The 449195-nt window shown below is 63.0% G+C and carries 427 protein-coding genes, 1 tRNA gene and 16 pseudogenes (2 of these 444 only partly in view); 202 read left to right on the top strand and 242 right to left on the bottom strand.

Annotated features, from left to right (window positions below; translation table 11 throughout):
- The 3 genes in view from pcaH to EJ066_RS30205 are tightly spaced (at most 50 nt apart) and all read left to right on the top strand, a layout consistent with a single transcriptional unit that may run on beyond the window.
- Positions 1–377, top strand: the 3' portion of a protein-coding gene (pcaH, locus tag EJ066_RS30215; protein ID WP_126043531.1) for a protocatechuate 3,4-dioxygenase subunit beta. It extends 382 nt beyond the left edge of the window; 377 of the gene's 759 nt are visible here — the last part of the coding sequence; the start codon falls outside the window, past its left edge; its stop codon occupies positions 375–377.
- Positions 377–991, top strand: coding sequence for a protocatechuate 3,4-dioxygenase subunit alpha (pcaG, locus tag EJ066_RS30210; RefSeq protein WP_126043530.1), 615 nt, complete (start codon positions 377–379; stop codon positions 989–991). The genes pcaH and pcaG overlap by 1 nt, the downstream gene beginning before the upstream one ends.
- Positions 992–1041: 50 nt before the next feature.
- Positions 1042–2037, top strand: coding sequence for a 3-carboxy-cis,cis-muconate cycloisomerase (locus EJ066_RS30205; protein ID WP_245455040.1), 996 nt, complete (start codon positions 1042–1044; stop codon positions 2035–2037).
- A 341-nt stretch (positions 2038–2378) separates the two neighbouring features.
- Here the strand turns inward: EJ066_RS30205 and EJ066_RS30200 are convergent.
- The 5 genes and pseudogenes from EJ066_RS30200 to EJ066_RS30180 form a co-directional block, all read right to left on the bottom strand.
- Positions 2379–2848, bottom strand: a pseudogene (locus tag EJ066_RS30200) (NAD(P)-binding domain-containing protein).
- 256 nt (positions 2849–3104) lie between these two features.
- Positions 3105–3563, bottom strand: coding sequence for a nuclear transport factor 2 family protein (locus tag EJ066_RS30190; RefSeq protein ID WP_126043528.1), 459 nt, complete (start codon positions 3561–3563; stop codon positions 3105–3107).
- 74 nt (positions 3564–3637) lie between these two features.
- On the bottom strand, positions 3638–3784 hold the full coding sequence (locus tag EJ066_RS31570) for a hypothetical protein (protein ID WP_189644402.1): 147 nt from the start codon (positions 3782–3784) through the stop codon (positions 3638–3640).
- Positions 3784–4191 (bottom strand): PaaI family thioesterase, encoded by a 408-nt coding sequence (locus EJ066_RS30185; protein ID WP_245455039.1) that lies wholly within the window; start codon positions 4189–4191, stop codon positions 3784–3786. The genes EJ066_RS31570 and EJ066_RS30185 overlap by 1 nt, the downstream gene beginning before the upstream one ends.
- Before the next feature lie 78 nt (positions 4192–4269).
- Positions 4270–4875 (bottom strand): TetR/AcrR family transcriptional regulator, encoded by a 606-nt coding sequence (locus tag EJ066_RS30180; protein ID WP_126043527.1) that lies wholly within the window; start codon positions 4873–4875, stop codon positions 4270–4272.
- An 85-nt stretch (positions 4876–4960) separates the two neighbouring features.
- On the opposite strand from EJ066_RS30180, the gene EJ066_RS30175 reads away from it, so the two are divergent.
- The 4 genes from EJ066_RS30175 to EJ066_RS30160 all read left to right on the top strand — a co-directional run bounded on the left by EJ066_RS30175 (position 4961) and on the right by EJ066_RS30160 (position 10412).
- A complete protein-coding gene (locus tag EJ066_RS30175) occupies positions 4961–6073 on the top strand; it encodes an efflux RND transporter periplasmic adaptor subunit (RefSeq protein WP_126043526.1) in 1113 nt (370 codons plus the stop codon).
- Between the two features lie 2 nt (positions 6074–6075).
- Positions 6076–9180: an efflux RND transporter permease subunit gene (locus EJ066_RS30170; protein ID WP_126043525.1), complete on the top strand. Its 3105-nt coding sequence runs from the start codon at positions 6076–6078 to the stop codon at positions 9178–9180.
- A 134-nt stretch (positions 9181–9314) separates the two neighbouring features.
- Positions 9315–9725, top strand: a complete 411-nt coding sequence (locus EJ066_RS30165; protein ID WP_245455038.1) for a helix-turn-helix domain-containing protein — start codon at positions 9315–9317, stop codon at positions 9723–9725.
- A gap of 150 nt (positions 9726–9875) precedes the next feature.
- A complete protein-coding gene (locus EJ066_RS30160; RefSeq protein ID WP_126043524.1) occupies positions 9876–10412 on the top strand; it encodes a hypothetical protein in 537 nt (178 codons plus the stop codon).
- On the opposite strand, the gene EJ066_RS30155 is transcribed toward EJ066_RS30160, so the two are convergent.
- The 11 genes from EJ066_RS30155 to EJ066_RS30105 form a co-directional block, all read right to left on the bottom strand.
- Positions 10409–10699 (bottom strand): hypothetical protein, encoded by a 291-nt coding sequence (locus tag EJ066_RS30155; protein WP_126043523.1) that lies wholly within the window; start codon positions 10697–10699, stop codon positions 10409–10411. The two genes, EJ066_RS30160 and EJ066_RS30155, sit on opposite strands and share 4 nt — an antisense overlap.
- 57 nt (positions 10700–10756) lie before the next feature.
- Entirely contained in the window at positions 10757–11365 is a 609-nt protein-coding gene (locus tag EJ066_RS30150) for a hypothetical protein (protein WP_126043522.1), read from the bottom strand.
- Complete coding sequence (locus tag EJ066_RS30145) at positions 11362–11952, bottom strand: L,D-transpeptidase (RefSeq protein ID WP_126043521.1); 591 nt, start codon at positions 11950–11952, stop codon at positions 11362–11364. The genes EJ066_RS30150 and EJ066_RS30145 overlap by 4 nt, the downstream gene beginning before the upstream one ends.
- A complete protein-coding gene (locus tag EJ066_RS30140) occupies positions 11936–13099 on the bottom strand; it encodes an AAA family ATPase (protein ID WP_126043520.1) in 1164 nt (387 codons plus the stop codon). Before EJ066_RS30140 ends, EJ066_RS30145 begins: the two co-directional genes overlap by 17 nt.
- Entirely contained in the window at positions 13096–13743 is a 648-nt protein-coding gene (locus tag EJ066_RS30135; RefSeq protein WP_126043519.1) for a TadE/TadG family type IV pilus assembly protein, read from the bottom strand. Before EJ066_RS30135 ends, EJ066_RS30140 begins: the two co-directional genes overlap by 4 nt.
- A 2-nt stretch (positions 13744–13745) precedes the next feature.
- A complete protein-coding gene (locus EJ066_RS30130; protein WP_245455037.1) occupies positions 13746–14204 on the bottom strand; it encodes a TadE/TadG family type IV pilus assembly protein in 459 nt (152 codons plus the stop codon).
- A gap of 74 nt (positions 14205–14278) precedes the next feature.
- On the bottom strand, positions 14279–15850 hold the full coding sequence (locus tag EJ066_RS30125) for a pilus assembly protein TadG-related protein (RefSeq protein WP_245455036.1): 1572 nt from the start codon (positions 15848–15850) through the stop codon (positions 14279–14281).
- Positions 15851–15880: 30 nt separating this feature from the next.
- Positions 15881–16165 carry a hypothetical protein gene (locus EJ066_RS30120; RefSeq protein WP_126043516.1) on the bottom strand — a complete coding sequence of 95 codons (285 nt, stop codon included), beginning with the start codon at positions 16163–16165 and terminating at the stop codon, positions 15881–15883.
- Positions 16152–17591 (bottom strand): type II and III secretion system protein family protein, encoded by a 1440-nt coding sequence (locus tag EJ066_RS30115; RefSeq protein ID WP_126043515.1) that lies wholly within the window; start codon positions 17589–17591, stop codon positions 16152–16154. The genes EJ066_RS30120 and EJ066_RS30115 overlap by 14 nt, the downstream gene beginning before the upstream one ends.
- Before the next feature lie 68 nt (positions 17592–17659).
- Positions 17660–18694, bottom strand: coding sequence for a Flp pilus assembly protein CpaB (gene cpaB, locus EJ066_RS30110; RefSeq protein ID WP_126043514.1), 1035 nt, complete (start codon positions 18692–18694; stop codon positions 17660–17662).
- 95 nt (positions 18695–18789) lie between these two features.
- On the bottom strand, positions 18790–19008 hold the full coding sequence (locus EJ066_RS30105; protein WP_126043513.1) for a Flp family type IVb pilin: 219 nt from the start codon (positions 19006–19008) through the stop codon (positions 18790–18792).
- Positions 19009–19536: 528 nt separating this feature from the next.
- On the opposite strand from EJ066_RS30105, the gene EJ066_RS30100 reads away from it, so the two are divergent.
- From EJ066_RS30100 to EJ066_RS30075, 6 genes are all read left to right on the top strand, one after another.
- Positions 19537–20922 carry a CpaF family protein gene (locus EJ066_RS30100; protein WP_126043512.1) on the top strand — a complete coding sequence of 462 codons (1386 nt, stop codon included), beginning with the start codon at positions 19537–19539 and terminating at the stop codon, positions 20920–20922.
- Entirely contained in the window at positions 20922–21893 is a 972-nt protein-coding gene (locus EJ066_RS30095) for a type II secretion system F family protein (RefSeq protein ID WP_126043511.1), read from the top strand. The genes EJ066_RS30100 and EJ066_RS30095 overlap by 1 nt, the downstream gene beginning before the upstream one ends.
- A gap of 17 nt (positions 21894–21910) precedes the next feature.
- Positions 21911–22861, top strand: coding sequence for a type II secretion system F family protein (locus EJ066_RS30090; protein WP_126043510.1), 951 nt, complete (start codon positions 21911–21913; stop codon positions 22859–22861).
- A gap of 67 nt (positions 22862–22928) precedes the next feature.
- Entirely contained in the window at positions 22929–23462 is a 534-nt protein-coding gene (locus EJ066_RS30085) for a tetratricopeptide repeat protein (RefSeq protein ID WP_126043509.1), read from the top strand.
- A 9-nt stretch (positions 23463–23471) separates the two neighbouring features.
- A complete protein-coding gene (locus tag EJ066_RS30080; protein WP_126043508.1) occupies positions 23472–23996 on the top strand; it encodes a prepilin peptidase in 525 nt (174 codons plus the stop codon).
- 140 nt (positions 23997–24136) lie between these two features.
- The gene (locus tag EJ066_RS30075; RefSeq protein WP_126043507.1) at positions 24137–25279 is read left to right on the top strand and encodes a hypothetical protein; all 1143 of its coding nucleotides are present in this window, start codon (positions 24137–24139) and stop codon (positions 25277–25279) included.
- Between the two features lie 43 nt (positions 25280–25322).
- Here the strand turns inward: EJ066_RS30075 and EJ066_RS30070 are convergent, their stop codons facing one another.
- The 9 genes and pseudogenes from EJ066_RS30070 to fdnG form a co-directional block, all read right to left on the bottom strand.
- On the bottom strand, positions 25323–25775 hold the full coding sequence (locus EJ066_RS30070; protein WP_126043506.1) for a hypothetical protein: 453 nt from the start codon (positions 25773–25775) through the stop codon (positions 25323–25325).
- A gap of 16 nt (positions 25776–25791) precedes the next feature.
- Positions 25792–25887, bottom strand: a tRNA-Sec gene (locus EJ066_RS31210).
- Between the two features lie 129 nt (positions 25888–26016).
- Positions 26017–27846, bottom strand: a pseudogene (selB, locus tag EJ066_RS30065) (selenocysteine-specific translation elongation factor); the annotation flags it as partial.
- The gene (locus EJ066_RS30060) at positions 27843–28649 is read right to left on the bottom strand and encodes a tetratricopeptide repeat protein (protein ID WP_126043504.1); all 807 of its coding nucleotides are present in this window, start codon (positions 28647–28649) and stop codon (positions 27843–27845) included. The gene EJ066_RS30060 and the pseudogene selB, both read right to left, overlap by 4 nt.
- Positions 28636–30054 carry an L-seryl-tRNA(Sec) selenium transferase gene (gene selA, locus EJ066_RS30055; RefSeq protein ID WP_126043503.1) on the bottom strand — a complete coding sequence of 473 codons (1419 nt, stop codon included), beginning with the start codon at positions 30052–30054 and terminating at the stop codon, positions 28636–28638. Before selA ends, EJ066_RS30060 begins: the two co-directional genes overlap by 14 nt.
- A 7-nt stretch (positions 30055–30061) precedes the next feature.
- Positions 30062–30979, bottom strand: coding sequence for a formate dehydrogenase accessory protein FdhE (gene fdhE / locus EJ066_RS30050; protein WP_126043502.1), 918 nt, complete (start codon positions 30977–30979; stop codon positions 30062–30064).
- A 153-nt stretch (positions 30980–31132) separates the two neighbouring features.
- Positions 31133–31834: a formate dehydrogenase subunit gamma gene (locus EJ066_RS30045; protein ID WP_189644400.1), complete on the bottom strand. Its 702-nt coding sequence runs from the start codon at positions 31832–31834 to the stop codon at positions 31133–31135.
- Positions 31812–32762, bottom strand: coding sequence for a formate dehydrogenase subunit beta (gene fdxH / locus EJ066_RS30040; RefSeq protein WP_126043500.1), 951 nt, complete (start codon positions 32760–32762; stop codon positions 31812–31814). Before fdxH ends, EJ066_RS30045 begins: the two co-directional genes overlap by 23 nt.
- 11 nt (positions 32763–32773) lie before the next feature.
- Complete coding sequence (gene fdnG / locus EJ066_RS30035; protein ID WP_145964715.1) at positions 32774–35860, bottom strand: formate dehydrogenase-N subunit alpha; 3087 nt, start codon at positions 35858–35860, stop codon at positions 32774–32776.
- A gap of 463 nt (positions 35861–36323) precedes the next feature.
- On the opposite strand from fdnG, the gene selD reads away from it, so the two are divergent.
- Complete coding sequence (selD, locus tag EJ066_RS30025; RefSeq protein WP_126043497.1) at positions 36324–37400, top strand: selenide, water dikinase SelD; 1077 nt, start codon at positions 36324–36326, stop codon at positions 37398–37400.
- A gap of 189 nt (positions 37401–37589) precedes the next feature.
- Here the strand turns inward: selD and EJ066_RS30020 are convergent, their stop codons facing one another.
- The 4 genes from EJ066_RS30020 to EJ066_RS30005 all read right to left on the bottom strand — a co-directional run bounded on the left by EJ066_RS30020 (position 37590) and on the right by EJ066_RS30005 (position 39911).
- Complete coding sequence (locus EJ066_RS30020; protein WP_126043496.1) at positions 37590–38036, bottom strand: SRPBCC domain-containing protein; 447 nt, start codon at positions 38034–38036, stop codon at positions 37590–37592.
- Positions 38037–38228: 192 nt separating this feature from the next.
- Positions 38229–38855: a LysE family translocator gene (locus EJ066_RS30015; protein WP_126043495.1), complete on the bottom strand. Its 627-nt coding sequence runs from the start codon at positions 38853–38855 to the stop codon at positions 38229–38231.
- 139 nt (positions 38856–38994) lie between these two features.
- Positions 38995–39411, bottom strand: coding sequence for a GFA family protein (locus EJ066_RS30010; protein WP_126043494.1), 417 nt, complete (start codon positions 39409–39411; stop codon positions 38995–38997).
- Between the two features lie 23 nt (positions 39412–39434).
- The gene (locus tag EJ066_RS30005) at positions 39435–39911 is read right to left on the bottom strand and encodes an SRPBCC family protein (RefSeq protein ID WP_126043493.1); all 477 of its coding nucleotides are present in this window, start codon (positions 39909–39911) and stop codon (positions 39435–39437) included.
- A gap of 269 nt (positions 39912–40180) precedes the next feature.
- On the opposite strand from EJ066_RS30005, the gene EJ066_RS30000 reads away from it, so the two are divergent.
- Together EJ066_RS30000 and folP are read left to right on the top strand one after the other, a co-directional pair.
- A complete protein-coding gene (locus tag EJ066_RS30000; protein WP_126043492.1) occupies positions 40181–41632 on the top strand; it encodes a PLP-dependent aminotransferase family protein in 1452 nt (483 codons plus the stop codon).
- An 89-nt stretch (positions 41633–41721) separates the two neighbouring features.
- Positions 41722–42555, top strand: a complete 834-nt coding sequence (folP, locus tag EJ066_RS29995) for a dihydropteroate synthase (protein ID WP_126043491.1) — start codon at positions 41722–41724, stop codon at positions 42553–42555.
- Positions 42556–42564: 9 nt separating this feature from the next.
- On the opposite strand, the gene pqqE is transcribed toward folP, so the two are convergent.
- From pqqE to EJ066_RS29950, 8 genes are all read right to left on the bottom strand, one after another.
- Positions 42565–43686 carry a pyrroloquinoline quinone biosynthesis protein PqqE gene (gene pqqE, locus EJ066_RS29990; protein ID WP_126043490.1) on the bottom strand — a complete coding sequence of 374 codons (1122 nt, stop codon included), beginning with the start codon at positions 43684–43686 and terminating at the stop codon, positions 42565–42567.
- Positions 43683–43979 carry a pyrroloquinoline quinone biosynthesis peptide chaperone PqqD gene (gene pqqD / locus EJ066_RS29985; RefSeq protein ID WP_126043489.1) on the bottom strand — a complete coding sequence of 99 codons (297 nt, stop codon included), beginning with the start codon at positions 43977–43979 and terminating at the stop codon, positions 43683–43685. The genes pqqE and pqqD overlap by 4 nt, the downstream gene beginning before the upstream one ends.
- Positions 43976–44734, bottom strand: coding sequence for a pyrroloquinoline-quinone synthase PqqC (gene pqqC / locus EJ066_RS29980; protein WP_126043488.1), 759 nt, complete (start codon positions 44732–44734; stop codon positions 43976–43978). The genes pqqD and pqqC overlap by 4 nt, the downstream gene beginning before the upstream one ends.
- Entirely contained in the window at positions 44731–45669 is a 939-nt protein-coding gene (gene pqqB / locus EJ066_RS29975; RefSeq protein WP_126043487.1) for a pyrroloquinoline quinone biosynthesis protein PqqB, read from the bottom strand. The genes pqqC and pqqB overlap by 4 nt, the downstream gene beginning before the upstream one ends.
- A gap of 412 nt (positions 45670–46081) precedes the next feature.
- Positions 46082–46633, bottom strand: coding sequence for a PQQ-dependent catabolism-associated CXXCW motif protein (locus EJ066_RS29965; protein ID WP_126044109.1), 552 nt, complete (start codon positions 46631–46633; stop codon positions 46082–46084).
- Between the two features lie 11 nt (positions 46634–46644).
- The gene (locus EJ066_RS29960) at positions 46645–47508 is read right to left on the bottom strand and encodes a substrate-binding domain-containing protein (RefSeq protein WP_245455035.1); all 864 of its coding nucleotides are present in this window, start codon (positions 47506–47508) and stop codon (positions 46645–46647) included.
- Position 47509: 1 nt separating this feature from the next.
- On the bottom strand, positions 47510–48034 hold the full coding sequence (locus tag EJ066_RS29955) for a c-type cytochrome, methanol metabolism-related (RefSeq protein WP_126043485.1): 525 nt from the start codon (positions 48032–48034) through the stop codon (positions 47510–47512).
- Positions 48035–48211: 177 nt separating this feature from the next.
- On the bottom strand, positions 48212–50113 hold the full coding sequence (locus tag EJ066_RS29950; RefSeq protein ID WP_126043484.1) for a methanol/ethanol family PQQ-dependent dehydrogenase: 1902 nt from the start codon (positions 50111–50113) through the stop codon (positions 48212–48214).
- A gap of 676 nt (positions 50114–50789) precedes the next feature.
- Between EJ066_RS29950 and EJ066_RS29945 the strand changes: the two genes are divergently transcribed.
- Positions 50790–51143: a hypothetical protein gene (locus EJ066_RS29945; RefSeq protein ID WP_126043483.1), complete on the top strand. Its 354-nt coding sequence runs from the start codon at positions 50790–50792 to the stop codon at positions 51141–51143.
- 24 nt (positions 51144–51167) lie between these two features.
- Here EJ066_RS29945 and EJ066_RS29940 read toward each other — a convergent pair whose 3' ends face one another.
- From EJ066_RS29940 to EJ066_RS29890, 12 genes are all read right to left on the bottom strand, one after another.
- Positions 51168–52031: a quinoprotein dehydrogenase-associated SoxYZ-like carrier gene (locus EJ066_RS29940; RefSeq protein WP_126043482.1), complete on the bottom strand. Its 864-nt coding sequence runs from the start codon at positions 52029–52031 to the stop codon at positions 51168–51170.
- Positions 52032–52333: 302 nt separating this feature from the next.
- Positions 52334–53020, bottom strand: coding sequence for an SCO family protein (locus EJ066_RS29935; RefSeq protein WP_126043481.1), 687 nt, complete (start codon positions 53018–53020; stop codon positions 52334–52336).
- Positions 53017–53529, bottom strand: a complete 513-nt coding sequence (locus EJ066_RS29930; RefSeq protein ID WP_245455034.1) for a c-type cytochrome — start codon at positions 53527–53529, stop codon at positions 53017–53019. Before EJ066_RS29930 ends, EJ066_RS29935 begins: the two co-directional genes overlap by 4 nt.
- The gene (locus EJ066_RS32495; protein WP_281035445.1) at positions 53526–53651 is read right to left on the bottom strand and encodes a hypothetical protein; all 126 of its coding nucleotides are present in this window, start codon (positions 53649–53651) and stop codon (positions 53526–53528) included. The genes EJ066_RS29930 and EJ066_RS32495 overlap by 4 nt, the downstream gene beginning before the upstream one ends.
- A 9-nt stretch (positions 53652–53660) precedes the next feature.
- A complete protein-coding gene (locus EJ066_RS29925) occupies positions 53661–54101 on the bottom strand; it encodes a DUF411 domain-containing protein (protein WP_126043480.1) in 441 nt (146 codons plus the stop codon).
- Positions 54102–54129: 28 nt separating this feature from the next.
- Positions 54130–55620, bottom strand: coding sequence for a multicopper oxidase family protein (locus EJ066_RS29920; RefSeq protein ID WP_126043479.1), 1491 nt, complete (start codon positions 55618–55620; stop codon positions 54130–54132).
- A 130-nt stretch (positions 55621–55750) separates the two neighbouring features.
- Positions 55751–56089 (bottom strand): hypothetical protein, encoded by a 339-nt coding sequence (locus tag EJ066_RS29915; RefSeq protein WP_126043478.1) that lies wholly within the window; start codon positions 56087–56089, stop codon positions 55751–55753.
- Positions 56090–56319: 230 nt separating this feature from the next.
- Positions 56320–57291: a quinoprotein relay system zinc metallohydrolase 2 gene (locus EJ066_RS29910; RefSeq protein WP_126043477.1), complete on the bottom strand. Its 972-nt coding sequence runs from the start codon at positions 57289–57291 to the stop codon at positions 56320–56322.
- A gap of 35 nt (positions 57292–57326) precedes the next feature.
- The gene (locus EJ066_RS29905; protein WP_126044108.1) at positions 57327–58067 is read right to left on the bottom strand and encodes an ATP-binding cassette domain-containing protein; all 741 of its coding nucleotides are present in this window, start codon (positions 58065–58067) and stop codon (positions 57327–57329) included.
- Positions 58036–58863 carry an ABC transporter permease gene (locus EJ066_RS29900; RefSeq protein WP_126043476.1) on the bottom strand — a complete coding sequence of 276 codons (828 nt, stop codon included), beginning with the start codon at positions 58861–58863 and terminating at the stop codon, positions 58036–58038. Before EJ066_RS29900 ends, EJ066_RS29905 begins: the two co-directional genes overlap by 32 nt.
- Positions 58860–59705, bottom strand: a complete 846-nt coding sequence (locus tag EJ066_RS29895) for an ABC transporter substrate-binding protein (protein ID WP_245455033.1) — start codon at positions 59703–59705, stop codon at positions 58860–58862. The genes EJ066_RS29900 and EJ066_RS29895 overlap by 4 nt, the downstream gene beginning before the upstream one ends.
- 197 nt (positions 59706–59902) lie before the next feature.
- Positions 59903–60112: a hypothetical protein gene (locus EJ066_RS29890; RefSeq protein WP_126043475.1), complete on the bottom strand. Its 210-nt coding sequence runs from the start codon at positions 60110–60112 to the stop codon at positions 59903–59905.
- A 578-nt stretch (positions 60113–60690) separates the two neighbouring features.
- Between EJ066_RS29890 and EJ066_RS29885 the strand changes: the two genes are divergently transcribed.
- Complete coding sequence (locus EJ066_RS29885; protein WP_126043474.1) at positions 60691–61071, top strand: cytochrome c family protein; 381 nt, start codon at positions 60691–60693, stop codon at positions 61069–61071.
- 83 nt (positions 61072–61154) lie between these two features.
- Here the strand turns inward: EJ066_RS29885 and gph are convergent, their stop codons facing one another.
- Genes gph through EJ066_RS29835 form a run of 10 tightly spaced genes read right to left on the bottom strand, consistent with a single transcriptional unit; the run spans position 61155 to position 71076 of the window.
- The gene (gene gph, locus EJ066_RS29880; protein ID WP_126043473.1) at positions 61155–61856 is read right to left on the bottom strand and encodes a phosphoglycolate phosphatase; all 702 of its coding nucleotides are present in this window, start codon (positions 61854–61856) and stop codon (positions 61155–61157) included.
- Complete coding sequence (locus EJ066_RS29875) at positions 61853–62410, bottom strand: thioredoxin family protein (RefSeq protein WP_126043472.1); 558 nt, start codon at positions 62408–62410, stop codon at positions 61853–61855. Before EJ066_RS29875 ends, gph begins: the two co-directional genes overlap by 4 nt.
- 22 nt (positions 62411–62432) lie before the next feature.
- On the bottom strand, positions 62433–63119 hold the full coding sequence (gene rpe, locus EJ066_RS29870) for a ribulose-phosphate 3-epimerase (RefSeq protein ID WP_126043471.1): 687 nt from the start codon (positions 63117–63119) through the stop codon (positions 62433–62435).
- Positions 63120–63158: 39 nt separating this feature from the next.
- Complete coding sequence (cbbX, locus tag EJ066_RS29865; protein WP_245455032.1) at positions 63159–64091, bottom strand: CbbX protein; 933 nt, start codon at positions 64089–64091, stop codon at positions 63159–63161.
- 23 nt (positions 64092–64114) lie between these two features.
- Positions 64115–64534 carry a ribulose bisphosphate carboxylase small subunit gene (locus tag EJ066_RS29860; RefSeq protein WP_126043470.1) on the bottom strand — a complete coding sequence of 140 codons (420 nt, stop codon included), beginning with the start codon at positions 64532–64534 and terminating at the stop codon, positions 64115–64117.
- 11 nt (positions 64535–64545) lie between these two features.
- Positions 64546–66009: a form I ribulose bisphosphate carboxylase large subunit gene (locus EJ066_RS29855; RefSeq protein WP_126043469.1), complete on the bottom strand. Its 1464-nt coding sequence runs from the start codon at positions 66007–66009 to the stop codon at positions 64546–64548.
- A 34-nt stretch (positions 66010–66043) separates the two neighbouring features.
- A complete protein-coding gene (fba, locus tag EJ066_RS29850) occupies positions 66044–67123 on the bottom strand; it encodes a class II fructose-bisphosphate aldolase (protein WP_126043468.1) in 1080 nt (359 codons plus the stop codon).
- Positions 67124–67134: 11 nt separating this feature from the next.
- Positions 67135–69141: a transketolase gene (gene tkt, locus EJ066_RS29845; protein WP_126043467.1), complete on the bottom strand. Its 2007-nt coding sequence runs from the start codon at positions 69139–69141 to the stop codon at positions 67135–67137.
- A gap of 10 nt (positions 69142–69151) precedes the next feature.
- The gene (locus tag EJ066_RS29840; RefSeq protein WP_126043466.1) at positions 69152–70024 is read right to left on the bottom strand and encodes a phosphoribulokinase; all 873 of its coding nucleotides are present in this window, start codon (positions 70022–70024) and stop codon (positions 69152–69154) included.
- A 5-nt stretch (positions 70025–70029) separates the two neighbouring features.
- Positions 70030–71076 (bottom strand): class 1 fructose-bisphosphatase, encoded by a 1047-nt coding sequence (locus tag EJ066_RS29835; RefSeq protein WP_126043465.1) that lies wholly within the window; start codon positions 71074–71076, stop codon positions 70030–70032.
- Positions 71077–71197: 121 nt separating this feature from the next.
- Between EJ066_RS29835 and EJ066_RS29830 the strand changes: the two genes are divergently transcribed.
- Positions 71198–72139 carry a LysR family transcriptional regulator gene (locus EJ066_RS29830; RefSeq protein ID WP_126043464.1) on the top strand — a complete coding sequence of 314 codons (942 nt, stop codon included), beginning with the start codon at positions 71198–71200 and terminating at the stop codon, positions 72137–72139.
- A 230-nt stretch (positions 72140–72369) separates the two neighbouring features.
- Positions 72370–72570 carry a hypothetical protein gene (locus EJ066_RS29825; RefSeq protein ID WP_126043463.1) on the top strand — a complete coding sequence of 67 codons (201 nt, stop codon included), beginning with the start codon at positions 72370–72372 and terminating at the stop codon, positions 72568–72570.
- Between the two features lie 26 nt (positions 72571–72596).
- Here EJ066_RS29825 and EJ066_RS29820 read toward each other — a convergent pair whose 3' ends face one another.
- The 6 genes from EJ066_RS29820 to EJ066_RS29795 form a co-directional block, all read right to left on the bottom strand.
- On the bottom strand, positions 72597–73226 hold the full coding sequence (locus EJ066_RS29820; RefSeq protein WP_126043462.1) for a hypothetical protein: 630 nt from the start codon (positions 73224–73226) through the stop codon (positions 72597–72599).
- Positions 73226–74101 carry an ABC transporter permease gene (locus EJ066_RS29815; RefSeq protein ID WP_126043461.1) on the bottom strand — a complete coding sequence of 292 codons (876 nt, stop codon included), beginning with the start codon at positions 74099–74101 and terminating at the stop codon, positions 73226–73228. Before EJ066_RS29815 ends, EJ066_RS29820 begins: the two co-directional genes overlap by 1 nt.
- Positions 74098–74886 (bottom strand): ATP-binding cassette domain-containing protein, encoded by a 789-nt coding sequence (locus EJ066_RS29810; protein WP_126043460.1) that lies wholly within the window; start codon positions 74884–74886, stop codon positions 74098–74100. The genes EJ066_RS29815 and EJ066_RS29810 overlap by 4 nt, the downstream gene beginning before the upstream one ends.
- Before the next feature lie 154 nt (positions 74887–75040).
- Positions 75041–75523 carry a hypothetical protein gene (locus EJ066_RS29805; RefSeq protein ID WP_245455031.1) on the bottom strand — a complete coding sequence of 161 codons (483 nt, stop codon included), beginning with the start codon at positions 75521–75523 and terminating at the stop codon, positions 75041–75043.
- Positions 75524–75571: 48 nt separating this feature from the next.
- A complete protein-coding gene (locus EJ066_RS29800; protein ID WP_189644578.1) occupies positions 75572–76498 on the bottom strand; it encodes a YVTN family beta-propeller repeat protein in 927 nt (308 codons plus the stop codon).
- Positions 76499–76564: 66 nt separating this feature from the next.
- Positions 76565–77767, bottom strand: coding sequence for an ABC transporter substrate-binding protein (locus EJ066_RS29795; RefSeq protein ID WP_126043457.1), 1203 nt, complete (start codon positions 77765–77767; stop codon positions 76565–76567).
- Positions 77768–78186: 419 nt separating this feature from the next.
- On the opposite strand from EJ066_RS29795, the gene EJ066_RS32300 reads away from it, so the two are divergent.
- From EJ066_RS32300 to EJ066_RS29775, 4 genes are read left to right on the top strand one after another with little or no spacing between them, the layout of a single operon-like run.
- Entirely contained in the window at positions 78187–80013 is a 1827-nt protein-coding gene (locus EJ066_RS32300; RefSeq protein WP_126043456.1) for a (5-formylfuran-3-yl)methyl phosphate synthase, read from the top strand.
- A gap of 3 nt (positions 80014–80016) precedes the next feature.
- Complete coding sequence (locus EJ066_RS29785) at positions 80017–80568, top strand: flavoprotein (protein ID WP_126043455.1); 552 nt, start codon at positions 80017–80019, stop codon at positions 80566–80568.
- Positions 80561–81952, top strand: a complete 1392-nt coding sequence (locus tag EJ066_RS29780) for a DUF6513 domain-containing protein (RefSeq protein WP_126043454.1) — start codon at positions 80561–80563, stop codon at positions 81950–81952. Before EJ066_RS29785 ends, EJ066_RS29780 begins: the two co-directional genes overlap by 8 nt.
- A 3-nt stretch (positions 81953–81955) precedes the next feature.
- Complete coding sequence (locus EJ066_RS29775) at positions 81956–82546, top strand: DUF447 domain-containing protein (RefSeq protein WP_126043453.1); 591 nt, start codon at positions 81956–81958, stop codon at positions 82544–82546.
- A 301-nt stretch (positions 82547–82847) separates the two neighbouring features.
- On the opposite strand, the gene EJ066_RS29770 is transcribed toward EJ066_RS29775, so the two are convergent.
- The 3 genes from EJ066_RS29770 to EJ066_RS29760 are packed head-to-tail and all read right to left on the bottom strand — an operon-like array spanning position 82848 to position 85654.
- A complete protein-coding gene (locus EJ066_RS29770; RefSeq protein ID WP_126043452.1) occupies positions 82848–83885 on the bottom strand; it encodes a CBASS cGAMP-activated phospholipase in 1038 nt (345 codons plus the stop codon).
- On the bottom strand, positions 83875–84375 hold the full coding sequence (locus EJ066_RS29765) for a hypothetical protein (protein WP_126043451.1): 501 nt from the start codon (positions 84373–84375) through the stop codon (positions 83875–83877). Before EJ066_RS29765 ends, EJ066_RS29770 begins: the two co-directional genes overlap by 11 nt.
- Positions 84365–85654: a nucleotidyltransferase gene (locus EJ066_RS29760; protein WP_126043450.1), complete on the bottom strand. Its 1290-nt coding sequence runs from the start codon at positions 85652–85654 to the stop codon at positions 84365–84367. The genes EJ066_RS29765 and EJ066_RS29760 overlap by 11 nt, the downstream gene beginning before the upstream one ends.
- A 145-nt stretch (positions 85655–85799) precedes the next feature.
- On the opposite strand from EJ066_RS29760, the gene EJ066_RS29755 reads away from it, so the two are divergent.
- Complete coding sequence (locus EJ066_RS29755) at positions 85800–86120, top strand: helix-turn-helix transcriptional regulator (RefSeq protein WP_126043449.1); 321 nt, start codon at positions 85800–85802, stop codon at positions 86118–86120.
- Position 86121: 1 nt separating this feature from the next.
- Positions 86122–87033, top strand: coding sequence for an ImmA/IrrE family metallo-endopeptidase (locus EJ066_RS29750; protein WP_126043448.1), 912 nt, complete (start codon positions 86122–86124; stop codon positions 87031–87033).
- 266 nt (positions 87034–87299) lie between these two features.
- Here the strand turns inward: EJ066_RS29750 and EJ066_RS29745 are convergent, their stop codons facing one another.
- On the bottom strand, positions 87300–88334 hold the full coding sequence (locus EJ066_RS29745; RefSeq protein WP_126043447.1) for a hydantoinase/oxoprolinase family protein: 1035 nt from the start codon (positions 88332–88334) through the stop codon (positions 87300–87302).
- 59 nt (positions 88335–88393) lie between these two features.
- Here EJ066_RS29745 and EJ066_RS29740 point away from each other — a divergent pair, with 59 nt between their 5' ends.
- Positions 88394–89092, top strand: a complete 699-nt coding sequence (locus EJ066_RS29740; protein WP_126043446.1) for a HisA/HisF-related TIM barrel protein — start codon at positions 88394–88396, stop codon at positions 89090–89092.
- A 386-nt stretch (positions 89093–89478) separates the two neighbouring features.
- Here EJ066_RS29740 and fae read toward each other — a convergent pair whose 3' ends face one another.
- From fae to EJ066_RS29705, 7 genes and pseudogenes are all read right to left on the bottom strand, one after another.
- A complete protein-coding gene (gene fae / locus EJ066_RS29735) occupies positions 89479–89985 on the bottom strand; it encodes a formaldehyde-activating enzyme (protein ID WP_126043445.1) in 507 nt (168 codons plus the stop codon).
- 166 nt (positions 89986–90151) lie between these two features.
- A complete protein-coding gene (locus EJ066_RS29730; RefSeq protein WP_126043444.1) occupies positions 90152–90958 on the bottom strand; it encodes a triphosphoribosyl-dephospho-CoA synthase in 807 nt (268 codons plus the stop codon).
- A gap of 56 nt (positions 90959–91014) precedes the next feature.
- Complete coding sequence (locus EJ066_RS29725; RefSeq protein ID WP_126043443.1) at positions 91015–91965, bottom strand: RimK family alpha-L-glutamate ligase; 951 nt, start codon at positions 91963–91965, stop codon at positions 91015–91017.
- Positions 91966–92029: 64 nt separating this feature from the next.
- Positions 92030–92934: pseudogene (gene mch, locus EJ066_RS29720) on the bottom strand (methenyltetrahydromethanopterin cyclohydrolase).
- Positions 92935–92984: 50 nt separating this feature from the next.
- Positions 92985–94115 carry an ATP-grasp domain-containing protein gene (locus EJ066_RS29715; protein ID WP_245455030.1) on the bottom strand — a complete coding sequence of 377 codons (1131 nt, stop codon included), beginning with the start codon at positions 94113–94115 and terminating at the stop codon, positions 92985–92987.
- On the bottom strand, positions 94093–94986 hold the full coding sequence (locus EJ066_RS29710) for an NAD(P)-dependent methylenetetrahydromethanopterin dehydrogenase (RefSeq protein ID WP_126043442.1): 894 nt from the start codon (positions 94984–94986) through the stop codon (positions 94093–94095). The genes EJ066_RS29715 and EJ066_RS29710 overlap by 23 nt, the downstream gene beginning before the upstream one ends.
- Positions 94987–95027: 41 nt before the next feature.
- Entirely contained in the window at positions 95028–95996 is a 969-nt protein-coding gene (locus tag EJ066_RS29705; protein WP_126043441.1) for a beta-ribofuranosylaminobenzene 5'-phosphate synthase family protein, read from the bottom strand.
- A 155-nt stretch (positions 95997–96151) separates the two neighbouring features.
- On the opposite strand from EJ066_RS29705, the gene EJ066_RS29700 reads away from it, so the two are divergent.
- The 5 genes and pseudogenes from EJ066_RS29700 to EJ066_RS29680 all read left to right on the top strand — a co-directional run bounded on the left by EJ066_RS29700 (position 96152) and on the right by EJ066_RS29680 (position 101170).
- On the top strand, positions 96152–96532 hold the full coding sequence (locus EJ066_RS29700) for a 4a-hydroxytetrahydrobiopterin dehydratase (RefSeq protein WP_126043440.1): 381 nt from the start codon (positions 96152–96154) through the stop codon (positions 96530–96532).
- A gap of 220 nt (positions 96533–96752) precedes the next feature.
- Positions 96753–97844, top strand: a complete 1092-nt coding sequence (locus EJ066_RS29695) for a tungsten formylmethanofuran dehydrogenase (protein ID WP_126043439.1) — start codon at positions 96753–96755, stop codon at positions 97842–97844.
- A pseudogene (locus EJ066_RS29690) lies at positions 97838–99468 on the top strand (formylmethanofuran dehydrogenase subunit A). The gene EJ066_RS29695 and the pseudogene EJ066_RS29690 overlap by 7 nt, the downstream one beginning before the upstream one ends.
- Positions 99456–100364, top strand: a complete 909-nt coding sequence (gene fhcD / locus EJ066_RS29685; RefSeq protein ID WP_126043438.1) for a formylmethanofuran--tetrahydromethanopterin N-formyltransferase — start codon at positions 99456–99458, stop codon at positions 100362–100364. The pseudogene EJ066_RS29690 and the gene fhcD overlap by 13 nt, the downstream one beginning before the upstream one ends.
- Positions 100361–101170, top strand: a complete 810-nt coding sequence (locus EJ066_RS29680) for a formylmethanofuran dehydrogenase subunit C (protein ID WP_126043437.1) — start codon at positions 100361–100363, stop codon at positions 101168–101170. The genes fhcD and EJ066_RS29680 overlap by 4 nt, the downstream gene beginning before the upstream one ends.
- A gap of 251 nt (positions 101171–101421) precedes the next feature.
- Here the strand turns inward: EJ066_RS29680 and EJ066_RS29675 are convergent, their stop codons facing one another.
- Positions 101422–102567, bottom strand: a complete 1146-nt coding sequence (locus EJ066_RS29675) for a mandelate racemase/muconate lactonizing enzyme family protein (RefSeq protein ID WP_126043436.1) — start codon at positions 102565–102567, stop codon at positions 101422–101424.
- Between the two features lie 136 nt (positions 102568–102703).
- Here EJ066_RS29675 and EJ066_RS29670 point away from each other — a divergent pair, with 136 nt between their 5' ends.
- The 5 genes from EJ066_RS29670 to ugpC all read left to right on the top strand — a co-directional run bounded on the left by EJ066_RS29670 (position 102704) and on the right by ugpC (position 107640).
- Positions 102704–103339, top strand: a complete 636-nt coding sequence (locus EJ066_RS29670) for a GntR family transcriptional regulator (protein WP_126044105.1) — start codon at positions 102704–102706, stop codon at positions 103337–103339.
- A gap of 125 nt (positions 103340–103464) precedes the next feature.
- The gene (locus tag EJ066_RS29665; protein ID WP_126043435.1) at positions 103465–104703 is read left to right on the top strand and encodes a sugar ABC transporter substrate-binding protein; all 1239 of its coding nucleotides are present in this window, start codon (positions 103465–103467) and stop codon (positions 104701–104703) included.
- A 76-nt stretch (positions 104704–104779) separates the two neighbouring features.
- Positions 104780–105700: a sugar ABC transporter permease gene (locus EJ066_RS29660; protein WP_126043434.1), complete on the top strand. Its 921-nt coding sequence runs from the start codon at positions 104780–104782 to the stop codon at positions 105698–105700.
- A 4-nt stretch (positions 105701–105704) separates the two neighbouring features.
- Complete coding sequence (locus EJ066_RS29655) at positions 105705–106550, top strand: carbohydrate ABC transporter permease (RefSeq protein ID WP_126043433.1); 846 nt, start codon at positions 105705–105707, stop codon at positions 106548–106550.
- Positions 106551–106560: 10 nt separating this feature from the next.
- Positions 106561–107640 (top strand): sn-glycerol-3-phosphate ABC transporter ATP-binding protein UgpC, encoded by a 1080-nt coding sequence (ugpC, locus tag EJ066_RS29650; RefSeq protein WP_126043432.1) that lies wholly within the window; start codon positions 106561–106563, stop codon positions 107638–107640.
- Positions 107641–107770: 130 nt separating this feature from the next.
- Here ugpC and EJ066_RS29645 read toward each other — a convergent pair whose 3' ends face one another.
- The 3 genes and pseudogenes from EJ066_RS29645 to EJ066_RS29635 all read right to left on the bottom strand — a co-directional run bounded on the left by EJ066_RS29645 (position 107771) and on the right by EJ066_RS29635 (position 111338).
- Positions 107771–108595, bottom strand: a complete 825-nt coding sequence (locus EJ066_RS29645; RefSeq protein WP_126043431.1) for an alpha/beta hydrolase — start codon at positions 108593–108595, stop codon at positions 107771–107773.
- Between the two features lie 11 nt (positions 108596–108606).
- The gene (locus tag EJ066_RS29640) at positions 108607–110094 is read right to left on the bottom strand and encodes an NAD-dependent succinate-semialdehyde dehydrogenase (RefSeq protein ID WP_126043430.1); all 1488 of its coding nucleotides are present in this window, start codon (positions 110092–110094) and stop codon (positions 108607–108609) included.
- A gap of 18 nt (positions 110095–110112) precedes the next feature.
- A pseudogene (locus EJ066_RS29635) lies at positions 110113–111338 on the bottom strand (iron-containing alcohol dehydrogenase).
- Between the two features lie 149 nt (positions 111339–111487).
- Between EJ066_RS29635 and EJ066_RS29630 the strand changes: the two are divergent.
- Positions 111488–112189, top strand: coding sequence for a GntR family transcriptional regulator (locus EJ066_RS29630; protein WP_126043429.1), 702 nt, complete (start codon positions 111488–111490; stop codon positions 112187–112189).
- A 177-nt stretch (positions 112190–112366) separates the two neighbouring features.
- Positions 112367–112960 (top strand): DJ-1/PfpI family protein, encoded by a 594-nt coding sequence (locus EJ066_RS29625; protein ID WP_126043428.1) that lies wholly within the window; start codon positions 112367–112369, stop codon positions 112958–112960.
- 128 nt (positions 112961–113088) lie between these two features.
- Here the strand turns inward: EJ066_RS29625 and EJ066_RS29620 are convergent, their stop codons facing one another.
- On the bottom strand, positions 113089–113994 hold the full coding sequence (locus EJ066_RS29620; protein WP_126043427.1) for a LysR family transcriptional regulator: 906 nt from the start codon (positions 113992–113994) through the stop codon (positions 113089–113091).
- Positions 113995–114213: 219 nt separating this feature from the next.
- Here EJ066_RS29620 and EJ066_RS29615 point away from each other — a divergent pair, with 219 nt between their 5' ends.
- The 7 genes from EJ066_RS29615 (at position 114214) to speB (ending at position 120099) form a co-directional block, all read left to right on the top strand.
- Complete coding sequence (locus EJ066_RS29615; protein ID WP_126043426.1) at positions 114214–115206, top strand: ABC transporter substrate-binding protein; 993 nt, start codon at positions 114214–114216, stop codon at positions 115204–115206.
- Between the two features lie 153 nt (positions 115207–115359).
- The gene (locus tag EJ066_RS29610) at positions 115360–116100 is read left to right on the top strand and encodes an ABC transporter permease (RefSeq protein ID WP_126043425.1); all 741 of its coding nucleotides are present in this window, start codon (positions 115360–115362) and stop codon (positions 116098–116100) included.
- Between the two features lie 10 nt (positions 116101–116110).
- Positions 116111–116884: an ABC transporter ATP-binding protein gene (locus tag EJ066_RS29605; protein ID WP_126043424.1), complete on the top strand. Its 774-nt coding sequence runs from the start codon at positions 116111–116113 to the stop codon at positions 116882–116884.
- The gene (locus EJ066_RS32295; protein WP_126043423.1) at positions 116881–117636 is read left to right on the top strand and encodes an SDR family oxidoreductase; all 756 of its coding nucleotides are present in this window, start codon (positions 116881–116883) and stop codon (positions 117634–117636) included. The genes EJ066_RS29605 and EJ066_RS32295 overlap by 4 nt, the downstream gene beginning before the upstream one ends.
- On the top strand, positions 117630–118337 hold the full coding sequence (locus EJ066_RS29595; protein ID WP_245455028.1) for an SDR family oxidoreductase: 708 nt from the start codon (positions 117630–117632) through the stop codon (positions 118335–118337). Before EJ066_RS32295 ends, EJ066_RS29595 begins: the two co-directional genes overlap by 7 nt.
- A gap of 10 nt (positions 118338–118347) precedes the next feature.
- Positions 118348–119118, top strand: coding sequence for a creatininase (locus EJ066_RS29590; RefSeq protein ID WP_126043421.1), 771 nt, complete (start codon positions 118348–118350; stop codon positions 119116–119118).
- A gap of 12 nt (positions 119119–119130) precedes the next feature.
- Entirely contained in the window at positions 119131–120099 is a 969-nt protein-coding gene (speB, locus tag EJ066_RS29585; protein WP_126043420.1) for an agmatinase, read from the top strand.
- Between the two features lie 103 nt (positions 120100–120202).
- On the opposite strand, the gene EJ066_RS29580 is transcribed toward speB, so the two are convergent.
- The 16 genes from EJ066_RS29580 to EJ066_RS29505 form a co-directional block, all read right to left on the bottom strand.
- Positions 120203–121711 carry a tripartite tricarboxylate transporter permease gene (locus tag EJ066_RS29580; protein ID WP_126043419.1) on the bottom strand — a complete coding sequence of 503 codons (1509 nt, stop codon included), beginning with the start codon at positions 121709–121711 and terminating at the stop codon, positions 120203–120205.
- 10 nt (positions 121712–121721) lie between these two features.
- The gene (locus EJ066_RS29575) at positions 121722–122195 is read right to left on the bottom strand and encodes a tripartite tricarboxylate transporter TctB family protein (protein WP_126043418.1); all 474 of its coding nucleotides are present in this window, start codon (positions 122193–122195) and stop codon (positions 121722–121724) included.
- Between the two features lie 81 nt (positions 122196–122276).
- Positions 122277–123254 carry a tripartite tricarboxylate transporter substrate-binding protein gene (locus EJ066_RS29570; RefSeq protein ID WP_126043417.1) on the bottom strand — a complete coding sequence of 326 codons (978 nt, stop codon included), beginning with the start codon at positions 123252–123254 and terminating at the stop codon, positions 122277–122279.
- Between the two features lie 463 nt (positions 123255–123717).
- On the bottom strand, positions 123718–124191 hold the full coding sequence (locus EJ066_RS29565; protein ID WP_126043416.1) for a nucleoside deaminase: 474 nt from the start codon (positions 124189–124191) through the stop codon (positions 123718–123720).
- A 238-nt stretch (positions 124192–124429) separates the two neighbouring features.
- A complete protein-coding gene (locus tag EJ066_RS29560; protein WP_126043415.1) occupies positions 124430–125755 on the bottom strand; it encodes an FAD-dependent oxidoreductase in 1326 nt (441 codons plus the stop codon).
- An 11-nt stretch (positions 125756–125766) separates the two neighbouring features.
- The gene (locus EJ066_RS29555; protein WP_126043414.1) at positions 125767–126654 is read right to left on the bottom strand and encodes an ABC transporter permease; all 888 of its coding nucleotides are present in this window, start codon (positions 126652–126654) and stop codon (positions 125767–125769) included.
- A 10-nt stretch (positions 126655–126664) separates the two neighbouring features.
- Positions 126665–127615 (bottom strand): ABC transporter permease, encoded by a 951-nt coding sequence (locus EJ066_RS29550; protein WP_126043413.1) that lies wholly within the window; start codon positions 127613–127615, stop codon positions 126665–126667.
- 105 nt (positions 127616–127720) lie between these two features.
- A complete protein-coding gene (locus tag EJ066_RS29545) occupies positions 127721–129391 on the bottom strand; it encodes a peptide ABC transporter substrate-binding protein (RefSeq protein ID WP_126043412.1) in 1671 nt (556 codons plus the stop codon).
- 59 nt (positions 129392–129450) lie between these two features.
- A complete protein-coding gene (locus EJ066_RS29540; protein WP_126043411.1) occupies positions 129451–130782 on the bottom strand; it encodes an FAD-binding oxidoreductase in 1332 nt (443 codons plus the stop codon).
- Between the two features lie 2 nt (positions 130783–130784).
- Positions 130785–131513 carry an SDR family NAD(P)-dependent oxidoreductase gene (locus EJ066_RS29535; protein ID WP_126043410.1) on the bottom strand — a complete coding sequence of 243 codons (729 nt, stop codon included), beginning with the start codon at positions 131511–131513 and terminating at the stop codon, positions 130785–130787.
- Positions 131510–131998, bottom strand: a complete 489-nt coding sequence (locus EJ066_RS29530) for a MarR family winged helix-turn-helix transcriptional regulator (RefSeq protein ID WP_126043409.1) — start codon at positions 131996–131998, stop codon at positions 131510–131512. Before EJ066_RS29530 ends, EJ066_RS29535 begins: the two co-directional genes overlap by 4 nt.
- 314 nt (positions 131999–132312) lie before the next feature.
- Positions 132313–133944 (bottom strand): ABC transporter ATP-binding protein, encoded by a 1632-nt coding sequence (locus EJ066_RS29525; protein WP_126043408.1) that lies wholly within the window; start codon positions 133942–133944, stop codon positions 132313–132315.
- Positions 133945–134222: 278 nt separating this feature from the next.
- Positions 134223–134696, bottom strand: a complete 474-nt coding sequence (locus EJ066_RS29520; RefSeq protein WP_126043407.1) for a VOC family protein — start codon at positions 134694–134696, stop codon at positions 134223–134225.
- Positions 134697–134906: 210 nt separating this feature from the next.
- A complete protein-coding gene (uxuA, locus tag EJ066_RS29515) occupies positions 134907–136109 on the bottom strand; it encodes a mannonate dehydratase (RefSeq protein WP_126043406.1) in 1203 nt (400 codons plus the stop codon).
- Between the two features lie 83 nt (positions 136110–136192).
- Positions 136193–137299 (bottom strand): glycosyltransferase, encoded by a 1107-nt coding sequence (locus EJ066_RS29510; protein WP_126043405.1) that lies wholly within the window; start codon positions 137297–137299, stop codon positions 136193–136195.
- An 8-nt stretch (positions 137300–137307) separates the two neighbouring features.
- Positions 137308–138699, bottom strand: a complete 1392-nt coding sequence (locus EJ066_RS29505) for a GumC family protein (protein WP_245455027.1) — start codon at positions 138697–138699, stop codon at positions 137308–137310.
- 378 nt (positions 138700–139077) lie between these two features.
- Here EJ066_RS29505 and EJ066_RS29500 point away from each other — a divergent pair, with 378 nt between their 5' ends.
- Positions 139078–140358, top strand: a complete 1281-nt coding sequence (locus EJ066_RS29500) for a VpsF family polysaccharide biosynthesis protein (protein ID WP_245455026.1) — start codon at positions 139078–139080, stop codon at positions 140356–140358.
- Positions 140359–140376: 18 nt separating this feature from the next.
- Here EJ066_RS29500 and EJ066_RS29495 read toward each other — a convergent pair whose 3' ends face one another.
- Positions 140377–141417, bottom strand: coding sequence for a hypothetical protein (locus EJ066_RS29495; protein WP_245455025.1), 1041 nt, complete (start codon positions 141415–141417; stop codon positions 140377–140379).
- Positions 141418–141516: 99 nt separating this feature from the next.
- Between EJ066_RS29495 and EJ066_RS32490 the strand changes: the two genes are divergently transcribed.
- From EJ066_RS32490 to EJ066_RS29480, 4 genes are all read left to right on the top strand, one after another.
- Positions 141517–141642: a hypothetical protein gene (locus tag EJ066_RS32490; RefSeq protein WP_281035444.1), complete on the top strand. Its 126-nt coding sequence runs from the start codon at positions 141517–141519 to the stop codon at positions 141640–141642.
- A gap of 378 nt (positions 141643–142020) precedes the next feature.
- Positions 142021–143175: a UDP-N-acetylglucosamine 2-epimerase (non-hydrolyzing) gene (gene wecB / locus EJ066_RS29490; protein WP_126043403.1), complete on the top strand. Its 1155-nt coding sequence runs from the start codon at positions 142021–142023 to the stop codon at positions 143173–143175.
- Positions 143168–144508, top strand: coding sequence for a UDP-N-acetyl-D-mannosamine dehydrogenase (wecC, locus tag EJ066_RS29485; RefSeq protein WP_126043402.1), 1341 nt, complete (start codon positions 143168–143170; stop codon positions 144506–144508). Before wecB ends, wecC begins: the two co-directional genes overlap by 8 nt.
- 86 nt (positions 144509–144594) lie before the next feature.
- Positions 144595–145308: a WecB/TagA/CpsF family glycosyltransferase gene (locus EJ066_RS29480; RefSeq protein WP_245455024.1), complete on the top strand. Its 714-nt coding sequence runs from the start codon at positions 144595–144597 to the stop codon at positions 145306–145308.
- 111 nt (positions 145309–145419) lie between these two features.
- Here EJ066_RS29480 and EJ066_RS29475 read toward each other — a convergent pair whose 3' ends face one another.
- A complete protein-coding gene (locus tag EJ066_RS29475; protein WP_126043400.1) occupies positions 145420–146859 on the bottom strand; it encodes a polysaccharide biosynthesis C-terminal domain-containing protein in 1440 nt (479 codons plus the stop codon).
- Between the two features lie 153 nt (positions 146860–147012).
- Here EJ066_RS29475 and EJ066_RS29470 point away from each other — a divergent pair, with 153 nt between their 5' ends.
- Positions 147013–148131, top strand: coding sequence for a glycosyltransferase family 4 protein (locus EJ066_RS29470; protein WP_126043399.1), 1119 nt, complete (start codon positions 147013–147015; stop codon positions 148129–148131).
- Between the two features lie 111 nt (positions 148132–148242).
- Here EJ066_RS29470 and asnB read toward each other — a convergent pair whose 3' ends face one another.
- On the bottom strand, positions 148243–150132 hold the full coding sequence (gene asnB / locus EJ066_RS29465) for an asparagine synthase (glutamine-hydrolyzing) (protein ID WP_126043398.1): 1890 nt from the start codon (positions 150130–150132) through the stop codon (positions 148243–148245).
- 665 nt (positions 150133–150797) lie between these two features.
- Here asnB and EJ066_RS29455 point away from each other — a divergent pair.
- Positions 150798–151289: a GNAT family N-acetyltransferase gene (locus EJ066_RS29455; protein WP_126043396.1), complete on the top strand. Its 492-nt coding sequence runs from the start codon at positions 150798–150800 to the stop codon at positions 151287–151289.
- A gap of 432 nt (positions 151290–151721) precedes the next feature.
- Positions 151722–152192: a VOC family protein gene (locus tag EJ066_RS29445; RefSeq protein ID WP_126043394.1), complete on the top strand. Its 471-nt coding sequence runs from the start codon at positions 151722–151724 to the stop codon at positions 152190–152192.
- A gap of 303 nt (positions 152193–152495) precedes the next feature.
- Here the strand turns inward: EJ066_RS29445 and EJ066_RS29440 are convergent, their stop codons facing one another.
- Complete coding sequence (locus EJ066_RS29440; protein ID WP_126043393.1) at positions 152496–153737, bottom strand: cellulase family glycosylhydrolase; 1242 nt, start codon at positions 153735–153737, stop codon at positions 152496–152498.
- A gap of 115 nt (positions 153738–153852) precedes the next feature.
- Here EJ066_RS29440 and EJ066_RS29435 point away from each other — a divergent pair, with 115 nt between their 5' ends.
- The 3 genes from EJ066_RS29435 (at position 153853) to EJ066_RS29425 (ending at position 158164) form a co-directional block, all read left to right on the top strand.
- Complete coding sequence (locus tag EJ066_RS29435) at positions 153853–155778, top strand: heparinase II/III-family protein (protein ID WP_126043392.1); 1926 nt, start codon at positions 153853–153855, stop codon at positions 155776–155778.
- Between the two features lie 263 nt (positions 155779–156041).
- Positions 156042–157037: a sterol desaturase family protein gene (locus tag EJ066_RS29430; RefSeq protein WP_126043391.1), complete on the top strand. Its 996-nt coding sequence runs from the start codon at positions 156042–156044 to the stop codon at positions 157035–157037.
- Positions 157034–158164 (top strand): GNAT family N-acetyltransferase, encoded by a 1131-nt coding sequence (locus EJ066_RS29425; RefSeq protein WP_126043390.1) that lies wholly within the window; start codon positions 157034–157036, stop codon positions 158162–158164. The genes EJ066_RS29430 and EJ066_RS29425 overlap by 4 nt, the downstream gene beginning before the upstream one ends.
- Positions 158165–158239: 75 nt before the next feature.
- On the opposite strand, the gene EJ066_RS29420 is transcribed toward EJ066_RS29425, so the two are convergent.
- Genes EJ066_RS29420 through coxB form a run of 6 tightly spaced genes read right to left on the bottom strand, consistent with a single transcriptional unit; the run spans position 158240 to position 165205 of the window.
- Positions 158240–159586, bottom strand: coding sequence for a sorbosone dehydrogenase family protein (locus EJ066_RS29420; protein ID WP_245455023.1), 1347 nt, complete (start codon positions 159584–159586; stop codon positions 158240–158242).
- A gap of 35 nt (positions 159587–159621) precedes the next feature.
- Positions 159622–160707, bottom strand: coding sequence for a c-type cytochrome (locus tag EJ066_RS29415; RefSeq protein WP_126043389.1), 1086 nt, complete (start codon positions 160705–160707; stop codon positions 159622–159624).
- Positions 160707–161330, bottom strand: a complete 624-nt coding sequence (locus EJ066_RS29410; RefSeq protein WP_126043388.1) for a cytochrome c oxidase assembly protein — start codon at positions 161328–161330, stop codon at positions 160707–160709. Before EJ066_RS29410 ends, EJ066_RS29415 begins: the two co-directional genes overlap by 1 nt.
- On the bottom strand, positions 161327–161707 hold the full coding sequence (locus EJ066_RS29405) for a hypothetical protein (RefSeq protein ID WP_126043387.1): 381 nt from the start codon (positions 161705–161707) through the stop codon (positions 161327–161329). Before EJ066_RS29405 ends, EJ066_RS29410 begins: the two co-directional genes overlap by 4 nt.
- A gap of 7 nt (positions 161708–161714) precedes the next feature.
- Positions 161715–164231, bottom strand: a complete 2517-nt coding sequence (ctaD, locus tag EJ066_RS29400) for a cytochrome c oxidase subunit I (protein ID WP_126043386.1) — start codon at positions 164229–164231, stop codon at positions 161715–161717.
- Positions 164228–165205 carry a cytochrome c oxidase subunit II gene (gene coxB, locus EJ066_RS29395; RefSeq protein WP_126043385.1) on the bottom strand — a complete coding sequence of 326 codons (978 nt, stop codon included), beginning with the start codon at positions 165203–165205 and terminating at the stop codon, positions 164228–164230. Before coxB ends, ctaD begins: the two co-directional genes overlap by 4 nt.
- 186 nt (positions 165206–165391) lie before the next feature.
- On the opposite strand from coxB, the gene EJ066_RS29390 reads away from it, so the two are divergent.
- Positions 165392–165829 (top strand): DUF2267 domain-containing protein, encoded by a 438-nt coding sequence (locus tag EJ066_RS29390; RefSeq protein WP_126044101.1) that lies wholly within the window; start codon positions 165392–165394, stop codon positions 165827–165829.
- 114 nt (positions 165830–165943) lie between these two features.
- Here EJ066_RS29390 and EJ066_RS29385 read toward each other — a convergent pair whose 3' ends face one another.
- A complete protein-coding gene (locus EJ066_RS29385; protein ID WP_126043384.1) occupies positions 165944–166414 on the bottom strand; it encodes a YbhB/YbcL family Raf kinase inhibitor-like protein in 471 nt (156 codons plus the stop codon).
- A gap of 253 nt (positions 166415–166667) precedes the next feature.
- Here EJ066_RS29385 and EJ066_RS29380 point away from each other — a divergent pair, with 253 nt between their 5' ends.
- From EJ066_RS29380 to EJ066_RS29370, 3 genes are read left to right on the top strand one after another with little or no spacing between them, the layout of a single operon-like run.
- Positions 166668–168617 carry a PrkA family serine protein kinase gene (locus EJ066_RS29380; RefSeq protein WP_126043383.1) on the top strand — a complete coding sequence of 650 codons (1950 nt, stop codon included), beginning with the start codon at positions 166668–166670 and terminating at the stop codon, positions 168615–168617.
- A 19-nt stretch (positions 168618–168636) separates the two neighbouring features.
- Positions 168637–169941 (top strand): YeaH/YhbH family protein, encoded by a 1305-nt coding sequence (locus EJ066_RS29375; RefSeq protein WP_126043382.1) that lies wholly within the window; start codon positions 168637–168639, stop codon positions 169939–169941.
- 12 nt (positions 169942–169953) lie between these two features.
- Complete coding sequence (locus tag EJ066_RS29370; protein WP_126043381.1) at positions 169954–171504, top strand: SpoVR family protein; 1551 nt, start codon at positions 169954–169956, stop codon at positions 171502–171504.
- A gap of 510 nt (positions 171505–172014) precedes the next feature.
- Here EJ066_RS29370 and EJ066_RS32485 read toward each other — a convergent pair.
- Entirely contained in the window at positions 172015–172137 is a 123-nt protein-coding gene (locus tag EJ066_RS32485) for a hypothetical protein (RefSeq protein ID WP_281035443.1), read from the bottom strand.
- A gap of 99 nt (positions 172138–172236) precedes the next feature.
- On the opposite strand from EJ066_RS32485, the gene EJ066_RS29365 reads away from it, so the two are divergent.
- The gene (locus EJ066_RS29365; RefSeq protein WP_245455022.1) at positions 172237–172611 is read left to right on the top strand and encodes a DUF1772 domain-containing protein; all 375 of its coding nucleotides are present in this window, start codon (positions 172237–172239) and stop codon (positions 172609–172611) included.
- A gap of 26 nt (positions 172612–172637) precedes the next feature.
- Here EJ066_RS29365 and EJ066_RS32480 read toward each other — a convergent pair whose 3' ends face one another.
- Together EJ066_RS32480 and EJ066_RS29355 are read right to left on the bottom strand one after the other, a co-directional pair.
- Complete coding sequence (locus tag EJ066_RS32480; RefSeq protein ID WP_281035442.1) at positions 172638–172760, bottom strand: hypothetical protein; 123 nt, start codon at positions 172758–172760, stop codon at positions 172638–172640.
- Between the two features lie 182 nt (positions 172761–172942).
- Positions 172943–174937: a protein-L-isoaspartate(D-aspartate) O-methyltransferase gene (locus EJ066_RS29355; protein ID WP_126043380.1), complete on the bottom strand. Its 1995-nt coding sequence runs from the start codon at positions 174935–174937 to the stop codon at positions 172943–172945.
- A 229-nt stretch (positions 174938–175166) separates the two neighbouring features.
- Here EJ066_RS29355 and EJ066_RS29350 point away from each other — a divergent pair, with 229 nt between their 5' ends.
- The 3 genes from EJ066_RS29350 (at position 175167) to EJ066_RS29340 (ending at position 179174) form a co-directional block, all read left to right on the top strand.
- Positions 175167–177578 carry a phosphoketolase family protein gene (locus EJ066_RS29350; protein ID WP_126043379.1) on the top strand — a complete coding sequence of 804 codons (2412 nt, stop codon included), beginning with the start codon at positions 175167–175169 and terminating at the stop codon, positions 177576–177578.
- Positions 177578–178753: an acetate/propionate family kinase gene (locus EJ066_RS29345; RefSeq protein ID WP_189644397.1), complete on the top strand. Its 1176-nt coding sequence runs from the start codon at positions 177578–177580 to the stop codon at positions 178751–178753. Before EJ066_RS29350 ends, EJ066_RS29345 begins: the two co-directional genes overlap by 1 nt.
- A gap of 85 nt (positions 178754–178838) precedes the next feature.
- Positions 178839–179174 (top strand): hypothetical protein, encoded by a 336-nt coding sequence (locus tag EJ066_RS29340; RefSeq protein WP_245455021.1) that lies wholly within the window; start codon positions 178839–178841, stop codon positions 179172–179174.
- On the opposite strand, the pseudogene EJ066_RS32625 reads toward EJ066_RS29340, so the two are convergent.
- Positions 179171–180144 (bottom strand): annotated as a pseudogene (locus EJ066_RS32625) (sugar-binding transcriptional regulator). The gene EJ066_RS29340 and the pseudogene EJ066_RS32625 sit on opposite strands and share 4 nt — an antisense overlap.
- 369 nt (positions 180145–180513) lie before the next feature.
- Here EJ066_RS32625 and EJ066_RS29330 point away from each other — a divergent pair.
- The 7 genes and pseudogenes from EJ066_RS29330 to EJ066_RS29300 all read left to right on the top strand — a co-directional run bounded on the left by EJ066_RS29330 (position 180514) and on the right by EJ066_RS29300 (position 187877).
- Positions 180514–182142, top strand: a complete 1629-nt coding sequence (locus EJ066_RS29330) for an ABC transporter substrate-binding protein (RefSeq protein WP_126043377.1) — start codon at positions 180514–180516, stop codon at positions 182140–182142.
- Between the two features lie 105 nt (positions 182143–182247).
- Positions 182248–183261, top strand: coding sequence for an ABC transporter ATP-binding protein (locus EJ066_RS29325; protein ID WP_126044099.1), 1014 nt, complete (start codon positions 182248–182250; stop codon positions 183259–183261).
- A complete protein-coding gene (locus tag EJ066_RS29320; RefSeq protein ID WP_126043376.1) occupies positions 183258–184238 on the top strand; it encodes an ABC transporter ATP-binding protein in 981 nt (326 codons plus the stop codon). Before EJ066_RS29325 ends, EJ066_RS29320 begins: the two co-directional genes overlap by 4 nt.
- Positions 184239–184249: 11 nt before the next feature.
- Positions 184250–185175: pseudogene (locus EJ066_RS29315) on the top strand (ABC transporter permease).
- Between the two features lie 11 nt (positions 185176–185186).
- Positions 185187–186068: an ABC transporter permease gene (locus EJ066_RS29310; protein ID WP_126043375.1), complete on the top strand. Its 882-nt coding sequence runs from the start codon at positions 185187–185189 to the stop codon at positions 186066–186068.
- Positions 186069–186115: 47 nt separating this feature from the next.
- Positions 186116–186904, top strand: a complete 789-nt coding sequence (locus EJ066_RS29305; RefSeq protein ID WP_126044098.1) for a glycerophosphodiester phosphodiesterase family protein — start codon at positions 186116–186118, stop codon at positions 186902–186904.
- 58 nt (positions 186905–186962) lie between these two features.
- Positions 186963–187877 carry a TIM barrel protein gene (locus EJ066_RS29300; RefSeq protein ID WP_126043374.1) on the top strand — a complete coding sequence of 305 codons (915 nt, stop codon included), beginning with the start codon at positions 186963–186965 and terminating at the stop codon, positions 187875–187877.
- Positions 187878–187928: 51 nt separating this feature from the next.
- Here EJ066_RS29300 and EJ066_RS29295 read toward each other — a convergent pair whose 3' ends face one another.
- A complete protein-coding gene (locus tag EJ066_RS29295) occupies positions 187929–188858 on the bottom strand; it encodes an alpha-1,2-fucosyltransferase (RefSeq protein ID WP_126043373.1) in 930 nt (309 codons plus the stop codon).
- Between the two features lie 70 nt (positions 188859–188928).
- Positions 188929–189858, bottom strand: a complete 930-nt coding sequence (locus tag EJ066_RS29290) for a LysR substrate-binding domain-containing protein (RefSeq protein WP_189644396.1) — start codon at positions 189856–189858, stop codon at positions 188929–188931.
- Positions 189859–189953: 95 nt separating this feature from the next.
- On the opposite strand from EJ066_RS29290, the gene EJ066_RS29285 reads away from it, so the two are divergent.
- The 6 genes from EJ066_RS29285 to EJ066_RS29260 all read left to right on the top strand — a co-directional run bounded on the left by EJ066_RS29285 (position 189954) and on the right by EJ066_RS29260 (position 195672).
- Positions 189954–191138: a CoA transferase gene (locus EJ066_RS29285; protein ID WP_126043371.1), complete on the top strand. Its 1185-nt coding sequence runs from the start codon at positions 189954–189956 to the stop codon at positions 191136–191138.
- On the top strand, positions 191135–192079 hold the full coding sequence (locus EJ066_RS29280) for a hydroxymethylglutaryl-CoA lyase (RefSeq protein WP_126043370.1): 945 nt from the start codon (positions 191135–191137) through the stop codon (positions 192077–192079). Before EJ066_RS29285 ends, EJ066_RS29280 begins: the two co-directional genes overlap by 4 nt.
- Positions 192080–192129: 50 nt before the next feature.
- Positions 192130–193125 (top strand): TRAP transporter substrate-binding protein DctP, encoded by a 996-nt coding sequence (dctP, locus tag EJ066_RS29275; protein ID WP_126043369.1) that lies wholly within the window; start codon positions 192130–192132, stop codon positions 193123–193125.
- Positions 193126–193130: 5 nt separating this feature from the next.
- Positions 193131–193661 (top strand): TRAP transporter small permease, encoded by a 531-nt coding sequence (locus tag EJ066_RS29270; protein WP_126043368.1) that lies wholly within the window; start codon positions 193131–193133, stop codon positions 193659–193661.
- A complete protein-coding gene (locus tag EJ066_RS29265; RefSeq protein ID WP_126043367.1) occupies positions 193658–194944 on the top strand; it encodes a TRAP transporter large permease in 1287 nt (428 codons plus the stop codon). Before EJ066_RS29270 ends, EJ066_RS29265 begins: the two co-directional genes overlap by 4 nt.
- An 86-nt stretch (positions 194945–195030) precedes the next feature.
- The gene (locus EJ066_RS29260) at positions 195031–195672 is read left to right on the top strand and encodes a ThuA domain-containing protein (RefSeq protein ID WP_126043366.1); all 642 of its coding nucleotides are present in this window, start codon (positions 195031–195033) and stop codon (positions 195670–195672) included.
- A 268-nt stretch (positions 195673–195940) separates the two neighbouring features.
- Here EJ066_RS29260 and EJ066_RS29255 read toward each other — a convergent pair whose 3' ends face one another.
- Together EJ066_RS29255 and EJ066_RS29250 are read right to left on the bottom strand one after the other, a co-directional pair.
- On the bottom strand, positions 195941–196369 hold the full coding sequence (locus EJ066_RS29255) for a tautomerase family protein (protein ID WP_126043365.1): 429 nt from the start codon (positions 196367–196369) through the stop codon (positions 195941–195943).
- Positions 196370–196430: 61 nt separating this feature from the next.
- Positions 196431–197186 (bottom strand): SDR family oxidoreductase, encoded by a 756-nt coding sequence (locus tag EJ066_RS29250; RefSeq protein WP_126043364.1) that lies wholly within the window; start codon positions 197184–197186, stop codon positions 196431–196433.
- A 132-nt stretch (positions 197187–197318) separates the two neighbouring features.
- Here EJ066_RS29250 and EJ066_RS29245 point away from each other — a divergent pair, with 132 nt between their 5' ends.
- The gene (locus EJ066_RS29245) at positions 197319–198212 is read left to right on the top strand and encodes an AraC family transcriptional regulator (protein WP_126043363.1); all 894 of its coding nucleotides are present in this window, start codon (positions 197319–197321) and stop codon (positions 198210–198212) included.
- 224 nt (positions 198213–198436) lie between these two features.
- A complete protein-coding gene (locus tag EJ066_RS29240) occupies positions 198437–199129 on the top strand; it encodes a transposase (protein ID WP_210211041.1) in 693 nt (230 codons plus the stop codon).
- Positions 199130–199306: 177 nt separating this feature from the next.
- On the opposite strand, the gene EJ066_RS29235 is transcribed toward EJ066_RS29240, so the two are convergent.
- The 11 genes and pseudogenes from EJ066_RS29235 to EJ066_RS29185 all read right to left on the bottom strand — a co-directional run bounded on the left by EJ066_RS29235 (position 199307) and on the right by EJ066_RS29185 (position 210338).
- Entirely contained in the window at positions 199307–200224 is a 918-nt protein-coding gene (locus EJ066_RS29235; protein WP_126043362.1) for a Gfo/Idh/MocA family oxidoreductase, read from the bottom strand.
- Between the two features lie 3 nt (positions 200225–200227).
- Entirely contained in the window at positions 200228–201220 is a 993-nt protein-coding gene (locus EJ066_RS29230) for a DUF4432 family protein (RefSeq protein WP_126043361.1), read from the bottom strand.
- Positions 201217–202758, bottom strand: coding sequence for a sulfatase (locus EJ066_RS29225; RefSeq protein ID WP_126043360.1), 1542 nt, complete (start codon positions 202756–202758; stop codon positions 201217–201219). The genes EJ066_RS29230 and EJ066_RS29225 overlap by 4 nt, the downstream gene beginning before the upstream one ends.
- A gap of 54 nt (positions 202759–202812) precedes the next feature.
- A complete protein-coding gene (locus tag EJ066_RS29220) occupies positions 202813–203649 on the bottom strand; it encodes a carbohydrate ABC transporter permease (RefSeq protein ID WP_126043359.1) in 837 nt (278 codons plus the stop codon).
- A complete protein-coding gene (locus tag EJ066_RS29215) occupies positions 203646–204587 on the bottom strand; it encodes a sugar ABC transporter permease (protein WP_126043358.1) in 942 nt (313 codons plus the stop codon). The genes EJ066_RS29220 and EJ066_RS29215 overlap by 4 nt, the downstream gene beginning before the upstream one ends.
- A gap of 145 nt (positions 204588–204732) precedes the next feature.
- Positions 204733–206073 (bottom strand): extracellular solute-binding protein, encoded by a 1341-nt coding sequence (locus EJ066_RS29210; RefSeq protein WP_189644395.1) that lies wholly within the window; start codon positions 206071–206073, stop codon positions 204733–204735.
- Between the two features lie 171 nt (positions 206074–206244).
- On the bottom strand, positions 206245–207150 hold the full coding sequence (locus tag EJ066_RS29205; RefSeq protein WP_189644394.1) for a LysR substrate-binding domain-containing protein: 906 nt from the start codon (positions 207148–207150) through the stop codon (positions 206245–206247).
- 333 nt (positions 207151–207483) lie between these two features.
- Positions 207484–208149 carry a DUF6064 family protein gene (locus EJ066_RS29200; protein WP_126043355.1) on the bottom strand — a complete coding sequence of 222 codons (666 nt, stop codon included), beginning with the start codon at positions 208147–208149 and terminating at the stop codon, positions 207484–207486.
- 159 nt (positions 208150–208308) lie between these two features.
- Positions 208309–209124, bottom strand: coding sequence for an aldo/keto reductase (locus EJ066_RS29195; RefSeq protein WP_245455245.1), 816 nt, complete (start codon positions 209122–209124; stop codon positions 208309–208311).
- Positions 209125–209312: 188 nt separating this feature from the next.
- Positions 209313–209423, bottom strand: a pseudogene (locus tag EJ066_RS32285) (LysR family transcriptional regulator); the annotation flags it as partial.
- Positions 209424–209438: 15 nt separating this feature from the next.
- Positions 209439–210338 carry a LysR family transcriptional regulator gene (locus EJ066_RS29185; RefSeq protein WP_126043353.1) on the bottom strand — a complete coding sequence of 300 codons (900 nt, stop codon included), beginning with the start codon at positions 210336–210338 and terminating at the stop codon, positions 209439–209441.
- A gap of 124 nt (positions 210339–210462) precedes the next feature.
- Between EJ066_RS29185 and EJ066_RS29180 the strand changes: the two genes are divergently transcribed.
- Genes EJ066_RS29180 through EJ066_RS29170 form a run of 3 tightly spaced genes read left to right on the top strand, consistent with a single transcriptional unit; the run spans position 210463 to position 212727 of the window.
- Positions 210463–211209, top strand: coding sequence for an SDR family oxidoreductase (locus EJ066_RS29180; RefSeq protein WP_126043352.1), 747 nt, complete (start codon positions 210463–210465; stop codon positions 211207–211209).
- A 41-nt stretch (positions 211210–211250) separates the two neighbouring features.
- Positions 211251–211550, top strand: a complete 300-nt coding sequence (locus EJ066_RS29175) for an SDR family NAD(P)-dependent oxidoreductase (RefSeq protein ID WP_126043351.1) — start codon at positions 211251–211253, stop codon at positions 211548–211550.
- A gap of 10 nt (positions 211551–211560) precedes the next feature.
- The gene (locus EJ066_RS29170; protein ID WP_126043350.1) at positions 211561–212727 is read left to right on the top strand and encodes an epoxide hydrolase family protein; all 1167 of its coding nucleotides are present in this window, start codon (positions 211561–211563) and stop codon (positions 212725–212727) included.
- 24 nt (positions 212728–212751) lie between these two features.
- Here EJ066_RS29170 and EJ066_RS29165 read toward each other — a convergent pair whose 3' ends face one another.
- Together EJ066_RS29165 and EJ066_RS29160 are read right to left on the bottom strand one after the other, a co-directional pair.
- Positions 212752–213522: an AraC family transcriptional regulator gene (locus EJ066_RS29165; RefSeq protein ID WP_245455020.1), complete on the bottom strand. Its 771-nt coding sequence runs from the start codon at positions 213520–213522 to the stop codon at positions 212752–212754.
- Between the two features lie 64 nt (positions 213523–213586).
- On the bottom strand, positions 213587–214492 hold the full coding sequence (locus tag EJ066_RS29160; RefSeq protein ID WP_126043349.1) for a LysR family transcriptional regulator: 906 nt from the start codon (positions 214490–214492) through the stop codon (positions 213587–213589).
- A 289-nt stretch (positions 214493–214781) separates the two neighbouring features.
- Between EJ066_RS29160 and EJ066_RS29155 the strand changes: the two genes are divergently transcribed.
- From EJ066_RS29155 to EJ066_RS29100, 12 genes are all read left to right on the top strand, one after another.
- On the top strand, positions 214782–215588 hold the full coding sequence (locus tag EJ066_RS29155) for a 5-oxoprolinase subunit PxpA (protein WP_245455019.1): 807 nt from the start codon (positions 214782–214784) through the stop codon (positions 215586–215588).
- Entirely contained in the window at positions 215585–215827 is a 243-nt protein-coding gene (locus EJ066_RS29150; protein WP_126043347.1) for an acetyl-CoA carboxylase, read from the top strand. Before EJ066_RS29155 ends, EJ066_RS29150 begins: the two co-directional genes overlap by 4 nt.
- Positions 215824–217209, top strand: coding sequence for an acetyl-CoA carboxylase biotin carboxylase subunit (locus EJ066_RS29145; protein ID WP_126043346.1), 1386 nt, complete (start codon positions 215824–215826; stop codon positions 217207–217209). The genes EJ066_RS29150 and EJ066_RS29145 overlap by 4 nt, the downstream gene beginning before the upstream one ends.
- On the top strand, positions 217209–218084 hold the full coding sequence (locus EJ066_RS29140; protein ID WP_126043345.1) for an allophanate hydrolase subunit 1: 876 nt from the start codon (positions 217209–217211) through the stop codon (positions 218082–218084). Before EJ066_RS29145 ends, EJ066_RS29140 begins: the two co-directional genes overlap by 1 nt.
- Positions 218074–219045 carry a biotin-dependent carboxyltransferase family protein gene (locus EJ066_RS29135; protein WP_126043344.1) on the top strand — a complete coding sequence of 324 codons (972 nt, stop codon included), beginning with the start codon at positions 218074–218076 and terminating at the stop codon, positions 219043–219045. Before EJ066_RS29140 ends, EJ066_RS29135 begins: the two co-directional genes overlap by 11 nt.
- A 499-nt stretch (positions 219046–219544) precedes the next feature.
- Positions 219545–220186, top strand: coding sequence for a TMAO reductase system periplasmic protein TorT (torT, locus tag EJ066_RS32280; protein ID WP_245455018.1), 642 nt, complete (start codon positions 219545–219547; stop codon positions 220184–220186).
- Positions 220187–220292: 106 nt separating this feature from the next.
- The gene (locus EJ066_RS29125) at positions 220293–221810 is read left to right on the top strand and encodes a sugar ABC transporter ATP-binding protein (RefSeq protein WP_126043343.1); all 1518 of its coding nucleotides are present in this window, start codon (positions 220293–220295) and stop codon (positions 221808–221810) included.
- Entirely contained in the window at positions 221807–222847 is a 1041-nt protein-coding gene (locus tag EJ066_RS29120; protein ID WP_126043342.1) for an ABC transporter permease, read from the top strand. Before EJ066_RS29125 ends, EJ066_RS29120 begins: the two co-directional genes overlap by 4 nt.
- 33 nt (positions 222848–222880) lie before the next feature.
- Positions 222881–223468 (top strand): biotin transporter BioY, encoded by a 588-nt coding sequence (locus tag EJ066_RS29115; protein WP_126043341.1) that lies wholly within the window; start codon positions 222881–222883, stop codon positions 223466–223468.
- 30 nt (positions 223469–223498) lie between these two features.
- A complete protein-coding gene (locus tag EJ066_RS29110; protein WP_126043340.1) occupies positions 223499–224359 on the top strand; it encodes an FAD binding domain-containing protein in 861 nt (286 codons plus the stop codon).
- Between the two features lie 21 nt (positions 224360–224380).
- Positions 224381–224839: a (2Fe-2S)-binding protein gene (locus EJ066_RS29105; protein ID WP_126043339.1), complete on the top strand. Its 459-nt coding sequence runs from the start codon at positions 224381–224383 to the stop codon at positions 224837–224839.
- Between the two features lie 17 nt (positions 224840–224856).
- The gene (locus EJ066_RS29100; RefSeq protein ID WP_126043338.1) at positions 224857–227214 is read left to right on the top strand and encodes a xanthine dehydrogenase family protein molybdopterin-binding subunit; all 2358 of its coding nucleotides are present in this window, start codon (positions 224857–224859) and stop codon (positions 227212–227214) included.
- A 13-nt stretch (positions 227215–227227) separates the two neighbouring features.
- Here the strand turns inward: EJ066_RS29100 and EJ066_RS29095 are convergent, their stop codons facing one another.
- Complete coding sequence (locus EJ066_RS29095) at positions 227228–227716, bottom strand: hypothetical protein (protein ID WP_245455017.1); 489 nt, start codon at positions 227714–227716, stop codon at positions 227228–227230.
- 367 nt (positions 227717–228083) lie between these two features.
- Complete coding sequence (locus EJ066_RS29090; protein ID WP_189644393.1) at positions 228084–230159, bottom strand: mechanosensitive ion channel family protein; 2076 nt, start codon at positions 230157–230159, stop codon at positions 228084–228086.
- A gap of 387 nt (positions 230160–230546) precedes the next feature.
- Between EJ066_RS29090 and EJ066_RS29085 the strand changes: the two genes are divergently transcribed.
- The gene (locus EJ066_RS29085) at positions 230547–231191 is read left to right on the top strand and encodes a hypothetical protein (protein ID WP_126043336.1); all 645 of its coding nucleotides are present in this window, start codon (positions 230547–230549) and stop codon (positions 231189–231191) included.
- Between the two features lie 23 nt (positions 231192–231214).
- On the opposite strand, the gene EJ066_RS29080 is transcribed toward EJ066_RS29085, so the two are convergent.
- From EJ066_RS29080 to EJ066_RS29065, 4 genes are read right to left on the bottom strand one after another with little or no spacing between them, the layout of a single operon-like run.
- A complete protein-coding gene (locus EJ066_RS29080; RefSeq protein ID WP_126043335.1) occupies positions 231215–232051 on the bottom strand; it encodes an N-acyl homoserine lactonase family protein in 837 nt (278 codons plus the stop codon).
- A gap of 11 nt (positions 232052–232062) precedes the next feature.
- Positions 232063–233058 carry an ABC transporter permease gene (locus tag EJ066_RS29075; RefSeq protein ID WP_126043334.1) on the bottom strand — a complete coding sequence of 332 codons (996 nt, stop codon included), beginning with the start codon at positions 233056–233058 and terminating at the stop codon, positions 232063–232065.
- Complete coding sequence (locus EJ066_RS29070) at positions 233055–234584, bottom strand: sugar ABC transporter ATP-binding protein (RefSeq protein ID WP_245455016.1); 1530 nt, start codon at positions 234582–234584, stop codon at positions 233055–233057. The genes EJ066_RS29075 and EJ066_RS29070 overlap by 4 nt, the downstream gene beginning before the upstream one ends.
- Before the next feature lie 56 nt (positions 234585–234640).
- Positions 234641–235582, bottom strand: coding sequence for a sugar ABC transporter substrate-binding protein (locus EJ066_RS29065; RefSeq protein WP_126043332.1), 942 nt, complete (start codon positions 235580–235582; stop codon positions 234641–234643).
- Positions 235583–235740: 158 nt separating this feature from the next.
- Between EJ066_RS29065 and EJ066_RS29060 the strand changes: the two genes are divergently transcribed.
- Entirely contained in the window at positions 235741–236754 is a 1014-nt protein-coding gene (locus EJ066_RS29060) for a LacI family DNA-binding transcriptional regulator (protein WP_126043331.1), read from the top strand.
- Between the two features lie 61 nt (positions 236755–236815).
- On the opposite strand, the gene EJ066_RS29055 is transcribed toward EJ066_RS29060, so the two are convergent.
- The 3 genes from EJ066_RS29055 to EJ066_RS29045 all read right to left on the bottom strand — a co-directional run bounded on the left by EJ066_RS29055 (position 236816) and on the right by EJ066_RS29045 (position 239440).
- Positions 236816–238171, bottom strand: coding sequence for a glutamine synthetase family protein (locus EJ066_RS29055; RefSeq protein WP_126043330.1), 1356 nt, complete (start codon positions 238169–238171; stop codon positions 236816–236818).
- A gap of 277 nt (positions 238172–238448) precedes the next feature.
- A complete protein-coding gene (locus EJ066_RS29050; protein WP_245455015.1) occupies positions 238449–239066 on the bottom strand; it encodes a GntR family transcriptional regulator in 618 nt (205 codons plus the stop codon).
- A 188-nt stretch (positions 239067–239254) separates the two neighbouring features.
- Positions 239255–239440, bottom strand: a complete 186-nt coding sequence (locus EJ066_RS29045) for a hypothetical protein (protein WP_126043329.1) — start codon at positions 239438–239440, stop codon at positions 239255–239257.
- Positions 239441–239764: 324 nt separating this feature from the next.
- On the opposite strand from EJ066_RS29045, the gene EJ066_RS29040 reads away from it, so the two are divergent.
- The gene (locus EJ066_RS29040) at positions 239765–240199 is read left to right on the top strand and encodes a hypothetical protein (protein WP_126043328.1); all 435 of its coding nucleotides are present in this window, start codon (positions 239765–239767) and stop codon (positions 240197–240199) included.
- A gap of 171 nt (positions 240200–240370) precedes the next feature.
- Here the strand turns inward: EJ066_RS29040 and EJ066_RS29035 are convergent, their stop codons facing one another.
- Together EJ066_RS29035 and EJ066_RS29030 are read right to left on the bottom strand one after the other, a co-directional pair.
- Positions 240371–242077 (bottom strand): HAD family hydrolase, encoded by a 1707-nt coding sequence (locus EJ066_RS29035; RefSeq protein ID WP_126043327.1) that lies wholly within the window; start codon positions 242075–242077, stop codon positions 240371–240373.
- A 226-nt stretch (positions 242078–242303) separates the two neighbouring features.
- On the bottom strand, positions 242304–242588 hold the full coding sequence (locus EJ066_RS29030) for an acylphosphatase (RefSeq protein ID WP_126044096.1): 285 nt from the start codon (positions 242586–242588) through the stop codon (positions 242304–242306).
- 202 nt (positions 242589–242790) lie between these two features.
- Between EJ066_RS29030 and EJ066_RS29025 the strand changes: the two genes are divergently transcribed.
- Both EJ066_RS29025 and EJ066_RS29020 read left to right on the top strand, forming a co-directional pair.
- Positions 242791–243603: a hypothetical protein gene (locus EJ066_RS29025; RefSeq protein ID WP_126043326.1), complete on the top strand. Its 813-nt coding sequence runs from the start codon at positions 242791–242793 to the stop codon at positions 243601–243603.
- Positions 243596–244336, top strand: a complete 741-nt coding sequence (locus EJ066_RS29020; protein ID WP_126043325.1) for a metallophosphoesterase — start codon at positions 243596–243598, stop codon at positions 244334–244336. The genes EJ066_RS29025 and EJ066_RS29020 overlap by 8 nt, the downstream gene beginning before the upstream one ends.
- Before the next feature lie 15 nt (positions 244337–244351).
- On the opposite strand, the gene EJ066_RS29015 is transcribed toward EJ066_RS29020, so the two are convergent.
- Both EJ066_RS29015 and EJ066_RS29010 read right to left on the bottom strand, forming a co-directional pair.
- Positions 244352–245542 (bottom strand): NADH-quinone oxidoreductase subunit D, encoded by a 1191-nt coding sequence (locus tag EJ066_RS29015; RefSeq protein WP_126043324.1) that lies wholly within the window; start codon positions 245540–245542, stop codon positions 244352–244354.
- Positions 245543–245615: 73 nt separating this feature from the next.
- Positions 245616–246056, bottom strand: coding sequence for a hypothetical protein (locus EJ066_RS29010; protein WP_126043323.1), 441 nt, complete (start codon positions 246054–246056; stop codon positions 245616–245618).
- A 229-nt stretch (positions 246057–246285) separates the two neighbouring features.
- On the opposite strand from EJ066_RS29010, the gene EJ066_RS29005 reads away from it, so the two are divergent.
- Positions 246286–246723, top strand: a complete 438-nt coding sequence (locus EJ066_RS29005) for a CBS domain-containing protein (protein WP_126043322.1) — start codon at positions 246286–246288, stop codon at positions 246721–246723.
- Positions 246724–247264: 541 nt separating this feature from the next.
- On the opposite strand, the gene EJ066_RS29000 is transcribed toward EJ066_RS29005, so the two are convergent.
- A complete protein-coding gene (locus tag EJ066_RS29000) occupies positions 247265–248398 on the bottom strand; it encodes an NAD(P)/FAD-dependent oxidoreductase (protein WP_126043321.1) in 1134 nt (377 codons plus the stop codon).
- Between the two features lie 274 nt (positions 248399–248672).
- Here EJ066_RS29000 and EJ066_RS28995 point away from each other — a divergent pair, with 274 nt between their 5' ends.
- On the top strand, positions 248673–250049 hold the full coding sequence (locus EJ066_RS28995; protein ID WP_126043320.1) for an aspartate aminotransferase family protein: 1377 nt from the start codon (positions 248673–248675) through the stop codon (positions 250047–250049).
- A 106-nt stretch (positions 250050–250155) separates the two neighbouring features.
- On the opposite strand, the gene EJ066_RS28990 is transcribed toward EJ066_RS28995, so the two are convergent.
- From EJ066_RS28990 to EJ066_RS28970, 4 genes are all read right to left on the bottom strand, one after another.
- Complete coding sequence (locus EJ066_RS28990) at positions 250156–251256, bottom strand: alcohol dehydrogenase family protein (RefSeq protein ID WP_126043319.1); 1101 nt, start codon at positions 251254–251256, stop codon at positions 250156–250158.
- A 7-nt stretch (positions 251257–251263) separates the two neighbouring features.
- Positions 251264–252643 (bottom strand): aspartate aminotransferase family protein, encoded by a 1380-nt coding sequence (locus EJ066_RS28985; RefSeq protein ID WP_126043318.1) that lies wholly within the window; start codon positions 252641–252643, stop codon positions 251264–251266.
- A gap of 36 nt (positions 252644–252679) precedes the next feature.
- The gene (locus tag EJ066_RS28980) at positions 252680–254173 is read right to left on the bottom strand and encodes an NAD-dependent succinate-semialdehyde dehydrogenase (protein WP_126043317.1); all 1494 of its coding nucleotides are present in this window, start codon (positions 254171–254173) and stop codon (positions 252680–252682) included.
- A 404-nt stretch (positions 254174–254577) separates the two neighbouring features.
- The gene (locus EJ066_RS28970) at positions 254578–255069 is read right to left on the bottom strand and encodes an Lrp/AsnC family transcriptional regulator (protein ID WP_126043315.1); all 492 of its coding nucleotides are present in this window, start codon (positions 255067–255069) and stop codon (positions 254578–254580) included.
- A gap of 83 nt (positions 255070–255152) precedes the next feature.
- On the opposite strand from EJ066_RS28970, the gene EJ066_RS28965 reads away from it, so the two are divergent.
- The 10 genes from EJ066_RS28965 (at position 255153) to doeB (ending at position 264879) form a co-directional block, all read left to right on the top strand.
- Positions 255153–256538, top strand: a complete 1386-nt coding sequence (locus EJ066_RS28965) for a PLP-dependent aminotransferase family protein (RefSeq protein ID WP_126043314.1) — start codon at positions 255153–255155, stop codon at positions 256536–256538.
- A 126-nt stretch (positions 256539–256664) separates the two neighbouring features.
- On the top strand, positions 256665–257450 hold the full coding sequence (gene ehuA / locus EJ066_RS28960) for an ectoine/hydroxyectoine ABC transporter ATP-binding protein EhuA (protein WP_126043313.1): 786 nt from the start codon (positions 256665–256667) through the stop codon (positions 257448–257450).
- Positions 257451–257521: 71 nt separating this feature from the next.
- On the top strand, positions 257522–258373 hold the full coding sequence (ehuB, locus tag EJ066_RS28955) for an ectoine/hydroxyectoine ABC transporter substrate-binding protein EhuB (RefSeq protein ID WP_126043312.1): 852 nt from the start codon (positions 257522–257524) through the stop codon (positions 258371–258373).
- Between the two features lie 168 nt (positions 258374–258541).
- The gene (ehuC, locus tag EJ066_RS28950) at positions 258542–259201 is read left to right on the top strand and encodes an ectoine/hydroxyectoine ABC transporter permease subunit EhuC (RefSeq protein WP_126043311.1); all 660 of its coding nucleotides are present in this window, start codon (positions 258542–258544) and stop codon (positions 259199–259201) included.
- 16 nt (positions 259202–259217) lie between these two features.
- The gene (ehuD, locus tag EJ066_RS28945) at positions 259218–259877 is read left to right on the top strand and encodes an ectoine/hydroxyectoine ABC transporter permease subunit EhuD (protein WP_126043310.1); all 660 of its coding nucleotides are present in this window, start codon (positions 259218–259220) and stop codon (positions 259875–259877) included.
- 6 nt (positions 259878–259883) lie between these two features.
- A complete protein-coding gene (gene eutA / locus EJ066_RS28940) occupies positions 259884–260657 on the top strand; it encodes an ectoine utilization protein EutA (RefSeq protein WP_126043309.1) in 774 nt (257 codons plus the stop codon).
- 16 nt (positions 260658–260673) lie between these two features.
- Positions 260674–261666, top strand: a complete 993-nt coding sequence (gene eutB / locus EJ066_RS28935) for a hydroxyectoine utilization dehydratase EutB (RefSeq protein WP_126043308.1) — start codon at positions 260674–260676, stop codon at positions 261664–261666.
- A complete protein-coding gene (eutC, locus tag EJ066_RS28930) occupies positions 261663–262655 on the top strand; it encodes an ectoine utilization protein EutC (RefSeq protein WP_126043307.1) in 993 nt (330 codons plus the stop codon). Before eutB ends, eutC begins: the two co-directional genes overlap by 4 nt.
- 38 nt (positions 262656–262693) lie before the next feature.
- Positions 262694–263872 (top strand): ectoine hydrolase DoeA, encoded by a 1179-nt coding sequence (gene doeA, locus EJ066_RS28925; protein WP_126043306.1) that lies wholly within the window; start codon positions 262694–262696, stop codon positions 263870–263872.
- A 5-nt stretch (positions 263873–263877) separates the two neighbouring features.
- The gene (gene doeB / locus EJ066_RS28920) at positions 263878–264879 is read left to right on the top strand and encodes a N(2)-acetyl-L-2,4-diaminobutanoate deacetylase DoeB (RefSeq protein WP_126043305.1); all 1002 of its coding nucleotides are present in this window, start codon (positions 263878–263880) and stop codon (positions 264877–264879) included.
- Between the two features lie 12 nt (positions 264880–264891).
- On the opposite strand, the gene EJ066_RS28915 is transcribed toward doeB, so the two are convergent.
- From EJ066_RS28915 to EJ066_RS32275, 5 genes are all read right to left on the bottom strand, one after another.
- Positions 264892–265992, bottom strand: coding sequence for a siderophore-interacting protein (locus EJ066_RS28915; RefSeq protein WP_126043304.1), 1101 nt, complete (start codon positions 265990–265992; stop codon positions 264892–264894).
- Positions 265985–267991, bottom strand: coding sequence for a Fe(3+)-hydroxamate ABC transporter permease FhuB (gene fhuB / locus EJ066_RS28910; protein WP_126043303.1), 2007 nt, complete (start codon positions 267989–267991; stop codon positions 265985–265987). Before fhuB ends, EJ066_RS28915 begins: the two co-directional genes overlap by 8 nt.
- Entirely contained in the window at positions 267984–268859 is an 876-nt protein-coding gene (locus EJ066_RS28905; protein ID WP_126043302.1) for an iron-siderophore ABC transporter substrate-binding protein, read from the bottom strand. The genes fhuB and EJ066_RS28905 overlap by 8 nt, the downstream gene beginning before the upstream one ends.
- A 22-nt stretch (positions 268860–268881) precedes the next feature.
- Complete coding sequence (locus tag EJ066_RS28900) at positions 268882–271056, bottom strand: TonB-dependent siderophore receptor (RefSeq protein WP_126044095.1); 2175 nt, start codon at positions 271054–271056, stop codon at positions 268882–268884.
- A gap of 64 nt (positions 271057–271120) precedes the next feature.
- Positions 271121–271687 (bottom strand): AraC family transcriptional regulator, encoded by a 567-nt coding sequence (locus EJ066_RS32275; RefSeq protein WP_245455014.1) that lies wholly within the window; start codon positions 271685–271687, stop codon positions 271121–271123.
- A 36-nt stretch (positions 271688–271723) separates the two neighbouring features.
- Between EJ066_RS32275 and EJ066_RS32270 the strand changes: the two genes are divergently transcribed.
- Positions 271724–272143: a hypothetical protein gene (locus tag EJ066_RS32270; RefSeq protein WP_245455013.1), complete on the top strand. Its 420-nt coding sequence runs from the start codon at positions 271724–271726 to the stop codon at positions 272141–272143.
- A gap of 107 nt (positions 272144–272250) precedes the next feature.
- Here the strand turns inward: EJ066_RS32270 and EJ066_RS28890 are convergent, their stop codons facing one another.
- The 3 genes from EJ066_RS28890 to cueR all read right to left on the bottom strand — a co-directional run bounded on the left by EJ066_RS28890 (position 272251) and on the right by cueR (position 273992).
- The gene (locus EJ066_RS28890; protein WP_126044094.1) at positions 272251–272928 is read right to left on the bottom strand and encodes a phytochelatin synthase family protein; all 678 of its coding nucleotides are present in this window, start codon (positions 272926–272928) and stop codon (positions 272251–272253) included.
- Between the two features lie 114 nt (positions 272929–273042).
- Entirely contained in the window at positions 273043–273597 is a 555-nt protein-coding gene (locus EJ066_RS28885) for a cytochrome c (RefSeq protein WP_245455012.1), read from the bottom strand.
- Positions 273594–273992, bottom strand: a complete 399-nt coding sequence (gene cueR, locus EJ066_RS28880) for a Cu(I)-responsive transcriptional regulator (RefSeq protein ID WP_126043301.1) — start codon at positions 273990–273992, stop codon at positions 273594–273596. Before cueR ends, EJ066_RS28885 begins: the two co-directional genes overlap by 4 nt.
- Positions 273993–274333: 341 nt before the next feature.
- On the opposite strand from cueR, the gene EJ066_RS28875 reads away from it, so the two are divergent.
- From EJ066_RS28875 to EJ066_RS28865, 3 genes are read left to right on the top strand one after another with little or no spacing between them, the layout of a single operon-like run.
- Positions 274334–275401 carry a type III polyketide synthase gene (locus EJ066_RS28875; RefSeq protein ID WP_126043300.1) on the top strand — a complete coding sequence of 356 codons (1068 nt, stop codon included), beginning with the start codon at positions 274334–274336 and terminating at the stop codon, positions 275399–275401.
- Positions 275398–276111, top strand: a complete 714-nt coding sequence (locus tag EJ066_RS28870) for a methyltransferase domain-containing protein (RefSeq protein WP_126043299.1) — start codon at positions 275398–275400, stop codon at positions 276109–276111. The genes EJ066_RS28875 and EJ066_RS28870 overlap by 4 nt, the downstream gene beginning before the upstream one ends.
- Positions 276108–277307 (top strand): NAD(P)/FAD-dependent oxidoreductase, encoded by a 1200-nt coding sequence (locus EJ066_RS28865; RefSeq protein WP_126043298.1) that lies wholly within the window; start codon positions 276108–276110, stop codon positions 277305–277307. Before EJ066_RS28870 ends, EJ066_RS28865 begins: the two co-directional genes overlap by 4 nt.
- A gap of 558 nt (positions 277308–277865) precedes the next feature.
- On the opposite strand, the gene EJ066_RS28860 is transcribed toward EJ066_RS28865, so the two are convergent.
- The gene (locus EJ066_RS28860; protein WP_126043297.1) at positions 277866–278129 is read right to left on the bottom strand and encodes a hypothetical protein; all 264 of its coding nucleotides are present in this window, start codon (positions 278127–278129) and stop codon (positions 277866–277868) included.
- A 277-nt stretch (positions 278130–278406) separates the two neighbouring features.
- On the opposite strand from EJ066_RS28860, the gene EJ066_RS28855 reads away from it, so the two are divergent.
- From EJ066_RS28855 to EJ066_RS28835, 5 genes are all read left to right on the top strand, one after another.
- Positions 278407–278703, top strand: coding sequence for a hypothetical protein (locus tag EJ066_RS28855; protein ID WP_126043296.1), 297 nt, complete (start codon positions 278407–278409; stop codon positions 278701–278703).
- Between the two features lie 336 nt (positions 278704–279039).
- Positions 279040–280479 carry an FAD-binding oxidoreductase gene (locus EJ066_RS28850; RefSeq protein WP_126043295.1) on the top strand — a complete coding sequence of 480 codons (1440 nt, stop codon included), beginning with the start codon at positions 279040–279042 and terminating at the stop codon, positions 280477–280479.
- Positions 280480–280936: 457 nt separating this feature from the next.
- Complete coding sequence (locus tag EJ066_RS28845; RefSeq protein WP_126043294.1) at positions 280937–282328, top strand: tlde1 domain-containing protein; 1392 nt, start codon at positions 280937–280939, stop codon at positions 282326–282328.
- A 182-nt stretch (positions 282329–282510) separates the two neighbouring features.
- Positions 282511–283296: a ThuA domain-containing protein gene (locus tag EJ066_RS28840; RefSeq protein ID WP_126043293.1), complete on the top strand. Its 786-nt coding sequence runs from the start codon at positions 282511–282513 to the stop codon at positions 283294–283296.
- Positions 283297–283371: 75 nt separating this feature from the next.
- Positions 283372–284430 carry a Gfo/Idh/MocA family oxidoreductase gene (locus EJ066_RS28835; protein ID WP_126043292.1) on the top strand — a complete coding sequence of 353 codons (1059 nt, stop codon included), beginning with the start codon at positions 283372–283374 and terminating at the stop codon, positions 284428–284430.
- Between the two features lie 33 nt (positions 284431–284463).
- Here the strand turns inward: EJ066_RS28835 and EJ066_RS28830 are convergent, their stop codons facing one another.
- A complete protein-coding gene (locus EJ066_RS28830) occupies positions 284464–285387 on the bottom strand; it encodes a LysR family transcriptional regulator (RefSeq protein ID WP_126043291.1) in 924 nt (307 codons plus the stop codon).
- A 93-nt stretch (positions 285388–285480) separates the two neighbouring features.
- Here EJ066_RS28830 and EJ066_RS28825 point away from each other — a divergent pair, with 93 nt between their 5' ends.
- Positions 285481–286317 (top strand): NAD(P)H-dependent oxidoreductase, encoded by an 837-nt coding sequence (locus tag EJ066_RS28825; RefSeq protein WP_126043290.1) that lies wholly within the window; start codon positions 285481–285483, stop codon positions 286315–286317.
- Positions 286318–286355: 38 nt separating this feature from the next.
- Here the strand turns inward: EJ066_RS28825 and EJ066_RS28820 are convergent, their stop codons facing one another.
- The 3 genes from EJ066_RS28820 to EJ066_RS28810 all read right to left on the bottom strand — a co-directional run bounded on the left by EJ066_RS28820 (position 286356) and on the right by EJ066_RS28810 (position 290447).
- Positions 286356–287093 carry a 3-keto-5-aminohexanoate cleavage protein gene (locus tag EJ066_RS28820; protein ID WP_126043289.1) on the bottom strand — a complete coding sequence of 246 codons (738 nt, stop codon included), beginning with the start codon at positions 287091–287093 and terminating at the stop codon, positions 286356–286358.
- Positions 287094–287222: 129 nt separating this feature from the next.
- On the bottom strand, positions 287223–288581 hold the full coding sequence (locus EJ066_RS28815; protein WP_126043288.1) for a sigma-54 dependent transcriptional regulator: 1359 nt from the start codon (positions 288579–288581) through the stop codon (positions 287223–287225).
- 6 nt (positions 288582–288587) lie between these two features.
- The gene (locus tag EJ066_RS28810; RefSeq protein WP_126043287.1) at positions 288588–290447 is read right to left on the bottom strand and encodes an ATP-binding protein; all 1860 of its coding nucleotides are present in this window, start codon (positions 290445–290447) and stop codon (positions 288588–288590) included.
- 227 nt (positions 290448–290674) lie between these two features.
- Between EJ066_RS28810 and EJ066_RS28805 the strand changes: the two genes are divergently transcribed.
- The 3 genes and pseudogenes from EJ066_RS28805 (at position 290675) to EJ066_RS28795 (ending at position 292824) form a co-directional block, all read left to right on the top strand.
- Positions 290675–292018 (top strand): dicarboxylate/amino acid:cation symporter, encoded by a 1344-nt coding sequence (locus tag EJ066_RS28805; protein ID WP_126044092.1) that lies wholly within the window; start codon positions 290675–290677, stop codon positions 292016–292018.
- A gap of 193 nt (positions 292019–292211) precedes the next feature.
- Positions 292212–292489 (top strand): annotated as a pseudogene (locus EJ066_RS28800) (type II toxin-antitoxin system RelE/ParE family toxin).
- Positions 292490–292515: 26 nt separating this feature from the next.
- Positions 292516–292824, top strand: coding sequence for a HigA family addiction module antitoxin (locus tag EJ066_RS28795; protein WP_126043286.1), 309 nt, complete (start codon positions 292516–292518; stop codon positions 292822–292824).
- A gap of 65 nt (positions 292825–292889) precedes the next feature.
- Here EJ066_RS28795 and EJ066_RS28790 read toward each other — a convergent pair whose 3' ends face one another.
- Positions 292890–293081 (bottom strand): hypothetical protein, encoded by a 192-nt coding sequence (locus EJ066_RS28790; RefSeq protein WP_126043285.1) that lies wholly within the window; start codon positions 293079–293081, stop codon positions 292890–292892.
- Positions 293082–293203: 122 nt separating this feature from the next.
- Between EJ066_RS28790 and EJ066_RS28785 the strand changes: the two genes are divergently transcribed.
- Complete coding sequence (locus EJ066_RS28785; RefSeq protein ID WP_126043284.1) at positions 293204–294268, top strand: glycosyltransferase; 1065 nt, start codon at positions 293204–293206, stop codon at positions 294266–294268.
- A 78-nt stretch (positions 294269–294346) separates the two neighbouring features.
- Here EJ066_RS28785 and EJ066_RS28780 read toward each other — a convergent pair whose 3' ends face one another.
- The 6 genes from EJ066_RS28780 to EJ066_RS28750 form a co-directional block, all read right to left on the bottom strand.
- The gene (locus EJ066_RS28780) at positions 294347–294874 is read right to left on the bottom strand and encodes a ferritin-like domain-containing protein (protein WP_126043283.1); all 528 of its coding nucleotides are present in this window, start codon (positions 294872–294874) and stop codon (positions 294347–294349) included.
- A gap of 109 nt (positions 294875–294983) precedes the next feature.
- On the bottom strand, positions 294984–295790 hold the full coding sequence (locus EJ066_RS28775) for an ABC transporter permease (protein ID WP_126043282.1): 807 nt from the start codon (positions 295788–295790) through the stop codon (positions 294984–294986).
- Positions 295790–296623, bottom strand: coding sequence for an ABC transporter permease (locus tag EJ066_RS28770; RefSeq protein ID WP_126043281.1), 834 nt, complete (start codon positions 296621–296623; stop codon positions 295790–295792). Before EJ066_RS28770 ends, EJ066_RS28775 begins: the two co-directional genes overlap by 1 nt.
- Before the next feature lie 24 nt (positions 296624–296647).
- The gene (locus EJ066_RS28765) at positions 296648–297760 is read right to left on the bottom strand and encodes an ABC transporter substrate-binding protein (RefSeq protein WP_126044091.1); all 1113 of its coding nucleotides are present in this window, start codon (positions 297758–297760) and stop codon (positions 296648–296650) included.
- A gap of 93 nt (positions 297761–297853) precedes the next feature.
- Positions 297854–298948 carry an ABC transporter ATP-binding protein gene (locus EJ066_RS28760; protein WP_126043280.1) on the bottom strand — a complete coding sequence of 365 codons (1095 nt, stop codon included), beginning with the start codon at positions 298946–298948 and terminating at the stop codon, positions 297854–297856.
- Between the two features lie 366 nt (positions 298949–299314).
- Positions 299315–300211 (bottom strand): LysR substrate-binding domain-containing protein, encoded by an 897-nt coding sequence (locus tag EJ066_RS28750; protein ID WP_126043278.1) that lies wholly within the window; start codon positions 300209–300211, stop codon positions 299315–299317.
- Between the two features lie 84 nt (positions 300212–300295).
- On the opposite strand from EJ066_RS28750, the gene EJ066_RS28745 reads away from it, so the two are divergent.
- Positions 300296–301918: an amidohydrolase gene (locus EJ066_RS28745; RefSeq protein WP_189644392.1), complete on the top strand. Its 1623-nt coding sequence runs from the start codon at positions 300296–300298 to the stop codon at positions 301916–301918.
- Positions 301905–302837, top strand: coding sequence for a dimethylarginine dimethylaminohydrolase family protein (locus EJ066_RS28740; RefSeq protein ID WP_126043276.1), 933 nt, complete (start codon positions 301905–301907; stop codon positions 302835–302837). Before EJ066_RS28745 ends, EJ066_RS28740 begins: the two co-directional genes overlap by 14 nt.
- A gap of 54 nt (positions 302838–302891) precedes the next feature.
- On the opposite strand, the gene EJ066_RS28735 is transcribed toward EJ066_RS28740, so the two are convergent.
- A complete protein-coding gene (locus tag EJ066_RS28735) occupies positions 302892–303641 on the bottom strand; it encodes a glucose 1-dehydrogenase (RefSeq protein WP_126043275.1) in 750 nt (249 codons plus the stop codon).
- A gap of 98 nt (positions 303642–303739) precedes the next feature.
- On the opposite strand from EJ066_RS28735, the gene EJ066_RS28730 reads away from it, so the two are divergent.
- Entirely contained in the window at positions 303740–304633 is an 894-nt protein-coding gene (locus tag EJ066_RS28730) for a LysR family transcriptional regulator (protein ID WP_126043274.1), read from the top strand.
- A gap of 70 nt (positions 304634–304703) precedes the next feature.
- Here the strand turns inward: EJ066_RS28730 and EJ066_RS28725 are convergent, their stop codons facing one another.
- Positions 304704–305123, bottom strand: a complete 420-nt coding sequence (locus EJ066_RS28725; RefSeq protein ID WP_126043273.1) for a VOC family protein — start codon at positions 305121–305123, stop codon at positions 304704–304706.
- Positions 305124–305370: 247 nt separating this feature from the next.
- Here EJ066_RS28725 and EJ066_RS28720 point away from each other — a divergent pair, with 247 nt between their 5' ends.
- A complete protein-coding gene (locus EJ066_RS28720) occupies positions 305371–306570 on the top strand; it encodes an MFS transporter (protein ID WP_126043272.1) in 1200 nt (399 codons plus the stop codon).
- Positions 306571–307029: 459 nt separating this feature from the next.
- Here EJ066_RS28720 and EJ066_RS28715 read toward each other — a convergent pair whose 3' ends face one another.
- Complete coding sequence (locus EJ066_RS28715) at positions 307030–307344, bottom strand: c-type cytochrome (protein ID WP_126043271.1); 315 nt, start codon at positions 307342–307344, stop codon at positions 307030–307032.
- Positions 307345–307727: 383 nt separating this feature from the next.
- Here EJ066_RS28715 and EJ066_RS28710 point away from each other — a divergent pair, with 383 nt between their 5' ends.
- The gene (locus EJ066_RS28710) at positions 307728–308258 is read left to right on the top strand and encodes a flavodoxin domain-containing protein (protein ID WP_126043270.1); all 531 of its coding nucleotides are present in this window, start codon (positions 307728–307730) and stop codon (positions 308256–308258) included.
- A gap of 468 nt (positions 308259–308726) precedes the next feature.
- Here the strand turns inward: EJ066_RS28710 and EJ066_RS28705 are convergent, their stop codons facing one another.
- Positions 308727–310082, bottom strand: a complete 1356-nt coding sequence (locus EJ066_RS28705; RefSeq protein WP_126043269.1) for a ferric reductase-like transmembrane domain-containing protein — start codon at positions 310080–310082, stop codon at positions 308727–308729.
- Between the two features lie 437 nt (positions 310083–310519).
- Here EJ066_RS28705 and EJ066_RS28700 point away from each other — a divergent pair, with 437 nt between their 5' ends.
- Positions 310520–311494, top strand: coding sequence for a UDP-glucuronic acid decarboxylase family protein (locus tag EJ066_RS28700; RefSeq protein ID WP_189644391.1), 975 nt, complete (start codon positions 310520–310522; stop codon positions 311492–311494).
- Positions 311491–312465 carry a UDP-glucose 4-epimerase GalE gene (galE, locus tag EJ066_RS28695; protein WP_126043267.1) on the top strand — a complete coding sequence of 325 codons (975 nt, stop codon included), beginning with the start codon at positions 311491–311493 and terminating at the stop codon, positions 312463–312465. Before EJ066_RS28700 ends, galE begins: the two co-directional genes overlap by 4 nt.
- A gap of 53 nt (positions 312466–312518) precedes the next feature.
- Here the strand turns inward: galE and EJ066_RS28690 are convergent.
- Positions 312519–312668: pseudogene (locus tag EJ066_RS28690) on the bottom strand (glycosyltransferase); the annotation flags it as partial.
- A gap of 220 nt (positions 312669–312888) precedes the next feature.
- On the opposite strand from EJ066_RS28690, the gene EJ066_RS28685 reads away from it, so the two are divergent.
- A complete protein-coding gene (locus EJ066_RS28685) occupies positions 312889–313173 on the top strand; it encodes a hypothetical protein (protein WP_126043266.1) in 285 nt (94 codons plus the stop codon).
- Positions 313174–313209: 36 nt separating this feature from the next.
- Here EJ066_RS28685 and EJ066_RS28680 read toward each other — a convergent pair whose 3' ends face one another.
- The 5 genes from EJ066_RS28680 to EJ066_RS28660 all read right to left on the bottom strand — a co-directional run bounded on the left by EJ066_RS28680 (position 313210) and on the right by EJ066_RS28660 (position 319164).
- The gene (locus tag EJ066_RS28680) at positions 313210–314445 is read right to left on the bottom strand and encodes a polysaccharide ABC transporter ATP-binding protein (protein ID WP_126043265.1); all 1236 of its coding nucleotides are present in this window, start codon (positions 314443–314445) and stop codon (positions 313210–313212) included.
- A gap of 5 nt (positions 314446–314450) precedes the next feature.
- Entirely contained in the window at positions 314451–316079 is a 1629-nt protein-coding gene (locus EJ066_RS28675; RefSeq protein ID WP_126043264.1) for a glycosyltransferase, read from the bottom strand.
- A gap of 229 nt (positions 316080–316308) precedes the next feature.
- Positions 316309–317259: a glycosyltransferase gene (locus EJ066_RS28670; protein WP_189644390.1), complete on the bottom strand. Its 951-nt coding sequence runs from the start codon at positions 317257–317259 to the stop codon at positions 316309–316311.
- An 88-nt stretch (positions 317260–317347) separates the two neighbouring features.
- A complete protein-coding gene (locus EJ066_RS28665; protein WP_126043262.1) occupies positions 317348–318193 on the bottom strand; it encodes an ABC transporter permease in 846 nt (281 codons plus the stop codon).
- Positions 318193–319164 carry a polysaccharide deacetylase family protein gene (locus EJ066_RS28660; RefSeq protein ID WP_189644389.1) on the bottom strand — a complete coding sequence of 324 codons (972 nt, stop codon included), beginning with the start codon at positions 319162–319164 and terminating at the stop codon, positions 318193–318195. Before EJ066_RS28660 ends, EJ066_RS28665 begins: the two co-directional genes overlap by 1 nt.
- Before the next feature lie 351 nt (positions 319165–319515).
- Between EJ066_RS28660 and EJ066_RS28655 the strand changes: the two genes are divergently transcribed.
- A complete protein-coding gene (locus tag EJ066_RS28655) occupies positions 319516–320652 on the top strand; it encodes a glycosyltransferase family A protein (protein WP_126043260.1) in 1137 nt (378 codons plus the stop codon).
- Positions 320653–320784: 132 nt separating this feature from the next.
- Here EJ066_RS28655 and EJ066_RS28650 read toward each other — a convergent pair whose 3' ends face one another.
- The 3 genes from EJ066_RS28650 to EJ066_RS28640 all read right to left on the bottom strand — a co-directional run bounded on the left by EJ066_RS28650 (position 320785) and on the right by EJ066_RS28640 (position 323704).
- On the bottom strand, positions 320785–321777 hold the full coding sequence (locus EJ066_RS28650; RefSeq protein WP_126043259.1) for a glycosyltransferase family A protein: 993 nt from the start codon (positions 321775–321777) through the stop codon (positions 320785–320787).
- A gap of 477 nt (positions 321778–322254) precedes the next feature.
- Positions 322255–322569: a GFA family protein gene (locus EJ066_RS28645; RefSeq protein WP_245455244.1), complete on the bottom strand. Its 315-nt coding sequence runs from the start codon at positions 322567–322569 to the stop codon at positions 322255–322257.
- A 91-nt stretch (positions 322570–322660) separates the two neighbouring features.
- Entirely contained in the window at positions 322661–323704 is a 1044-nt protein-coding gene (locus EJ066_RS28640) for an NAD(P)-dependent oxidoreductase (protein ID WP_245455010.1), read from the bottom strand.
- 15 nt (positions 323705–323719) lie between these two features.
- On the opposite strand from EJ066_RS28640, the gene EJ066_RS28635 reads away from it, so the two are divergent.
- From EJ066_RS28635 to EJ066_RS28620, 3 genes are all read left to right on the top strand, one after another.
- Positions 323720–324058: a helix-turn-helix domain-containing protein gene (locus EJ066_RS28635; protein ID WP_126043257.1), complete on the top strand. Its 339-nt coding sequence runs from the start codon at positions 323720–323722 to the stop codon at positions 324056–324058.
- A 632-nt stretch (positions 324059–324690) separates the two neighbouring features.
- Positions 324691–325497, top strand: a complete 807-nt coding sequence (locus EJ066_RS28625) for a class I SAM-dependent methyltransferase (RefSeq protein ID WP_126043255.1) — start codon at positions 324691–324693, stop codon at positions 325495–325497.
- Positions 325498–325638: 141 nt separating this feature from the next.
- The gene (locus EJ066_RS28620) at positions 325639–325944 is read left to right on the top strand and encodes a hypothetical protein (protein WP_126043254.1); all 306 of its coding nucleotides are present in this window, start codon (positions 325639–325641) and stop codon (positions 325942–325944) included.
- A gap of 32 nt (positions 325945–325976) precedes the next feature.
- On the opposite strand, the gene EJ066_RS28615 is transcribed toward EJ066_RS28620, so the two are convergent.
- Positions 325977–326807, bottom strand: coding sequence for an aldo/keto reductase (locus EJ066_RS28615; protein ID WP_126043253.1), 831 nt, complete (start codon positions 326805–326807; stop codon positions 325977–325979).
- A 455-nt stretch (positions 326808–327262) separates the two neighbouring features.
- On the opposite strand from EJ066_RS28615, the gene EJ066_RS28610 reads away from it, so the two are divergent.
- The 8 genes from EJ066_RS28610 (at position 327263) to EJ066_RS28575 (ending at position 334277) form a co-directional block, all read left to right on the top strand.
- Positions 327263–327628, top strand: a complete 366-nt coding sequence (locus tag EJ066_RS28610) for a hypothetical protein (protein WP_126043252.1) — start codon at positions 327263–327265, stop codon at positions 327626–327628.
- 407 nt (positions 327629–328035) lie between these two features.
- On the top strand, positions 328036–328767 hold the full coding sequence (locus tag EJ066_RS28605; RefSeq protein WP_126043251.1) for a FadR/GntR family transcriptional regulator: 732 nt from the start codon (positions 328036–328038) through the stop codon (positions 328765–328767).
- Complete coding sequence (locus EJ066_RS28600) at positions 328764–329207, top strand: VOC family protein (RefSeq protein WP_126043250.1); 444 nt, start codon at positions 328764–328766, stop codon at positions 329205–329207. Before EJ066_RS28605 ends, EJ066_RS28600 begins: the two co-directional genes overlap by 4 nt.
- Before the next feature lie 62 nt (positions 329208–329269).
- A complete protein-coding gene (locus EJ066_RS28595; protein ID WP_126043249.1) occupies positions 329270–330316 on the top strand; it encodes an ABC transporter substrate-binding protein in 1047 nt (348 codons plus the stop codon).
- Positions 330313–331092, top strand: a complete 780-nt coding sequence (locus EJ066_RS28590) for an ABC transporter ATP-binding protein (RefSeq protein WP_245455243.1) — start codon at positions 330313–330315, stop codon at positions 331090–331092. Before EJ066_RS28595 ends, EJ066_RS28590 begins: the two co-directional genes overlap by 4 nt.
- Complete coding sequence (locus tag EJ066_RS28585; protein WP_245455009.1) at positions 331089–331847, top strand: ABC transporter permease; 759 nt, start codon at positions 331089–331091, stop codon at positions 331845–331847. The genes EJ066_RS28590 and EJ066_RS28585 overlap by 4 nt, the downstream gene beginning before the upstream one ends.
- 160 nt (positions 331848–332007) lie before the next feature.
- Positions 332008–333531: a serine hydrolase gene (locus EJ066_RS28580; protein WP_189644575.1), complete on the top strand. Its 1524-nt coding sequence runs from the start codon at positions 332008–332010 to the stop codon at positions 333529–333531.
- A 326-nt stretch (positions 333532–333857) separates the two neighbouring features.
- Positions 333858–334277: a DOPA 4,5-dioxygenase family protein gene (locus EJ066_RS28575; RefSeq protein ID WP_126043245.1), complete on the top strand. Its 420-nt coding sequence runs from the start codon at positions 333858–333860 to the stop codon at positions 334275–334277.
- A gap of 159 nt (positions 334278–334436) precedes the next feature.
- Here the strand turns inward: EJ066_RS28575 and EJ066_RS28570 are convergent, their stop codons facing one another.
- The 6 genes from EJ066_RS28570 to EJ066_RS32260 all read right to left on the bottom strand — a co-directional run bounded on the left by EJ066_RS28570 (position 334437) and on the right by EJ066_RS32260 (position 340632).
- Positions 334437–335606, bottom strand: a complete 1170-nt coding sequence (locus EJ066_RS28570) for an epoxide hydrolase family protein (protein WP_126043244.1) — start codon at positions 335604–335606, stop codon at positions 334437–334439.
- A 295-nt stretch (positions 335607–335901) separates the two neighbouring features.
- On the bottom strand, positions 335902–336147 hold the full coding sequence (locus EJ066_RS28565; protein ID WP_126043243.1) for a MoaD/ThiS family protein: 246 nt from the start codon (positions 336145–336147) through the stop codon (positions 335902–335904).
- Between the two features lie 68 nt (positions 336148–336215).
- The gene (locus tag EJ066_RS28560) at positions 336216–338474 is read right to left on the bottom strand and encodes a xanthine dehydrogenase family protein molybdopterin-binding subunit (RefSeq protein WP_126043242.1); all 2259 of its coding nucleotides are present in this window, start codon (positions 338472–338474) and stop codon (positions 336216–336218) included.
- A gap of 2 nt (positions 338475–338476) precedes the next feature.
- Positions 338477–338953 (bottom strand): (2Fe-2S)-binding protein, encoded by a 477-nt coding sequence (locus EJ066_RS28555; RefSeq protein ID WP_126043241.1) that lies wholly within the window; start codon positions 338951–338953, stop codon positions 338477–338479.
- Positions 338953–339813 carry a xanthine dehydrogenase family protein subunit M gene (locus EJ066_RS28550; RefSeq protein ID WP_126043240.1) on the bottom strand — a complete coding sequence of 287 codons (861 nt, stop codon included), beginning with the start codon at positions 339811–339813 and terminating at the stop codon, positions 338953–338955. Before EJ066_RS28550 ends, EJ066_RS28555 begins: the two co-directional genes overlap by 1 nt.
- 330 nt (positions 339814–340143) lie before the next feature.
- Entirely contained in the window at positions 340144–340632 is a 489-nt protein-coding gene (locus EJ066_RS32260) for a hypothetical protein (protein WP_245455008.1), read from the bottom strand.
- On the opposite strand from EJ066_RS32260, the gene EJ066_RS32255 reads away from it, so the two are divergent.
- Positions 340606–340929 carry a hypothetical protein gene (locus tag EJ066_RS32255; protein ID WP_245455007.1) on the top strand — a complete coding sequence of 108 codons (324 nt, stop codon included), beginning with the start codon at positions 340606–340608 and terminating at the stop codon, positions 340927–340929. The two genes, EJ066_RS32260 and EJ066_RS32255, sit on opposite strands and share 27 nt — an antisense overlap.
- Before the next feature lie 411 nt (positions 340930–341340).
- Here the strand turns inward: EJ066_RS32255 and EJ066_RS28540 are convergent, their stop codons facing one another.
- The 4 genes from EJ066_RS28540 to EJ066_RS28525 form a co-directional block, all read right to left on the bottom strand.
- Positions 341341–342585: a diguanylate cyclase gene (locus tag EJ066_RS28540; protein WP_126043239.1), complete on the bottom strand. Its 1245-nt coding sequence runs from the start codon at positions 342583–342585 to the stop codon at positions 341341–341343.
- Positions 342586–343124: 539 nt separating this feature from the next.
- A complete protein-coding gene (locus EJ066_RS28535; RefSeq protein ID WP_126044089.1) occupies positions 343125–343736 on the bottom strand; it encodes a TetR/AcrR family transcriptional regulator in 612 nt (203 codons plus the stop codon).
- A gap of 189 nt (positions 343737–343925) precedes the next feature.
- On the bottom strand, positions 343926–345899 hold the full coding sequence (locus EJ066_RS28530; RefSeq protein ID WP_245455242.1) for a bifunctional diguanylate cyclase/phosphodiesterase: 1974 nt from the start codon (positions 345897–345899) through the stop codon (positions 343926–343928).
- Positions 345900–345920: 21 nt separating this feature from the next.
- Entirely contained in the window at positions 345921–346451 is a 531-nt protein-coding gene (locus EJ066_RS28525; RefSeq protein ID WP_126043237.1) for a molybdopterin-dependent oxidoreductase, read from the bottom strand.
- A gap of 696 nt (positions 346452–347147) precedes the next feature.
- On the opposite strand from EJ066_RS28525, the gene EJ066_RS28520 reads away from it, so the two are divergent.
- The 3 genes from EJ066_RS28520 to EJ066_RS28510 are packed head-to-tail and all read left to right on the top strand — an operon-like array spanning position 347148 to position 350925.
- Entirely contained in the window at positions 347148–347627 is a 480-nt protein-coding gene (locus EJ066_RS28520) for a (2Fe-2S)-binding protein (RefSeq protein WP_126043236.1), read from the top strand.
- Positions 347624–348607 carry a xanthine dehydrogenase family protein subunit M gene (locus EJ066_RS28515; RefSeq protein WP_126043235.1) on the top strand — a complete coding sequence of 328 codons (984 nt, stop codon included), beginning with the start codon at positions 347624–347626 and terminating at the stop codon, positions 348605–348607. Before EJ066_RS28520 ends, EJ066_RS28515 begins: the two co-directional genes overlap by 4 nt.
- Entirely contained in the window at positions 348604–350925 is a 2322-nt protein-coding gene (locus EJ066_RS28510; protein WP_126043234.1) for a xanthine dehydrogenase family protein molybdopterin-binding subunit, read from the top strand. The genes EJ066_RS28515 and EJ066_RS28510 overlap by 4 nt, the downstream gene beginning before the upstream one ends.
- 391 nt (positions 350926–351316) lie before the next feature.
- Here EJ066_RS28510 and EJ066_RS28500 read toward each other — a convergent pair whose 3' ends face one another.
- A complete protein-coding gene (locus EJ066_RS28500) occupies positions 351317–352327 on the bottom strand; it encodes an NAD(P)-dependent alcohol dehydrogenase (protein WP_126043233.1) in 1011 nt (336 codons plus the stop codon).
- A gap of 111 nt (positions 352328–352438) precedes the next feature.
- Between EJ066_RS28500 and EJ066_RS28495 the strand changes: the two genes are divergently transcribed.
- Positions 352439–353368, top strand: coding sequence for a LysR family transcriptional regulator (locus tag EJ066_RS28495; protein ID WP_126043232.1), 930 nt, complete (start codon positions 352439–352441; stop codon positions 353366–353368).
- 104 nt (positions 353369–353472) lie between these two features.
- On the opposite strand, the gene EJ066_RS28490 is transcribed toward EJ066_RS28495, so the two are convergent.
- Positions 353473–354234, bottom strand: coding sequence for a slipin family protein (locus EJ066_RS28490; protein WP_126043231.1), 762 nt, complete (start codon positions 354232–354234; stop codon positions 353473–353475).
- Complete coding sequence (locus EJ066_RS28485) at positions 354231–355598, bottom strand: nodulation protein NfeD (protein ID WP_126044087.1); 1368 nt, start codon at positions 355596–355598, stop codon at positions 354231–354233. Before EJ066_RS28485 ends, EJ066_RS28490 begins: the two co-directional genes overlap by 4 nt.
- A 228-nt stretch (positions 355599–355826) precedes the next feature.
- Between EJ066_RS28485 and EJ066_RS28480 the strand changes: the two genes are divergently transcribed.
- The 3 genes from EJ066_RS28480 to EJ066_RS28470 all read left to right on the top strand — a co-directional run bounded on the left by EJ066_RS28480 (position 355827) and on the right by EJ066_RS28470 (position 359833).
- Positions 355827–356570 (top strand): 2OG-Fe(II) oxygenase, encoded by a 744-nt coding sequence (locus tag EJ066_RS28480; RefSeq protein ID WP_126043230.1) that lies wholly within the window; start codon positions 355827–355829, stop codon positions 356568–356570.
- A 361-nt stretch (positions 356571–356931) separates the two neighbouring features.
- The gene (pstS, locus tag EJ066_RS28475) at positions 356932–358026 is read left to right on the top strand and encodes a phosphate ABC transporter substrate-binding protein PstS (RefSeq protein WP_245455006.1); all 1095 of its coding nucleotides are present in this window, start codon (positions 356932–356934) and stop codon (positions 358024–358026) included.
- A gap of 76 nt (positions 358027–358102) precedes the next feature.
- Positions 358103–359833 (top strand): Na/Pi symporter, encoded by a 1731-nt coding sequence (locus tag EJ066_RS28470; protein ID WP_126043229.1) that lies wholly within the window; start codon positions 358103–358105, stop codon positions 359831–359833.
- 80 nt (positions 359834–359913) lie between these two features.
- On the opposite strand, the gene EJ066_RS28465 is transcribed toward EJ066_RS28470, so the two are convergent.
- Both EJ066_RS28465 and EJ066_RS28460 read right to left on the bottom strand, forming a co-directional pair.
- A complete protein-coding gene (locus tag EJ066_RS28465; protein ID WP_126043228.1) occupies positions 359914–360687 on the bottom strand; it encodes a pseudouridine synthase in 774 nt (257 codons plus the stop codon).
- Positions 360688–360711: 24 nt separating this feature from the next.
- Entirely contained in the window at positions 360712–361356 is a 645-nt protein-coding gene (locus EJ066_RS28460; protein ID WP_126043227.1) for a GntR family transcriptional regulator, read from the bottom strand.
- Between the two features lie 131 nt (positions 361357–361487).
- On the opposite strand from EJ066_RS28460, the gene EJ066_RS28455 reads away from it, so the two are divergent.
- Entirely contained in the window at positions 361488–362729 is a 1242-nt protein-coding gene (locus tag EJ066_RS28455) for an FAD-dependent oxidoreductase (protein WP_126043226.1), read from the top strand.
- Positions 362730–363126: 397 nt separating this feature from the next.
- Here the strand turns inward: EJ066_RS28455 and EJ066_RS28450 are convergent, their stop codons facing one another.
- Positions 363127–363348 (bottom strand): hypothetical protein, encoded by a 222-nt coding sequence (locus EJ066_RS28450; RefSeq protein ID WP_126043225.1) that lies wholly within the window; start codon positions 363346–363348, stop codon positions 363127–363129.
- 301 nt (positions 363349–363649) lie between these two features.
- Here EJ066_RS28450 and EJ066_RS28445 point away from each other — a divergent pair, with 301 nt between their 5' ends.
- The 3 genes and pseudogenes from EJ066_RS28445 (at position 363650) to EJ066_RS28435 (ending at position 365700) form a co-directional block, all read left to right on the top strand.
- On the top strand, positions 363650–363913 hold the full coding sequence (locus tag EJ066_RS28445) for a metal-sensing transcriptional repressor (RefSeq protein ID WP_126043224.1): 264 nt from the start codon (positions 363650–363652) through the stop codon (positions 363911–363913).
- Between the two features lie 17 nt (positions 363914–363930).
- A pseudogene (locus EJ066_RS28440) lies at positions 363931–364887 on the top strand (cation diffusion facilitator family transporter); the annotation flags it as partial.
- 102 nt (positions 364888–364989) lie between these two features.
- Entirely contained in the window at positions 364990–365700 is a 711-nt protein-coding gene (locus EJ066_RS28435) for a sulfite exporter TauE/SafE family protein (protein ID WP_126043223.1), read from the top strand.
- A gap of 22 nt (positions 365701–365722) precedes the next feature.
- Here the strand turns inward: EJ066_RS28435 and EJ066_RS28430 are convergent, their stop codons facing one another.
- Both EJ066_RS28430 and EJ066_RS28425 read right to left on the bottom strand, forming a co-directional pair.
- Positions 365723–366925, bottom strand: coding sequence for an MFS transporter (locus EJ066_RS28430; protein WP_126043222.1), 1203 nt, complete (start codon positions 366923–366925; stop codon positions 365723–365725).
- A 239-nt stretch (positions 366926–367164) separates the two neighbouring features.
- On the bottom strand, positions 367165–367341 hold the full coding sequence (locus tag EJ066_RS28425) for a VOC family protein (RefSeq protein ID WP_245455005.1): 177 nt from the start codon (positions 367339–367341) through the stop codon (positions 367165–367167).
- Positions 367342–367349: 8 nt separating this feature from the next.
- On the opposite strand from EJ066_RS28425, the gene EJ066_RS28420 reads away from it, so the two are divergent.
- The 5 genes and pseudogenes from EJ066_RS28420 to EJ066_RS28400 all read left to right on the top strand — a co-directional run.
- Complete coding sequence (locus EJ066_RS28420; protein ID WP_126043221.1) at positions 367350–367610, top strand: hypothetical protein; 261 nt, start codon at positions 367350–367352, stop codon at positions 367608–367610.
- A gap of 352 nt (positions 367611–367962) precedes the next feature.
- Complete coding sequence (locus EJ066_RS28415; protein ID WP_348629270.1) at positions 367963–368286, top strand: hypothetical protein; 324 nt, start codon at positions 367963–367965, stop codon at positions 368284–368286.
- On the top strand, positions 368258–368950 hold the full coding sequence (locus EJ066_RS28410) for a thioredoxin family protein (protein ID WP_126043220.1): 693 nt from the start codon (positions 368258–368260) through the stop codon (positions 368948–368950). The genes EJ066_RS28415 and EJ066_RS28410 overlap by 29 nt, the downstream gene beginning before the upstream one ends.
- Before the next feature lie 137 nt (positions 368951–369087).
- A pseudogene (locus EJ066_RS28405) lies at positions 369088–369617 on the top strand (dihydrofolate reductase family protein).
- Between the two features lie 192 nt (positions 369618–369809).
- A pseudogene (locus EJ066_RS28400) lies at positions 369810–370025 on the top strand (IS110 family transposase); the annotation flags it as partial.
- A gap of 429 nt (positions 370026–370454) precedes the next feature.
- On the opposite strand, the gene EJ066_RS28395 reads toward EJ066_RS28400, so the two are convergent.
- Positions 370455–371231, bottom strand: coding sequence for a transporter substrate-binding domain-containing protein (locus tag EJ066_RS28395; RefSeq protein ID WP_126043219.1), 777 nt, complete (start codon positions 371229–371231; stop codon positions 370455–370457).
- A 304-nt stretch (positions 371232–371535) separates the two neighbouring features.
- The gene (locus EJ066_RS28390; RefSeq protein ID WP_126043218.1) at positions 371536–373989 is read right to left on the bottom strand and encodes an adenylate/guanylate cyclase domain-containing protein; all 2454 of its coding nucleotides are present in this window, start codon (positions 373987–373989) and stop codon (positions 371536–371538) included.
- Between the two features lie 93 nt (positions 373990–374082).
- On the opposite strand from EJ066_RS28390, the gene EJ066_RS28385 reads away from it, so the two are divergent.
- Complete coding sequence (locus tag EJ066_RS28385) at positions 374083–375312, top strand: YcaO-like family protein (RefSeq protein WP_126043217.1); 1230 nt, start codon at positions 374083–374085, stop codon at positions 375310–375312.
- A gap of 6 nt (positions 375313–375318) precedes the next feature.
- Here the strand turns inward: EJ066_RS28385 and EJ066_RS28380 are convergent, their stop codons facing one another.
- The 5 genes and pseudogenes from EJ066_RS28380 to EJ066_RS28365 form a co-directional block, all read right to left on the bottom strand.
- On the bottom strand, positions 375319–375780 hold the full coding sequence (locus tag EJ066_RS28380) for a hypothetical protein (RefSeq protein WP_126043216.1): 462 nt from the start codon (positions 375778–375780) through the stop codon (positions 375319–375321).
- A 266-nt stretch (positions 375781–376046) separates the two neighbouring features.
- The gene (locus EJ066_RS28375) at positions 376047–378029 is read right to left on the bottom strand and encodes a choice-of-anchor X domain-containing protein (RefSeq protein WP_126043215.1); all 1983 of its coding nucleotides are present in this window, start codon (positions 378027–378029) and stop codon (positions 376047–376049) included.
- On the bottom strand, positions 377977–378411 hold the full coding sequence (locus tag EJ066_RS32250) for a hypothetical protein (protein ID WP_189644388.1): 435 nt from the start codon (positions 378409–378411) through the stop codon (positions 377977–377979). Before EJ066_RS32250 ends, EJ066_RS28375 begins: the two co-directional genes overlap by 53 nt.
- Positions 378401–378581 (bottom strand): annotated as a pseudogene (locus tag EJ066_RS32245) (IS110 family transposase); the annotation flags it as partial. The gene EJ066_RS32250 and the pseudogene EJ066_RS32245, both read right to left, overlap by 11 nt.
- A gap of 160 nt (positions 378582–378741) precedes the next feature.
- On the bottom strand, positions 378742–379107 hold the full coding sequence (locus EJ066_RS28365) for a VOC family protein (RefSeq protein WP_126043214.1): 366 nt from the start codon (positions 379105–379107) through the stop codon (positions 378742–378744).
- 148 nt (positions 379108–379255) lie between these two features.
- On the opposite strand from EJ066_RS28365, the gene EJ066_RS28360 reads away from it, so the two are divergent.
- The 3 genes from EJ066_RS28360 (at position 379256) to EJ066_RS28350 (ending at position 381274) form a co-directional block, all read left to right on the top strand.
- Entirely contained in the window at positions 379256–379561 is a 306-nt protein-coding gene (locus EJ066_RS28360; RefSeq protein ID WP_126043213.1) for a hypothetical protein, read from the top strand.
- A gap of 33 nt (positions 379562–379594) precedes the next feature.
- The gene (locus EJ066_RS28355; protein ID WP_126043212.1) at positions 379595–380521 is read left to right on the top strand and encodes a sigma-70 family RNA polymerase sigma factor; all 927 of its coding nucleotides are present in this window, start codon (positions 379595–379597) and stop codon (positions 380519–380521) included.
- A gap of 312 nt (positions 380522–380833) precedes the next feature.
- Positions 380834–381274: a hypothetical protein gene (locus EJ066_RS28350; RefSeq protein ID WP_126043211.1), complete on the top strand. Its 441-nt coding sequence runs from the start codon at positions 380834–380836 to the stop codon at positions 381272–381274.
- Positions 381275–381535: 261 nt separating this feature from the next.
- Here the strand turns inward: EJ066_RS28350 and EJ066_RS28345 are convergent, their stop codons facing one another.
- Positions 381536–381901, bottom strand: a complete 366-nt coding sequence (locus EJ066_RS28345) for a VOC family protein (RefSeq protein WP_126043210.1) — start codon at positions 381899–381901, stop codon at positions 381536–381538.
- A gap of 829 nt (positions 381902–382730) precedes the next feature.
- On the opposite strand from EJ066_RS28345, the gene EJ066_RS28330 reads away from it, so the two are divergent.
- The gene (locus tag EJ066_RS28330; RefSeq protein WP_126043209.1) at positions 382731–383702 is read left to right on the top strand and encodes an IS481 family transposase; all 972 of its coding nucleotides are present in this window, start codon (positions 382731–382733) and stop codon (positions 383700–383702) included.
- A gap of 79 nt (positions 383703–383781) precedes the next feature.
- Here the strand turns inward: EJ066_RS28330 and EJ066_RS28325 are convergent, their stop codons facing one another.
- Both EJ066_RS28325 and EJ066_RS28320 read right to left on the bottom strand, forming a co-directional pair.
- Positions 383782–384936 (bottom strand): sulfite oxidase, encoded by a 1155-nt coding sequence (locus tag EJ066_RS28325; protein ID WP_126043208.1) that lies wholly within the window; start codon positions 384934–384936, stop codon positions 383782–383784.
- Between the two features lie 119 nt (positions 384937–385055).
- Entirely contained in the window at positions 385056–386114 is a 1059-nt protein-coding gene (locus EJ066_RS28320) for a class I SAM-dependent methyltransferase (RefSeq protein ID WP_126043207.1), read from the bottom strand.
- Positions 386115–386297: 183 nt separating this feature from the next.
- Between EJ066_RS28320 and EJ066_RS28315 the strand changes: the two genes are divergently transcribed.
- Entirely contained in the window at positions 386298–387182 is an 885-nt protein-coding gene (locus tag EJ066_RS28315; RefSeq protein WP_126043206.1) for a LysR family transcriptional regulator, read from the top strand.
- Positions 387183–387354: 172 nt separating this feature from the next.
- Here the strand turns inward: EJ066_RS28315 and EJ066_RS28310 are convergent, their stop codons facing one another.
- The 4 genes from EJ066_RS28310 to EJ066_RS28295 all read right to left on the bottom strand — a co-directional run bounded on the left by EJ066_RS28310 (position 387355) and on the right by EJ066_RS28295 (position 390788).
- The gene (locus EJ066_RS28310; RefSeq protein WP_126043205.1) at positions 387355–388254 is read right to left on the bottom strand and encodes a dihydrodipicolinate synthase family protein; all 900 of its coding nucleotides are present in this window, start codon (positions 388252–388254) and stop codon (positions 387355–387357) included.
- Between the two features lie 263 nt (positions 388255–388517).
- Positions 388518–389759 (bottom strand): DNA polymerase IV, encoded by a 1242-nt coding sequence (gene dinB, locus EJ066_RS28305; protein ID WP_126043204.1) that lies wholly within the window; start codon positions 389757–389759, stop codon positions 388518–388520.
- Positions 389760–389877: 118 nt separating this feature from the next.
- Positions 389878–390336 carry a GNAT family N-acetyltransferase gene (locus EJ066_RS28300; RefSeq protein WP_126043203.1) on the bottom strand — a complete coding sequence of 153 codons (459 nt, stop codon included), beginning with the start codon at positions 390334–390336 and terminating at the stop codon, positions 389878–389880.
- An 83-nt stretch (positions 390337–390419) separates the two neighbouring features.
- Complete coding sequence (locus EJ066_RS28295) at positions 390420–390788, bottom strand: hypothetical protein (RefSeq protein ID WP_126043202.1); 369 nt, start codon at positions 390786–390788, stop codon at positions 390420–390422.
- A 34-nt stretch (positions 390789–390822) separates the two neighbouring features.
- On the opposite strand from EJ066_RS28295, the gene EJ066_RS32240 reads away from it, so the two are divergent.
- Positions 390823–391302, top strand: a complete 480-nt coding sequence (locus EJ066_RS32240) for a hypothetical protein (RefSeq protein WP_245455004.1) — start codon at positions 390823–390825, stop codon at positions 391300–391302.
- Between the two features lie 43 nt (positions 391303–391345).
- On the opposite strand, the gene EJ066_RS28285 is transcribed toward EJ066_RS32240, so the two are convergent.
- The gene (locus EJ066_RS28285) at positions 391346–392041 is read right to left on the bottom strand and encodes a helix-turn-helix transcriptional regulator (protein WP_189644573.1); all 696 of its coding nucleotides are present in this window, start codon (positions 392039–392041) and stop codon (positions 391346–391348) included.
- A 442-nt stretch (positions 392042–392483) separates the two neighbouring features.
- On the opposite strand from EJ066_RS28285, the gene EJ066_RS32235 reads away from it, so the two are divergent.
- The 6 genes from EJ066_RS32235 to EJ066_RS28250 all read left to right on the top strand — a co-directional run bounded on the left by EJ066_RS32235 (position 392484) and on the right by EJ066_RS28250 (position 399651).
- Positions 392484–392978, top strand: coding sequence for a hypothetical protein (locus EJ066_RS32235; protein ID WP_245455003.1), 495 nt, complete (start codon positions 392484–392486; stop codon positions 392976–392978).
- Between the two features lie 60 nt (positions 392979–393038).
- On the top strand, positions 393039–393674 hold the full coding sequence (locus EJ066_RS28270) for a DUF6456 domain-containing protein (RefSeq protein ID WP_126043200.1): 636 nt from the start codon (positions 393039–393041) through the stop codon (positions 393672–393674).
- A gap of 621 nt (positions 393675–394295) precedes the next feature.
- On the top strand, positions 394296–395276 hold the full coding sequence (locus tag EJ066_RS28265; RefSeq protein WP_126043199.1) for a glycosyltransferase family 2 protein: 981 nt from the start codon (positions 394296–394298) through the stop codon (positions 395274–395276).
- On the top strand, positions 395257–396936 hold the full coding sequence (locus tag EJ066_RS28260; RefSeq protein ID WP_189644387.1) for a hypothetical protein: 1680 nt from the start codon (positions 395257–395259) through the stop codon (positions 396934–396936). The genes EJ066_RS28265 and EJ066_RS28260 overlap by 20 nt, the downstream gene beginning before the upstream one ends.
- Complete coding sequence (locus EJ066_RS28255; protein WP_126043198.1) at positions 396929–397906, top strand: lysylphosphatidylglycerol synthase transmembrane domain-containing protein; 978 nt, start codon at positions 396929–396931, stop codon at positions 397904–397906. Before EJ066_RS28260 ends, EJ066_RS28255 begins: the two co-directional genes overlap by 8 nt.
- On the top strand, positions 397903–399651 hold the full coding sequence (locus EJ066_RS28250) for a hypothetical protein (RefSeq protein ID WP_126043197.1): 1749 nt from the start codon (positions 397903–397905) through the stop codon (positions 399649–399651). Before EJ066_RS28255 ends, EJ066_RS28250 begins: the two co-directional genes overlap by 4 nt.
- Before the next feature lie 112 nt (positions 399652–399763).
- Here EJ066_RS28250 and EJ066_RS28245 read toward each other — a convergent pair whose 3' ends face one another.
- Both EJ066_RS28245 and efp read right to left on the bottom strand, forming a co-directional pair.
- Positions 399764–400312: a group 1 truncated hemoglobin gene (locus EJ066_RS28245; RefSeq protein ID WP_126043196.1), complete on the bottom strand. Its 549-nt coding sequence runs from the start codon at positions 400310–400312 to the stop codon at positions 399764–399766.
- 130 nt (positions 400313–400442) lie between these two features.
- Complete coding sequence (efp, locus tag EJ066_RS28240) at positions 400443–401009, bottom strand: elongation factor P (protein WP_189644572.1); 567 nt, start codon at positions 401007–401009, stop codon at positions 400443–400445.
- 126 nt (positions 401010–401135) lie between these two features.
- On the opposite strand from efp, the gene epmA reads away from it, so the two are divergent.
- Positions 401136–402182: an EF-P lysine aminoacylase EpmA gene (gene epmA, locus EJ066_RS28235; RefSeq protein WP_126043194.1), complete on the top strand. Its 1047-nt coding sequence runs from the start codon at positions 401136–401138 to the stop codon at positions 402180–402182.
- A gap of 34 nt (positions 402183–402216) precedes the next feature.
- Here the strand turns inward: epmA and EJ066_RS28230 are convergent, their stop codons facing one another.
- Entirely contained in the window at positions 402217–402837 is a 621-nt protein-coding gene (locus tag EJ066_RS28230) for a DUF922 domain-containing protein (RefSeq protein ID WP_126043193.1), read from the bottom strand.
- A gap of 239 nt (positions 402838–403076) precedes the next feature.
- On the opposite strand from EJ066_RS28230, the gene msuE reads away from it, so the two are divergent.
- From msuE to EJ066_RS28205, 5 genes are read left to right on the top strand one after another with little or no spacing between them, the layout of a single operon-like run.
- A complete protein-coding gene (gene msuE, locus EJ066_RS28225; RefSeq protein ID WP_126043192.1) occupies positions 403077–403634 on the top strand; it encodes an FMN reductase in 558 nt (185 codons plus the stop codon).
- A gap of 54 nt (positions 403635–403688) precedes the next feature.
- The gene (locus tag EJ066_RS28220; protein ID WP_126043191.1) at positions 403689–405053 is read left to right on the top strand and encodes an LLM class flavin-dependent oxidoreductase; all 1365 of its coding nucleotides are present in this window, start codon (positions 403689–403691) and stop codon (positions 405051–405053) included.
- 25 nt (positions 405054–405078) lie between these two features.
- Complete coding sequence (locus tag EJ066_RS28215) at positions 405079–405927, top strand: ABC transporter permease (protein ID WP_126043190.1); 849 nt, start codon at positions 405079–405081, stop codon at positions 405925–405927.
- Between the two features lie 38 nt (positions 405928–405965).
- Positions 405966–406964, top strand: coding sequence for an ABC transporter substrate-binding protein (locus EJ066_RS28210; RefSeq protein WP_126043189.1), 999 nt, complete (start codon positions 405966–405968; stop codon positions 406962–406964).
- 18 nt (positions 406965–406982) lie between these two features.
- Positions 406983–407744: an ABC transporter ATP-binding protein gene (locus EJ066_RS28205; protein ID WP_126043188.1), complete on the top strand. Its 762-nt coding sequence runs from the start codon at positions 406983–406985 to the stop codon at positions 407742–407744.
- Between the two features lie 27 nt (positions 407745–407771).
- On the opposite strand, the gene EJ066_RS28200 is transcribed toward EJ066_RS28205, so the two are convergent.
- The 3 genes from EJ066_RS28200 to EJ066_RS28190 all read right to left on the bottom strand — a co-directional run bounded on the left by EJ066_RS28200 (position 407772) and on the right by EJ066_RS28190 (position 410830).
- Complete coding sequence (locus EJ066_RS28200; RefSeq protein ID WP_126043187.1) at positions 407772–409739, bottom strand: acyltransferase family protein; 1968 nt, start codon at positions 409737–409739, stop codon at positions 407772–407774.
- 308 nt (positions 409740–410047) lie between these two features.
- A complete protein-coding gene (locus tag EJ066_RS28195; protein ID WP_126043186.1) occupies positions 410048–410410 on the bottom strand; it encodes an SPW repeat protein in 363 nt (120 codons plus the stop codon).
- A 198-nt stretch (positions 410411–410608) separates the two neighbouring features.
- Positions 410609–410830 carry an alkylphosphonate utilization protein gene (locus tag EJ066_RS28190; protein WP_126043185.1) on the bottom strand — a complete coding sequence of 74 codons (222 nt, stop codon included), beginning with the start codon at positions 410828–410830 and terminating at the stop codon, positions 410609–410611.
- 188 nt (positions 410831–411018) lie between these two features.
- Between EJ066_RS28190 and EJ066_RS28185 the strand changes: the two genes are divergently transcribed.
- Entirely contained in the window at positions 411019–411372 is a 354-nt protein-coding gene (locus EJ066_RS28185; protein ID WP_126043184.1) for a cupin domain-containing protein, read from the top strand.
- Positions 411373–411466: 94 nt separating this feature from the next.
- Here the strand turns inward: EJ066_RS28185 and EJ066_RS28180 are convergent, their stop codons facing one another.
- The gene (locus EJ066_RS28180; protein ID WP_126043183.1) at positions 411467–411697 is read right to left on the bottom strand and encodes a hypothetical protein; all 231 of its coding nucleotides are present in this window, start codon (positions 411695–411697) and stop codon (positions 411467–411469) included.
- A gap of 176 nt (positions 411698–411873) precedes the next feature.
- Here EJ066_RS28180 and EJ066_RS28175 point away from each other — a divergent pair, with 176 nt between their 5' ends.
- The gene (locus EJ066_RS28175; protein ID WP_126043182.1) at positions 411874–412812 is read left to right on the top strand and encodes a hypothetical protein; all 939 of its coding nucleotides are present in this window, start codon (positions 411874–411876) and stop codon (positions 412810–412812) included.
- 123 nt (positions 412813–412935) lie between these two features.
- Positions 412936–414927 carry an AI-2E family transporter gene (locus tag EJ066_RS28170; protein ID WP_189644386.1) on the top strand — a complete coding sequence of 664 codons (1992 nt, stop codon included), beginning with the start codon at positions 412936–412938 and terminating at the stop codon, positions 414925–414927.
- 15 nt (positions 414928–414942) lie between these two features.
- Here EJ066_RS28170 and EJ066_RS28165 read toward each other — a convergent pair.
- The 10 genes and pseudogenes from EJ066_RS28165 to EJ066_RS28120 all read right to left on the bottom strand — a co-directional run.
- Positions 414943–415101, bottom strand: a pseudogene (locus tag EJ066_RS28165) (phosphatidate cytidylyltransferase); the annotation flags it as partial.
- A 25-nt stretch (positions 415102–415126) separates the two neighbouring features.
- Positions 415127–415870, bottom strand: a complete 744-nt coding sequence (locus EJ066_RS28160) for a hypothetical protein (RefSeq protein ID WP_126043181.1) — start codon at positions 415868–415870, stop codon at positions 415127–415129.
- A 181-nt stretch (positions 415871–416051) separates the two neighbouring features.
- Positions 416052–416981: a phosphatidate cytidylyltransferase gene (locus tag EJ066_RS28155; RefSeq protein ID WP_126044082.1), complete on the bottom strand. Its 930-nt coding sequence runs from the start codon at positions 416979–416981 to the stop codon at positions 416052–416054.
- Positions 416982–416993: 12 nt separating this feature from the next.
- On the bottom strand, positions 416994–417743 hold the full coding sequence (locus EJ066_RS28150) for a lysophospholipid acyltransferase family protein (protein WP_126043180.1): 750 nt from the start codon (positions 417741–417743) through the stop codon (positions 416994–416996).
- Positions 417744–417751: 8 nt separating this feature from the next.
- A complete protein-coding gene (locus EJ066_RS28145; RefSeq protein WP_126043179.1) occupies positions 417752–418180 on the bottom strand; it encodes a hypothetical protein in 429 nt (142 codons plus the stop codon).
- Complete coding sequence (locus tag EJ066_RS28140; RefSeq protein WP_245455002.1) at positions 418177–419544, bottom strand: phosphatase PAP2/dual specificity phosphatase family protein; 1368 nt, start codon at positions 419542–419544, stop codon at positions 418177–418179. The genes EJ066_RS28145 and EJ066_RS28140 overlap by 4 nt, the downstream gene beginning before the upstream one ends.
- Positions 419545–419546: 2 nt before the next feature.
- Positions 419547–421334 (bottom strand): bifunctional alpha/beta hydrolase/class I SAM-dependent methyltransferase, encoded by a 1788-nt coding sequence (locus EJ066_RS28135; protein ID WP_126043178.1) that lies wholly within the window; start codon positions 421332–421334, stop codon positions 419547–419549.
- Positions 421335–421363: 29 nt separating this feature from the next.
- Complete coding sequence (locus EJ066_RS28130) at positions 421364–421966, bottom strand: CDP-alcohol phosphatidyltransferase family protein (protein ID WP_126043177.1); 603 nt, start codon at positions 421964–421966, stop codon at positions 421364–421366.
- Positions 421967–422187: 221 nt separating this feature from the next.
- Positions 422188–422612: pseudogene (locus EJ066_RS28125) on the bottom strand (BA14K family protein).
- Positions 422613–422642: 30 nt separating this feature from the next.
- Positions 422643–423068: an EF-hand domain-containing protein gene (locus tag EJ066_RS28120; RefSeq protein ID WP_126043176.1), complete on the bottom strand. Its 426-nt coding sequence runs from the start codon at positions 423066–423068 to the stop codon at positions 422643–422645.
- Between the two features lie 257 nt (positions 423069–423325).
- On the opposite strand from EJ066_RS28120, the gene EJ066_RS28115 reads away from it, so the two are divergent.
- The 5 genes from EJ066_RS28115 to EJ066_RS28095 all read left to right on the top strand — a co-directional run bounded on the left by EJ066_RS28115 (position 423326) and on the right by EJ066_RS28095 (position 425720).
- On the top strand, positions 423326–423790 hold the full coding sequence (locus EJ066_RS28115; RefSeq protein ID WP_245455001.1) for an EF-hand domain-containing protein: 465 nt from the start codon (positions 423326–423328) through the stop codon (positions 423788–423790).
- 62 nt (positions 423791–423852) lie between these two features.
- On the top strand, positions 423853–424233 hold the full coding sequence (locus tag EJ066_RS28110; RefSeq protein ID WP_126043175.1) for a hypothetical protein: 381 nt from the start codon (positions 423853–423855) through the stop codon (positions 424231–424233).
- Between the two features lie 22 nt (positions 424234–424255).
- Positions 424256–424861, top strand: coding sequence for a sigma-70 family RNA polymerase sigma factor (locus tag EJ066_RS28105; protein ID WP_126044079.1), 606 nt, complete (start codon positions 424256–424258; stop codon positions 424859–424861).
- Positions 424858–425319: a hypothetical protein gene (locus EJ066_RS28100; RefSeq protein WP_126043174.1), complete on the top strand. Its 462-nt coding sequence runs from the start codon at positions 424858–424860 to the stop codon at positions 425317–425319. Before EJ066_RS28105 ends, EJ066_RS28100 begins: the two co-directional genes overlap by 4 nt.
- Positions 425316–425720 carry a periplasmic heavy metal sensor gene (locus tag EJ066_RS28095; protein ID WP_126043173.1) on the top strand — a complete coding sequence of 135 codons (405 nt, stop codon included), beginning with the start codon at positions 425316–425318 and terminating at the stop codon, positions 425718–425720. Before EJ066_RS28100 ends, EJ066_RS28095 begins: the two co-directional genes overlap by 4 nt.
- Before the next feature lie 110 nt (positions 425721–425830).
- Here EJ066_RS28095 and EJ066_RS28090 read toward each other — a convergent pair whose 3' ends face one another.
- Both EJ066_RS28090 and EJ066_RS28085 read right to left on the bottom strand, forming a co-directional pair.
- Positions 425831–426367, bottom strand: a complete 537-nt coding sequence (locus tag EJ066_RS28090) for an Hsp20/alpha crystallin family protein (protein WP_126043172.1) — start codon at positions 426365–426367, stop codon at positions 425831–425833.
- A gap of 58 nt (positions 426368–426425) precedes the next feature.
- The gene (locus tag EJ066_RS28085) at positions 426426–426890 is read right to left on the bottom strand and encodes an Hsp20 family protein (RefSeq protein ID WP_126043171.1); all 465 of its coding nucleotides are present in this window, start codon (positions 426888–426890) and stop codon (positions 426426–426428) included.
- A gap of 200 nt (positions 426891–427090) precedes the next feature.
- Between EJ066_RS28085 and EJ066_RS28080 the strand changes: the two genes are divergently transcribed.
- The 3 genes from EJ066_RS28080 to groL all read left to right on the top strand — a co-directional run bounded on the left by EJ066_RS28080 (position 427091) and on the right by groL (position 429656).
- Positions 427091–427309 (top strand): hypothetical protein, encoded by a 219-nt coding sequence (locus EJ066_RS28080; RefSeq protein WP_189644385.1) that lies wholly within the window; start codon positions 427091–427093, stop codon positions 427307–427309.
- 341 nt (positions 427310–427650) lie between these two features.
- Positions 427651–427965: a co-chaperone GroES gene (locus EJ066_RS28075; RefSeq protein ID WP_126043169.1), complete on the top strand. Its 315-nt coding sequence runs from the start codon at positions 427651–427653 to the stop codon at positions 427963–427965.
- Positions 427966–428024: 59 nt separating this feature from the next.
- Positions 428025–429656 carry a chaperonin GroEL gene (gene groL, locus EJ066_RS28070; protein ID WP_126043168.1) on the top strand — a complete coding sequence of 544 codons (1632 nt, stop codon included), beginning with the start codon at positions 428025–428027 and terminating at the stop codon, positions 429654–429656.
- A 54-nt stretch (positions 429657–429710) separates the two neighbouring features.
- Here groL and EJ066_RS28065 read toward each other — a convergent pair whose 3' ends face one another.
- The 7 genes from EJ066_RS28065 to EJ066_RS28030 form a co-directional block, all read right to left on the bottom strand.
- Positions 429711–430727: an ABC transporter permease gene (locus EJ066_RS28065; RefSeq protein WP_126043167.1), complete on the bottom strand. Its 1017-nt coding sequence runs from the start codon at positions 430725–430727 to the stop codon at positions 429711–429713.
- Positions 430724–432292 (bottom strand): sugar ABC transporter ATP-binding protein, encoded by a 1569-nt coding sequence (locus EJ066_RS28060; RefSeq protein ID WP_126043166.1) that lies wholly within the window; start codon positions 432290–432292, stop codon positions 430724–430726. The genes EJ066_RS28065 and EJ066_RS28060 overlap by 4 nt, the downstream gene beginning before the upstream one ends.
- Positions 432293–432522: 230 nt before the next feature.
- The gene (locus EJ066_RS28050; protein WP_126043165.1) at positions 432523–433473 is read right to left on the bottom strand and encodes a substrate-binding domain-containing protein; all 951 of its coding nucleotides are present in this window, start codon (positions 433471–433473) and stop codon (positions 432523–432525) included.
- A gap of 252 nt (positions 433474–433725) precedes the next feature.
- Positions 433726–435288: a winged helix-turn-helix domain-containing protein gene (locus EJ066_RS28045; RefSeq protein ID WP_189644384.1), complete on the bottom strand. Its 1563-nt coding sequence runs from the start codon at positions 435286–435288 to the stop codon at positions 433726–433728.
- Between the two features lie 64 nt (positions 435289–435352).
- Complete coding sequence (locus EJ066_RS28040; RefSeq protein ID WP_126043163.1) at positions 435353–435583, bottom strand: hypothetical protein; 231 nt, start codon at positions 435581–435583, stop codon at positions 435353–435355.
- Positions 435567–436295 carry a gamma-glutamylcyclotransferase gene (locus EJ066_RS28035; protein WP_126043162.1) on the bottom strand — a complete coding sequence of 243 codons (729 nt, stop codon included), beginning with the start codon at positions 436293–436295 and terminating at the stop codon, positions 435567–435569. Before EJ066_RS28035 ends, EJ066_RS28040 begins: the two co-directional genes overlap by 17 nt.
- A 228-nt stretch (positions 436296–436523) precedes the next feature.
- Positions 436524–436730, bottom strand: a complete 207-nt coding sequence (locus tag EJ066_RS28030) for a hypothetical protein (protein ID WP_126043161.1) — start codon at positions 436728–436730, stop codon at positions 436524–436526.
- Positions 436731–436961: 231 nt separating this feature from the next.
- On the opposite strand from EJ066_RS28030, the gene EJ066_RS28025 reads away from it, so the two are divergent.
- A complete protein-coding gene (locus tag EJ066_RS28025; RefSeq protein WP_126043160.1) occupies positions 436962–438395 on the top strand; it encodes a LuxR C-terminal-related transcriptional regulator in 1434 nt (477 codons plus the stop codon).
- A gap of 7 nt (positions 438396–438402) precedes the next feature.
- Here the strand turns inward: EJ066_RS28025 and EJ066_RS28020 are convergent, their stop codons facing one another.
- Positions 438403–439410 (bottom strand): aldo/keto reductase, encoded by a 1008-nt coding sequence (locus EJ066_RS28020; RefSeq protein WP_126043159.1) that lies wholly within the window; start codon positions 439408–439410, stop codon positions 438403–438405.
- A 139-nt stretch (positions 439411–439549) separates the two neighbouring features.
- Positions 439550–440515, bottom strand: a complete 966-nt coding sequence (locus EJ066_RS28015) for a LysR family transcriptional regulator (protein ID WP_126043158.1) — start codon at positions 440513–440515, stop codon at positions 439550–439552.
- A 135-nt stretch (positions 440516–440650) separates the two neighbouring features.
- Here EJ066_RS28015 and EJ066_RS28010 point away from each other — a divergent pair, with 135 nt between their 5' ends.
- From EJ066_RS28010 to EJ066_RS27975, 8 genes are all read left to right on the top strand, one after another.
- A complete protein-coding gene (locus EJ066_RS28010) occupies positions 440651–442159 on the top strand; it encodes an amidase family protein (RefSeq protein ID WP_126043157.1) in 1509 nt (502 codons plus the stop codon).
- Positions 442160–442198: 39 nt separating this feature from the next.
- Positions 442199–443494 (top strand): ABC transporter substrate-binding protein, encoded by a 1296-nt coding sequence (locus tag EJ066_RS28005; protein ID WP_126043156.1) that lies wholly within the window; start codon positions 442199–442201, stop codon positions 443492–443494.
- A 92-nt stretch (positions 443495–443586) separates the two neighbouring features.
- A complete protein-coding gene (locus tag EJ066_RS28000) occupies positions 443587–444405 on the top strand; it encodes an ABC transporter ATP-binding protein (protein ID WP_126043155.1) in 819 nt (272 codons plus the stop codon).
- Entirely contained in the window at positions 444402–445130 is a 729-nt protein-coding gene (locus EJ066_RS27995) for an ABC transporter ATP-binding protein (RefSeq protein WP_126043154.1), read from the top strand. The genes EJ066_RS28000 and EJ066_RS27995 overlap by 4 nt, the downstream gene beginning before the upstream one ends.
- A 4-nt stretch (positions 445131–445134) precedes the next feature.
- The gene (locus tag EJ066_RS27990) at positions 445135–446022 is read left to right on the top strand and encodes a branched-chain amino acid ABC transporter permease (RefSeq protein ID WP_126043153.1); all 888 of its coding nucleotides are present in this window, start codon (positions 445135–445137) and stop codon (positions 446020–446022) included.
- Positions 446023–446028: 6 nt separating this feature from the next.
- Entirely contained in the window at positions 446029–447096 is a 1068-nt protein-coding gene (locus tag EJ066_RS27985) for a branched-chain amino acid ABC transporter permease (protein ID WP_126043152.1), read from the top strand.
- A 10-nt stretch (positions 447097–447106) separates the two neighbouring features.
- A complete protein-coding gene (locus tag EJ066_RS27980) occupies positions 447107–448690 on the top strand; it encodes a GMC family oxidoreductase N-terminal domain-containing protein (RefSeq protein ID WP_126043151.1) in 1584 nt (527 codons plus the stop codon).
- A gap of 10 nt (positions 448691–448700) precedes the next feature.
- Positions 448701–449195, top strand: partial view of a class II histone deacetylase gene (locus EJ066_RS27975; RefSeq protein WP_126043150.1) — the start only. It continues 606 nt past the right edge of the window; 495 of the gene's 1101 nt are visible here — the first part of the coding sequence; the start codon lies at positions 448701–448703; its stop codon lies beyond the right edge, outside the window.

The raw sequence follows: 449195 nt of genomic DNA, 5'->3' as shown, positions 1-449195 counted from the left end.
CGCTCGACCCGAACTTCGGCGGCTGCGGGCGCATCATCACCGGCGAGGACGGCTCCTACTCCTTCCGTACCGTCCAGCCCGGCCCCTATCCGTGGCCGAACGGCCCCAACGACTGGCGTCCGGCGCACATCCATCTCTCGGTATTCGGCCACGGCTTCGCGCAGCGGCTGATCACCCAGATGTATTTCGAGGGCGATCCGATGATCTGGAAATGCCCGATCGTGCGCACCATCAATGATCATCGAGCCATCGAGGGCCTGACCGCCGCACTCGACATGCAGGCAGCGATCCCGATGGACGCGCGCGCCTACAAATTCGATATCGTTCTGCGCGGACGCCGCTCGACGCTTTTCGAGAACCGCATGGAGGGCAACTGATGGCCCAGGCTCTGGACCGGCTGAAGGAAAGCGCCTCGCAGACTGCGGGTCCCTATGTCCACATCGGCCTGACGCCGAATTTCTGTGGAATCGAGGGTGTTTATTCGACCGACCTCGGCGGTACGGTGGTCAATGAAAAGACCAAGGGCGAGCGAATCAGGATAAAGATCAGGGTGATTGACGGGGCGGATACACCGCTTAAGGACGCGCTGGTCGAGATCTGGCAGGCGGATGCCGCCGGCCTCCACAACTCGCCCTCGGACCTGCGCGGCTCGGCCGATCCGCATTTTTCCGGCTGGGGACGTCGGGCGACCGACATGACAACCGGTGAGTGCACTTTCGAGACGGTGAAGCCTGGCCGCGTGCCCTTCCTCGACGGCCGCATGATGGCGCCGCACATCACGGTGTGGATCGCGGCGCGCGGCATCAACATCGGGCTCCACACGCGTATGTATTTCGGCGACGAGGAGGCCGCCAATGCTGAGGATCCGGTGCTTGCCCGCATTGAGCACAAGGCGCGCGCGGCGACGCTGATTGCGCCGCGCGAGGGCGATACATACAGCTTCGACATTCATCTCCAGGGCGAGGACGAAACCGTCTTCTTCGACATATGATCTCGGCCTTCGATCATCCTTTCCTTTCTGGCCTCGTCGGCGATGAGGAGATGGCGTCGCTGCTCGGCGTCGGAGCCGAGATCACTGCGATGATCGGCTTCGAGGTGGCGCTTGCCGAAGTCGAAGCGGAGAACGGTTTCATTCCAGCCGAGGCCGCAGCCGCCATCGCCCACGCATTGGCAACGTTCTGGCCGGACATGGCGAGGCTAAAGGCAGGCACGGCGCGCGACGGCGTCGTGGTGCCGGATCTGGTGCGGCAGATGAGGCAAGCGGTCGAAGAGCCGTATTCAAAACATGTGCATTCCGGCGCGACCAGCCAGGACGTGATCGATACCGCGTTCGTGCTTCGCGCGGGCGCATGTCTCGATCTACTGGAGCAACGCCTCGCAGCGCTTGCATCGGCTTTTGCCCATCTTTCCGGCCGCTTCGGTGAGCGGCTGCTGACGGGTCACACCCGCATGCAGCCGGCAAGGCCCATCCGCGCCGCCGACCGGATCGAAAGCTGGCGCGCACCGCTCCTGCGTCATATCGAGCGGCTGGAAACGGTCCGCCGATCGACCGGCGTCATCCAATTCGGCGGTGCGGCCGGAACGCTGGACGCCTTCGGCGAAAAAGGCCTCACCGTTCGCGCGGCGCTCGCAGCCCGGCTTGGTCTTGCCGACGCGCCGCAATGGCACGGCCAGCGCGACCGGGTCGCCGAACTCGCCGGCTGGCTGTCACTGGTCACGGGCGGTCTCGGAAAATTCGGCCAGGACATAGCGCTAACGGCGCAAGCAGGCGACGAGATCGAGCTTTCCAGCGGCGGCTCTTCCTCCGCTATGCCGAACAAGCAAAACCCGGTCGATGCCGAAGTGCTTGTTACGCTCGCCCGATACAATGCCACGCAACTCTCTGCGGTGCATCACGCTGTCATCCATGAACAGGAACGCTCGGGCGCTGCATGGACGCTGGAATGGATGGTCCTCAAGCAGATGATGATGGCTGCTGGCGCATCAACCCGGCTTGCTTCAACTCTGATTAATCGTGTCGAAGCACTCGGACGCTAGGCGTTCGTAAAGTGAACCCAATGTAGAGCTCTCATCGGAACGCTCGACCGGCTTTGGCTACCAAAATTGGATAATAAAGGCGGGTCATATCGCCTCCGCAATCCGCGCATAAGGCCGCCGTGCTCGATCATGTAAAGATCAATTTGATACTGAAGCACCAATGACGAGGGCGATGATCCAAACTATGGATCGGCGACGGTGTTGCTTGGCCCACCGAGGGACTTTGTTAGCTCGGATAACGCTCATGGAAGGGCAAGCTTCGCCTCGCGGGGTCTGAACTTTCAATCCGGTGGCGGCATTGGTCGTGCCCTCTACCCCTTCGGCATTTGAAGGTTCGATGATCACGCAGTCGCGGCTCGGTTGTGGGCGACGGGTGAGCTTGTCGCCGGCTGTCATGAATTCCCTGATCAGAGCGTCACGATTGCCTGGCGCGCGCGACCTGTCGGTCGATTGCAGCGCCGATTTCAGCTCGTTCGCTGACGGTTCCGTGCAATAGGCAGGAGTGCCGGGCTGCTGACGCCAAGAGTCGACGATGCTCCCCGAGTCCAGTGGGTCAAAACCGTTGCCCCGACCTGGGCCACGGCCGTCGTCTTGGCCTTCGGGTGTCCCCCCGCGACCGGAATGGCGATACGTCCAGGTGCCCCATTCGGTTGCTTTGACAACCGGGCCGCCGATCCGCTCGCTGACCCAGAGGCTTTCAGGCTTGCCGCCCCTTCGAATTGGCGAGCTTGACCTGATGGCGGCTAGCGGCAAGCTTTCGCGCCAACGTGGCGCCGATATTTCCAGCACCGATGATTCCGATCTTCCGCATAACATCTCTTCGGAGCGGGATCGGTCGCTGCTTTCAAGACCGTCTTGGCTACCATTTCGGGCGCATCGCCTTTTCCATCGCCTTCCGCACGGCTACTTTCATGCCAGCGCGCGCAGCGTCATAGATATCAAGCACCTGATCCGAGACTGTCTTCGAATGGCGTACGTGTATAGGCGGCTCCGCTGGCGCGTTGCCGCAAACGCAGGACCTGCGCCACGAGCACGCTCAAAAGCGCGGAGCTCTGACTACGCTTCGGCTAGCTTACAATTTGTTCGGCGACAGCTTCTTCGAGGCCAGCTGCCGCTTGGGCGGCAAGAGCGCGGGCCGCTGCTTGTGAATCTTGAAATTCCTCGAGTGCATGGACTCTGCCCCACCGCAGAGTGAACACATGGAGACCACGGTTGGCGTAAGACGCGTCGCTGTTGAGCAGCGTTGCGGTGCCGTCCCACTGGGCAAACACGGTGGTATTCCACGGCCAGCCCTTCACCCAGATATTGTTGACCGTGAGATTGAGGGTGGGTAGGACGCGGCCGAGGCGCTCAAACCAGCGGCGTAGGGCTTCTTTGTCATGGCGCTCACCATCAAGCGCGTGGGCACCGGAAACGCGGTGATGGACATGCGGCGCGACTGCTTTCACCGCCTCATCCCAGCGATGGTTGTTAACGTGGCCGAAGGTCTTTCGGATTTCTTTCTCGACAATGTAACTGTATAGCATTTGACTTCTCCTCCAAAGCGACCTGCTTGCGAATGGCAATCCTGGGGGAAAACCGCCACTCGCAATAGCGTCGCTCACAACAAGATATTGCTTGCGGCTTCTTTCGGGTTCTCGATGGCCGAGCCGAACACCGCGCTGATCAATCGGTTCGGGTGCGCTGCCAGCGCTGGCTCAATGCCGTGCGGCGCACCGTATTGGTGCCTAATCGAAAGCGCGGACATCACGGCTTCCTGCTCACGACCAGGCATGTAGACGTGCCATGGGCGTGGAGCCTGCCTTCGGCATCCTCGATCCTGCCTTCCAGCGTGATGACGGTCCGGCCGCGCGAAACCACATGGCCGATGACGTGCATAACGCCGGAATCGATGAATATCGGGCGGACAAATTTGGCGGTGGTTTCGTGTGACGGACAGATTTCGCCAGCCGAAAGAGTGGTCTGTGCAGCAAGAGCCATGGCGGTGTCGAGCATCGTCATGATCCAGCCGCCGTGGACGGTATTCGTCAGATTGCAAAAGCGCGACTCAGGGGTGGCTCGGAGTTCGACCTTACCTGCCTCAGGGGGGCAAGGTGAAGGGGAACGTCTCCGCCATCGCTGGGCGACGGATGCTCCCGTCAGCCAGCCTCGCAACGAGCTCGAGCCCGGAGTATCCCGCCAACTCGGAGATAGAGGCAGTTGCGCTGCGCGCTTCGGTTGGAGAATCCGTCGTCATGGTAGCGGTCCTCGTTGAGCATCGCTGGCAGACGACCCCATCCGCACGCTCTCGGTGGCCGCTCGCAGGAACTGCTTTGACAGATGCTCGTCGTTGACGGCCCGTGAGAGGACGACTGCACCGACCATGGTCGAGAGAATGGCCATGGCCTTGTCGCTGGGCTCCTCGCCGTGGGCATCGCCAACCCAACTACCGAGCAGATCGAGGTATTCCCTGATCCCGGCTTCGAATGACGCTTTCACGTCGCTGCCCTGCCTGGCAGCATCCGAGCCGAGCGCCACAACCGGGCAGCCGTCCATCCTTTCTTCGCGATGTCCGGTACTGAGGTAGAACGCGACTACTGCACCAAGCGGATCCTCGGGTTTCGCCGCAGTCGCTTCCGCCCATCGGTGGGTGGCGCTCTCCATCGCCCGTCTCGACGCCTGCGCCGCCAGGTCCTCCTTTGACGCGAACTGTTTGTAGAAAGCGCCTTGGGTCAGCCCGGCGCCCTTCATCAGGTCCTTAAGGCCGATGCCGTCAAAGCCGTGCTCCCGGAAAAGGCGGCTTGCCACATTGATCACCGTTTCGCGGTTCTCCGCGGCCTGAATGCGACTCACGCGCATCGTCATCTCCTTTTTTAGATTGCATTCGTAATCTATATCAGATATAGAGTGTGGGTGCAATCTATTTTGGCGCGAGGCGAAGGGCATGAAAAAGAGACCGGTTATTGTGATAGGGGCGAGCCTGATCGCGGTGTCAGCGGCGCTGGCATTCGTGACACTTTCCGATCGGACGCAGGCGGCCTCCGCCGCCATCGACCCGAGGCAGGATCCTCAGATCGTCAGACTGATGACACCTGAGCAAGTCACCGGTTCTGCGCGCAGCTTTACCGGTCTCATAGGGGCGAGGGTGCAGAGCGATCTCGGTTTTCGCGTCGCCGGCAAGATCGTGGAACGGCTTGTAAATGCCGGTCAGCAGGTCAAAGCCGGTCAGCCGCTGATGCGGATCGATGACTCCGACCTTCGCCTTGCGCTTACGGCGAAGCGCAACGCCGTCGCTGCAGCACGCGCTGTCCTGGTTCAGGCGAGTGCCGACGAGAGGCGTTATGCTGTTCTGGTTAAGAACGGATTGGCTGCAACCCCGCAGCGTTACGAGCAGGCGAAGACCGCGCTGGATACCGCGACGGCACAGCTCGCCGCCGCCGAAGCCGAAGCACGGGTCGCCGAGAATGAGGCGACTTACTCGCTCCTGGTGGCGGACGCGGATGGAACGGTGGTCGATACGCTTGGCGAGCCGGGGCAGGTCGTATCTGCCGGCCAAACAGTCGTGCGGCTTGCCCAGGCCGGCCCCCGCGAAGCGGTGGTCGCGCTTCCCGAAACGATCCGGCCGGCAATCGACTCGGTGGCCGAGGCCATCGTGTATGGGGGCGAAGGGGGTCGCTATGCAGCACATCTCCGGCAGTTGTCGGACTCAGCCGATCCCCAGACCCGCACCTATGAGGCCCGCTATGTGCTCGATGGTGTGGCCTCGGCTGCACCGCTTGGCTCGACGGTAACCATTCGGCTTGCAAGCCAGGCTGGCAAGCCGGAAGTCCAGGTGCCGCTGGGAGCTATGCTCGATGACGGTAACAAGACCGGCGTTTGGGTTCTGGACAGCGCCACCTCGACCGTACACTTTCGGCCGGTCAAGGTTGTTCGTGTGACCAGCGAAACCGCCGTGATTTCCGGGCTGGACTCCAGCGATGCGATTGTTTCGCTCGGCGCTCATCTCCTGCAGGAGGGCGCTCGCGTCAGGTCTGCGTCCGAAAGCGGGAGCAACTGACGATGAACCTCAATCTTTCCGCGATCGCCGTTCGCGAGCGCGCCGTCACCCTGTTCTTCATCCTCCTGCTGGTGGCCGCCGGCGCTTACGCCTTCCTTATGCTCGGCCGGGCGGAGGATCCCAACTTCACCATCAAGACCCTCACGGTCACGACGGCGTGGCCGGGCGCGACGGCGCGTGAGATGCAGGACCTCGTCGCCGAACCTTTGGAGAAGCGGCTCCAGGAACTAACCTGGTATGACCGGGTGGAGACGACCACGCGGCCAGGCTATGCATATATGACGGTCACGCTGAAGGACAGCACACCGCCATCCGCCGTGCAGGACGAGTTCTACCAGGCCCGCAAGAAGCTCGGGGATGAAGCCCGCAACCTGCCGTCCGGCGTCTACGGCCCTTTCGTCAACGACGAATATTCGGACGTCAGCTTCGCCCTTTATGCGCTGAAGGCTAAAGGCATGCCGATGCGTGAGCTAGCCAGGCAGGCCGAGGCGATCCGACAGGATCTCCTGCACGTGCCCGGCGTCAAGAAGATCAACATCCTCGGTGAACGTCGCGAACAGATATTCGTCGAGTTCTCCTACGCCAAGCTGGCAACCCTCGGCGTATCGGCACAGGATATCGTTGCCGCCCTGCAGCGGCAGAACACCGTCACACCGGCGGGCTCGATCGACACCAAGGGGCCGCAAGTCTTCATCCGGGTCGACGGCGCTTATGACAGTATCCAGGCGATCGCCGACACGCCGATCGTCGCCGCGGGGCGGACGCTGAAGCTCTCCGACATCGCCGAGGTCCGCCGCGGCTATGAAGACCCTCCCACCTACCTCATCCGGCGCCAGGGCGAGCCGACCATCATGCTCGCGGCGGTTATGCAGGAGGGCTGGGATGGTCGCGCGCTCGGCAAGGCGCTGGAGGACAGGACGGCGGCCATTGTACGGACATTGCCGCTCGGGATGACGCTCGACAAGGTGTCCGACCAAGCCGTCAATATCACCTCGGCGGTTGACGAGTTCATGATGAAGTTCGCGATGGCGCTCGGCGTGGTGCTGCTGATCAGCCTGCTCAGCATGGGCTGGCGCGTCGGCATCGTCGTGGCGGCGGCCGTCCCCCTGACGCTCGCCGCCGTGTTCCTCATCATGCTGGAAACCGGCCGGTTCTTCGACCGCATCACGCTCGGCGCCCTCATCCTGGCGCTGGGTCTTCTCGTGGACGACGCCATCATCGCCATCGAGGTGATGGTGGTGAAGATGGAAGAGGGCATGGACCGCATCAGGGCGGCGGCCTATGCGTGGAGCCACACCGCCGCGCCGATGCTGTCGGGAACGCTCGTGACGATAGCCGGGTTCCTGCCCGTAGGCTTCGCCCGCTCGACGGCCGGCGAATATGCCGGCAACATCTTTTGGGTCGTGGGGTTCGCCCTTATCGTCTCTTGGATCGTCGCGGTGGTTTTCACGCCCTATCTCGGCGTCAAGATGCTGCCCGCGATCAAACCGATCGAAGGCGGTCACCACGCGATTTACGACACGCCGAACTATCGGCGCCTGCGGCGGCTCATCACCTTTGCGGTGCGCCACAAGTTCGTAACCTCCGGTATCGTCGCCATTGCCTTCGCGCTTTCCGTTGTCGGCATGGGCTCCCTCAAACAGCAGTTCTTCCCGACATCCGACCGCCCCGAAGTGTTGGTGGAGGTTCGCTTGCCGGAAGGCACCAGCATCGAGACGACAACCGCTACGGTCGAGAGGCTGGAGCACTGGCTGGACCACCAGCCAGAGGCCAAGATCGTCACGAGCTATGTCGGCCAGGGCGCTCCCCGCTTCTTCTTCGCAATGGCGCCGGAACTGCCTGATCCCGCGTTCGCCAAGATCGTCGTGCTTACACCCGACGCGGAGGCGCGCGAGGTTTTGAAGCATCGGCTCCGAGAGGCGATGTCCCAAGGGCTCGCACCCGAGGCCAATGTGCGCGTCACACAGCTCGTGTTCGGACCTTACACGCCATTCCCGGTCGAATTCCGGGTCATGGGACCTGATCCTGCGCAACTCTACAGCATATCCGCGAAGGCCCTCGGCATCATGCGAGGCGTTCCGGACGTGCGGCAGGCCAACCGCGACTGGGGCAATCGCACGCCCGTGCTTCGCTTCGTCCCGGACCAGGATAGATTGAGCCTCATCGGCCTGTCGCCGACCGAGGTGGCTCAGCAGCTGCAATTCCTCCTCACCGGCATCCCGGTCACGCAGGTCCGCGAGGACATCCGCAATGTCCCCATCGTTGCACGCAGCGCCGGCGACGAGCGGCTGGATCCGACACGTATTGCGGATTTCTCATTGATGAGCCGGGACGGCCGCTCGATTCCGCTCGACCAGATCGGCCATTCGGAAATCCGTCTGGAAGAGCCTATCCTGAAACGGCGCGATCGCACACCCGTCGTCACGATCCGCTCGGACATCAATGAGGCGACCCAGCCTCCAGAGGTCTCCAAGCAGATCATGACGGCGCTTCAGCCGCTGATCGCATCCCTTCCGGCCGGCTATCGCATCGAAATAGGCGGATCGATCGAGGAGGCTGCGAAGGCCAATACCGCGCTGGGTAAAGTCTTCCCGGCCATGATCGCCGCCATGCTGATCGTCATCATGCTGCAGGTGCGATCCTTCTCGACGATGGCCATGGTCATGCTGACGGCGCCGCTTGGCCTCGTCGGCGTCGTGCCCATGCTGCTTACCTTCAACCAGCCCTTTGGTTTCAACGCCATTCTTGGCCTGATCGGACTGGCCGGCATCCTGATGCGCAATACGCTGATCCTGACCGAACAGATCAAGGAGAACCGTGCGGCCGGCCTTGACGACTATCACGCTGTCATCGAGGCAACGGTGCAACGCACGAGGCCAGTGATCCTGACCGCACTTGCAGCGGTGCTGGCCTTCATCCCGCTTACGCACTCCGTCTTCTGGGGATCGATGGCCTATACGCTGATCGGCGGCACGGCGGTCGGCACGGTACTGATCCTGCTCTTCCTTCCTGCGCTGTATATCGCGTGGTTCCGGATCAAGCCGGCGGCGGATGAGACCCATGAGGCTTCGACCCAGGAACCGGAACTGCGGTTGGCCGCCGAATAGGGTCTGTCGTCGCAGGAGACCGGTCAAGTTTCTCGCCCGCAGGGATCTGCCCTGCGGGAGGCGCGATCTTACCCGTTTCAGATGATCGTCCGCACGAGCCTGGCATGTCCGATTGACCAGTTCCAGGGACATCGATGAATCACCCGATCGGAATGCGAACTGATCTCGACGAGGTGCGCGCGCGCATTTTGGAGGTGGCGGAGGAGCACTTTCGCCGCATCGGCTACCATAAGACGTCGATGGCCGACATCGCCCCCGCCCTCGGCATGAGCCGGGCAAATGTCTACCGTTTCTTTCCCTCCAGGGATGCTATCAACGGGTTCATCTGCAAGCGGACCCTGACGAGGTTGCCGACATCGTCTCTGCGATCGCACGCACGAATGCCACGGCCTCGGAGAAACTCAGTCGGCTTTTTGATCGCAGTTCACCACCATGGCACGGCGACACTGATCGAAGAAAAGCACATGCACGACATGATTGTCGCCGTCATGGTGGCGTTCCTTCCAGGGAATCAGGTGACGTTGAACATCACCAGCCTGCCATGACCGCCCTCTCTCAGCGAATTTGCAGAACTCTCAGCACACTACCTTTGCAGAACTCTCAGCACACTACTTTTTACCCCTTCGGAGCGCGCCTTCCATTAAGCCTCGCGCAATCTTTGCAGTCTATTCTGCTTGTCGACGGCCGGGGGGAACATGAAGCGCAAGCCGATTCTGCTTTTTGCCTTTCCGGCTCTCATCCTTCTGATTCTCGCAGGGGAGCGAGCAGCGACATTCCTGCTGGGAACCTATCCGGCCAGCCCCGCCATGTGGCGGATCTGGCTTGAACTGCGCCCTTTGTCGACCATGTTCTGGCAGCAGGTCGACCTCTATCTGGGCGGTTCAATGGTCCTTGATGCCGCCATCCTGACCGCTGCATCGATCGTCTGCTGGATGGCTTGCCGGACGAGAAAGTCGGCCGCATTCTTTCTTGCCAACCACGTCGCACTGCTGTTCGCCGCGCTGATGATCGCGTCCAGCAGCCATTCTGAAACAGCGAGCACGATTGCGGCGTTTACCGCGCCGAGCGGCCTTCCGTTTTCGCTGATGCTCGATTTCACATGGCAGAACAGACTGGTGCTGCTTCTGGGCGCTGCAGCCTGCGCCTACACTCATGTTGCGTTTCTCGGCGAAGCACGACAGCGTTCCGAGGCGCTCACCGTACAGCTTATTGTCCTGCAGCGGGATCTCTAGGACCCGGGGCACGCCGTGGTTTCCACGAAATAGGCCTTCACGTATCCGTCCAGGCTGACTGACGGCAACGGATAGTAAGTGACCGGGCACCATTGCCGCTTTCGGTCGGCCCCGGTCGGCCGGCATGAGCCAGTGGCCACGATGATGCCGTTGTGATCGGGAGCGATCGCGCCCGCCGCCCTGGAAAGGTGGCTTGGCCGCGATCTGATGTAGAGCACGTCCCAAAAGTCGACATTGACGACATGGTAGCAGGTTGCAGCCGTCGCGCTCCCGATCGGTGTCAACAAGATGACGGCAGCTCCGAATGCAGATGAACGCAAAACCGTTCTCGATGCCTGTCGCTTCTAGTTGATTTTCTTGTAATGGACCTTGCCGTCGGGCTGCTTTATGCGCTGGTAGGAGGGGTTTGGGGCAGGGGGCAGCGCTGCCGCGATCCTCCTTTTGGGCGGGCGCGGCACATCAACGACACTGGGTTCGGTTGCTTCTTCACTAAGATCGGTGGATGCTTCCGCCATGATGCTGGTCGTGACCACGGGAGGCTCCACCACGCTCGCCATGTCGTCGTCGCTGTCCAGGGGCAGGTTCCGTTCAAGCTGGGCAATACTGCCTTTGACGTCGTTGAAGCTGCCCTGCAGCTGACTGTCCAGTTTTTCGAACCGGCTTTGAAAGCCGTTGTTGACAGTATCGAGCCGGGCTGCGATCCGTTGCTCGAACGAACCGAGCTGCTCCAGCCGCCCTTCCAAAAAGCGCAGATCGCTGATGGTGCGGTAGAGATAGACAGCGCAGGTTGTGTTCACCGCCGTGAACAGCAAGGCGCCGGCGGCGATGCCGATCATCCTTGCATTGCTCGGTTTGCCTGCGACAGCTTGCTCTCCAGTGTGGGTTCCCGGCCTAACGTCTATGACCGGCCCAATACTGATTGCTGGCATGTCCGGATCGCTGATCATCGTCATTGGACCACCACCTTTGCGCCGACAGAGACGCGCTTGAAGAGATCGATCACATCGGTGTTGGTAAGGCGGAAACATCCCGATGTTCCGTCGAAGCCGATGCCCTTGGGATCGTTGGTGCCGTGGATGCGATAGAGCGTGTCGCGCCCGTCCCGCAGCAGATAGAGTGCCCTGGCGCCGAGCGGATTGTAGGGACCGGCGGGCACCATTTCCGGCAGCTCCGGCTGGCGGGCGCGCATTTCCGTGGGCGGGCGCCATTCCGGCCATTCCGTTTTCGCCCCCACCTTGACGATACCGGTCCAGCCAAAGCCGTCGCGCCCGACGCTGATCTGGTAGCGCAGCGCCTCGCCCTGCCGGGTCACCAGATAGAGCGCCTTCTCGTCCTTGCGGATGATGATCGTGCCGGGCAGTTCCGTGGTTTGGAGAGCAACCGTCTTGCGAAGGCTGGGCCCCATTGCCGGCAGCGGCGGCCGGTCCGATAGCGCGGATCTGGCATGGGCCAAGTCCCAGGCCGGCATCCCCAAGGCCAGACCCATGACGCAGGCGCCGGCCAGCGTCGGGACGATGCGGTATCTACCGGGCAGCGTCATCGATCCGCTCTTTGAACATCCGCTTCAAATCCTTGTTGAATCGTGCCCGCGCATCCACTTCCAAAGGAAGGATGGCGCGGTTCAAAGCATCGGTCAGCAGCGCGTTGTCCAGGCTGACCGACTTGATGTGCGGCGCCTTGAAGATCTTCTCGAGTTCGCCGCGCGAGAAATGGTTGCCGAACCACTTGCGCTTGTGCTTGTTGGCGACCAGCGTGATGCTCACCGAATTGCCGCGCAGCTCGCGGATCTTCTTGTAGAGCCGCTTGCCTTGCCGCAGCGAGGCGACGTTGAGCTCGAAGACGATGAAGATCTCGTCGCTTGTCGAAAGCACGGAATCCTGCCAGGGGGTTTCGATATTCGGCAAATCGATGACGATGTCGTCGAACCGGTAGGCGACGAGGTCCAGCAGCCGGAACACGAAATCGGCGCCCTGCGGCTCGAACGGCAGTTGCGGCCTCTCGAATGAATAGAGCGTCAGGCCGGAGGGGCGCGAAAGCTTGATGACGTCCATCAGTTCGACGTCGAGCCTTTCCGGCTGGCCGATGATGCCGGCCAGATCGAACTGATTGAACAGGTTGAGATAGGCGCCGCAATTGGCGCTCTGGAAATCGAGGTCGACGAGGCAGGTCGAAGCCGCACGTTCGGTGGATTTCGACGCCAGGAACTCCGCCGCCGACAGAGCGAGCGTCGTAGCCCCGGCGCCGCCGCTGGCGCTGATGAAAGTGATGATCCGGCTCTTGGTGCCCTGGTTGCCGGTGTCGTGGAAGGTGACCGCGTTCAGCAGTTCCTTGGCGTCGAGCGGCTTGTGCAGCCAGTCCGAGGCGTTCATGCGCACGAGAACGCGCGTCCGTTCCGACGTCAATTCGCCGGAAACCGCGATCAGCGGCACCGCCGCCCACAAGGCGCGCGCCTCGACAATGCCGGGCTTGCCGAGCAGCTCGCCATTGCCGAGGTCGAGGATGACGATGCCCGGACGCATGTCGGCGGGCGGGCCTTTGAGAAAGTCGTCTGTCTCGGAAATCCTGACATCATAGATGGCCAGCGCGTCGAGCCTCGTCGCCACCTCGCGCTTGAACTGCGGATCCGAGGAGAAGAGGGCGACCTGCTTTCGTTTGGTTGGGAGGACTTTGGTGTTGATGGCGTTCATGGGGATGTACTCTTCAGGTCTTCGCCCGTAACCGTGCTCAGCATGGAGGGCATGGCGAGGTTTCCGAATCCGAGCAGGCCACCGAGGAAGAAGAACTGGAAGGTCCGGTTCTGAAGACTGACGGTGATTGTCGGCACCGGTCCGCCCAGCCGGGTCTGGTAGCCCAGGCCGGTGGCGGAATAGGTGATGACGACGTTGTCGCGCCTGAGGCCAGGAAAGAAATGACACATTCCAGGCCGCGTGGTGAGTCGCTGGGCTGGGGTGATTATCGGACAGGCGTCGTCATTGGTGTTTGTCGTATCGCCGCGGAAGACGCGGCTGAAATTGACTGCATTGAATGAGCCGCCATTGCTGCAGGCCCCTGTGCCAGCAGTATAAGTGCAGGCGAATGGTCCGTAGGCCGCAGCAATGACCGGAGCGCCCGGTGTCGTCGTCGGTGCGGCTGTAGCTAGCGCGGTGGCAACCGGATCGGAAATCGAGGCCAGACGTGCGCCGAGCTGGACGGCCTTGGTGGCGGCGTTCCACTGATAGAGGGCATAGCCGAAATCGACGAAACCGAGGACAAGGGTAAACAGCAGTGTAGATACGATGGCCATCTCCACCATCGTTGCGCCGTCTTCCGATGTTGCGAAACGCCTGATCATAATCAGAACCGGATCAACCGCTCCTCGTGAAAGCCATTTAGTGTCATGGGCCCGATGCCGACCAGCGACAGCATTCCGATGCCACTATAGGCCAACGTCCCCGCTGCCCTGACGATGCAGACCTGCGCGCTGGTGGAGCGATATTGGGTGACACCTGCGACCACGGCGTCATGGCACGAGCCTGAGGCGGCAATGGTCACCGTCACATTCGCCTTTTGCCAGCCGGCGATACGCGCATTCCCTACCCCCGCAGCATTGCCGAACACCGCGATGTTGCTGGCGATATCGGCGCAGTTTATCGCCGCTAACCCTGCCTTGGTGTACAGCTGGCTGTTGCAGCGCGCTGCAAAGCGCGCCGCGTCCGACAGGCCGGCCTCCATCAGCAGCTTTTTGTGGATCAGATTGCCGAATTCGAACACGCCCGCCGACAGGACCAGCATCAGCGGCGCGATCAGCGCCATTTCGACGAGAGCCGTGCCGCGCTGCTCGCGTCGAAATCTGTGGAGATGATAGTACAGCGCTCCGATCATCGCCATCACCGGTAGAGCTGAGCTTCGTCGCGAAGGAAATTGTCGAGCGTACCCTGGCCGGCACCACCGGTTACGTCGACCAGTTCGACCATCACCGACGCATCTTCCGATGCCGAGGGAACAGGCTCAGTGAGGAAGAAGCTGCCGAAGGCTTCGACCGGCAGATTGGTGCTATGGCCGGACAGGCCGTTGCCCGCAGCTTCGAGTGCATTGCAGTTCAGGATAGCGCCATAAAGCAACCGGCGATCGACTGTCGTGACAGGCGGTTGGCAAGCTGCGGGCGGCGTTCCGATCTCTCCACCGGTCGACGCGGTGCCCACCAACCCGGCCGATATCTCGTAACGGTAGACCTCATAGCGCGTCGGCTTGGTCGTGTCCCATGACGCTGGATAGGCAGCCGAACCGAAGTTGGTGCTCCAATAGCCAGAGAAATTCCAATTTCCGTCGCCCATCCGGCCGGCCAGATACGGCGTTGTCGCATCGCGCGGAAGGCCCATCGTTCCGGCTTCGGTGAATGAAAGCTTGTTCATGGCAGGGCATTGATTAGCGCTGCCAGTGGTTTGTATCGCCCCTTTTCGGACATTGGCGGCCGGACCGTACTCGGGGCTGTTGAAATGGTTGCCGTTAGCTCCAATCCCGAAACGAACGTTGAAGGCATCTTGCACCGGGCCGGCATTCTGACCGGTCTTTGTCGTTACGTTCGCGGAATTGTAGCAGCCAATTGGCGTCGACGTTGCGATCGTCTGAGCCAGCGCTTGGGCACCATTTCCCACATTCGGCGGAGGCTCGAGGAAGCCGAAGTTGCCGGGACCGGCCGCAGCCCCGTTTCCGACCTTCCTCAGTTCGATCAGCCGGCGGCGCACGGCCGGATCGGAAACGGCCTGCTCAAGTGTATAACCCCCGGCATTGTTTGTCCCGTTCACCATCTCATAGGGATTGCACATGAAGACCGGTGTAAAATCGCAGACGCCGGAGGTGAAGCCCGCTACCGCGACTGCCCCGACATTGAAGCTGTTGCTGGCGCCGGATGTCACAAATGAGGCGGGAAAGATCGCGGCAAACCCTTGGGGAGCGACTGTCACCTGGATGAACCGCGTTTCCGCCTCTCCGACTACCGGATCGGCATCGGCAAGATAGCTGGCCTGGTTGGCCGTTGTTATCTGGGTCGCGTCCGAGGCTGGAATGGCCTCCAGAAAACACCAGGAAATGTTTCCGGCGCTGTTGCAGTTCAGTGCGCCGCCTGGCTGCCCCGAGGTTAGCGTAAACCTCCCCGCCGTGGAGAAATTGGTTTCATTGTCTACGAGCATCGCCATGGCGCGTTCGGCCCGCGCCCAGGAACCGCTGCTTCCGTCCAGTTCCGCTGCCGCCGCTAGCGCAAACGCGTCAGCGCCCTTCTGAAGATCGTTGTGGAGGTTGTTGACCCGGCTCATGTCGATCGCCAGCAGGGAAAAGCCGATGATTGCCGGCAGCGTGATGCTGACCAGTATCAGCGCTATTCCCCTTTGATCGTGCCAGAACGCGCGAACAATCCGCAGCATGGCCTTACTGTTAGCTCCCCTGACGCCAGGATCCCTCATTTTCCCTGACGCTGATCCGCATTCCTCTGTTCAATCCCCGGTGTTGCCAACATTGACCGTGATGGACGGCGGTGGCGGCGGTGGCGGTGGTATCCTGTAGCTTTGGGCAACGTTGGCAGCGCGCACGCCGTCGCCCTCGATAGTCGTGTTCTTCGACGCCGGATTGAGCGGCTCGACCGTCTGCAGCAGCGAATTGTATTTCTGCGTGTCGCCCGACGCCAACGTCATCGTGTCGTAGTTGTTCAGGTAGTCGGCGGCGCAGCCTGTCAGTGCGCCGGCGCACAAAAGGACGATCAAGGCGCTATTTCTTGACATAGAGCATCTTGTCCTTTGATTTCAGGTCGAGCATGTGGCCGTACGGGCCGACGACGCCTTCGCCCAGTTCATATTTGCGAACCATGTCCTTGGTCACTTCGAGCTGACCGAGCATGAAGAATTCCGGGTCGTTGGCCGGCCGCGTCTTGTCGAACGGTGTCGCCAGTTGCTCGCCAGGCTTTACCGGGCGCACGATGTGCGGCGTGACGATGACAACCAGTTCGGTCTCTTCCTTCTGGTTGCTCGAATTCTTGAACAGCGCGCCGACGATCGGCACCTGGCCGAGCCATGGAACCTGTTCCTGGATCTTGGTGTTCTTGCTGGACAAGAGCCCGCCGACCGCGAAGCTCTGCCCGTCGCGCAGTTCGACGACAGTCGCCAGCTTGCGGTTGGTGAAGATCGGGTCGCCGGCGGTGGTGAAGCCGGTGAGGTCGCTCACTTCGGGCGCCAGCCTGATGTTGATCTTGTCGTCGTTGAGCACGATCGGCGTGAACTGCAGATTGACGCCGAACTGCTTGTATTCGATGACCACCTCGTCGTCGACGAGGCGGCGAATCGGCACCTCACCACCGGCGTTGAAATTGGCTGGTTCACCGGAGAGCGTGGTGAGGTTTGGTTCAGCAAGCATGCGCACCACGCCCTTGGCTTCGAGCGCCTCGATGATCAGGTCGACCTTGACATCGCTGTTGATAACGCGGGTGATCAGTGCCCCGAACGGAGTCGAATTCGACAGTAGGTTGCTAAGAAGATTTCCCGGTCCCAGCACGACACCGTCCTCATCGACGGCGGCAACGCCGGTCCCGGTGCGGGTCGTGCCGCTGCCGTTGCTGCTCCTGATGGACACGCCAAGATCACGGCCGGCATTGCGCTTGGCCTCCAGCACCCGCACTTCGAGGTTTACTTGCTGGCTGTCGTCGACGGTCACTGCGTTTATGATCGCGTCGGGCCCGTATTGCTGCGCAACCTGCATGATCGCCGCCAGCGTGGCGCCGTCCTTGACATGGCCGCCAAGCCTGACCTTGCCGTTGACCGAACCGATATCGATGCGCGACCTGGGCGCCACCTGGCGGATCGCTTGCGCCATGTCGCTCACGTCGACGCCAACCTCGATCTGGATCACGCCAAGCGAGCGCTTGTCTTCTGAAAAGAGGTTGACGGTGGTGGTGCCGGCGCTCTTGCCGATGACATAGAGCGTGCGGTCGGTCATTGGCTGGGCGTCGGCGATCTTCTCGTCGCCGACGACGATGTCGCCCAGAGTGGCGTTCACCTGGACCGTCACCGACTGCGACATGGGCAGGAAAATACGATGGACGCTGGGGTTCGATACATCGATCTTGCGGTCGGCTGCATGAGCTGCGGAGCTTAGAGGCAGTAATGCAAAACAGGCCAGTGCGGCTGCCGCTATCAGTCCCCAGAACATACGCATCTACGCTACCCCCTTTATGCCGGCTGATTCGGACGCCCTTATTCTTAAGCTTATCTTAATCGCCGGTATTATTTTTGTCGCGGCACGTCGTATGTTTCGAACTTCACACCCCGATAGACGCTGACCGTCGCTCGAGCCGGCGGCTCCGGCTGCACATATTTGACCACTTCCTTGACGACTTCCTGCACTTCGGGCGCCGGCGCCACGGCCGGCTTTACCTTGCCCAGTTCGTCAAGGCGGCTTCCCACCTTCTCCACTGCCTGGGTCAGCCCGGCGAACTTGTCGTCGGCGCGCTTGCGCTCGGCCGCGGCCTCAGCCTCGGCGGCAGCCTGCCTGGCGAGTTCGGCCTGCTTGGCGGCGACGTCGGCCGGCGTGTCGCCGGTCAGGTCGGAAAGCGTGACGCGGTCGGTCGTCTCGCCCTCGCTGGCGGCTGCCTGGCGCAGCGCCAGCGACAACTGGCCGGCGCCGGCGGCCAAGGTAAGCTTCTGGGCATCTCTGGTGCTAGCCTCGAGCGTGACTGATTTCACCACCGTCGGGCTGTCCTTGCTCTCGTCGGCGACCTGGTCGACGGCGAGCACCTTCATGCTTTGCAGCAGCACGTCGACAAAACTCTTGTCCAGGCCGCCATCGCCGCGCACTGTGCGCGTCAGCAGCACGTCGACACGATCGCCGGGAAAGACAAATCCGGCGACGCCAAGCACGTCGTTTACCCTGATAGAGACGGCCTTCATGCCTTCGCCGAGCACCGCCGAAAGCGTGGCGCGCTGGCCGGGGCCTGTGATCTTGGTTGCGAGAACCGGCTCGTTGATCCCGATCGTCTGCAGTGCCTGCTTCGTGCCGTCGCCGGCCAAAGCCTCTTTTGTTGTCCTGAAGGCACCGGCCGGAACCGCGCCCGCCGGCCACGCAATTTCGCGCAGCTTGTCTGATGTCAGCGTGTCGCCGAATTTCAGCGCGACGGCAGCCACAACGACCGTATCGCGCTGGACATTATCCCCCTTCGCCATGGCGCTGCGCTGGCTGGCCAGCCAGAGATTGGCGAGCACCACCGCCACAACGCCGAACACGCCGGCGAGCATGATCATGATGACAGTATTTACGCGCATTGCCCCAAGCCCCAAGCCTACATTGCGGGAATTCGTCCGATGCGATCGGATTCAGGCCCGGACCTGATGATCCGGGCCTGAGCATTATCAGTCGATTAGGAACCGACGCCAGTCGCGGCATTGCAGGTGCCAACACTCGTGCCGTCGAGCGCGGTGCACAGACCGGTGAATCGACCCGTGACCCAGCCGCCGATCGCGATGACCGTCAGGACGACGGCGACCGCGATGATGCCGAGAAGGATGGAATATTCGACCATGGCAGCGCCGTTTTCGTCGTCGCGGAACTGCCGGGTCATCGTCATGAGCTTCTTCATGCCAATTTCTCCCTTTTGGAGGTTTGAACCCGACGAGACGAGCCAAGGATGAAATCCATACCCAAGCATCCCCCGTCATCTCGATCTAAATCCCGAAGAAAACCAGAGTCAAATGGGTTTAACGGTTCTTTAACTTTGCTATACCTGCTTCGGCAAGAATATTCCCGCTCCTTCGCTAACCCAAGACATTGATTCGGCTGATTTTTGTGCCCATCTTAACCATTCGTTCACAATTTGGCCGTGATATGGCGAAAGTGGGGCCGCATTAGCAAAAAGGCATATTGCTTTATATCTAAGGGATTAGATGCGTTCCATGACGCCTTTGTGGCAAAAAAGGCCCTTTCATCGAAAAGCGGGTCACCGTTTTTCGTTTAGGACAGTGCCGCTGACCAAATAAACGTCACGTTTTCCGACACTTGATCTTAACTATGTCTGAAGTATTAATCGCATGGGTGTGCGGTCGGCGCTTGTGCCTTCCGTGGTTAACGATTAGTTTCAGCGTGGGGATTAAACGGGGGACAAAGCGTCATGTTGGGCCGATTCACCAAGGGGCCAGGCGAACCGCGGATCGAGCCAAAGCTTGAGCCGATTGCGTTGCCTGTAGCGCCGGCGCTTTCCCCCGCTGCCGACATCGAAGCGCATGGTGACGATTTCCTGACGCTCAAGGTAGAGCTCCACCGCCATCTGATCGACCGGTTCAATCTTGCCGCGCTTGAAACCGCGTCCAAGGATGAGATCCTGAACGAAATCCGGCCGATCGTGCGCGAGTTCGTGCGCGCTCGCGCCGTGCCGCTGAATGCTCGCGAACTCGATCGGCTGACCAGCGAGACCGCCGATGAGATGCTGGGGCTGGGGCCGATCGAGCCGCTGCTCCAGGATGACTCGATTACCGACATATTGATCAACACGCACAAGCGCGTCTTCATCGAGCGGCGCGGCGTGATCGAGGAGACGGCGATCCGCTTCCGCGACGAGGCGCATCTGCTGCGCGTCATCAACAAGATCGTCTCGGCCATCGGCAGGCGCGTCGATGAATCGGCGCCGATGGTCGATGCGCGCCTGGAGGACGGATCGCGTGTCAATATCGCGGTGCGGCCGATCTCGGTGGACGGCCCGCTGGTGTCGATCCGCAAATTCTCCAAGAATCCCTATTCGCTCGAGCGCCTGATGGCGTTCAATTCGATCCGCCAGCCGATGATCGATCTGCTGCGGATCGCGGTGCAGGCGCGCAAGTCGATCCTGGTTTCAGGCGGCACCGGCAGCGGCAAGACGACCTTGCTCAACGCGCTGTCGAGCTACATCCCGGCCAGGGAGCGCCTGATCACCATAGAGGACGCGGCGGAACTGCAGTTGCAGCAGCCGCATGTCGGCCGGCTGGAGACGCGGCCGCCCAATGTCGAGGGCAAAGGCGAGGTCCGTCAGCGCGAACTGCTGAAGAATGCGCTGCGCATGCGGCCCGATCGCATCATCGTCGGCGAGGTGCGCGGCGAGGAGGCCTTCGACATGCTGCAGGCGATGAATACCGGCCATGAAGGCTCGATGACCACCATCCATGCCAACACGCCCCGCGATGCAATATCGCGGCTCGAGCAGATGGTTGGAATGGCCGGCATGCCGATGACCCACGAATCCATCCGGGCGCAGATTGCATCGGCCATTGATATCATCGTGCAGACACAACGTCTTTCGGACGGCGGAAGGCGTGTCGTCTCCATATCGGAACTGACTGGGATGGAAGGCAATGTCGTCCAGCTCCAGGAGATCTACAACTTCGTCCGTCGCGAGGTGACGCCGGAAGGCAAGATCATCGGCGATTTTCGCGCCACCGGCATCCGCCCGCGCTTTGCCCCGGAGGCGGCGACGCTTGGCCATCATTTTGCCAAGGATGCCTTCAATCCGCAGGTTGCGCTCTGATGCCCACCGGTCAGACTTTGCTCTACTTCATTTATGTGCTCGCGGCGGCATCGGTTATTCTCGCCGGCGAGGCCATGTATCTTTCCTTTGCCAAAAGCCGGGCACGGATTGGCGCGATCAACCATCGGCTGAAACGGCTATCCGACGACGTCCCGGCCGAACAGACCTTGCAAGGGTTGCTGCGCGAACGCGGGCTGACGGACTCGGGCGACTTTCTCTTTGGCCTGATCGGACTGAACAGGCTCTATACCCAGTCCGGCATTACCGGAAACCCGCTGACTTTCGCCGCGAAGTTCCTCCTGACGGGGTTGGCGCTGGCGTTGCTGCTGTCGTTCTTTTTGGGCTTTTCGACCCTGGCGTCGCTCGTTGCTTTTCTGGTGATTGGATTTGTGCTGCCACTTCTCGTTCTCCGGCGTGCACGGAGCAGGCGAATTCAGAAATTCGCGAAACAACTCCCGGACGCACTCGACATGATCGTTCGTTCGCTGCGCGCCGGACATCCGGCTTCGGTAGCGGTTGGTCTGGTCGCCCGCGAAATGCCCGATCCGCTCGGCACCGAATTCGGCATTGTTTCCGACGAAATCACCTTTGGTCTCAGCATGGAGCAAGCCGTGAAAAAATTGTCGCAGCGTGTAGGCTTCGAGGGCCTTCATCTGCTTTCGGTGTCGTTGTCGATTCAAGCGAAGACCGGCGGCAATCTGACCGGGATACTGTCCAATCTTTCATCGGTGCTGCGCGAAAGGCAGAAACTCAAGATGAAGATCAGGGCGCTTTCGGCCGAGGGCCGTGTATCGGCATGGATCATCTCGCTGTTCCCGATCGTGATGTTCCTGATACTCCAGCTTGTTGCCCCGGCTTACTACGGCACCGTCTGGGGCGATCCGATCATCCTTCCTGTGTTCCTGATTTTCGGAACATGGGCGCTGTTAGGTGATTTCATCATGTATCGAATGGTCAATTTCGACTTCTGACAGGGCGAGACATAATCTTGTTTTCGACTATTCAGGATCTCAGCGTTCTGGTCTCCATTGCCGTCTTCGTGGCGGCGGTGGCACTGTTTCTGTTCGGTTCCCTCGTCTTTTTGCCGGCGCTGCAGACGCGAAAGCTGGTCGCACAAAGCCTGATGGCCGAAGGTATTGCCGATCGCCGTTCGCTCGTTGGACAGGAACAGCTTGCCAGGATCTCGGCGCAGCGGCCAGTGGACGCATATTTTCGATCGATCGAAAAGGAGCGGGACCAGCCCAGCGCCTTGGACGCGAAGCTCTTTCGCGCCGGGTTCTATCAGCCAAGCGCTCCGCTCATCTATACCTTGTCGCGGCTTGGCGCGGTCTGTGCCGGGTTTCTGGCTGCCTATGCGCTCCTGACCCGGGTGCTGCCGCCTTCCTTGCCCGGTTTCATAGGCTTTGCCGGAGCTGGCTTGTTCGGGCTCGCCTGCCTCGTGGTTCCAAGCGTCATGCTCGATCGCTTCGAGAAAGGACAAAAGCAGGTCTACCGCCGCGGTTTTCCCGATTTCATGGACATGATGATAACCTGTGCCGACGCCGGTATGAGCCTGGAGGCTGCGGTCGAGCGCGTGAGCCAGGAACTGGCCGGCACCCACAAATGGCTCGGCATCCAGCTTTCGATCATGACGCTGCAGTTGCGGGCTGGCAAGCCGTTGCGGGAAGCACTGCGCGAACTCGCTGACCGCGTTGGACTTGACGAGGCGCGGGCTTTGGCAGTGCTGTTTCGGCAATCGGAAGAACTCGGCACTAGTCTGACCGATGCTTTGCGCGTCTATAGTGACGAGATGCGCAGTCAGAGAATTCTGAGTGCCGAGGAGCGTGCCAATTCGCTGCCGGTCAAGATGATGATTCCGTTGGGGTTGTGCATCTTCCCAGTGGTGATGATGATCCTCATGTTGCCGGTGATCATTCGCATGAGGGGCGTTTTCTTCTAGGCAGGTATGTGCTTTGGTCGGAATACAGAGTCGGAGAACTCTTTTGGGGGACGAAATGAGAGGGCCAATGCGCCTCGCAGCCGTAGCCAGTCTGCTGCTTATCGTGCTTTCCGGCTGTCAGACGGCAAGTAGCGACGGCGTCGTCCGTACCAATGAGCCATCGAAGGGCGACGTGACAGCCTTTGGCGATGCCTTCGACGGGCTGAAGACGGTCAGCGACGTCGAATACTATGCCTCGGACCAGGCCGTTGCCGAGGCCAAGAACCAGTTCCGAGCGGAAAACTACGGCAATGCCGGCGCCCTGTTCTACAAGGCGACGCAACTGGCGCCCAATGATGGTGTGGCTTGGTTGGGTCTGGCCGCCTGCAGCGATCGCATCCGCCGCTTCGACCTCGCCGACCGGGCCTACGCCCGAGCCTTCAAGCTGGTCGGCGCGACGCCCGAATATTACAACAATGTCGGCTATTCCTATCTTCTGCGCGGCAAGCTGCAGGATGCGCGCAGCAATTTCCTCAAGGCGTATGAGCTGGCGCCCAACGATCCGACCGTGGCCAACAATCTGCGGCTCCTGTCGTCCAGCGTGAAGAATCTCGAGCGGTAAGGCGATAGCATGTTGCTCGCCGCATCGCTGCTGCTGAAGGTGCTCGCCATCCCCCTGCTTGCGAGGATCGCCTGGCTCGACTTCACCACCCAGAAAATATCCAACCAGAATGTGCTGCTGCTGCTTTGCCTGGGTTTGGGCTCGCAGCAGCTTCTTTCGGTTCAATCCGGGTCATGGTGGGACATGGGCCTGAGCGCGCTTGCCGGTCTTTTGTTGTTTGTTGCGCTCTTCCCGTTCTGGGCCCTGCGCAAGGTCGGGGCCGGCGATGTCAAGCTGATGGCGGTGGTGCCGCTTCTGATCGGCGGCAGCGGCCTCCTGGTGTTTTCCGTGCTGCTGCTGGTCTTCGCGCTCGCGACGGCGTTGATCGTGAAAAATCCGTTCATGCTGCCGGCGAGCGCCTTCCGCCTCTATGTCCAGCATCTGGACCGCAAAGGCGTTGTGCCGTTTGGCGTGCCGATCTCGCTCGCAGCGATCTGCACGATAGCGTTTCAGATCTACCTCGCCTTGATGTCCCAGCCCGGCCCGGCAATCTGACCAGACCGAATTTGCCGCAACGGCTTTGGCTGTGGGTCTCGCGGGTCGCAGATATCGTTGTACGTTAGCAGTTCGAAAACGATGATCTGATAGAGAGACGCGGTCGGTGGTTAAACGAACCTTCCCAGGAGGGCATAGATTTGGCACTTCATCTTTCAGCGGATGCTCCGGCCGCCGTGGTGGCGGCGCCACAAAAGTATCTTTTTGGCCCGATCGCCGACTTCTTCCTGCTCGGCGGGAGCGCGTTTCTAATCTTGCCGATCCTGTTTTTTGTACCTCTCGAGTACGAAGGTGTTGTGGCGGCAGCAATGCTCTTGCTGGCCCATCTGATAAACCATCCGCACTTCGCCCACTCGTATCAGATTTTCTATCGTAATTTTGGGCGGAAGGTGCGCGGCGACGGATATGACAGGAACCTCCAGGTCCGTTACATCTTCGCGGGCATCGTCGTCCCGCTGATCATGGGCGGTTTTTTTGCCTACGGTTCAATAGCGGGGAATGCCCGCCTGCTGGGATACGCAGGCAATGCGATGGCCTTTTTTGTGGGCTGGCACTATGTCAAGCAAGGCTACGGCATGCTGATGGTGGATGCCGTGCTGAAGCGCAAGTTCTTCAATGAACAAGACAAGAAAGTGCTGCTGTTCAACGGCTATGCCGTGTGGCTGTTCGCATGGCTTCAGACAAACGCGGTGATCACCGAAAGGCGTTTCTGGGGCTTGGACTACTACACATTTGCCGCCCCCTCATGGCTCACCAATATTGCCGCATTGGCCGCGGCCGCTTCCACGGCGGCCACGGCTGTGATGTTGGTCAATCGCTGGCGCAAGCATGGCGGCGCGCTACCGTACAACGGGGTCGTCGCGTATGTCGTGACCCTGTACGCCTGGATTCTTTTCGTGAAGATAAACCCGCTCTGGCTGCTTGTGGTGCCGGCGCTCCATTCGTTGCAGTACCTGGCGGTGGTCTGGCGTTATCAGACCAATGTCGAGCGCGACCGTTCAGATGCCGTTGCGGCCCCCGAATTCAAGATCCTCTCCATTGTCGGCCCGATGTACAGGCTGCGGGTGCTGGGATTTATCATCATTGGTGGAATTCTTGGAATTCTCGGTTTCTGGCTGGTCCCAATCGCGTTGTCTGCCTTGGTTCCCTATAACAAAGAGGTGCTCGGCTCGTCGCTGTTCCTCTTCATCGCGTGGATATTCATCAACGTGCACCACTACTTTCTGGATAATGTTATGTGGCGGCGAGGCAATCCAGAGGTGTCAAAATATCTGTTCCGCTAATGCATGTCGCGCAAAACCGCTGCATACTTTTGCGCGACAGGCATTAAAAATCGACGCGGGGCGTGTCCGGTATCTGGTGCTCGAACAGGAGCCAGAAGGGCGATCCCCGCGTTTCGGCATACCAGCGCTCGAAACCGACCAGGGCCTCGGGGACGTTGTTGGCGGATTCCTCCTCCTCGTCCGGAGCCCGGAATATCGCCAGCACGACCTGACCGAAACGCGTCATCACCTCCGAACGCGCCTCGCTATCGGAATTCCAGCCGAGTCGCGTACGCAGCGTGGCGAAGGCGCTGGCGACGGCTATCTCCTCGCTTTCGGCCGATGCCATGGCCTCGGCGATCGCCTGCATGAGATTGTACCGCCTGAAGGCGAAGGCGCGCTCTTGTTCGAGCGCCGCGATCCGGACCGCAGCGTCGCGCCGGAAGCGGCCTTCGGCGATCTTGGCGGCCTCGGCCGCTGTCTTGAGCTCAACGAGAAAGCGGGTTGTCACCGTCATCGCGCCTTTGCGAGAGTGGCGGAAGAGAGTGGGAGTCGAACCCACCAAGGACCGGCTCGCGGCCCCTCCCGGATTTGAAGTCCGGACGCCCCACCGGGGACGATGCTCCTCCAGAAGCTTCCGCTATCGCCGGCTCATTATCGGCCGGTGAGCGAAACAGATCCCGTCGATGGCTGTTGACGAGCCGCAAGTCGCCGCGTCGCAGCGTGACGCCATGCCTATCGAGAAATTCAAGGATCTGGATGGCAACCTTGCGTCCGCTGCCTGCACGATCGCGAAACTGGGCAGCGTTAAACCGCCCGCCCGGTTCGGCCGCCGTCAGATCATCGACGATTTCGACAATCTCGGCCAGTGCCGCATGCAGGAAGAAACGATCGTGGGCGACTTCGTACACTTTCCCGATGCGGCCGGTCAGTTTCAGGATCCGGCGGATTTCCGTTTCCGGCTTCGCCAACGTACCGGCGATATCGCGGACTCTCGGCGGATGATATCGCGTCGAGCCGCCGATGAGCCGCTCGATTTGCGACCATAGCGTCTCGTCTTGCGGTGTCAGACGGACTTCATGGCCGGGCAGCCGCACCCAGGCGCCGTCAAGGGCAAGCTTACCGGCGCGCGCCAGCATTCGCAGAGCGGCTGCAAACATCGGCGCCGGAAGTCGCGGGTCGAGCTGAAGGCGCAATCTCTCCATGCCGATGCCCGGCAGATCCGGATTGTCCGCGTGAAAGGTCTTCAAGTTCGCGGCCAGGCCGAGTCTGAATTGCATCCAGCGCGCCTGCGAAAGAACGAACAGCGTTTTCCTGACGGCAATGCAGACCAGTCCGAGGCTGTCGACCAGTCTCTGCGCCTCCTCGCTGCCGAGCGCGCGGTCGCGCGCGAAAGCGCCAAGGTCGAGGTAATGGGGCGGCGCATCGAGCAGTGCGGTGACAGCCGCCTCGGAATCCGGGACGGCGTATGCTTCGAGCTGGACAAGCCGTTCCGGTGTGCGGCGCTTCCGGCTCGGCGCTCTCAGATCGATCAGGCGCCCGCCGCCGATGGTCCGCTGCGCCGAAGTATCGCGCACCACATAGGCGTCGCCTGCGGCAGCGGCGATCGGATTGTCCAGCACCAATTGAACCTTGGCGATGCCGCCGGGTCTGACCGGCTCGTCACCGAGAAGCACGATCCTTGCCCCAACCTCGGCCGCAGCGTGGTGGAGGCGTACCGGGAACCACTGGCCGATCGGCCTCGGCTCTCCCGGCAAGACGCGCAGCCTTGCGTCGATCCGGTCCGTCGGCGCGTGAAGTTCAGGGTCGAGTATGACGTCGCCGCGCCGGATCGCTTCCTTGCCGATGCCGTCACCGGCCAGGTTGAGCGCGCAGCGGTCTCCCGCCCGTCCACGCTCAGCCGGCCGGTTCTGGGCGTGGATCGAGCGGACACGCGCCGCCAGGCCAGACGGGCCGACGACAATTTGGTCGCCGATGCCGACTGATCCTGAAAGGACGGTGCCGGTCACGACAGTGCCGGTGCCGTGCAGCGTGAAGCATCGGTCGACCGCCAATCTGAAGCGTCCAGAAGACGGGCGGTCGGCAAAGCGCGACGCCTCCTCGAACAAGAAATGCCGCAGATCGTCGATACCGTCACCGGTGACGGCCGAGGTGGGGATTATGTCTGCTTCGGCAAGTGCCGTATCGGCAAGCGCGGCGCGGATATCCGCCTGAACGGCGACGGATCGTGCGGGCGCGATCAGATCGGATTTTGCCAGCACCACCGCGCCGCGCCTGATACCGAGCAGATCGATGATCGCCAGATGTTCGCGCGTCTGCGGCATGACGCCGTCGTCGGCGGCAATGACCAACAGCACGAAATCGATGCCGCTGGCGCCGGCAAGCATCGTATGCACGAACCGTTCGTGCCCCGGGACATCGATGAAGCCGATGACGCCCCCGCTCGGTGCCGGCAGATAGGCAAAGCCGAGATCGATGGTCATGCCCCGCGTCTTTTCCTCCTGCAGGCGGTCGGTGTCGACGCCGGTCAGCGCACGCACCAGCGCGGTCTTGCCATGGTCGACGTGACCCGCCGTGCCGACGATCATGATCCGCCTCCCGTCAATGATGACGCGGCACGACGTTCGGCCTCGGCGGTCTCGTCAGCGGTGAGGCCGGCACGCGCGGCCGGCAGATACCGCTCGGCGAGCGCGCTGCCTGCTGCATCCGCACGCAGGAGCCAGGCATATGCCTCGACCGCGTCGGCTGCTACACCCGCCCCTAGATGGCAGGCAGCGCCGAGCATGGCCTGCCCGTCCGCATCACCGCGCACGGCGGCCCGGCGCCACCAGCGGACTGCTTCGGCGGGATCGCGCGGCACGCCGAGCGCATTGTGATGGAGCATGCCGAGCCGCGTCATGGCCGACGCTATTCCTTGCTCGGCGGCGGCAGTCGCCCAGCGCCGCGCCTCGGCGGGGTCGGACTCGACCACCTCGCCTTCGAGCAGCATCCAGCTCAGCATGTCCTGCGCCGGTCCGTCGCCCTGTTCCGCGGCTGCTCGGTAGAGCTCGGCTGCGCGACGGTAATCCTGCGCGACGCCTTTGCCGTGGAAATAGAGCGACGCCAGGTTCCGCTGGCCGACAGCGTCGCCGGCCTCGGCGGCGAGCGCCAGCCAGCGAAAGGCGAGGTCGCGGTCCGGCTCGACGCCAAACCCTTCTGCGAAGCAGGCGCCGATATTGTTCTGCGCACGCGCGACCCCAGCATGAGCCAGCATCTTCCATATGCCCAAGGCCACCGCATAGTCACCGCGCCGGGCCGCGTCCAAGGCCTTTGCCAGGCGTTCGGCGACCGGCACGTCGGCCGGCCGGGGCACTTCGGTCGGCCGGCGCGCGAGGTTCTCAAACCAGCGCATCGGCTCCTCCCGGATCGAAGCCGGCGAGGCTTGCACGGAAACCCGCTTCGTCTTCGAGACAGCGCAGGTCGAGCACAAGCGCCCGGTTCTCGATGCGCCCGATCACTGGAACGCGCAGCCGGCGCAATGCCGCCGCGAGCGCTTCCAGCGCTTTCCCGCCGCCGGCCTTTACCCGCAGAGCAAGACCGGCGCTGGATATCGTCTCAAGCGGCAGGGCACCCGATCCGACCTGACTGCAGCATTCCACGGTCTCCACCACGAAAGCCTCACCCAAAGCATTGGCAACGACGGGGGCAAGGCGCTCCGCCTGGGCTGCGATCTCGGCCGCGGGGCGCGCCAGCAGCCTCAGCGTCGGCAGCCGCTCCGCCAGGCGATCGGGGTCACGGTAGAGCCTCAACGTCGCTTCGAGCGCGGCGAGCCGGAGCTTGTCGACCCGGAGCGCCCGCTTCATCGGATTGCGGCCGATCGCGGCGAGCAGTGCTTTGCTGCCGACGATGAAGCCCGCTTGGGGCCCGCCGAGCAGCTTGTCGCCGGAAAAGGTGACCAGATCCGCGCCGTCGGCGATCGCCTCGCGAACGGTTGGCTCATGCTTGAGGCCGTAGGCAGCAAGATCGAACAGCGTGCCGGAGCCGAGGTCGTGGACAAGGGGCACGCCCTGCGCCCTGGCAATGGAAGCCAGCTCGCGCGCGCCAACCTCAGCCGTGAACCCCTCGACGCGGTAGTTCGAGGTGTGCACCTTGAGGATCAGCCCGGTCTCCTGGCCGATCGCTGCCACATAGTCCTTCGGATGCGTGCGGTTGGTGGTTCCGACCTCGACCACCTTGGCGCCGGCGCGGGCCATGATCTCGGGCATCCTGAACGAGCCGCCGATCTCGATCAACTCGCCGCGCGAGACAATCGCCTCGCGGCCGAGCGCCAGCGTGTTAAGGACAAGGAGGACAGCCGCCGCGTTGTTGTTGACCACGGTTGCGTCTTCCGCACCCGTCAGTTCGCAAACGAGCGAACGCAGATGATCGTCCCGCTCGCCGCGCTTTCCCGTATCGAGATCGAATTCGAGGGCGACCGCTTCGCGCATCGCAGCGCGTACCGCCTCGATCGCCTCCTCGGCGAGTGGCGCCCGGCCGAGATTGGTGTGCAGCACGGTGCCTGTCAGGTTGAAGACCGGGCGCAGGGAAGGGCGCTCGGCCGCCTTGAGCTGCGCCACGGCGTCGGCGGCGACATCGCTGGCCTGCGGCACTGCGGCTCCGCCGCGGCAGGCCTCGCGCGCCGCGGCAAGTGCCGTGCGGACAGCCGCCGTCGCGACTTGCCGGCCAAAGCGCTGGATCGACGTGGACCCGAGCGGCGTCTTCAATACCTGATCGACCGATGGAAGCTCGCGCAGGCGACGTGCAGGCAAAGCGGTCATCGCGTCCTCAGTAGCCGACAAGGAATGGGTTGAACGATCCGCGGCGGTAGCCGCTCTCGCGGACGAGCAGGTCGAGGCCGAGCGTCGCTACGTCGTCGGCAACCGGATCGAGGGCAGGGTCCTTGTGCTGATGCAGGATTTTCACATAGCAGCCGCATGAATCGCAGGTCTCGGCCTTTACAGTGCCGGGTCCCCCTTCGACTTCCAGATAGCCTATCCCCTTGGTCGAGCCGCACAGGGTGCATTTGATGCGCACATAGTTCCAGAGCGTCCCGCAGAGCGAGCATGCACAAAACCTTGCCCCGTGGGCGCCATGCCAGCCGACGATCATCGAGGACACCGGCGGCCCGCCGCAGACGGGGCATGCGCCGTCACCTACCGGGACCAGCGTCGAGGCGTCGAGGCAAGCGGCAAGGCGCGCGAAATGAAGCTGCAGCGCCGCCGCGACATAAACATGCTCGGCCAATGCGTCAGCCGCGATCGCATCGACGAGCACGTTGCGCACCATGGCACCGCGCTCCGGAGGCGCGGCCAGCTTCAGCCGGTCGAGGGCATCCGCCGCGGCCCGAGGTTTCTCGATGGCAGAAGCCGCCAATATCAGGCGGTCGAGCGTCTCGAAGAGCGCCTCAGAGGCGAACCTGTCACGATCGAGCGGAGGCATTCCGAAAGCGTGCGCCCGTTCACGCACCTCCGTTTCCGGCAGGTCCGGATCGGACAGGCCGTCCTGTATGCCGTGCTGGACATCGGCGAGAGCAGCGAGGAAGCGGAGATAAGGACCGAGTTCATGGGTTTCGGCCAGTGCATTCAGTCTCTGGGCGCGTCGAGCGAACAGACGCGTCGGATCGGGCAGGCGGACGAAAGGCGGCGCCGAGACTTCACCGATGGCGGTGGGATCGATATCCGACGGAACGATCTGCCTTGGCATATTCACCTCACGAACCACACGGGCCACGTGGTTGGCTGACTAAAGCGCGTCGCGTCTGAACGGATTCATGCGACGCGCTTTAAATTCTTATTTTCATGCATGTCGTTGTCCCAAAACCGCTGCATGCTTTCGGGCGACATGCACTGCACTCGCTCATTCGGCGGGCTTCGATCCCGATCTTCCCGGTTTCCTGACAAGGTCCCGCAACCATTTGCGATGATGCCGCCAGGCCCACCCGCCCGTCACCGAACCGCGTATCATGGCGGGAATCGTGCCTCGCACCCAGAGGGCCGAATAGAAGTGGATGATCCAGACGCCGATCATCGCAACGGCCGCGACGGCATGGATGAGCAGCGCCGCCCGCTGTTGACCGACCGTCGTGTAGGCGGAGAAATACTGATCCCAGACGACCAGACCACTTGATATCAGAATGACGATCAGGATCGACATTGCCCAGAATACCACTTTCTGGCCGGCATTGTACTTGCCGACCTCCGGCACGTTCTCCTCGTGATTGGTCAGGACGTCGCGAAAGCGTGCGAGCCAGGTCCCATCTTCGCGCTTCCACAGGTTCGCTTTCCAGAACCGGATGAAAAGCCCGAAGAAGCTGAAGAAGAGAACGACGCCGATCCACGGATGTATGAAGCGCGTGAACTGGCCGCCACCGAACAGACCTGACAGAAAGAAAAGCCTAGGGTGAAACAGCGCGAGGCCGGACAGGGCAAGCAGGATCAAGCTCGCCGCCGTGATCCAGTGATTGATCCGCGCGCCCACCGTGTACCGGTCCACCGTGACGGGCTTGCCCGGATGAACCACTCTGTCAGGCTCGACATCATGCGCTGTCATGATCGTCATTCCGCACTAGCCGTTCGGCATTCTCCTCATCCGTGTCCGAAACCCTGTTCGGCCCCATGACGAGATGGTGGAGCAGGCCGACGCCGGCCGCGACGCCAAGGACGGTCAGGCCGGCATATTTGGTGATGCCCTTCCACGCTTCCACCAGAGGACTGATCCTCGGCTCCTTCGGCAGGCCGGAATAGAGTTCGGGCTGATCGGCGTGATGCAGCACGTACATCACGTGCGTTCCGCCGACACCTGGCGGATCGTAGAGGCCGGCATTGGCATAGCCGCGCGCCTTCAGGTCGGTAATGCGGCCCTCGGCGTGCTGCTTCATCTCTTCCTTTGTGCCGAAGACGATTGCCTGGGTCGGACAGGCCTTGGCGCAGGCTGGACCCTGGCCGACGGCGACGCGGTCCGAGCAGAGCGTACATTTGTAGGCCGTATGGTCGACGCGGGAAATGCGCGGGATGTCGAAGGGGCACCCCTTGATACAGTAGCCGCAGCCGATGCAGTTCTCGTGGACGAAATCGACGATGCCGTTGGAATATTGAACGATAGCGCCGGGCGCCGGACAGGCCTTGAGGCAGCCCGGATCTTCGCAGTGCATGCAGCCATCCTTCCGGATCAGCCACTCGAGGTTGTTCGTCTCCGGGTTCTCCCACTCGCTGAAGCGCATAAGCGTGAACATGTCCGGCGTCAGGTCGGGGGGATTCTCGTATATGCCGGCGTTGACGCCGATCGCCTGATGCGTGTCGTTCCACTCGATGCAGGCTGTCTGGCAGGCCTTGCAGCCGATGCATTTCGAGACGTCGATGAGCTTGGCGACCTCCGTCAGCCGCTCGGCCGGCGCGGGTACCGTTGAGGCGGAACGGCGGACGAGATCCTTCTCCGAGAAGCGCGGCGTCACGTCCGTTACCGAAGGGTTGGCGATTGGAGGAAACATCTGCCGCCTCCCTATGCCACCGGCCCGGAGATGGGCTCGATGTTGACCAGAAACGCCTTGTATTCGGGCGTCTCGATGTTGGCGTCGCCGACATAGGGCGTCAGCATGTTCGGACCGAAGCCCTTCTTTGCCGCTCCGGTGAAGCCCCAGTGCAGTGGAATGCCGACGATGTGGACGGTCTTGCCGTCACAGGTCAGCGGCTTGATCCGCTTGGTTACCACCGCCTTCGCAGTGACCGAGCCGCGCTTGGACCAAACGCGCACCCAACCGCCTTTGGCGATACCCTTTTCGGCCGCCAGCTGTTCCGATATCTCCACAAAGAACTCCGGCTGCATCACGGCGTTGACGATGACGTGCTTGGTCCAGAAGTGGAAATGCTCGGTCAGGCGGTAGGAGGTCGCCGCATAGGGGAACTCCGCCGAGGCCGCCTCGGCGAACTGCTTGAAATCCCCTTCGAATACCCGCGCTGCCGGGTTGCCCCGCACGTTGGGCGCGACCGGATTGACGATGGGCGATTCGAACGGCTCGTAATGCGCCGGGAACGGTCCGTCCCGCATCATGCCCCGGGTGAAGAGGCGCGACACGCCTTCCGGGTTCATGATGAAAGGGCCGACCTCGCCGGGCTTCGCTGTTGGCGCGATGTCCGGGACGTCATAACCCGACCATTTCGCACCGTCCCATTCGATCACCTTGCGGTCGGGATCCCAGGCCTTCCCGTTCAAGTCGGCCGAAGCCCTGTTGTAGAGGATGCGGCGATTGGCGGGCCACGAGAACGCCCATTTCAGGTAGGCGCCCGTCTCGTCGGGATCGTCAGTGTCCCGGCGGGCCATGTTGTTGCCTTTCTCGTTGAAGCAGCCGGAATAGATCCAGCAGCCGCAGGATGTGGAGCCGTCGTCGCGCAGCGCGGCGAAGCCCGGCAACAGTTTCCCGGTCTCGGCAAGCACCTTGGTCGGATCGGCCGTGTCCGTCACCGTCGCGAGCGCCCGGCCATTGATCTCCTGGGCGATTTCCTCGGCCGTCGGATTGCCCGGATCGGCATAGGGCCAATGGAGGTTGAGGATCGGATCGGGGAAGGCGCCGCCTTCCTTGCGATAGAGTTCCTTCAGGCGAAGATGTATCTGCGCCATGATCCAGGTGTCGCGCTTGGCTTCGCCCGGCGGTGTGCCGCCGGCCCAGTGCCACTGCAGCCAACGCCCCGAATTGGTAAGCGAGCCGTCGTCTTCGGCAAAGCACGTCGACGGCAGTTCGATCACTTCGGTCTGAATTGTCGACGGATCGACGTCATTGTGCGCGCCGTGGTTCTCCCAGAACCGTGCCGTCTCGGTAGCCAATGGATCCATGACGACCAGGAGCTTGAGCTTGGAGAGCGAGGCCGTGATCTTCTGCTTGTTGGGGAACGACTGCAGCGGGTTGAAGCCTTGGCAGAGATACAGGTTCATCTTGCCCTGGTGCATCATCTCGAAGGCGCGCAGCACGTCGTAGCCCGGCACGTCGAGCTTCGGCAGGTAATCGTAGGCGAAGTCGTTTTCCGGCGTTGCCGCCGAGCCGTACATGGCCTTCTGGAAACTGACGAAGAACTTCCGGTAATTCTGCCAGTAGCTCATCTGGTTCGGCCTGAGCGGCTTGAAGCCGCGCGTCGACATATAGGCGGTGAAGTCCGGTTCCTTCTGGTTGGGCAGCGTCAGATAGCCGGGGAGGAGGTTGGACATCAGCCCGACGTCGGTCAGCCCCTGGATGTTGGAGTGGCCGCGCAACGCGTTCATGCCGCCGCCGCGAATGCCGATATTGCCGAGAATGAGCTGCAGCATCGCCATGGCGCGGATGTTCTGCGAGCCCTTGGAGTGCTGCGTCCAGCCGAGCGCGTACATCGAGGTCATCGCCTTAGTCGGCGACGAGCACTCCGCCACCATCTCGGCCACCTTCAGGAACTTGTCCTTCGGCGTGCCGCAGATGCGCTCGACCATTTCGGGCGTGTAGACCGCGACATGGTTCTTCAGCAGGTTCCAGACGCAGCGAGGATTTACCAGCGTATCATCGACGACGGCGAAACCGTCTTCGCCGATCTCGTAGTCCCAGCTCGACTTGTCGTAGTCGCGCTTCGCCTCGTCATAGCCGGAGAACAGGCCATCCTGGTAGGTGAAACCCTCCTTGACGACATAGCCGGCGTTGGTGAACGCCTTCACATACTCCCGCTGCACCTTGTCGTTTCCGATGCAATAGTTGATCAGCCCGAGCAGGAACGCGATGTCCGTGCCTTGACGGATTGGTGCATAGAGATCCGACACCGAAGCCGAGCGCGTAAAGCGCGGGTCGACGACGATGAGCTTGGCGCCACGATTGGCCTTCGCCTCGGTGACCCATTTGAAGCCGCAAGGATGGGCCTCGGCGGCATTGCCGCCCATGATCACGACAAGATCGGTGTTCCTGATGTCGGTCCAGGAATTCGTCATTGCTCCGCGGCCGAATGTTGGGGCGAGACTCGCCACCGTCGGGCCGTGTCAGACACGCGCCTGATTATCGAACACCAGCATGCCCGCGCTGCGGACCACCTTGTAGGTCTCGAACGCGGTTTCATTGGTCGTCGCCGAGGCGGCGAGGAAGCCGGTGGTAATCCATCGGTTGACCGTCACGCCGTCATTGTTCGTTGCGACGAAGTTCTGGTCGCGATCGTCCTTCATCAGACGGGCGATGCGGTCGAGCGCGTTTTCCCACGTTGTCGGCTCGAACTTGTCCGCCCCGGGCTTGCGGATCATCGGCTGTTGCAGGCGGGTCGGGGCCTTGACGAAGCCGAGCAGGGCCGAGCCCTTGGGGCACAAGGTGCCGCGGTTGGTCGGATGGTCGGTATCGCCTTCAATATGGGTGATCTCGGCCTTTTCGCCCTTCCTGAGATCGCCCTTTGAGTAGAGGATCACACCGCACGCCACCGAGCAATATGGGCAGGTGTTGCGCGTCTCGGTGGTGTTGGCGAGCTTGAATGATCGTATCGCCTTGGCATGTGCGGCTTCGATATCGCCGAAGCCGAGAGCTCCAAGCGTAGTACCGGCGAGACCCGCGCCTGCCGTCTGCAGGAACGCGCGCCGTGACAGTTCGATGTTCATTTGAACGTCCTCCCGAAGGGGATGCTCCGAAGGACATCCCGAACCAAGGGTACAAACATATTTTCGAGCCAAAACAAGACAATGTCAAAACAAATCGAAGTGTGCATTGCACTGCGGTCGCCCGATCGTTCCGCGTTTTTCACGTCGAATTATAGTTGATATATTAACTCATGTTTTAGAACGAGAGAGTGATTGACGCTTGTCCAGAGATAATCTTACAGTGCCGCGTGGTATTGGAAACGGCTCCCGCGTGCCGGGGCGCTTTTCGGACGACGGCCGACGGTGGCGCAAGCGCGCGCTCCGGGGCCGGATATTTGTCCCGCTTTCCCCCTCCCGCCAAGCGTCTTCGGACCGCCGTTTCCGCATCTGATCTCTCCGTTCCGTTCAATCGATCCCCGAACGATCGCCAGCGTGCGGCCATGGCCAGTTCCGCGATCGCGGTGCCAACCCAAGGAGGCTTGCCATGGCAATTGCCGTCTCTCCTGAAGTCGCCGACGCTCCTGTGTTCCGCCTGACCAGCCTTGCGCATGGCGGCGGCTGCGGCTGCAAGCTGGCGCCATCCGTCCTTCAGCAGCTTCTCGCGGACCAGGTCGAGGCCAATCCCTTTCGTCAGCTCCTTGTCGGCACCGAGACCGGAGACGACGCCGCCGTCTGGCAGCTTGACGACGACATTTGTGTCATCGCCACCACCGATTTCTTCATGCCCATGGTGGACGATCCGTATGATTTCGGCCGGATCGCCGCGACCAACGCGATCTCCGATGTCTATGCGATGGGCGGCCGGCCAATCATGGCGCTGGCCATTCTCGGTATGCCGCTCGACAAGATGCCGACGCATATGGTCCGAGACATTCTGAAGGGCGGCCGGGCAGTTTGCGCCACGGCCGGAATCCCGGTCGCCGGCGGCCACTCGATCGACTCGCCGGAGCCGATCTATGGTCTTGCCGTGATCGGCACATGCCGGCCCCAGGAGGTCCGGCGCAATTCGGGTGCGAGACCGGGAGACGCCTTGATCCTGACGAAGGCGCTCGGCGTCGGCATCTACTCCGCCGCCATCAAGAAGCAGGCGCTCTCGCCCGGCGGCTATGCCGAGATGATCGCCTCGACCACCCTGCTCAACCGGATTGGATCGGAGCTCGCGCAGGATGAGAGCGTCCATGCGATCACCGACGTGACCGGTTTCGGCCTGCTCGGACATGCGCTCGAGATGGCGCGCGGCTCAGGCTGTGCGCTGGTCATCCGTGATCGTGACGTTCCGCTCTTTTCCGAAGCCGCGCTGCTGGCGGAGCAAGGTTTCGTCACTGGCGCGTCACGGCGCAACTGGGCGAGCTATGGCGATGCGGTGCTCCTACCCGCCGACATGCCGGAGTGGCGGCGCCATCTTCTCACCGATCCACAGACTTCGGGCGGGCTGCTCGTCGCCTGCGAGCGCGACAAAGCGGCGGCCCTGGTCGAAAAGATTGTCGCGGACGGTTACGCATCGGCCCGCGTGATCGGCCATGCCGAGCCCGACGCGCCCGCCATAACAGTCCAGGCATGAACCGGTTAAAGCGCGTCACGGCCCTTTCAGCCTATTCACATCTCCTTTGGACCCTGTTGAACCCTTGTGCGTGAAACTTGGGAAGAGGGCAGAGAGGTCGCCCTGCCTCCTCACCCGCACCTCTCCTCCGAGACGACGAGAGGTGCTGATATGGGTGTGCGGAGTAAATCCGGCTGGCCTCCGGCCGCTTCAATCGAAGTCGATACTGATCAGGAAATCGTTCGGATAGGGGGTGCCCTTGCCGTTTTCGAGCTGTGCCTTGAGGCTGAACAGGAAGCTGGCCCATTTGGTGCTGCAGTGGTGCATGAAGTCCACGGGCTCCCGCCAGCCCTGCTGCTTGAAGCGGATGGTCGTTCCCGCGCCTTCCGGCGAGAGGTTCCAGATGACCTTGGTGCCGATCCACTCCTTCGGCCCGTCCACCACTTCCCACATCACGCGCTTTTCCGGCTCGAGCTCGAGCACCTTCATGTCGAAGAAGCCGCGGTCGCCGAACCTGAATTTGATCACGCCCCCGATCTCGGGCCGCCCCTGGGTATCGTTCGTCCACCAACTGGAAAGCCCGTCGAGGGTGGTGAGGGCGTTATAGACATCGCGAGGCGAAGCGTTGATGCCCACTCGGTGCAGAATGTCGACCATTTCGGTACTCCTTGGGTTGGCGCCGGCGTGGGACCGGTGGTCTTCACCGGGTATGAACGGGCGCGGGCTAGGTCCGTCTTGCTCACATTCCGCTCTTCGGACCGGCCGAGCGGAGTGTTTAGGGCGATCCTTCGGGTTGGCGGCGACCCGCCGCCGTCACGCTTCCGTGAATGGCCCGAAAAAACTGATCGCTCAGTTTGGTTTGATGGCTGCGGCAGACAGTCCCGTGGTCACGAAAGTCAGGCCTGCACCGATATTGATCCCAGCCACCACCAGCGGGCGGCGAAGCAGCCAATTGCTCAGGGCCGAAGCGAAGCCGCCGATGATGGAGAGACCGACGACCGCGATGACTGCGAGCCACGCACCATAGGTCATCATCTGAACCTCGACCGGCCCGCGGTCGGCACTGACGAACTGCGGAATGAACGCCAGGACAAACAAGCCGATCTTGGGGTTCAGTACGTTGGACATCAGGCCGGCCAGATAGATCGCATGCAGCGGACGCCTGGCGGCCGGCGCAAAGGTGACGAGGTTGCGGTAGAGCAGAGCCCTGGTACCCAGCCAGATCAGATAGGCCGCTCCCACCAGCTTGATCGCCAAGAATGCCATGGCGGACGTCTGGATGACCAGAGCAAGGCCGTAGGCGGCGGCGACCGTGTGGAACAGGATGCCGGTGCCGGCTCCTAATCCGGAAAGCATTGCCGCGAGGCGGCCCTGGCTCAGACCGCGCGCGATTGAGAGAACGATGTCAGGCCCAGGCGCCAGGACAATGAGGACGCTCGCAAGGGTGTAGGCCAACCAGATGTCGATCGGAAACATGGGTTTTTCCTTTGCCTGGGTTCGGGCCGCGCACCGACGTCAGCTGACGACCGCGCCGGCGGTGGGGTGCAGTTGATCCGTTGCCGGAAGGCAGGTGCCGGAATTGTCGTGGAGCGCGTCCGCCACGACGCCGGGCCGGCTAGCCGGGCGGCATCGTCTCGAATGTCTTCAGCCCAGTATCCATCTTGTCCCAGTCGAGAGCTCGGATGCTGTAGGTCAAAACGGTCGGATTGAACCGGCTCGGATCGTCAAGGCTTGCGGCATGGACCGCGATCGAGTCCGGCATGGCGGCGAACGTCACGTAGACCGGCGTACCGCAGACCGGGCAGAAGGAATGGATTTTCTCGTTCCCGCTGTCCGCCACGACGCGCCAGTCCATCGCCGTGCCGGTGATCTTCACCTCCGATCGCGACGGAAACGTCAGATAGGATTCGTGACCGGTGCCGCTTCGTTTCTGGCAATCGCGGCATTGGCAGTGGTTCTCGAAGATCGGGGCTGCCTTTGCCTCGTAGCGGACCGCGCCGCACGCGCATCCGCCGCTATAGGAAGTGCTCATGTGCTCGGTTCCCTGTTTCGGGCTCAGGCCGCCAGTTCGGACGCGCGCGGCTTTGCGAAGACATCGATCGCCCGGCCCGTTTCGAGGAAGGATTTCAGGCTGGAGAGAACGATCGGCCAACCCTTTTTGATGCCGTTCGCCATGCCGCTGCCGGCTTCGAGTTCGCCATGGGTTACGGTCAGCCGGACCATGGCCTCGTATTCCTCGAGCTCGAAGGTCACCCGGCTGTAGCTCGCCGGATCCGACGCCTGCGAAGCGTTTGCCCAGGTGATGACGAGACGGGTCGGCGGGGAGACCTCGATGACCTCGCCGACGAGTTCGACGGTCCGTTCATCATTGGCGCGGATATGCTCCCATCTCGAACCGGGCTTCCAGTCAGAGACGTTCTCGTGGCCCCAGTAGCGCCGTGCGAGGTCTGGTTTCGTTATGGCCTCGAACACCTTTCCCGGCGTCGAGACGATATAGGTCGTGTAAGTAAAGCTGATCGCTTGCTTGGTCATTGCTATGCTCCTTTTTTGTTTCACGAGGATAGCTAGACGGGGGAACCATGCTCGTGTGAGTGACAATCCTGTCGCGATTGATCGCGTCGATCGCAACGCTCGGCTGCTTGCCGGACATGGATGAACGATAAATCCCCACGCGTGGCGCGGACAGTCACAGTGAGCAGGCATCTGACATGGTACAGTGTTGTGTCTGAGCGAACTGTACCATCCAAGAAGACAGCCATCTGTATCAGTCGGCGTCGGTGGATTCGCGGTAGGTAAGGAGCATGCAAGATCAACAACCCGTCGAGATTCTGTATCTGCAGGTAGCAGAGTCGCTCGCAACGCCGATCCGCGCCGGAACGCTCGTTCGCGGCGAACGCATCCCCTCGGTGCGCGAACTGGCGCGCAGTCGCGACGTCTCTATTGGCACTGTCCTGCAGGCCTACCGGATACTGGAGGACGCACACCTGATCGAGGCGCGGCCGCGCTCGGGCTATTTCGTCGCCGCGCGGCCGCCGAGCCTCCCCGAACCTGAGACCTCAAACCCTCCGGCGGACTCAATGGCAGTGGACGTCAGTTCGCTCGCGGCGCGCGTGATGCACCTAGCGCACGATCCCCGTTACGCATCGTTTGGCGCGGCCTGTCCGGGCGCGGAGCTATTCGGGGAGGAACGGGTGCGCCGTGCGGTCAGCCGCGCCGTGCAACGCCATCGCGCCACGTTATGTCAGTACACGACCGGTTACGGCGACGAGAGCCTGCGCCGGGCAATTGCACGCCATGCGCTGCGCATGGGGTGCCGGATCGACCCGCGCGACGTCGTGGTGACAAACAGCTGCCTCGAGTCGATTACGCTGTGCCTGCGCGCGGTGACACGACCGGGCGACATCGTCGCGCTCGAATCGCCGACCCTGTTCGCTTTTCTGGAGATCCTCGAGAACCTGCATCTGCGCGCACTCGAGATTCCGACGCATCCGCGCACCGGGTTCTCGCTCGACGCCCTGCAGCTCGCCTTTGACACGCAGCCGATCAAGGCTGTGCTTGCGGTGCCCACGCTCTCCAATCCCATCGGATCGAGCATACCCCAGGCCGATCGGCGCCGCCTCGCGCAAATGGTCGCCGAACGCGGTATCCCGCTGATCGAAGATGTCCTCTACAACGACCTTGCCGAACACGAAGACCAGCGCCAGGCGGTGCGCTCGTTCGACACGACGGGGCACGTCATGATTTGCGGCTCGTTCTCCAAGACGATCGCGCCAGGGCTTCGTCTTGGCTGGGTCGACGCCGGGCGCTGGGGCGCGAAGCTTGTGCGCATGAAGGAATCGACCAGCGGCAGCCAGACGGCGATAATCGAGCGGGCGTTGGCCGATCTGCTGGCGCAGCCCGGCATCGAGGCCGGGTACCGTCAGATCCGCGCAACGATTTCGGCGCGGGTCGACGAAGCGCGTGGGCTGATCGCGCGGCACTTTCCGGAAGGAACGCGTGTCACCGATCCGAAGGGCGGTTTCATTCTGTGGCTCGAACTGCCGCGCGGCATCGATTCACTCGACCTGTTCCAGGCCTGCCTGGCCGAGAGCATCGTGATCGCCCCGGGCAAGATGTTCAGCGCCACGAGCCATTTCCGCCACTGCATTCGGCTCGGGCTCGGCGGACGGTGGGACGACGCCCACCGTCACGCCCTGCGGCGCGTGGGAGAACTGGCTGAAACTATGGCGCTGAGCAGAATTGCCGGCGAGTGACCGCTGACATGCCTGCGTGCCGAGCTGCGCCACAGCGACGAAGGTCGGCGCCGAGCCGAATGGCGTCCAATATGACAGAAGGTTGATGCATGACGCGCTGGCACCTTGCTCATGGACGGCATCTCGATCTTGGCGCGAATTCGGTGCTGATGGGGATTTTGAACGTTACGCCGGACAGTTTTTCCGACGGGGGAGAATTCGATCGGCCGGAGCGGGCGCTCCAGCAGGCCCGGCGCATGATCGGCGAGGGCGCTGCGATCATCGATGTCGGCGGCGAGTCCACCCGGCCCGCCGCCGGCGCCGTTTCGGCGCGGGAGGAACAATCGCGCATCCTCCCGGTCATCGAGGCGCTGTCGTCCGAAGGCGGCAGCCTCGTCTCGGTCGACACCTATCGGGCGGAGACGGCGCGTCTGGCGGTCGCGGCGGGCGCGCATATCGTCAACGACGTGCATGGCCTGCAGCGCGAACCCGACATCGCGCACGTTGCGGCGGAAACCGGCGCCGGCCTTGTCATCATGCACACCGGGCGCGGCCGCGAAAAACTGGCGGACGTGATCGCCGACCAGTTCCTGTTCCTGAACAGATCGCTGGAGATCGCGCGCGACGCCGGCATCGCCGACGACCGGATCGTGCTCGACCCGGGCTTCGCTTTCGCCAAGGACGGCGAGGAAAACCTTGAGCTCATGGCTCGCTTCGGCGAATTGCGCGCCCTCGGTTTTCCGTTGCTCGTCGGCACGTCACGCAAGCGCCTTGCCCGTCACCTTGTCGGCGAAAGCGATGAAGCGCGGGACGTCGGCACGGCGGCGACCAGCGTCATCCTGCGGTTGAAGGGCGCTTCGATCTTTCGCGTGCACAATGTCGCGGTCAATCGCGATGCACTGGCTTTCGCCGACGCGGTGCGCGAGCGCGAGACCGTGGAATAGAAGAGCGCGTCAGGCGGGCTCGGTCACGACGCCGATCCGCCGGTAGACGAATTGTTCGTCCTGCGAGGGAACTGCCGCGGCACGCTGGGCTTCGTCGATCAGCATTGCCATGCGCGCATGGATCGGCGATTTCGCGCAAGCCGGGTCCGTCGCGGCGGCATCGCCGGCGATCGCCATCGCCTGGCAGCGGCAGCCGCCCCAGTCGATTTCACGCCGTTCGCAGCCGCGGCAGGGCTGCTGCATCCAGTCCGTGCCGCGAAAGGCATTGAATGCCGGCGAATTGGTCCAGATCTCGGCCAGGCTGCGTGGTCCAAAACGCTCGAAGCTGAGCGACGGGATGGTTTGTGCGGCATGGCATGGCAGCACGGTGCCGTCCGGCGTCACCATGAAGGCATCGCGCGCCCAACCGCCCATGCACGGCTTGGGATAGATGGCGAAATAATCCGGTGGCACGAAATCGATGTTCATGATGCCGGTGAGCCGTTCGCGCGCCGCCGCGACGATCTCCGCCTGCCGTTCAACTGCATCACGCTCAGGCATCAGTTGATCGCGATTGGTCAGCGCCCAGCCGGCATACTGCACGTTGGCGATCTCGAGCCGCTCCGCGCCCAGCGAAAGGGCCAGATCGATGAATTCCGGCACTTCCTCGATGTTGTGGCGATGGATCGGCGCGTTGATGGTCAGCGGCAGACCGGCCGCGCGAGCGCGGCGTGCCGTCTCCAGCTTCTTTTCGTGGCCGCCCTTGTGGTTGCCGATGCGGTCGGTGGTCGCCGGCCGCGCGCCTTGAAAGCTCAGTTGCAGATGGTCGAGCCCGGCTTCGGCAAACGCCTCGATGCGGCCTTCGGCAATACCGACGCCGGCGGTGATCAGGTTGGTGTAGACGCCGCGCGCCGAAAGCCCGGCGATCAATTGCTCGAGGTCGCGGCGCAGCGTCGGTTCGCCGCCGGACAGATGGACCTGGAGAACGCCGAGATCGGCGGCCTGTGAGAACAGGTCGAGCCAGGTCTGCGTATCGAGTTCGCGATTGGCTTTCAGCAGTTCGAGCGGATTGGAGCAATAAGGGCATTGCAGCGGGCAGCGATGCGTCAGTTCCGCCAGCATGCCGATTGGAGGGAGAAGGGGCTCGCTCATAGCTTGACCAGAAGCTTGTCCGACCATTCCTGCAGAAAGGCGATGACGTCGGCCGCCACGGCGTCCTGTTCGGCGTCATAATCCGCGGCAAGATCGGCAATGATGTGGCCGACCGTGGACCGTCCGTCGCAGCGGCGCAATATATCGAGACTGATGTCGTTCGGCCAGAACACCTTTTCCGGCGAAAGCACGGCGAACGCCTGCCGCACGGGGTCGTACTGTATGCGCACGTGCTGCGGCAGCGATGGCACCGATCGCGGCGACACCAAGGCTCTTTCGCGCAGTGCCATCATCGGGCTGCCTCCGGACGGAAGGCGCCAGGCGGGATGTTTCCCGGCTCGCCATAGGCGTGTTGAAGCGCGTCGAGCATGGCCCATAGTATATCGCATTTGAACACCAGTGCATCGATCGCCTGCTGCTGGCGTTCCGCCGTGTCGGCATGGCCAAGCACGTAGGCGAGCGCGAAGTCGGCGTCGCGCGAGGCCTGTTCGGGCCGTCGCTTGAAATAAGCCAGCGTATCCTCGGTGATGTAATCATATTTGGCCAGCATCGCCGGCACCCGCTCGCCGATGATGACCGGCGAGAACATCTCGGTCAGCGACGACGCGACCGCCTCGAACAGCGTCCGGTTGGTGCAGAAGGAGAGGTAGGCGCCGACCGCGAAACGCGTCGCCGGCAGGGCCAGCCTTTCGCTCTTCACCGCATCGGCATCGAGACCGAGCGAGGTCGCCAGATGCAGCCAGCGCGCGATCCCGCCGCTCCAGCCGTCCTCGCCGTCATGGTCCTCGATGCGTTTGCGCCAGGCGGCACGAAACGCCGGGTCCTCGGCTCGTGCCAAGATCATGGCATCCTTGCGCGGGATGACAGCCTGGTAGCAGTAGCGGTTCAGTGCCCAGGCCTGCATCTCGGCCCTCGACAGCGCGCCGCTGGTCATCCTGTGATGGAAAGGATGGCGGTTGTGATAGCGTTCGGCACCGACCTGCCGCAGCACGGCTTCGAGTTCGCTGGAGGACAGGCCGTTTCTGGCCGCGTCGTGAAAATCACTCAAAATTCCATCTCCATGCCATCGCGGGCGATTTCCCAGCCAGCCGCTTTGACCGCTTCGTGTTCGGCGGAATTCTCGTCGAGAACAGGATTGGTGTTGTTGATGTGGACGAAGACGCGGCGGCCGATCTTCACATCGGCCAGGCCGGCGATCGAACCGGCGTCTCCCGACATCGCCAGATGCCCCATGCGCGCACCGGTTTTCTGGCCGACGCCGGCAGTAACCATCTCGTCGTCGGTGTAGACCGTGCCGTCGAACAGGAGGCAGGCGGCATCGGCCAGGCGCGTGCGCAGGGCCGCATCGATGCGCGCGCAGCCCGGGATATAGAAGACGGAGCCGCGGCTGCCGGCGCCGGCGATGCGGACGCCGATCGTGTCGCCGGAATCGGAGCTGAAATTGGCATCCGGCTGGCCCCTTTCCTCGAGATAGAGCGCTATCTTCCCGGGCACGGGAAAGCTCTCGACAGTCACGCCCGTATCATGACCGTCCGCATCGCAGATCGTCAGCTCCGTCGCTGGCGGCAGGGTGCGTCGCGGCACGAGCGCCGGATCGAGAACATTGAAAATCGAATTCGCCTCCAGCGTCGCCAGAACCTGCGTCGTCGCATAGATAGCGAAGGGCTGCCGCTCACGCAGGCTGAGCAGGCCGGCGACATGATCGACATCGGCATTGGTCAGCACCACCGCGCGGATAGGCGTCGAACGCGGCGGCGCGTCGTACGCGGGCTGCAATTCAGGCGTTTGCGCAATCTGCTGGCGAATATCGGGCGAGGCGTTGAAGAGAACCCAGCCGGCCCCATCCGCTGACGCGGCGACGCTTGATTGGGTTCGTGAATACACGCCAGCCGTCCCGGTGCGTGCCGCGCGGCTCAGGCGATAGTTGCAGTTCCATTGCGGGAAGCCGCCGCCTGCTGCGGAGCCGATGATCTTCAAGCGCATTACAATACCCGCCCTGCGGCTTGTTCAACCAGCAGGAAATTTTCGACGGCGAATGACTGCGCGCCCGCATCGAACGCGTAAAGGCCTTTCACCAAGACGTCACGCGGCAAGGGCAGTGCGTGTCCCCGTTGCCAGGGACACGCACCTCTGCGGGCTACTTCTTGGGAGGAATTTCTGCAGGCAGATACCGCGAAATTTCGAAGCCCGCAGCAACCTGGCACATGGTCGGTTTCGTCCAGCTCTTCTTCATGGCATTTCTCCTCTTCTACCACCCCGAAGGGCGATCTTTTTCTCAGTCAACCATTGCTGGGCACCATTGCAATGGCTCGTCCATCACGTCTCAAATGGACAAATGAAACAATAGGTTCTGAAAAGTCGAAAAATAAGACGATCGAAATAACAATGCTTATGCTCAATTGCTGATCACGTAAGGCTTCTTCTCCTCCAGCGGAAGGTTTGCACCTTCCCATCCATCGGCGCCGGGCGGATACCAGATCACCGAACTGTAGCCCCATTCGATAGCCCGTTTGGCGGCATTCCAGGACATCCAGCAATTCGTCATGCAGTAGAACACGATTGCGCGCGACCTGTCGGCCTCGGCCGCGAGGCCCTGGCGAAAATAGCTGGCGGTCTCCTCGGAGATAGCGCCGTAGCCGACATTGGCCAGCCAGATGCTGCCAGGGATGTCCTTTCTGGTCGTCTCTCTCCAAATCGTTCCTGCCGGCAGATTGGCCGGCTTCGGCGTGTTCGGCATGACGTCGAAGAACACGGCCTTCTTCTGCCGCCACAGCGCCTCCGCTTCCGCCGTCGTCACCACCCTGGCGCCTTGCAGCGTCTGCGGCACCGGCGCCCGATATTCGTCCATCCGGTAGCCGCCGGGTTCGGCGATATCGCCGGCCCACATCGGTTCGGTCAGACCCAGAAGGCTCGCCGCGACCAGCAAAATCGTCTCCTTTCCCTTCATTACCGGTTTCGTCATTGCGTGATCGGATTGTCGTGTTCGTCGATCAGCGGCACATTGTAGTCGAGCAGGATCCTGTTGATCTCCGCCTGGTTTTCCCTGATCACCCGGTTGAGCGTCCGTTTCCATTCCTGGTCGGATGGACGCACGCCCATGGTGATGCGGTAGGACATGCGCGAGCCGGACTTTTCCTTCACCAGCGGAACGATGGTGAGATCGGCGCCGAGTTCCTTGGCATAGTAGCCCGCCATCGGCCCCCAGATGATCGCCGCGTCGATCTTGCCGGCGAGCATGTCCTTGATCATGACCTCCCCCATGGAAGGGGAGAGGCGCGTATCCACCGCCAGCGGATAGATTTTGGCCGTTCGCAAGAGCTTGTTGGCGGCCATGTTGGCCGTCGGCGGCGTGCTTTCGACGACGCCGATCCTCTTGCCGGTGAGTTTCGGATCCTCGATCGTCTCGACGCCTTCCATGTCGTTGCCCTTCGGGTGCACCAGCACATAGGAGGAGCGATAGTAGGCGTTGGTGTTCTGCACCAGTTCATCGCCCTGGGCATAGCCCATGACGATGTCGCAGCGGTTGGCCGCCAGCGTGTTGCGCACGAAGCCGGCGACAATAGGAAACCATGTGTAGGCGACGGACTTCCGACCGGTTTTCGCGGCAACCAGTTCGGCCAGCTTGTTTTCGAAGCCTTCGCCGCTCTGGTCGGTGAAGGGCATGTTCGAAGGATCAGCGCAGACGCGTAGAATGTCGGGGTCGACTAGTTCTCCCGCGGCACCAAGGCCGGCGCCCTGCGCCAGGGCGTTCGAAGGCAGCAAGGCGAATGCGCCGAGGATCGGCAGGACAAAGCGCAGCTTCGATGCATCGCGGCTGATCATGTCATCCACCCATACAGGATGCCTCGGCATCCTTCGCGGCCTGTGGCTTGTCTGCTTTCTTCGGCGGCCTGCCGCGGGGCGCCGCACCGTCGGCGCGGGCACGCAGATAGACATAGAGATCGTCCATGTAGCAATAGACGTTCTTGTTGTCGCCAAAGGCAGGCATGACATTCTCCTTGCCGCCGCCGACATTCTTGCGGCCTTCGGCGACGATCGAGAGAAACGTGGGATAATCCATGGTTTTCAGGCTGTTGACCAGGCCCGGCGCATAGGTCGAACCTGTGCCGTCCTGTCCGTGACAGACATGGCAGTCGGAGTGATACCGGCGGTAACCGCTGAACGTGTACCAATCCACGGTGCCGTTTTCGATCTTGTAGGTCGGATTTCCTTCCGCATCCAAATACTTGCCGTCTTCTTCCGTCACCGCCTTGGCTTTTTCCGCGCTGTCCTGGGCTTGTGCGAGACTTGCGCTCGCCAGGGGCAGCAGGACCAGGGCGAGAGCGGAAATTACAATGCGAACAGACATTCAAACTCTTTCTTCATTTGCCACGGACACGGGTTTTGCTGTCGTCAAGCGGCATTGATCGGTGTTTTGGATGCGCGGCGAAATCGAGAGCCCGGTCCTGGCTTCCCGGTGATCCGGGCTCTCGTCTTTCAAGCCTTGGTCTTTGCAAGACCTGAGGCGTGCCTAAGGTTCCCGGTATCAGTCCGGGAGGCCGAAGACGGTGAGCTGGCCGCCCAGCGTCGTGTAGTCGGCAAGCGCTGCGTAGCCGCCGACCGCTCCCAGACCAGCGGTTCCAACGACCGCGGCCTCGTCGCCTTGCGCACGGCCCTGATCGACGGCGCCATGCCAGGCAGCGGCGTTATCGGGCGAAAGCAGTCCGCCTGCCAGACCGATACCGGCCCATCCGCCGACGCCGGACAGAACGGCGATGTACTGCTTGCCGTCATGCTCGTACGCCGTGATGTTGCCGATGATGCCGGACGGGGTCTTGAACTTGTAGAGTTCCTTGCCGTCATGGTCGACCGCCTTGATGTAACCTTCGAGCGTGCCGTAGAAGACGACATCGCCGTCGGTTGCCAGCGCGCCCGACCACACCGAGAACTGCTCGGGCTTCGACCAGACGATCTCGCCCTTGGCCGCATCCCAGGCAATGAAGTTGCCCATGTTGCCGTCGCCGCCGGGTGGAGGATACATCGACACGGTGGCGCCCACATAAGGCTGGCCTGCGGTGTAGCTTACCTTGTAAGGCTCATAGTCCATGCAGACATGGTTTGTCGGCACGTAGAACAGCCCGGTTTTCGGCGAATATGCCGCCGGCTGCTGGTCCTTGGTTCCAAGCGCCGCCGGGCAGACGCCCGTCGTGTTGGTGTCTTCGCCATTCTGCTGGGTCGAATATTTGGCCACGACCTGCGGGCGGCCATACTGGTCGCTGTTGGGGTCCATGTTGACTTCCGTCGCCCAGTTCACTGCCGGATCGTATTTCTTGGCGACGAGAAGTTCGCCAGTGGCGCGATCCATCGTGTAGGCAAAGCCATTGCGGTCGAAATGCACCAGCACGTCGTGCTTGGCGCCGCCGACCTCCATGCCATCGACGAGAATCATCTCGTTGATGCCGTCAAAGTCCCACTCGTCATGCGGGGTCATCTGGTAGAGCCATTTGGCAACACCGGTATCAGCGTCGCGGGCCATGATCGTCATCGACCAGCGATTGTCGCCGGGGCGCTGGACCGGGTTCCACGTCGAGGGATTGCCGGTACCGTAGTAAACCAGGTTCAGCTTGGGATCATAGGAATACCATCCCCATGTCGTGCCGCCGCCTGTCTTCCACTGCTCGCCTTCCCAGGTGTTCGTGCCGGAATCCTTTCCGACAGGCTTGCCGAGATGGGTGGTCTTTTCGGGATCGATCAGGGTGTCTGCGTCCGGACCTTCCGAATAGGCTTTCCAGGCGAGCTTGCCGTCCGACAGATTGTAGGCGGCCAACCAGCCGCGAACGCCGAATTCAGCGCCGGAGACGCCGACGAGCACCTTGTCCTTGACGACTACGGGCGCCGACGTGCCGGATTCACCCTTTCCGCCGTCGGTCTGCTCGCCGTTCTTGACCGACCAGACGACCTTGCCGGTCTTGGCATCGAGCGCGACGACGGTGGTGTCGGCCTGGTTGAGAATGATCTTGCCGTCACCATAGGCGACGCCACGGTTGACCGTGTCGCAGCACATGATCCCGATGACATTCGGGTCTTGCTTGGGTTCGTATTTCCAGAGGATCTTTCCATCATTGTTGAGATCGAGAGCGTAGACGGTGTTCGGGAACGGCGCGTGGACATACATCACATCGCCGATGATCAGCGGCCCGCCTTCATGGCCGCGCAGCACGCCGGTGGAGAAGCTCCACTTGACCTGCAGGTTCTTCACATTGTCCTTGGTGATCTGGTTAAGCTTGGAAAAGCGGGTGTTGGCGTAGTCACCCGTCTGCATCACCCAGTCCTTGGGGTTTTCGGCCATTTTCATCAGCTCTTCATTGGCCGATGCCATGTGGACCGCGCCGAACGACAAGAGCGCCGCGGTCGTTAGTAGGTAGGCAGTTTTCGCAATTACACGCATCAAAGTCCTCCCAGGGTTCACAATGACGAATCGTCCGTTGAGCCCACGAGGGCTTGCCCAAGCGATTCATGTGGGGGAAGTATTTCCGGCAGCGTGTCACGACCTAAGCCAGATGAGCAGAGGGCACCGTTACTGCCCATCCCACTTGGCCTACGAAAGACTGTCGCCGCTCCCTAATGACGGTGACGCCCTTGAAGCCGGAAACAGGATGAAGCTATGTCATCCCCAGGCGGAAGGCAAGAAAAATCACTTCCGTCCATGCTGCACTGCAATATAGAGAAATAGATACGAAAAAAATCATACATAAAGCTATTGATCGACTGCGATCGAAGCCGGATTTATATAAGTCGGCCAATTTTGCGTATTTTTTTGGCAGAATGTATTGATTTTTAGTTAGGAATATTCATTTGATCGTGCGACCTCAAGTATGCGCCCGTCGCTCCGGGTGCCGATAGTGAGGGCGGCATGAAATGAACGCCAGCACCAGGATTCGGAGCGGATGATCGTGCTGTCGGGGAGGCCTTTTGCCGGCCGGAACGGCACTGCTCCTTTGGTACTATACCGTGAGCGTGAGAGCTTGACTGGCCTGGCGGCAGGGAGCCAACTGATACGGCGATCTGTCTCGATCCGTCGGGCTCGATCCATCATCACGTCCAGGCCAATCGGAGGGTTCCCCATGATCAGATATGCCGGCTTGTCGACCTTGCCGCTGTTGCTTGTATCGGCTCTGGCCTTCGCCAATCCGGCCGGCGCCGCCGGAGACTACCCGACAGCCACGGTCGTCGACTATGTGCTCGGCTGCATGCAGACGAACGGCCGCACACGCCAGGCGCTGGAGAGCTGTTCCTGCTCGATCGACGTCATCGCCTCGATCCTTCCCTTCGACCATTATGAAAAGGCCGAGACCTTCAAGAGCATGTCCTTGACGATGGGGGAGCGTTCGGGACTGTTTCGTGAAAGCGCGCCGGCAAGAGCCGCCGGCACGGAACTGAAGCGCGCGCAGGCGGAAGCCGACGTGCGCTGCTTTTAGAGCGCCCGCCAGGCGGCGACTGCTTCAGAGCCCGGTAGCCTCCAGCGGCCATTGATCGCGAAATACCTTGCCATCCGTATCGATCGCTTCGACCTGGATTTCGCCATTGCCGTGCGCCTTGAAATCGAACCGGAAATTGGGGTCTTCCGAAATCGATATTCCGCCTTCCATCGAGAGGATCGGCTGGTCCGCCTGCGAGATCGACAGTTTCTGAACAAAATGCGCGGGGATGAAATACTGGGTCAGCGGATTCCGCTGCAGGCCCGAATTGTTCGGGTGCCGGATCATCAACTGCAATTCCTGCGCCTTTGTCATCGTCTCTTGAGGCGGGAATTGGCGCAGCTTCATCTGCCCCATCGTCGCTCTCGCCTCGTCCTGATTCTTGACCGCCGGAGCGGAGCATCCGCCCGACGCCTTGACGAAGGTCTGGGCCATGTGAAGTTCGCCGCCCTGTGTCTCCGCAATGGCGCGCAAATAGGAATAGTCGTTGACGCGCACGCGCGTCGACAGATGCGTCACGCCGGCGTCCTTGCCGATCTGGAACGCCGCCGCCACCGGTGCCGGATTGACGTCGATGATCAAGGTGACGGACTTGATGCCGTCGGGCGCCTTGTCGGGGTCGATGTAGATGTCGACGGGGACGATGGCGGCATCCTGCGCCCGCTTCGGCGCCTCGATCCTGACGACGCCGGTATCGATCAGAATTGCCCGATCGCCGAATACGTCGCCTTTCAAATCCTGCCAGATACTGTCCGAAGATGCGGTCGTTTGCTGCGCGTCGGCGGCCCCGGAGGAGCCAAGGAACGTGCCGACGGCCAGGATGATCGCGGCGAAGATGGCTGCGAGCGGCAAGGCAGGCTGCCGGCTCCGGTAAGCGTGGTCTTGCATTTCGATGCCTCCACCAATGTCAGAGAGGTGGTGCCCAGGCTGGTGTTGAGGATAAGCCTTTGACGATGCGTTGGCAAATCGATCCACCTGATCACGTCTGGCGGTGAAAATCTAACGTTTGGTACCCGAGGCGAGATTCCGCTTCCGACCCAAGCGGAAGTTCGCCTGGCCCGGCTGAGCGCACGCCCATGACCCAATCCTGCCCTCCCTGGGAGGAGTTCTACGGCAAGCGACAACGCCTTTTCCGGACGTTGCCGGTGAACCGTGGCATCGCCGCAAGGGCTTTTCCATTTGGTCGATGTTCACCGGAACATTGCTTTGAGGTTGTCCCACCAGCCGGGCTCGGATTCTGCCGGTTTCCGGATGTTGTTGGTGAGGCCGTTGATGTAGAGGACCATGTTGAGCGGGTCGAAGCGCATGCCGTGGAATTTGGCGGCGAAGCGTCCGCCTCGATCGATGATGTGCGTGACCATGCCGTGCATCTGCTGCCCGCCGTCGAGTGGTTCGAAGCGGACATTGTATTCCTCCGAGAGTTTTCGGGTGGTGTCTTCCGGCTGGCCCGGATTTGTCGTCAGGAACATCCAGTTGCGGGCGTCCAGTCGATGCAGCGGGCCGTAGCCCTCGAGCACCTCTCGCGTGTCCCTGGCCGGGTCCGTCGTGACCGTCAGGAACTGCACCATGTCCTTCATCGGGGTATCGTTGACCTTCTTCTGAACCTCGGCAATCAACTCCGAATGCAGCGGACAGAAGTCCGTGCAACTGGCAAAGATGAAATTCAGCACCACGATCTTGTCGGAAAAGTCGGAAAGCCGCACCATCTTGCCGCCGGCATCCGCCAGTTCGAACGGCGGCGCGGCGGGCTCGTCAATCACCTGGAAGAATTTCTCCTCGCTGCCCATCATCTCGTCGAGATCGGCACCCGGATGGTGGGCGACTGCCGGGGCCGCAAACGTCAACGCCAGGGATAGGACCACAAGCGACGTTTTCATGGACGATGCTTTCCGGTTGGGGAGGGGTTCGTGGCTCGGATTTGAACTGGTCTCACGGTGTCTTCTCCCGGCGGCTCATCTTCGCCTGATAGGTGCGTTCCCGCTCGGGCCATGTACTCTTGATGAAGGCGAGGGACAGCCCGGATCTCTTCGTCGGTGAGGACTTTCCCGAAGCCCGGCATGTCGCTCTGGTAGCCGCCGCCGACGACCGCGGCCGGTCCTTCCTTGGTGATGCGGAAGAGCACGCCGTCCGGATGATGCCAGGTGTGGCCGGAGACATCGTGCGGTGGCGCCGGCATCCGACCCGAGGGCATCGGCCTTTTCCAGTCGCGCTGCCCTTCGAGGCTCACGCCATGGCAGGTGGCGCAGCGCTCGGCATAGACCGTCTTGCCGAGCGCTGTCGCTGCGGTCGAGGCGCCGCCCATCCAGTCGGCGAGCCAAGGCCAGGCCAATCCAAGACCTGCCGCGGCCATGCCGAGCGTCGACAAAAGGACCGCCGTCCTTCTCATTTGCCGCCGCTGAAGAACAGGTACTTGATCAGTGCGGCGGCCCCGAGGACGAGCACAATCACGGCAAGCAGCCATGCGAAGCTCATGCCCCACATCATCATTCCGCTCGTGCCTTCCATCATCGCAGCCTCCTATTCCTTGGCGTAGACGCCGCCGGTCCCGCCAGACTTCCGGATTTCGAGAATCTCGAACGGGCCCTCTTTCGTACCGCTCATGCCAGGGGAGCCCATCGGCATGCCGGGCAGCGTCACGCCCTTGATGTCGGGACGCTCGGTCAACAGCTTGTTGACCGTGCCGACCGGCACATGGCCGCTCACCGCATAGCCGTCGATGAAGGCGAGATGGCAGCCCTCGGCTTCCACCGGAATGCCCGCTTCCCGGCTCATAGCGGAAAGGTCGTGCGTCGGCTTGACGGTAACCGCGAAGCCGTTTTCCCTGAGATAGTCGGCATAGCCTTCGCAGCAGCCGCATTGCGGGTTTTTATAGAGCGTGACGTCCTTTTCGCCGGCGAGCGCCGGACCGGCGCCGGAGAGCAAAGACGCAAGTGCGAGAGCTTTCAGAATATTGGACATGTTTTTCTCCTTTCGGGTTTCCGGGCGATCAGGCGATGCGGACGACAGCCATCATGCCGCCGGCCTGGTGTTCGAGAACGTGGCAGTGGAACATCCAGTCTCCGGGATTGTCGGCGACGAAGGCGATCTCGACCTTCTCGCGCGGCGATACCAGCACCGTGTCCTGCCATTCGCGGTGGCGGTTGGGCTGGCCGTTGCGGGAAATGACGCGGAACGAATGGCCGTGCAGATGGATCGGATGATGCCAGGCCGTCGCGTTGGTCATGGCGATGACATGGCTCTTGTTCCACGCAAGCGTCATCGCCGGCTTCATGTCGTGGCTGGCCTCGTCGGCGGCGATGCCGTTGATGAACCAGGCGGTGCCGGAGTTCATCGCCTGCATCATCCCCGTCATCGATTTCATGTCGCGCACCGTGCCGCCCGGCGCACCCGCGCCCATGCTTTCACCCATATCCTGAGCCACCATCTCGCCCATCATGCCGCCGTTGAAGACGACCTCGTTGCGCGACGCGGTTTCGAGGTCCGGCTCCGGCAGCGGATTGGCCGGCAGCACAAGCGGCCAGTCGGGCACGCGTTCCCTGAGCGGGCTCCCGGCATGAACGAAATCGACCAACCGGTATTCCAGTCCCTCATAGAACCGGTCGAAGATCGAAACCCGGCTGCCGGGTTTGCCCGTCATGTCAAGGATTAGGTCGGCGCGCATGGCCGGGCCGAGCACCACTCGCCCGCCATCTGGAACATGCGGCGCGACCGGCTGGCCGTCGAGCGCGATGACGACCGGCTGTAGGCCGGTGAAGTCGGGGCTGAAGATGCGTGCATTGGCGCCGTTGATCAGCCGCAGCCGAATGCGCTCCCCCGGGCTGACGGAGAAGGTATCAGGCACGCGGCCGTTGATGGTGACCGCGTTGCCGACGCGGCCATTGTGGTGAATGTCGTGCATGTTGCCGAAATCCTCGCTGACGGCGCCCGATTTCGTCAGCCGCCAGTCGCCGAGCACCCAGGTCACATCGCGGTCGACCCGCACCGGCTCGCGTTCCTCGATAATCAGCGGACCGTAAAGCCCACGCCCGACCTGCTCGAAGCTCCGCTGGTGCGGATGGTACCAGAAGGTGCCGGCGTCGACCGCGTCGAATTCATAGACGAAGCGCTCTCCGGTCCCGATCGGCTTCTGGGTGAGGTGCGGAACGCCGTCCATGGTGTGCGGCACACGCACGCCATGCCAGTGCACGGTCGTTTCCTCGGCAAGGCCGTTCTCGACTTCGACCCGCAGCCGGTCGCCCTGCCGGACGCGGATCTCGGGACCGGGAGCAGTCCCGTTATAGCACCAGGCAGAAATCTCGCCGGATGGTTCGGGTAGAAGCCGCGCACGGCCCGGCGCTGCCCGCAACCGGATCTCGCGCACGGCCGCGGCGATGGCCGGCGATTGTCGGGACAAGGGCAGCATCGCACCTACCGCGCCTGCGGCGGCCGATGTGAGAAAAGCTCGACGCGTCAGCGCCGGTGAATAGAATCTGGACATGGTTCAACCATCCTGAAAGTCGGTCGTTGGCATAACGGCGCCGAAGCGGCTGATGCGCATCGTGACCACGGGCGGTACGATGTGCCCGCGGTCGTTGCACCGGCGATCGGGCAAACCCGGCCGGCGTCAGCTACAGGATGATGATTCGAGGAGGAGAGAGATCGGGCGGGCCGGTGTGGCCGACCAATTCCTCCAGCGGTGAGGTCGCAATTTCGGCTGCCACAAAGGAAAGCTCGACACTGACCGGCGCAGGAATTGCGACAAACGGCGCCAGACAGGCTTGGCCGCAAGCCGGGGTTTTACCGCTATTGTCGGGAGGACAGGCATCGCAATCGCCCATGTCTCCGTCGTCCATCGCGACCGGAGACATCGCCAGCGACATGCTTGTGGCATTCGCCGCATGCGCAACCGTGCCCGCTGCGAAGACCACGAGCAGGACAATTGCAAGAATGCGGGAAAGGCTTTCCATCAGGGCTCATACTATCCCGTTTCCCTCGCGTGTCCAGATACGGACAGTCGCAGCCTCAACGTCGCGAATCACCCGAAGTCCTGTAGTAGGCCCGCAATTGTTGAAGGTCCGCTCGTGGCGCTCCTTGCTCGTTCCGGTCGACGAGACGTACGGCAGGAAACCACCAAAGCGGTATTTCGTCTCGGGTACCACTCCATCAGATTTTCACCACTAGCGCTTGTCGGTGTGAGCTATTCCCATTCGAGTTCGGCAAAAGCGGCCGTTGCATTGCGCTCGTTGTACTCGTCGAACAGATGCCAATTGCCCCGTTCGCTTCGGCCGGCGGTCTTGACGGCCTCGCTGAGCGGCATCCCGTCGGCGATCGCCTTGCGAATATCGTGCGCCAGAGCCTCGAAATAGTGCCGCTCCGCCGTCAGCGCCCGCGGCCAGTCGGTGGGCACCGGGCCATGACCTGGCACGACGCGCGCGGCGCCGATCGCGGCGAGCGCATCCATCTGGCGGAGCCAGCCGAGCAGCGATCCGTCGAGCGTCGGCAAGGAACCCACGAAAACGAGATCGCCGGCAAACAGCGTGCCGGTCGCGCCGTCGAAGACGGTCAGGTCGTTGTCGGTGTGAGCCGCCTTCCACGCCTGCAATTCGAGCACGCGTCCACCGAGGTCGAGTTGCAGGCGATCGTCGACCAGACTGGTCGGCGGCACGATCTCGATCCCTTTCATGAGCGCGTCGCCGATCTGTTCGCGAAAGCTCTGCAGGTAGAACGTGCCGCGCGCCTCGAGTGCGCGCGGCAGATTGTGGTGGCCGACGATGGTCGCGCCGATCCCCCGGAACGCCGCGTTGCCGAAGATGTGGTCGGGGTGCATGTGGGTGTTGATCAGGTAGCGAACCGGCTTGGCAGTCATCTTGCCGATCGCGCCGATGAAGGCGTGCGCCTCGACCAGACTGCCGCCGCTGTCGATGACGGCAACGGCGTCGGTCCCGACGACGGCGCCCAGGTTCGAGATCGCGCCCTGGTTGGCGGCACTCATCAATTCGTCCACGCCCTGGAAAGCGAAGACGCCGTCGGCGACATTCCTGACCTTGAACTCAAGGCTGCCGGCAGCGGCGAGAGCGGCCCGCCCGAGGCAACAGGGCAGCACCGCGGCGCTGGCCGCGGTGCAGGCGAAGCCATTCACAAGCTTGCGTCGTACCCTGTCGATCGGCATGGCTATCCCTCGATATGCATTGCTAAATTAGGCGATCAGGCCACGCCCGGAAATTTCTGGTGGAACGACCGCAAAAGGTCGCTCATCACCTGTGGATTGCGATAGTGCCGCGGCAGCCTTACGTCGAACATGCCGAGCACGTGGGCTGGCCGCTGCGCCAGCACGATGATGCGATCCGACAGCATCAGTGCCTCGCGCAGATTGTGCGTTACCATCAAGGCGGTCGTAGGCCGCGCCGACCACACGGTCAAAAGCAGGTGCCGAAGCCGCTCGGCGGTCCGTTCGTCGAGCGAGGCAAAGGGCTCGTCCAGGAAAAGCACCGCCGGTTCGGTGGCGAAGGCCCTGGCAAGCGCTGCCCTGCGCGCAAGGCCGAGCGAAAGCTCGGCCGGATAGAGCGAGCGCATGCCGGCGAGGCCGAGCGTGTCGAACAGCCCGTCGAGGTTCTTCGTTCTCAGGCCTTTCGGCAGCGCCAGCCTGACATTCTGCTCCACCGTCCGCCACGGCAGCAAGGTTGGTTCCTGGAATACGGCGGCGATCCGGTTAGAGCCGCCTTCAGGCAGTTGGAAGGACCCTGAAAAGTCCTTGTCCAGTCCAAGCAGGATGCGCAGCGTCGTGGTCTTGCCGCAGCCCGACGGCCCGAGCAGGCAGGCGAATTCGCCTTGCCTGACCTCGAAGGAAAGGTCCTGGAGCGCCGTGACCGAGACGCCTTGCGCGGACCTGAATATCTTTTCGGCGATGTCGACCCTAAGCGGGACGGCGGCGCCAACGGGTTGCATGTCGTTCAACGGGCTGCACCAGAAGGAGTTCGATGACAAGCATCACCGCCACGAAAGCCAGCGTGTAGGCAAGAATGGCGGCGACGTCGAAGAGCTGGAAATAGAGATAGATCTGGAAGCCGACACCATTGGAGCGGCCGAGCAGTTCGACCACCAGGACGATCTTCCAGATGAGGGCGATGCCGGATCGCGAGGCGGCGGCAAGATAGGGCTGCAGTTGCGGCAGCAGGACGTGGCGGATGCGGTCGAGGGGACCGAAGCGGTAGACGGCGGCCATTTCGGCGTAACCTGGGTCAAGCGCCCTGGCGCCCTCGCGCATGGTCACCACGACATTCGGGATCTTGTTCACGGCAACCGCGCCGATCGCCGCCGCCTCGTTGAGGCCGAACCAGATGTAGGCGAGCACGATGACCACCAGCGCGGGAATGTTGAGAAACAGGATCACCCAGGGACTGAAAAATCGGTCCGCGGCGCGGTAGCTGCCGAGGAAAACGCCAATGACCGAGCCGACGACCATCGCGATGATATATGCCGCGGCAACCCGGCCGAGCGTCGCGCCGAGATGGTAGAAGAGGTCGCCGTTCGCCGCCTCCGCGAGCAGCACCTGCCAGACCTGTCCCGGCCCTGGAAAGGCACGGCTCGGCCAGGCATTTGCCGCAAAGCCCCACAGCAGGCAAAGCCCGAGCAGGGAGACCGCGATCGTCAGCACGGGTGCCACCGCCGTCGCAAGGCCGGATTGGCTGGAACTGTCGGCCGCGGCGCTAGGCGCGCGATCGCCGGTGTCAGGCGCGGTCATTTCGGAAGCTCCTGCCAGAACGTGCCGGGCGCCATTTCGGGCGCGCTGCCGACCAGCTTTTCGCCGCCGATCTCGGCCAGCACGCGGTAGAGCCTGCCGGCGTCGGCCGCATCCTCGGCGACGGGGCGCCTGGGAATGCCCTCGCGATAGCGGTCGCGCAGTTTTGCCAATTCCTTGCCTTGCGCGCGGACAATCGGCGCAAGCCGCAGCCATTCATCGTCGGATCTCGCCAGCAAGTCCTTGGCCTGCGCGGAAGCCTTGATGAAACCCCGGACGGCGTCCGGATTTTCGTTCGCCCATTTGTCATGGAAGACATAGCCGATCGCTGACACGGCGCCTGATGCCCCGAGCGCTTCGGCCGCATCGTTCGCGCCGATCAGCCGACGAAAGCCGTTGGCCTCGAGCCGGGCGCAAAAATGCCAGAAATTGAGCACCGCATCGAGTTCGCCCTGCAGCGCCTTTTCCGAAATCAGCGGCGGCGCGCCAAAGACGATGTCGCTGGTTGTCGGGAGGTCGAGGCCATGATCGCGCCGGGCCAGCGCCTGGATCAGCAGCCAGCTTTTATCGAGCGGCCCGCCGGCGACGCCGATCTTTTTTCCCTTGAGATCGGCGATGGTCCGGATTGGCGATTCCTCCTTCACCATGATCGCCCCGACGGCGGTCGAATAGGGGACCAGTGTAAGGTCGACGCCTGCCGAGCGCTGGCGTGAGACCCACAGCCAGTCGGTCACGATCATGTCGATCGCTCCTGCCAGTATCGCGACGTTGGTTGCATCCTCGCCAGCGAAATCGATGACTTCCAGATCGATGCCATTGGCCGTGTCGAACTTGTGTTGTTTCATGGTGTCAAGCGCCCAACTCACGGTGCCGAACTTCAGCACGCCAATACGAACCTTGGCCGTGCCGAAGGAGGGGGCTGTGCCGAAGGCGGGCCTTGAGACAAGAGCGCGGCTGCTCCAAAGGCTGCCAGACGGAGCGTTCCTCGACGCGAAATCATCATGATGTCTCCTCCCGGGGCGGTACTGAGCCAGGGCGCCGATCAGATCGCACGGTTCCTGTTCGGGAAAGCGCATGTCCAGCGCTTGACCTTGAGGGCCGGGTGTTCCTGCGACCATTTCGCGATTTCGCTGGGCGCCAGCACCATACACTGGACGAGAGAGCCACGGCTCTCGAAATAGAGATGTTCGTCTCGGCAGTCGCCTGGATCGGCAATCAGGCAAACCGTCAATATGAGGTCGACCATATCCATTCAGCACCTCTTGCGCGCTTAAAGACGCCCGCTTCGGCGAGATCCGGCCCGATCCGCGAGCCTGGACGAAATCGCCACTGGCCGGAGTCCCGAGGTGCCCATGGAAAACCGGAATGGTTTAAGGCTACGCGTTCGCCCGATGGCCGTCAACAAAGGCGGACAGGCTCTACCGGGCCGGTCTTCTTAACCTCGGGAGGAATGGCGCGGAAAGCTGAAACAAAAAACCCGCCTCGGCGGCGGGTCCTCACGGGCGTCATTGGCGCAAATCAGCACCATGAATAAATTCCTATCATAGCTGCCGTCACGTGTCAAGTTGAAGCTACATTTGAAAGCTATCCACGGTTGCCAGACGAGGGGCTGCGCCGACCTCGACAAGTGGAAGCGATTGCTTGTGCTCCGCGTTCTCTAAATCTTTGCGTGGTTGACATCCCTCATCGGCCGGGTAGCTTCCAAGGTGCAGGCGCCGCAGCTTCACAAGGGAGAGGCGGATTCGCTCTGCCATAAACGACGCATGCCGATGATCAAACAACGGCATGCGCAATCGTCCAGGGCACCTTGACGATCAATGAGGAAATGCCATGCGTGCAATCGCGTTTTTCGCCGTCGTGTCCGTTGCGACGTTCATCACGAACCCCTCCCAGGCGCAGGACGCCGCCGCGGGTGAGAAGGTCTTCGCCAAATGCAAGGCCTGCCACGTCGCCGACGAGGACAAGAACAAGATCGGCCCGTCGTTGAAGGGCGTCATCGGCCGGACGGCCGGCACGCATCCGGGGTTCAAATATTCCAAACCCATGACCGAGGCGGGTGCATCCGGCGTCAAATGGGACGACGCCACGCTGACGACCTACCTTAAAGATCCCAAGGCCATGGTCAAAGGTACGAAGATGGCGTTTGCCGGTCTCAAGAAGGACGAGGACCTCGCCAACGTCATCGCCTATCTGAAGCAATTCTCCAAATAACCCGGTTCCGCAGGAAGTAACCCGGCTTCGCCGGCCGTTCGAACGTTCGGCCGGCGCCCCGCCCTGGCGGTGGGCGCCGCCGGTCAAGCGGCGTCCTGAAGCCTCCGCATCGCGGAAGGCAGGTCGAGGAGGCTGTCGCAAACGAGGTCGGCGCCAAGCTCTTCAACGGGAACTTGGCTGTAGCCGCCATGCAGCAGGATGACGGGCATGCCGGCGGCGCGCGCGGCGGCCACGTCGGCGCTGCTGTCTCCGACCATCAGTGTCTCACGAGGTTCGACCTGGAGCTGGTCGAGCGCCAGCAGCAGGGCGTCGGGCGCCGGTTTCATGTATGTCACCGCGTCTCCGCCGACGATCGCGCCGAGATACTCCGTCAGCCCAAAATGCAGCAGGATTTCGCGCGCCGCCAACTGCGGCTTGTTGGTCACCACGCCCATGGCGATGCCGCTCAGGTGGAGGTGCGTGAGGACCTCCTTGACGCCAGGCATCAGCCTTGTCAGGCCGGTCAGATGCCGGCGGTAGATCGGCATCATGACGCGGTTGGCTTCATCGAGCGCGCTGCCGAGGAGCGGCGATCCGGAAGCCGTGAAGGCCCGTTCGACCAGTTTCCTGATGCCGCCGCCGATCATCGCCTTGACCTGTTCCAGGCGCAGCGGCGGCAGATCGCGGCCGGCCAGCAATTCGTTGACCGCGGCCGTTATGTCAGGCGCCGAATCGACCAGCGTGCCGTCGAGATCGAACAGGATCGCCTTTGGCGATCGAAAAGGCCTACCCGCGCCGACGTTCATGCGGCGTCCTTCCACTTGATCGAGCAGCCGATCGAAGCGATCTGGTCGAGCGGCCCGTCGCCGGTTCGGGCAACCTGCTTCATCGCCTCGAACAGGTCGCGCCTCAGCCCTGGCGGTCCGGCGTCTCGTCGCGACGCGTCAAGCCGGCCGCGATATTGCAGCGTCAACTCGCTGTTGAGCCCGAAGAAATCCGGCGTGCACACGGCGCCATAGGCACGCGCCACCGTCTGGCGCTCGTCATGGAGGTAGGGGAAGGTGAAGCCGTTCGCCCTGGCGAAGAGCTTCATGTTGTCGAAGGAATCATCCGGATAGGCGTCGGCATCGTTGGCGTTGATCGCGACAAAGCCGATACCTTCCGCCTTGAGGTCGTTGGCATCGCGCACGATGCGTGAAATCGCCGCCTTCACATAGGGGCAGTGATTGCAGATGAAGGCCACCACCAGCCCGTTCGGGCCGGCGTGGCTGAAGATCGAATGCGACTTGCCGTCGATGCCGGGCAAGACGGCATCGACGGCTTGCCAGCCGAAATCGCAGACAGGTGGGATTGCCGCCATATTTGCCCTCCGATGAAACGGTTTACGCGGCCTTCCGGATCGCCCCGTCGGCCGCCTGCCTGATGGCGCCGATATTGGCACGATAGGCAGCCTCGGTGCCGCCCTTGAAGATGGCCGAGCCGGCGACCAGCACATTGGCGCCGGCCGCGGTGACCAGCGGAGCGGTCTCGGGCGTGACGCCGCCGTCGATCTCGATGTCGATCGGGCGGTTGCCGATCAGCGCCTTGACCCGCCTGACCTTGTCGACGACGGACGAAATGAAAGCCTGGCCGCCGAAGCCCGGATTGACCGTCATCAGAAGCACCAGATCGAGCCGGTCGAGCACATACTCGATGACGCTTTCCGGCGTCGACGGATTCAGCGATACGCCGGCCTTCTTGCCGAGATTCCTGATCGCCTGCAGCGAACGGTCGAGATGCGGCCCGGCCTCGGCATGCACCGTGATGATGTCGCAGCCGGCATCGGCGAAGGCGGCGAGATAGGGGTCGGCCGGCGCGATCATCAGATGGCAGTCGAAGACCTTGTCCGTTCGATCACGGATCGCCTTGATCACCGGCGGACCGAAGGTGATGTTGGGCACGAAATGGCCGTCCATCACGTCGAGATGAATCCAGTCGGCATCCGCCCGGACAACCGCTTCGACCTCGTCGCCGAGCCGCGAGAAGTCCGACGACAGAACGGAAGGGGCGATGATGGTTTTTCGCGTCATTTGGTTTCTCCTTCCTTGGTTTTAGTGAAGACCCGGGTTTTAGTGCGAAGACCCGGGTTTTAGCGCGAAGACCCGGCTGGCGGTGATATCCTCGGCCGAGATCGTCGACAGCGCCCGGGCATCGAGCGGTCCGTTCGCACTTTCGAACAGGCGGTTCGCCTGCCTCAGCCGTGCGCGGTCGAGCGCGTTGCGGATCGAACGGGCATTGGCGAAATGCGGCTGCGCGCGGCGTCGCGCGATGTAGTCGGCCATTACGGCGGCTGCCGCATCGTCGAGCAGGTAATTCTGCTGGTCGAGCATCTGTTCGGCAATCCCAAGCAGTTCCTCGTCCGTGTAGTCGGGAAAGTCGATGTGGTGGGCGATGCGTGATCGGAATCCCGGATTGCTCTCGAAGAAGCGGTCCATGCGCTGCGCGTAGCCGGCGAGGATGACCACGAGATCGTCACGCTGGTTCTCCATCACCTGCAGCAGGATCTCGATCGCCTCCTGGCCGTAATCGCGCTCGTTCTCCGGCCGGTAGAGATAATAGGCCTCGTCGATGAACAGCACCCCGCCCATCGCCTTCTTCAGGATCTCCTTGGTCTTGGGTGCGGTGTGACCGATATACTGGCCGACCAGATCGTCGCGCGTCACTGAGACCAGGTGGCCCTTGCGGATATAACCCAGCCGATGCAGCAGGTCGGCCATGCGCAGCGCAACAGTGGTCTTGCCGGTGCCGGGGTTTCCGGTGAAGCTCATGTGCAGCGTCGGCGTGTCATGGGCGAGGCCCATGCGGCGCCGCGCCCGCTCGACCAGCAGAAGCGCCGCCGTCTCGCGGATGCGCTTCTTGACCGGGGCGAGCCCGATCAGGTCGCGGTCGAGTTCGGCCAGAACGTCCTTGACGCCGGAACTTTCGAATTCCTCGCGCAGGTCGATCGCCACTGGGACGGCGTTCTCTGGCACTTCGGTTTCAGCCATGGCTGGCGCCGACATCGCATTCTCCTGTTTCTCGACGGTCAGCCGTACCTGGCCCCGGCCGGCCTGTCCGCGGCGTAGGGTTTGGTGGTGTAGCGGATCATGCGGCCGGCCGTCTCCTGCCGCTCGAGCCGGTAGCCCGGTTCCTCGGCCGGCCGGTTGACGATGAAGGAGAGCTTCACCGATTCCCAGCCATGCGAGGAATCGAAGGCGACGACGCGGATATAGCGGTCGCCATAGACCTTGCGGCAGGCGTTGAGCTCCATGATCAGCGCCGCCGCATCGGGGTTGTCGAACATCGGGTGGCCCCACATGTCCCAATAGATGTTGCGCGGATGCGGATCGTCGGTGAACTCGAGGCTGACGGCCCATTTGTTGTCGATGCAGTACTGAACCTGCGCCCGGATCTGATCGTCGGTCAGGTCGGGCAGGAAGGAAAAGGCCCCTTGGGTGATGCGCATTGTCGATCTCCTTATTCAGCAGCCGTCGCCACCGGGACAAAGTCCGGCGTATCGGTCGAGGCGTAATTGAAGGTCACGTCCTTCCAGACATCGAGCGCCTGTCGCAGCGGCAGGCAAGACCTGGCGGCGTGCTCGAGAATCTCAGTCCCTTCCCGCACATAATCGCGGCCCTCGTTGCGGGCGAGGATCATGCATTCGAGCGCCACCCGGTTTGCGGTGGCGCCGGCGGCGATACCCATCGGATGGCCGATGGTGCCGCCGCCGAACTGCAGCACCACATCCTCGCCGAGCAGGTCGAGAAGCTGGTGCATCTGGCCGGCATGGATGCCGCCGGATGCCACCGGCATCAGCTTGTTGAGCGATGCCCAGTGCTGGTCGAAGAAGATGCCGTTCTCGAGCCGCTTCGGGTTGAAGTCGTCGCGGCAGACGTCGTAGTAGCCCTTGGTCGTCGCCGGATCACCTTCCAGCTTGCCGACGACGGTGCCGGCATGGATGTGGTCGACGCCGGCAAGCCGCATCCATTTGGCGATGACGCGGAAGGAAACGCCGTGGCTCTTCTGGCGCGTGTAGGTCGAATGGCCGGCGCGATGGAGATGCAGGATCATGTCGTTCCTGCGCGCCCATTTCGCCATCGACTGGATTGCCGTGTAGCCGATGACCAGGTCGATCATGACGATGTTGGAACCGAGCTCCTTGGCGAAGTCGGCGCGTTCGTACATGTCCTCCATGGTGGCCGCGGTGACGTTGAGATAGGTCCCCTTGATCTCGCCCGTCTCGGCCTGCGCCTTGTTGACGGCCTCCATGCAGTAGAGAAAACGCTCGCGCCAATGCATGAAGGGCTGCGAGTTGATGTTCTCGTCATCCTTGGTGAAATCGAGCCCGCCCTTCAGCGCCTCGTAGACGACACGGCCGTAATTGCGGCCCGAAAGGCCGAGCTTCGGCTTGACGGTGGCGCCGAGCAGAGGGCGGCCGAACTTGTCGAGGCGCTCGCGCTCGACGACGATGCCGGTCGCCGGGCCCTGGAAGGTCTTCACATAGGCGACCGGAAAACGCATGTCTTCGAGCCGCAGCGCCTTCAATGGCTTGAAGCCGAAGACGTTGCCGATGATCGACGCCGAGAGATTGGCGATCGAACCTGGCTCGAACAGGTCGAGGTCGTAGGCGATATAGGCGAAATACTGCCCGGGCGCGTTTGGCACCGGGTCGACCTGATAGGCCTTGGCGCGGTATTTCTCGGTCGCCGTCAGCCGGTCGGTCCAGACCACCGTCCAGGTCGCGGTCGAGGATTCGCCGGCGACGGCGGCCGCGGCCTCTATCGGGTCGACGCCATCCTGCGGCGTGATCCGGAACACCGAAATGATGTCGGTGTCCTTCGGCTCGTAGTCGGGCTCCCAATAGCCCATCTTCTTGTATTCCATGACGCCGGATCTGTAGCGGTCCTTGCCGGTGACGGTTTCGGATCTGTTGTCGGGCATGGCACTGGTCCTTTCCTTTTTGGTGGACCGCCGCTCAGGCGGCTTTCGCGGTTGCGATATGCGGGTCGAGTTTTCCCGCGGCGTAACGTTTCGCCATCTCATCCATGGCGATGACTTTGATCTTCGAGGCGTTGCCGGCGGTGCCGAAGCGCTCGAAGCGGTCACGGCACAGGTCGCGCAGGGCGTCCATGGCGGGTTTAAGGAATTTGCGCGGATCGAATTCGTGCGGGTCCTCCGTCGCGACGCGGCGGAACTGCCCGGCCATGGCCATGCGGCAATCGGTGTCGATGTTGACCTTGCGCACGCCGTAGCGGATGCCGCGCTCGATCTCCTCGACCGGAACGCCAAAGGTCTGGGGCATCGCGCCGCCATATTTGTTAATGATGTCCTGCAGTTCCTGAGGCACCGAGGACGAGCCATGCATGACCAGATGCGTGTCGGGCAGCTTTTCGTGGATCGCTTCGATCACCTGCATGGCCAGGATGCCGCCGTCGGGCTTGCGGCTGAACTTGTAGGCGCCGTGCGAGGTACCGCAGGCGATCGCCAGCGCGTCGACCCGGGTGGCGGTCACGAAATCGACCGCCTGATCGGGATCGGTCAAAAGCTGGTCGTGGGAAAGCGCGCCTTCGGCGCCGTGCCCGTCCTCGGCCTCGCCCTGGCCGGTTTCCAGCGAGCCGAGCACGCCGAGCTCGCCTTCGACGGAAGCGCCGACCCAATGCGCCATGCGCGCGACGCGTTCGGTGATGGCGACGTTGTAGTCGTAGCTGGCCGGCGTCTTGGCGTCCGCCATCAGCGAGCCGTCCATCATCACGGAGGTGAAGCCGTGGCGGATCGCCGAAAGGCAGGTGGCTTCGTTGTTGCCGTGATCCTGATGGATGCATAGCGGAATGGCCGGATGCATTTCGGTCAAAGCCTCCATCATCTTGGCCAGCATGATGTCGTTGGCATAGGAGCGGGCGCCGCGCGAGGCCTGGATGATGACCGGCGCGTCGCAGGCCTTGGCCGCCTCCATGATGGCGAGGCCCTGTTCCATGTTGTTGATGTTGAATGCCGGCACGCCGTAACCGTGCTCGGCGGCATGGTCGAGAAGCTGGCGAAGAGTGATGCGGGCCATTGTGGGTCCTCCTAGATGATGAGCTTCAGTGCCGCCGCGGCGACGGCCTCGGGCGTGATGTCGAAATGCCGGTAGAGATCCGGGGCAGGGGCGCTGGCGCCGAAACCGGCCATGCCGACGAAAGCGCCGGTGTCGCCGATCCAGCGGTCCCAGCCGAGCCGCGCCGCGGCTTCGACCGCGATGCGCGGCGCGGAGCCCAGAACGGATTTTCGGTAGTCGACGTCCTGCTCCTCGAAAAGCTCCCAGCACGGCATCGAGACAACCGCGGCGGCGATGCCGTGCTCGGCTTCCAGCCGTTCGGCGGCGGCAACGGCGATCTCGACCTCCGAGCCGGTGGCGATCAGCGTCACGGCCCGGTGCCCGGCTGGCTCGCGCAGGATGTAGGCGCCCTGGCTGGAGCGGTTCTCGTTGCTGTGTGCTTGGCGCAGCATCGGCAGGTTCTGGCGCGACAGCACCAGCACGCTCGGCCGGTTCTCGCTCTTCAGCGCCAGTTCCCAGCATTCCGCCGTTTCGATGATGTCGGCCGGACGGAAGACGTTGAGGTTAGGCGTGGCCCGCAGCATCGCCAAATGCTCGACCGGCTGGTGGGTGGGGCCGTCCTCGCCGAGGCCGATGGAATCGTGCGTCATCACATAGACGACGCGCTGGCCCATGAGTGCCGAGAGCCGCATCGCGCCGCGCGCATAGTCGGCGAAGCACAGGAACGTGCCGCCATAAGGCACGAAGCCGCCATGCAGCGCGATGCCGTTCATGGCCGCGGCCATGCCGTGCTCGCGGATGCCGTAGTGGATGTAACGGCCGGTATAGTCATCCGGCGCTATGCGGTTCATGCCCCTGGTGATCGTCAGGTTCGAATGCGTCAGATCGGCGGAGCCGCCAACTGTCAGCTCGGTTGCGGCATTGATTGCGCCCAGCGCCATTTCGGAGGCTTTTCGCGTTGCAACCTTGGTCGCCTTCTCGACATGCTCCTTGCGGAAAGCGCCGAGCGCTTCGAAGACCGCCTCGGCCAGCTTGCCGGCGACCGCGCTCTCGAAGGCCTCGCGCCGCGGCGAGGCGGCAAGCCGCTGCTGCCAGGCGTGCCGCGCCGCTTGCCCGCGCCCGGCAATTTCGCGCCAGGCGAAAAGGATGTCGTCCGGCACTTCGAACGGCGCGTGGGACCAGCCGATGTTTTGACGCGTGGCAGTGATCTCCGCATCGCCCAGCGGCGCGCCATGCGTCTTTTCCGAACCGCCCAGATTGGGCGCGCCCTTGCCGATCACCGTGCGGCAGGCGATCAAAGACGGCCGATCCGACTGCTGCGCCGCTTCGATTGCCGCGGCGACGGCTTCCGTGTCGTGGCCGTCCACCGATTGGACATGCCACCCGGCGGCTGTGAACCGGGCCGGCTGGTCCATCGATGTCGACAGCGACGTCGGTCCGTCGATCGAGATCGCATTGTCGTCCCACAAGACGATCAGCCGGGAGAGCTTCAGGTGGCCGGCAAGGTCGATCGCCTCGTGGCTGATGCCTTCCTGCAGGCAGCCGTCGCCGGCGATCACGTAGGTGAAATGGTCGACGAGATCGGCGCCGTGGCGGGCCGCGAGCATGCGCTCGGCCAGCGCCATGCCGACGGCGGTCGAAATGCCTTGTCCAAGCGGACCGGTTGTCGTCTCGATGCCAAGCGCATGGCCATATTCGGGATGTCCGGCGGTGCGGCTGCCCAGTTGGCGAAACCGCTGCAGTTGCTCGATCGGCATGTCCTCGTAGCCGAGCAGGTAATGCAGCGCATATTGCAGCATCGAGCCGTGCCCGGCCGACAGCACGAAACGGTCGCGATCGGGCCAGTCCGGCGTGGACGGATCGATGTCGATGAAGCGGCTGAACAGCACCGTCGCGACATCAGCCATGCCCATCGGCATGCCCGGATGACCGGAATTGGCCTTTTGGACGCTGTCCATCGCCAATGCGCGAATGGCGTTGGCCATATCGCGCTCCGAGACGGCGGCGGCGACGGACTTCAGGGCTGCTTGGCTGGTCATGGCGTCCTCCTCACGACACGCGTTTCTTGCGTTCGATCAATTGCAGGATGAGCGGCGTCAGGATCAGCTGCATGGCAAGGTCGAGCTTGTTGCCTGGCACCACGATGGAATTCGGCCGCGACATGAACGAGTCGTGGATCATCGAAAGCAGGTATGGGAAATCGATGCCGCGGGGATTGGCGAAGCGGATGACCAGCATCGATTCGTCGGGCGTCGGAATCCAGCGCGCGATGAACGGGTTGGACGTGTCGACGATCGGCACGCGCTGGAAATTGATGGCGGTCTGCGAGAATTGCGGGACGATGTAGCGGACATAGTCCGGCATGCGGCGCAGGATGACGTCCATCACCGCCTCGGTGGAATAGCCGCGCGTTGCGCGGTCGCGATGGATCTTCTGGATCCATTCGAGATTTATGACCGGCACCACGCCGATCTTGAGGTCCGCGTGCCTGGCCAGGTCGATCTTGTCGGTGACGACGCAGCCATGCAGGCCCTCGTAGAAGAGCAGGTCGCTCGGAGGGAATTCGCGCCATTCGGTAAATTGTCCCGGCGGCGTGCCGTACTGCTTCTCCTCGTCCTCGTCATGGATGTAGGTGCGGGTCTTTCCGGTTCCCCGGCGGCCATATTCCTCAAACACCTCTTCGAGGATTGCGAGCTCGTTGGCCGCGGCATTGAAGTGGGTGAAGTTCGGATTGCCCGCCTTCTCCTCCTCGGCCACTTTCGCCTTCATCGCGGTGCGGTCGTAGCGATGGAAAGCGTCGCCCTCGATGAAGGCGGCCTCGATGTTCTCGCGCCGGAAGATCAGCTCGAAGACGCGCTTGACCGAGGTGGTGCCCGCGCCCGACGACCCGGTGATGGTGATGATGGGATGCTTTGCCGACATGGTGCTCAGGCCCTGAAAAGGCCGCGGCGGCTGAACAGCGGCGCACGCTCGCCGATAGCGCTGGGCTCGGTGTGGTAGCGGGTGATGCGCGCGACTTCCCGCGCCGATCCGAACACCACGGGCACGCGCTGGTGCAGGCTCTCGGGTTCGATCTCGAGGATGCGGGTGATGGTGTCGGTGGCGGCGCCGGCCGCCTGTTCGACGAGATAGGCGATCGGGTTCGCCTCGTAGACGAGGCGCAGCCGCCCCTGGCGGTAACCCTTGCGCTGGTCGCCTGGATACAGGAACACACCGCCGCGCATCAATATCCGATAGCAGTCTGCAACCAGGGATGCGATCCAGCGCATGTTGAAATCCTTTCCGCGTGGGCCTTCTGTGCCTTCGAGGCAGTCGTCGATGTAGAGGCGCACCGCCTCGTCCCAATGCCGGTAGTTGGCGGCGTTGATGGCGAACTCCTGGGTGCGCGCGGGGATGATCCGGCTCTCGTAGGCCTGGACGAAGGTGCCGAGCCTGGTCGAGAGAACGAAGACATGCGTGCCGCTGCCGAGCGACAGAACGAGCGCCAGCTGCGGCCCATAGATGAAGAAACCGGCGCCCAGCAGGTTCACGCCTGCCTGCAGAAAAGAGGCGGCCGGATTGCCATCCGGCGCGCCAGTTGCAGGGAGGAGCGAGAAGATCGTTCCGATCGACACGTTGGTATCGATGTTGGAAGAGCCGTCGAGCGGGTCGATGGCGATGGCGAGAGGCGCCTGCCTGTCGAGCAGGACCGGCTGCTCCAGTTCCTCGGAAGCGTAGAGCGCGACCGGAGCGTGGCGCATGGCGTCGAGGAAGATGTCGTCGGCGAAGATGTCGAGATCCTTCTGCATGTCGCCGTCGGCGTTGGCGCTGCGGGTTCCGGCAAAGGCGGCGCCGAGCACCCCTTGATTGATGGTGTTGCGGATCTTGGTGGCGGCCTGCGTCAGCTGACGGATGGTCGCGACGACCGCGGAGCGCAGTTCGTCGGGCGGGCCGAGATAGGAATTCAGAAAAGCGTCGAGCGTTGCCGCTGGCATCGTAACCTCCCGATCCAGCCGCATCTCCTCGGAGGCCGGATTGGCAAATGAAAACAAACGATGCCGGATAAGTAAAATTCAATAACTTTACTTCGGCAGTAAAAAAAATTTAGTGTGCCGTATGAGAAACCTCACGCTCAAGCAATTCAAGACCGTTCAGGCGATCATCAGCCACGGGAAAATCGTTAGCGCCGCCAAGGTGTTAGGCTTGTCTCCTCCAGCTGTGACGATCCAGCTGCGGCAGGTGGAGGAGGAGTTCCAATTGGCCCTGTTCGACCGGACGTCGGACGGCATGCGTCCCACTGCCGCAGGTCTGGCCTTCGTCGAGACGGCGCAGGCGATCGAGGAGCGGCTTCGTCTGCTCGAAGACAGGATGGATGCGATCAAGGGCGTGCGCACCGGCAGTCTGAGGCTCGGCGTCGTTTCCACCGCCAAATATTTCGCGCCGCGGCTGATGGCCGGCTTCATGAAGGAGCATCCCGACATCGACATGCGGCTCGCCATCGGCAACCGTGCCGAAACGATCGACAGTCTGAAGAACCACGACATCGACATCGCGCTGATGGGACGCCCGGCCAAGGAAGTCCCGGTGCGTGCCTCGGTCTTCGGCGATCACCCGCTGGTCATCATCGCGCCGCCCGACCACCCGCTGGCGTCGGCACGCGACATTAGCAAGGAGCGGATCGCCGAAGAGCATTTCATCATTCGCGAGCCCGGTTCCGGCACGCGCATCTCATTGGAAATATTCCTGAGCGACGTGCCCGGCCGCATCGACGATCTCGGCGTCGAGATGGGCTCGAACGAGACGATCAAGCAGGCGGTGATGGCCGGTCTCGGCATCGCCTTCATCTCCGCCCACACCATCGCCGCGGAAACCGAGGCCGGCCGGCTGGTCATCCTCGACGTCGTCGGCATGCCGATCCGCCGGCAATGGTTTTCGGTGATGCGCACCGATCACGCGGTCTCGCCGGCCATGGCGACGTTCCACGATTTCCTGATGCGCAAGGGCGCGATGTACCTGCCGCTGTTCGGCAAGCTCTATCCGCACGCCAGAGCGGGATGACGCTGGACGGGGAAGTCGACCCTAATGACCGACATATCCGAGAAGGGGTGGAGAACGCTCCGGCGACCGTTGGCGTTAGATAAGCAGTATGTTATGTTGCACTGCGAAAAGAACGGGGGCCACGTCCTCACGCCTGTAAGCGATCTGTACGTGCGACCCCTGCAGACTGGTCGGTATTTCGGAAACCTCCCGGGCAATGAGGTTCGGGAATTCGATGGGGACAAGGGGTAATGCTCTACACACTCGTTATGATGGTCTGCCTGACCGATGTGCCGCAGACCTGTGAACAGCGCGAACAAATGGTGGACGGCCTGGCGATGAATCCCGGGACCGCCTTCATGCAGGCGCAGCCGCTGGTGGCCCAGTGGGTCGAGACACATCCCGGCTATTTCGTGCAGCGCTGGCGCGTGCTGCCCGGCCGGGGGATATGAGATCCGCCGCGAAGATCGGATAAGGTCTATTTCTTCGCGGCGAGCGTCTCCGAGACAGTCTTGGACAGTTGATAGAGCCGCTGCTCGATTATCGTCGGCACGTCACAGACATAAGTCAGCGACTGTACGCGTTCATTGAAAATTCGCGTTGCGAATTTCAGCTGTTCGGTTCGCCGTTCGACATCGTCTGGATCCGCATCGGGCTTTGCCTGCAATGCATCGACGCCGGACGCTTCCTTGCGCAATTCGGCGGCCATCTGGAGCTGCTTGTGGGCGTAGCGGGAAATGCCCGACATCACGTGCGAGCGCTCGGCGTCCATGTGGTCGAACATGCCTTGCACCAGCATCGCCATTTTCGGTGCAAGCTGCTCAGCCGGCATGGCGGCGGCGAAATCCCTGATCTTCTTCTGGGCTTCCGCAATCGGTATCCGCCGGGCCGCCACCTCCTCGACCAGGGCGGAAATGGCGGGGTCCTTCGACCAGTCCTTCGCCGCCGGGGGAAGCTCCGGCCCGTTCCAGATCTGGCCGAGCGAGAGTTGCGGCACCTTGCGCTGTATGCAGGGCCAGTCCGGATCGGCGTTTGCCGCATTGGCTTTCATGCTTGGCGCGAGCATGGCAACCACAACCAGGCTGCGAACAAGGCTCATTCGTGCCATCAGGCATTTCCTCCCGTGTCCTGTTTGCGGGTTATCAGGCCACGCGAAGGGTCGTAGGCGATGATGGCGGCGGCAAGGAACAGCAACGTGCAGCCGGCAACGACGCCCAGCGACAGCCAGTCGATCTGGCCGTAGAAGGCGAAGCGGATCAGTTCGACGGCGTAGGTGAACGGATTGGCGAGGCAGATCTTGTAAAGCAGCGGGCTCGCCTCCTGGATGCGCCATAAGGGGTAGAGCGCGGGAGAGGCAAAATAGCCGGGAAAGATGACGAAGTTCATGATGCCGGCGAAGTTTTCGAGCTGCTTGATCATCGAGGACAAAAGCATGCCGAGCGCGCAAAGCATCATGCCCGACAGGAACAGCGCCGGCAGCACCATGAGATAGCCAAGCGGCGGCGCCTTGACGCCCCAGAACCAGGCAACGATCAGGAATGCGTAGACCTGCGCGATCGATACGGAGACGCCGGCGAGCATCTTCGATACCAGCAGGAACCAGCGCGGGAAGGGGCTGACCAGCAAAGTGCGCATGTTGCCCATCTCGCGGTCATAGACCATCGACAGCGAAGACTGCATGCCCGAGAACAGCAGGATCATGCCGCACAGGCCCGGCGTGATGTAGACCTCGTAGAGCACGTAGGTCTTGTAGGGCGGGATGATCGATACGCCGAGCACCTGCCGGAATCCGGCGGCAAAAATGAACAGCCAGATGAGCGGCCGGACCAGCGAGGATATGAAGCGCTCGCGCTGATGCAGGAAGCGCAGGCACTCCCGCAGGACGACGCCTTTGAGGCAGATGAGATAGTGGCGCAGGCCGAACGTCTCGAACCTTACCGGCACGATGCCCGCGACTTTTTCGGGCGTTGCGGGAGCGCTCATGGCGATATCTCCGCGCTGCCGGCAGGTTCGATGCGGCTGAGCCTTGAAAAGGCGTCGCGGATCGAACCGGCACCGCTCGCCCTGACGACATCGGCCACCTTGCCCTTGGCGACCAGCTCGCCCTGCCGCAAGACGACGGCATGGTCGCCGTCTTCAACCTCATCGATCAGATGCGTCGCCCACAGCACGCCGATGCCCTCGGTTTCGACGAGCTTGCGGATGGTGGCGAGAATGCCCGCGCGCGACTGGATGTCGAGGCCGACGGTCGCCTCGTCGAGCAGCAGCAGGGACGGACGGTGGAGCAGCGCCCTGGCGATCTCGATGCGCCGCATCTGGCCGCCGGAAAGGCTGCGTGCCTTGTCATGCTGACGGCCCTGCATGTCGACTATGTCGAGCAGCGCGGCAATACGCTGCCGGGCCTCGCGTCCCCCGATGCCATGCAGCGAGGCGTGGTAGGAGAGGTTCTGGTGGACGCTGAGATCGAGGTCGAGCGTGCGGGCCTGGAACACGATGCCGACACGCCTGAGCGCTTCGCCCGAGGCGCGGCTGACGTCATGGCCGAAGATGCGGATCGATCCGCGGCGCGTGTCGTAAAGATGGCTGATCAGCGAGAACAGGGTTGTCTTGCCGGCGCCGTTGAGGCCGAGAAGAACGGTGAAAGTCGCCGGCGCGATCGAGAACGAGACGTCGTTGAGCGCCCGCTTCGGCCCATAGGAATGGCCGACACCGGCGACATCGAGCGCCGCCACCTCATCTCCTGGCCCGCTTGTCTTCACATGCTGCACGCCGGCTGGCTCCTTGTCGTCGACGATAGTCTAGCGCCCGGGAATCTAGCACATCGCCAGTCTGGCGCCCGGGGAGTCTAGCGCACCGGGCTCGATCGCGCAGGCCCTGCTTTCCGGTGACCCTACTTGCCGGTGATCCTACTTGCCAGTGATCCTACTTGATCGTGATCGTGCCTTTCATGCCCTTGTCGGCGAGGTCGGGCACCGACCATGTGTAGATGCCGGGCCTTACGGTGGTGAACTGTACCTGGATGGTGCCGTCGGCGTCGAATTCGAGCCATGCGGGTGCGCCGTTCATGTGCACCTCGAGGTCGTTGATGACGATCTGGTTGTTCCACACATTGCGGAAGAGGTCGGTATGGAATTTGTATTCCAGCCCGCCGGCCGCGGTGATCTTCCAGCGATAGCCCTGGCCGGCGATCAGCTGGAAGTCCTTCTGGTTGACGGTGAACTGGTCTTCCTTGGCGCCGAGGATAAGTTCCGGCACGTCCTTGCTGGCCCGGGTTGCCTTCTCGGTTTCGGGACTGGCGTCCGTCTTGGTGGCCGCACCGGCGGCTGCGTCATCGTCATCGTCGTCCTGCGCCCAGGCGTGGCCTTGCGTCAGTGCCACGCCGACCAGCGCAGCGAACGCATGCATCCGAAATTTCCGCATGATTTCCTACCCTTGTGCTGTTTTTCTGTTGATTCAATTGGGCGAGACGACGATGCCCCACGGCAGCGCGCCGACGGTCACCGACTGCACCGGCTCGTCGGTCGCCACGTCGATGAAGGTGATGTCGTTCGACACGCCGTTGGTCGAGATGATGGTCTTCTGGTCCGGGGTGAAGGCGAGCTGCCAGACGCGTTGGCCGACCAGCACGTATTTCTCGACCTCGTATGTCTCGGTATTGATCACCGCGACGCGGTTGGCCGGTCCGAGCGCCACATAGGCTTTCTTGCCGTCGGCGGTGATGCGCACGCCGACCGGCTGTATGGATTCGGCCCTCAGGCCTGATATCTCGAAGGTGATCTTGTGGACAATCTCGCGCGTTTCATTGTCGATCACCGAAACCGTGCCGCCGATCTCGGCACTCACCCAGGCCTGCTTGCCGTTGGGCGTGAACTCGACGAAGCGCGGGCGCGTGTCCACCAGCACGTTGTGGGTGATCTCGTGGGTCGTCGTATCGATGAAATGCGCCATGTTCGTCGTTTCCGACGTGTTGACCATGGTCTTTCCGTCCGGGCTGATGCCCATGCCTTCCGGTTCGACGCCGACGGGGATCTCGGTCAGCACCTTCTTGCTCTCTATGTCGATGACGGTAACGAGATTGTCGTCCTCATTGGCGACGTAGAGCGTCTTGCCGTCAGGCGAGAGCACGAAGAGCTCCGGGTCAGGCCCGGAGGGCAAGGTATCGACGATCTCAAGGGTTGCCGTGTCGATCACCTCGATCGAATCATCGTCGCTGGCGCAGAGATAAACGTGCTTGCCGTCATGTGAGATGGTGATGCCGCGCGGACGCTGCCCGACATTGACGGTCTTCACCACCTGCATCGTCGCGGTGTCGACGACGCTCATCGTGTTGTCCTTCTCGTTGGAAACATAGGCGGTGTAGGCCGCCGCCGGGCCGGTCATGAAGCCGGCCGCGAGAATGGCGAGCGCGTAAGCTGCTCTCTGCACTGAAATCCCTCCCAATTGGTTCTACTCAAGCACGCATTTCGTTTCCGGCTCATCGACCCCGAGCGTATCGAGCTCGGACACCTGGTGCAGAAAACCTTCCTGCGGCGATGTCGAGACGACCGACCGGTTGTCGCCGAGAAAGATCGGCTGCCGCAACTGCTGGTTCCACTTGCGGAAGGTCAGTTTCTGACCTTTGAAGGCGGCGATCGAAAAATCGTCGGAGCGGATGAAGTCGGTCATCTTTTGCGGGTCGGCGCCCTGCGTGCGGGTCGCGGCCTCGCCGAGGATGCGCACCGCGGTCCACGCCGCCATGTCCTTCGATATCATGCGGCGGCCGTTTGCCTTGGCGAAGCGGTTCTGGATCTGGGTGCCGCCCCATTGCTCGCTGGCCGGATGCCAGGCCGACGGGGTGAGGCCGGCGGTGCCGGCGACCGGCCGCGCAATCCAGGTGCGGAATGGAACGTACGTGCCGAACACCTCGCTCTCGTCGGCGACCAGCAACACGTCGTGCTCCGGCAGGTCCTGGGTGAAGACCGGCATCTGCCGCTGGATCTGGACGACGCCGGAATCGGTCCGCCGTGCCGTGCCTGTATCCTTGAACTCCTTTTCACCGACGATCTCGCCGCCGAAGCGCGTCGCCGACCGGCGCAGCGCCTCGGCGAAAAGCTGGTCGCGCTCGTGCGAGCCGTAGATCAGCACCCAGCGCCGCCATTGCTTCCAGATGAGATATTGCGCCAGCCCGTCGGCCAGCATGCTGCGCGTCGGGATGGTGTGGAAGATGTTGGCGCGGCACTCCTCCTCGCGAAGACTATCGTCGGTGGCGCCGGCATTGAAGATCAAGACGCCATTGTCGCGGGCAAGATCGGCGATCGACAGCAATTGCCTGGCCGAGAGGTCCGCGACCACATAGCGGTCGCCCTTGGCGATCATTTCCTGGAAGGCCGGAACGACGTCCGCGTCCGGCTTTACCTCGGTCATGTCGAGGCTGAATTTCTGGCCGAGGAAGCTGCCGGTCGTGTTGTTGTCGGCAATCGCCACATTGGCGCCGGCAACACCTTCATCGCGCGGCGGGACGTCGATAACCGACAAAGCCAGCTGCGGCGCATAGGCGCGCAAATAGCCTATCTTGATTTCGGTTATCTTTTTCTCCGGCTTGGCCGTTGCGGACGGCGACGCTTCCTGGGCGAGCGCGCCGGGAACGTTGACGGTCAGGGAAAAAAGCACAAAAAGGCCGCGAGAGTGCACGGCACCGCGCTCGTCATCGATAAAATTACCCGTTCTTGCGCTAAAGTCCGATTGTTGTCGGACCGGCGCGAAGTCAAGGTGCCCATGATGAGCTTAGCTGACCCGCAAAATTTATCAAACCCTGAAAGTGGACTTATTGCGTCTGCTTTAGTTCCATGCCTTTTCGCCGGAACGGCAGGCGGGCGGATTTCGGTATACGGACTAAGCAGACTTCGTCTGCTTAGGTCTTTGCTTATCGCAGGTTCTTGTCGCAAAACCGTGGGACACTTTTGCGGAACCTGCTTAGAGATCAGCAATGCCATTGCTATGGAACCTGCCGCCGATGAGGCAGTGGACGAATCCTGGCACGGGAAGATCAATCGTCTCAACAAGGGCGCCCTGTCGCCGGAGAAAGTCCAATGACCAGAATGCTGGGCAGCGTCACCGGCGTCGACGAGGCGGAGATCGCGCTTGCGGGCGGCGTCGACATCGTCGACCTGAAGGACCCGAAGGCGGGAGCGCTGGGCGCGGTATCCACGCAAACGCTCAGTCGGACTATTTCGCTGATTGCCGGCCGGGCGCCGGTCAGCGCCGTTTGCGGCGACCTGCCGATGGAACCCGAAACGATCCGCGCCAAGGCCGAAGAGATCGCCGCGACCGGCGTCGACTACGTCAAGATAGGCTTTTTTCCGTCGGCAAATGCCGCCGCTTGTGCGCAGGCGCTTGAACCGCTCGCCGAGCGAACGAAGCTGATCGCCGTGCTTTTCGCGGATCTGGCGCCGGATTTCGAGCTTTTGCCGACGTTCGCCAAACATCGCTTCCATGGCGCCATGGTCGACACCGCGAACAAGGCAGACGGGCGGCTGCTCGACCATCTGCCGCCCGAGCAAATCCCGGGGTTCGTCGATCGAGCGAAATCGCTTGGTCTCATGGTTGGCCTGAGCGGATCGCTGGAAGCGCCCGACATTCCGCGCCTGTTGCCCTTCGCTCCCGATTTTCTCGGCTTTCGCGGGGCACTGTGCGGCGACTCCGGCCGCACCGGTTCGATCAGCGCCGAGGCGGTTTCGCAGATCCGCGAGCTGGTCCCGGAAGTCTCCCGGGCTGGCGGCGCGTCGAGCGTCGACTACCGGCTGCTGGCGGCGAGGGGCTATTCGCCGGGCACCGACCCGACACTGGGCACCGACAAGATCTTCGTGCGGGATTTTGTCCTTCCGGTCCAGATCGGCGCCTACAGCTTCGAGCACGGCCATACGCAGAAGGTGCGTTTCGACGTGAGCGCCGACGTGCTGCAAGTCACCGACCATCCCGAAGACATGCGTCATGTGTTCTCCTACGACATCATCATGGACGGCATTCGCACCATCGTCGCACGGGGCCACGTCCAGCTCAGCGAGGCCCTGGCCGAGCAGGTGGCGACGTACATTCTGGAGAACCCGCGTGTCGTGCGCGTCACGGTAAGGGTGGAAAAGCTCGAACTCGGCCCGGGTGGCGTCGGCGTCGAGATCGAACGCAAGCGCCAATCGGCAGGCCGCGGCGTTGCCTCCGGCTCTGCCGGGCGAAAAGGCCAAAACGCTGTTTCGCAGCCGCGACAGGAAAAGCCCGAGGTCGTCAGGCGTGCTGTCGTCAAGCTTGGCGGCAGCACGGTCCGTGCGGCGGAACTGGAAAGCTGGATCGCGGCGCTGGCGGGTTCCAAGCTGCCGGTCGTCATCGTGCCCGGCGGCGGCCTCTTCGCCGACCAGGTGCGCGAGACGCAGATCCGCATGGATTTTTCCGACACCGCCGCCCACGCCATGGCGATCCTCGCCATGGAGCAATTCGGCCAGGTCATTCTCGACCGTGACGAAAGGCTGGCGCCGGCGCGGTCGCTGGAAGAAATGGCGCGGGCGTCGGACGCCGGCAAGGTCCCGGTGTGGCTGCCGTCGTCATTGGCCCTGTCGGCGCCGGACATTCCGGCGTCCTGGGATATCACCTCCGATTCGCTTGCCGCCTGGCTTGCCGGCAAGCTTGGCGCGAAGGCGCTGCTGCTGATCAAGCAGACCGGCGCCTTCTTCGGCAGCGACACCATCGACAGCTTGGGTACCAGAGGCATCGTCGACGCCGGCTTCGCCGCCATGCTGCCCGACGGCGTCGATTTCCATCTCGCCGGCCCGAAAGATGCCGCCGGGGCCGGGACGCTGCTCGCGGCGGGCAATCTGCCCGGCGTCGCGATCGCGGCCCCTGTCCGGCCGGCAAGAAAAGCAGGGTAGGCGATGGCGAAGCTGCATACGCCGCGCTGGGCATGGGTTTTGACCGGTTCCGGTCATTTTTTTACGGAGAGCTTCGCACTCATTCACCAGCTCGAGCATTGCGATGTCTTCGTGTCGAAAGCCGCCGACGAAGTGCTGCGAATGTACAAGCTCAAGCTCGATTTCCCGGACACGACGCGCGTGCTGCACGACAAGACCGCGAGTGCGATCCCGGTCGGCGAATTCTATCACGGTGTCTATCACACCGTCGTGGTGGCGCCGGCCAGTTCCAACACGGTCGCCAAATGCGTGCACGGCATTTCCGACACGCTCGCCACCAACGTCTTTGCCCAGGCGGGAAAGTGCCGGGTGCCGGCCATCGTCTTTGCTTGCGACACCGCGCCGGAACTCGAAACCATGGCGCCGCATGGGCTGGTCAAGGTCTATCCGCGCAGGATCGACCTGGAGAATACCAACCTTTTGAAGAGCTTCGAGCGGACCGAGGTGGTCGAGTCGCTCGCCGAACTCGAAGCCTCGGTTCGACGACGCCGCGCCGAGCTCGCCAGCCATGGCTGAGCGGCTGGTCTTTCTTACCGGCCATCTGGCCAAGGTCCGGCTGGAAAGGCTGCTGGCCGGACTGGGCGAGACCGGATTTGCGTGGGAGATCATCGACATCGGCGTCAAGGTCGCCGCGCTGATGACCGAAGACATCGTCAAGCGGCGGCTCACCCTGACAGGCGCCGACCGCATCATCCTGCCCGGCCGCTATCGGGGGGACATCGAGCATCTGTCGAACCATTTCGGCGTGCCTTTCATACGCGGCCCCGACGAGATCGCCGATCTGCCGGCCTTTCTCGGCCGGGCGGGCGAGCCGCCAGACCTTTCGCGTCACGACATGCGCATCTTCGCCGAAATCGTCGATGCGCCGATGCTGTCGCTCGAGGCGCTGGTGGCGCGCGCGCAGGCGCTGGCCGCGGCCGGCGCTGACGTCATCGATCTCGGCTGCCTGCCGGAAACGCCGTTTCCGTTGCTGGCAGACGCCGTGCTCGAGCTGAAGGCACGGGGCTTTCTGGTCAGTGTCGATTCCGCCAGCACGGACGAATTGTCGATCGGCGCGCGCGCCGGTGCGGACTATCTTCTCAGCCTCGACGAAAACACGCTGCCGCTGGCCTCCGGCCACAAGGCTGTGCCCGTGTTGATCCCGTCCACCCCGGGCGATCTGGATTCGCTCGGGCGGGCCATCGAAGCGGCGCAAAAGGTCGGCGTCGCCTTCATCGCCGATCCGGTGCTCGACCCGATCCATTTCGGCTTTGCCGCCTCGCTCGGGCGCTTCATCGAGGCGCGCCGTCGCTGGCCCGAAGTCGAACTGCTGATGGGCACCGGCAATCTCACCGAATTGACCGACGCCGACAGTTCCGGCGTTACCGCCGTTCTGGCCGGGCTCTGCTCGGAGCTGCAGATCCGAAACCTGCTTGCCGTGCATGTCAGCCCGCACACGCTGCGAACGATCGAGGAGCACGATATTGCGCGGCGCATCCTGTTTGCCGCCAGGAACGACGGTGCGCTGCCGCGCAGTTACCATCCGGGCCTCCTGCAGGTTCACGACCGCAAGCCGTTCACCGCCTCGACCGGGGACATCGAGGCATTGGCGGCAGAGGTGCGCGACGCCAACTTCCGCATCATGACCGCCGAGGACGGCATCCATGTTTTCAACGGCAAGGGGCATGCGGTTGCCACGGATGCGTTCGAACTCTTTACCGGGCTCGGCGTCGAGGCCGATGGCGCGCACGCCTTCTATCTCGGCGCGGAACTGATGAAGGCCGAGATCGCCTGGCGCCTCGGCAAGCGCTATGTGCAGGACGAGCCTCTGGCATGGGGCGTTGCCGCGCCGGCTCCCGAGACCGACCGCACCCGGCTTGCCGAAGCGGGCCACACGCTTCGCGCGAAGAAAGAGCGCTAAACCATGCCGTACATTCGCGAATCGATCATCACCACGGTCAACAAGGCCGGCAACGTCCACATCGCGCCGATCGGCATCATCGCCGAAAAGGACGGCTGGGTGATCGCGCCGTTCCGGCCGTCGATCACGCTCGACAATCTCGCCGAAGTGCCCTTCGCCATCGCCAATTACACCGACGACGTGCGCATCTTTGCCGGCTGCCTGACCGGCCGCAAGGATTGGCCAACCGTTCCGGTCGACGGATTTCCAGTGCCGCGGCTCGCGGCGGCGCTCGCGCATTCGCTCCTCGAAGTCGAAAGTGTCGACGACGATGGCATGCGGCCCCGCCATTTCTGCCGCGTGGTGGGGGAGGAAACGCATGCGCCGTTCACCGGCTTCAACCGCGCCAAGGCGGCGGTGCTGGAGCTGGCCATCCTGGTCAGCCGGCTCGGCATGCTGCCGCGCGACAAGATCGAGGCGGAGATCGCCTACCTTTCGATTGCCATCGAAAAGACCGCGGGCGAAGGCGAGAAGGAAGCCTGGGGCTGGCTGATGCAGCGTGTCGGCGATCATCTGTCGGCCGAGGATGCCGGCGGCGGGGACGCGCGGGGGTGAGCGAAATATGCTGAACCAGGGTAGGCGTCCGGGCTGACGCGTTTTAGCATGGTACACGGGTGGCGTTGATCTCAAACGGCGGTGTTCGACCGTTTTGCGGTTATTGAACCCGGTATGCACGATGACCGGAGTGGGGCCGTTTGCGGACTGACCGTTCTTGGGTGTGGCCAGATCGAAAGCGGACATCCGACTTTCGAACGCGATGTCCGCATGTAGACCAAGGCAGACTCGTGACTGGCTTGGAGCAGACAAAGTTGCAGCCGCGACGGATGCGAAGTTGATCCACTGCTACAGGCCGCGTTCAGTCCCTGCCCGGCGTGCTAGTGTAGTGCCGTTCGCGCGGCACGACGGCGTGAGCGAAGAACGGCGCGATGGCGGCCTCGTGGATAGAAAAATCCGTCGCCGCCAGCCCCGGAAGATGGGCAAAGGCGTTGTCGTAGTCGTCCATCTCGACCGCCGCGTCATCGCCCGCCGGCTCGATCCGCACACAGCGTTCGGGGCCGAGCAGGAGTTTCACCTGCGCGGTGGCGTTGTCGGTGGTCAGGAATATCGCGGCCTTGATAGCTTCGCGCCAGGCGACGAGGCCGCTCATAACCTTGTCCTTGCTGAGGGAGAACGGCGCGTTGCCGGTCCCGATGCTCAGCATCTGCACCTGGTCGGGCGTGATGTCGTAGGCGGTCAGCGCGTCCACCAGCGCGACCATGGCCGGGTTGTTCGCCCAAACACCGCCATCGATAAAGATGCGGCCGCTTTCCTCATGCTCCAGCCCCTTGAGATAGGTCGGCGCCGCGGACGTCGCTCGGGCCACCTTCCACATCGGCGTCTTGTGGTCGTTGCGGAAATCCTCGTGATGATCGGTCTTGAAGACGGCGATCTCGGTCTTCGGCATCATGAAGGCGGGGATCACAAGCCGGCAGGACGACTCGCCGAGAAGATGATCCTCGAAACGCCGCTTCAGGGCGCGCTCCAGTTCCTCGTGCTTTAGCTTTGGGCCGTGCAGGGCGCACCACCGCCTCCACCACCGCATCAACCTGTGCCGTGGCAGCGGCGGAAAGATGTGCCGCCCGTCGTCGCGGTAGAAGGCGGAGATTTCGGCAGCGGATTTGCTGAGGCCAAGGCCGAGGGCGATGATGCCGCCGGTCGAGGTGCCGGCGATCATGTCGAATACCGACGCCACCGGCCTACCGAAATGCTCTTCGCACAGGCGCATCAGTTCGGCGGTGTAGACGCCCTTGATGCCGCCGCCATCGAGCGCGAGGATCCTGAACGCCCTATCCGCGGGCCAGGGTTGCTTGCGCCGGCGCGTTCCCCGGCTGCTCGCGCGCCGGTCAGTGAACATCGCTCAGCACCGCCTTCACGGCCTCCGCATCGGCCTTCATCATCCGCGCCACGCTCTCGTAACCCACGCCCGGCGCGAGCCATGTGCCGGTCATGTGCCACAGTTCATAGTAGGTTAGCCATTCGGCGGTCCACAGCACTGTGGTGTCGGCGATCAGGTCGGTCGGCGACCACTCGCGGCCCTCGGGATCGAAAAGGCACAGGCCCGACTGTTCAGGCTTGTCGGCATAGAAGATGAGGTGGGGGATTTCCGCGAAAGCGCCGCCCGGGCGCGGACGCAGCGGCGGATCGTCCACGATCACGTAAGGCAGAGACATCGTGACGGGATGCCAGCAGATGACGATCGTATAGAGCTGCGCCTTCGGCCGCAGCGGCCCCTGCCAGATCAACGTCCCGTCGCCAAGGCGCCGGCCTGCAAAGTCCGGCCACTGGCGGCGCATCGCCGCCAGTTGCGCAGCAGGAGAGCGCCGGAGGGCGGGCTCAGATTTCATCCTCGCCGCCGAGGATCATAGGATGGAAGTTGTGGCGTGGGACCTCGCGGTAGGCCTGCGACGCCGGGACGATGGCCGGGGCGGCGATGGCGCCGCTGCGCGGCGCGGCGAAGAGCTGGCCCGGCTCCTGACGGCGGTCGTAGCGGGCGGCCATGGCCTCGCGCTGCGCCTTGCCGACGCGCTCGCCGAACAATTCGTCGATGGTCTTGGCCATGTCGTCCAGCGGGGCGATCGCCATCTGTTCGAGGCGGGCGCAAAGATACTCAAGCTGCTCGGCGAACATCTTCATGTCCTTGACGCCCGCAGCGCCCTCGGCCGGCCAGCGGTCGTTGATGCTGTCGGGATGGTAGGAGGGATTAAGCTCGCGCGGGCGCGTGCCGGAGGCGATGTGGTGGCGCATGATCTTGGCCGTCGAATCGGCGAGCGCGAAGAGCTGCGCCGCGAGGCCCTGCGGGACGTAACCGACATCCCCGGCCCGCTTGGTCAGGTAGATCGAGGGCGGCCGCTTCACCGGCAGGCCCTTGTAGAGCAGATTGAGGAAACGCTTCAGTAGCTTGAGCGCGACGGCCTCCTGCGCGTCGATCGCACTCGGGATCATCGGCGGCAGATCGACCTGGTCGGCCTTGGCGACGACCAGCCTTTCATTCTCGTTGAGAAGCGGCAGCCGGTCCCGCCCCGCCGCGCCGCGGTGGCGGCTCAGGATTTCCTTGAACGCCTCCTGCCCGATGCCGACCGTGCGGCGGAACCACGACGTGAAGCCCCACGGGTTGGACGGCACGCGGGACGAGTCGCCCTTGTCGGGCGAGTGGAAAATCTCCCCCGCCCGCTCGATCGCGATGCGGGCGCGGCGGTCCATGATGGTCACGTCCATGTGCATGAAGGCGAATTGAAGCTGGACGCAGCGTGTGCAGCGCACGATCTTCACGACGCCGGGAAAGCCCTGCAAGGACTCCTCAAGGAGGTCGAGCGCCCGGTCATTGTCCCAATGCGCCGGCACGTCGATCTCGACGATTGCGTCAACGTCGAACCGGTCGTCCTCGGTGCCGCTGACGATCGTCGTGCTGGTGGCGATTGAGCCCTGCGCGTAGATCAGGCTGACGCCGTCTACGAGATAAGGCGCTAGCGGGCCGCCCTTGCGCTCCAGATGCTGCTTGAGAAGGCGGTAGCGGTTGTCCGCGACGCGGCGGTCGCGGGGGCTCAGTTCGATCAGCGCCGCGACGTCGAGAAGCACTTCGTCGAGGGCATCGGTCTGCCGGAAGGGGTTCAGATGCTGGTTCATGGGCGGGGGTCCCTATGCTGGCGCGCCGGGTCTTTCCAACGCTTTCATAAAGATTAAGTTGTACATTGACCAAAGTCAAACTGTTCTGGTACAAAATCGTATGGCGATGTGTTCGCCATGAGATTCAAACGGTTAGAGGTGACGGATGGCGCTGGCGGACAGGATCAAGGCGTTCCGGATGAGGAAAAAACTGTCCCTACAGGAGCTTGCCGATTCTGCCGGGGTATCGAAGGCGCACATCTGGGACCTTGAAACGGGGCGCAGCAAGAACCCGTCGATGGACCTCCTGATTAAGCTCGCCAACAAGCTTGAAGTCGCCGTCGTTGACCTCGTCGGTGAGAACCCGGACGCTGAGGAAGAGGGCTCGCGGGTGCTGGGCATGTACCGCGAACTTAAGAACCTGTCCGACCGCGATCTCGATGTCATCAACTCGATGATTGAGCGGTTGAAGAGCAAGGATACCTGACATGCAGGTGACTCGGCTCGATCTCGACGGCACCGGATCGCCCGAGGGTCTGGTCACCAAAATTCTGAAGGCCGAACCGGGCCTGACCTACCCCATACCCATCGAAGAGCTGGCCGAGGCGCTCGACATTATGGAAATCGGCGAGCTGGAGACGAAGGGATTTGAGGGCAGCCTCCTGATGCTCGAACACCGCGCGGCTGGCAGCATACTCGTCAACAAGGAAGCGCGGGGCGGACGGCGGCGCTTCACAATCGCGCATGAGCTCGGGCATTTTTTGATTCCGAGCCACAAGCCCGTAAAGGGCGACGTGTTCCTATGTTCGCGCGACGACATGCGCATGTGGTCGGCGGCGGAACAGGACACCTATGCCCGCATGGAGGTCGAAGCGAACAAGTTCGCGGCGCTGATGTTGATGCCGCCGCCCCTGCTGCGCCCCTATCTTGAGCGCAAGCGCGATCCCGATCTGGCGCATGTGCTCGCGCTTCACGAGGATTTTGACGTCAGCAAGGATGCTGCCGCCCGCGCCTACGCACAGTACCACGGTGCGGTCGTCGCCGTTGCCGTCGTGCACGATAGCAAGGTCTTGAGGGTCTACCGGCCGCCCAAGTTTCCACGCCTTGGCGCGCTTGAGGGGCAACCGGTCCCGCGCTCCTCTATCTACTGGCGCACAAGGCAGTCGGGCACGTCGCTGTCCGACCTCGTCGAGGGCCAAGCGGGCCACTGGCTGGAATCGGACTGGGGGAAAAAGCTCCCAGTCCTCTACGAGCAGGTCCTACACCAGCAGATGGAATATGCGCTGGTAATGCTGTGGCCCGAGTTCGCGGAGGAAGACGAGGACTACGATCCGGACGAGGACCGTACGTCGAAACAGCGTCTTGCAGAGCGTCTCGCGTCGAGCCGGCAGCGCAGCTGATTTCGCTATAGGTAGCTCACACGTCAAAGGAAGGACCGCCACTGGTGCCAAGATAGCAACCTGTCGTAGCGACGCAGATGTCCGCTTCTGGAAAAGCGTCATCATGGCGGCAGCGGCCGAAATGAGGGCGCGAACCGGACATGCGCCGAGCGGGTGCCGAACGCGAACTTTCCACCCTGTTGCGACCTGCGCGCGCGGTCCGATTTTTGATGCGCTGGTACGGGTTGAGATCTTTCAAGCCGGGCCAATTCCAGGGCGGTGAGCATCTACAATTGAGATCCCGCCAACAGCGCTACCGCTGATGCAGGCGCCACGCTGCTGGCTTCGCCGCGAACGGTGTCATTTGCGGGGATGATGTCGGCGAAATCGACGAAGCGGCGTTCCATGCGTTCGGCCAGCCGCCTGATCTGCCAGCGGCCGGTTCCGGCGCCGACGATCGGGGCATCCCGGGCGAGCGGCCCAGCGACCAGCGACGCCGCGTCGTGGATCTTGCGCAATTGCTGCTCGCTGAACCAGCGCGCGACTTCGCGCCATTCCGGCGGGGTCAGGTCGGCGGCGTCGCGCCCGATCATGCGCGCCAGCCGCGCCATCGAACCGTCGATCGTCTTTTCCTTGCCGTCGGCGGAAGCGTGCCTGTCGTCCTTCTCGTCGAGTACGCCGAGGATCCGGTGCGCGTCGGCGATCGAGGCGAAATACTCGTTCATCAGCGGTGTCAGCCTGCCACGGACGGGGGCCGACGCGGCCACGCCGAACAGGAACGTCCTGGTGAAGCCGGTATAGACCAGTTCGCCGGTCAGAAGCCGTTCGGCATCGGTGTAGCCTTCATTGGCGACAGTGCCATTGCTGACGGCGATGATGTCGGTGGTGGTCGAGCCCATATCGACGAACAGGGCATCGCCGGCGCGTTTGGCCACCAACGATGCCGTCGCGTGCCAGTTGGCGGAGGCCACATCGGTGCTCAGCCGCGCCGCCTCTTCGACCCTGACAAAGCCGGACCGCCCGGCGTAGATCAGCTTTTCGCCCGGAAAACGGGTCGAAATCTCGTCCAGCAGCGCCGCGACGCCGGCATCGCGGGACGGAAAGATGTCGGCCAGTTCGCCGGTCATGGTGAATGCGTTGAGGTCGGCGTCCGCATAAATCGGAGCCGCTTCGTCGAATGCCGAGGTCAGCTTGTCCAGCCCTTGCCAAAGCGGCGTGGCGATCGTTACCGCCTCGACGATGCGGCCGTCTTCAGCGCGCGTCACCTTCAGATGCGCGCCGCCAATATCGAAGCCGGCAATGATGCTCTTTCTTTTTTCCACACTTCAAGCTTTCATGACAGGGACAGTTGGCCAGGGACAGTTAGCGGGCGAGAAAAGCGTTGCGTATCATTCCGGTTCTCGACCTGAAAGGCGGCGAGGTGGTCCGCGCCTGGCAAGGAGAACGCGATCGCTACAGGCCGATCGTCACGCCGCTCAGCCAAAGTTCCGATGTCGTCGCGGTGGCCGAAGGCCTGCGCGGGCTTTACCCGTTCCCGACCTTCTACATCGCCGATCTGGATGCCATTGAAGGCGGAAGGCCGAACAGGGGCGCGCTTGCCAGGCTGCAGGCGATGGCGGAGCCGCCGGAGCTTTGGGTCGATGCCGGCATCGCTGACGAGAAAGCACTTTCGGCGGCACTTGCCGAACGTCGGCTTTATCCGGTCCTGGGTTCCGAATCGCAGCAGGACGACGCGCTGTTGCGGCGCTTTTGCGATCATCCGGACCTTATCCTGTCGCTGGATTTCTTCGACGACGGGTTTCGCGGTCCGCCATCGTTTCTCGACGAGCCGCAGCTTTGGCCGCAAAAGGTGATTGTCATGACATTGGCCAAGGTCGGCTCCGCCTCCGGTCCCGATTTCACGCGGCTCGAAGCGATCAAGGCGAAGGCTGGAAGCCGCTCGGTGATCGCGGCCGGCGGGGTGCGCAACGAGACCGACATTCGCGCTCTTTCGTCACTCGGTATCGCCGCGGCGCTGGTCGCGACCTCGCTGCATGACGGCACGCTCACGCCGGGGCACCTCGCATCGCTTGGCACCTGACATTCGCGCGACCTCGATGACGCCTAGCCGGGATCGAATTCGCCCTTCATCGTTGTGCGTTTTAGACCTTTGTGTCTCGCGCGGCTCTTCCTTCTCCCCTTGTGGGAGAAGGTGGCCGAGCCCACGGGTCTTGCCTCCGGCAAGCCCGAGGACAGGCTCCGCTCGGTCGGATGAGGGGTGTTCCAGCTTGGCACCGCCGGCGATCCTTCCAGCACCCCTCAACCGTCTTGGCGCTACGCGCCAATCCACCTTCTCCCACAAGGGGAGAAGGCAAGATCGGGCAGCGCCGTTCGCACGATGCTCTAAAGGCCCAGAAGCTTCTTCAGGCGGCGCAACAGACCCTCCGGCTCCGCCGGGGGTTTTGCCTGTGCGGGGCTGTCTCTTGTCTAAGCGGCGAACGGATGCTTCACCTGGTCCCGCTGGGACGTGGCTTCGGCGGCCGTCGGCGTTCCCGAGACCGCGCGCTGGATGGCTTCCTTTGTCGCCTCGTAATTGTATTTCTGGATCTTGGCGTCGTCCGCCGCGTCCCAATGGATGAAAACGCCGACGCAGATGAACAGATCGTCCGCCTCACTGGCGGGAATGATGTCCTCGGCGACGGCATCCTGCACGGCTTTCGCAACCGCATGCTGGGCCGGACCGAACATCTGGACGGCCTGCTTGGCGCCCTTGATCGTGACCTTGTTGAACATCACCGTATTGGGCTTGCACTGAAGATTGGGCGCGATCACCGCCAAAAGGGAGGTAAAGCCATCCTTGTTGTTGGTGAGTGCGTTGCAAAATGCCGTTTCGACCGCGCTCCCCCGTGGGCCGATGAGCAGGTCGACATGCGCCACTTCGTTGCCGTCTCCCACCAGCGATTCACCGACCATTACTTTCGAGATCTTTGCCATGCCAATTTCCTCCAAGACACAATTATGGTGTCCAAAGACGCCGCAACCGAGCGAGCGCTCGATGGACAGCTATCCTTGTTGGCAGCGCCCGGACGTCCGGACCGGTTGGCTGGATAGCCGCGGAAGCACTGCTCCCGCATCTGGAAGTCAACCACCAACGCTGCGATTATGCAAGGCGAACGCCGAGGATGTGGACTAAAAGAGTAGCCACGGTCAGATCGGCCGAGGTGCCGGGATTGATGTTGTCCGCCTTCAGCCGGCGGTCAAGCTCCATGAGCAGGCGAATGCGGGACGGCTCGTCGTCGTCGGCATGCAGCGCCACTTGTACGGCAAGGGCTTCCTGCCGCGCCTGATTTGCGGCTTCAGCTCCATGGTTGCGCATCACATGACTGTCGGGGAAACCCGAAAGAAACGCCATGTAGGCGAATACCGTCGGCCACATGCCGACTTCCCCGCGGGCCATCGCCGCTTCCAGAGCCGCAAGCCCGACGCCGAACACGTCGCCGAAACAGGTAACATACTGGCGGGCGACCATGTCGCGGCCGGCCGCCTCCCGCATCGCTTCGCTGAGATGAACCTTCGGCTCCTCCCGCACATCGTTCGCGGCCTCTCCAAGGCCGCCTGGCGCGGCCGTGACGATCGCCTCGAACACCGCCCTGGTATCGTCCGGGCTCATCCCTCGCAGGAGTGCGTCGAGATTGTCGCGCAGTCGAGTGTCGTGCAGTGGGGCGCCCGTCATTTCGGCGGCGCATAGCAGAGGCCCCGACAGGAGGATGATGCCGAGGTTGGTATTGGTCGCGACCGCCAGGCGTGTCGCGCGGACCGCTTCCAGCATGCGTTGTCCGACCGGCAGGCGAGGATCGGTCAGCGGCCCGGACGAGACCTCGGCGCTCATCAAGAACTGGGCGGCGGACATGCCGTGCCCGTCGGCGAACAGATGGACGTTGCCGGGTTTCAGCGCCTCGATCTCCATCCGGCAGGCATCCTCGTAGGCCGTCCGGAGGCGTTCTCGCGAAAGCGCCCGGCTCGTCACGAATTCGCCGGCGCCGTGAAGCGGTAGGGGCGCGCTGCCTCGGCGCGATCGGCCAGGAATTTCAGCAGGGCGTCGGCGATCGCATCGGCGATGTTCACCGCGACGACCGACTGGAGCCCGGACCAGGCGGGCATGCTGTTGACCTCCAGCACGAACAGCTTGCCGTCGGCCGCCGGGACGATATCGACGCCGGCGAAATCCGCGCCGATAGCAGCAGTGGCGGCTCTTGCCAGCGCCGCCAATTCGGTTTCGCCATGCCCCGAAATCAGCCCTGAAACCAGTTCGGGCACTGCCCCGCGATTGACGTTGGTGATCCAGTCGTCGCCACGGCGGCTCATCATCGCCAGGACCTCGCCGGCGCAGACGAAAACGCGAAAATCGCGGAAGGGAGGGCCGGGACGCGGCACGTAATGCTGGAGATAATAGACGCCGTTCACCTCGTCGTCGGCGGGGAGATCGGACAGTTTTTCGATCAGCCTGATGCCGCGGCCCTGCGCGCCGAAAAGCGGCTTCAGCACCAGCGGCGTGAACGGCAGTTCGCGCTCGGCGACCGCTTCGGCCATGGCACGTCCCTCGACCGCGAATGTCGGCGGCGTCGGCAGGCCGGCATTGTTCAGGAGGAACGTCGTCATCGACTTGTCGACGCAGCGTTCTATCGCCTGCGCGGAATTCCACACCGGAACGGAAAGCTTGCCGAAGGCGTGCAGCACGCCGAGGCGCCGGGTGACCGCTTCGAACGATCCGGCGGCGACCGAACGGACGAGCACGGCGTCGGGCAGCGTGCCGTCGAAGCCGGGAATCGAAAGTCCGCTCGGGCTGCCGGTGTCGAACGCGATCGCCGCCAGCGGCACGGTTGCGACCATGGCGCCCCGCCGCTCCAACCTTGCCGCCAGGCCTTTGGAGCGGGTGTCGGAATTGTCGCTGGCGATGAGGATGCGCGGGATCATGCAGCGCCTCGGATACCGGTATACCGAAGGCGTGGGCGGTTCCATACCATATGCGCCGCCATGTCTAACCGAGGCTCCGTTCGAGCATCCGCAGATCACGCTCGCCGGCGCGAAACGTATCGCCGGTTTCGATCGCCGTCACGATCACTTCGGCCGGGCTGAACAGCAGCGGATCGATGGCATAGAAATCACCCTTGAACCGCTTGAAGATCTCGGCGAAGGGGTGGCCGTGGTCCCGCGAGGCGCGGCTCGGCAGTCGCTCCGCGAGCTCCCCGGCCTCTTTCGACGAGCCTTTTACGAAGAGCTGGACGCAGCCGCCATAGATGATGGCATCGTTGGTTCTGCCCATGGCGGTCAGAAAATCCGGATGGGGGCGGGGATTGGTGCCACGCCGATGCCGTCGACGATGTTTTCCAGCGGAAATTTGAGATCGTTGGCCTTGTGCAAGGCAACCTCGAGCGAGCGCGCAACGATCTGCACGCCGCCCGCAAGGCTTTGTGTCGGCGCATAGAGGAAGGTGAGCTTTTCGGCTGCCAGTCCGGTCGCCTTGCCGACTTTCTCAACGATCGCCCGTGGCGGCGGTTCGGCCGTCTCCAGAATAAGCACGGCGGACGACGCGGTGTCGCGATAGGAAAGTGCTTCTTCGAACAGCGGTTCGACGCGGGCGAGCGCCCGCGCCGGTCCCGATCCCATGGCGAAATAGCCCTGGCTCGACAGATTCCAGCCCGCATACTGGCTGCCCAGGCAGGCAAGCACCGGCTGCGAAGACCGCACTTCGACGGTGAACGGCCATTTCTGCGAGGCGCGGTCCATGAACGCCGAAATACTGGCGAGACCGCCCATCGCGGCTTCCGCCATGCGCAGCCCCGCCTCGACGCCGCCCGCGGCCTTGGCGCCGGCATCGATCAGGCACTCGCCCAATGGCCCCCTGGAAACGGCGATACGCAGGCGTTCGGCGTCGTCGATCATGCCGTCGACGATGCGCTGCGCATTGTCGTTGAGGAATGCCGAACCATCTTTCATGTCCGGTCTCCTTCCCATTGGTGTTGCAATTGGCTGGCCTGTCCCTTGATGAGCCGCCTCGTCAAATCGGCGCTCGGACCGCGCGCGAAGACGGTGCAGACAGGGTCGCCGGCAATCAGACGGGTGCCGGGCGACTGATGGTCGGCAGTCCATTCAGGCCAGGCAATCGATGGAAAGTGGGCGATCGGCGCCGCGGCGTAGGTCACCATCGAGGCCATCGAATCGACGAAGCGCGGCAGGCGGTAGGCCCTGCCTGCCGCGGCGCGCAGATGCGCTTCGACCAGCGGCGCGTCAGCATCGTCGAAAATGTCGAGCGTGGCGCCCGGTCGCGGATTGATCTCGATGAGCGTGTAGCCGTCCGGTCCGCGAATGAGATCGGCGCTGCACAATCCAACCAGGCCGGCGCGGCGCGCCAGACCTGATAGCCAGCCGCGGATGATTTCAGCCTGCCTGCGGTCGAAGCGTCTCAACCGCACGGCGCCGCCGTAGCGATAGGGCGCTGCCGGGGCAGGCGACGCCCATTGCCGGCTGAAGCCGACGATATCAGCGGTCTGGCCGTCGCCGACGAACAGGGCCGAGATGCTGCGGCCGGCAATGAAACGCTGGAAATAGCGGCCGGTGGCCGGGGTTTCGCCGGCTGCCCGTCTGATATGCGAGCCGCCGGCGGCGCCCGCGGTCTTGACCACCCAGTTCTCCGGATCGGGCGGCCGGTCCCATCGGAATTCCGGATGCGGGATGCCGAGTTCGGCGCAATCGGCGGCCAGCGCTTGCGGGTCCTTGATCCTGCGGATCGCCGCGCCGCTGTTGCCGGCGAGCGGAAAATGGCGCGCGATCTCGTCGACGGTCTGCGTCATCCGCTCGAAACCCGAGCCCAGGATGATGGCGACCGGCCGGTCGTCTCCAGCCAATCGCCGAAGCGTCTCGATGATGCGCTCGCCGTCGATGCCGCTTTGCAGGTCGCCCGGCAGCATCGTCGCGCGCTCGGCAAGCGCGACCGTGTCGGTATCGCAAAAGAAATCGGCGACCAGCGGACGATAGCCGGCGCGGCGCGCGGCGGCAGCCAGCGCCCGGCCCGAAATCGCGGCGATCAGGACAGATCCGGCGTTATTTGGCGATTTCGCGTGCAAGGGAAAACGCTTCCTGGAAATCGAGCGCGATCGTTTTTTCGGATTCGATCATTCTTTTGAAGAGGCCGAATTCGACCTTATATTTCACGTTGCCGATGGCAAGCGGACCAATGCCGACAGCTTTTGCCGCTTCGAGCGGATCGCCGTTGGCATTGACGGCGACGCCTTCGATGCCGGCCGGCGGAACCGCATTGACGTCGGCGGCAATGAGCAGGCAGTCGCCTTTCAACTGGGCTTTCGAGACCACCTGGACGCCGGCCTTGGCGCAAGCCAGGATCACTTCGCTCGCCTCGACCAGCTTCGTCTTGCGGGCGTCGCTCGATCCGTCGGCCGCGTCCACGGCGATGTTGAATCGGCTTTCGATTTCGGCCGCGATCTGCTTGACCCTTTCGATGCCGTCATGGCCGACAAGCGTGACCTTGGCGCCCTCCCTGGCGGCGATGACTGCGGTGCAGAAGCCGACGACGCCGGTGGCGCCGAAAACAGCGATCCTCGTGTCCTTGAGCCCGCGCGCGAATTTTGTCTCCAGCGCTTTTTCGACCTTGGCCACCATCGCCGCTGCCGTGGTGAACGAGCCGGCCGGGTCGGCGAACACCGAAACCTGGAAGGGCGGCACCATCGACTTCTTTGCCGCGTCGAACATGTCGAGCGCCAGCGAGGCATCCTTGCCGGCGATGAAGATGCCGGTATCGACGCCCGCATCGGGCGGGCGCGAGAAGATCGCGTCCTGCACCAGGCCTGTCACCTCGCCGGGGCTTACATCGACATAGGGGACGACGGCGTCGAAGCCTGCATCGAGCGCCATGTTCACGTCGAAAGGACTCATGTGCTTCAACGGCGTCAGCATGTGCAGGATGTGTTTGCGGGCCATGTCTCGCCTTTCTCCTTGTACGTGATCGCGTTGCCGAGCCGTCAGCTGCCGACGAGATCGAGTTTGGTCGAGCTGATCTTCGCGCCGGAATTCCTGCCCTTGATGATTCTGATCTCGATGCCGTCTTCAACGGTCTGTTGAACCGCGCCGACGAACCGGGCTGCGGCGTCTTGCGACGGGGCGAAGGCAAATCCTGTCGGCCCCCACGAACTCTGGCCGATGCCGACGGCGCCTGCTCCGTTGAGAGCGTGGGCCACTCTCTCGACCCGCTTTGAGGTGAACACGCCGCCTTGCGCCGGGGCGAAATGGGTGCCGATCAGCATCTGGATCGCGGTGACGGCGGCGCCGAAGGCCGGCAGGTCGTGCTCGACCAAGGCCGGCATGATGCCCATCAGCACCCGGCGGCAAATCTCACCGCTGCCGGACGCCGGGAAGGGCGGCAGCGCACGAAACGCCGCGACCTCGGCATCGCCATGCAGGCCATGCCCGCCATGGTCGAGGATCAGGATGACGCGCCACTCTTCCGGGAACGGCAGGCGCGCCACGACCGGCGGCGGCCTGCCGCTGTCGTCCTTGCCGGCGTCGACAATGACGCCACCGCGTTCGAAACTGGCGATGCCGATGCCGGAGCGGCCGCCGCGCTCCAGCAAGGTCGCGTCGCCGCCGATGTCGAGGGGGAGATTGTGGAGCGTGCGCAGCGCCGAGGCGACGGCAAGGGCGATCTGCGTGCCGGAACCCAGGCCGGCATGGCTCGGGATCGATTGTTCGACCACCAGGCGGTGCTGGCCGCGAAGGCCGAGATGCCTGCAGAGCGTCGACAAATGCTCGCCGGCGCGATCGCTCTCGGTGCCTTCGACGATGGTCTCGCCGGACCGCGACAGGGTGACGACGGTTTCGGGTTCGCTCAGCGGAAGCCCGACGCTGCCAAAGCGACGCCCGGCATCGCCATTGAGATCGAGGAAGCCAAGATGCAGGCGGGCGGGCACTCGTATGGTAACAGAATTCGACATCTACCCCCCGATGGGTGCATCATAGACGCATCATGGAAGTTTAGGTGCCCGTCGCCATGATAGCTGTTTTCGTCAAAGGGGCAAGCCGGAGAGAGCATTCGTTTTATCTACTTTGGTCCCGGCGGAGATAGACCGGGCAAGTCGCGGAGGTCGAGATGAGCGAGACAGCCAGGGAGAAGGTCTATTCGGAAGCCGAGATTGCCGACCGGCTCGAGAAGGAGCTGCCGAAATGGCGCTACGAGAACGGCTGGATCCGGCGCAAATACAAGACCCACAGCTGGAAATCGACACTGATGGTCATCAACACGGTCGGCCATCTCGCCGAGGCGGCGTGGCACCATCCCGACATCACCGCCTCCTATGCCTGGGTCGAGGTGCGCCTGATGAACCACGCAGCGAAGGGCATCACCGACAAGGACTTCGAGCTGGCCAAAAAAATCGAGGACGTCGTCCAGTGGCAGCCGGCCAAGGAAGGCGGCGCGCTGGAGGGCACCCCGCCGACCGATCAGCGCTTCGCTTACATCAAATATGATTAAAGCGCGTCGCGTCGATCGGATTCGGCCGACGCGCTTTAAATCTTTGTTTTTATGCATGTCGTTGTCCCAAAATCGAGTTCACTTTTGGGCGACATGCATTAGGCGCGGTCGGAATTTGTTGATGGCTTATGAAAACATTCGCTAATCTGCTGGCAGGCGGGGTTCACGGCCAATCCAGTTTCGTCTAGGATCAGGTCGGCACCAGAAAGTAGCGTAGTGGATGGCGGTTGCTTGGATCGGCAACCGGGAAACGCTGGTCGAGCGCGCGGCTGCGCATGCCGCCGCGCTGTTGGGGTCAAGCCGGTGCCCGGTTTTCAGCCTGGATACGGATATACACGGCACCAGGGCGGCGATCGCGCTGGCTGAGCGGGTTGGCGCGGCATACGATCATGCCGATGGCGCGGCGCTTTCCCGGGAGACCGCGCTTTTTACCGACAAGGGCGCGATGACCGTCGCGCCGGGCGAGACGCGCCGGCGCGCCGATGTCGTGGTGATCGTGGGCGAACTCCCGCAGATCCACCATGAATTCGTCGGCGAACTGGCAGAGACGGTTCCCGATCTCTCGGCCAAGAATCAACGCGAATTCTTTCTGGTCGGGCCGAACGGGGCGTCTGGGCCGCCCTTGAACAACGGGCGGACGGCGACGCTCCTGTCCTGCGGCGAGGCAAGCCTCAGTGCTACGCTGGCGGCGCTGAGGGCGCAGTACAGGGGGCGTCGGACATCGCAGCCGGTGTCGAATTTCGACGATTTCGCCAAAGCCCTGGCGGCTGCGCGTTTTCCAGTCTTCCTGTTTTCAGGCGACGCAACCGAAGGGCTGGCGCTGGAGATGCTGCAAGGACTGATCGCCGATCTCAACCGCACATCACGCGCATCCGGCCTTCATCTGCCGGCCAGCGAAAACGGATGGGGAAGCGCGCTCGCCTCGACCTGGATGACGGGTTTTCCACTGCGCACGGGCTTTGCGCGCGGCTTCCCGGAATTCGATCCCTGGCGTTACGATGTCGCGCGCATGATCGCTGCCGGCGAAGCCGACCTGCACCTGCGAATCTCCTCCTCAATTGTCCAGCCGCAGAAGAAAAGGCACCGCATGGCGCTGATCGCCTTGACGAAGACCAAGGAGCCGGTCCCGGGCGCCGCGGTCACCATCGCCATCGGCGAAGCGGGCGTCGATCACGAGGCGGTGGTCTATTCCAGCCGCACCGGTTCGCTGAGATCGGTCGATGCGCGAGCGGCGTCCGAACTGCCCTCCGTTGTGACGGTCATCCGCCTGGTCGCCAGTCATATCTCGGCCGAGGCCGCGCTGCCATGCTGACGAAAATCGCCGGCGGCGACATTATCGATCCCGTCAACGGCCGTCTCGGCAAGGGCGACCTCTGGATCAGCGACGACAAGGTCGTCGCGGCGCCGGCGGGAGGCGCTGCCGACCGGACCATCGACGCCGCCGGCTGCATCGTGATGGCGGGCGCCATCGACATCCATTCCCACATCGGCGGCGGCAATGTGAATACGGCACGGCTGCTCTTGCCCGAGCAGCATGCCGCGCATCAGGCGCGGCCGGCGGCGACGCCGCTCTCCAATGCGGGCTGGTCGACTTTCCAGACCGGCTGCCTCTACGCCAAGATGGGTTTCACCACGGTCGTCGAGCCGGCGATGTCGCCGGGAGCCGCACTTCACACCCATCTCGAACTGGCCGACATCCCGATCATCGACAAGGCAACGCTCGCCATTCTCGGCAACGACGATTTCCTGCTGTCGATGATCCGCGACGCTGCCCCCCGACGATGATCGAGGACTATGTCGCCTGGACCGTCGCCTCGACGCGGGCGCTTGGGGTCAAGGTGATCAACGCCGGCGCGGCGGCCGCCTTCAAGGAAAACGTCCGCACCTTCTCGCTCGACGATGTGGTGCCTTCCTATGGCGTCAGCTCGCGCACAATCGTCAAGACGCTGCAGGCCGCGGTCGACAGTCTCGGCGTCCCGCATCCGCTGCATGTCCATTGCAACAATCTGGGCAGCCCCGGATCGGCGGATACGGCGGCTTCGACGATGGCGGCGGCGGAAGGGCTGCCGCTGCACCTTGCCCATCTCCAGTTCTATGGCTACGGCACGGAAGGCAAGCGCAAGTTTTCCTCGGCCGCGGCGCGTCTTGCCGAACTGGTTAATGCGACGCCGGAAGTCACCATCGACATCGGCCAGGTGATGTTCGGCCAGACGGTCACCATCTCCTCCGACGTCATGCGGCAGTTTTCGGCGCGTGGCAGTGCTAGCCCGAAGAAGTCAGTCATTCATGACGGCGACGGCAATGGCGGCGGCATCGTGCCCTACAGCTATGGCAAGGATTTCTATGGCACGATGCAGTGGGCGATCGGGCTCGAGCTTTTTCTGCTGATCGACGATCCCTGGCGGGTCTTCTTCACCACCGATCATCCCAACGGCGCCCCCTTTACCGCCTATCCGGCTCTGTTCGAGCTGCTGATGAGCCGGGAGGCGCGCACCGAGATGATCGCCGGACTCTCGAAATCCGCCATGGCGCTCTCCACCCTGGCGGCAATCGACCGCGAATACACGTTCGAGGAGATCGCCATCATGACGCGGGCGGCGCCGGCCAAGCTGCTTGGGCTGACCGATCGAGGCCATCTCGGCGCCGGCGCCATAGCCGACATCGCGATCTACCGCAGGGACGGGGATATCGCGAAAATGCTGGGGCAGGCGGCATATGTCTTCAAGGATGGCGATCTCGTCGTGCAAGACGGGGAGATCACCCATTACCGTTGGGGCAAAGCGCTCAGGCTCAATCCGTCGCCGGACAAGGCGATGGTGCGCCGCTTGGAGGACTATCACCAGCAGCGTTACGGCCTGTCGCTGGACTGGTTCAATTTCCCGGATTCCGCGATCGCGCGCGAACAGCCATTCGGCGAGGTGGCATGCCGAACGTGAGCGTAAATGGCATAACGATCGACGATACCTTTGCCGAGGCCTTCGGCATGCGCGCGACCGCCATCATCATCACCGCGCCGAACCGGAAATGGGCGCGCCAGGCGGCGATCACGATGACCGGCTTTGCCACTTCGGTGATCGGCTGCGGCTGCGAAGCGGCAATCGATGTCGAACTGCCGCCATCGGCCACACCGGATGGCCGGCCTGGCTGCCGCGTGATGATCTTCGCGATGGGGACCGACGAACTACAGAAACAACTGCTCAACCGCGTCGGCCAGTGTGTCTTGACTTCGCCGGGTTCGGCCTGCTTCGCCGGACTGGAGGGCAGCGCCGCGTTGAAGCTCGGTTCGGCGCTGCGTTATTTCGGCGACGGCTGGCAGATCTCCAAGAAGATCGGCGGCAGGCATTTTTGGCGCGTTCCCGTCATGGACGGCGAATTCCTGTGCGAAGCAACGACCGGGCTGACGAAGGAGGCCGTCGGCGGCGGCAATTTCTTCGTCATGGCTGAAAGCAGCGCCAAGGCCTTGGTTGCCGCAGAGGCCGCGGTCGCCGCGATCGGCCAGGTGCCCGGCGCGATCGTGCCGTTTCCGGGCGGCATCGCCCGTTCGGGTTCCAAGATCGGTGGCAAATACAAGGGCATGATCGCCTCGGCCAACGAAGCCTACGCGCCGACGCTGCGCGGTGTCGTCAGGAGCGAGCTCGGCCCCGACATCAACGCCGTTCTGGAAATCGTCATCGACGGCGAGACCAACGACGCGGTAACCGCGGCAATGAAGGCCGGCATCAAGGCCGTCATCGATCTCGGGCCGTACGAAGGCGCGGTTCGCATCAGCGCCGGCAATTACGGCGGCAAGCTCGGCAAATTCATCTATTCGCTGAAGGATATGCTGCCATGAAGGCGCTGACCTTCACTCTTGTCGCCGAGCCGCCCGAGCGCCTTGACCTGTCGCCGCTGACCCCGGAGCGGCTTGCCGGGATCGAAAGGCACGATATCGAAAAAATCCAGATCGGCATGTCGAAGCATGGATCGAAGGTCGGCGATATTTTTCGCGTCGCCGGCAACGATCCGCTGGACATCGTCTTCGAAGGTGGAAGCGCGCGCCTCGACCGCGTGGCGGAAGGCATGCGGAGCGGTTCGGTTCGCCTCGTCGGCGATGCCGGCGCCCGGGCCGGGCGTGCCATGCGCGGCGGCAAGCTCACGATCGAAGGCAATGCGGGTCCGCATGCCGGCTCCGGCATGCGCGGCGGCAGGCTTGAAATAACAGGCAACGCCGGCGACCACCTCGGGGCGCCGCTCGCCGGGGAGCTGGCCGGCATGAATGGCGGCGTGCTGATCGTCAGGGGCAAAGCGGGCGCTTTTGCCGCCGACCGCATGCGGCGCGGCCTGATCGCGGTGCTGAAAGGCTCAGGCGACCATGCCGGCAGCCGCATGATCGCCGGCACGCTGGTGGTGGCCGGCGGTACCGGCGAGATGCCCGGCTATCTGATGCGTCGCGGTTCGATCCTTCTCGATCGCGCACCAAAAAGCCTGTCGCCGAGCTTCGTCGAATGCGGCGCGCCGGAAAGCGTCTTCGCCGCCGTCATCGATCGCCATCTGATCGCCGAGGGTATTTTGAAACGGCCGCTTCTGGGCAACGCGCCGCATAAATATGGCGGTGACAACGCGGTGCTTGGACTGGGCGAGGTCCTTTTCCCTCGCTGAGAGACTGTTTGGAACTCGATGAGGCCGGGCTGCAAATGGCGTTTTCCTGCGCTCCGATGCTCACGTACATGATGTACGCTCCGCTCCAGCCTTCGCCGGCCGTAGCCCTCATAGGCGCCTCCGCCAGATGAAGGCTACGGCCGGCATAGGCCGGTGCTCGGAAAACACCATTTTCGCCGCGGCCTGATCGAGTTCCAAACAGTCTCTGAGGCGTTGCGGCCATACATAGCGCAGCCGATATGACCGATCTCTCATCGTGATTTTCCGGGAAGACGCGGGTTTTCGGGCGGGGCACCCAGTTCCGACCGTGCCAGACGCTTTGGTCTTATCCATTCGGTGCGTGCTTTTTCGGATAGTACCAGTCCATGGCCCGGCCGGTCGGGCGCATAGGCGTAACCGTTCCGGATTTCGATGGGCTGGTCCACCAGATGGTCGAAGTTCTGGAATGAGTATTCCAACCACTCGACTTCAGGGAGGGCGGCCGCCATATGCACGCCGACCTCCAGAAAGGTGTTGCCGATGCTGACCGGAATCCCGAGCTCGGCGGCTAGCCAACCGATGCGCATGACATCGGTTACCTGGCCGTGGACATTCAGGACGTCGGCTGCGTGGGCTTCCAGAAGAAGCCGCTTGCCCTCGAGATCCAGATACTCCCCGCTGTTGATCTGGGTCCATGTCACTGCGTGCCTGAGCGTTCTCAGCCCTTCGTAGTCGTGCCTCAGGATCGGATCCTCGACCCACAGAAGGTCGTGGCCGGCATCGCGGATCGCCACCAATTTCACCAGCGCTTCCTTCGAAGTCCACGCCTCGTTCGGATCGATCATGATTTTCGACCCTGCCGGCACGCAGGTCTTCAACAGCGCCAGGCGCCGCAGATCGCGGTCGAAGTCCGGATGGCCGACCTTGATCTTGAAAGCGGAGTAGCCGAGCGACGCCGCGTGGGAGAACAACGAGACGAAGGCCTCGTCGTCGAGGTGGAAATCGAGACCGCTGGCGTAAGCACCCACGCGATTGCGGCGACTGCCAAGCAGGACATGAAGGGGCAGGCCGGCCTCTTTTGCCGCAAGGTCCCAAAGCGCCACCTGAACGGCCTCGTGAAAAGGCAGGGAGTAGGCCCGCTGGTTGCCGCCGCGCGGGCGGTTCACACGGTGAACCAGCGCGATCGCCTTGTGTCCTTTCAGCGCCGGCCAAACCTCGTTCTCGAAAACGGTCTCGATCTCCGTCTGGTCGGGCAGGGGAGTGAAGAGCGTCTGGACGAAGCCCAGTCCGACCTCACCAGTTTCCGAAACGAGTTCCAGAGCGGCAATGTTGACATCGTCCGCGCGAACCTGACTGTCCCCGATTACCCGGTCGCGGGCGAACTGAAATCGGGTTATACGAAAATGCGAAAGGCTCATCACAATGACCTTCTGATCGTTTAATAGTGTATACTGATCTATCAGATAATGCCTTAGTATCGAACCAAAGGGGGTGCCGCAAGTGGCGGGCAAAGCAAAATCCGTCTCTCATCACACCCTGGTGGCGGCCACCCGCATGAGCGATGTTGCCTATGAGCGAATCCTGGAGGGCTTGTTCGACAGGCGCGTTCCGGTCGGGGCTTTCGTCTCGCAGAACGAGCTGTCCGCGATCGTCGACGTGCCCGTCGCTCCGCTTCGCGACGCTCTGCGCGTGCTCGAAGCCGAGGGAATTCTCACCATTCACCCGCGCTCGGGAATCCAGTTCGTAAGACCCGGCCTGGAGCTTACGCGCGCAACCTACCAGTTCCGCTCCATCATAGAGCGTTCGGCAATACGCGTCTTTGCCGAGCAAGGCGACGAGACCGTCATGAATGCCTTGGAAATGCGGCATTCCCGCCTGATTCGACGGGTAGAGCGAGAGGGAGTCGGGAAAGAGCAACTGGAGGAGATGGATGCGCTGGAGGGAGAACTTCACGGCGCAATCATCGGCGCGCTGCGCAATCCGCTGATCGATAGCACCTATCGGCGCATGCACAACTATCTGCGTCTGTTGCGGCTCGACAGCAAGCTCACCTCGCCTATCATGATCCGGACACTCAAGGAACATCTCGACATCCTCGAGGCTTGCAGCACCAGGAATGCCGACAGCGCTGAAGCAATGCTGCAGGCGCATTTCCAAGCGGCCGTGCAGCGGAACCTCGGTCTCGTCTGACACGTCAAGTCGCGCGCTTCGTTTGCCACTTGCTCTCAAGCGCGGTTGCGCGGCTTGGGAAATGATGTTACCCAAGCCTCCACTGATCGATCAGTGTGCTGGTCTGATATCTTGGAGGAGGTCGCATGCAGTTGAACAAGAGGCAGTTTCTCATCGGCTCCGCGGCCCTTGCGATGGCGGGGCACGTCGGCGGTGCCCGGGCTGCGAGCGCCATCAGCTACTGGCACCATTTTACCAGTCAGTCGGAAATGGCGTCCTTGCTCAAAGTCATCGGGATGTTCCAGGCGGCGAATGCGGATGCGGCTGTAACGCAGGAAAACATCCCGAACTCGGAATATATGGCCAAGGTTTCTTCGGCGGTGCTGGCCGGCGGGCGTCCGGATACCGCCATGGTGATCGCCGAGCGATTCGCCGATCTTACCGCGATGGAGGGATTGATCGACCTTACCGACCGCGTGAACGGCTGGGCCGGCAAGGCGAATTTTCCCGACAGCCGCTGGACCGGGCTTTCCAGCGACGGCGCGATCTATGCCGTTCCCGCCTTCGCCTTCGTCGACTGGATGTACTACCGCGCCGACTATTTCGAGGACGCCGGGCTGGCAGGGCCGCCCAAGACCTTCGACGAATTCCTGGAGGCCTGCCGCAAGCTGACCGATCCTTCGAAGGGCAGGTTTGCCTTTGGCATGCGGGCCGGCGCCGGTGGGTTCAAATATGTCATCGACGTCATGGAGGCGTTCGGCTCGCCGATCGTCAAGGACGGGCAGCCAGCCATCGACAGGGCCGCGGCGATCGAGGCGGTGACGTTCTATTCCGATCTCTTCCTGAGGGAAAAGGTCGTGCCGCCGAGCGCGCCAAACGACAGCTACCGCCAGATCATGGAGGCGTTTCGCACCGGACAGACGGCAATGCTGTGGCACCACACCGGTTCGCTGAACGAAATCTCCGGCGCGATGAAGCAGGGCGAACAGTTCTCGACCGCACCCATGCCGGCCGGTCCCAAGGCGCATATCGCCCGCGTCGCCTACGCCGGCAACGGCATCATGAAGGAAGACAATATCGAGGCTGCCTGGCAGTGGGTGAGTTTCTGGGGTCAGACGGACGCTGCCATAGCCCTGCTCGAGGGGACCGGCTATTTTCCGGCCTCCACCGCTGCGTTGCAGGATCAGCGGATCACCGGGAATCCAATCTACGGCGCGGCGGTGGAAACGCTCGACTTCGGACGCCTGCCGAACAATTTCGTCGGTGCCGCGGGCTGGTCCGAGAATGTCGTCAATCCCGCTTTCCAGTCGGTGCTGACGGGCCAGTCGACGCCGGAACAGGCTGTGGACCGCATGACCCAAGGTCTCGAAGCTGCCCTTCGCTGACATATTCCGGTACGGCGGCTCAGGCGTGCAGCCGCGCCTATCACGCAACGGGACGGTGCTTTCGCGCCGGAGATCCATGACTTCAAGCGCGAGCGGATACCTGCCTTTGCGGGCTCTCGGCGAACTGTCCGAGACCCGATACTGGATGTATTTGCTGCTCCTGCCGAGCCTCGTCCTCATCCTTCTTGTGATCGCTTATCCGACCCTTTACGGCATGGCCATCAGCTTTCGCGAGATGCGTCTGACGCGTCCCGGGCTCGATGGTTGGGTTGGCTTCAAACACTATGCGGCGATGTGGTCCGACCCGGTCTTCTGGATTGCGCTGAAGAACACGGTCGTGTGGGTGACCGCCGCGGTCGTGCTGGAACTGGCGCTTGGCCTTCTCACCGCGACAGCGCTCAACAGGGATCTGCCGGGCACGAAGATCTTCGCCGTGCTCATCCTGCTTCCCTATTTCCTGCCCAACGTCGTAGCGGGCCATATGTGGGCCTTGCTGCTCGATCCGCGGCTTGGCGTCATCAACGACATTCTGGTCCGTATGGGCGTCCTGCAGTCCTACAAGGCATGGTTTGCTGACCCCAATGCCGCCCTTGCGGCGACCATTCTGGTCGAGGCCTGGCACGGGTTTCCATTCTTCGCGCTGCTGCTGCTTGCGGGTCTGAAGAGTATTCCCGAGGACCTCTATAAGGCGGCCGCGGTGGATGGCGCGGGCGTGGCGGCACAGCTCAGGCTGATCACCCTGCCGATGCTCAAGACCGTCATCGCGGCGGCAGTGATCCTGCGTGTCATCAGTCTGGTCAACTCGCCGGATCTGCTCCTCATTCTCACCGGCGGCGGGCCGGGAGATGCCACGCAGGTGCTATCGCTGTACGCCTTCCAGACCGCCTACAAGGAATTCAACTTCGGCTACGCATCCGCCCTGTCGGTGGTGATGTTCGTCATCCTGATGATCTTCGCGGTCGCCTACCTCCGCATGTCCAGGATTACCAAGGAATAGAGCGATGATCGAAAGCAAGCGTCACCGGCGGTTGATCGCGAACATCGCCACCTACACCGTGCTTGTGAGCCTCTCGGCATTCTGCATCGGCCCGATGATCTGGATGTTCCTGACATCGCTCAAATATGAGGCCGATATCGTCACCCAGACGATGCAGTACATACCGAGCCGCATCACCTTCGACAATTATGTCGCCATCTGGACGCAGTCCGGCTTTCCCCTGCTTATCGGCAACAGCCTCGTCGTCACCTTGCTGACGGTGACGATCTGCGTCGTCACAGGGACGTTGGCCGCCTATGCATTTTCGCGCTTCGCGTTTCGCGGCCGGGACCGGCTCATGCTCGGCTATCTTGTCGTTCGCATGTTCCCGGCGGTCATGGTGATCATTCCCCTTTATGTCGTGATGCGCGGCGTCGGACTCGTAGACAGCCGTTTCGGCCTTGCGCTTGCCTATACGAGTTTCCTGCTGCCGCTGTTCGTATGGATGCTCAAAGGCTTCTTCGATTCAGCACCCAGGGAACTCGAGAGTGCGGCACGAATCGACGGTTCGACAAGGCTTGGCGCCATGGTCCGTATCGTCGTGCCGCTTGCGCGGAACGGCCTGGTTGCAAGTTCCGTGTTCATTGCGATCGCTGCCTGGAACGAGTTTCTGTTCGCCCTGATGCTCACGACGGGGCAGGGGTCTCGCACCTGGCCCGTGGGCCTGCAACTGATGGTCGGCGAGTTCCAGCTTCCTTGGGGCGTTCTGGCTGCAGGCGGCATCCTCAGCATCATCCCGGTCATCGTTCTCTTCGCTATCGTCCAGCGAACCATGGTTCAGGGGCTGACCGCAGGCGCCGTCAAAGGTTAGGAGTGCTCACATGGCGACACTTTCCATCAAGGACGTGCGCAAGGCCTACGGCTCGGTCCAGGTTCTTCACGGCGTCGACATCGAGCTCGAGGACGGAGGTTTCCTGGTTCTGCTCGGGCCGTCCGGATGCGGCAAGTCGACCTTGCTCAACATGATTGCCGGCCTCGACGACACGTCCGGCGGTGATATCCTGATCGGCGGACGCTCGGTCGTGGACCTTGCACCCAAGGACCGCAATATCGCCATGGTGTTCCAATCCTACGCGCTGTACCCAACCATGTCGGTCGCGAGAAACATCGGCTTCGGGCTGGAAATGCGTGGCGTGGACGCCGACAAACGCAAGCGTGCCGTCGAGGATGCCGCGCGCCTGCTGCAAATCTCGCATCTGCTCGACCGGCGCCCCGCGAACCTGTCGGGCGGACAGCGGCAGCGCGTAGCGATGGGCCGGGCGATCGTGCGCGACCCGGAGCTGTTCCTCTTCGACGAGCCGCTGTCCAATCTGGATGCCAAGCTTCGTGTCGAAATGCGCACGGAGATCAAGCGCCTGCACGAGCGTCTCGGCACGAGCATCGTCTATGTCACGCATGATCAGATCGAGGCAATGACGCTGGGCACCAAGGTGGCGGTGATGAAGGGCGGCCACATTCAGCAATTGGCCGATCCGCGCACTGTCTATGAACGGCCCGCCAACATGTTCGTGGCAAGTTTCATAGGGTCTCCGGCAATGAACTTCCTTCCTGGACAATTGGTCCGGGACGCGGACGGTGTCCGTTTCGAAGCGAGCGGGGTATCGATCGCGATGCTGGCCAGCAAACCGGCGGAAATCTCCGAGCGCCCGGTGATCCTGGGCATGCGGCCCGAGGAACTGAAGGTGGCTGAGCGCGATCAAGCTTCGGTAACGGGCGTGATCGATGTGGTGGAGCCTACCGGACCCGAAACGATGGTGACAGTGCAGGTTGGCGATCGCTCGGTCACGGCGCGCGTGCCGCCGAGGTTTGCCGGCCAACGAAACGAGGCAATCTTTCTTGCCGTCGATCCGGCGAGCGTCAACCTGTTCGACCCGAACACCGAGCAGCGCATCGATATTTAACCCAAGAGTTCATACGGAATGGCTCAGAGTTCCGGGATGTTCTCCCGGAGACTCGCCCGTGCCCGGATGGATGCAGACGGCATTGCGGTTAAGCCGCCATGGGTGATGGTTGACATGTCTGCTGGGAGGGTCAGCGGCGGTTGTTTGCAATCAGTTTCGTCAGGCAATCACCCGCCTGGCTCCCAGGCAGGCCGAGATCTCTGACACTGTCCATGTGGTTGCGGTTCGTGAGAACAAGCGAATTTACCGGCGAACCCCGCTGCAGCAGGTTCTCTTTGAATCGATCTGCTTGCTGATGGAAAGGCGGCGTCTCATTGGCTCCGACCAGAACCGTCGCTCTGGTTTGAGGATCATGCCGATAGGCAAGCGGTGTAAACAAGGCGACTTCCTCGTCGGTGATTCCAATCTCGTTGGCGAGAAAGGAGTTCTGGAGCGGTTTCAAATCGTAGAGCCCGCCGAGCAGAAGAGCTGCCCGCACATTCGAGGGGGTATGCTCGCTGTTGAACAGAAACGTTGAGAGATGTGCTCCCGCCGAATGACCGCTGACAGTCAGTTCCGCCGGGTCTCCGCCGTGGTCGGCGATCTGGGCCAGAACCCACTGCTTGGCGCGGCGCACCTGGTCGACGATCGTCGCCATTCTGACCTTGGGCATCAGAGCATAGTCGACGATGACGGCAATGGCACCGGCCTGGGTAATCGTCGTTGCGACGTATGAGTAGTCGCGCTTGGAGAACATCCTCCAGTAGCCGCCATGGATAAACATGTGCACCGGCAGGCCGCTTCTTCTGCCCGAGGGAAAGAACAGGTCGATGGTTTCGGTCTGATCCGGCCCATAGGCAACGTCCGCAGTCATTGGAATGGTTGCGCGAACGGCCTCGCTGCGGTGAACGATGTCCTGCACGATTTTGTCAAAATCCGCGACGTGGTCGCGGATGCGAAATGGATCGCCTTGCACGCTTCCTCCGCTCAAATGCTGACGGCGAGGTATTTCGCCTCCATGAACTCGGCAATGCCGTGATGCTGGCCGCCTTCGCGGCCGAGGCCGCTCTGCTTTACCCCGCCGAAGGGTGCTGCCGGATCGGACATCAAGCCGCGGTTGAGAGCGATCATCCCGGCTTCGATCTTGGATGCCACCCGCATCCCACGCGCAAGATCGCGCGTGTAGATGTAGGCGGCAAGACCGTATTCGGTGTCGTTGGCGCGCGCGATGACGTCGGCTTCCGTTTCGAATCTCGAGATCGGCGCCACCGGCCCAAAAATTTCTTCGTGCGCCATCTCCGCCTCGGCCGGGACGCCGCAGAGCACGGTCGGTGGATAGTAGAATCCCGGTCCCGAGCCTGCCTTGCCCCCGCACAGCACCCGCGCGCCACGGGCGACAGCATCGTTGACCAGACGGTCGATCTTGTCGACTGCCTTCCTGGTGATCATCGGCCCGCACTCCGTGGCCGCGTCCGTACCAGCGCCGATCTTGAGTGCCGACATCCGCCTGGCGAGCTTTTCGCCAAAGGCATCGTAAACGCCGGACTGGACATAGATGCGGTTTGCAGCCGTGCAGGCTTCGCCGGCGTTGCGCATCTTCGCCACCATCGCCCCATCGACCGCCGCGTCAAGGTCCGCGTCATCAAACACAAGGAATGGCGCGTTGCCGCCAAGTTCCATCGAACACGAAACCACGTGCTTTGCAGCCTCGGCCAGCAGAACGCGCCCGACACCCGTCGAGCCGGTAAAGGAGAGTTTCCGCACCCGCGGATCGGCCAGCATCGCGGCCGTCACAGGGCCGGGATTGGAGGTTGTCAGGACGTTCACCACACCTGGCGGAACGCCGGCTTCCTGGTAGAGCGCGGCAAGCGCGTAGGCCGTGAGCGGGGTCTCGCTGGCTGGCTTCAAAATCACCGTGCACCCGGCAGCCAAGGCGGGCGCGATCTTGCGCGTCGCCATGGCGGCAGGGAAGTTCCAGGGTGTGACAAGGACGCAGATGCCGATCGGCTCGTAGTCGACCACGATCCGGTTGGTGCCGGAAGGCGCAATCCCGAATTCACCGGTGATGCGAACGGCTTCCTCGGCATTCCAGCGAAAGAACTCCGCAGCATAGGCGATCTCGCCACGCGCGTCCCGGAGTGCCTTGCCGTTTTCCAGCGAGATCAGGGTTGCCAGCGTCTCGGAACGTTGCATCATCAGTTCAAAGCAGCGTCTGAGGATTTCAGAACGCTTGCGGGGCGCCGTTGTGCGCCAGCCATCGGCGGCCTTGGCCGCAGCCTCCACCGCGGCCGCGGCATCCTCGATCGTCGCATCGGGAACGGCTGCGATCACCGCCTCCGTGGAAGGGTCCACGACCTGGATTTCCCTGCCGTCGGCGGATTGCCTCCACTGGCCGCCAATATACAAGCCGTGGGAGAATCTATGGAAGTCGGCAGTGTCCTGATCGTCCCCCAGTCCCTGGTGAGATATGTTCATGGCCCGCTCCTCGATTGCTCACATGACGTAGGTGGCGAGGTCGCCATCATAGGCAGCCTGGATCAGGCCCCGCATGGCTGCCAGATCGAATGGACGCGGATTGTTCTTGATGAGACGGTCAATGCCGAGCGCCTGTTCGGCCGTCCAATCGAGCTTGTCGGCGGGAAGCCCGAGCTTGGCCAGCGTCGGCGTGATCCCGATCGCTCCAAACAGCCGGCTGATCTCGTCGATCGTCGCGTCGGCCATCTCACCGGCACTCCGGCCGCTCCCGTCGAGACCAAGAGCAAGGCCGATCTCGGTCATCTCGGCGGCTGCGGCGGCCCGGTTGTACTTCATGACATACGGCAACATGGTGGCGACACCCAGCCCGTGGGCGGTGTGGGTAACGGCGCCGACCGGATATTGCACCGCGTGCGCCGCCGCCGTTCCGGCCGTACCGAACGCGCAGCCGGCTGCAAGCGCGCCCATCATCACATCGGCCCGAGCGTCCTCGTCGGCGGGGTCGCGGTATGCCTTCTCGAGGCTGCGGCCAAGCAGCTTGATTGCGAGCAGCGCAAAATGGTCGGTCAGGGCGCTCTTTCCGATGAAGACATGCTGTTGCGGCAGGCCGGGGTCAGTGCCGCGCCTGACGGCGGTAAAGGCCTCGATCGCATGTGTCAGTGCGTCTGCGCCCGCGATTGCCGTCAGTCCCGGGGACATGATATCGTCAGTTCCGGGTCGCAGATGGCGGCTGTCGCGATCAGATGCGGGCTGGAGATGCCGACCTTCAAGGTGCGATCCGGATCGGAGATCACCGCGACAGGGGTCACTTCCGAGCCGGTGCCGGCTGTTGTTGGCACCGCGATCAATGGCAACGTCGGACCGGGAACCTTGAGTTCTCCATAGTAGTCTTGCAGCTTGCCGCCATGGCTGATCAGCAAGGCGGCGCATTTGGCCATGTCAAGGCAACTGCCACCCCCGATGCCGATCACCATGTCCGGCGCAAACTCTCGCGCCTCCTTCACGCAGACGGCAACCGTGTCCCTTGGCACATCCGGCAGCACGCGGTCGTGCACCAGCACATCGATTGATGACCGCTCGAGCGCCACCACGATCTCTGCGAAGGCGGCAGTGGCGGCAAAGCGCTCGTCGGTACAGACGAGAGCGCGACGGCCCAGCCTGGCCGCAACGATTGGAATGACATGGCGCTGGCCCTTCCCGAACAGGATTTCAGGCGGCAGCCTTACGGCAGCGAAAAGGCTCATGTTCTGCGTCCCATCGATGATGTTGGGAGCGGAAAGCGAAAGCTCGTTGAGCTCGGTCCCAAAAACGTATCCTCTATAAAATCGTATAAGATATAGGATTGTATTGAGCGGAGCATCGTGTTAGCCAGTGATCCTGTCAAGAGGCAAAGATGCAGGTCACGAACTTAAGCAATGCCCGAGAAGCCGACCCCGCCGGCGGACGCATCCAGCGATCCAACAGCCTGGTGGAGGACGTGTACGAAGCGATCTTCGCGCAACTTATGTCGCTGAAGATCGCGCCTGGCTCGCGGATCACCGTCGACAATCTTGTCAAGGAACTCGATGTATCCCACACGCCAATCCGTGAAGCGCTTGGCCGCCTCGAAGGCGAAGGCCTTGTGCTGAAGACACATTTGATCGGCTACCGCGCCGCGCCGCAGATAACCAAGCGCCGGTTTGACGAGCTCTATGAGCTTCGCCTTATGCTCGAGCCGCATGGGGCGGCCAAAGCAGCCGCATTGATGGATGAGGCGAAACTTGCGGTGCTTCAGGAGTCCGCGGGGGTCATGGCGCGCCGCGAAGGCAAGGATGAACGCCTGCGTTACTCCAACTTTGCGCGGCAGGACGCCATTTTCCACGACAGGATCATGGAATTTGCAAACAATGATCTCGTGCGCGAGACTCTCGCGTTCCAGCATACGCACTTCCACATTTTCCGCCTGATGTTCCATGCGCGCGTTACCGAGGAAGCGCTCGACGAACATGAGGCCATCCTGGCCGCCTTCGCTGCCTCCGATTCCGCTGCGGCGGAACAAGCGATGCGCCGTCATATCGAGCATTCTCGTGATCGTTTGTTGCTGGCGTTCGACTGAGACTGTCACGATGTCCGTCACCGTCCACATTGGGAGCGGCGCCGTCAGGCTGGACGCACCGTTGATCACGCAGGCAAAGGCCTGGGAATACCGCGTCCCGGATCCCTTTTCTGAGACCCGCGCCGCCGGGCGAGCGCAATGCTCGCTGACTTCCATCCACAAAACGAGGAACCGACCATGCCAGGCAAGAAAATACTAATGTTGACCGGTGAGTTTACCGAAGAATACGAGATCTTCGTCTATCAGCAGGCGATGGAGGCCGTCGGCCACATCGTCCACGTTGTCTGTCCTGACAAGAAGGCTGGAGACCTGATCAAGACGTCGCTTCACGATTTCGAAGGTGACCAAACCTACACCGAAAAACCGGGCCACTATGCTTTGATAAACAAGACCTTTTCGGAGGCGGAAAAACAGCTCGACCAGTATCATGCCGTGTATTGCGCGGGCGGCCGTGGCCCCGAGTACATCCGCACGGATAAGCGCGTGCAGGCGATAGTCCGCCATTTCCACGAAAACGAGAAGCCGATCTTTACGATCTGCCATGGCGTCCAGATCCTGATCGCGGTCGACGGCGTCGTGCGTGGCAAGAAAGTAGGTGCGCTGGCTGCCTGCGAGCCGGAGGTGACCCTCGCCGGTGGAACCTATATCGACCTGTCCCCGACCGAGGCCTATGTGGACGGAACGATGGTCTCGGCAAAGGGCTGGACCGCACTTGCCGCGTTCATCCGCGAGTGCCTGAAGGTGCTGGGAACGGAAATTCGCCACAACTGAGCCAATCGTCCGATGCATTCCACGGGATGCATCGGTTCGCTCCACAGATCGTCAGACCGTCTGAGGCCTCCCGAGCCCGCCGCTGTGCCAGTCGCAGCGGCGGGCTCACTATCTTGATCCCCGCCCTTTCAAGGACCCGCTTCCGATCCTCTGGTCAGTTCCTGCAGGAACGCCTGGACCAGATTTCGTGTTTCGTCTGCCCTGCGGTAAGCGATCAGATGCCGCGAACTGAAGGTATAGGACCCCGGCTTGATCGCCCGCAACTCGCCGGCATGGACCCATGACGATGCGAAATGACCCGGCAGGAAGCCGATGAAATTCTCCGACAGGATCAGCATCAATTGCGCCTCCATGTGGATCACCGATGCGCTGGCCTTGGGATGCCCGACGAGATAGAGATCGTCGAAATACCGATAGCTGCGCACTGAAAACCGCGCAGCGTGGATGGCGCTTTGGTCGATCCTTGAATCGGGCACCGCAAAAAGCGGGTGCCGTCGGCCGCAATAGAGAAAATGCGGCTCGCCGCAGTAATCCCGGTAAACGACGCCGGGCGCTTTCTGCGACAGAGGCCCGATGACGATATCGCGGCCGCCATCGGCGACTTGCTGCTCGAGTTCGGACGGCGTGCCCAACGAAAGGTCGATGAAGACATCGGAATCGGGGCCCATGAAGCGTCGGAGGGCATGCTGGATGCCCAGCTCATCGCTTGTGAACACGCCATCGGACGTGCCGATCCGCAACCGGCCGGACAGGCTGCCGCTGGCCGCGCTGATGCGATGCCCGAAATCGTCGAGGTCGCGAAACAGTTTCTGCGCCGCGTCATAGGTCGCCTGCCCGACCTCGGTCAGGCGGAATTGTTTGCGTCCGCGATGGCAGAGCTGGGCGCCGATGCGTTTCTCCAGCTCCGCAAGATGCGTGCTGAGCGTCGGCTGCGACAGGTTGAGGGTAATCTGCGCGTCGGCGAAGCCGCCTGAATCGGCCAGCGCCACGAAGACGCGCAGCAGGCGGATGTCGATGTTGTCCAGACGGCGCATGCCTTGTCCCTTCGACTAAGCGGACATTCGTGGGGCGTCCCACGAATGTCTGCTTAGATTCCTTTCTTTTGCGCAGGTTCTGGGCGCAAAACCGTGGGACACTTTTGCAGAACCTGCTTAGCGATACATCGACATTATTCGATGTAAAATTCTAAATAAACTCATTTACATCAATGCTAGAAATCGCGAGCCTGCGCGGAACAAAAATGGGGAACAATCATGAAATCGTCACTTCGCATCGCGTTGTCCGCAGCACTGGTGCTTGCCAGTTCGCAGTTCGCCTTCAGCGCCGACCAGATCCGCATCCTTGCTCCGACGTGGCTGGGATTTGCACCTGTCCACATCGCCGGCGACCTGGGCTGCTTCGCCGGCAAGGACCTCGACGTCAGCATCAAGTTCGAGGATGACCTGACCAACGTCATGGCAGCGATGGCGCGCGGCGACATCGAGATGCAGATGCGCTCCGTCGGCGAATATCAGGGCCGGCCGCGCGACGCCTCCACGCCGGGCATCATCATCGGCACGATCGACGAATCCGTCGGTGGCGACGGCGTCATCACCGACGACAAGATCAAGACGGTGGCGGATCTCAAGGGCAAGGTCGTCGCTGCCGAGCCGAACATTCCCTCGCGCCTGTTGCTCCAGATGGAGCTGAAGCAGGCGGGACTGTCGCTGAAGGATCTCCAGATCAAGGACATCGCAACGGCCGACACGGGCGCGGTTTTCGTCGATGATTCGATTGCCGCGATCGCGACCTACGAACCGTTCATGTCACAGGCGCTGAAGGCCTCAACCCGTCCGGGTGCCCGCATGCTGGTCTCGTCCAAGGATCATCGCGGCATCATCATCGATGCGATCATCGCCCGCAACGACGACTTCGAGGCGAACCCGGACAAGTACGCGAAGTTTCTCGGCTGCATCTACGAGGCGGTCGATTTCCTCAAGGCCGAGCCGGAAAAATTCGCCGACATGGCCTCCAAGCATTTTGGCCTGACAGCGGCTGAAGTGACCGAGATCGTCGACTCCAGCCTGTCCTACACGACGCTCGCCGAATCGCTCGCCTACATGGGCAAACCGGGAGAAAAAGGCACGCTCCACGGTATCTTCGAAACGGTGATGGACCTCAACCTGGAGAATGGCGCCGCCGACAACAAGCTCGTGGCGACGGAGCAGATCGACAATTCGGCGATCAACAAGGTAACGGCTAAGTAGCGGCTGTATCGACCAGATCCGGCGGCCCGCTTTCCGGCGCCCGCCGGCGGCCATGCCATGCCGGCAGCCGTCAGCGACGGCCGTTGTTTCGACCATCCGGGGATAGCAATCTTGTTCAGCAGTCTTTTTGTTTTCCGCGGCCGGGCTTCGCCGATGGCGGAATCCGCCGTCAGCGTCGCGGCGGCCGCCCTGATCGTCGCGGGTTGGGAGCTGGCGGCGCGCGCGGGCGTCATCGCGCCGCAATTTCTCCCCTCGCCGAGCCGCGTCGTCATCGCCTTGTGGACAATGCTGACCGAGCAGAACCTCGTCTGGCACGTCGTGGTATCGACCGCGCGTGTGTGGATCGCCTTCCTGCTCGCCGCGGCCATGGCCATCCCGATCGGCATCATGATGAGCAGCTACCGGATCGTCGGAGCCGCACTCGAGCCGATGATCGATTTCATCCGCTATCTTCCGGTTCCCGCACTTGTGCCGCTGTCCATCATCTGGTTCGGTGTCGGCGAGGAGACCAAGATCTTCCTGCTCTGGCTGGGCACGTTCTTCCAGCTCGTGCTTCTGGTGGCCGACGACATGCGGCGGGTGCCGCAGGAGTTCGTCGAGGTCGCCCGCACCGTCGGCGCCAGTTCGAGGCAGGTGATGACCGATGTCGCCTTGCGCTGGATGGGGCCGACGCTGATCGACAATCTCAGGATCACGCTCGGCTGGTGCTGGACCTATCTGATCATCGCCGAGATCGTCGCGGCCGATTCCGGCATCGGCTACGTGATCTGGACGGCGCGCCGCTTCGTCAAAACGCCCGAAGTGATGGCTGGCGTCGTCGTTATCGGGCTGATCGGCCTCGTCACCGACCAACTGCTTCGCCTGCTTCACCGCCGGCTTTTCCGGTATCTGTGAGGGGCAGGTCATGGCGAGCCGCTACGTTCAGTTCCTCGATACGGCCAAGTCCTTCGGCCCGGTCGATGTCGTGCGAAAAACCGATCTTGGCCTCGACCGCAATTCGCTCGTGGTCTTCCTCGGCCCATCGGGTTGCGGCAAAACAACCTTGATGCGGATGGTCGGCGGCCTCGACGAACCGAGCTCGGGTTCGATCCTGCTCGGCGGCGAAGAAATTGTCGGGCCGGATCGCCGGCGCGGTATGGTGTTCCAGTCCTATTCGTCGTTTCCCTGGCTGACCGTCGAGAAGAACATTGCCTTCGGCATGCGCTACAGGAAGGATCTTGGCGCGGCCGAGAAGGTCGAGCGGATGCGCCATTATCTCGAATTGTTCGGCCTTGCCGACTTCGCCGGCTCCTATCCGAACCGGATTTCGGGCGGCATGCGCCAGCGCGTGGCGATAGCGCGCACGCTCGCAGCTGGTTCGGACGTGCTGTTGATGGACGAGCCTTTCGGCGCGCTCGACGCGCTGACGCGCGAGCGGCTTCAGGTCGAGCTGCGGCAGATCCAGATCCGCGAGGAAAAGACCATCATCTTCGTCACCCACGACGTGGAGGAAGCGGTATTCCTTGCCGACCGGATCATCCTGTTTTCGCGCCGGCCGGCCACGGTCGTGGCCGACATCGACGTGGCGGCCGAGCTTGGTCCGCAACGGCCACTGGAGATCCGGGAAACGCAGAAATTCTTCGAGCTGCGCAACAAGGTCCTGCATCTGATCCGCAACGAGACCGGAGCGGTCGTATGAGCCTGTCCTTCTCCGGAAAGTTCGTCGTGATCACCGGGGCCAGCCGTGGCATCGGCCTCGGCATCGCGAAGGGCTTCGCGCAGGCCGGCGCCAGCCTGCATCTGATCGCGAACGACACCGCGGTGCATGAACGGGCGCGTGAATTGGGCGCCAGCGGCACGCAGGCCGACATTGCCGATCGTGCGGCTGTCACGGCGGCGCTCGAACCTGTCGCTCGCATAGACGTGCTCATCAACAATGCCGGCCTCGAACTGATGACGCCGATCACCGACAGCGGCGACGATGTCGAAGCCGCCTTCCGGCGCATCATCGAGATCAATATCATCGGCACGGCCCTCGTCACGGCGCGTGCCCTGCCGCGCATGCAGGCCGGCGGTTCGATCGTCAACACTGCATCGATCTGGGGCCGCGTCGCCGAGGCGCAGTTCGGCGCCTATGTCGCCTCGAAGCACGCCATCATCGGCCTGACGAAGACCTGGGCCAAGGAACTTGGGGGCAGGGGCATCCGCGTCAATGCGGTCTGTCCGGGATGGGTGCGCACGGATGCGTCGATGCGCTCACTCGGCCGCATGGCCGAGAGAGACGCCGTCAGCGAGGCAGCGCTGCTCGAAAGCATCGTCGGTGCACAGGCCCTGCCGGGTCTGATGGAGCCGGCCGACATGGCCGGCACCTATCTCTTCCTGGCGTCGGATCTCGCGGCCAACATCACCGGGCAGTCGCTCGGCGTCGACAGGGGAGAAGTGCCTTGGTAAGCCCGTTCCACGGAAAACGCGCGCTGGTCACTGGCGCGGCCAGCGGCATCGGCCGCGCGACCGCGCACGCCTTGCGCGAGGCCGGGGCGACGGTTCTCGGGCTGGATCTCGCTGTGTCCGAGGGCGATATCCCCATTCTTGCCTGCGACCTCGCCAGCGAGACCGAGATCATTGCCGCGGTCGGGCGGGGCACGGATCGGATCGGTGGCTATGACATCCTCGTCAACAATGCCGGCATTCTCCAGGAAGCGCCGCTTGGCGAGATCTCGCTCGACCATGTCGACCGCATGTTCGCCGTCAATGTGCGGGGCGCGATCATCGTGGCACGGGAAGTCTTGCCGTATCTTCCCGATGGCGGACGCATCATCAACATCGCCTCCGAGCTCGCCTATCTCGGCCGGTCTGGCGCCTCGGTCTACTGCGCGACGAAGGCGGCGTTGCTCGGCCTTACCCGTTCCTGGGCACGCGAACTTGCACCCCGCATCCTGGTCAACGCCGTGGCGCCCGGGCCGACCGACACGCCGCTTCTCGGCTTCGAAGCGCTGACCGAGAGCCAGCGCGCGCTGGAGACGACACACCCGCTGGGGCGGATCGGACGGCCGGATGAAATCGCTGCCGCGGTGGTGTTCCTGGCCGGCCCCGGCGCGACTTTTTTCACCGGACAATGCCTGGGCGCCAATGGCGGCGCGGCGATGCTTTGAGGAGATGATCATGGAAGACCGCGTTTTCCTCGCTGAACTGCCGTGGCCCGAAGCCCAGAAGCGGATCGCCGCCGGCGCTGCCGTCTTCCTGCCGCTCGGCGCGACCGAACAGCACGGCCACCATATGGCGATGAACGTCGATGTGGTGATCCCGACCGCCATCGCTGAAAGGGTGGCGGCGCAGGTCGGCGGCCTGGTGGCGCCGACGATCGCCTACGGCAATCGCTCGCAGCCCAGGTCAGGCGGCGGCCCGGCCTTTCCCGGCACGATCAACATCACGGCACAGACTTTCTCGCTTCTGGTCAAGGATGTGATCTGCGACCTGTATCGCCAGAAGGTCCGACGCATCGTCGTGCTCAACGGCCATTACGAGAATATCGGCCCGTCCATCGAAGGCATCGAACTGGCGCTCGATGCCATCGGCCGCGAACGCGCGACGGACCTGACGATCCTGCGCGTCGACCACTGGGACATGGTGCGCGGCGAAACGCTGGCGAAAGTGTTCCCCGATGGCTATCCCGGCATCGAACTGGAGCATGCGAGCGTGATCGAGACGTCGATGATGCTGGCGCTGCGCCCGGAGCTCGTCGACCTCGGCAAGGCGCTGCATGACGGTCCGGCGCAATTCAAGCCCTATGACCGCTATCCCTGGCCGGCCGAGGACGTGCCGCCGTCCGGCGTGCTGTCGTTGACCGAGGGCTCGTCGGCGGAAAAGGGCCGGTGGCTGCTCGACGACTGCGAGACGCGGCTCGCCGACATCGTCAAACATGAATTTTCCTGAGGTGACGACAACATGAACAGCAATTTCTTCCAGCCGGTCGACGCCGCCGCCGTTCCCCGCTTCGCCGGGCTTTCGACCTTCATGAGACTGCCGGCCGTGCCAAGTGCCGAGGGGTTGGACATCGCACTCGTCGGCATACCGTGGGATGGCGGCACGACAAACCGCGCCGGCGCGCGCCACGGTCCGCGCGAGATCCGGAACCAGTCGAGCCTGATGCGCCGGACCCATCACGTCTCGGGAACCGAGCCTTTCAGCATTGCCAACGTTGCCGATGTCGGCGACCTGTCGGTCAATCCGATCAACCTCCTGGACGGCTTGAAGCGCATCGAGGACGGCATCGCGGCGATTGTCGCGGCAGGCGCCATTCCGCTTGCCGCCGGCGGCGATCATCTGACGACGCTGCCGGTGCTGCGCGCGGTCGCGCGCAATGCGCCGGTCGGCATGGTCCATTTCGACGCGCATTCCGACACCAACGACCGCTATTTCGGCGACAATCCCTACACGCATGGCACACCTTTCCGGCGGGCCATCGAAGAGGGCCTGCTCGATCCCAAACGTGTCGTCCAGATCGGCATCCGCGGTTCCATCTACGAGCCCAACGAGCATGATTGGGCCGTCGCTCAGGGCATCCGCATCATCTACATGGAGGAGTTCGTCCGGCGAGGTGCTGCCAGCGTCATGGAAGAGGCACGTGGAATCGTCGGCAGCGGTCCCACCTATGTGACCTTCGACATCGACTGCATCGACCCTTCGATGGCGCCCGGCACCGGCACCCCCGAGCTTGGCGGCTTCACCACCCGCGAAGCGCAGGAAATGGTCCGCCTTCTCGACACTGTGACCATAGTCGGCGCCGATGTCGTGGAAGTGGCACCGCCGTTCGATCTTGGCGGGATGACGGCGCTTGCGGGGGCGACGATGATGTTCGAGCTGCTGTGCGTGATTGCCGGGTCTGTCGCTGCAGGCAGGGTTCGACATGGATGAGCCGATCGGCATCACCTTCCAGGACTCCGCCGTCTTCCTGTTCGATTCGGAAACCGGGGCCCGCATCGGCCGCCGCAGTAGAGAGGCGGCCGCGTGACTTTCGCTAATTCTCCTCCACAAACACCTCTTCGCGCTTCTTCTTGACCGCGGGCAGGAAGACGATGGCGAGCACGGCGAGCGCGATCACGAGCAGGCCGGCGCTGATCGGTCTCGTCATGAAGGTGCTCGGGTCGCCGCGCGAGAGAATCATGGCGCGGCGCAGGTTTTCCTCGAGCAGCGGGCCGAGCACGAAGCCGAGCAGCAGCGGCGCGGGTTCGCAGCGCAGCTTGGTCAGGAGGTAGCCGAGGAAGCCGAAGAAGGCGACGGCGTAGAGGTCGTAGATGTTGGTGTTGACGCTGTAAACGCCGATCGAGCAGAACGCCATGATAATCGGGAAGAGCACGTAATAGGGGATCGTCAGGAGCTTCACCCAAAGCCCGATCAGCGGCAGGTTCAAGACGATCAGCATCAGATTGCCGATCCACATCGAGGCGATGATGCCCCAAAACAGCGCCGGCTGTTCGATCGCGACATTGGGGCCGGGCACGATGCCCTGGATGATCATCGCGCCGATCATCAGCGCCATGACCGGGTTGGCCGGAATGCCGAGCGTCAGCATCGGGATGAAGGAGGTCTGGGCGCCGGCATTGTTGGCCGATTCCGGCCCGGCGACGCCTTCGATCGCGCCCTTGCCGAATTCCCCCGGGTTCTTCGATACACGCTTTTCGACCGTGTAGGAGGCGAAGGCTGCAAGGATCGCGCCGCCTCCCGGCAGGATGCCGAGCGCCGAACCGATGATCGTTCCGCGCACGATGGGCGCCGCCATGCGCCGAAAGTCCTCGCGGGTCGGCATAAGGCCGGAGACCCTTCGGATCATCACGGAGCGCTCGTGCTCGTTTTCGAGGTTGCGCAGTATCTCGGCGACGCCGAAGACGCCGACCGCCACCGCGACGAAATTCAGCCCGTCGGCATATTCGCGGATGCCGAGCGTGAAGCGCGGCGTGCCGGTATAGATGTCGGTGCCGACAATGCCGAGCAGCAGGCCGAGCACGACCATCGCCAGCGCCTTGACAATCGAGCCGTGGGCGAGCGCGACGGACGAGACGAGGCCGACGATCATCAGCGAAAAATACTCGGCGGCGCCGAATTGCAGCGCGATCGCCGTCAGCGGCGGGGCAAAGATGGCGACGAGGAAGGTCGACACCGTGCCGGCGAAGAATGAGCCAATGGCCGCGATGGCGAGTGCCGCCCCGGCGCGGCCGTTCCTGGCCATCTGGTAGCCGTCGATTGCGGTGACGGCGGAAGAGGATTCGCCGGGCATGTTGATGAGGATGGCGGTGGTCGAGCCGCCATATTGCGCGCCGTAATAGATGCCGGCGAGCATGATCAGGGAAGAGACCGGGTCGCCGATCTGGAAGGTGATCGGCAACAGCATGGCGATGGTCGCGGTGGCACCGATGCCGGGCAGGACGCCGATCAGCGTGCCGAGAATGACGCCGATCAGGCAGAACAGCAGGTTCCAGAGGGTCGTCGCCGTCGAAAAGCCGAGCGCGAGGTTGTCGAGGAGTTCCATGTTCATCCCCTCACAATGTCAGCCATGGAGCCAGCCAGGGGCCGAAGCGCCGGAACGGCAGGCCGAGCGCATAGCTGAAGACGAGGAACGCAAACAGCGTCAGGCCGACGGAGAGCACGAGCGCGGTCAATGGCCTCATGCGGCCGCTGGCAAAGGATGCGATCAGCGCCGTCAGGAAGATCGAGGGGATGAAGCCCAGGCCGCGCACGGTCAGGCCGAAGAAGATCGGGGCAGGGAGGATGAACAGCATGCCGCGCCAGGCTATATGGCCGATCGGCTCGCTCTCGAACCGCACTGCCTGGACGAGGATAACAGCGCCAAGCAGAATGAGCACGATCGCCAGGACCAGAGGGAAATAGCCCGGCCCCATGCGGAAGGCGGTGCCGATTTCGAGGCCGAGCGACTGCAGCGCGAAAAATCCGCCGAGAAAGATGAACAGCACCGCGCATATGCCGTTGGTCGTGTCGATTGCGAAAGGTTTCATGACGTTCCTCCCAGGCCCGCGCCGCGGGCACGCCGTTGCAGTGCGAAAACGGGGCGCTGGTGGCGCCCGTTTCCGAAAACCTCAGTCGGCGTACTGGCCGGCGGCTTCGATGATCGGTTTCCAGCGCGTGATCTCGCCCTCCAGCTTGGCCTTCAGCGCGGCCGGCGTCGCGTCTGCCTCGGACGATGGCTTGGTGCCGAGTTCGGCGAAGCGGGCGATGACATTCTGGTCCTTAAGCGCGACCTGAAGCGATTTCGACAGGCGCTCGGTGACCTCGGCCGGCGTGCCCTTGGGCGCGTAGAGGCCGTGCCAGATGCCGACCTGCACCTCGGGAAGGCCAGCTTCCGTCGTCGTCGGCAGATCGGGCAGCACGTCTAGGCGTTCCGGCGAGGTGACGGCGTAGGCCTTGATCGTGCCGCCCTGGATCTGCTTGGTGGTGTTGGTCGTCTGATCGCACATGATGTCGACCTGACCGCCGAGAAGATCGGTCATGGCCGGGCCGGTGCCCTTGTAGGGCACGGTGACCAGCGGCGTGCCGATGGCACTCATGAACAGCATGCCGCACAGATGCGAGGCTGCGCCTATGCCGGCATTGGCGACGGTGATGGTATCCTTGTTGGCCTTGGCGTAGTCGACCAGCCCCTTCAGATCGGTCGGCTCGAGATCCTTGCGGCCGACGATCGTCATCGGCACCTCGGTGACGAGACCGACATATTCGAAGGCGTTCAGAGTGTCGTATGCGAGCTTCCTGTACAGCGTCGCGCTGGTCGCCATGCCGATGTGATGGAGCAGCAGCGTATAGCCGTCCGGCTCGGCGTTCGCGACGCGGCCAGCGCCCAGCGTGCCGCCGGCGCCGCCGACATTCTCGACGATGACCTGCTGGCCGAGATCCTTCGACATCGCTTCGGCGACGAGGCGGGTGACCGTGTCGGTCGGGCCGCCGGCCGAAAACGGCACCACGACGGTGATGGCGCGTTCGGGATAGGTCTGCGCGCCCGCGGCGAACGGATAAAACGTAACGGCCGCGGCGGCAGCCAGAACGGCGACAAATCTTCTCATCGTGATTTCCTCCTAGGGTATGAATTCCACCGTTGCGCGGCGTGGAGCAACAATTAGCGCAAGCTAGCAGATTGCAGTCGGACTCAAACCGCAAACTGCGATCATGCGCAACCGTCCACGCAAATGGGTGCAAAAGGTGACATCGAGCCGGAGGACGTTCGCCGAGTTCCTGGCGCTGCTCGGATATCTCCATTCACTCTCTTCCTGTAAACGAAACGGTCCGTTCCGTTTTATAGGAAGAGACCCGCGATCTTTCTGCCAGGGCCGCATGCGACCGCTGGACCTCAATTCACGCCGGTAGCGTGATCAGTCAGGTAGTCCATGCTCGACAGCACCTGTCGGACGGTCGCGATGAATGCCCGAATGTTCGGGCTTCACGCGACGCGCTTTAAGTTCTGTTTTGTGCATGTCGTTATCCCAAAACCGCTGCGCACTTTTGGGCGACATGCATTAGCTCGCTTATCTAAACCTTGCCCAGATGCTTCGGCCAGAATTCCTGGTGGACTTCGGCGGCTTCGTCTTCGAGGTTCGTCGGGCCAATCACAGTGACGGCACGCGCGCCGGTCTGCAACACCGCCCGGCTAGGCACATTCAACCCGATCCCAGCAATCTCGCCAAGCCGCGTTTCTGAGCACGCAAACACCAAACGCCCGATACCCGACCAGTAGATCGCCCCGGAGCACATCGCGCACGGCTCAGTGCTGGTGTAGAGCGTGCAGTCAGCGAGAAAAGCTGGGTCGTAGTGCTGCGCCGCCAGTTTAACCAGGTTCATCTCGGCGTGATTTGTCATATCGTGGCCGGTGAAGACGCTGTTTTCGGCGCGCAGGATGACTTCGCCGTCCTTTACCAGTACCGAGCCAAACGGTTCGTCGCCGTTTGCCATCGCGGATTTCGAGAGCGTAATCGCCTCGCGCAGAAACGGCTCGTGATTTTCCATGCGAACCCCCAAGAGTTAGAGCGGGATGATCTTCCCTCGGATCGGAGGGATTTCCAAGGGCTGCAAATCAGATCAAGATCGGTGATCTGCATCGCTGCAGCCGTCATCTTCTGGTTCTAGAGCGGTTCATCGTTTCACGGAAACGCAGAGCCGCGCTATCTCCTTGTTTTGACGCAATTCCGGACGGAAAACCGTTTCACACTTTTCCTGGAATTGCTCTAAGAAATGAGTCCTGAGCCTAGGCGTGGGGTGGAAGCGGGACCCCGCTCGCCCGTGCCCGTAGCCAGTCCGAGACGCGATAATATCGCAACATGGCGGCCGGAGCGAACGACATGAAGAAGGGGGCTCGCCGGAGCGGTTCGAGCTTCAGCGACAGGTCTTTTTCGGGGACGCCCTTCGCCCACTCGCCGAGTACGCCGCCGAGCATGCTTCCGGTTGGCACGCCACGGCCGGACAGGCCAGTCAGCGCGACGACGCCGGGCGCGAGTTCATAGAATCGCGGGATGGTCCGCTTCTGCATGTCCAGTTCGCCGAACCAGAAATACTCCCATCTCAGGTCGCTGCTGATCTGCGGATGGAGCCAATGCAGGCGGTCGGACATGAGGCGCTGTGTGAACGCCATGTCCCGGCCGCGCCGGCCCATCGGGAACATCGAGGCGACAATCCGTCCCTCGGCGTTGTACTTGTAGACGAAGATGTCGCCGCGGCCATCATGCATGGTGGTGTTGCGTGGCAGGACGGTCTGGCGTTCGGCGCCCGTCAGCGGCTGTGTCGCGGCGACGAACACCTTCTGGATCTTGTAGGTCCGGTCGAGGCCTGGCCAACCGTCAACAGTGTAGGCGCCTGTCGCAAAGATGACCTTGTCGGCGACCACAACCCCTTCGCCCGCGTGTGCGGCCCAGGCGCCGTCCTGCCGCACGACGTCGCGGACAGGCGAGTTGGTGTGGATCGTGCCGCCCTCCTCGATGACGGCGCGCGCCAGTCCTCTGGCGTAGCTCAAGGGATTGAGGTGGCCAGCCTCGGAATGAAACCAGCCGCCATAATATCGCGGGCTGCCGGTCATCTCCTCGCTAGCCCGTCTGTCGAGCACCCGCGTCTTGGCGCCAACCGCGTTGTATTGCTGCGCCTTCGCCTCGAGCTTGGCAACGGCGCCTGGCGTAAGCGCGCCCATGACGTAGCCGTTCTGCTGCCATTCGCAGTCGATGCCGTAACGCTTGATCATCTCCGCGACTTGTCTGTTGGCTCCTGTCTGCCGGGCGATCAGCCTTTCGGCCCACGGCTCGCCCAACATGGCGCGCAGTTCGGGCAGGCTGTAGTGCGTGAAGGTTGGCGTACAGTGGCCGGCATTGCGTCCCGAGCCGCCGAATCCGATCTCGTGGGCTTCCAGCAGAACCACGCTTATGCCGTCGCGGGCGAGATCGAGCGCGGTCGTCAATCCTGTATAGCCGCCGCCGACGACGCAGACATCCGCCCTCGTGCGTCCTTTCAGGGGGCCGCCGGTTTTTGGCGGCGGCGCCGCGGTCGCATACCAGAGTGAGACTTCAAACGGCGAAAACCTTGCCATGCCGACCGGTCTCACAGCATGTCGCTTCGCGCGTCGAGCGCATCGCGCAGCCCGTCGCCGATAAAATTGAAACTGGTGACCGCCAGCGTGATGGCGGCGCCAGGAACGATCGCCAGCCACGGCGCGCTGTCGAGATACTGCTGGGCGCCGTTGAGCATGTTTCCCCAACTCGGCAGCGGCGGCTGGATGCCGTAGCCAAGGAAGCTCACATAGGCTTCGAGGAGGATGGCGCGGGCGACGGTCAGCGTGGCCGCGACGATGATCGGGCCGATCGCATTGGGCAGAAGCTCGCGGAACATGATGTGGCTGTTGCTCAAGCCCAGCATGCGGGCGGCGACCACGAAGTCGCGTTCGCGCAGGGAGCGCACTTCCGCCTCGACGATGCGTGCGATTTCCATCCAGCTCGTCGCCGCTATGATCAGGGTGATCATGATCGGGCTCGGTTTGATGAAGGCAGCCATCGCCAGCAGCAGGAAGATGTTGGGAAAGGACAGCATCGCGTCGACGAAACGCATCAGCACGGCGCCGATGCGGCCGCCGAAGAAGCCGGCCACAATCCCGAGCACCGTTCCGAAGACGGTGCTGAGGAGCATGGCGGCGAAACCGACCAGCAGCGAAACGCGGCCAGCCATGAGCAGGCGCGCCGCGATGTCGCGTCCGAGCGGATCGGTGCCGAAGAAATGGTAGCCGGTGAACGGCGGGGAGAACCGGCCACGCAGGTCGATGTAAAGATCGTCGAAGGGCAGGAGAAAGGGTCCGATGACGCAGGCGAGGACCAGTATAATGATCGTGGCCAAGCCGAACATCGCCAGCCGATGACGGGCAAATCGGCGCACGGTGCGGCTGCGCCACCAGGGTTGCGTGGAGCGGGCGGAGACGAGTAATTCCGACTGGCTCATTTTTCGTTCCTCAGCTCAATCGAATGCGCGGATCGACGAATGCAACGGTGAGGTCGGCGGCCAGATTGCCGACCAGGACGAGAACCGCGGACATCATCAGCAGGCCCATCACCACGGGGTAGTCGCTGTAACCGAGACTATCGAGGAACAGCCGTCCCATGCCGGGCCAGGTGAAGACGGTTTCCGTCACCAGGGCGCCACCCAAAATTGTCGGCAGTTGCAGCCCCAGCAGCGTGATCATCGGGAGCAGGGCGTTGCCAAGGATGTGGCGGATCAGCACACGTCGGGGCCTCAGTCCCTTGGCCCGGGCAGTGCGGACGAAATCCTGATTGATGACGTCGAGCGTCGCGGTCCGCATGTAGCGGCTCCACACGGCGATATTGACCAGCGCGAGAACGATGCTCGGCATGATGAGATGGATCGCATAGTCACCGAGCGAGCCGTCGCCGATCGTGTACATGTTGCCGGCCGGCAGCCACCTGAGCCGCAGCGAAAAGATGTAGATCGCGATCAACCCGAACCAGAAAGTCGGGATCGACAACGCCACCATCGCGCCGACCGTCGCCGCGTAGTCGAAGATCGAGTATCGTTTGAGCGCGCCCAGGACACCTATGCAGGTGCCGACGAAGATGGCGATCGCAGTCGACACGCCCATCAGCAGCAGTGTCGCGAGAAGGTGCTCCCAGATGATGTCGAGCACGGGCCTGCCGTCCCGGAAGGAGCGTCCCCAGTCACCGCGAAGCAGGTGCCCCAGCCAGTCGAGGTACTGGACGGGAAGAGGTCGATTAAGACCCATTTGCGTGGCGATCCGCTCGAGATCGGCCTGCGTCATTCCTGGCGTGAGGGTGAACTGCGAGAGCGGCCCACCTGGAGCGAGGTTCAGGACGGCAAAGCCAATCACCGAAACCAGCAGGAGCAGGACAAGACTTTGCCAAAAGCGGCCCAGCAGATAGCGAAACATGCCGGCTGTCTCCGTTTTGCTGTGCGTCGGATACGGTCGCGCAAGAGGCGCTTTATCGACGATTGAGGCCGAGCCGGTGATTTCCGGCCCGGCCTGTTTCCGGAGCTATGACCAGTACCAGGTGGCCACATCCCAGGAATCGATGCGCACATTGATGTTCGGGATGACGCCTTCGACACCGGACTTGTGTCCGCGGACCGTCGCATATTGGAACATCGGCAGGAATGGCAGGTCGTTGCGCACGGTCTCCTGGATTTTCAGGTAGGCTTGCTTGCGCTTTTCCGGCTCGAATTCGACACCGCCGGATTCGAGCAGCTTGTCCACCTCAGGGCTGGCATACTGCCAGGTATTCTGGCCGGCGCCACCCTTGGCCGGACTTGATTTCGAACTGAGGTAATCCGAAGTATCGGGATCGGACCCTGTCAGGAAGTTGATGCCGACGACAACGGAATCGAACTCCGACTTCACCCAGTAGTCTCCCCACATGACCGCAGGCGGCAGGTTGGAGATCTCCACTTCGACACCGACGTCGCGATACGATTGCTGAATGAACTGCTGCGCCTGTTCGCGGATATGGTTGCCCGCCGTGGTCGAGTTCTTGAACGAGAGGCGGACGCCATCCTTGACGCGAATACCGTCGCTGCCAGGGACCCAGCCGGCATCGTCGAGCAATTTCTTTGCCTTGTCCAGATCGTATTCCTGCTTTGGCAGATCCGGATTGTAGTAGAAGGATTGCTGCGGCATGTAGGTTTCGGTTGGGGTCGGCAGTCCGTAATAGAGGGCGTCGATGATCGTCTGTTTGTCCAGCGCATAATACAGCGCCTGGCGAACGGCGAGTTCCTTGAACTGCGGGCGCTCCATGTTGAAGCTGAGCGATTCGACCGTGGCGGCGGGAATGACGGCAACGGACGTCCCGTTCAATGCCTTGGCTTCCTCATAGTGGTCGGCCGTGATCCACTGCAGTCCGATGACGTCGATGTCGCCGGTCTTGAACTGGGTGTAGAGAACCGTCAGGTCCGGAATATACTTGTAGATCAGCCGCTCAAGATAAGGGCCGTCGCCAAAGTAGTCGGTGTTGGCGGCCAACTCGATATGGTCCCCGGCCGTGCGTTCCACCCATTTGAATGGCCCGGTTCCAATGGGAGCATTGTTGAACGGCGCGGTATTCTTGTCCTCCGCCGCACCGAGCACATGTTTCGGGACGATGAAGGTCGCCGCCAGGATCGACGGGTAGGGTGCGTAGGGCTCCTTCATCTTCCAGCTGATCTCGGTTGGCGAGACGACGGTCAGATCCTGGACAAGTTCATGGCCGGCGCGCCGCCAGCTCAGAAATTTCGGGTCGACCAGGAGTTCGAGCGTGAACTTGACGTCCTCGGCCGTGAACGGTTTTCCGTCATGCCACTTGACGTCATCGCGCAGCTTTATGTGCCACTCGAGCCCGTCGGCCGAGATGCCGCCGTTTTCGACGGTCGGCACCTCCTTGGCGAGTGCGGGGAAGAAATTACCTTTCGGGTCGACGCCAAACAGCGGATCGAAAACGCTGAAGTGGATGCCCTCGTCGACTTCGATATGCACCAGATGTGGATTGAAGACGGTGGGTTCCTGAGAAAAGCCGACGATCACCTGCCCCTTGGGCGCGCTCGGCGGGGTTGCGGCAAGGGCTTTGCCGGTACCTGTCAGGTTGGGCATGGCGAGGCCGGCGGCGCCGGCGATCGCCATCCCAAGCGTCTGGCGACGCGTCGGCCGAAAGATTGTGCTGCTGCTCTGGTTCGACATTTGGAGTCTCCTGTTGAAGTGTTCCACTTTTGCTGCAACCCGCCCTCTTGTCGGAACGGTTAGAATCCACTGATCGGCGCGACCTTCGATCCGTCCGAAAATCGCGACCATCTGAAGTCCGTCGGATCGACGATCGGCGGCCGCCCGGTGACGATGTCCGCCATCAGCCTGCCTGCCGCCGGGCCGATGCCGAAGCCATGGCCCGAGAATCCGGTGGCGACATGAAAGCCGGGGACGGCATCGACCGCGGAAATGACGGGGACGGCGTCGGGCGTGACGTCGATATAGCCGGCCCAGCGCTGCGCGATCTCCGCCTTGTCCAGAGCCGGAAATGCCTTGCGGGCGTTCGAAAGGACACGCTCGGAGCTTTTCTTCGACGGCTTGGCATCGAGCACGCGGCAATATTCGAAGGGGCTGGCCTCATCCATTGCCCAACGAGTTGGCACTCTTGCCTCTTCGAGGAAACGGCCGCCCAGCCGGAAGTTCAGCGATCGCCATTCCATCTTCCAGGCCGGAAGAAAGTCGCGCGCGTAGCGAAAGGAGTTCGGCACGATATCGACGACGTTGGTCATGCTGGAGGCTATGGTGTAGCCACCGTCCTGGCGCTTGCGCATGGCGAAATTGTTTGCCCACACGGCCTGTTCCGGCCCGTTCTCGACCGGCGTCGTGCGAAGGACCGTGTTCATGACCTTCAACTGCGGCAGGTCGAGGTCAAGCGCTCCGCAAAACAGGTTCGACCAGGCGCCTCCGGCAAGGACGACCGCCTTGCAGGCGATGAAACCGCGTTCGGTCACGACGCCCGAGACGGCGCCGTTGGTTGTCTCCACGCCGCGCACCGCGCATTCGGTCAATATGGCGGCGCCGCGCTCGCGTGCGGCTTCGGCAATCGCCGGCGCGGCCTTCTGCGGTTCCGCGCGGCCGTCGGCGGGCGTATACAGCGCTCCTTTGACATCGAGATTGGAACCGGGGAGGAGATCACGCAATTCTCCCGCACCAATCATTCGCGACTCGAGCTGATAGCCTTCGAGATGACGTCCCCAGTTCGCGTGCTGTTCGTATTCCTTGTCGTTCGCGCAGGTGAACACAATTCCGGCTCGGGCGTAGCCGGTATCTCGGCCCGTCCGTTCGGAGAGCCTCGTCCAGATGCGCAGTGCTTCCGCCATCAGCGGGACCTCGCGCGGATCCCGGCGGGAGATGCGGACCCAGCCCCAGTTGCGGCTGGACTGCTCCTGTCCGATTCCGCCCTTTTCGCACAAAGCCACCCGCAAACCGCTTTCGGCGAGTTCCAGCGCGGTCGAGGTCCCGACGATGCCGCCGCCGATGACCACGCAGTCCACCTCCTTTGGCAGTTCAATGTCTCCGTGAACAGGGACGACGAACGGTCCGGGCATGCTCAGTAAAGCTCCTCGAGTTGGCAATTGATGGAAAATTCCGCGACGCTTGCATGATTGGGCAGATCGAGGAGCATCCCGATGGTCCGTGCGAGATCATCGGGATCGGTCATCAGCGCATCGGCGCGATCGGTGATGCTGCGCGCCATGTCGGTGGCGACGAAACCGGGACAGACGGCCGTGGCTCGAATTCCAAGATCCCATCCCGCCTGTCTGATACCGTGGGAAAGGGCGACGGCAGCAAACTTGGAGATCGCGTAGGAGCCTGATGTCGCGGACTTGACCCGCTTGCCCGACAGCGAGGCGAGAATGATGACACGGCCTGCTCGACTTGCCGCAAGCGCGCGCCATGACGCGCGCACCAAACGGCGCGGAGCCTTCACATTGATCTCCAACATCAGATCGAGATCCGCGTCGTCGACATCGATGACCGACTTCGGGATCATGATGCCGGCAGAGGCAATAACTGCGTCGATCCGGCCGAAGCGATCGATGGTGCCGTCGACCCACGCTCGTTCGGCGTCGGCAGCCGCAGCCTCGTAAGGGAATACGCGGACGCGCTCGCCGTCGGCCCAGTCGGGCTGCACCGGTTTGCGCATGCCGAGCGACAGGGACCAGCCCGTTTCATACAAATGCCGGGCACAAGCCGCGCCGATGCCGCGATTCGCGCCGGACAGGAGCGCCACCCGCTGGGTCGCCAGCACCGCGCCCGCTGCCGCCGGCTCCGTCATTGGCCGAGACCCACAGTGCGACGATAGACGCGCCGCAAAATGTCGAGCAGACGCTTCTGGTCTTCCTCAGGCACGCCGGCGAAGAAATCGCTGGATTGCTTGGTGGCGATCTTGCGCACCTTGCGGGCGAGGTCCGCCCCCTTTTTTGTGATGTGAAGCTCCTGCGCGCGTCCGTCGTCGGCCGCGGCTTCACGCGTCAGAAGGTCGTGCTCGATCATCTGGTCGACCAGCCTGCCCATGGCGGAACGGTCGCGCATAATGAGCTGCGCGATAACCGAGGGCCGGATCCCCGGATGGCTGTCGACAAGAAGCAGTGTGGTGATCTTGCCGGTTCCCCGAGCGACGTCGAGACCCTCCAGGCGGTCATCGAGATCGCGAGAAAGGGCGATATTGATGCTTCGGATATAGAAGCTCAACGTGTCTTCGAGGACATCGAGCCCTACCGTCTCGACGGTATGAAGAGGGCCTTTCTTCTTCTTGGCCAATGGACACTCTCCTGGGGCTTTCCTGCAGCCTGCGTCGAGATCACCGGCAGCCTCGAAAATCGGGGTTGCCGCGAGCCTTCAAAGGCATAGTTGAGCGGATAGTGGACAATTGCAACTACTTTTGATGGACAAAAGCAACTATCTTCCCTGCGGGAAGGTCCGAGGGTGCGCGCGCGCAGTTCGATCGAGACACGGCCTTGCGGCCGCGTCCTCTATCGGCGCCGTCGTCGATGGGTCGCGGAATGTTCTCGATTGCCGACCTAAGCGCGTCGCCTCTGGTTAACGCGTGAGGGCATGCTTCCGGGCGACATGCATCAGGCGGCGGCGACCCATTCCTTGCCGGGAATGGCCGAGATGAGTTGCCGTGTATAGGCGTGACGCGGCGATCGGAATATCTGCCAGGGCGGGCCGGATTCCACGACTTCGCCGCGGTTCATGACCAGAATCTCGTCGCAGATACGGCTTGCCACTCTCAGGTCGTGCGTGATGAAGATCATGGCTATCTTCATTTCCTCCTGGATATCGGCCAGCAGGTCGAGGATCTGCGCCTGGATCGAGACGTCGAGGGCGGAAACCGCTTCGTCGGCGACAAGGACCTCGGGGTCCATCATCAAAGCCCGAGCGATGCCGATCCGCTGACGCTGGCCGCCCGAGAATTCATGCGGAAACCGGTCGAAGGCACCCTCGTCGAGCCCGACCAGCCGAAGCAGCTTCAACGCCTTCGCGCGCGCTTCGCGAGCGGGCAGGCCATGCGCCATCGGTCCGACGGTGAGGATCTTGGCGATCGTCTGCCGCGGATTGAGCGAGGCGAAAGGATCCTGGAAAATCATCTGGATGTGCGGCCGCATCGGCCGGAACTCGGAAGCCGAAAGTGCGGCGATATCCTTGCCGTCGAACAGAATGCTGCCGCCGTCGCTGTCCAGCAGCTTCAGGAGGACGCGGCCGAGGGACGATTTTCCCGAGCCGGACTCGCCGACGATCCCAAGCGTCCGGCCCCGGCGGACCTCGAAGCTGACCTGCTTGACGGCGTGGACGATGCGCGACCGCGAGAAGAAGCCGATGCCTGGCCGGTAGGTCTTGTCGAGCTTCCGCACCTCCAGCACAATCGGGGCATCGCCGCGCGACTTCGTCTCATTCTCGATCATATGTGGAACGGCAGCGATCAGCCGCCTGGTGTAGGGGTGGCTTGGATTGCCGAGCACGTCGGAAGCGGCGCCTTGTTCGACCATCGCGCCTTTCTCCATGACGATGACGCGATCGGCGATTTCTGCGACGACGCCAAAATCGTGCGTGATGAACATGACGCTCATGTTCTTTTCGCGCTGCAGCCGCCGGATCAACGCCAGGATCTGCGCCTGGGTGGTGACGTCGAGAGCCGTCGTCGGCTCGTCGGCGATCAGCAGGTCGGGCCCGAGCGCGAGCGCCATGGCGATCATGACGCGCTGGCGTTGCCCACCCGACAGTTGGAACGGATACTGGTGACGCAGAACCTCCGGCTCCGGCAGGCCGACTTCGCCGAGCAGATCGACAACCGCCTTCGTGCGGCTCGCCGAAGTGCCTGCGTGGTGCGCTTCCATAACCTCCGCAACCTGCTGGCCGACGGTCATCAGCGGATTGAGCGCCGAAAGCGGATCCTGGAAGACGATGGAAACCGAACGGCCCCTGAGGCCGCGCAGAACATCTTCCCGTGCATTGGCCAGATCGTGACCCTTGAACCGGATGCTTCCCTGCGTGATCCGCACCGAAGATGGCAGCAGACCCATGATCGCATTTGCGGTGACGGACTTGCCGGAGCCGGATTCGCCGACGATGCAGAGCATCTCGCCCTGCTTCATGTCGAAAGAAATGTTCTCGACTGCGTTCTCACGCTCCATGTTCCTGGGCAGTCGGATTGTCAGATTTCGAACGGAGAGGACAGCTTCCTCGATCGGATCGCGTGTAGTCATTTCGCTCGGCAGCATTGCTTGGCCTTTCGAAGTCCAATGATCTGACGACGCATACTAGCCGCACGTTCCACCGTCAGCGCAAGCCCGTATTTTTTGAGACAGGCGCCGATGTCTTGGGATTACTCCGTGATTTTGTCCCGGGGCGAAGCCGTCCCGGTGGGATTCTCTTGGTAAGCGCACTCCTCCCACGGCGGCGAGGCCGGCCCACCTCATGCGGTGGACGGGGGCGCAAGCAGAGACCGCTGCAGACCTGCGTTCAGCGATGATTGGTGAGTCCATTAACCGCGCCGTGCCGCCTCGATCGCGGCGACGTCGATTTTCTTCATGGTCATCATCGCACCAAACGCGCGCTTTGCTTCCTCGCCGCCGGCCGCCATCGCCTCGGTCAGCACGCGCGGCGTGATTTGCCAGCAGACGCCCCACTTGTCCTTGCACCAGCCGCAGGCGCTCTCTTGGCCGCCATTGCCGACGATCGCGTTCCAGTAGCGGTCGGTTTCGTGCTGGTCGTCGGTGGCGATCTGGAACGAGAAGGCTTCGCTATGTCTAAATGCGGGACCGCCGTTGAGGCCGACACAAGCGACGCCGGCAACGGTGAATTCGACCATCAACACGTCGCCCTCCTTGCCGGACGGGTAGTCACTGGGAGCATGGGTGATGGCACCCACCGCGCTGTCGGGAAAGGTCTCGGCGTAGAAGCGGGCAGCAGCCTCGGCGTCCTTGTCGTACCAGAGGAAAATCGTGTTCTTTGCCATTGCGTGTCCTTTCGCTTTTGAAGCCGAATTCCGGCCTTGTTTCCCCGCCCGCTCTCTTTCGAAGCAGCCCACGGCTAACGCACCGCGGCCTTTTTGTTTCCACATGGAACATCGGCCCATATGGAACATCGGCTTGAGGAGGACACTCGGCTTCTGCAGCATCCATCTCCCATGCAGACATGCCACGAGATCGTTCGCAGCGAATGAAGCTTATGTCGCCTTGCGAATGGCATGTTCGACGCCGCGGAGCTCGGCCAGCCCCTTGAGCCGACCGATGGCCGGATAGCCGGGCTGGGCGCCACGCATCAGGTCATCGAGGATGTCCTGGCCATGATCGGGGCGCATCGGGATGACGGCGTCCGGGCGTCCTTCCTTCCTGCGCCGCGCCTCCTCGTGGAGCAGCGCCGCCACCACCGCCACCATGTCGGTGTCGCCGGCAAGATGCTCGTCCTCATGGAAAGAGCAGGGGATGCCCGGCTCTTCCTTGCGCACATTGCGCAGATGCGCGAAATGGATTCTTGGCCCCAGCCGCCCGATCATGCCCGGCAGATCATTATCCGGTCTTGCGCCGAGCGACCCCGTGCACAGTGTCGCCCCGTTGGCCGGGCTGTCGATTGCGTCCAGGATGTACCTGTAGTCGGCCTCGGTCGACATGACGCGCGGCAGGCCCAGCAGCGGAAACGGCGGATCGTCCGGGTGGCAGCAGAGACGCAGACCGAGGTGTTCGGCCGTAGGCACGACCTCCGCCAGGAAGTCGACGAAATGCCGGCGCAGGATTGTTGCATCGATGTGGTCATAGCGTGACAGTTGAGCCGCGAGACCGTCGAGAGACGTGTCTTCGGTCGATCCTGGCAGACCGGAATTGACGCTTCTTGCCAGAATCCTGCGTTCAACGTCATCCATCTGCGCGTGTCGTCGCTCCGCCTTGGAGACGAGCTCCGGCGTGTAATCGCCGAGCGCCCCTTTGCGTCTCAGGATATGGATGTCGAATGCGGCGAAGTCGACCAGATCGAAGCGCATGGTGGTGCCGCCATGCGGCAGGCGCCAGGTAAGATCGGTGCGGGTCCAATCGAGCACAGGCATGAAATTGTAGCAGACGACGGAAATGCCGGCCCGCGCCAGGTTTTCCAGTGATGTCCTGTAGTTGGCTATATGGCTCCGCCATTCGCCGACCTGCGTCTTGATCGCTTCGGAAACCGGCAGGCTCTCTACGACCTCCCAGTTCAGATCGCTTGCGCTTCCATCCGGCAAAGATGCAACTTCGCGCTGACGTCTTCCGATTTCGGCGGGCAGCCAGACGGCGCCGTAAGGAACGTGGTGAAGGGCCGAGACGATGCCTTGCGCACCGGCTTGACGCGCGTCCGCGATCGTCACCTTGTCGACCGGGCCGAACCAACGCCACACATGTCTCATTCGACCACTCCATCAGAAGGAACCGCCATATCCGCTTTGCCTCTCATCCGAAAGCAAGGCTCAAAGACGAGCTTGTTCCCTGGCTAGAGCAAAGCTTCGTATCGATCCCCGATCTTTTCAACTTCGAAATCCGCAGCCCTGCTTTTCAGGATCGCGTCCGAAGTGGGGTCGTCCAGCATCTCAGCCATCGCCTTTGCCAGGGCCGCGGCGTCGCCAACCGGCACCAAGGCGCCGAAACGACTGTCACCGAGAATTTCGCGCGGGCCATGCGGCGCATCCGTGGAGACCACGGGCACACCAGCAGCCATCGCCTCGACCAACACATTGCCAAAGCCCTCGCTCGTGGAGGAAAGGACGAACAGGTCGGCTGCAGCGTAGCAGGCTGCGGGATCGTTGACGTAGCCAGCAAGCAGCACATCGGCGCCCATACCGGATTCCTGGGCATAGGCGCGCAACTCGGCAGCCAGCGGGCCTTCGCCGAAGATGACAAGCCGAGCGCGGCGGCCGGCGCGCAGGATAGCGAAGGCCCGGAGCAAAGTCCGATGATCCTTGACCGGCACCAGGCGTCCGGCGGTGGCGATGACCGGCCCATCGCCCATCGTCGCCAGCTTTGCCTGCCAGGCATGGGAATGTCCCTGGAGCGCCACGGCCGGCGGCAGCGGGTTGTTGATGACGACAACCTTGGATCTGGGGAAGCCGCGGGCGACGATATCGCGGCCGACACCCACTGAGACGGCGATGGCTTTGGTTGCGCGCGCTGCAACCAGCGTGGAAAACCAGACCGCAATTCTTGCGCCGAGACCGCTGGAAGGCAGTGAGGCGGCTGCGTGGAAACTTGGAAAGAACCTCGCTCGGCTGCGTGCCAGCAGAAGCGCCAGCGCCACGACCAGATTGGCAAATTCCGGGGCGCTGTAGACCGCATGGGGACCAAGGCGGTTGAACAGACGTGCGCTTCGCACGACGCCTTTCAGCGTTGCCCATTTGCCATAACCCTCGCCCCGGATGGGAAGGCCGAAATCGACCAGATGCACGGCAGGCGAGCGCAGCGCAGCGTTAGGTCCTTCCGCGTTCCAGGTAAAAAGCGTGACATCGTGCCCACGGGACGCCAATTCATTTGCCATGAGGACGAAGACACGCTCGGCGCCGCCGCCCCTGAGGCTGGCAATGTGAAAGACGATGCGCTTTGGCATGCCTGGATTCAGGCTCGGCCGACGCCGATGCCTGATCGATTCGGCGGCTGGCGCATGTCGCGCACGATGCCCATGGCAATGGCGAGCAGCATGCCTAGAGCAAAGCCGGCGAAGGCTCCCATGCCGGCCACCAGGGGGGTGCGTGGCGGCCACGAGCGCCCCTTTGGCGGCACCGCGGTGGAAATCACCTGCACATTCGTGGTGTCGATCTGCTCGCGCTCGGTGATTTGGCGCGCGCGTGACAGGAAGCTTTCGTAGACCGCCCTTCTCGAGGCGGCGTCGCGTTCAAGCTCACGCAGGGCGACCTGGGACTCGCTGTCGGTGAAAACATTGCCCTTCAGATCGTTCATCTTGGCGTTGAGAGAAGCCAATGAAGCCTTGGCCCTATCAAGGCTGGCTTTTGCCGTGCCGATCGTGCGGGAGAACTCGGCCCTGAGTTGAGAACTGACGGTTTCGAATTCTGTCCTCAGCCTGACGATCGTCGGGTGGCGCGGACCAAAGGTCATGGACTGTGAATCGATTTGCTGCCGCAGGCCGTTTGCCTTGTCGCGCAGCACGGCGAGCGCTTCCGAAACCGTGGGGTCAGGGTTAGCCCCATTGACGCCGGAGGCAACCAAGGCGTCGTAACTTGCCTGCGCGGCGATTGCGCGCGATTGCGCCTCTACAATTTCGCTATTGAGCTGCGTCATCGTCTGCGAGCTGACAAGCTGGCCATTGCTGGAGGACAAATTGTGGCTGCGCCTGTAGCTCTCGACCTTCTCTTCTGCCGCCTGCACGTCGCGCTTGAGTTGGCCGAGCCGGCCATCAAGAGCAGCCGCGGCACGGCTGGCGCCAGCAGCCTCGGCCTTGGCCAGTTCCTCCTGAAAAGCCTTGACCATGGCTTGCGAGATCAGGATCGCCTTGCCGGTGGTTTGCGCCGATACCGAGAGGGTTGTGACGAACGACGTTTCATCCGCGGAGACGTCGACCCGCTCCGCCAGGCTCTTCTGGGCGATAAGCTTCGGATCGGACTTGGTGCCACTCACCCCAGCGCCAGACGCCGAGGCGCTCCGGTCCGGGTCGTAAAACTCCGGATCGTTGGCCAGGCCGAGTTCGTCCACGACACGTGCAAGCACGTTGCCCGAGGTCAAGATGCGCTGCTTGCTGCGCGCGTTGAGTATTTGGCCGTCGATCTGGCCCGGCTGCGAGTAGAGATCGTTTTCCACAACCTGCAAATTGGCGGGATTGATAAGGATTTCCGTCGCGACGGTAAAACGCTGTTTGCTCAGCAACCCATAGGCGGCGCCGATGACGCCGCCGGCCACTGCCAGCATGCATGCCATGACGAGGCCGGCACGCAGCCAGACAAACAGGCGGCGAAAATCGAGCTCGAGGAAATCGCCGATCTTGTCGAGCGTCACCGTAGGGACCGGATCGGGTGTGTGCGCCACGACAGGTGCGGAGATGCGTGCCGTGGCCGGGGCATTTTGATGCAGCCTTGCCCTGCTGGCGCGCCGCGCATTGGCGATCCGCTCAAGTGCGCTGATATCGGAATCCGCCGCAGAGGGAGGGGGAGTGCCGGAAGCGGCGGACATGATGCCAACTCTTGTTATTCGCTACGCGGGCCAGCACTACAGAAAGATCGTTAACATCTCATTTTCCAAGTTGGCATATTTTGCCGATTCACGCGCCGCGTCCGTTCGGCGGACCCGTGAATGGACCTCGTTGGCCAGAATGCCGTTTGAATACCTTCACCTGGATCGGCCATGAGCTATCCTGCTGCCGCATCGGAACGATTGTTGTCCAGCCAGGCGCGTCGTCAGAACGCGCTGTCGCTTCTGTTTTTCCTATCCGCAGCCTTTGCGTTCCTGCTCCGCTTCACCGTGTCACCGCAGATGATGAACATGGTCGTCGACTATACGGCCCAGGGAGGCTCGTTCTACGAGAAACTGCATTTCGGCACCTATGCTATCTTTCTGCTGCTTCCTCTCGTTCTTTTCAGCCGGCCATTTCTGCTGCAGGGCGACGAAATCGGAATATTCAAGGCTTTGCTGCTTTATTCCGCGCTGATGTTCGCGCTGGTGCCTTATCTGTTCATCACCGGCCGGGCGGGCTCCTCCGGGTTCATCATCGATACCTATCTGGTGGCGGGCGCCGCGGGCCTGTTGATGCTGGCCTTGAACGCGGATGTGCGGCGGGCGTTGGGTGACGTGGTGCTTGGAATGGTGATCCTCAGCGCTGTGATCGGCACGATCGAAGCGGTGACTCAACATCGATTTCTGCCTTACGGTCTCAGGGAACTGCAGTTCAGGCCAATCGGCCTATCGGCGCACCCGCTGGCATTGGGTGCGCTCTGCGCCACAGCCATTGGATTCGTACCGCTGACGCACTGGCGCATTTGGGTGCGGGTGGCATCGATCCTCGTATTGCTCGTCGGTTGTGCTGCGTCAGGCGCTCGCGCCGCCCTGATGCTCGCTGCCGGAGAAACCCTCATTCTGCTGATGTTCGTGCCTTGGCCGCGCCTGACCCCCAGGCACCAGCGGCAGGCCAAGGCCGTCGTGCTGCTGTTCGCCCTGGCGGGCGGCGCGGCGCTGGTGGCCATACTGTTTTCGGGCGGGCTGCTGAATCGATTCGGCAACACGATCTTTGACGAAAATTTCATGGCGCGGGTGACGATCTACCAGGTGTTCGGGCTTGTCAGCTGGAAAGACATCCTGTTTGGCATGAACGTCGACGACCTTCTGGCGATCGTCAACGAGAAGCTGCATCTGCCCTACATCGAGAGCGCGCCGGTGGTCATCATCATGCTCTTCGGCCTGCCCATAGCCGTGCTCTTTACCGTGCTGATATTCTGGTTCGTTTTTCGGCTGCTGCGCGCGGCGCCGCTGCCTGCATGGGTCGGCACCATGACGTTCCTGCTTGCCGCGCTGTCGAATAACGCGCTCTCGTCAAAATCGCCGGAGATCACGATAATCGTGGTGCTGCTGCTTGCCTATAGAAACGCGCCGTATAGAAACCAGGCCGTGGGTACGTCTTCGGTCGGGGCCGCATCCGCGCCGAGACTGGATCGGCTCGGATAAGCACAGGCTCCAGACGCGTCAGCCGGCACTGTCCACAACCTCGACACGGCCTGCGCGATTAAGCGTGTGGATGCCCGTGCGAGCCCATGCCGGCCCCGCGCCGATCGGGCGGGGCGGCGCAAAACGGACATCGAAATCGTCAAGCCGATCAAGCCGCATCAACCCCAGACCGCCGCCATAGGCTCTCGACCCATTTTGCACCGGCAGCACCAGGCCATCGCCCTGGCGGATAAAGGCGCCGCCGGGCCGAGTGGCCGAGTGATCGACGGCGATGGGATTGAGCGCATGCGCAACCCATGGCCCGCGCAGCGAGGGTGCTGAATAGACCGTCATCGTATCCGACGCGCTGCCGTAACCGAACCGCTCCGTCCCCAACAGCCAGAAACGCCCATCGGATTCGAGCAGCGTGGCGTCATTGAAATCCTTGTCCGTCATCAGCACGGTGTCGCGCACCCAGCGATCTGGAAACTGCGCCGCGCGATAGAGCACAAGCTCGCGCGCTGCCCCACTTTCAGGAATCATGAAAGTCTCGCCGGCGTGAGCGAACACCTGCGGATACGACAGGTGATGCGGTTCCTCCAGCACCACCCTCGGTACGCTGAACCTGCCATCGTCGCCCAGTTCGGCGACAGAAATCACCCCGCGGCCCGTAGCGTAGGGAAATTCCTCGACAAACAGATAGTGGCGGCCATCCCGCTCGAGGACGAAGGGATCGGCGTAGAATCGCTGGCCATCATCGGCGAGGACGGTGAACGGCGTACCGTCGAGTTGCCCGGTTTCGGCGACACCTGGTCCGTCGATCAGCCGATACGCAACCTGCCAATAGAAGGGGCGTCGTCCAAGCCTGATCTTTTGCGCGGCGCGATCGACCAACCCCCTGCAAAAAAAGGGCAGATAGTGCCGGACAAAACCGCCGGTCTTCAGGAGCGGCGCCGGGCTATCGGCAATTGGCACAAGTTCGCCCGCGGAATAACGGGTGACGCTTTGCATAACCAGCGAGATGGCCCCGGCGAGCAGGTCGTTGCAGCTGCGAGACAGCCAGAGCCGGTCGCCGAGCATTGGTCGCCCCCGGGCGACTGCAACGCCATCGAGGCGAACGGCAAGTTCCGGCAAACGCCCGCTTGCCAGCATCTCGGCCACACCGGCGGGAAAGGTGCCGTGGCCGCAAAATTCGAGCGTCAGGACGGGCGCGCCTTGTCCAGCGGCCGTGCCCGTGAGATCGACTACAAAATCGGCGGGACCGGAATCGCCTGGCGGCAACGGCTTGGAGCGGCTCGCCAGTGAGGGACCGAAGCGCCGGCTCTCGATCGCCAGCACTTTATCAAGCCCGCGTGCGACAGGCGCAGGCGCCGATGCGTGGCAACTCGAAACCACGTGACCAGCCGCTTTCAACCGCACCAGAAGCTCGATTTCCCAGCGCCGAGATCCGTCGGCGTGGCCGATGATTAAAATATTAGTCAATCGAATATATTCTTTTTCAAGACTACTCTGCCAGGATACCTATCGGTTTAGTCTTTCATAAGAGTTACCCGGGGAGAGCGCGGGCTTGTCTGTTAATCATATATTAAGATTTAAGGTCTCGAAGGCGGCTTCTGCCGCTATTATAGCTCTTGTGGCGAATAATCAGCAGGTCGCGACGCCTTCTGGCGACCAGGATCAGCAATGAACGTCCTTTCACGTCCTAAACTGCCGTTCAGGCAGAAATTGCTGATCGTGTTCGGTACGAGGCCGGAGGCGCTCAAATGCTTTCCGGTGGTGCGTGCCGCGCTTGCCCATCCGGGGTTCGTTACCGAGACATGCATTACCGGCCAGCATCGCGAAATGGTCGATCAGGTTATCGAACTGACGGGCCTGCCGGTGCATCATGACCTCAACGTCATGCAGCCCGGCCAGACGTTGTTCGACGTGACCTCGCGCGTGCTCCTGGGCATGGCCGAAGTGCTGGAGAAGGCAAAGCCCGATATCGTCCTCGTGCAAGGCGACACGACCACGGCGATGACCGCGGCTCTGGCTGCCTTCTACAAGCGCATTCCTGTCGCCCATATCGAGGCAGGATTGCGCAGCCACGATATCAACTCTCCCTTTCCAGAGGAGCTGAACCGCAAGATTGCCGGCGACATCGCTACCTGGCACTTCGCGCCGACCACCCAGGCGCGCGACAATCTCATCGCCGAAGGAAAGGCCGCGAACACCATCTTCGTGACCGGCAATACGGTGATCGACACGCTGCTGCATTTTTCCGGCGCGATCGACGCCGACAAGTTGATGAACGCGAAGCTCGCGGCCCATTTCCCCTTTCTCGACCCCGTCAAGAAAATGATCCTCGTCACCGGTCATCGCCGTGAGAACTTCGACGGCGGCATCCACCGTATCTGTGCGGCGCTGAAGAGACTGGCGGCGCGCGGGGACGTGCAGATCGTCTATCCCGTCCATCCCAACCCCAATGTGCGTTCGGTGGTCAACGAAGAACTAGGGGGCGTGCCCAACATCCATCTGGTCGACCCGCAGGACTATCTGCCCTTCCTGTTCCTGCAGAAGCAGAGCTATCTGGTGCTGACCGACAGCGGCGGCGTGCAGGAAGAAGCGCCTTCGCTCGGCAAGCCGGTACTGGTGATGCGCGAGAATACCGAGCGGCCCGAGGGGGTCGCGGCGGGTACCGCCCGTCTCGTCGGCACCGACATCGAAAAAATCCTGTCCAATGCCAACAGCCTGCTCGATGACCAGGCTGCCTATCGCGGCATGGCGGAACGACACAACCCATATGGTGATGGCCGGGCCGGTAACCGGATCGTTGAGGAACTGCTGCATCATGGCTGAGATCACGACTGTTTCCGTTATCGGCATGGGCTATATCGGCCTGCCGACCTGTGCCATTTTCGCCAGCCGCGGGCTCGACGTCATCGGCGTCGACGTCAACGCTACTGTGGTCGAGAAGGTCAATCGCGGCGAGATCCACATCGTCGAGCCGGACCTCGATGGTTTGATCCAGAAGGTTGTAGCCAACGGCAAGCTAAAGGCGTTCAGCACGCCGCAGCCGGCGGATGCCTATGTCATCGCCGTGCCGACCCCGATGACCGAGGACCACAAGCCGGATGTGAGCTACGTGCTCGCGGCGGCACGAAGCATCGCTTCCGTGCTGAAGCAGGGAGACCTTGTGGTGCTGGAATCGACGTCGCCAGTCGGCACGACGCGCATCATGACGGGACTGCTTGCCAAGCTGCGGCCCGATCTCAAATTTCCCGTCACGCATGGCGAAGAGGCCGACGTGCTTGTCGCCTATTCGCCCGAGCGCGTGTTGCCGGGAAAGGTCCTGACCGAGCTGATCAACAACGACCGCTCGATCGGCGGACTGTCGCGCAAGTCGTCGGAACGGACCGCGGCACTCTATTCAACCTTCGTTACCGGCGACCTGTTCATGACTCAGGCCGAAAGCGCTGAACTGGTGAAGCTGACCGAGAACGCGTTTCGCGACGTCAATATCGCCTTCGCCAACGAGCTTGCGGCAGTGTGCCAGGATCTGTCGCTCAACGTCTGGGAGGTGATCGATCTCGCCAACCGGCATCCCCGCGTGAACATCCTCCAGCCGAGCCCGGGCGTCGGCGGCCACTGCATTGCGGTCGATCCGTACTTTATCATCGACGCCGCGCCTAACAGCACGCGGCTGATGGCTTCGGCACGCCGGATCAATTCCGAGCGTCCCCTGTCGGTGGTCAGGGACATCCAGGCCTTGCTCGACCCTTCCCGCAAGCAGACGATCGCCTGTCTTGGCCTCAGCTTCAAACCCAATATCGACGATATGCGCGAGAGCCCGGCTGTCGAGGTGGTGAAGCTCTTGTCCGATATCCCCAACCTGAAGATCATTGCGGCTGAACCCAACACACATGCACTGCCGCAAGAGCTCGAGGGCAAGGGCATTGTCTTCACCGATGCACTTTCCGCCATCGACAAATGCGACATCGTCGTTCTTCTGGTCGATCATCGGCAGTTCAATTTCGTCGACCCCGAGGCGCTCAAGGATAAAAAGCTCGTCGACACCAGGGGCTTGTGGACCTGGCGCAAGGCACGCAAGCCCGACGCCCGCATCGAGGGGAAGAAGAAATCAGGGGTCGAACACTTGGCACTCCCTGCAAGCCGAGAGGAGGCTGCATGAACGCGCACGACTCCGCATGGGCACAGCATCGCCTGTTGGCGTCACGCCGCCGGGAGTTCCTTGGCGCGCCGATCCATGCGCTGACCATGGCCGAGACGCTGGCCATCGCCGATGAGGCGATGACGCTGCGGCGGCCGCTGCATCATGTGGTCGTGAATGTCGCCAAGCTGGTGAACATGCGCAACAATACCGAGCTGCGCGAGGATGTTGCGACGGCGGATGTGATCAACGTCGACGGCAAAGGTGTGCTTTGGGGGGCGCGTCTTTGCGGCGTCGCGCTGCCGGAGCGGGTGGCTGGTGTCGATATCATGATCAATCTGCTGAGCCTGTGCGCAACGCGCGGCTACAGCCCCTTCCTCCTGGGTGCCGAACAGCACGTTCTCGATGCGGTGAAAGGGCGACTTGCCAAGGATCATCCAAGCCTGGTGATCGCCGGCATGCGCAATGGCTACTTCAAGCCGGAAGACGAGGCCGGTATAGTCGAGGCGATCAACGCCTCGGGTGCCGACTGCCTGTTGGTGGCGATGCCGACGCCGCGCAAGGAGCGCTTTCTCAAGCGCTATCGTAACGATCTCGCTCCGAGTTTCGTCATGGGCGTGGGCGGCAGTTTCGATGTCTATGGCGGCAAGGTTGCGCGGGCGCCGAAACTGGTTCAGGCGGCCGGGCTGGAGTGGTTGTTTCGCGTGGCACAGGAGCCGCGACGCTTGTGGCGCCGCTACTATGATACCAACACTGCTTATGCAGCGCTGCTGTGCCGGGAGTTCTGGGACCGTCGGGGGCGCCGAAAGGTCGATCTATAAGCAGCGGCTACCCCAACAAACAGGGCGCCGGCCCTGGGCTGCGGCATCAGGCTGAAGTCGGAACCGCTTTCCAGGACTACAACACGGCAAACTCAAGATGCCATCGCGGGTCTATGCGATCCGTAGCCGCGCCCTCAGCTTGGCTACGAATTGCATCGCGGCGGCAGGGTAGAACAGCCAGGTCAGTCCGAAGAAAACCGCTGCGCCAGCGGTGCCGCCCGCGACGAGCGAGAAGATGGCCGGCACATCGCCGAATGTAGCGCTGGCAAGGCTGGCGGCCAGCCCCGTGCCGAGCGAGATGACGATCGAAACGCCGATGTCGCGCCATGGCACCGGCACAGGTGTGAGCCGCTCGCTGATGATGACACAGGCTACCAGGCCCGCCAGCGATCCGCCCGCCAGCGCCAAAGCGGCGCCGACCTCCGCCATCGGCGGGATCAACAGCACCGACAATGCGATTGTCGCCACCGAGCCGAAGGAATTGGCGATGATCAGCAGCCACGGCCGCTTGTGCGCGTGCACCACGGTGCCATAGACGAAGCTCGCGAGGTTTGCACACAGCACGCTGAAGGCGATGATCGGAAAGAGCAGGCCGAAGCGGCCGTGATATTGCGAGGGCAGCAGGAACTGAGTGATATCGCTGCTGAGTGCGACCAGCATCGCCGCAACCGGCAGGCAAAGGCGGATCATCAAGGCCATCAATTGCGACAGCAACCGGCCCGATGCCGCAGGTCCCTCGTCGTCGAACCGGCTGACCACTTCGGGAAAGGCGCCCATGTTGATGGAATTGGCGACCATATCGATCGGCTGGCGGGCCAGCGCATAGGCCGCGGCGAAGATCGCCACGGCACCGGCATCGTAGTAGATTTTAAGGAACACACGCTCCGCGCTGTGCAGGCCGAAGCCTACCAGCGCCATGATGACCAGGGGCACGCCAAGGACAAAGAACTCCTTCTGGGTGAAGCGTGGCGGACCGGCAACGACGCGCCGGGATGCCATGACGCCCGCCACGGCGCCTGCGATCAGCACGCCGAGGCTCGAGCCGAGCGATACCGTCAGAAAGGAATCCTGGAACAGGACGATGGCGCCGATCGGCAGCGCGAGCTGCAGCAGGGCGCGCAGGAACTCGAGCATCGAATAGACCGAATGACGCTGCTGCATCTGCAGCACCGTCAACGCGAAGCGGCCGATGGAACCGGCGATCAGGTAGCCGCAGACGGCGATCGCGAACTCGCCCCAGCGCTCCGGCACGATCACTGCCGAGGCGACCACGGATACAATCAGCGCCAGCGCCGTGCTGGCAAGCAACACTTGTCCGGCCAGTATCAGGCTGCCGCGGCTGATATCGCCTTTGCCGCCAAGCCTGAGCAAGGCGATGCGCAGCCAGTTGGTGACGGCAATGTCGGTCATTTCGCCGACGGTCACCACCAGGGTCAGCAGGCCATACTCGGTCTGGTCGATCAACCGCGTCACGATCACCAGCAGGAGCAGCGCGGAGATTCGCGTCAGCAGGATCGCCGGGGCATAGATGAGCGTGGAGCGGAGCAGCAAGGGTAGTCCCCGGAAAATTCACCTTCGATTAACCGTCGACCGGCGGAAAATCCAGCGCGATGACGGCAAAGGGTGAACAGATTCAGTTTGAACTAACGGATTCGTCGTAAACCTTATTTGAAACCTTTGCTTTGTCGTTCCGAAAAAGGAATCATGTTGCAGCGTCTGGCCCACAATCGAAAAGTGCACGTCCTTGTCGCGACGCCCTCGGGTGTTTCGGGGCAGGGAGGCATCGACCGCATCATGGGGGCGTTGAAGCAGGAGTTCGAACGGCAAGAGATCGCCGACATCGATGTACGCTTCCTCGCCAGCCGCGGCCCAGGGCATGTCGGGCTTTCGATGTTCTACATGTTTGACTTTTGCTTGCGGATGCTTGCGGCGCGTTTGGCGAGACGCGCTGATGTCATTCACATCAATATATCGGTTTCCGGCAGTACCTATCGCAAGATGGTGATCGCCGCCTGCGCCCGGCTGCTGTCGATACCCTATGTCCTGCATTTGCACGGGGCGCAGTATCAGACATTCTGGAAAGACGATCGTAGTTTCATGAGCCGCCGTATCAAAGCCCTGTTCGAGCATGCCGATCGGGTAATCGTCTTGGGCGGGCTTTGGCGCGACTTCGTCGCCAGCAGGGCACCGGGGGGAGCCGGCAATATTGTCATCGTTCCTAACGCCACGGCGGTCCCCTCCCTGGCGCATGTCGGTGGCGGCGACCATGTGCATATCCTGTTCCTTGGCCGCATAGGCGACCGCAAGGGCGTACCGCAATTGCTGGATGCGCTGCACCGCATGAAGCCGATCAAGAATTGGCGCGCCACGATCGCCGGCGATGGCGAAGTCGAGGCGGCACGGATGAGAACGGCCGAACTGGGCCTCGCCGGGCGCGTTACCCTTCCCGGCTGGGTCGGGCCGGACGAGGTCGCATCGCTGATCGCTTCGGCGGACATTCTGGTGCTGCCCTCCTTTGCGGAAAACCTGCCCGTCTCGGTCATCGAAGGCATGGCCGCTGGTCTCGCGGTTGTGACGACGCCTGTCGGCGCCGTGGAGGATATCATCATCAACGAGCAATCAGGGTTGCTGGTACCGCCCGGCGATGTTGCGGCGTTGACCGAGGCGCTGACACGGGTGGTTGAAGATCCGACACTGAGGACCAGGCTTGGTGCTGCCGCGATGGCAGTGCATCGGGAACGGCTTGAGCTCGCACCGTTTGTCGGCGCGATTTGCGAGGTCTGGAGGTCGGTCGCGTCGGGGGCTCAATCGGTCAAGCGCTGACGCTGTCCCAGTGAGAACGTGGATGCTGAGCTTGCGCGCCGTCGCTTGAGTGCCGCAGGCGAGCCTATGACGAGCAACCGCGGGTGGAGCGCGGCATCGATCCCATTGGCGTCACTGCGGCGCTCCAAGTTCGAACTCGCGATGGAATATCTCCAAATTCAACAGCGCCCATATCAGCTTTTCGTGGTCTGCGGCGCCTTTGGTGTGCTCCGAGACAATTTGATCAAGGTATTTCGCGCTCAGATAGCTGCGAATGACGGAATGAGACGAGCAAAGATGGTCGTGCACATAGTTCTTCATCGACCCGCGAAACCATTCGGCGACGGGCACCTTGAACCCGATCTTGCGGCGGTTGAGAATTTCTTCGGGAAGCATGTTGGCCATACTGTTGCGCAAGATCAGCTTACCCTTCCGCCAACCCACCTTGTAGCGATCGGGCAATGTGCTGACGAACGCAACCAGATCGCGATCGAGGAACGGCATTCTTCCTTCGATTGAACCGGCCATCATCATCCGGTCGCCTCGTTCCAGGAGATTGTCAGGCAACCACGATGTCTGATCGAAAAACAGCACGCGCCGAAGATGGGACGCCGTCGCGCTTGAGGAGAACGGGAAGTTGTTGCGTTCATTGCGGCATTTGGTCGGCGCACCGATAAGGCGACCATGTTTGCGCGCTGTAATGGCTCCAAACCAGGAGATCATCCGGGTGGCAAAATCCCGTTCACCCGCGCTTCGGGCAAAGGTATCGAATTTGGCCGATGCGCCAGGCATGGCGCGTATCAAAGGGGCAAGGAGGTTGTTATGGAGCAAGGCTGGAACGAGCGACCGGTAGATTCCAGCCAACGACTCCGCGCGATGTTTGGGATACCCGCCGAGAATCTCGTCCGCCCCTTCCCCTGTGAGCACCATTTTGACGTCCTGCGAGGCCCGCTCCGACATCAGGTAGATTGGAATGTCCGAACTTTGTGAAACAGGCGCCCCCAGATGGCGAATGAGCTTGGGCAGGTGGTCAATCAGGTCGTTTGCTTGGATGACCAGCTCGCAATGATTGGTCTTGAAATGATCGGCGACGCGTCGGGCGAATGGGAGTTCACTATAGGCCGATTCGCTGAAACCGACCGAAAATGTACGAATGGGCTTGTCGCTGTGCTTGGTCATCAGCGCGACGATTGCTGACGAATCGAGCCCTCCCGAGAGAAAGGCGCCAAAGGGTGCGTCGCTGCGCATTCTGATCTCGACGGAATGGTCGAGCAGTTGCAGAAATTGTCGACTGGCGGTTTCCCCGTTAATATCCTCGGTCAGATCCGCTTGATCCGGGGGCGTATAGTAGCGCGTTTCCGTCACTGTCCCTTGCGACCAAACAGCATAGCTTCCGGGGTTGAGTTTGCGGATTTGTTTGAAAAGCGTGAGCGGTCCGGGCACGTAACGCCAGCGCAGATATTCGTGCACGGCGTTCAAATCGAGCTGCGGCGCATTTGGCTGCGATGACAACAACGCGTTGATCTCCGAGGCAAACGACAGCAATTTTTCGCTTTGCATGAGGTAAAGGGGCTTTTTGCCGAAAGGATCCCGGCCGAGGATCAATTCGTGCTTCTGCGCATCCCAGAGCGCAAAAGCGAACATGCCGCTCAATCGGTCAAACATGGATAGGTGCCACTGATCATAAGCTCTGAGCAGCACCTCGGTATCGGAGCGCGTTCGAAAATGATGACCAAGGCCGATCAGTTCCTGGCGCAACTCGATGTAGTTGTAGATTTCGCCGTTGAAAACAATTCTGAGACGGCCGTTGTCGATATGCATCGGCTGATTTGAATCGGCGTTTAAGTCAATAATCGCCAGGCGGCGATGCACCAATGCCAATTGGTTCTCGCCGGTGTTCAAGTCCAGGAACTCGGTGCCTTCGGCATCGGGGCCACGGTGCCGCAATGCGCGAGACATTCTGGCGGCCCGATCTTGCGGATTCCCGATCCTCGGCCCGATCCAGCCGGCAATTCCGCACATTTTCTCCCCCTGCGCGCATATTCGCAACGCTATTTATAACGAATGTATTAAATACTTGGTTGCTGACAAACCGCATCGCGAGAAAAGAGCCGCCAGAGTGATCATGCCGGCGCTGTATGAGGTGCCACCGGTGGCTGCGACTGGAGACGGCAAATCTCATCTCCGTGTGCGCTACTGATCGCCGGCAAGAATGCCGACAGACGGCTTGCGGGACAAGCCGTCGTTTACCGCACTGGTTACACCATGCTACCGAGGCAGCAGAGGCAGGAAATCACACCGTGTTCATACGCAATGAAGAGCCTCGCGACCACGACGCAATACACCAGCTTACCACACGCGCCTTCGAGCCAATGCCATTCGGCTTTAGGAGTGATGGTCGGCTCACCTACGGATCGGTTGATCCGCGTTATGTCCAGTGGATTGTCTTTGACGGTCAGCCTCCAATCGGCGAACTGAAATTCGCTCCTGCTGTCTATCTCGCTGGCTAGCCGTCTTAGCCGCTTAAGGTAGTGTGCTGAGAGTTCTGCAAATTCGCTGAGAGGGGGCAGTCATTGCTTCCAAAACGATCTATGGCACAGGACTCCACCGTCAGTCATCATTTCAAGATTAAGTCATCTAGCCGCGCAGGCGTTTTCGATTCTCTGCCTCGCTGATAGGCTGTTGTGATGAGCACCTCTAGACAGACTAAAATACATCAATTCCAGTGTTCTGACCTTGACTCCCTACGGCGGCTGATTTGGGATACAATTGATATAAGTTACTCAAACTTATACCCGCCTCGCGCAGTAGAATTCTTTAAGGAATTCCATTCCGACCAGAATATTCTTGAACGAGCACAGGCCGGAATTGTTCTTGTTGCGGAAGATAATGGCGAGATCATAACTACAGGAAGCCTGGTTGATGGAGAGATATTCGCTGTCTTTGTTCACCCAGATCGCCAACGAGTCGGTCTGGGCAAGGCTCTGATGAAGATGTTGGAAGAGCAGGCGAGAGCGTCTGGAACAAGTGAATCCGTGCTCAGTGTTTCGCTACCATCCAAGAGGTTTTACGAAGGTCTCGGCTACGAGATTGTCCAGGAATGTTCAAAGGACGTCGGGGATGGGCAACGCCTGGACTTTTGGAAGGCTAAGAAGCGGCTCTTTCCTCGCGATCATTGAGGACAAAGCTTTGGAGTGGATCTACGCCAACCTTTGTCCGCAAGGGGTCGCGCGCACTATAGAGCGACTGGACCTGAATGACCGAAACGTGTCGATTTTCGCGTTCTCCAGTGTCCTAGAAGGGTCGACTGTGGCTCGGCCTTGATCGCTTTAACAACCGCTCGTGCGCGACAAACCGAACATAGTTTCCGAACACAATTTTGTGTCAGCGTAACCGTCGATTTTCGCATATAGGAGACCCCGAACCGGTCACTGCCGCTGCATGACGACAACGTCGCTCCAGGGTGGGAAGGAGAAATCAGCGCCAACGCATCGAACAGCCGCTTTGCGGACCAAGCGGCCATTCGCGTTCAGTGATGTATCGCGGCTCCAAGTCGCCCGGTTCAATGCAAAATGGTATGCTCTTCATCTTATCGGCAAGGGAGGTTCGGTATGCCTGTAACCGTTGGTGCGCACCATCTGACGTTGTTCACACACGACATGGACCGTTTCATTCGCTTCTATGGAGAAATCTTCGACGCGGAAACGAAGTTCGACCTGTCCGAGCTCGGTGAAGGTGGCGGCACTCTTCGTCACTCACTTATCGATGTTGGAGGTGGCTTTGCCCTTCATCCGTTCCAAATGCCCGAACCAACGGGGTATGAAAATGGGTCGATGCAGATGGGGAAGAGAGGTCACATAGACCATCTCGCACTGAAGGTAGACGATGAAGAGCGCTTGCAGGAAGTCAGGCGACGTCTGGTGAAAGCCGGCGCTTCGGATGGGACCATTACAGATTTCGGCGCCGTCCGTCTGGTGACCTTCAAGGACCCGGATGGAATGGAGGGCGAGGTAGCACGGTGGACCGATAGCAAACGCGTGCTCGGCTTTGAAGAACGCAAGCAGGAGCTTTGGCCAGACTGACAACCCCTACGACCCGTCCGAGCCTCCGTCAGAATATTGCGAAGGTCCGCCTCGGGATCGTAAACGAGGTCCGCTTTAGGCTGGTTTTTACTCATCGGTGGCGGTCCGGCGGAGGGCAGATTCGGGTCGACTCCGGACCGCTCGGCTTGATCGCTTTAACGACAGCTCGTTGGCGACAAACCCGAACATAGTTTCCGAACACAATTCCGTGTCAGCGTAACGGTCGTTTTGTTAACGAAGGCAGGCCGATCCCGATCCACATGCGGCGGCGCTGGCTGCTCGCCTGCGAAGAGGTGACGGCAGCTATGGCAGGCCCAGCGCCTGCAACATCTCCGAGTCTGGCACCGCAGGCCCATCGGGCTGGATGATGGTCATTCCATAGGGATTGGAGAATTCCCAGACAGACCATGGGATCGCGAAGCGTTCCGCCTGCTGGCGCACCGCCTTGAGATAGCGCAGACGGTCAGAGTCGAACGCACCCATGCGGCCGTCCGTGGACATGAGGATGACGCCGAATTCGCCCATGAAGAGCCGCCGGCTTGGAATGCCATGGGCCTCGGCCCAGTCGACCGCCTGACGGAAGCTCGCCTCGATCTGGCTCGGGCCCCAGTTCTGCTCGAAATATCGGGCGATGGCTTCACGCGCCGCGACCATGTTCATCACCTGCTCGACCGGGCTCAAGCCGGCGGCGTTCATCTGCGCCTTAAGGGTTTCGGTCACTACTTCGGGCGTACTGCTGTCAGCCGGCCAGGGAAGGCCCGAGGCGAAGGTGTCTGTCCCGTCGGGCCGCTGGTGCGTGAAACTGTGCGGCTCATACATATGGAAGCTGTGGTAGAGGTTCGGATCGTCAAAGCTGGGAGCGAGATTGACCAGTCCGGCAATGCTGCCGCCACAGGCGCCCGTTGCGACGATGGTGAGTTCGCTGCTGACGGCGCGAATATCGCGGACCGTGCCTGCCATGATCCGCTGCCAGTCGTCGCTTCCGCTCGAATCGCAGGGGTAATATGCCGGCTCGTTGTAAGGTTCGAGAGCCACCTTGTCGGTGCCAACCTTGACCAGCATGGTGGCGACCGCCACAACCATTTCGCGATAGCGGGCAACGTCCTCGCTGTCGGCGCCGCCGTAGATTATCTCCATGCTGTAGGCCGGAACCTGGGTGACGCCATGCAGGTCGAAAACCACCTTGAGGCCGGCCGATGCGATCCGCTCGACCGCGGCCGCAAGTATATCCAGCGCCTGCTGTCGTCTGGCGCCCTCGCTGGCAAGCAGAGGGCCGGGGTCGACGCTCAGCCGGACGAAATCGAAGCCCATAGATCGAATGCGCGCAAACTCGTCGCCAGCCGGCCAATCGGTGAGCGGCCTGTGTCCGGCGCGCCACTCCTCCTCGCTGCGGTAGGGCGGCCAACTGTAGAGGCCGTCGTCCTCCACCGGCGACCAGTTGAGCCATTCATGCACGCCAACGCCGCGCTCGAGCGGGATCGGCGCGGCGCTGGCGGCTACCGCCATGCCGAGCACCCACACCGCAACACACGCCATCCTTCTCATCGCCACTCTCCATATTGTGCCGAAGATATTAACCGCAGGAACGGAAAAGAGGATTGCCGCCGCGCGGCTTTTCGGCAGCATGGTATATAAGGATCGAACCCTTGGCGGAGCATGTATGAGAATCGGCTGGTACATCAACCGGTTGCGCAGCATGGAGCCGGCCGAGGTGTTGCACCGGCTGGGCGAGCAGCGTCGAAGGATCGCTTCGCGCCGCGACGACGGTTGGGCGCGTTATGCTTCGCCCCAGTTGCATCCGGTGCTGCGTGGATCGCGCGAGGCCGTGCTGGCTGCGACACCGGCACAACGGCAAGCCCTGGCGGCGGCCGCGCAAGGGACGCTTGCGGGCCAGTTTTCCGCACTTGGGCGGACATGGCCACGGCGCGGGACCGATCGACTGTTTCCTCCCGAGCTTTGGCGCCTTGATCCGGTGACCGGCGGGCTTTGGCCGGGTCCCGAGATCTATACTTTCGATATCGACTTTCGCCATCGCGGCGACCGCGGCGATGTAAAGTATGTCTGGGAGATCAACCGGCTGCAGCAGTTGCCGCCGCTTGCCGCTCACCTGCTTCTCGCCGGTGACGATCAGTCCCGAATGGCCATCGAGGCGGCGATCGACAGTTGGCATGGCGCCAACCCGCCGTTTCGCGGGGTTGGCTGGGCTTCTGGCATCGAAGTAGCGCTGCGAGCCATCAGCCTGATCGTCACCATGGACCTCGTCGGCGACCGACTCGGCGCGGCGACACGGCAGCAAGTGGGCGAAATACTGGCGGCAAGCGCCTATTGGCTGCCGCGGTTCCCCTCCCGGTTCTCCTCCGCCAACAACCATCTCGTCGCAGAACTGGCTGGCCAATATCTGATCGGCCTAGCGTTGGAGACTGTTTCCGACGCTGTACGCAACGCCCTCCTGGCCGAGGCGCACAAGCAGATACTCGCCGACGGCGCCGGTGCCGAGCAGACCCCGACATACGCGGCCTTCACGGCCGAACTCATCTTGCTGTGCGCTGCGGCGGCACGCCAGGCCGGAAAGCCGTTTCCCTCGCCTGTCGAAGCGCGGCTGGCAGCATTCGCCAATTTTGTCGGCTGGCTCCCACCGAAAGCCGCCAGCTTTGGCGACAACGATGAAGGCCGCGTGCTGACGCTCGGGGACGAGCCGGGCTATGTCCAATCCATCGCCGCAGCCATCCATGGCTTTCTCCAGATGCCGGGCATCGCGGCGGCGCCAGGCGATTTTCGTGCGCTTTTCTTTGGCGCGCCGTCGGAACCGGCGCCGGTATCGCATGGGTTGCAAACGTTCACGCAAGGCGGGCTCTCCGTCTGGCGCGGTGAGATGAATGGCCGCAGCATCGACCTGACATTCGACCACGGCCCGCTTGGCTATCTCTCGATAGCGGCGCACGGCCATGCCGACGCGCTGTCGCTCACCCTGTGCATCGATGGCGAGCCGGTGCTGGTCGACCCCGGCACCTGGCTCTACGGTTCGGGGGGCATCTGGCGCGACTGGTTCCGCTCGACGCCGGCGCACAACACGCTGAACATTGAGGGCAAAAGCCAAAGCATCATCGCCGGGGAGTTCAACTGGTCGCACAAGGCGGTTGCGGCATTGATGGAGAGCGAGCCAGGGATGGAGAGCGAGCCGGGAACGCACTGGAGGCTGCGCGCCCGGCATGACGGCTATAGAAGCCGCTTCGGCGTCGTGCATCAGCGAACCGTGGCGTACCAGGCCGACGGGATCCTCGTGACCGACCAACTGCTCGGTGGCAAGCGCGTGGCCGAGGTCGTCTTTCAACTCGCAGCCGGTCTCGGCGCCTACCGGGACGGAGACACGGTGATGGTGCTGCGCGGCGAAGAACCGCTGATGACCATCCGCCTTCCGGACGTTGCGGTCGACATCCGCGCCGGCGGCGAGGCACCGGGGCAGGGCGGCTGGGTTTCACCGCGCTTTGGCGCAAGGCAGCCGGCCGAACGCATCGCCTGGCGTGGCGAAGTGGGCGAAGACGGTGTCAAGACTCACCTCACGATAATGGCTCCGTCGCAACGATAGGACCGGCGCCGCACAAAGCGGCCCTTCCGGTGTTCCAGCCATATTCGACATTAACTAAATTACGGTCGGACCTTTAGAATTACGGTCGGGCCTTTAGCGGTTTTGTTACGGTTGATCTGCTATCTCTGATGCAATTCCGGCATGTCTTGCCCGTTGCATACGCGATGGCCACCTGGTTGCAGGCCACCTGCAGTGGATTTGGCAAGTTTCTTGCTTCGCTATTCGTGGGAGCGCCAAATTACCGTCCTGGAGCCACTGCACCGATGTTTTCTGAATTTGCCGGAGCACTCGTAGAAAAGCTCTCGAACATCAATTTTCTGACTCTCGGCCTGCTTCTCCTCACGGCATTGGGGAGCGCGGTGGTCGCTTACTGGCGAACTGTCGAGCATAAATCCTTCAGGGATTTTTTCGATTTCGCATTCCCGGCGGAAGTCATCCTGCACCCGTCGGCGCGAGCGGATGTTCTATTTTGGGTCACAAAACGCGCGTTGATGCCTTTCCTGCTCATCCCTGCCGGCGTCACCTTCGTTGCCGCCGTGGGCTATGGGACACACCAGGCAGTCGGCTGGCTTTTCGATATCCAGGCGCCGCTCATCGACGGCCCGGCCGGACCGGTGACGATCGTCATCTTCACCGCAACCATGCTGATCGCCTACGATATTTCTTATTATATCTACCATGTCGCCCAGCACCGCTTCCCGTTCCTGTGGGAGTTGCACAAAGTGCATCATTCGGCCGAAGTGATGGTGGGAATCACCAAGGATCGGGTTCATCCGCTGGACGATCTGATGAACCGTATCTGGGATGGCGTCATTCCGGGGATCTGCTTCGGCATCTGGAGCCTGATCGCGCTCGATCCGGTAGAGATCGCTATCTTCGGCATTAATGTCTATGTCATCCGCAACATCCTGATGATGGACTTTGTTCGTCACACCCATTTCAAGATCTCCTTCGGCCCGTTGAACAACATCATCTTGTGCCCGCATTGGCACCAGGTGCACCACAGCATCGACCCTCGCCACTATGACAAGAATTTTGGCCTGCTTTTTTCGTTCTGGGATCGCCTCTTCGGGACGCACTTCGTCCCGGACCCGGATGAAGACCTCAAGTTCGGCCTGATGGATCGGGATGTGCGCGATTATCAATCGCTCTTTGGGCTTTACATCCTGCCGCTCAAGAAGATGGGTGGGCATGTTATCAGGCTGTTCCAGAGGCGTCCCGATGTCATCGCTCAGCCACAGGATCATTCCCCTTCATGAACACCATTGTTCCGATTGACGCTTCGAGCGCAGAGCGCCTGGAAATTGTCCGTTCTGCGGATCGCCTGGCTGCGGTCGAAGCCGATTGGATGCATCTTTGGCATCGCACCGACGGGCTGATCTTTCAGAGTCATGCCTGGATTTCAGCATGGTGGAGCACCGTAGCGGACCGTGACCAGCGCGCGCTGCGGATCGGCCTGGTCTGGAACGGCGACAGGCTCGTTGCTGTCCTTCCCCTGGCGATCGGCAAGCGAAAAGGCTTGCGGTTTCTCGAATGGGCGGCCGGCAGCTATACCGACTATGGGGACATTCTCATTGCTCCGGAATGCTCGCTGTCGGCCCTGCAGGACGTATGGGCCCAGATCTGTAACGCCGGTGGCTTTGATCTTGCCTTTCTCAATCGTCTGTTGCCGGGTGCGACGGCCCGCAGAATTTTCACTCCGGATACCACCAGCGGCATCAGGCTCCGCCCCAATCACAGAGAGGAAATCAGTTATCGCGTCACCGGACAGTGGGAGAGCGGAGCCGCGTGGTTAGCGGCGCAGTCGAAAAAGACGCGGCAGAACTATCGGCGCGGCGTCAAGACGTTGGAAGAAGCCGGAGAAGTGAAGTTTCGCCTGCTTGCGCCTGGCGAGCCACTGCAGCCGGTACTGGACCGGCTCGCTGCCCTCAAGCGCAGATGGCTGGTGCAGCACAAGCGTGAATCCCAGCTTTTCGAAGAGGGAGCGCCGGTGCTCGCCGCACTCGTCGACGCGCTGGCGCGCGCCGGCGTGCTGCACATCTTCGTACTTGAATGCGATGGCGCGATGGTCGCGGTCTCCATCAATTTCGTCCAGCACCACACCATGATGGCTTTCGTGACCACATTCGATCCGGATTTCGGCCAAGCGTCGCCGGGCATGATCCTGATGATGGACTATATACAGTGGTCGATCGATCACGGCCTGGGCACGGTCGATTTCCTCTGTGGCGCCGAGTCGTTCAAGCACAAGTTCGCAACGCAGGGTGTTGTCCTGCAATCGGTTCTTGGGACGCGCACGGCGCAAGGCTCGCTCGCCTCCCTTGCCGATCGTATGCGTCAGACGGTCCGGCATGTACGCGGGCGCGGATTGGTACCGACACCTTGATTTCGGCTTGATTGGGATCTCGGTTTGATCGCGCCAGAGCGCCGTGTCCGACAGGTCGCCGGCAGCACGAACCGGTCAAAGTGCCGATTGCGTCCCGGCAGGAACGACCCGCCAGACCTTGTTGCCGACATCGTCGGCTACCAGAAGGGCGCCGCGCCGGTCTACCGCCACTCCCACAGGGCGGCCAAGAGCCTTGTCGTCATCGCTCAGGAAGCCGGTGAGAATATCCTGCGGTGGGCCTGAGGGTTTGCCGCCGGTGAACGGCACAAAGATCACCTTGTAGCCGCTGCGTGGCTTGCGGTTCCACGAACCATGCTGGCCAACGAACGCGCCATTCCTGTATTGAGGGCCGAACAGGTCGCCCGTGTTGAAGGTCAGCCCCAATGAAGCCGTGTGGGCCCCGAGCGCGTAATCCGGCTTGATCGCGCTGGCGACGAGGTCGGGCCGCTGTGGCGCGACGCGATCGTCGACATGCTGACCGTAATAGCTGTAAGGCCAGCCGTAGAAGCCGCCATCCTTCACTGAGGTCATGTAGTCCGGCACGAGGTCGCTGCCGATCTCGTCGCGCTCGTTGACAACGACCCAGAGCTCGCCGCTTTCCGGATTCCAGGACAGGCCGTTCGGATTGCGCAGCCCGGAGGCGAAGAGACGCGTCTGTTTCGAGGCGAGATCGATCTCCAGCACGGCGGCACGGTTTTCCTCTTCCCGCAAGCCGTTCTCGCCGATATTGGAATTGGATCCGACCGTCGCATAGAGCTTCGTCCCGTCCTGCGAGGCGGTCACGTCCTTGGTCCAGTGGTAGTTTCGCCCCGCAGGCAGATCGATGATCTTCTGCGCCGGTGCGGTGATCTCGGTCGCGCCCTCCTGGTAGGGAAAGGCCACAATTGCATCGGCATTGGCAACGTAGAGCTTGCCGTTGAGCAAGGTCATGCCGAATGGCGAGGACAGCCCGGTGAGGAAGGCCGTTTTAGTTTCTGCCACCCCGTCGCCATCCTGGTCGCGCAGCAGCGAAATGCGATTGGCGCTAGGCGGTGCCGCGCCGGCCCGGCTCTGGAAGAAGCCTATGAAGAAGCGGCGTACGCTGAAGCCGTTGTCGGGCTTGGGCGGCGCATTGCTCTCCGCCACCAGCACGTCGCCGTTAGGCAGCACGTGCAGCCAGCGCGGGTGGTCAAGACCGCCGGCAAATTCATTGACTGCAAATCCTTGGACCGACGTTGGCTTCGTGCCCTGCGGCCAGGGCATGGCTTCGGCGACATGCACGGTCGGCAACCAAGTCGGATTGGGCTCCGGCAGGGTCGGGTTGGGGCCATAGCCCTCCGCAATCGGAACTGTTGCCTCTTCGCGGGACAGGAAGAAGATCACTCCGCCAGCGACGACGCAAAGGATGATCAGCATGAGAAGGGCGGCAAGCAACTTTTTCACCAGAACCTCGAAGCGTGGGAAAAATGCTAACGCGCTCATTGCACTCCGGTTGCGGACGAAGCAGCCGGTAGCGAGAAATAGGCCGCAAGCGCGCGGATATCTTCGTTCGTCAGGCCTTTGGCGGCATTCGCCATGAGATGGCCGAAGCGCGTTCCACCCCGCTTTCCCGCCCTGAACAGCCCGAGCTGTGCCTCGATGTAACGCTCGGGCTGGCCGGCGATGGAGGGGTAGAGCGGGCTGCGATCCTGTCTTCCGTGGCAGCCAAGGCAGGCGGGCACGCTGGCCGCCTTCACGCCCCGCCCGGCGATTTCCTTGCCGCGCCGGACAAGTGCGGGATCGCCTCCGCCGTCCGGGTCGGTCGTCGGCAAGGCGGCGAAATGCCTGGCCAGGTCCGGCCAGAGGTGAGACCCCGCCGCAATGGCGGGCAGGCTCATCATCCCGCTTGCCCGGCCTCCCGCGGCGTAGGCACGCAGACTTTCAAGAAGGTAGGCCTCGCTCTGCCCGGCGAGAACGGGTATCGCTGGGCCGCGCCCGAGGCCATCCTCGCCATGGCAGCGGGCGCAATCGGCCAGCGCCTGCCTTAGGATTCCGGCAACGCCCGCAGGAGGTGCAAGCCTTTCTCCATAAGCGAGGTCACGATAGGTGGCTTCGTCCATTGACGGCAGTTCGCGCAGGAAGGCGACCATCGCCCAGACCTCGTCGTCGCGTTCCTGCGCCGGCCAGGCGGGCATGCCGGTGAAGCGCACGCCGTGCTTGACGAGGCGGAAAAGCTGCGCGTCGGTCCATTCGCCGACGGTTCCGGCAAGGTCAGGCGGCTGCGGCAGCATCCTCGTTACGACAGGAGACCGCGGTTCGCCCGGCGCACCGTGACAGATGGCGCAGCCGCGCGCGAAATGCCCGGCGGCCGGCTGGATCGCATGACGCGGCAAGGCTTCGGGAACATCGACCGCCAGGGCGTAGGTGCGCACAGCCGATCGCATGGCGAAATGGAGAAACCACTCGGTGATCTTCCAATGGCCGCTTGAGGCACCGACATTGAAAAAGCCGATCCAGGCCGCCAGCACCACGACGAAGGGCAGGATGGCAAGCGCGATGGCGAGTTTCTTCCAACTGATATGCATCAGACCGTCTTCCGCGGGGGTGTGGCAAGCATGCGCGCAAGAAGCGTCACGCCGCCGGCAAGATAGACCGCAGCGCCGACCAGAAGCATGATCACGCCGCCAAGCTCCTGATCATGCTGCGCGGAAAGCACGATGCCGAAGCAACTGACCTCGTCCGCGCCATAGAGCGGCCTCGGAGCCAACGCCAGCAGTGCGCCAAGCAAGGTCATATGGATGGACGTGAGAAGCAGGGCGAAGGCGCCGGCGGCATTGCCAGTGATGACCGGGTCGCGGCGCGGCAGGCAGGCCAACCACAGGAATAGCCCGGCGGCGAGGAACGTGGTCTGCTCGATGGCGGTGACAAACAGTGAGCTCTCCGCCAGAGCCCGCAAGGCCGGCGCGTGCCAGGACCAGACGACGATGAATTCCACGAGCGAGGCGGGAAGGGCGAGGACGAACGCCCGGCTTGCATCTGATGTCGGGCCGAGCTGGGTCCCAATCGCCAGCAGTGGCGCAGCAATCGCCACCACTCCCATATGCGCCAGCATGTGCGCCGAGAACGATTCCCGCCAGGCGTCGAGCAGCGGTCCGAGCCAGACCAGGGCGAGGACAAAGAGACCGGCGATGAGGCAGGCCCGTTTCACCGGATACACTCCGTCAGGAACAATGCGGGCATCGCGGTGAAGATCACGGCGATGAAGCTGAGACCCGAGAGCAGCAGCGTCGCAAAGCCTTGGAACAGGGACCGGTCCCGTCTCGTCGGGTCGTCATGGGGCGGATCGTCGGTGCCGAAGCCCCACTGCCGCCAGGCGAGCCATGCGGACAGCGCGATGAGCGAGAGGGCGATCACAGTGGCGGCAGCGATGCCCGCGCGCACAGCGCCGAAACTGAGCCCGACAAGCTCGGGTTTGGCGCAATAGACCGCGGCGCCTACGTAGCAGACGAGAAAATGCGCAATCCACACCACGGGCGCGGTAAACAGCGTCCAGAGCGTTTCGATCTCTTTCGGGATAAGCCGCATCGCCACCTCACATCGCTGCCGGAAAGAGGCCAATGACGGCGAAGGTGATGACGGCGGCGACCAGCAGGAAATGCCAGTAGAGCACCACGTTGCCTAGGTCCATGTCATGCTTCGGCGTCAGTCGGCCCGCCAGCGAGCGTGCCAGGCAATAGGCCTGCATGATCGTGCCGACCGCCGCATGCGCGAGCACCCAGATCACCAGGATCCACACGATTGCGGGATAGACGTGGCTCGTCGGGTCCATGCCGGGTGACCACGGTCCGGCCAAGCCCGCGGCGGAGGCGGCAACAGTGGTTAGCAGGGACAGCACCAGCAAGCCGCGCATGGCGGATATGGCGCCGCGCCTGTTGAACATGCGGGCCGCCACCATCAAGCCCCACGCCGCAGCGAACAGGACGGCAGCCGCCAGTGACCAGACCGCATCGGGCCCGGCAATCCCTGCGGTGAAGTCGGCGTGAATCGTCCAGTAGAAGAAATAGCCGAAGACCAGGCTGGCGAAGGCAGTGCTGTCGCCCACCATGGTGATGAACATTGCCCACCAGCCAACCGAATCGGGACCGGAGGCATAAAGCGGCAGGCTGAGGCCGAGGCCGACGTCCTTTTCCGGCTCCTCGGGGACTTCTCCGGTTCCCGTCCAGAGCCAGTAGATGACGGCGCAAAGACAGATGATCGCGGCCAGCGCCGTCGCGATCCACCAGTGGAAGGTGAGCGCGATGAAAACGGCCCCGAGCGAAAAAGCCGAGACGATGGTGACATGGGAAGTACCGCCGACGCGCAGCACCTGGATGGGGTGGGCGTCGAGCACGGAGGTGACCATGCCTTCGCGCTTTCCTTCTTCTGCATCCGGCAGGTAACAGCGGCCTTCATTGACCTTGCGCGCAAGATCCTTCTGGTCCCAGAGGGGATACCGGCTTTGCACGATGGGTATCGAGCGGACGCCCCAGTTCTCCTCGGGCTCGGTAATCCATTCCAGCGTGCCGGCGTTCCATGGGTTGAATTCGCCGCGCGGCTCCCGGCGCTTCGGCCTGAGCACGTCGAAGACAATCACCAGCACGCCCGCTGCGAAGATGAAGGCTCCGGCCGTCGAGATCAGGTTCAGCCAGTCCCAGCCGATTTCGGCCGGATAGGTGAAAACGCGCCGGGGCATGCCGCGCAAGCCGCTCAGATGCATGGGGAAGAAGGCGACGTTGAAGCCGCAGAACATCAGCCAGAAGGCGAACTGTCCCAGACGGTCGGAGAGCTTCTTCGCTTCGATCAGCGGATAGTAGTAATAGAGCCCGGCCACGACCGGAAAAAGCATGCCGCCGATCATCACGTAGTGAAGGTGCGCGACGATGAAGTAGGTGTCGTGTGCTTGCCAGTCAAAGGGCGCGAGCGCTACCATGACGCCCGACAGCCCGCCGATGACGAAGATGGCCAATCCTCCGGTGCCGAACAGCATCGGGGTCGAGAAAATCACCCGGCCGGCCAGCATGGTGGCGATGAAGACGAAGATCTGCACGCCCGTCGGGATCGCCACCGCCTCGGAGGCGGCCGAGAAGAAGGCCAGCGAGATCTGCGGCAGGCCTGTCGCAAACATGTGATGCACCCACAGGCCGAAGGAGAGGAAGCCCGTTCCCACTGCCGCGAGCACGATCCAGGAATAACCGACGATCGGACGCTGGGAAAAAGTCGGCACGATCATCGCCATCAGGGCGATGGCCGGCAGGAAGATGATGTAGACCTCCGGATGGCCGAAGATCCAGAACAGATGCTGCCAGAGCAGCGGGTCGCCGCCGCGCGCCGCGTCGAAGAACGGCCAGTCGAACATGCGCTCCATCTCGAACAAGAGGTCGCCGGCGATCAGCGGCGGGAAGGCGAACAGGATCATTCCCGCCACGATCAGCAGGTACCAGGCGAAGAGCGGCATCAGGTTGATGCGCATGCCGGGCGCGCGGCACTTCATGATGCCGACGATGAGTTCGACGGCGGCCGCGATCGACGCAACCTCGATGAAGGAGAGGCCGAGCAGCCAGATGTCGGCCCCGATGCCGGAGAATTCCTTGTCGGTGGCGAGCGGCGGATACATGAACCATCCCGAGGATGGCGCCGCATTGAAGAAGATCGAGCCGCAGACGAAGATGCCGCCGAGTAAAAAGCTCCAAAAGCCGAAGGCCCCGAGGCGAGGGAATGGCATCTCGCGCGCGCCCAGCATCGGCGGCAGGAGGAAGATCGCGACCGCCTCGAAGATAGGCACCGCGAACAGGAACATCATCACCGTGCCGTGCAGGGTGAAGGCCTGGTTGAAGACGTCGGCCGACAGGAAGTCGTTGTCGGGCACGGCAAGCTGCAGGCGCATGAGCAACGCGAGCGCGCCGGCGAACAGCATGAAGGCGAAGGCCGCCGAGCCGTACCAGAGGCCGATCTGGAAATTGTTCACCGAGGTCCAGTAGCGCCAGCCGGTCGGATTGGCCCAGACGGCGCGCAGCCGTTCTTCCTGCGCCTTGTATTCCTCCCGCGAACGCTCCTTGATCGCAGGGCTCATTGCAGGCCTCTCAGCCAGGTGGCGATGGCGCGAATGTCTTCCGGCGGCAACATGTCGAAGGCCGGCATTCTGGAACCGGGCTTGATCAGTTCGGGCCGGGCGATGAAGCGGGCGATGGCGTCTTCGGTGTTCGGCAGGATGCCGGCGCCGACGGTGGCGCGGGAACCGACATGCGAAAGATCCGGGCCGATCAGACCGCGCGCATCGGTGCCCGCGACGAAATGGCAGGATCCGCAGCCATGACGCAGGAACAGCGCGCCGCCGCTCGCGCCTGCGCTTTCGGCAGGAATTGCCTGGGCGGTCAGCCAGGACCGGAATGCTTCGGGCTCCATCGCCACGGCCGAGAACGCCATCAGCGCGTGAGACGTGCCGCAATATTCCGTGCAGGGGCCGCGGAAGACTCCGGGTTTCGTGGCCATGAGCGAAAGCCTGTTGGTGCGGCCGGGGATCATGTCCATCTTGCCGCCGAGCGGTGGGATCCAGAAGGAATGGATCTCATCGGCGCTTTTCAGGGTCAGCTCGACCCGTTCGCCAACCGGCAGCCTGATCTCGTTGGCGGAAGCGACCGGAGGGCCCTGAGATGGGTGATAGACGACTTCCCACCAGAACTGCCTGCCGGTGATTTCGATCCGCAGGGCGGTGGAGCCCATCGCCTGGGTGAAAGGCCTAAGGCCAGGCATCAGCCACAGTGCATAGGCGAGCAGGGCACAAAGCGTGACCGACGGGAAGACGACGCCGCCCCAAAGGATGATCCTGCCGGCAGACCTTTCGTTCAGCGCGTGGCGATTGAACAGGGCTGCATGAAGAAGCAGAGCGACGACGCCCAGCCAGATAAGCGCGCCGCTGCTCAGCATCACCCAGAACAATATCGCTATCTGCTGCGCTTCCTCTCCCGCGGGCTCAAGTACCGACCGGGCGCCGGCATAGCTCGCGAGCAATAATGACGCAGCGGACAGGCTGAAATATTGACCCATTTCCAACCCCTCTGCGGATAAACCAGCGAGAGGGGCGGAAGGTTCCGGGCAACTGAGGGTTCGAACGAAAGCTGCACTTCGGCGGTGCTCCTTGAGCATTTTCGACAAATGACGAAACAATTGCGCTCTATCCCCGTTTGCCCGTCATGGCGGGTGTTGGGATTGCCCATGCTGAAGGAGGCGACGATGAGCGCAACCGGTTTGGAAGTTTTTGACAAAACCCTGCAGACAACGAACATCTGGCTGGACGAAATCATGGCAGACCACGGGCCCGACAGGCACGTTGCCTGGCATATGCTGGGAGCCGTTTTACGCACCTTGCGGGATTGGCTGCAGGTCGAATTGGCCGCCAACCTCGGAGCGGGGCTGCCGCTTCTCATACGCGGAGCCTACTATGATCGGTATCGGCCGCGTGATCTGCCGGCCAACAGCCGCTCGTTGGAGGAATTCCTGCAGCGCGTCGCCGAGGAGATGAAATCCACCCGGCCGGTGAATCCCGAGGATGCGACCAGGTCTGTGTTCAAAGTTCTCGCTCGGCATGTCGACCTCGGCCAGTCGTCGAAGGTGCGTGACGCGTTGCCGAAGCAGATCCAGGCGCTTTGGCCCGAAAGCGTTGGAGTCTAGCAGCAGAGATACAAAGTCGGACCTTGGGAAGGTGCAGAGCCGTTCCTCGCTTCTGGTGCAGGGCCGGACAGCACGATTTAGATCTCTTCGACCGAATGACCTGTGCCGCCAGATTCATTCGCTGCGTTCGTATGTTCCCACCAATTCTGCTTCCTCGATCACATGTTTTTGAGCTTCTTGCCAGATCCGCTCCACGCCCGCAGCTCCCGGAATGGCGAGGCTCGGCGTGTCGAGCGCGGCAAGTCGGAAATGGTAATGATGGACGCCGTGTCCGACTGGCGGTTCAGGACCGTCATAGTAGGCGTTGCCGAAGTCGTTCGTGGCTTGCCTGAGCGCTTCGGGACCCGGCTTGCCACTCTCGGCGTCGGGCAGTTCTGCGACGTCAGGCGGGATGTTGAACACCGCCCAGTGGCCGAACGTTCCGTTCGGCGCGTCAGGGTCTTGCACGACGAGGGCGAGACTCTTCGCCTTGTCCGGCACACCTGACCATTTCAGCGGCGGCGATACGTTTTTTCCGTCACGCGTATATCTCTCGGGAATTTTTCCACCCTCGGCAAAGGCGGAACTGCTGAGCGTAAGCGGCATGGTTCATTCCTCCGGAAAAGCAGCTTGTTCGCGGCGGACTTGCTGCTCGGCAAGCACGCTGATGGAGGAATGGACATCTCTTGGAAATGTTCCAGTCTGCGAGTCATTCGCTGGCTGGTTTCCTTTGACGATATCTGTCTGGACCCCTAACATCCGGTCGCAGACGCACTACGTGATGAGAGGGAACCGCAAAGGCTTTCCGACAGTTGAATGAAGAGGCGACAGCAACCAGACCGGCCGGGGCGAGGATACCATGCGTGAGAACCAATCCGACGTCTTCGATCTGTTTTCGGAGATTTACACGAATGCGGCGCAGGAGGAGATAAGCATCCAGCAATATCTCCTCGCCTGCCGCGAGGATAAATCGATGTATGCTTCGGCGCCTGAACGGATGGTCGAGGCGATCGGCGAGCCCACCCTGATCGACACCAGCATGGATGAGCGGCTCGGCCGCATTTTTTCGAACAGGACGATCAAGGTGTATCCCTCCTTCGCCGAGTTTTACGGCATGGAGGACACGATCGAGCGTATCGCCGGCTATTTCCGTTATGCCTCTCAAGGGCTTGAGGAACGCAAGCAGATTCTCTATCTGCTCGGCCCTGTCGGCGGCGGCAAATCCTCGCTCGCCGAGCGGCTGAAGAAGCTGATGGAGCAGCGTCCGATCTACACGCTGAAGGTCGGCGACCAGATCAGCCCGGTTTTCGAATCGCCGCTCGGGCTTTTCCATCCCGACCGCATGGCCGACCTCTTGGAGGACAAATACGGCATCGCGCGGCGCCGGCTGAACGGCCTGATCTCGCCGTGGGCGGCCAAGCGCCTCGATGAACTGTCCGGTGACATCTCCAAATTCAGCGTCGTGAAGCTGATGCCTTCGCGGCTGCGCCAGATCGGCATTGCCAAGACCGAGCCAGGCGATGAGAACAACCAGGACGTTTCGGCCCTGGTCGGCAAGGTCGACATAAGACAACTCGAGAATTTCAGCCAATCCGATCCGGACGCCTATTCCTTCAGCGGCGGCCTGAACCGGACCACGCAAGGGTTGCTTGAGTTCGTCGAGATGTTCAAGGCGCCGATCAAAGTCCTCCATCCGCTGCTGACCGCTACCCAAGAGGGCAGCTACAACGGAACGGAAAACTTCGGATCCTTCCCTTATCAGGGCATCGTCGTGGCCCATTCCAACGAGTCGGAATGGCTGCAGTTCAAGAACAACAAGAACAACGAGGCGTTCCTCGACCGTATCCTGGTGGTCAAGGTGCCATATTGCCTGCGGGTCACCGAAGAAAGGCAGATCTACGAAAAGCTGCTGCGCGAAAGCGAGTTGGCCTCCAGCGCCTGCGCTCCGGAGGTGCTGGACATTCTCAGCCGGTTCACCGTTTCGACCCGTCTGGCCGAGCACGACAATTCGCCGCTCTACACGAAGATGCGCGTTTATGACGGCGAGAACCTCAAGGATGTAGACCCCAAGGCGAAGTCGGTTCAGGAATACCGCGATGCCGCCGGGGTCGACGAGGGCATGACCGGTGTCAGCACACGCTTCGCTTTCAAGATTCTGTCGCAGACATTCAACTATGACACCAAGGAAGTGGCCGCCGATCCCGTGCATCTGATGTACATTCTGGAGGAGGCGATCAAGCGCGAGCAGTTCCCGAAGGAGACGGAAGCCGCCTATCTCGACTTCATAAAGTCGGAGCTCTCCCCGCGCTATGCCGAGTTCATCGGCCATGAAATCCAGAAGGCCTATCTGGAATCCTACAGCGAATACGGCCAGAATTTGTTCGACCGCTACATCGCCTACGCCGACGCCTGGATCGAGGATCAGGACTACAAAGACCCCGATACCGGCCAGATCCTCAATCGCGAGGTGCTGGACAACGAGCTGTCGCAAGTCGAAAAGCCGGCCGGCATTGCCAATCCCAAGGATTTCCGCAACGAGGTCGTCAAGTTCACGTTGCGCGCCCGGGCGAGGAACCATGGCCGCAACCCGTCATGGACAAGCTATGAAAAGCTGCGCGAAGTCATCGAGAAGCGAATGTTCGGCCAAGTCGAGGATCTGCTCCCGGTGATCAGCTTCGGCTCCAAGCAGGACAGCGTAACGGAGAAACGGCATACCGAGTTCGTGCATCGGATGGTCGAACGCGGTTACACAGAACGTCAGGTCCGCCGGCTGGTGGACTGGTACATGCGGGTGAACAAGGCGGGTTGAGCCCAGCCGGGATGTTTCCATGCCGATCTTTATCGATCGCCGACTGAACCCGAAGGACAAGAGCCTCGGCAACCGCCAACGCTTTCTGAGGCGCGCGCGCGAAGAGCTGAAGCGAAGCATCCGGGACAAGATCCGCACCGGCAGGATCGCTGACGTGGACAGCGAGCACGCCGTCTCCATGCCGAGGGGCACAGCCGAGCCGAGTTTTACCGATGCGAAGGACAGCGGCAGGCGGCAGCACGTCCTGCCGGGCAATAAGCATTTCGCCCCGGGCGACCGCGTTCCCAAGCCCGGCCAGGGCAGCGGCGGATCATCTCCGGGGAAAACGGTCTCGGAAGACGATTTTCGTTTCGTGCTCTCGCGCGAGGAGGTGCTCGATCTCTTCTTCGAGGATCTCGAACTTCCCGACATGGTCAAGCTCAATCTCAAGGAGATACTTGCCTTCAAGCCACGCCGTGCCGGCTTCGCCGCGACCGGTTCCCCGACCAACATCAATGTCGGCCGCACGATGCGACACAGTCATGGCCGTCGGATTGCGCTCAAGCGCCCCAAGCAGGAGGAGCTTGACGCGATTGCGAAGGAACTCGCAATCCTGGCGGCGGAGCCCCAGAACACGGGGGCACCCCAGCGCATTGCGGCGTTGCAGGAAGAGCTCGAGCGACTTGAGCGCCGCCGCAGGCGGATCGCCTATGTCGACCCCGTCGACATCCGCTTCAATCGCTTCGACGCCCAGCCGGTGCCGAATGCCAATGCCGTCATGTTCTGTCTCATGGACGTATCCGGCTCGATGGGCGAGCGCGAGAAGGATCTGGCCAAGCGCTTCTTCGTGCTGCTGCATCTCTTTCTGAAACGGCGCTACGACCGCACCGAAATCGTCTTCGTCCGCCATACGCACGAGGCGCAGGAGGTGGACGAGGAGACTTTCTTCTACAATACGCAAAGCGGCGGTACCGTCGTCTCCACGGCACTCGAAGAGATGCACCGCATCATCGAGGAACGCTATCCCAGCAACGAGTGGAACATCTATGCCGCCCAGGCATCGGACGGCGACAATTTCGCCACCGATTCCGAGCGCTGCATAGGCCTCATGGATGGCCAGATCATGCGTCTGTGCCAGTATTTCGCCTATGTCGAGATCATCGACGAACGCGAGACCCATATCTTCGGCGCCACCGAGAACGGGACCTCGCTCTGGCGCGCCTACAGCGCGGTCAATCTGAAATGGCCGAATTTCGAGATGAGCCGTATCGCAACCGCAGCCGATATCTATCCGGTCTTCCGCCGGCTGTTCGCCAGGCAGCCAGCCGTCCGGAAGAGCGCTTGAGGGGAAATGCCGATGGTCAGGCAAGCCAGCAAGTCCGGTTTGCTCTTTTCCGACGCAGACTGGGATTTCAAAACGCTGTCGCGTGTCCATGAAGCCATCGAGGCGATCGCGATCGAAGAGCTTCACCTCGACGTCTATCCGGTGCAGATGGAGATCATCTCGTCCCAGCAGATGCTCGACGCCTATTCCTCGGTCGGCATGCCGCTGATGTATCGTCACTGGTCATTCGGCAAGCATTTCCTCTATCAGGAATTGCTCTATCGCAAAGGCGGGCGAGGACTCGCCTATGAGCTGGTCATCAATTCCAACCCCTGCATCGTCTACCTGATGGAGGAAAACACCATGGCCCTGCAGGCCCTGGTGACGGCTCATGCAGCGCTTGGCCATAATCATTTCTTCAAGAACAATCATCTGTTCCGCCAGTGGACGGACGCCAGCGCGATCCTGAGTTATCTGGACTTCGCCAAGGCTTACATCGCCCGTTGCGAGGAGCGGCACGGCGTCGCCGCGGTGGAGGCCATCCTCGATGCGGCCCACGCGCTGATGGAACAGGGCGTGTTCAGATATCACCGGCCGCCGAAGCTGTCATCGGAGCGGCAGCGTGAGGGCGTTCGTGAGCGCCTGGAGTACGAGGAGCGCTCCTACAACGATCTGTGGCGCACGCTCCCGCCTTCGAAGGGCGGAGACAATACCGGAGAAAAGAATCCCGGCGTGGCGGAGCGGAAGAAAACGCTCAAGCTGCCCGAGGAGAACCTGCTCTACTTCCTGGAAAAGAACAGCCTGGTCCTGGAGCCCTGGCAGCGTGAAATCGTCAGGATCGTCCGCGTCATTGCGCAATATTTCTATCCGCAGCGGCAAACGCAGGTGATGAATGAAGGCTGCGCCACCTTCGTGCACTACACGCTCATGAACACGCTGTTCGATCGCGGCCTGATCAGCGAAGGCGTGATGCTGGAAATCCTGCGCAACCATTCGAACGTGGTCTTCCAGCCGGCCTTCGACGATCCGCGTTTTTCCGGCATCAATCCTTATGCATTGGGCCTCGACATGATGCAGGATATCCAGCGCATATCGACTGAGCCGACCGCCGAGGACCGTGACTGGTTCCCCGATATCGCCGGCAACGGCAATTGGCGCGAAACCCTGCTCGAGGCGTGGGCGAACCATCGCGACGAGTCTTTCATCCGCCAGTATCTGAGCCCCGCGCTGATGCGGAAATGGCGGTTCTTTATCCTGGCCGATGCCGCGAGCGAACCGCATTACGAAGTCTCATCGATACACAATGAGCGTGGCTACGAAAAGATACGCGCCGGGCTCGCCCACAGCTACGACATCGGCGCGAGCCGGCCGGATATTCAGGTGGTGGATGTGGATCTTCTCGGCGACCGACAGTTGCGACTGGAGCACAAGGTGAAGGACGGCATCATGCTGGAGGAGGCCAACCGCGACGCCGCCATGCGCCATATCCGCAGCCTGTGGGGCTATGAGGTCAGCCTGGCGGCGATCGATGCGCAAACGGGCGAGATGCTCAACGAACGTTCGACCAGCCAGATCGGGGAATGACCAAAACCGGGGATAGCCCGCGACGTCGTCGTTCTAAAGCCAATCGCTGCAGGGTCCGCGCAGTTTCGCCATGCGTCAGCCAGTTCTGTCGTGACCAGACTTTGTTGACCATCGTATTTCCCAAAACCGCTAAGCACTTTTTGGGCGATATGCATTGGCCGTGGGACCCGGGAATGTCGGTTCCGTCGGAATCTCGGATGGTGTATCGGGAGGAACTTCGACAGGCTGCTTTTGCGGAGCGGGAATGGGATCAGGCGAAGGCGGAGGAACGCCCGGAGGCACATCCGGCGGTGTTTCCGGCGGGGCGGGCGGCCGGGCAGGCTCGGGATTGGGATTGTCCGGTATCGGCACGGGATTGTTCGGATCGGGATCAGGATCGGTCATGGGACACTCCCCGAATCTTGCTTCACGAAGTGACAACCATCGTGCCGAATGAAGGTTCCCGACTGTCTTGGCCGTGCGGTGAAGGCCGATGGCTCGGACGGGCGTCCGGATGAAAAATTCGGCGGTTCAAATGCCAGCGGCGTTGGCGACATGCAGCGCCTCCACCACCTTTACCGGGTTGCCGATCACTCTATGTACGCGCGTACTGCGGAGGTGCGGTTCAGGGAATAGCAACATGCGCGTGTTCATGATTGTCACCCTTCTTCTGATTGCCATCACGATGGCGCTCTCGCTCGCGCACGCGTTGGAATTGCCCGGCAAGTTGCGCCTCAAGGAGGCCACAAATCCGTGCAGGCGATCTACTATCCCGGCTTCACGATCGGCGGGTTTGCCGAGATCGGCGGCATCATCGCCCTCGCCATCCTGCTCTACCTGACGCCGTATCCAAGCGCTCGATTCTGGTGGACTTTGGCGGCCCTTGTCTTCCTGGTGGCGGAACATGCGACCTATTGGCTGGTCACGCATCCCGTCAACAATTTCTGGGTGCAGGATGTCGCGGTGCCGAAATCAGCCGCGGCATTTTTTTCAACGTTCTCTCGAAAGCAAACCGGCGACTGGAAAGACTTGCGCAATGTTTGGGAGGCTTCACATGTCGCCAGGGCAGGCTTGGCGATGCTGAGCCTGATCTCGATTGCTGTCACCGCGACACTTTTTGCGGAGTAAATGGCGCCGAGGGATGCGCAGCGACACTACTTGTTCGTCCGCATTTTTCGCCTTGGGTTGATCCCGCCAAGGGCGTTGGTGTCGTTCTCGACGTCGCCCTCGATCGTGTTTTCGCCTTCGAGTTCGAGCTCGTCGCCTTCCTTGATCATGCCTTTGGAGGTCCCGATACCGGGATTGTTCCTCAGATCGGCGTCGCTCGGCTTTTTTCACTTTGGATGTTTGGTTCCGCTCACGGCACAACTCCTTCGAAAAGGGTCCTGTTCCAGAAACAGCACTGCACGATGAATGTTCCGCCGAAACTCGCCTTGTTGCGGCCCTGCCCAAGAGGCGGCTAAAGCCCGAACGGATAGGTGTCGGGAACGCCCGTTCCCACATGCTCCGGCCCGAGCTGCGTTACCGCGGCGGTTTCGTCAAACCAGACGAACGCGTCGAATTGCTGGGCAAGAGAGACGTCCGCATAGTGGCTGCGCAGTTCGGTTTCCGGTCGATAGATCACGCCGATGAAGCGCTCCAGCCGATGCTCCAGAAGCCGCTCGCGCAGCGCATCGTCGCGCTTGATGTCGAGCAGGAAACGCGAGACGCCGCAGTCATGGCAAAGCCGCTCGTAGCTATCGCTATGGGAAGGCCGCACCCGCTTGATTTCCATCTCGCCGTCCCAGTCGGAGGCCGCGGCTACCGTCCCGGAATGCGTACCGAGCCCGATCAGGGCCGCCTCGTCACCGAAACGCTGGCGGCAGAGCTGGCCGATGTTCACTTCGTCCCTGACAATCCCCATCTCGGTGTAGCGGGCATCTCCGATATGGGAATTATGCGCCCATACCACGGCCTTGGCGTTCGGCCCGCGAGCTTCGAGCAGATGTTCGAGCGTCTCGAACATATGGGTATCGCGCAGGTTCCAGGACTGCGCGCCGCCGTAGTACATGATTCGATAGTAGCGTTCCGCCGAAGCGATCAGCCGCGCATTCTGGGTGGCGTCTAGGAAGTCGGCGCCGTCCTGCTGCGCATAATCGAGCTGCTTGGCAAGCAGTTCGCGGCATTGTTCAAGCACGGCCTTCTCACATTTCTCGTAGCCGGAGGTGAGCGCGACACGGCCGTAGGTGGACGGTTCGTTTTGCCAAGGCGTCAGGCAGCCATAGCGTTCACGTGCGATGCTTGCTGCCTGCGGATCGACCCTGTCGAGATATTGCAGAACCGCGGCGATCGATCCGCTCATGTTGTAGATGTCGAGGCCGTAAAAGCCCGCCAGTCGGGACGATATCCTGATCCGTTCATTGTGGTGCCGCATCCAGTCGACGAACGCCGCAACATCCGTGTTGCGCCACATCCAAGTGGGAAACCGCTGGAATGGCGGATCGACGTTGGCCGGTGACGGCCGATGGCGGACATAGCGGTCGATCGCCGCGGCATCGGGCCAGTCAGCCTCCACAGCGACGATGGTGAAGCCGTGTTTTTCGATGAGCCTGCGGGTGATCGCCGCGCGGGCCTGGTAGAACTCCGACGTACCGTGGCTCGCCTCACCGAGCAGGACGACGCGCCGTTCGCCAAACCGGTCGAACAATTCGCCGAACGCCGGATCGTCGAAATCCGGCAGCGGTTCGGCCGCTGCCGCGATCATCTCCGGCAGGCTGCGTGTGCGCGCGCGTCCGGATGGACGATCGGTCACGATAGGGCTGCCGTTCTCGGGCCAGCCCTGCTCGCCGATGAGCGGGACAAACCGCACGCCGCCGAAATCCTCCTCGCTGTAAGTTGCAGCGCCGGTTCGGGTGACCTTGAGAAGGCGCTGGTCGTGTGGCTCGTCGCCGACCGGGATGACGAGCCTGCCGCCGACGTCGAGCTGTTCCTGTAGCGCAAGCGGCGCACCGGGTCCGCCGGCCGCCACCAGAATGGCGTCGAAGGGCGCCGCGTCTGGCCAGCCTTTGGTGCCATCGCCGGTGCGGACTTCGATATTGTCATAGCCAAGCCCTTCGAGCCGCTGTCTTGCCGTTTCGGCCAGCCCGGCGTGGCGCTCGATCGTGTAGACTCGTTCGGCGATCCGGCTCATCACGGCAGCCGCATAACCCGAGCCGGTGCCGACCTCCAGGACGTGGTCGCTCGGTCCGATCTCTGCCATCTCGATCATCAGGGCGACGATATAGGGTTGCGATATCGTCTGGCCGTCGGCGATCGGCAACGGTCCGTCTTCGTAGGCGAATTCTTCAAAGCCAGGTTGGACGAAAGCCTCGCGCGGAACCTCACGCATCGCTTTCAGCACCTCGCGATCTTGGATGCCACGGCGGCTGATGTGGATATCGACCATTCGGTCGCGTGCATGGGAAAGATCGAGCATCCTGGCTCCTCCGGCGGTTCGTGGTCTCCGCCCGTCTCCTTAACCACCGGCAAGCGTCAAGGTTCCTCCACCCTTTGCCCGGCAGATATGCTTGCCGAGGCACGCTCATCATGCTCGCTGGCTTCAATGCCACGGTCTAGCGGCCGCAACCTATTTTGATGCAGATCATTTGTCCGGTGCGACGCCGCTTCTATCTATCGATGGGCGAATGCATTCTGGAGACGTTTCCATGAACGACGAGGCTCACAAGACAACACCGGAAATCGGCCTTGACCAGGTCGATCTCATGAACCGCTACTGGCGCGCCGCGAACTACCTTTCGGTTGGCCAGATCTATCTGCTCGACAATCCGCTCCTGCGCGAGCCCCTAAAAGCCGAGCACGTCAAGCCGCGGCTGCTCGGCCATTGGGGCACGACACCTGGCCTCAATTTCATCTATGTCCATCTGAACCGCGTCATCCGTGAACGCAGTCTCGATGTCCTGTTTATCTGCGGACCAGGCCATGGCGGCCCGGCGATGGTCGCGAACACGTGGCTCGAGGGCACCTACAGCGAGATCTATCCCGAAATCGGCGAGGGCGAAGACGGTCTAAGAAAACTCTTCCGGCAATTCTCCTTCCCTGGCGGAGTGCCCAGCCATGTGGCGCCCGAAACGCCCGGCTCGATCCATGAGGGCGGAGAACTGGGATATGCACTGGTCCATGCTTTCGGCGCGGCCTTCGACAATCCCGATCTGGTGGTCGCCTGCGTCGTCGGCGACGGTGAAGCGGAGACCGGCCCGCTCGCGGCGGCATGGCACTCCAACAAGTTCCTGAACCCGGCATCCGACGGCGCCGTCCTGCCGATCCTGCATCTCAACGGCTACAAGATCGCCAATCCGACGATCCTCGCCCGTATGGATGACGGGGAGTTGCGAAGCCTGTTCGCCGGCTACGGCTACGAACCGTTCTTCGTCGAAGGTCATGAGCCTGTTCCCATGCATCGGGCGATGGCCACGAAGCTCGATACGGTGCTCGATCGGATCCGCTCCATCCAAGAGCACGCCCGTGCTCGGGGCTGGCGGGGAGAGCGTCCGCTGTGGCCGATGATCGTGCTGCGCAGCCCGAAGGGCTGGACCGGACCGAAGGAGGTCGATGGCAAGAAGGTCGAGGATTTTTGGCGCTCGCATCAAGTGCCGGTGTCGAACGCTCGCGGCAACGAGGCGCATCGCAAGATCCTCGAAGACTGGATGCGGAGTTACGAACCGGAAAAGCTGTTCGACAAAGGGGGGCGCCTGCTCCCAGACCTGGCGGCGCTTGCGCCGACAGGGCTTAAGCGCATGGGCGCAACCCCATATGCCAATGGCGGATTGCTGAAGCGCGACCTCGTGCTTCCCGATTGGAAAAGCCTGGCGCTCGATGTGCCGCGTCCGGGCGGTGCCAAAGCCGAGGCGACGCGGATACTCGGAAGCTATCTCCGCGACGTGATACGCCTGAATGCGGAGGCCCGGAATTTCCGGCTAATGGGACCGGATGAGACGTCCTCCAACCGCCTTGACGACGTGTTCGAGGTTACGAACCGGGTCTGGATGCAGCGGATCGAGCCCTATGACGTCCAGCTTTCCCGTGACGGCCGCGTCATGGAGGTGCTCAGCGAGCATCTCTGCCAGGGTTGGCTGGAGGGCTATCTGCTGACCGGCCGCCATGGCCTGTTCTCCTGTTACGAGGCGTTCATCCACATCGTCGATTCCATGGTCAACCAGCATGCGAAATGGCTGAAGACGTCCAGAGAGTGCACCTGGCGCAAGCCGATCGCTTCACTCAATTACCTGCTGACCTCCCATGTCTGGCGGCAGGATCACAACGGCTTCAGCCACCAAGATCCGGGCTTCGCCGATTTCGTCGCCAACAAGAAGGCCGATACGGTCAGGCTCTATTTCCCGCCGGATGCCAACACGCTGCTCTGGATCGCCGACCATTGCCTGAGAACCTACAACCGCATCAACGTGATCACCGCCGGCAAGCAGCCAGCGCCGCAATGGCTGTCTGCTGAAGAGGCGGAAACGCACTGCCGGGCGGGCGCGGGGATCTGGGAGTGGGCCGGGACGGTTGCCAAGGGCGAGGATCCGGATGTGGTCATGGCCTGCGCCGGCGACGTGCCGACACTGGAGACGCTCGCCGCCACGGACATTCTGCGTTCGGCGCTTCCGGACCTGAAGGTTCGCGTCGTCAACGTGGTCGATCTGATGACGCTGCAGTCGAATTCAGAGCATCCGCATGGCCTCGCCGATGAGGATTTCGACGCGCTGTTCACCAAAACCAGGCCGGTCATCTTCGCCTATCACGGCTATCCCTACCTCATCCACCGCCTGACCTACCGACGCGCCAACCATGACAACATGCATGTGCACGGCTTTCGCGAGGAAGGCACCACGACGACGCCATTCGACATGGCCGTGCTCAATGAGCTCGACCGCTACCACTTGGCGCTCGCCGCGATCGAACGCGTGCCGGGTCTCACTGAGCGGGCGAAAAACCTTGCCGCCGAACTTCACGGGAAGCTTGCCGAACACAAGGCTTATGTCCGCGAGTACGGCGAAGACATGCCCGAGATTCAGCAGTGGAACTGGGCCTACAACGGCGCGACGGAGGCCGGCGATTGATGCGGCACGCAGTTCTTGCACTGAACGCCGGCTCGTCCAGCATCAAGTTCGGACTTTACGACCTTGAACCGTCCGCGGAACTGCAACTCGTCTCGCGTGGTGCGCTCGATCTGGGCGATGCGCCGAGGCTCAGTGCGAAAGCGGCCGACGGAACAGTGCAGTGCGATCGGCTGCTTGCCGGAGTCGCAGGCAATGCGGGTATCGGCGCGTTGCTCGACTGGATCGAGAGCGAACTTGGCGGCCGGAAGCTGGTGTCGGCCGGCCATCGCATCGTGCATGGCGGGCGCGAGTTCGTCGAACCCGTCCGTCTGACGCCTGCCGTGATCGAGGCTTTGGACAGGCTGACGCCGCTTGCTCCGCTGCACCAGCCTCGCAGTCTCGCGCCGATCCGGGAACTCGCAGCGCTGCGGCCGGATCTGCCTCAGGTCGGATGCTTCGACACAGCCTTCCATCAGACGATCGATCCGATCGTGAGCCGTTTCGCGCTGCCGCGCAAATACGATGCGGAAGGGATCCGCCGCTACGGGTTTCATGGTCTTTCCTACGAATACGTCGCCGGGCGGCTCAAGGAGATATCGCCCGCTCTCGCCGCGAAGCGGACGATCGTCGCTCATCTTGGCAACGGAGCGAGCCTGTGTGCCATGCGCGACGGCAGAAGCGTCGATACGACGATGGGCTTTTCCGCCCTCGACGGTCTGGTCATGGGCACGCGTTGCGGCGCCATCGATCCGGGCGTGCTTTTGTATTTCCTCCTGGAAAGAGGCATCACGGGGGAGGCTCTGCAGCACATGCTCTATGAGAAATCCGGGCTGCTCGGAATATCCGGCATCTCCGCCGACATGCGCACGCTGGAAGCGAGCGACGACCCGCAAGCCCGCGAAGCGATAGACCTTTTTGCGTTCCGGGCCGCAAGGGAGGCCGCCGCGCTCGCCAACACGTTGGGCGGCCTCGAATGCCTCGTGTTCACCGCCGGCATTGGCGAGCACTCGGCGCCGGTTCGCAAGGCGATATGCGAAAGGCTTCATTGGCTTGGCGTGGCGATCGACGAGCCATCCAATGCCTGCCATGCGGAGATCATCAGCCGGCCGGACAGCAAGGTCGAAATACGCGTCGTCGCGACCGACGAGGAGAGCGTCATTGCCCGCCAGTCGCGCGTGCAGGGGGACGCTTGGTAACGCAATCGACGTCGCGGTTTGCCAAGGCAAGGAACCCTGCGCGCCCGCGACCGTTTCCCTGTTTGACACCAAAGGGAGAAAGCCAATGGCCGAAACCACCAGCATGGCAGGCGCCTCAAAGGCGGCAAATGAAGCCCAGGAGGCGATGAAGAAGCAGATCGCCGAGCTCCGCCGCGAAATCACCAAGATAAATCGCACCCTTTCCGACCAGGCCGAGGAGGCACAGGGCTGGTACGATAGCGCCGCCGACAGGGCCTCGCGTGCAGCCCGGCAGTTGCGTAGCCAGGCGCACACCGTGTCTGAGACGGTTCAGCAGAACCCAGGCACAATCTCTTCGGCGATGGTGCTCGGCGGCGTGCTCGGTGTTCTTCTCGGCATCGTGATTGCAAAGAGTTCCGAGCCTGAGCGGCGGTGGTTCTAAGGCTGCAGGTCTTGCGATGCCGAGCCTATCGGCATCGATTCAAGCATGGTTCTTGCGCTGTCGGCATCCGTCACGATGACCGTCGCTAGCCCGGTCCGCGCCACAGCCAGAAGAATGGCACGTTTGTGCGTCCCGCCCGAGGCAATGATGCGACAGGGGATATTGCGGTAGTCGTCGAGCTCCGGCGAAAGCACCTGGCGGTTGAGAGGGTGGTCCACCGGCTTGCCCTTCGGCATCGAGGTAGCGGCCCAGGAGGTCGCCGACGGCGCCGGCGGCGATGAGATCGCGCGCATCCGTTCCCTCCGGCAGGCCGTAGCGCACCTGGAGCGACTGCCGGGATACGTCTCCCACGCTCAGATAGGAGACATCCACATCGTAGGTGCGGTGGAATATCCTCTGGAACACCGACTGGGAAATGATCGTCTCGCGCGATTGCGGGCTCTCGGCGTAAATCGGGGCGGCGAAATAGCGGCATTGCGCGCCCAGGACCTGGGCGAAGCCGCGGACGATCTCGAATGTGTTGATCTCCGAGCCGCGCGTCAGTCCGCCCATCATGGAGCGAACCTCCATCCGCAGCTCGCTGACGGCCGTCATTTGCCGCACGGTTTCCCGCAACGTCTCTTCCCCAACCGACACCGATGGAGGCAGGCTTGCGGCTTTGAATCAGCCGGTCCAGATAGGCGGCCGCACCCCGCCCGATGACTGAATGCACCAGCCGGGGATCGCCCGGTGTCGGCACCACCACGGCATCCCGCAGTCCAAACCGGCTTCGCAATTCGGCCTCGAGTTCGATATTGGCGGCAAGCGGCGAACTGAAGCCTATACGCACGATCCCTTCCTCGAGTGCCGCGGCGAGAAACTCGTTGACCCTGCGGCGGGTGAGATGCATCCGCTCGCCGATCTCAGCCTGCGTCAAACCCTCCACATGATAGAGCCATGCGGCCCTGATCATCAGCTCCTGCTGGTCCATGCGCTCTCCTCCTCCCCCGCCTTGGCTGCTTTCGGTTACAAACGTCACATTGGTGTAGCATTTGTAACTTAAGAATCCCGGCGACCTGTTTCCGGCTGACTGGTCGATGTCAGCAAGGAAGTTATGACCATTTTAGCCGAATAGCAGATTCAAAAAGAATAGATCAACATGGCTTAGTGCTCTGAATATGGGCAGGATTTTCCATACATATTTAGAATATAGTAATATGATACTTTTGTAAAAAAGTACGTAACTTGCGGATTGTCACAAATAATTCATCTAGTCATTACGAAACAGACATAGTGCAGAACATAAAACCGGTCGGATTGCTTTGGCCACGACTTGCCATTCCCGCAGAAGGAGATTCCGATGTTTTCACTCACTCGGCGCGGCGCGCTTGGTATCCTCGGCGCAACCGCAGGCAGCATGGTGCTGCCGCGCTTTGCGATCGGCCAGGGCGCGCGCCCGTCCGTCACCATCGCCGTGCAGAAGATCACCAACAACAACACGCTCGACATATGGAACGAGCAATCCAATGTCGGCGAGCGGGTGTTCTTCCCCAATTTCTGGGAAGGACTGATTCTGCGCAACTGGATGGGCAACCAGGGCCCGGTTCCCGGCCTCGCCACCGAGTGGAAACGCATCGACGACAAGACGCTCGAACTGAAGCTCCGGCAGGGCGTGAAATTCCACAATGGCGACGAGCTGACCGCCGCCGACGTGGTGTTCAGCTTCTCGGCCCAGCGCGTTTTCGGCGACACCCAGCCGGTCGGCGGCAAGACTATCTTCGAGGACGACCACAAGCCGACAACCGCCAAGGAACTGCCCGCCACGATACCTGGCATCAGCCGCCGCCTCTGGCCCGCGCTCGCAGGCGTTGAGGCCGTCGACAAATATACTGTCCGCTTCCACAACGCGACGTCGGATGTGACGCTGGAAGGCCGCCTCTATGCCTTCGGCAGCCAGATCGCCAACCGCCGTGCCTGGGACGAGGCGGCGAGCTATGTCGACTGGGCGCGCAAGCCGGTCACCACCGGCCCCTATATGGTTGGCGAGTTCAAGCCGGACGTGTCGCTCACGCTCGTGGCCTTCGACGACTATTGGGGCGGTCGCCCGCCGCTTGAGCAGATACGCTTCGTGGAGGTGCCGGAAGTCGCTTCCCGCGTTAACGGTCTTCTGTCGGGCGAATACGATTTCGCCTGCGACCTGCCTCCGGACCAGATACCCGCGATCCAGGCCACGCAGGGCTTCGAAATCCAGAATTCGACCATCTGGAATCACCGCGTATCCGTCTTCAACGTCCAGAACCCGATCCTGGCGGATCCGCTGGTGCGCCGCGCCATGACCCATTCGATCGACCGCAAGGCGATCGTGGAAGCGCTGTGGGCCGGTCAGACCGTGATCCCGGCCGGCCTGCAGTTCGACTCCTATGGCGAGATGTTCATCAAGGACTGGGCTCCTCCGGAATACAATCCGGAACTGGCGCGCGACCTGCTGAAGCAGGCCAGCTACAAGGGCGACGCTATCCCCTACCGCCTGCTCAACAACTACTACACCAACCAGACCGCGAACGCGCAGATCATGGTCGAGATGTGGAGCCAGGTTGGCTTGAACGTGCAGATCGAGATGAAGGAAAACTGGGGCCAGATCCACGATCCGGCGGGGGTCAAGGGCGTGCGCGACTGGTCCGCGGGGAACTCGATCAACGACCCGATCACGCCAATGGTCACGCAATTCGGCCCGAATGGCGAAGTCCAGCAAAAGAAGGACTGGACCAATGCCGAGATGAACGAGCTTTCCGTCATTATGGAAACCTCGACCGATCACGCCGCCCGTAAGAAGGCCTTCGCCCGCATGCTGGAAATCTGCGAGCGGGAAGATCCAGTCTATCAGATCCTTCACCAAAATGCGGTGTTCACCGGCATGAAGTCGTCGCTGAAGTGGAAGGCCGCGCCTGCCTTCGCCATGGATTTCCGCTCTTCCAACTGGGCAAGCTGACCATTCGCCACGAAACCGGCTCCGGCAGGGAAACGCCCTGCCGGAGCATTTTCTTTTCATGATGTCCTTCGGGCATAGGTCCGGACAGAGCGGAAGCGGATGGCGATGACAGCGGCGATGGCCAACCTGGTGGAACTGCGCAACCTGAAAGTCGCCTTCGACGGCGTTCAGGTGCTGCACGGCATCGACCTCGATGTTGCACGCGGCGAGGCGCTCGGCCTCGTCGGGGAATCAGGATGCGGCAAGTCGGTCACATGGCTGGCGGCGCTCGGCCTGCTGCCCGGCAAGGCTAGCGTGACCGGTTCGGTGCGCCTCGAGGGCCGCGAGCTTTGCGGCAGCCCGCGCAGCACGCTGGAGCAGGTGCGGGGCGGGCGGATCGCCATGATCTTCCAGGACCCGTCGAGCTCCCTCAACCCCGTCCTGTCGATCGGCCGCCAGATTACCGAGGCGCTGGCCATTCATCGGAGACTGCAGGGCGAGGCAGCGAAGATCGAGGCGCTGAGGCTGATGGACATGGTCGGCATTCCCGACGCCCGTGGCCGTTTCGATCTCTACACGCATGAATTTTCCGGCGGCCAATGCCAGCGGCTGATGATCGCCATGGCGCTGGCGGGAGAACCGGACCTGTTGATCGCGGATGAGCCGACCACCGCGCTCGATGCGACCATCCAGGCCCAGATTCTCGATCTCCTGATCCGGCTGCAGGCCGAGACCGGCATGGCGCTGGTGTTCATCAGCCATGATCTCGGCGCGGTGTCGCAGGTCTGCGAGCGCGTATGCGTGATGTATGCGGGCCGCATCGTGGAAGAGGGTTCGGTCGCGCAGCTGTTTTCCAGCCCTCGTCATCCCTATACGCGCGGCCTGTTCGACGCGATCCCGCGCCTCGATGGCCCCCGAAGGCGGCTGATCCCGATACCGGGCACGGTGCCGAACCCGAACAACCTGCCGCCGGGCTGTGCCTTCGCGCCGCGCTGCTCGCGCACAACCGCTTTCTGCGAGACGTCGCCGCCCTCCTTCCTGCCGCAAAAGGACGGCCGAAAGCTCGCCTGCGCGCACCCGATCGAGCCGGCCGCAGCCGGCGGGGCCGAACGCAAAGTCGCTGAAGATCTGCTGCAATGACGCCGCTGATCGAGGCAGAAAAGCTCGTACGCGTTTACGCGCTGCGGCACGGACCCTTCTCCCGCCGCACCTTTGTTCGCGCCGTCGAGGATGTTTCGCTATCGGTATTCCCTGGCGAAACGCTGGGTATTGTCGGGGAGTCCGGTTCCGGAAAGTCGACGCTCGGACGAATGCTGCTCGGCATCGATCCGGCCCAGGGCGGCGAGGTGCGCTTCGAAGGGCAGAAGATGCCGAGGCTTGGCATGCCGCAGTGGCGGGCGCTGCGCGCGAAAATGCAGCTTGTCTATCAGGACCCGCTTGCCGCACTCGACCGCCGGCAGACGATTGCGACCCAGATCGGCGAACCGCTGGACATCCATCGAGTCGGGGCGAGAGAAAGCCGCGCCGGGCGCGTCGAGGAATTGATGGCGGCCGTCGGCCTGCGCCCCGACCAGGCCGGCCGTTATCCGCATGAGCTTTCCGGCGGGCAGCGCCAGCGGGCGGTGATCGCGCGGGCGCTTGCGGCCCGGCCCAAGCTCCTGGTGTGCGACGAGCCGGTCTCCGCGCTTGACGTGTCGATCCAGGCGCAGGTGGTGAACATGCTGCGCGACCTGCAGGAAGAGAACGGCATCGCCATGATCTTCATCAGCCATGACCTGAAGGTCGTGCGCAACCTGGCCGACCGCGTCGCCGTCATGTATCTCGGCAGGATCGTGGAAGAAGCTTCCTCCGACGTGATTTTCCAGTCGCCCCGGCATCCCTACACCAAGGCGCTGGTTTCCAGCATGCCGATCCCCGGCAAGAAGCTGGAGGGGCGTGTCATCCTCCAGGGCGAACCGCCCAATCCGGCCGCACGCCCGTCGGGCTGTGCCTTCCATCCCCGCTGCCCCGTCGCGCGCGACACCTGCCGCACCATTACGCCGCCGCTGCGCCAGATCGAGAAGGGGCGCACGGCCGCCTGCCATGTCGTGGCGGACAACGCCGCAATGGCGGCCTGACGGAGCCCGCCATGATCCGTTTCGTTCTCGTGCGCGTTATGAGAGCCGTCATCACCATCCTTGCCGTGATGACCTTCGCCTTCGTCGTGCTGCGCATGTCGGGGGATCCGGCCGAGGTGATGTTGGGGCCGGACGTGCCGCAAGATGTCATCGAGGCGTTCCGCAGATCGTGGGGTCTCGACCAGCCGCTGTGGATTCAGTACCTGGCTTACCTCAAATCGATCTTCACCGGCGATTTCGGCGTGTCGATGCGCGACAAGGCTCCCGCGCTGCAACTGGTGCTGGAGCGCGTGCCGGCCACGCTGCAGCTGACCGTTCCGGCGCTCGTCCTGAAGCTGCTGATCGGAATTCCGGCCGGCGTCTATGCGGCGCTGCACCGCCAAAGCTTCGCCGACCGCGGTGTGATCCTGCTGGCGATCCTGGGCTTCACCATTCCGTCCTTTGTCATGGGCCTGGTGCTGGTGCTGATCTTTTCGGTGACGCTGGGCGTGTTGCCTTCCGGCGGCCAGGGGACATGGGTGCACGGCATCCTGCCCACGCTCACCATGAGCGTAGGCGGCGTAGGCATACTCGCTCGTTTCTCGCGCAGCGCCATGATCGAGGTGATGGGCCAGCCCTATATCCGCACGGCTTCCGCCAAGGGGTGAAATGGCGCGACGTGGTGTGGAGCCATGCGCTGCCCAACGCAGCCGTGCCGATCGTCACCATCGTCGGCTTTATGGTCGGCTCGCTGATCGCGGGCGCGGTGGTGGTGGAATCGATCTTTTCGTGGCCGGGCATCGGCAGGTTGCTGATTGTCTCGGTCAGCAACCGCGACCTCGCCGTCGTGCAGTGCATCCTGCTTATCGTCGCGGCCACCATGGTGGTGTCGAACCTGGTCGTCGACCTGCTCTACGGCTGGCTCGACCCACGCTTGCGCTCGCATGCGAGCCACTGAGGAGAACCGGCATGGCTTCGATCTATCCGGCGACCACACGGCCAAACGCGAGGCAACGGGCCGGTTTCCTGTCGTCCATCCGCCGCAACGTGCCGCTGAGCGTCGGCTTGGGAATCCTGTGGCTGGTCGCCATGGTGCTGGTCGCCATCTTCGCCGACAGCATCCGCCCCTACGGCATCACGCAGATGGATCTCACCAGCCGACTTTCGCAACCCGGCACGCTGAAGCATTTGCTGGGCACCGACGAACTGGGCCGCGACGTGCTTTCGCGCCTCATCCAGTCGATCCGCCTTTCGCTCGTCATCGCGTTCGGGGCGACGCTCCTTTCGGCCGTATTCGGCACGGCGCTCGGCTTCGCCGCCGCGCAGTTCCGCGGTTTCGTCGAGCATCTGGTGCTGGCGCTGGCGGATTTCCAGGCGGCTCTGCCGTTTCTCATCATGTCGCTGGCGGTGCTGGCCTTCTTCGGCTCCTCCATGGTGCTGCTGGTCTGCCTGATGGGCTTCTACGGCTGGGAGCGCTATGCGCGCATCGCGCGGGGCCTCGCGATCTCGGCAGGCGCGCAGGGCTATGCGGCCTCGGTGGTGCAGCTCGGCGCCACGCCGGCGCGGGTTTATCTCAGCCACATCCTGCCCAATGTCGCCTCGACGCTGATCGTTTCGATGACGTTGACCTTTCCCGAGATCATCCTGATGGAAAGCGGGCTGTCCTTCCTCGGCCTTGGCGTCCAGCCGCCGGCGACCAGCCTTGGCAATATGGTCGGCTTCGGCCGTGAATATCTGACCCGCGCGCCGTGGATCATGCTGGCGCCCGCCGCCGTCATCATGCTCACCACGCTTTCGATCTCGCTGGTCGGAGACTGGCTGCGCGACAGGCTCGATCCGACGGTGCGGTGAAGATGTTCCAGCAATTCGAGGAGACTTCCATGACTTCGATCACTGGCATGACGTTGATCACCGGCCATCGCGGCGCCCGCAATCTGTGGCCCGAGAACTCGCTTGCCGGCTTCCGCAACACGCTGAAGCTCGGCGTCGACGCCATCGAATTCGACGTCCATCTGACCGAGTCGGGCGAGCTCGTGGTCATCCATGACGCGACGCTCGAACGCACGACGGAGGGATTTGGACCGGTGCGGAAGCTGACGTCCGAAGAGCGGGCAGGCGCGCAGGCGCGGCCAGGCGTAAGGTTGAAAGGTACGGACGAAACTATCCCGACATTGGCGGACGTGCTGGCCGCGCTTTCCGCCAAAGACGGGCCGGACCTGCATGTCGAGATCAAGACCGACGAAACCGGCACGCCCTATCCCGACATTGCCCGGCGCGTCGCCGAGGAGCTTCGGCGGTTCGGCGTCGAGGACAGGACGCATCTGACATCCTTCGACATTTCGGTGCTGGAGGACTGCCGGCGCCATGCGCCGCAGGTCGCGCGCCTCGTCTCCGTCAATGCGGATTGGGCCGAGAGACAGGGTGGCCTGGCGGCATTCCTTGCTCGCGTCGACGGCCTCGTGGACATCGTCGCCATCCATCACGAGCTGATGGAGGCGCAATGGGAACTGGTCCGTGCCGCGCTGCCGCTAGACCGGCTTTGCGTGTGGACAGTGAATGAGGAGGCAGGAATCCGCCACTGGCTGGATCGGCGGATCGGCCGCCTGACATCGGACCGTCCCGACCTCGCCATCGCCTTGCGCTCCGCCATGAGGACGGCCGCGCCGCTCGAAGCCAACCCGGCCTGATCACGCGGATCGGCCGCATAACGACAATGCCAATCTGGCCCAACCCGGAGACAAGCAAATGAGCAATCTTATCGCAACCGGCTTCAACGCGCAGTCTCGCGACGGCGAGCTGGACAGTCTCGAAGCCGATCTTCGCCGGCTCGAAAGTATCGGTGTCGACACCGTCGAGCTAGCGGTGACCAGCATCGATCTTGTCGCTGGCGGCCGCGTCATCAAGGAGAGGGCGGACCGGCTCGTCGCGTTGACCAGCGGGTTTCCCTTCCGTTACACGGTCCATGGCCTCGTCTCCTCCAACTTCATGGATCCCGCGACCTGCAGGTACCAGCTGGAGGCGGCCAAGGCGCTGGTCGAGGTCTGCGACCGGATCGACGCCCGTATCCTGGTTCAGCACGGCGGCTTCCTGCGCGCCGACCAGCCTCTCCTGCGAGCGGATGCGGACCGGCGCGAGCGCGAGGCTCTGTCCGAACTGGCGGAATTCGCCAGGCCTTATGGCGTGCGCGTCGCGCTGGAGAACATCTTCACCGCGGAACCGGGGCAATACCGGCAGACGCCCGCGGAGGTGGCCGAGACCGTCAGGGCCGTCAATCATCCCAATCTGGTCTCGCTGATCGATTTCAGCCATGCCTATCTCGAAGCGACCTATCGCGGGCTGAACTTCCGCGAGCAGATCCGCGCCATGGCCCCGGTGGCCGGGCATCTGCACGTCCACGATTCCTTCGGCCGTCCGCAGGGCTCTTACAAACCCCATTTTCTGCAGGAAGCGGTCGCGCTGGGCCTGGGCGACCTGCACATGCCGCTCGGCTGGGGCGACATTGCCTGGGAAGAGATTTTCAGTGAATTGGAGTTCCTGCCGGGAACGGTCCTGATGATGGAGATCGGCGAACGCTACCGCAACGAGCGGCCAGCCAGCCTCGAACGCGCGAAACACCTGATGGCGCTAAACGGCGGACGCAGTTCCATGGCTGCCGAATGACGCGCGGGAATGAACCGGGTCGAATGAGCCGTCATGGATTCCAGGTTCATTTCAGTCCCAATCCAGATAACAGACGCGGAAATCTTCCACTTTGACCGAAGCATTGCGGTCCAAAATTTGCAGCAGCGGTTTTTCGCCATAAAACGAGGCCCACTGCGGAAAGGTGCTCTTGGTGCCGATGATGTAGTCGCAGCGGGAAAGCGCGAAAAGATCGCTCACGGGAGATTTGGTGCCGAACCCGACCGTCAGGCCGGGAAATTCCCCGGCGTTGCGCCGTTCGTCGCTGCAGACCAGAAAAGATACCCGGCGGCCGGGAAATAGCGTCACGAGGTCGCGCATCCATGCAGCGTAACATTCGACTGGATAAAAATATTTGCCACCCTTCCAGCCGCGATAATCGCCGTGGCGAACGTGAACGCCAATGACGATGTCGGCATTGCGCCGTAATGGCTCCACGGCTTCGCGGCTCGCTTTCTCAAGCGTCGCCAACGGCCGGAAATAGGCGCGGATCTTGTCGCCATGCTTCTGCACCAGATGCGGTGCGCGAAACCGCCAGTCATACACGAAAACGATTCTAGCCGGGCGGATTTTCTCCTGAACGTCTGGGCTGTCCAGATAGGTGATGAATTGACCTTTGGTTTCACGCAACGCGACAACCTTCCGGCCAAAAACCGGAAAGCGATCAATCAGCACGCTGGCATAGCGGGTGACGTGATAGAAAATGCGCGTCTTGCGGATGATCGCGCCGACGCCGGGAATCCGGTCCAGCCAGCTTTTCCGCCGCGGTATCGGATACGCGCAGTGGACGTTGGCGCGCGTGGCTTCAAACAGATCGGCGTAGCTGTGAAAGGTGTAATTGATGAGGTGATCCCCTCGCTCCTCCGCCAGTGCGATGAAATTCGCGAAGATGATCAGACGATTTGCCAGGCGCCCGCAGCGGTACCCGATGGAGAAGAGCTTTTGATTCTTTGGCGGCGTCATCGGGAAAAATTATCTACGGTGTCCGGTTTCAAAAACAAACGTCCTTTGGCACCCGCTCCCGCTGTGGGGACTAAAGCATGACCATTCGCGCTTCCCAGCGCCCGTCTACTACCGAGCGGCGCACGAGGTCCAGTATCAAGCTGCGGACGGCCTCCAGCGCATAGGTCGCCGGGCGGTCGGCCATCTCGCAGACATAGAGCGTGCGCGACAATTCCGGTTCGACGATCGGACGATAATGCAGCAGGCCGCTCTCGATATGCTCGTACATGAACAGCTTGGTGCCAATGGCGCAGCCCAGGCCAGCGGCTAGCGAGGCGCCGATGGCATGAACCGAGTTCATCTGCAACTTGGCCCGGCCTTCGAGCTTCTTGAGAAGATTGGTGTCGTCCATCAGGGCACGGGCCGAGATGCCCTGCCTGAGCAGGATCATCGGCAGATCGAGGATATCGGCGAACCGGATCGGCTGGTCGCTGTCGCCGATGATTGCGCGAGTGCCGACCAGCACCATCTGCTCCTCCAGCACGGCTTGCGTCTTCAGGCGCGGATCGGCGGGCGGATTGTAGACCAGTGCGATGTCGACCTCCGATGCCATCAGGTGGATCAGCGTCGAACCAGACAGGCTCTCCGACAGGGACAGCCGGACCTTGGGATAGTCGGACACGATGCGCCGCGCGAGATCGACGCCGATCGCCTTGACCGCCGAATAGGCCATGCCCACCGAAACCTCGCCCGAGATCTCGGTGCCGGCCTCGCGGATGTCCTTTTCGGCGGCAGACATCGCCTTGAGGATCGACTTGGCGTGGACATAGAGCCGCTCACCGGCCGCGGTGGGTTGCAGGCCGCGTGGCTTGCGTACGAAAAGCGGCGCGCCGAACTCTGCCTCGAGATTGGCGAGGTGATGGCTGAGCGCGGACACAGCGACGCGGCAGGTCTCGGCCGCATTGGACAGCGTTCCCTGCTCATAGATGGCGGCGAAGTAGCGGAGTTGACGCGAGTCCATCGGCGGTTTCTGGATTTTCGAAAGGTGACTTAGAAACATTATGATTTTCCGACGGCGTCGGCAACGCTAGCGTACGGAGGTTCGAGGAGGACTAGATGGATCAGAACTTCCGGCCCCTGGAGGGGATCAGGGTCGTCGAGATGAGCCACATGATCATGGGGCCGTCCTGCGGCATGTTCCTAGGCATGCTGGGAGCGGAGGTGGTCAAGGTCGAGCCGCCGGAAGGCGACAAGACACGCAACCTCACGGGGATGGGAAGACCGTTCTTCCCGCTGTTCAACCGCGGCAAGAAGTCGGTCCAGCTCGACCTCAAATCGGAGGACGGACGTCGCGCGCTTGACGCGCTGCTGGCCAGCGCCGATGTCTTTGTCGAAAACTTCCGGGACGCCTCGCTGTCGAAAATGGGCGCGGATCTCGACGAGCTGCGTTCCCGCCATCCACGCCTGATCGTCGCTTCGCATAAGGGATTCCTGAGCGGTCCGTACCAGGACCGCACGGCGCTCGATGAAGTGGTCCAGATGATGACAGGCCTCGCCTACATGACCGGGCCGACCGGACGGCCGCTACGGGTAGGCTCCTCGGCCAACGATATCATGGGCGGGTTGTTCGGAGCATTCTCCGTGCTGGCGGCGCTGATGGAGCGCAAGGAAACCGGCAGGGGCCGCAGTCTGCGCGTCGGCTTGTTCGAGAACTGCCTGCTCTTGGTGGCTCAGCACATGGTGCAGTTCGAGCTCGAGGGTACCAACCCGCCGCCGATGCCCGAGCGCACTTTCTCATGGCCGGTTTACGACATCTTCGACACGACCGACGGCCGCCAGATGTTCGTCGGCGCCGTTACCGAGGGGCAATGGACGGCGCTGTGCCGGCTGCTTGGGCTCGACGAGTTGCTTGCCGACCCTGGGCTTCAGGCGCGCATGGATCAGATCGAGGCGCGCGACCGCACGATCCCCATCGTGGCAAGAGCCATCGCATCGCGTCAGTCGGAACGGCTTGCCGAGGCCTTCGAAAAGCTCGGCATTCCCTATGCGCCGATTGCCAAGCCGTCAGATATGTACTCGGACCCGCATGTAATGCGGCCGGGAGGGCTTGCGACATCGAGGCTGCCGGATGGCCAGAGTTTTCGCGCGCCCTCGCTGCCATTCGACGTCGACGGGATCATGCTGACGGGCGGCGGCGATGTGCCGGCGCTGGGACAGGACACGGGCGCGGTCCTAGGCTCGCTCGGTCTCGACGCCGAGGCGATCGGCAAGGCGCAGGGCGCGGCGAGGAGAGCGGCATGAGCCGGATCACCGCAGCCTATCCCGCCGACCGGGTGAGCCTGCGCGAGGTCGGCCTGCGCGACGGGCTGCAACTGACGAAGACCTGGCCGTCGACCAACGACAAGCGCGAATGGCTGGCGCGCGAATACGCCGCCGGCGTGCGCCATTTCGAGGTTGGTTCTTTCCTGCCAGCGAGCCGCATGCCGCAATTCGCCGACCTTCGCGATATGATCAACGCCGTTTCTCGGCTAGGAGACGCACGCTCGGCGGCCCTTGTGCTCAACGAGCGCGGCGCGGCCGATGCGTTCGAGACCGAGGTCGACGAGGTTGTCTGCGTGATCTCGGCGACCGAGGAGCACAGCCAGGCCAATATGCGCCGCTCGCGCTCCGAGGCGATCGACCTGGTGCGCACGGTGGCACGGATGCGCGACGAGCGCGACCACAAGGCGATCGTGAACGCCGGCATCGCCATGGCGTTCGGCTGCTCCATCGCCGGCAAGGTCGACCAGGCTGAAGTGCTGCGGCTGGCCTCGGCCTGCATGGAGGCCGGTGCCGACATCGTCGGGATCGCCGATACGGTCGGCTTCGCGGGACCGCGGCAGGTAGCGGGGCTGTCGACAGCCATGACACGTCTTTCCGGCGGCGGCGCCTTTATCGTCCATCTCCACGACACGCGCGGCATGGGGATCGCCAATGCCTCCGCCGCGCTCGACGCCGGCTGCCGCGTGCTCGACGGATCGCTGGGCGGGCTCGGTGGCTGCCCGTTCGCGCCGGGCGCGACCGGCAACGTCGTCTTCGAGGATCTGGTCTTCCTCTGCGAGACCAAGGGCTTCGCGACCGGCGTCGACCTCGACGCATTGGTCGCCGTCCGGGCCGTGCCGGAATATGCCATGCCAAACGAGAAGTTCTACGGCGCCATCGCGCGCGCGGGGCCGCCCCGCACGCTCGACTGGCGCGCCTGACCGGGAGGGAGGCCCGGCGCTGTCATCCAAGAAAACAAGGGAGGAATACCATGAATCGCTACACAGCAACGCTCGCAGGCACGCTGCTGCTCTCGGCCCCGGTCGTCACTGTATCGCACGCGGCAACCGCCATGCGCTGCAGTCATCAGTTGCCACCGGCGCACCACATCGCCATCGTCGTCGACAAATGGGCAGCGGAGGTCGAGAAGCTCTCCGGAGGCGAGCTTGACGTTCAGGTGTTCGGCGCCGACAGCCTGGTCAAGGCCAACGACAACATCCTTGCTGTCGCCAAGGGCGACATCGAATGCGCGTTCTCGCTCAATTTCCAGTGGGGCAAGACGCTGCCGATCATGAACGTCACGGTCGGGCCCTACACAATGTCCTCCATCGAAGCATGGAAGAAATGGCCGACATCCGACGCCGCTGCCTTTCTGGAGGGAAAACTTGCTGAAAAGGGTGTCAAGAACATCGCGTGGATGTTCCAGACCAACACCAGCGTGTTTACCTCAAAGGGCAAGGCCCTGGTTACGCCTGATGACTTCAAGGGAATTAAGATGCGCGGCATTGGTCCGGCTTTCGACCGCGGCCTGACGGCCATGGGCGCGACCACGGCTGCCATGCCCGGCAGTGAAGTCTATCAGGCGCTGGCGACCGGCGTCATCGACGCCGCCATAACCGACGTAGCCGCCGCCTATTCGCGCAAATATTTCGAGGTGCAGGATCACATGACGGTGGTGCCTGTGCTGGCCGCCTATTTGCATGGCTATGTCAATCCCGCCTGGCATGAAGAGCTGAGCGACAAGTCCAAGGCCGCGCTCAAGCAGGCCGGTGAAGCCGCCTCGCAATGGGCGCTCGACGCCTCGATCCAGGCCGCGGCCAACGCGCCGAAGCAATTGGAGGAGAAGGGCGTCAAAGTCCATATCGCCACGGATGCCGAGAACGAGTCGTTGAAGGCGGTCATGCAGCCGGCCTTTGCGGAGGGTTTCGCTGAAGAGACCGGCGAGGACGGCAAGACGCTGCTCGGCCTGATCGAGAAGATCCAGTAGCCGCCATGTTGGAGGACGTCTCGACCGAAGAGGAGGCGCCGCGCGCCGCCTCTTTTCCCGAACGCGCCGCTGCGGCGATTTCGCGCCTTGGCGGAGCGTTGAGCGCGCTGCTGATCCTCGTGGTTCTGGCAATCACCGCCGTCAGCGTCTTCAACCGCTACTTTCTCGGCAGGCCGCTGATGGGCGTCGACGAAGCGACCGGCTTCCTGGTGGTCGCCATCGTCATGTTCGGGGCGGCGGAGGCCCTGAGGTGCGGCGACCATATCCGGATCGATCTGCTGTTCGATCATCTCGGACCCAGGGCGCGCTGGTGGCTGGAATTGTGGTCGCTCGCCAGCGTGCTCGTTTTCGCGGCGCTGCTGCTCGTCGCCTCCTGGCACACGGTCGCGTTCTCCTACCGGTTCGGCGCCTATTCGACCGGCTACCTGTCGCTGCCGATGTGGATCCCGCAATCGACAATGGTCGTCGGCGCTGTGCTGATCGGGCTCGCCGCCCTGACTTCGATGCTCAGGCTGTTTGGCGAGAAGTGGCCATGACGATATTTCTGATCCTCGGCTTTCTCGTCCTCTTGCTCCTGACGGGCATGCCGATCTTCGCGGCGCTGAGCCTGTCCTCCGCGGCGATCCTGATGATCTACGAGGGCAGGATCGACTCCATCGCCGACACGGTCTTCGCCAGCCTCAACAACCCCCTGCTGGCGACGATCCCGATGTTCGCCTTCATGGCGCATGTCATGATCAAGGCGAAGGTGGTCGACGATCTCTACGACATGGCCAACAGGCTGGTTGGGCACATCAAGGGCGGGCTGGGCTTCGCCACCATCTTGTCGTGCACGATCTTCTCCACCATTTCGGGCTCGTCTGTCGCGACCGCACTGACGATCGGCTCGACCGCCATCCCGCAGATGCAGCGCTTCGGTTACCGGCCCCGCGACACTTACGGCATCATCGCCGCCGGCGGTACGCTCGGCATCCTCATCCCGCCGTCAGGGCCGATGATCCTCTATGCGATCGTCACGGACGCCTCGATCGGCGCGCTCTTCCTGGCGGGCATGATCCCCGGGCTGATCATGGCCGCTATCTTCGCCATGTTCTCGTGGTTCCAGGCAAACGCACATGGTGAGACGAAGACGCAGGCCTGGCCTGGAACGAAGGCAGTGATTGCCGCCTTTATGAAGTCGATCTGGGCGGTGATGATGCCACCCATAATTCTCGGCGGTATCTATCTCGGCATATTCACCGCGGCGGAAGCGGCGGCCGTCGGCGCTGTCTACGCGCTTTTCGTCGCGCTTCTGATCTACCGCAACGTTTCGGCCGCCGATCTCTGGGACTGCACCTGGCAAACCATGCGCACCAGCGCGATGCTGTTCATGATCATCGCCGGCGCGGGACTGTTCGGCCATGCGGTGACGATCATCCGCCTGCCGGCGGAGATCATGGAGGGCGTGACCGCGCTCGGCCTGTCGCAGACCGGCTTCATCCTGGTGGTCATGGCGGCAATCTTCGTGCTCGGCATGTTCCTTGAGACCATCGCCATCATCCTGATCACCACCCCAATCATCCTGCCGGCGATGGTGGCGCTGGATATCAATCTGATCTGGTACGGCGTCATGCTGATGATCAACCTGGAATTGGCATTGATCACGCCGCCGGTCGGGATGAATCTGTTCGTCATCAAGGGCATCACCAACGCGCCGCTGTCGCAGATCATCCGCGGCTCTTCGCCCTACGTGGCGCTGCTGATTGGCGGGCTCGTGCTGATCTGGGCCTTCCCGCAGCTGTCACTATGGCTGCCGACAAGTGCAGGATTCGGGCGATAGGCGAACCGTCCCTCCACGATGTGGGCTAAGATAGCTCGTCGGGTCTTCCATCACGAAGGCCAAGCAACCAACCGAGGGAGAAGAAAATGCGGCAAGCGCTGATCGTGTGGGGCGGCTGGGACGGACACGAGCCGGAAGAAGGCGCGCGCGTCGTCAAGGCGATGCTTGAGGAGGAAGGGTTCGGCGTGCGCGTCGAAACCACGACCGCCATATTCGCCGAGCCCGCGATCGCCGATTTGAGCCTGATCGTGCCGATCTACACGATGGCCAAGCTTGCGAAGAACGAGGAGCTCAACCTGACAAGGGCAGTCGAGGGCGGTGTCGGCTTGGGCGGCTATCACGGCGGCATGTGCGATGCGTTTCGTGAAGCCACGGACTACCAGTTCATGTGCGGCGGTCAGTGGGTGGCGCATCCGGGCAACATCATCGACTACCGGGTCGACATCGCCAGGCGCGACGATCCCATCATGAACGGCATCGACGATTTTCCGTACCGCTCCGAGCAGTATTACATGCATGTGGATCCCTCCAATGAGGTGCTGGCGACCACCACCTTCTCCGGCGAGCACACATCCTGGATCGAAGGCGTGGTCATGCCGGTCGTCTGGAAGCGCCGGCACGGCAAGGGAAGGGTGTTCTATTCGGCGCTCGGACATGCGGCAGGGGAATTCGCGGTGCCGCAGATGCGCACGATATTCCGTCGCGGCCTGCTCTGGGCGGCGCGTTGAGGCGCCGACGTCCGGTTTGTTGCGTCGCTCCCCAGGCTGTGCGAAAACGTTCTGGCACGTTGAGATCACCCGCGCCGATTACCCGCCAAAGGCTGCCGTAAACCTGATTTCACACACATTCTGGAAAGCGTACATTGGATGTCGCTGCTTTGTATCTTCTCCGCCGTGCGCGGCCAGGTGCAGGAAAGGGATAGCCGCATATGGTCGTCAGCACGAGCGCGGGTAGCGCTGTCCCACTACGCGCTCGTCTGTGGGGATCATGAGACCGTCAGATCGCCGGTGCATTCGGGTCACTGGCCTTCAAGGCAACCAGATCAGCCTGCTTTCCGAAAATGCCCCAATTCTCATCCACGACATCGTGGATGACGACGTACACTGGCGCGACATGAGTCCCGTCTGGATGGCGATCGAGAATGGCGGTAGCGCCCTCGATGAGCTTGCGCTTGCCGGTGCCGTCTAGACCGCCTGCTAGAACATATATTTGAAGCGTCACTATGGGGAGCCGGGCCGGTTCGTCGCCCATGAAGACCGCATCTGCCGCGTATTCGGCGAAATAGGTCCACACGGTGCTGCGCACCATCGGCGAGGACGGCAGCGCCTCGCATTCGAGGCCCAGCGCCATGAGGGCAGCCGCGACGCGCTGCCGATCCGCCGCATCGAATGTGCCCGCCGGCGAGTGGATGATGAGCTTGGGCATGGAGGGAGCCTTTCGGTACAACGTGTGGCAGGTGCCGCTGGAGCGGCACCCGCGTCCTGTGTCAGATGGTCTGACCGCCCGACACCTCGATGCGCTGACCGTTGACCCAGCGGTTGTCTGGGCCGAGCAGGCTGGCCACCATCGGGCCGATATCGTCGGGCTGGCCGACGCGCCCGAGCGCGGTCATGCCGGCGAAGGCCTTGTTGTAATCGGGGATGTCGCGCACCGCGCCGCCCAGGAAATCGGTCTCGATCGCGCCTGGCGCGACCGTGTTGGCGGTTATGCCGCGGCTGCCCAGTTCCTTAGCCATGTAGACGGTGAAGATCTCCACCGCACCCTTGGCCGCAGAGTAGGCCGAGAAGCCGGGGAACGACACACGGGTAAGGCCCGACGAGAAGTTGATGATGCGGCCACCATCGGCCAGCACCGGCAGCAGTGCCTGCGTCAGGAAGAACACGCCCTTGACGTGGACAGCGAACAGTTTGTCGAACTGCACCTCAGTGGTGGCGGCAAAGTCCGCCATCTCTCCGTGACCGGCATTGTTGACGAGGTGGTCGATCGTGTCCCGGCCCCAGGTGGCGGTCAGCGCGCTGCGCAGCGCCTCCAGGAAGGCGGAAAAGGTCGAGACGTCGCCGGTGTCGAGCTGCAACGAGACAGCCCTGCGGCCCAGCGCCTCGATTTCGGCCACGACCGCGTCCGCATTGTCCTTGCCGCTATGGTAAGTGAGGATCACGTCGCCGCCATGGCGCGCGATGCTGATGGCGGTGTTCCGACCGAGGCCGCGGCTGCCGCCGGTTATGAGGGAGATGGTGGTCATTGGATGCCTCCGGGTTAGTGTTGCCACCCTTATGCCGTAGACTGTCCGAATGTGGTTGCGCGATTGTCCGTAAAACTTGCCTGATCCTCCTGACGCGTTGTCGCGATCGGCTGCTTCCGCTATCATCGCCGCATGAATGATCAACTGCTCAAACATGCCCGTCGCTATGCCGACGCCCACGCCGATCAGGTCGGCGTCGCGGCGACTCCGGTCGACGGCCTCGTGATCCTGCGCGAAACGGCGCCGACCATGCTGCAATATGCCGTGTCGAAGCCGCTGGTAGCGCTGGTCCTGCAGGGCGGCAAGCGCGTGACGATGGGCAGCCGAACGTTCGACTTCGGTGCCGGCGATTCCCTCCTCATCACCACCGACGTGCCCACCGTCAGCCAGATCACGACCGCCAGCAGGGTCTTGCCTTATTATTCTCTGGTCCTCGAACTCGATCCTTCCGTCATCGCCGGCCTCGTCGGCCAAATCGGCTCACTGCCGTTCGAGGCGGACCAGCCGGTCCGCGTCGATCCGACCGAGACGGAGGTGGCCGATGCGGCGTTGCGTCTCCTGCGATTGCTCAACCGACCTGACACCTTGGCAGTGCTGGGATCACAACTCGTCCGTGAATTGCATTACTGGCTGCTGAGCGGGAGGCATGGCGGTGCCATCCGGGCGCTGGGCGTGACCGACAGCCATGCCCAGCGGATCGCGCGCGCGGTCGCGATGCTTCGCCGTCACTATGCCGAACCCATCAAGGTGGAAGCCTTGGCCGAGGTCGCGGGCATGAGCCTGTCCGCATTCCATGTCCATTTCCGCACCATCACCTCGCTGTCGCCGCTGCAGTTCCAGAAGCAACTCCGCCTGATCGAGGCCCGCCGCCGGATGCTGGCAGAGGGTGAGGCGGTCAGCGATGCTGCCTATGGTGTCGGATACGAAAGCGTACCGCAGTTCACACGCGAATATAGCCGCATGTTCGGGCAACCTCCTGGCCGTGATATCCGGCAGGCGCGTACGCAGATGATCGCCGCTGCATAGGACTTCCCACAATACAATCGTGACTGCTGCCAATGTTGGGAGGTGGTAGCTATCAAGGCAGGTAACCGCAAACCTGTCGTTCTGCAAAGTCCGGGACTGCCGACATTACTGACTTGTCGCGCACCCCGATGCGCGTACTCTTCAGTTGATCGAGTTTTTTCTCAGGAAGAACTGTATTATAGAAAACGACTTCTGTAACATACCTCGCGTAGGAGGTGGCGTAGATGGGGTTTATTGAGGGTGTGGATCGTGGGCAGGCCGCTCTCCTGCCGCCTTGCCTGATCATCCATCACGACGTCTTCAATGATGCGAATGACGGCCATCTTCTCCACCCGATGTCGACTGGTGCCCGGCACGTGCTCAATGCCAACGAACTCCACGTCTTGACCGATGGCGGCTACTCCAATGCCGAGGAAGTTGCCCGATGCGAGCGCGGCGCTATCACGGTGTCAGCGCCGATCAAGCGCGGTGCCATGAACAGCGAACACTTCCGTCCCACCCAGTTTGTCTATGACGAGCCAGCGACACCATCTGCTGCCCCGCAGGCGAAACACTCTGACCGTCGGGAAAGCACACCCGCAATAAGAGCGATCCGATACAGGACGTCCGCATGCAAGGCGTGTGCTTTAAAACCGAAATGCACGCCGGGCGTCCAGCGCACGATCCATCGCTTGTTCGATCAGGCGGCGCTCGATCGGATGGAAGCCCGCATATATGCCGATCCAAATCTGATGAGGATCAGACGCTGCACTGTCGAGCATCCGTTCGGCACAATCAAACGAATGTCAGGTGGCGGTAGGTTCCTGACACGGGGTTTAAGGGCGGTGAAAGCGGAAGCGGCTTTGTCGATACTCGCATTTAACGTCCTCCATGCTGTGAATGCCTTCGGACAACGGAAAATGATTGGGGGCGCCTGATACGCTCGGCCCTTCGCATTGAATCTTCGGCGGCGCCGTCGCGAGTTTCTGCACTGCCTGTCCCGCAACCATCTCAATAGCGGATGGTGACCGAGGCCCCGCTTTGTGCGGACTCGTACGCGGCGACCACGATGGCGAGCGCGGCTTTCCCATCCAGTGCCGAGCTTGGGGCGTCGCTTACATCAAGCAAATAGTCGACGAATGCCGACGCCACGGCGTGATGGAAACCTCCAGCGACGAAACGAGGGACGACGTCGAGGGTTTCCCAGCCAACCGCATCTTTTCGCGCAAGCCTGAGATAGCTCGGGCCAGACAGGTTGCGAGACGCGAGGTCGACTCCGGCAAGCAGCACGGTCGCCTCCGATCCGTAGACTTCCACCGAGTCGTGGCCGGCGGCGAACGACCAACTCGTTGCCACTTCGGCCAGCAGCCCATTTTCCCATCGCAGCATGGCAATCGCGGCATCCTCGACGGCAAGGTCCCGGGAAAGGAGATGTTCGCCTGGACCGTTTGCGGGTTGCCGAACAGCCAGCGCAGAAAATCGAGCGCGTGCACGCCCTCGTCGATCAGGGTGCCGCCGCCGCTGAGTTCCGGCCTGGTCCACCAGCCGTTCGTGAACGCAGCTTCCCGCGCGTGGCTGTGGCCGTGTCTGATGCGCACGAGCCGGATCTCGCCGAGCTCGCCCGATCGAATGAGGTCTCGGATCCTGATGCTTGCCGGGTCGAGACGTTTTGGGAAGCTTTGCATGAACCTGATGCCACGATCGCGAACGGCGGTCTCGATTGCAACGGCATCGTCCATGCTCGCGGCCAGCGGCTTCTCGCATAGAACCGCGCGCCCGCGCCGCGCCGCCGCCTCGATGAGGGACCGATGCCGGGCGGTCTCGGAACATATGGCGACGGCATCGACCGACGCCAGAAGCCCGTCGATGTCGTCGAACTGCCGCATCGCGAAGCAGACCGCGGCGGTCTGCCGGCGCGACGCATCTTCGTCCCAGACGCCGGCCAGCGAAACGCGCGGATCCGCCGCAAAGGCTTCGGACCAGAAGTTGGCGTGATAATGCGCGAAGCTCAGCATGCCGATGCGCAGCGACATCGCTCAATCGGCGTCCGGTTGTGACGGGCGCTGCCGCGTCGCCGCCGCATGCCCTTCGATGGAAACAAGGACGCGGTAGGACCGCCGCTCGCCCGGCTTGAGAACTGCTTCCGCCGGCGATGAGCCGTCGGTGGGGCGCCCGCTTGTACAGGGCTCGATCGACAGGACGCCGACGCCCGGCCTGAGATCATGCCAGAGCTGCAGATGGCTCAGCGCGTCCGTGTCGAACTCGAAGCGCACCGCAAGCCCGCCAGGCGAGCGAAGGACACACAGGGACGTGGGGCCGGAGGCCGGCCAGGTCCGCGCGGTGACCAGGCCCTTATCAGCATCGGCAAGCTCGATCGGACCGATGAGCCGCCGCCCGTCCAGCTCGACCGTGCTTCCCGTCATGATCGCGGGGTAGCCGAGATTGAAGTGGTAGAGCATTGGCTGCTTGGTATCGGTCGTGCCGACATTCTCGACGGTATCGCGAATGAGGATGGCCGCGCCGCCGATCGGCGCTTCGATCCGCCGGTGAAGCCGCAACGCCTCGCCGCCATAGCGCGCCTGTGTGACCTCGCCTTCGCAATGGAGAAACGGCGCGGCCGCCTGCCATGTTTCGCCATAGGCTTTGATGGCGGCCGGCGAGAAAGGCAGCCGCCCGTGCTGCGGCTCGCCATCGCGGGCAAGGCGAATGTGGTTGAGCCCACAAGTGACGAGGAACCCGCCGAAACCGCGGTTGAAGCCTTGGCCGTCTTCACTGTCGGGATCGAGCAATGCGGGAGCCACGAAGCCGGCCGGGCTTTGCCAGCCTATGGGAACACCTTGCCAGGACAGGAGGCCGATATCCATCGAGCGGTCGGCCAGCACCGAAAAATCGAGGCCGGCGCCCGTCGAGAACGCGAGCGCCCGCACGCCGCGTTCGGCGCCGTCATCGAAGACGATGCGCCGGACGCTTGCCACCTGCCGCAAGTCGCCGACAAGCGGCCGCAGCGCCGCGGCGCTCCACTCGGTCATTGGGCCGGTTCCGCCGCCCGCTCGCCCGCCGACGACAAGTCGAGCCGCGCGAAGGCCTCCGGCGGCGCGTCATTGGCTTTCATGAGATCGATCATCATGCCGATCAGCCGCGCTTCCTGGACCGCGTCCGTTATCGGCCTGGTCTGGCCGGGATCGGTCTCGAGATCGTAAAGCCGCGTGTCGGATTCCAGCAAGGCGCCCGGTCCGTAGTTGATATACATCGGCGATCGCTCGAGCACCGGCACCTTGAGCAGCTTGGCGCCCTTGGTGAACGGAAACGGGTCCGCAAGCCGCGCATCCGACAGTTCCTCCGGCGAAAACGGCGCGAAGATGTGTGTCGGCATCAGCGTGTACTGGTAGATCTCCTGACGGGCCAAATCGGCCGGGAAGCGATGGTAGGTGTAGCGGCCGTCGGCGATGTTGACCGCTCCGCCGAAATAGCCGAACAGGGCGCCGTCCCGGCGGCGTTCGTCGTTCGTCATCGACAGCAGCGAATAGCCCTCACTCTCGGGCGGCGCTTCGGCCCCGAACAGATCGAGGAAGGTCGGCGCGAGGTCGATCGATTGCGTCAGCGAGGCTGTCCGCAACCCGGCTCTCGATGTGTTTCGCGGATCGTGGATGAAAAGCGGGATGTGCGCGACCTCCTCGTAGAGGTTCATGCGGTTCTTCGCCCAGAAATCGTGCTCGCCAAGCAGGAACCCATGGTCGCTTGTCACGACGAGCGCCGTGTCCTTCCACAGGTCGTGCTTGTCGAAGTAGTCCAGCAATTGCCCAAGCAGGTGGTCGCACATCGCCACGACCGCGTAGTAGTTGGCGCGCAATTCCTCGCACTCGTCCGGCAATTCGTCGACGCGCCCGTAGCGGGGCCAGTCGCGGATTGGTCCCTTCCATCCCGTGTCGAAGGGCTCCTTGAAACGGGATGGCGCATGGAACGGCTCGTGCGGATCGAAGGTCTCGATCTGCAGCAGCCAGTTGTCGGCGCCGCGGTTGCGGTCGAGGAAGTCGAAACCATGCGCGAAGCACTGGACGGAGGGGAAATCCTTCTCCTCCCGGATGAACTCGCGGTTGACGACGTTCTGCGAGAAGTATTTGCGGCGTTCGGTGGTGAACTGCCTGGCGTGATACATCTCGCGCAGGCGTTCCCAATGAGGCTGCACCATCGCCTTCCACGGATCGCCCTCCTGTCCGCGGACGAACTCGTAGGAATCGTAGCGGTTGTGGTAGGTCGCGCCGCCATCTTCCCAGTAGTGGAAATGGTCGGTGACCAGATGGCTGTAGATGCCCTTCCGGTGCAGAAGCTCGGGAAACGCGTTGTCGAAAGGCTCGAGCGGTCCCCAACTGCGATGCAGGAAGGTGAGGCGCCCGGTCAGCATGTCGCGTCTCGCCGGCATGCAGGGAAGGCTGCCGACATAGTGGTTGTCATACGTCACCGTCCGCGCGGCCAGCCGGTCGAAGTTCGGAGTTGGGACCCGCGTTCCCCGGTAGGGCGCCAGGACATGGCGATTGAGCGAATCGAACAGGACGAATACGGCTTTCATGGCAAACTGGCTTTCATTGCAGACTCCGGGAATGCAGGCTGGACTGTCTGGCGCTCACTTGACCGCGCCCTGTGTCAGCCCTTTCACGATGTAGCGCTGGGCGATGAGCAGGAGGAGGAGGGCAGGCAGGATCGACAGCGCAGCGCTCGCGGCCATCTGGGTGTAGAGGATCTCGAAATCCTGCGCGAACTTGGCGATGGCGACCGGTACGGTTGCCGTCTGTTTCATGGTGAGCGTCAAGGCGACGGCGAACTCATTCCAGGAAAAGACGAATGTCAGGACCGCCGTCGCGGCGAGGCCCGGCGCGATGATCGGCAGCACGACGTGGCGCAGCAGGATCGGCGTCGACGCGCCATCGAGCAATGCCGCTTCTTCCAGCTCCTTGGGGACGTCCCTGACAAAGACGCTCATCAGCCAGATCGCCATCGGCAGGTTGAGGGTCGTGTGCGCCAGGATCAGCCCGGTGAAGGTGTTGTCGAGGCCGACCGTGCGCGCCATCGTGTACCAGGCGCTGGCGAGAGCGACCGGCGGGATCATGTGGAAGATCAGCGTCCATGCCAGGAAGATGTTCGGTATCCAGCGCGGCCAGCGCATCCGATGGAGCGACCAGGCGGCGGTTGTCGCGACAACCAGGCACAGGGCCGTGCTGGTGATGCCGACGACCAGCGAGTTCCGATAGTTTACCAGGAAGTCCGAGGTCTTCGAGAACAGGACTTCCCCGAAATTGAAGAAGACGGGCGTGAAGAAGACATCGCCCATCAGCAGCGAGATCTGCGTCCGGAACCCGGCCGCAACCGTCCAGATCACGGGAAGCACGATGAGCAGCGCAAAGCCGATCAGCACGGCGTGCACCAGGGCGGAGCGGACTCTGTGGACAGCAACGAAACTCATGCGGCGGCATCCGAACGCTTGCGGGCCGAGAGCGCCACGACCAGCAGAAGGGAAACGATGAAGATCACGGCGACCGACATGGCGGAGCCGTAACCGATGCGGTCTTCCGTGAAGAAGCGCTGGTAGAGCGTGAAGGAGACGACCTCCGTGGACGTCCCCGGGCCACCGCTGGTCAAGAGGTAGACTTCGTCGAAGACCTTGAACGCGAGCACCAGCCGAAAGGCGAAGGTCACGATGAGCGTTGGGACCAGAAGCGGCAGCGTGACGAACCGGAATTCCTGCCAGGAGGTCGCTCCGTCGATGCGTGCCGCCTCGAACACGTCTTGCGGAAGCGCCTCGATGCCGGCCAGAAACAGCAGGAAGCAGAACGGCGTCCAGTGCCAGATGTCGACCAGAACCACAGACAGCAGCGCCGTCTCCCTAGCTCCCAGCCAGTCGTGCGGAGCCATGCCGATCAGTCCCAGCGCCTGGTTGACCGGGCCGAAGTCGAAGTTGAGCATGAGCTTCCAGATGGCGCCGATGACGATGCCGGGGATCAGGATGGGCAGGATGAAGATCGCGCGATAGAGGACACGTCCGCGTGTGACCTTGCTGCAGAGGAGCGCCAGCAGCAGGCCGAGCACCATCTGGCCGGAGACGGCCGAGAGCGCGAAGACGAAGGTGTTGGACAGGCCGGCGCGGAACAAGGCGTCGGAGGGAAGCGCCGCATAGTGCGCGAGGCCGGCATTGCTTCGGACCGCTTGTCCGCCCGACCACAGAATGTCCTGAAAGCTGCTCACAAAGAGATTGGCCAGCGGCAGGGCGGTCAGCAGCACCATGAGCCCCAACGCCGGCGAGAAGGTCAGCCATCGCCAGAGCCGGTCGTCTCCGAGTGCCGCGCCGCCGGCACGCGAGGCCGGCTCGAAGGCTGCCTGGGAGGGAAGCGATGTCGTGCTCATGACAAAGGACCTTCGAACCCTAATGCATGTCGCCCAAAGCATGCCCTCGGGCTTAAACCGGGGGTGCGCAGCGGTTTTAGGACAACGACATGCATAAAAACAAAGACTTAAAGCGCCGGCTTAATCCGTTTCGACGCGACACGCTCTAGCGCAACGGCTCCAATTCGGCGGTCTTGTATTTGTATTTCTCCATCACTGTGTGGATCTCGCCGGCCATGCCGTTCAGGGCATCCACCGGCGTGATTTCACCCGCGACGGCGCGGTTAAGCCCAAGCTCCAGCACCGCGATGACTTCGCTGGCTTCCGGGAACTGGTAGATGTTCACCGCATGCGGCAGCGATTGCGCCAGTGGTTTCATCCAGCGGTAGCGGCGCTCCTCGGCAATCGGCTCCTTGTAGACCGCGGCATGGGTCGGAATGCCCCCGGCCTCAGCGGTGGCCAGCTGCGCCTCCTTGGTCTGGAACCAGCGGAGGAATTCCAAGGCGGCGCGCTTGCGATCGTCGGGCACGTTGTGCGCGATGCCCGCCAGCCAGTGTCCCAGTCCCGGAGCGGTCGGAAGACCCGGCAATGACGGGGTGGGCGCGAACTCGACCATGTCGACGACGGCGGACTTGTTCGGGTCGTCCATCTGCGACCAGGCCGCGATGACCATCATGATGTGCGCGGCGTTGCCGGTGACCATGGCCTGAATGACTTCCGCCTGGTCGCTTGCCGCTGTCTTCGGATGGCCGGCTTCCTTGGCAAGGCGAACATAGTATTCCAGCGCTTCGCGGCCTTCGGCGCTGTTCAGCGTGACGGAGTAGTCGCCGGCGGACTGGTCTTTGAAGATACCGCCGCCGTGACCGTAGAGATAGGGATAGAAATCGTAGGCGACCGTGTGCGGCCCGCGCGCGCCACGCTGCACGATGCCGTAGCGCTCCGGCGGGTTGTGAAGCTTGCGTGCGTTGGCCTCGAGCTCGGCGAACGTCTTCGGCGCCGACAGCCCCGCTTCCTGATAGAGATCGCCGCGATAATAGAGCAGCGGAATGAGCGGCGACACCGGGACCGACATCAGTTTTCCGTCCGGCGTAACCGTTTTCTTGTCCGCGTTGTAGAAAACCGTGTCGCCGAGTGTGTACACGTCCGGATCGAGCTTGAAGCCTGGATCGATATCGGTCAGCGGCGAGACGAATCCGCCGGCATACATCTCGGTGAACCATCCCGAGTTCATGATCAGGATGTCGTACTGACCCTGTGCCGCCCGGACGGAGTTGCGTTGCTTCTCGAGCGAACCGGCAAACGGGTTCACGTCGAGTTCGACGGTGTTGCCGGTTTCGGATTCATAGAGCTCGACCGTCTTGCGGAAACTCTCGAACCAGGGCGACTGGTTGATTACGATCGTGATCGGCGCGACGGTCTGCCCCCAGAGCGGCCGGATCATGCTTGCGGTGGCGGCAGCGCCGATCCCCATGAGCGCCGTGCGCCGGTTGATTGCGAACTTTCTCATCGGTTCCTCCCTTGGACGGCCTCCACCGTCGGCAGCAAGATGGCCATAAAAGAAGCATTCCGACAAATGAATAGATCGACCAGAATCATGCCATTTTGGCATGACTCAGTCGCTTTTTGTTTGAGCATCGGATCTTCCCCAAAACCGGTTTCCACTTTTGGGTCCGATGCTCTAGTTGGTCGGCTCGCGCGCGCAAATCTCGACCAGTTCGTCGATGATTGCTTCCGCCGCGGGGGACAGCCACGAGTCCTTGCGCGTGATGATGCCGGCGCTGCGCATGGCCGCCACCTCGGGAACATCGAGGATGACGACGCCGGTCGCTTCAGGGGTCTTCAGCGTGGTCGTCACCGTGAAGGTCAGCGCATCGGAAAAGCGCACCATCTGCAGAAGGAAAGCCATCGATTTGGTCTCGACGACGGCATTGGGCGGCGCGAGATCCTTGGAAATGAAGACAGACCGAAATCTTTGGTGCGCGCGCGTCGCTTCCGGCGGCATGGCCCATGGAAATCGGAGCAGGTCCGGCAGCGAGAGCTTGGGCTGGCCTTGCAGTTCGTGACCGGCCCGGCAGCAGACGCATAGACGGTCGGATGTGAGCGGGCGCAGATCGAGGTCGCGGACTTCGTCCTTGGGGGGAAGCTCGGCGATCACCATGTCCAGTTCGCCGCGACGCAATGCGCGCAGCAGCGCATCGTCATAGCCACCTTCGACATTGACCTTGATAGAAGGGTTCTTGCCGGTGGCGATGGCCACGGCGCGCGGCAGGTGCCGACGCAGCCATGCGGGACCGGCGCCGATCAGCACGGTGCCGTATTTCCCGCCGCGCAGGCTCTCGATCTCGCTTTTCGCGTCACCGAACTGGACGCGTATCGCTTCGGCATGACGCAGCAGGCTTTGGCCGTAAGGGGTGAGGTCGACGCCGCGTGGCATTCGTTCAAACAGCGAAACGCCGAGTTCCAGCTCCAATGAGCGGATCGTCTTTGTCAGCGTCGGCTGTGATACACCGAGTTTTGCGGCGGCGACGGTCACGCTCTTGTGGGCCGCGACCGTCAGAAAATACTCCAATTGCCGGATGTTCAACGAACTCACCTACGAGCCAGGGACCAGTTCATCATCCCTGATCGACGTATGTCGCTCAAGCGGGTCGTTCGACGCAATTCCCGGCCCGTTCATCCCGGAACGAAGCCTTGTGAAGAATGCGCGGAAACCTGGAAACAAAAACCCGCCTCGGGGGCGGGTCGTTGGCGCAAATCAGCACCATGAATAAATTCCTAGCATAACTGCCGTCACCTGTCAAGTTGAAACTACCCAAAGTTGCAGGGAAATCGCCTCGGTTTTGCGCTGCCCCTTGTATCTGCATGGAAGCGATTGCCCTGAGCTCGCGTTTCCTGACGGGGCGAACACGCCGTCGCATCATCGAGCCATGCGGCGCAGGGCCAGGACGGCGACAGTGGCGCCCACTGCCAGAAGCGGCAGCCAGGCTTGCGGATCGCCCATGGCATGGAGCGTCAGGCCGCTGAGCAGCAGCCACAGCAGCGGGATCGGAAACAGCAGCGGCGCAGACCCGCCGCTTGCCGCAAGCAGGACGCCGAGTGCCGCGATCGCCGTCGGGTCCGGCGCGATGCCGAAGACCTCGGCGCTTGCCCATGGCCGCCCGAAGAGCGGCGGCAGGAGGGGATAGGCGACGAGGCCAACGACCATGATCAGCAGCCCGAGCCGCCCCGCCATGTCCCGCCGGTCGAAGGCGAGGCCGCCCCGTGCGGCACCGCCGATCGCCAGCAGCAGCGCCTGCAGGCCGAAGGCCGGCGCGACATAGACGACCGCCCAGTTGATCGCGGCATAGCGGCTCCACAGGAAGGACCAGCCGACGAAGGCAAAGAGCGCGGCGAGGACGAGCGCAATCCACAGACCATGGCGACGCGGCCGCCTAAGCACGAGCAGCACAATGGCAAGGCCAGCGGCGAGCGTCAGGAGATGCAGCGGCCAGAGTGCAGCATTGTGCAACTCGAACATGCGCCAGTAGACGCGCGGCGAGAAGAGCAGGAAATCTTCCAGCCGGTAGGTCCACCATTCCGACATCTAAGCAGACATTCGCGGGTTGCCCCGCGAATGCTCGTTTAGAGTCCTTTGTTTGCCGCAGGTTCTCATCGCAAAACCGAGGGACACTTTTGCGGAACCTGCTTGGTGTTTGCCGCAGGTTCTCATCGCAAAACCGTGGGACACTTTTGCGGAACCTGCTTAGAGGTCCCGGACGTAGGCGGCCATCCGCTCGCGCATGGCCGCGTCGGGAAGGGGACCGGTCGCGGCCATCATGTTCTCGCGCACATGGTCGACGCGGGTCGTGGCGGGGATGGCGACGGTGACGGAGGGATGCGAAAGGATGAACTTCAAGATGAATTGCGCCCAGGTCCGGGCACCGATCTCGGCCGCCCAGTCCGGCAGCGTCTCGCCTTCGAGCCGACGCGTCAGCGCGCCCTGCCGAAACGGCCGGTTGACGATGACGGCCATGCCGCGCTCGGCCGCCAGCGGCAGGAGCCGCTCCTCGGCCTCGCGGTCGACGACGTTGTAAGTGAGCTGCACGAAATCGAGCGGATGCGCGCGCATAACTTGTTCGAACAGATCGTGCCGCCGTCCTTCGGACGTCGTGATGCCGACATGACGGAGGCGCCCGTCCGCCTTCATGGCGAACAAGGTTTCGAGATGTGTCTCCCAATCGACGAGGTTGTGGACCTGCATGAGATCGAAGCGCGGCACACCCCAGAAGCGGCGCGACTGCTCGATCTGAGCGGGTCCGTCGGCGGAGGAGGTCCAGACCTTCTCGGCGGAAAACAGCGCTTCGGGCCGGCCGAGCTTTTCGAGGCCGTAGCCGATCACCGGCTGCGAGGAGCCGTACATGGGCGAGGAATCGATCATGCGGCCGCCTGCCTCGAAGAAGGCCGCGATCACGTCGGCGCATTCGTCGCGCAGCACCGGATCGTCGCCGACATTGAAAGTGATCCAGGTGCCGAGGCCCACGGCGGGAAGCATCTCTCCCGAGGAGGGTACGGCCCGCATCAGCGGTGCAGGCGGCGCACCGGGCGCGGCTCCCGGCAACGCGAAAGCCGCTCCGGAAGCGGCGGCAGCCTTCACGAATGTCCTACGGGTGATGATCATCGTGCGCCATCCCTGTACTTCGGGCCCCAAGAAAGGTTCCGGGCGACCGGCCTTCGCAAGGCCGATCGGCGGAAGCCGGCGGTCGGTCTTTAGCGACTGTTCGGAATATAGAACGTCTGCCTGAAATAGGAACGAAACGCCTCCATGGCAGGGGTGAACTGGGCGTTGCGCCGCCAGGCCAGGCCGACATCCATCGCCGGGTTACCGCGCCGCGCCTAAGATCGTTTGCGATAGTGCCGCACATGGTCGATGAGCGCCCTCAGCTTCGGCGTCACGGTGCGGCGGCTCGGGAAGTACAGGAAGAAGCCGGCGAAGGGCGGCAACCAGTCGGAAAGGATCGAGACGATCTCGCCGCGCTCGAGATGGGGCCGGAAGGTTTCCTCCATGCCGAAGGTGATGCCGCCGCCGGCGAGTGCCGTGCGGATCATCAGGAGCATGTCGTTGGTGGTGATCTGCGGCTCGACCGAGACGTCGAAGGCGCGACCGTCCTTCTCGAATTCCCAGCGATAGGGTGCGGTGTGCGGCTGCGGCCGCCAGCCGATGCAGCGGTGGCGGACGAGATCGCGCGGATGCTCTGGCGTGCCGTGGCCCGCGAGATAGTGCGGCGTCGCCACCGCAACCTGGCGCTGGTCGCCCGTCAGCGGCACCGCGATCATGTCGCGTTCGATGACCTCGCCGAGGCGCACGCCGGCGTCGAAGCCGGCTGCGACGATGTCGAATTCCAGATCAGTCACCGTCACGTCGAGGGTGACGCCGGGATGCGCCTCGCTGAAGGAGGTGATCAGCGGTCCGGACAGGAACTCCTCGGCGATCGAGGTGACAGCGATCCGCAAGAGACCGCGGGGCTCCTCCGCCGAGCCGGACGCCGCTTCGAGGGCGTTCGCGATCTCGGCCAATGGCGCCGAGACCTGGGCCAGGAAGCGCTCGCCGGCCTCGGTCAGGCGCACGCTGCGGGTGGTGCGCAGGAACAGCGCCTGGCCGAGCGCCGTCTCCAGGCGCCGCACGCCCTGGCTTACCGCCGAGCGCGTTACCCCGAGCCGGTCGGCCGCGGCGCGGAAATTGCCCGTCTCCGCGACCGCGGCGAACAGGGTGAGGAGGTTGAGATCGATCTGCATTGGTTAGTGTTCCTAACCATAAGGTCCAGTTCGCGGCAAGTTATATCGACAGCGGGCGATTGCTATCTTCCGAGCATCGATGGCGGGCGCACGGGTGCGCTCCGCCAACATCACGGAGACAGCAATGACCAATCTGCCCAATACCTATGATCTCACCGGCAAGGTGGCGCTCGTGACCGGCGCCCGTCGCGGCATCGGACGCGCCACGCTCGACCTGTTGCGCGCCCGCGGCGCCCGGATCGTCGCCTCCGACCTCTCCGACGAGGTCCAAGCGCTCGAAGCCGGCGATGTCGCCACGCTGGTCGGCGACGTTGCGGACGAGGGCCTCGCCCGGCGCTCGGTCGAGCTCGCCCGCGAGCGCTTCGGCCGGCTCGACATCGTCGTCAGCAATGCCGGACGAACCCTCAACAAGCCGCTGACCGAGACCTCGGTCGAGGAATACGACCGCATCTTCCAGATCAACGCCCGCGGCGCCTTCGTCACGATCCGGGCGGCGGTGCCGCTGATGGAGGAGGGCGGCGCCGTCGTCATCAATGCCTCGCTGTCGGCGACGACGGCGTTCCCGACGCAGGCGGCCTATGCCTCGTCCAAGGCGGCCTCAGCGCAGCTCGCCCGCATCGTCGCGGTCGAGTACGGCCGCCGCGGCATCCGCTGCAACGTGGTCCTGCCCGGCGTCATCGATACCGACATCATGGAAGGCGTGGTCGAGAACGGCCGGGAGATGCTGCGCAGCTTCGGCGACGCCCACCCGATCGGGCGCATCGGCCGCCCGGAGGAGGTGGCCGAGGCGATCGCCTTCCTCGCTTCCCCCGCCTCGAGCTTCATCACCGGGGCACAGCTCTTCGTCGACGGCGGCTATACGGCGCAGTGAGCGTTCAGCCCGTCACAGCCAACACAATACAGGAGGTTGCCATGACCATCGACCAGGTCGTTCTCATCACCGGCGCTTCCAGCGGTATCGGGGAGGCCACCGCGCGTGTCCTCGCCGACGCCGGCGCCACTCTCATGCTGGGCGCGCGGCGGACCGATCGGCTCGCCACACTCGTCGAGGAGATCGAGGCGAAGGGCGGTAAGGCCGCCGCCCGCGCCCTCGACGTGACCGAACGCGCCAGCATGAAACTCGTCGCCGAGGCGCGGCAGCGGTTCAGCCGGATCGACGTCCTCGTCAACAATGCTACGCTGTTCTCAGTTGGCAACTTCCGCAACCGTTAGGTAGGCTCGCATGGAAAGCCGTCCCTTCACGATCCACGTAACCGACGAAGCCATAAAAGATCTGCACCGCCGCCTGCGGAATGGTCATTGGCCCGATTCGATCGATGCAGACAGCTGGGACGACGGCACCAGCCTTTCGTTCCTCAAGTGCCTGCGAGACCACTGGCTGCACCAGTTCGACTGGAGGATGCAGGAGTGTCGCCTGAACCGGTTGCCGCAGTATGTTTCGACGATCCGGGGCCTCGACATCCACTTCGTGCACCAGCCGGGGGTGGGCCCGGCGCCCATGCCACTCATCCTCACGCATGGCTGGCCGGGTTCATTCGTGGAGATGGAGCGCATCATCCCCCTTTTGGCCGATCCGGGCGCCCATGGCGGCGATCCCGCAGACGCGTTCCACGTCGTCGTGCCATCGCTGCCCGGCTACGGCTTCTCGCAAGCGCCTGCCGTTGCTGGCGTCAGTGCTCGGGAGATCGCTGCCATGTGGCGAGAGCTCATGGGCGGACTTGGTTATGATCGCTTCGCAGCCCAAGGAGGCGACATCGGAGCGGGCGTCTCGTGCTGGCTGGCGCGCTGTTTTCCCGAGAGCCTCCTTGGCGTCCATCTCAACTACATCCCCGGCAGCTTCCGGCCGGGTCGGGACGAAAGCACGGCGCCGCTGTCCGGCGAAGAGATGGCTTTCCTCGACAAGGCGGCGGCCTTCGCGGCAGCCGAGGGCGCCTACGCGGCGCTCCAGGCCACCAAGCCGCTGACCCTGGCCTTTGCGCTCTCCGACAGTCCCATCGGTCTGGCTGCCTGGATTGCCGAGAAATTTCGCGCCTGGAGCGATTGCGGCGGCGAACTCGGGCGCGCGATACCTATCGATACCTTGCTTACCGATATTTCGATCTACTGGTTCTCCGGCAACATCGCTGCGTCGTTGCGACTGTACAAGGAAATGCGCCTTCAGCCGCTGACCTTCGAGGCGGGCGAGCGGGTGAGCGTGCCGTTCGGAGTGACCGTCTTCCCGCGCGAGCTGCCTATGCCCCCGCGCTCCTGGGTCGAACGCGCGTTCAATGTTGTGCGCTGGACCCACATGCCTGCGGGCGGCCATTTCGCGGCAATCGAGCAACCGGAGGCGCTGGCCGAGGAAATCCGAACGTTCTTCAGGCCGCTTCGTTCAAGGTGCGATATTTAGGACTGAACCGTTAATGCGCTGAACTCAAGCTACCACTGCCAAGCCCGGCGAAGCACGCAAGCGGGCTATGTCGCGCGCCGGTGGTTCTCCGAAGTGACGGCGGTATTCGCGACTGAACTGCGATGGGCTTTCGTAACCGACGCGGAAGGCAGCAGTCGTGGCGTCGATGTCCTGGACCAGCATCAGGCCGCGCGCGTCGTGCAGCCTGAGCTGCTTCTGGAATTGCAGCGGCGTCATCGCAGTCACGGCGCGAAAATGCTCGTGCAGGCTCGACGGACTCATGCCCACTTCCGCGGCAAGGCGCTCGATGCTGAACCGCTCCCGGAAGTTCCGCCGGATCCAGGCGATGGCGCGGCCGACCTGGGCTACCCGGCCCTGACCCGTGGTGATGTGGCGCATCCTGGCGCCGTCCGGGCCGGTTAGCAGGCGGTAGAGAATTTCCTGCTCGGCAAGTGGCCCGAGCACGGGCAGCGCTGCCGGATCGTCGAGCAGGCGCAGCAGATGCAGCGCCGCGTTGAGCAGATCGGCGCTGGCGTCGGACACCGTCTTGCCTATCGGCGGGGCGGGGGCTCCCGGCAGCGGCGGCACGCGCAACGCCAACTCCCCCAGCATGACCGGATCGAAATCGAGGTACAGACAGAGATAGGGCTTGCCAGGCGTCGCCTCGATCACTTGGCCTGTTACCGGTAGGTCGTAGGTCACGATTCCATAGCGCCCCGGTGCAGGAGCCGGCGGTAAGAGCGGCGAACTTTTCAAGTCGAAACGTACCGCCGCTCCATCTTTTTGTTCGAGCATCGGATTTTCCCAAAACCGGTACCACCCCCGGTCAGGCCCGAGGGCAGGCTTCGGGGCCAATGCCTTAGCGACTGTTCGGAATATAGAACGTCTGCCTGAAATAGGAACGGAACGCCTCCATGGCAGGGGTGAATTGGGCATTGCGCCGCCAGGCCAGGCCGACATCCATCGCCGGGATAGGGTCGCTTGGGACCAGGGTTTCGATGCGCTTGCCTTCCAGCGACCATGGCCGCAGGACCATGTCCGAGAGAATTGCGACGCCCTGTCCGTTGGCAACCATCGAACGCACCGCCTCGACGGACGATGTGCGCAGCGTGACGGAGGGCTGATAGGGCGTCTTGCTCCAGTATTTCAGCGAGGTGTGCGCCGCCTCATCGACGGTCAGCATGATGTAGGGTTCTTGCGAAATCTCCTTCAGGCCGACGGATTCCCGCTGCAGGAGGTGATGCTTGGAGGCGACCCAGAGCCGGCGTCGCGAGCCCAGCAGCGTTTCGGTCGAGAGATCCGGATTGAGCACGTTCGAGGTGAGCAGGACGGCGATGTCATACCGGTTGGACAGAAGACCCTCCTCGATCGCCTCGCGGTTGAGCTCGAAAAGCTGGATGTCGAGCTTCGGAAAATTGCGCTTCAGCTTCTCCAGATGGTTGGGCAGGAAATAGCCGATCACCGTATAGGTCGCGGCGACCGTGAGGCTGCCCTCGAGATCGTTGGCCGGCACGTTCAGGCTGGTCGCTTCCTGCACCTTGTTGAGGATGTCGTAGGCGTGGAACAGGAACTGGCGCCCCGCCGCCGTGAGTTCCATGCCTTGGGGGGAGCGGACAAACAGGTCGGCGCCGATCACGCGCTCCAGCTCCTTGATCGCCGTCGTGATCGCCGACTGCGAAATGGCGAGGTCGACCGCCGCTTGCGAAATCTGGCCCTGCTCGGCGGTAGAGACGAAATAGCGGATTTGACGCAGGCTGATCGACACCTGAGGAAGCCTTCTGTTTCTCTGAGACAGCCGGCTCTTATTTTCTGAAAATACGATACGCGCAACTTCTTTGTGCAGCCGTTGCTTTTTTTGATCGCACAGCGTGCCCGTGTTTCTGGCGGTATTCTGCACTTTCCGCTCCAGCGCCATCCAAAACAGGTATCTGAAAATCAGAATGTCAAATTCTGAGAATAGAATTTTTCAATGCTTCGTTGCCGCGTTAACGTTCAGAAAACAAGAAGACGGGAACCGCGCTGTCGATCAGCGCCAGGATTGCAAAGGGAGCAACGTGCCGGTCACGATTGTCGACATCAATTGCGATATGGGTGAGGCGTTCGGCCAATGGCGGCTGAGCGAGACCGACGATGCCAGGCTGATGGAGCTGATCAGCTCCGCCAACATCGCCGCCGGTTTCCATGCTGGCGATCCCAACCTGATGGACGCCACGGTACGGCTTGCGACCCAGCACGGCGTCGGCATCGGCGTGCATCCGGGCTACCGGGACCTGCAAGGCTTCGGCCGCCGCAAGATCAACGGCAATGACGACGAGATCATCAACGACATCGTCTACCAGATCGGCGCGCTGCGCGAATTCGCACGCCGTCACGGCGCCAATTTGCAGCACGTCAAGCCGCACGGCGCGCTCTACATGGAACTCGCCGCCAACGAGGCGCTGTCGCGATCCTTCGTCAGGCTGATGCGCACCGTCGCGCCAAACGCCTTCGTCTTCTGCATGGGGATGTCGGAGACCTATCGGATCGCCACCGAGGCCGGCCAGCCGGTCATCAGGGAGTTCTACGCCGACCGGGACTATGATCGCTCCGGTTCGATCGTGTTCACGCGCCATGTCGGCAAGCTCGATCCGGCCGCAATCGCCGACAAGGTCGTGCGCGCCTGTCTCGAGGGCAAGGTCCGCACCGTCGACGGCGCCGATATCGACATCGGCTTCGAGTCGATCTGCTTCCATTCCGATACGCCGGGTTGCCTGAAAATCGCCGGCGCCATGCGTTCCGCCCTGGTCGCGAACGGGATCCGGATCGCGCCGGTGTCGGAAGTGCCCACACAACAGGCCCAAGCCGCGAGGGGTTCCAAATGAGCAAAGCCGAAATCAAGTCGCCGCTGCCAGGCATGTTCTACCGCAGGCCGTCGCCCGAAAGCGCGCCGTTCAAGAACGATGGCGACACTGTCTCCGCGGCCGACGTGATCGGCATCGTCGAGGTGATGAAGTCGTTCCATGAAGTGACGGCCGGCGTCGACGGCAACGCGATCCGCTTCCTTGTCGACGACGCCGACGCGGTGATGGCCGGCCAGGCGCTTGCCGAGGTCGAGGCATGACCATCCATTCCGTCCTGGTGGCCAATCGGGGCGAGATCGCGGTGCGGATCATCCGCGCGGCGAAAGCCCTGGGGCTGCGGACCGTGCAGGTGCACAGCCAGGCCGATGCCGGCTCGCTGGCGGTGAAGCTCGCCGACGAGGCGATCGACATAGGCCCGGCCGCGGCGAAGAAATCCTATCTCAACATCGAGGCGGTGCTCGCGGCGGCTAAGGCGGCGAAGGTCGATGCCATCCATCCCGGCTACGGCTTCCTGTCGGAGAATGCCGACTTCGCCGAAGCGGTAGCTGCGGCGGGAATGAAGTTTGTCGGGCCGAACGCAGCGGCGATCCGGCTGCTCGGCGACAAGGTCGCGGCGCGCCAGGTCGCGGCCAGGGCCGGCGTGCCGACGGTGCCGGGCAGCGACGGGCGCGTCTGCGACCTCGCCGAGGCGGCGGCGATCGTCTCGCGCATCGGCTTTCCCGTGATGATCAAGGCGGCGGCCGGCGGCGGCGGCAGAGGCATCCGCATCGCCCACGGCCTCGAGGAATTCGAGCGTCATTTCCCGCAGGCTTCGGCTGAGGCCGCGGCGGCTTTCGGCGATGGCGGCCTCTACATCGAGAAGGTGATCGAGAAGGCGCGTCATATCGAGGTGCAGATCCTCGGCGACGGCACGAATTTCGTCCATTGCTACGAGCGCGAGTGCTCGCTGCAACGACGCCGGCAGAAGGTCTGGGAGGAAGCCCCGGCGGCCGGACTGCCGGCCGAGGTCCGCAAACGACTGTGTGACAGCGCCGTCGCCCTGGCGCGCTCGGTCGGCTACAGCGGCGCCGGTACGGTCGAGTATCTTTACGACGACGCCAGCCGCGATTTCTATTTCATCGAGGTCAACACCCGCATCCAGGTCGAGCATCCGGTGACGGAGATGATCACCGGGCTCGATCTCGTCCAGGAGATGCTGCGCATCGCCGGCGGTCAGCCCTTGTCGGTCAGCCAGGACGATATCGCCATTGCCGGCCACGCCATCGAGTGCCGGATCAACGCCGAGGATCCGCACAGGGGTTTCATGCCCGGCCCGGGCACGGTGGACACGCTTGCCGTGCCGGAAGGCGAGGGCATCCGTTTCGACACCATGCTGTTTGCCGGCTACGCGGTGCCGCCGTTCTACGATTCGCTGCTGGGAAAGCTGATCGTGCATGGCGCCGATCGCGCCGCCTGCCTGGCGAAGCTGCGCACGGCGCTGGCCGGCCTCGGCATATCAGGCATTCCGACGACCGTGCCGCTGCATCAGGCGCTCGCTGCCGATGCCGACGTGGCGGCCGGGCGCTTCCACACGCGTTTTCTCGAGAACTGGCTGGAAACGAAATTCGCCGCCCCACCAAGCGGCACGAGAGAGGTGGCCTGATGCAAAACCGCTATTCATTCGGAGGCGACGAGCATCTCTTCGTCGAGTGCGACGAGAGCATGTCGCTGGAGGCGTTTTTCAAAAGCCTGTCGATGACCAACGCCGTGCGCGACAGCCAGATCAAGGGCGTCACCGAGATATGCCCGGCCAACGCCTCGTTTCAGATCAAGTTCAATCCCGACATCATCCGGCCCGACGACATGCTGCGCGAAGTGCAGGCGATTGAAAGCGCGGCCAGTAAAACCGATCCGGTGATCGCAACGAGGATCATCGAAATTCCGGTGTTCTACCAGGATCCCTGGACGCACGAGACGCTGATGCGTTTTCGCGAGCGGCACCAGGATCCGAAGGCCACCGATCTCGAATATGCCGCCCGGATCAATAACTATTCGACGGTCGACGACTTCATCGCTGCCCATGCCGGGTCGCCCTGGTTCGTGTCGATGGTCGGCTTCGTCGCCGGGCTGCCCTTCATGTACCAGATGGTCGACCGGCCACGGCAGATCCAGGTGCCGAAATACCTCAGGCCCCGCACCGATACGCCCAAGCTCACCATCGGCTATGGCGGCTGCTTTTCCTGCATCTATTCGGTGCGCGGCGCCGGTGGCTACCAGATGTTCGGCATCACGCCGATGCCGATCTTCGATCCGGAGCAGAAGACCAGCTACCTCCGCGATTTCATGGTGTTCTTCCGTCCCGGCGACATCGTCAAGTTCAAGCCGATCGGGCGCGAAGAATACGACCATACGGTCGAGGACGTCGCCGCCGGCCGGTTCGCGCCGGCAATCAGCGACGTCACCTTCGACCTGCGCGAATTCCAGAAGGACATCGACGGCTACAACGCCAGGCTGGAGGGCATGATCAATGGCCGTTAAGGTACTCAATCCGGGGCTTTCGACCACGGTTCAGGATCTTGGCCGTCCGGGCTATTTTCATCTCGGCATCCCGATCGGCGGCGCCATGGACCGGCTGGCGCTGCGCGCCGCCAACCTGATCGTCGGCAATGACGAGGGAGCGGCCGGCCTCGAGGCGGTGTTCATCGGGCCGCATCTCGAATTCACCCGCGACGCGCTAATCGCGGTCACCGGCGCCGACATGCCGATAAAGCTCGACGGCGAGGAACAGCCGTCCTGGACCGCGCTGAAGGTAAGGGCAGGCCAGGTGCTGAGCTTCGGTTTCCTTAAGACCGGCGCGCGCATCTACATCGCGATCGCCGGCGGCATCGACGTGCCGATCGCGCTCGGCAGCCGCTCGACTTACCCGATCGGCGCGCTGGGCGGCTTCAAGGGCCGCGCCATCGCCAAGGACGACGAGCTGCCGGTCGGCACCGCCGCCGCCGGCAAGGAAGGGCGCAGCATTCCGGAAGCGCTGCGCCGGCGGCCGGGAATGCCGGCCGAACTGCGGGTTCTGCCGGGTCTCTATTGGCACCGTGTCACCGAGGAGACGCACCGGAACTTCTTCGACGACCAGTGGAAGGTGGCGCCCGAGGCCGACCGCATGGGCTACCGATTTCGCGGCGGCCGGCCGTTGCAATTCGTCGAGCGCGACCAGCCCTTCGGGGCCGGCTCGGATCCATCGAACATCGTCGACAGTTGCTACCCCTACGGCTCGATCCAGGTGCCGGGCGGCACCGAGCCGATCATCCTGCATCGCGATGCGGTCTCGGGCGGCGGCTACTTCATGGTCGGCACCGTCGTCTCGGCCGACATGGATCTGATCGGCCAATTGCAGCCGAACACACCGACATCTTTCGTCAAGGTCGACATGGACGGCGCGCTGAAAGCCCGCGCCGACCGGGCAGCATTGCTCGACAGGATCAGGAGCGTTTTCGACTGACATTTGGGCATTTGGGCAACTGGCATTTGGGTAAGTGCGGCCGAACCGTCCGGAAGACGGCGGCCGATAACAAGAAAGGGGAATGGCATGAGAAATCTCGGAAAAATGATGCTTGCAACGGCGGCAACCCTAGTTGCCGGCGCCGCCTACGCCGCCGACTGGTATCCCTACGACGCCGCCAAGATCGAGCCGGCCTTTGCCGCCGACGGCAAGTCGGTTGATGTCACCTACGAGCCGCTCGACAAGGCGACGAAGCCCTGGAACATCTGCGTCTCGTTTCCGCACATGAAGGACGCCTATTGGCTCGGCGTCGACTACGGCGTTGCCGAGGAGGCCAAGCGGCTCGGCGTCAAGATGAACCTGTCCGAGGCCGGCGGCTATACGGAGCTCGACAAGCAGATTTCGCAGATCGAGGATTGCGTCGCATCGGCGGCTCGGTCGCATCGTTCCGCCGACGCCTCAACAACCTCGTCTCGGAAGTCCGCAAGAAGGACATCCGGTGATCGACGTCATCAACGGCATCTCGTCGCCGGATATTTCGGCGAAGTCGCTGGTGTCGTTCTATACGATGGGTTCGGAAGCCGGCGCCTATCTCGCCAAGAAGCATCCGGCTGGCAGCGACGAGGTCGAGGTGGGCTGGTTCCCCGGACCGGCGGGCGCCGGCTGGGTGAGCGCGGCTAACGAAGGCTTCCTCGCCGCCGTCAAGGGTTCCGCGGTCAAGGTGCTGGAGCCGAAGTTCGGCGACACCGGCAAGGAAGTGCAGCTCAAGCTGGTCGAGGACGCGCTGCAGGCCAATCCGAACATCCGCTACATCGCCGGCACCGCAGTGACGGCGGAGGCGGCGCAGGGCATCATTCGCGAGCGCGGCCTGCAAGGCCAGGTCGATCTGCTCTCGTTCTACATGACGCCCGGCGTCTACGAGGGTATCAAGCGCGGTTTCATCCTCGCTTCGCCGGCCGACTCGATGGTCATCCAGGGCCGCATTGCCGTGGATCAGGCCGTGCGCATCCTGGAAGGCAAGGATTACGTCAAGCATGTCGGCCCGAAGATCTTTGTCGTGGATCCGTCCAACATCAACGACGTTTCGCCGACGAACATCCTGCCGCCGGATGGCTACAAGCCGGTCTTCAACGTGAACTGAACGCGACGTTCCGTTTCGGTCCCGCCAGGCAAGGCGGGACCGGACCGGTCTTTTGTTTGAGCATCGGATTTTCCCAAAAACCGGTTGCTCTGGATCCCAGGCAAAAATGGACGACACAAACCCACCGCTCGTGGAAATGACCCGGATCTCGAAGGAGTTTCCCGGCGTCAAGGCGCTCGACGGCGTCGATTTCACGCTTGAGCGCGGCGAGGTTCATGTGCTGTTCGGCGAGAACGGCGCCGGAAAGTCGACGCTGATCTCGATCCTCTCCGGCCTTTACAGGCCGACATCGGGGTCTTTGCGGATCGATGGCGAAGAGGCCGATCTGCGCTCCGTGCACGACGCTGCCAAACATGGCATCGGCACGGTGTTCCAGGAATTCTCGCTGATCCCGACATTGCGCGTTTTCGAGAACGTCTATCTCGGCCGCGAGCTCAAGCGCGGTCCCTTGACCGACCGGCGCGCCATGGTCGAGGGCGCGCGCAAGCTGTTTCGGGATCTGGGCTTCGAGATCGACATCCGCCGCCGCGTTTCCACCCTGTCGCGCGCCGAGCAGCAGATGGTGGAGATCGCCAAGGTGTTCCTGGCCAAGGCGCAGGTCCTGATCCTCGACGAGCCGACCGCCTCGCTCACCGAGAAGGAGACGCGCAAGCTCTTCGCGTTCATCGCCAAGGCGAAGGCCGACGGCGTCGGCATCATCTACATCTCGCATCGCATCCAGGAATTCCGCGAGATCGCCGACAATATCAGCGTGCTTCGCGACGGCCGGCTGATCGGCACGGTGTCGGCGCGCGACACGTCGGAGAAGGCGCTGGTCGAGCTGATGACCGGCCGGGCGATCGACCAGATCTATCCTGAGATCGGCCGCCAGAGCGATGGCCGGACACTGATGACACTGCGCCAGATGCATGGCGCCGGCTTCCACGGCGTCGATATCGATGTGCGCGCCGGCGAGGTTCTTGGCATTGCCGGCCTGGTCGGAAGCGGCAAGTCGCGGATCTGGCGCAGCGTGCTTGGACTGCAGCCGATCCGGGCCGGGACGGTCACGCTGAACGGGCGCGACGTGACCCATGCGGCGACAAGGCATATGCTGCGAGGCGGCGTCTACTACCTGCCGCCGGACCGCAAGAGCGAGGGCCTGCAACTGGCGGCGACAGCGCGCGAAAACATCAAGCTCAGCCTGCTTGGCCGTGTCGATACGGCGGGCCGCTTCGGCTTCGTTGCGCCGCGCCGCATCAAGGCTTTGGCCGACAAGATCGGCGAACGCGTCGGCATTGCCTCGGGCCATATGGGCCGGATTGTCTCGAAGCTTTCAGGCGGCAACCAGCAGAAGGTGCTGTTCGGCAAGGGATTTGGCGAGGAGCGGGACATCTACATCTTCGACGAGCCGACAGTCGGCGTCGACATGGGCACGCGCGCCGCGCTCTACCGGCTGATCAAGGAGATCGCCGAGGCCGGCAAGGCGGTGGTGGTGATCTCTTCCGACCTGCCGGAGGTGATGAACCTTGCGCACCGCCTGCTGGTTTTCTCGAAGGGCAGGGTGTCGGCCGAACTCACCGGCGCCGAGATCGCGGAGGAGAATGTGCTGAAACATTTCTTTGCGGAGACGGGGATCCAATCATGACCATTCAGAGCAGCCAAGCCGGGGATGCAGAGGCGCCACGCGGCCCCGCCATCCTGCTGGCAGCCATCAAGTCGGTGTTCCTGCGCGTCGGGGTGCTGCCGTTTTTCCTCGTCGTTTCGCTGATCGTCTTTTCACTGATCTCGAACCAGTTCCTGTCGATCCAGAACCTCACCAATGTCGCCAGGCAGTCGGTCTATCTGGTCCTCGTCTCGCTGGGGCAGATGCTGGTTCTCATCACCGGAGGCTTCGACCTGTCGGTCGGCACGGCAATCGCCATGACCTCGGTCGTGTCGGCGCTGGCGATGGTCGCGCTGGCGCCGCTGATGCCTGATATGATCTGGCTGGTGATCCTGCTTGGCGCCGGCGCCGGCCTGGGCGCCGCGCTGCTGATCGGATGCCTGAACGGGCTCGGCATCGCCCAGTTCGATGTCTCGCCGTTCATCATGACACTTGGCGTGCAGTCGGTCGGCGCGGGGATCGCGCTGTTCCTGACCGGCGGCGTTCCCGTGGCCGGGCTGCCCTATGATTTCGGCAATTTCTTCGGCTTCGGGCGGGTGCTCGGCGTCCCCGTGCCGGTGATGATCGCCTTGCTGGCAATCGTTGCCATCTGGCTGGTGATGAACCGGACGAAACTCGGCTCTCACATCTACGCGGTTGGCGGCAATGTAAGGGCAGCCAACCTTTCAGGCGTCAACACCAAGCGGGTGCTGTTCCTGGCCTATGTGCTGTGCGCGCTGCTGGCCTCTCTCGCGGGCCTTCTGCTCACGGCGCGCGTCGAGTCCGGTGAAAGCAATCTCGGCGGCACGATCGCGCTGGAATCGATCGCCGCCTGCGTCATCGGCGGCGTTTCCCTGCGAGGCGGGCTCGGGCGTGTGGAGAATGTCGTTCTCGGCGCCTTCTTCATCGTGCTGCTGAAGAACGGCATGAACATCGCCCAGATCGGCTCGTATATGCAGATGGTGCTGCTTGGCTCGCTGCTGGTGCTCGCCGTCATCCTCGACCAGTTCCGCTACCGCATGCTGGTTGGCGAGAGCTGACCAGTCAAACCCGACAATCGAAAGGAAAGACCCATGTTTTCCTCAACCTATCCCGTGCTTGCGGATCAGGCTTTTTCCGGCCGGACGGCGCTCAGGAATGGTGTTCTGGCCATTGCCGGATCGCTGGCGCTGTGGCTGTCGGCCAAGCTGCAGGTGCCGTTCTATCCGGTGCCGATGACCATGCAGACCTTCGTTGTCCTAGTGATCGGAACGGCTTTCGGATGGCGCCTCGGCGCTGCGACGATCGCGCTCTATCTCGCCGAAGGCGCGCTCGGGCTTCCGGTTTTCGCCGGAACGCCCGAAAAAGGCATCGGCCTCGCCTATATGGCCGGCCCGACCGGCGGCTACCTCCTCGGCTATCTGCCCGCCGCAGCGCTTTGCGGTTTCCTCGCCAAGCGTGGCTGGGACCGCAGGATCGTCACCATGGCGCTTTCCATGCTTTTGGGGACCGTCGTCATCTATGCCTTCGGGCTTTCCTGGCTGGGCGCCGTCTTAGGATGGGACAAGCCGATCCTTGCCTGGGGCCTCACACCGTTCATCCTCGGCGACCTGCTCAAGCTGGCACTTGCCGCCGCAGTGCTGCCGCTGGCGTGGAAGTTCGCCGGCCATCTCGATCGCTGAAATCGGCCTGCTGCAGGAAGGACCTCTCGCGTGTCCAGCCAAGATGGAGAGCGGCTCTATGTGGCGACGTCGCTGGCCGACGCGCTTGCCGCCCTTGCCGAGCGGGGAGGGGCAGCAAGCGTGCTTGCCGGAGCGACCTGGATCATGCGGGCTCCGCTCAGGCACGAGCCGCAGGATCTGTCCTATGTGGCGATTTCAGGGATCGACGAGTTGCGCCGCGTCGAAGTTCTCGATCACGAGATCAGCATCGGAGCCTGTGTCACCCATGCGGAACTGGCGAACGCGCTTGCATCCTCGCCCGAATGCAGCGCGCTGGCGCAGGCTGCCGGCAGTTCCGCAAATCCGGCAGTCCGCCATGTCGCCACGATTGGCGGAAACCTCTGCGCTTCGGCCTTCGCGGCGGCGGATCTCGTGCCCGCCCTGATTTGCCTCGACGCCGAACTCGAAATCGCAAGACCAGGCGGGTCCGAACGGATGACGGTCGAGCGTTTTCTGGAGATCAGGGCAGGCATCGTACCCGGCTGTCTGGTCCGCCGCGTGATTGTCCCCCGCACGACGCGACGCTCGGCGCATATAAGGCTGCCTCTGCGCAAGGCGGGAGATTATCCCGTGGCGTCAGTCAGTCTGGCCGCCACGCCGGGGCCGACCGGCCTCGTAGAAAGCGCCAGAGTGGCAGTCGGCTCGGTCGAGCCGGCCGCGCGCCGCTGGACGCAGCTCGAAGCAGGTCTTGTCGGCCGTGCCCTCGACCCGCGCTATGCCGCCGAGCAGGCCGAGCGCCTGTGCGGCGATTTTTCGGGCCGCGACGGCATCGAGGCGCCTGGCTGGTATCGCGTGAAAGTTCTGCCGAGCCTGGTGCGCCGCGCTGTCGTCGCCCTGCAAGAGCAGTCCTGAAGTCGAGAAGGGATCAAGCCGATGTCCTTGCGTCTCAACGTCAATGGTGAAGACCGGTTTTCGCTCGCCGAGCCGCTGACGCCGCTTGTCGATGTGCTGAGGGATGAATTCCATCTGACTGGGGCGAAGATTGTCTGCCGCGAAGGCTTCTGCGGCGCCTGTACCGTGTTGCTGGACGGGCGCCCGGTGATGTCCTGCCTTGTGCCCGTGGGGCTGGCGGCGGATTGCGAGGTGCGCACGGTCGAGTCGCTGGCGACGGACGGCGTTCTTTCGCCATTGCAGCAGGCGATGGAACAGCACGACGCGGTGCAATGCGGAATGTGCTTTCCCGGTATGCTGATGAGCCTGACCAGCTTTCTTGAGCGCGAGCCGAATCCAAGCCGCGACGACATAAAGGCCGCCCTTGCCGGGAATATCTGCCGCTGCACCGGATATGAGCGTATCGTCGACGCGGCCTTGTCCGTCGTCCGGGCCGAATGAGTTCAGAGGCAAAAAGCATGTCGGACACCTCAACCGCGACCATGGACTTTCCGAGGCGCGATGCCCGCGACAAGCTGCAGGGTCGCACGCGCTATACCGTCGATCAGGGACGCCCCGGCATGCTTCACGCCGTGCAACTGCGCGCCGAGGTGGCGTCGGCGCGGATCCTGCGCATCGACACGTCAGTGGCGCGCAAGATGCCCGGCGTCCGCGCCATCGTGACGGCCGAGGATTCGCCCGCGCGCCACGGCATAGGCATCGCCGACCATTCCTTGTTCGCGACCGGCTGCATCCGCTACGATGGCGAGCCGATCGCGGCCGTCGCCGCCGAGACCCTGGTGCAGGCCAAGGCCGCCGCCGCGGCGATCATCGTCGAACTGGAACCATTGCCGGCGGTGATCACCATGGCGGACGCGCTGGCGCCGGATGCGCCGCTGGTCCATCCCGATTGGCGGGACTACGAGGTCCTGCTCGAAGGCGGCGCGCATGCCGGCAACGTGGCTTGGGAAGCAACGGTCGTGCGCGGCGACACCGATGCGGCGTTCGCACGCGACGATATCGAGATCGTCGACTCTTGCTTCCGGATCGGCCGGCAGAACCATTTGTCCTTCGAGCCGCGCGCCGTCGTCGCCTCCTACGAAGACGGGCGGTTCCATATCGAGACGTCGACGCAGGTGCCCTGGACCGTCCGGAACGTCACCGCGCGCCTTGTCGGCGTGCCAGCGTCGCATGTTCGGGTTACCGTGCCGGCGGTTGGCGGTGGATTCGGGCTCAAGTTCGACTGCTCGCTCGAGCCCTTCGCAGCGCTTCTGGCGCGCGCCGCAGGAAGGCCGGTCAAGCTCGTCAATTCACGCGAGGAGGAGATGCTGACCTGCCTCTCGCGCGAAAACGCCGAGATCCGCATCCGCTCGGCCGTGACCAGGCAAGGCGAGATCGTCGGGCGCGAGGCCGTGGTGCTGATGGATTGCGGCGCCTATGGCGGCGAACAGATTTTTCTCACGACCATGACCGCCCACACGCTGGGCGGCAACTACCGGCTCGGCTCGGTGAAAATCTCGACCCGCGCCATCTACACCAACACCGCGCCGAACGGTGCGTTCCGGGCCTGTAACGGCGTTTACAACACCTTCGCGCTGGAGCGGCATACGGATGAGATCTGCGCCGCCATCGGCATGGAACCCCTGGAGTTTCGCCGGCGCAATGTGCTGGGCGACAAGGACCTTGGCGCGACCGGGCAGGTGTTCGAAGGCGATGTTCTCAGGCCAATGCTCGATCGCATGGCCGAATTGCGCGAGGCCAAGCCGTCGAAAAAACATCTGGCGGGGGAGAGGCTGTATGGGCGCGCCACGACGGTCGGCACTTGGTTCATCTTTGTCGGTCCGTCGGCGGCAACGGTCAACCTCAACCCGGACGGCAGCGCGACGCTGGTGACCTCCGGCGTCGAGATCGGCTCAGGCTCGATGATGCAGTCGCTGCCGCAGATCGTCGCCAGCACGCTTGGCCTGCGGCCGCAAGACGTCGTCGTGCGCACCGCCGACACGGATGCCGGCGGTTTCGATCTCGGCGTCGGCGGCGGCAGGACGACCGTTTCGCTGGGCGCCGCCAGCCTTGCCGCCGCCGTCGAGGTCCGCAAGAAGCTGCTGCATGTCGCCTCGGACATGCTGGAGGCTTCCTCCGAGGATCTCGTTCTCGAAAACGGGCGCGTCGAGATCCTTGGCATCAAGGGATCCGGAACGACGATCGAGAAGGTTGCCGAGCGCGCGCAACGGGTGACAGGTCCGATCTCGGGAAGCGGCGCCTTCACCGGGCCTGGCGTGGCGGCGATGCCGGGCTGCGCGGCCGGCCACTTCATCGACGCCATCGATATTCCGGTCTTTGCGGTGCATGACTGCGAAGTGGCCGTCGACCCCGAAACCGGACATGTCGAGGTGTTGAGCTATACGGTCGTCCAGGATGTCGGGCGGGCGCTCAATCCCCGCGCCATCTACGGACAGATACAGGGCGGCGTCGTGCAGGGCCTGGGTTATGCCTTGCATGAGGAGATCTCCATCGGCGGCAATGGCCGCATCTGCCAGGCCGGCCTGGAGACCTACCGGGTGCCGCTTGCACAGGATGTCGTACCGGTCGAGATCAGCCTGTACGAAGGGGCGCCGTCGATCGGGCCGCTGGGCACGAAGGGGGCCGGCGAGGTTCCGATCCTCAACGTCGCCGCGACAATCGCCTGCGCCGTTTCCAACGCCACCGGCCGCCGCGTCCAGGAGATACCGTTGACGCCGCCGCGTGTCCTGGAATTGCTGCTCGGCAACAACCAGCCTCTGGATTTCCCTCACATCGCCGACACATGGCGCGACAATGTGATTGCGCCGGGGGATTGAACAGCCAGTCCGATTACCTGGAGCCGGCCCCTGTCCTGACTGGACGGCGCTGGCGGGCATATGCCACGCAGGCGTCTACCGTGCTGACGCAGAGCCCATCGCGGTGGTTCGGCAGATTGTTGTCGCCCGCATAGGCGACCTCGGCAACACGGCCATCGACCATTCGAATTTGCGTGTTGCAGTAGCCGCCAGGATTGACGTTCAGGGATCCTCCGACCGTCGGGATCGCACCCACGGCCAAGGTTGGAATCACGACGTTGAGATTGCCGCGTTGAACGGTGCGCTGATAGGTCCAGATCTGGGCTGATCCGCCCGCATCGGCGGTGGCTGTCGGAAAGCCGGCGCACATTCGAACGTCCGCCTCGCTGAGACCGACCATCTCCTTGCGGGCCGCCGCCGTCGTTGTGTCCTCCTTCGAGATGTCGGACGTGTCGTCGGGGGCGACGCAGGAGGACAGGATGGAACTGCCGGCCAAGAGAACAAGAAGGACAAGCTTTCGCATGCGGGAAAATATCATACCGGCTGTTGTGATTTGTGCTGGCCCCGAGAACCTTAGTTAGGCAAGCAGACAACCGAGTCAACCTGCACAACTTCACGATGTCGTTGTCGTGCCGCTGAGCGCACCGGCCGTATTGACGGAATTTGCTGTCGGCGTTGGCATGTCGTCCGCGTGCAGTTCAGGCTGCCCCGATGCCCACGGACTTAAAGCGTTGCCGGTACCTTTGCGGCGTCACGCCGACACCAGCGGCTTTGGCAGAAATGTCGCTATGCTTCATCCGTCCTCTTCTTGCGTTGACGCCGTTGCTAGAAGCCTACTCCGGGCCGCCATTCGCCCGTACTCGCGCATGACGTGTACAAATCGCGCAGCGCTACGGCGTGTCCCTCACCACCTCCAAGGGGGGCTTGCTCTTTTTTGAGGCCTCGTAAGCCTGATGTGCGGCGGCCTCGGTCCCTCCGCCACCCTCGACGTGAACGGTCGGATAGGCGATTTTGATGCCGTTTTCCGCGAAAGCCGTCTTGATCATCATGAGGGCGCGTCGGCTGATCGGGAATTGGGTGCCAGGCTTCGTCGTCAACTTCATCCGCAGGATGACCGCGAAATCGCCAAAACTATCGATGCCCTGCATCTTGAGCGGTTCGATCGTGTCGCCTGCAAACTCCGGATCGGCGGCCAGCTCCTGGCCGATCTTCTTGATGAGCTTGCGCGCCAAGTCGACGTCGGAGTCGTAGGTCACGCCAATCGTCATCTTGTCGATCACCCAATCCCGGCTCATGTTCTGGATCGCCCCGAGCTCACCGAACGGGACGGTGTAGACGGGGCCGCGATGATGGCGCAGCCGAACCGACCGCAGGCTGAATGATTCGACCGTGCCCTTATAGCTGCCGCTCTGGATGTATTCGCCGACCCGAAAAGCGTCGTCCATCATGTAGAACACGCCGCTCAGCACGTCCTTGACCAGGGTCTGCGAGCCGAAACCGATGGCGATGCCGAAGATGCCGGCGCCCGCAATGAGGGGAAGTATCTGCACGCCGAGCCCAGCGAGGATCGTCAGCGCGGTGACGGCGGCTATGAACACGGCAAGGGCGTTGCGGAAGATCGGCAACAGCGTGCGCAGCCGGCCGCTGCGGGCCAGTTCATCGGCGCTGCTCCCATCCGCCGGCGCGAGGTTCATGCGATATTCGATCGACGCCTTCGACAGTTGCCAGAGCAGGTCGGCGATCAGCAGAATGATGATGCCGTTGAGCAGTCCGGTTATCAGGAAGCCGGAGGTTTCGCTGCCGGCGAGGCTCGCAGCCCTAATCCGCCAGATATAAGCGAGCCATGCGACAGCCGCGGCAATGACCACTGCCCTGGCGCCCCTGACAATGAGCACGTCAAGTACGACGCCCATGGCGCCGCTGCGCTTCGTCCTGCCGGCAAAGGCGTGTGCCGCGTCGCCGACGCCGCGCACGGCTGTCGGCAGCACCAGGGTGAAAATCCCGAGCCAGAGGACGCCGAGCAGGCCGGCCACCCAGGCCACCCAGAGCACGATCAGGACCAAGGTGAGAAACGATTGCTTGACCAGAGAGCCTCGCCCGTCGAGCCGTCGCCAGACGACGTCGATCGCGGTTGCCAGAATGCCAAGCCCGAACAGGAAGGCGGCGAGCTCCGCGACCTCTCGGGAGAAGCCCAGTCCAGGCAAGAGGCTGGCGATCGCCCAGCCGAAAAACAGAAAGCCGGCCACGAGGCTGACCCGCCAACGCCAGAAATGGGTCAATGCCTCACTTTCGAAAAGCGGAGCCGGCTCCGATGCTTCACTCGTCGCGCCGCCGAACGCAAACAGCAATCGGGCTGCCGAGCCAACGGCACGGAACGCGATGAACGCAAGAAGCAAGGTCAGAATGATCCTGCGCAGCAAGGGTGGCCATTCGAATGCCAGGAACGAAACGGTGCTGGCTATGGCAAAGGACAGCAAGGTGACGGCTTCGAAGAGGATTGCCCGACCAACGTCTTCCTGGGTAACCACGCTCCTCGTCCCGGCGAGCCCTCGTTGGACCAGCCACTCGGCTCCGAAGCCGACCGCGATCAAGACCGCCAGGATGCCTATAACCAGCCCTGGCCTGCCGGAGTTTACGTCACGCGAGACAACGTCGGCGGCGCGCGCCAATTCTTCCGGCAGGCGCGGGATCGCGGCGCCGAGCGCGCCGATGCGGGCACGAATACCTGCCTCCAGGCTCAAGATGTTCTCAGAAATAGACAGGCCGGGCTCGTCCGTGGCCGCTGGAATCTTTCCCTCGAGCCATGCCTTTAGTTCCGGATCGGACAAAAGCTCGAGGAACTGCTTCGCCTTTTCGGGCGGGACGTCGGGAGACGACTGTTGAGCGAGCGAAGCTCCCTGCAAGAGCGCTAGCAAGAGCACGGCGACAACTGGCAAGAACCCGATGCGGACGAGCATGTTCTTCATGAGTCCCCCGCGTTTTTAACGCCGCAGCCGTTTCCGCACATAGCAGCCACTCGCCCTTTATAGGCAACTGTGCTGGCGATGCTACGTCTCCGGGAAGACATCGGCAAGGATGTTTTCGTCAAACAGTAACGTGCATAAAGACAGCCGCCTTGCTAAAACTTGAACGCCCGCTGCAATCCTCCCCATCGTCAGGGGATGGCATGATCACGGTCATCGACCGGCCTGGAATGGGTGTGGACCTCATCCCCGAAGGCGCCGAGCGCTATCTTGCACAGGATGATGCGGGCTTTTTCGGCTGATCTTGATTATGCAGTATTTGGGCCTTGTCTATTTCGATGAAATACCGGAGCAATTGATAATCGATGGGGACTGATTCGGAGCTCATTCATGCGCGGCGTGCAAGCAGCATTCGCTGCAATGATACTGTTCGCCTCAGTCACTCCCGGACTCGCCGATAATAGTTCCCCCTTCATCTATTTTGCAACCGAAGATCCTTTCGCTGGCGGCCAACCGACGAAGAACGATATCTATGTTTTTGGCGGCGTCTTCACGACCGGGTCCTTCGGAGACACGATCAACGTCTTCGCGGCCGACTATACGGACAGTTACATGGTCGGAGCCGCATACGGCCGCGACTTCACCGATATTGGCGCCGGGTTCGTTCTTGGCGGCGTGACCGGAGCCGCCATAAGGTTTGGCGATGACGACGATACGTCCGGAGAATTTTGGGCCGGCGTGCGGCTTCGCCATCAGGGTCTTGTCATCGGCGATCTGGCGATTGCGCCCGCGCTGACGGCTGGATTCAGTGCCGTTACAGGCCCTACCGAGATCGAGCGCGCTCGCGAAATCCGTTACGACGGCGATGCATCATTCCTCGGTTTCGTCGGTGCGGAGCTTTCGTTCAGAGTCAGGCAAGCTCCCAATGTCGAGCTAGTCTACCAACTCCACCATAGATCCGGCGCCGACGGTACATTTGGAAACATGAATGAGGGTTCCAATGCGAATACGCTTGGAATCCGTTATCGCTTCTGAAGGCGCGCCGCCGTCGGATTGCCCTATCCGGCCCTGACGATGCGAAACCCTTCAAGCTCCGCAACGATCGGCAGGCCCTTCCATCGCTCTATGTCGTGCAGGATGATCAGTTGCCCGAGATCGCCGCCGATCTCGGTGTTGATGCGATCGATGGTCTTCAGCTGCTCCCAGACGCTGCCGACGGCATTGTTCAGCGGCGCGTAGACGCCGTCATGCTTGTGTCCGGTGATCTGCCGGCTCGAATAAACACAATCGCCGGAGATGACCAGTCTGCCTCGTGCGGACTGGACGATGACGAACTGCTGTCCGATCGTATGGCCGCTTCCCAGCCGCACATGGATGCCCGGCAGCACATCGTCCTTGTCGCCGTCGATCAGCGAGACGCGGTGTTCGACCGATGCATCGAGGGCGGCGCGCAGCGTGTCCGGATCGATGATGGCGGTGAGATAACCGAAGCGGGGCGGCAATGCGATCGCCTCATACCAGGAGAGCAACTCGCTTTTCTGGATGTGGAGATTGGCGTTCGGGAACTCGGCGATCGAGCCCATGTGATCGAAATGCGCATGGGTTACAAAAATGTCCGTGATGGCGTCGGGTCCGATGCCAAGCTCGGCCAGCATCCGAACCGGCGAAACCCAGTTGGGAATGTCGAATTTCAGCGAGAAGGCGTCGCTCGATTCCTGGATAAACCCGGTGTCGACCAGCACGTTGCGGTCGCCACGCTTCAAAAGGACGAAGGAAAAGGGCAGATCGACCTTGCCATCGTCATACATGCCGGCGACGAGATCCACCCAGGGCTGCTGCTTAGATCGGGCGAATTCGATGACATAGACTTCCCAGGGCTTGTTGTTGCTTGTCATCGCTTCCTCCTTCAGCGCTCCGCCAGCGAGCGGCCGAGACTGGCCATGCCCACGGCGATGATCAGAATGGCGCCCTGCAGCACATATTGCGAGAAGGTCGGCGCGCCGAAAATGTTGAGGCCGTTGAAGCCGAAGGCGATGATGAGGGCGCCGACCAGCGTGCCCAGCACGTGGAATTCGCCGTCGCGCAGCGTCGCCGAGCCAAGGAACACCGCCGCGAAGGCGGTGAGCAGATAGGAGTCGGCGGCACTTGCCGTGCCGCTGCCGAGGCGCGAGGCAAGCAGTATTCCGGTCAGTGCGGCGCACATTCCCGAAATGACGAAGCCGAGGATCTTGATGCGGTCGACATTCACGCCGGCAAGGCGCGCGGCCACGGCATTGCCGCCCACGGCCTGGATCTCCTGGCCGAGCGGTGTCCGCTCGACCAGAAGCCAAAGCCCGCCGAGAACGAGGATCATGACGATGATGTTGTTGGGGATGCCGAACAGCCAGCGGCCAAGGGAAAGCTGTAGGAACGCCTCCGGCACGCCCGCCACGATGGGAACGCCGGCGGAATAGGCGAAGGCAAGACCAGTCAGGATCGTTCCGACGCCGAGCGTCGCAATGACGGAATTGACCTTGACCTTGGTGACGATGAAGCCGTTGACGAGACCGATCACCGCGCCCAGTGCGATGACGATGACCACCGCGAGCGGAATTGGCAGCTTGTCATGGACGACAAGGCCGGTGATCAGAATGCCGTGCAGGCTGGCGGCGAAGCCTATCGACAGGTCGAGTTCGCCAACGACCACGGCAAGCGTCAGCCCGCCGGCAATGATCATGGCCAGCGAGGCCTGGTTCAGCACATTGGTGAAATTGCCCACGGTGGGAAAGGCGTGCGGCGACAGGATCGAAAATGTGACGATCATCGCCAGAAGTCCGATGATTGTCCCGTAACGGGCAAAGATGCCGAGCACCGCCTTGGTTCCGGGCGACAGACGCCGGGCGCTAATCGCAACATCGCTCATGCGGGATGATCCTCCATCAGGGCTTCCGGTTCGATATAGCTTGCTTCGACGATCGCCTTTCGCGACACCGCCGGGCCGGTCAGCTCGCGAACGATGCGGCCTTCCGCCATGACCAGAACGCGGTCGCACAAATCAGGGAGTTCATCCGGTTCCGACGAGATCACCAGAACCGCCATTCCGGACTCTGCCTGCTGGCGGATCAGCCGGTGGATCTCTGCGCGCGCGCCGATATCGACGCCTCGCGTCGGCTCGTCGAGGATCAGCACTTTCGGCGTGCGCTGGAGCCAGCGGCCGATCGCAACCTTCTGCTGATTGCCGCCGCTGAGGCGGCCAACCGGCGTGCTTGCACTTCGCGCCTTTATCGACAGGGAGCGGATCGTCTCGCCGGCCATCGACGTGCGGGCGCGGCGGTTCATCAGCGGCAGGTATCGGCCAAAAGCAATCTTGTCGAGATTGGCGATGCCTAGATTGAAGGCGATGCTCTTGGAGAGAAAGAGCGCTTCCGCCCGGCGCTCCTCCGGGACCAGTCCAAGCCCGGCCTGGACCGCCGCCGCGGGGGAGGCGGGTGCATAGGGCCGGCCCCCCAGCATCATCTCGCCGCTGTCGGGCCGATCCGCCCCGAAGAGCAGCCGGGCGAGTTCGGTTCGCCCGGCGCCGACAAGGCCGCCGATGCCCAAGACTTCGCCGGCGTGAAGCTGAAGGCTGACGCCGCGGACGTTCGGCGCCCGCGCCAGCTTCTTCGCTTGCATCACGACATCGCCGCGCTGCCGTGTCGTGGCTGTCCTTTGGGGATCGCGAATTGCGCCGCCGACGATCGCCTCGACCAGCGCAGGGCGGTTGAGCGCGTCTCCGGCAAGCTCGGCCACGGAGCGGCCGTCGCGAAAGACCGATACGCGCGTGCACAGGCTCAGGATCTCGTCCAGCCGGTGCGAGATGTAGAGCACCGCCACCCCCGACGCGGAAAGATCGCGCACGATCGCGAACAGCCGTTCCGCCTCGCTGGCGGCAAGCGATGCCGTCGGCTCATCCATGACAATCAGCCGCGCCTTGCGCACCAAAGCGCGGCAAATGTTGATCAGCCATATCTCGGCCGTCGAAAGGCCCTTCACGCCGCCGTTGAGCGGGGCCGATATGCCGACGCGCCTGGCGATCGGCGCAACGTCGCGCGCGATCGCACGCCAGTCGGTCAGCCCGAAGCGGGTTTTCTTCGGGACGCCCAGCATGATGTTCTGCAGCACGGTCATGCCCGGCACAAAGGCAAGCTCCTGATGAATGAAGCTCATGCCGAGCTCGGTCGCCCGCTGCGGCGTGCCAATCTCCTGGCTGTGGCCGTCGAGCTCGAGACGGCCGGCATCGGGGTGGTTCAGCCCGGCCAGGATACGGATGAAGGTCGACTTGCCTGCGCCGTTGGCGCCGACAAGACCATGGATTTCGCCGGGCGCAATGTCGAGCGACACGCCCTTCAGCGCCTGCGTGCCGCCGAAGGCCTTTGCGATATCGCGCGCGACCAGGAATGGAGTTGTCATTTCAGCGCCGCCTGGCTGCGGCGCACCCCTTGAGAACGCCGCCTCCAAACCAAATCCTACTTTATGGCTTCCGGATGGTCCTCGAGAAAGGCATCAGCAGTCTCCTTGGTCACCAGCACCGCCGGAACCTCGGCTGCCTTGGCTTGCCAGGCGGCGCCCGCGTCCTTGATGTCCTTCAGCATTTTGACCATGTTGTAGCCTTCGGTGAAGCTGTCCTGCCAGGCCGTCGCGGTCATGAAGCCGTTCTTGATGTTCTCCAGCGCCTGGGCATTGCCATTGATGCCGTAAACGAGAACGTCGTCGCGTCCCTGGGCGCGCAGCGAACCGATGGCGCCAATGGCCGGGTCGTCCCAGCATCCCCAGATCGCCAGGTTCTCCTTGCCGGCCGGATGCGAAGCCAGCCATGCATTCGCGTATTGGGCGCCGTCCTCGAAATAGCCGGGGATGCGCACTTCGTTCTTGATGACGGTGATCTCGGGATGTTTGGCGACGATCTCGTCCATCACGACTTCGCGGTTGCGGCAGACTTCGCCGGTCCGGTAGGTGAGGGCCAGGATCGAACCCTTGCCGCCCATTTTCTCGACCATGAGATCGACGACCGGTATCGCCATCGGGCCGCCCGAGCCGTTGGTGGCGGCAACGGTCGAGCCAAGCCCGCCGCCCCAGGTCACCACAGGTATTCCAGCGTCGCCCGCGGCGGCCAGACCGGCGCCGATCGACGAATAGGGAAATACCATGTCGATGATCGCATGCGCCTTGAGCTGCGCGAAATTTTGGATCGCCGCGTTCGCCTGGTCGGCACTGCCGGCGGCATCCACAACGTTGGTCTTCCAGCCAAGCTCATCGGCTGCCTTCGTGGCGCCCTGGATGTAGCGGACATTGTTGGCTTCGGTGGCGCTGATGGACACGATGCCAAGCAGCGGCTTGTCCTGCGCGGCAGCGCCAGCCGTCACGAGCGAGAGCACTCCGGCGGCGATGATGCAAGCTAGATTTCTCATGGGTTCTCCTCCTTCACCTGATCTGCCGCCAGAGCCTCTTGGCAGCAAACCGTTTCGCTAACGTCACGCAAAATGCGATCCAATGCAAGCATGAATCCGCTGGACACGGCCATAAATCTGAACCAGACTTCAGCGAAACGATTAGCTATCAGGGCAAAATGGCCACCATCAAAGACGTTGCCAGAAAGGCGGGCGTATCGACTGCGACGGTCTCGGCCGTCATGAACGATACTGCCTTCGTCAGCCCCGAACTGAGGGCTCGTGTCGTTACCGCCATTCGCGAGCTGCGCTACGAACCGTCGCTGGCTGCCCGCAATCTGCGCCGCAGCCGCAGCCAGTTGATCGCCCTTGCGGTGGCCGATCTCTCGAACCCGTTCTACGCGCGCATCGTCTGGTCGGCGGAGGCGGCTGTCGCGGCGTGGGGCTATTCGCTCGTGCTGTTCAACAGCGATGAAAAGCCCGATACGGAACGGCGCATCCTGTCGCGAATTCGCACTCTTGGCTGCGACGGAATGGTCCTGGTACCGGTGGGCGCGGCAAATCAATATCAGCCACACGAGTTCGATGGCATCGCGACCGTTCTTCTGGGGCGATCGATCGAAGGCAACAGCGCCGATACGGTGACTATCGACAATCGGGAAGCCGGCAGACAGGCCGCCGACTACCTGCTCGACCTTGGACATCGCCGCATAGGCTCGATCACCGGTCCGATGCAGCTGTCGACCAGCAAGGGCAGGCTTGATGGCATGATCGATGCGATGGCCGCGCGAGGACTTGCACCGCAACCTGGTCATATCAGGTCCGGCGAATTTCGCGAGGAAGCCGCCTATTCGGTCGCTCGCGACATGATGAGTTCGCCCGACCGCCCGACGGCGATCTATGTCGCGAACGGCGTCATGGCGATCGGCGTGATGCGCGCCGTTGCCGATCTTGGCCTGCGCTGTCCGCAGGACATCTCGATCGCCTCGACGGACACGGTCGCGGGCGCCGGCGGCTTGAAGCCGCGACTGACGAGAACGGAGCACCCCATCGCCGACATGACCAACGAAGCGCTGCGCCTGCTCGTCGATCGCATCGAGGAAAGGGTATCGGAGCCCGTGCGCAGCATCGTTTTCCAGCCGGCTCTGATCGTCGGGGAAAGTTGCATGCCGCTGCGCGAGAATGCCGGTTGACGGTTTCCCGCCGCGGACGGCGGGATGTCGGTCGTTGGCGCTCCGCGCGATGGCCTTAAAATTAAACGCTTTCGAGATAGGTCTCGAGTTCGAAGTCGCTGACATTGAGCGCGAACGTATTCAGCTCCTGCCGTTTGCAGGCGATGAAAGAGTCGCGCAGGATGGCCGGAAATATCGCCGCCACATGCGCCCCGCTCTCGAAGCTGGCGATCGCGGAGGCCCAGTCCGGCGGCAGCTTGGCCGGCTGAAGTCCTTGCCCGTCTCTGCCCGCTGGATCGCCAGGCGACAATTGCCCTTCGATGCCGATGAGTGCGGCGCCCAGGATGGCCGCAAGCACGAGGTACGGATTGGCGTCGGCGCCGGCGACGCGATGCTCGATCCGGCGCGCGCCCGTCGGTCCGCCGGGGATGCGGATCGCGACCATGCGGTTCTCATAACCCCAGGCAACCGCGGTCGGCGCATAGGACCTGGGACGCAGCCTGCGGTAGGAATTGAAGTGCGGCGCGAACACCAGCGTGCTTTCGGCCATGGCTGCGAGCAGACCGCCGACGGCATGGCGCATGACGTCCGAACCCTGGTCGCTGCCGTCGTCGAAGACATTGCGGCCTTCGGCGTCGGTCAGGCTGAAATGGACGTGAAAGCCGTTGCCGGCGCGGTCGCCATAAGGCTTCGCCATGAAGCAGGCGGCAAAGCCGTGCTTGCGGGCGATGCCCTTGACGGTGCGCTTGAACAGAACGGCGTCGTCGGCGGCGCGCAAGGCGTCCGCGACATGGTTCAGATTGATCTCGAACTGGCCGACGCCGTTCTCGGCGATCGCGGTGTCGACGGGAATGCCTTGCATGCGGCAGGCGCCGTAAACATCGTGGATAAAGGCTTCGAAGTCGTCGATCTCGTCGATCGACAGGGCTGCGTCGGAATCGAGACGACGCCCTGTTACCGGCGAGACCGGCCCGATCGGCCGCTGCGATTGCGGGTCGACCAGATAGAACTCCAGTTCCGTAGCCGTGACCGGGGTCAGGCCCAGAGCCTTGTAGCGATCGAGGATACGGGCCAGCGCCCGCCGCGGGTCGCCCAGGAACGGCGCGCCGGTTTCATCGGCCAGCCAGAGCGGGACAAGCGCTGTCGGGTGCGCCGTCCAGCTCACCGGTAGGATGCCGCGTCCCGTCCACTGGCAAAGGCCGTCGGCGTCGCCGGTGCCGAAAACCAGCGTGTTGCCCTCGATATCCTCGCCCCAGATGTCGAGCCCGACCAGCGAATAGGGCATGCGCAGCTTGCCCTCCAGCGCCTTGCGTGCCTGCTCGACCGGGATGCGCTTGCCGCGCATGATGCCGTTGAGGTCGCACACCGCGGCCCGCAGGCTTTGGATGTCGTCCCTGCTTTCAAGCCACTTCAATACGTCCGCGATTGCATCGCCCAATTTCAACCCCTGGTTTTTTCCGAGGTGCCGTAGCCCTGGCCGGTTACGATATCTCTATAGCTTGTGGATTTCTGAAAACCGCTCTGGCTGTTACCAGAGGATTTCCTTTATTTTTTCAATTCACTAGCTGGGATATCGGGCGGCATTTCAAGACCAATTGCGCGATTTGCGATCGCAATATAGCGGTAGGGCCAGGTAAAGCCAAGCCGCATCTGAGCCGCCGTCAGTGCCGCGTCTCCGGGAATTGACGTGTTGCAAGAGATGCGTCGCGCCGTCGTTATGTCGCGCACGATGGCGGCGCGGGCGCGCACCCCGTCCTGAGCTTCGATCGCGGCGACGCTCCTCTGGTAATCGATGCGGAATGCGGCGAGGCCAGGTTCCTGAGAAACGGGCCGACCTGCATCCACACCGTCTCGATCAGGAAGATCATCTGCTCGTTGCCGCAGTGGCGATAGATCGAGAACTTGAAGTTGTAGTTCTTCCGCAGATAGTCGTCGATGTCGCCCTTGCGGGCAGCCTCGGTCAGCTCGGTGCAATGGCGGCGGATCGCCCGCAGATTGTTGCCATTGATCAGCGCCGCGGCAAGCTCGGTCGCGGAGCCTTCGAGGATTGTTCGCACGGCGGTCAATTGCGAGAATCTTTCGGCCGAGATGATCGGCACCTCCACGCTGCCGTTCGGCATCGGGCTCAGCGCACGCAGCGCCTGCAGCCGCATGAAGGCGCTGCGCACCGGCATGTCGCTGGTGCCCAGTTCCTTGGCGAGCTTGCGCGAGGTCAGCTTCTGGCCGGGCGCGAACTGTCCCGACATCAATGCCCTGACGAGTTCCAGATAGACTTTCTCATGCAGGGGCACAGTGTCGACGGCGGTCAACCCGAAATGCGTTTTATCGGCCATTGGCGGTGCGCTACTTCATTCGTTCTGAAATCTACGCAGCTGGCTACATCTGCCGCTGGAAATGTTGGCTGGCCGAACGCGGCGCGAGGCCGAAGTCAGCGATTTTTCAAGCACATGATAGACGCTCCAAGCGCAGCGCCGCAAGCCGCGTCATCGCTCCTGTTTCGGTGGCGCGCCATTCCGATCCGTCAAATGCCGGGGTTGGACGCTTTAGGGCCGATCTTCAGTGGCGCGTCGTTTTCATCCGGATTGGGGACAGGAGCTTCGTCGGGGAGTCTGTCCGGGTCCGGCTCACGCACCGGCTTCGGTTCAGGAAACGGCGGTGGCGAGGGCGCTGGAGTGGGCGTTGGTTCGGGAGTGGGAAGAATGGCCATGGTGTGATTTCCTTCCGCTCGCTGCACTGTGTCTCGGCGGGTCATCGACGTCGGGCGGGATTTTGACGCCACCCCTTTTCGACCGGTTTCGCTCTACGGGCTGATGCACGCAGAACGATCACGCGTGCCTATGGTTCCGATGGGGCCTTCAGTGATCCCGCAAGGCATCAGGCATGGCAGGACGGCGCCATCAGAAAAGTGATCGAATAGTCCGCGCACAAAGGCCTTGTCGGCTTCGTGGGGCGCCATAATTTCCATTTCAGGTGGGGCGAACTCACCTGCTGAAAGGGTGGAGCGAACTCACCTGCTGAATAGGAGGCGGCCGTGAAACACCAAACACTTGACCAACTGCATGCCGTTGCCGACGTTCACGCTGAAGCAACAGACCTAGTAGCGACTCGAAGCCAGCGTCTCGAACGTTGGGCGAAACTGCTGGAGCAAAATCCCGATCGGCGTCTCGAAGCGCTGACGGGCACCGAATACAAGTCTCCTGAGATACGCGAAAAAATGCGTGACAACGACTCACCTCTCACTGTTGCCTTCGAGGATCCGATTTTTCGTGCGCAAGGCTTGAGGGATGACACCTACGGCGAAGCCAGGCGCTTCTTCGAACTGACGGATTGGCAGTTGCACGAAATCGTTTGTCATTGCCATGTCGGCGCCACGATACGAGCGCGGTGGGCCGCCTCTCGCGTCCGTGCCGCAAAGTCCGAGAGGTTCGGTTTCTTCGCCTGGCTGCGTGGAACATTCATGCATTGACGTAGCGGGCATTGACGTAGCGGGCATCGACGCTACGGGCCGGCAGTTCGGAAGATGGAGGCGGCGGGCGACATCATTTCCACGCCTCGCATCAATGGGCGTTGATGACGGATATGCCGTTCGGCGGCGATCCGCCATCGGCGAAGCTCGATACCATTGGCATGGGCGGATTCAGTCGGCGGGCGCGGTGTAGCGGCGATGGACCGCTTCCGCGATGGCGGCGCGGCTTTTACGCGGATCGAGACTATCGTCGTCCTCGATAACAGCCGCTTCCTCCGCAAGTCCCTTGTCCTTGACCTGGTTGCGGAACCAGGCCGAATAGTCGCCCGCACGCAAGTGATGCTCCCAGGTGCGGTCGTCGATTCCCTCGGCGATTTGCAGGAACATCATGAGATTTTGCGCTTTCAGGTTGAGCGTGCCGTCAGCGCCGCGGAAATAGAAACTGTTTTCGCCAAGATCACCTTCGGCGTATTTGCGCTTATGACGCTTGAGTTCCTGCCGGGGACGCTCGACCGAGATCGGCCTTGCGGGTTCGGTTGTCGACCGGTTCCAATACAAGACCTTGTTCTCCGATGGCGGCACGACGCCCTCAGGCACGTCCTCGCCAATTGCGGCACAGAAGCTCTCGACGACCTTGTCGGATTCCGGGCCAAGAGCCAGCACCGTGTCGACGCCCGCCAACACATCCCGCGAAACCAGATCGGGATGAACTGTGATCAGAATCGTCGCCGAAAGGCTTTTTGGCAGCGCAAAAGATGTGCCATCGCGCGCGTGCGGCAGCAGGTGGTGCGCCTCGTCGATGATCAGCCAATGCGGGCGTCCGGTGCGGGCGCGAAGCGCGGCAAGCTCCGGCAGCAGCTTGGCGAAGGCGTTTGGCCGCTCCCCGGTCTTGATGCCCAGCATGTTGACGGCGACATTGTTGGACGGCTTGGACAAAAGGTCGAAGATTTCGCGCGAGCTCGGCGGGCTTTTGGCGTCGCCAACCACCAGCACGTCCTCCAGCTCCTCGTAGTCGCCCTCCGGGTCGAGCACGCAAAACTGGAAGCCTTGCTCGACGAAGCGCTCGGTCAGAGCGGTGGCGAGGGTGGATTTTCCGATCCCCGACGTGCCGGCCAGCAGGACACTGCCACCGCGCGGTGAAAGATGCATCACTGCGCCCGATCCATCGTCCGCGCCAATTTCGATGCGTTGCCGCGCCGTGTCCAGCAAGGCGGCGTCCTGCGAGATGAGGGCCTCGATCAACTCCCTGACGCCCGCGCCGCGGGCGCCATTCGTCACGTGATCCGCCGTCTCCCTGACCTTTGGCAGTGCATTGGCAACTGCAACGCCGACGCCGACGGCGCGCAGAAAGGCATGGTCGTTCTCCGCATCGCCGATGCCGACGACATTGTGGGCGGACAACTCCAGATCCTCCAGGGCAGCCGCCAGACCGGTCGCCTTGTTGACCCCGCTTGGCAGCACCATCACGGCACCCTTGTTGAAGATGATCTCCAGCTCCAGACCAAGGTCCCTGATCACTTCCAGCACGATGGTCTCGTTAGGCTCCCTGGTGGCGACGACGGAACGTCCCATCGACAGGGGCAAAACCTTGCGCATCATCAGCCTGTCGACGAATTCCGCCGGAGGGGCAGGCGCCAGGATCCGCATCTTCTTCGAAGCCGGCGTGTAGACGAGCGCGCCATTTTCGGCGACGACCTTGTCGAAAATGCCAAGCTCCGGGAAAACGGATTCGAGGTCGGCAAGCTCGCGACCGGTCACCATTATCAACTTGCGGCCGGTTTCCTTCAACCGCTCGAGCGCGGCACGGGTCGCATCGGAAACGATCCCGTTTTCCGCGAGTGTGCCATCGTAGTCAGTGGCTAGAGCAAGAGCATACATGGAACCATTATCGGCAGTCCAAAGCCGACCTGAGATGCTTGCTCGCCGAGCCGAGCGGAAAGCAACCTGCTCCGGTGACTTCCATTGGCCGAATCCCGTTAGCGTTCATCAGGGCTGATTGGTTCCAACGGCGCTGGCTGCCGATTGTTCCCGGCGGCGGAAGGCAAGAGCAGCGGAAGCGTGGCTTTTGGTTGAGCATCGGTTTTCCCAATCCGCTACCCACGTTCTAGCCGATGATCCTGAATCCGTTCGGCTCCTGGCCGGGATCGACGTCCTGGGATGTCACGCCGGAGACCGACGCTCCGTTCGGCCCTTTCCAGAACCGGTCCATCATCGTCGAAACCGCGCCTTCGGCGCCGACGATCAGTGCCGTTACGGATCCGTCATACTCGTTGCGAACCCATCCCGACAGGCCGAGCTTCTCGGCCTCGGTCCGTGTCCACACGCGAAAACAGACGCCTTGCACCCTTCCACTGAGCCTGACGCGTACCGCCTTGCGCTCGTTCTCCATGGTCACCTCCGTGCTGATGGTTTGCATACCTTCAACTCCCCGGCGGCGAAAAAGGCTCCGTCATCGCATTTTTAAAGGTTCAGGCTGCCTGGCAGTCCGATGAAGACGTCCGTTTGCATCTTGCCGGCAACGGAACCATGCGGCGGCGGCCTTGTTTAAGGACGGACAGCTGCAGGTTGCTGGGTCTCGGAGCCACGGTTTCATGACCAATCATTCTACACCGGAAGGCGCCATCCCGGCATCCGTTCCGACGATCGATGCAAAAGCGGAGCCGACGCTTCAGCATGCCGAGGCCGAGGTCTTCTACACAGAGGCGATCCGCGAACTCGCTGCGACGGACATTCCCTTTCTTGTCGCCGGCACCTACGCGGTGAGCGCCTATACGGGTGTCACGCGCCGGACGAAGGATCTCGACATCTTCTGCAAGGCCGGCGACTACGCCCGCATCCTCGCCCATTTCAAGCAGGCCGGTTATGCGGTCGAGATCTTGGATGACCGGTGGCTCGGCAAGGTCTTCAAGGGCACGCATTTCTTTGACGTCATATTCGCATCGGCGAACGGCACCATGCCTGTCAGCGACCTGTGGCTGGAGCACGCACGGCAAATCGATTTGCTGGGCAGCCGGGTGCGGATTGTCGGTCCGACGGAGCTTATCTGGTCCAAGTGCTTCATCCAGGACAGAGGCCGCCATGACGGCGCCGACGTCGCCCATACCATCCTCAAGGCGCAGGATCAGATCGACTGGCACCGGCTCCTATCCTACCTCGAAGTTCACTGGGAGGTGCTGTTGATGCAGCTTCTGCATTTCCGATGGATCTATCCGAGCGAGCGCGATCATGTGCCCGCCTGGCTGCTCGACGAATTACTCGACCGTCTCGCCAAGCAGAGGGAGTTGCCTACTCCCCGGATGAAGATCTGCCGCGGACGACTGCTTTCGCCGACCGACTATGAGATCGACGTGAAGGAATGGGGCTTTGCCGGCGTCGGCGGAACGGGGGAATTCCGCGATGGCTGAAAAAGCGGCAAGAGCTGGGAACGGTGGCGCCGTGAAGATCGCGGCCGTCGGCGACCTGCATGTGCACGAAGACGCCCAGGCCTCCTGCCGCGATCTCTTCGGCGAGGTCTCGCGCGAAGCAGACGTTCTCGTGCTCACCGGCGACCTCACCAATCTCGGCAAGCCCCGTGAGGCCGAAATCCTTGCGGAGGATTTGCGCGCCTGCGCAATCCCGGTCGTCGCCGTGCTCGGCAATCACGATTATGAATCCGGCGCGGTCGACGAGGTCAGCGCCATTCTTCGGCAGGCGGGCGTCCATCTCCTCGACGGCCAGGCGACGGAAATCAGGGAGGTCGGCTTTGTCGGCGTGAAAGGTTTCATTGGCGGCTTTGGATCACGCATGCTCGGCTCCTTCGGCGAGCCGGCGATCAAGGCCATGGTTGCTGAAAGCGTCAGCGAATCGATGCGGCTCGAAAACGCAATGCGGCAGGTCCGCACCAAACGCACGCTCGTCGTCCTGCACTACGCTCCGGTCGTCGAAACGGTCGCCGGCGAGCCATTGGAGATTTTTCCGTTCCTGGGCTCGTCGCGGCTGGCGGAGACGATCGATCGGTTCAAGGTCAGCGCCGTGGTGCACGGCCACGCGCATCGCGGCGTCTATGAAGGTCGCACGCCCGGCGGCGCCCCGGTTTATAACGTCGCCATGCACGTGTCGAAGCCGACCGGCCGTCCCTACGCGTTGCTTGAAATCTGAAAGACCTGCACGTCGTTAGCGGTCGATCTCGCCGAACACGATATCGAGCGACCCGATGATGGCGGCGACATCGGCGATCATATGCCCCCGCGACAGAAAATCCATCGCCTGCAGATGGGCGAAGGACGGTGCGCGAATCTTGCAACGATAGGGAATGTTGCTCCCGTCCGAAACCAGATAGACGCCGAACTCGCCCTTCGGCGCTTCCACGGCGGCGTAGACTTCTCCTTCGGGCACGCGATGCCCTTCGGTATAGAGCTTGAAATGGTGGATTGTCGCTTCCATCGAGCGTTTCATGGTCGCCCGCGGCGGCGGCGTGATCTTCTGGTTCGCAACAGCGACCGGCCCCCGGCCTTCCGGCGAGCGCAATTTCTCCAGGCATTGCTTCATGATGCGGACCGACTGGCGCATTTCCTCCATGCGGACGAGATAGCGGTCATAGCAGTCGCCATTTTTGCCGACGGGAATGTCGAAATCCATCTCGGGATAGCATTCATAGGGCTGTGCCTTGCGCAGGTCCCATGCCGCACCCGACCCGCGCACCATCGGGCCGGAGAAGCCCCAGGCCCAGGCGTCGTCCTGCCCGATCACACCGACATCGACATTGCGCTGCTTGAAGATGCGGTTGCCGGTGAGCAATTCGTCGAGATTGTCGCAGACCTTGAGGAACGGATCGCAGAAAGCCCAGATGTCATCCAGAAGCTTTGGAGTCAGGTCCTGGTGCACGCCGCCGACCCTGAAATAATTCGCATGCATGCGGGCGCCGGAGGCGCGCTCGTAGAAGACCATCAGCTTCTCGCGCTCGGCGAAACCCCAAAGCGGCGGGGTCAGCGCGCCGATATCCATGGCCTGTGTCGTGACGTTGAGGAGATGCGACAAGAGCCGGCCGATTTCGCAAAAGAGGACACGGATGAGCTGTCCGCGCCTGGGAATCGATATTTCGAGCAGCTTCTCGGCGGCGAGGCAGAACGCATGCTCCTGGTTCATCGGCGCGACATAGTCGAGCCGGTCGAAATAGGGCAGGGCCTGCAGATAGTTCTTGTACTCGATGAGTTTTTCCGTACCGCGGTGGAGCAGGCCGATATGAGGATCGGCGCGGTCGACGATCTCGCCGTCGAGTTCCAGCACCAGCCGCAGGACGCCGTGAGCAGACGGATGCTGCGGCCCGAAGTTGAGGGTGAAGTTGCGAACTGCGGCTTCGACCATGACGGTGCTCCGCTATACTGCGTTTTTCACGGCCGAAGCCGAGTTGTCCGGTCCGCCATGCCCGGACCGCCGATCAAGTCGTCGTCTGGATGATCAGCGTCAGCATGCCGTCGCCGTCGACGTTGGCAGCGACAACCTGCGAGGAATCGAGCCCGTTCGCCGCCAGCGCCGATGCTGCCTGCGGCGACGCATCGATCGAGCTCTGCAGGGTAAGCAGATCTTCAACGCTGGTCTGAGTGATCACGGCCTCGGCTTGAGTCTTGAGTTCCGGAGGCAAATCCTCGAGCGCGACGATCGCAATGCCGGTAAAGTTCTGGTCGGTGAAACCTTGATCCGGCACGGCTTGATCCGGCGGCGTTTGGTCAGGCAGCATGGGATCGGGCGGCATCGGATCGGGCAGGGGCTCCTGGGCCGGGGGCGGGATTTGGGGAAGCTGCGGGTCGGTGGATTGCGCGTGAATCGGCTGCGCGAGGGCCAACCCCGAAAGGGCGGCAATTGTCGTCAATATGCGCATGATCTTTCCTTCCGTTTGCGCGAGGAGGACCACTCGGTGACCACTCAACCGTTGTGCCGGATTATGGTTCCCGGTCCGTCGCATCGCCCGGTCCGTCACACTGGTTGAGGCCCTGTCCGGATCCCTCGCGCGCAGTGGAAAGATGGAACGATTCCGACAGGCGTTCATTCTTCCTCGATCACACCTTGATCACAGGATCGGCGGGGCGCTGGACCTCGAGGAGAAAATCATGAGAATCAGCGAGTGCATGACACAGAATGTTCAGGTCGCCAGTCCGGACCAATCCTTGCAGGATGCCGCACGAGCCATGGCCGATCTTGACGCCGGTGTTCTGCCCGTCGGTGAGAATGACCGGCTGGTCGGGATGATCACGGACCGCGACATTGCCGTCCGTGGGATCGCGGAGGGCAAAGGCCCCGACGCCCAGGTCAGGGACGTTATGAGCGCCGAGGTACGATGCTGCTTTGACGACCAGGAAGTCGACGATGTCCTTCAGCACATGGGCAATCTCAAACTGCGGCGACTGCCGGTGATCAGCCGCGACCGACGGTTGGTTGGCATTGTCTCGCTCGGCGATCTCGCCACGAATGGCGAGGCGGCCTGGGCCGGCGAAGCGCTGGGCGGCATTTCGCAGCCGGGCGGCGACCATTCGCAGACGGCGCATTGATGGGTCATATGTGAGCTTGAAGTTCCTGCTCCATCGACGGCATTCGACGCTCAGGAATTTCGAATCCAAAACCGCATCGGATTCACGCCTTCGCAAGCCGACGTCGCGGTCCGCAACGCGCCATTCGGCGGCACCGGCCGGCGGAGGCTGCGGCTGCCGTTGAGGAAGCCGGCGATCCTCGTCGCCGACTTTGCCGAGGCGAAGGTTAGCAGCCGACCGTGACGGACGACGGGCTCGCCGCTCTCATTGTCCCAGATCTCGAACCGGCAGCTTGGGTTCGGTATGGCCTCGAAACGGTCCTTCATATCGATGATCCCTGTCGTTTGGTTGCCTCGGGCGGTCTAGAATGCCAGGGCTGGCTTCCGGTGCGCCTCTCGCGCTGTCCGCCGTCATGGAGCCGACGGTTCCGGGAACTCGAAGCCTCCGATCGTCGACTGTGATCGACGGGCCGAGGTTCTGCTATCCCGGCTTACGGATGGCTTACGGGCGTTTTTGGCTGCGCTCTTAGCAGCGGGCGCTCGCTCGCTCGGTGTCGCCTCGATTAGCTTGCCTTCGGCGGCGCGAGGCGCTGCACAACGTGGTCGGCGATCGCCAGGCTTGACGTCAGGCCAGGGCTCTCGATGCCGAACAGATTGACCAGACCCTCCACGCCGTGCACCGCCGCGTCCTGGATGACGAAGTCGGCATTGGCTTCGCTGGGACCGGAGAGTTTTGGCCGGATGCCGCTATAGGCCGGCTGCAGGCTGCCATCGGCCAGGTCCGGCCAGTATTTGCGGATTTCGTTGTAGAAGCGTTCGCCGCGAGCCGGGTCGACGCGATAGTCGAGTTGATCCGTCCATTCGACATCCGGCCCGAAGCGGGCGACGCCATCGAGGTCGAGCGTCAGATGCACGCCGAGCCCACCGGGTTCGGGCACGGGATAGACCAGCCGCGAGAAGGGCGCCCGGCCGGCGACCGAAAAATAGTTGCCCTTGGCGTAGCGAAGTTTTGGCACGAATTGCGGGTCGAGCCCGTCAAGCGAGCCGGCAAGCCCCGTGGCGCCAAGCCCGGCGGCGTTGAAGAAGCGCATGGTGGCGATTTCAAAGCGCTCGCCGCTGGTGACGTCGATCGTATCGAGAACGATGCGGCCCCGCTCGGCCCGCTCGATGCGGCCGGAGACGACGCGGGTGTTGAGGCTGAGCGCCGCCCCGTGCTCCTCGGCATCGCCCAGCAGCGCAAGCATCAGGGCGTGGCTGTCGATGATGCCGGTGGCGGGGGACAGCAGGGCCGAAGTGCACAGCAGCCTGGGCTCCAGCCTGCGCGCCGCTGCCGCGGTCAAGGGCGTCAGGTCGCCCGCGCCGCAAGCAGATGCGTTGGCTCGGATGGAAGCGAGCACCGGCTCCTGTTCGGCATCCGTCGCGACGATGAGCTTGCCGCAGCGCGCATGCGGGACCGCCCGCTCCTCGCAATAACGGTAGAGCTTCTCCCGGCCTGCCAGGCACAACCGCGCCTTCAGCGATCCGGCCGGATAGTAGATGCCGGCATGGATGACCTCGGAATTGCGCGAACTGATCCCGGTGCCGATGGCGTTCTCGGCCTCGAGGATCAGGGTGTCCATGCCGCAACGCGCCATGCCTCGCGCGATCGCGAGGCCAATGACGCCGGCGCCGGCGACGATGCAGTCGACATGGTCCATGATCAGGCCACCTCAGCCTTGTTGTTGTGCCTGCTGGTGAGCCGTTCGAGGGTCATGTCCCGGCGATGCACAGACGGTTTCGCGCAGGTTCTCGCGTTCCAGGCCTCGAAGTCGAAATTCTGCATACGTCTGCGTCCATCCGCCAGCCTCCCGAAATGGCTTGACACCGTTACAGGAAACAGATGCATCAAACAGCATCAATGCAAGAGGGAACCTGCCGATGCGCGCCGAACGGCGGCAGGATCCACGTCCCGCATACAGGACAGGAACCAGCATGGACGCCCGCCCGAATTCTCCCGAAGCCCGCGACATCAGCTACCACATGCATGGCTACACCAATGCCCGCAAGCATCAGGAGGCAGGGCCGCTCGTCATCGAGAAGGGCGACGGCATCTATGTCGAGGATCTGGCCGGTAACCGCTACATCGAGGCGATGGCGGGCCTTTGGAGCGTCGCGGTCGGTTTTTCCGAGAAGCGGCTGGTCGATGCGGCGGTGCGCCAGATGTCGAAGCTGCCTTACTATCACGACTTCGGCTCCAAATCGCATTCGCCGCTGATCGATCTTGCCGAGAAGCTTGTGCAGATGGCGCCGGTGCCGATGAGCAAGGCGTATTTCACCAATTCCGGCTCCGAGGCCAACGATACGGCCATGAAGATGATCTGGTACCGGTCGAATGCGCTCGGCCAGCCGGGACGCAAGAAGATCATCAGCCGCAATCGCGGCTATCACGGCGTCACCATCGCCGCGGCGAGCCTGACTGGACTGCCCAACAACCATATTTCGTTCGATCTGCCGATCGCCAATGTGCTGCACATTTCGACGCCGCACCACTGGCGCGAGGCGCTGCCGGGCGAGAGCGAACAGCAGTTTTCGAGCCGGCTTGCCGACGACTTGGAAAAGCTGATCCTGGCCGAGGGCCCGGAAACCATCGCCGCCTTCTTCGGCGAACCGATCATGGGCGCTGGCGGCGTCATCGTGCCGCCGGCCGGCTACTGGGAGAAGATCCAGGCGGTGCTGTCGAAATACGGCATCCTGCTCGTCGCCGACGAGGTCATCTGCGGCTTTGGCAGGACAGGCGAGATGTTCGGGTCGCAGACCTTCGGCATCAAGCCCGACATCATGGTGCTCTCCAAACAAATCTCGTCTTCCTACCTGCCGATCTCGGCGCTCCTCATCAACGAGAAAGTGTTCGAGCCGATTGCCGACGAAAGCAACCGAATCGGCACCTTCGGTCACGGCTTCACCGGCGGCGGCCATCCCGTTGCGGCGGCGGTCGCGTTCGAAAACCTGAAGCTGATCGAGGAGCGCGACCTTGTCGGCAATGCGCGCACGGTCGGCGCGCATATGCAGAAGCGGTTACGCAAGCTTGCTTCGCACCCGCTTGTCGGCGAGGTACGCGGCGTCGGCCTGATCGCGGCGGTCGAACTGGTCGGCGACAAGGCGAACAAGACGCCGTGGGGCGACGTCGGCGCGCTGGGCGGGCTCGTCAACGGCTTCATGCAGCAGAACGGCGTCATCTCGCGCAACATGGGCGATGCGCTGGCCTTCTGCCCGCCGCTGATCATCACCGAGCCGCAGGTCGATCAGATGATCGACGCGTTTGAAAGATCGCTCGAAGCCGCCGGCAAGCAGGTCGGATCACAGAGCTGATCGGGGTCGTCGGAACGAAGAGGCTGGAGCGCCACAAGGCCATGTCGCGCTCGACCTCACCGTATCGGTGAACAGCCCAAGCCTGCCATGGTCCTGTCTGCCGGCGCTACGTGGCGCTCCCAACGGCATCTGGAACCACTACCAGCTTGCCGACAAAATCCTTGGCGATGAAATCCGCCTGGGCGCGATGGAAATCGGACAGCCTGTAGACGCCGCCGACCAGCGGCCGGATCTTCTTGTCCTCGATGTAGCGGACGATACGGCGAAAGTCCGCCCGCGTGCCCTGGCTCGAGCCATGCAGCTGCAATTGCTTCAGGTACATGGTCCTGAGATCGAGCTGCACGACCGGGCCTGCGATGGCGCCGGCCGTCGTGTAGCGGCCTTCGGGCCGAAGAATGCGCAACAGGTCGTTGAAAATCGCGCCGCCGACGAGGTCGGCAACCACGTCGATCGGCTTGCCGCCGGTCGCCTCGTTGACCGCCGCGGGCAGGTCGGCGACGCCACGGGTGATCACCGCCTCGGCGCCGATGTCGCGCACGGCCTGTTCCTTGCCCTTGCCGACGACGGCATAGGGGATGGCGCCGCGCGCCCGCGCCAGCTGCACGATGCCCGAGCCGACGCCGCCCGACGCGCCGGTGACCAGCACGCGCTCGCCGGCCCTCAATGCGGCGCGTTCCAGCATCTGTTCGCCGGTGAGATAGGCGCAGCAGAAGGTGGCAAGTTCGACATCGGTCAGTTCGGTGTCGACGACATGCGCGTTCTCGGCCGGCACGGCCTGGTATTCGGCATAACCGCCATCGCGGCCATGGCCCATATAGTCAATGTCGGCGAGCGAATCGTCGTCGCGGTTGTAGATGGAGAAGTCGACCATCACCCGCTCGCCGATACGATCAGGCGAGACGCCGTCGCCGACGGCGACGATGTGGCCGACCGTGTCGGTGCCCTGGATGCGCGGGAAAGTCAGCGTGTTGCCTTGCCGCCGCCAGGTCGACACGGCGGCAGCGTCTTCTTCCGTGCCATACGCGCCCTGGCGCACCCAGACATCGGTGTTGTTCATACCGCAGGCAGTGACCTTGACCAGCACCTCGCCCGGCGCGGGCGAGGGCACTTTCACGTCGGTGCGGTAGACGAGCTTTTCTGGTCCGCCGTGCCCGGTGAGGAGTACGGCGGCCATAGTGGCGGGGAGGGTTTTGGTCATGGCATTCATGTCGGTTTCAGATGTTCGCAAACACGCTCTTCACCGCATCGGCCGTCTTCGCCACGACGATGTCGGCCTCTTCGCGGGTGAGGCACAGCGGCGGCGCGAAGCCGAGGATGTCGCCCTGCGGCATGGCGCGTCCGATGACGCCGCGCTCGCCAAGGGCGGTGGCGATCTGCGGCCCGATTTTCTGCGAGGCGTCGAAGAACACCCGGTCGTCCTTGTCGGCGACGAATTCGACCGCCGCCAGCATGCCGTCGCCGCGCACCTCGCCGACGTTTTTGTGACCGCCGACGGCCTTCGCCAGTTCGGCACGGAAATAGGCGCCGGTCTCGCCGGCGTTCCTCACCAGGTCCATCTCGTCGATCAGTTCCAGATTGGCCACCCCGGCGGCAACGCAGATCGGATGCGCCGAATAGGTCCAGCCATGACCTATGCTGCCGAGCTTGTCGGAACCCTGCACCAGCACCTGCCAGACCTTGTCCGAGACGATGACGCCCGACAGCGGCGCATAGGCCGAGGTCAGGCCCTTGGCGATGGTGATCAGGTCGGGCTTGATGCCGTAATGGTCGGACCCGAACATGGTGCCCAGCCGGCCGAAGCCGGTGACCACTTCGTCGGCGACCAGCAGCACATCGTATTTCTTCAGCACGCCTTGAATCTTCTCCCAATAGGAGGTGGGCGGCGGCACGATGCCGCCGGTGCCGAGGATCGGCTCGCCGATGAAGGCGGCGACCGTGTCCGGGCCTTCGGCGAGGATCATCTCCTCGAGCTTGTCGGCGCAGTGTTGGGAAAACTGCTCCTCGCTCAGCGAACGGTCGGCGCGGCGGAAATAATAGGGCGCCTCGGTGTGCAGGATCGGCGCGCGCGGCAGGTCGAAGGCGTTGTGGAACAGGTCGAGCCCGGTCAGTGATCCCGTCATGACGCCGGAGCCGTGATAGCCGCGCCAGCGCGAGATGATCTTCTTCTTCTCTGGCCGGCCGAGCACGTTGTTATAATACCAGATCAGCTTGATGTTGGTTTCGTTGGCATCGGAACCGGAGAGGCCGAAATAGACCCGCGACATGCCTTGCGGCGCCCGATCGATGATCATTTTGGCAAGCGTGATCGACGCCTCGGTGCCGTGGCCGACATAGGCATGGTAATAGGCGAGGTTCCTGGCTTGCGCGGCAATCGCGTCAGCGATCTTCTGACGGCCATAGCCGACATTGACGCAATAGAGGCCGGCGAATGCATCGATGCTCTTGCGCCCATTATTGTCCCAGATGGTGACGCCTTCGCCACCGGCGATCACGCGGGTTGGCGATTCACCGCGCGCGTGGGTGCCCATATGGGTCGAGGGATGGAAGAAGTGGTCGCGGTCCCAGGCGGCGAGTTCGTTGGACTGGTCGAGCATTTTTTTTACTCCTGAGGAAAAGTGTCGGGCGCGGTTCTAGGCGACGTCCAGGCAGAGATATTTAAGATCGGTAAAGGCTTCGAGCCCGTGGCGCGAGCCCTCGCGGCCGATGCCGGACTGCTTGACGCCGCCGAACGGGATCGGGGCGCCGGTGATCTTCACGCGGTTGATGGCGACCATACCGTAGTCGAGCGCGCGGCCCATGCGCAATTGGCGGGCGCCGTTGTCGGTGACGACATAGGCGACGAGGCCGTATTCGGTGGCATTGGCGCGGGCGACGACCTCGTCTTCGCTGTCGAAGGGCGTCACGGCGGCGACCGGACCAAAGGTTTCCTCGCGCATGATCAGCGCGCCGTCTCCAACATCGGCGAGCAGCGTCGGCTGGTAGAACAGCGGCCCGGCCGGATGCCGCTTGCCGCCGGTGAGGCAGCGCGCGCCGCCAGCCAGCGCATCGGCGACCTGCTCCTCGATCTTCTTGATGCCGCGCTCGTGCATCAACGGCCCGATGTCGGTGTCGTCGACCAGGCCATTGCCGGTTCGCAACGCCTCGATGCGCCTGGCAAAGGCGGCGCAAAAGCGATCGTAAAGCGGGCGTTGGACATAGATGCGGTTGGCGGCGAGGCAATCCTGGCCGGACGTGGCGAATTTGGCATCGACGGCGATGGTCACAGCCTTGTCAAGATCGGCGTCGGCGAAGACGATCAGCGGGGCGTGGCCGCCGAGCTCCATCACCAGCCGCTTCGTCGTCGCAGCACTTTGCGCGGCGATCAGCCTGCCGATTTCGGTCGAGCCGGTGAAGCTCATGGCGCGAATGCGAGCGTCTTCGCACATGCGCCCAACAATGGTCGAAGCCTTGCCGGTGAGAACGTTGAAGACGCCTGCCGGCAGGCCGGCGCGTTCGCCGAGTTCGGCCAGCGCCAGTGCCGACAGCGGCGTTTCCGACGAAGGATGCGCCACAACGGTGCAGCCGGCGGCAAGGGCGGCCGCCGCCTTGCGGGTCAGCATGGCCGCAGGAAAATTCCACGGGGTGACGACGCCGACGACGCCGAGCGGTTCGCGCCGCACCATCATCTCGGCATCAGGCAAATGGCTGGTGACGCTTTCGGCGTTGAGGCGTTTTGCCTCCTCGGCATACCATTCGACGAAGGAGGCAGCGTAGTCGATCTCGCCAAGCGATTCCTTGAGCGGCTTGCCCTGTTCGAGTGTCATCAAGAGCGCCAGGTCATCCTTGGCAGCGATGATCAGGTCGAACCATTTTCGCAGGATCTTCGAGCGTTCCTGCGGCAAAAGTCCCCGCCAGGCGAGAAAGGCGCGGGATGCCGCATCGATCGCCTTGCTCGTCTGCCTGATATCGAGTGCGGCAACCCAGGCGACAGTGGCGCCTGTGGCCGGATCGGTCACCTCGAAACTCTCGGCGGCCTCGCTCGCCGTCCAGTGGCCGTCGACATAGGCGAGTTCGCGCAGCAGCCGGCGGTCGGCAAGGCGATCAAGCGCTTCGTGGCGTAGTGGGCGAGCAAAATGCGCGGACATCGATCAAGTCTCCCGGTGTCGAGGCGATGCGGAGAGACTAGTCGCGCGGTGCAGACAGAGAGGCTGTTTCAGTGCCCGCGCGTAGAAAGATTGTCTCTATTGGGCTGCCGGAACGGACGATCTCTCTGGCCCTACCGTGGAGATTGGCTGAACCTCCTCAGCTTCGTCATCCCTGGGCGAAGCAGGAGCGAAGCTCCGTCGCGGAGACCCTGGGATCCATTCCGTGACCTTCGCTGAGGAATGCAGCGGAGCAGAATTCTGCACCGTGGCGGTGTTCTGATGTCGCGGCATGGATCCAGGGGTCTGCACCGCGTCGCTTCGCTCCTTGCTTCGCCCCAGGATGACGAAGTAACGGACGTTTCGGCCAATCTCCTGGGTGTGCGATCTGGCAATTTCGATTGGCCTCACGACTGCATCGGCGACAGATCGGCCACCGGAAGGACAATCTCCTCCTTCACCGTCTTGGTGACGATGTAGGTGAAGTAACGGTCGATGCCGATCTCGCGTTCGAGCAACGCGTCGACGAGCCGCTGGTAGGCGTCGATGTCGCGCGCCATCACTTTCAGCAGATAGTCGACGCCGCCGCCCACCGACCAGCAGGCGATGATTTCGGGGACGTCGCGGATGACGCGCTCGAAACGATCGAAATCGGCCTGGCGGTGGCTGGCCAGCGTCACCTCCATCAGTACGGTGGCGACCGGCGCGACGGCGCGCATCGCGATCCTTGCGTGATAGCCGGAGACGATGCCGGCCTTTTCCAGCTTGCGCAGCCGCATCCAGCACGGCGTCGGCGACAGGCCGACCTTGTCGGCGAGCGCCAGCTTGGTGATGCGGCCGTCGCGCTGGACCGCGTCGAGGATTTTGAGGTCGATCGGATCGAGTTTCGGTGCGGCCATGAGCGTCCACTTTTTCGTCGCCGACACCATGACGGCGCATTATTTCGATTGTCAATTGCACTGATTTCGATCTCTAATAAGTCATGACATTGTGGCGTCCAGATCCCGCGCTCATCCGGCGGCCGGCCTATCAGTCGCTTGCCGACCAGTTCGCGCGCGCCATCCATGACGGGCGGCTGGCCAACGGCGCGCGGCTGCCGACGCATCGCCGGCTGGCCGACGACCTGAAGCTCTCGGTGCAGACAGTCAGTCGTGCCTATGAGGAACTGATCCGCCGGGGCCTGGTCTCCGGCGAGATCGGCCGCGGCAGCTTCGTGCAGACGCAGCGCCGCGAGCCGGAGCCGCCATACCTGCCGGAGCGCCTTGGCGAGATCATCGATCTCTCCATCCTGAAGCCGGTCTGCGAGCCGATGCATCTGGAGCGGCTGAAGCAGGCGCTTGGCTGGCTGGCCGAGAACCTGCCGTCGAGCTCGGCGCTGTCGTTCCGGCCGAACATGGTGTTCCCGCGTCACCGCGCGGTGGCGGTCGAGTGGCTGCGGCTGTGCGGTCTCGATGTGTCCGCGCAGAATGTCAGCCTGACCAACGGCGCCACAGCCGGGATGACGGTGGCGCTGATGAGCGTGGCGCCGCCCGGTTCGACCGTCGCCACCGAGGCGATCGGCCACCACACGCTGATCCCGCTGGCGCGCTATCTCGGTTTCAACCTCGAGGGCCTGCCGATCGACGACAACGGCCTCATCCCGGAGGCGCTCGACGAGGCGTGCCGGCTTTCCGACATCCGCGCCGTGTTCGTGCAGCCCTCGGTGATCAACCCGACCGCAACGCTGATGGACGCCGCGCGGCGCGAGCAGATCGCCGCGGTGGCGCGCAGGCACGACATCGCCATCATCGAAAACGATGTGCTCGGCCCGCTGGTCGAAGGCCGTCCGCCGCCGGTCGCCGCCTTCGCGCCCGAGCGCACGCTCTATGTCACTTCCTTCACCAAGATCGTGGTGCCGGGACTGCGCATCGGCTATCTCGCGGCGCCCGACCGTTATGTCGCCGCCGTCGCCAACCGGCATCTCGTCTCCAACTGGATGGCAACGCCGCTGGTGGCGGAGATCGCCACCAAATGGGTGACCGACGGCACGGCGATGGAACTCGTGCGCTGGCAGCGTTCGGCGCTGCGGCGGCGGCAGGAGATCGCGGCGCAAGTGCTTGCCGGGGTCGACTATCGCGTCCATCGCGACGGATTGCATCTGTGGCTGCAGCTGCCGGGCGACCGCGCCGAGGAGAGTTTCGTCTCACAGGCCCGACTGCAGGGCGTGGCGATCGCGCCAGGCACATCGTTCCGCATCTCGGCGGCGCCCTGGCAGCCGGCGGTTCGTATCTCGCTGGGCTCGACCACCGAGGGAGAGTTGCGCGCCGGCCTCAGCGTCGTCACCAAGCTTCTGCTCGGCGATCCGGAGCATCTTCTGCTGGCTATTTAGCTGGCGATTTGCTGCAAAACTGTGCGGAATCGAAAACATTGTAATGATATTATTTTACCGATTGACATGATTTGCCGCGTTCCGCATCGTTAGGGCACAGGCCCTTCTCCAGAACGGGGAAATTCAGTGTCCGCGCCCATCATCAAGATCGACGCCATTTCGAAGAGCTTCGGCACCTTCAAGGTACTGGACGGCCTGTCGATGCAGGTCATGCCGCGCGAGAAGCTGGCGCTGATCGGCCCATCCGGCTCGGGCAAGACGACGATCCTGCGCATCCTGATGACGCTGGAGAGGATCGACAGCGGCCACATCCAGATCGACGGCGAGCAGCTTTACCACATGGAGCGCAACGGTCAGTTGCTGGCTGCCGACGAACGGCACCTGGCAAGAATGCGCCAGAAGATCGGCATGGTCTTCCAGCTGTTCAACCTGTTTCCGCACAAAAGCGTCATCGACAACGTCACGCTGGCGCCGATCCTGACCAAGGGCATGCCGCGCGCCGCCGCCGAAAAACGGGCGATGGAACTGCTCGACATGGTCGGCATGGCCGACAAGGCTAAAAGCATGCCTGCGCAGCTCTCCGGCGGGCAGAAGCAGCGTGTGGCGATTGCCCGGGCACTCGCATTGCAGCCCAGGATCATGCTGTTCGACGAGGTGACATCGGCGCTCGATCCGGAACTGGTCGAGGAGGTGCTGAACGTCTTGTGGCGGCTCTGCTCCGAGACCGACATGACCATGCTGCTGGTCACCCACGAAATGGGTTTTGCCCATGATTTCGCCGACCGGGTGCTGTTCTTCGATCGCGGCAGAATAGTCGAGGAAGGCAAGCCCGACGAGATTTTCCGCAATCCCAAGCAGGAGCGCACGCAAGGCTTCCTGAAGAAGATCATCGCGGCCGGACATCGTGTCTGACCGTCATGTCAGAGGCGGCAAAGCCGTCTCGACCAAAGCAAACCAAGAAGAGAAGCAAGGAGTTGGGAACAATGAAGAAACTTGGCATTCTGGCAGGCGTGGCCGGTGTAGCACTGACCGCGATCCTGGCCGCCTCGACAGCGGGATCAGCCGACGAAGGCAAGCTCGAAGAGCTCAAGGCACAGGGCTTCGCCCGCGTCGCCATTGCCAATGAGCCGCCCTATACGGCGGTTGCGGCCGACGGCAAGGTTTCGGGCGCGGCGCCCGATGTGGCGCGCGAAATCTTCAAGCGCCTCGGCGTCAACGACATCGTCGCCTCGATCTCGGAATATGGCGCCATGATCCCCGGCCTGCAGGCCGGCCGTTTCGATGTCGTCACCGCAGGCCTGTTCATGAAGCCGGAGCGTTGCGCTGCGGTCGTCTATTCGGAGCCGGTGCTGTGCGACGCCGAGGCGATGCTGGTCAAGAAGGGCAATCCGAAGGGCTTCAAGAGCTACGAGGATGTTGCCAAGGACACGAGCGCGACGATCGGGGCGCCGGGCGGCGGCACCGAGGAGAAGCTGGCGCTCACTGCCGGCGTGCCGCGTGACCGCGTCATCGTCGTGCCGGACGGCCAGAGCGGCCTGAAGATGCTGCAGGACGGCCGCATCGACGCCTATTCGCTGCCGGTGCTGTCGATCAACGATCTGGTCAAGAAGGCCAACGATCCGAACCTCGAAGTCGTCGCCCCGGTGGTCGGCGCGCCGGTCTATTGTGACGGCGCGGCCTTCAAGAAGGGCGACGAGGCGCTGCGCGACGCCTATGACGTCGAGTTGGCCAAGCTGAAGGAGTCCGGTGAATTCGCCAAGATCATCGAGCCCTACGGCTTCTCGGCGGCGGCGGCGATGTCGACGAGCCGCGACAAACTCTGCTCGGCGAAGTAGGCGCTGCCCCCTCATCCGGCCGCTTCGCCGGCCACCTTCTCCCCAATGGGGAGAAGAGGCTGGCGCCGGCGTTGCAAGCTTCCTCTCCCCTCGGGGAGAGGTCGCCCGAGCGAAGCGGAGGGCGGGTGAGGGGGACTTCGACAAACGTCCAGGTAGGACAATTCACCAATGACCCAATGGTCCGGCTATTTCGGCCTGATATTGCAGGGAGCGCTGATCACCATCGAGCTGACGCTGATGGGGTCGGTGCTTGCCCTGGTCATGGCCTTTCTCGCCGGGTTGGGGCGGCTGTCGCGTTTTTTCGCCATTCGGGCGCTGGCTACCGCCTATATCGAATTCTTCCGCGGCACGTCGATCTTCGTGCAGCTGTTCTGGGCCTATTTCGTGCTGCCTTTTGCCGGCCTATCGCTGACGCCGCTGCAGGCCGGCGTGCTGGCGCTCGGCCTCAATGTCGGCGCCTATGCGGCGGAGGTGGTGCGCGGCGCCATCCAGTCGATCGGCCGCGAACAGTACGAGGCCTGCACCGCGCTCAATCTCGGCCGCTGGCAAGCCATGCGCCATGTCATCCTGCCGCAGGCGCTGCTGGTCATGCTGCCGACCTTCGGCAACAACGCCATCGAATTGCTCAAGGCCACCGCCGTCGTCTCGCTCATCTCGCTCACCGACCTGACCTTCCAGGCGCAAGTGGTGCGCTCGCAGACCGGCAACACGCTGGTGCCGTTCACCACCATCCTGATCATCTATTTCGTCCTTGCGCTGATCATTTCTTGGGGCGTGCGTTCGCTCGAACGCCGCATGGCGCGCGGCCTCGACGGGGTGCGCGTCTGATGGAGTGGGCCCTGTAATGGAATGGGATTGGAATTTCGTCCGGGAAATCATGCCGACGCTGATCCAGGGCGTGAAGATCACCATCCTGGCGACGCTGCTCGGCTCGGTTCTGGCGGCGATCGTCGGGCTGGCCATCGCGCTGGCGCGGCGCTCGCCGAACAGGGGCTTGTCGCGCACCGTCGGCTTCCTTGCCGAGTTCATCCGCGGCACGCCGCTCTTGGTGCAGCTCTATTTCATCTTCTACGTGCTGCCCGACATCGGCATTCTCTTGCCGCCGCTGGTGGCGGGCGTCATCGGCCTCGGCCTGCACTACGGCACCTATACGGCCGAGGTCTACCGGGCAGGCATCGACAATGTGCCGCGCGGCCAGTGGGAAGCCGCCAAGGCCTGCAATCTCAACGCCAGGCAGACTTGGACGCACATTATCATGCCGCAGGCGATTCCACCGATGATCCCGGCGCTTGCCAACTACTTCATCGCCATGTTCAAGGAGACGCCGCTGCTGTCGGCGATCACCGTGCTGGAACTGATGAACCAGGCCAAGAGCGTCGCCAACACCTATTACCGCTATGTCGAGCCGATGACGCTGGTCGGCGCCTTCTTCCTCGTCATCAGCCTATTCTCGGTCGTCCTGCTGCGCTGGCTGGAGCATCGCTACGGCAAGATCGAGAGGTAGCCCTTCATGAGACCCTTGCCCGAAATCAGACTGACGCCGACACGGCCGGCGCTCGATGCGCGTCCCCTGGAAAAGCGCGTCGGCTTGATCATCCTTGCCACCGACCATACGACCGAACCGGATTTTCGCCGCATGGTGGCGAGCGACCGGATCGGCGTCTATGTCGCGCGCATCCCCTACGCCAATCCGACGACGCCGGAGAGTTTGCGCAAGATGCAGCCGTCGCTGACGGCGGGCGCGGCACTCATCCTGCCCGATGAGCCGCTCGATGCGATCTGCTATTCCTGCACCTCGGCCTCCGTGGTCATCGGCGATGCCGAGATCGAGGCGGCGGTGCAGGCGGCCAAGCCCGGCGTGCCTGTGGTCACGCCGCCGATGGCAGGAGTGCGCGGCTTGAAGGCGCTGGGCGCCAGGACGATCAGCATCCTCACCCCCTACACGGTCGAGACCAGCCGGCCAATGGCCGCCTATTTTGTGGCGCACGGTTTCGAGATCGCCAGCTTCACCTGCCTCGGCTTCGAGGACGATCGCGAGATGGCACGGATTGCGCTGGCGTCGCTGGTCGATCTGGCACGCGAGGCGACCGATGCGCAAGCGGACGCGCTGTTCGTCTCCTGCACGGCGCTGCGGGCAGCACTTGCCGTGGTCGGCATGGAAGAGGCGATCGGCCGCCCGGTCGTCACCAGCAACCAGGCGACAGCCTGGAATTGCCTGCGGCTGTGCGGCGACGACGAGCCGCGCGCCGAGTTCGGCCGTCTGATGACGCTGCCTTTGAATTGATCGCGGAGCAAAGGTCATGACCGCGAACGACATCACTCTCTCCGATATCCGCGCGGCGCGCGAGCGCGTCGCAGGTAAGGTCGAGCGCACGCCGACCGTGCTTTCCCCGAGTCTTTCCGGGCATTTGGGTGCGCCTGTTTATCTCAAGCTCGAACATCGGCAGACCACCGGCAGCTTCAAACTGCGCGGTGCCTCGAATGCCATCGCGTCGCTGAACACCGAGGAGAAGGCGCGCGGCGTGGTCGCCGCCTCGACCGGCAATCACGGCCGGGCGCTGGCGCATGCGGCGAAGCTTGAGGGCATGCGTGCGACGATCTGCATGTCGCGGCTGGTGCGGCAGAATAAGCTCGACGAGATCCGCCGGCTCGGCGCCGAAATCCGTATCGTCGGCAACAGCCAGGACGATGCGCAGCAGGAGGTCGAACGGCTGGTCGCGGAAGACGGGCTGGTGATGCTGCCGCCCTTCGACCATCCTGATATCATAGCCGGGCAAGGGACGCTCGGGCTGGAGATCATCGAGCAGGTTGCGGATGCCGCCCTGGTGCTGGTGCCGCTTTCCGGCGGCGGGCTGGCGGCGGGTGTCGCCGCGGCTGTGAAGGGCGTCAGCCCCGGCACCAAGGTCATCGGCGTTTCGATGGCGCGGGGTGCCGCGATGAAGGCGAGCCTCGACGCCGGCCGGCCGGTGCTGGTCGAGGAACTGCCGACGCTGGCGGATTCGCTCGGCGGCGGCATAGGCCTCGACAACCGGCTGACCTTCTCCATGTGCCGCGACCTGCTCGACGACGTGATCCTGCTCAGCGAGGACGAGATCGCCGCCGGCATCCGCCATGCCTACGAACAGGAGCGCGAGATCGTCGAGGGCGCCGGCGCGGTCGGCATCGCCGCCGTGCTTGCTGGCAAGGTCAGGGCGAGCGGACCCACTGTGCTCATCCTGTCGGGCCGCAACATCGACATGACGCTGCACAGGAAAGTCGTTTGCGGCGAAGCAATTGAGGAGCGCGCCGCATGAGCCGGATGACGATACTCACCGAAGCCGACTTGCGCGCGATCGTGAAGCTCGATCTCGACGCCGTCGCCTGCGTCGAAAATGCGTTCCGCGCGCTTGCCACCTTGCCGGTGGCGATGCCGCCGATCCTGCGGCTCGACATTCCCGAGCATCGCGGCGAGGTCGACGTCAAGACCGCCTATGTGCCAGGCATTGACGGTTTTGCGATCAAGATCAGCCCCGGCTTCTTCGACAATCCGAAGCTCGGCCTGCCCAGCGTCAACGGCATGATGGTGTTGCTGTCGTCAAAAACCGGACTGGTCGAGGCGCTGCTGCTCGACAACGGTTATCTAACCGATATCCGCACAGCGGCGGCCGGAGCGGTCGCTGCGAAACATCTTTCGCGAGCTGATTCATCGATTGCCGCGATCTTCGGCGCCGGCGTCCAGGCGGGACTGCAACTCGAGGCGCTGATGCTGGTGCGGCCGATCAGCGAGGCCCGCATCTGGGCCAGGGACGCCGTCAAGGCCGAGGCTGCGGCGGATACATTGCGCGAAAGACTGGGCATCGCCGTGCGTGCCGAACCCGACGCGGCAAAGGCAGCGGCCGGCGCCGACATCATCGTTACCACGACGCCGTCGACCGAGCCGCTGATCAAGGCCGGTTTTATTGCGGCCGGCCAGCACATCACCGCCATGGGTTCCGACGCCGAGCACAAGAACGAGATCGCGCCGGCGATCCTGCGCATGGCCGATCTCTACGTCGCCGACAGCGCGAAACAGGCGCGGCTGCTGGGCGAACTGCATCATGCCATCGCGGCGGGCGTGATGGCGGCCGATGCCGAAATTACCGAGCTCGGCCAGATCATCGCCGGCGAAAGACACGGCCGGCGCTCTCCCAGCGACATCACCATCGCCGACCTCACCGGCACCGGCGTGCAGGACACGGCGATCGCCACGCTCGCCCGCGACCGTGCCCGGGCGGCGAACGCAGGTACGATTTTCGAAAGCTGATGCTGGCCGCAAGGCCCAACAAACAAGGACCAAGAACAATGCAGCCCAACCTGAAATTTTCGCGCGGCGAATATGCGGACCGCCTCGCCAAGACCCGAAAAGCCATGGCGGCCAAGGGCGTCGATCTCCTGATTGTCAGCGATCCGTCCAACATGGCCTGGCTGACCGGCTATGACGGCTGGTCGTTCTACGTGCACCAGGCCGTCATCGTGCCGCCGTCGGGCGAGCCTTTATGGTACGGGCGCGGCCAGGACGCCAACGGCGCCAAGCGCACCGCCTATCTCGCGCACGACAACATCGTTGGCTATGCCGACCATTATGTGCAGTCGACCGAGCGCCACCCGATGGACTACCTCGCCAGCGTGCTCAGCGATCGCGGCTGGGGCAAGCTCAGCATCGGGGTCGAGATGGACAATTACTGGTTCTCGGCCGCTGCCTTCGCTTCGCTGCAGAAACACATGCCCAGCGCCCGCTTCGTCGACGCCACGGCACTCGTTAACTGGCAGCGCGCGGTGAAGAGCCCGACCGAGATCGATTATATGCGCAAGGCGGCCCGCATCGTCGAAGCGATGCACCAGCGCATCGTCGACAGAATAGAAGTCGGCATGCGCAAATGCGATCTGGTCGCCGAGATCTATGATGCCGGCACGCGCGGCGTCGACGGCATCGGCGGCGACTATCCGGCGATCGTGCCGCTGCTGCCGTCGGGCGCTGACGCGTCGGCGCCGCATCTGACCTGGGACGACAAGCCGATGAAATCGGGCGAGGGCACCTTCTTCGAGATCGCCGGCTGCTACAACAGGTACCACTGTCCTCTTTCCCGGACTGTGTTCCTTGGCAAACCCACGCAGGAATTCCTCGACGCCGAGAAGGCGACGCTGGAAGGCATGGAGGCAGGGCTTGCGGCGGCAAAGCCCGGCAACACATGCGAGGACATCGCCAACGCCTTCTTCGCGGTGCTGAAGAGATACGGCATCGTCAAGGACAACCGCACTGGCTATCCGATCGGGCTGTCCTATCCGCCGGACTGGGGCGAACGCACGATGAGCCTGCGCCCCGGCGACCGCACCGAGCTGAAGCCCGGCATGACCTTCCACTTCATGACCGGCCTGTGGCTGGAGACGATGGGGCTCGAGATTACCGAATCCATCCTGATCACCGAGACCGGCGTCGAGTGCCTGGCCAATGTGCCGCGCAAGTTGGTGGTGAAGAATTGAACCCGATGTCCAGCCTTCGCCCTTCGCCGATCACGCCGACCGTAGACTTCGACCGCGACGGCGTGCAGCACGGTTTCCTGCGGTTGCCTTACAGCCGTGACGACTCAGCCTGGGGATCGGTGATGATCCCGATTTGCGTGATCCGCAACGGCAACGGGCCGAGCGCGTTGCTCACCGGCGGCAATCATGGCGACGAATATGAGGGTCCGCTGGCGCTCTACGATCTCGCCCGCACGCTCGATCCCAGGCACGTCAGCGGCACGGTGATCATCGTGCCGGCGATGAACTATCCGGCGTTCCGTGCCGGCACCCGCACTTCGCCGATCGACAAGGGCAACCTGAACCGCAGCTTTCCCGGCCGGCCCGACGGCACGGTGACCGAGAAGATCGCGGATTACTTCCAGCGCGAATTGCTGCCGCGCACCGACATCGCGCTCGACTTCCATTCCGGCGGCAGGACGCTCGACTTCGTGCCGTTCTGCGCCGCCCATATCCGGCCCGACAAGGTTCTGGAAGCGAAAGGCTTCGGGGCGGTCGAAGCGTTCTCGGCGCCGTGGTCGATGAAGATGCTGGAAATCGACGCCGTCGGCATGTTCGACACCGCCGCCGAAGAAATGGGGAAGCTGTTCATCACCACCGAGCTCGGAGGGGGTGGTACGTCCCGCGCGGAAACGGTACGGATCGCCCGTCGCGGCGTACTCAATGTGCTGCGCCATGCCGGCATCGTCGCCGGTGCGGTCGAGATGCAGCCGACCCGCTGGCTGGACATGCCGTCGGGCGATTGCTTTTCGTTCGCCGAGGACGACGGGATGATCGAGACGATGATCGATCTCGGCGAGCCGGTGGAAGAGGGCCAGGTTGTGGCGCGCATCCACTCCATCGGCCGCACCGGCGCGGCACCTCAGGAGATCAGGGCAAGAATGTCCGGCCTTCTGACCGCGCGGCATTTCCCCGGACTGGTCAAGGCGGGCGACTGCGCCGCCGTGGTCGCCGTGCTGGTCGACTGAAGCCAGCCAGACTCAGGTTTGGTCGTTCTGCCGTGCGGTGTCGCCCTCGAAGCCGCAACGCCAATAGGCGACCACGAGATGCGCGTCGCGCTCCAGCTTCCGGTCCTGCCTGAGATAGGACCGGATGGCGCGGAAGCTCTTGTGCTCGCAGCCGACCCAGGCGAAGACGCTGCGCCTGTCTTTGGGCCAAGGCACGTTCCGGACCGCGTCCTGGAGCAAAACGGATTTGCCTGAGGCCACGCCGTTCCTGTGCAGCCATTTTATGTCCAGCGTGGCCTGCGAAACCAGCTTCTGCTCCTCGTCGCCATTGGCGACCTCGATGCGGACCACGGCGTGCACGCCGGCCGGCAGCGCCTCCACTATGCGGCCGATCGCGGGCAGGGCGGTCTCGTCGCCGGCAAGCAGGCACCAGTCGGCCGAGGGGACGTCGCCGCCGCCCGGCCCGGTCATCCCGACGATGTCGCCGATGCGTGCGTTGGCCGCAAAGCGTGCGCCGGGCATGCCGTCGCCATCATGCAATACGAAGTCGATATCGACTTCGCCTTTTTCGACGTCGATGCGGCGGATGGTGTAGACGCGTACGTCCGGCCGCCGTTCCGCTTCGGGCCATGCCGGACGGCCGTCCTCGCCGGTCACAGGCCAGGCCGGTACGGCACCATCCCTGGGAAACAGCAGACGAACATGAAGCCCGCCCGTCGCGAAGCGCCCAAGGTCGTTTCCGGCCAAGGTCAGCCGCTGCATATGCGGCGTTACGCTGGCGGTTCGCACAACGCGCATCTCGCGGAAATAAGGCAGCTTCTGGCCCGCTGCGCCGTCGCCTTGCCAGATGATGCTGGGGTTTTCCGCCGAGGCGAAATGCAGCAGATGCTCGGCGATGGCGAGCTTCACATAGGCCAGGGACGTCTCGTCTCTGCCTTCGGCAAGAACCTTCAGGCAGTGTTGGCTGGCTTCCATGCTGGCCGAACCGAAGGCCGTGTCGATGCGGCTGCAGGCGCCGTCGACGGCGACATCGCCATGATCGGCAAAATGCGCGCAGAGCCGCTTCATGATGTCTTGCGGACGAGACAGCACAATGTCGGCGGATGCCTTGAGATTCCTCGGCATTTCAACCATGGCGCGGCACTCCTTTTGCGAGCAGATGGACGAGATAAGGTCCGCCAAGCAGCGAGGCGAACAGGCCGACGGGCAATTCGTATGGAAAAGCCACCATGCGCGACAGCCAGTCCGACACGATCATCAGTAGCGCGCCGACAAGGACCGCGCCGGCGAGGTGAACGGGCGCGCGGGCAAAGCCGACCAGCCGAGCAAGGTGCGGCGCGATGAGGCCGACGAAGCTCAGCGGCCCGACGAACAACGCGGCAAGCGCGGTCAGGATCGCGGCGAGAACGATCAGCATCAGCCGACCGCCCGCGACCGGCAGGCCCAGCCCGCGCGCGGTATCTGCGCCAAGTGGCAGGATGTCGAGCCAGCGGGTGGCGAGAAACAGCGGCAGCGTCAGCAGTACCAGGCAAGCGACCATGATCCAGGCATCGATGCCGGTCGCCTGGCTGGTCGAGCCGCTGAGCCAGCGCAACAGGACGTAGGACTGCGCATTTCCCATCGCGATCGTGGCGGTGATGAGGGCGCTGCACAGCGCGCTCATGGCGATGCCGGCAAGCAGCAATCGCTCGGCGCCGAATTTCGCCCGTGCGGCGATTGCCAGCATGGCGATCAGCACCGCCAGCGAGCCGAAAACGGAGCCGGTGAATTGCCAGCCGGGCCCCGCCGTCGCGCTGACCATCAAGACCGCGGTCAGGCCGGCGCCGGCGCCGGTGCCGACCCCCAGCACCTCGGGGCTTGCCAACGGATTGCCGGTGATGCGCTGGATGACGACGCCCGCCGCCGCAAGCATGGCGCCGGCGGCTGCCGCCGCGCCGATCCGCGGCGCACGCCAGGCTGCGAGATCGGAGAGCATCTCGCCGCCGGCGACCGACCAGCCCGCCGGACCGCGCCCGACAACGAGCGCCGCCACCGCCGCGACAAGCGCCAGCAGAAACAACAGCAGGATGATCAGCTGAGGATGAACGGCCCTGCGCGGGGAAGTGCCTGATGTGCTGAGGCTCGGCCATTCGAGCAGGCGCAGCCTCGGCAGCAGCCAGAGCAGAATCGGGCCGCCCAGCAGCGCCGTGCCCGCGCCGGTCGGGATCCGCTCGCCGCCGGTGCCGGCCGCGAGCTGCACCAGCCCATCCGTCAGCCACAGCAGGATGGCGCCGATCAGGGGCGCGGCCAGCAGCTTTTGCGCCAACGAACGGGCGCCTGAAAGCGTGGCGAGCGCGGGTGCTGCAAGGCCGACAAAGCCAATGACGCCGACCTCGGCGACCACGGTGGACGCCATCCATACGGCAAGCGCAATGACGAGAAAGCGGCTTGTGTGGCGCGCGATGCCGAGACTGCGCGCCGTGGCGTCGTCGAGGCCAAGGATCGTCAGGGGCCTGAGCAGCAGCAGTGCGGCCACGGCGCCGACCGCCAGCCTGGTCGACAAGGCGACGGCCGGCCCCCAGTCCTGCTGGACCAGCGATCCGCCGCCCCAGATGAACAGCGAGAACAGATAGTCGCCATTGGCGAGGATCAGGGCGGCGCTGATGGAACTCGCGGTCAACGCCACCATCATTCCGGCAAGCACGACGGAGACCGGCTCAAGCGCGCGCTGCCAGGTCAGCGACAGCACCAGCAGCACCGCAGCAATGCCGCCGGCAAAGGCGACCGGCCCTTGCGACCGCTCCATCAGGAACGGCGCGTAGACGGAAGCCGCCGTCATCGCCAGCTGCGCGCCCGACGAGATGCCGAGCGTCGACGGTTCGGCCAGCGGGTTGCGCAGCACGTGCTGCAGCAAAAGCCCGGACAGGCCGAGAACGGCGCCCGCCAGTACCGCCACCGCCGCGCGCGGCACCGTGCTGTAGAGAAGAATGACACGGTCGAGATCGATGCCGTTGCCCGGCAGTGCGGTCGGCCACTGTATGCTGACGCGCCATGCGAACAGGAGTGCCGCCACCCCGGCCAAAAGACCCCAGAGCGCGATCGGCGGCAGCGCATGTCCGGTCACGGCGCGCTCAGTCATCGCACGGTCAGCCATGGATCTGCCCAAGTGCCGCTGTCGCCAGCCGTGCGAAGCGGCGCGCCGAGGGCAGGCAGCCAAAATGATTGATCGGCTCCAGCAGGGCGACACGGCCCTCGCGGCCCGCCGGCAATGCGTTCCACAGCGCATTTGCGGGCAGCGAACGGCCGACATCGGCCGGAAGCGGCGAGACGACGAGGATCGATGCATCGGGAACACGCGCCAGCGCTTCCAGCCCGACCGGAGCGGCGGCGCTGTAGCTCGTCTCGTCGGCCCAGGCATTCTCCAAGCCGAGACGCAGCAGCACGTCGCCAAACATGGAATCCCGGCCAAAGGCGCGGAAATGGCGTGAATCGCCGAGGCTGATGACGAAGACCGGCCGTCCGGAGGCGGACGGTGGTGTGGCGCGCAACCGCGTGATTTCGACTGATGTCTCGTCGACATAGCGCTTCGCCTCGGCCTGTCGCCCGAGCTTTTCGCCAAGCGCCAGCGTCGCCGCTTCGGCGAGCGGGTAGGGCGGCACGCCAGGTTCGTAGACCGTTTGCGCAAAGACCGGCGCGATGCGCTCGAGTATCGGGCGCTGGTATTCGTAGAAGCTGGAGATGGCGATAAGGTCTGGCGCGACGATGCGCAGCAGCTCGTAATTGGGCGTGCCGCGCAGCCCGAGATCGGTCACGGATCGAGGGACGGTCGGTTCGATCGCGATCTTTCGGAACTGGATGAGCTCGGTCGCCGCGACCGGCTCGATGCCAAGCGCGATCATGGTTTCCAGCATGCCCCAGTCGATTGCGGTAACGCGCAGCGGTGCGGCCCGACCGGCGATCGGCGGCAGCAGGGCTGTGGCCGCCAGCGCAAGCACCTGCCTTCTGTTGAGCAGATGGTTCATCGCCGGCGGATTTGGCACAGAACTACCAAGTCGTGTGGGCCTTCAGCTTGAACGAGCGGCCTTCGCCGTAGGAACAGGTCACAAGCGTCTGGCAACTGGCCACATAGGTCTTGTCGAAGAGATTGGTGATGTTCAGGTCGACGCCCCAGTTCTCCTTCTCGTAACCGAGCTTCAGATCGGCCAGCGTGACGGCCGGCACCTTCCATTTGTTGTCGTTATCGGCCCAGGAGGAGCCGATATGACGCACGCCGGCGCCAATCGAGATGCCGTCATACCAATCGCCGCGGAAGGTGTAGTCGACGGATGCCGAGGCCATGACTTCGGGCACGATGAAAGGTGTCTTGCCGATCAGGTCGGGGTCGTCGCTCTTGGTGAAGTCGATATCATAGGCGGTCAGCGCCGCAGTCACCCTGAGATCCTCGGTGACGTTGACCTTGCCTTCGAGCTCAACACCGCGCGAACGTATCTCATCGGCCTGGACCTGGGCAAACGGGTCGGTGTCGCTTGCCATGGCCACATTCTGGCGCGTCAGGTCGAAGAGCGACAGGGTGAACAGGCCGTCGATGAAGGTCGGCTCATATTTGATGCCGACCTCGTACTGCACGCCCTCTTCCGGCTTGAACAGATCGCCATTCGCGTCGGTTCCGATGATCGGATTGAAGAAGGTGGCGATGCTGGCATAGGGGGTGAGGCCGTTGCCGAATTCATAAGCGAGACCGGCGCGGCCGGAGAAATCGCCGCCGGTCCTGCTCTCGGTGCTGGAGGCCGGGCTGTAGTAGGTCGGGCGGTTGTCGGCTTCGAGCCAGGCGCGGTCATAGCGGCCGTTCAGCGTCACCAGCCAGCCATCGCCAAAGCGCAACTGGTCCTGGACGTAGAAGCCGAGCTGTTTTTGCGTCAGGTCCTGGTTGAGATAGCTGACGCGCGGCGTCAGCGGCGAGCCGTAGATAGGGTCGAACGCATCGATGGGATTGGCATTGTCGGGGTCGTAGAGGCCAGACGACTGGACGTGGTCGATGTTGTAATATTTGTAGTCGAGGCCCGCCAGCAGCGTGTGTTCGACGGGGCCGGTCTCAACCTTGCCCTCGATCTGCAAATCGGACAGGAATGTCATGACGTCGCTGTCGTGGCCGAAGTTGATACGGTTGAGCTCAGTGGGACTGGCTGTGGGGTCCGCATCTCTGGCCCAGCCATTGGGATAGACGCTGACCTCGTCGATGGATGCCGCGTCGAAGCGCATGTTGGAACGCACCGTCCAGTCATTGTCGAAAGTGTGCTCGAACTCGTAGCCGATCGAGCCCTGTTCGCGCTTGTAGAGATCGATATCAGGCTCGGTGAAATTCGCGTCGGGGTCGATACGGCCAAAGTTCACGCCGTCGACGATCCGGTCCGTCACCGTTCCCTGATAGGGCAGGAAACCGCCACCATTGTGGGTCTCGTCGATATGGCTGAAATTGGCCAGGACCGTCAGCCGGGTCTGCTCGTCGGGCTGCCAGATAATGCTGGGCGAAATAAAACCGCGCCAGCCATCCTGCAGGTCGCTATAGGTGTCGCCGCCGGCGACGCGGCCGTTGACGCGGTAGCTGACCACGCCGTCCTTGGCCACGTCGCCGATATCGAAGCCGAGATAGACATTGCCGGCGTCGTTGACGCCGGTCTCGACATATCGCTGCCTGCCGTCAGGACGCTTGCTGACATAGTTGATGATGCCGCCCGGATTGCTGCCGCCATAGAGCACGGAGGCGGGGCCTTTCAGCACCTCGATGCGCTCGAGCCCGAAGGAATCGACATAAAAGCCGCCGAAGCCGTAGCTGAACAGCTGCAATCCATCCATGTAGACGCCGGTGGCGGTCGCCTGGAAGCCGCGGATGAACAGCCAGTTGGTGTCGCTGTCGGGGCCGAAGGGCTGCGCGAAAACACCGGCGGTGTATCGCAGCGCTTCGTCGGCCTTCTGCGCGCCCTGATCGTCGATTTCCTGCCGGCCGATCACCGAGACGGATTGCGGAATTTCGGTGAGTTCGGTCGCGGTCTTGGAGCCGGTCTTGGTCTTCTTGGCGACGACGCCGTCGACCGGTCCGGTCGCGCTGTCGCCGGCCTCGCCCTCGACCACCACGGGTTCGAGCTGGACGTTGTCCTGCTGCGCGAACACGGTCATGGGCGGGATCAAAGCGATAGCGGCGCCTGCCAGGAGCGGCTTCATCCGGCAGATTCTGTTCATAAGGCAAACCCCAGGTTCTCGAAACGCATATACCTGACTGTTTACCTCAGCTTATTTGCGGGTCATTGGATGGATTTGCGCGGTTTGTCGGTTTTTGTCCCAAAAGGCGGACATTGCGACTTGATGTTGCGGAAATAAGCGCGTCGCGCCCGTTGCCGGCACTCTTTATCCACGCACCTGGCGTCAATCCGACCACGGATTTGAACACCCGCGTCAGATGGGCCTGATCGAAAAAGCCGGTCGCTTCGGCGATATCGCCAAGTGAGGCGGATTCGCGCAACATCATGGCCTGGATTTTGCGGATCCGTGCCTGCATCTGCCAACGGTGCGGCGGTATACCGGTAGCCGCCTTGAATGCATGGCTAGTGGCGGTTTCCGACAGGCCGGTCAGCGCGGCCAGATCGGCGAGACGGATCTTGCCCAGGCAATGCGCGTCGATGTAGTCGGTGACCAGGCGCAACTTCCGACGAGACAGCGGCGTGCGGCGCCGCTGCCCGCCCGGTTGGCCGATTTCGAAAAGTCCGGCGAACAATGCATTCAGCAAGCCCTCGCCATAGAGATCGTGCATCGGCTGGCCGCTGTCGCATTCGGCCGCGATCAGGCCGGCAAGCATGGCGATCCGGTCGTCACGAAACTGGAACCGCGACACATGCAAGGCGTCGCGGTCCAGGCTGCCGCCGAAGCGGCGCGTCAGCGCTGCCTCGTCGAAATGCAGATCGAGGTGCTTGATGCGGCGCAGGCCCTCGACCCTGCCCCTGATGGGCACTCCCGCCGGTATATAGGCCATGGAAAATGCCCGGTCGTGACGGCGCAATTCGCCCCGCGCTCCTTCGACGAAAAAGGCGCCGTCGCCGTCCACATCCAGCGCGACAAAGAGCCGGGGGTCGGGAGAAACATAATAGCCTTCCGCCTTTTCCCCGCACGCAACATCCCAGAGGTCGGCGACAACGCCGTCCCAGACATGCCCTTTGAGGCCGCCAATGACGGAAAAACCTTGGATACGACTTTCCATGCGTGGGGCGAAGGCCACTTCCCGTTTCCCTGTAATGGCATGATCCATTCGCCTTGATATATTTCATGACAGAAATTATCAAGTTTTGGTGGGATCAACAGGAATGCAGCACCCGAGCCGAGGGCACCGCGCCCGTCGGCGCTCTCACAAACAGCTTACGAGTGTCACTCGATCAGCAGCAAGCCGCGCTTTCTGTCGCCATCGCTATCGATTGTGTCCATGGCAGAGAACAGGCGCTCACGCTCGATCAGCCAGGGTTTGTAGTCCTCGTTGACATCGAGGACAAAGACCATGTCCTCGGCCTCCAAATAGCCTCCGATCGGGGAAAAATGGCCGACACCGGCGCCGAAAATCTTCTCACGGGTAAAGTTGACGATGTAGCGGCGGCCGGGATCGTTGGCGCGCTTCATGTGCTCGCGAAACGCGCCGGCGCTGAGATTGCGAAGCACCGAGACTTTCCGCTTGGTATTCGTTCGAGCGACCTCGGCCACTTCGTCCAGCGTAAGCCCGATGATGCAATAGCCTGTCCAACACTTTCCGGTTCCATCGAGGACTTCGGCTTCGGTTGTCTCCTCCTCGCCGACTGAGCGGAATGCGTTTGCAATGCTTGCCGGGCCGCACCGCGACCCGTTTGATTGCCATGTAACCTCGGCATTGAACGTGGCTGCCACAGGCAGCTTCCAGGCGCTGACAATCAATTCAGGGGTGCGGGTAACCGACGACTGGATTGCGTCTTGCGAAACTCTGGACTGGCCAGCAATCAAAAGTGCGGCGCCGCCCAGCAGGCCGACGACGACAATCACACTGCCGACAATCACACCGAAAGCGAGACTGCGCCTCATTGCTGAACCTCGCAGCAGCAACAGGACAATGAAGAAAAGGCGCCGCAACGTCAATCAGCGCCGCATCCCGCCGTCAGCCATCCGGTGCAACAGATCTCGTGGATCGGTCGGCCTTCACAGGGCCTTCTGCCGGAACTTCGAATGACAATCCGAGCAATCCTGCAGGATAAGATGCAGGAGGTGCTCGGCGGGAGCCTTGGCAGGATCGGCTTCCGCCACTGCCGGCCGCTTGCCAAGCAGGCTGCCGCCGCCCATCGCCGGGCCGGAACCCATCCTCATGTCGTCGGTAATATCAGGGGGCGCCCGCTCGGCCTTGGCGGCCAGCGTGCTCGCCAGCGTCGCCATGTGACGGGCCAGCGCCTCGAATTCCGGACGAGCCTGATCGATTTCCAACTTGGCGCCCGAAGGCGCACCTAAGCTCGCGCTGGGAAATTCGGTAATGAGGGCAGGGCCGGCGCGGGCGCGGATGGTCTCGGCCGCCGCCTTGAAGGCCGCGGCATCATAGGCCTGCCTGCCGTCGAACATCCCGGCGATTGTCTTGGCCGCTGCAGCCATCTCCTTCATCGACGCCTGGCGCGCCTTGACGATTGCATCGCGGCCGGCGTGCGTTGCGGCGACCGCGGCGGAGGCGCAGGCAAACGAGAGCATCGCTGCGGCGGCCCATTTCACTGGACCATGCCTTCTCCCGCCAGTTCGTCGATGATTGGGCAGTCCGGCCGCTCGTCGCCATGGCAGTGCTCAACCAAATGATGCAGCAGGTGGCGCAATCCGGCCAGTTCGGCGATCTTCCTGTCGATCTCCACCAGCTTGGCCCCGGCAATGGCCTTGACGTCGGCGCTTTCGCGGTTCCTGTCGTGGTAGAGCGACAGCAACTGGCGGCACTCGTCGACCGAAAATCCCAGGCTGCGCGAGCGCTGCAGAAACCGCAGGCGGTGGATGTCGGCCACCGAATAGTCGCGATAGCCATTGTCTGTCCGGGCCGGGCGCAAAAGCCCGATGTCCTCATAGTAACGTATCGTCTTGGACGGCAGGCCGGATTTTTCGGAAGCGATGCCGATGTTCATGGTTGTAGATCTCCGTTTGCAAGGAAATAGACCTTCCAGCAGCTGGAAGGTCAACCACCTTGGTGGAATTTCACATGGCGAGCCGCAGCATTGTGGCAATTGCCGCCGGAACACTGGCCGTCGGAACACTTGGAGCCGCCGCGGTGCGGTGCCGGAGCCGATGGTGCTTGCGAACGCAGCATCGCCTGGCAAAAGCGCGTGCTGATCGCGGGATGAAACCAGCTTTCGGAAACGTTTGTCGAAACAACGCTCAAACCTGATGTCTGACTCCGGGTGTTGATCAGTAAAGACCTCCGGCGGTGGCCCCACGCTACACCGTGCACACGCTGAGGAGACAGAATATGCCGGCCAAAGCCTATATCAACCGGATCGCGATCGCGGTGCCGGAGCACGAGGTTCATCAATTCTATCTGCGTTTCGCGGCCTCCATGCTTGCGCCCGATCGCCGAAGAATTTTCGAACGCATGGCCGATCTTGCCGGCATCGAGCGCCGCTATTCCTGCTTTGCACCTGCCATCGACCCCGAAGGACCATCTGCCGATCGTGCCGGGACCTTTATCCGGGGCGCCTTTCCTGGAACGGCTGTGAGAATGGCAATGTTCGGAGATGCCGCACCTGCTCTGGCGCAAAAATGCATCGACGGTTTGCGGCTTGGCGATAACGCTTGCCGCGTCACCCATCTCATCGTCACCACCTGCACTGGTTTTTCGGCGCCGGGCATCGACCTGGAGCTGGTTGCGCGATGCGGCCTCTCGGACAGGGTCGAACGCACGATGATCGGGTTCATGGGCTGCTATGCGGCAATCAACGGCCTGAAGCTTGCCCGCCACATCGTCCGCTCGGACCCGCACGCCAAGGTCCTTCTGGTCAATATCGAACTCTGCACGATGCATCTGTGCGAAACCACCGAGCTGGAAAAGCTGCTGTCGTTCTGCCTCTGGGGCGATGGCTGTGCGGCCGCGCTCGTCACCGCCGAGCCGGCCGGCATCGAGCTCGCCAGCTTTCACTGCATCGTGGCGCACGAGCGGCGGGATCTGATGAGTTGGAGCATTCGCGACCACGGGTTCGAAATGGTTCTTTCCGGCCAGGTCCCGGCAGCGATTCATGACGCGTTGCGGAGCAACCAGGATGCCATCCTCGGCGGCCGGACACCGGAAACGATCGACCTTTGGGCCGTTCACCCGGGTGGACGTTCGATTCTCGACGCCGTCGAAAGGGCTCTGAAACTCGCGCCCACCGCGCTTGAGCCATCGCGCGAGGTGTTACGCCAGTACGGAAACATGTCGTCCGCGACCGTCATGTTCGTGATGAAAGAGATGTTGAAGGCGCCGTCGGGCCTGCTCGGCTGCGGCATGTCGTTCGGACCTGGGCTGACTGCCGAAACCATGCTTTTTCGAACAGTGTCATGAGCGGGCTGGAGCACCGCCTGCTTGCGCCGGAAATCCTCGACGGACTTGCGGCCGATGACCCGCAAGCGCTGGCCGCGCGCCGCGACCTCCGTCGCATCAACGCGCTGATGTTTCAGGCCAAGATCATGGCGTCGCTGCTCAGGAAATTCGTGCCAAAGCCGCCGCGCCGGATTCTGGAGATCGGCGCCGGCGATGGCAGGTTCATGCTGGCGGTAGCACGGCGCATGGCCAGGCATTGGCCTAAGGTCGAGTTGGTAATGCTCGACCGCGTCGACCTCATCACCGCCCAGCTGCGCAGCGATTTTGACAGGCTGGGATGGACGGTCGAAGCGATCACCGCCGATGTCTTCGATTGGGCAGAGATGGCCGACGATGAGCGCTTCGATGCGATCACCGTCAATCTGTTTCTGCATCATTTCGACGATGCCGAGCTCGTGCATCTGTTTTCGCTGATGGAGCCGAAAGCCCCGTTGCTCCTGGCGACAGAGCCGGTGCGGACGAAACTGGCAATGGCCGCGGCCCGTCTTCTGCCGGCAATCGGCGCCAATGACATCACACGAAACGACGCGGCTCAAAGCGTGCGTGCCGGCTTTCGCGGCAGCGAGCTTTCCGCTCTCTGGCTTGCGGCAAACGGTAAACCGGTAGAGGAACGGCGCGCCGGCCTTTTTTCTCATATTTTTGTCGGCGCCAGCGCCGGTAATGACCCATGACGCGATTGTCGACCCATGATGCGATCATCATAGGTGCCGGCCCGGCGGGCACATCCGTCGCGCTCACGCTGGCCCGACACGGGTGGGCCGTGGCCATTGTCGAAAAGAGCACGTTCCCGCGCCGCAAGGTCTGCGGCGAATACATGTCGGCAAGCAATCTTGCGCTTTTGGACCAACTGGAGGTCGGCGACGCGTGGCGTGCCAATGCCGGTCCCGAAATCCGCCGTGTCGGTTTCTTTTCCGGCGAAACTGGCGTCGAGGCGCCAATGCCTCATGCGAAAGATGGCTTCGGCCGGGCGCTCGGCCGGGACATCCTCGACTGTCTGCTTTTGCAGGCGGCGCGATTTGCCGGCGTCGAAATCTTTCAACCCTACCGCGCCGTCGCCATCGACCGGGATGGCGAGACGCAAATGGTGCGAATTCAAGCCGGAAACGAAACGGCGATGTTGCGTGCGCCGGTGATTGTCGCCGCACACGGTTCCTGGGAACCAGGAGCGCTGCCCAGCCAGCTTGGAAAGAGCAACCGCCCTTCGGACCTGCTCGGCTTCAAGGCGCATTTCACCGGGTCATCCCTGGCGCCTGATTTGATGCCTCTGCTGGTGTTTCCGGGCGGCTATGGCGGCATGGTCTCGGCGGATCATGGCCGGCTGTCGATCTCGTGCTGCATTCGGCGCGATATGCTCGCGCGGTTGCGCGAACGCCGCGGCCCAAACGAGAGCCATGTGACGGCTGCCGATGCAGTTTTCCGCCATCTCATTGACTCATGCCGGGGTGTGAGGGGCGCCCTGGAGTCAGCTCATCCCGACGGTCCGTGGCTAGCCGCAGGTCCGATCCGGCCGGGAATTCGCCCCTGCTACGAAGGGGATATCTTCCGCGTCGGCAATGCGGCCGGAGAGTCTCATCCAATCATCGCCGAGGGCATCTCGATGGCGCTTCAGTCCGGCTGGCTGCTGACTTCGGAACTCGCAGGCGCATCAGACGACCGTCCAGGGCGCGAAGCTGCGGGCAGGCGCTATGAGGCGGCCTGGAAAAGGCTATTTTCGACGCGGATCTACGCCGCTGCTGCTATTGCCGGAATTGCCCTTCGCCCCGGTAGCGCCACCTTGATGGCGGCAATTGTCAGGAATTTCCCGCAGGCACTGACATTGGGCGCGCATCTAAGCGGCAAGACAAAGCCGGTTCCCGGCTTTGTCTGACAGGGGTGCGGTGTGTCATGCCGAGCACCACAGTGTTAGCTCCGTCACTTCGGGCAATCTTCCATATCCGAAGTGCCACTGGTGGTGTTTGTATCCATGTTGGCCCCCGCCATGTCCTTGCACCGGTCACCCGTGCCGTCAGAGCCCGGGGTTGAATTCGTTGCGTTTGGATCGACCGGAGTTGGGCTATCGGTGCCAGGAGGAGTGGTGGGGTCTCCATTAAAGTTGTATCGCCGATTGCGATAACTACCCAGCGAGCGTTTTTCGGAGTTGTTCCGTGAGACCGAAATCGTGATCGATGGCAATCCAAGCCGCAATGCCGGCGAAAACCGCTGGCGAGCGCGGCCTTTTTCGGTTTCGATGGAACAACATCCGCCGGCCACAGTTGGAAGCACAGTCGTTCTACTCCAGCGACTATGAAAGCCGTTCGCGCGGCATTCGGACAAAGACCCCGCGCTTCCTCCCTGCGGGGTCTTTTTCTGTCGCTGCAGGAATATTCAGGGGAATTTGGAGCGCCCCCGGAACGGGCCGGCCGGCTACGCTATTGAAGGCCGCAGTTCATGGCTCGTCGATATCCTGCTTTGAGGGGTTACGCGCGATAGCACGCTCCTCCTCGTCGTCCGGCAGCGCCTCGTCGCTATCCTGGTACGGATTGTCGTCGTCTTCCTCGGGCAGCTCAGCCTCCTTCTCGAGGTCGTAGCGAATGTCGCCGTTTCCCGGCACGCTGTCCGGTAGAATCTTGCTGCCTTTGATCGCGTCCCAATCCTGCTGTTCGATAGTCGGGCCTTCGGGCGGATCGTCAGGTTTTCCACGCGGTGCCATCGGAGCTCTCCTATGCATTGGTGGGTCGTATGTCTAACTCTTCGAACCGCCGCGTAGTTCCTCGATCAAACCTGCGAGATCATTTTACACCGATCCAGCAACCACCTCGCCATCCCGGTTTGGCTCGCTGGTGGGACTTTTTACCCGGGCCTTTAGTCCCTGGGAGAACCAACCGTTAGACGGGGATTACAAAAGTTGAACATGATCGGGGAACACTCCTTCTGTCTTGCTGTTGGGTTGCCAGCGCATTCCCGCGCATTCGCAAGAGGAGAAAACGATGAAACGCATCCTTTTGGCGTCGGTCATGCTGGCGGCATCGGCTGGGCTTTCACTGGCCCAGACGACGACCGGAACCTCGACGACCATGCCCAGCACCACCGATCAGGGGACCAACTCCACCACCGATCAGGAAACTGACTCGACCATCACCAGCGGCACCAATCCGAACTCGGCCAAGGATTGCGCACCTGGTCAGCAGACCGGCAGCGCGCAAGAGGCCGCTCCTGGTCAGCAGGACACGGACGCCAAGACCGCAGCTCCCGGTCAAATGAAGAAGACGACCGAAGGTTGTTAATCGGTAAATCGCTACAGGCCGGAATTGCCGGCCTATAGCTCGCCATTCTCGTCAACAAAGAAGCGATGGTGCGGGCCCGTCAGCGCGGCTTGAGAATTTGGTCCGTGCGCCCTCGATATGAACGACATCCGTGCCGGGGACGGTCACAGGCAGGCCGGCGAGCAAGCCGCCGACGCTGTCCTCCTGCATTCCTCGCGAACCACGCAGCCATCCAACCGCCGACGCGCGCGGCAATAGCGGCCAGCAATCGACTACGAACTTGCGTGACCCCTAATATAAGAGCACACTTCGAAACAGGTGGAGGGAAACGTCCAAAAAGCAATCGGGAGGAAAGCCATGAACAGCATGAGCCTCACCACGCTTGAACGCGGCAAGACGACGGTCGAAGCAGCGGCCCTGGAGGCGCTTTCGGCACGGTTGCGCGGCACCGCGCTGACGGAAGGCGACGCCGGCTATGACGACGCACGCAGCATCTGGAATGCCATGATCGACCGCCGGCCCGGGCTGATCGTGCGCTGCGCCGGCGCCGCCGACGTTATCGCTGCCGTCAATTTTGCCAGGGAAAACAGGCTTCTCGTCGCGGTTCGCGGCGGCGGCCACAACATTGCCGGCAGTGCTGTCTGCGACGGCGGCCTGATGATCGATCTGTCGCCGATGAAGTCGGTGCGGGTTGATCCGGCGACGCGGCGGGCATGGGTGGAACCCGGCGCGACACTCGCCGATGTAGACGCGGAAACCCAGGCCTTCGAACTGGCGGTGCCGACCGGCATCAACTCGACCACAGGTATATCGGGCCTGACGCTGGGCGGCGGCTTCGGCTGGATCACGCGGAAGTTCGGCCTGACCATCGACAATCTTCTTTGCATGGATGTGGTTACCGCCGACGGTAAGCTGCTGCGCGCCAGCCAGACGGAAAATCCGGACCTGTTCTGGGCACTGCGCGGCGGCGGCGGCAATTTCGGCATCGTCACGGCTTTCGAATTCAAGCTCCACCATGTCGGCCCGCAAGTGCTGTCGGGGCTTGTCATTCATCCCTTCGCCGATGCCGAAAACGTGTTGCGGGAGTATCGCGCAGCGCTCGAGGTGGCCTCCGACGAGCTGACCTGCTGGGTGGTCATGCGGCAAGCACCGCCGCTGCCGTTCCTGCCGGCCGAATGGCATGGCAAGGAGGTGCTGGTTCTGGCCATGTGCTATTGCGGCGATCTCGAGGAAGGGGAAAAGGCGACGCAAAGGCTTCGCGCCATCGGGACGCCGATCGCCGATGTCGTCGGTCCCAACCCGTTCGCCGGATGGCAGCAGGCTTTCGATCCGCTGCTTGCGCCCGGCGCCCGCAACTACTGGAAGAGCCATGACTTCACCGCGCTTTCCGACAGCGCGGTCGAGGTCGTCACGGCGGCGATATCCAGGCTTCCCGGCCCCGAATGCGAAGTATTCTTCGGCCATGTCGGCGGTGCAGCGGGCCGCGTGGCAGCGGATGCGACGGCGTTTCCGCAGCGCAGCGCGCATTACGTCATGAATGTTCACGCCCGCTGGCGTGAACCGGAAATGGACCGCGCCTGCATCGACTGGGCGCGCGGCGTTTATGAGGCGGCCAAGCCCTATGCCGCCGGCACGGCCTATGTGAACTTCATGCCCGAGGACGAGGTCGACCGGGTCGAAGAAGCCTATGGTGGCAACTATCGGCGGCTTCTGGAAATCAAGCAGCGATACGACCCGCTGAACCTGTTCCGCATGAACCAGAATTTGCGGCCGGCGGAAAACCTGCGCGCCGCATAGGGGTATGCGTGCAATGACAAGGCCCGCGTCTCCGACGGAGGACGCGGACCGGTCAGGTGTTGCCTCTCGCACGATCCTTGCCGACCGACGGGAGCCTTCCCAGCATTGTCAGACTTTTCGGTTTGCGAAAGCCAGAAGCGTCGTTTTATTGACTCGGCCGGCAAAAACGGGCAGCAAAGCCTGATACGGAGGGCATTTCCGCCATTTTCATAGTCGTGGAGGGAGCTTTTTTGATATCGACCTTCGCCCAATCGGCGATCGGTAGAGGAATTGGTTAACCAAGTTTGTCCATCTTTTGAATCAGTCGGCAACAGACGCGAAGCGTGCAGGGGGCACCAGGCGAACTGTGATCGTAACGGATGCGAGGGCGCAAGCCGGCAGGCCGATTGAGAGTGGTTGTATGGCGTTTGTGCGTTTGAAAGACCGGGGTGACGATCCTCAATCTGGATTGACTTCGATGAGGCCCGGCCTGCGCTGGGTCGCGGTTCCGGCCGTTGGCGTTGCGATCGCTTTGTGGTCGGTGGCGACCATGGCCGGCCTCTATTCAGTGGGGACCTCGCTCACCGCTGCCTCCAACAGTCTTCCGCCAGGCCTGCTCGCGCCGCGCACCATCGCGCTCGCCGATCCCCGGCGCACCTCTGCCGATTCAGGGGTCAATTCACGGGCGCCGTCACTGGCAAGCCGGCAGCGTCAGGTGTCGCTGCTCAATCGATGCGATGCCGGTTGCGTGCACGCCGCCGCAAGATTCGTGCATGAAGGCAAGATGGCGCGTCTCAAGCCGCTGGCGCGGTCGAACAATATTGCGCCTTTCACCTCGCATGACGCCCGCTTCGACGACGTGGTGGCGAAAGCCGCGCTGTCGCCTGAAAAACTTGCTGCTGCCTTTGCCCACGTCACCGCAGCGCCTCTTATGCTCGCCAGCCTGCCGGCGGCTGCGCGCTTTGCGGAGCCGGTGCGCCTGCCCGACCAGAACGGCCCGGCCTCGGTGCGCTTCGGGCCGGAGGTCGCGGAGATCGAACGCTCCTCCCGTCTGGCGCTGGCGCTTGCGAACGTGTCGACGGAAGAGACGATCGATGTGCTGCCGGCAGCTGTTACGGCAAGCGAGCCTTCCGCTCTACAGGAGCCGCAAGAGGCTGAGGTTCAGGTGGCCTCGCTTCCGCCGCAAGACGAGATGCCTGATAGCATTCCCTTGCCGACCTGGCGCCCGCGGGCGGAAATCGATCAGCCAGCCGCGGCGCCCAAGGTCCAGTCACCCAAGGCCCGCAACAAGCTGCAGACCGCCGATGCACCGCCGGTCGAGAGGCCCCAGGCGCCAGCCTTGTCGCCGAGGAGTTCGTCACCAGCCGCCGTGCCGGGCAAACCAGGCAAGTTGGCCAAGCGCTCGAAGGCCCAGGCCGCAGACATGCTGGCCTATGCCAAACCCGACAGGCCCGCGGGCGGGGCTTTCCGCAACCTGTTCAGCACGCCCGGCGCGGGCAGTGGCGTCGCCGTCTACGACATCTCGGCGAAAACCGTCTATATGCCGGACGGTTCGCGGCTCGAGGCGCATTCGGGACGGGGCTCGATGGCCGACCAGCCGCGCTACGCCAACCTGAAGAATGTCGGCCCGACACCGCCCCACACCTACGATTTGAGGCTGCGCGAATCGCGCTTCCATGGGGTGGAGGCGCTGCGTCTCATTCCCGTCGATGGCAAGAACAAATACGGCCGCGACGGCTTTCTTGCCCACACCTACCTGCTGCGCGGCGGCCGCGCGGAATCGAGCGGCTGCGTCGCTTTCAAGGACTATGCCCGTTTCCTCGCCGCTTTCAAGAAAGGCAAGATCAAACGCCTCGTGGTGCGCGGCTAACCAAGCCGCTGATGCAGGTCGCGTCGAAAGGGCGCGGCGCGTAGGCGCCGCTGCATCCTTTGGCTGCTGTCACGTTTTCAGCAGATTGTCAGCAGCCCGCCTCGGAAAGCGTTTTCAATCCTGTCCGGGGATACTATGAGTGACCGGTACCGGGCGGCGCTTCAACCGATCAAGAGGATGTCATGACTTTACGCGCTGTCGTTTGGGGTGAGAATATCCACGAGCGGACCAATGAGGTGGTTGCGGGGATCTATCCCGAGGGCATGCACGCAACGATCGCCAACGCGCTGAAGCTCGACCCCGGCATTTCCGTGTCGTGGGCGACGCTCGAGCAGCCGGACCATGGCCTGCCGGCCGACCGTTTGGCGCAAACCGATGTCCTTGTGTGGTGGGGACACAAGGACCATGGCGCCGTCGCCGACGAAGTCGTCGAGCGCGTGGCGCGCCGCGTCTGGGAAGGCATGGGGCTGATCGTGCTTCATTCCGGCCATTTCTCGAAGATATTCAAGAAGCTGATGGGCACGCCCTGCACGCTGAAATGGCGCGAGGCGGGCGAGCGCGAGCGGCTTTGGGTGACGAGCCCCAACCATCCGATCGCGGCAGGGATCGGCGAGTATTTCGAGCTCGAGAACGAGGAGATGTATGGCGAGCAGTTCGCCGTGCCGGAGCCGTTGGAAACGGTTTTCATCTCCTGGTTCCAGGGCGGCGAAGTCTTCCGGTCGGGGCTGACTTATCGCCGGGGTGCGGGCAACATCTTCTATTTCAGGCCCGGCCACGAGACCTACCCGACCTATCACGACAGCAACGTGCAGAAGGTGCTGCGCAATGCGGTGAAATGGGCGCACAATCCGCAGGGCGCAAATCCAGCCATCCTCGATGCGCCGAACGTGCCGGTGGAAAAGGCTCTCGAGCCGATCGTCGAGCGCGGCGGAAAACTTCATGCCGAGGGTGAAGCCGGCTACCGCTAGCCCATGACCCGACCTTCGGTTCGGAAAATCCATGGTCAAACAAGAAGATAGAGCCCTATCCTGAGGATAAGAATCATGCGTCTCTTGATACTCGGCACCGGCTGGATGGCGGAGGAGCACGCCAGGCAGTTCAGCAAGATCGAGGGCGTCGAACTGATCGGCGCCGTCGATGTCGACCGCGCGCGTGTCGACAAGTTTTCGGACAGCTACGGTATTCCCAACCGGTTCACGTCGCTGGAAGACGCGCTCGCATGGGACAAGTTCGACGCGGCGGCGAACGTGACGCCGGATCGCATCCACCATCCGACCACCATGAAGCTGATCGCGGCGGGCAAGCCGGTGCTGTGCGAAAAACCGCTGGCCGAAAATTTTGAGAAGGCCAGTGAAATGGCGGACGCTGCCGAACGGGCCGGCATCATCAACATGGTCAACCTGACCTATCGCAATGTGGCGGCGCTGCAGAAGGCGCGCGCCATGGTGCTCGCCGGCGAGATCGGCCAGATCCGGCACGTTGAGGCGTCCTATCTGCAGAGCTGGCTGGTTTCCAAATTCTGGGGCGACTGGCGCACGGATCCGAAATGGCTCTGGCGCCTGTCGCGCGGTCACGGCTCCAATGGCGTGCTGGGCGATGTCGGCATCCACATCCTCGATTTCGCCAGCTATGGCGCCGCACTCGACATCGACCATGTGTTCTGCCGTCTCAAGGCCTTCGACAAGGCGCCGGGCAACCGGATCGGCGACTACGAGCTCGACGCCAATGACAGCTTCACCATGGCGCTGGATTTCTCCAACGGCGCGTTCGGTGTGGTGCATGCCAGCCGCTGGGCGACCGGCCACCTCAACGAACTGCGCCTGCGCATCTATGGCGACAAGGGCGGGATCGAAGTCGTTCACAATCTGAACGGCTCGGAGCTGAAAGCGTGCATGGGCGAGAACATCGAGACCGCGAGCTGGCAGGTCCTTGATGCCGGAACGGTGCCGACCAACTATCAGCGCTTTATCGATACGGTCCGTAACGGCATCCAGCCCGAACCGTCGTTTCGCCATGCTGCCGAATTGCAGAAGGTGCTGGACCTTGCCGTGGTCTCGGATGAGAAGCGGGCAGAACTCAGGGCTCACGCCGACACAGCATGATGTCGTCCTTCCAGTCCTGAGAGGCTGAGCCTGCTAGCGCGGCTTCTCGATCCCCGGAATGCCGCCGATCCGCTGGGCGAGAAAGTCGACCAGCAGCCGGACCCGGGCAATGCCGGCGCGCTCCGGGACGATCAGCATGCTCAGCGGTACGGGAGGCGGGGAATAGTCCGGCAGGATCGCTTCCAGCCGGCCGGCTTCGAGGAGATCGTCGACAAGCCAGTGATGGGCAGGTGCGATACCGCGGCCGGCGACAAGGGCTTCGCGCGCGGCAAGCCCATGGTCGACCCGAAATCGGCCGCCAAAAGGCACCGCATGGCGCTCGCCGCCCGGCCCCTGCAGGGCGAGCGTGTCGCTTCCCGCGATGTTCGACATCCGGATGCCTTCATGGCTGGGCAGATCCTGCGGGACAGCCGGTGTGCCCCGCGCCGCCAGATAGGCCGGCGCCGCCACCAGCAGGCGCCGCGACCGGCCGAGCGCCCGTAGCCTCATCGAGCTGTCGGTGAGGGGACCGAGGCGAAGCGCGATATCGACGCCCTCCCGCACAAGGTCGATGCGCTCGTCGGTGAGGCTGAGATCGACCCCGATGTCGGGATAGCGGTCCTGAAAGGCGAAGATCAGCCGGCTGACGTGCAAGACCCCGAGCGCCGCCGTGCAGGATATCCGGATCGTGCCGGCCGACGCGCCGCGCGTGCCCCGCGCCTCATCGCCGGCCTGCTCAACGAGGCGCAGGATCTGGACGCTGTCGGCATAGTAACGGCTGCCTTCGTCGGTCATCGTGACACGCCGGGTTGTCCTGCTGAGCAAGGGCACGCCGACGGCCGCCTCGAGCTCCCGCAGATGCCGCGTGATCGTCGACTGCCCAACTCCGAGTTCGCGCGCCACCGCCGACAGGCTGCCGCGCTCGGCGACGCGGATGAAGGTGCGCATGCGCTCGAGTGTGACGTCCGACCTATCCATTATTCGGCATAATCTTATGCATTGTCTACATGTAGCGGATCATCTCGGAGCTGGCTACCTTCAAGGTCCATCGTCCTTCTTCGGAGTTGACCCATGAAAGTCCTGCTTGTTTTTGCTCATCCTGAACCGCGGTCGCTCAACGGCGCGCTGCGTGACGTCGCCATCAGGGAACTCGAGGCGCAAGGCCACGAGGTGCGGGTGTCGGACCTCTATGCCGACGGCTGGAAAGCCGAGGTGGACCGTGCCGACTTTCCGTCGTGGCCGCCCGAAGCGCGCTTGCTGCCGGGTGGAGCGTCCAAAAAGGCTTTCGCGACCAACACACTGACCGACGACGTCAAAGCGGAGATCGACAAGCTGCTGTGGGCCGACACCTTGATCCTCCAGTTCCCGCTGTGGTGGTACGCCATGCCGGCGATCCTCAAGGGCTGGGTCGACCGGGTGTACGCCTACGGCTTCGCCTACGGCGTCGGCGAGCACAGCGACAAGCGATGGGGCGACCGTTTTGGCGAGGGAACGCTCGCCGGCAAGCGCGCGATGCTGATCGTGACCACCGGCGGCTGGGAAGAGCATTACTCCGCCCGCGGCGTCAACGGCCCGATCGACGACCTGCTGTTCCCCATCAATCACGGGATCCTTTATTATCCGGGCTACGACGTGCTTCCGCCGTTCGTGGTCTACAGAGTGGATCGTTTCGGCGAGGCCGATTTCGAGCCCGTTGCCGAGCGCCTGCGCGAAAGGATGCGGACGCTCGAAACAATACCACCCATTCCCTATCGGCAGCAGAATGGCGGGGACTACCACATCCCGAGCATGCAGCTTCGCCCCGAACTGGGCGATCCGGGCGCCGCTGGCTTCGCGCTTCACGAGGATCGCGCCGGCGCAACCGCTAAGACGGGGACATCGCGTCCCACCTTGCGGGACGTGGCCTGACGCAGGACCATGATGATGGTCGGCAAGGAGCCAGGCGCCTAAGAGGATGCTCGGCGGTCCGCTCGAAAGATCGCCACCGCGGCGGCCGTCAGCGCGGCATTGCCTGATGCAATCGTGCCGTCCGGAAGCGCCTTGCCGTCCTCCAGCCCGACGCGCGTCGACCAGCGCCGCTCCACCGCCCGGTGCACGAACGGCCAGACAGTGGCGTTTTCGCCGTGCAGCAGGATGGCGCGACGCATCCCAGCGCGGTCAAGCACGACCGCGATGCCGTCGCTGACCGCCCACGCCTCGTCGAGGTTCTGTTCCGAAATCTCGATCAGGATGCGCAGCGCCAGACTGTCATCGTCCAGGTGGACCAGGCGCTCGGCGTCGGCGATTGAGGCGAGCCCCGCTTCGATGCCGACGCCGCGCTGCCGCAGGCGCTTCATGACGGCAGGCGCGGCAGTCTCGCTGAGATTGACCGAGGCATAGTCGGGCAGTTCGCTCCAGCCGGCGATCGCCGCCAGCGTGCGCTCGTCGTCATTCTCGATCCAGGCGCCGGTCGAGACGCCGATCAGCGTTCCCGGGCAGGCGCGGCGCAGCGCGAGCATCGTCCGGTCCATCGCGTCAGGCGCGAGGCTTTCGCGCCCGTCGAGCCCGCGCGCATGGACGTGCAGCTCGGCCGCACCTGCGGCCACGCATGCGGCGCCGTCGTCCGCCATGGCGTCGGCGTCAAGCGGCAATTGCGGGTGGAAGTCGGCGCTGCGCGCGCCATTGATGCAGGTCTGGACAATCATGGCGATGGCGGCTCGGTTTCATTTGCGGCCAGTCTAGCGCATGGGTCGGAAAACCGGAATCCGTCCTGGTAGAATCCGTCCTGGTATGTGAATCTAACGTTCCTGCCATTTCGCTGGGCATCAGCGGTACTACTTCGAAAACTCGCTGCGCACGATGCCGTGGCGCTGGAGCTTGTCGTAGAAGGTCTTGCGCGGAATCCCCAGCGCCTCGATCGTGCGCCTGACGTCGCCGTCATGACGGCCGAGCGTCTCGCGGATGATGTCGGCCTCGTAGCGCTCCAGCCGCTCCGGCAGTTTCATGGCGGCGTCCGGCTGCACCAGGGCAGGGGGAGGCACCCCAGCATCTTCTTCTTCCAGCCCCAGCACAAAGCGCTCGGCGAAATGCGCGAGTTCGCGCACATTGCCCGGCCAGTCATGCTCCCTGAGATGGCGGTGCACCGAGGCCGGGACAGTCGGCACCGGGCGCCGGAAGCGGGCGGCGGCGCGCTCGGCGAAATAGAAGAACAGCAGAGCGACATCGTCGCGGCGCTCGCGCAGCGGCGGGATGGAGATCGTCACCACGTTGAGCCGGTAGTAGAGGTCCTCGCGGAAAGCGCCGCGCTGGTGCGGATCGCCGAGATCGACCTTGGCGGCGGCGACGACGCGCAAATCCACTGGCCGCAACTCGTTGGTGCCGAGCGGCGTGACCTCGCGCATTTCAAGCACGCGCAGCATCTGCACCTGTGTCGAGACCGGCATGCTTTCGATTTCATCGAGGAACAGCGTGCCGCCGCTGGCGTGCTCGATGCGGCCGATACGCTTCTTCTGCGCGCCGGTGAAGGCGCCCGCCTCATGGCCGAACAATTCGCTCTCGATGACCGTCTCCGGCAGCGTGCCGCAATTCAGCGCGACGAAATTGCCCCCGGCGCGGCGGCTCCAGCGATGCAGGAGGCTCGCCACCACCTCCTTGCCGGAGCCGGTCTCGCCAGTCACCAGCACGTCGACATCGGTGTCGGCGATCTGCCGCAGCGTGCGGCGCAACCTTTCCATCGCCGGCGTCTGGCCGATCAGCGGCAGGCCGTCCTGCGCCTCGCCAGCGGCCTCGCGCAAGGCGCGGTTCTCCATCACCAGGCGGCGTTTTTCCGCCGCCCGCCGCACACTCTGCACCAGCCGGTCGGCGGCGAAGGGTTTGGTGATAAAGTCGTAGGCGCCGTCCTTGATCGCCTTGACGGCCATGGCGATGTCGCCATGCCCGGTGACGAGGATGACGGGAATGTCTTCGTCCAGGTGCAGGACGCGGTCGAAAAGCTGCAGACCGTCGATCTGAGGCATGCGGATATCCGACACCACCACGCCGGCAAAACCGGCGTCGAGCCTGGCCAGCGCGTCGGCCGCCACCGAAAAAGCCGATACCGAAAAACCGGCGAGCTCCAGCGTCTGCGCGGTGGCCTTGAGAAGATCGCTGTCGTCATCGATCAGGATGACCGGTGCTGCGTCGTGGTCCGTCATGCTGCCTTACATCGCTTTTGAAAGTTGGATAGTGAAACGGGTGCCGTCGCCGCCGCTCGAAACCTCGATGCGTCCGCCATAGTCGGCGACGATGTCCTTCGAGATGACGAGGCCGAGGCCGAGGCCTTTTTCCTTGGAGGTGTTGAACGGCGTGAACAGCGATTTAAGAATAGCCGGCGGAATGCCGGGTCCATTGTCGGACACGCTGAGCGTCACACCGTCCGCCGTATCCTCGACCGAAACCTGCACATGAGCGTTGTCGCGGCCGTCCAGCGCTTCCAGCGCATTCTGAAAAAGGTTGATCAGCACCTGTTCGAGCCGGACCCGATTGCCCATGACTTTGAGGCTCGGCGGCGGCAGGTCGATGGCCAGCGCGTCGAGCCGGCCGGCAAAGCGGCTTCTCAACAGCACCACGGCGCCCTCGATGACGCCGCGCAATTCGACAGGCTCGGCGGCTGTGCGGCCTTTGCGGGCAAAGGCCTTCAATTCCTCGGTGATGGTGCCGATGCGCTCGGTAAGTGCTGCGATGGCGCCGAGGTTTTCCTCGGCGGCCCCAGTCTGCTTGCGGTCGAGGAAGGTGCGGGCGTTGTCGGCATAGGCGCGGATGGTGGCGACGGGTTGGTTGATCTCATGGGCGACGCCGGCGGCGACCTGGCCGAGGATGGCCAGCCGATTGGCCTGGACCAGATCCTGCTGCACGATCTGGAGCTTTGCCTCCGTGCTGCGGTGGTCTGATATCTCGGCCTGCAGCCGGTCGCGGGCGCGGCTCAGATCCTCGGTGCGTTCAACGACGCGGCGTTCGAGCTCGGTGCGCGCCGCCTGTTCGGCGGCGATGCGCATTTGCGCCGATTGCCGGCGCCACAAAAGATACGCGGCGAGACCGAGCAGCGGGACGACGACACCCAGTGCCAGCAGCCGCATTTCGCGGGCTGCGGCGGCGATCGGCGCCTCGGCCGGGACGAGATAGTCGAGCCGCCAGGGGGTCGAAGGGACTGGCGCGGAAAGCCTGAGATATTCCGCGTCGCTGCCGCCGGGCGTCACCGCATTGACGATCGACACGTCCGGGCTCAGCGCCTGCGGGCGCGCGATCGGCAAGGGCACCAGCGGTGCATCGCCGAACTGCTGGCTGTCACGGATGGCGGCAAGCTCCGGGCCGGCCAGCGGCGCTACGGTCATGAAGCGCCAGGACGGCACGCTGGTGATCAGGACGACGCCATGCTCGTCGCTGACATAGGCCGGGCGGCTCACCTCGTGCCAGTCGGCCTCGAGCTGATCGAACTCCGCCTTGACGACGACGACGCCGAGCGGTGCGGCAGCATTGCCGACGCGCCGCGAGATGTAGAGGCCGGGGCGCTTGCTGACATTGCCGAGCGCGAAATATTCGGCGGTTCCGGCCTGCATCGCGCCGGAGAAATAGTCGCGGAACCGGTAATCATTGCCGACGAAGCTGATCGGCTCGCGCCAGTTGCTGGAGGCAATCGCCAGTCCGTCGGTGCCGATGACATAGAGCACGGAGGCCTTGGTGCCGGAGACCAGCCCTTCGAGCTTGCGGTTCAGCACATCGATTGCTGCGGCATTCTTCCGCGACAGCGCGTCCTGCACCTGCTGATCCTCCGCCAGCAGCAGGGGCAGGGCGCGCGGGCTTTCCAGCACGGCGCGCAGCAGCGCGACCTTCAGATTGGCATCGGTGCGGCCTTGCGCCGCCAGTGCCCCGACTTCCGTGGTGCGGCCATAGAGACCGGCGCCGTAAAGTGCGGCCGTCGCGATCGCCAGGGCGATGGCCGCAAACAGCAGCCAGGCACGGCGCGCTCGCCTGCCGAGTTGTTCGGGCGTCAACGTCAAGGCAGCGGCGGGGCGTTGCAGCATCGCCTATTTGTGCATGATTTCGCACAAAGCACAATTCGGCTATGCGAATATCCGCACTTTCTATGTGCGAAACGGAATCTTGAATTCGATAATACTCAATAAAATCAAATTGATGGCCTCTTCAGCGCAATGTGGCATGGCGATTGCAAACACGAATTCAGCGGTCGCGAGGCTGCTGAGGGTCAATGCAATTGCTCCGGGAGGTCGAGCTTCTCGATCGGAGCACAATGGAGGACGTCATGCAGACAGCATTCGCTGCCGCCGAGCCGCGCGGCAAACTTCCCTTCTACCGGCATCTCTATGTGCAGGTGCTGGCGGCGATCGCCGCCGGCGTGCTTCTCGGCCACTTCTATCCTGAAACCGGTGAGGCGATGAAGCCGTTCGGCGACGCCTTCATCAAGCTGGTGAAGATGGTGATCGCGCCGGTGATCTTCCTGACGGTGGCGACCGGCATTGCCGGCGTTTCCGACCTGCAGAAGGTCGGCCGCGTCGCTGGCAAGGCGATGATCTACTTCCTGGCATTCTCGACACTGGCGCTGGTCGTCGGCCTGGTCGTCTCGAACGTCGTGCAGCCGGGCGCCGGCATGCACATCAACCCGGCCACGCTCGATCCCACCAAGGTGGCGACCTTTGCCGAGAAGGCGCACGACACAACCATTGTCGGCTTCCTGATGAACGTCATCCCCGACACGATCACCGGCGCTTTCGCGAAGGGCGACATCCTGCAGGTGCTGTTCTTCTCGGTGCTGTTCGGCGTTGCCTTGGCCATGGTCGGCGATCGCGGCCGGCCGGTCGTCGATTTCCTGCAGGCGCTGACGACGCCTATCTTCCGCCTCGTCGCCATCCTGATGAAGGCCGCACCGATCGGCGCCTTCGGCGCCATGGCCTTCACCATCGGCAAATATGGCATCGGCTCGATCGCCAACCTGGCGATGCTGATCGGAACATTCTATCTGACTGCGCTGCTGTTCGTGTTGGTCGTGCTTGGCGCCGTTGCTCGCTACAACGGCTTCTCGATCCTGGCGCTGATCCGCTACATCAAGGAAGAGCTGCTGCTGGTGCTCGGCACCTCGTCCTCGGAGGCGGCACTGCCCGGCCTGATGGCGAAGATGGAGCGCGCCGGCTGCAACCGCTCGGTGGTCGGGCTGGTCATCCCGACCGGCTATTCCTTCAACCTCGACGGCACCAACATCTATATGACGCTGGCCGCGCTGTTCATTGCCCAGGCGACCGACACGCCGCTCACCTTCGGCGACCAGATCCTGCTGCTTGCCGTTGCCATGCTGAGCTCCAAGGGCGCCGCCGGCATCACCGGCGCCGGCTTCATCACGCTGGCCGCGACGCTCTCGGTCGTACCCACGGTGCCGGTCGCCGGCATGGCGCTGATCCTCGGCGTCGACCGCTTCATGTCGGAATGCCGGGCGCTGACCAACTTCATCGGCAACGCGGTGGCGACCGTGGTCGTGGCGCGCTGGGAAGGGGAACTCGACCAGACGAAGTTTGCCGCCGCGATGGCCGGTGACTTGCCGGAGGAAGCCGACCTGTCGCTGCCCGGGCTGCAGGCCGCCTGACCGTTCAGGCTGCATGGTCATATCCCGGAGCCGGCTTGCCGCCGGCTTCGGGATAGAGCACCGGCCTTCTGAGCCGATGGTTACAGGTTCGTATCCTGCCGGTTGCCGCCCGATAGCGGTTGATAGCCGACTATTCCGTAAATCATTTGCTTACACCCAGTTGACTTGCGTAAGCAATATGCTTACATATTGCATGATCAAATCGTTCAAGCACAAGACGCTGGCGGATCTCTTTCAAACCGGAAAGTCCGGGAAGATCGACGCCAGATGCATAGGCGCATTCTTGTCCGGCTTGACCGCCTGGCAGTCTCGGAAAGGCCGGAAGATATGGACCTGCCCGGCTTCGACTTCCACCCTTTGAAGGGCTTCAACCCGACCCGCTACACGGTGCATGTCAACGGGCCGTGGTGCATCACATTCGAATTCGACGCCAATGATGCCGCCCGCGTCGATTTCGAACAGTACCATTGAGGCGGCCAGATTGGAGAAGTCGATTTATGAGCGTGTATGAGCCGATGCGTCCGATGGAGCGCTGCCCATCCCACCCTGGAGCGCTGCTTGACGACATTATCCCGGCAACCGGAAAGACCAAGGTGGAAATCGCCAACCTGCTCGGAATCTCGCGCCAGCAGCTTTACGACATCATCCGCGAGAAGAAGCCGGTGTCGCCGGCCGTCGCGGCCCGCCTTGGGAAGATGTTCGGCGACGGCGCCGCGATCTGGCTGAGGATGCAGGCCGCTTATGACGCGTGGCATGCCGAGCGCGAGGTGGATGTCAGCGCCATCCCGACGCTGCGTGCTGCCTGAGATATAACAGGCTTGTGAATCTTGTTCCGAGACGCGGGGCTTGTTCCGGCCGTATTTAAAGATCACTATCCGCCATGCCTCAAGGCGCCCGTCCGCTTCGATCCCAACCTGATCGTGACCGAAGGCGGCACCATTTCCGTCGGGCTCGGCTGCGGTATCGCCTTGGCCGAACCGTCGGAGCGCTTGCTGCCGCCGCCATACTCTTGACCCGGCTGGCCGGCGTCGAAGGCAATGGCGGCCTCATTGCGAAGTCGCACGCAAGACGTGACCCGTCTCCTGATGGAAAGCCGTTCCTCAGGAAACTCGTCGGACACTTGAAGAGGGGGCAGACCCATGAGCGGATTTGCCGAAGCCGAAGCAAGATGCGAGGTCAGATGCGATGCAACCCGTGCCGAGAATTCCGGTATCCATCATCATCCCGAACTACAATTACGCGCGTTTCCTCAAACGCAGCATCGATAGCGCGCTAGAGCAGGACTACGCGGATGTCGAAGTCATCGTCGTCGACGATGCATCGCGGGACAATTCCACGACAATCATGGAATCATATCGCGACGAGATCCTCGCATGCCCGCGGGCGCAAAATGGCGGGCATGCGGCGGCGTTCAACACAGGCTTTGCGGCAAGCTCCGGCAAGATCGTTCTTTTTCTCGACGCCGACGACTACCTTTATCCGACCGCCGTTTCCACGATCGTCGACATCTGGGACGCGGCAACCGCCCAGGTGCAGTCGAGGCTGCACATCGTCGACGAACGGCAACGCATCAGGGACGTCTTTCCGCCGCCCGAACTCCCCTTCGACAGCGGTGACGTCATGCCGAAACTGCTGCACAAGGGCCGTTACCAGACAACCGTGACCAGCGGGCTGGCCTTTGATCGCGCAACCCTGGAGGCGATCATGCCGATACCCGAGCCGGAGTTCCGCCAGGGCGCCGATGGCTATCTTGCAACGCTGGCGCCGCTTTACGGGCACGTTCAATCCATCGACGAATGCGTCGGCGCCTACCGGATCCACGGCGCCAATCATTCGGTGTTCGGCGAAAAGCTCGCCGAACGGGCTCGCTGGCGGGTCAGGCATGATTTCCAGCGCATGGAGGCGCTGTCGGAGCAGGCCGCCGGGATCGGCCTGACCATCGTACCGTCCGATACCGTCCGCCACGACCCGGTCCACCTGGAAGAGCGGCTGGCGTCGCTGTGCGCGGACAGGCGCCGGCACCCCGTGGCCGACGATTCCCGGCTGACGTTGGGGGCGGCCGGTGCCGTAGCCAGCCTCGAAATGACGGCGTCCCTGCGGCGGCGAGCCGTCCTTGCCGCATGGTTCCTGTCGGTCGGCATGTTGCCGCGAAAAATGGCGATGGCGGTCCTGTCGTGGAAGCTTGACGCATCGTCGAGACCGGCATTCCTTAGCCGTCTGTCCAAAACCATCCGCCACGCCATGGGATAGCCTTGACGGGATGTCATTCGCTTTCGGGAGAGGCTGAGCCCTGACGGCAAACACCAGGGCTCAGGGGATAGCAAGGGATCATGCGGCCTCTGCAAGAGCGCGTTCATTCACGCCGGATTCGCCCAGCTTTGTGAGAGCTTCGTCTGTCGCCACCTCTTCCTGCAGCGTGGTCCTGAGAAGCTGCAGGGCATCCTTCATGCCGAGCTGTTCGGCCCACGCGATGAGCGTGCCGTAGCGGGCTATTTCATAGTGTTCCACAGCCTGTGCCGCGGCAACGAGGCCTGCATCCAACGCCGGAATTCCCTTATACTCTTCGAGTATTTCCGAGCCTTCTTCGAGAATGCCGTCGATGGCGGGGCAGGTCTTGCCGCGAGCCGGCTTTCCGAGAAGGTCGAACACCTGCTCGAGGCGATCGACTTGGCCCTCGGTTTCCATTTGGTGCTTTTCGAACGCGGCCATAACCTCCTTCGCTTCGGCGCCCCTGGCCATTTTGGGCAGAGCCTTCAGTATCTTTTTTTCCGCGTAGTAGAGGTCCTTCAGGCCGTCGAGGAACAGATCCTCGAGGCTTTTGGTCTTCGACGTTGAGGCCTTTTTCGTTGTCGCCATTTTCCGATCTCCCGTTGATGAGCCATCCGCTGTCGGAGGCCCTAGTCAACACCGATCGGCGCAACTTGTTCCGACGAATTTCGGCTTTAGATCCGGCTTGCCTCAGCTCTCAGTGCGCTCCGCGCAGCCTGCCCGCCAAGCTGCGTACCGCCAGCACCAAAACGGTGACGATAATCAGGATCACCGAGAGGGCTGCGATCGCCGGGTCGATGTTGTCGCGCAGGCCCATCCACATCAGCCTGGGCAGCGTGATGGCGTTGACCGAGGTGACGAAAAGGGTGACGCCGATCTCTTCCCATGAGAGCACGAAGGACAGAAGGGCTGATGTGACGATGCCGAACTTGATGTTGGGCATGATGATGCGGGTGGCGCGCTCCCACACCGTGGCGCCGAGGCCGCGCGCGGCGAGGTCGATGCGCCGGTCGAGCTGGCTGAGCGAGACCAGGATCAGCACCGTGGCGAAGGGCACAGTCATCACCGCATGTGCCATGGCGACACCGAGCCAGGTGTCGTAGCCGAAGAACGAGCTGACGCCCGAGATCGAGGTCAGCAGGAAGTAGAGCGTGATCGCCGAGACCACCGGCGGCACCACCATCGGCAGCAGCACGAAGCCGACCAGCGCGGCGGTGAAGCGCGGCTGGAACATCCACACACCAAGGCTGAAGCAGAGCGCCAGCACGGTGGAGAAGGCGCTGCTGACGGCGCCGATCCTGATCGAGAGCAGGATCGAGTTGATCCAGCGCGGATCCTCGATCAGCGCCCGGTAGTGGCGCAGCGACAACTCGCCCGACGGCATCGCCAGCATGCGGCTCGGCGTCAGCGACACCGGGATGACCGCGAGCAGCGGCAACAGCAGGAACAGCGCGACGAGTGCGGCGAGGATCAGCGAGACGGGGCCGGGGCGGTAGGTCGGCATCAGATCATCTGCTTCGGTCTGACATAGCGGAACAGCAGCGCCATCAGCGCACCGACGAACAGCACCAGCACGACGCTGATCGCCGCACCCAGCCCCCAGTCCGGGCTCTGGAAGATGCGGAGGTAGATCAGCTCGGCGATCATCACGCTGCGGCCGCCGCCAAGGATCGCCGGCGTGACGAAGAAGCCCAGCGAAAAGACGAAGACGATCAGCGCCGAGCCGATGATGCCGGAGCGCGTCATCGGCACGAAGACCGACCAGAAGGTGCGCATGCGGCTGGAGCCGAGCCCACGCGCCGCCAAGAGCACGCGGTCGTCGAGGCTGCGCATGGAAGACGCCAGCGGAAACACGGCGAAAGGAATGAGGAAATGCGTCATGCCGACGATGACGCCGAACTCGTTGCGCACCAGTGTCAGCGGTTCGGAGATGAAGCCGATCGCCTGCAGCCATGTGTTGATCAGGCCGCGATTAGAAAGCAGCGCCACCCAGCCGAAGGCGCGGGTCAGCACCGAGATCCAGAACGGCACCAGGATGCAGAACTCGGCGACCACGCGCTGCACCGGCGTGCCGCGCACCCAGACCACGGTGATGGCATAGGCGGCGGCGACCGAAACGATCGTGACGATTGCGGCTATGCGCAGCGTGCGGATGAACACCGACTGCACCAGCGGATCGGTGGCCAGCGCGCCATATTGCCCGAGCCCTGGCGTCGGCAGCGTAAAACTCCATTTGACGACGCCGAGGAACGGCCAGGCATAGGCAAGCACGAGGAACAGGAGCAGCGGCGCCATCAACAGCGCCGCGCCCATCCTGTCGGAAAGATATGCTTTCATCTCGGCCCCGGTTGTCCCGGCTTGTCAGGCGGAAATGATCTTCGTGTATTCGTCGAGTGCTGCCCCGTAATTCTTGGCGTACCACTCCATGTCGAGCGCGATCTGCTTCTTCATGTTCTCGGGGTCGACGGGGTTGATGCGCTTCTTGTCGGCGGGGATCAGCGCGTCGGCGGCCGGGTTGGCCGGGCCCTGGCCGAGCTTGTCGAACATGACCAACTGCTTTTCCGGATCCTGAGCGCTGGCGATGAATTTCATCGCCGCGTCCTTGCCGCCGGGATTGCCCTTGAGCACGGCGAGCGCACCCGGCGAGATCAGGCCCTGGTCCCAGATGAACTTGATCTGGCCGCCGGAATCCTGCTCGATCAGCGAGGCGCGGGTCGACCAGACGATTGCCATCGAAGCCTCGCCGTTGAGCAGAACGCTCTGGCTTTCGGCGCCGCCGCCCCAATAGGCGACGACGTTTTCCTTGAAGGCGGCGATCTTGTCATGTGCGCGCTTGAGGTCGAGCGGATAGAGCTCGGCCGGCGCGATGCCGTCGGCAAGCAATGCCGCTTCCCAGCTCGACACGCCCCATTTGTAGAGCGAGCGCTTGCCGGGGAATTTTGCCACGTCGAAGAAATCGGCCATGCCGGTGGGCGCTTCGCTGCCGTATTTCTCGGAATCATAGGCGATCACGTAGGAGAAGAAATAGGTCGAGGCGGCGTGTTCCCAGCCAAAGCCCTCGCGCATCTTCTTCTTGTCGACAACCGTATAGTCGATCGGCTCCAGCATGCCTTGGCTGCCCAGCGTGATGGCCGAGAACGGGTCGACGTCGACCAGGTCCCAGGTCGGGGCGCCGCTCTTGAACTGTGCGGCGATCGCGCCCTCGGTCGGGCCGGAGCCATCCATCTTGACGGTGATGCCGGTCTCCTTGGTGAAGGCCTGGCCATAGGCCGCGTCATAGGCGGTGATGGCGTCGCCGCCCCAGTTGACCAGCACCAGTTCCTTGGCTTGCGCGAAGGCACCGGTCGAGCGCAGCAGCATCGGCGTGCCGGCCAGCACGAGTGCGGCCAGCTGCGTGAACTGCCGGCGCGAGATCTCGCCGCGCGCCGCCCTGGCGGACAGGGTCTCGATGGCGTGTTTTTTGGTTTCGCTCATCTTTGAATTGCTAGTCATGTCAGTTCCCCTTTTTGTTGTTGGTATTTCGGCGAAAAGTCGGCCTGGCGGATTTCAGCTCCGCCACGCCGATCGTCATTGTCCTCCGTCCGGAAGGAGGAAACCTTTTTCTGCCGGCCATGTCAGCCATACGGAATTGCCCTTGCTGAGTGCCGAGGCGGCGACCTCGTTCGGTACCGAGACCGTCACCTTGGCGCCCTGGCGCGTCGTCAGATCCAGCCGCGTCGCAGCACCAAGATAGGTCGAGGTGGTCGCCGTCGCGGCGATGCCGTTCTCGCCTGCCGCTGCCTCGGGCGCGATCGACATGTATTCGGGCCGGATCGCCAGGATGGCGTTGCTGCCGACGGCGCTGGTGTTGCCGCGCAGGCTCACAGTGCGGTCCTCGCACAGGCCCGTGGCGCCATTGTCGGCGTTGCGCACGCCCTTCAGCGGCAGCATGTTGATCTCGCCGAGGAACTCGGCGACGAAGCGGTTGGCCGGCCGGTCGTAGACCTCGTCCGGCGCACCGACCTGCAGCAATTGGCCGTGGTTGAAGATGGCGACGCGCGACGACAGCGCCAGCGCTTCGCTCTGATCATGGGTGACGAAGACGAAGGTGGTGCCGGTCTCCTGGTGCAGCCGCTTCATCTCGGCCTGCATCTGGCCGCGCAAGCCCTTGTCGAGGGCCGAGAACGGCTCGTCGAGGAGCAGAACACCGGGCTCGAACACCAGGGCACGCGCCAGCGCGACGCGCTGCTGCTGGCCGCCGGACAATTGCGACGGCAGTTTCTTCTCGTGGCCCTTGAGCCCGACGCGCTCGATCATCTCGCCGACACGTCGCTTGATCTCGGCCGACGATTTCTTGCGCACCTTGAGCGGGAAGGCGATGTTGGCCTCGACGCTCATATGCGGGAACAGCGCGTAGCCCTGGAACACCATGCCGGCGGCGCGCTGTTCGGCCGGCCGCTCGGTGATGTCGACGCCGTCGCTGTAAAGGCGCCCGTCGGTGGGTTGGATGAAGCCGGCAAGGATCATCAGGAAGGTGGTCTTGCCCGAACCCGACGGTCCCAGCAAGGTCAGGAACTCGCCGCGGCCGATATCGAGCGTCAGATCGTCCAGCGCACGGAACGAGCCGAAGCTCTTGCCGATCCCGATTGCCTTGATCTCTGCGGCCCGGCCGGGTTGCTGCATCCTGCCTTTGTCCTCAATGCTGGTTGAAATCGTAGGCAGGGCGGCCGCTCACCGCAACCGAATAGTTTTCGCCTGACCGGCAAATTTGATTCATCTGTTGTATGTCTGGGAAAGGCTGGCGCGCTTAAAAATACTGACGACGGCGCTCTCACAAACGTTCGCGATTAGCGAAAGCGACCATGCCTTCGTCATCCTAGGGCGAAGCAAGGAGCGAAGCGACGCGGCGCAGACCCTAGGATCCATGCCGTTGCGTACGAGCGCCGCAGCGGTGCGGAATTCTGCCCTGCCGCGCTCGTCAGCGAACGTCACGGCATGGATCCTCTGGTCAAGCCCGAGGATGACGAATGGAAAGGTTGGCGCCCCGCCTCAATACCTCCCGACCCTGTTCTCCGACAGCTTCGACCTCAACCAGCCGCTGAACGCATCGAGCACCGGGTGGCTCGCCTTGGCGTGCTCTGACACGAGGTAGTAGGAGCGCGGCGAGGGGATCGCGATGTCGAACGGCTTGACCAGCCGGCCTTCGCTCAGCGCCCGGCGGCTGGTCAGTTCGTCGCCCATGGCGATGCCCTGGCCGGCGATCGCCGCCGAGAAGACCAGGTTCATGTCGGAGAAGAAGATGCCGCCCTCGACATCGGGATTCTCGACCTTCGACAGCGCCAGCCAGCGTGCCCAGTCCTCGGTGTCGCCGAGATGCAAGAGATTGGCGCGCAACACGTCGGCCGGCTTGGAAAAGCCGCCGATCTTGTTGAGCAGCGTCGGGCTGCACAGCGGCGTGAACGAGATTTCGCACAGCAGCTCGACGGCGCGGTTCGGCCAGTTGCCGACGCCGAAGGCGATGAAGGCGTCGGCCTCGGCATTGCTGACATCGTCCAGCCTTCGGGGCGTCAGGATGCGCAGCGCGACATCGGGGTACATCTGCCGGAATTCACCGATATGGGTGCACAGGAACAGCGAGGCGAAGCCCGGGGTGCAGCTGACGCTGAACGAGCCGCCGACACCGGTGCCGGCGTGGCGCGTCACCGCGTCGCCCAGCACCGTCAGCGCCTTGCGCACATCGCTGGCATAGCGCTGGCCGCGCGGTGTCAGCGCGACACCCTTGCCAATGCGTTCGAGCAGGTCGAAGCCGAGATCGCGTTCGAGCAGGCGAAGCTGATGGCTGACCGCGCTGCGGGTCAGATGCAGCTCGTCGGCGGCGCGCCAGACGCTGCCGTGGCGGGCGAAACTGTCGAGGGCGCGCAGCGCCTGAGTGGAAGGTATCCGCAAGAGGCCTCAGGTGAACCGAATTTGCATATGCCGGAAAAACATATCACTTTTTGACGAGGCGCTTCACTGCTTTCTTCTCATCCCATGGAGGAACCGGTGACGAACTCTGCGCAGGTGACCGCGCTTGCCTGTCTGGACGACATTCAGCCGTCGCTGTCGGCGTGGATGCGGACGATCTTCGATTTCGGCGAGACCGCCTGGCGCGAATACCAGTCGGCCGCCTGGTATGTCGAGCAGTTGAAGCACCAGGGCTTTTCCGTCGAGGAAGGCTCCGGCGGCATGCCCACCGCCTTTTGCGCCCACTGGACCAATGGCGCCGGCCCGACGATCGGCATGTATGCCGAATACGACGCGGTGCCCGGCAATTGCCAGGATGCTGCGACCGTCAAGCGTCCGCGCCCGGGCCTCGGCGAACAGGCCGGCGGCCACACCGATCCGCATTCGGGGCTGGGCATCGCCAGCCTGGGCGGGCTTTTGGCGATCAAAGCGGCGATGCAGCGCCACGGTATATCAGGCACGCTGCGCTTCACCGGCGAGCCGGCGGAGAAGGTGCGGGGATCGAAGCCGATCCATGCGGCCAAGGGCTATTACGACGGCCTTGCCGGCATGATCTCCTTCCATCCCTTCTACATGCTGCCGCTCTGCAACACGGCGCGCTGGGACACGCATTGCGGCGCCGCCTATGCGATGATCTACCGTTTCGTCTGCGACGAGCCGGAGAACTGGGCGAGGGCAGCGGGCGATGGCGCGCCCATTCCCCAGGCGCATTCGGCGGTCAGGGCGCCCGGCGCCAACGACGCGCTCATGACGATGTACATGGCCTCCAAGGCCCTGCGCGATTCCATGCTGCCGCATCAGGGCGGCTGGTCGATCAGCGAGGCGATCCTGACGGCGGGACAGGCGACCGCGGACAATCTGCCGGCCGGGCTGGCCGAGATCCAATACATGATCCGCGTGCCGACGCTCGCAATGGCCGAGCAGGTCACCGCGATGCTCGATCGCAATGCCGAAGCCGCTGCCACCATGAGCGGCTGCCGGTATGAGCGGCACTGGGTGTCGAAGTCGCGGCCGGGGCTCGCCAATCACGCCATGGCGGGTATTGCCTATGAGGCGCTGTCGACGGTCGGGCCGCCGCGCTGGGACGATACGGCCAAAGCGATCGCGCGCGAAATCCAGGTCAATGCCGGTGGGGTCGCGAGCGAGGAACCGTTTATCGACGAGCTGGAGCGGCTGATCGCGCCGCAGGAAGCGGAGGCGCTGCTGCGCCGCGATCTGCCGCCGACGCAGATCAATTCGACCTCGGACGACTACACCGACATGAGCTGGCATGCGCCGACGGGGCGGTTCTACGTCGCCCGTCCGGCGCTGCGTTCCGAGAACGGCCACGCCTATCCGTCCTGGGCGATGAACGCGCTTGGCGGCATTTCCGCCACCATCGACCCGATGGTCATCTGCGCGTCGAAGACGATCGCGCTCGCAGCACTTCGCCTGCTGGAAGACAAGGCCGCCCGTGACGCGGCGATGGATGAATTCGTCAGCCGCACCGGCGGCGGCATTGGCGGCTCGAACTGGCTGGCGCCGCTCTGCGACTACGACCCGCCGATCCATTTCCGCTGGCCGGAATATGTCACCACCCCGCGCGGACGGGACTGGTGGATCCCAAGCAACCAATCACCCTCACGAGGAGAACCCCATGACCGTTCATGACCGCATCGTCGCCGAACCGTTTTCACTGCAGCGCCGCAACCCGGCCGGCGGCACCAAGAAGCTGACCGCCTGGGGCTTCGCCAACGAGACCGATGTGCTGACGGACGTGTTGCTCGGCTCGCCCCACTTCCTGCGCCACCTCTCGACCAGCTCGCTGTCGCGCAAGCATCTGCGCGAGGCGCCGTGCAACGTCCAGATCGCGCAGGCGCAGCACAAGGACCTTGTCGCCGCCTATGAGCATTTCGGCGTCAACATCCATTGGCACGAGCCGACGCCGGAACTGCCGATGCAGGTCTATTCGCGCGATTCCAGCGTCATGACGCCGTACGGCGTCATCATCACCGCGATGGCCAACTGGTGGCGGCGCGGCGAGAACTACGCGGCGATCCGCACCTATGAGAAGCTCGGCATTCCGATCTACGACATGGTTACCGCAGGCACTTTCGAGGGCGGCGACTTCAACGTCATCGAGGACGGCGTGGTGCTGATCGGCTGCGGTGGCGCCCGCACGCAGGAAGAGGGCGCGCGCCAGGTGCAGGCCTGGTTCGACAAGGAAGGCTGGGAAACCCGCATCGCCTTCATCGACGAATATTACGTCCATATCGACCTGATGGTGGTGCCGATCGCCGAGAAGCTGACCGCCGTCTGCCTCGCCTGCACGGAGCCTGGCATCGTCGACTGGCTGAAGGGCAAGGGCCATGAGATCATCGACGTACCGTTCCAGGACACGATGGCGCTCGGCTGCAACTTCATGTCACTGGGCAAGGACCGGGTGATCGCGCCGACCTCGAGCCAGACGCTGATCGGCCAGCTCAAGGCGCGCGGCTTCGAGGTGGCGGCGGTCGAGATGAGCGAGATCTCCAAGACCGGCGGCGGCATCCACTGCATGGCGCAGGCGCTGAAGCGCGAGGCCGCGTAGACGCTTTGGTCGAGCTGCCGATCTTCCCCACGAGCGGGGGAGATCGGCTTTTCCTCACCGCCAGCCGCCCGAGGCGGTGATGCGTTCGCCGGTCAGCCAAGATGCCTCGTCGGAGGCCAAGAACACCGCGACGCGGGCGATATCCTGGGGTTGGCCGAAACGTCCGAGAGGGGTCAACGCAATGAGCTGCTTTTCGACTTCGCTGCCGACGATGCCGACGCGTTTCAAGCCCTCGGTGTCGACGCCGCCCGGCGCGATGGCATTGACGCGTATGTTGCGGGCGCCGAGTTCGCGCGACATGGACAGCGTGATCGAATCGACGGCCGCCTTTGTGGCGGCGTAGACCAGCGAATTGGGCTGCGGGTTCAGGCTGGCGACCGAGCTGATGTTGATGACGCTGCCGCCCTGAGGCCCGAAGTGCTTCACCGCTTCCTGGATGGTGAAGATGGTGCCCAGCACATTGGTGTCGAACTGGCGGTGGAACTCGGTCTCCGTCACCACCTCCAATGGTTCGAACTCGAATACGCCCGCATTGTTGACCAGGATATCAACCCCGCCGAACGACGATTTGGCAGCTTCAAATAAGCGGGGTACGTCGGACGCTTGCGAGACATCGGCCTGGACGGCGACGGCACGACCGCCACTGCCCTTGATCTCGGCCACGACGCCATCGGCGCCTTGGCGCGACGAGGCATAGTTGACAACCACGGCGGCTCCTGCCGCAGCCAAACCCCTGGCGATGCCGGCGCCGATGCCCTTGGAGGCGCCGGTGACGATGGCGACCTTGCTGTTCAATGCGCTCATCAAATCTCTCCTTATGTCGATGACGAGCGGTATTTAATGACGATCAGAAAGCGTATTAGGGTAGAGTCGATCTGTTCTTTCGTGCCTGGAATTCCGGAATGACCACCATCCTCGAAAAGACTGCCGGTCTCGTCGCCTTCGTGCGCACGGTCGATGCCGGTTCGTTCCATGCCGCCAGCCGGCTGGTCGGCTCCAGCCCGTCGGCGGTGTCGAAGAGCGTGGCGCGGCTCGAGCGGCGGCTGGGCGTAAGGCTGATCCAGCGCTCGACGCGTCGGCTGGGACTGACCAGCGAAGGCCTCGCCTATTATGAGCAGGTCGCGCCTTTGCTGAGAGCGCTCGATGATGCCGAGGACGTCGTTCAGATGGCCGATATGGCGCGCGGCTTGCTGCGCGTCACGGCATCCGTGGAACTCGGGCGCGGCCTGATCGCCTCATGGGCAGAAGCGTTCCTGGCTCGGCACGCCGAGGTGAAGCTCGAGCTCAGCGTCACCGACCGCCATGCCGACCTGATCCGCGAAGGCTATGACGTCGCGGTGCGCATGGGGGCGCTGTCTGACACCGGGCTCGTCGCGCGCAAGATTGCCAATCTGCCAATCGTGCTGGTGGCGTCGCCGGCCTATGTCGAACGGCGCGGCCGGCCGGAATCGATCGAGGCGCTGCAGAGCCACGACTTCGTCCGTTACCAGATGGCCGGCCGGCCTTATCCCGTCACATTGGCCGACGGCACGGTGATCGTGCCGAACGGGCGGCTCGATACCGATGACGGCGGCGCCATCCGGCAAGCGGCGCTTGCCGGAGCCGGCATCGCGCATCTGATGCAGTTTGCCGTGCAGGACGATCTCTACGCCGGCCGTCTGGTCCGCATCCTGCCCGAGGTGGCGATGCCGACCATGCCGGTGCACATCGTTCACGCGTTCGGGCGACAGCTACCGGTCCGCGCGCGGCTGTTCGTCGACTTCCTGGCGAGCGAAATGGCGGCGCTGACGCGATAAGGCAGGCGGGATGGCGTCCGCAGGCGATCCGATGCCGTCGCAAGTAAGCCTTGCCCTCGCTACCGCACCATCAGAACGAAATCTTCACCGACGCAGCGCTGCGCGCGGCTGGCCCGTGAAAGACGGCCTCGATGTTGTTGCCGTCGGGATCGAGCAGGAAGGCGGCATAATAGCCGGGATGGTACGATCGCTCGCCCGGTGCGCCATTGTCCGTGCCGCCGCCGTGAAGGCCGGCTTGGTAGAAGGCGTCGACCATCGCGCGGTCCCTGGCCTGGAAGGCAAGATGGTGGCGCCCGGTCAGTTGTCCGTTGGCGGCCCGGCTGTCCGCGCTCGAGACGAACAGCTCGTCGGCCCAGAAATAATCCTCGGCGCTGCCGCCGATAGGAATATCGAGCACCTTGAAAACCGCCTCGTAGAAGCGGCGGCTGGCCGCAATATCCCTGACCACCAGCTGGAGGTGGTCGATGAGACGGCCGCGATGAAGTTCCATGCCCGATAGCTCCTGATCGTCAGGTTGGAAATCTAGCTTCGGAGGGCGCACGGTCAATGCCACGAGCAATTGAGTGATGCGTTTTCCTGGACTGGATAAAAAATGCAACCGGATTGTAGGATTCGAAATGCCGCCATCGTCCTTCGGACGCAGGCGGCGCTGCGAACGAAAAGTCGCGCCGTCGAAAACGGTCAGATCATGATCCCGATCATGGTCAACAAGATGCCTTCCGGCATAGGAGAAAAATATGAGCCTTTCCTATCGTTGGGTCATCGTCGCGGCTGGTGCTGTGATGACCTGTGTCGCCCTTGGGGCGATGTTCTCGCTGGCGATCTTCCTCGAACCGATGGCGCTCGACACCAACTGGTCGCGCGCCGGCATATCGAGCGCGATGACGCTGAACTTCCTGGTGATGGGCGTCGGCGGCTTCGCCTGGGGCGCCATTTACGATCGCTTCGGCGCCCGCATCGTCGTGATGACCGGTGCTGCGCTGCTCGGGCTGGCGCTGGTTCTGGCGAGCCGCACCAACTCGCTGCTTGTCTTCCAGGCAACCTATGGCGTGCTCGTCGGCCTCGCGGCAAGCGCCTTCTTCACGCCGATGATCGCGCTGACCACGGCCTGGTTCGACACCAACCGCAGCCTTGCCGTTTCGCTGGTCTCGGCCGGCATGGGCGTGGCGCCAATGACGATCTCGCCCTTCGCGCGCTGGCTGATTTCGGCCTATGACTGGCGCATCGCCATGTTCGACATCGGCATCATGGCATGGGTGTTGCTCCTGCCGGCTGCCCTTCTGGTGCGCCAGCCGCCCGAGCCTGCCGCCGCTGCCGCCTCAGAACCGGTCGCCGCGGGTGCGGGCATGTCGGTGCGCCGAGCGCTGCTCTCGCCACAATTCATTGTTCTGGCACTCACCTTCTTTGCCTGCTGCGCGGCGCATTCGGGGCCGATCTTCCATATGGTGAGCTATGCGATGCTATGCGGCATAGCGCCGATGGCGGCGGTCTCGATCTACAGCGTCGAGGGCCTGGCCGGCTTGGGCGGCAGGCTTCTGTATGGTGTCCTTGCCGACCGGCTGGGGGTCAAGCCGGTGCTGATCGCAGGGCTGGCAATACAGTCCGTAGTGATTGCAGCCTATCTTGCCGTCAGTGAGCTTGGTCAATTCTACACGCTCGCCGTCATCTTCGGTGCCACCTATGGCGGCGTCATGCCGCTCTATGCGGTGCTGGCGCGCGAATATTTTGGCCAGCGCATTCTCGGCACGGTGTTTGGTGCCGCGACCATGCTGTCCAGCATCGGCATGGCCTTCGGCCCGCTCGCCGGCGGCATGGTGTTCGATGCCTATGCGAACTATTCCTGGCTGTTCATCGGCTCGGCCCTTGTCGGGCTTGGCGCGGTGGCGGTGGCGATCGCCTTCCCGCCATTGCCGCGCAGGGAATTGCAGGCGGCGTAGGGGTGACGGGGAGAGGATGCCGGGGTCAAAAGTGGACAGCCATGTCCACTTTCGACCCTCTGCCGCTCTCCGAACGTCCCGATCGGGTGGATTGGAGACCCAAGTTGCGGCCGTCATTTTCCAGCCGATCCGTTGGCTTTTACGCGCGGCCGCGAGCGGCATTTGCCTTTCGTTTCCATCCCAAATTGATACCATCCACCTGGCAAATCAGGGCACGGATGCGAACAGTCGCACTGTTCCAGCATGCATTGGAACAATGGAAAGCCGCAAACCAGGCGACGGTGCGCAGGTGCATGGGAGTGACTATCGTCGACGGCGACCGCACAGGTCGCCAGGATGGTTCAGCTGGGGCATAGCGGGGCGTCGAAATGACATGCGCCCCCGCGCTGTGAGCCGACTTGACCGGCATGACCGCCACCGCAGCCAAGCATGGTGAACTTGATCGAGGACAGCCTAGAACTAATCCCGCAGGCCCAGAATATAGGCCGACACGTCCCGAACTTCTTGGTGCGAAAGTATTATCCTCGGCATGGTGGGATGTTCGTGGGCCGTGAGCCAGACATGGAGCGCCGTTGCGGTCATCCCTGGAGTCGTGGCGATCGCTTCGAAGCTGGGCGCTTCTGCAACCGGGGACTGCGCTTGCCCAGGCAGGACGGCATGACAGGATGCGCAGACCTCAAACGCGAGCTGGCGCCCTTGTTGAATATCTTGTGCCTGGGCCGTCGTAACCGTCGCAACGGCGCCGACGACGACTGAGATGATCGGCATTTGCATGGCAGACGTCCTATTCCTATGTCCCCAGTACGCTATGGCCCGCTTCGCGGGGCTTACTTGGCAACAAGATTTGGGGCTGGCCGCGAGAGGTGCCTTTCAAACCGCACATTAGTTGAGCATTGATCCAGATCAAAGCATACCGAGCGCCCCTGTCGGTATTTTTCTGCGAAGACAGACTGGCGACGCGCGATGGTGAACCGTTCAAGCAAATGGAATCCAAGAGGCGAACCAGATTGCCGGTGAAACATGGCGTACGGACCCGCGGCATCACTTAGGCGACTCTGAGTTAAATCGGAGGTGGAAGGCCGCGAGTGTTTCATTCTATTGGGACGGCCCGTATCGACTGTCCTATGAATGTCTCTTCTGTTGTCGAAGGGATTATCGTGAACATCCTGATTGTCTATGGAACGACCGAAGGGCAGACGCGGAAAATAGCCGCGTGGACGGCAACCCATATTCGCGAGCGCGGGCACCAGGTCGAGCTGCAAGATAGCGCAGCGCTCGCATCCGATTTGAAACTTGGAGCCTTCCACGCGTTCATCGTTGCCGCGTCGGTCCACCACAAGCACCACCAAGACACCATCACAAACTTCGTGTTTGCGCATCACGAGTTGCTGAACAGCAAGCCTTCAGCCCTTGTATCTGTCAGTCTGTCGGCCGTGCTGGAAGACGAAAAGACGGAAGCGCAAAAATACGTGGATCACTTTGTCTCTGCGGTGGGGTGGCAGCCGCGCATGACACTCCTTCTCGGGGGTGCTTTGCGCTTCACCGAATACGACTACTTCCAAGAGCAGGTCGTCAAATTCATCGTCATGAAGCGCAGCGGCGCTGCGAGCCCCGAGCGAGATAGTGAGTTCACTGACTGGAACGCCCTCGCCGACTTCGTTGATCGATTTCTTGAGACGGCCGGCTAGATAAGGAAGTACCAGAGTCCATTGAGTGCTCGCCGTCCATCACTGCATGATTGCCATCCATTATGGCAATGCGGATCGGCGCTACGCTTGTCTCCGACGTTCGAACGGGTCGTGCGAACGACCGCTATTGAGAAGCGAGCGGAATGACCGGTTTTGCGCCGCGAAGCGGACTTCGCTCTAACGCGCCGCTTCTGATGGTTTTTCTATCGTCGGGCTTGGTGCGGTGGCGGTCGCCTTCCCGCCGCTGCCGCGCAGGCGGGCGTAAGATGTGACCGGACGGCGGCTGGGGGTGGCAAGCGCCGTCGACCTCTGTCGGCTTGTGACCCAGATGCCGGCGCTTCGACATTCGGCCACGACATTCGGCCGCCGCTCCATCTCTTTGTTTGAGCATCGGATCGAAAACCGGGTTTGGGTCCGATGCCCTGATCGGGCTGAATTGGGCTTGGCTTCTCGTGACGAAACCTCGCGTCACCGCATGGCGAAGAGTTCCTGATGGAAGCGCTCCGTCACCGGCAGCCCCTGCGCGGCAAAATCCTGGCGCAGCGCCTCGCCGAAACCTGCCGGACCGCAGAACCAGATGCTGGCCTCGCGCCATTCCGGTACCGCGGCGCGGATGCGTTCGCCGGTCAAGAGACCGTCGCGGGCGTCGACCAGGACGTGCAGGCGGATGTCCGCGGCCGCGGCATCCGCCTTCAACTTGGCGATGGCTGTTTCGTCATACTCGGTGGTCGTGTGAAACAGGTCGATCACCGGAGGTCGAGGCTGGTTCGGGTTTGCATGCCGCTCCAGCGCGATATGCTTCATGCCGGCGATGAACGGCGTGATGCCGATGCCACCGCCGATCCAGATCTGCCGGGGCTGGCCGTTGTCGAAGGTGAAACAACCGTATGGTCCTTCGATCTTCACCTCCTGCCCGACGTGCAATTTCTCGCGCAGGCGGCTGGTGTGGTCGCCCAGTGCCTTGGTGACGAAAGTGATCCGCGGATCCTTTTCGTTCCACCCGGAGGCGATGGTGTAAGGGTGCGCCCCTTCCGACGTGTCCGAGGTTGCGAAGGCGAACTGCCCGGGCTTGTGGCCGGGCCAGCCATGCGGCACCTCGATCTCCGTTTCGAGCGCCCTCACGCCGGGATAATACTGGAGCGAGGCGATCTTGCCCTGAACCTGCCGGGTCGCGCCGACGCGACGCAGCAGGACGACAAGCGCCGCGTAGGTGCCCGCCGCCAGGAGCAGCGCCATCCCCACGCCGACCGGTGAAGTCCAGTAGCTAAAGGTGGTCAGCACCACCGAGTGGAACACCAGCACCAGATAGGCGACGGCCAGCAAGCGATGCGTCTTGTAGAACAGCCGGTAAGGAAAATATTTGATGAGCGCCAGCGCGATCAGCAGCACGGCAGCGTAGAACGCCCATTCACCCAAGCCTTCCGCAGAACCGCGCAGGGTCGAGAGGAACTGCTCCACCGGGTTTTCCGGAACCGGCCTCGCTCCGCGTGCCGGCCGCTCGAGCCAGCCCCAGCCCACCGCCCATTTCGGTCCCTGACTCCACAGCCAATGGACTACAGAGACGACAAGGGCCGCTATGCCGAGCCACTTGTGCAGGCGATACATCTTATCCAGCCCGCCAAACCACGGCTCCGGCCAACGCGGCCGCAGCGCCAGGATCATGGCCACGCTCATCGCGGCCATGGCTATGATGCCGCTGTACTGAACCATCGTTCCTCGAAGCGCGAGGAAACTGGCCGGCTGAAACAGCTGGGGCTCCGCAAAAATCCACAGAACGCTCACCAATGCCAGCATGCCCCAGAAGGCGCGTTTGATGTTTCGCATCGCGGTCTTTCTCGTAAGCAAATGATCGGGATTGGGTTGTTTGTGCTGACCTGGCCCGTGTCGTTGACGTGGATCAACGGGTGGGATGGCGTCGCTCGCGGCGTGTCTCAGGAGCTCGATCGGCTTATTGACCCCGCCGGAGGCATTTCCCGGTGGTATGCTGCACCGCAGCGCATCCGCATCCGATGGTCCGTCGCCCGCTCCGAATGTACAACGCTCAAAGATAGGCAAATTCAGACAGTTATCGCACCTTTTTCAGATTGTGCCTCACGCGACGACATTGCCATTCCGGGGAGGGGGAACGGATGCTGGAAGACGGCCGCCTTGTCGAGGACAATTCTCATCGTTAACGCTAAGTGAAGGCAGGCCTCTGGTAAATCACCGTGTCGTCGGGTTAGCTTATTAGGTTGGGGTAAACTGGCGTGAGGATCCCGAAAATGCAGCGGGCAAAGCGAGTCTTGGTGACTGGGGGTGCAGGTTTTCTGGGATCGTTCTTATGCGAGCGGTTGCTTGGTGAAGGCCACGAGGTTGTATGCGTCGACAATTTCTTCACAGGAAGTCGGAGAAACGTCTCGCATTTGCTCGACGACAGATCCTTTGAGATCATTCGCCACGACGTGACATTTCCGCTCTACATAGAAGTTGATGAAATATACAATCTTGCCTGCCCGGCAAGCCCCGTTCACTACCAGTTCGATCCGGTCCAGACGACAAAGACCAGCGTCCATGGGGCGATCAACATGCTGGGGCTCGCCAAGCGGGTTCGCGCAAAGATCCTTCAGGCGTCCACGTCCGAAGTCTACGGTGATCCCGAGGTTCACCCGCAGACCGAGGATTATTGGGGCAGGGTAAACCCGATAGGGCTCCGTTCCTGTTACGACGAAGGCAAGCGGTGTGCCGAAACCCTGTTTTTCGACTATTGGCGGCAGCACAGGCTGCGGATCAAGGTAGCGCGCATCTTCAACACCTACGGTCCGAGGATGCGTCCAGACGACGGCCGCGTCATTTCCAACTTCATCGTGCAGGCACTGCAAAACCAGCCGATAACCGTGTACGGCAACGGCCAGCAGTCACGTTCATTTTGCTATGTCAACGATCTCATCGACGGTCTGGTTCGCCTGATGCAAACGGCCGACGATGTCACCGGTCCAATCAATCTGGGCAATCCGGTCGAATTCACGATGCTCGAACTCGCCAATCTCGTGATCGAACTTACCGGAAGCCGATCCAAGATCACGTTTTTACCTTTGCCCGTTGATGATCCAAGGCAGCGACAGCCTGATATCGGGTGTGCCTTGCGCGAACTCAATTGGAAGCCAAGAATCGCATTGCGCGATGGTCTCGCCAAGACCATCGCCTATTTCGATGACTTGGTCTCATCGGGACATGCTGGGTCCGCTGCAGCCGAATGAAAACGGTCTTGGTCACCGGCGGGGCGGGTTATATCGGCTCACACTGTTGCAAAGCATTCGCCGAATCCGGTTGGTCGGTCATTGCGTATGACAATCTCTCGCGCGGCTGGCGCGACGCGGTCAAATGGGGACCGCTTGTCGAGGGCGATATTTGCGACGCCGCAGCCGTGGCAGCAGCACTGCGCCAGCATCGGCCGGATGTGGTGGCGCATTTCGCCGCCTACGCCTATGTCGGCGAGTCCGTCGAGCGCCCGGAACTCTACTACCGAAATAACAGTTTCGGGACGCTGGTCCTGCTCGAGGAAATGCTGAAGATCGGCGTCGACAAGCTGATCTTGTCGAGCACCTGCGCATCTTACGGCGTTCCGATCCGTTCTCCGATTGACGAAACGCATCCGCAGTCGCCCATCAATCCCTATGGATGGTCGAAATTCATCGTAGAACGAATGGTGGACAGTCTTTCGGATGCCCATGGCCTCAACGCGGTTGTGCTCCGGTATTTCAACGCGGCCGGATGTGATCCCGACGGCGAGGTCGGCGAGCGGCATGAGCCGGAAACGCATGTCATCCCGCTCGCCATCGAGGCGGCGATTGGATCGGGCCGGATTTTTACGATCAATGGCACCGACTTCGACACCCGTGACGGAACCGCGGTGCGGGACTATGTCCACGTCACCGATCTCGCCCGTGCACACGTTCTGGCAGGGGAGAAGCTTCTCCGCGATCCGGGAGTCCACGTCTACAATCTCGGCACCGGAACCGGAACGACGGTGAACGAGTTGGTCGAGGCTGTGCGCCGGGCTTCGGGAACGCGCCTTCCGGTGGCTTACGGTCCGCGCAGGGCAGGTGACCCGCCTGCGCTGGTAGCCGCTGCCGGCAAGGCCGCCCGGGAACTCGGCTGGATGCCTGAGCAATCCGGAATCGACCGGATCGTCGAAACGGCGCTGGCCTGGTACCGCAGCCGGTTGTGACGATATTTCTTGCGGGAGAGCCCCCGCAAGTGCGGATCGTCCTTCAGGCGCTTCAGGGCATGCGCAATTTCTTCCGGCTGATCCTTTCGAACCATCAGGCCACCCGACTCTTGGCCATTTGCCAAAATGTCGGGAAGGCCCTGTGCATCGGTGGCAACGATGGGAAGGCTGCAAGCCATCGCCTCCAGCGGTGCGACCGGCATGCCTTCGATGCGGGACGTCGTGACGTAGGCATCCGCCGCCGAAGGCAGTGTCTCAGTTTGAAATTTGACGCGTCGCTTGTCGCGATCCAGCCCGAACTCCTATATGCTTAGCGCAATGCATACATGATGGACGCAGTTGCGCCCAAACTGGGCAAGCGCGCGCCGTACAAAACGAAAGCCGTCGCCTGATGCCGACAAAAGATAGCACCGGGCGGGCCGCGTGAAACGCGCGTTTCTATTCGGGCTCACGACCCAGCTAATCTTCATTAGCGCGATCTTTCTTGTTTTTGATGATCTAATGCTTCCAATGACGCGGTCTCCGGTCATTGGCATTGTCGCATTGGGTTTGGGCGTCGCGAGCGCATTTTTCGCTTGGAGGGCGACCCCTCATCCGTCCTGGCTCGTCAAAATCGGGATGTGGATTGCCGGCTTTCTTGCCATCTACGTGGCAATCCCCTTCATCGAAGTCGTCGTCGTGCTGATCATTCCGTTTATTTCAAACTGAGACACTACCCCGCCGAAAGCCAGTGCTCCACGCGCTTCAATCCACCTTAAGCAACTGGGCAGAATGCGACAGTCGCACAATCCCGTGCTCTTTCAGATATGGCCAATAGGAGTCATTGACTGTTGCCGCAACAACGTCGAACGTTAGCAAGTTCTCGCTTGCGAGGTCCGGGTCGTCCTCTCCCCACGCATAGAGAGCCGCTCCAGCGCTATAAGTGCCTGGCAACAATCCCAACGATCGCACGCTGAATACGACCTCGGCCTGCCCAACTATGTCAAATTGACCAACACCTTCCGCGAGGCTTTCGAGCACAGAGATCAAGTTGCCTTCCTGATCAAAAATCTGGATATGAACCACGCTTCGGTAAAACGAATCCCTCGCGCCCAGCTTCAGCACAAAATCGTAATCGCCGCCAAACTTGAGCTGGTTGCAGCGCTCGCGCGTACCCGGATACACAATAGCCACCTGCATCCAGAGGTCATCATTGCCAACGCGCTCGGCTCCATCGCTGCTGGGGACGGTGTTCGACAGGTACGCATCGATGATCGATGACGCCTCGCCAAAGTCCTTCAGAAGGCCGCGGTCCAAATAAACCGCTTTTGTGCAATGCTGCCGAACCATGGCCATGTTGTGGCTCACGAACAGCACGGTGCGACCTTCACCCGCGACGTTCTTCATCGTGCCGAGACATTTCTTCTGAAATTCAGCATCGCCGACAGCAAGCACCTCGTCGACGACGAGAATCTCCGGCTCCAGATGAGCAGCGATCGCGAAGGCAAGCCGAACATACATGCCGGACGAATAACGCTTGACCGGCGTTTCGAGAAAGCTGCCGATATCGGCAAATTTGATGATCCGGTCCAGCTTACGCGTGATCTCGGCCTTGCTCATGCCGAGGATCGCGCCGTTGAGGTAGATGTTCTCGATCCCGTCGAGATCCGGATGGAATCCGGCCCCTACCTCCAGCAAGCTTCCGATCCGGCCTCGCATCACTGCCTCGCCCTCATCCGGAGCCGTGATCGAGGTCAAAACCTTGAGCAGCGTGGTCTTTCCCGAGCCGTTGCGTCCGATGATACCGCATACGGTGCCAGTCGGAACGGAAAAAGTGATGTCCTTGATGGCGAAGAATTCGTTGAGGGAAGCTTCGGCCTCCCGCGAGCGCAAACGCGCGACAAGTTGTTCGACCTCCTCACGCAATGAGCGCACGCCGATCGCGCCGCGCCGGTAGCGCTTGGAAAGTCCTCGGACCTCAACGGCTGGCAATTCTGTCATCGATCTCAAGCCGTAACATTTGCGGTTCGACTGCCGGGCTGATCCGCGGTCAACCCGTCCTTCACGACGCGCGCCGTGACAACGACAGGATAGGCGGTATCCCGGACGTCGAGCTTCTGGTCAGAGACTTCTTCCTTGGCGAGTCCCTGGAGAAAACAAACTGCCGCAAAGACGTTGCCGCGGGTTTCGAGCGCCATATTCGCCGTGCTGAAGGATTTCGCAAGCAACTTCGCCAACGCCGCCTGCGTCAATGACCAGAACCACGTGCTGCCCCACTCGCCGCGATCGACCGGGGTGATGCCAGGAACAGTCAGCAGCAGCACGCCCCCGGGCTTGAGCGCCTCGGCCAGTGCAGCGACGGCGGCCGACATGTCGAAGATCAGATGAAGTGTTTGCGTGAGGATGATGCAGTCGAAGGCGTTTGACGGCAGGACTCCGGGCTGCGACAGGTCGCCTATGATGGTCGCGTTTGGATCATCGGGATCAACATGCAGCACGTCGCTCTTGACGACATGAGCACCGCCAAAATGCATCGTGTAGCTGTTGTCGCCGATTTCCAGCACGCGGCCATGTATGTCGGCCGCATTCAATTGTAGGAAATTCTCGATATAATACCGATCTATTGGCTTGCCGCGATCATATCCAAATGAGCGGCTTATCGGCATGGTGCGTGCGAAATCCCCAAACCGCACCGAACCGACGAGCGGAGCCTGCCAATCGGCGCCGGAAGCTCCGAGCAGCCGTTGCACATGCCTGCCGACTTTGCGCTTTATCCTAAATGCCGCCGTTTGCAGCGCGATCGGCGGCGACATCTGCAAAGCCTGCCGCAGCATGCGAATCGCCTTGGCGGGTTCGGCGCGGATCGCGCGCAAGGCCTCAGTGGTCAACTCTCCGGTATAGTAGGTCTTCCAGAACCGCCTACCATCGCGGACTGCAAGACGCACATCGTCGTCAACCGGACCCGCCAACTGCTTGTCAAGCACCGACAATGCTGCAGCGAGCATCATCGGTCGATTATTCGACATGTTGTCGCCGTGCATGCGATACTCGGCGACGACATCGTCGTGCGTTACGATCGAACCGCGCCGGGCGATTCGCAAGAACAGCTCATAGTCTTCGCAGGACCGCATTGAAACGTCGAACCCGCCCATGGCCGCGAGCCTCTCGCGCCGATAGACCACGGTCGCATGCATCGCAATGAAGTTTCCCGTCCGCAGCAACTGAAGATAAGGATCTTCAATAAGGGCGACGTGATGCTTGTCTGACTCGATCGCACCGCTGCCATTGATGAAGCGATGAGCTCCGTAAGCGAGAACCGCATCTGGATGCGCAACCAGCATTCGCACGCCCGTCTCAATGGCATTCGGAAGGAGACGATCATCCGCGTCCAGAAAGGTGATGTAATCGGATCTGGAAGCCGCCAGTCCGGTGTTTCGGGCGGCCGCGAGCCCGCAATTGTCCTGCCTGATCAGGCGCACGCCTGGATGACGCTCGACAACCGATGCCGGATTGTCGGTGGATCCGTCGTCTACGACAATAATTTCATCCAGCGGCCGGCTTTGACGAAGACAGCTCTGAATGGCTTCCTCAAGAAAGCGAGTATGATTGTAAGTTGTTATGACGACTGCGATCATGAAACAGCCAAATTCTCCTTAGCTTCGCAAAGAGGCAACGGGCTGGTGTTCGTTGCCAGAAACCGAACGCGACCTTAGGCGTCACAAACAGAATTTTGGCACAGAAATGATGGACACGCGTCAGTTTTAGCACGTCGCCTCCAGCGAGGCGATGCGACTTGTCACTCACGTAAAACGGTATCGTTGGTATCAGAAATCTCAGGCTCGGTCGCGATCCAATCCCCGCCCACTACTTCCGCGCTCTCGTCACCAGCCTGAACACCTTCGACAGGATGCGGCGTGGCGTCAGCCGCCGAGCAAACCGGCGTCCGGCTTCGATGGTGAGGTCAAACCTATCGCGAAGTGTCAGGGGCCGACGCTGGGCCGGATAGCGCGCAAATGCGAAGCGGAGCGCCCGCTGCAACTCCGGCGTCATCAATCCCGAGGCCGATGCATGCATCTCAACCCATTCGAGGAAGCCAATGCGAGCAGCATGCGGGCGCAGTCGATCGTAGATGCCGGAAGCAGTCGCCTTGGCCGATGTCGAATCGAGGTGCTGCCTGTATCGGCCGGTGGGCGTGGACGTCACGAATACCGGATAGCGCAACAGCAGCTTTACCAGAAGGGTCTGGTCTTCGTAGAGCTCGAACGCCTCATCGAAGCCGCCCACCGCTACCAAAGCTTCGCGGTGAACCATGATCGAGCAGATGCACGGCACATGAGCCCGCTGGCGCACGATGACCTGGTCGAGCAGGTCGGGCGGCATGTGCAGACGGTCCGATTGGCGTGGCATCCAGTCGGTCCAGTTCCTGTGCGGCTCATCGGGGAACCACCACAGTGTCGGTCCGTAAAGGACCTTAACGCGGGGATGCGCTTCAAAGATCGCAAGTTCCGTCTCGAATTTTTCCGGCTCAAATATATCGTCGCCATCCAGGAACGTGAAGAACATGCCCGACGCGGCCGCGATTCCGGCATTGCGCGCCGCGGCGGCGCCGCGACGCTGGCCGTTCGATCGAATGAACCGGATTCGCGGATCGCCGGTTGCTGCAGCCACCGCGATTGCAACGCTCCCGTCGGATGATCCGTCGTCAATGAGAAGCATTTCCCAGTCGGTGAAGGTTTGCGCGCGCACGCTTTCGATCGCGGCCGGAAGAAACCGCTCGACATTGAGGAAAGGCGTGATGACGGAGATCAATGGCATCGGCGTCGTGCCCATTGTGCAGAATGCGCGGCGGCCGACGCAAAGCGACCCTCACTCTCTACGGGGCCGCAAGGGTTGTCATTTCTCTTCACAGCATGTCCATGGCCGTTCGTTCGACGCGTTGAAAGATCACGACGCCGATGAACAGCACGACCGAGGTCGTGACAAGCGCTGCAGCGATTTGTGGCGCACCGACTGCCGAGGTGCCGAAGAAGCACCAGCGCCCTTCATCAATCATGACAGCGAGCGGATTCAGAAATCCGGTCAGCGTCCGGTACTGCTCGGGAATAGCCGAAAAAGGAAAGATGATCGGCGTCACGAACAGCCAGATCTGAATGAAGAACGGAGTCATATGAGCGGTATCGCGGTACTTCGCGGTTGACGCTGCCAGACAAAGCCCAACCGCCAACGAGAATGCCGCGATCTGGATGATCACCAGCGGAAAGAACGCAAGGCGCCACGATAGCCCGTCCACTTTTCCTGTCAGCTGGTACCAGAGCAAGAAGGCCAATGCGACGCCAAGCTGGATCGCCAGGGCCACACCGTTCGACAGCAGCGACGACACGGGTACGACGAGTCGCGGGAAGTAGATCTTGCTGAAAAGATGACCGTTGGCAATGAAGACTTGGCTCGCGGTGGAGACGACTTGGGAAAAATACGACCACAGCACCAGCGCTGTCAGATAAAAGATTGGCGCTGGATGGCCGCCGGTTGAAATGCCCGCGATACCGCTGATGACGGTGGTCAAGGCTGCGGTAAGCGCCAGGGGCTGCAGGATCAGCCAGGCCGGACCAAGCAAGGTCTGCTTGTAGCGGACTTTGATGTCGCGCATCGCGAACAGGAGCAGCAGATCGCGATAGCGCCACAGGTGCCAGAAATCGAGGTCAAACCAGCCGCGTCGAGGAGTGATAATGGTCGTCTGCTGTGCGTTCATCAGAACAGATGATCCTCGATTTCTCGCAAGAGTTCATCCCCTGACCAGTTGCCGACATACATTCGAGGTAAACGCAGCACGTCTGCCTCTGGCGCAACGCACCCGGCGCGCGTCGTGCATGCGAACTCAAATCCCGCTTCCCTGACGGCAGATACCGACAGAGCGTCATGGTCTCCGAATGGATATGCAAAAGAGAGAACGCGTTTTCCGGTCATTTGCTGACAGGCCGAACGGCCGTCGACGATCTCGCGAAGCTGGGTCGCGAAGGAATGGGCCGGAAGCGTGGGATGACTGACAGTATGACCGCCGATCGTTATCAGGTCGTCACTGATGTCACCAACCTCCCCAGGAGTCATAATACAGTGCTCTGGCCTGGCGTCGAGACCAACGCCCGCCCACTTCGCAATGTCTTCGAGGTGTGCGTTCTGTCGCTCATACGGCAGCGTTCGGAGCGCCGACCACACCTCCCGGTAGACTTTGTCACGGCCGGCCTGATCCACCATCTTTGGGATAAGCCAGTGATGCCTGCCTCCCTCGATCGTGATGTCGAGTTGGTCAGGCAGTTCAGGCGTCTCAAGACAGATCCGCGTGAGCGCATCCCACCAGAATTCTCTGCCGCTTCCGATTGCTCCCGTCGCAACAAACAGCGTCATCGGGCAGTCGTGACGCTGTAGGATCGGGCGAGCGTTGCTGTAGACGTCGTGATAGCCGTCGTCAAACGTGACAACCGCAAGCGGTTTGCCTGGCTTTCCCCGTGCGATGACATCAAACAGCTTATCCAAATGCACCACCCGCCGGCTCCGCGTCAGCGCTTCGATTTGTTCGTCGAACCTCGCCGGATGGACGGCTAGCCCCCACGGATCGACGGCGATATCTGCAACGCGATGGTACATCAGTATGATGGGAGCACCGCGCAGGCGTCGACGCCGCACCAGCCGACCAAGTTGCAGGAGAACGCGCGGGATCACCATCGGTCTCCCGCCGCAGGAACCGTAAAAACCACGCTCATGTCCGATCGCGGATGCCATCCCCATCGGCAGAAATGCGATACATGTGAGTGTTCAAGCATATAGCTGATGGCAATAAGACCACGAGGCCACGGGCACGGATGTGAGCGAAATGAAAGGAAGCATGAAGGCATCCACAAGTTTGGCGGATTGAAACCACCATATTAGCACATGTCGCCGCCGCAAGTGCGAAAGACCGGGCGAATTCTCAGGCGTCGACGTAGCCGGTAGGGGGAGGCGCGGCTTGATACCATCCCGCTCGAGCATGCTAGTATTTAGGCCGGTGGCGCTCCCGTCTTTTCAGGTTTTTTCGATATGCAACCCGCAGTTTCCGTCATCATTCCTGCTTACAATGCGGAAAAGACCATCCGACACACCCTCCAGTCGGCCGCCTCGCAAACTTTCAAACAGCTAGAGATCATAGTGGTCGATGACGGGTCGACCGACCGGACCGCTGAGATCGTCGAGGCATTTGCAGCCAGTGATCCGCGTATTTCTTATCTGAGACAGCAGAACCAAGGGGTTGCTGTCGCCAGAAACCTGGCAATTCATGCGGCGAAGGGTGAATTTATAGCGCCACTTGATGCGGATGATGTGTGGCATCCGACAAAGCTGGAAAAGCAGCACGGCCTCTTTCATTCGCGGCCGTCTCTCGGCCTTGTCTACGCATGGTATCGGGTCATCGATGATGATGATTGGGTGATCGAATGCTCCCCGCCAATTCTTGCTCGCGGGGACGTCCACAACTGGCTGCTGGTTGAGAATTTTATCGGGAATGCAAGTTCACCGCTAATCAGGCGATCAGTTCTTACGGCAACCGGGGGATACGACCCGTCGCTCAGAGCAGCAGGCGCCCAAGGAGCCGAAGACTTGCAGATGCAGCTCAACATTGCCGCGATCTGCGATTATGATGTCGTTCCGGAGTATCTGATTGGTTACCGGCGATCACCATCTTCCATGTCGACCAGGTATGTCGTCATGCTGGCATCGCACCGGATCGTCCTTGAAACAGTCCGCACGCGACATCCCAAGCTAGCGTCTTTCTTGTTTCGTTGGTCCGATGGCGTGGCCTCAGCGTATTATGGCACCGAGGCCGCCCGCACGTCGCCAGGCGCGGCCATCGCCCCGCTTGTCCACGCAATACGGATCGATCCGGCCGCGCTGTTTCATGTCTTCGCAAAGCCGTATGCACAAGACCTGTGGCGGCGGCTGTGTCGCTTTGCGCGGAGACTGCTCGCCGTTGAACAGCGCATGGTTCCGACCTCACCGCATTCCATCTGTACCTCCGGGCGTTTTTTCGACGCCGATCCGACCTTCATCTGCCAGCCATTTCCTCCGGAGTGGCTTCGAAGGCGAGTCCAGGTGGCCCTCAAGACGCCGACGCCGCGCCAGCTTTGCGAGTCAGGTCAGAGGATTATTGATCCGTCCGCTCCCGTCGAAGACGGCGCTTAAGGTCTTAGAGGCCGGCACCTTCGAGAACCGCCGCGGCCAAACCAAGTCCGACGATAGTCGGCCCGGCCCATGCAGGTGCTGCCGCCAAGCGGATGAGCCGCCGCAACCGCTCGAACCGTGAGGCGCTCACATTCACCAGCTGGTCTCTTCATAAAGCGGACGGAACTTGGCGTTCTTGTTGCGCATTCGTTTCACTCCGACCTTGATCCAGCGAGGAACCAACCTGGCCCTGCAGTAAATGTCTACCATGTTGGGCAGGCGAGAAATCGCCGTGCGCGGATCCAGGACGAAGAGTTTCCTCGATAGGTTGCAGGCCGCGTAAAGCCGTCCGCCGATCAAAGCTCTCACCGCAAGCCAACAAATCATGTCGACCAGATGGGCATCGAGATCGCTGCCGAACTGCGGATATTTTTCACGGAACTCGGCAAGAACAATCTCACAAGAACGAAGCATCTGCATGACATCGCTCGACATGTTGACGTTCGTGATCCGGTAACCCACGAGATGCTGAGGCACGACGCGGAATTCGTAACTTTCCGCTATTCTGAGGCACATCAGAAGATCCTCGCAACCTTGCGCATTCCTGGCCCTCAGGGAAGGATCGAATTGTCCCGCCCGCTCGAATGCGGAGCGACGCACCAGCATCGAACTTCCGTTGCCGACAAAATTCATTCTGCACATCCGTTGCAGAACGCTGCCATCGGCATCGGGCCGGTATAGTGAGAATACCCGGCCGTCCTCGTCGATCTGCGCAAACCAGCAATATGCCAGGCCCGCCGAAGAGCCGCCTTCCTGGAGGGCGCGCAGCTGCAGCGCGATCTTGGATGGAGCCCAGAGATCATCCGCGTCGACAAACGCCAGAAACTCCGCATCGGTAGAGGCCGCACCGCTGTTGCGAGCCTGCGCGACACCGGCGTTCGACTGCCTCATAATGCGTATACGCCGGTCTTTCTCGGCACAGGAGGCCACGATCGAGGCGGACTGGTCCGTCGACCCGTCGTCCACCACGACAATGTCCAGCGCCTGATGGTCCTGCTGGCAGATGCTGGTCAAGGTGGCGCGAATGGTTCGCTCGGCATTGAACATCGGCACCACCACGCCTACCGTGGCATTGTCCTGGATCATCGAAGCCTTCGTTTTCTTTGCAAGAACTGGTCAACGACGGATGGCACCAGCATTGCAATCAGCACCGCTCTTCTATGATCGGGGCGAATTCGAGGCAAATCAGGTCGGTCATTCTATCAGCCTGGCCTATCGTAGCTGGCGGATGCGGATCGTGACGAAGCAACGCCAAGTCCAAGGATCCGCCGCGTAACGCTGCCTTATTAGCCCTTGCTGAATAAGTCGGTCAACTGGCGCCGCGCCGCCGAGAGCCTGCCGGCCGCCGCACGACCATAGTCAGCAGTCATTACCACAGCACTATCTCGTTCTCTAACGACGTGGTGATCCGGGCCACGGCCGTGTGAATAAGCAGTCGCCTTTCGCCGCTCTGGCAACGCCAGCATGAATGAACTTTGTCAGCATGAACCGCTGGAGTGATGAGGATTAACTCACGATAACGAGCCTGCCGCAAGCCAGGCGTCGCGAGTGGTGATCCGCACCTCAGGAGCCGGCTGCTTCGGGCAAGCCTTCCAGACGAAGCCATTTGTGCTTTCGGTGAGGCCAGTGGAGCATTGCCGGGGGCGGGAATTTCGCGTCCTCCAGACAGCCGACCGATACCGACAGCGCATCCTTTAGCCCTTCTGCCCGCATGAAGACGACCGACCCGCATGTGGTGCAGAATGTCTGCTCCAGCCATTGCCCCGACGAGCCGGTTCTGCGCCAGGATCCGGTCTCGCCTTTCCGGCCGACGAGGGCCAAGTCAGGATAGATGGCCCGATACGAGAACGCCGCCCCGGTGCATCGCTGGCACTCCATGCAACTGCACGCATAGACGCGTCGCGGTTCTCCCGCCAGGACAAGTTCCACGCCCCGGCATGAGCAGGTCGCGGTCCGTCTGGTCTTGCCGCTATGCATTCGCTGCCTCCCCGACCTGGCGCGGCGAGTCATTTCGAAACAGAGGCGCGAGAGATGCGAAATCGTCTTCCGCGCGTCCGAGCGAAAGCGCCTGCCGAAAGATCATGTCCATGGCGCGCGGCATAGCCGCGTTGAGCCCTCGCTCCTCGCAGGCCTCAAGCAGGTGCTGGAAGGCGCTGTAATGGGCACCCAAGGACGCCAGCGTTGCGTCGTCGCCGGCAAAACGGCGTGCATTTGTTCTGTCGACCACGTCGAACAGAGCGGCATCGACAACCGGCTTGAATGCGGAGAGATGGCTCTTGAACGTCTTCAGGTTGAGACCTTCGGCCTCGGCGACAGCCATGCCCTGAAGTGCTCCGAAAAGCCCGCCCCACATCTGGGTCAGCAGGGCGGTATCAAGCGCGGAGGCTTGACCCGGCAGCTCCCCGACATAGCTCGTGCCGCCGCCGAGCGCGAAAAGCAGGGGCTTGTGCTTCTCGTAAACATCGCGGGAACCCGAATAAAGCAGTGCGGTCTCGGGCCTGCCGATAAAATCCGGAGTGGCCATGATCGCCCCGTCCAGATACCCGGCACCATGCGCCTCCACCCAGCGAGCTTCTTCCCGTGCCAGACGTGCCGATCCGGAGGTGAGTTGCACGACGGCTTTACCGGCCAATACCGAAGCGATGCCATCCCGCTTCAGCAAAGCGTCGCTGGCGGCATAGTCGAGAACATTGATGATCACGACGTCGGCCGCCCGGATTCCATTCTCCACTGAAGGGGCGAGCTTCGCGCCAAGAGCCGCCAACGGATCGCACTTTGCCGCGGTCCGATTCCAGACCCATGTCGAGTAGCCGCGGTCGAGCAGCGTTCGAGCAATGGACGACCCCATTCGGCCCGCGCCGAGCACGCAGACATTTGATGTCATAATAACGTCTCCGATAGGACAATGGCCCTCTCGACGAGGATCCGTTTCGTGTTTGGCGCGCTCGATCCGAAGATATAAATTCCTGCTGCGTTGAGAAGTACGCACCTTGAGGTAAGTTATCGCCATCATGACAGGAGCTGCCAAATGAGGCGCAAGGAACCAGACAGCTGCGGTTTTGCTGCCGCGCTGCAGGCCATCGGCGGAAAGTGGAAAACCTCGCTGCTATGGGAACTGCACCTGCGGTCATACCGCTTTGCGGAACTGCGCCGGCTGTTGCCAGGCGTCAGCGAGAAGGTGCTCACGCAGCAATTGCGGCAGATGGAAGCCGACGGGCTGATCAGCCGGCGCGTCTATGACGAGGTGCCGCCTCGCGTGGAATACTCGATCACGCCGCTCGGCTTTAGCCTGAACGATGCGGTGACAGCCATGTCGGCCTGGGGCAAGCACCACGAGACATGGAAATCCCAGCGTGAAGCGGCCTGACCCGGGCTCAGTTCCGATCCGGCGACATTCAAGAAAAAACCCGCCCCGATAACCGGAGCGGGTCTGTTGCCTGAGGCGGAACTCAACACATGGCCGCGATGGCGATGATCGCCGCGGCATTATGAAGATCAGGTTAACCGGCAAATTTGATTTAAATGCGCCTGTGGATATTGGCTTTCGGGTAAGCCGAACCGACCATGTTTGCCAAACGGCGGGCAATAAGGAGAAGCTTATGACAAGCGACTTTGCCGCCGCACACCTCCATCTTGAACGAGCCTGCCACTATCTGCGCGGCGATGACGAGACGAGCAGCGAGACTCGTGCAGCTCTGGATCCTCTGATCGATGCAATTGTCGCAGCCCAGTACCGGCGTCCGTCCGCAGACGTCGTGGAATTTCCCAGAACGGCAAAGCAGCGATAGTCAACGAGCGGCCCAGAGGGCCGCACGAAACCAGCCGACCGATCGCCTGCGTCAGCAGGCGATTTCCTCGGGACCGGAGAAGTCCAGCGTCTGATCCTCTGCTTGTGCATTTCGAGCTCAGGTCGCACTCTTGTGCCTCTGTTCCTGGGATTGAGACGGGCGTATTCTTGCTGCCGACCAATGCTTTGAAGTTATCCGGGAGGAGATGGCGATGGCTGAGGCGACACGTCACGACGCCTGGCAGGCCGGGGACAGCTACGACCTTTATATGGGGCGATGGAGCCGTCAGATCGCTCCACTGTTCCTGGATTGGCTCGATCCGGCGGAGGGTCTGGACTGGCTGGAGGTGGGTTGCGGAACCGGGGCGCTTTCCGCAGCCATCCTGGCGCGCTGCAATCCCAGGAACCTGGTGTCCATAGACCCATCGGAGGGTTTTCTCGCCAAGGCGCGCGTAAACGTGCCGGACGAACGTGTCGAGTTTCTCGCAGGCGATGCGCAGGCTCTGACTGTCGAATCGGGCAGCAAGGACGTCGTCGTGTCGGCGCTTGTTCTCAACTTCATCCCCGACAAGGAAAAGGCACTCGCGGAAATGGGGCGGGTGGCCCGCCGCGGAGCGACGATTGGATTCTATGTGTGGGATTATCCCGGCGGCGGGGTGGAATTCATGCGGGCCTTCTGGACCGCTGCGGCAGCGCTTGACCCCGGCGCCATCGACCTTGCCGAGGACAGACGCTTTTCATTTTGCACCGAAGACGGATTGACCAACCTTGCGAAGCAGGCCGGCTTCGTTTCCATCGACTGCACCCGGATTGAAATGCCGGCAGTGTTCAAGGACTTTGAGGACTACTGGCACCCCTTCACCCTTGGTGCAGGGCCGGCGCCGGGCTATTGCATGAGTCTCGAACCCGCAGCTCGCCAGAGATTGATGGAGAGGATCCGCGAGAGCCTGCCGCGCGGCGAGGACGGGTCGATTGCCCTGAAAACGAGAGCTTGGGCAGTCAAGGCCAAGGTTCGCTGATGACCGCGAGCCCATGTCGCGCCAGACCGGCAGGCCGCCAACTATAGACTGTCCTGCGCAAAGTTCGGGTTGACCGGCCTTGTATGCGAAGCGACTATTCGTCCAGCCGAGGTCGTCATGCCGGCGTCAGGAGGAAATGCGATGGACGAGCCTGATCGGTGGCGTCACATGTCGAGTGCGCCAAGGGATGGCAGCAGGATCCTTGTCACGGTTCGGCCGTCCGAACAGGGGCCGGCGGAAGTCGACCTGGCCTACTGGTCTCGAGCCGACCAATTCGGCAGCGAAGGGTGGCGCGCTTCCGACTCGTCGCCCGGACGCGTGGTCGAATACGCCGAACCCGAGTTGAAGTGCTGGATGCCGCTTCCCGCAGCCAATCTGAGCAAGGGTTCAATGCCCAGTCCCTGGGAGGGGGAGGATGTCCCGCTGCTGGACGGGTCCGGGATATGAGGCTGGTCGACGCGTGACCAGCCTCAGGTCCGTCAGAACAGGAATGCGGCCGTGGCGGGGTCCGGCCCGGTGCGACCGTCGGACGAATCCATGCCTCGAATGATCTCGAGGTCTTCCGCGCCCAGCTCGAAATCGAAGACATCGAAGTTGGCGGCGATGCGGTCCTGATGGACAGACTTTGGAATGACGATCAGCCCTTCCTGAAGGTGCCATCGGATGATCGTCTGCGCCACGGACTTGCGATGTTTTCCGGCGATCTTCTCAAGGGCCGGATCGCTCAGCAGCCGGCCGCTGCCCAGCGGGCTCCAGCTTTCGATGCGGATGTCGTGCTTGATATGAAAATCCCTGACGCCGCGTTGTTGAAAGCGGGGATGGAGCTCGATCTGGTTGACGACGGGCGTCACTCCGGTCTCGCCGATGATCCGCTCCAGATGATCCCGATTGAAGTTCGAAACGCCGATCGACTTGATCCGGTCGGCTTGCCTGAGCTCGATCAGCGTCTTCCACGCCTCGACGTATTTATCCTGGCTTGGCACTGGCCAGTGGATCAGAAACAGGTCGATCTGTTCGATCCCGAGCTTGTTCATCGTCTCGTCGAAAGCCCGAAGCGCGGCGTCACGCTGATGGGCGCCGTTGCGCAGTTTCGAGGTGATGAACAATTCGCTTCGCGCCACGCCAGCCGTGCGGATCGCCTGCCCGACGCCTTCCTCGTTCTGGTAGCCTTCGGCGGTGTCGATCAATCTGTAGCCGGTCTGGATCCCCCAACTCACGACCTGGGCCGTAATGGCCGGATCGACTTGCCACACGCCAAGGCCGAGCCGGGGAATGGCGGAGCCGTCGTTCAATGGTATCTGTTCAGGCATATTCACGTCCTTCTGCAACGGGGTTCCCGCCCAGCGCATGTCTTATCTAGTCCTGGCGGCCGGTAAAGCGAGTCGGGCGGAAGTCCGCCGTGGCGCCAAGAGTGTCCCTGCCGACGATGAATTGGAAACCCAGGCCGTCTTCCGCTGCATGAACGGCAAGGTTCTTGTCTGTGCCGTCGGCGCGAACCTGCCCTGCGTGAAAATGAACGCAGCCCGTGACAACCCTGGAGCGGACGCGTTCTGTCGAGAGAATCCGGGTGAGAACGGCGTTCCGGCCTACGCCATGGGCATGATGCGGTCTATTCATACAAATGTCGAAACGGACGAGCGGAAGTCGTCGACTCCACGTGGGATCTCGACGAACGAGGCTTCGCAAAGAAGCTGTGGGCCGAGCTCCCGGACCGCTAGAGTCTCGAAACCTTGGGCGGCGGCCTGCGCTGTGAGGAGCCAAGACGATGACCAGAAGAGATGCCCTGAAGCTTGGGGCGGTCTGCGTTGCGATTGGCATCGCCCTGATCGCGGGACGGGTCTACCAAGTGGAGATGGCGCAGCGCTTCTCCAGCGAACGCTGGAAGGCCGAGCGCGGCCATACCTTGGATTCGGCTGCCAGGTACGACATGGCCGAGGATCTCATGAGGCGTCTTCCAAAAGGCATGGCGCGTAACGAGGTCGCCGATCTCCTGGGGACGCCCGACCGGGAGACAAAGGATCGAATTGCCTACAAGCTGGGCGCACACGACCTCAGCCTTGATTACTACACCTTGGAGATCAAGTTCGACGATGCGCAACAGCTGACGGATACGGCGCTCGTTCAAGGCTGAGGCGCGTGACGGGAACGGGCCGCCGTGTGGAGTGTCCTCAACAATCTCGTCGTCGCGATAGACGTCATCGAGCCAGGGCTGCTGGCGGCCGCCAGGCTGGTGAATTGGAGACTTGCCGAGGTTGTAGGATGACCGTATGATCGGACTCCATGATCACGGATAGCAGCCCATCTTTTCAACGCAAAGCTTCCGCGAGGTGCCGAAGCTGATTGATCGAGCCCGTGCATGCGTCGTGCGCGAATGGCCGTGCTGGACATCGCCGGCCTATGGCCGCGCGGGCGACGGGGGCCCGTCCGTCGCGGCGCGAGCGGTAGATTCATATGGCGATCAAGGCGGCCTACGATCCGGCAGGCCTGTTCAATCCCGCGTGTCTCGTGCCTGATCGGGGCGATTTGTAGGGGAGCCGCATGAAGCAGCGTTCGTCCATCATCGGCAGCGTGGAGGCGCTTCCGCATCGCGTCGCCTCGTATCTGAGCCGCGAGATCGAGGGCGGCGACATCATCCCGGGAGCCCGGCTTCCCACCGAAAGCCAGCTCGCCGACAAATTCGGCGTCAGCCGCAATGTTGTCAGGGAAGCGATCGCGCAGCTTCGCGCCGATGGCATGGTTGAGGCGCGTCAGGGCGTGGGCGCATTCGTCATGGCGCCGGAACAGCGGACGGCCATCCGGATCGATCGCGAAGCGCTGAAAGACCAGCGCAACATGGAGCAGCTCTTCGAGCTGCGCAGCATCCTGGAGACCGAATCCGCCACGCTGGCCGCGACCCGCTGCACATCCGACGATCTTGCCGCGATCAAGGCCGCGCTGGACCGCATGGGCGGCGAGGAGCGCTGGGAGGATGGCAGCATCGAGGCCGATCTCCTTTTCCATCGGGCGATCGCCCGGGCCACGGGCAACAGCTACATCCACACCTTCATTTCGTTCGTCTGCGAGCAGATTCGCCAGTCGATCCACTATGCCCGCCTCACGAACCCGCTCCACGACCTGGTCGAGGTCAACGTCGCCGAGCACGTACTAATTTACGACGCGCTCGCCGCGCATGACCCGCAGGCAGCCGGCGAGGCGATGCGCAGGCACATCGATGGCGCCGCTTTGCGCGTCGGCGTCGAACTCACCGCGAAGATCCAACGAGGCAAATGACCATGTCGCTCGGGCAGACCAAGGCAATCACCGATATCTGCCTCCTTGTGGAGGATATCGACCGCACCATCGACTTCTATACAGGGAAGCTCGGCTACCGGATCAGACGCCGCGCCGAGGGCTTTGTCGATTTTCATTCCGAGCGCGTGACGCTCGCGGCATGGGAACTGGATCACATCAATCGCCACTGCGGCGTCTCGAATGTCCGCTCACCGAAGCAGGCGCACAAGGCATGCGTCGCCATGGAACTCGAAAGTGCTGGCGAGGTCGACCGGCTCTACGCCGAATTGTCGGGCAAGGGAGTGCCGTTCGTCGGGCCGCCCGGCGACTATGTCTGGAACGCGCGCTGCGCCTACTTCCACGACCCGGACGGAACGCTGTGGGAGCTCTACGCCTGGACCGGCGCGGGGCCGGGCGACTATCACGACACGCAAGAGTGATCGCGACGGCCTCGCAAGAAGGGCCGCGCCGCATGCAAACAGTCCAACAACGGAGCAACAAGATGAGTGGGAACACATCGCAGTGGAATCGCCGATCGATCCTGAAGGCCGGCGCCGCCAGCCTGGCGGCTTTCGGGCCGGGACTTCAGCTGTTTGGCGCCAGCGCCTTGGCTGCTGCCAAGCTCGTCGTCCAGTATGACTGGCTGATGTCGAACGGCCAGATCGGCGACGTGGCAGCCGTCGCCAATGGCTACTTCAAGGAAGCCGGGCTCGAAGTCGAGTTCAGCCCCGGCGGACCGAACGCCGCCACCGTGCCGCCAGTGGTGTCCGGTGCCGCACAGCTCGGCCAATTCTCCGAATCGCCTCAGCTCTATGCCGCGCGGGCGAGCGGCGTTCCGGTAAAGATCATCGCCTGCGGCTATCGCACCGGACCCTATGCGCTGACGTCGAAACCGGCGAAGCCGATCCGGTCGGTGGCGGATCTGAAGGGGATGCGGATCGGCACGCAGCCGACCGCGCGCTTCGCCATCGACGCGATGCTGGCGAAGAACAAGATCGATCCTTCCGAGGTCACCATCGTCAATGTCGGGTTCGACAAGGCCCCGCTCGTTCGTGGCGACGTGGATGCGATCGGCGGCTGGATCACCAACACGCAGGCGCTCAGCGTCGTCGGCGACGATCGCATCGATCTTCTGCTGTCGGAGCTGGGCCTGGCGTCCTATGCCGACGTCTACTTCGCGACCGACAGCGCCATCGAATCCGATTCCGGGACCCTGGCGAAATTCATCGGCGCGGTCGCCAAGGGATGGGGCTGGGTCCACGCCAATCCCGAGCAGGCGGTCGACACGCTCGTCGCGGCCTATCCCGAGATCGACGCAGGCTGGGAAAAGAAGACGATCCCCCTGGTGCTGAAACTGTCGTTCGACGACAACACGAAAAAGGACGGATGGGGCACGTTCGATCCTGCCTCGATCGAGAGCCAGATCGCGCTGCTCGACCAGATCGGCCAGTATCCGAACGGCAGGCCGAAAGCCGAGGACGTCCATACGACTGAGATTCTCGAACTCAGTGCGGCTGAACGGCCGAAGCTCGGCGCGCCCGCCTCCTGATGGCCGCGCCGGCCATCGAAACCTCCAGGCTCGACGTCGGCTATCCCGGCCGGCCCGCGCCAGTGACGGTGATCTCCGGTCTCGAACTGACAGTCGAGGCCGGGACGTTCCTGTCGATCCTCGGGCCCTCGGGGTGCGGAAAGTCGACGTTTCTGCGGGTTGTCGCCGACCTGCTGGCGCCACTCGCGGGCACGATACGCGTGATGGGCGAAACGCCGTCGGCGGTGCGCTCCGGCCGCGGCGTGGGCTTCGTCTTCCAGGACTCGACGCTGCTGCCGTGGCGCACGGCGCGCGAGAATGTGCGGCTGCCGATCCAGGTAGGCCGCCGCAGCCTGTCGCGCATGATTGACGACCGGGCCGACGAGCTGCTCGAACTCGTCGGCCTGTCGGCGCTCGGCGATCGGCTGCCGCATCAGCTTTCCGGCGGACAACGCCAAAGGCTGGCGATCGCCCGGGCGCTGCTCGGCGAGCCACGTCTGCTCCTGATGGACGAGCCTTTTGGCGCGCTTGACGAGATCACCCGCGATCGCCTCAACGACGAGCTGCTGAACCTTTGGCGGCGGACCGGAACGACCGTGCTCTTCGTCACGCATTCCATTGCCGAGGCCGTCTATCTCGGGCAGCGCGTGATCGTGCTTGCGGCCCATCCGGGACGGATCGTCGCCGACCACGACCTGCGTCCGCTGAAGGGGCCGGACAACAGATGCTCGCGCGAAGATCCGGCGATCGTCGCGGCCATGGCCAGGATGCGCTCCGCTCTTGGAGCGGCCTCGTGAACCGGGCTCCGCTATCGCCGTCCGCACAGACTTTGCTGCCGATCCTCGGCGCCGGCTCGCTCATTCTCGCATGGCAGGTCCTGCTGCCGCTCGCGGGCGTGCCCGCTTACATCGTTCCGACCCCGACCGCGATAGCGGCGGTGTTTGCCAGGAACGGATCGCTTCTCCTGTCGAACCTCTGGCCGACGGCTATCGAGGCGCTCTGCGGCTTCATGCTCGGGAACCTCGCCGCGGTGCTGCTGGCGGTCGCCTTCGTGCACAGCCGTACGCTTCAGGCCGCCTATTTTCCGGTCGTGCTGTTCTTCAACACGATCCCGGTTCTTGCGCTGGCCCCGATCATCATCCTCATCTTCGGCCTCGGCATGCTGCCCAAGATCGTGATCGCGGCGGTGATCTGTTTCTTCCCAACGCTCATCAACATGATCCGGGGCCTGGAATCGGCGAGCGCCAGCGAGCACGAGCTCTTCCGCGTGCTGTCGGCGACGCGTTGGGAGGTGTTCTGGCGGCTGCGTCTGCCGCGCGCGCTGCCGATGCTTTTCGCTTCGCTGCGGATCGCCTCGGCGACCGCGGTGATCGGCGCGATCGTCGGCGAATGGATCGGTTCCGACAAAGGTCTCGGCGCGCTGATCATTCAGGCGACCTTCAACTATCAGTCCGACCGGCTCTACGCCGCGATCGTGCTCTCATCGCTGTTGTCGATCGGGTTGTTCATGGTGGTCGTCGCCGCTGAGCGATGGTCGGTTCGATACCGCTGACCGGCTGGCTCCCAGGGATGGCCGCTTGGGGTGGCATAGCGGGCATCGCGCTATCGCGCAGGCGAGGGCTGGCCTTCCCTGCGCCGGCCTGTAGTATGACCAGTGCTTGCAGGGGAGGAACTCGAGCGTGGGGCTGGGTCGGAATTTCCGCCGTTGGGGGATGTGGGCCTTCATCGGCGTCATGGTGCTTTCGCCGAAGGCGGCGTCGGCCGACACCATCACGCCCGACCGGATCACTGCGGCCCTGTCGAAACTCGAGCTGCTCGCCGAAGGCGTCGTCGCGGACGGTGGCGTACCCGGTCTCGCCATCGGGGTCGTGCATGGCGACGAGGTGATCTTCCTCAAGGGATTCGGACATCGCGCGGCCGGAAAGCCGGAGGCCGTCGACGCTGATACGGTGTTCCAGATCGCCTCCCTCTCTAAGCCGGTCTCAGCAACGATAGTGGCGGCGCTGGTCAGCAAGAGCATCGTTTCCTGGGATTCGAAGATCGCCGACCTCGATCCGGCCTTCCGGCTAGCCGAGCCCTATCCTACCAGCGAACTCACGGTCCGCGACCTGTTTTCGCACCGCAGCGGACTTCCCGGCACGGCCGGAGACGACCTCGAGGACATTGGCTACGACCGCGCGGAAATCCTGCGTCGCCTGCGGTTCGTGTCGCCGTCGTCGAGCTTTCGTGCCGGCTACTCCTACAGCAATTTCGGACTGACCGAGGGTGCCGTCGCGGCCGCGAAGCCGACGGGCAAGCCCTGGGAGGAGGTCGCCGAGGAGAAGCTCTACCGTCCGCTTGGAATGGCCTCGACCAGCTCGCGTCATGCGGACTTCATCAAGCACGCCAATCGCGCCGCACTACACGTCAAGATCGACGGCGTCTGGGCCGCGAAGGTAAAGCGCGATCCTGATGCGCAGGCGCCCGCGGGCGGCGTCAGCTCCACCGCGCGCGATCTTTCGCAATGGGTACGCCTGGTGCTCGGCAATGGTGTCTATGCCGGCGAGACACTCATTAACGCCGACGCGCTGGCTGAGACGCATGTTCCCCTGATGGCTCGCGGCAAGAACCCCGTCTCAGGCGGCGAGTCCTTCTATGGCCTCGGCTGGAATATCGAGTTCGGCCGGCACGGTCTGAGCTGGGGCCATGCCGGCGCGTTCAGCGTCGGCGCCCGTACCCTGGTGACGCTTTTTCCGGAGGAGAAGCTCGGCATCGTCATCGTCGCCAACGCCTTTTCGACAGGCGTGCCGGAGGGTCTATCCGACAGCTTCGCCGATATGGCCTTTGACGGAAAGGTCGAGAAGGATTGGATCAAGGCATGGGATCATACCTATGCGAGCCTGTTCGGCCCGGCGGTCGCTGCGGCCAAGGCCACCTATGCCGCGCCGCCGTCTCCGCCAAGCCCAGCCGGGCCGGCCAGCGCCTATAAAGGCCGCTACTTCAACGACTTCATCGGCGATGCGGTTGTGTCGGGTGAGGGCGACGGCCTTGTGCTCAAGGTCGGGCCGGGCGGCGCCCGGTCCTATTTACTGGAGCATTTCGACCGCGACATGTTCCTGACCTATCCGGACGCCGAGACGCCGGAGGCACCGTCTGGCGTAAGCTTTGTGCTCGGGCCCAACGGCAAGGCGTCGGCCATGACCATAGAGTTTCTCGACGACAATCATCTCGGCACGCTGCGGCGGGTGGGTGATTAGGGTGGTAGTGAGACGATTGTCCCGGTCATCCCCCGCAAGACGCAGGGCAATCGCATATGGCAGCGCCTGCCCCCCACTCCGGCCGCTGCGCGGCCACCTCTCCCCCATGACATGGAGGAGAGGAAACCCAAGCCTTTCAAGGCCGCGACCATGGCGACTGGCGTTTCCTCTCCCCCACTTTGTGGGGGAGAGGTGGCTCGGCGAAGCCGAGACGGAGTGGGGGAGCGCCATATGCGATTGCCCTGCTGCAAGACGCGGCATCAATCGACAAGGTCGACCTTTCATGCTTCGGGTTCTGCCGGTAATCATCGAAGGAGAGCATCAAGATGAACGAAGACGCCGCCAGTCCAAGATCGCTTTCGGAAATTGCCAGCTATCACGCGCACATCTACTACGATGGGCAGGCCGAGCGGCAGCATGCCGAATGGCTGCGCCTGCGCATCGGCGAGCGTTTCCGCGTGCGCCTGGGCAATTGGCGCGACGAGCCGGTCGGCCCGCACGAACAGGCCATGTACCAGGTCTCCTTCGCCACCGCGATTTTCGCTTCGCTGGTTCCATGGCTGATGCTGAACCACGGCGGCCTGAGCATCCTCATCCACCCCAACACGACCAATCCCAAGCGCGACCATCTGGTCGACCCGATCTGGATAGGCCGGCCGCTGGGCGTGAAGGGCGAGGTGCTTGGCGAGGAGGACGAGGCGGAGGAGGCGCTGGAGGTGAATACCGAGCCGACGCTGGGGGCGTAGGAGCAGGACGAATTATTGCTGGTGGCGGCCCGACTTGGCCGAAGACAACTGTCTGCCCTTGGCCGTGAGCGGACAGTCAGCTTTCGGGTCTTGGCGATTGGATAACTGCCGTGCGCGGCGGGCACTTCCGAATGGCAGGAAGCGCCCAATTGGAGACGTTTAGGCAGTCAATCCATGGTCCCGAAAGCAGCCAAAGCGCGCTCCCGACACCGTCGCGATAAAGGCTCGCAGGTCGGCCAGCATCAGTTCCGGCTCTTCCAGCGCGGCGAAATGCCCGCCTCGCGGCATGTCGGTCCAATGCACGATGTTGTAGGTTTTCTCCGCGAACGAGCGCGGCGGCGGCAAGAACACCGGATCAGGAAAGGCCGCAACGCCGGTCGGCACCTGGATGCGGGTGCCGGCCGGAAGCATCAGCGACCCCTCAATCCGGCTGCCGTAGTAGATCCAGGTTGCAGTCACGAACGATGCCGGCGCGATGTAGAGCATGATGTTGGTGAGGAGTTCCTCCTCGGAAAACTTGCTCCATATGTCCGGGGCGCCATCGGCGGTTGTCGGAAGATCGGCCCACTTGCCGAACTTTTCGAGTATCCAGCCCGCCGCTCCGACCGGGCTGTCGGCCATCGCGACGCCAAGCGTCTGCGGACGGGTTTCCTGCTCGTGAAAGTAGGCCCTCTCCCAATCGGCAATCGCGGCCCGCTTGGCGGCGAAGGACTTCTCCTCGTCGGTCGTCGGAGCGGCATCCTCCGCACGCACGGTCATCATGTTAATATGGATGCCGAGCAGAGCGTCCGGTCGATCATGCGCTGCCCAGGCCGCGATGCCGTGGCCCCAATCGCCCCCTTGAACGAAATACCGCGCGTCGCCGAACAGTTGTATCATCAGCCCATGCACGAGCGCAGCAGCCCGCCGCGGGCCGATCGGGCGCGTGATCGGGTTGGAGAACGCGAAGCCAGGAAGCGAGGGGACGACAACATCGTGCCCGTCCGCTGCGAGCGGCTGCAACAGCCGCTCGAACTCGAGATACGAGCCCGGCCAGCCGTGGAGAAGCAGTACGGGCGGCTTGGAGCCGTCACCCTTCACATGAACGAAGTGGAGGTGCTCGCCTTCCACGTCGGCCGTGAAGTTGGGCAGCGCGTTAAGGCGCCGTTCGACCGCACGCCAGTCGTAGCTGTCCCGCCAATAACCGGCGAGTCGCTTGAGGTCATCAACCCCGACCCCCGCCGACCAGCCTCCCGCATCCGGCAGCTGGCTCCAGTCATAAGCCTCGACCTTGGCTCTGATCGTGGCGAGCCGTTCGTCAGGAATGTTTATTATGTAGGGTGAAATCATGATGTTCTCCGCTTAAACGGCTGACGACGTTGACCGCCGAAGGGTAATACCGACTGAACTGAAAGCTGCGCACAACGTTTCCTGAAACGCCATCCTTTTTGCGAACGGCGCCACGGCAAAACGTCTGCTATGCAGGTCGGCGTTGCCGTAGGCGCAATGTCCGCTTTCCACCCTTTCCGGACTTCCCCCCAAGGCCAGAACAAACGTCCGCTTTTAAGATCTCCAACGGCGCATTCGAATGACCGATTTTGGGCGCAAAGCTGCCAGTCTATATACCGCGCGTCTTCGCCCCCACTCACCCCCCCGCCAACCGCGGCAGCAGAAAAATCTCCGCCCCTTCCGGCAATTCCTTCGACCAGGTATCCCGATAAATCGTCCCGTCGATAGCGACGGCAATGCCCTTCTCGATCAAGGGCTCGAGGCCGGGATACTGCTCAGCCAGTTTCCTGAACAGCTCCCTTATGTCCTTGGCCTCGATCTCGACCTTGCTCTTGCCTCCGGCGAGCGCGCCAAGCGATCCCCAGAGCGTTACTTCGACCATCAGCGCCAGGCCCTTATTGGAGCATGATGTTTGTCCGAAAACCGCTGCGCACTTTTCGGCATCATGCTCTAGCGTTCAGCCTCGATCGCCGCGAGAATCCGCGGCGGCGACATCGGGATATGCGTCATGCGCACGCCCGCGGCGTTCGACACCGCGTTGGCGATCGCCGCCAGCGGCGGCACGATCGAGGTCTCGCCGACGCCACGCACCCCGTAAGGATGGTTGGGATTGGGGATCTCGAGGATCTGCGTGTCGATCATCGGCAGGTCCGAGCAGACCGGGATGCGGTAGTCGAGGAAGCCGGGGTTCTGCAGCCGCCCGTCCTTGCCGTAGATGTACTCCTCGTTGAGCGCCCAGCCGATGCCTTGCGCGGCACCCCCCTGGTACTGCCCCTCGACATAGGTCGGGTGCACCGCCTTGCCCGCATCTTGCACGACCGTGTAGCGCAGGACCCTGGTGGCGCCGGTCTCCGGATCGACCTCGATATCGCAGATATGGGTGGCGAAGGAGACGCCGGCGCCGTCGGCGACGAGCTCGCTGTGGCCGGCGATCGGCCCGCCCGTTTTTCCTGATGCGGCCGCGATCTCCCTTAGGGACAGCGCAGCGAGGTTGCCGTACTTCTCGCCTTTGGCGATGGCGTGGCCCTTTTCCCAGACCACGTCGTCGACCGGGATATCCCACGTCTGCGCGGCGCGTTCGCGCAGGATCAGAATAGCGTTGCGGGCGGCCGAGATCGTTGCCATCGAGGACGAGAAGGTACCGCGGCTGCCGTCCGTCATGTCGTTGTAGCCGAGGCTGGAGGTGTCGGCGACCACCGCCTTGACATGCTCATAGGCGATGCCGAGTTCCTCCGCCGCCACCAGCGACAGCGACGCGCGGGAACCACCCACATCGACCGTACCGACGGCAAGCGACACCGAGCCGTCCATGCCAATGTTGAGGTCGGTACAGGTCTGGCCGCCGAAGTTGAACCAGAAGCCGCAAGCCATGCCACGGCCCTGGTTCTTGCCCAGCGGCGCCTTCATGTGCGGATGGTTCTTCGCCGCCTCCAGCGTCGGGCCGATGCCGATCGGGCCATACACCGGGCCGTAGGACGACCTGGTGCCTTCCCGGGCGGCGTTCCTGATGCGGAACTCGACCGGATCCATGCCGATCTCCTTGGCCAGCTCGTCGACGGCGCTTTCCACAGCGAACGCCGCCATCGGCGCCGAGGGCGCGCGATAGGCCGCCGTCTTCGGCCGGTTGACCAGCACTTCGTAGCCGACCGTCTTGACGTTCTCCAGTCTGTAGCAGGCAAACGCGGTCATGGCGCCGAGCTCGGCCCACATGCCGGCATAGGGGCCGCAGGAATAGCGCAGCGTCGCCTCGGCCGCGGTGATCGTGCCGTCCTTGCGGGCGCCGATCTTGACGTCGATCGAGGTGGCACTGGTCGGCCCCGAGGCGCGGAACACCTCGTCGCGCGTCATCACCAGCTTGACCGGCCGGCCGGCCTTGCGCGATAGCGCCAGCGCCACCGGCTCGGCCCAAACATGGGTCTTGCCGCCGAAACCGCCGCCGATCTCCGACGAGGTGACGCGCAGCCTGGAAGCTTCCATGCCAAGCAGTTGGGCGCAGTGCTGGCGGTAGACGAAATGGCCCTGCGTGCAGACCCAAAGTTCGGCGGTGCCGTCGGAGCTGACATTCGCCACGCAGGCATGCGGCTCGATATAGCCCTGGTGCGTCTGCTCGGTCTTGAAGGTGCGCTCGACGACGTAATCGGCCTGCCCAAAACCCTGATGGACATCGCCATGGCCGTACTGGCTGCGCTTGGTGACGTTGGACGGCTTGGCGGGCTTTTCCTCGAGGCCTTCGGTGAAGATGGCGTCGTTGAGCACGGGCGCCGAGTGCTTCATCGCCTCGTCGACATCGGTCACATGCGGCAGCACCTCATAGTCGACCTCGATCAGCTTCAGCGCCTGCCTGGCGGTGCGGGCATCGACCGCGGCGACCGCGGCCACCGCATGGCCGTCATAGAGCGCCTTCTTGCGCGCCATGCAGTTGTCGAGGATGTCGTACATGGCGGCATCGCCATCGGTGAGGTCGGGCAGGTCGGCGGCGGTGATCACCGCCTTCACGCCGGGGAGCTTCTGCGCCTTCGAGGTGTCGATCTTCCTGATCGTCGCGTGGGCGTGCGGGCTGCGCAGAACACGCCCGACCAGCTGGCCGGCCATGTTGAAGTCCGCGCCGTAGCGGGCGCGGCCCGTCACCTTGTCGACGCCGTCGGGACGGATGGGGCGGGTGCCGACCGAGGTGAAATTGCGCCCCGCGAAACGTGGATCGAAATTCATCGTCAGGCTCCCTTCATCACGTTTGCCGCGTCCTGGACGGCGCGCACGATCTTGTCGTAGCCGGTGCAGCGGCAGAGGTTCCCGGCGAGGCCGAAGCGGATTTCCTCCTCGGTCGGGTCGGGGTTCTTGGCCAAGAGGTCCTTCGCCGCGATCAGGAAGCCCGGCGTGCAAACGCCGCATTGAAGCGCTGCGTGCTCGAGGAACTTCTGCTGCAGCGGATGCAGCCTGTCGCCATGCGCCATGCCCTCGATGGTCTCGATGCGCCGGCCTTCGGCCTCCGCGCCAAGCACCAGGCACGAGCACACCAGCCGGTCGTCGAGGATGATGCTGCAGGCGCCGCAGTCGCCGGTGCCGCAGCCTTCCTTGGCGCCTGTCAGCCCGAGGCGGTCGCGCAGCACGTCGAGCAGCGTCTCGTCCGGTTGGCAAAGATACTCGAAATTGTCGCCGTTGATTGTCGTTGAGACTGCTACACCAGCCATCATTTGCCTCCTGCACGTGCATAGGCGGTCGTGGCTGCCCGCCTGGCCAGCACACCCGCAACTTTTCTTCTGAATTCGACGGTGCCGCGTTTGTCGTCGATGGGGCGGCAGGCCCCCGAGCAGACCTTGGCGAGCCGCTCAAGTGCTGCTTCGTCCAGCTTCCTGCCGATCAGGGCCTCGGCGGCCTCTTCCACCAGCAGCACCGTCGCGGCCACGGCGCCCAGCGCCACGCGGGCCGATTTGACGACACCTTGCTCATCGAGCGTCAGGTTCACCCCGGCGCTGACCACGGCGATGTCCATCTCCGTGCGTGGAATGAAACGCAGATAGGCATCGCCGGAGCGCGGCGCGCGCCTGTCGAGCAGGATCGCCTCGATGATCTCGCCCTTGGCGAGCGACGTCTTGCCAGGCCCGGTCGGCACGGCCTCCACGGGAACCGTGCGCCTGCCTCCCGGACCGACGACCACCGCCCTGGCGCCTGCGGCTACCAGCGCCGGCACGCTGTCGGCCGCCGGCGAGGCGTTGCAGAGATTGCCTGTTATGGTGCAGCGTCCCTGCACCTGCTTCGAGCCGATCAGCTTCGCCGCCTCGACGACGCCTGGCCATGCCTTGTTCAGGGCCGCGTTCTCTCCCAATACGGCGCAGGGGACCGCAGCACCGATGCTGAAGCCGTCCGCCGTTTCGCGGATTTCACTCAAGCCCTCGATCGTCTTGATGTCGACAATCAGGTCGGGTTCGATAAAGCCGCCTTTCATTCTCACCAGGAGGTCGCTGCCTCCGGCGAGAATGGCGGCCGTGCCGCCTGATCCGGCCAACTGGCCAACGGCATCTTCCATTGAAAGCGGACGTATGTAGCGCATCGTCTCCCCTTGAACATCGAAATCCTGTCGGCCTGTTATAAGGCCTCGGATCGGGATGGCTATCCTCTTCCGCATTCGCGGCGATTGGGCCAGGCGCCGCAAGATCGAGTCCCAAATCTACCGTGCGGACTATATCGCATCAAATCTATGAGTGTCGCGACTACGAAACGGGCAGCCCGAGCGGGAAATCACACGACACCGCTTTAGAGGCACTTTCTCGTTCCAAACGACGAGACAAACGGCAACATATCGGCCATCGTCGGTAGCCAGTTGGCTAGCTCTGAGCCCTGGAGCGCCGGGGCGGCGAGCCTTTCCGGCTCGTTACTCAATTCAGGACGCCGGACTGAACTGGAGCAATTTGAAGCAGTCGCCGCTTCCCGACGCCAACTGCGTCAGGAAGGGTTTCGACCGATCGATCCATTCCTGGTGCGACCTGGCGTCGGCTTCGATCTCGTTGACCGGTCCAAGGTTGACGAAGCTGCGCCCCTCGCTGAAAAGCCAGCACGCACGGCCGAGAAGTCTCCTGCTGCGCTGGCGCAAGAGATCAGCATCATAAAAGATGTCGAGCACCTCCTGCTTGATCTTTCGTTCCTTTTCAGGATTTGCGATCGCAATTTCGATTGACTCTCCGCCGATCGCATCCTGCAAGTCCTTGTAATCGAGGGCGAGCTGAGTGGTGGCATATTTGATCTCGCTCTCATCCCGGACGATGTTGAACCACAGCATGGGATTGAGTTCATTGACGACGAACGATGCTTCGAAATCGCGCGATAAATTCAGGATCTCGAACGCTTGGACCTCAACGTCGCGCTCAACCAAAAGGATACTGGCGACCTGCTTGCCGAGTTCCGCCCCGTGTGCGCTGATCGCGGCGTTCGTCCCACCGAGTTCCGGACTGATGTAGGGCCCGCCATCATCCAGCAGCGCATCGAATTCGCCGAGGTATTCGACGACGGCGGCGCCGCGAGCAATGCGTGCCGCCAGTTTGGCGAGAACCTGCTGGAGCTCGGTTTCGCGTTTGCGCTGGTCCTGATAATTCTGCTGAAAAAGAAGATGAACAGGGAAACGCCAATCCCGATCAGGATCACGCCGAGCTGGGAAAAGATATTGCGATAATATTCCAGCAGCTTTTCGCGATGGCGCATGTCCTGGCGTACGCTGTGTGCCACTCGAGCATTGACGATCAGCGAAAGGATCAGAAGCCCGGCACCGACCAGGATGAGGCCGCCGATGAGGAAATAGCCATGGCCCGAGCTGAAATCCATTCTTTTGCCGCGCCCCTGAAGCCCTGATCGCGCAGATTAATACCATTCCGCTTCAACACCTATGTTTTCGTAGGCGCGTCAAACCCGGAAATGCGCGACGTGATGTCTGGCAGATCCGCCGACGCGCTCATCGAAGCCAGCGTGTCGATGATGGCTTCGAATGCGCCCGCATTGCCGAGCCGGTCCGCGTTCCTCAGCCATTCAAGGACGGCGCGGCGAGGGCGACTATTCTACTATCGCGTCGCGAGCCTGCTCGACGGCATCACCGTGTCGACTGAATATGTTTGCGCCCGGACTCCGATCTGTGGAGTATCACTCGGTTGCGGCCGGTTTGCTTGGCAAGATAGAGTGCCGCATCCGCCTGACGCTGTAACTGCTCCGGTGAGATGGCCTCGTCAGCCGCCTGGACCGCAACTCCAATGCTGAGGGTGACGCGGCGCGACACGCGAGATGCAGGGTTGGGAAGAGCGGCGGCCTCAACGCTCTCACGAATTCGCTCAGCCACAGAGATGGCTTCTTCCTCGTCCACCCTGGGCAGGAGCACGAGGAATTCTTCGCCGCCGTAGCGGGCCACGTGATCGCAATCGCGCCTCACGTTTTCCCGGATAATGCTGGCGACCTCGACCAGACAGCGATCGCCCTCTGCATGGCCGAGGTGATCGTTCAGCTTCTTGAAGTGGTCAATGTCGCACATCAGCATAGCGGCACCGTCGGGGCATTTTCTGCCACCGCCCCATAGGTGGTCGAGCGTTTCCGTCATCCAGCGCCGGTTGGCGATGCCGGTGAGCGGATCGGTACTCGCCAGGAGCTCCAGCCGATCGTTCGCTTCCGCCAGTTCGGCGACTCTGCGCCGGTCGCGAAGCTCAAATAGGAAAGTCTTCTGAGCGAGAATTGTCATGATGCGCCGCGCCGCGACCGTTGCGAAGATACCGCTGGCAAAAAACAACGTCGCAGCCACGGCGCTCCCAAATTCGATGCCCGGGTTCTGCAGCTGAAAACCGAGATAGAGACCGAGCGCCACGGCGGCAATAGTCACCGTCCAGGCCAGCGGGATGCCAAAGATGATGATGGCCGTGATGGCCACGAACAGCATGACGTTCAAGTGCCGTTCGTAGAACTCGCCACCAGCGCTTACGCCGACCAATGCAACCGACAACAAGATGAGAAACATTCCCGCGATCAGCGAAGCCCCTTGGAGCCAAGGCGCCTGCGGCTTTCGCCAGACCAAGACGACGACCAGAACGACGGGCGGAATGATGGCGCCAGGCAGGAGCATGGACAGCGCGATCGCCCTTGGAAGCATCAACATGTTGAGCGCCAGCGTCAGCACATCCAAGAAAGCCACCCAGATCATCCAGGCGCGGATGATTTTTGCCGTTTGCGACCAGACACGTGCTCGAAACAGGCGTTTGATCTGGCCTTTGAGGCGGATATCGCGCGTGCGGCGCGCCAGAAGTCGGTCAACTTCTGCAGTTATGGCAGGGTCATCCTGCACTTCGAGGTGCATCCGATCTGACAATCGATTGGCCCTTAAACTGCTTTCTCCTGAACATCCATCCGAGTGATCCGGTCGTCGGCGATGGGCAAGGATGCCAAGTTATCCTGAAGATTTGATTTCTAGCGGAAACTGATTTGCGTATTCAGTTGTAACCCCACGGTAAGCAACCGTGTAGGGCTGCATCGTTGATCGCGACTTGCTCGTGGCGAACGCGAACGTCCGTTCAGGGCAGCGAGCGGCAACCGAAGTTGCCACAGCCGAGCACCTCGCGGGCGTCGATCCCAGCAGCGGCGCGCAGTATTTGCCTTAACGTGGGAGAAGCAGAGAGACCTTGACGCGTGGTGCGAAAAAGCAACGCAAATACAGCTGATTAGCGACGCTCGCAACTGAAAGACCGCATTGGTCACGGATCGTCGTAGCGCTGCCCAGAAGGAAGGGCATGTCGACCTGAGCCCTTGCGCGAAGGTCAGCTTTGGAAGCGCCGGGAATATCAAGAAATGGCGAAAAGCGGACTACGTTCTAGCGCCGCGCTTTCGGCGGCCCAGCCTTCACTCGCCACCCTTCGCCGATTTCGCAGCCCCAAACCGCAGCCCGTCCATCAAGAGCGAGACCAGCCGGCGCGAGCGGTCGCGCCAGTCCTCGGTGTCGGGCGCCGAATAGATGCCGCCCAGCGCGTGCAGCACATCGGAGGCGTCGACGTCGCCGCGGATCGAGCCGTCGGCCACCGCCGCGTCGACCAGCCGCCGCAAGGCTAGCGACACCCTGCCGGACATGTCCGAGAACAGCGTGGAATTGGTGTTGAGCAGGATACGCAGGCTTGTCGCCAGGCCGCGCTTGGTGGCGATGTAGTCGACGAAGCGCTGCATCCATTGTTCGAGCGCGACGTCGGGCGGATGATGCAGGGCGAGCTCGTCTGCGGCGTGGCACAGGCTTTCCACTTCGCGCCGGTAGACCACCTCGACCAGATGCTCGCGCGTTGGAAAATGCCGGTAGAGCGTACCGATGCCGACGCCGGCCTGGCGCGCGATCTCCTCCAGCGAGGCATCGACGCCATGCGCCGCAAACGCCGCCGCCGCTACCTCGACCAGCGCGTCGCGGTTGCGCTGGGCATCGGCGCGCAGCGGTTTTGTCGCTGCGGCTTCGGCCTTGTCTCCAAGCATGGCGGGCGGCGGCGAGGTCAATCTTCTCTCCAATATCGGTCCGGGCTTGAACCGGGCAGGGAGGATCCGGCAGGCCCCGTTAATATAGTCACGGGATCGAGTATGTCATGTGCTTCGGGCCCGCAAGCCTGCCCCCGGCCGCGACCGGCTGCCAATGCAGATCGGCAAAATGCCATGGCCGGACACCGGCTAGGCAGAAAGGCTCAGCTTGAACCTGTCCGTATCCTTCATCCGGCCTTGCCTGGCGATCAGATGGTCCGTCAGCAGATTTTCTTCGATGGGCTGTGACATGAAAAACCCTTGAGCGCTGTGACATCGCTCGGCGATCAGAAAATCAAGCTGCGTTTCGTTTTCCACGCCCTCCGCCACAACGGTCAAACCGAGGGAATTGGCCAGCGCGATAATGCCTCGAACGATGTTCTGCTTCTTCTTCGACGATTCCAGACCGCTCAAGAACGATCGGTCGATCTTCAATTGATCCAGATTGAAATCGGCAAGGTAGCCGAAACTTGAATAGCCGGATCCGAAATCGTCGAGTGCCAGGCCGACCCCGATATTTCGAATTTCCGCCAGGGCGTTCAAGGCGTTTCGGCTGTTCTGGATAAATACCCCTTCCGTTATTTCCAGTTGCAGGCGTGACGGCGGCAGTCCGGTCTGTCGCAACACCAGAAGGAGGTGGGCGAAGTATGCATCGTTTTGAAGGCTTTTGCCCGAAAGATTGACCGAGCAAACGAAATCATCGGCGGAAAAAGGCACCCATCGAGCTGCCTGCAGGCACGCCTTGCTCAACACAACCTTGTCGATTTCCAGTATCAGGTCGCTTCGTTCGGCAGTTGGAATGAACGACACCGGCAAACGAATCGCTGCCGCAGCGGGGTCGCGCCAACGCACAAGCGCCTCGGCGCCGGTCATGCGGCCGGTCGCCAGCTCGAATTGCGGTTGCCAAACCAGGAAGAACTCGTCGCAGTTGAGTGCCCGCTTGATGCCGGCTTCCTCGCCAAGCTGCATGTCGAACCGACTGAGGATCGCAGGCGAAAACGTGACGAAGCCAGAGCGTCCTTCCGCTTTGGCGGCATAAAGAGCGCTGTCTGCGTTGCGCAACAGGGTGGAAATATCCGAACCATGCTCGGGAAAACATGCCATGCCGATACTGGCTCCCATGCGCACGTGATGGCCTTCGAGTTCGGCAAACCGGTTCAATCGCTCCCGAAGCCGATCTCCGAGAGCATCCGCTGCGGCGTGCCGGTCCCCGATCGCCATGATGGCAAACTCGTCTCCGCCCAAACGGACAGCGACCACTTCGCCCGGCCGTTCGACCGATTGCAGGACTTCGGCCACGGCTTTCAGCAGCAGATCACCGATGTGATGACCGAACGTATCGTTCACGCTCTTGAAATGATCCAGATCTATCAGGAAAAGCCGGAGCTGCTTGCCGGCCAGCCGTGCCCGGTCCAGCATCAAGTCCCTGTTGGCTGACATCCAGGCACGATTCTTCAATTCCGTCGTCGCGTCGCGCCAGGCCAGAAATTCCAGTTTCTTTATCGTTTCCCGACGACCGATGAGCAATACGGCAGTTCCGATCGCCAGCAGCGACAAGACCGCCAGGACGAATGCGATCTGGTAGTTGAATCTATTCAGGCTTTTTTCTGTCGAATAGAGATCTACGTTGACCTCATCTCCATATTTATAATATTCGTCATTCATCCTCTCGACGAGATGCTCGAGTTCCAACCCCATTTCCTTCAGGCTCTTTTCGTCGAGAGGCAGCCCGGCCGCAATCATGGCATCAAGCCGTGTCACCGCGTCGACGACACGCGGCACGATGCCTGCATAGGCGGGAATTTCGCTCGTTGTCCCGGTGCCGTCGATCCGCTTGAAACGAATGTAGACCAGGTCGTTGGCCGTCGATAACTGCGCGAGGCTGTCCGCGGACCCGGGGGCGGCCTGGGCGAGCGAAGTCATGTCCCGGAGGTGGGTTACATCGCGTATGGCAATGTGGAATTCGCGGATGGCGAAGAAGCCGAACCGGGGCAGCGACGATTCAATCTTGCTGAGGCTGAGAAACAATACGATGATCAAGACGGCCGAGCAGGCTACCGCAGCCGCAATCGCGGTCCCGTAGGTGAGCGGAACGCGCCAGCCTTTCGGTCCAAACCGTACCATGCGAGCCACGCCGGATCTCGATTAGTCGCCGGGCTCGAGCGTCTTGATCAGCCAGACCCATCGTGGTTTGCGGATTGGCGTATCGAAGGCAGGATGGTCATTGAGCGGATAGACCAGCCGGGTCGGACCCTGCGTGCGCCGGGTCAGCAACTTTCCGTCCTGGCGGGTGGCAAGCAGGAGAGGACCTTCCGTCCAATCTTCCTGTGGAATTATCTGCACGTAGTCGTCCACCGCCCGCAGAGTCACGGAATCCTTGTCTTCCAGTCCAAAGAGCTTGAGCATATCGCGGAACAGAACGCCTTCAAATGTAAGCTGCCCCTTTTCAAATGGACTTGGGGTGGTGACCCTGTAGAGACCGAGCTTTTCCAGCTGTCGCAACGTGACTGGAATTGACTTGCCGTCCCTCTGAACATTGAAGGCCACCGTGTCTGGCGGCTCCGGGAGATCAGCGGGCTCCAACGCCCTCGCCGGCAGAATGCCAAGCGCCAAAACTGCCAGCATGATCAGACTGCGCCTAAGCGGCAAAAGTCCTGTGTTGAGCAAGGATGACATGCAGCAATCCTTTCCTTCTCGATAGGCCTGTATCCAGCCATTGCCTGAGCTCCATTTTCGGACAGACTGGTTACAGTGCGCAGACTGGTCACAGTGCCATCAATGTCTAATTTTTCCGTTAGCTTTTGTTCAGGCGGGCGGAACCGCTATTCTGGCGCTGGTTCTTGAGGCCGCGGAAGGTCAGATGGTTTCAAACCGGTAGCGGACGAGAATTTCCAGCCACAGTGAATTGCCGAACGAATTCGGCTCCGCCGACGTTCTGGTGTCGAACGTGCAGCCGATTTAGGCGTTGTCGCTTCCGTTTAACGATGCGCGCGCAGCGGCTTTGCGGGTTCGTCTCAAAGCGCGGCGGGGCGGCTGCGAAGCCAATTTTTTCTCCCACTGCGAATACAGGGCTTGAACCGCGCCTGGTCAGCCCCCACGTAATAAACGGAGGCACCTCCGTTTTAGTGGAGCACCTTTATCATATAATCAGGGGAACCGGTATGTCACGCGTTGAGAGCCTGCAGGCCAAGACTTTCCCTGTCCGCTGGAGAGTGGCGGTGTCGGCGGAACTGCCAATCTCCCCCCTTGCGGGAGAGATCGGCCGTCACCCCGCTTTCGCCCTTTCAGACCTAGCCATCTGGTGACCTTGCCGCTCGCCGGCCGGGTATCAGATCATTCCCCCTCCGCGTCAAGCAACTGGAGCCAGACGCTATGACAAGCAAAACCCCCATCCATCTCACCATCAACGGACATCGCCATGAACTGCAGGTCGAGCCGCGTGTCACGCTGCTCGACGCCTTGCGCGACCATCTCGGCCTGACCGGCACCAAGAAGGGTTGTGATCAGGGTCAATGCGGCGCCTGCACCGTGCATGTCGACGGCCAGCGCGTGCTGGCCTGCCTGACGCTCGCCGCCCAGGCCGCCGGCCGGTCGATCACCACCATCGAAGGGCTTGCCGAGGGCGACGGCACGCTGCACGCGGTGCAGGCCGCTTTCCTCGAACAGGATGCCTTCCAGTGCGGTTATTGCACGCCGGGCCAGATCATGTCGGCCGTCGCCTGCATCCGCGAGGGCCATGCCGGCACGGACGACGAGATCCGCGAATACATGGCCGGCAATCTCTGCCGCTGCGGCGCCTATCCGCACATCGTTGCCGCCGTGCGCCAGGCAGCTACGGAGGTTGCGTCATGAGGGACTTTTCGTATCTGCGCGCCAATTCCATCGATGCGGCACGCCAGGCGGCGGCGCTGCCGGGCGCCATGCTGCTCGCCGGCGGCACGACACTCATCGATCTCGCCAAATGCGGCGTCGCCGAACCCGACACGGTAGTCGACATCACCCACTTCGAGGGACTGGACGCAATCACGGTCGACGACCGGGGCGCCACGATCGGCGCGCTGGCAAGGATGAGCAGCATCGCCGACCATGCCGAGATAAAAAGACGGTTCCCCGCCGTCTCGGAAGCGCTGTGGCAAGCGGCCTCGGCGCAGCTCCGCAACATGGCGACCATCGGCGGCAATCTGATGCAGCGCACGCGCTGCCCGTATTTCCGCGATCCGGCGAATTTCCCCGCCTGCAACAAGCGCTCGCCCGGCAGCGGCTGCTCGGCGATCGGCGGTGTCACCCGCGGCCATGCGGTGCTGGGCACCAGCGATAGCTGCATCGCCACCTATCCGGGCGATCTGGCGACGGCGCTGGTCGCCTTCGATGCGGTGGTCCATCTCGGTGACCGTCAGGTCGCGGTCGACGATTTTTTTCTCCTGCCGGGCGCCACGCCTGAGCGCGAGCATGCGATCGAGCCGGGCGAGGTGATCACCGCGATCAGCATTCCGGGCTCCGAAGCAGCCCGGCGTTCGACCTATCTGAAAGTCCGCGACCGACAGTCCTATGAGTTCGCCGCCGCAAGTGCCGCTGTCGGCATCGAGTTCGAGGACGACGCAAGGACGATCCGCGACCTGCGCGTGGCGCTTGGCGGCGTCGCCACCAAGCCGTGGCGCGCACGCGCCGTGGAAGAGGCGCTGAAGGGCAAGGTGCTGGAGCCGGACACGGTCAGGCACGCCAGCCTGCTCGCCGTCGAGAGCGCCGTCGACCACGGCGCCAACCACTACAAGATCGAACTGGCGCCGCGCGTCGTCGCCCGCGCCATCCTCAAAATGGGAGAGACGGCATGACCGTTCACGAGATCAGAACCCGACATGGCGATTCGAAAAGGGGCGACGCTTCCGACGGCGCTGTCCTGGCGGAGGCGGTGGGCGGGCGGCTGTCGCGCGTCGACGGGCCGGCCAAGATCACCGGTGCTGCAAAATACGCTGTCGAGCAGCAGCTCGACGGGCTGAGCCACGCCGTTCTCGTCGAGAGTACGATCGCCGCCGGCCGGGTGCGTTCGATCGACACGGCCGCCGCCGAGGCAGCACCCGGCGTGTTGCTGGTGCTGACGCCGGACAACGTGTTGCGCCTCAACACCGCGACGGACTGGCTGGGCACGCCGCCGCCGGATGTTCCCTATTGCCCGCTGGCGCGCGACATCACCTTCAGCGGCCAGCACGTCGCGGCGGTGGTTGCCGAGAGTTTCGAGCAGGCCGTCGCGGCCGCGGCACTGGTCAAGGTCGCCTATGACGAGACGCCGGCCATCGTCGACCTTAGCGACGCCAAGGCCGGCGACGGCATTGCGATCGACACGATGACCAAGGAGTGGGGCGATGCGCAAGCGGCTTTCGCCGCCGCCCCGGTCAGGATTTGCGCCGCCTACAACACGCCGCGTGAATACCAGGCGCCGATGGAACCGCATGGCCTGATCGCACGCTGGCAAGGCGACCGGCTGACGGTGTGGGAGCCCAGCCAATGGCTCGACGGCATGGCGCGGACCTATGCCGAATGGTTCGGCGTGCCGTTCGAGAATGTGCGCCTGGTCTCGCCCTATATCGGCGGCGGTTTCGGCTCCAAGGCGTTCGCGTACGGCTACGGCGCGGTGGCGGCGATGGCCGCGAAGATGCTCGGCCGACCGGTGAAGCTCGCGGTCACGAGGCCGCAGACCTTCACCGCCTATGGCGGACGGGCGGCGACGCGCCAGACGGTGGCGCTCGGCGCCGACGCCGAGGGACGGATCCAGTCGATCGTGCACCGCGGCGTCAACGAGACCTCGGTCGACGGCATGTGGGTCGAGCCGCTCGGCTCGGTCACCTCGATCATGTATGCGACGCCGAATTTCTCGTCGCGGCAAAATGTCGTGCGGGTGAATACGGTGGTGCCGGGGGCGTTGCGAGCGCCCGGCGAGAACCCGAGCGCCTTTGGCATCGAAAGCGCGATCGACGAACTCGCCTACGAGGTCGGCATCGATCCGCTGGAAATCCGGCTCAGGAACTACGCCGAACAGGATCCGGAGGTGAGAAAGCCGTGGTCGACACGACAGCTGCGCGAGGCCTTCGCGGCCGGCGCCGAGGCCTTCGGCTGGTCGAAGCGCAGCCTTCAGCCGCGCGCGATGCGCGATGGCAACCAGCTGATCGGCTGGGGCGTTGCCGCCGGCACCTATCCGGTGCGGCGCGCCTATGGCGAAGCTGTCGTGCGCATTCTCGCCGACGGCTCGGTCGAGGTCGAAAGCTCGTCGATCGACATGGGGCAGGGCACCTATACGATCCTGGCGCAGACCGCCGGCGAAGTGGTGGGCGTGCCGGCTGAAAACGTCGTGGTGAAGCTGGGTGACTCCCGCTATCCCCGCGCCGGCGTCACCGGCGGGTCACGGCTGGCCGGCGTGATGACCGGCGCCGTGCACAAGGCGGCAAGTGCGGCGCTCGACCAGCTGGTCGGGCTGGCGATCAGCGATCCAAATTCGCCGTTCCATGCGCTGCAAGCCAACACGCTGGTCGTCGCCAACGGCCGCATAAGGCCACCGCGCGGCGACGGTCCGGAGGTCTCCATCGCCGAACTGCTCGGCAGCGTCGGGCGCGACCGGATCGAGGCGATGGGCGACACCATGCCGGCCAACTCCACAGTCGAGGATCGCTACAAGAACTACACGACCATCGCGACGGCACTATCCCATACCGAGGGCGACTATTCCCGCCACAGCTGGTGCGCGCATTTCATCGAGGTGCGCGTCGACGAGGACTTTGGCACGGTTCGCGTGTCGCGCGTGGTGTCGGCGCTGGATTCGGGCCGGCTCTACAATCCCAAGCTCGCCGAAAGCCAGTGGAAGGGCGGCATCATCATGGGCATCGGCCAGGCGCTGCTGGAGGAAGGCATCGTCGACCGCCGCCACGGCCGCATCGTCAACAACAACCTGGCCGACTATCTCATCGCGACCAATGCCGACATTCCCGACATCGAGGTGATCTCGGTCGGCATCCCCGACCTGCATTCCTCCGTGCTCGGCGGCAAGGGGGTGGGAGAGTTGGGCATCGTCGGCGTGGCGCCGGCAATTGCCAATGCGGTGTTCCACGCCACCGGAAAAAGGGTAAGGGACCTGCCGATCACGCTGGAGAAGCTGATCTAGCTGCTAAAGGGGGAGGGTCGTGCGAAGCACCCCCCTCTGTCCTGCCGGACATCTCCCCCTCAAGGGGGGAGATTGGCAGCTTCGGCGCTCCGCCAGCTCTCCATCGCTTGTGGTTGGCGAAAGCGGTTGAGCGATAATCTCCCCCCTTGAGGGGGAGATGTCCGGCAGGACAGAGGGGGTGCTGTCCCGCCAGCCTGAGGAGCGAAGCTGCGGACTCATAAAAGCGAAGCGACAATCGGATGGCGCCAAGGCCATGCTCTGGTTGAAACTCGCTGACGGCCTGCCGACACGTTTTGGGCCTGACTATACGAAATAGCTAACTCACTTCTCCACCGCGAAGCGGGGGAGAGGAACCGAGCTGGAATGAAACCGCGCTCCGCCTTTTCCAGGCTCACCATGTCAACGTAAGCGCAAGCTTGCCGAAATGCCGGCCCCCGGCTGCCATATGCGTGTAGGCTTCGGTCGCTTGCTCCTCGCTGTAGACCGTGTCGATGACCGGATCGATACGGCTGGTGCCGATGGCGCGCGCGGCATCGCGCAGATCGGACACCGAACCGGTGTTGTTGCCCACCAGTTTGAGCGCCTTGATGATGATCGGAAACAGGTTTGCGGTGGCCTCTGCGCCGGTGACGAAGCCGATGACGAACACCGTGCCGCCCGGTGCCGCGGCATTGATGGAGCGGGCGAAAGTGGCCGAACCGCCGGTCTCTACGATAAGGTCGGCGCCGAGGCCATTGGTCAGCTCGAGCACCTTGGCATCCCAGTCAGGCGTCATGCTGTAGTTGATCAGGTGGTCGGCGCCCAAGGCCTTGGCGCGCGCCAGCTTTTCGTCCGACGACGAGGTGATGATGACGGTGGCGCCGGCTGCCTTGGCCAGCTGCAGGGTCAATATCGAGACACCGCCGGTGCCGAGCAGGACGACGACCGACCCGGGCCCGGCATCGGCGGCGCGGATCGCATTCCACGCGGTGGTCCCGGCGATGGGCAGCGTCGCCGCCGCCTCGAAGGACAGGTGCGCCGGCATCGGTACGACGGCGTTGGCCGGCAGTGCCACATATTCGGCGAGTGATCCGGGCAGCGTCACGCCGCGCATCTCGCTGGTCTCGTACGGCCGCGGGCGGCCGCCGATCCAGTGCGGCTTTGCATGAGCCATGACGCGGTCATTGACTGCAAGCCTCGACACACCCTCGCCTATGCCGACGATCTCACCGGCGCCGTCGACGACCGGTATGAGCGGAAAGCTCGGACCTGGGTAGTTGCCGCTCGCCACCGCCACGTCGACGAAATTCAGGCTTGCCGCGCGCAGGCGGATCAGCACTTCGCCGCGCTGCGGTTCAGGTGTGGCAACGGTGGCCGCGCGAAAGGCGTCCAGTCTGGGGGCAGTCAGTTCAATGGCTTTCATGTCTCACTCCGGTTGCTGGGCCGATTGACGGGCCAAGATGGGATTGAGCGAAACTAGCTGCTGCGCTATTGGTGCATAATCCTTGATTTCCGCATTTGAGACCTGCGTCTTATGCAGCAATTGAACGAACCGGCGGCACTGGCCGAAATGGCCGCCTTCGCGGCGATCGCCGACGCACGTTCCTTCACCAAGGCGGCGGCTCGCATCGGCCGCGACGCGACAATCCTGTCGCGTCGTCTTGCCTCGTTAGAGGAGCGGCTGGGCGTGCGGCTGCTGCACCGGACAACGCGCAGCGTGTCGCTGACCGAGGCGGGATCGGACTTTCTCATCCGCGTCCGCGCCATCCTTGCCGCGATCGACGAAGCCGAGGCTGCCGCATCGGCGCATTCAGGCGGCAGGCCGCGCGGGGTGCTGCGGCTGGCTCTGCCCGGCTCGTTTGGGCGCATGTGGATCGGCCCGCTGCTGCCGCAATTTCTCGCTGAATTTCCAGACGTCCACATCGAAGCCGAGTTCTCCAATCGCTTCGTCGATCTCGTCGCCGAGAATTTCGATGTCGCCATCCGTCTCGGCGCGCTGGAGGACTCGCGGCTGGTGGCGCGCAAGATCGCGACACGGCGGCGGCTGCTGTGCGCCGCGCCGTCCTACCTCGCCCGCCGGGGCACGCCGTCTACGCCGGAGGCACTTCTGGAGCATAGCTGCCTCGGCTTCTCGGGCTTCCAGACCTTTCCGACCTGGGAGATGACCGACGGCACGGGCAGACGCGTCCATATCGACGTCTCGGGGCCGCTGGTCACCGACGATGCCGAGGTGCTGGTCGAAGCCGCCGTGCAGGGCGTCGGACTGATGATGAGCACGGATTGGCTGGTCGGACGCGAACTCGCCGACGGCCGACTGGTGCCAGTGCTCGAAGATTGGACGCTTGCCGACGAGGGCGCTGTCTATGTCGTTACACCTTCGGCCAAGGGGCAAGCGGCCAAGACACGCGCCTTCGCCGACTGGATCGGCAAACGCTTTGCACCCGTCCCGCCGTGGCGTAGCTGAGGGGTGGAAAGCTGCCGATGGCACTCCCCTGCACATTGGCGATTAGCGAAGGCGGGGATGAGGGGGGATGTCGTCTCTGCTTTCGCCAATCGCAAAGGGCGCCCTCACTTCCCAGCCTGCTGTTTCAGGAACTGGCTGAGCAGATCCACCGGCAGCGGGAACACGACTGTCGACGAGCGCTCACCGGCGATGTCATGGAGAGCCTCGAAGTAGCGCAGCTGCATGGCCTGCGGTTCCTCGGCCAGCATCTTGCCGGCCTCGACGAGTTTTGCCGCCGCCTGCTGTTCGCCGTCGGCGTTGATCACCTTCGCGCGCCGCAGCCGTTCGGCCTCGGCCTGCTTGGCGATGGCGCGGATCATGTTCTCGTTGAGGTCGACATGCTTGATCTCGACATCGGAGACCTTGATGCCCCAGGCATCGGTTCGCTGATCGAGGATCTCCTGGATGTCGCTGTTGAGCCTGTCACGTTCGGCCAGCATTTCATCGAGCTCATGCTTGCCGAGCACCGAGCGCAACGTGGTCTGTGCCAGCTGGTTGGTCGCGGCCATGAAGTCCTCGACCTGGATGACCGCCCGCTCGGCATCGACGATGCGAAAATACAGCACCGCGTTGACCTTCACCGAGACGTTGTCACGCGAGATCACGTCCTGCGGCGGCACGTCCTGGACCACCACCCGCAGATCGACCTTCACCATCTGCTGCACGAAGGGGATGAGGATGATCAGGCCAGGCCCCTTGACCCCGGTGAAGCGGCCGAGCGTGAAGACGACGCCACGCTGATATTCCCGCAGGATGCGAATGGCCGCGGCAAGGAACATGAGCACGACAAGCGCGAGTACCAGATAGGCCACATACGCGGTGATCATTGCCTTGCTCCTTTGCTTCGCGCATCGCGGCGCCGTATCGTCAGCACGAGATCCCTGACATCGGTCACCTCGACGCTGTCGCCCAATGCAAGCGGTTCGTCGGCTTTTGCCCGCCAGCGCTCGCCCCGGGCAAGCACGTGGCCCTCGCTGCCCTCCCAGTCGAGGACCTTGGCCGGCAACCCCTGCATGGCCTGTGCGCCAACACGCGGAGCGTTCCTGCGCGCGGCCCAGAGATAGCTGCCGGTCAGGAGCGCCAGGCCAAGCGTCAGGGCGGCGGCGATGCCCATGACGGTCCATGACATCTCGAAGCCGGGCCCCTCGGTCTTGAGCAGCATGGCAGCGCCCAGCAGAAACGCAGTCACGCCTCCCAGCCCAAGGACCACGGTGGGGTTGAAGGCCTCGACGACCAGGAAGATGATGCCAAGCAGCATCAAGGCAAGGCCGGCATAGTTGATCGGCAGGAAATTGAGCGCATAGAGCCCGAGCAAGAGGCAGATCGTGCCGATCACACCGGGCGCGACCGCGCCCGGGCTCGTGAACTCGAAGACGAGACCATAGACGCCGATCAGCATCAGGATGACGGCGATGTTGGGATCCGTGATGACGGCGAGAAGCCGGATGAGCCAGCCGGGCTCCAGCGTTTCGACCGGCAGCCCTTTCGTCGCCAACACCTCTTTCCTGCCGGCCACTTCCACCGTCCGGCCGTCGGCCAGCCGAAGCAGTTCGGTCGTGTCGCGGGCGACGAAATCGACGACATGCTCCCGCAGCGCCGCATTGGCCGACAGGCTGGCCGCCTCGCGCACGGCCTTTTCACCCCAATCGGCATTGCGCCCGCGCAGTTCAGCCAGGCTGCGGATCAAGGCAACCGCGTCGTTCGTCGCCTTGGCCGTCATCGCATCGCCCGGCGGCGGTCCGGTGGCGTTCTTCTCGTCCTTGCCCGCCTCTGAGCCTGTGCCGTCGTTCTTGTCGTCGCCGTCGCCGGGAAAGGATGGCAGCGGTCCGCCAAGCTCGACGGGCGTTGCCGCACCCAGATTGGTGCCGGGCGCCATCGCCGCCACATGGGTCGCGTAGAGGATGTAGGTTCCGGCGCTTGCCGCATGCCCGCCGGCGGGCGCGACATGGCCGATGACGGGCACCGGCGAGGCGAGGATGTCGGCGATCATCTCGCGCATCGAGGTGGCCAACCCGCCGGGCGTGTTCATCTGCAGGATGAGAACCTCGGCGTTTCGCTCCGTGGCGACCGCCAGCGCTTCATTGAACTGCCTGGCGCTCGCCGGACCGATGGCGCCGTCTATCTCGACGCGCAGCGCAATCCTGTCCTGGCCGCTCGCTTCTCCGGCTAGGAAAGAAGGGCAAACGACCATGACGGCCACGAAAGCCGCCGCAAGCAGGGCTGCATGCGCGAGTTTCACGCTCAAAGCTCCATACTAGGGATATGGGCTCGATTTTGCCGAAATCCATGATGCGTCGCGCGCAGCGGCGCAATGGCGAGATCGGCAGCTTCGCAACCCGATTGGCAGGAAACGGGTGGTTTGCACCCGTTTCTCACCCATCTTATGGCAGGAGCCCGCGAAGCCGGAGGAGGCAAAGCCATGACCATCCATTCGATAGGTTCGAAAGCAGCGGTCCGATCGGCACGGGCGCGCGTCGCCGGATATGATTGGCAGGCGTTGGCCGGGGAGATGAGCGGCTATGGCTGCGCGGTGATGGAAAAGCTGCTGACGCCGCAGGAGTGCAGGCAGATCGCGACGCTCTATCCGGACGAAAGCCATTTCCGCAGCCATGTCCATATGGCGCGGCACGGCTTCGGCAAGGGCGAGTATCGTTACTTCAGCTATCCCTTGCCGGAGCTGATCGGCGGCCTGCGTACCGCGCTCTATCCGCGCCTCGCCGCGGTCGCCAACGACTGGAACGAGCGCTTGGGGCTTGCCCAGCGCTACCCGGACGAACACGCGGCGTTCCTCAAGCAATGCCACGACCAGGGCCAGACGCGGCCGACGCCGCTGCTGCTGCAATATGGTCCCGGCGACTTCAACTGCCTGCATCAGGATCTCTACGGCGATCTTGCCTTCCCGCTGCAGGTGGCGATCCTGCTGTCCGAACCGGATAAGGATTTCACCGGCGGCGAGTTCGTGCTGACCGAGCAGCGTCCGCGTATGCAGAGCCGCGCCGAGGTGGTGCCGCTCGGCCTTGGCGACGCGGTTGCTTTCGCGGTCCACAATCGCCCGGTCCAGGGCGCAAGGGGCAATTACCGGGTCAATCTCAGGCACGGCGTCAGTCGGCTTCGCTCCGGCATGCGCCACACCGTCGGCATCATCTTCCACGACGCGAAGTAAGATTGTCGTGGACTTCGCAGGGGCTGCGTAGAGGCGGCTGGCTGCTCAGGCCTGAAACGCTGACCATTCATCGGCGCTGGGATGGTGTGCCTTGCCTTGGCAAGATCGCCGGGCTGCAACGCGCCGATCACGCACGAAGCGCGGGCTTGCCAAACGATTCTCCAGGGTAAGTGCGGCGGTTGGAAAGATTCGAATACAAAGAGTCGCCCCCACAAGATCTTGTCATCCAATCGTTAACCAAAGTTCATACGATCAGCGATGTTGTTTCTCGGCCGGCGTTCGTTCGCCGGACGGATGACTGTTGATATCTGCCAAGGCTGAAAAGTAGCTACCTGTTTGCGCAGTATAGTGGGGGATCGTCATGATGCTTTCAGCCGGCTTTGCTTCACTGCGGGGTGCATGGGCGAAGATAACGGGATCGGGCGGCGCCATCACGCTTGCTGTTGCCCTGGTGATCGGGGCCGCTGCGCAGGCCGAGCCCATTCGCGGCGCCGGATCGACACTGGCCGCCCCGATCATCGGCAAATGGGCAGCGGCCTACGAGAACGCACGCGCCGATGGCGGCGACTATGTTTCGCCCGATTGGAAGGTTGACTATGAAATCGTCGGCTCGCTCGCCGGCGTCCTGCGTCTCGATCAGCCGGACATGGACTTTGCCGCGACGGATGCGCCGATCAACACCGACGAACTCAGGAAAGCCGGCCGCCAGCAGTTTCCGATCGTGATGGGCGCCATCGCCGTCGTCATCAATCTCGACGGCATTGGCCCGGGCAGTCTTCGCCTGACGGGGCCGCTTCTCGCCGACATCTATCTGGGCAAGATCCAGTCATGGTCCGATCCCGCGATCAAGGCGGTGAATCCGGATCTGACGCTCCCCGATCTCAGGATCAGCGTCCTTCACCGCAAGGATGGCTCCGGCTCGACCTTTGTCTTCACGCAGTATCTGTCGGCGGCCAGCGAGGAGTGGAAGGCCAAATACGGCGCCGATACGCTGATCTCGTGGCCGCTCGGCACTGACGCGGAAGGCACACTGAACCTCATTCGAGCCGTGCACGACACGAAAGGCGCGATCGCCTATGCCGAATCCGGCCAGGCCCAGCGCGCAAACCTTTCCTACGCCCTGATCCAGAACAAATCCGGCAAGTTCGTCAAGCCGGAGCCGGAGGGCGTTCAGGCTGCCGCAACGTCCATCGACTGGGCGCAAACGACCGATTTCTTCGCCTCGCTGACCGACCGGGACGGAGATGCCGCCTATCCGATCAGCACGGCGGTGTTCGCGGTCGTTCAGGTCTCGGGACGCTCGGAACATCGCTATCGTCGCGTGCACGACCTTTTCCGGCTCGCTTTCGCACAGGGCGCGGGCGACGCCGCCGCGCTCGGCTATGTGCCGCTGCCAAAGGCGCTCGTCGACCAGATCGAACAGTACTGGGCAAGGCAGGGGTCCGTCGGAAACTGAGCCGGGCTGCTTCGCGCAGCAACTGAACCGAACGTCATATCGCGCCGCGGTGGCGGCTTGTTGGGGACTGCGTGACATGGACATAGATATCTTCAAGGACATCCTCGTGCCGGTGATCGGCGGGTTGGGCATCTTCATGCTCGGCCTGGATTTCATGGCAAACGGCATCCAGGCGCTTTCGGTCAACCGGATGCGCGCCTTTCTCGCCAAGGCCGCGGGAACGCCGATCAAGGGCGTGCTGGCGGGAACGCTGATCACCGGCGTCATCCAGTCGTCGACGGCGATGAGCGTCATGGTCGTCGGCCTGGTCAATGCCGGCGTGATCGCCTTGCGACCGGCGATCAGCGTGATCATGGGCGCCAATATCGGCACCACGCTCGGCAACGGCCTGATCGCTCTGCCGCTCGGTCCGCTCGGATTGATCCTGGCCGGCGTGTTCTCGCTGGTCTACTGCTTCGCCAAAAGCGAAAAGGTCAAGAACATAGCGCTCACCTGCATGGGCTTCGCGCTGATTTTCTATGGCCTGAACCTGATGACCGGCGGCCTGCGCCCGCTTCGCAATCTGCCCGAAGTCATGGCCCTGCTGCAAACGCTGACGGCCGATTCCTACCTAAACCTTCTCAAATGCGTGTTCATCGCCGCCGGTGTGACCGCCATGATCCATTCGTCCTCGGCGACGATCGGCATTGTCATGGGACTTGGCGCCGCCGGCATTCTCGACTGGACAACGGCGGTCGCCTTCTCGCTCGGCGCCGATCTCGGCACCACGATCACCTCGTGGATGGCTTCGCTCAATCTTTCGAAGAATGCCAAGCGGACCGCTTACGCGCACATCTCGTTCAACATCATCGGCGTGTGCATCACCATCCCGCTGTTCTTCGTCTCCATCGAGATCCTGGCGTGGGTCATGCAGTTCTTCGGCGGCGACCCCGCCGTTCCGGTGATCGTCGACGGCAAGGAGACCTTTCCCCTGGTGCCGGTCGCGGTCGGCGTCTATTCGACCTTCTTCAACATCTTCAACACATTGTTGCTATTCCCGTTCATCGGTGTGTTCGAGCGGGTTCTGTCGCGTGTCGGGCATACGGATGACGAGGACGCGGAGGATTTCTCGACGCCGAGATTCCTCGACCGCAAGCTGGCCGGCGATTTTGCCAGGGCCGTTCCCGCCGTTCAGCAGGAGACGGCCCGCCACCTCCAGGCCGGCGCCATGTTCCTCGACATCGCACGCTCGTCCAAGAAGGCGCCGTCGGATCCGGGCGAGCACTATCTCGCAACCGACATCCTCAGCCGCGATATCCGTGCCTACACCGCTGATCTGATGAAGGAGGATCTGCCCTACGACCAGCTCGATCTGATCGCCAGCCTGATCGAGGAGGCGGATTTCACGGCTGCGCTGACGGAATCGATGCATCAAGTGGCGCGCCGCGTGCGGCGCGAGAAGTTCAGCAGTCCGGCGCAGGCCATCGTCGACGTCGCGTTGAGCAAGCTCGATGTCTCGCTGCGGGAGATCTTGCCGACTTACGGCATCTCCGACCCGCAGATGCCGGCCGGCCATGTCAATCTCCCGGAGGTCGAGGAACTGCGCGCCCGCACGCTGGCGCTCGGACCGAATGCGGGCGCCGCCGAACGCGGCACGATCCTGGCCCTGCTCGGGTCCATCGAGCGCGCGGAAATCCTGATCCAACGCATCGATGCCGAGCGCAAATCGGTCAACCGGCAAAGCGTGCTCGCCCGTGCCTCGGCCCGCAAGGAGACCAAACCGCAGTCGATGGGCGATCCCGGTCTCAGCCCGGTCCCGGCCGAGTAACGGCCCGAGTTGCCGAGTCGGCGCCGCTCCTTCCCTTCTCCCCTTCCTTCTTGGGAGAAGGGAGAGCGATGCGTTTTCACTCAGGCCGCAAACTGCACCAGCTCGTCGGCCGAGAGGTGGCGTGCCTTGCCCTTGGCAAGGTCGCCGAGCCGCAAGGGGCCGATCGCCACCCGCACGAGGCGAAGCACTTCCACGTCATGCGCGCCGAGCAGGCGGCGGATATGGCGGTTGCGGCCCTCGTCGAGGGTGATTTCCAGCCATGTGGTGCTGGTGCCGCTGCGCAGGATTTCGATCGACCGCGCCGTCAAAAGCTCGCCATCGGCCGTCACGCCGGCGCGCAACCGCGCCAGCAGGGCCTCGTCGGGCAGGGCGCCGATCTGCACGTGATAGATCTTGGCGACGTGCGAGGCGGGGTCGAGCAGGCGCTGTGCGAAGCGCGTGTCGTTGGTCATCAGGAGCAGGCCCTCGCTGGCCTTGTCGAGGCGGCCGACCGGCGACACGAAGGGCAGGTCGAGCCCGGCCAGGCAGTCATAGACGGTGCCGCGGTCCTGCGGATCATCGCGGGTGGTGACCAGTCCGCGCGGCTTGTTGATCATCAGATAGACCTTGCGCTCGGCGACGACGCGGCTGCCGTCGACCTCGATGCGGTCGCGGCCGGGATCGACGCGCATCGAGCCGTTGCGCACGACCTTGCCGGCGACCCGGACGCGCCCTTCGGCGACCAAGACCTCCGCCTGTTTGCGCGAGCACAGGCCGAGCTTCGACAGCGCACGGCAAAGGCTGACACCCGGCGGACTGATCGCGGTGTTGAAGGATGGGCGTTGCCGGCCGGCGCTCGGCCGTGGCGTCACCATTTTGCGCGATCGTTCCGGCAAAGGTCAGGACTTCCCCGCCAGCCCGGCCTGGGCGAGCGTTTCCATGCCTTCGCCGAGGTGCCTTCTCAGCAGGCGAACGGCCGCCTCGGTATCGCGGTGGCGGCATGTATTCAATAGATCCCAGTGCTCCTCCTGCGAGCGGCCGCGATAGTTGAGGTTGGACAGAAGAACGCGAACGTAGCGGTCGGCCGCGTTGTGATGGGCTTCGATCAGGCCGAGCAATCGGGCGTTGCCGCAGGCGCTGTAAAGGGCCAGGTGAAAGGCGCGGTTCAGCGTTCCCCAGCGGCCGACATTCGGTTCGGCGTCGATCTGCTTGAGCACGTGGCCGGCCTCGTCGAGCTTCTCCTTGGCGAGATTCGGGACCGAGAGCCGCAGCGCTTCGCTTTCGAGCAATGCGCGGACCGCAAAAATCTCCCGGATCTCGGCGGCGTCCATCCTGGCGACATGCGCGCCCTTGGTTGGATGGATCGAAACGATGCCCTCGGCTTCGAGCTGGCGAAGGGCGTCGCGGACCGGCATGCGGCTGAAGCCGAAGCGCTCGGCAAGGTCGTCCTGACGCAGCGGCGTGCCCGCCGCCAGGCTGCCGTCGGCGATCGATTCGCGCAGCACATTCGCCACCTGTTCCGCCACGGTCTGCGGTTTTTGCATCAAGCCTTCGCCAAGTCCACGCAAATCGATTCTCCCTATCACTTGAACCTTGCCTAACAGAAAGCCGCTTGCGTGGATATCTGTATTCTCGTATACGAGTATCCGAAAGCGGGTATCCGCAGAGGGAATTCATGTCACTCGCATCGGGCCGTGCAGAACAATCGGGCTCCAACAACAGACCGGTCGACGCAGTCGTCATCGGCGCCGGCATCGCCGGCTGCACGCTGGCTTACGAGCTGGCGTCGAGGGGCGTCACAACGCTCGTTCTCGAACAGGCGATGATCGCCGCCGAATCTTCAGGACGCAACACTGGCACCTTGCTCAGCGGCCCGCAGACGCAAGTGGTCGAGATGCTCGATGGCTGCGCGGCAATCTATGAGGCGCTTTCGCAAGGACCGGTGCCGTTCGAGTTCGGCAAGATCGGCCACCTCCTCATCTCGGAGGACGAGGCCAGCTTCGAGGCGGCCGGCACTGTCGCCGATCGCTACCGCGCCGCCGGCATCGCCATGGAAAGGATCACCGGCGCGGAGCTCGCGCGGGATCATCCGCGCATCGGCTTCAAGGTGGCGGGCGGCTATCACGTCGGCCGCGCCTGGACGCTGGAGCCGATGGGGGCGACGCATGCCTTCGCCCACGCCGCCCGCGAGGCGGGTGCCGTGATCAAGACAGGGCTTCGCGTCGCCCAAATTTTCTCGAAGGGCGGCAAGGTCCAGGGCGTGCTGACCGATCAGGGGATCATATCAGCCGATCTCGTCTTCATCGCCAACGGGCTATGGATGTCGGACCTGCTGCGGCGGACCGTCGGCGACGGGCCGCTTCCCGGCCTGCCGTTCACCGCCGGCCGCGGCTGGCTGATCCAGCTCGGCAAGCTCGACTTCGACCTGCCATGGATCGTCGAGGAACTGACATGGCCGGACCAGGAAGAGCTGGGAAAACGGATGAGCCTCGCCGGCCTTGCCGACGTCGCCGACCAGCGGGACGACCAGCCGGCCGTCGAGGCCATCTGTCTCAATCCGATGCGCGGCGGCGATGCGCGGCTCGGCGCATCGGTCCAGCCGGCCTTCCGCGATCTCGTCCGCAACACGGATATGGCGAGCCGGATCGCTAGCCGCACGCTGCGCATGCTGCCTGGCCTCGGCTCGCCGCGGGTTAGCAACGTCTATCCCGGCAACCGGCCGATGCTCTCCGATGGTCTTCCGGTCGCCGGCAGGACCGCCGTCGAGGGGCTGTTCGTGCATGGCGGCATGGGCTCGATCGGCATGCATGCAGCACCGGCCACGGCGCGTTGGCTGGTGGAGGCCGTGCTTTCGGGCGACGGCAACCCGGCGCAGCAATGGCTGCGCCCGGGGCGTTTTCCCGGCTGGGGAAAATGAGGGCTTGCCGCTGTGCCGCCATTGTGACTTGAGACGGCGCGCCTCTCAAACAGATTCACTTCTGGCTTGCATCGTATTGAGACAAAAGAGAATTTAATGCCGGCATTGCGGGTCAGCGCCCCCTCTGTCCTCCCGGACAGGGGGCGTCGGAGAGCACCTCGATTGCCTAAAGCGCGTCGCGTCGAAACGGATTCATGCGACGCGCTTTAGATCTTTGTTTTTATGCGTGCCGTTGTCCCAAAACCGAGGTCACTTTTGGGCGACATGCATTAATATTGCGGAAGGTGGCCGAGCGTCAGGCGCACTTGCAGCGTCAGGGAAGTGGTCGCCCGTCTTGGGCGCCATTTCCCTGGCCCTCGACGTGGTGCCTGGCTGATCGCCAGTAGGTTTACGACCGTCAATTCGGTGCGTGGTCGTCCAGCGCCTCGACAACGAAAGACGCTGCAATCAGGTCGTCGGCATACAGCCGTAGAGAGCCTTCACTTCCTCCCATGATGGCAGCAACCTTCTGAAAAGTTTTCATCTCGTGCTCGGTAATCCCTGTGCTTCGCATCTTTGCCTTGAGATCAGCGACGCGCAGGCTGAGCGTATGGGACGTTCCAATTTCACGGTTCGACATGATAACATGCTCCTCCCCAACCCATGCTTATTGCTCCTCACCGGTATTCGCTCGCCGCCCATGTTGCCTAAATATGAGGCATTGCGAATACAGCGCCCCGAACGCGTGATGCGAAGGAAGGTTCCAGCGCAACACGGTCACGAAATAATACGACGCGGCCGGCGGCCGGCAAGCTATCCGTAGGAGGGTAGCGGATCGCAGGGCGGGCTGACGGTTTTCTCGGCGCTGTGGGACACGCAGCAGCAGCAGAGTGAGTCCAAAAGCATTGACTGTATCCCCGGGGGGAGGATACGAAAGAAGCATGTCCGAAGGCATCCACCATTCGCATCCCGCTATCGTGAAGCGTCTGAAGCGCGCGCAGGGTCACCTTGCGGCGGTGCTGTCCATGTTCGAGGCGCATCGTCCCTGCGTTGATCTGGCGCAGCAACTCCATGCCGTGGAAAGCGCCATCAGCAGCGCGAAGCGCGAACTGATCCACGATCATATCGAGCACTGCCTGACGGACACCGCGGAAACGGGCGGCAACTCGCTGGCGGAACTCAAGCAGCTGGCGAAATACCTGTGAGCGCTCTCGGCGCGCGCATTCTCGACTGGCTCGGGTTCGGGGCGCGCGATCATGCCGTACACGGTCACGACCACGGCAACGGGGGGCATGGCCATACCCACGGGGTCATCGATGCGACCATAGCGACGACCGACCGGGGCATCTGGGCGATAAAATGGTCGTTCGTCATCCTGGCCATCACGGCGGCGATGCAGATGGTCGTCGTGGTGCTGTCGGGCAGCGTGGCGCTGCTGGCCGACACGATTCACAACATCGGTGACGCCACCACCGCCATTCCGCTGTGGATCGCGTTCATGCTGGCCCGCCGCAAGCCGTCGCCGACATTCACCTACGGCCTTGGCCGGGTCGAGGACCTTGCCGGGATCATCATCGTCGTGATCATCCTGTTCAGCGCCATCGTCGCCGGTTATCAGGCCATCGAGCGTCTGATAAATCCACGCGTGGTGACGCATCTTGGCTGGTTGACGGCGGCAGGCATTGTCGGCTTTCTCGGCAATGAGGCCGTCGCCGTGTTCCGCATCCGCGTCGGCCGGGAAATCAACAGCGCCGCACTCATTGCCGACGGCTACCACGCCCGCACCGACGGCCTGACCAGCCTGGCCGTGGTCATCGGGGCGCTCGGCGTCTGGCTCGGTTTTGCGCTGGCCGACCCGGTTGTCGGCCTGCTCATCACGCTGGCGATCTTCGGCATCGTCTGGCAGTCGGCGCGTTCGGTGCTGACCCGCATGCTCGACGGTATCGAGCCTGGCGTCATCGGCGAAATCCGCCATGCCGCCGCGCATGTGCCGGGCGTGCGCCTCGTCGACGCCAAGGCGCGGTGGATCGGTCACAAGCTGCACGCCGATATTGCCATCGCCGTCGAAGAAAGCCTGCCGATCTCCGAAGCGAAGAAGATCACCACGGCGCTGGAAGACGAGCTGTTCGAGCACATGCCGGCGCTTGCGGCGGCCAATATCAGGTTTGCGAGCGCGGATGCGGATCGTCGCCATGAACATGCTCACAATGAACATGCTCACGGCGAACACGACAGCCACTAACGGTCGCCCAGAGCGGCTCATTTCTGTTACCGTCGGCTGATGTTCCAAATTCTTGTCGAATTCCAGCGCACGATCTACCTGACGCTCGGCGAGCAGATCAAACTGCTCTCAATGGGGGGCGACTGGCTGGCGTTCATGGCCTTCCTGCCGATGGGCGTTGTCTTCGGCGCTGCGCATGCGCTGACGCCCGGCCACAGCAAGGCTGTGCTGGCGACATATCTTGCGGGTTCGGATGCAAGGGTTCCGCGCGGCCTTCTCGTATCGATCACGCTGTCCTTCACGCATGTGATGATTGCCGTTCTGATTGCGGTTCTCTCGCTGCCGCTGGTCTCCATAGCGTTAGGCAGCGTCGGCCGCGCTCCGCTTTTGGAGGATATCAGCCGTGGGCTGCTCGGCCTGATCGGTGTCTGGATGCTCTGGCGTGCTTTGAGCCACGGCCGTCACCACAAGCATGAGGGCGAGGCAGTCGGCGTGATGGCAGGTCTGATCCCGTGCCCGCTGACGCTGTTCGCGATGACCTTCGCGATGTCCAGAGGCATTCCCGGCGCCGGCATTCTGTTCGCGATCACCATGATGGTCGGCGTGGCGCTGACGCTGTCCTGCGTCGCGGTGTTGTCGATCCTGTTTCGGGAACGTCTGGTTGATTTCTTCGCCGGCAAGCCGCTCGAAACCATTTCCCGAACCCTCGAAGGCGCCGCCGGGCTGGCGCTTGCCGGTGTTGCCGTCTGGCAGATCGTGGTCGTCTCCTGATCGTGCGAATAGAGGGTTCGGGTCAGCGTTCCTCCGGCGGCTTCAAGTGCCGGAACTGCATCAGCAGGAGGAGATCGTAGACGATCTTCAGTGCTCCGCAGACGACAAGGGGCCAGGCCCGATAGGAGGCAGCAAACAGGACTCCCGCCAGGGCCGGGCTCGCGGCCGCGGCAAGGCTGCGCGGCACCGACGTGAAACTCGCGGCCGCCGCCCGCTCCGCCTCCGTTACGACGGCCATCACGTAGGACGAGCGCGTCGGCACGTCCATCTGGGAGAGCGCAGCGCGGATCAGCAGCAAGGAGAGAGCGAGAGGCAAGGTGGGCGCGAACGCCGCTAGCATCAACGCGATGCTGGACGGGATGTGCGTGAAGACCATAGTGTTGATGAGTCCGACCTTCCGCGACAGCCAGGCGGCGACGGGGAAGGAGAGTGCCGACAGCACGCCTGACCAGAAGAAGAACACGCCAGCAGCCGAAAGCGACAGATCGAAGCGCTCGAACAGCCAGAGCGCCAGGAGCGACTGGACCACGAATCCTCCTGCAAACGCATCAAGGCTGAACAGGGCCGCAAGCTTGAAGACGATGGCCCGTGAGGGGCCGAGCGCGGACTCCTCGACAGGCCCAGGTGCGGCGCGCCGCCGGGGGATCCGGGCATAGAGAAGCCCACCGGCGACGCCGGCAAGCGCATAAAGGACGAACATCATCTTAATCGCGGTCAGCCTGTCGAGGCCCACTGGAGCGGTGATGTCCGGCACAGCTGCCGCGAGGGCTCCGACGGCGCTTGCGAGCGCCCCGATCAGGCTGTAGCGCGCGAACATCTTTGTCCGCTCGGCATCTGCCATCGCGCGGGTGAGCGCCGCATGCTCAAGCGGCACGAAGACGCTCACGCTCCCAGCCGAAGGATTCACGGTCCCGGCGAATGCGACCACCAGCAGCAGGGCGTAATCGTGGACCACGGACATGGCGACGCCTGTGGCGGCCATCAGGCTGGCAGCAGCGAGCAGCAGCTGGCGCAGGTCGTGACGTGCGCCGAGAAACCCGACGGCGATCGTCAGGAGTGCGGAGCCGAGCAGCGATGCCGTAGCGATGATGCCGACTTGCAGCGGCGAGAATCCCAGCGCGAGGAGGTAGACCGGCAACAGCACGGCCACGAAGCCGTCGCCGAAGTCGCGCAGCGCGCGCGCCGCGAAGAGATAGGTCGCAGGGGCAATCCCATTCGCAGGCATGATGCCGAACTCGTTCTCCCGCCGTGATGCGGGTCTGATGAACCCGGCGCGCCATGCATCAATGTGACCTCGCTTAGGGCGTTTGGAGGGAGATCATGACGTAGCGTGGCACGATGTTCTAGCGCAATGCTCGTCAGGGTTCGATATGCAATTGGCAGGGGCATGTCCGCTCCCCACTCTCTCCAGCCGTTCAAAGTGGCGCGTCAAAATTCAGATGCCCGCCCTCCGGCTGCACCCGCTCATTGGCTGCCGATCACCATGCGGTTGCCCTCGCTGTCGCGAAATTCCGCCACCGTGCGGCCAGGCTGCCAAGGCGCCTCCTGCGGTTCGCTGATGATTTCGACGCCGCCCGCCTTCAAAGCGGCGATCGTTGCCTCGACATCGTCGTCGACCAGCACCCGCATGCTCGACGGCATAGAGCCTGATGCCGCCGCGCAAGTGCCGGACGTGCGCCTCGTCGACGCCAAGGCGCGGGTGGATCGGTCACAAGCTGCACGCCGACATCGCCATCGCCGTCGAAGAAAGCCTGCCGGTCTCCGAAGCGAAGAAGATCACCACGGCGCTGGAAGACGAGCTGTTCGAGCACATGCCGGCGCTTGCGGCGGCCAATATCAGATTTGCGAGCGCGGATGCGGACCACCGCCATGAACATGTCAAGCGCCAGGCGCCCGATCTGCATAAATAGAATCAAGACAGGTCTCTATCTTCCTGTTTGATGTTTCTTTTTCCTGACGGTGCCACGTTGCCGCGACAAGACGGAAAGACAATTCGGGCCGATGGGGCGAGCGTCAGCGCAGTACCCCAACGCTCATGAAGATTGATGGTTCAGAGTCCGCAAGGCGCGCCCATATCGACCAGCCAGCGTGGGCTGGTGCGAACGTCCACTCTTCGCTTGGCAGCAGACAGAAGCTGCAAATCTGTTTCCGGCCCTCCATTGATATCCCGTCACACTTGTAACTCTCACCTCCCCATCCGCCCGAGATAGCGTCTTCGTATCGAAACCGTTGGAAACGGCGAATTCGACCGGAGGACGGCAAATGATGATGTTTGCAGCAAAAGAGAAAGCCGCTTCGTTGCTCGGGCAGGCGGTCGATTTTGCCGGCTGGCTCGGGCTCGCCGCCGCCCCGACCTTCGCACTGATGGCCTGGATCTCTGCCGTCGGCTCGCCGGGCATGACCATGTGCTCTGCCGCCTCGGCTTTCATGCCGATCAACGACATGGCCCTGATGTATCTGCTGATGAGCCTCTTTCACGTATCGCCGTGGCTGAAACTCGTTTCCGCCCGTTCGCAGCACCGCGACATTTCCGTCGCCCAACCGAAGGAGACTGACAATGCAACACGCTGTTGTTTCACGCGATGACTGGCTGACCGCCCGCCGGAACCTGCTGAAAGCGGAGAAGGACCTCACCCATCTTCGCGACAAGGTCGCACGCGATCGGCTCGCCCTGCCATGGGTGCGTATCGACAAGGAATACGTGTTCGACACGTTGGATGGCCCTCGCACGCTCGGCGATCTCTTCGACGGCCGTTCGCAACTTCTGGTACAACATTTCATGTTCGCGCCGGGATGGAAGGACGGCTGCCCGAGCTGCTCATTTATGGCCGATCACACCGACGGCATGAACAAGCATCTGGCGCATCACGACGTCACGATGATCGCCGTCTCGCGCGCGCCGCTTGCCGAGATCGAGCGCTATCGCAGACGTATGGGCTGGCAATTCAAATGGGTGTCGTCCTTCGGCAACGACTTCAACTACGATTTCCGGGTCAGTTTCACGCCCGAGGAGGTGGCCACCGGGCACATCGACTACAACTTCGGCGAATGGCGGGAAACCGGCGAGGAATGGCCGGGCGTCAGCGCGTTCTTCAAGGACGACGCGGGCGAGGTCTTCCGCACCTACTCCACCTACGGCCGCGGCGTAGAAGTGATGATGGGCACCTACGCCATGCTCGACCTTATGCCGAAGGGGCGCAACGAAGCCGAGGGAATGGACTGGGTGCGCCGCCACGACCGCTACGAGTAGCCCCGCCGGCGGACGGTGGTAAACGAGAAATATTCGTCACACCGACAAAGCGGCGCGCCGTTTGCGCCCAACCTCCTTTCCGTGTCACAGCGGTTCCAGCTATTGTGAAGAACCAACTCGGGATGGAAATTTGCAGCATGGCAAAGATTGTCTTCGGAATGAACCAGTCCCTGGACGGCTATGTCGACCACCAGGAATTTGCGCCAGATCCCGCGCTCTTTCGTCACTGGATAGAGCACGTGCGCGACCTGACCGGCAGTGTGTACGGCCGCCGCATGTACGAGGCCATGCGCTATTGGGACGAAGACCGTCCTGAGTGGAGTGCGGAGCGACACGAGTTCGCGGCGGCGTGGCGGCGCCAACCGAAGTGGGTCGTGTCGCGCTCGTTGAAGTCAGTCGGCCCCAACGCCACACTTGTCGAGGATGACGTCGAGGCGGTGATACGTGGCCTGAAAGCTCGGCTCGATGGGGAGATTGCAGTTTCCGGACCAGACCTGGCACGAAGCCTGACCGACCTTGGTCTTATCGATGAGTATCGGCTCTACTTCCACCCGTCGTGCTTGGTCGCGGCAAGCCGTTCTTTGCCGGCCCACGGCCGCCGCTCCGCCTCGTGGCCAGCGACTTAATCGGCGAGGACGCGATCAGGTTGACGTACGTTCCTGCTTGATCACGCAATCGCCCGACAGACTGGGCCGACGCGTCAGGTGCGCTTTGCCGATCAGGCCGGTCGAGATATTGTTCTTTTCCAGCATGATCTGCTTGCTCTCGCAAGAGAACGACAATTGCTGGCCCACCCAGCAACTGGCCCCGCTCATTGGCTGGCGACCACCATGCGGTTGCCCTCGCTGTCGCGAAATTCCGCTACCTGCGTCGGCTGCTGGTGGTCGGCACGACCTCGCTCGTCCGACGGGCGAGGATACAGCCAGCATCGGTTGATCCGCGCCTGTTTGCCATGCTGGCCCGCAAACCAGCACGCCTCGTCACGGTGGCTGCCGCCAACCGGACGGTACGCGTGGCCTGGGCCATCATGACGCGCGGGGGAACCTATCGGGCGCCGATCAGCGCCGCAGCCTGATCTGGTTCGGTGCCAATGAAGCGAGACGCGAAGGAGCAGGAAGTTCACCAGTTGCAAGGGCGATGAGATGTGATGGCGAACCGGTCAGACCGGGAGCCGGGACAACCCGTGCGAATGTCGTGGGCGTCATTGCCCGCAAAGCAGAGTGGGACCCGACTCGCGGATACCATCAAGGCCAGCGGTCACCATGAACGACTGCATCAATAGGCCGGACAGAAGACTGCACCAGACCCAATCGTCAAAACGTCAAATCACCCCTTGCATCGCGGGAGCCATCCACAGAAGACATTCGGTTCCGGTGGCATCGTGTCCGTGTTTGCCCCCCAATGCCGACTGTGGAGCTGTCAAATTGCGAAGTCCGGATCGGGCGATTTCCGGTTCTTCCGACCGGGGCAACTTTGTCGAAGTCGGCAGTCAGATCTCACCTCGTCAATCGCCATAGATGTCGAAAGTGAAATATTTCTTCGAGATCTCGTCGTACTTGCCGCTTGCCCTGATGCCCTTGATGGCGGCGTTGATCTTCTCTCTGAGAGGGTCGTCGTCCTGCCGGAAGCCGAAGCCGGCGCCGAGGCCGAGTATCTCCGGGTCGTCAACGACGTTGCCCTTCGCCTCGCAGCAGGCCTTTCCCTGGTCTGAGGCCAAGAAGCCTTCCGCCGCGATAGCTTCACCCTGCACGGCGTCGACCCTTCCTGCCGCGAGGTCCTGAAACGCTTCGTCCTGCGTCTGATAACCCTTGATCTCGGCCACTGCCGAAGCGAAGTGCTTTCGGGCATAAGCCTCATGGGTAGTGGACAGCTGGACTCCAAGAATCTTGCCCTTCAGGCCTTCCGGCGTAGCGCTGATCTCTGATCCCCTGGCCGCGACTACCGCGGCCGGCGACTTGTAGTAACGGTCGGAGAAATCGATCGTCTTCATCCGTTCTTCGGTTATCGACATGGACGCCGCGATCATGTCGATCTTTTTGGTCGTGAGGGCTGGGATGATGCCGTCCCATGCGGTCGGCGTCAGGACGCAGTCGAGCTTAGCCTCCACGCAGAGCGCGTCGACGATTTCGAGTTCCCATCCTCCCCATTTGCCTGAAGCATCCTGCGAGAAAAAGGGCGAGTAGGCCTCCGGAGTGTATCCCACCCTGACTGTATCGGCCCACGCCGGACCGCTGAAAGCCAGAGCCAAGATCAGAACTCCTGTCGCGCAGGTTTTCTTCATTTCTCTCTCCACTATTTAGAGGGCGCTAATATTCTCCCAACCGGGCCGATTTTGCGAGAGCTTTTTTAATGGGATTGCTCCTTTACGCCGTCATCGGGACCGGATTCATTTCCCGAGCTGACATCCGCTTCTCCCGCCAGCCCAGCCTGACCGGGACATCGAACAGCCGTCCGGCCGCCAGACGGCGGCGCACCGGCCGCATGCCGGGCACGACGACGCGGACGACGGGAACGCCGATCTCCTGCCGTGTGAGGTCGACGGCGAGGAACGCAGGCCAGCAATCTCCCGAGCGACGACTAGCCTCCTAAAACCGTCCCAACGAAGCCGCCACCTTAAGTCGGTCTTCTGTGCGGCGGATCGGAAAGGCGCCGAGAAACCATTGGATGATGTCCCGCCTCGACGGGTTGGCAGGTCCGGCCCAGGCAGCTTCCGCCGCGCGCAGCAACTCCTTCAGCGCTGCCTCCCGCTCCTCGAGGCGGCCGAGCTTGCCGAGCGCTGCCGCCTTCCATCCCGGCGTATCGATGATCACGTTCTGCGAACGCTCAGCGGCCTCGATCGTGCCCAAATAGTCACCGGCGAGAAAGCGCGTGGTTGCCAGATGGGACCACTGATAGTCTGGAAATAGCGGCGTCAGCTCAAGAGCATGGGCGGTCAGTTTGGTTGCCAGATCCATGCGGCCCATGAAAGCCAACCCTAACGCAGCCGATACAATGACCTTTGGATCGCTCGGATTAAGCTCGGCGGCCAATTCGAAGTGCAATTCGGCTTGCTCGAAGCGTTGCACCATCGCCGTCGACCAGGCCACGACCATGTGGTTGCGCGCGTCGAGGGGGTCGAGCTCGACCGCACGCCTCGCCAGAGCGAGCGCGCGCTGTTGGGTCTGCGCGTCGCGCGGGCAGCCGGGTCTTATGAAATGTCGCGAATTATAAACGCTTGCGAGGCTTGCGTGTGCCGGTGCGAACGTCGCATCCTCGATGATCGCCTGGTCAAACAGCCGCTCGGCTTCATCTTCTGCTTTTGCCGACCAGCGTAGGAGCAAGTGTTCGCCGCGCAGCCACGTGTCATAGACGTCCAAGTCTTCGGGCAGCCGCTGAAGCGCACGCGCAAGGCGGTCTTGGGAGAGATAGATCTCCAGGTTTGAGGCAAGCCGACCGACCAATTGGCGTTGCGTAGCGTGCCAGTTTGCAAGTGTGAGCCTGTACGGTTCGCTCCACACGACTCGGGACGCCATTCTCTCTTCGAGCGAAACGAAGAGCGCGCACTGGTTGCCAAGTCCACGGCAATCGGCCTTGAGCTGATAGTCAGCATCACTGGCGTCGCGGCCATCTTGCATATCAAGGATCGTCAACTCTCGGAATTTCGAAAGGTTGATAATCAGTTCGGACCGGAAGCCGGACGCGAAAGCGGCAACGGCATCGCTCTCGCTCACAAAAGTGCAGACCGCGATGATCGGCGCACGGCCTTGCAATGGCTTTTCGGGCTGGCGGGGGAGCGTGGGGTCCGCCAAACTGGCGGCGAGCGCAGTGGTTTCGACGCTGGGTTCCAGCTGATAGTCTTGGCGCAAGGTGCTCGCGAGTTTGTTGTAAACGCGCCGCGCGGCAGCGACATTCTGATTGAACGCATGGTGGCGCATCAGGCAACGTGCCGCGCCTTCATGGGATGGCTCGAGCATGAGCAAAGCGCTTGCCGCGTGCCGGATGACCGGCTCGCTCGCATCGAAACGGCTCAGCAGGCTTTCCAGCGCTTCCTCTGCCCGGTTCCGGCGGTTGTGGCGAGTCACGCGGAGCCAGGCACCATAGAGGCTGCTGACCGATTCGAAGCCATAGAGAATCGCCTCGGTCCAATCCGACCGCTCGAGCAGCGTATCGTCGACCTTGCCTTCGCTGAGGTCCGTGAAGATTCGGTTGATATCAACGATCACGCGTGCGGGATCTAGGGTCACGTGGTTGCCGTGCCGCAGTCCCGAATTCTTTGACTCGCCGGAAAGAGCCTTGGCCGCAATGCGCAGACCACCGGTCAGGGCGCTCCTCGCTTCGGCTGGTGTACGCTCGGGCCACAGAAGCGTTGCAATCCTGTCCCGCAATTCCCTGAAGCCTGTCGAGAGCGCCAAGTACCCGATGAGTGCCTGCGCCGTGCGCGACCGCAAGGCGACGGGCTCGCCGTCGCTATCAAGGACAGCAAGCCCACCCATAACGGAGATCGAGAATTGCGAGGGGCCGGGTTTGTCCTGGGACATGTGATGCGGAATCACATGATAGAACGACATCGTTTCAGGCATGTTCTTGAGGGCGTGGCGGCCAGCGAAGCGGAACCCGTAGTCGGTGGTGCTGCGCGCCGCGCGGTAGACCTCCTCAGTGACGCAGATGCTGCCGGGTGTGGCTAGCGTTTGCACACGGGCGGCGAGGTTGACAGCATGGCCATAGACGTCGCCTGTACGGCGGCGGATTTCGCCCATATGGAGTCCAACCCTAAACCGGCCAGCAGCGGGCTGCTCCACGGCTAGGGCCGCAAGCTTGTCTTGCATCGTGACCGCGTAGTTGAGCGCGTCGGAAACGCTATCGAACAGGGCCAGTACACCGTCGCCCGTCGTCTTGACGAATTCTCCGCGGTGCTGCGGGCAGTGGTCCTTGAACAGCGAAAAGCACTGGGTGACAAGATCAATTGCTGCGAGTTCACCTGCGGCCGTCAAGCGGCTGTATTGGGCAAGGTCCGCGAACAGGATCGCCTTCAGCGCCGGCGATTCGGCTTCAATTTGCATCGTGGCCAGCTTACGACATGGTCCCCAGGTATTGTGGCGCGGTTGACCGGTTATGTCGATGTAATTGCACCAGATGGGACAAAGGGAGAGAATATGACAGCGAAAGACAGGTCGGCGCGGAAGCTTGAGGAGCTTTTCAACGCCGTTGAGCTCCCGCAGCGTGGCCCTGTCCGCCTGGCGATCGCGATACCGGGCGCCGCCCTGCTCAAGATACCAGGTTTCCCGCGCGCGGCGCGGCCAGTGCCGGGGCGAATGGCAAGCGGGCGAGGCTTCACCGCGACGGGCGCCCGGACAAGCGCACTCCGCGAAGCCGCAGAACTCGTGTCATGCTCGGCATGGGGTGACGAACAACTCGTCAGCGCGCGTGACGAAGAGATCGGACCCGCCGTGCTCTCGCCCGAGGTGCTGAACGGCTTTACTGCTGCCCAACTCGGCGACCGCATTGCGTGGAACGAACGGCATCGCAGCTTCGATTGGCGGCCGCCGCGCCGCGATCCGGCCACGCCGATCGACTGGCTCGCGGTCGAGGACGCATATGGCGGGCCAGCAGCCTATGTTCCTGCCGACTTCGCCTTTATCGGCCGCAAGGAAACGGGCGACGAGAGCGCGGTGGCGATCGGCGACAGCAATGGCTGCGCCTGCGGTGCCGATATCGAGAGCGCCAGACACGCCGCGTTATTGGAGTTGATCGAAAGCGATGCCAGTACGCGCTGGTGGTATGGCCGGAGGCGCAGGCCACTGATCGATCTCGCGCTGCTCGACGACGCGAGCGGGCTGGTTACGTGGCTCGGCGAGCGCGAGCGGGACACATGGCTCTTCGACATCACCAGCGACCTCGGCGTGCCCGTGGCTGCCGCCGCGTCCTCTGAGCCGGACGGCAGCGACGTCGCGCTGGGATTCGCCGCGCGACCTGACATGCGCGAGGCGGGAGCGGCGGCTCTCACCGAGATGGTCCAGATGGAATTCTCCCTCGCCACGGTGCGCGCTCTGGGTCCCACCGCTAGCTGGGCGGCGTGGCGACAAGCGGTGACGATGGCATTGCCGCCGCTTGATGCGGCGCACGCGGTGAAGCATTCCCCAGCAACAAAGAACAAGGCGCTATGGCCCGGTGCGCCTCTAGAGGCCTGTGCCCGCGCGGACGTTGCGTTATGGTTTGCCGACATGACCCGCGACGTCGTGGGCGTGCCGGCAGTCAGGGCGATCTCGCCCGACCTTTGCCATTTCAAGCCGCGATTTGCCCGCAAGCGACTGCTGGCACCCGATCACCCAGACCTCAGCCCCGTCCTCCCGAACCCGGAGGACCAGGTGACGTTGCTGGTTTAGCCACTCTTATCGGCAGCGCGTGAGCAGCATGATCCCGAACAGGAACTCGCACGCGGCCGTTACTTGGGCTGGCGTACCGCCCCCAGTCGCACCATACAGGGCAACGATCGCTTGCACATATGGGGCGAGATAATTGGAGTCCAGCGGAGGGTCGCCTGTCTGCATCTCCGGCAACACCATTTTGTGCTTACCGAAATTTACCGCGGGCTTTTTCCTTTCGTCATTATAGATGCTTATCTTACAATTGTTTTTGCTGATCTCAACGTCTTGTATTGGACTTCTGGTCTGCTGAAAAATCTTGTGCGCGGGGGTTGCATATTGCTTCAGCAATTCAGATCGGTCCGTGGTGGAGGCGTTCCGAAAAGCGGCGAGGTTGTTGAGCACGCCGGTCGCAACATTCCTGTACCCTTGCTGGTTTGGGATGTTCCCACCTGGATTGTTACCCTGGAACATCTTGAGCTTGGCCATTTCCCTTCTCCCCAAATAAACAATTCAAGCAGGATTAAAGCTCGGGCCGGGCTTGGCCGTCGGTTGCTTTCACTCTCGTCCGAACATGGCAAAGGGCATTTCCCTGCCATACCCGCCGCGGGAGAAGCATAGTACACCGCGCGCGTCCGACCCCTCGGTGACAAACGCAATTGCTGATCAATTGTTGATCCGCGCCCCGGCAGGACAATCCAGCGTGGCCCATCAAAGTATCATTCCAGGCACAATACCAGCAAGGGGGCACGCCTTCAGTGAACGAAGGGCAACCGTCGAAAGCCCAGGAGCAGGAGGCACGAGCGTCCGAGCAGGTTGGACATTGCGATCTCGCGCTCGGTCAGATCCTCATAGTGATGTGTGCCGCCGCCTTGCGGTACCGTGATGTCCTCGCCCAGCAGGAATCCCGAGAGCTGCGCGGGCGTGGCCATGTCGCGTGTGCCGATATGGGTGAACTGGGTTGCGGTCTCGCCGCTGTGGCACCCGTTGCAAGTGGCGAGCGAAAACTTGCGGCGCGTCTCGAGCGGATCGGCGAGAGTGCTGCTGGGATTGGGAACCCACCAGAAGTAGCTACTCACATCCGTGTTGGACACGGCGCCCAGGAACCGATCGAACATAGTGGGAAAGCGCTCGGGAACCACATGCCGATCGTCGAGGATGGCGGCCTCGTTGATGCCGAGATAGGTCCGCAGGATCGCGCTGCTGTTGAATTGATTGTCAGGCGTCTGCTTGACCGTGACCAGATCGAGCAGTCCGTCCTGCTGCAGGCGGAACTCGCGCAGCTGCCAGGGGACACTCAGCACGGTCTCGTTGGTCCTCAGCTGACTGAGTGAGCTCATGTTGGGAAGCTGGCCGGGATTCGATCCGTGATCGGTGACGGCGCGGGTGATGGATTCCAGCGCCTGATTGTAAGCGGCACTGCCGACGGTGAACTGGTCGAGATCCTTCCAGCGCCGGTGCCACGCCTTGACCTCCATGCACGAGCCGGCAGCGATGCCGTATTCGAAGATGACGGTGAAGTTCATCGGATTGCAGCTATTGGAGGCTGGATCGTGGTAGACCAGCCCGAACACCAAGCGCCCCTCGCCGGCGCTACCGGCGGTTCCATAGCCGATGCGATCGGCAAGGTCGGGCCGATTGACGATGGCGAGAAGTCGCGCCGGGAAATAGTCGACATTGAAAACGCCGCCGGGCGACAAGGCCCGCCAGTTGTCGATAACAAGCGATTGCAGCCGCATGGCGCGCGCTGGCTCGGTTACGATCCAGCCGTTGGCCTCCTGGGGAATTTGCCAGCTCGATAGCCAGTGCCGGGTGAATTCCTCCGGTGTGAGGCCGGTGCCATTGGCCAGCTCGCGCATCAGGTGACCGAAGCTCCACGCGCCGCCCGGCGACCCAAGCCCGCTGCAGGCATCGAAGCTGCGCGCGCTGTCCTCGACCACATCCGTTGCAGTGATCAGCAGTGAGCGCTCATGGTCAATGGCGGTGGGCAGCGGGGGTGGAAACCCCGGGAAGATCGGAAAATCGAAGAGGTATTCGACCCTGAAGCGCTGCGGCAGCAACTCGTGGAACCGCGGCCCCGGCAGGCGCAGGAACGGTGTTGTGCCGATATTGATCTCCAGCCCTTGCGCCGCGCGCAGCGGGTCCGGATCCTGGCTGTCCCGCAGGCCCCGTGCCCACTCCAACCCTTTGCGTGCCTCGTTAAGCGGGCCGACCATCTTGAGCTCGGCATCGCTGGCTGCGGCGGCGGTCGTGACGATGTCGCGGGGCCCGCGCCGTATCAACCCGGTATTCTGCTGTTGCTCGCCTAAACCGTCTATCGTCGCCGCCAGGTCGGCGCGCAGCGCCGCGAACTCCCCAGTGGCGTCAAACTTGAACTGCGCGGTGAATACACCGTCGCCTTTCTCTCGATCCGGCTCGGCGCCGTCGTCGCGAAAGGTGACGACTCCATCCTCCAGCGCCACCGGGAATTCCGTGAGGGTCGATGGGCCGGTCGTCGCGATCTCTCCCACCACCACTCCGGGCTCCTGCGTCAGGAAGACACGCAGTTCGGTGACATTGTTGGCCAGCATCTCCGGTGAAGTCGCGGGCGAGGGCGGCGGCGGTTTGCGCCGAAGGGCCTCGCCGAATATTCGATCGAACGACGACGGATCCAATCCGAGGAAGGGGTCGGTCGGCGAGCCGGCGCTATTCTCCTGAGCATTGCTGGCGATCGGCGTCGCCACCAGCAATGGAAGCAACAGGAAAAGGCACCACTGTCGACCTGAAGACGGAAACATGGTTGTTCTCAGCGTTCGAACTAACCAGCGAAACACAGTCTATCAGCAAGGTGCCGAGCGGAATAGCCCTCCATAACTCTAGCAGGCTGTTGAAGAAGTGCTTCGTGGCTTTGAGGATGGCCTCGTCGCCGTTGTGGTAGGCGAAAGTGATTTCGATTGAGCCGTCGTCGAGCAATTCACTGCTGACTTCGTCCATCTCGTCACAGCCGCCCCATGTGAAGAAGACCATCGATGGGCTGTAATTAACATTGAGGCCGGCTTGCAGAGCGCCGAAGGCAATCTCGCCATTGTTGTCGGCGCCAATGGTGATCGTGGCGGGCCCACCGAGGTCGGCGAAGGGCACGGCTGACGAAATGGGCGCTGAGGCAGGCCTCCATGCCGACAACGCACGGCGCAAGCTTTTTGAAGGTATCGACGAGGGCCAGCCGCTTGATCTTGCGGCCGAACGCGATCTTACCCGTCAGTGCCAAAGCCGACGAGATGGAAGACTTCCTTGCCAATATCGATGCCGATTGCGACCGTCGTGTTAGTTGCGGCGGGCCGCGGTCGGCGAACTCGTAAGTCTCGACATATTTACCGATCAGGCCGCTCGAGATGTTGTTCTTCTCCAGCATGATCTGCTTGCTCTCGCAAGAGAACGACAATTGCCGACCCACTCAGCAACTGGACCCGCTCATTGGCTGCCGATCACCATGCGGTTGCCCTCGCTGTCGCGAAATTCCGCTACCGTGCGGCCCGGCTGCCAGGGCGCCTCCTGCGGTTCGGTGATGATCTCGACGCCGCCCGCCTTCAAAGTAGCGATCGTGGCCTCGACATCCTCGTCGACCAGCACCAGCACCGGCTCCGCGCCTGGCGTGTCGTCGGTGCGCCTCACGAAATGCAGGTTGGTGACAGCGCCGGGAAATGTCAGCTCGATCCAGCGCCAGGCGCTATGGCCCATCTTCTCGTCGGCCGCGACCTTGCAGGCGAAATGCCTGGTGTAGAACGCCTTGGCGCGGTCCTGGTCGAACACCGGCAGTTCGGCAAACTGGATATGCATGGTCTGATCTCCTCTCCTTTATGGCTGCCGCGCGGCCGCCCACAGGTGAAAGACGATGGGCGCGGCCAAAAAGATTCGCCGCATGTGAGAATCTTTTTGGCAACGCGAAACGTCTTTGGTTCAGGTCAACCATTCGAGGAGACGGACGATGGGCTACACTCTCATTCGCTACAGCGTGAAGGACACCGAACTGGAGGCAAACCGCGCGCTGGTGGCGAAGGTGTTCGAAGCGCTCGGCGAGGTGGCGCCGCGGACGGCGCGCTATCTCGTGCTCGAATTGGACGACGGCGAGTTCGTGCATGTCGTCGGCGAGGGAAGTGCCGAGCTCACCGAGCTTGCGGCGTTCAAGGCGTTCACCCAAAACCATGCGGAACGGCGCTCGACCCCGGTCAAGCGATCGCCTGTCAGGATCATCGGCAATTACCGTATCCTCGAGGACGGCAAAGCCGGATAGAGCGACTATGCCACAGCCAAGAGTACGGACGTCATGACCCCACAAAAACTCGACCGCCCCGCACTGGAGGCGATGCTCTCCGGTTTGCGTCCCAAACTGCACCGCTACTGCGCCCGCATGGCCGGCTCGGTGATCGACGGCGAGGACATCGTGCAGGAGACGCTGCTGAAGGCGCTGCAGGCGATCGATGGCAGCGCGGCGGTCGAGCGGCCCGAACAATGGCTGTTTCGCGTCGCCCACAATGCGGCGCAGGATCATCTGCGCCGGCGCCAGCGGGAGCGGTCGCGCATGACCGAGGCCGACATGACCACGATCGAGGATCCCTCCGGCAATGCCGATGCACGGCTCGCCGCCGCCACCAGCCTGCGCAGCTTCATGCAGCTTTCGGTGGCGCAGCGCGGCGCCGTGATCCTGGTCGACGTGCTTGGCCTTTCCCTGCACGAGGCCTGCGAGGTGACCGGCGCCACGCTGGCCGCGACCAAGGCGGCGCTGCATCGCGGCCGGGCGCAACTGCGGTTGCTGGCGTCAGAGCCCGAACAGGTCGCCGCCCCCAGGCTCGACGCCGATGACGAGCGGCGGCTGCGCCGCTATGTCGATCTGTTCAACGCGCGCGACTTCGACGCGGTGAGGGCGCTGATCGCCGAGGATATCCAGCTCGAAGTCGTCAACCGCACCCGCATGCGCGGCAAGGCGCAGGTGTCGACCTATTTCGGCAACTACGACCGCGCGACCGATTGGGCGCTGTCGCTGGGCTTCGTCGACGGCAGGCCGGCGATCCTCATCCGCGACCCTGGGGCACCGGATGGGCCTGGGGCACCGGATGGGCCTGGGGCACCGGACGGCGCCGTGCGCGGCTTCATGCTGGTCGAGTGGCGGGACGAGCGGGTCGTCCAAATCCGCGACTTCCGTTACGCGCCCTGGTGCCTGGCCGACGCCGAGATCAGCACCTTGGAAGGGTGAGGGGAGGACGGGAAGAGCGCGGAGATGGCGCGAAGGCGACGTGGCCAGGGTTGCGCCACTTTGCGCATCCCTTCGCTTTCGTGGCTGTAGCCTTCGTGCGGGCGATCCTGAGTCAGCCAGCGTTGGCTGCCACCGGCCCTGCCATCGAGACTATGTTTGCCATCCGCCTCGTTTCGTGGCGGCCTTCTCGCAGCCGGATTCAGGCCGCGTGCTTGGAACAAATGACGGGCGAGACTGTTCAGCTGTGGCTTTGGCATGACGCTGACGTGCCCTCCTGGCTGGGTAAGCGGCGATCTCGAGGAGACTCGCATCATGAAGATTTCGTCCAGATTTCGTTCAGTCGCGGCTGTGGTTATCGCTGCAGTAGGGTTCAGCTCTGCCGGCTCCGCGCATGCCGACAGCGGTACGATCCGCTTCTCCGTCTACAAGGCGGCCTTCTTCATCGGTGGCGCCGGAGGCGAGGGCACGCTGACCTTCCATGGTCGCCGCTATCCCATCTCGGTCGGCGGCATCTCGGGCGGCCTCGCCTTCGGGGCCTCTAAGACCTATTTCCGAGGTACCGTGCGCCACATACGCCGCGCCCGAGATGTGACGGGGGTGTACGGTGCAGCGGGCGGTGGCGGCGCGCTCGGCAAAGGGGCCCAGGTGATCGTCATGACCAATGACAAGGGCGCCCAACTCGAACTCACAGGCAGGCAGGTAGGCCTGCAAGTCAACGCCGATCTCAGCGGTATTGCCATCACGGTGAAGTAAGAGCCGTCGCTCCGTTCGTCGTCCCTGAAGTCGGCCCACTACGCTGAATACAAAGGTCGGCTTTCCAGCGCTACCATGTAGGAAGCGGCCGTTCCACTGTCGGCCCAAAACTGGAGGCTATAAACGACGTCGCCGGGGTGGGTTCAGGCTCGTCCGCTTTGGTCAAAGACGGCAGAAATCTGCCGTCGGTGGCGGAACGCGACATGACCATGAGCAGACGTGCCAAACCAACCGCCCGCCGCCACCAGCTTTACGTCAGGCTCAGCCCTTCTTGAACTCGAATAGCTCGATGACGTTGCCCGATGGATCTTCAAGCAAGATGGCGCGACCGGCACCGCCGTCGCTGATTTCGCCGCGGAATCTTGCATCAGCCCGGCGCAACCGCTCAATGAGGACATCGACCTCGTTCGTAACGATCATAAATCGGTTCCACCCGCCTGGCTTCGGATCGCCGCCCGCCTGACCACCGCTCCCCGCACCTGGGGCGCTGAGATACAGCGTCAAGTCGTCGCGCAACAGCGCGGCGAACTTGCCCGGATTGTGCATGTCGATCTTGAAATCGAGATTGTCTCGATAGAACGCGACCGCCTCGTTGACGTCCGCAACGATGTATCGGACGGATGCCATTCAACTTACTCCTCTGTCTTGGAGCTACAACAGACAACTGGCGCAAAGGTTTCCCTGTCGGTGGAGCTGAGTGCAGAAGCGGGCTGTCTGGATGCCAGCCGAAGCAGTCGGATGAGGGTTTTGGACGTAGGTCGTATTTCGGCGGTGTTTATGACACCCTATACGACCGACATTGGGTCGGAGAACGAACCCGCCGCGCGGGAGGGCGTCTGCGCGCGCAAGGTTGTGGCACCTCAGCTTATAACGTCAGATCCACTCCTTGCGAAGAAGTGCCGCCAACGCGTCAATTGAGTGCTGCCCATCCAGTCACAAGGATGAGGGCAAGCGTGACCAGCGCTCCAGAGACGTACAGAAGCGTCCTGACACTGCCTCCCTTGGCGGGGTTTCCGCCACGCAGGTAAATTCCCAGATGGACCGAGCGACGCGGTCAGGGCGCTGATCGCCCAGGATATCCAGCTCGAGGTGGTCAACCGCGGCGCGGCCGAGGTGTCGACCTATTTCGGCAATTACGACCGCATCAGCGACTGGGCTCTGTCGCTGGGCTTCGTCGACGGCCGGCCGGCGATCCTCATCCCGCGACCCGCAGGAGCCGGACGGCGCCGTGCGCGGCTTCATGCTGGTCGAATGGCGGGACGAGCGGGTCGTCCAGATCCGCGACTTCCGTTACGCGCCCTGGTGCCTGCCCGACGCCGAGATCAGCATGGTGGAAGGGTGAGGGGAGGACGGGAATAGCAGCAAGTTCTTAGATGTGAGTTTCCAGAAGGTTGTCCATTCGGGCCCGACCGAGGAGACTGGAGTTACCACACTTCAGATTCGTCGGAGGACCCGAATGAACATTCATAAGAATGCCCGTCTCACGCCGCTTCGTCGAGAGGAGATGGCGCTTGCGGTCATGGAAGGCGACCTTTCCCAAGCCCAAGCAGCGTTGAAATTCGCGGTGACGGCGAAGGTCGTGAAGCGATGGGTCGAGCGTTACAAGGCCGAAGGCCGTGCCGGCATGGTCGACCGCTCGTCGCGACCCAGGCGCAGTCCGAATGCGACCGAACGGGCTGTGGCCGATCGGATCGTTGCGCTGCGGCGCCAGCGCCTCACGGGCAAGCACATTGCAAGTGTGGTCGCCGTCTCGCCGGCGACGGTGAGCAGGGTGCTGGCGCGGGCCGGGCTGTCGCGGCTGAAGGACCTTGAGCCAGCAGAGCCGGTGCGTCGATATGAGCGTGACGAGCCGGGCGACATGATCCACATCGATATCAAGAAGCTCGGCCGTTTCGACCGCATCGGCCATCGCATCACCGGCGATCGCACCGGCCAAAGCAATGGCCGGACTTCCCGTAAAGGCGGCGCGGGCTGGGAGTTCGTCCACGTCTGCATTGACGATGCCTCCCGCATCGCCTTTAGCCAGATCCTGCCCGACGAGAAAAAGGAAAGCGCCGTCGCCTTCCTCAACGCCGCCATCGCCTACTATGCCAGCCTTGGCGTCACCACCTCACGGGTCATGACCGACAACGGCGGCTGCTATAAAAGCCGCGCCTTCCGCGCCGCCTGCAAAGCCCTCGGCCTCAAACACATCCGAACCAAGCCCTACACGCCCAAGACCAACGGCAAGGCCGAACGCTTCATCCAGACCGCGCTCAGAGAATGGGCCTACGCAAGAGCCTACACGACCTCAGATCGCCGTGCTGCCGAGCTGCCCGTCTGGCTGCACCGATACAATTGGCACCGCCCGCATGGCAGCCTAAAATCCAAAACACCCATCAGTCGCCTCGGATTGTCCGAGGACAACCTGTTGAGGCTCCACACTTAGAGCGGTTCCGGTTCCGTGGGACCGGTAACTCGCCGCGTTTATGCGGACGCCAAATGATTCCATTTGGCTGCAAAATGCTCTAGACACGCACGCGGCGCGTCACCTGGCCATTGCTTTCCCAATATGTGTGTTTCCTGGCAATCAAGGGATCGTCCATTGCTGGTTGGATCTGTTCCGTGGTGCTGACTGCGCGCGAGGTCACCGTGTGTTCTCCAGGAGAGGGATTTGCCCAATCCAGGGACCAGATCTTCCAGGCGTGCTCGGCCTCCTCACTGTGGTCAACGGTCGCTGGAGCCCAAGGCCCTTGATCGATTTGCACTTCGACCCGGTCGATCGGCGCCCCCCAGGCCGCTCCGATGATGGAGTAATCTGAGTCTTTCCGGGTAACCTTCGCAGGCGCGGACTTTATCAGCGCTCGCCCGACTGAGGTCTCGGTCCACACGGTCTCGCCGTTGTGGTCTTCCTCCCGGATGGTGACATAGTCACGGGCCATCAGAAGGCTCATGAAGCGGGTGTCGCGAACCTCGATGCGCTTCAGCCACTTGACGTTGGCGATCCCGTACCAGCCTGGAGCAATGAGCCGCACCGGGAAGCCATTGGCTGCCGGCAAGGCGGCTCCGTTCATTTCATAGCAGAGTAGATTGTCGGGGTTCATCGCGTCGGCGAGCGACATGCTACGCGCGAAGTTCTGCTGCATCTTGACGTCGCGTATCGGCACCTCGCCTGTGTCAGTACCGAAAAAGACGACCTCGATGCCCTTCTCCAGAACGCCGGCTTCCTCGAGGATCGGGGCGAGCGGCGTCCCTGCCCAGCGGGCATTGCCGATGCCGCCGGTGAAGAAGGGAAAACCGTGGTTGCCCGAGCATTCCACTGTGAAAACGACCTCCTGCCGCGGTCGTGCCCTTATGTCGGCGAGCGTTAGCTTCAAGGGTTTCTTGACCAGGCCTCCGATCTCCATGGACCATGTCTTCTCGTCGATCGTTGGTCGGTTGAAATGCGAGATGCTGAAGAACTTGTCGTTTGGAGTTATCCAGCTATCCAGATCCTCCCAGACAAGCTGGTTCTGGATACCTACCGGATTGGGATTTTCGGTCGGCTGATCCAGCCACGGAACAACTTCCTCGCCCGCCTGTGTTGGAAAAGCGTAAGCCCGACGCGAAGTATAAAGAGCAGCCATAGCGGCAAGAGCCGCGCCTCCTTGAACAAGAAGTTCTCTGCGTTGAAAACTATGCATGTTGTTTACCTCCCAGTTGATCCGGAACAGGCTGCAACGTGCGTTAGGCCGTAGCCTGATCACGGATAGGCGACACAATGGAAGTTCTGGCAAGTGATTCCACCTGGCTGCAAAATGCGCTAGGGGCGGGCCTCCAGCACCATGTTGAACGGCGTCTCCGCGGCGCGGCGGAATCGCTTGAAGCCGCCGCTGGTCACCACCTTGCGCAGCCTCGCCTCGCCGGCCTGGGCGCCAAGCCCGAGCCCGACTTCCTGCGACAGGGACGCGGGCGTGCACACGAACGTGGAAGCGGCATAGTAGACGCGTCCGACGGGATTGAGGTTCGCCGCCAGATGATCATGCGCGAATGGCTCGACGATCATCCACGTGCCATCCGGCTTCAGCGACCCGTGGACATGGGTGGCGGCGCCCGCCGGGTCGCCCATGTCGTGAAGGCAATCGAAGAAAGCGACGAGGTCATAGGTGCCGGGATAGGTCTTGGCGGTTGCGACCTCGAAGCGCGTGTTCGCGCCGACGCCGGCTTCCTCGGCGACCTTGCGGGCGCGCCCGATCGAAGGGGCGTGATAGTCGAAGCCGACGAAGCGCGAATTGGGGAAAGCACGCGCCATGAGCACGGTCGATGCGCCATGACCGCATCCGACATCCGCGACCTCCGCGCCGCGTTCGAGCTTCTCGACGACGCCCTCCAGAGCCGGCAGCCAGGAGTCGATCAGATTGGCATTATAGCCTGGACGGAAGAACCGTTCCGTGCCGCGAAACAGACACGCGCTATGATCGTGCCATGCGACGCCCTTGCCGGACTGGAATGCCTGCCTCACCTTTTCTTCATCGAGCCACAGCGAGGATAGGACCTCGAATGCGCCAGCCATGAAGGCCGGGCTATCTTCATCGGCGAACACCAGCTCTTGCTCGGCGTTGAGATAAAACGCGTCGTTGGCTTCATCGTAGTCGACGTAGCCCGCGGCCGCCTGCCCGGAAAGCCATTCCCTTACAAGGCGTTCCTGGGTGCCGGTGCGTGTCGAAAGTTCGGCGGCCGTCATCTTGCCGCCTTCGCGCAATGCCTTGAACAGGCCGAGCCTGTCTCCCAGCAAGACTCCCGCGCCCGTAGCGATCGCACCGAGATCACCGACCATTTTCCCCAAGAATGCGTCCAACTTTTCCTGACTGGCTTCAGACATCGGAATCTCCTGTGGGCTCGATCTCTCCAACCGCATTCGCTGGCGCCGATCCTGGTTTCGAATCGGCTCCGGCAGCGGCCAAGCTGCCATAAAGGCCGGTGAAGTTTACTTGGGCGTGAGGGCGGCGGATAATGCCGAGTTTTCATCGCGGCGATGCAGGCAAGACATCGGCGGGGGCGTATCATGGAGATGCACGAAATCCGCTATTTTCTGGCGGCCAGCCGGACTCTCAACTTTCATCGCGCGGCGGACCTCGTTCACGTCGGCCAGCCTGCGCTGACGCGGGCCATACAGAAGCTGGAGGCGGAACTTGGCGGCTATCTTTTCCACCGCGAGAAAACCCGCGTCCGGCTCACCGATTTCGGCTGTCTGATGCGGACCCATCTGGACGAAGTATTCCAGCGTTCGGAGACTGCGAAGAAGACAGCCAGGAGCTTCCTCTCCCTGGAAACCGCGTCGCTGACGCTCGGTGTGATGTGCACCATAGGCCCGCTGCGCTTCATCGGTTTCCTCAATGAATTTCGAGAGCGCTATCCAGGCATAGAAGTGACCGTGATCGAGGGCGCGGCAAGCCATCTCACCGACCTTCTGAGCGAGGGCAAGCTTGACGTCGCCCTACTGGCAAGACCCGAACCATTCGACCACGGCCTGAAGGCGGATCCTGTTTACCGGGAGCGCTTCGGGCTCGCCTTCTCGACCGGCCATCCTTTCGAGACGCGCAATACGCTTCATCTTACGGATGTCCGCGGCGAAGCCTATCTTGAGCGCATCAATTGCGAATATGGCGATCACATAGACGGGCTCTGCCGGAATATCGGCTTCGATATCCGCAGCGCCTTTCGCAGCGAGCGCGAGGATTGGATTCTGGCGATGATCGCCGCCGGCATGGGCGTCTGCTTCATCGCAGAGTACTCGGCCAGCCATCCCGGTGTCTGTCACAGGCCCGTCGTCGACCCTGAAATCATACGCGAGGTGTCGCTCGTTTCAGTGGCCGACCGCTTGCCTTCCCCTGTTGTCTCGGCTTTTGCCAAGGCGGTGAAGGAGCACGACTGGCAAACGGCCCAATAGGTGCTCCCGTCAAAGTGCATCCGAGCAGCCGGGGGCCAGGAGCGCCGGTCTCAGTCGGTCGGACGCGCACTTCCGACGCGGCATGTCGCCGGTCTGGGCTTTAAATTCTTGTTTTTATGCATGTCGTTATCCCAAAACCGCTGCGCACTTTTGGGCGACAGACATTAGCGCATCAGACGCCGACGCGTCTGCCGAGAATAGCCTCGAGATCATGCTCGAGCTTTTTGCTCTCGGCGGCGGAGAGCGCCGTCAGCGGCGGCAGCGGCGCGGCATAGGCCGCGTCGGCCGTCATGGCGGCAACCATCGCCTTGATGCCGGGGATCAGCGGGCCGGAAGCGACGCGTTTTCTGATCGCGGATGCGGTGGCGAGCGCGTCGGCATCGCCGTCGCGCCAGGCCGCGGCGCAAAGCCTGCTCGAGAGGTTGGCGGTGGCGGAGATGCATCCGGCGAATGTGCCGCCTCTCGCCTCAATCAGCGATCCCTCGTCGCTCGGAAAGACATCGAAGTCCGGCACCGCAGCGGCCACCGTCCGGGCATAGGCCAGGTCCCCCGACGAATCCTTGAGGCCGCGGAGACGCGGGCCGATCCGCTCCCGCAACGCCGCCACCAAAGCGGGGTGGAAGGGGACGCCTGACAGCGCCGGGAAATGATAGAGGTAGAGCGGCACCGCCTGTGCCGCCGTCATCTCCGCGACGGCGCTGAAATAGGCGATCACCCCGTCATCGGGAACGTTCTTGTAATAAAAAGGCGGCAGCAGCAGCGCGCCGGCGAAACCCAGGTCTCCGGCATGGCGCGTGAGTTCGATGGCGTCGGCGACCGCCGCGGCCCCCGTGCCGACCATCAAGCGGTCGCGCGGCAAGGCCTTGGCGGCGGTGGACATCAGGACCTTGCGCTGGGCGAGGCTCATCGACGTCGCCTCGCCGGTGGTGCCGCACACATTGAGCGCGTCGCAGCCTTCGTCCAGAAGCCTGCCGGCCAGCCTGACGAAGCGGTCCAGATCGGGCTCGAGCTCCCTGGTGAACGGGGTCGGAATGGCGGCGATCACGCCGCGCAGCCTGCTGTTGCCTGTCATTGCGGTTCTTTTTGTTCGAGGGTGTTGATTCAGCCGGCCTGTCGAAGCAGCCTGGCTCGGGCGCGGCGGATCATTCACATGCGGATGCGGTTCGTCAACCGGACGCGGATGATTGCCGTTGCCGCTGGCCTGGGGATCCTGTGTGCACCGTCGCGACGGTGCAGGACTCTGAAGCCGGCGGGACAGAGGGGGGCGCGAAGGATCGCTACCGCCTTCATTCTGCGCCGCTGCATTCTTCGGCGGATGTTATAATTGATGGCGGCTCACAATTCCTTTTCGGCCAGCTCGCGAAAAGCGTCGGGAACCGATCGTGACAGGCCGAGCGCCACCGAGGCATAGCCGACCGCCTCCCAGCCGAAGCGGTCGCGGATCTTGTCGATGGCGCGGTCTGCGGTCCAGCGCGCCGCACCCTTCCTGGTACCGGGGCGGCGCCTGTCGTCGTCGAGGCCGAGCGGCAGCTCCAGCTGCAGGCAGGCCTGCTGCTCCAGATGCGAGACGGCGATCGCCAGCAGCGAGATGGTCCTTTCGTGCGGATGATCGGTAAGCACCTTGCGCACCAGCGCCTCGGCGATCTCGGCCAGCATGGCGGTTGCCGAAATCGGCTGGTCGAGCGTGATCGAGCGCGTCACCGAACGCAAATCGGCAAAGCGGACGCGGACCGTCACCGTGCGGCCGGGCCGCGATTTTGCCCGCAGCCTGGTGGCAACCCTGTCGGCCAGATGCAGCAGGGTGGGCACGAAGACCTTTTCTTCGGCCGGTTTCCTGCCGAGCGCCGATTGCGCGCCGGCCGATCGCGCCCGGCGCTGCGTCTCGAGTTTGCGCGGATCGCGGTTCCACGCCAGCGCGTTGAGCTTTTCGCCCGCCGCCGGCCCGAGCAGGCGCTCCAGCGCCCCGCCGTTGGTTTTCGCCAGCTCGCCGATGGTGCTGACGCCGATGCCGGCCAGGCGCTGCCTAGTGACCGGGCCGACGCCCCACATCAGCTCGACCGGCAGATCGTGGAGGAACTCCAGTTCGTGGCGCGGATCGACGACCACCAGCCCGTCGGGCTTGGCCACTTGCGAGGCGATCTTGGCCAGATGCTTGGTGCGCGCCACGCCGATCGAGATCGGCAGGCCGAGCTCGGCCCGCACGCGGCTGCGGATGGCTGTGGCGATCTCGGCCGGCTGGCCGAACAGATGGGTGCAGCCGGCGACGTCGGCAAAGGCCTCGTCGATGGAAATCCGCTCGACCACCGGCGTGAAATCGCCGAGCACTTGAATGGCGGCGTCGCCCAGCCGCTGGTAGTCCTTGAAGTGGCCGCCGACGAAGATCAGCCCGGGGCAGAGTTCGCGCGCCCGCCGCCCCGGCATGCCGCCACGCACGCCGAACGCCCTGGCCTCGTAGGAAGCGGCCAGCACGACGCCGCCGCCGACGGCGATCGGCTTGCCGCGCAGCGCCGGGTCGAGCAACTGTTCGACCGAGGCATAGAAGGCGTCCAGATCCGCGTGGAGGATGTTGGCTTCCATCCGGCCCGTTCGCCCGCGGCGGTACGAACGCCGCATTGTCTTGAGGTGGTTTCGTGCGGAACATAAAGAGAACATTGTGGGCGGATTGTCAAGGAGCGCAGATGACAGGCGCCCCGGCCTACAATGCCATCTTGTAGCCGAGATGGCTGGCGGTGAAACCGAGGCGCTCGTAGAAAGCATGCGCCTGCGACCGACTCTTGTCGGTCGTGAGCTGGACAAAGCTGAAATTGCGCGAACGGCACTCGTCGATCGCCCATTCGACCATCCGTTTGCCGACACCGCGAGACCGCCATTGCCGGGCGACGCGAACGCCTTCGATCTGGCCGCGCCAGGCGCCCTTCCTCGAAATGCCGGGGAGGAAGGTGATCTGCAGGGTTCCGACCACCCGTCCGGCTTCGACGGCCACGGCCAGCAACTGGTTGGGATCGGCGTCGATCGCCCTGAAGGCATCGAGGTAGGAGGGCGCGAGCGGCGTGGACGCGTCTTCGCGGTGCGCGCCGAGCGGGTCGTCGGCAAGCATTGCCACAATCGCCGGCAAGTCGGGCGCTTGCGCGCGACGGAATTCGATCTCGTTCATCGAGGGGATGACATACGGCGCGGGCCTGGCGACGGCAAGAGCGATCCAGCTATTCGCGGCCGATGTTCTCGGCGACCTCCGGCTCAGGCAGCCTGCCGTCCCCAGAGGCGGTGGCCGTAGCGGCGGAAGAAGCGCGCCAGGAGCCGCTGCTGCCTGGCGCGGGCGAGATCGGCGCCGCGCCTTTCCTGGCGCCAGCGCGGCATGTTGCGATAGCAGGCGATGAAGCGGGCGGCGTCCTCGATCGCCTCCTCGGCCGACTGCGCCGGACGGATCGCCGCCAGGAACAGGGCCTGGCTCGGCTTCAGCCGGTCGATCACCGCCTTGCGCTGGCCATGGCCCAGGCGGGCCTTGCCTATGCCGTCGAGGCGGATGGCCGCCAAGGCCGCCAGCATGGCCGGGCTGTCGCCGGTATAGCCGCAGTCACGGGCGAATTGGGCGGAGAGGGCGTCCATCCTGGTTTCCTTGGGCTATCGGCGGCCGCGACGGATGCTGCCGCCCATCCGTATCGTCCGCGGCGGTATCATTCGTCGATGCGAAGATATAAGCATAACTCAAAAATTGATACAAGTTAAACTTTTCCACGGGTTTGAGCGGAACCGACTCGACTCTTCAGCAAAAACCCATAATGATGCGAACAAAACAGGAACGGAGACGTATGGGGCGATGGCATTGCCGGGCAAGGAAGCGACGATCGCCGAGGTCGTCTCGATTGCGGTCGAGTGTATCGACTGCGGCCGCAACAGATGGTGGAAGCCGGCCGAGCTCAAGCGTTTCGGGGTGACCGCGCAGACGCCACTGGCGGCCCTTTCTGGGCGCCTCGTCTGCAAGGCCTGCCGGGCCGACGGATTGCCGGGCGGGGCGGTTTCGATTCAGGCGGCGTTCATCGACGAGCAGCAGCAGCGCCGCGCCGAGGCGCGGATGCTTAGCGAGCGCGAGGTTCCCCTGGAGAGATCCAGGCGGGCTTGATGGGAGGCCCGCAGGCGGAGAGGGGGGCGCGCCCCGCCGCCCCTCAGTACCCCAGCAGTTCCTTGAGCGGGATGACGCGGAAGACGGCCTTGATCGCATAGCGGTTGAAGGTCAGCGTCTTCGGCGGGTTGTACTGCTCGACGACCAGCTCGGCGGCGGTGCGCTTGACCAGCTTCTTGATGAAGGCCTTGCCGTTGCGCTCGTTTTCCTCGGGGAACATCTCGATCACCACATGGTCGCCGGGCACGGCATCGCGGCCGCCGCAATAGAGCATCTCGCCGGGCTCGTAGCGCGGCACCATCGAGTCGGAAAGCACATGCAGCGCGAACACCTTGCGCAAATGGGCGATGCCGGGCGGGCGCTGGACATAGCCGGCGACCTCGCCGTTGAAGGTGAAATCGCCGTCGTCGCCACCGACCGCGGCGCCCAGAAGCTCGATGTCCATCGGGCCGGCGGACAGGGCGGCGGCGTCGGTGACGATCTCGGCGTCGGCGACATTGTCGGCATCGTCGAGAAAGACGACCTCGCCCTTGCCGAGCGCCACCGGGTCGACGCGCAGGAAGGCGGCGGTCTTCAAAAGGTTCTCGGTCTTGGGCAGGTTGCGGCCGGTTTCCCAATTGCCGACGGCGGCGACGTCGGTGTCGTTGTGCTCGGCAATGTGGCGCATCACCAGGCCGCGCTGCTTGCGCGCCTTGCGGATCGCCGCTCCGACCTTGATCGACAATGAGGTTTTCGCCATGGCGCCATCTGAAACATAAGAATCGGTGTCGTCCATGAAAGAATGGCTTGCATAAATTTTTGAGTTATGCTTATATGCAGCCATGCACAAGCCGCATCGCACCATTTCGCCTTCCCATCCGTCCCGGCTGTCCTCCTCCCCGGCCGGGACGAAGCCCGAGGCTCGCGCCTCGGATCCGGTTGCCTTGCCGTCACCGGCGGCGACCGGAACGGCCGGAGCCGTCCTCCTCACGGCTCCGGCCACGAATTTCCGCAGATGCAATGCGGGCCTTTCGTGCATCCGCACCGAGGCGGTCATCGTCTTCGACCGGCAAACGGGCAGGGCGGCGCCACCCGCGCGGCGGCCGAGGCGAAGCTTGGCCGCCGGAAGTGATCGCCCTCTTGAAACGGGGAGAGGGGAGCAGCTTCGGCATTCACGCAATCTCTTGAAACGGAATAACACCATGACCGCCTACACCGACAAGCTGCCAGAGCAAGCGAAGCTGCCAGAGCAAGCGAAGCTGCTCGAGCAGGCAAAGCTGCTCGAGCAAACCAGTTCGGCAAGGCAGTGCCGGCCTGCAAGGCATGGCAGGCCAGCCAGGCATGTCACGCCGGCCAGGCTGGCGCCGCCGGTCTGGCTGCCGCAGCGCCAGTTCGTGCGCGAGGTCCACGGGCCTGACCGCGAGGTCCCCGAGGTGCCGGCGTCGCGCCCCGCTGCAGCCGCCGGGCGCCAGCCGCATGTCGCGGCCATGCGCTTCATCGACTGCCTGTTCAACCGCTGCCGCGCGCCGCTCGACCTGACGCTGGAAGAAGACCCCGAAAACGACGCGCCCGGCAGCCGGCCGGGGCTGGACATGCTGTGCTGCGGCCTGCGCACGGGGCCGCTGAAAAGCTACTGCGCCCATCACGCAGCGCGGTTCCGCGACCATCGCCGCACGGCTCTGGCGGACGCGATGTGAGCGGATCGCCAGACGGCGGCAGGTTCCGCGAAGGCTGCAAATCAAACGAGGAGACTGCCCATGAGCAAGAAGACCGCCAAGGCCAAGGCGCCCAAGTCGCCGAAACTGCTCCGGCCGCCGAAGGCGCCCAAACTTCTGAAGGGCGAGGCCGAGCAGGTGCGCATTCGCAAGGAGATCGGCCATGATTTCGCGCTGAAGGACGACGCCTTCGGCCGCAAGCGGCTGGCGGCCGGCACGCTGGAGGCGAGGCGCGTCTATGAGGTGTCCAATGACGGCCACACCTCCACCGGCGGCATCGTGCGCGTGCGCAATGTCGACCCGCTGACCGGCATCACCTCGCTGTCGCGCCAGCAGCGCGAAGCGGGCATGCGCTACCGCGAGGACTTTCGCGTGTCGGCGCAGGACGGCGTCAAGCCGACGGCGCTGACCGAGCGCGTCGACGGCGGCCGCATCGGCGGCGGCATTGCCGACGGCATCCTGTCGGCCGGCCGCGCCTATGCCGACGCCACCAGGGCGCTTGCGCATTGGGAGGTGGCGGGCGTGGTGCAGAAAGTCTGCTGCCAAGGCGAGACGGTGAAGAGCCTGGCCGAACAGACGGGAGAGGCGCGGGATGTGGTGACGAAGCTGCTCAAGGTGGGGCTGGATATGTTGGCCGTGCATTACGGGATGATGCTGATGCGGCGGCCGCGGGGGTAGCCGGCAACTGGTGATGCCGGCGCCGGCAAATCGCATGCTGGCTTGCGACCCGACAGCATTGGCTGCTGACCACCGGGGGAGGCGGCGTGACCGACCAGTACGATTTGCGGCGTCGATGACGCTCCGACATTTTCCGTGGAACTGCCGTCCCGGTCCGCCCGTTTAGAATGGAAACCAACATGGGAACCGCCCGATGAACTTTTGGCAAATCAACACTTTGGAGGCGTGCTGCCTTCTTGCCGTTCCGCTGTCTCTTATCCTAACGGTGCTGGCAGCGGGTTTCATCCTTGGCTGAACCTGTCGGTATCGGTCCCGGCCGCCGAGACCAGCGGTCAAGCGGGCATCTCATAAAGCATCAGGCGAGGAGACCTAAGGCACGTCGCAGGCTGTAGGACGTCCTCAGGCCCTTGGTCATGGGCGCTGGCTCGATCATCCTCGAAGGTCGTGCTGCGGCAGCAGATGGCGATGTCGTTATACCGCGTGATCTGCACGTTTCGCGACGGGCGGCGAGCGTGTTTAACTGACCATCGCATTGCCGCAGCCCCACCTTTTCCGTCTTCCTACATCCCTCTGGATCGGATATCCGGATTACCCATGCTTCGACCCTGATCGGGATCCCCCTTGAAACTGATTATCCAGATACCTTGCTTCAACGAGGAAGCGTCGCTGGCGGAAACGCTTTCCTGCCTGCCGCGCGGCGTGGCCGGGTTCGACGCCGTGGAGTGGCTGGTCGTCGACGACGGCAGCACCGACGGCACCGTCGAGGTGGCGCGGAAGGGCGGTGTCGACCACATCGTCCAGTTCCCCTTCAACCGCGGCCTTGCCAAGGCCTTCGTCGCCGGCATCGAACGCGCGCTGGAGGAGGGCGCCGACGTCATCGTCAACACCGACGCCGACAACCAGTACGATGCCAGCGACATTCCCGCCCTTGTCCAGCCGATCCTGGAACGGCGCGCCGAGCTGGTGGTGGGCAGCCGCCCGATCAGGACCATCGACCATTTCTCGCCGACCAAGAAATTGCTGCAGCGGCTGGGCAGCTGGGTGGTGCGCTTCACCTCGGGCGCGGATGTCGCCGACGCGCCGAGCGGGTTTCGCGCGCTGTCGCGCGAGGCGGCGATGCGCCTGCATATCTTCGATTCCTACACCTACACGCTGGAATCGGTCATCCAGGCCGGGCGCTCCGGGCTGAAGATCGTCTCTGTGCCGATCAAGGTCAATGGCGAGACGCGGCCGTCGCGGCTAGTGCGCAGCATCCCGCGCTACGTCTTCCGCTCCAGCATTTCGATCCTGCGCTCGGTGTTCATCTATCGTCCGGGCCTGACATTCTTCCTGCTTGGCCTCGTCCCCTTCGCCGTCGGCTTCTTTCTCAGCGTGCGCTGGCTCGTCCTCTATTTCGAAGGCACCGAGCGCACGCACATACCCAGCCTGATCCTCGCGGCGATCATGATGATCGCCGCATTCCTGTGCTGGCTTTGCGCGCTTCTCGGCGAAATCAACGGCATCAATCGAAAACTGCTCGAAGATGTGAGATACGGGTTGCGGCGCAACCGTTTTGGCGGCAGTGGCAGGATCGGCAGCAGGAATGGCGGCGACAGCCAGTAAGAATAAGAACAAGGGCAAGACCGTGCAGTTTGAAGATGTCCGGCGCGGCATTGCGAGCCTCGTCCTGGCCGAAATCCCCAAGCTGCTCACCCTGCTCGACCGCACGCCGGTCAGCGCCACCTATGGCTGCTTCGACCGCGCCTACTGGCATTACCGGATGATGGATTTTCCCTGCGGCATGTCGCAGGAATTCGTGCTGCCGCTGGCGCTTGTCTGGTCGATGGATGAGCTGCCGGGCAATGTCTACCACCGCGATCCCCAGATCCGCGAATACATCCTGGCCGCCATCAGGTTTGCCGCCCGCTCGGCCCATGCCGACGGCTCGTGCGACGACTATTATCCGTTCGAACGGGCGGCCGGCGCCGCCGCCTTCTCGCTGTTCGCCATTCTCGAAACGCTCGATGTGATCGAGCTTGCCGCCGATCCGGAAATCGACGCCTTCGTGCAGCGCAGGGCGCATTGGCTGGCCTCGCACACCGAAAGCGGGCGGCTCTCCAACCATGAGGCGCTGATCGTCTCCTGCCTCGAACGCGCCGGCCGCCGCTATCCCGGCGCGGGCTTCGAGGTGGCGATGGCGACGCGCCTGCGGCGGTTGCTCTCCTGGCAGCACGCCGAAGGCTGGTTCGACGAATATGGCGGCGCCGATCTCGGCTATCTCTCGCTGACCATCGGTCTGCTCGCCGACCTCGACCGGCGCCGGCCGGATCTCGGCCTGAGACGGCCGCTGGCCGCGGCGATCGATTTCCTGGCCAATTTCGTCCATCCCGACGGAACCGTCGGCGGCGAATATTCGAGCCGGTCGACGCTCAACTTCTTTCCGTTCGGCTTCGAGATCGCCGGCGCCTGGCACGAGGATGCGCTGCGGATCAACAACCTGGCCCTGCTGCCGCTCGTCGAGCTCAGGCCGCCCTGCTATTCGGACGACCGCATCATCGGCCATCATTTGTGGGGCTGGCTGTTCACCCTGCGGGAATTCCGCCGCGACAGGCCGCTCGACCCGCCGCAACGGACCGGCCGCGCCTGGTTCTCCGGCTGCGGGCTTTTGGTCGACAGGACGCCATCGACCATGCTGGTCGCGGCGCTGTCGCGCGGCGGCGTCTACAAATATTTCGCCGACGGCAGGCTGGTCGCCAGCGACACCGGGATCACGCTTGCGCTTAGCGGCCGTGGCAAGGTCGCGGTCACCCATCTCGGCGGCGCGACGGTATCGGTGTCGGACACGCATATCGATGTTTCGGGCGAGATGGCCTGGGCCAAGAGCACGCGGCTGACGCCGGCCAAGAACATCGTGCTGCGCATCGTCATGCTCGGATTCGGCCGTTTCTTTCCCGACCTCGTGCGCCGTCTCTTGCAGAAGGTGCTCGTCACCGGCAAATCCGCCGCCCCGTTCAGCTTCCGTCGGCAGTTCGAAAAGACACCGCAGGGGTGGCTGGTGCGCGACGAGATCTCGGCCGCGCAAGGCTGGCAGGATGTCGGCAGGATCGGCATCTCAGGCCATCAAAGCTCGACCACAACGATCATGGCGCGCGTCTATCAGGAAAGCCAGCTGGTCCCGTTCATCGACCTTGCGCCGCGGCTGAAAGGCCTGGCGGCCGGCGGCCGGCTGACCTTCGAACGGCATCTGCAAGGCAGCCATCAGCAAGGCGGCGGGCATGCGTAAGATCGCCGGCCTCCTCGTCAGCGCGGCGCTGCTCGCCCTGCTTTATGCCTTCATCGACGTCAACGGGCTGTGGCGGGCGGCGCGGGCGGCCGATCCGTGGTGGCTTGCCGCCGGCATCCTGTTCTTCATACCGCTGACGCTGTTGACCGCCTGGCGCTTCACGCTGGTCGTCATCGGCCGCATCGGCTTTGTCGAGGCCAACCGGCTGATCCTGGCGGCGAGCACGCTCAACATGTTCCTGCCTTCCAAGCTCGGCGACCTGGCCAAGGCGCATGTGCTGTCGCGCCGCCATGGCACAAGCCCCAGCATCGCCTTTGCTATCGTGATGCTGGAAAAGTCGCTCGACATGATGTCGCTGCTCGCCTGGGGCGTGTTCGGGCTGGTCGTCGTCGGCATCGGCCGCCCGGCGATGCTTTGGTTCCTGGTGCCGGTGGCCGGGCTGTGCGCGCTGCTTGTCCTTCTGATTCTACCGCTGCGCATCCTGCCGTTTTTCCTGTCGCATTTCGGCAGGCTGTTGCCCGGCCGCCTTGCCGGGGCGCTTTCGGCCTTCGCCGGCAGCTGGCAGGAGATGTCGGAATGGTTCTGGGCGACGCCGGTGCGCGCGCTCGGCGTCATCCTGCTTTCGGTGTTTATCTGGGGCGCGCATCTCCTGCAGTTCTGGCTGTTTTCGCAGGCGCTGAACGGCCATGTGCCGGTGCTCGAAAACGCCGCCTTCGCCACGCTGTCGATCCTGGTCGGCCTGTTGCCGTTCACCTTTGCCGGCATCGGCACCAGGGACGCGGCGATCGTCTATTTCTACGCGCCGTATCTGTCCGCCGGCGCCGCTGCCGTGCTCGGCATTCTGGCGACGCTGCGCTACGTGCTTCCGGCCATCGCCGGGGCGCCGTTCGTCGCCGATTTCCTCGGCCTGGTGCGGCGGTCCGATCCGGCCGACGGCGGCTTGCGGCAGTCGCAGGGGCGCAAGAATTGAGCGCCCCGACGGCCGGCCAGCCCGGATTGGCCGCGTTCGTGGCGTTCCTCAGGCAGCGGCTGGAACGCCGCGACGACGAAGACCATGTCTGGCTGCCGATGTCGCTGGGCTTCGGGCTGATCGCCAGTCTGGCCTTCCTGGTGGCGGTGTTCCGCGTCGAGGGGACCATTCAGGACGACGCGCGGATGTTCCTGTCCTGGATGGGCCGCTGGGACGATCCGGAACTGCTCAAGGGCGATCTCCTCGCCGACTATTGGTATTCGGTCAGTCCCTGGCTCTACCGCGCCGTCTACCGGGCCGCCTGGCTGGTCGGCATCAAGCCGCTCGTCTTCGTCAAGATCCTGCCGGCGCTGCTGTTTCCACCGATCGCCTACTTCAGCTACCGGCTGCTCAGGGCGATGCGAGCCGATCCGCTTGCCGCATTCGTCGCGACGGTCTTCATCCTCAACGTCGTGGTGCGCGACGACATCGTGGTCAGCGGCACGCCGCGCGCCTTCTGGCCGCTGCTGCTTCTGGTCGGCCTCGACGGCCTGGCCCGCGTCAGGGTCCTGCAGGTCGCGCTGGCGCAGCTGTTGATGGCCGGCGTCTATCCGCAGGTCGCGCTAGTCATGGCAGGGGTGATCGGGCTGTCCGCGCTTACACCGTGGCAGCGCCCGTGGATCGATCTCGGCCGTCGGCGGCTGGCGCTGGTCGCGCTTGCCGCGGTGGCGACGGTCGCCGGCATCGCGCCCTTCCTGCTCAGGGAGAGCCAGTTCGGCCCGGTCTTCACGCTTGCCGAAGCCAGAACCATCCCAACCTTCCTGTATGGGCGCGGCAGGATCCTCGAAGCCGATGGCTCGGCCGACTTCCTGTGCCAGACGCGGCTCGGCATTTTCGCCGGCGGATGCAAGGGCTTGCTCGATCCGCGGCTCTATCTGCTGGTCCTTGCCAACGGGCTTGGACCCGTTGTCCTGCTCATGCGCATGTTTCGCCCCGGACCGGCCTCTGGCGCGCGTTCGCCGCTGCCGTTCTATCTGCTGGTCAGTTCGCTGATCTGCGCGATGCTGTCGGCGGCGGTGCTGTTCAAGCTGCATCTGCCCAGCCGCTATGCTTCCGGCTTGCTGCTGCTGCCCTATCTGGCCACCTTGCCGGTTCTGTCCGACTGGATCCGGGCGCGGCTTTCGCCGCAAATGCTGATCGAGCGCTACAGCGGCAGGACCTTGGCTATCGGCACCGGCATTGCGGCGCTGGCCGGCGTGCTCGCGGTCAGCATCGTCAAGACAGGCAACGCCTTGCCGGACGACCGCGACCTGATCGCGGCGATCCGGTCGCTGCCGAAAGACGCGGTGGTCGGCGGTTTCGCCGAAGACCTCAATTTTTCACCGGTTCTGACGGGGCGTTCGACATTGTTCAGCCGCGAACTGTCCATCGCCTATGAGAAGGGCTACTACCAGAAGGTGCACCGGCGCATGGAGGTCATTCGCGATCTGGTGCTGACGGCGGACGCATCGGTCCTTGCCGACCGGATGCGGGAGCTTCGCGTCGACGCTCTCGTCGTCACCAAGGACACGCTTGCCCAGGCGCGGATCCCGGCGACCTTTCGCGGCTTTTTCGGTGCCGATCTGGCGGAGATGGAGGCGCGGGCCAGCCAGCACGGACCGACGCTGGTCGCCCGCCTGGCACCAGGCTGCACCATGGGTGTCTACCGCGATACCGTCATGCTGGACGCGCATTGCCTGGTTCGGGAGGCGGCCGCAGCGCCGTGAGCGATCCCGTTGCCGCTCAGTTCCTGGCGCGGCATCGATCGCCTCGTCGGCGTAGTCGACAATCGCCGTCGGCTTAGCCGCAGGCTCGCTCGGACCGGAAATACAGGAGGCTTCAGCCGCCCTTTGCGGCGTAGCCGGCGGTGACCTCGCCCTTATGGGCGGCGAAGGCTGCCAGGACCTCTTCGGCCTCGGGCTTCGGCACCTTGAGGAAGTCGAGGGTCCGTCCGAGCTCCGCCGCGACCTCATCGAATTCCGCGGGAGAGATCCGCAGATCCCGGTGAGCCTCCTCAAGGCCAAGCGGCGTCGCGCCGGGCTTGGTGGCCGTGAACTTGAAGGGCCCGCCGGACACGTCGCAAACCCAGAGCGTGCGCATGAACTTGAGGCCGGGGAGCCTTGCAAGGTTCTTGGTATGCCATTCCCGCAGCCGCGGGTTCTCGGACGACTGGCCGACGATGGGATTCTTCACGATCGCGTCGCTGAAGTGATCCACCACCGCTGCGATGGCGAAGACGCCTCCCAGCCGCTCGTACAGACTGTTCTCAGGCGTGGTTTGGTTGGCCTGTGCGTAGGTGCTGTCCGCCGCCGCCAAAGCCACCGGGGCGACACTCAGCCCCGCGACGACGCTTCGTCTGGTGATAGGAGTCGAGACAGCCTGTGCCATCGTCACACCTCGGGCGATAGATTAGGCGCCTCTAATGCATGCCGTCAAATCAAATTTGACCGCTTTGGCGGGGAAGGAGGCGCTGCGCAGTGCTTGTTTCGCCAATCTCCAACGCGGACGATCGGCTCCTCTAATCCTTGGCCCGCTCCACATAAGCCCCATCGGCCGTCATCACCACAACACGCGTGCCGGCCGAGATGTGCGGCGGCACCGCCGTACGCACGCCGTTGGAGAGCAGCGCCGGCTTGTAGGACGAGGAGGCCGTCTGGCCCTTGGTCACCGGCTCGGTCTCGACCACTTCGAAGGTCGCCCGCTGCGGCAGCGTCAGCGAGATGGCGACGCCATTGTGCTGCGCGACCTGCACCGCCATGCCTTCCGAGAGATAGGGAGCCATTTCGCCGACCACGCTTTCAGGCACCGCGACCTGGTCGTAGGTCTCCGGGTTCATGAAGTGGAAGCCTTCGCCGTCGCTGTAGAGGAAGGTGTGCTCGCGCTCCTCGACATAGGCGCGCTCCACCTGCTCGGTGGTGCGGTAGCGCTCCGAGACCTTCACTCCGTCGGCGATGCGGCGCATGTCGAGCTGGGTCACCGGCGTGCCCTTGCCAGGATGGATGTTTTCGGCAAAGAGGATCACATAAAGCTTGCCGTCCTTATCGACGACGTTGCCTTTGCGTAGGGAACTGGCGATGACCTTCACCACGGTTTTCAATCCTGCTTTAGTTTGTGGGCCTGGAACAGCCGATCGGCGCAGATCGGCTGCGGGAGCCGTCGCCCTAGCGCATCTTGGCCGCAACCGCCAGCCCTGCGTGCAAATCCTCCTGTTATGACCGCCGCCTCGCCCTGGTGGATGCCTGATGTTCACGCCGACCGTCGGCCGCGGCTGATCGCGCGCAATGCCATCACCGCCACCTTCCGCGACTGGTTTGCCCGCCGCGATTTCGTCGAGGTCGAGACGGCGGCGCTGCAGGTCTCGCCCGGCAACGAGGCGCATCTGTCGGCCTTCGCCACCGAGGCGATCGGCCCGGACGGGCGGCACCACCCGCTCTATCTGCATACCTCGCCGGAATTCGCCTGCAAGAAGCTGCTCGCCGCCGGCGAGAAGCGCATCTTCAGCCTGAATGCAGTCTACCGCAACCGCGAGCGCGGCCCCTTGCACCACCCGTCCTTCACCATGCTGGAATGGTACCGGGCTGACGAGACCTATGAGAGCCTGATGGAGGATTGCGCCGGGCTTGTCGCGCTGGCCGCCGAGCGCGCGGGCTCAAAGCGCTTCTCCTTTCGCGGCCGCGAGGCCGATCCGTTCGCCGAGCCCGAACGTCTCAGCGTCGCCGAGGCCTTCATGCGCCATGCCGGCATCGACCTCCTGGCCACCGTCGCCGCCGACGGCAGCACCGATTGCGAAGCGTTGCGCGCGGCGCTGGCCCAGGCGGGCTTGCGCACCGCGCCTGACGACAATTGGGCCGATCTGCTCAGCCGGGTCATGGTGGAAAAGATCGAGCCGGCGCTGGGGCAGGGGCGCGCCACCATCCTCCACGGCTATCCGATTTCGGAGGCCGCCCTTGCCCGGCCGAGCGCGGATGACCCAAGGGTCGCCGAGCGCTTCGAGCTCTATTGCTGCGGCGTCGAGCTGGCCAATGCGTTCGGCGAACTGACCGACGCCGCCGAGCAGCGCCGGCGCTTCATCCTCGAGATGGACGAGAAGGAGCGCGTCTATGGCGAACGCTATCCGATCGACGAGGATTTCCTCGCCGCGCTTACCATCATGCCGCAGGCCAGTGGCGCCGCACTCGGCTTCGACCGGCTGGTGATGCTGGCAACGGGAGCGATGCGGGTCGAGGATGTGATGTGGACGCCGGTGGCGGAGTTGTGAGGCGAGGCCGGTGCTTCGCTCCATCCTCACAATACTACCGCCCCATCAGCAACGCGACGATGAGCAGTTGCATATTGCCGCCCTTGCCGAATTCGACCCGGTCGAACTCACGGCTCGCCTGCCGCTGCGCCTGGGAGATCTCGGCAAGCCGCCTGGTCAGCTCGGTCCTGATCTTGCTGCAGCCGGGGTCGCCGGCAACGGTCAGGCCGACACTCAAGGATTCGATCTTGCGCACCATCTCGACGATGGTGTCGCCATGCACCTTTTCATGGGCGGCGAGGCCGGCGGCAAAAGCCTCCCAGCTCTTTTGAACGGCGGCCGGCAGCCGCCCGTTCGGCTTCGGCAAGGTATAGGTGATGATGAGCTTTGGCCGCGCCGAGGCCAGCACGCAGGCATCGCCTCGCGGCTGGTAGTCCCTGACCCAGGTCAGCTTGAAATTGGTGTACGCGATGACGCGGTTCTTGCTCTTGCCGACCATCGGCCCCCGCGCGCCGATTGAGGTATAGAGTTCGAGGCCGGTCTGCCCTGAAACGGCGTAGGTCTCGACCTTTTCGACCGGCTTCCACTGCGGCTGCGCCTGGACCTCCATCTGCGCTTGGGCCGGCGATGCCAGCAAACAGGCCAGAAGCAGAGACGTTAGAACGGCTGTTTTCATGCGAATCCCCGGGTCGATACCTTTGGTGCGCTTGAGATCATCAACGCGTGGCCGGAATGCGGTCAAGGCGCCTGTGCCCTAAACCTCGGCGTCCGCATTGCGCGTCGAATGAACCAATCAACGGCGATGTGCCGCAAACTCAATCCGCTTGACGGGTTCGTTTTGAAATCTTCTCGCTCATTTAATTCTATAAACTCAGTAGACTTAATGCACACAAGCTGCTTTGCGAGGAGCCTAAAATGTCCAAAAAGCTGGTGGTGGGGCTGTCAGGAAACCTGACCCGTCCGTCGAAGACCAAGGCGTTCATCAGCCACATCGTCGCGGAGGTGGCGAGCAGCACCGATGCGGCCTCGACCGTTTTCGACATCGAGGATCTCGGTCAGTCCTTTCCACTGGCAAGGCGCATTGGCGATCTGGATCCGTTGGCCAGAAACATCGTCGAGCGATTGCTGGGCGCCGATATCCTGGTGATTGGCTCGCCGACCTTCAAAGGCAGCTACACCGGGCTTTTCAAGCATTTCTTCGACCTGCTCGACCCGTCATCCCTGCGGGGAAAGCCGGTCATCCTTGCTGCAACCGGCGGCGGCGATCGTCATTGCCTGGTTGTCGAGCATCAACTGCGGCCGTTATTCGGCTTCTTCGAGGCGCTGACCCTGCCGACCGCGATCTACGCCTCAGACAAGGACTTCGCCAACGGCGTTCTGGTGTCCGAAGCCATCCATGCTCGCGCCAGGCAAGCGGTCGCCGAAGCATGCCGGGTGGTGGGAACGCCACGCAGCGTCGGTCTTGCCGCCTGAACACCGGCCAGTGACCCTCGACCCTCTTTCCGCACAGCTCAGAAGGAACCCGCAATGACCAGACCCAGCAAGTTCAGGCAGATCAAGCTTGGTGCTTTCCTGCCCGGTGGCGGACAGCATATCGCAGCCTGGCGCCACCCTGGCGCGCCAGCCGACGGCGCGACGAATTTCGAGTTCCACAGGCAGCTCGCGCTGACCGCCGAACGCGGCCTGTTCGACGCCTATTTCCTCGCCGACAACCTGACAGTCGGCCTCGGCGCCCGCGAAGGCGGCAATGCCAAGATCGCCGGGTTCGAGCCGGTTACGCTGTTTGCCGCACTGGCGCCGCTCACCACGCATCTGGGCTTCATTGCCACCGCCTCCACCACCTATGAGGAGCCTTATACGCTCGCCCGCAAGTTCGCCTCGCTCGATCTCCTGTCGAACGGCCGGGCCGGCTGGAATGTCGTGACCTCGGCGGGCGACGAGACCGCGCGCAATTTCAATCGCGAGACGCAGCCTGCCCACGCCGATCGCTATGCTCGGGCGCATGAGCATGTCGAGACGGTCAAGGCGCTGTGGGACAGCTGGGAAGACGATGCCTTCATCCGCGACAAGAAGTCGGGGCGCTTCTACGACAAGGACAAGCTTCACGACATCGACCACAAGGGCCTGCATTTCAGCGTCAAAGGTCCGCTCAATGTGCCGCGTCCGGTGCAGGGCCACCCGGTGGTGGTACAGGCCGGGCAGTCGGAGGACGGACGCAAGCTCGCCGCCCAATCGGCTGAGGTCATCTTCACCGCCCATCAGAATCTGACCTCGGCGCAAGAATTCTATCGCGACATCAAGGCGCGTGTGGCGGCAGTCGGCCGTGATCCCGCACAGGTGCTCATCATGCCGGGCGTGGCACCCTTCGTCGGCCGCACCGAAGAGGAGGCCCGCGCCAAGTACCAGCAGCTGAACGACCTGATTCTGCCCGAGGATGGCGTCGCCCTGCTCAACGGGCTGGCGGGCCAGACGCTCGACATCAGGGGTTATCCAATCGACGGGCCGCTGCCGCCGAGCAAGGAAACCGAAGGCATGAAGAGCCGCCAGGCGCTTATCCGCCAGATTGCCGACGAGCACAACTTCACCATCCGCCAGCTCTACCAGTGGGTGGCGACGGCGCGCGGCCACTACACCGTCATCGGTAGCGCGGTGCAGGTCGCCGATCAGCTGGAGGAATGGTTTGGCAACGAGGCCGCCGACGGCTTCAACATCCTGCCGCCCTGGCTGCCTGGCGCGCTCGACGATTTCGTCGACCTGGTGATCCCCGAGCTGCAGCGCCGTGGCCTGTTCCGCACCGCCTATGAAGGCACGACGCTGCGCGAGAATCTCGGCCTCAGGCGGCCGGAAAACCCCTGGACCGCTGCCCGCTCGAAGGTGCTGGCCGCCGAATAAATTCTCCTAAGCAAAGGGCAAGACGATGAGTTTGCAACACGTCGAGCAGCCGGTCACGATCGCTGCACATGACGGCAGAACCAGCCTTGGCGCCGAATTCCCGCGCCTGGCCAACCGGACAATCGTCCGCTTTCTGTCCCGCTACGGCATCCTGATCACCTTCCTCGCGATCTGGCAGGTCTCAAGCAGCGCGGGATGGGTCAACGCCGCGGTGCTGCCGCCGATCGACACGATCGTCACCGCATTGTGGAACGGTCTGGCAGGCGGCGCCTTGCTTGGCGACATCGCCATCAGCCTGCAGCGCGCCGGCCTCGCCTTCGCGGCGGCCGTGGCGGTCGCCATCCCGCTTGGCCTGTTTATGGGCCAGGTGCGCGCCATCGAAACCGCGCTTGATCCGATCCTGCAGGTTTTCCGGCAGACCTCGGCGCTGGCGCTCTACCCGGTGTTCATCCTGCTGCTCGGGCTGGGGGAGGCATCAAAGGTCTTCGTCATCTTCTGGGCGACGCTGTTCCCGCTGCTGCTCAACACCATCAGCGGCGTCAAGCAAGTCGATCCGAAACTGCTCGAGATGGCCCGGGTCTATGGCGCCACGCGGCTTACCGCGTTTCGACGTGTCGTGCTTCCGGGGGCTGTCCCGTCGATCTTCGTGGGCTTAAGGCTCAGCGCGACCACGGCGCTGCTGCTGCTGATCGCTTCCGAAATGATCGGCGCCAACAAGGGCATCGGCTTTCAGGTGATGAACGCGCAGTACAACTTCCAGATTCCGCTGATGTTTGCGGCAATCGTCATCCTCGCCGGCCTCGGCCTGATCGCCAACCAGGCGCTGGTCAGCCTGCAGCGGCGGCTCTGCCGCTGGAGCAATCCCATCGACTGACCAGCTTCACAATCCTCTCCAACAGGAAAGACCGGATCATGCCAATCACTCGCCGTTCCCTGCTTGCGGGCGCTCCCTTTGCCGCCGGCATCATCGCCACAGGCCTGCCCCGCTTCGCCGTTGCGCAAGCCGTGCCGGTCACGTTGCGCTACCTCGCCAGCCGTGGCAGCATCTCGCCGCATGAGCTGGCGGACGAGCTCGGCTATTTCAAGGACCTCGGCGTCAGACTGGAGAATGTCGGCTACTCGAGCGGCGGCCCGGAATCGCTGTTCGCGCTCGCCTCCGGCAGCGTCGATCTCGGCTCGGCCGCAACCGCTGCGGTGATCAATTCGATCTCCGGCGGCAACGACTTCGTCGCCGCCTATCCAAGCAACGGCATCAACAGGCAAGTGCGCAGCGTCCTCTACGTGCTGGAAGACAGTCCGATCAAATCGATTGCCGATATCGCCGGCAAGACCATTGCGGTCAACACGCTCGGCGCCCATCTCGACTACACCGTGCGCGAAGCGCTGCACGGCGTCGGCCTGCCGCCTGATGCCGCCAACCTGGTCGTGGTGCCCGGGCCTCAGCTTGAGCAGACCTTGCGGTCACGCCAGGTCGATATCGCGGCACTGGGCTATTGGCAGGCGACGTTTGCCGGCGCCCTGGTCGACAATGGCGGCGTGCGCGGCGTGTTCAACGACACCGACGTGTTGGGCGAACTGGCAGGCGGCTTCATTGTCCTGCGGCGCGACTTCATCACGGCGCATCCCGAAGGCGCCCGCAATTTCGTCGAACAGTCGGCCCGCGCCGCCGACTGGTCGCGCCAGAACCCGGACGAGGCGCGCAAGATGCTCGCGGACATCCTCGACAAGCGCGGCGAAAATGGCGAACTGGCGCGCTACTGGACCGGCTTCGGCCTGCGCGAAGGGGCGAAGGCTGACGACCGCGACATCGACTTCTGGGTCAGCGTGCTCGAACGCGACGGCCGCCTGCCCAAGGGCAAGCTGAAAGCCGCTGATATCCTTTACGGGCGCGGCGAAACGAAAACCAACTGACCGGGGGAAACGAGCGCCATGGCCACCAAAAGCGGCGGCGAGGTCACGATACGCGACCTTTCCAAATCCTTCACCCTCGGCAGGCGCCCGCTTGCCGTGCTCAGGGCGCTCAACCTCGATATCCGGTCCGGCGAATGTCTCGTCATCGTCGGCGCCAGCGGATCGGGCAAGACCACGCTGCTGCGCATTCTTGCCGGGCTGGAGGCCGCCGATAGCGGCGGTGTCGCGATCGACGGCAAGCCGGTCCATGGCGTCGGCTCCGAGCGCGCGGTCATCTTCCAGGAACCCCGCCTGCTGCCCTGGCTGACAGTACTCGGCAACGTCGCCTTTGGCCTCGAAGTGCGGCGCGTGCCGAGGGCGGAGGCCGAGGACAAGGCCCGCTTCTATACCGCGCTTGTCGGCCTAGCCGAATTCAGCGATGCCTACCCCAGGCAGCTTTCGGGCGGCATGGCGCAGCGCATCGGCATCGCCCGGGCCTTGACCGTGCAGCCTGAAATCCTGTTGCTCGACGAGCCGCTGGGCGCGCTCGACGCCATGACCAAGATCGGCATGCAGGAGGAACTGGCGCGCATCTGGAGCGAGGAGAACGTCACCATGGTCATGGTCACCCATGATCTGGAGGAAGCGATCTATCTTGCGGACAGGGTGCTGATCCTGCCCAGGGAGAAAGGCGGCACGGCACGGCTGGTCGACGTTGAACTGCCGCGCCCCCGCGATCGCAGCGAAAGCCGGTTCGTGCGCTACCGCGAAGAACTGCTGCGTGAGTTTGGCCTGCATTGAGACGTGAAAGGCGCGTCTTGCGCCGCCCTACTTCTCCGCCGCCACCTTCGAGAACAGCGCGCGCTCGACCGGCGGCTCCAGCGTTTGTGCAAAGGGCGTCGCCATGTGGTGGCGGTCGCGGTAGGCCAGCTTGCCGCCGATGAAGACATGGCAGGTCCTGGTGTCGCAGAACCGGTCGGTCATATCGATATAGGTGGCGTTGGGGATGGTGCGCACGATGTCGCGCTCCACCGCGGCCACGGCGTCGTTGGCGGCATCGGTTCGCGGCGCGTCACATACCGAAGGCGTCTGTCCCCGCCACAGCGCGCGGGCCACGCAAGTGTCGACGAACATGCCGTTGAACGGTACATCGCGGATGAAGGCGACCTTCAGCCCGGCCTGGCTGAACGCCTCCAGCGTTGCACGCAGGCCGGCCCGCCAGTCCTGGTCCAGGCTGCCGGTTTCCTTTGCGTCGGGCGACAGTTTGCGCGAGCTCGTCAGCGAGATCTCCGAGATCACCACCAGGCTCGGGCGCAGGGCGATGATCTCCTTGATCGATTGCTCGCGCCATTGATCGCACTCGGTGTAGTCGCGTTTCAGCTTCGAGCTCCAGACCGTCAGCCGCGAGGCCCGGCAGGCGGACTTGAGCCAGGTGACGACCTTGTAGTCGTTCTTCTTCGCCGCCTCGATCAGCGGCGTCGACCAGTGGTCGGCATGCGAATCACCGAACAGCGCGATCGAGCGCTCGGCATTCTTGGCGCCGAACACGCAAGCCTTCGGCGTGACGGTCTCGTAGTCGAGAACGCAGCCCACCTTGGCGCGCGCGGTGGAGGGCTGCGCGGCAGTTTCGGCAATGATGCGTTGCGAGGGGTCGAGATCGTGCACGGCAAGGCGCGCATTGGCATAGGTCGCCACCACGCCGGCGCCGGTCAGCATCGCGGCGGGGATGAGCGCGCGCGCCGCGTTCGCCATCAGCCAGACGTTGCGGCGGATCGGGTTCTCGATGAGATTATAGGTGAAGATGGACAGCGCCAGCGTCAATGCCCCGCAGGCAAGCCGCCCGGGCCAGGAGAGGTCGGGAACCATCATCGTCGCATAAACGATGACCGGCCAGTGCCAGAGGTAGAGCGAGTAGGAAAGTTTCCCCACCCATTGCAAGGGCGGCAGCGCCAGCATGGCGCTAGGCCCACTTTGGACATTGCCGGAACCGCTGAGCAGCAGGAGCACCGCGCCGGCCACCGGCACCAGCGCCATCACGCCGGGGAAGGGGGTGTCCTGCTCGCTGAAGGTCAGATAGGCGCCGGCGATCAGCACCAGGCCAAGCCACGCCAGGGCTGCGCCCAATTGCGGGCGCTCCCGCCAGAATTTCGCCGGCGCCATCGTCGCAAGGCCGCCGGCGGCGAATTCCCAGGCCCTGAGCGGCGAGAAATAGAAGGCCCAGGGCTGCGACACGGTGGTGAGCCAGGCGCAGGCGGCGAACGACACCACGCCGGCGAGGCCGATCACCAGGATCGCCGTGCGCTTGCCCGGGCGCAGCCATGCCGCCAGCAGAAGCAGCGCCGGCCATACGAGATAGAACTGCTCCTCGACCGAGAGCGACCAGAAATGGATGAAGGGGTTGTTCGCCGCATCGGGGGCGAAATAGTCGAACGACCAGCGGATCAGCCAGAAATTGATCGCATAGGCCGAGGCGTACATGGCGCCTTTCGAATAGAGCGACTGTTCGTCCGGCGACAGGATGAAGTAACCGGCGACGAGCGTGGCGAAGATGACGAACAGTGAGGCCGGCAACAGGCGCCTGGCGCGCCTTGCGTAGAACCGCCACAGGTTCAGCCTGCCATCCTCGGCGATCTCCCGCAGCAGCTGGCCGGTGATCAGATAGCCGGAGATGACGAAAAAGATGTCGACGCCGGTGAAGCCGCCCGGCAGATCCGACAGGCCGAAGTGGAACGCGACGACGCCCGACACCGCCAGCGCACGCAGCCCTTCGATATCAGGCCGAAACGATGCTGACACGGCGAAACCTCATGTAGGTCATTGAAAAAAGCCACCCGTTGCAAAGACTCGACGCGATGCGCCGATATTGCAATGCAACAAATCTAACGCAGTGCAACATAAGTGGAGGTTCGCGGGGTTCAGCCACGGTGTGCTCGTCGGCGTTTACATCGACAAGCGCCGCGCCCGCGCAGGCATCTGAACCCCATGCGGCGGCGGATTTTTGGCAGAGGGAATGACTGGCCCGGCTAGCGGGCCTGCGCACCGATCTCAGACTTTAGAGGAGCCTGCCGCTCGCGCGCCGGGCTCCTCCCCTAAATTGTCACCGATCACGCATGCGCTGGCGGATGATGACGGTAGTCCCAGACTGCCCAGGCCGATGCCGCGACCACCAGCACGCCGAGGACCACGTGGGTCCCCATCGCGTTGACGTTCGCCGCGAAGCCGAGCAGCCAGGGCGAAACGATCAGCCAGAGCCCGACAACAAGGTTCACCCACTCTTCCCATTCGGCGAATGCCGAAAGCGTGGCGAGAGCCAGGGCGCCGAGCACGATGCCGGCAATCCAGGCGTTCCACGCAGGATTGGCTTCAGCAGCGAAGCCGATGATCCAGGGTGAGATGAACAGGCAGATCGCAAGGACAAGATTGATCCAATCCTGGCCCTTCTTCCCTTCCATCATTTTAATTGCCATGACAACCTCCATAGAAGAAGCTTGACCAAAGCACTACGTTTCGCGTGCACCGCACGCTTACTTATTGATATAGTTGCGTTTCAATGGCCTTCAAGAGACCCGCCCCGACGCCGGGGCGCGGCGTCGGTTCTGCGCAGGACCAATGGCAGCGCTGGGCTGGGGCGGCGAGAAGACGCAGGCATCCGTCCCCTCAGGCGGTCACGCCTTTTTCAGGAACTCGGTTTTCAGCACCAGGCCCTTCACCTGTTTGGTGTTGCACTCGATCTCGCCGGGATTGCCCGTGAGGCGAATGTTCTTCACCAGCGTGCCGCGCTTGATCGTCTCCGACGTGCCCTTGACCTTCAAATCCTTGATCAGGGTCACGGAATCGCCCTCGTTCAGCTGGGTGCCGTTGCTGTCTCTTACGATCGCGTCTGTCATGTCGGATCTTTCATTGGAGTTGGACACCGGACTATCCGGTGGATGGCGGCAAGGTCAAGCGGGCCGGCACGTCCCAAATTGCGCCATCGCCTCCTTGTGAAGCTGGCTGGGCACCCGCGTTGCTCATGTCAGGTGCTTCGGCTATAGGCCGGCTGCCAATGCCGACACAGTTCAAACGGAGCCCGACCATGACAGAGAAGACCATCCTTAAATTCGGCGCGGTCGAAAACGCCGAGGCGGGCGATCTCGCGGGTTGGGTCGTTGTCGAGGGCAATCCGACCATGAAGACCGCCGTCCAGCACACCACCGCGGACAGCAAGGTCATATCGGGAACCTGGCAGGCCACCCCCGGCACCTACCATGCAACCTACAGCGACTATGAATTCGTGCACATGATATCAGGCCGCATCATCATCACGCCCGATGGCGGCGCGCCTGTCGAAGTTGGTCCGGGCGATGCCTTCGTGGTCGAAGCCGATTTCAAGGGAACGTGGAAGATCATCGAGCCGGTGACGAAGCATTTCGTCGTCAGGATCGGCTGAGCCGGAAGCGAACTGAGCAGTCCCATCACGGCCTGACCGCAAGCGTGGTGCGGTCGAAAGGATAGAGTCCCATCCATTAGGGATGGACGAGACTCTAGAAGTTGAAATAGATTGCTGGCGGGTACGGACTGGACACATTCTTGTCGGCCGGCGCCGCCATCGCACCAGACGACGCATTAATCCCGCCGGTGGACTTATCGTCGAGTACCGGCCGGCTTTTCTCTGCTTTGGCCGCTTTCGCATCGGTGGCAACGACTTTCGTTTTAGCCTCGACGGTTTGCGACAGTGCGAGGACGGCGAGAAGTGCAGACAGCGCGAGTTTCATGACGGTGCCCCTCCATGGTTAACGTAAGGTTAACACTGGTCGCCGGGTCGAACGCGGCTGCTGTGTGGAACAGCGTGGAATTCTGCGGAATTCCTGGAATATTAGCTTGTGGAAAAGTACAATAGAAGCAAATGCCGGCGTGTGCTATGCCTTGCTGTGGGCTTTGGGGCAGAGGGATGGCACAGCATATCGCGCAGAAGTTACGGCTGACTGCGGCCCTGCTGGGAACCGTCACCCGCAAGGATTTGGCGGCGGCGTTCCGGAGCGTCAACCCGAAGACGGGGTTCGATCTCGGCCGTGCCGACAAATGGCTGCAGGGCCGCGCACAGCCACGCGAGCTCAGCGTCTACGACGATTGGTCGAAGCTTCTTAAGCTGGAGCAGCCCGGCGCATGGATCGCCGAGAGCGACCTGCCAGGCTTCACGGCGGCGGTCTGCGCCCGGCACGGCATCGACAGGGCGGAACTGGAACGCCGCGCCGGCGCGCATCCCGAGACGACCTCCCGGCATGAGGGCCGAAGCCTTGGATTGGCCCTGGCCGGAACCTATGCATGCTATTCGCGCGCCTTGTCGTCCTATTATCGCGGCCAACTGATCAGGGGCAGCCTGTCGATAGAGGCCGGGCCGGGTGCGCATGGCCTGACTGCGGCCTATCGCGAGGTGTTGCCGACCGGGCAACTGCTGGTCGGCGGGCCAGTGACGCCGGCAAAACGCGGCCTCTATGCGCTTCTGAAGGAAACCGGCGGCGATGCCCATTTCTTCCTCTGTCTGTTCCCGCAGTCGCGGCCGGGGAGCGTGCTTGGCGGCTACATGTGCGGCGGCGCCATCATCGGCCCGGAGCCGCAACCATCGCTGACCAGGATCCTGATCATCCGCTTGCGCGATCCGGCGCCGCAGACGTGGGGCGGATATCTGCCGCCCGACGGGTCGATCGCTGAGGACCTGGCCTCGCTCGGCCTAACCATCGAACAGCCGGAAGCGGTCGACCGGCAGCTGGCGCAATTCCTCGCCGGAGACAGCAAGGACGGCGGCGCCAGCCAGATCCCGCCCGCTGAATTCCGGGCCATTCTCGACGTGTTCGACCGTCATTGGCTGGGCCATCCCAGCCAGATCTGACCACAGCAACCGTGAGCCGCCGTTCGGAAGAGGGTGACCTTGTGGAGCGCTGGCACGAAGGTGTGGAAGTTGCGTACCAGCTAAATATGCCTGATCATGGTCTTGGCAGGGTGGAGGCATCAAGTGGCGGCCAATCGTCGAAACGGCATGCACCCGTCGGGGCCTGGGCTGGTGGGCATTGTTTCGGCTGCCAGGACCCTCCCGCGCATGTCACTGCCTACCGTTGCGACTGTCGTGACGGCGGTTGCGGCCTTGTATTTCGGGCGCGAGGTTTTCCTGCCGATCGCAATCGCTCTGCTGCTCACCTTTGCGCTTGCGCCCATGGTTTCGGCACTCAAGCGGGTCGGCATTCCCCGCCTTCCGGCGGTCATCGCCAGTGTGATGGGCGCCTTCACGGTCCTTGCGCTGTTCTCCTTCATTGTCGCCACGCAGGTCGGCGAACTGGCGCAGAACATTCCGCTTTACCAGTCAAATATCCTGACCAAGGTCAGGTCCCTCAAGGAAAGCGGTGTCGGCGGCGGCATCATTGCCAGGCTGAGCGGGGTGATCGAACGCGTTGGCCAGGAACTCGACAGGCAGGAAACCTCACAGCCCGCCGCGGATCAGCCGCGGCGCGAACCAGTGCCTGTCGAGATCATCGCGCGCGAAAGGCCGATCCAGGTTCTCCAGAACCTGATCGGCCCGCTGATCAGCCCGCTGGCATCGGCCGGCCTGATCATCATCGTCGTCATATTCATGCTGCTCGAGCGTGAGGACCTGCGCGATCGTTTCATACGCCTCGTCGGCTATGGCGATCTTCATCGAACCACCGAGGCGCTCCAGGACGCCGGCAAGCGGGTCGGCCGATATCTGCTCATGCAATTGGTGGTGAACATCGTCTATGCCGTGCCGATTGCGTTCGGGCTTTGGGTTCTGGGCATACCCAATGCACTGCTGTGGGGATTGCTGGCGCTGGCGCTGCGCTTTGTTCCTTATATCGGCCCCATCATTGGTGCGCTGCTGCCTCTGTTCCTGGCGCTTGCCGTAGCTCCCGGCTGGTCGCTCGTGCTGTGGACCGCCGGGCTGTTCGTGGCCATGGAAATGATAACCGGCAACGTCGTTGAACCGTGGCTTTACGGTTCACGAACGGGGCTTTCACCATTGGCCATCATCGTTGCGGCCATCTTCTGGACCTGGCTTTGGGGCCCGCTGGGCCTGGTTCTGTCGACGCCGCTCACTGTCTGTCTCGTCGTGCTCGGCAGGCACGTGCCGCAATTCGAATTCCTCGACGTTCTGTTCGGCAACGAACCCGTGCTCGAACCCCACGCTCGGCTCTACCAACGGCTGCTGGCCGGCGATCCGGAGGAAGCCACAGATCACGCCGAGGAGATCCTGGAGGAAAAATATCTCTTCGAATTCTATGACAAGGTCGCCATTCCCGCACTTCTGCTCGGTGAACAGGATCGCGTGCGCGGTGTCATGGGCGATGAGCAGAGACGGCAGGTGGCGGCCAGTGCGCAGACGCTGGTGGCGAACCTCGACGACAGCGCACAGGAGGAAGCGCAAGAGGATGATGATCCGGCTGCGGCCGAGCCTGCCACAGCGGACAAGGAAAAGCAGGCTCAAGGGGAGGGCGAGGACGACACCGAACTGCCGGATGGCACGGATATGTCGGTGCTTTGTGCCGGCGGCCGCGGGGAACTTGATGATGCCGCCGCCGCCATGCTGGCGCAGGTGCTCGAAGTCCAGGGGGCGACGGTCTCGAAGGCGAGCTTTGCCGACATGGAACCGGCGAACATTCGCCGGCTCGACCTCGGCGCCGTCGACACCGTGGTGACCGGATTCCTGAACCGGGACTCCGTCAAACACGCCCGTTTTCTGGTTCGTCGGCTGAAGCGCGCCAAGCCGGCGCTGCGGGTAGGCATCGTGTTCTGGTCGGAGGACCACGACGGCAAAGAGACAGCCGTCAAATTGGCCAATGACATCAACGCCGATTTTGTAGCGTATGGCATGGCCGATGCCGTTCTGGGCGCGTTGTCGAGCGATCCGCCGGTCGCCCTGAAGGTCGCCGCCAAGCGCCGCATGCGCCGCCGGCCGCGCCCTGCCAAGAAAGCGCCGCTTGCCGCCGCAGGCTGAGACCGCAATTCGTTCTCACGTCCAGAAATAGCGCACGGTGTGAAAGAACACCGGGGCGGCGAAGACCAGGCTGTCGGCGCGGTCCATCATGCCGCCATGGCCGTCGATCAGATGGCCCCAGTCCTTCACTCCCTGGTCGCGCTTGATGGCGGAGGCGACCAGCCCGCCGAGAAAGTTGCGCCGCCGTGGTGGCCTGACCTTATTCAGCCACCTTCGCCACGATGCATTCTAGCGAAGGAAGGGGCGTCAAACCGTCCCTAGTTCTTTCTCTTAGTTCGGCGGTTTCGTCCCCTTCAGCAGCACATTCATAGGTCGCTTCAATCACTAGGCCCCGAATTGTCGCGTCAGGAAGCGTCACGTAGTCGAAGTATCTATCTCTTGTTGGAAACCCTTGCAAATAATCAAGTGCGGCATGGACGCATCCATCAAGCACTTCGGTGTCCTTGTCTCGGAAGTTGAGCGTATTTACTAAAATGACACCTACGGATGCCCAAGTGTCTCTGCTTGTAAACTTATACGCTGTACATCCGTTTGAACTGACCTCCGCCTTTGCAACGAAATCTTTGTACCATGGCAGCAGGTGGGAACTGGTTAAGGCCATCGCTATATCCTTTTGCCAGTTCGCGCCGTCGGCGGCGATTATGGAAATTTGGGCCGTGGCAAAAGCCGGGAAAAGACCATTCAGATCGCCTCTGAGAGCTTTATATCGCTCGATCGAACTGCCTATGTTCAGACGATCAGCTACAACTTCGTAAGGTCGACGCCATGACGGCCAAACATAGATTTTCCTATCATGCGGCAGCGACCGCAAATAGTTAACGGCTGCGTCTTTAGTGGCCTTCGCATGAACGACTTCTTTTTCAGTTGGCCAAGCTCGATTGCTCGATAGCATCACCGAAAGCGACACGTATAACCATATCTGGAACGCCTTATAGGTCATCATCCCTACCCGCCAAGGAAAGGCCCAGAGCTCTCTGGCTGGAGGAGGTTTAACAGACCTTAGAACGAAGCGGCCAGTCAGATTGCTACATTAGGTCGACGCATTAATGACTAAGTGGCGTTTAGTTAGGTGCCGAATGCGATCGGCCGTGTCATGGACTCGCTTGCATCTGGGCCGCCCCTCATCACGTCCAGAAATAGCGCACGGTGTGAAAGAACACCGGGGCGGCGAAGACCAGGCTGTCGGCGCGGTCCATCATGCCGCCATGGCCGTCGATCAGATGGCCCCAGTCCTTCACCCCCTGGTCGCGCTTGATGGCGGAGGCGACCAGCCCGCCGAGAAATCCCATCAGGCAGGCGATGAAGGCGACGGCCGCCGCCTGAAGCGGCGAAAACGGCGTCAGGAATGACAGCAGCGCGCCAAGCAGGCTCGACGTCACCAGCCCGCCGACCAGTCCCTCCCAGGTTTTCGACGGCGAAACCTTGGGCGACATCAGGTGCCTGCCGAACAGCTTGCCGAAGATGTATTGCAGCACGTCGCTGCCTTGAACGGTGATGATCAGGAACGCGACTAGCAACAAATTGCGGCCCTCGAAGCCGGGCACGTCGAGCGTCAGCAGCGCCGGCACGTGACTGACGCAATAGACCGAGATCATGACCGCCCATTGCTGCGCCGAGACGCGCTCGAGAAAGCGCTCGGTGTCGCCGTGAAGCGCGGTGATCGCCGGCATCAGCAGGAAGCAGTAGACTGGAATGAAAATGGTGAAGAGGCCGTACCATGCGGTCCACACCAGCCAGTACTGGAACGGGATGATGATGCCGAACATGCCGAGCAGCACCCAATGGTCGCTGCGGCGGCTGTGCGTCAGCGTCACGAACTCGCGCAAGGCGGCAAACGAGATCAGCGCGAAAAGGATGGTCATGCCCGAGCGGCCGAAGAAGAAGGCGACGGTGATCGCCAGGACCATCACCCACCAGGCGTTGACGCGCTGGTTGAGGTTGATCAGCGTCGAGGAGAGCGGCTTCGGCGCGCGCCACGACAGAATGCCGGCGCCCAGGCTTGCCGTTATCAGCACCGCAGTGAGGCCGACAACCAGAATGAGGATTTCGCGCATTGGCATGGTGTTCTAGTCGTCTCCTGGAGCATCGTGCCGGATATCGGATCGGGTGGTGTGATCGCATAGTGTTTTCCGGAAAACCGGGTTCGACTTTTCCGCATCATGCGTTTGCGGGCGGGGGTTGAGCGCAAGTAGCGTCTGGCGGGCGCGGTCGAGAAAGGCGCGTCGTTCCTCACCCGGCGCAAGGGCGATCGGCGCGCCGAAGACGACGCGGCAGAGCAGCGGCACCGGCACGAACTGACCCTTGGGCAACACGCGCGACATGTTCTCGATCCAGCACGGGATGAGTTCGACATCGGGCCGCGCCATCGACAGGTTGTAGAGGCCGGAGCGGAACGGCAGCAGCGGCGCGTCGGTCATGTTGCGCGTGCCTTCGGGAAAGATGATCAGCGAATGACCTTTGTCGAGAACCGACAGCATGATCACGATCGGATTCTGCGCCTCGTCGGTCCACTGCCGGTGGATGAGCACGGAGGACAGCATGTCTTGCGCGATGAAACGGCGCAGCCGCGATTTCCCCCAATAGTCGGCGGCGGCGACGGCATGGGTGCGGGCGCGCTCCTTCTCGTCGAGGCAGGCCGACAACAGGATGAAGTCGCCGTGGCTGGCATGGTTGGCGAAGTAGATGCGCTGCCGGTCCGACGGCTGGCTGCCGCTCCAGATCGGCCGCACGCCGGTCACCGCCCAGGCCAGCGCCGACAGGCCGACCGAGGTGACGGTCTGCAGCAGGGTGAAGCTGCGGGTGCCAAGCTTGCTCATTGTCCAGCTCAGAAAGACAAGGCGACGGCGGATGCCGCCACAAACAGGCCGAGCGCGATGCGCTGTTTCATCAGCAGTCGCTGCGTGCCCGCGATGCGCCGGTCGAGCGAGCGAATGCCGGCAGTGGCCGGTTTGACGCGCATGCGCGCCAGCACGTCGTCGACCGAGGCGCCGCCAGCGGCCTCGCTGATGTGGCTCGCCATCAGCCAGAACAGCAGCGCGTCGAACACAAGCAAAGCCGAGAGAGCGATGGTGATCACGCCGCTTGCTACCGCGACCAGCCAGGCCGCCGCCGCAAGCGTCGTCGCCTGTGGCTGCGCCGCCACGGCAATGACTGGTGCAGCCGCCAGGACGGCCAGCACCAGCAGCAGCGGCCACACCGCCTGCGTCATCAGGCCGGCGGCGAATGTTTCGGCCTTGTCCCGATGGGCACTCATGCAGGCTCGTCCGCCGCGATCGCAAGATGCACCGGCCGGCCCGATGCCGCGAGCCGCTTGTGCGCCTGCGCCGGCGTCGGCGAGCGGCCGCTGGCAACCAGCCATTCGGCGACGACGCCGGCGCTGCGCTGGAAGCCGAGCGCGCAGCAGACCAGCACGGTGCCTTGGGCACGCGCGTCCTCGATCATCGCCGCCGCCTCGGCAAGCTTGTCCCGAGGCGGCGGCAAGAGATCGAGCATGGCAAGGCTGGTCCAGCTTCTTGCGACGCCGCGCGGCCGCTCCAATTCGCCGGCAAGGTCGATCACCGTGCCGAAAGCTTCGGCCTCGGCGGCCGTCGGAAAGCGGCCGAGGAAGACGCCGTCGGCAACGGCGATCTGCGCCGGCAGCTTGCGCGTCCATGTCCATATGTTGACTTTCACGCCAAGCCGGTACGGCCAAAGAAGGATGCGGCCGGCAAGCGAGACGCTGCCGTCGGCCGCTTTCTGGAACACCTTGGCTCCGGCCCCGGCATAGGCGAAGGCGACGATGGTCAAAGCCAGCGCCGGCCACAGAAGGATGAGCCACAGCGCCGAGACAAAGGCGCCGGCAACGGCGCCGGTCAGCGCCAGTGCGGCGCCCAGCGCGTAGAACAGCGCCAGCCGCCGCGCCCTGGCATCGGCGGTGAACCGGAAGCCGGCGAACGGCAATTCGCCGTCGCGCGGGAACAGCCACAGGGCGAAGAAGCCGAGCAGCGCACCGGTCGGGATATCGACGGCATGGTGCTGCCATGTCGTCAGCACCGAGGCGCCGATCAGGAAACACCAGGCATGCCAGACGATGCCGGCCATGCCTTTGAGGCGATAGCGCCAATGATCCCAGATGATAACCAGCAGCGCGATGTGCAGCGACGGCGCCTGGTTGAATGGCTTGTCGAAGCCGCCGAGCACCGCGAACATGAAGCCCGGCAGGCCTGATGTTTGCGGCTGGGTGAAGGTCACCGTCAGCGGGAACAGGATGAAGCAGCTGACGGCGATGATCTGCGCCGTGAGATAACGGCCGGCGAGGCGGTCGACGCCGCTCTTCGTATCGTTCAGCAGCAGCGACAGGCCATAGAACAGATTGATCGACCAGTAGGGCACGATCGTCCAGGCGATGAACGGGATGCCGCGCTCCCAGGCGAAGACGATGCTGCCGACATCGTCTTGCCGCGACGCCAGCCAGTTGGCGAAGCCGTAGGTCGAATAGAAGAACGGTGCCAGAAACGCCAGCCACAACGCCGCCCGTAGCACCACGCCGGCATAGCGCGCGCGGGCAGGGGCAGTCCCGTGATGAGAAGGCCCACGGGAAGGAGCGGCAGCGGCAGGGCCGAGGACAGGCGAGACCATGCTCAGACGCGCCGCGCAACCGAAACGGTGAAGATGCCCCATTGGTCGATGCGCTGGTCGAACTTCTCAAAGCCGGCCGCTGTCACCAGCTGGTCCATCTCGCCTTGCGTGCGCCGGCGCATCACCCAGGCCTGGCCGCCGCGATGCGAGGTCAGGCTGCGCGCGATCATCTCCAGCTGCGGATGCCAGGGCTGGTTGGTGTAGATGAGCAGGCCGCCGGGTTGCATCGCCTTGGCCAGTCCGCCAAGCGAGCGGGCGATCATGGCGTTGTCGGCAAACAATTCATAAAGCCCGGAGGCGATGGCGAGGTCCGGCGCCGGCTTCAGCCCGGCAAGCATTTTGGCGTCGAAAGCGTCGGCCTGATGGAACGAGACGCTGGTCGGCAGGTGCCGCTCGGCGATCAGCTTGCGGCCGCGAGAAACGTTGAGCTCGGAGAAATCCTGCAGCCGCACGCTGGCCGGCGGCTCAGTGCATTTGGCGACGGCGTCGAGCACGTAGCGGCCGTGGCCGGCGGCGATATCGACGATATGCACCGGCCGGCCGGCGGACTTCAGCGTCCCAGTAGCGCTGCCGATCAGCTCTTCCAGATTGAGCTTGCGCTGGCGGATGCCGCGCCAGCCGATGGCGTCGAGAAAGATGCGGTCGATCATGCGACCAAGCGGACCGGTGCCCCGCGCCTCGTTCTCATAGACATAATCGAGCGTCGAGCCGGAATCGAAGCCGGTGGCAACCCCCGTCTTCATGCCTGACGACAGCCAAGTGCCCATGCGGATCGAGGCGCGGCTCATGGCCCAGTAGAGGCCCTTCGGTGACAGCAAAGCGAGCGGCGACGCCAGCCGGTCGGCCTCGTCGCGGGTGTAGCCGGCGCGGTCGGCCCTGGTCAGGTCGACCGGCTTCTCCGCCGCCGTGAACTGTCTTTCGAGGAACGGCCGGATCAGGTCGAGCGCCTGGCTGCGGTCGCGTTCGCCCAGCGTGTCGTGGAAGAAGCCGGGCAGCACATGCCGTTCCTTGGCGGGGCTGGCGAGATTGACGAAGAACTCGTGCTGCGGTTCATGCCGCACCACCCAGTCGCTGCCCGAGATCAGCACTTGCGTTGGCACGGTGATGGCGCGCGCATCCGAGACGATGCGCGCGGCGTGGTCGTAGAGCTCGACCAGGATGTTGGAGGCGATCGGCCGCGCGATCAGCGGATCGGCCTCGAAGGAGGCGATGCGCTCGGGGTCGTGCGTCAGGAACTTGGCCTTGACGTAGGAATTGACGAAGAAGCGGCCCTTGATCTTCTGCCACAGCGCAATGCCTTGCTTGGCAAACGGCACGTAGAGCTTGACTGAGAAGGCCGGCGAGGCCAGTACCAAAGCGCGAATCCGCGGCGCATAATCATGCACCCAGGCGGCGGCGAGCACGGCCCCGAAGGATTGCGCGATCAGCGCGATGTCGCGCTGGCCGAACCCGTCTCTGCCGATCTCGCGCACGAAACAATCGATGTCGCGCACCAGCGCGGCAAAGGATGGCGCGTAGCCGCGCTCGCCGGCCGAGCGGCCGTTGCCGCGCGCGTCCCAGGCGTAGAAGGCTTGATCGGGCATATCGAGTTCGTCGACCAGATGCGCCATGCGGCCGCCATGCTCGTGGCCGCGATGGAACAGCAGGACCGCGCCCTTGCGGCTTTCCAATAGCGCAGGCCAGTAGCGGTAGAAGATCTCGGTGCCGTCATGGCTCTTGAAGCTGCGTTCCTGCGCCACCCGCTTGAGACTTGCCACGGCGGCGGCGGCAATCGTCTGTTCGTGAAGCATGTTGTTCCCCTGACGGATCGACCGGAATTTCAGTCCCCGCTCCGGTTAAGGCCGCTGCGTATCCGGTTGATGGCGGTCACCAGCGAGAATGTAGCCATGGCCGGAAACACAAAAGGCACGACGGCCTCGACCCACAGGCCGCAGGCGACGAGCACGGCGATTATGCCGAGCGCCAGCGCCCGGTCGCTCTTGCCGAACGGCCCGGCATAGTTGCGCCCCGTGCCCGCCGCGATGCCGAGCACGCCGGCGAATTCCACGATGATCGCCGCGATGGCGAAAGCCACGACGCCCCAGGCTGGAAAGACGACGGCAAAGGCCAGGATCAGCGCCAGATCCGAGACGACGTCGCAGAGTTCGTTGAGATACATGCCGAGTTTTGAGGCTTGCCCGTGCTCCCGCGCCAGCATGCCGTCGATGGCGTTCAGCGCCATGCGCGCGAACAGCACCACCGGCATCAGCAGGAAGACCGCGCGATGGCCGGCAAGGGCCGCGACCAGACTGCCGGTGGCGATCGACAGGGCTGCGGCCAGCAGCGTGATCTGGTTGGCGGTGACGCCGGCCATGGCCAGCCGATCGGCCAGCGGCCGCAGCTTCGCTTGAAAGGCTGGCTTCAGCGCATAAAGCGTTGGCATGTGCGAACCCCCCGGCCGCGGTGCAAACCAATGTCGGTGAAGATGGTCAATTGGCGCGCAAGACGCAAGGGCGGAGAGCGGTTGAGGTGGCTCGCGCGCTGGTCGATCTCAACCCGGCCGCAGTCGTTACGGCCGACGGGGAAGGGGCCGACCGGGACGGGTTGTCTACTGCGACCGCCAAGGTCAGGCGCTCGCGCTGACTGACGTTCCTCCCGCCCGTCTCAGCTATAGGGCGACCAGCACTGCTGGCGAGGGCCGTTATAGGGCTGGTAGCTGTTGTCCCAGGCGCGGTACGAGACATAGCGGCCGTAGCACCAGCGGGCATGCGCGGCGGCGAGCCGGGCGGCAGGTCGCGGTGGCGGAGCGACGGTTGCCGCGGCACCCCCGCGGCAAAGGCGGCGGCGGGGAACCAGTAACCATTGTAGTAGCGATAGCCCGGGCGCACGTGCACATAGCCCCGGTGGCCATTGTAATAGTAGGCGCCGCCGACGACATAGAAGCCGCGCCGGTGGCGGATAGGCTCGGGTGCAATGGTGGCTGATGTCAGGCCCGAGGCGGGCACTGCCGGCAAGGCATGGGCAGGTGAAGCGAGCACCGAAGCGCCGAGCATCAGTCCCCAAAACGCTGTGATTGTCTGTCTCATCATATCTGTCCTCTGGTATTGAAAGGCTGCCGGTCACTGACGCCTGAGCGTCCGCAGTTCGGAGAGCGAAAGCGCGCGGTCGCCGTTCCTGTCCGCCTGCAGCAGGCGGTCGGGAATGAAGCCAGCAAACTCGTCACGCGAAATTTTGCCGTCGCCGTTGCGGTCCATGCGGCTTGCCTGCGCCTCAAGGCCCGCGACCTGCGCGCTCTGGAAGCCGCGTTTGGCCTTGACCTGTGCCACAGCGGTGCGCACCTCGTTCGGATCGAGCAGGCCGTTGCGGTTGGCGTCCATCCGGTCGAACATCTGCGCCCGCGCCGCCTGGATCTCGCCGAACTGCAGCATCCGGTCCCGGTTGGTGTCGATGCGCTGGAAGAGCTCCCTTGCTCCGGACCCGTTTGCCGCCCAGGCGCCACTTGCGCCAAGCAACAGGCCCGCGCAGGCCATGGCGATCTTGTTCATGCTGGTCTCCACTTTCGATCGGACGGGCCGCCGCGGACCGTCCTTGCAGGGCCTTTTACGCGCAGCCCTGCCTGCTCCTACGCGGCACGCGGTGATTTTTTTGCACGACGCCCCGGGTGGCGGCTTCGGCCCCGCCGGGCGGATGGCGCGAAGTTTTTTTGCCGGCGAGCGTAGGGGCAGGGTCCTTCCTGCGTATCGGTCAGCAATCGCCGCCAAAACCAACGACAGCGGCCAATGACAGTGAAAGGATTATCATCGTGAAACGTTCAGCATTCATCGCGGCCCTGCTTCTGGCGCTTGCACCGCTTTCCGCCGCGCAGGCCCAGGACATTTCGGGCAAGGACATTTCGGGGACGGACATGCCGGGCAAGCGCATGCTCCAGCGGGTCGACATCAATGGCGACGGCGCGATTTCAAAGGACGAGATGCTTGCGGCCCGCGAGCGTATGTTCACGAAGCTCGATCGCAACGGCGATGGCGCCATCGACGAAAAGGAGATCGAAGGCGCCCGCGACGCCATCATGGACCGCGCCGACGCCGCGCAAGCCAGGCTTGGCACCCGCTGGCGGCGCATGGACGGGAATGGCGACGGCAAGGTCTCGCAGGACGAGTTCCGCAACCGCATGCCGCTGTTCGACCTCGCCGACCGCAATGGCGACGGAACGCTGTCGGCGGATGAGATCGCCGCCATGCGCAAGTTCTTCGCCGATCGCGCCGGCTGACGATCCGATCACATTCCCTGCTCAGAAGAATCCGTTTCTTCAATAAAACCAAGGAGTACGACATGCTTCCTTCAGCGAAGATTCACCTGTTTTGCCTCGGCGCGATGCTTGTGGCGTCGACTGCCGTGCCGGCGGCCGCCGAATGGCAACGGCCGACGGCGCATGGCGGCGAGATCAGCCGCACTGTCAGTCGGGAGGGCAACGTCCATACCGGCTCGACCACGCGCACCGGTCCTAATGGCGGCACCTATACATCGAGCTCCAAATGCGTGGCGGGCGTTGTTGACCGCTGCGCCAGAAGCTACTCTGGCACCGGGCCGGACGGGCAGTCCTTCTCCGGCAAGCGGGTGTCGGCGCGTGGGCCGTTCCGTGGCCGCTCGGCCGGCAGCTTCACCGGCCCGGACGGGAACACGGCTTTCGGGTTCCGCCGCTGGCGCCGTTGACGTTCAGGAGCCTGGCCAGTTGGTGCCCGCCGCCGTGCAGCATGAGGAGCCCCGTGACGACGAACTGCTGGCACGGGTGGCGGCGGGCAACCAGGGCGCCCTGTCTGAGCTCATCGCCCGCCATGGCCGGGGCTTGCGGATTTTTGCGGCGCGCTATCTCGGCAGTGCCGGCGACGCCGAGGATGTGGTGCAGGAGGTGTTCGTGACTATCTGGAAACATGCCGCCCGGTTCGACCCGGCCAGGGGGCGTGCCTCGACCTGGCTGTACAGGATCACCGCCAATCGCTGCATCGACCAGCGCCGACGCCGGGCGCTTCGGACCTTCATCGGTCTCGACGACGTCCATGATGAGGTTGCCTCGCAGGAGGCCGATGCCGAAGCGACGACCGCCGCGCGGCAGGAGCTTGCGATCGTCCGCGACGGCCTGTCCCGCCTGCCGGAGCGTCAGCGCATGGCCGTGCTGCTGCGGGCTGTCGGCGATCTCGGTATCGCGGCCATCGCCGAGGTGATGGGCGGCAGCGCCGGCTCGGCGGAGCAGTTGCTTGTCCGCGGAAGGCGGGCGCTCAGGGACCATTTACGGGATCATCTGGCAACAGCGGCCGACGGCCGTGAAAGGAAGTCCTCATGACACGGGACGAGTTCGAACGCAACAAGCGCCGCTTCGGCGACGATGTCGACGCCTGGCCGGCTCCCTTCCGGCAGCAAGCGCTGGCCTTTAAGGCGGGCGCAACGGACCGATCGCCTCAAGATGATCCGGATCGTGTGCTCGATCGCCTCGTGCTCGAAGCGGCCCTGATGGACAGCGACGAGCAAGCGCTGGCGCGCAAGGTGCTGGCCCGTATCGACTCCGGCCGGGCGCGGCCGTCATTCCTGCCAGGGTTCCTCCTTGCGCCGGCGGGGTTGGCGGCTTGCACCGCCGCCTTTCTGGTGGCTGCGACGCTGGCAGGCTACCAGGTGGCGCGGCTGCAGGACGACCTGCCGGATTCGGAGCTTCTGGCACTGGCTTCCGGCGCGCGGCTGTCTGACGATGGTCTTTCTGGCGACGGCATTGCAGCCGATCCGGCGGCAGGGGAGGATTCGCTTTGACGAAGCGCTCCTGGATCTGGACGGCGACGCTGGTGCTGCTCGGCCTTTCGCTCGCCGGCAACTTCTTCCTGCTCGGTTATGCTGCTCACGGCCTGCGGCAAGGCGGGCCGGGACGCGTGCTGATGACCGAGATCGCCGGCGCTTATTCGCCCGAGGTGAGGAAGGAGTTCCGCAGCATCCGTCGCGCAAACCGTCCGCGGACCTTGGCGGCACTGAGCGAGCTGCGCATGGCGCGGGCCAATCTGGCGGCAGCGCAGAACGCCTCGCCCTTCGACGAAGCGGCGGTGAAGGACGCGATGGCTGCGGTGCGAACCGCCACGACAAACCTTCAAGCGACGATGCAGGACTACCTCCTGACGGCCCTGAAGACCATCAAGGCCAAACCCGCTGCCGGAAGTTGATGCTGGCAGGGCTTGTCCTTTCCAAAGGGTGTCCGGCCCCATGTGTATCCGGCCCAAGGGTGTCCAGCGCGGCCGGGCGCGACTTTCTTCGCGCCCGGCTGCCAGCGTTGTCAGTGCTTGCTCTTGCCGGGACTGGCGGCACTGCCGCTGATGGCGATGCGCCTGGCCTTCGCCTGCGCACGCTGTGTCTTGGGTAGCGTCACTGTGAGCACGCCGTTGTGGAAGGCGGCGCTTACCTTGTCCTCCTCGACCTCGTAGCCGAGCGGGATGCGGCGCTCGAAGCGGCCATAGAACCGCTCGGAGAAGTGCCTGCCCTTGTCCTCGGTCTCGGAGCGCTTTTCGCCGCGCAGGGTCAGCACGCCGTCGTCGAGCAGCACCTCGACGTCCTTCTCGTCCATGCCGGGGATTTCGGCGGTCACGCGGATCTCCTTCTCGCCGTCGGAAATCTCAACGCTCGGCCAGCTGGCGCGCGGCGACGAAAATCCGCTGAGCGACGGCATGCGCGTTTCGAAACCACGGAACGCGTCTTCGATCAGGCGGTTCATCTCGCGATGCAACGCCATGAACGGATCCCGGTCATCGTCACGGTAAAAGCTTGGAGTCGGACTGTTCTCCCGACTCCAGGGGATGAGATCACGAATAGCCATTGATGTTCTCCTTTCTCGACTGGTTAATGCCAAAGGCGGCGCCAGAGTTCGCCTTCGCTCAGGCGGCCTGCTTCGGCTTCTCGACCTGCCCGGCCTTCGGCGCGCCGTTTTTCCTGGCGATGGTGATGCGACGCGGCTTCACCTCCTCGGGCACTTCGCGCAAGAGGTCGATCGTCAGCAGGCCGTTTTCAAGCGAGCCGCTGGTGACCGTCATGTGATCGGCAGGCTCGGAGCGCCGCGTGAACGGTCGCACCGGAAGACCTCGATGCAGATATTCCACCTTATCCTGTTGCTTGCGCTCGCCCGAGACGATGAGAAGGTTCGGCTCGTGGCTGCTGTCGAGGTCGTCTTCGGAAAAGCCGGCGACGGCGACCGTCACGCGATTGGTGTTCTCGCCGCTTCGCTCGATGTCATAAGCCGGCCAGCCGTCGACCGCCTGCGGCGCGTTTTCCAGCAGGTTGGAGACGCGGTCGAAACCGATGCTCGACCGATAGAGCGGGGAAAAGTCGAATGCGGTTCTCATAGCTACATCCTCTATTGAGCAACATAGTACGAGGAACGCCAAAGAGCTGGCGCTCCCTGGATTCTACCGGCCCCATTCGGCAACCGGCAATTTCGATTTGGTCATTGTCAGCCCGAAATCAAGACCCAGATTCTGTCCCGCAGGCAGATTTTTTGCCGGTTTCAACCATCATTTGAGGGGCACGCCGCATGGAGGACATGATGACCATGACACGCGACGACGTCATTTCGGTGCTGGGCCCGGTGGACGATGCGGTTATCGCCGACGTCGTCTCGACCGGCGCGACGATCGAAGAGTTGCGCGAGGCCTTTGCCTGGGTCGGCGCCGATGAGGCGCTGGTCAACGAGGGCCGCCCTCTGCCATCGGCAAGGGTGGCGACGCTGATCGGGCTTCTCGAGCCGCCGGACGACGAGATGTAGCCGGCCGTCGCGTCTGGGCGGGGATAGGGTTTGGGCTAGGGAGGTTTTGAAGCGCAGGCAGCGAACCATCTCGTCCACCGGCGCCGACGCGATAGACACCGTGCGCAAAAACGCTTCGGCTTCATCATGCGTTGCGGCCGCCGGGGTAGCGTTGGGAGTCAACGTGATTTTGGAAGATTGCGCCCGGGTTTCGAACCCGATCCTCTTGAAACGTCAAACGGCAAAACTAGTTCGTATACGCGCGTGATGCCTGAGTAAGGGTCGGGCACCGGCGCCGGGCCGATATTGCCGGTCCGGCCTTGAGGGCTTTCGGAAACCTGTTTGTCCAAGAGGAGAACAACATGCCGTTCCGTCCGTTGCATGACCGTATCCTGGTCCGCCGCATCGAGGTCGATGAGAAGACCGCCGGCGGCATCATCATTCCCGACACTGCCAAGGAGAAGCCGCAGGAAGGCGAGGTGATCGCCGCCGGCCCCGGCGCGCGCGGCGACAGCGGCCAGTTGCAGCCGCTGGACGTCAAGGTCGGCGACCGTGTCCTGTTCGGCAAATGGTCGGGCACCGAGATCAAACTCGATGGCGAGGAGCTGCTCATCATCAGGGAGAGCGACGTGCTGGGTGTGATCGAAGCCACCGGCAAGATGCAGAAGGCCGCCTGAGCGGAGACCTGGACAAGCAATCAGTCAACGAAAAGCTGCCTATTTGAAGGAGTTATCCAATGGCCGCCAAGGAGGTGAAATTCCATACCGAAGCCCGCGAGAAGATGCTGCGCGGCGTCGATATCCTCGCCAATGCTGTGAAGGTGACCCTCGGTCCCAAGGGCCGCAACGTCGTCATCGACAAGTCGTTCGGTGCCCCGCGCATCACCAAGGACGGCGTCACGGTGGCAAAGGAGATCGAGCTCGAGGACAAATTCGAGAACATGGGCGCGCAGATGGTGCGCGAGGTGGCTTCGAAGACCAGCGACATTGCTGGCGACGGCACCACGACCGCGACCATTCTGGCGCAGGCCATCGTCCAGGAAGGGGCCAAGGCGGTTGCCGCCGGCATGAACCCGATGGACCTGAAGCGCGGCATCGACAAGGCGGTCGACGCCGTCGTCGCCGACCTCAAATCCAATGCCCGCAAGGTGACCAGGAACGACGAGATCGCCCAGGTCGGCGCCATCTCGGCCAATGGCGATGCCGAGATCGGCCGCTTCCTTGCCGAGGCGATGGAAAAGGTCGGCAATGAGGGCGTCATCACCGTCGAGGAGGCCAAGACCGCCGTGACTGAGCTGGAGGTGGTCGAGGGCATGCAGTTCGACCGCGGCTACCTCTCGCCCTATTTCATCACCAACCAGGACAAGATGCGCGTCGAGCTCGAAGAGCCCTATGTGTTGATCCACGAGAAGAAGCTGTCCAACCTGCAGGCGCTGCTTCCCGTGCTGGAGACGGTTGTCCAGTCTTCCAAGCCGCTGCTGATCATCGCCGAGGACGTCGAAGGCGAAGCGCTGGCGACGCTCGTGGTCAATAAGCTGCGCGGCGGCCTGAAGGTTGCAGCCGTCAAGGCGCCGGGCTTCGGCGATCGCCGCAAGGCGATGCTCGAGGACATCGCCATCCTGACCGGCGGTACGGCGATCTCGGAGGATCTCGGCATCAAGCTCGAAAACGTCACGTTGGAGATGCTCGGCCGTACCAAGAAGGTGGTGGTCGAGAAGGAGAACACCACCATCGTCGACGGCGCCGGCCGCAAGGACGAGATCCAGGGGCGCATCGCCCAGATCAAGGCGCAGATCGAGGAGACCACCTCCGACTACGACCGCGAGAAGCTGCAGGAGCGGTTGGCCAAGCTCGCCGGCGGCGTCGCCGTCATCCGCGTCGGCGGCTCGACCGAGGTCGAGGTCAGGGAGCGCAAGGATCGCGTCGACGACGCCATGCACGCCACACGCGCGGCGGTCGAGGAGGGTATCCTGCCCGGCGGCGGCGTGGCGCTGCTCAGGGCGGCGAAGGCGCTCGACAACGTCGCCGTCGACAACCCCGACCAGAGGACCGGCGTCGAGATCGTGCGCCGCGCTGTCGAAGCTCCGGTGCGCCAGATCGCCGAGAACGCCGGCGCGGAAGGTTCGATCATCGTCGGCAAGCTGCGTGAGAAGACCGATTTCGGCTATGGCTGGAATGCCCAGACCTACGAATTTGGCGACCTCTATCGCCAGGGCGTGATCGATCCGGCTAAGGTCGTGCGCACCGCTCTGCAGGACGCTGCCTCCGTTGCCGGCCTGCTCGTCACCACCGAGGCGATGGTGGCCGAGAAGCCGAAGAAGGAAGCGGCCGCACAGGCAATGCCCGGCGGTGGCGGCATGGATTACTAAGGCGCGAAAGCAGTGGTGATGGCCGATCTCCCCACGAGGGGGAGATTGGCAGCTTCACCTTCTCACCCTTGCCTTCAGCCAGCGGTCGAACGCCACGGCGAGGATGAGGATCAGGCCGATGACGATGCTTTGGGTGTAGGACGACACGTTGTTGAATTGCAGCCCGTTCTGCAGAACGCCGATCAGTGCCGCGCCCACCACCGTGCCGCCGACGCTGCCGATGCCGCCGAACAGCGAGGTGCCGCCGATGACGACGGCCGAAATCACCGTGAGTTCGTAGCCGATGCCGGCGACGGCTTCCGAGGAATTGAGCCTGGCCGACAGCACGAAGGCGGCAAGCCCGGCGAAAAAGCCGACGATGACATAGACCGAGATCAGGATGCGGTCGACGCGCAGGCCGGACAGCCGCGCCGCTTCGGCATTGCCGCCGACGGCGTAGACCGCGCGGCCGTAGCGCGTGTAGCGCAAGACGATGTGGCAGAGGATCGCCGCCGCCGCGAAGATGATCGCCGGCACCGGGACCGGGCCGATCAGCCCGGTGCCGAACCAGCGCATCGAGGCGTCGAAGCCGGAGATCGGGCCGCCATTGGAGATCGTCAGCGTCAGGCCGCGAAACACGGTGAGGCCGCCGAGCGTGACGACGAAGGGCGGCACCTTCAGCCTGGTGATGGCAAAACCCTGGACACCGCCGGCCACGGCGCCGATCGCGACCGCTGCCAGAAGGGCGACGAACCAGCCATAGCCTTGCGTGCCTGACGTCGACAGCGACAGCGTGTTGGCGGTGCCGCCCTTGGCGACCACCGCCGCGACCATGCCGCAGAAGGCCAGCAGCGAGCCGACCGACAGGTCGATGCCGGCGGTGAGGATGACGAAGGTCATGCCGAGCGCGATCAGCCCGGTGATCGAGATCTGCCGCATGATGTTGAAGATGTTGATGGGGTCGATGAAGCTCGGCTTCAGCACGGTGAAGACGACGATCAGCACCGCCAGGAACATCAGCGGACCGAAGCTCATCAACAGCCGCGCCACATTGATGCCGCCGCGCTGGGCCTGTTCGGTCGTGCTGCTCATGGGGTCGCTTCCTGCCGTTGGTCGAGCGCCATCAGTTCCATCAGTTTTTCCTCCGTCGCTTCGATGCCGGGCATCTCGCCGGTGATGCGTCCGCGTCGCATGGTGACGATCCTGTCCGACACGGCAAGCACCTCCGGCAGTTCCGAAGAGATCATCATGATGGCGATGCCGCGCGCCGCCAGCTGCACCAGGATCTGGTGGACCTCGGCCTTGGCGCCGACATCGACGCCGCGCGTCGGTTCATCCACAATCAGCACCTTGGGGTCACGTGCCAGCCAGCGGGCGAGGATGACCTTCTGCTGGTTGCCGCCGGACAGCCCCTCTATGGGCTGCTCGGGCGAAGCCATGCGGATCGACAGCGTCTTCCTGTAGCTTGCCAGCGCCTCGCGTTCGCGCCGCTCGGCCATGAAGCCGGCGGCGTTGGCGTAGCGGCCGAGTGCGGCGATGGAAAAGTTGGTGAGGATGCCGAGCGCGGCGAAGATCGCCTGATGCTTGCGGTCTTCCGGCACCAGCCCGATGCCGAGTCGGATGGCATCGGCGGGTGTTTCCGGCGCGATCGGCTTGCCGTCGAGCGTGATGGTGCCGGCGGCAATGCGGTCGGCGCCGAAGATGGCGCGGGCGAGCTCGGTGCGGCCGGAGCCGACGAGGCCGGCGACGCCGAGGATCTCGCCTGCCTTGAGGTCGAGATCGACGCCTTCGAGCACGATGGCGTGCGGCGCCTGCGGATCGCGCACCGTGCGCAGGCCGCGCACGCAGAGCCTGACGTCGCCGGCGACGTCGCGCTGCGTCGGCCTGGCGTAAAGCTCGGACGCCGCGCGGCCGACCATCTTCTCGATGATCCTGGGCAGCTTGATTGGCCCGCCCTCGCGGTCGAGATGGCCGGCCAGCCTGCCGTCGCGCAGCACCGTCATCCGGTCGCAGATGGCAGAGGCCTCTTCCAGCCTGTGGGTGACGAACATGATGGCGACGCCGTCCTTGCGCAGCCGGTCCATGATCGACATCAGTCTTTGCACTTCGGATTCGGTCAGCGCCGAGGTCGGCTCGTCCATGATGATCAGACGGCTCTCCAGCGACAGCGCGCGGGCGATCTCGACGAGCTGCTGCTCGGCTACCGACAATGCCGACACCGGCGTCGCCGGATCGAGGTCCAGCCCGACGCGAGCGATGATGGCGCGTGAGTCGTGCTCCATCTTCCGCCAGCTGACCAGCCCGAGGGACCCGAGCGGCGCGCGGCCGATGAAGATGTTCTCCGCCACCGTCAGCGTCGGGATCAGGCTCAGTTCCTGGTAGATGGTGACGATGCCGAGGCGCTTGGCATCCTGCGGATTGTGCGGGTTGAATTCGGCGCCGTCGAAGACGATGCGGCCGCCGGAGGGGGGCATCACGCCGGACAGGATCTTGAGCAGCGTCGACTTGCCGGCGCCGTTTTCGCCGAGCAGGCCGAGGATTTCGCCGGGCCGAACCTCGAGCGAGACGTCGCTCAGCGCAGTCACGCCGGCAAAGCGCTTGGTCACGCCCTCGACAGCGAGGAGGACGGGCGATGCTACGGCTTCGGCTGCGGGCAAAGGTTGCTCCCTTGATACAAATTTACACCCTCGACGTTTGCGCTTGAGCGCCCCCCTCTGTCCTGCCGGACATCTCCCCTCAAGGGGGAGATTGGATGTCACTTCGGCTTTCGCCAATCTCCAGCATTGTAAAGGGGGCGAGACCGCCGAAACTGCCAATCTCCCCCCTTGAGGGGGAGATGTCCGGCAGGACAGAGGGGGGTGCTGTCCCGCCGGCATTGCCAATTGGCCTACTTCGTCTCGCCAAGCCTTTCAGCCTTGTCGAGATTGTCCTTACCGATGACAATCGGCGTCAGCAGTACGAGCTTTTCCTTTGGCTCGGTCTTGTCCTTCGCATAGGCGACGGCGATCTGCACCGCGGTGCGCGACTGCTCGCCGGGGAACTGTTCGACCGTGCCGGCCAGCTTGCCGTCGCGCACGGCGACCAGCGCTTCGGGAAGCGCATCGAAGCCGTAGATCTTGACGTCGGTGAAGTTGCGCGCCGCGCAGGCTTCAACCGCGCCAAGCGCCATGTCGTCATTGGCGCAGATAATCGCATCGGGCTTGCCGTTGGCGGCAAGTCCCGCTTCGGTGACCGAGAGCGCCTCGGCACGGGCGAAGTTGGCGGTCTGCTCGAAGACGATCTGGTATTTGTCCTTCAGCGGGTCGAGAACGTTGTGCACGCCCTTGTTGCGATCGATCGCGGGCCCAGCACCTGGCTGGCCCTGCAGATGGAAGATCTTGGCACCGTTCGGGAACGCCGCCACCATGGCCTGCGCCTCGGCCTCGCCGCCCTTGACATTGTCGGCGCCGACATGGGCGAGAATGCCTTCGACGCCGTCGACGCGGCGGTCGATGGTGACGACGGGGATGCCGGCCTGGACCGCCTGCTCGATGGCCGGCGCCAGCGCGTTGACGTCAAGCGGCGAGATGACGATGGCGTCGACCTTCTGCACGAGCGCCGCCTCGATATCGGCGGTCTGCTTGGGCGCCGAGTTCTGGCCGTCGCTCTCGGTCAGGTTGACGCCTTGCGCCTGCGCCTCCGCCTTGATCTGGTTCAGCATGTGAACGAAAAACGGAAAGCCGAGGCTCGGCACCGAACCCAGTATGGTCAGCTTGTCCTGGGCGACCGCCAGTTGCGGAGCGGCCAGAGCCAATGTGCCGATCGCCACGGACGACAGCAGGAATTCACGTCTGTTCATCAATTTGGTCTCCTCCACATGCGCATGAACCCGAAAACCGGTTCCGGTTTCCGGAAGGTTCCTTGCGACATTTCAAAAATGGAGTGTCCTTTGAGCGCCCAAGCGGACGCAACGGCGCTCCAGCCGGTCCACCGCGACGTTCTCCTCCGCTCGGCGCCGGCGGGCGGATGCTAGCCAAGGCCGGAGGTTTGCGCAAGAACAGGCAGGATCCGACTCATCGTCGCGTCATGCGCCCAACGCCGCCGATGCTGCTCATTGTGTTGTCGGCAATGGCGCTTCCGGCATTTGCGCTTCATCCCATCCGGCCAACTCGAGACCGGACCGTATCCGCTCCCGATCTTCCGAGCGCATCATGTGAAGGTCCGCCATGATTCCCTGCACGGTCAGGCCGGGGTTTAGGCGACGGCCCTCCCTGGTGCAGGCCCTTGCCTTGTCGATATTGCCGCCAAGCGCGTGACAAGCCGCCAGCCGCGACCATTGCCAGGCACTCTTTCGCGGGAGGCAGGAAAAAGACGCCACCGCTTCCGGATAGCGACCAAGGACAAGCAGGGCCTCACCCCGGTCGTAATAATACCAGGCGGGATGCATCGGATTGAGCTGGATCGCCTGGTCCAGCAGCACCAGGCCGGCCTCGCCATGGCCGCGTATCACCTCGAAAAAGCCCGTCTGCGCCAACGTGTCGGCATCATAGGGGTTCAGATCCAATGCGCGCGCGAAATGGCGTGCGGCGGCGTCGAATTCGGCCAGGTAGAGAAGGATCAACGCCAGAATGCGGTGGCAACGTGCCTCGTCCGGGCTGAGTGCAGTGGCGTGCAAGGCCCGGTCTCGCGCCTGATCGAGCAGGGCGCGGGGCGCGCCGCCATAGCCGCCTATGATCGTGTCCGCCAAGGCGAGATAAGCGTGAGCGAGCCCTGAATCCGGATCGAGTTCGAGCGCCTTTAGCAAATGTTCGCGGGCCTGCTGGTTGACGCCTTCGCCATAGCTGCGCAGAAGCGCGATGCCGCGCAAGATATGGACATAGGCCTCGATGTTGGCGGCGGGCGCGGGGGACATGCGCCGCATCGCCGCGCTCTCAATGTTGGCGACCAGCGCGGTCGCGATCCGTTGCGCCACCATCCTTTGAAAGACGAAGAGATCGCTGGTCCTGAACGAAAACGCCTGCGCCCAGATGCGCCGGCCGGACGCCGTCTCGGATAGGACGACGTGCGTGCTGTAACCATCCTCAGCGCTCTCGACGCTGCCTTCCGCGACATAGTCGGCGCCGAGACGCTCAGCAGTCGCCCAGATGTCCTGGTCGGAATGTTCGGCAAGCGCGAAGGCCGAATGGCGCGCCAGCACCGCGATGGTCTTGAAGTAGGAAAGCGCGTTGATGATCTCCTCGACCGCACCGTCGAAGAGCGGCTTTGCCGTCGCATCATCAACGCTAACGCGAAACGGCAGGATGGCGACCATCGGCTCGGGCGCTCGTTCAATCTGAACCGCAGCGGTGGCCGGCGCCAGCGAAGCGGACACGCTGTCGTCGTCGGCAGCCTGGAACATGTAGCCGCGCCGGGGCACGGTGCGCACCAGCGACTGCGTCTCGTCGCCTATGCATTTACGCACATCGCGAATGCATTGCGTGAGCGAATCCTCTGTCACGATGGTGCTGGGCCAGACAGCCTGGAACAGCTCGTCCTTACTCAGCACTCGGCCGGGATTGCGCACCAGGAAGGCCAGCAGTTCGAAGGTCTTTGGCCGCACCGGCACGATCTCACCGTCACGCCGCAATGTACCGCGGTCGAGATCGAGAACCGAGCTGCCGACCTGGTGTGCCAAGCTCCTGCACCATCGCTGCGCCTGATTGCGCAGCGATCATCGGAGCCGCAGAAGCCGGTAAAGGTCAAGCCCGAAAGATGCCGCAAAGGCGCTGCCACAGGCGCGGCCGCGTTTCGGCAGGAATCGTTTCGGCAGGGGTCATGGCCGTCTCACTCGTTGTCAGCAGGTCGAGATAGTGCAGCATCTGAGCCGTTTCGCCGCCACAGAATTCAACGTTGCCCGTCGACAGGATGCGGTGCACTGCTTCCCGTGCCAGGACCGACGGGAAGAAAGGTCCTTCAACCTTCGCATGCATGTTCGATCTCCAGGGTTGGTGCCGGCAAGGGCGTGCCGGATTGCAATGATCCGAGGTAGGCGGCGACCTTGCCCTGCAGCCGCCATAGCGTCGCGTCGCGGATGTTGCGGGCTTCGAGCTGAACGACGGTGCGGCGGAGATAGTCGGCGCAGCTTCCGATGTGACCGGCGGCGAGCGACAGGATCTCCACCGTGGTCTGCTCGGGCAGGCCTGCCGCATAGGCAGGGCCACTCCGGTCGGCGACGAAGGCGATGGCCCGCAAATTCCCAGCCGCACCTCGAACCGAGACCCAGCGCGGAATGTTGGTCGGCGGATTGGCGCTCATTTCCCGGCGCAGCAGCCGGTCGATTGCCGCGTCGATATCGAGGTCGGGGAGACGGTAGACGACACCGCGGCAGCTGCCGCCACGGTCGAGCGCAAGCATCAGCCCGGGCCGCTCGCGCGTGCCGCGCCAGCGGGTCAGCCACAGCGAAAATCGCCGATGCCAGCCATGAACGGTCGCCGGTCGCTCCTCGACGAATTCGAAGCATGGGTTCCACAGCAGCGAGCCATAGGCGAACACCCAAACGTCACGCGGGCGTCCCGCAAGCAGCTGCTTGCGAATGTCGGCATAGTCGCGATCCTCCAGATTGCGCAGTCCGGGCGCCGGGCCGGCGTCTTCGATCTTGCGATCGATCCTGGCGAGGAGGTCTTCTGTCAGGGCGATTGTCATGGCCGCTCATCGGGTTTGTCTCCCGAGAGCATTGCCGCGGCATGGCCTCCGCGTCCTGAACGGATGCTGATATTGTGCTGAAATCGAATGGAGCCGCCGCGGTCCAAACTAGCGACGTTGCCGTAGATGTCGCCTACCGGTCAATCATCACCATGGCGCGTTCGCCTGCAGCTTCGACAGATCGATGTCTCGAAAAAGCTTGCGCTGCGAGGGGCGGATCGCTGGTAGCTAGCGGAGTGCCAGCTTGTCCAGCCGTCTGCAATAAAGACGGGCGCCGACGGGGACGATCTCATAGCCGGCGTCGTTCAGCTGGAGCTTCATCTCCTCGAAATGCCGCTTTGAGCCGCTGACGATCGATTCAGGCGTGTAGTTCCAGCCGTTGCGGGCGGCATTGGCCAGGATGTCGGCATAGACGCGCATGCTCGTGATTTTCACATCCGATTCCAGCACCTGCCTGCATCCTCTTGCGAACGACGGCGACTGGGTGGCGGAAAAACTCACGATCGTACATGCCAGCATTATGGACACAGAACGCATGAAAACCTCCCCCGATTGAGTTTGTTTGCCAGAAGCGATCCTGCAGCCTTTGCGCCTGCGGCGGGATCGGGCAGATGCAGTATTCGGCGTCCTGCATTTGTAGTATTCTGTCCTGGGACGGGTTCCACCATGATGCTCAATGACGCTTCGAAAGCGCAGACGCTCGAGGCCTTGTCGGGCCGCGAGCGCGCGGTTGCGGAAAAATTCGCAGCCGGCATGACCTATCGCGAGATCGGCGAGGCACTTTTTATTGCGCCGACCACTGTTCGCACGCATCTTGCGACCATCTACGAAAAACTCGGGGTGCGTACCAAGATCGAGCTCGCGGCGTATTTTGCCGGCGCTTCGGGCCTACAGCCGGCTCCGGCCTTGTCCGGCGCCCCGCCGGTGCTCGCTATGTTCCCGATCGAATGCCTGAATTCCGAAGAGCGCTGGCGCCGCTTTGCAGACGGCCTGTCGTCGGACATCACCATCGACCTGGCACGATACGCGGGTCTGCCTGTCATCGCCTTCCACACGATGAAATCGCTGGGCAGCAAGCCGGCCGACTTTGCGGCGGACGCCAAGGCGCTTGGCGTCGCCTATATCGTATCGGGCCAGTTGCGCGCAGACGACCAGAGGATTCGCCTGACGATCGAGCTTGCCGACGCGGGCAATGGCGTCAGCCTGTGGAGGGAGCGCTACGACCGCCCGGTCGAGGATATCTTTACGCTGCAGGACAGCCTGACCGAAAGCATCATCAACGTGTTTGCAGGCAGTTACGGAACGCTGGCCACGGTTGGCCGCAATGCGGTTCGCCGCAAGCCGCCGGCCAGCTTGCGGGCCTACGACTACTACTTGCTCGCCCTCGAACAGCACACCACGTTCAGCCACGCCGGCAATGCCGAGGCGATCCGTCTGTTTTCACGCGCGCTGGAGCTTGACCCTACCTTCGCCAACGCCTGGGCCGAGCTCTCCTATGCCTATTCGATCAAGGCCTGCAACGGCTTTGGCGACGACCTGCTGACATCGATCGGGAACTGGCGGGCGGCGGTCGAAAACGCCTTACGCCTCGACCCGACGGACAGCTGCGCCCACGCATGCCTCGGCGATCTCAGGGCGTGCCTTGGCGATCTCGAAGGAGCGGAGCGCGCACACCGGCGCGCCTTTGAATACGGATCCCACCACGCCGGCATACTGGCGCTGCTGGCTGGCAGCAAGGCCCTTGTGGTCGGCGATCCGGCCGAGGCGGTCCCGCTCATCGAGCGCGCCATGCGCCTCAATCCGCTAGCCCCGCCCTGGTATTTCGGCATGCAAGGTCGCATCCTGTTCGTCGCCGGCAGATACGAGCAAGCGGTTGCGGCGCTCCGCAGGAGTTCGCCGGAGTCGCCGGACGTGCTGATGTTCCTGGCACTCTCGTATGCGGCCATGGGCGCGGCCGGCGAGGCGGCGCGCGCTACGGCCCGCTTGAGAGCCGAATTTCCGGGGTTTTCGGTCGAACGCTTCATCGCAGGCTATCCCGTGACGAACCGGGACGCGTTGCTTGCCATCCGGCACGGAGCCGAACTGGCGAAGCTGCCGTAGGCGCCGCCTACCGGTCGATCGTCCCCATGACGCGTTCGTTGTAGCGCTCACCCGCGACCTTGCCGGGCGCCAGTGCTGCGTCGAGCGCCTGCATTGCGGCGGCGTCGAGCTTGACCGCCGCGGCGGTGACGTTCTCCTCGAGGTATTTTCTGCGCTTGGTGCCGGGGATCGGCACGATGTCCAGTCCGAAGTCGCTGCCCTTGTGTAGCAGCCAGGCCAGCGCGATCTGGCCCGGCTTGACGGCCTTGGCCATGGCGATGTCGCGGACAATTCCGGCCGCCTGCACATTAGCGTCGTAGTTGGCGCCCTGGTAGCGCGGGTCGCCACGGCGGAAGTCGCCCTCCGGATAATCCTCGGCGCGCTTGACGTCGCCGGTGAGGAAGCCGCGGCCGAGCGGCGCGAACGGCACCAGGCCGATGCCGAGTTCACCGAGCAGCGGGATGATCTCTGGCTCCAGATTGCGCTCCCACAGCGAATATTCGCTCTGCACCGCCGACACCGGATGCACGGTATGCGCCCGGCGGATGTTGGCGGCACCCGCCTCCGACAGGCCGAAGAAGCGCACCTTGCCCTGAGCGATCAGCTCGCCGACGGCACCGGCCACATCCTCGATCGGCACCGCCGGGTCGACGCGGTGCTGATAGAGCAGGTCGATGTGGTCGGTGGCGAGCCGACTGAGAGAGCCGTCCACCGCCTCTCGGATATGCTCCGGCCGGCTGTCGCGGTCGGTGCCGATTTGCTTGCCGTTTTCGATACGGAAGCCGAATTTGGTGGCGATCGTCACCTCGTCGCGCCGGCCCTTCAGCGCGCGCCCGAGCAATTCCTCGTTGGTGTGCGGGCCATAGACTTCCGCCGTATCGAGGAAAGTGCAGCCGAGTTCGATGGCGCGGTGCAAGGTGGCAATCGATTCCGCCTCGTCGGCCGGGCCGTAGGACTGGCTCATGCCCATGCAGCCGAGGCCGATCACAGACACCTGCAGCCCCTGGCTGCCCAGCTTGCGTGTGCTCAAGGTCATGGATGAGGTCTCCGGATGGGATAGGGTTCGCGTGCGTCAAGACTATTGCCAGATGACCATATAGAGCGCTCGCCCGGTTCCCACAGCCGCTCGGCCGAGGATTGGTCGCACAATCGCGTGAGCGTGAAAAGGATCGCCGTCAGCCTTCGCTGGCAACCAGCAGCAAAGGCTCGCGCTCCGGGGTCGTCACCGAAAAGCCCGACGGGCCGACCGTGTTGAAGAAGCGGTGGAATATGTCGATGAAGACACGCACGAACAGCGGCTTTGCCGAACCGTACATGTCGGCGACGATCAGCGTCGGCGGCGGCAATTCGTCGAAGATCGGTTTTCGAACGATCCCGTCGCCATCGGCGGTGGCGCGGCCGATCGGCCGCATGTTGAGGATGGCCATGCCGAAGCCCGAGGCGACGGCCGAGCGGACCGTCTCGTAGGAGCGCGTGCGAAAGCGCACCTCCGGCCGTTTCGCCAGCACGTCGAACAGGGTCAGAAGATAGGTCGCTGTGTGCGGCAGATCGAGCAGCACCAGCGGTCGCGCCGCCAATTCCGCCAGCCAGATGCCGTCGCGCGCGGCGAGGGGATCGTCCGCATTGAGCACGGCGTGCGCCGGCACCTTGCAGATGCGGGTAACGCTGTCGATGCCGATCGGGCCGATGTCGTAGAGAATGGCCAGGTCGATCTGGCCGGCGACAAGCCGCTCCTGCAACTGGACCTGGTCGGCCTCGACCAGGTCGATCTCGACATCGCCGACGCTGTCCAGATAGCTGCGCAGCATTTCCGGCATGAACAGCGCCCCGAACGGCTCGAAACAGCCGATGCGCAGGACTTTCGGCACGCGGCCGCTGAGGTCGCCGATGGACCGGTTGAACTCCGTTTCCGCCGCCAGCATGACGCGGGCGGCGGCGACGAAGCGTTGACCGGCCGGCGTGATGGAGACGCCGCGCGCCGGCCGCCTGTCGAAGAGGCGAGCCCCCATTTCGGCTTCGGCAAGCGTGATCGCCGCCAGGATGGAGGACTGCGAGATGTAGAGCGATTTGGAAGCCGCCAGCACGCTGCCGAGGCGGGCAACCTCGCAGACATAGCGCAACTGCCGGATGGTCAGGTTCATGGCAATCTCATTGTTGCATTTTATAGCGCATATTACTCTCAATAATACATTTTGTGGAAATGCAGAAACCCGCCAGACTGCTCTTGCCGACAAGGCTGCCGGAAGAGCGGCCGTGGAACGAGGGGTACGAACTGCATGCCGAATGGGATATCTCCCATTGCCGACGCTGATGATCTGTGTCGCCTGAGCGCCGGGGAACTCAATGCGGCCTACCGAACCGGATCGCTGTCACCCGTCGAGGTGACGATGGCGGCGCTCGCCCGCGCCGAAGCGATCAATCCGCTTTTCAACGCCTTCACCATGATCGACCGCAAGGCTGCGATCGAAGCCGCCGGCGCCTCCGAGAAACGCTGGCGGGCAGGCGAGCCACTCTCGGCGGCCGACGGGATACCGACGACGCTGAAGGATATCGTCTGGGTCGAAGGCTGGAGCGTGCGCTATGGCAGCAGGACCACATCGGCCGCGCCTTGTGAGAAGGATGCGCCCGCCGTTGCCCTGCTGCGCCGAGCGGGCGCCGTCTTCATCGGCCAGACGACGACGCCCGAATTCGGCTGGAAGGCGATCACCGACAGCGGGCTCTGCGGCATCACGCGCAATCCCTGGGACGTTGAAAAGACGCCCGGCGGTTCTTCCGGCGGGGCGGCGGTGGCGGCCGCCACCGGAGCCGGCGTCTTCCACCTCGGCACCGATGGCGGCGGGTCGATCCGCATCCCGGCCTCCTTCACCGGCATAGCCGGACTGAAGCCGACTTTCGGCCGCGTGCCGGCCTATCCGTCGAGCGCGTTCGGAACCGTCGCCCATATCGGGCCGATGGCGCGGTCAGCACTTGATCTTTCGATCATGGCGCGCGCCATGTCCGGCCGCGATCTCGCCGACTGGCAGCAGGGCGCGGGAATTCTGGCGCCGCTTGGCCGGATTGAGGAGACGCTGGAAGGGGCCAGGATCGGCTACTGGTCGAAGCCGCCGTCCGGCGTGCTGGATGGCGAGGTCGCCACGACGATTTTCCAGGCGCTGACGCATTTTGGCGTGTTTGGCGCGACGGTCGAGCCGATTGATCTTCCGGGTGACGATCTTCTCGAACTTTTCCAGGCCCACTGGTTCACCGGCGCCGCCGCGCGGCTGGCGCTGATCCCGGAGAACGAACGGGCAGGCATCGATCCGGGTTTCCTGGAGATCGCCCGGGCCGGGGCGGCATTCGACGCTGCGACGCTGGTCGCCGCGCAGATCCGGCGCGGCGAGTTCGGCGCCGCCATGGACCGCCTGCTCGACACCTATGATTTCATCGTTTCGCCGGGAGCGTCGATTCCCGCCTTCGACGTCGGGCTCGAAGTACCCTCGGGCAGCGGCCTGTCGCGCTGGACCGAATGGGCGGGGTTTAGCTACCCGATCAATCTCAGCCAGCAACCGGCCTGCGTCATTCCTTGCGGCAAGACGGGGGGCGGCAAGACGGGGGGCGGCAAGACGGGGGGCGGCAAGACGGGGGGCGGCAAGACGGGAGGCGGCAAGACGGAGGGCGGGCTGCCGGTCGGTTTCCAGATCATAGGCGCGCGCGGTGACGACGCCCGCGTGCTTTCGGCGGCCGCCGACCTCGAGGCTGCCTTTCTGCCCATGACGCAAGCGTTTCGCGTGAGAGATTTCGCATGAAGAAAAGACTCTAACCGACGACAAAAAGGGGAATTTGCCATGATCAACAGACGTGCAATGCTGCAAGGCGTGGTCGGCGCGGGCGCCGGTGCCGCTCTTCTTGCCGGCATGAACAACGCGGCGATGGCCCAGGACGTCACGCCGATTCCGGTCGGCTCGGCCCTGCCGATGTCCGGCATCGCGGCCGCCGACGGCATCGAGTTCAAGAACGGCCTCGACCTCGCCGCCGAGGAGATCAATGCGGCGGGCGGCATTCTCGGACGGCCTGTCGAGATCCACATCGAAGACACCAAGGAAATGGGCGCAGACCTGGTCAGCCAGTCGATGCAGCGCCTGATCGACCGTTTCGAGGCGCCGGTCATCATCAACGGCTACAATCTCGGCACCAACATGATCGAAATGGACGTCGCCGCCGACAACGACGTCATCATGATGCACTACAACACGCTGATCTCGCACAGTGAGAAGTTCAAGACCGACCCGGAGCGCTACTACAGCTCGTTCCAGGGCGACCCGCCGGAATTCTGGTATGGCCCCGGCTGCCTGAACTTCCTCAAGACGCTAGCCGCGGACGGCAAATGGAAGGCGCCGAACAACAAGATCGCCATCATTCCGTCGGCCAACGAGTATTCGATCGTCATCGCCAACGCGATCCGCGATAAGGCGGCCGAATACGGCTTCGAGGTCAGCCTGTTCGAGACGGTTCCGTTCCCGACCAACCAGTGGGGACCGACGCTGGCGAAACTCCGCCAGGACCCGCCGGCGGCGATCCTGGTCACGCATTTCCTGCCGCAGGACCTGGCGCAGTTCATGGTCCAGTTCCTCTCCGAGCCGATCAACAGCCTGATCTACATGCAATACGGGCCATCGCTGCCGGCCTTCCGCGAGATCGGCGGCGAGGCGGTCAACGGCGTCGTCTACTCGACCGTGATCGGCTGCCTGCCGGACGATTTCTCCAAGTCGTTCCGCGAGAGCTACCGGGCGAAATTCGGCCCGAACTCCGCCTACATCACCGGTTCGCAGACCTATGACGGCCTGTGGATGTGGGCGCTTGCAGCGGCAATTGCCGGCGGTCCGGGCGAGCCGTTCAACAAGGAGCAGACCAGCAAAGTGGCCAATGCCTTGAAACGCCTGGTCTACCGCGGGGTCAACGGCACCTACCGGGCCGATCCGGCAGGCCAGTCGGCCTTCTGCTACCCGACGCAGGTGGCGGACCCGTCGCTCGGCATGCCGCACCAGTTCCTGCAGCATCAGGATTACAAGACCGATCCGAAGCTGATCGCGCCGGTGCTCTATGCGACGGACAGCTTCGTCCTGCCACCATGGATCAAATGAACCGTGGGGCGTGAACTCAGAGATGCAAACCGGCCGGGCCGTGCTTCCGACCGGTTTCCACCAGGCGAGAGAAGAGATGCCAGGCGAAAAAGATGACTGAGGCCGCGGGCCCAATGCTGGTCTGTGACAGCGTCGTCAAACGGTTCGGCTCCCTGGCCGCCGTCGACGGCGTGTCGATGGTGGTCAATCAGGGCGAGATCGTCGGCATTGGCGGACCGAACGGCGCCGGCAAGACGACCTTTTTCGACGTGGTGACCGGGATCACCCCGGCCAGCGGCGGTCGCGTGCATTTCGGCGACACCGACATTTCTGCCTTTGGGGCGGATCGCATCTGTCAGCTCGGCATGGCCCGGACCTTCCAGCTCAATGCCGCCTTCGACAGCCTGACGGTTCGCGAGAATATCGAGATCGCCGCCTATTTCGGCCGCCAGCGGCGAAGGCTGGCCGGCTTTCGCCTCGGCGAGGAAGTCCGGCAAGCGACGATGGAGGCGCTGGACTTCGTCGGGCTTGCGGCCAAGGCTGAGGAGACCGTGGCGCGGCTGCCGGTGCTCGACCGCAAGCTCCTGATGATCGCCGGCGCCATCGCCACCAGGCCAAAAATGCTGTTCCTCGACGAGCCGGTCGGTGGGCTCAACGTGGCCGAGATCTACCAGATCATGGCAATGGTGCTGAAACTGCGCGATCAGGGACTGACCATCGTCCTGATCGAGCATGTTATGCGCTTTCTCCTAGCGCTCTCCAGCCGCGTCATCATCATGCACCATGGCAAGGTGATCTTCGAGGGCAAGCCGGACAAGGTCGCCGAGGACCAGACAGTCGTCGAGACCTATCTCGGCCAGGGCACGCAGAAACGGCTGAAGAAATTCTTCGACGAGCAGGCCGCCACGAATCCGGTGGAGGGGGTGCAATGACGAGCACAGCCGCCAAACCGCCCGTCCTGCAGCTCGATGCCACCGTCTCCGGCTATGACGGCCTCGAGGTGCTCAAGGGTATTTCGCTCACCGTCAATGCCGGTGAGTTCGTCACCGTCGTCGGCCCCAACGGCCATGGCAAATCGACGTTGCTCAAGACGATCTCCGGCCTGGTGCCGCTGCGCGGCGGACAGATCAGCATCGACGGCCAACGCCTGTCCGGCAAGCCGCATGAGACGGCGATGCTCGGCGTCGCCCACGTGCCGCAGGGCGACATGCTGTTTGCGCAGATGAGCGTGCTCGAAAACCTGCTGATGGGCGCCTATCTGGCGCCGGACAAGGCCGAGATCAAGCGCCGGCTGGACGAGGTCTATACGCTCTTGCCGAAGCTCGCCGACCGCCGCAACCAGATCGCCTCGAGCCTGTCAGGCGGCGAACGGCGCATGGCCGGCATCGGCCGCGGCCTGATGATGGGCGGGCGCATCCTTTTGATCGACGAGCCGTCGCTCGGCCTGGCGCCGCTGATCATCGACCAGGTCTACGGCGTCATTGCCGAACTGAGCAAGGCCGGCCGCACGATCCTCCTTGTGGAGGAGAACCCGGCGCGGGTCGAGGATCTCGCCGACCGCCTGCATCTGCTCGACGACGGCGCAATCGTCTGGTCGGGCAAGCCCGCCGAACTGATGGCGCGCGACGAGCTCCTCGCAACCTATCTTGGAGGCTGACGCCATGACCGACGTTCTCATGGCCATTCTCGTCGCCGGTTTCACCTCCGGCGCGCTCTATGCCCTGGCGACGGTCGGGCTGTCGCTGGTCTGGGGTTCGATGGGCATGCTTAACATGGCCCATGCGGCCATGCTGACGCTTGGCGGCTACGTCGCCTTCACGGTGATCACCTCTCTCGGCCTGCCGATCGCGATCGGCTTTGCCGGCGCTATTCTTGTGGGCGCCGCGGCCGGCGCGATCCTTTATTTCGCGATCGTTCGCAACCTGTTGAAGAACGACAAGTCGACATTCGAATCCAACGTCATGATCGCCACGGTCGGTATCGGCATCGCGCTTGAGAACGCCATCCTCTTGACCTATGGCGGACAGCCGTTGAAGCAGCCGGTCTCGATCGCCGGCACCTTCCGTCTCGGGCCGCTGACGTTGCCCTGGCAGAACCTTTTGATCATCGCCGTGGTCGTCGTCATGATGGTGGTGATCTCGCTGGCGCTCGGCCGTACGCGGATGGGCCGGGCGATCCGGGCGACAGCACAGAACCGTGACGCGGCCCAGCTGATGGGCGTCGCCGTCAACCGCGTCTACCTGCAGGTGCTGATGTTGTCGGGCGCGCTCGCCGGTATCTGCGGCGTCATGGTCTCGTCGATGACGCAATTGTCGCCGCCGCTCGGCAACGACCCGATGCTGAAGGCCTTCATCATGTGCGTGGTTGCCGGTCTCGGCAATCTGCCGGGCGCGGTCGCCGCCGCGCTTGGCCTGGCGCTGCTCGAATCCTTCGTCCAGTACGCGCTGGGCGCCCGCTGGGGCTTTCCGTCGCTGCTGTTCGTAGTCATTGCCGTGCTTATCTGGCGACCGTCGGGCCTATTTGGCCGCGCCGAAATCCGGCGCATGTGAGGGCACATGACAGACACCAGACCCATGTCGCGCATGTCCCGGTCGGCAAAGATCGATCTTGCCATCAGCCTGGCCCTGATCGCGGCGGCGATCGCGCTGCCCTTCATGATCGACAGCCGTTACATCCTCGGCCAGATCGTGCTGGCGCTGTTTTATGCAACGATCGCATCGCAGTGGAACCTTTTGTTCGGCTTCTCCGGCATCTTCTCGCTGGCGCAAATGGCGATCTTCGCCTTCGGCGGCTATGCGACGGCAATGCTCTGCTTCTATTTCGGCTGGAATGTGTGGGCGGCGCTTGTGCCCGGCGCGCTCGGCGCCGTGCTGTTCTCGCTCGTCGTCGGCCTGGCCTGCCTTCGGCTGACCGGTGTCTATGTGGCGCTGCTGACGCTGGCGATCGCACAGACGATGTATCTGCTGATCGTCACCGATACGGAATGCTTCGTCATGGTCGGATCGGTATGCCGCCAGTTCACCGGCGGCGCCGTCGGCTTTGCCCGCTTCGGCGACCTCGGCACCAGGGCCTTGCTGCGCGGCCAGTGGCTGGTCGGCAATTACGCGATCATCGCGGTGCTGTTCGCGGTGACCATGATCTTCACCTACGCGATCGTCAAAAGCCCGATCGGCCTCGCCTTCCGGGCGCTCAAGGACAATCCGGGCTACGCGGTGGCGCGCGGCGTCAACCGCTTCCAGGCGCAGTTGCTGGTGTTCGGGATTTCGGCCTTCTTCACCGGGCTGGCCGGCGGTTTCTATGCCGCGCATTTCCAGGCGATCGGCCCCGGCGTGCTGTCGATGTCGCAGCTGATGTTCATCATCGCCATCGTCGTGGTCGGCGGCGTCGGCACGTTCTGGGGGCCGCTGGTCGGGACGGTGGTTCTGGTCCTGGCCGACGAGTTGATGCGCGAGAGCGGCGAGTTCCGCACGCTCGGCCTCGGCCTGATCATCGCGCTATCGGTGGTGCTGATGCCGAAGGGTCTGGTCGGCCGCTTTGGCGATCTTGTCCGCTGGCTGGTGCGCAGGCGCACCGGCCCAACGGGCAGCAACATTGTGCAAAGCCCGGTACCGGCCGGAAAATGAGAGACTGACGATGTTCGATACGATCATAGTGGGTGCCGGCTCGGCCGGCTGCGTGCTGGCGAACCGGCTCAGCGCCGATACCGCCCGCAAGGTGCTGTTGCTGGAGGCGGGGCGCGAGGCGCCGCTCGCCTCGGACGTGCCGTCCGACTGGCCGACCATGTTTAACACCGCCGTCGATTGGGGCTACTACACCGAGCCGCAGGCCGGATGCCGCGGCAGGCGGGTGTTCTGGCCGCGCGGCAAGATGATCGGCGGCTCCGGCGCGCTGAACGCGATGATCTATATTCGCGGCCTGCCATCCGATTATGACGGCTGGGCCGCCATGGGCTGCCCCGGCTGGGCCTGGGAAGACGTGCTGCCGGTGTTCAAGGCCAGCGAAAGCAATACCGAGCTTGGCAACGATCCGCTGCACGGCGCCGACGGGCCGCTGCATATCGGCAATGTCGGGCATGTCGATCCCAACGAGCTCGCCTGGATCGAGGCCTGCAAGACCGCCGGCTACAAGCACAACCGCGATTTCAACGGCGTTGAGCAGGAAGGCGTCGGCCTCTTCCAGTTCACCATCAAGAACGGCGAACGCTGGGGCACCGGCAAGGCCTATCTGCGCCCGGCGCGGGAACGCCCCAACCTGACCGTGAAAACCGGCGTGCTGGCGACGGGCCTGATCGTCGAGAAGGGCCGGGTCAAGGGTATCCGCTATCTGGTCAACGGTGTGCCGGAGACCGCGTTCGCCGACAGCGAGGTGGTGCTGTCGTCAGGCTCGATCGGCAGCTGCCAGCTGATGCTGCTTTCGGGCATCGGCCCGGCCGACGAACTCAGGAGCGTTGGCGTCGATCCCGTCCACGATCTGCCGGGCGTCGGCAAGGGCCTGCAGGACCACATCAACATTCCAATCACCTTCTACACCAAGGACAAGATCGGCGTCGGTGCCTGGACCGACGAGACGCTGCAGCGCGATTTTGTGGAATGGCAGACCTCGCGCAGCGGCCCGCGCTCCTCGCCCTGGGTGGCGGCCGGCGGCTTCGTCAAGAGCCGGCCCGATGTCAAACCGGACCTGCAGCTTTACGGCGCCATCAGCCCGCACCGCGACTATGTGCGGTTCCTGTCGTCGAAGCCCGGCATCACGCTGCACACCACGCTGCAGCGGCCGGACAGCCGTGGCGAGATCCGCCTGCGCTCGGCCAATCCTATCGAATATCCGGCGATCGACCCACGCTACTTCGTCAGCGACGAGGATGGCTCCGACATCGCCACGCTGGTCGAAGGCATCCGCATCAGCCGCCGGATCGCGGCGCAGTCGCCACTTGCCGAGATGCTGACCGGCGAGATCACGCCTAGCGCCGAATGCGAGAGCGATGCCGAGATCGCCTGGTATATTCGCGGCCACTGCACCACGCTCTATCACCCGACCAGCACCTGCCGGATGGGCACCGACGCCATGGCCGTCGTCGATCCCGTGTCGATGAAGGTGCACGGACTGGACGGGCTTTGCATCGCCGACGCTTCGGTCTTTCCAAAGATGGTCTCGGGCAACACCAACGCGCCGACGATCATGATCGCCGAGCGCGCCGCATCGATGATCCTGGCAGGGTAGGAGGCCATACATGACGACGGGTTGGAACTTCCACGAACTCTATCTCTGGCACGAGACCGGCAATGCCGCGCTGTTCTTTCAGCCTGGCCTGACCATCGAGCCGGGCGAGCATGCGGAGAATGCCGCAACCAAGCGCCGGTTCCGCAACCTCATGGAGGTTTCGGGCCTCACCGAAAAGCTGGCGAGGATCGCCTCCGTTGCGGTGAGCGAGGACGATCTCGCCCTGTTCCACGACCGCGACTATATCAGCCGCATCAAGGCGCTCAGCGACGAGCGCGGCGGCGATGCGAGCTATCTCACGCCCTTTGGCCATGGCAGTTACGAGATCGCCTGCCTGGCGGCCGGCGGCACCGCGGCGGTGATGGATGCGGTGCTGAGCGGCGACGTCGACAATGGCTATGCGCTGGTGCGGCCACCCGGCCATCATGCCGAACGCGCGCAAGGCCTGGGCTTTTGCCTGTTCGGCAATGTTCCGGTCGCCATCCTGAAGAACCGGGCCAAACAT

Source organism: Mesorhizobium sp. M9A.F.Ca.ET.002.03.1.2, from assembly GCF_003952365.1.
Taxonomy (GTDB): Bacteria; Pseudomonadota; Alphaproteobacteria; order Rhizobiales; family Rhizobiaceae; genus Mesorhizobium.
This window is presented reverse-complemented; position numbering and strand designations above follow the sequence as displayed.

What these genes read in the sequence shown, in the direction of transcription:
- groL (WP_126043168.1), top strand. Translation starts at nt 428,025, where the DNA reads ATGGCCGCCAAGGAGGTGAAATTCCATACCGAAGCCCGCGAGAAGATG.
- EJ066_RS29150 (WP_126043347.1), top strand. Translation starts at nt 215,585, where the DNA reads ATGAGCAAAGCCGAAATCAAGTCGCCGCTGCCAGGCATGTTCTACCGC.
- EJ066_RS29075 (WP_126043334.1), bottom strand. Translation starts at nt 233,058, where the DNA reads ATGAGCGATGTTGCGATTAGCGCCCGGCGTCTGTCGCCCGGAACCAAG.
- EJ066_RS29915 (WP_126043478.1), bottom strand. Translation starts at nt 56,089, where the DNA reads ATGGAAAGCCTTTCCCGCATTCTTGCAATTGTCCTGCTCGTGGTCTTC.
- EJ066_RS28765 (WP_126044091.1), bottom strand. Translation starts at nt 297,760, where the DNA reads ATGAGCGAAACCAAAAAACACGCCATCGAGACCCTGTCCGCCAGGGCG.
- EJ066_RS28815 (WP_126043288.1), bottom strand. Translation starts at nt 288,581, where the DNA reads ATGACGGACCACGACGCAGCACCGGTCATCCTGATCGATGACGACAGC.
- EJ066_RS28795 (WP_126043286.1), top strand. Translation starts at nt 292,516, where the DNA reads ATGAGCGTGTATGAGCCGATGCGTCCGATGGAGCGCTGCCCATCCCAC.
- pstS (WP_245455006.1), top strand. Translation starts at nt 356,932, where the DNA reads ATGATGCTTTCAGCCGGCTTTGCTTCACTGCGGGGTGCATGGGCGAAG.
- eutC (WP_126043307.1), top strand. Translation starts at nt 261,663, where the DNA reads ATGAGCCGGATGACGATACTCACCGAAGCCGACTTGCGCGCGATCGTG.
- EJ066_RS28485 (WP_126044087.1), bottom strand. Translation starts at nt 355,598, where the DNA reads ATGGTCGTTTGCCCTTCTTTCCTAGCCGGAGAAGCGAGCGGCCAGGAC.
- EJ066_RS29330 (WP_126043377.1), top strand. Translation starts at nt 180,514, where the DNA reads ATGTTTTCACTCACTCGGCGCGGCGCGCTTGGTATCCTCGGCGCAACC.
- EJ066_RS29065 (WP_126043332.1), bottom strand. Translation starts at nt 235,582, where the DNA reads ATGAGAAATCTAGCTTGCATCATCGCCGCCGGAGTGCTCTCGCTCGTG.
- EJ066_RS30095 (WP_126043511.1), top strand. Translation starts at nt 20,922, where the DNA reads ATGCCCACCGGTCAGACTTTGCTCTACTTCATTTATGTGCTCGCGGCG.
- EJ066_RS28325 (WP_126043208.1), bottom strand. Translation starts at nt 384,936, where the DNA reads ATGCATAGTTTTCAACGCAGAGAACTTCTTGTTCAAGGAGGCGCGGCT.
- EJ066_RS29935 (WP_126043481.1), bottom strand. Translation starts at nt 53,020, where the DNA reads ATGAAAACGTCGCTTGTGGTCCTATCCCTGGCGTTGACGTTTGCGGCC.
- EJ066_RS28020 (WP_126043159.1), bottom strand. Translation starts at nt 439,410, where the DNA reads ATGACCTTGAGCACACGCAAGCTGGGCAGCCAGGGGCTGCAGGTGTCT.
- ehuB (WP_126043312.1), top strand. Translation starts at nt 257,522, where the DNA reads ATGAAGAAACTTGGCATTCTGGCAGGCGTGGCCGGTGTAGCACTGACC.
- EJ066_RS29785 (WP_126043455.1), top strand. Translation starts at nt 80,017, where the DNA reads ATGGCGAAGCTGCATACGCCGCGCTGGGCATGGGTTTTGACCGGTTCC.
- EJ066_RS28315 (WP_126043206.1), top strand. Translation starts at nt 386,298, where the DNA reads ATGGAGATGCACGAAATCCGCTATTTTCTGGCGGCCAGCCGGACTCTC.
- EJ066_RS28740 (WP_126043276.1), top strand. Translation starts at nt 301,905, where the DNA reads ATGACCGTTCATGACCGCATCGTCGCCGAACCGTTTTCACTGCAGCGC.
- wecB (WP_126043403.1), top strand. Translation starts at nt 142,021, where the DNA reads ATGAACGTCCTTTCACGTCCTAAACTGCCGTTCAGGCAGAAATTGCTG.
- EJ066_RS28785 (WP_126043284.1), top strand. Translation starts at nt 293,204, where the DNA reads ATGCAACCCGTGCCGAGAATTCCGGTATCCATCATCATCCCGAACTAC.
- EJ066_RS28845 (WP_126043294.1), top strand. Translation starts at nt 280,937, where the DNA reads ATGAGGCCCGGCCTGCGCTGGGTCGCGGTTCCGGCCGTTGGCGTTGCG.
- EJ066_RS29085 (WP_126043336.1), top strand. Translation starts at nt 230,547, where the DNA reads ATGCGCGGCGTGCAAGCAGCATTCGCTGCAATGATACTGTTCGCCTCA.
- EJ066_RS30080 (WP_126043508.1), top strand. Translation starts at nt 23,472, where the DNA reads ATGTTGCTCGCCGCATCGCTGCTGCTGAAGGTGCTCGCCATCCCCCTG.
- EJ066_RS30150 (WP_126043522.1), bottom strand. Translation starts at nt 11,365, where the DNA reads ATGACGATGATCAGCGATCCGGACATGCCAGCAATCAGTATTGGGCCG.
- doeA (WP_126043306.1), top strand. Translation starts at nt 262,694, where the DNA reads ATGCAGCCCAACCTGAAATTTTCGCGCGGCGAATATGCGGACCGCCTC.
- EJ066_RS29820 (WP_126043462.1), bottom strand. Translation starts at nt 73,226, where the DNA reads ATGGCACGAATGAGCCTTGTTCGCAGCCTGGTTGTGGTTGCCATGCTC.
- EJ066_RS28900 (WP_126044095.1), bottom strand. Translation starts at nt 271,056, where the DNA reads ATGAAGCCGCTCCTGGCAGGCGCCGCTATCGCTTTGATCCCGCCCATG.
- EJ066_RS29010 (WP_126043323.1), bottom strand. Translation starts at nt 246,056, where the DNA reads ATGCGCATATTGACGACAATTGCCGCCCTTTCGGGGTTGGCCCTCGCG.
- galE (WP_126043267.1), top strand. Translation starts at nt 311,491, where the DNA reads ATGAAAACGGTCTTGGTCACCGGCGGGGCGGGTTATATCGGCTCACAC.
- EJ066_RS28520 (WP_126043236.1), top strand. Translation starts at nt 347,148, where the DNA reads ATGACAAGCAAAACCCCCATCCATCTCACCATCAACGGACATCGCCAT.
- EJ066_RS29430 (WP_126043391.1), top strand. Translation starts at nt 156,042, where the DNA reads ATGTTTTCTGAATTTGCCGGAGCACTCGTAGAAAAGCTCTCGAACATC.
- EJ066_RS28990 (WP_126043319.1), bottom strand. Translation starts at nt 251,256, where the DNA reads ATGAATGCCATGACCAAAACCCTCCCCGCCACTATGGCCGCCGTACTC.
- EJ066_RS29840 (WP_126043466.1), bottom strand. Translation starts at nt 70,024, where the DNA reads ATGTCGGCAAAGCATCCCATCATCACCATCACCGGGTCGTCGGGCGCG.
- EJ066_RS28380 (WP_126043216.1), bottom strand. Translation starts at nt 375,780, where the DNA reads ATGGCCAAGCTCAAGATGTTCCAGGGTAACAATCCAGGTGGGAACATC.
- EJ066_RS29165 (WP_245455020.1), bottom strand. Translation starts at nt 213,522, where the DNA reads ATGCTCGAACAAAAAGATGGAGCGGCGGTACGTTTCGACTTGAAAAGT.
- EJ066_RS28245 (WP_126043196.1), bottom strand. Translation starts at nt 400,312, where the DNA reads ATGGCACAGGCTGTCTCGACTCCTATCACCAGACGAAGCGTCGTCGCG.
- EJ066_RS28040 (WP_126043163.1), bottom strand. Translation starts at nt 435,583, where the DNA reads ATGCATGCGAAGGTTGAAGGACCTTTCTTCCCGTCGGTCCTGGCACGG.
- EJ066_RS28110 (WP_126043175.1), top strand. Translation starts at nt 423,853, where the DNA reads ATGCTTCCTTCAGCGAAGATTCACCTGTTTTGCCTCGGCGCGATGCTT.
- EJ066_RS28840 (WP_126043293.1), top strand. Translation starts at nt 282,511, where the DNA reads ATGACTTTACGCGCTGTCGTTTGGGGTGAGAATATCCACGAGCGGACC.
- folP (WP_126043491.1), top strand. Translation starts at nt 41,722, where the DNA reads ATGACGCGCTGGCACCTTGCTCATGGACGGCATCTCGATCTTGGCGCG.
- EJ066_RS28515 (WP_126043235.1), top strand. Translation starts at nt 347,624, where the DNA reads ATGAGGGACTTTTCGTATCTGCGCGCCAATTCCATCGATGCGGCACGC.
- EJ066_RS28980 (WP_126043317.1), bottom strand. Translation starts at nt 254,173, where the DNA reads ATGTCCGCGCATTTTGCTCGCCCACTACGCCACGAAGCGCTTGATCGC.
- EJ066_RS28300 (WP_126043203.1), bottom strand. Translation starts at nt 390,336, where the DNA reads ATGAACGAGATCGAATTCCGTCGCGCGCAAGCGCCCGACTTGCCGGCG.
- EJ066_RS28745 (WP_189644392.1), top strand. Translation starts at nt 300,296, where the DNA reads ATGGAGGAACCGGTGACGAACTCTGCGCAGGTGACCGCGCTTGCCTGT.
- EJ066_RS29445 (WP_126043394.1), top strand. Translation starts at nt 151,722, where the DNA reads ATGCCTGTAACCGTTGGTGCGCACCATCTGACGTTGTTCACACACGAC.
- EJ066_RS28905 (WP_126043302.1), bottom strand. Translation starts at nt 268,859, where the DNA reads ATGAACCATCTGCTCAACAGAAGGCAGGTGCTTGCGCTGGCGGCCACA.
- EJ066_RS28850 (WP_126043295.1), top strand. Translation starts at nt 279,040, where the DNA reads ATGAACAGCATGAGCCTCACCACGCTTGAACGCGGCAAGACGACGGTC.
- EJ066_RS32270 (WP_245455013.1), top strand. Translation starts at nt 271,724, where the DNA reads ATGCAAGGCGTCGCGGTCCAGGCTGCCGCCGAAGCGGCGCGTCAGCGC.
- EJ066_RS29370 (WP_126043381.1), top strand. Translation starts at nt 169,954, where the DNA reads ATGGTCAGGCAAGCCAGCAAGTCCGGTTTGCTCTTTTCCGACGCAGAC.
- EJ066_RS28770 (WP_126043281.1), bottom strand. Translation starts at nt 296,623, where the DNA reads ATGAAAGCATATCTTTCCGACAGGATGGGCGCGGCGCTGTTGATGGCG.
- EJ066_RS28540 (WP_126043239.1), bottom strand. Translation starts at nt 342,585, where the DNA reads ATGCACCTCGAAGTGCAGGATGACCCTGCCATAACTGCAGAAGTTGAC.
- EJ066_RS28915 (WP_126043304.1), bottom strand. Translation starts at nt 265,992, where the DNA reads ATGGTTGAAATGCCGAGGAATCTCAAGGCATCCGCCGACATTGTGCTG.
- EJ066_RS28425 (WP_245455005.1), bottom strand. Translation starts at nt 367,341, where the DNA reads ATGCCGTCGAGCATGCGGGTGCTGGTCGACGACGATGTCGAGGCAACG.
- EJ066_RS32235 (WP_245455003.1), top strand. Translation starts at nt 392,484, where the DNA reads ATGACCGCCTACACCGACAAGCTGCCAGAGCAAGCGAAGCTGCCAGAG.
- EJ066_RS28010 (WP_126043157.1), top strand. Translation starts at nt 440,651, where the DNA reads ATGCCGAATGGGATATCTCCCATTGCCGACGCTGATGATCTGTGTCGC.
- EJ066_RS28185 (WP_126043184.1), top strand. Translation starts at nt 411,019, where the DNA reads ATGACAGAGAAGACCATCCTTAAATTCGGCGCGGTCGAAAACGCCGAG.
- cueR (WP_126043301.1), bottom strand. Translation starts at nt 273,992, where the DNA reads ATGAACATCGGCATCGCTTCCGAAAAATCCGGCCTGCCGTCCAAGACG.
- EJ066_RS29805 (WP_245455031.1), bottom strand. Translation starts at nt 75,523, where the DNA reads ATGCATGCGTTCGCTGCGCTGGTCGGCGTGGCACTGACGCAAGGCCAC.
- EJ066_RS29545 (WP_126043412.1), bottom strand. Translation starts at nt 129,391, where the DNA reads ATGTCGAACCAGAGCAGCAGCACAATCTTTCGGCCGACGCGTCGCCAG.
- ehuC (WP_126043311.1), top strand. Translation starts at nt 258,542, where the DNA reads ATGACCCAATGGTCCGGCTATTTCGGCCTGATATTGCAGGGAGCGCTG.
- EJ066_RS30085 (WP_126043509.1), top strand. Translation starts at nt 22,929, where the DNA reads ATGCGCCTCGCAGCCGTAGCCAGTCTGCTGCTTATCGTGCTTTCCGGC.
- EJ066_RS29035 (WP_126043327.1), bottom strand. Translation starts at nt 242,077, where the DNA reads ATGTATGCTCTTGCTCTAGCCACTGACTACGATGGCACACTCGCGGAA.
- EJ066_RS29925 (WP_126043480.1), bottom strand. Translation starts at nt 54,101, where the DNA reads ATGTCCAATATTCTGAAAGCTCTCGCACTTGCGTCTTTGCTCTCCGGC.
- EJ066_RS29955 (WP_126043485.1), bottom strand. Translation starts at nt 48,034, where the DNA reads ATGTCTGTTCGCATTGTAATTTCCGCTCTCGCCCTGGTCCTGCTGCCC.
- EJ066_RS28035 (WP_126043162.1), bottom strand. Translation starts at nt 436,295, where the DNA reads ATGACAATCGCCCTGACAGAAGACCTCCTCGCCAGGATCGATCGCAAG.
- EJ066_RS29920 (WP_126043479.1), bottom strand. Translation starts at nt 55,620, where the DNA reads ATGTCCAGATTCTATTCACCGGCGCTGACGCGTCGAGCTTTTCTCACA.
- EJ066_RS30060 (WP_126043504.1), bottom strand. Translation starts at nt 28,649, where the DNA reads ATGCGCTGGTTTGAGAACCTCGCGCGCCGGCCGACCGAAGTGCCCCGG.
- EJ066_RS28870 (WP_126043299.1), top strand. Translation starts at nt 275,398, where the DNA reads ATGAGCGGGCTGGAGCACCGCCTGCTTGCGCCGGAAATCCTCGACGGA.
- EJ066_RS29730 (WP_126043444.1), bottom strand. Translation starts at nt 90,958, where the DNA reads ATGGAGATCGAGGCGCTGAAACCCGGCAACGTCCATCTGTTCGCCGAC.
- EJ066_RS29245 (WP_126043363.1), top strand. Translation starts at nt 197,319, where the DNA reads ATGAATGATCAACTGCTCAAACATGCCCGTCGCTATGCCGACGCCCAC.
- EJ066_RS28680 (WP_126043265.1), bottom strand. Translation starts at nt 314,445, where the DNA reads ATGACAGAATTGCCAGCCGTTGAGGTCCGAGGACTTTCCAAGCGCTAC.
- EJ066_RS29135 (WP_126043344.1), top strand. Translation starts at nt 218,074, where the DNA reads ATGGCCGTTAAGGTACTCAATCCGGGGCTTTCGACCACGGTTCAGGAT.
- EJ066_RS28460 (WP_126043227.1), bottom strand. Translation starts at nt 361,356, where the DNA reads ATGCAAAAACCGCAGACCGTGGCGGAACAGGTGGCGAATGTGCTGCGC.
- msuE (WP_126043192.1), top strand. Translation starts at nt 403,077, where the DNA reads ATGTCCAAAAAGCTGGTGGTGGGGCTGTCAGGAAACCTGACCCGTCCG.
- EJ066_RS29965 (WP_126044109.1), bottom strand. Translation starts at nt 46,633, where the DNA reads ATGAAGGGAAAGGAGACGATTTTGCTGGTCGCGGCGAGCCTTCTGGGT.
- EJ066_RS29240 (WP_210211041.1), top strand. Translation starts at nt 198,437, where the DNA reads ATGGGGTTTATTGAGGGTGTGGATCGTGGGCAGGCCGCTCTCCTGCCG.
- EJ066_RS29015 (WP_126043324.1), bottom strand. Translation starts at nt 245,542, where the DNA reads ATGGTCGAAGCCGCAGTTCGCAACTTCACCCTCAACTTCGGGCCGCAG.
- EJ066_RS28640 (WP_245455010.1), bottom strand. Translation starts at nt 323,704, where the DNA reads ATGATGGCGATAACTTACCTCAAGGTGCGTACTTCTCAACGCAGCAGG.
- EJ066_RS28065 (WP_126043167.1), bottom strand. Translation starts at nt 430,727, where the DNA reads ATGAGCAGCACGACCGAACAGGCCCAGCGCGGCGGCATCAATGTGGCG.
- EJ066_RS32295 (WP_126043423.1), top strand. Translation starts at nt 116,881, where the DNA reads ATGAGCCTGTCCTTCTCCGGAAAGTTCGTCGTGATCACCGGGGCCAGC.
- EJ066_RS28555 (WP_126043241.1), bottom strand. Translation starts at nt 338,953, where the DNA reads ATGGCTGGTGTAGCAGTCTCAACGACAATCAACGGCGACAATTTCGAG.
- EJ066_RS30020 (WP_126043496.1), bottom strand. Translation starts at nt 38,036, where the DNA reads ATGGTCGACATTCTGCACCGAGTGGGCATCAACGCTTCGCCTCGCGAT.
- EJ066_RS32495 (WP_281035445.1), bottom strand. Translation starts at nt 53,651, where the DNA reads ATGATGGAAGGCACGAGCGGAATGATGATGTGGGGCATGAGCTTCGCA.
- EJ066_RS28510 (WP_126043234.1), top strand. Translation starts at nt 348,604, where the DNA reads ATGACCGTTCACGAGATCAGAACCCGACATGGCGATTCGAAAAGGGGC.
- EJ066_RS28560 (WP_126043242.1), bottom strand. Translation starts at nt 338,474, where the DNA reads ATGAATTTCGATCCACGTTTCGCGGGGCGCAATTTCACCTCGGTCGGC.
- EJ066_RS29940 (WP_126043482.1), bottom strand. Translation starts at nt 52,031, where the DNA reads ATGCAAGACCACGCTTACCGGAGCCGGCAGCCTGCCTTGCCGCTCGCA.
- EJ066_RS30005 (WP_126043493.1), bottom strand. Translation starts at nt 39,911, where the DNA reads ATGACCAAGCAAGCGATCAGCTTTACTTACACGACCTATATCGTCTCG.
- EJ066_RS29385 (WP_126043384.1), bottom strand. Translation starts at nt 166,414, where the DNA reads ATGCCGCTTACGCTCAGCAGTTCCGCCTTTGCCGAGGGTGGAAAAATT.
- EJ066_RS28645 (WP_245455244.1), bottom strand. Translation starts at nt 322,569, where the DNA reads ATGGAGTGCCAGCGATGCACCGGGGCGGCGTTCTCGTATCGGGCCATC.
- EJ066_RS29800 (WP_189644578.1), bottom strand. Translation starts at nt 76,498, where the DNA reads ATGACCGGCCCGGCGGCGGCCTACACCGCCTATGTTTCCAACGAGAAG.
- EJ066_RS30165 (WP_245455038.1), top strand. Translation starts at nt 9,315, where the DNA reads ATGAATCACCCGATCGGAATGCGAACTGATCTCGACGAGGTGCGCGCG.
- EJ066_RS29910 (WP_126043477.1), bottom strand. Translation starts at nt 57,291, where the DNA reads ATGCCGATCGACAGGGTACGACGCAAGCTTGTGAATGGCTTCGCCTGC.
- EJ066_RS28835 (WP_126043292.1), top strand. Translation starts at nt 283,372, where the DNA reads ATGCGTCTCTTGATACTCGGCACCGGCTGGATGGCGGAGGAGCACGCC.
- EJ066_RS28005 (WP_126043156.1), top strand. Translation starts at nt 442,199, where the DNA reads ATGATCAACAGACGTGCAATGCTGCAAGGCGTGGTCGGCGCGGGCGCC.
- dctP (WP_126043369.1), top strand. Translation starts at nt 192,130, where the DNA reads ATGAATCGCTACACAGCAACGCTCGCAGGCACGCTGCTGCTCTCGGCC.
- EJ066_RS28435 (WP_126043223.1), top strand. Translation starts at nt 364,990, where the DNA reads ATGTTCCAAATTCTTGTCGAATTCCAGCGCACGATCTACCTGACGCTC.
- EJ066_RS29630 (WP_126043429.1), top strand. Translation starts at nt 111,488, where the DNA reads ATGCAGGTCACGAACTTAAGCAATGCCCGAGAAGCCGACCCCGCCGGC.
- EJ066_RS29670 (WP_126044105.1), top strand. Translation starts at nt 102,704, where the DNA reads ATGAGCGATGTTGCCTATGAGCGAATCCTGGAGGGCTTGTTCGACAGG.
- EJ066_RS28160 (WP_126043181.1), bottom strand. Translation starts at nt 415,870, where the DNA reads ATGATGACCTATAAGGCGTTCCAGATATGGTTATACGTGTCGCTTTCG.
- EJ066_RS28470 (WP_126043229.1), top strand. Translation starts at nt 358,103, where the DNA reads ATGGACATAGATATCTTCAAGGACATCCTCGTGCCGGTGATCGGCGGG.
- EJ066_RS28080 (WP_189644385.1), top strand. Translation starts at nt 427,091, where the DNA reads ATGACCATGACACGCGACGACGTCATTTCGGTGCTGGGCCCGGTGGAC.
- EJ066_RS30190 (WP_126043528.1), bottom strand. Translation starts at nt 3,563, where the DNA reads ATGCTATACAGTTACATTGTCGAGAAAGAAATCCGAAAGACCTTCGGC.
- EJ066_RS28580 (WP_189644575.1), top strand. Translation starts at nt 332,008, where the DNA reads ATGTGGGCCTTCATCGGCGTCATGGTGCTTTCGCCGAAGGCGGCGTCG.
- EJ066_RS29265 (WP_126043367.1), top strand. Translation starts at nt 193,658, where the DNA reads ATGACGATATTTCTGATCCTCGGCTTTCTCGTCCTCTTGCTCCTGACG.
- EJ066_RS28295 (WP_126043202.1), bottom strand. Translation starts at nt 390,788, where the DNA reads ATGGACGCCCTCTCCGCCCAATTCGCCCGTGACTGCGGCTATACCGGC.
- fhcD (WP_126043438.1), top strand. Translation starts at nt 99,456, where the DNA reads ATGCCGAACGTGAGCGTAAATGGCATAACGATCGACGATACCTTTGCC.
- EJ066_RS29215 (WP_126043358.1), bottom strand. Translation starts at nt 204,587, where the DNA reads ATGAGCACGACATCGCTTCCCTCCCAGGCAGCCTTCGAGCCGGCCTCG.
- EJ066_RS28535 (WP_126044089.1), bottom strand. Translation starts at nt 343,736, where the DNA reads ATGCTTGGAGACAAGGCCGAAGCCGCAGCGACAAAACCGCTGCGCGCC.
- EJ066_RS29520 (WP_126043407.1), bottom strand. Translation starts at nt 134,696, where the DNA reads ATGGCAAAGAACACGATTTTCCTCTGGTACGACAAGGACGCCGAGGCT.
- EJ066_RS29825 (WP_126043463.1), top strand. Translation starts at nt 72,370, where the DNA reads ATGCTCTACACACTCGTTATGATGGTCTGCCTGACCGATGTGCCGCAG.
- EJ066_RS32485 (WP_281035443.1), bottom strand. Translation starts at nt 172,137, where the DNA reads ATGAACACGCGCATGTTGCTATTCCCTGAACCGCACCTCCGCAGTACG.
- doeB (WP_126043305.1), top strand. Translation starts at nt 263,878, where the DNA reads ATGTCCAGCCTTCGCCCTTCGCCGATCACGCCGACCGTAGACTTCGAC.
- EJ066_RS28355 (WP_126043212.1), top strand. Translation starts at nt 379,595, where the DNA reads ATGACCCCACAAAAACTCGACCGCCCCGCACTGGAGGCGATGCTCTCC.
- EJ066_RS28890 (WP_126044094.1), bottom strand. Translation starts at nt 272,928, where the DNA reads ATGAGGCGCAGTCTCGCTTTCGGTGTGATTGTCGGCAGTGTGATTGTC.
- EJ066_RS29340 (WP_245455021.1), top strand. Translation starts at nt 178,839, where the DNA reads ATGGCCGAAACCACCAGCATGGCAGGCGCCTCAAAGGCGGCAAATGAA.
- pqqD (WP_126043489.1), bottom strand. Translation starts at nt 43,979, where the DNA reads ATGATGGCACTGCGCGAAAGAGCCTTGGTGTCGCCGCGATCGGTGCCA.
- EJ066_RS28395 (WP_126043219.1), bottom strand. Translation starts at nt 371,231, where the DNA reads ATGAAGAAAACCTGCGCGACAGGAGTTCTGATCTTGGCTCTGGCTTTC.
- EJ066_RS29750 (WP_126043448.1), top strand. Translation starts at nt 86,122, where the DNA reads ATGCAGGTGACTCGGCTCGATCTCGACGGCACCGGATCGCCCGAGGGT.
- EJ066_RS29105 (WP_126043339.1), top strand. Translation starts at nt 224,381, where the DNA reads ATGTCCTTGCGTCTCAACGTCAATGGTGAAGACCGGTTTTCGCTCGCC.
- EJ066_RS29095 (WP_245455017.1), bottom strand. Translation starts at nt 227,716, where the DNA reads ATGCGAAAGCTTGTCCTTCTTGTTCTCTTGGCCGGCAGTTCCATCCTG.
- EJ066_RS29170 (WP_126043350.1), top strand. Translation starts at nt 211,561, where the DNA reads ATGGAAAGCCGTCCCTTCACGATCCACGTAACCGACGAAGCCATAAAA.
- fdxH (WP_126043500.1), bottom strand. Translation starts at nt 32,762, where the DNA reads ATGTTTCCTCCAATCGCCAACCCTTCGGTAACGGACGTGACGCCGCGC.
- fba (WP_126043468.1), bottom strand. Translation starts at nt 67,123, where the DNA reads ATGGCCCGCATCACTCTTCGCCAGCTTCTCGACCATGCCGCCGAGCAC.
- EJ066_RS28855 (WP_126043296.1), top strand. Translation starts at nt 278,407, where the DNA reads ATGAAACGCATCCTTTTGGCGTCGGTCATGCTGGCGGCATCGGCTGGG.
- tkt (WP_126043467.1), bottom strand. Translation starts at nt 69,141, where the DNA reads ATGACCAGCCAAGCAGCCCTGAAGTCCGTCGCCGCCGCCGTCTCGGAG.
- EJ066_RS28660 (WP_189644389.1), bottom strand. Translation starts at nt 319,164, where the DNA reads ATGGTGATCCCGCGCGTTCTCCTGCAACTTGGTCGGCTGGTGCGGCGT.
- EJ066_RS29290 (WP_189644396.1), bottom strand. Translation starts at nt 189,858, where the DNA reads ATGGACTCGCGTCAACTCCGCTACTTCGCCGCCATCTATGAGCAGGGA.
- EJ066_RS28995 (WP_126043320.1), top strand. Translation starts at nt 248,673, where the DNA reads ATGGACGCCCGCCCGAATTCTCCCGAAGCCCGCGACATCAGCTACCAC.
- EJ066_RS28075 (WP_126043169.1), top strand. Translation starts at nt 427,651, where the DNA reads ATGCCGTTCCGTCCGTTGCATGACCGTATCCTGGTCCGCCGCATCGAG.
- EJ066_RS29540 (WP_126043411.1), bottom strand. Translation starts at nt 130,782, where the DNA reads ATGCCCGGACCGTTCGTCGTCCCTGTTCACGGAGACATTGAACTGCCA.
- EJ066_RS28465 (WP_126043228.1), bottom strand. Translation starts at nt 360,687, where the DNA reads ATGGTGACGCCACGGCCGAGCGCCGGCCGGCAACGCCCATCCTTCAAC.
- EJ066_RS29050 (WP_245455015.1), bottom strand. Translation starts at nt 239,066, where the DNA reads ATGGCCGATAAAACGCATTTCGGGTTGACCGCCGTCGACACTGTGCCC.
- cpaB (WP_126043514.1), bottom strand. Translation starts at nt 18,694, where the DNA reads ATGCGCGTAAATACTGTCATCATGATCATGCTCGCCGGCGTGTTCGGC.
- EJ066_RS29495 (WP_245455025.1), bottom strand. Translation starts at nt 141,417, where the DNA reads ATGCTCGGCGACCGGCTCTGGCTGTCTCGCAGCTGCAACGACCTGCTC.
- EJ066_RS28195 (WP_126043186.1), bottom strand. Translation starts at nt 410,410, where the DNA reads ATGGCAATTAAAATGATGGAAGGGAAGAAGGGCCAGGATTGGATCAAT.
- EJ066_RS28000 (WP_126043155.1), top strand. Translation starts at nt 443,587, where the DNA reads ATGACTGAGGCCGCGGGCCCAATGCTGGTCTGTGACAGCGTCGTCAAA.
- EJ066_RS29855 (WP_126043469.1), bottom strand. Translation starts at nt 66,009, where the DNA reads ATGCCCGACAACAGATCCGAAACCGTCACCGGCAAGGACCGCTACAGA.
- EJ066_RS28780 (WP_126043283.1), bottom strand. Translation starts at nt 294,874, where the DNA reads ATGGCGACAACGAAAAAGGCCTCAACGTCGAAGACCAAAAGCCTCGAG.
- EJ066_RS29765 (WP_126043451.1), bottom strand. Translation starts at nt 84,375, where the DNA reads ATGAAATCTGAGCCCGCCCTCCGGCGCTCTCCTGCTGCGCAACTGGCG.
- EJ066_RS32300 (WP_126043456.1), top strand. Translation starts at nt 78,187, where the DNA reads ATGACCAGAATGCTGGGCAGCGTCACCGGCGTCGACGAGGCGGAGATC.
- EJ066_RS28525 (WP_126043237.1), bottom strand. Translation starts at nt 346,451, where the DNA reads ATGTCATCCTTGCTCAACACAGGACTTTTGCCGCTTAGGCGCAGTCTG.
- EJ066_RS27990 (WP_126043153.1), top strand. Translation starts at nt 445,135, where the DNA reads ATGACCGACGTTCTCATGGCCATTCTCGTCGCCGGTTTCACCTCCGGC.
- EJ066_RS29235 (WP_126043362.1), bottom strand. Translation starts at nt 200,224, where the DNA reads ATGTCGCTGCGCATCGGCATGCTGAGCTTCGCGCATTATCACGCCAAC.
- EJ066_RS30045 (WP_189644400.1), bottom strand. Translation starts at nt 31,834, where the DNA reads ATGACGATCATGACAGCGCATGATGTCGAGCCTGACAGAGTGGTTCAT.
- EJ066_RS29770 (WP_126043452.1), bottom strand. Translation starts at nt 83,885, where the DNA reads ATGTTCACTGACCGGCGCGCGAGCAGCCGGGGAACGCGCCGGCGCAAG.
- EJ066_RS29525 (WP_126043408.1), bottom strand. Translation starts at nt 133,944, where the DNA reads ATGACTACACGCGATCCGATCGAGGAAGCTGTCCTCTCCGTTCGAAAT.
- EJ066_RS28145 (WP_126043179.1), bottom strand. Translation starts at nt 418,180, where the DNA reads ATGAGTGCCCATCGGGACAAGGCCGAAACATTCGCCGCCGGCCTGATG.
- EJ066_RS28865 (WP_126043298.1), top strand. Translation starts at nt 276,108, where the DNA reads ATGACGCGATTGTCGACCCATGATGCGATCATCATAGGTGCCGGCCCG.
- EJ066_RS29140 (WP_126043345.1), top strand. Translation starts at nt 217,209, where the DNA reads ATGCAAAACCGCTATTCATTCGGAGGCGACGAGCATCTCTTCGTCGAG.
- eutA (WP_126043309.1), top strand. Translation starts at nt 259,884, where the DNA reads ATGAGACCCTTGCCCGAAATCAGACTGACGCCGACACGGCCGGCGCTC.
- EJ066_RS29890 (WP_126043475.1), bottom strand. Translation starts at nt 60,112, where the DNA reads ATGGATATGGTCGACCTCATATTGACGGTTTGCCTGATTGCCGATCCA.
- EJ066_RS30135 (WP_126043519.1), bottom strand. Translation starts at nt 13,743, where the DNA reads ATGATCAGGCGTTTCGCAACATCGGAAGACGGCGCAACGATGGTGGAG.
- EJ066_RS29435 (WP_126043392.1), top strand. Translation starts at nt 153,853, where the DNA reads ATGAGAATCGGCTGGTACATCAACCGGTTGCGCAGCATGGAGCCGGCC.
- EJ066_RS28700 (WP_189644391.1), top strand. Translation starts at nt 310,520, where the DNA reads ATGCAGCGGGCAAAGCGAGTCTTGGTGACTGGGGGTGCAGGTTTTCTG.
- EJ066_RS29030 (WP_126044096.1), bottom strand. Translation starts at nt 242,588, where the DNA reads ATGGAGAACGAGCGCAAGGCGGTACGCGTCAGGCTCAGTGGAAGGGTG.
- ugpC (WP_126043432.1), top strand. Translation starts at nt 106,561, where the DNA reads ATGGCGACACTTTCCATCAAGGACGTGCGCAAGGCCTACGGCTCGGTC.
- EJ066_RS29225 (WP_126043360.1), bottom strand. Translation starts at nt 202,758, where the DNA reads ATGAAAGCCGTATTCGTCCTGTTCGATTCGCTCAATCGCCATGTCCTG.
- EJ066_RS29255 (WP_126043365.1), bottom strand. Translation starts at nt 196,369, where the DNA reads ATGCCCAAGCTCATCATCCACTCGCCGGCGGGCACATTCGATGCGGCG.
- EJ066_RS30140 (WP_126043520.1), bottom strand. Translation starts at nt 13,099, where the DNA reads ATGAACGCCATCAACACCAAAGTCCTCCCAACCAAACGAAAGCAGGTC.
- EJ066_RS28550 (WP_126043240.1), bottom strand. Translation starts at nt 339,813, where the DNA reads ATGCGCTACATACGTCCGCTTTCAATGGAAGATGCCGTTGGCCAGTTG.
- EJ066_RS28410 (WP_126043220.1), top strand. Translation starts at nt 368,258, where the DNA reads ATGCAACACGCTGTTGTTTCACGCGATGACTGGCTGACCGCCCGCCGG.
- pqqB (WP_126043487.1), bottom strand. Translation starts at nt 45,669, where the DNA reads ATGCGCTTGAAGATCATCGGCTCCGCAGCAGGCGGCGGCTTCCCGCAA.
- EJ066_RS29310 (WP_126043375.1), top strand. Translation starts at nt 185,187, where the DNA reads ATGGCTTCGATCTATCCGGCGACCACACGGCCAAACGCGAGGCAACGG.
- EJ066_RS29185 (WP_126043353.1), bottom strand. Translation starts at nt 210,338, where the DNA reads ATGCAGATCGATCTCAACCTCCTCACCCTGTTCGCCGCGGTCGCGGAG.
- EJ066_RS29605 (WP_126043424.1), top strand. Translation starts at nt 116,111, where the DNA reads ATGGCGAGCCGCTACGTTCAGTTCCTCGATACGGCCAAGTCCTTCGGC.
- EJ066_RS29200 (WP_126043355.1), bottom strand. Translation starts at nt 208,149, where the DNA reads ATGTCGGAATGGTGGACCTACCGGCTGGAAGATTTCCTGCTCTTCTCG.
- EJ066_RS28565 (WP_126043243.1), bottom strand. Translation starts at nt 336,147, where the DNA reads ATGGTCGAAGTAACGCTCTGGGGATCGCTTGGCGCGCTCGCCGGAGGC.
- EJ066_RS28190 (WP_126043185.1), bottom strand. Translation starts at nt 410,830, where the DNA reads ATGACAGACGCGATCGTAAGAGACAGCAACGGCACCCAGCTGAACGAG.
- EJ066_RS29550 (WP_126043413.1), bottom strand. Translation starts at nt 127,615, where the DNA reads ATGTTTCGCTATCTGCTGGGCCGCTTTTGGCAAAGTCTTGTCCTGCTC.
- EJ066_RS28430 (WP_126043222.1), bottom strand. Translation starts at nt 366,925, where the DNA reads ATGCCTGCGAATGGGATTGCCCCTGCGACCTATCTCTTCGCGGCGCGC.
- EJ066_RS28310 (WP_126043205.1), bottom strand. Translation starts at nt 388,254, where the DNA reads ATGACAGGCAACAGCAGGCTGCGCGGCGTGATCGCCGCCATTCCGACC.
- EJ066_RS27980 (WP_126043151.1), top strand. Translation starts at nt 447,107, where the DNA reads ATGTTCGATACGATCATAGTGGGTGCCGGCTCGGCCGGCTGCGTGCTG.
- EJ066_RS28205 (WP_126043188.1), top strand. Translation starts at nt 406,983, where the DNA reads ATGGCCACCAAAAGCGGCGGCGAGGTCACGATACGCGACCTTTCCAAA.
- EJ066_RS29285 (WP_126043371.1), top strand. Translation starts at nt 189,954, where the DNA reads ATGGATCAGAACTTCCGGCCCCTGGAGGGGATCAGGGTCGTCGAGATG.
- EJ066_RS29830 (WP_126043464.1), top strand. Translation starts at nt 71,198, where the DNA reads ATGAGAAACCTCACGCTCAAGCAATTCAAGACCGTTCAGGCGATCATC.
- cbbX (WP_245455032.1), bottom strand. Translation starts at nt 64,091, where the DNA reads ATGTCGGCGCCAGCCATGGCTGAAACCGAAGTGCCAGAGAACGCCGTC.
- EJ066_RS29555 (WP_126043414.1), bottom strand. Translation starts at nt 126,654, where the DNA reads ATGAGCCAGTCGGAATTACTCGTCTCCGCCCGCTCCACGCAACCCTGG.
- EJ066_RS28675 (WP_126043264.1), bottom strand. Translation starts at nt 316,079, where the DNA reads ATGATCGCAGTCGTCATAACAACTTACAATCATACTCGCTTTCTTGAG.
- EJ066_RS28760 (WP_126043280.1), bottom strand. Translation starts at nt 298,948, where the DNA reads ATGCAGCAACCCGGCCGGGCCGCAGAGATCAAGGCAATCGGGATCGGC.
- EJ066_RS29725 (WP_126043443.1), bottom strand. Translation starts at nt 91,965, where the DNA reads ATGATCCCGCGCATCCTCATCGCCAGCGACAATTCCGACACCCGCTCC.
- pcaG (WP_126043530.1), top strand. Translation starts at nt 377, where the DNA reads ATGGCCCAGGCTCTGGACCGGCTGAAGGAAAGCGCCTCGCAGACTGCG.
- EJ066_RS27985 (WP_126043152.1), top strand. Translation starts at nt 446,029, where the DNA reads ATGACAGACACCAGACCCATGTCGCGCATGTCCCGGTCGGCAAAGATC.
- EJ066_RS29675 (WP_126043436.1), bottom strand. Translation starts at nt 102,567, where the DNA reads ATGAGCCTTTCGCATTTTCGTATAACCCGATTTCAGTTCGCCCGCGAC.
- EJ066_RS29620 (WP_126043427.1), bottom strand. Translation starts at nt 113,994, where the DNA reads ATGCGCCGTCTGGACAACATCGACATCCGCCTGCTGCGCGTCTTCGTG.
- EJ066_RS28490 (WP_126043231.1), bottom strand. Translation starts at nt 354,234, where the DNA reads ATGATCACCGCGTATGTGGCCTATCTGGTACTCGCGCTTGTCGTGCTC.
- EJ066_RS29660 (WP_126043434.1), top strand. Translation starts at nt 104,780, where the DNA reads ATGACTTCAAGCGCGAGCGGATACCTGCCTTTGCGGGCTCTCGGCGAA.
- EJ066_RS29300 (WP_126043374.1), top strand. Translation starts at nt 186,963, where the DNA reads ATGAGCAATCTTATCGCAACCGGCTTCAACGCGCAGTCTCGCGACGGC.
- EJ066_RS28830 (WP_126043291.1), bottom strand. Translation starts at nt 285,387, where the DNA reads ATGGATAGGTCGGACGTCACACTCGAGCGCATGCGCACCTTCATCCGC.
- EJ066_RS29145 (WP_126043346.1), top strand. Translation starts at nt 215,824, where the DNA reads ATGACCATCCATTCCGTCCTGGTGGCCAATCGGGGCGAGATCGCGGTG.
- EJ066_RS29655 (WP_126043433.1), top strand. Translation starts at nt 105,705, where the DNA reads ATGATCGAAAGCAAGCGTCACCGGCGGTTGATCGCGAACATCGCCACC.
- EJ066_RS30175 (WP_126043526.1), top strand. Translation starts at nt 4,961, where the DNA reads ATGAAAAAGAGACCGGTTATTGTGATAGGGGCGAGCCTGATCGCGGTG.
- EJ066_RS28595 (WP_126043249.1), top strand. Translation starts at nt 329,270, where the DNA reads ATGAGTGGGAACACATCGCAGTGGAATCGCCGATCGATCCTGAAGGCC.
- EJ066_RS29090 (WP_189644393.1), bottom strand. Translation starts at nt 230,159, where the DNA reads ATGAAGAACATGCTCGTCCGCATCGGGTTCTTGCCAGTTGTCGCCGTG.
- EJ066_RS29815 (WP_126043461.1), bottom strand. Translation starts at nt 74,101, where the DNA reads ATGAGCGCTCCCGCAACGCCCGAAAAAGTCGCGGGCATCGTGCCGGTA.
- EJ066_RS28285 (WP_189644573.1), bottom strand. Translation starts at nt 392,041, where the DNA reads ATGGCGAAAACCTCATTGTCGATCAAGGTCGGAGCGGCGATCCGCAAG.
- EJ066_RS28625 (WP_126043255.1), top strand. Translation starts at nt 324,691, where the DNA reads ATGGCTGAGGCGACACGTCACGACGCCTGGCAGGCCGGGGACAGCTAC.
- EJ066_RS30205 (WP_245455040.1), top strand. Translation starts at nt 1,042, where the DNA reads ATGGCGTCGCTGCTCGGCGTCGGAGCCGAGATCACTGCGATGATCGGC.
- EJ066_RS29020 (WP_126043325.1), top strand. Translation starts at nt 243,596, where the DNA reads ATGGCTGAAAAAGCGGCAAGAGCTGGGAACGGTGGCGCCGTGAAGATC.
- selD (WP_126043497.1), top strand. Translation starts at nt 36,324, where the DNA reads ATGGCAATTGCCGTCTCTCCTGAAGTCGCCGACGCTCCTGTGTTCCGC.
- EJ066_RS28480 (WP_126043230.1), top strand. Translation starts at nt 355,827, where the DNA reads ATGACCATCCATTCGATAGGTTCGAAAGCAGCGGTCCGATCGGCACGG.
- EJ066_RS29945 (WP_126043483.1), top strand. Translation starts at nt 50,790, where the DNA reads ATGATCAGATATGCCGGCTTGTCGACCTTGCCGCTGTTGCTTGTATCG.
- EJ066_RS30160 (WP_126043524.1), top strand. Translation starts at nt 9,876, where the DNA reads ATGAAGCGCAAGCCGATTCTGCTTTTTGCCTTTCCGGCTCTCATCCTT.
- EJ066_RS29640 (WP_126043430.1), bottom strand. Translation starts at nt 110,094, where the DNA reads ATGAACATATCTCACCAGGGACTGGGGGACGATCAGGACACTGCCGAC.
- EJ066_RS29905 (WP_126044108.1), bottom strand. Translation starts at nt 58,067, where the DNA reads ATGCAACCCGTTGGCGCCGCCGTCCCGCTTAGGGTCGACATCGCCGAA.
- EJ066_RS28715 (WP_126043271.1), bottom strand. Translation starts at nt 307,344, where the DNA reads ATGCAAATGCCGATCATCTCAGTCGTCGTCGGCGCCGTTGCGACGGTT.
- EJ066_RS30070 (WP_126043506.1), bottom strand. Translation starts at nt 25,775, where the DNA reads ATGACGGTGACAACCCGCTTTCTCGTTGAGCTCAAGACAGCGGCCGAG.
- EJ066_RS29705 (WP_126043441.1), bottom strand. Translation starts at nt 95,996, where the DNA reads ATGTCGAATTCTGTTACCATACGAGTGCCCGCCCGCCTGCATCTTGGC.
- EJ066_RS28130 (WP_126043177.1), bottom strand. Translation starts at nt 421,966, where the DNA reads ATGCCAACGCTTTATGCGCTGAAGCCAGCCTTTCAAGCGAAGCTGCGG.
- EJ066_RS29615 (WP_126043426.1), top strand. Translation starts at nt 114,214, where the DNA reads ATGAAATCGTCACTTCGCATCGCGTTGTCCGCAGCACTGGTGCTTGCC.
- EJ066_RS28670 (WP_189644390.1), bottom strand. Translation starts at nt 317,259, where the DNA reads ATGCCATTGATCTCCGTCATCACGCCTTTCCTCAATGTCGAGCGGTTT.
- EJ066_RS28730 (WP_126043274.1), top strand. Translation starts at nt 303,740, where the DNA reads ATGACCACCATCCTCGAAAAGACTGCCGGTCTCGTCGCCTTCGTGCGC.
- EJ066_RS29270 (WP_126043368.1), top strand. Translation starts at nt 193,131, where the DNA reads ATGTTGGAGGACGTCTCGACCGAAGAGGAGGCGCCGCGCGCCGCCTCT.
- EJ066_RS29875 (WP_126043472.1), bottom strand. Translation starts at nt 62,410, where the DNA reads ATGGCGGCAATCCCACCTGTCTGCGATTTCGGCTGGCAAGCCGTCGAT.
- EJ066_RS28985 (WP_126043318.1), bottom strand. Translation starts at nt 252,643, where the DNA reads ATGCTCGACCAGTCCAACGAACTCGCCGCCTGGGACCGCGACCACTTC.
- EJ066_RS29260 (WP_126043366.1), top strand. Translation starts at nt 195,031, where the DNA reads ATGCGGCAAGCGCTGATCGTGTGGGGCGGCTGGGACGGACACGAGCCG.
- EJ066_RS28180 (WP_126043183.1), bottom strand. Translation starts at nt 411,697, where the DNA reads ATGAAACTCGCGCTGTCTGCACTTCTCGCCGTCCTCGCACTGTCGCAA.
- EJ066_RS28705 (WP_126043269.1), bottom strand. Translation starts at nt 310,082, where the DNA reads ATGCGAAACATCAAACGCGCCTTCTGGGGCATGCTGGCATTGGTGAGC.
- EJ066_RS28500 (WP_126043233.1), bottom strand. Translation starts at nt 352,327, where the DNA reads ATGAAAGCCATTGAACTGACTGCCCCCAGACTGGACGCCTTTCGCGCG.
- EJ066_RS28345 (WP_126043210.1), bottom strand. Translation starts at nt 381,901, where the DNA reads ATGGCATCCGTCCGATACATCGTTGCGGACGTCAACGAGGCGGTCGCG.
- EJ066_RS28620 (WP_126043254.1), top strand. Translation starts at nt 325,639, where the DNA reads ATGGACGAGCCTGATCGGTGGCGTCACATGTCGAGTGCGCCAAGGGAT.
- EJ066_RS29885 (WP_126043474.1), top strand. Translation starts at nt 60,691, where the DNA reads ATGCGTGCAATCGCGTTTTTCGCCGTCGTGTCCGTTGCGACGTTCATC.
- EJ066_RS28260 (WP_189644387.1), top strand. Translation starts at nt 395,257, where the DNA reads ATGGCGGCGACAGCCAGTAAGAATAAGAACAAGGGCAAGACCGTGCAG.
- EJ066_RS28610 (WP_126043252.1), top strand. Translation starts at nt 327,263, where the DNA reads ATGACCAGAAGAGATGCCCTGAAGCTTGGGGCGGTCTGCGTTGCGATT.
- EJ066_RS28720 (WP_126043272.1), top strand. Translation starts at nt 305,371, where the DNA reads ATGAGCCTTTCCTATCGTTGGGTCATCGTCGCGGCTGGTGCTGTGATG.
- EJ066_RS28455 (WP_126043226.1), top strand. Translation starts at nt 361,488, where the DNA reads ATGTCACTCGCATCGGGCCGTGCAGAACAATCGGGCTCCAACAACAGA.
- EJ066_RS28775 (WP_126043282.1), bottom strand. Translation starts at nt 295,790, where the DNA reads ATGCCGACCTACCGCCCCGGCCCCGTCTCGCTGATCCTCGCCGCACTC.
- EJ066_RS29580 (WP_126043419.1), bottom strand. Translation starts at nt 121,711, where the DNA reads ATGGAACTCCTCGACAACCTCGCGCTCGGCTTTTCGACGGCGACGACC.
- EJ066_RS29680 (WP_126043437.1), top strand. Translation starts at nt 100,361, where the DNA reads ATGAAGGCGCTGACCTTCACTCTTGTCGCCGAGCCGCCCGAGCGCCTT.
- pqqE (WP_126043490.1), bottom strand. Translation starts at nt 43,686, where the DNA reads ATGAGCGAGCCCCTTCTCCCTCCAATCGGCATGCTGGCGGAACTGACG.
- EJ066_RS29325 (WP_126044099.1), top strand. Translation starts at nt 182,248, where the DNA reads ATGACAGCGGCGATGGCCAACCTGGTGGAACTGCGCAACCTGAAAGTC.
- EJ066_RS28255 (WP_126043198.1), top strand. Translation starts at nt 396,929, where the DNA reads ATGCGTAAGATCGCCGGCCTCCTCGTCAGCGCGGCGCTGCTCGCCCTG.
- EJ066_RS30100 (WP_126043512.1), top strand. Translation starts at nt 19,537, where the DNA reads ATGTTGGGCCGATTCACCAAGGGGCCAGGCGAACCGCGGATCGAGCCA.
- EJ066_RS28635 (WP_126043257.1), top strand. Translation starts at nt 323,720, where the DNA reads ATGAGGCGCAAGGAACCAGACAGCTGCGGTTTTGCTGCCGCGCTGCAG.
- ctaD (WP_126043386.1), bottom strand. Translation starts at nt 164,231, where the DNA reads ATGAGCCCTGCGATCAAGGAGCGTTCGCGGGAGGAATACAAGGCGCAG.
- EJ066_RS29560 (WP_126043415.1), bottom strand. Translation starts at nt 125,755, where the DNA reads ATGGCAAGGTTTTCGCCGTTTGAAGTCTCACTCTGGTATGCGACCGCG.
- EJ066_RS28155 (WP_126044082.1), bottom strand. Translation starts at nt 416,981, where the DNA reads ATGCGCGAAATCCTCATTCTGGTTGTCGGCCTCACTGCGGTGCTGATA.
- EJ066_RS29380 (WP_126043383.1), top strand. Translation starts at nt 166,668, where the DNA reads ATGCGTGAGAACCAATCCGACGTCTTCGATCTGTTTTCGGAGATTTAC.
- EJ066_RS29565 (WP_126043416.1), bottom strand. Translation starts at nt 124,191, where the DNA reads ATGGAAAATCACGAGCCGTTTCTGCGCGAGGCGATTACGCTCTCGAAA.
- EJ066_RS29005 (WP_126043322.1), top strand. Translation starts at nt 246,286, where the DNA reads ATGAGAATCAGCGAGTGCATGACACAGAATGTTCAGGTCGCCAGTCCG.
- EJ066_RS28025 (WP_126043160.1), top strand. Translation starts at nt 436,962, where the DNA reads ATGATGCTCAATGACGCTTCGAAAGCGCAGACGCTCGAGGCCTTGTCG.
- EJ066_RS29755 (WP_126043449.1), top strand. Translation starts at nt 85,800, where the DNA reads ATGGCGCTGGCGGACAGGATCAAGGCGTTCCGGATGAGGAAAAAACTG.
- EJ066_RS29425 (WP_126043390.1), top strand. Translation starts at nt 157,034, where the DNA reads ATGAACACCATTGTTCCGATTGACGCTTCGAGCGCAGAGCGCCTGGAA.
- selA (WP_126043503.1), bottom strand. Translation starts at nt 30,054, where the DNA reads ATGACCGCTTTGCCTGCACGTCGCCTGCGCGAGCTTCCATCGGTCGAT.
- EJ066_RS28735 (WP_126043275.1), bottom strand. Translation starts at nt 303,641, where the DNA reads ATGAGCGCATTGAACAGCAAGGTCGCCATCGTCACCGGCGCCTCCAAG.
- EJ066_RS29775 (WP_126043453.1), top strand. Translation starts at nt 81,956, where the DNA reads ATGCCGTACATTCGCGAATCGATCATCACCACGGTCAACAAGGCCGGC.
- EJ066_RS29390 (WP_126044101.1), top strand. Translation starts at nt 165,392, where the DNA reads ATGAGCGCAACCGGTTTGGAAGTTTTTGACAAAACCCTGCAGACAACG.
- EJ066_RS29700 (WP_126043440.1), top strand. Translation starts at nt 96,152, where the DNA reads ATGAGCGAGACAGCCAGGGAGAAGGTCTATTCGGAAGCCGAGATTGCC.
- EJ066_RS28825 (WP_126043290.1), top strand. Translation starts at nt 285,481, where the DNA reads ATGAAAGTCCTGCTTGTTTTTGCTCATCCTGAACCGCGGTCGCTCAAC.
- EJ066_RS29455 (WP_126043396.1), top strand. Translation starts at nt 150,798, where the DNA reads ATGAGCACCTCTAGACAGACTAAAATACATCAATTCCAGTGTTCTGAC.
- EJ066_RS28365 (WP_126043214.1), bottom strand. Translation starts at nt 379,107, where the DNA reads ATGCATATCCAGTTTGCCGAACTGCCGGTGTTCGACCAGGACCGCGCC.
- EJ066_RS29060 (WP_126043331.1), top strand. Translation starts at nt 235,741, where the DNA reads ATGGCCACCATCAAAGACGTTGCCAGAAAGGCGGGCGTATCGACTGCG.
- EJ066_RS28495 (WP_126043232.1), top strand. Translation starts at nt 352,439, where the DNA reads ATGCAGCAATTGAACGAACCGGCGGCACTGGCCGAAATGGCCGCCTTC.
- EJ066_RS28385 (WP_126043217.1), top strand. Translation starts at nt 374,083, where the DNA reads ATGACAGCGAAAGACAGGTCGGCGCGGAAGCTTGAGGAGCTTTTCAAC.
- EJ066_RS27995 (WP_126043154.1), top strand. Translation starts at nt 444,402, where the DNA reads ATGACGAGCACAGCCGCCAAACCGCCCGTCCTGCAGCTCGATGCCACC.
- EJ066_RS29070 (WP_245455016.1), bottom strand. Translation starts at nt 234,584, where the DNA reads ATGACAACTCCATTCCTGGTCGCGCGCGATATCGCAAAGGCCTTCGGC.
- EJ066_RS28615 (WP_126043253.1), bottom strand. Translation starts at nt 326,807, where the DNA reads ATGCCTGAACAGATACCATTGAACGACGGCTCCGCCATTCCCCGGCTC.
- eutB (WP_126043308.1), top strand. Translation starts at nt 260,674, where the DNA reads ATGACCGCGAACGACATCACTCTCTCCGATATCCGCGCGGCGCGCGAG.
- EJ066_RS28810 (WP_126043287.1), bottom strand. Translation starts at nt 290,447, where the DNA reads ATGCTGCAACGCCCCGCCGCTGCCTTGACGTTGACGCCCGAACAACTC.
- EJ066_RS28135 (WP_126043178.1), bottom strand. Translation starts at nt 421,334, where the DNA reads ATGCTTCACGAACAGACGATTGCCGCCGCCGCCGTGGCAAGTCTCAAG.
- EJ066_RS31570 (WP_189644402.1), bottom strand. Translation starts at nt 3,784, where the DNA reads ATGTCCGCGCTTTCGATTAGGCACCAATACGGTGCGCCGCACGGCATT.
- EJ066_RS28270 (WP_126043200.1), top strand. Translation starts at nt 393,039, where the DNA reads ATGAGCAAGAAGACCGCCAAGGCCAAGGCGCCCAAGTCGCCGAAACTG.
- EJ066_RS29250 (WP_126043364.1), bottom strand. Translation starts at nt 197,186, where the DNA reads ATGACCACCATCTCCCTCATAACCGGCGGCAGCCGCGGCCTCGGTCGG.
- EJ066_RS28450 (WP_126043225.1), bottom strand. Translation starts at nt 363,348, where the DNA reads ATGTCGAACCGTGAAATTGGAACGTCCCATACGCTCAGCCTGCGCGTC.
- EJ066_RS29510 (WP_126043405.1), bottom strand. Translation starts at nt 137,299, where the DNA reads ATGCCAAAGCGCATCGTCTTTCACATTGCCAGCCTCAGGGGCGGCGGC.
- EJ066_RS29950 (WP_126043484.1), bottom strand. Translation starts at nt 50,113, where the DNA reads ATGCGTGTAATTGCGAAAACTGCCTACCTACTAACGACCGCGGCGCTC.
- EJ066_RS29295 (WP_126043373.1), bottom strand. Translation starts at nt 188,858, where the DNA reads ATGACGCCGCCAAAGAATCAAAAGCTCTTCTCCATCGGGTACCGCTGC.
- EJ066_RS29355 (WP_126043380.1), bottom strand. Translation starts at nt 174,937, where the DNA reads ATGCTCGATCTTTCCCATGCACGCGACCGAATGGTCGATATCCACATC.
- EJ066_RS28320 (WP_126043207.1), bottom strand. Translation starts at nt 386,114, where the DNA reads ATGTCTGAAGCCAGTCAGGAAAAGTTGGACGCATTCTTGGGGAAAATG.
- EJ066_RS29125 (WP_126043343.1), top strand. Translation starts at nt 220,293, where the DNA reads ATGGACGACACAAACCCACCGCTCGTGGAAATGACCCGGATCTCGAAG.
- EJ066_RS29960 (WP_245455035.1), bottom strand. Translation starts at nt 47,508, where the DNA reads ATGATCAGCCGCGATGCATCGAAGCTGCGCTTTGTCCTGCCGATCCTC.
- EJ066_RS28050 (WP_126043165.1), bottom strand. Translation starts at nt 433,473, where the DNA reads ATGAACAGACGTGAATTCCTGCTGTCGTCCGTGGCGATCGGCACATTG.
- rpe (WP_126043471.1), bottom strand. Translation starts at nt 63,119, where the DNA reads ATGACGCGAAAAACCATCATCGCCCCTTCCGTTCTGTCGTCGGACTTC.
- EJ066_RS28965 (WP_126043314.1), top strand. Translation starts at nt 255,153, where the DNA reads ATGACATTGTGGCGTCCAGATCCCGCGCTCATCCGGCGGCCGGCCTAT.
- asnB (WP_126043398.1), bottom strand. Translation starts at nt 150,132, where the DNA reads ATGTGCGGAATTGCCGGCTGGATCGGGCCGAGGATCGGGAATCCGCAA.
- EJ066_RS29625 (WP_126043428.1), top strand. Translation starts at nt 112,367, where the DNA reads ATGCCAGGCAAGAAAATACTAATGTTGACCGGTGAGTTTACCGAAGAA.
- EJ066_RS28415 (WP_348629270.1), top strand. Translation starts at nt 367,963, where the DNA reads ATGATGATGTTTGCAGCAAAAGAGAAAGCCGCTTCGTTGCTCGGGCAG.
- EJ066_RS29120 (WP_126043342.1), top strand. Translation starts at nt 221,807, where the DNA reads ATGACCATTCAGAGCAGCCAAGCCGGGGATGCAGAGGCGCCACGCGGC.
- ehuD (WP_126043310.1), top strand. Translation starts at nt 259,218, where the DNA reads ATGGAATGGGATTGGAATTTCGTCCGGGAAATCATGCCGACGCTGATC.
- EJ066_RS29345 (WP_189644397.1), top strand. Translation starts at nt 177,578, where the DNA reads ATGCGGCACGCAGTTCTTGCACTGAACGCCGGCTCGTCCAGCATCAAG.
- EJ066_RS28860 (WP_126043297.1), bottom strand. Translation starts at nt 278,129, where the DNA reads ATGGCACCGCGTGGAAAACCTGACGATCCGCCCGAAGGCCCGACTATC.
- EJ066_RS30105 (WP_126043513.1), bottom strand. Translation starts at nt 19,008, where the DNA reads ATGAAGAAGCTCATGACGATGACCCGGCAGTTCCGCGACGACGAAAAC.
- EJ066_RS29610 (WP_126043425.1), top strand. Translation starts at nt 115,360, where the DNA reads ATGGCGGAATCCGCCGTCAGCGTCGCGGCGGCCGCCCTGATCGTCGCG.
- EJ066_RS28350 (WP_126043211.1), top strand. Translation starts at nt 380,834, where the DNA reads ATGAAGATTTCGTCCAGATTTCGTTCAGTCGCGGCTGTGGTTATCGCT.
- EJ066_RS29305 (WP_126044098.1), top strand. Translation starts at nt 186,116, where the DNA reads ATGACGTTGATCACCGGCCATCGCGGCGCCCGCAATCTGTGGCCCGAG.
- EJ066_RS28575 (WP_126043245.1), top strand. Translation starts at nt 333,858, where the DNA reads ATGAACGAAGACGCCGCCAGTCCAAGATCGCTTTCGGAAATTGCCAGC.
- EJ066_RS29535 (WP_126043410.1), bottom strand. Translation starts at nt 131,513, where the DNA reads ATGACGGAGCCGGCGGCAGCGGGCGCGGTGCTGGCGACCCAGCGGGTG.
- EJ066_RS28140 (WP_245455002.1), bottom strand. Translation starts at nt 419,544, where the DNA reads ATGGTCTCGCCTGTCCTCGGCCCTGCCGCTGCCGCTCCTTCCCGTGGG.
- EJ066_RS28175 (WP_126043182.1), top strand. Translation starts at nt 411,874, where the DNA reads ATGGCACAGCATATCGCGCAGAAGTTACGGCTGACTGCGGCCCTGCTG.
- coxB (WP_126043385.1), bottom strand. Translation starts at nt 165,205, where the DNA reads ATGGGTCAATATTTCAGCCTGTCCGCTGCGTCATTATTGCTCGCGAGC.
- EJ066_RS29415 (WP_126043389.1), bottom strand. Translation starts at nt 160,707, where the DNA reads ATGCATATCAGTTGGAAGAAACTCGCCATCGCGCTTGCCATCCTGCCC.
- dinB (WP_126043204.1), bottom strand. Translation starts at nt 389,759, where the DNA reads ATGGAAGCCAACATCCTCCACGCGGATCTGGACGCCTTCTATGCCTCG.
- EJ066_RS30145 (WP_126043521.1), bottom strand. Translation starts at nt 11,952, where the DNA reads ATGACGCTGCCCGGTAGATACCGCATCGTCCCGACGCTGGCCGGCGCC.
- EJ066_RS28120 (WP_126043176.1), bottom strand. Translation starts at nt 423,068, where the DNA reads ATGAACAAGATCGCCATGGCCTGCGCGGGCCTGTTGCTTGGCGCAAGT.
- EJ066_RS30120 (WP_126043516.1), bottom strand. Translation starts at nt 16,165, where the DNA reads ATGTCAAGAAATAGCGCCTTGATCGTCCTTTTGTGCGCCGGCGCACTG.
- EJ066_RS29100 (WP_126043338.1), top strand. Translation starts at nt 224,857, where the DNA reads ATGTCGGACACCTCAACCGCGACCATGGACTTTCCGAGGCGCGATGCC.
- EJ066_RS29440 (WP_126043393.1), bottom strand. Translation starts at nt 153,737, where the DNA reads ATGAGAAGGATGGCGTGTGTTGCGGTGTGGGTGCTCGGCATGGCGGTA.
- EJ066_RS30180 (WP_126043527.1), bottom strand. Translation starts at nt 4,875, where the DNA reads ATGCGCGTGAGTCGCATTCAGGCCGCGGAGAACCGCGAAACGGTGATC.
- EJ066_RS28655 (WP_126043260.1), top strand. Translation starts at nt 319,516, where the DNA reads ATGCAACCCGCAGTTTCCGTCATCATTCCTGCTTACAATGCGGAAAAG.
- EJ066_RS28445 (WP_126043224.1), top strand. Translation starts at nt 363,650, where the DNA reads ATGTCCGAAGGCATCCACCATTCGCATCCCGCTATCGTGAAGCGTCTG.
- EJ066_RS28085 (WP_126043171.1), bottom strand. Translation starts at nt 426,890, where the DNA reads ATGAGAACCGCATTCGACTTTTCCCCGCTCTATCGGTCGAGCATCGGT.
- EJ066_RS32275 (WP_245455014.1), bottom strand. Translation starts at nt 271,687, where the DNA reads ATGCTTGCCGGCCTGATCGCGGCCGAATGCGACAGCGGCCAGCCGATG.
- EJ066_RS29045 (WP_126043329.1), bottom strand. Translation starts at nt 239,440, where the DNA reads ATGGCCATTCTTCCCACTCCCGAACCAACGCCCACTCCAGCGCCCTCG.
- gph (WP_126043473.1), bottom strand. Translation starts at nt 61,856, where the DNA reads ATGAACGTCGGCGCGGGTAGGCCTTTTCGATCGCCAAAGGCGATCCTG.
- EJ066_RS29220 (WP_126043359.1), bottom strand. Translation starts at nt 203,649, where the DNA reads ATGAGTTTCGTTGCTGTCCACAGAGTCCGCTCCGCCCTGGTGCACGCC.
- EJ066_RS29695 (WP_126043439.1), top strand. Translation starts at nt 96,753, where the DNA reads ATGGCGGTTGCTTGGATCGGCAACCGGGAAACGCTGGTCGAGCGCGCG.
- fhuB (WP_126043303.1), bottom strand. Translation starts at nt 267,991, where the DNA reads ATGGCTGACCGTGCGATGACTGAGCGCGCCGTGACCGGACATGCGCTG.
- EJ066_RS28420 (WP_126043221.1), top strand. Translation starts at nt 367,350, where the DNA reads ATGCCGCCGCGCAAGTGCCGGACGTGCGCCTCGTCGACGCCAAGGCGC.
- EJ066_RS30115 (WP_126043515.1), bottom strand. Translation starts at nt 17,591, where the DNA reads ATGCGTATGTTCTGGGGACTGATAGCGGCAGCCGCACTGGCCTGTTTT.
- EJ066_RS29025 (WP_126043326.1), top strand. Translation starts at nt 242,791, where the DNA reads ATGACCAATCATTCTACACCGGAAGGCGCCATCCCGGCATCCGTTCCG.
- EJ066_RS29900 (WP_126043476.1), bottom strand. Translation starts at nt 58,863, where the DNA reads ATGACCGCGCCTGACACCGGCGATCGCGCGCCTAGCGCCGCGGCCGAC.
- EJ066_RS29000 (WP_126043321.1), bottom strand. Translation starts at nt 248,398, where the DNA reads ATGGACCATGTCGACTGCATCGTCGCCGGCGCCGGCGTCATTGGCCTC.
- EJ066_RS28015 (WP_126043158.1), bottom strand. Translation starts at nt 440,515, where the DNA reads ATGAACCTGACCATCCGGCAGTTGCGCTATGTCTGCGAGGTTGCCCGC.
- EJ066_RS29895 (WP_245455033.1), bottom strand. Translation starts at nt 59,705, where the DNA reads ATGAAACAACACAAGTTCGACACGGCCAATGGCATCGATCTGGAAGTC.
- EJ066_RS30000 (WP_126043492.1), top strand. Translation starts at nt 40,181, where the DNA reads ATGCAAGATCAACAACCCGTCGAGATTCTGTATCTGCAGGTAGCAGAG.
- EJ066_RS30010 (WP_126043494.1), bottom strand. Translation starts at nt 39,411, where the DNA reads ATGAGCACTTCCTATAGCGGCGGATGCGCGTGCGGCGCGGTCCGCTAC.
- EJ066_RS29860 (WP_126043470.1), bottom strand. Translation starts at nt 64,534, where the DNA reads ATGCGCATCACCCAAGGGGCCTTTTCCTTCCTGCCCGACCTGACCGAC.
- EJ066_RS29115 (WP_126043341.1), top strand. Translation starts at nt 222,881, where the DNA reads ATGTTTTCCTCAACCTATCCCGTGCTTGCGGATCAGGCTTTTTCCGGC.
- EJ066_RS29210 (WP_189644395.1), bottom strand. Translation starts at nt 206,073, where the DNA reads ATGAGAAAGTTCGCAATCAACCGGCGCACGGCGCTCATGGGGATCGGC.
- EJ066_RS28230 (WP_126043193.1), bottom strand. Translation starts at nt 402,837, where the DNA reads ATGAAAACAGCCGTTCTAACGTCTCTGCTTCTGGCCTGTTTGCTGGCA.
- EJ066_RS29080 (WP_126043335.1), bottom strand. Translation starts at nt 232,051, where the DNA reads ATGACAAGCAACAACAAGCCCTGGGAAGTCTATGTCATCGAATTCGCC.
- EJ066_RS30015 (WP_126043495.1), bottom strand. Translation starts at nt 38,855, where the DNA reads ATGTTTCCGATCGACATCTGGTTGGCCTACACCCTTGCGAGCGTCCTC.
- fdhE (WP_126043502.1), bottom strand. Translation starts at nt 30,979, where the DNA reads ATGCCAAGGCAGATCGTTCCGTCGGATATCGATCCCACCGCCATCGGT.
- EJ066_RS29780 (WP_126043454.1), top strand. Translation starts at nt 80,561, where the DNA reads ATGGCTGAGCGGCTGGTCTTTCTTACCGGCCATCTGGCCAAGGTCCGG.
- EJ066_RS29195 (WP_245455245.1), bottom strand. Translation starts at nt 209,124, where the DNA reads ATGCGGGCCGTACCCTCCTCGGGAGAGATGCTTCCCGCCGTGGGCCTC.
- EJ066_RS28390 (WP_126043218.1), bottom strand. Translation starts at nt 373,989, where the DNA reads ATGCAAATTGAAGCCGAATCGCCGGCGCTGAAGGCGATCCTGTTCGCG.
- EJ066_RS29760 (WP_126043450.1), bottom strand. Translation starts at nt 85,654, where the DNA reads ATGAACCAGCATCTGAACCCCTTCCGGCAGACCGATGCCCTCGACGAA.
- fae (WP_126043445.1), bottom strand. Translation starts at nt 89,985, where the DNA reads ATGGCAAAGATCTCGAAAGTAATGGTCGGTGAATCGCTGGTGGGAGAC.
- EJ066_RS28805 (WP_126044092.1), top strand. Translation starts at nt 290,675, where the DNA reads ATGGAGGACGTCATGCAGACAGCATTCGCTGCCGCCGAGCCGCGCGGC.
- EJ066_RS29375 (WP_126043382.1), top strand. Translation starts at nt 168,637, where the DNA reads ATGCCGATCTTTATCGATCGCCGACTGAACCCGAAGGACAAGAGCCTC.
- EJ066_RS29230 (WP_126043361.1), bottom strand. Translation starts at nt 201,220, where the DNA reads ATGACCGAGTGGAGCGCCGCGGCGCTGCGGCCGCTTGTCGGCGACTTG.
- EJ066_RS28330 (WP_126043209.1), top strand. Translation starts at nt 382,731, where the DNA reads ATGAACATTCATAAGAATGCCCGTCTCACGCCGCTTCGTCGAGAGGAG.
- EJ066_RS29835 (WP_126043465.1), bottom strand. Translation starts at nt 71,076, where the DNA reads ATGCCAGCGGCAACGCTCGACGCTTTTCTGAATTCCTATCTCGGCCCG.
- EJ066_RS28725 (WP_126043273.1), bottom strand. Translation starts at nt 305,123, where the DNA reads ATGGAACTTCATCGCGGCCGTCTCATCGACCACCTCCAGCTGGTGGTC.
- EJ066_RS29280 (WP_126043370.1), top strand. Translation starts at nt 191,135, where the DNA reads ATGAGCCGGATCACCGCAGCCTATCCCGCCGACCGGGTGAGCCTGCGC.
- EJ066_RS28100 (WP_126043174.1), top strand. Translation starts at nt 424,858, where the DNA reads ATGACACGGGACGAGTTCGAACGCAACAAGCGCCGCTTCGGCGACGAT.
- EJ066_RS29320 (WP_126043376.1), top strand. Translation starts at nt 183,258, where the DNA reads ATGACGCCGCTGATCGAGGCAGAAAAGCTCGTACGCGTTTACGCGCTG.
- EJ066_RS28875 (WP_126043300.1), top strand. Translation starts at nt 274,334, where the DNA reads ATGCCGGCCAAAGCCTATATCAACCGGATCGCGATCGCGGTGCCGGAG.
- EJ066_RS28605 (WP_126043251.1), top strand. Translation starts at nt 328,036, where the DNA reads ATGAAGCAGCGTTCGTCCATCATCGGCAGCGTGGAGGCGCTTCCGCAT.
- EJ066_RS28600 (WP_126043250.1), top strand. Translation starts at nt 328,764, where the DNA reads ATGACCATGTCGCTCGGGCAGACCAAGGCAATCACCGATATCTGCCTC.
- EJ066_RS29930 (WP_245455034.1), bottom strand. Translation starts at nt 53,529, where the DNA reads ATGAGAAGGACGGCGGTCCTTTTGTCGACGCTCGGCATGGCCGCGGCA.
- EJ066_RS29180 (WP_126043352.1), top strand. Translation starts at nt 210,463, where the DNA reads ATGACCAATCTGCCCAATACCTATGATCTCACCGGCAAGGTGGCGCTC.
- EJ066_RS28970 (WP_126043315.1), bottom strand. Translation starts at nt 255,069, where the DNA reads ATGGCCGCACCGAAACTCGATCCGATCGACCTCAAAATCCTCGACGCG.
- EJ066_RS28150 (WP_126043180.1), bottom strand. Translation starts at nt 417,743, where the DNA reads ATGAGCAAGCTTGGCACCCGCAGCTTCACCCTGCTGCAGACCGTCACC.
- EJ066_RS28665 (WP_126043262.1), bottom strand. Translation starts at nt 318,193, where the DNA reads ATGAACGCACAGCAGACGACCATTATCACTCCTCGACGCGGCTGGTTT.
- EJ066_RS28220 (WP_126043191.1), top strand. Translation starts at nt 403,689, where the DNA reads ATGACCAGACCCAGCAAGTTCAGGCAGATCAAGCTTGGTGCTTTCCTG.
- EJ066_RS28530 (WP_245455242.1), bottom strand. Translation starts at nt 345,899, where the DNA reads ATGGTACGGTTTGGACCGAAAGGCTGGCGCGTTCCGCTCACCTACGGG.
- EJ066_RS28210 (WP_126043189.1), top strand. Translation starts at nt 405,966, where the DNA reads ATGCCAATCACTCGCCGTTCCCTGCTTGCGGGCGCTCCCTTTGCCGCC.
- EJ066_RS29570 (WP_126043417.1), bottom strand. Translation starts at nt 123,254, where the DNA reads ATGAGAAGATTTGTCGCCGTTCTGGCTGCCGCCGCGGCCGTTACGTTT.
- EJ066_RS30125 (WP_245455036.1), bottom strand. Translation starts at nt 15,850, where the DNA reads ATGAGGGATCCTGGCGTCAGGGGAGCTAACAGTAAGGCCATGCTGCGG.
- EJ066_RS29470 (WP_126043399.1), top strand. Translation starts at nt 147,013, where the DNA reads ATGTTGCAGCGTCTGGCCCACAATCGAAAAGTGCACGTCCTTGTCGCG.
- EJ066_RS29405 (WP_126043387.1), bottom strand. Translation starts at nt 161,707, where the DNA reads ATGCGGCTTATCCCGAAAGAGATCGAAACGCTCTGGACGCTGTTTACC.
- EJ066_RS32480 (WP_281035442.1), bottom strand. Translation starts at nt 172,760, where the DNA reads ATGATCAAGGAAGGCGACGAGCTCGAACTCGAAGGCGAAAACACGATC.
- EJ066_RS28650 (WP_126043259.1), bottom strand. Translation starts at nt 321,777, where the DNA reads ATGATCCAGGACAATGCCACGGTAGGCGTGGTGGTGCCGATGTTCAAT.
- EJ066_RS29590 (WP_126043421.1), top strand. Translation starts at nt 118,348, where the DNA reads ATGGAAGACCGCGTTTTCCTCGCTGAACTGCCGTGGCCCGAAGCCCAG.
- EJ066_RS28820 (WP_126043289.1), bottom strand. Translation starts at nt 287,093, where the DNA reads ATGATTGTCCAGACCTGCATCAATGGCGCGCGCAGCGCCGACTTCCAC.
- EJ066_RS28570 (WP_126043244.1), bottom strand. Translation starts at nt 335,606, where the DNA reads ATGATTTCACCCTACATAATAAACATTCCTGACGAACGGCTCGCCACG.
- EJ066_RS29710 (WP_126043442.1), bottom strand. Translation starts at nt 94,986, where the DNA reads ATGGCCCGCAAACACATCCTGCACATGCTGACGCCGTTGAAGCACATG.
- EJ066_RS32240 (WP_245455004.1), top strand. Translation starts at nt 390,823, where the DNA reads ATGCTGCCGCCCATCCGTATCGTCCGCGGCGGTATCATTCGTCGATGC.
- EJ066_RS29480 (WP_245455024.1), top strand. Translation starts at nt 144,595, where the DNA reads ATGGCCGAGACGCTGGCCATCGCCGATGAGGCGATGACGCTGCGGCGG.
- EJ066_RS29350 (WP_126043379.1), top strand. Translation starts at nt 175,167, where the DNA reads ATGAACGACGAGGCTCACAAGACAACACCGGAAATCGGCCTTGACCAG.
- EJ066_RS28215 (WP_126043190.1), top strand. Translation starts at nt 405,079, where the DNA reads ATGAGTTTGCAACACGTCGAGCAGCCGGTCACGATCGCTGCACATGAC.
- EJ066_RS29665 (WP_126043435.1), top strand. Translation starts at nt 103,465, where the DNA reads ATGCAGTTGAACAAGAGGCAGTTTCTCATCGGCTCCGCGGCCCTTGCG.
- wecC (WP_126043402.1), top strand. Translation starts at nt 143,168, where the DNA reads ATGGCTGAGATCACGACTGTTTCCGTTATCGGCATGGGCTATATCGGC.
- speB (WP_126043420.1), top strand. Translation starts at nt 119,131, where the DNA reads ATGAACAGCAATTTCTTCCAGCCGGTCGACGCCGCCGCCGTTCCCCGC.
- EJ066_RS29575 (WP_126043418.1), bottom strand. Translation starts at nt 122,195, where the DNA reads ATGAAACCTTTCGCAATCGACACGACCAACGGCATATGCGCGGTGCTG.
- epmA (WP_126043194.1), top strand. Translation starts at nt 401,136, where the DNA reads ATGACCGCCGCCTCGCCCTGGTGGATGCCTGATGTTCACGCCGACCGT.
- EJ066_RS29175 (WP_126043351.1), top strand. Translation starts at nt 211,251, where the DNA reads ATGACCATCGACCAGGTCGTTCTCATCACCGGCGCTTCCAGCGGTATC.
- EJ066_RS30130 (WP_245455037.1), bottom strand. Translation starts at nt 14,204, where the DNA reads ATGGCGCTGATCGCGCCGCTGATGCTGGTCCTGTCGGCGGGCGTGTTC.
- EJ066_RS28360 (WP_126043213.1), top strand. Translation starts at nt 379,256, where the DNA reads ATGGGCTACACTCTCATTCGCTACAGCGTGAAGGACACCGAACTGGAG.
- EJ066_RS30170 (WP_126043525.1), top strand. Translation starts at nt 6,076, where the DNA reads ATGAACCTCAATCTTTCCGCGATCGCCGTTCGCGAGCGCGCCGTCACC.
- uxuA (WP_126043406.1), bottom strand. Translation starts at nt 136,109, where the DNA reads ATGAGACATGTGTGGCGTTGGTTCGGCCCGGTCGACAAGGTGACGATC.
- EJ066_RS28090 (WP_126043172.1), bottom strand. Translation starts at nt 426,367, where the DNA reads ATGGCTATTCGTGATCTCATCCCCTGGAGTCGGGAGAACAGTCCGACT.